Source organism: Microbacterium halophytorum (assembly GCF_002970975.1).
GTDB lineage: Bacteria > Actinomycetota > Actinomycetes > Actinomycetales > Microbacteriaceae > Microbacterium > Microbacterium halophytorum.
This window is the reverse complement of sequence record NZ_KZ672982.1, coordinates 57,672-395,581: the sequence shown is the minus strand read 5'-3', so window position 1 is coordinate 395,581 and position 337,910 is coordinate 57,672. Positions and strand designations below refer to the sequence as shown.

Sequence of the window (337,910 nt, the reverse complement as noted above, 5' to 3'; positions counted from 1 at the left end):
TCGGCGTCGATATCGACGCCGAGCTTCTCGGTCTTGCGCTCACGCACCGCTCGTACGCGTACGAGCACGGCGGCATCCCCCACAACGAGCGCCTCGAGTTCCTCGGCGACTCCATCCTGGGCCAGGCCGTCACGGTGCAGCTGTTCACGACGCTCCCGGATATCGACGAGGGCGGTCTGGCGAAGCGCCGTGCCGCGGTCGTATCGACCGTCGCCCTTGCCGAGGTGGCCCGCGGGCTCGGCCTCGGCGCTTACCTGAAGCTCGGCAGGGGTGAGGAGAACACGGGCGGCCGCGACAAGGACTCGCTGCTGGCCGATGCCACCGAGGCGATCATCGGGGCCGCGTACCTCTCGGCGGGCGCCGATGCGGCGACCGCGTTCGTGCTGCGGCTCGTGGAGCCGCTGCTCGCCGACCCCGATCGCTACGGCGCGGCGATGGACCCGAAGACGAGCCTGCAGGAGCTCGCGGCGCGCATGGGCGCCGAGCCGCCGGCGTACGAGGTGTCGTCGTCGGGCCCGGATCACAACCGCCGGTTCACGGCGACCGTGACGGTCGCCGAGCACTCGCAGCAGGGCGAGGGCACGAGCAAGAAGAACGCCGAGATGGCTGCCGCGCTGACCCTGTGGCACGCCCTCAGCGAGCGCGAAGGCACCGGATCGGCGCCGCGCGCCGGCGCGAAGTAGCCGCGTGCCCGAACTGCCGGAGGTCGAGGTCGTCCGACACGGCCTGCAGCCCGCCGTCGTCGGTGCGACGATCGAGAGCGTCGAGGTGTTCGACGCTCGCGCCCTGACGCGCCACGACGGCTCGCCGGCTGACTTCGAGGGACGCCTGGTCGGGCGGCTCCTGCTCGCGGCCGCCCGACGGGGGAAGTTCCTGTGGCTGCCGCTGGGGGAGCGCGGCCGCGGCGGCGAGGCCATCATGGTGCACCTCGGAATGAGCGGCCAGATGCTCCTGCGGGAGCCGGGGGCTCCCGCGGAACGGCACGAGCGGGTCCGGTTCGGCATCCGCCACCCCGAGCACGGTGAGCTGGCGGTGGTGTTCTCCGACCAGCGCACCTTCGGCTCGCTCGCGATCGATCCGCTGATGCCGACGCCGGACGACGCCGCCGGCGGTTTCGGGGATCCCGCCCCCGCCGTGCCGGCGCAGGCGGCGCACATCGCGCGCGACCCGCTCGACCCTGCTTTCGACGATGGCGCGTTCCGCGCGCGCCTCGCGCGATCGTCATCCGGGATCAAGCGCGTGCTGCTCGACCAGACGGTGGCCAGCGGCATCGGGAACATCTATGCCGATGAGTCGCTGTGGGCCGCGCGCATCCACCCGGAGACGGCTGCCCGGGCGCTCTCGACCCGCGCGGCGAACCGCCTGCTCGCGGAGGTGCGCGCGGTTCTCGAGAGGGCCCTCGCCGAGGGCGGCACGAGCTTCGACGCGCAGTACGTCAACGTGAACGGTCAGGCCGGGTACTTCGCGCGCTCGCTCAACGCGTACGGGCTCGCCGGGCGACCCTGCCCTCGTTGCGGCGCGCCCATCGTCCGGGCGCAGTTCATGAACCGATCGAGTCACTTCTGCCCCGACTGCCAGCGAAAGCGTTCGACGTAGCGGTTCGCATCCGATCTGATGACGAGGGGCAGGGAGGCCCCCGTCGTAGCCGCGTTTCCCGGGCCGAATGCAGAACGACGCGCAGGGCCCCAGCGGAATCGCCTGCACGAAACGCTCGGTTGCGCCACCTGACCGATGTCGAGACCGCGCCGACTATTCAATCACGAGACGCTGCATTCGCGCTCACACAGACATCGGAACCGAACTCACCGCGGTTCATTTCGCAGCGACGCGCTCGCATGCCTTCCGGTTATCCCGACTGACCGTCGGTGTGAACGTCACTATCGTCTCTGCTGTGACGACGAAAGAGTGGTGGGGACGGAAACGTGCGTCGCGGTCGCCGTTCGTCGCCGTCGCCCTCGGCATCGCGATCCAGCTCGCACGGTTCGGAGTCATCGTCGGCGCCTTGGCCGTCGCACCGATGGTGGGCGTCTCCGGGTGGTACGCGGGGCTGTTCGCGAACGTCGCCTGTGTGCTGTTCGCTGTCGCGCTCGTGACCGTGCTCGGTCTGTGGCGCGGATCGGGTTCGGCGAGGTGGTGGCGCTCACCGCTCGCGGCGCTGTGGCTCCTTCCCTTCGTCCTGGAAGGAGCGCTGAGGTTCGCGCTGCCGGGCGGCATCGAGGTTCCCCCACCGGGCATCGCGTTGTGGACGTGCACCCTCCTCCTCGCCTCGCTCAACGAGGAGCTGGTGAATCGGGTCGCCGTGTTGGGCGTGCTCGGCAGGACGGTGGGACCGACATGGTCGGCAGTCGCCTCCGCCGCGCTGTTCGGCCTCGCTCATCTCTCCCTCCTCGTCACGACGCCGACGAGGACCGCAGATGACATCCTGCTCAATGTGCTCGCCTCGGCCGCGTTCGGCTTCGCGCTCGCGGCGTTCCAGATCCGCTTCCGCTGGGTGCTGTCCCTCGTACTGGTGCACGCGTTCGCCAACGCGTCGGTGATCTTCACAGAGGTTGAGATGCCGTTCGTCGGTGACGTCGCGATCCACGCGGCATTCGTGCTCTTCGGAATCCTGCTCCTCAGGACCGGTCAGCGAGGGACAGTCGCCCGGAGGAACGATGGCGTGCTGACGCGTCAGAGGACGGAGTGACTGCGAAGGGGCCGGACATCGGTCCCCGGCCTCTCGACAACCGAGGACCGCAACGACGCTCAGAGAGTGAGCAGGACCTTGGTGGCGCGGCGCTCGTCCATCGCCTTGTAGCCCTCGGCGGCCTCCTCGATGGGGAGCTCGAGGTCGAAGACGACACCGGGGTCGATCCGGTCGGTCATGATGAGGTCGATCAGCTCGGGCAGGAAGCGGCGCACCGGGGCGGGGCCGCCGAGCAGGCTCACGGTCGAGAAGAAGAGGTCCAGGCCGTCGAGCTCCACGCCGTGGGAGACGCCGACGTAGCCGACGTGCCCGCCGGGCCGGGCGGCGTGGATGGCCTGCATCATCGATTCCTGGGTGCCGACGGCCTCGACGGTGGAGTGCGCCCCGTATCCGTCGGTGAGCTCCCTGATCCTGGCGACGCCGTCCTCGCCGCGCTCCTCGACGATGTCGGTCGCGCCGAACTGCGTGGCCAGGGCCTGCCGGTCGGCGTGGCGGGACATGGCGATGATGCGCTCCGCGCCGAGCTGCTTGGCGGCGAGGATGGCGAGGAGTCCGACGGCTCCGTCGCCGACGACGGCGACGGTCTTCCCGGGGCCGGCCTCCGCAGCAACGGCGGCGAACCATCCGGTGCCGAGCACGTCGGATGCGGCGAGCAGGCTCCTGGTCTGGGCCTCGGTGGGCTTGCCGTCGACCGTGACGAGGGTGCCGTCAGCGAGGGGGATCCGGGCGTAGTCGGCCTGGGTGCCGATCGCGCCCATCATGACCTGGTGGATGCAGCGGGACTGGAAACCTGCCCGGCAGATCTCGCAGGTGTTGTCGGAGGCGACGAAGGACCCGACGACGAAGTCGCCGACGGCGATGTCCTTCACCTCCGCGCCGATCTCCTCGACGACGCCGATGTACTCGTGGCCCATGGGAGTCGGGCCGTTCACGTGCTCGATGCCGCGGTAGGGCCAGAGATCGGAGCCGCAGATGCAGGCGGCGGTGACGCGGATGACCGCGTCGGTGGGCTTGACGATCTCGGCCTTCTCGACCTCGTCGGTGCGGACGTCTCCGGGGGCGTGCATGACGACTGCGCGCATGGTGTTTCTCCTCTGGTGTTGACTCTGCTGCTCTTCGATCAGAGTTCGCTCGGCCTCGTGGCGGGAGTCCCTGTCAGGGCCTCCCTCTTGGGGCCGGGGCTCGGCGACGGGGATGTCGTAGAGCTCACCGGCGGCCAGGTCGTCGCCGATGCTCCAGGTGATCTTCATCCGTGCCGAGGCTCCTTTCCCGCGAGCGCGGGTGTCAGCCGTTCCGCGTGGACGGCCCTGCGTCGGCGGCCGCGCGCGGCTCTTCGTCGGCGGTCCGCGTTTCGAGCTCCTCGCTCGCGGCCCAGGAGGCCAGCAGGTGCATCCGCTCAACCGACGGCGAGCCCGGTTCCGCTGCGTAGATCGTCAGAGTCAGGCCGTGCTCGGCTTCCATCTCCATGCCCTCATAGGCCAGGGTCATCTCTCCGACGATCGAGTGGTGGAAGGTCTTGAACCCGGTGCCGTGGTGGCGCACGTTCTGCGCGCCCCACAACCGGCGGAACTCCTCGCTCCGGGTGGAGAGCTCTCCGATCAGGTCGTGCAGCTCCTTGTTGTGAGGGTCCCGGCCGGCCTCCGTGCGCAGGATCGAGACCGTGATCTCTGCGAAGGAGTCCCAGTCCGGGTAGAACTCATACGCGCGCTCGTCCAGGAAGGTGAAGCGGGCGATGTTCGGAGGCTGGCCGGGCATGTCGTAGACGTCCTTGTAGAAGGCCCCGCCCAGTGCGTTCGCCGCCAGGAGGTCCATCCGCCCGTTGCGCACGAACGCCGGGCCCGCGGTGACCGCGTCCAATGTCCACTGCAGGCTCGGGTGCGGAGTCCAGCACTTCGAGCTGCGCTTCCGCGGCGGGCGGCCGACCGGGTCGGCGGCCCGGGCGAGATTGAACAGGTGCGCGCGTTCGGCGTCGTCCAGCAGCAGCGCCTTCGCGACCGCGTTCAGCACCTCCGGGGACGCGCCCCGGATCGCGCCGCGCTCCAACTTCGTGTAGTACTCCACGCTGACGCCGGCCAGGGTCGCGACCTCGCTGCGCCGAAGGCCCGCCACGCGTCGGTTCGTGCCGGCGGGCAGGTCGACGTCCTTCGGCTCCACCTTCGCGCGGCGGGAGGTCAGGAACTCGCGCACTTCCGCCTTGTTGTCCATGCCTTCAACGCTAGACCGGACGCCCCGCCCGAGGGAGTCCCTCGCGGTACCCCCTCGCCGCGGGGCATTCGCAGTTCCCTCGGCGAGAGAACACCGAATACGAGAGGACGCCCCCTCTCGCGTCTCGCGAGCCCGGGGCGTCCCTTCGTTCTGGTTGGAGATTCAGGCCTCGACGGCGACGGGTTCGTCCTGCGGGCGGCCGTGCTCCGCGGCGGCCCGCTCGGCGCGGCGGTCCTTGACGATGAGGATGCTCAGCGGCAGGAAGTACAGCGCGGCGATCGCAGCACCGACGACGACAGGGCCTGTCGCCCCGAGCGCGGACCCGAGGGCGACCCCGGCGATCCAGGAGCCGACCGCGGTGCCGATGTTGAAGGCGGAGGTGGCAAGCGCTGAGGCCAAGGTGGGTGCCTCATCGGCGTAGCCGACGGCCTTGCCGATGAGGATCGGGTTGGTCGACATGCCGAACAGGCCCAAGAGGAACACGAGCGGCGCGGTCGCGAACGGCGAGTGGGAGAAGAGCAGCAGGCCGACCAGGACGAGGAGGGTCGCCGTCGCCGATGCGAACAGCACCGCGTACGGCTTGGAGGAACCGATGCGGCCGCCGAGGTTGGAGCCGATCAGCGCGCCGGCGCCGTAGGCCAGCAGCACCAGCGGCACGGCGGAGGCGGCCATGCCGGTGCTCTCGGTGAGGAGCGGGGAGATGAAGCTGTAGACGGCCAGGGACGATCCGCACACGATCGCGGCCCCGGCGAGGACGAGCCAGACACGGGCGTCGCGCAGGTTGGAGACCTCGGCCCGCACCGACGGCACGGGGCCGCCCGCGGTCTCGGCGGGCACCTGCTTGAGGATCGCGATCACGGCGAGCACGGCGAGGACGGCGAGGGCCCAGAACGGACCGCGCCAACCGACGGACTGGCCGGCGAACGCACCGAGGGGGACGCCGACGACGTTGGCGAGCATGCCGCCGCCGAGCACGATGCCGAGCGCACGGGAGCCGAGCCGGGGCCCGACGGCCTTCGCGGCGACGACGGCGGCGACGGCCCAGAATGCGCCGGTGGCCAGCGCGGTGAGGAAGCGCATGCCGAGGATGAGCGGGAAGCTCGTGGTGAGTGCGACGACGACGTGGCCGATGGCGAAGACGACGAGCGCGAGAGAGAGGGTGAAGCGGCGCTGGAGCCGCAGCGTGGCGATCGCCATCAAGGGCGTGCCGACGATCATCCCGATGGCGAACACGGTGATCATCAGCCCGGCGTCAGCGACGCTGACGCCGATGTCAGCGGCGATCTCGGGGAGGATGCCGGCGACGATGAACTCGGTGGTGCCCATGAGGAACACGCCGGCGGCGAGGACGTAGACCACGAACGGCAGTCGGGCGGTTCCGGTGGCGACCCGGGCGGATGCTTCTGGCATGACGAGGGGAGTCCTTCGGGTGGGGGAGCGGTCGTGCGGAGGGTGGGAGCGGCGCCGGCGCCCTGGGCGGAGCGGATGTTGCGGCGGTGCCCACCATCGATGCGACCACGACTCATGGACGCGTGGGAGTCCCGCCTGAGGGAGGTACTCGGAGAGACTCCCGGCGGCGTCGCCCGGTGCTTACCGTTGAGGCGGTGGCGGAACTGCGACCGAGGCTGGCGGCGTCGGCCTGTCCGATCCTCCACTGGATGCGAAGCACTGACGGAAGGACCCCCACCATGAGCACTTTCGCGATCGTCGGAGCCGGACCCGGGCTCGTCCCCGGCCGGACCGAGGAAACCAGCTCGCTCTGGCGCGAGATGAATCGGAAGGAACGATGACCATGACGGAGAACGGCTTCGACCAGATTTTCCCGCTCGGAGGGCCCAATGACGGATACGCGCAGTACTTCACCGGACGGAGTTACCTGGCACCGCTGACTGACGGGAGCATGCCCGTCAGCAACGTGACCTTCGAGCCGGGCTGCCGCAACAACTGGCACATCCACCACGGAACGGACGGTGGAGGGGATCAGATCCTGCTGTGCACCGCGGGCTCCGGGTGGTACCAGGCCGAGGGTGAGGACCCGATCAGCCTTGAGCCCGGAGCCGTTGTTCGTGTCCCCGCCGGCACCAAGCACTGGCACGGGGCGAAGGCCGACAGATGGTTCTCCCACCTGGCCTTCATCACGCCCGGCGACGGGGTCAGAAACGAATGGCTGGAGCCCGTCGCCGACGAGGTGTACGGCCGACTGCCCAAGGACAGCGGAGAGCGCGCATGACCATCCTGAACGAGACGCAGAGAAGCACGGCGTGAGCATTCCGCGGCTGTGCATCCGGTACGCCCTGCAGCTCGGGGGCGGTGTCGATTCCGAGGACGGCGAACCCCGAGCGCATGCGGTCCAATGCTGACGTCGACTTCGAGGGCTCAGAAGTCGACGTGACCGCGCTGCGGTGGGTCGATCCAGCGAACGGCATTCGCGAACCGCTCGGTCGCTTCCGCCCGAGGTGCCAGAAGAAGCGCTGACACGGCATCTCGTCGGAATCGCCGACCCCGGCGTCGGCAAGGAGCCGGATCGGGCCCCTACAGCGGCCGCCAGGGTGCGCGCGCTCAGAATGGGATCTATGCGCACACTCCTCAACATCATCTGGCTCGTGCTGTCGGGGTTCTGGATGTTCCTCGGCTATGTGCTCGCGGGCATCGTGCTGTGCGTCCTGATCGTCACGATCCCGTGGGGCTTCGCTTCGTTCCGGATCGCCGTGTACGCGCTCTGGCCTTTCGGCCGCATGGTCATTGATAAGCCGACGGCGGGAGTCGGATCGTTCCTCGGCAATGTCGTATGGGTGATCCTCGCCGGGTGGTGGCTCGCGATCGGGCACATCATCACGGGCATCGCCATGATGATCACGATCATCGGGATCCCGCTCGGCATCGCGAGCTTCAAGCTCGTCCCGGTCTCGCTCATGCCTCTCGGCAAGGAGATCGTGGATTCCCGCACCCTGCAAGCGGTGTGAGCAAACGATGACTCGCGCTGCCTCAGCGCGATGTCTCTGCGGATGAGGAGGTCAACGGCGACTCTCCATCCGCATACTGCGCGCTCATCGGGCTGTGTGCGGCGGCCCGGAGCGATCGCGCCGGATGGTGCGTCGCAGCACTGCCTCGTGAGCACCGACGCGGCGTCGGTGCTCACGAGGCGAGTGGGCATCAGCGGCCCGCTGGTTGTACGAACACGCCGTGGAGGAGCGCGCCCCTGGCGAGCGAGTCATCCGCGGCGTGCCTGGCGTACAGCGGCGCGCGGGGATCGTCCGCGAGCGCGGAGATGTGCGGCGTGTGCTCGGCGTCGGGGCGAGTGCTCCAGATCAGCATGGCGACGGCGATGCGCATCACCATGCGATCCAGCGCGCTGGTCCTGGGGATCCGGTGCACGAGTTCGACGGAGCCGACGGCGCCGCTGTCGAGCTCGTGCTGCATGGGTTGGGTATGGACGGGGGGCGAAACGGTCACGATGGACTCCAGTGAGGATGTGCTGACTGCGAGTGGATTGCGGTGCGCGACGAACGGCGCACGCACGGGCTCGTCGGCGAAGGCGCGACATGGCCGGAGCCGCGCACGGCACGCGGCGTGCGCGGCTCGGGGCGGAACCGACCGGTCCGTGGCTTCAGCGGTGAACGGAAAGGACCGCGGAAGCGGAAGCCTCGGCGCCGGGATCGGCTGCCTGGGTCGAGATCGACCCGGTGACGCGGGGTCTAGCCCTGACGTCGGGCGGACGAACCGCGCACGTGGCGTCGCGTGAGGTCACCGAGGGTCAGAGTCGGGGCGGAAACCATGGTCGGGATCATCATGGTGTTCTCCTCTCAGTACTCTGCGGGCAGTGGCGCCCGGAACGGACCTACGAAGGGAACGCTATGGGCATCCGGGCGTGTCGTCAAGCGACGCGCCAGAGATCGGCACGGATGCGCGGTGATCGGGCGCGGGGCGCAGGGGCCGGCCGCGTGCACGGCGCGCCGCGGTGCCGGCGCGTGGTCGGCATCGCCGACGCGATCAGCCCCGGCCTTCCGAGCGGCCGTCCCAGTCGCGTCTGAGCAGGCCGTACACCCAGGTGTCCGACACGTCGCCGTCCACGATGCAGTCCTCGCGCAGCGTGCCCTCGCGGACGAATCCGAGCTTCTCGAGCACTCGGGCGGAGCCGATGTTGCGGGTGTCGGCCTCCGCCTGGACCCGGTTCAGGTCGAGGGTCGCGAACGCCCAGGTCAGGAGCGCCCGCGCTGCCTCCGTCGCGCAGCCCTTGCCCCAGGAGTCCTGGACGAAGCAGTAGCCGATCTCCGCGCTCCTGTACTCCGGGTTCCAGCTGCCCAGCGTGCACCATCCGATGAACGCCCCGTCGGATGCTCTGTCGACGGCGAGCCGCACCCCCGTGCCCTCGTCCGCCATCCGGCGACACCTGTCGAAGAAGGCGTCGATGCGCGATCGATCAGCCCACGGCGGGGAGTCCCAGTACCGCAGCACGTGTGCGTCGCTCTGCAGCGCGTAGATCGCTTCGCGGTCGCCGTCGTCGAAAGGACGCAGGCGCAGGCGGTCGGTGCTCAGTGTCGGCGTCGCCAGCGGCATGGGACCAGCATTCCACAGAACGACCTGCTGGACTCCGTCCGTTCCGCGACTCGTGGTCCCGACCTCCGGCCGGTCGTTCTCGCACCGTCGGCGGGTCAGGACGAACCGCGCACCACGAGCGCGGGGGAGGCCACCTCGCGCGCCGGCGCGCCGCCCTCCAGCAGTGCGAGGGCCTGCGACATGGCGGCCGCACCCATCGCGCTGCGCGGCTGGTCCACGCTCGTGAGGCCGGGGCGCACGAGGTCAGCGAGCTCGGTGTTGTCGTAGCCGACCACGGCGAGATCCTGCGGCACGCGGATGCCGCGGTCGGTCGCGTCGGCGACGACCTGGGCCGCGATGCGGTCGTTCGCGGCGAATGCCGCCGTGAGTCCTCCTGACGAAGCCTCCTCCAGCAGCAGATCGATGCCGCCCTCGCGCACGTCGTACTCGCGCGGCTCCGGCACGAGCGCGCGGTACGCGTCGCGGCGAGCGATCGACGCGGGGCGCGAGGATCCGTGCACATAGGCGATGCGCGCGTGCCCGCGCTCGTGCAGGTGCGCGACGGCGAGGCCGGCGCCGGTCTCGTCGTCGTTCCGGACCCAACCGGCCGCGTCGGGGACGGACGAGGGGCGGCCCACGACCACGATCGGGATCCGGCCCGCCGCGGCCGAGAGGTCGTCGGCGTCGAGGTGCCCCGTGACCGCGATCACGGCGTCGACGCCGAGTGCGATGAGGCCGGCGAGGCGCGTTCGCAGCAGGTCGCGGTCTCGGCGGCCGTGGCTGAGCACGACGTCGAACCCGGCCGCGGCTGCGGCGTCTTCGATGCCGTTCACGATCTCGGTCTGATAGGCGTTGCGGAGATCCGTGAGGAGTACGCCGACGAGATCGCTGCGTCCGCTCACGAGTCGCTGCGCCCAGCCGTTCGAGCGGTAGCCGAGCTCCTCCGCCGCGGCGAGGATGCGCTCCCGGCTCGCGCCGCTCACACCGCTCTCGCCGCGCAGAGCCGCCGATACGAGGGACTTCGACACCCCTGCCGCGTGCGCCACATCGATGATCGTCGGGCGGCGGGCGGATCCGGTCATGCCCCCAGTCTGACAGCGCGCATCGGGGCGGTCGCCGTCGCGTCGCGGCGCGCCTGGAACGTTCCGGAACTGTTCACCTCAGGTCCGCCCGCCCGTCATACCCCGCTCGTAGCGTCGTCGACGTGACCGACTCGCAGATGACTCCCTCGACGCCCTCCTGGAACGTTCCAGACGCCCTGCTGCTCGACTTCGGCGGTGTGATCTTCCAGACGCGGAAGAATCCAGCGGGCAAGCGCCGGCTGGCCGAGGGGATCGTCGCGCGCCTCGGCCGTGCGGAGATCGTCGCGGACGCCGAGCGCGTGCACTCGTCGATCGAGGCGGGGCTGACCGCACTTAAGCACTGGAAGCACGCGCAGAGCCGGCGGCGCCGGCCGCGCGAGCTCGCCCCGCGTGAGATCGTGGGCGACTTCCTCGTCTCGGATCTCGACGACGCCTCGAGGGCGCTCCTCACGGCCGAGGCCGACGAGGTCCTGCTCCAGGTGACGACCACGCTCTCCGCGCACGAGCTGCGCCCGGGCATCCGGGAGCTGCTCGACCTCGCGGACACCCACGGAATTCCGGTCGGCATCGTCTCGAACGCCCATTCGGGGCGCAGCCACCGCGCCGTGCTGGCCGAGCACGGCCTCGGCGATCGATTCGTCGTGCAGTGCTACTCGGACGAGGTCGGGCTGCGCAAGCCGCACCCGGGGATCATCGAGCTCGCGGCCGAGGCCTGCGGGACCGCGCCGGAACGCTGCTGGTACGTCGGGGACACGCAGGACCGCGACGTCGTCGCAGGACGCAGGGCGGGCGTGGCGGCGGTCGTTCTGACCCGCAGCCACCACACCGACGACCCTCCCTTCGCGATCGATGCCGAGGCCGATGCGGTGTACGAGACGCCGGAAGGGCTCGTGGACGCGCTCCGCGACGCGCTCGCGGTCGAGGCCCCCGCGGCCGCGCCCTCGAACGGCGTTAGCGCACGTGTCGAAGGCCCCGGCCGCGCCCTGCTGATCGACCACGGCGGCGTGATCTCGCTGTCGGAGCCCGATCCCGCGCTCCTCCACGGGTTCTCCGCGTGGCTGTCGCGCCTGCTCGCCGGCCCGGAGGCCGGGCCGGACCAGGCCGAGGTGGAGACCCTGATCGCCCGCGCCCGCGACGCGCATCGGGAGTTCAAGCGAGGCGTGGTCCAGCGGTTCGTCGAGGACGATGCACCCCTCGCCGAGGTCGACCCCGTCGCGTTCTGGCGGGACTGGTTCGGATCCTCGCTCAGCACCCGACAGCGCGCGGTGCTGACGGCGGAGGCGCACGACGTCATGGCGCGCTACGGCCGCGCGAAGTCGCGCCGCACGCTGCGGTCGGGCGTGCGCGAGCTGTTGGAGGCGTGCCGTGCCGACCGTGTGCCCGTCGTCGTCGTGTCGAACACCGTCAGCGGCCGCGCCGTGCGGGCCGAATGCGCGGCGCACGGCATCGACCACCTCATCGGTGCGTCGGTGTGCTCCGACGAGGCGGGCGTGCGCAAGCCCGATTCGTCCCTCGTCCGCGAGGCGCTGCGGATCGCCCGCGCCGACCCCGCCCGCACGTGGTTCCTCGGTGACAAGCCCCACAACGACGCAGCGGCCGCGCGGGCCGCCGGGGTCGCCCATCGCGCGGTCGTGCGAGGCGGTTCCACCGCCGACGGCGAGATCGACGCGGCCCGCGCATCGAGCCTGGCGACGCACGTCGTCGACGAGCCCGGAGACCTCATCCCCCTGATCACGGCCGTGCCCGCGGCCGCGTCCGCCTGACCCCGATCCGAAAAGGAACCCTCGATGTCCCTCTCCCAGACCGATGTCCGCCGCGGCGAGCTGCGCGGAGGCGGCGCCCAGACGACGAACACGCCGCAGAACCTCATGGTGTTCGTGCTCTCGATGGCCCTGTTCGGGCTGTCGAACATCATCCTCGAGGTGATCCCCGACATCACGATCGGGCCCGTCGACTTCTCCGTGAGCTACTTCGTGTTCGTCCCGATCACGCTTGCGGCGCTCGTGAGCCCCTTCTGGGTCGCCCTGGGTGCCCCGCTCGGCGAGATCATCTTCACCGACCTGCTGATGGGCGACTTCTCCGGCCTCGCCGAGGTCGAGGGCTTCATCCAGATGTTCCTCGCGATCTACATCGCCGGATCCGTCATCCGGAACCCGCTCAGCCGCGGGCAGATCGTCCTCGGCTCCCTTCTCGTCGTCGGAATCGACAAGTTCCTCTCGGCGGCCGTCGACCTCGCCAAAGTGTGGGTCGGTGTGGAGGACGCCGAGTTCGTCCAGGGACTGCCGGAGTCGGTCCTTCTGCTCGAAGGCATCGGCTTCGTCGTCGACCTGCTGATGTCGGGCGTGCTGTTCGGCGCGATCCCCGCGCTCTGGCTCATCCCCGCCCTCTACCGCCGCATCGAGCCGATGCTCGGGCTGCAGCCGCGGGAGCCGGGCAGGAGGATCCCCGGTTCCGTGCCGCGCGCCGGCTGGTTCGTGGCGGTCGCGATCCTGGCCGGCATCGGATCCTTCTTCTTCGCCTTCCTCGAGGCCTGGGACGTCGAGGTCGGGTCCGTCGAGGGCGACTTCCGCGAGCAGTTCGGCGACGGCTTCCTCTGGGTGAGCGTCGGTGCGATCGTGGTCGTCCTGATCATCGCGAGCATCCTGTTCGCGGTGTGGCGCAAGCGGCGCGGCGCGCGAGAGCGCTGATGTCCGGGCCGATCATCGAGGTGCGCGACCTCAGCTTCCGGTACCCCGGCGCCGAGCGCGATACCCTGCGCAACGTCGACCTGACGATCGAGCGCGGCGACTTCGTCGCGATCGTGGGCGGCAACGGATCCGGCAAGACGACGCTCTGCAAGACCTTCAACGGGCTCGTGCCCCACTACTGGTCGGGCGAGTTCGCCGGGACCGTGAGCATCGCGGGGGAGGACACCTGGGGATCCTCGGTCGCGCGCCTGTCGTGGACCGTCGGCTACGTCTACCAGGACTTCCAGAACCAGCTCGTGCGGCCGACGGTGCGCGATGAGGTCGCGTTCGGGCCGATCAACTTCGGATTCGACGACCACGCGGAGCGCACGGACGAGGCGCTCGCCGCGGTGGGCGTCTCGCACCTCGCCGACCGCTTCGTGTGGCAGCTCTCGGGAGGGCAGGCGCACCGCGTCGCGCTCGCCTCCGTGCTTGCGATGCGGCCGGAGGTGATCGTCGTCGACGAGCCCGTCGCCGAGCTCGACCCCGCCGCGGCGCACGAGGTCTACGAGCAGCTCACGGCGCTGAACAGAGAGCGCGGGATCACGGTCATCACGATCGAGCATCACGCCGAGTTCATCGCCCAGTACGCGCGGTCGGTCGTGCTGATGAGCGACGGCGCGCCCGTCTGGCACCTGCCGGCGGGGGAGGCGCTCGAGCGCGCCGGGGAGCTCGCCGATCACGGCATCCCCGCACCCCAGATCGTCGACGCGCTGCGCGCCGCCGGCGTCGGCGGTGTCGCGCGTTCCGTCGACGCGGCGGCGGAACGCATCCGCGCGACGCGCGCCATCGCACCGGATGCCCCGGCGGAGCCGGCTGAGGCGCGAGCGGAGCGAGCGGAGCGAGCCGTCGTCGTCGAGGCGCACGGCGTCTCTCACGGGTTCCGCAGCGTGTCGGGCGAGGTCCAGTCCGTCATCGACGATCTCGACCTGTCCCTCCGCGAGGGCGACCGCGTCGCGATCATCGGCGGCAACGGCGCCGGCAAGACCACGCTCATGCGGCTGCTCGCGGGGATCCACGTGCCCCGGTCGGGTGAGGTCGTGCTCGACGGCGCGAACACTCGTGGTTCGCGCGCGGGCCGCCTCGCCGAGAAGGCCGCCTACCTCTACCAGCAGCCGGAACGGATGTTCCTCAAGGAATCGGTGCGCGCCGATGCCGAGCTGTTCCCGCGCAGCCGGAAGGACCCGGAAGCGACGGCGATCGTCGAGCGGATCCTCGACAGCGTGCGCCTGACCGAGTTCGCCGATCGCGACGGCCGCACGCTCTCGGGCGGGCAGCAGCGGCGCGCCACCCTTGCGATCGGCCTCGCGATGCGGCCGGCGCTCCTGCTGCTCGACGAGCCGACGGCGAGCCTCGACGTGGCGAGCCGTGACGACGTCATCGACATGCTCGCCGAGCTGGACGGGGTGATCTCGTGCACGGTCATCGCGACTCACGACATGCACCTCGTCTCGGAGTGGGCGACCCGCGTGATCGCGCTCGAGGCGGGGCGGATCGTCGCCGACACGACGCCGCGCGCCTTGTTCGCGGATGACGACCTGCTCGGGCGCGCGCGCCTGGTGCCGCCGCAGGTCGTGCAGCTCGGCCGGACTCTCGGCATGGACCCGGTTCCCCTCACGGTCGCCGAGTTCGCGGCCGCACTCACACGCACGGAGGTGCCCGCATGAGCGTCACCCGCAAGCAGCGCGATGTGCTGAGCGTCGAATGGATCAAGCTCGAGCTCATCCGCACCGCCTACTCGACCCGCGGCGGCCTCTTCGCCGCGATGGATCCGCGCGCCGTCCTCGCGTGGTACGTCCTGCTCGCACTCGCGCCCTGGTTCACCCACAACCTCACGACGATCGCGTGCCTGTTCGTGCTGGGCGTCGCCTCGGTCGCCGTCGCGCGCGTCGGCCCGCTCGTGCTCGGCCTGTTCGTGATCGGGCTCGGGTTCGAACTCGTGTACCTCGTGCTGGCCGCGACCCTGTTCGGCGGCGACTTCACGACGTTCGTGGCCCTCACGGAAGTGACGATGAAGATCGGCGTCGTCTCGCTCGCGAGCCTGGCTGCGTTCGTCTCCCTCGACCCCGAGAAGCTCTCCGATGCGCTCCTCGCCCTGCGCTGCCCGCCGACGATCGCCTTCGCCGTGTCGTACGGCTACCGGATGATGCCGATCCTCGTCGAGGAGTTCTCGACCGTGATGGAGGGCTACCGCCTGCGCCAGGCGCCGCCCGAGAAGGCCGGATTCCTCGGGTGGCGGTACGTCGCGCACTGGGCGACGCTCGCGGTGCGTGCGTTCTACCCGATCTTCCTCAACACGGCGAAGTCGGTGCGGACGACAGTGGAAGCGCTCGAGGCGCGCGGCTTCACGTTCGCGACGATCGACGGCCGTGGCCGTCGCATCCGCATCGCCGGGCTCCGCTTCGGCTGGCTCGACCTCGTCGTCGTGCTCGCGACCGCGGTGCTCATCGCCGCCAGCTTCGCCGTCGGCGCCGAATGGCCCGTGTATCGGGTATAGCGCGCGGCTGCCCGCGGCCGTGTGAGAATCGCCCTATGCCCGAAGCTCTCCGCATCAGCGCGATGCGACGACGCACGTCGGGCGCCGGATGAGCGACAAGCTCGACGTGAAGACGTCGCTCGACGGCTACCGGGCCGCAGCGGGGGAGTTCCGCCTGCTCGAGCTCGCGCCGCAGCGCTACCTCGCGGTGGACGGCGCTGGCGACCCGAACACGGCCCCGGCCTATCGAGAGGCGCTCGCCGCGCTGTATCCGGTGGCGTATGCGATGAAGTTCGCGAGCAGGCGCGAGCTCGGGCGCGACTACGTCGTGCCGCCGCTCGAGGGGCTGTGGTGGGCCGACGACATGGCGAGCTTCACGACGTCGCGGGACAAATCCCGCTGGTCCTGGACCATGCTGCTGCTGATCCCGGAATGGCTGCGGGAGGCCGATGCCGAGTCGGCGGTCGCCGCGGTTGCCGCGAAGGGCGCGCCGGAACGGCTCGACGACCTGCGCATCGAAGAGCTCCGCGAAGGGCTGTGCGCGCAGACGCTGCACGTCGGGTCGTACGACGATGAGGGGCCCGTGCTCGAGCGGATGCACACCGAGTTCCTTCCGAGCGGCGGCCTCGTACCGACGGGGCGGCACCACGAGGTGTACCTCAGCGACCCGCGGCGCACCGCGCCCGAGAAGCTCCGCACGATCCTGCGCCAGCCGGTCGCTCGAGTCTGACCGTCGGCGGGGCGCGGCGGCGCCCCGCCGACGGTCAGCCGATGAACGGCGGATGCTGCCAGCCCTGGGTCGGCAGCGAGCGCAGCTCGGCCGCATCCGGGCGCCGCGAAGTCGCGGGGTCGCCGTGGGCGGCGAATCCGCGGTCCCGGGCGGCCGGCTGTGTGCCCCAGATGAGCAGGAGCATGCCGAGGCGCATGGCGATGCGCGCGGGCAGCGCGGTTCTCGGGGAACGGCCGCGGAGAGCGGCGGCGGGCTCGGGCGCGGTGGTACTCGGGGGATGGGAGGTGGCGAGGTCCGGCACGGGGTTCTCCTGAGGAAAGGGGTGAGCTGAGAAGGATCGACGGCGCGCGGCCCGCGCGGGGCGGCGTGTCGATGCGGGCGCGACACGGATCGAAGGGGCGTCGCGGCGGCGGCGTCCGGCGTCGGCGGAAGCGGACACCGGAGCGGTCGTGCGCGAGCGAACAGCGCGGGGCGGCGCACCGATCGGCGCCGCGGCCGAGGGTTCTCGCTAGCGGGCGGCCCCGCCTGCGAACGCGCGCCTGCGGGCCCCGCGCGGAGCCGGGGACAGCGCGCCGATATTGATCAGAGTGATCATCATGGGTACCGCCTCCCTCCGAGGCTCCGCGGGCGGTGGGCCCGAATCGTGCAGGTGCGAGAAGAGACGCTACCGGCGCCGCGGGGCCGCGTCAAGCAGACTCACAGGGTTCGGCTGGAGCCCGCCGTCCGGGCGCGCAGTCGAAGCCGGCCCGCGCTACCGCCGGACGTCGGACGCGAGGGCGAGTGCGTCGGCGGCGAGCCTCGCCGAAGTTCCGGCGTCGCGCATCCACAGCGGAACGGCGCGGGTGTCGATCCCGGATGCCGCGAGCGGCTCAATGGCGCGGGCATCGGTCTCGTCGACGAGCCAGCCGTCGAGCAGGCCGCCGGCGCCGCGGGCGCCGTAGTGCCGTGCCACCGCTTCTGCGGACGCCTCGACGCCCACGATCGAGAGGCACGTGTCAGCCATGCCGCGCACGACCGCGCCGCCGATGATCCCCGAGACGCCGACGATCGGCGCCGGCGCATCGGCGAGCGCCTCGCGCATTCCGGGCACGGCCAGGACCGGTCCGACGGAGACGATCGGGTTCGACGGTGCGATCAGGACGACGTCGGCGAGCGCGATCGCCCCGAGCGCGCCGTCGGTGGGGGCGGCGGACTCGATGCCCTGCTGCCGGAAGCCCGTCGCCGCGAGGCCCGCGCGATGGCGCACCCACCACTCCTGGAAGTGGATGTCGTCGCCGTCGGCGAGTTCGACGCGCGTGTCGATCTCGTCGTCGGTCGCCGGGTGGAGGGTGACGCCGAGGTCCCACCGCTCGCCGAGGCGGCGGTACACCTCCGAGACGGTCCGGCCCTCGCGCAGCCACGCCGTGCGCGCGATGTGCGTGCCGAGGTCGAGGTCGCCGAGCGTGAACCATTCCGGGGCCGTTCCCCACGAGGCGAGCTCACCCGATACGCGCTCGCTCTCGCCGTCGCGCCCCCATCCGCGGTCGGCGTCGTTCACGCCGGCGAGCGCGTAGAGGAGGCTGTCGTGGTCGGGGGCGATGCGCAGGCCAGAGACCCACCAGTCGTCGGCGGTGTTCACCACGACGTCGATGCGGTGCTCCTCGCCCGAACCGCGAGCCCATTCGCGCACGCCCGAGACGAATCGGGCGCACCCGACGCCCCCTCCGATGATCGTGATCCGCATGCCGTCAACGCTAGCCGCTCGACGGGGAGCGCGACGCCCGGTCACTGCCGCCGGGAGGCGCACGAGCGTAGAATGGAGGTGCCGCCGCGACGCCGTCGTCGTCGAAGGCGCCGCGACGCGCGCCGCCGATGCCGAGGAGGGCGTCATGAGCAAGCAGATGACAGCGCCGCAGACCACGACTACGCACGGGCCGTGGGGCTCAGGGAACCCGCACCTGAGCATCCGGCGCAGCGACCATCGGATGGACTTCGCGCTGGTGTCCGGAACCGTGCGCCTCGGCGCCGCACCCGATATGGAGCTGATCGTTCCGGGCGCCGAGCCGCACCACGCCACGATCGTGCACAACGAGTACGACGAGTTCGTCCTCACGATGCACGGTGAGGGGGAGATGAACGCGGCGCCCGAGAACCCGAACGAGCGCACGGAGACGCTCCGCAGCGGGGCACGGTTCACGATCGGCGGGTGGGAGTTCGTGTTCTGGCGCGCCGAGGCTTCCGACCACGGCCGTCCCTACGGCGGCCGCAACGGGGGAGAGGGCGCCCACGAGCACGGGCAGAACCCCCGCCCGGACTATCACCGCGAAGCGCTCCGCGACGCGGAGGCGGCCGTGCGGCACACCCGCTCCACGATCCTCGTCGAGCATCCCGAGCTCGGCGGGCGCTGAGCCGAGCCGCTCTCCGCGCGCGGGGCGGCGCGCCCCGCGACCCGACGGGCTGCGGCGGCCCGCGAAGCGGGGCGGCACGCGTAGGGTGGCCGCATGGCCACGACGATCACGATCACGGGCGCGGGCGGTCAGATCGGCTACGCGCTTCTGTTCCGCATCGCGGCGGGGGACCTGCTCGGAGCCGAGGAGCACGTGCGGCTGCGGCTGCTGGAGATCCCGCAGGGTGTGAAGAGCGCAGAGGGCGCCGCCCTCGAGCTGCAGGACGGCGCGTTCGCGCTGCTCGACGACGTCGAGGTGACGGACAGCGCCGACACCGCGTTCGACGGCTGCGATCTCGCGCTGCTCGTGGGCGCCCGACCTCGGGGGCCCGGCATGGAGCGCGGAGACCTGCTCGCCGCGAACGCGGGCATCTTCGGGCCGCAGGGCCGCGCGATCGCCGAGAACGCGGCGCCGGGTGTTCGCGTCACGGTCGTCGGCAACCCCGCGAACACGAATGCGCTGATCGCCGCCTCGGCGGCCGACGGCGTGCCGGCGGAGCGCTTCTCGGCGCTCACGCGGCTCGACGAGAACCGTGCCAGGGCGCAGCTCGCCGCGGCTCTCGAAGCGCCGGTCGCGAGCATTCGGAACGTGCCGATCTGGGGAAACCACTCGGCCACGCAGTTCCCCGACGTGTCGCATGCGACGATCGACGGGCGCCCCGTGCGCGACGCGCTCGCCGAGCGGGTCGGAGACGTGCCGAGCTGGCTCGAGGACACGTTCATCCCGCGCGTCGCGAAGCGCGGCGCAGAGATCATCGACGTGCGCGGCTCGTCGTCCGTCGCATCGGCGGCGAACGCGGCGATCGGGCATGCGCGTGACTGGGTGCGCGGCACCGAAGGGTGGACGAGCGCGGGCGTCGTCTCGCACGGCGAGTACGGGGTGCCGGAAGGCCTCGTGTCGTCCTTCCCCGTGGAATCCGTCGACGGACAGTGGCGGATCGTCGAGGGGCTCGAGATCGACGCCTGGTCCCGCGCCAGGATCGACGCGTCGGTCGCCGAGCTCGTCGCCGAGCGCGAGGCGGTCCGCGAGCTGTTGTGAGGGCGGCGAGTTCGCGAACCGCCCGGGCACGCGAGAAGGCCCCTGCCGAGGCAGGGGCCTTCTCGATTCCGGGTGGCTGACGGGGCTTGAACCCGCGACCCCCGCGACCACAACGCGGTGCTCTACCAACTGAGCTACAGCCACCATGCGCCCCGCACCGGCGGGACAACTGGACTATTCTGTCACACGTTTTCGGCGAAGGACAAAACGACCGACTTCGCCGTGTCGCGCGCCTCGTCGCTCGTCGGGCCGGGCGCCGGGACGAACACGGCCTCGCGGTAGTACCGCAGCTCGCGGATGGATTCGAGGATGTCGGCGAGGGCGCGGTGGCCGCCGTCCTTCGCGGGGGCCTGGAAGTACGCGCGCGGGAACCAGCGGCGCGAGAGCTCCTTCACACTCGACACGTCGACGCTGCGGTAGTGCAGGTGCTCGTCGACCTGCGGCATGTACTTCGCCAGGAACATGCGATCGGTGCCGATCGTATTGCCCGCCAGCGGCGCCTTGCCCGAGACGGGCGCGAAGCGCTTGATGTACTCGAGCGAGCGGCGCTCGGCTTCCTCGAGGGAGACGCCGTCGGGCATCTCGGTGAGCAGCCCGCTCGACTTGTGCATCTTCGTGACGAAGTCGTTCATGTGCTTCAGGGCGGCCTCGCCGGGCTTGATGACGACCTGGAAGCCCGGGTCGAGCACGTTCAGCTCGAAGTCGGTCACGACGATTGCGATCTCGCACAGCTCGTCGACCGCGAGGTCGAGACCCGTCATCTCGCAGTCGATCCACACGAGCCGGTCGTTCTCGGATGCGTTTGCCATGCCACAACCCTAACCGCGGCGGCAGACATCCCCGGAGCGGGGTTCGGTCCCCCAGGCACGATTCGAACGTGCGACCGGCGACTTAGAAGATCGATGCTCTTCCGCTGAGCTACTGGGGGTCGGCGACCAGTTTAGCGGGGCGTCGCCCATGGGTGGGAAACCGGCGTGTGCGCCCGGTCAGCGGAGCGCCGCGACGGCGTCGTCGGGGGACCAGAAGGCCCCGACTTCGACGAAGCCGGCCGTTGCCGGCCGATAGCGCTCCGCGCGGTAGCGCACCCCCTGGGGCGTCTCCACCGCGCGCAGGTGACCTCGCACGCGGCCGCGTGCGTCGACGACGCGCCACAGCGCGGCCGCCGCGCGCACGAGGTGCTCGCGCCCTGGGGAGAGGCGGGGTGTGGCCGTGGGGACGGCGGGTACGGCTGCTGCATTCATGAGGTCTCCCTTCTGCGCCCAACGGTAGGCCGGGCCTACGACATTCCGGCGCGACCGGGCCTTCGTGGGCGCAAGGCCTCGCTCACACCGCCGGATCCCGCCCGATCCGTCCCCACACGCCGGGCGAGCCTGGCCCGGAGCACCGGCGCGCGCGCACGCTGAGTCGGGCCCGAACGGGTGGAATCGAGAAGGGAATGAACATGAGCGAATCGATCACGGTCGTCGGGACGATCGGCTCGGCGCCGCAGGGTCACACGACGCAGACGGGGCGGCACGTCACGAGCTTCCGCCTCGCCTGCACGCCCCGCGTGCGCGATCGGGAGACGGGCGAATGGCGCGACGGTGCGACGAACTGGTACTCGATCGCCGTGTGGGAGCAGCTGGGGCGGAACGCCCTGGGGTCGCTGCGCAAAGGGGAGAGGGCGATCGTCTCGGGCCGCCTGCGCCTGCGCCAATGGGAGAAGGACGAGAGGTCGGGCATGGACGCCGAGATCACCGCGACGGCGATCGGCCACGACCTGAAATGGGGCACGGCGCAGTTCGCCGGCGCCCCGCGTCCGGACCGGCACGCGGATGCGGGATCTCCTGCGGTCGGCGACGAACAGGCGGAGGCCAGGTGGGATCCGCGGCCGCTCGTTCCGGACGCCGCGACCGGAGCGGGCGAGGGGCCGACGGGCCCAGCGCCGGCCGCGGCCGCGTCGGGGTTCCCTGGTGCCGCCGACGGGGCGGGTGACGACGACGAGGAGACGCCGTACTGAGGGCGCGACCGCGCTCAGCCGCGCGCGGGCGCCGCGTCGGTAGACTCGGGGCGTGACTCGACGCGATACGGCCCTGGCCGCCTTGGCGCTCTCCGCGCTCGCCGCGACGGTGCTCGCTGGCTGCGCCCCGGAGTCGGCCGACGACGCGCGGCCCGAGGCGCCGCAGACGGCCGCGCCGGAGGAGGCACCGGAGGAGCCTGCCCTCACGGAGTTCGACCCTGAGGGAACGGCCGAGGACAACCTGGAGCTGTTCGCGCAGGTGACGAATGACGTCTGGGAGTCCGAGGACGGAGTCCGCGGGCGCGACTACGTCGACGCGCTCGTCGACAAGGGCTTCGACAAGTCGCAGATGCAGGTCACGAGCGACGCGACCACGATCGGCTGGGAGGTCGAGTCGCTGATGTTCTCCGTGCAGCTCGGCGACGAGTGCCTCGTCGGCCAGGTCGGCCCCTCGACGGGTGACCCCGTCGCCAACGTCCAGCCGCTGCTCGACGCCGGCGCGTGCATGCTCGGCAGCACCCGCGCGATCGACTGGTAGGCCGCTTCTTCCCGCCCCGTCATCCGGGGCACACACCCCTAGACTGGAGACGCTATGGCGGAATTCATTTATCAGATGATCAAGGCCCGCAAGAAGGTGGGCGACAAGCTGATCCTCGACGACGTCACCATGTCGTTCTACCCGGGCGCGAAGATCGGCATGGTCGGCCCGAACGGTGCCGGGAAGTCGACGATCCTGAAGATCATGGCGGGGCTCGACACCCCGTCGAACGGCGAGGCGTACCTCACGCCCGGCTATTCGGTCGGCATCCTGATGCAGGAGCCGGAGCTGGACGAGTCGAAGACCGTGCTCGAGAACGTGCAGGACGGCGTCGGCGAGATCAAGGCCAAGGTCGATCGCTTCAACGAGATCTCCGGGCTGATGGCCGAGCCCGATGCCGATTTCGACGCGCTGCTCGAAGAGATGGGCAAGCTTCAGGAAGACATCGACCACGCGGACGCGTGGGACCTCGACGCACAGCTCGAGCAGGCGATGGACGCCCTGCGCACGCCCCCCGGAGACGCGCAGATCTCCCACCTGTCCGGTGGCGAGAAGCGCCGCGTCGCGCTCTGCAAGCTCCTGCTCGAGAAGCCCGACCTGCTGCTCCTCGACGAGCCGACCAACCACCTCGACGCCGAGAGCGTGCTCTGGCTCGAGCAGCACCTGCAGTCGTACGCGGGCGCCGTCATCGCGATCACGCACGACCGGTACTTCCTGGACAACATCGCGCAGTGGATCGCCGAGGTCGACCGCGGCCGGCTCTACCCCTACGAGGGCAACTACTCGACGTACCTCGAGAAGAAGGCCGAGCGCCTCGACGTGCAGGGCAAGAAGGACGCGAAGCTGCAGAAGCGCCTCAAGGAGGAGCTCGACTGGGTCCGTTCGAACTCGAAGGGCCGCCAGGCGAAGTCGAAGGCCCGCCTGGCGCGCTACGAGGAGATGGCGGCGGAGGCCGAGCGCACCAGGAAGCTCGACTTCGACGAGATCCAGATCCCCGCGGGCCCGCGCCTCGGCTCCGTCGTGATCGAGGCGAAGAAGCTCGAGAAGGGCTTCGACGACAGAACTCTGATCGAGGACCTGAGCTTCTCGCTGCCGCCCAACGGCATCATCGGCGTCATCGGCCCGAACGGCGTCGGCAAGACGACGCTGTTCAAGACGATCGTCGGGCTCGAGCCGATCGACGGTGGGGACCTGAGGGTCGGCGAGACGGTGAAGATCAGCTACGTCGACCAGTCCCGGTCGAACATCGACCCGGAGAAGACGCTGTGGGAGGTCGTCAGCGACGGCCTCGACATCATCACGGTCGGCAAGACCGAGATCCCGTCGCGCGCTTACGTGTCGAAGTTCGGCTTCAAGGGCCCCGACCAGCAGAAGAAGGCCGGCGTGCTCTCCGGCGGTGAGCGCAACCGCCTGAACCTGGCGCTGACGCTCAAGGAGGGCGGCAACGTCCTGCTCCTCGACGAGCCGACGAACGACCTGGACGTCGAGACCCTTCAGTCGCTCGAGAACGCGCTGCTCGAGTTCCCCGGCTGCGCCGTGGTCGTCACGCACGACCGGTGGTTCCTCGACCGCGTTGCGACGCACATCCTCGCGTACGAGGGCACGGAGGAGAACCCGGCCAACTGGTACTGGTTCGAGGGCAACTTCGAGGCCTACGAGGCGAACAAGATCGAGCGGCTCGGCCCGGACGCCGCCCGCCCGCACCGCACCACCCACCGCAAGCTGACACGCGGGTAACACCACCCCCACGGAAAGCGACCCCGGATGATCATCCGATCATCCGGGGCCGCTTGCTGTGTCAGAGCGTCAGATCACTCGTTCGGGAGCAGCGTCTCGAAGGCGTCCGGGTTCGCGTCGATCCACTCGGTGATCGCCTCGGACTTGTCGGTGTCGTCCGCGTACTTGTTGACGACCGTGTCCTCGAGCGAGCCGTAGGCGGCGTCGTCGAGCTTCATGCCGGCGATCAGTTCGGCGGCCTCGGGATTCTCGTCGGCCCAGCCGGCCGTGGCCAGCGGGTGCAGGCCCTCGGGCTCGCCCATGGCGCCCTCAGGGTCCTCGAGGTCCTTGACGTCGTAGGCGTCGTTCGCCCAGAACGGACGCCACAGCGTCACGACGATGTCCTCCTCGTTCGCGATCGCATCCTCGAGCGTCGTGAGCATGGCGGCCGTCGACGACGTCTTCAGCTCGTACTCGTCGTCGAGCTCATAGGTCGGCATCGCCGATGTCTGCGTCACCTCGGTGAGACCAGCGCTCGGCTCGATGCCGATGATCTCTCCGTTGAAGCGGTCGGCCTGGCCCTTGAGGTCGGCGATCGAGTTGACGTCGTCCATGTACGACGGGACGGCCATCGTCAGCACGGCGCCGTCATAGTAGGTGCCGAGGTCCTCGAGCTGGTCGCCGTACTCCTCCATGTAGGAGGCGTGCGTGACCTCGGGCCAGGCCGACGGGAAGATGTCGACATCGCCGTTGGCGAGTCCCGTGTACAGGATGCCCGCCTCGGTGAGCTCCTCCATCTCGACGGTGTAGCCGAGCTTCTCGAGCTGGTCCTTCAGCAGGTACGAGACCGACAGTCCGTCGGTCCACGACGGCAGGTAACCGAGCGTGACGGTCTTGTCGCCGTCACCGGAACCGCCGTCGCCGGAACCGCCGTCCTCGGTGCCGCCCGAGCAGCCGGCGAGGGCGAGCGAGCCGACCATGCCGATGCCCGCGAGTGCGGCGAGCTTGTGCTTCTTCATCATGGTGATGATTCCTTTCCTTCGGCGCCTGCGGCGCCTGTGATTGCAAGGGGTCGGGGTCGGAGAATCAGACGAGGCTCGAGCCGGCGCGCTTCGGGCCGACCTGCTCCAGCTTCTTCGCCTCCGCTGCCGCGGCGGCGGCCGCATCGGCGCGCGCATCGCGGGCGTGGCCGCGCTTGCGCTGGATCTTGCCTAGCAGCGAGCCCTTGAACTCTGCGGGCGTGCCGAGCGCGGCCGTGACGCGGTCGAGGTAGATCGCGAGGAAGACGATGCCGAGGCCCGCGTTGATGCCGAGCGGGATGTTGATCGTCGTGATCGCCGCGATGACTTCCTTGCCGAGGCCGTCGGCGCCGGCCATACCGGCGACGACCGCCATCGACAGCGAGAGCATGATGACCTGGTTGACGCCGGCCATGATGCTCGGCATCGCGAGGGGCAGCTGGATGCCGCGGAGGATCTGACTCGGAGTCGCGCCGAAGGCCTTGCCGGCCTCGACCGTCTCCGAGTCGACGCCCCGGATGCCCAGCTCGGTCATCCGGACGCCGGGTGCGATCGCGAACAGCACAGTGGCGAACACGCCGGGCACGAAGCCGATGTGGAAGAAGACGACCGCGAGCAGCAGGTAGATGAAGGCGGGCATCGTCTGCATGAAGTCGAGGATCGGCTTCACGATCATGCTGAACGTGTCGTTGCGCGCCGCGGCGATGCCGACGGGGATCGCGATCAGGATCGCGACGAGCGTCGCGACGAGGACGAGCGCGAGCGTGAGCATCGCGTTCTCCCACATGCCCATGCCGACGACGAGCACCATCGTGACGACCGTGCCGATCGCCATCTGCCAGGAGCGGAAGAACCAGGCGATCGCCGCGAGGATGATGATCATCAGCACCGGCGGGACGGCGTTGAGGCCGTCCGCCAGGTTCTCGACGACCCATCCGAGCACGAGCGAGATGAAGTCGAGCAGCCACGTGAAGGTGGCGTTGATCCAGTCGAACAGTGCGTCCGCCCAGTCACCGATCGGAATGTTGAAGTTCTCGAGCATCAGCGCGCCTCCTCGCTTCCGGCGACCGGCGCTTCGAGCGGCTGGCCGTCCTCACTGGCTTCGAGTACCTGGTCGATGACGTGTGCCGACACCGGCAGCGTCGGCAGCGTGATCTCCTCCGTCGCGCCGGGGCCGGGGCCCAGGGCCGCGAGGAGCGTGACGCGCGGGATGACGCCGACGAGGCGACCGCTGTCGTCGGTGACTGCGACCGCGAGCTTCGACTCGACGGCGGGCACGAACAGATCCATGAGCACGTCATCGACGCCGACCGATGTCGCGTCGTCCTTGATCACGGAGGTGATGCTGCGCTCGCCCTTCCGGACGAGCCGGATCGCGTCGCGGTCCTCGATCGTGCCGATGAGCTTCCGGTCGCGGTCCACGACGTACGCGGCGCTGGAGTGGTTGTCGCGCATGACCTTGAGCGCGCTGCGCGGGCCCGACGTCGCGTTGACGACGGCGAGCGGCTTCTCCATCACGTTCGACGCCGTGAGCACGCGCGCACGGTCGACGTCCTGCACGAACTGCTCGACGTAGTCGTTGGCAGGGTCCGTGAGGATGTCCTCCGGCGTGCCGATCTGCACGATGCGGCCGTCGCGCATGACGGCAATGCGGTCACCGAGGAACATGGCCTCGTTGAGGTCGTGCGTGATGAAGACGATCGTCTTCTGCAGCTTGTCCTGCAGCTCGACGAGCTGCTCCTGCATCTCGCGCCGGATGAGCGGGTCGAGCGCGCTGAACGCCTCGTCCATCAGCAGGATCTCGGTATCGGCCGCGAGCGCGCGGGCGATGCCGACGCGCTGCTGCATGCCGCCGGACAACTGGCTCGGGAGCTTCTCGCCCCAGCCGCCGAGCCCGACGAGATCGAGGATCTCGTTCGCCTTCGCGCGGCGCTCGTCGGTGCCGACGCCCTGCAGCTCGAGGGGATACGCGACGTTGTCGATCACGGTGCGGTGGGGCAGGAGCGCGAAGTGCTGGAAGACCATCGCGATCCTGTCGCGGCGGATCTCGCGCAGCTTCTTCTCCGACACCTTCGTGATGTCGTCGTCGCCGATCAGCAGGGAGCCCGCCGTGGCGTCGTGCAGGCCGTTGATCATGCGGATCAGTGTCGACTTGCCGGAACCGGACAGGCCCATCACGACGAAGATCTCGCCGCGGTTGACGTGGAAGGATGCGTCGATGACGGCGGCGGTCGTGCCGGAGCCGAGCTCATCGCGGGGGGTGCCGGAGCGCAGTCGCTCGACGGCCTCGTTCCCGCGGCGTCCGAAGACCTTGTACAGGCCCTCCGCTCGCAGGACGACTTCTTCGTTGCTCAAGGTTCTCCTCGGTGTTCTTCGGAGAGGGGCGGCTTCGGGTGCCGCCCTCAACAGAAATGCCCGGGGTTTCCGGGCACGTGCCTTCCATGTTGCTCGGATTGTCAACAAAATGCATCTTCACGGCTTGGTAACGGCGACCCGCGCGGATCGGCCGACTTCCCCGGCATCACGCGCATGTCGTGGGGGCGCGGGGTGCTCCCAGGTTGCGATGAGCCGTTACCTGACTGTTATAAAATCCGGAGTCCGCTGTCGGTTCGTCCCCTGGTGGGCCCCGATTCCGTGGTGTAGCGGTGCGGCGCCCGTTCCGCACGGACAGCCCCGACCCTTCGGTCATGCGAGACAATGGAAGCGTGAGTTCTCCCGACCTCGGCCGCGCCCGGCGCGCCGATTTCCCCTTCTTCTCGTCGCATCCGGATGCCGTGTACCTGGATTCGGGCGCGACGTCGCAGCGCCCCGACGCCGTCATCGACGCCGAGGTCGACTTCGTGCGCTCGGACTACGCAGCGGTGCACCGCGGCTCGTCGGTCGCGACCGGTGAGGCGACCTGGGCGTTCGAGAGCGCGCGCGAACGCGTTGCGGCGTTCGTCGGGGCGGGGGAGCGCGAGCTCGTCTGGACGGCGGGCGCGACGGACGCGCTCAACATGATCTCGCTCGGAATCTCGGACGCTTCGGCGGGCCTCGGTGACGACAGCCTCGCGCTGTCCGCCGGCGACGAGATCGTCCTCACAGAAGCCGAGCACCACGCCAACCTCATCCCGTGGCAGCGCCTCGCGAAGCGCACGGGCGCCGTCCTGCGGCCCGTGGGGGTCGACGCCGACGGCCTCTGGTCCATCGACGCGATGCGCGCCGTCGTGACGCCGCGCACGCGCCTGATCGCGTTCCCGCACGTCTCCAACGTCACGGGGCAGATCGCGCCCGTGGGTGACGTCGTCGAGCTCGCTCGGTCCGTCGGCGCACTCACGGTGCTCGACGCGTGCCAGTCGGTTCCCCACATGCCCGTGGACGTGTCGGCGCTCGGCGTCGACTTCGCGGCGTTCTCCGCGCACAAGATGCTGGGTCCCACGGGGATCGGCGCCCTCTACGGGAGAGCGGAGCTGCTCGACGCGCTCCCGCCGGCGCGGACGGGAGGGTCGATGATCACGACCGTCACGCTCGACGAAGCCGAGTTCCTCCCGGCGCCGAACAGGTTCGAGGCCGGGACTCAGCCGGTCTCGCAGGCCATCGGGTTCGGGGCCGCCGCCGCGTACCTCTCCGCGCTCGGGATGGGCGCCGTGCGCGCCCACGAGGAGCGCATCGCCGAGGCGCTCGTGGAAGCCGCGTCGCGCACCCCCGGCGTTCGCCTCGTCGGCCCGGCGGCTGGCCACGAGCGCGCGGCGATCGCGAGCGTCATCGTCGACGGCGTACACGCGCACGACGTCGGCCAGTTCCTCGACGACCGGGGCGTGACCATCCGGACGGGCCATCACTGCGCCCAGCCGTTGCACCGCGCTCTCGGCGTCGCATCCACAACGCGCGCGAGCGCGTCCGTCTACACCGACCTCGACGACGTCGCCCGCTTCGGCGAGGCGCTCGGTGAGGTCCGCGACTACTTCGGGGTGACCGCATGAGCGACCTGGACGACCTGTATCGCGAGGTGATCCTCGACCACAACCGCACGCCGCAGGGCAAGGGTGACCCGCACGCCGAGGCGCACTCCCACCACGAGCTGAACCCGTCGTGCGGCGACGAGATCACGCTCGGCGCGACCGTCGACGAGGCGGGAACGATCTCGTCGCTGCACTGGGAGGGCCAGGGGTGCAGCATCTCGATGGCGTCGGCGTCGGTGATGAGCGCCCTGCTCACGGGCGCTTCCCGCGACGACGCGTTCGCGCGCATCGAGGAGTTCCGCGAGATGCTGCGCTCGCGGGGCGCCGTCGAGCCGACCGAGGAGCTCGAGGACGCAGCGGCGTTCCAGGGGGTCGGCAAGTACGTCATGCGCATCAAGTGCGCGATGCTCGGTTGGGTCGCCCTCGAGGCCTGCCTCAAGGAGTCCGCTGCCGCTTGACCCGCTCGAGCGCTCCCGCCGGCCGAGGCGCGCCGGGGCGGTCGGCCGCCACCGGGCCGAAACTGCCAGCGGGCGAGCAGCCCGTCAGCGGCGGCCGTCGGGCACGCGCGACATGATCTCCTGCGCGACGCTGGCGACGAGTATGCCGTCTCGGGAATACAGGCGGCCCTGGCTGAGCCCGCGCCCGCCGCCCGAAGACGGCGACTCCTGCACGTACAGCATCCACTCGTCGGCCTTCACGGGCCGGTGCCACCAGATCGCGTGATCGAGGCTGGCGGTGTTCATTCCGGGAGTCGCCCACGGCATGCCGTTGGCGCGCATGACGGGCTCCTGGATCGTGAAGTCGCTCAGGTAGGCCAGCGCGGCGCGGTGCAGCGTCTGATCACCGCCGAGCTCGCCCCGTACGCGGGTCCACACCGCCTGCGTCGGCGACGGTTCGTCGACCGTCAGCCAGATGTCGCCGTTCGCGTGCCGCACCTCGACGGGGTTCTCCCGCAGCAGGCGACCCGACATGGGGTGCTCGGCGTAGGTGTCGGCGGGGTCGGGCAGGTGCTCCGGCTGCGGCAGGCCCTCCGGCATCGGGAGCTGATGCGAGAAGCCGGGGTCGTCATCCTGGAACGAGCAGATCGACGAGAAGATCGGCGTGCCGTCCTGGTAGGCCTGCACGGCCCTGCGCGCGAACGAGCGACCGTCGTGGATGCGCGAGACCGCGAAGGTGACGGGCTTCGTCGCGTCGCCGGGGCGCAGGAAGTATCCGTGGAAGGAATGCGGCTCGCGCGGGTCGGGGAGCGTTCGCGAGGCCGCGATCACCGACTGGCCCAGCACCTGGCCGCCGAAGATGCGGCCGGAGGGCATCGGCTGCGAACGCCCGACGAAGATGTCGGTCGAGGTGCGCGCGCCCGGCTCCTCGAGATCGAGGAACTCGCGCAGTCGTGCGACGGGGTCGCGGGGTGTCGTCTCGCTCACGCCGCAAGTCTACGGAAGCCGCCTCGAGTTATCGGCGCGCCCCGTTCCGACCGGTGTGAGCGGAACGGGGCGCGGATCGCGATTCCCCCGAGGCGCGCACGCGGCCGCGGGCCGGGGCGGCGCGATAGGGCCTCCGCTGGGACGACACGGCCGGTCACAGTCGGGGCCGGTGCCCAGCCCGCCTCCATAGACTGTCCGGATGACCGCGCGATTGCTGTTCCCCGATGCCGAGACCGCGCGGGACGCGCTCACCTTCGCGGGGCGGGCGGAACGCGCCGGAGGAGAGGGTGTGCGCCTGCAGGCCGCCGGGGGAGTGCTCGCGATGACGAGCGCCGCACTCGCCCCGCAGGGTCTGCTCGACCGCACGCCGACGGTGCTCGCGATGCGCGTCGTCCGCGTCGACCCCGAGCTCGAGTGCGACCTCGTCGTGGCCTCCCTCGCGGAGACGGAGGACCCGGCCGCGCTGGCGCTGCCGGACACGGCACTCTCGCCCGCGTGGGCGGGCGTGCAGCCGCCGCGCGGCGGCTGGGAGGCCGCGGGGGAGATCCCCGCCGCCGACCTCGCCTCCCGCGCGCAGTGGGGCATCTCGGCCGTCGCCCATCAGCTGCCGACCGACCCCGGCGAAGACGTCGTCCGCACCGTGCGCGGCGCGGTCTGGGGCGAGCCGGACGAGGACGTGCTGTCGCTGCCGAGGGGCGTGGCGTTCGCCGCGTTCGCCTTCGGGTTCATCGCGGGCGAGGAGCGGGCGCGGGTGACGACGTCCGGTCGCTGGACGCGGGTGACGCTCGAGCGCGGTCACGTCATCAGCCGGGGCCCCGCGGCCTCCGGGCTCACGGCCGTCCGCGCCACCGGCTGAGGCCGCCGCGGGCGTGCGCCCCGCCGCTCGTCAGGGCCGCGGCGTCGGCTCGAACGTGTTGACGAGCGAGTGCGCGGCCCTGTTCAGGTAATCCCAGAGCGTCTCCTCGAGCAGCGGCGGCAGCTCGAGGGAGTCGACCGCCCTGCGCATGTGCGCGAGCCAGCGGTCTCGAGCATCGGGGTTCACGTGGAAGGCGTTGTGCCGCATGCGGAGCCGCGGGTGCCCTCGGTGTTCGCTGTACGTCTTCGGCCCGCCCCAGTACTGCTCGAGGAACAGCGTCAGGCGCTCCTCGGCGGGGCCGAGGTCCTCCTCGGGGTACATCGGGCGGAGCACCTCGTCTTCGGCGACACCTCGGTAGAACTCCCTGACCAGGCGGGCGAACGTGTCGTGCCCGCCCACCTGGTCGTAGAAGGAGATCTGCTCGTCCATGCTCACTCGGCGTCGCGCTCCTGCGCGTTCAGGGCGCGCTCGACGCCCGCGAGGCACTCGTTCACGATGCGGCGCAGCGCGGCGGGCGCGTCGTCGTTATCGCGGAGCCAGGCGCGCGTCGCGTCGCGGAGCTCGACGTTCGCCAGCGGCGCCGGGTAGAGCAGCTCGATCAGGTACGACGCGATCTGGTACGTCCTGGCCTCCCAGACGGGCAGCAGCATCTCGAAGTACCGCGGCACGAACTCCGTCAGCGAGTCGCGCGTCGCCGGATGCACGAAGCCCATCGCGGCCGAGCGCACGACAGTGTTCGGCAGTTCGTCGGACTCGACGAGCGCCGCCCACGCGGTGTTCTTCGCTTTCGAGGTCGGCAGGGCCGCACGGGCGCGCGCTGCCAGCTCGGCGCCGTTGGCCGTGTTGTCGGCCTCGAGCGCGGCGTCGATCTCCGCGGACCCGGCGACGCCTCCCGCTGCGAGCGAGATCAGCAGCTGCCACGAGAGGTCGGTGTCGATCTCGAGCCCGTCGATCGGCAGGGTGCCGTCTCGCAGGCCCTTGACGGCCGCCCAGTGGTCGGGCATCGACGCGGCCGAGGCGAACGCCGTCGCGAGCTGGAGCTGGATGTCGCTGCCCGGCTCCGCCTGCTTCAGCAGCATCCAGAGGCCGTCAGCCACGCGCTTGCGCGCGCCCGCACGCTCATCCGGTGCGACGTACGCGTTCGCGGCGAGCTGCACCTGGCTGAGCGTGGTCCGGATCGTGGTCGACTCGGTCTCGGTGCCGATGTTGCGCAGCACGAGGCCGATGTAGTCGCTCGCGGGCGTCTCGCCGTCGCGCACCTGGTCCCAGGCCGCGCCCCAGACGAGGGACCGGGCGAGCGGGTCGGCGATGCCGGCGAGATGCTCGGTCGCGGTGTCGAGGCTGTGCGCGTCGAGGCGGATCTTCGCGTAGGCGAGGTCCTCGTCGTTCAGCAGCACGAGGTCGGGGCGTGCGTGGCCCTTCAGCTCCTCGACGTTGGTCACGTCGCCGTCGACGTCGATCTCGGCGTAGTGTCGGCGCACCAGCGCCTGGCCGTCGAGGTCGTAGAAGCCGATGCCGAGGCGGTGCGGGCGGATGGTCGCGTAGTCGGCCGGCGCCGTCTGCAGCACGGCGAAGCGGGTGATCCTGCCGTCGACGTCGGCTTCGACGATCGGGGCGAGGGTGTTCACGCCCGACGTCTCGAGCCACTTCGCCGACCAGCCGCTGAGGTCGCGGCCGCTCGCGGACTCGAGCTCGACGAGCAGGTCGCTGAGCGTCGTGTTCCCGAACGCGTGCTTGCGGAAGTACTCGCCGACGCCGGCGAAGAACGCGTCGATGCCGACGTACGCGGCGAGCTGCTTCAGCACCGAGCCGCCCTTGGCGTACGTGATGCCGTCGAAGTTGACCTGGACGTCCTCGAGGTCGTTGATCTCGGCGACGACCGGGTGGGTCGACGGCAGCTGGTCCTGACGGTACGCCCAGGTCTTCTCCATGGCGTTGAACGTCGTCCAGGCGCCGGTCCACTCGGTCGCCTCTGCCGTTGCGATCGTCGATGCCCACTCCGCGAACGACTCGTTCAGCCAGAGGTCGTTCCACCACTCCATCGTCACGAGGTCGCCGAACCACATGTGCGCGAGCTCGTGGAGGATCGTGACGACCCGGCGCTCGCGGATGGCGTCGGAGACCTTGCTGCGGAAGACGTACGACTCCGTGAACGTCACGGCGCCTGCGTTCTCCATGGCGCCGGCGTTGAACTCCGGCACGAACATCTGGTCGTACTTCGCGAACGGGTACTCGACCCCGAACTTCTCCTCGTAGTACGCGAAGCCCTGACGCGTCTTCTCGAAGATGTAGTCGGCGTCGACGTATTCCCACAGGCTCTGGCGGGCGAACACACCGAGCGGGATCACGCGGCCGGCCGAGTTCGTCAGCTCCGAGCGGGTGACGCGGTACGGGCCGGCGACGAGCGCCGTGATGTAGGACGAGATGCGCGGAGTCGGCTCGAAGCCCCAGGTCGCGTGGTCGCTGTCCTCGTGCAGGATCGGCTCGGGAGTCGGCTGGTTGGAGATCACCTGCCAGTACGAGGGGGCCGAAACCGTGAACTGGAACGTCGCCTTCAGGTCGGGCTGCTCGAATACGGCGAACACGCGCCGCGAGTCGGGCACCTCGAACTGGGAGTAGAGGTAGACCTCGCCGTCGACGGGATCGACGAAGCGGTGCAGGCCCTCGCCCGTGTTCGTGTAGGCGCAGTCGGCGTCGACGATGAGCTCGTTCTCGGCCGCGAGGTCGTCGAGGCGGATGCGCGAGTCGGCGAACACCTCGGCCGGCTCGAGCTGGCGGCCGTTCAGCGTGATCTCGTTGACCGTCGGAGCGATCAGGTCGATGAAGGTCGAGCTGCCCTCGGCGGCGGTGAATCGCACGACGCTGCGCGAACCGAACACCTCGGCGCCCTTGGTCAGATTGAGCGTCACCGCGTAAGACTGGGTCTCGATGACCGAGCGGCGCTCCTGCGCCTCCGCGCGTGTGAGGTTCTCTCCAGGCACTGGGTCTCCCTCTCGGAAAGGTTGGGGGAATGGCGGGGTGGTGACCCCGCGAACTGCTCAAGCCTACGTGTTCTGCGCGGCGGAACGGTCACAGACGACGCAGGATGACCGGATCCGGCGCTCGCCGACCCGCGGCGCGGAGGTCGTGGCACCCCGTCCGGAATATCCGACGCCCACTGACTGAGAACCCGCGCAGGAAGGCCTTCTACGCGGGTGCGAAAATGGACGCGTGACATCCGGAGACACCCCTCAGACCGTCCCATTCGCGTCCGCAGCAGCGAGCAGCGGTGCACCGTTCGTCGAGGAGCCCGTCGCGTACGACGCGCTCCTGCTGTCGAGCTTCGGCGGCCCGGAGGGGCAGGACGACGTGATCCCGTTCCTGCGCAACGTGACGCGCGGCCGCGGCATCCCGGATGAGCGGCTCGAGGAGGTCGCGGTGCACTACCGCCACTTCGGCGGGATCAGCCCGATCAACCAGCACAATCGCGAGCTGCTGGAGGCGCTCCGCGCCGAGCTGCAGCGCCGCGGCGTCGACCTGCCCGTGTATTGGGGCAACCGCAACTGGGAGCCGTACATCGAGGACACCGTCGCCCAGGCGGCGGCCGACGGCCACCGCACGCTGCTCGCGATCGCGACGAGCGCCTACAGCTCGTACTCGAGCGATCGGCAGTACCGCGAGGACTTCGCGAGGGCGCTCCTGACGACGGGCCTCGGCGAGGGCGACGATCCCGTCACGATCGACAAGGTGCGCCTCTTCTTCGACCACCCCGGCTTCGTCGAGCCGTTCTACGAGGGCGTGCGCGCGGCGGTCGAGGGCTTCCTCGCCGAAGGCACCGCTCCCGAGGCCGTGCGGGTGCTCTTCTCGACCCACTCGATCCCGATGGGCGACGCCGCGAAGTCGGGCCCCGGCGATCGCGAGTGGCCGGCAGGCGGGGCGTACGCCGCCCAGCACAGTGCCGTCGCGGCGCACATCATGGATCGTCTCGCGCGCGAGGTGCCTGCCGCGGGCGCCGTGGGTTGGGACCTCGTGTACCAGTCGCGCTCGGGCCCGCCGAGCCAGCCGTGGCTCGAGCCCGACGTCAACGACCGGATCGCCGAGCTGCCCGCCGAGGGCATCCGGGCCGTCGCGATCACCCCGCTGGGCTTCGTGAGCGACCACATGGAGGTCATGTGGGACCTCGACAACGAGGCGATGGCATCGGCCGAGGAAGCGGGCCTCGCGGCCGTGCGAACGCAGACCCCCGGCACTCACCCCGCGTTCGTCGTCGGCCTGATCGACCTCGTCGAGGAGCGGTTGAACGGCACGCCGGCCGCCGAGCGACCGCACCTGACCGAGCTCGGCCCCTGGTACGACGTCTCGCGCGCGGGCGACTGCGAGAACGCGCGGCTCGGCTTCCGGCCGGCGGCGGCCGGGCTGCTTCCCTGAGTTAGGGAAGAATAGCCCCCATGCGCATCCATATCGCCACCGATCACGCCGGACTCGAGTTCTCGACGCAGCTGCAGGAGCGCCTCGCGGCGGCGGGCCACGACGTCGTCGACCACGGGCCGGTCTCGTACGACCCCGTCGACGACTACCCCTCGTTCTGCATCAGGGCGGCCCAGGCCGTCGTGGCGGACCAGAGGGCGGGCGCCGAAGCGCTCGGCGTCGTCTTCGGCGGCTCGGGCAACGGCGAGCAGATCGCGGCGAACAAGGTCGAGGGCATCCGCGCCGCGCTGGTGTGGAACCTGTCGACGGCCGAGCTCGCGCGCGAGCACAACGACGCCAACGTCATCTCGATCGGAGCCAGGCAGCACACGTTCGAGGAGGCGCTGGCGTTCATCGAGAGGTTCATCGGCACGCCCTTCTCCGGCGACGAGCGCCACGCCCGCCGCATCGGCAAGGTCGCGGCATACGAGACCGACGGATCGCTGGACCCGGATCCCCGTGCCTGAGGGGCACTCCGTCCACAGGATCGCGCGCCAGTTCGCGCGGAACTTCGTCGGCCGCACGGTCGCCGTGTCGAGCCCCCAGGGCCGGTTCGCTGACGGCGCCGCCGTGCTCGACGGGCGCGAACTGGTCTCGGCCAAGGCCGTCGGGAAGCAGATGTTCCTCGAGTTCTCGGGCGATGCCTGGCTGCGCGTGCATCTGGGCCTCTACGGCGCGTGGGACTTCGCGGGAGAGATCGAGGTCGACCCGACGATCGCGAGCGCGAACGGCCGGATGGGGCAGACCAACCAGCGCGGCACGGATATCGGCGATGCGGTGTACGACGACGCCGGCGAGAACTCGCTCGCGTCCATCGGCGCACCGAGGAGGGCTCGCGGCCACGTGCGGATGTCGGAGCAGACCAAGGGCATCGACGACGAGGTGATCGAGTGGCCGCCGCCCGTCGTCGGCCAGGTGCGTGCGCGCCTGATGACCGACGCCACGTGCGCCGACCTGCGCGGGCCGACGGCCTGCGCCGTCGAGACACCGGAGCAGGTCGCGGCCGTGATCGACAGGCTCGGCCCTGACCCCCTCGTCGGCGACCCCGCGGACAACGAGCGCCGCTTCGTCGCCGCCGTGCGCCGACGCGGCGTCGCGATCGGCCAGCTGCTCATGGACCAGGCAGTCGTGAGCGGCATCGGCAACGTGTATCGCGCCGAGATGCTCTTCCGGGCGCGCCTCGACCCGCACGCTCCGGGGAGGGCCGTGCAGGAGGAGACGCTGCGTGCCCTGTGGCACGACTGGGAGCGCCTGCTGCGCATCGGCGTCGAGACCGGCCAGATGATGACGATGGACGGTCTCACCGGCGACGCCTGGCGCCGCGCCATGGCGAGTCGCGACGACCGGCATTGGGTGTACCACCGGGCGGGCCTGCCGTGCCGCGTGTGCGGCACGGAGATCGTGCTCGAGGAGATGCAGGCGCGCAAGCTGTACTGGTGCCCCGGCTGCCAGAAGTAGGCCCGAGGGCGGAGGGAGAACCGTGGCTGAGCGGATGAACGCGGGCGAGGCGGTCGATGTGATCGCGAACGCGCGGATCGGCGGCGAGGGGCGCGAACTCATGCCGCTCGCGATGGTCGGTGAGGACGAGCCGTACGACGTGTTCCTGGCGGGCGGGCGCATCGTCGACATCGCGCCCGCCGGCCTCGCTCGCCGCACGGGTGCCGTGCTCGACGCGGCCGGCGCCTGGCTCGTGCCCGGTCTCTGGGACCACCACGTGCATGCCGTGCCGTGGGCCCTCGAGTCGCAACGGGTGTCGCTCGGCCTCACCCGCTCGGCGGCCGAGGCCGCGGCCGCGATGGTGGGCGCGCCCGTCCTCGCCGACGGGCGGAGGGTCGGAAGCGGCATCAGGGACGCCTTCTGGCCGGAACCCGCCGATCTCGAGCTCCTCGACCGGGCGACGGGCGAGGTGCCGACATATCTCATCAACGCCGACCTGCACAGCGCGTGGCTCAACTCGGCGGCCCTGCGCCGCGAGGGCTGGCGCAGCGACGACGGCTTCGTGCGCGAGGAGGACGCGTTCGAGCTCGCGCGACGACTGGGCGACCTCGACGACGCGATCGTCGACGCAGCCGTCTCCGACATGGTGCGGCGGGCGGCCGCGCGCGGTGTGGTCGGCATCGTCGACATGCACATGGAGTTCAGCGGCGACGACTGGGCGCGGCGCGAGGCCGCGGGGCTCGACCTGCTCCGCGTGTCGACGGCGGCGTACACGCATCGGCTCGAGGACATCATCGCCCGCGGCCTGGCTTCGGGCGACGTGCTGCCCGGCAGTTCCGGTCTCGTCCGGATGGGGCCGTACAAGGTCATCACCGACGGCTCGCTCGGCACGCGCACGGCGGCGTGCTCCCACCCGTACGACGCGTTGCACGCGGCGGACGGCGCTCCCACGGGCCGCGGGGCTCTCAACGTCGCGCCGGACGAGCTGGTCGCGCACCTGACGCGCGCGGCGGGTTCCGGCATCGCCGCCGCCGTGCACGCGATCGGCGACGTGGCCGTGGCCCATGCGCTCGACGGCTTCGCGGCATCCGGTGCGACGGGGTCGGTCGAGCATGCGCAGCTGGTGCGCAGCGCCGACCTGGCGCGCTTCGCACGGCTCGGGGTCACGGCGAGCGTGCAGCCGACCCACGCCGTCGAGGACCGTGATCTCGTCGACGAGCTGTGGGCGTCGCAGACGGCCACCCCCTACGCGTGGCGGGCGCTCAGCGATGCGGGGGCGAACCTCGCGTTCGGCTCGGATGCGCCCGTTTCGGCGCTCGACCCCTGGAAGCAGATCGCCGCAGCCGTGCTCCGCCGCGACGACGACCGCCCGGCGTGGCGCCCCGAGGACGCGCTCGATGCGGCCACGGCGCTGGCGGCGTCGACCCGCGGCGGCTCATCCGGCGGTCAGCGCATCCTGCCGGGGGAGAGCGCCGACCTCGCGCTCGTCGCTCACGACCCGCTCGCGGCCGGGGAGCGGGAGCTGCGCGGCATGCCGGTCGCGGCCACTCTGCTCGGCGGCCGGCTCACGCACGTCGCGGCCTGACTCCGCACCGTTGGGGCCCGACCATGCGCTCCGAGCGTAGGCAACTTCCTCGGAACTAGGCCATATCCGGATGAATCGGCCTAATCTCGGGGATTCTGCCTACGCTCGGGGCACGGCAGGCACGGACGGCCGGCGCACGCAACGGCGCCCCTGGGGCAAGCCCAGGGGCGCCTTCAAGCGCTGCTTACGCGGCGAGGTGCGAGATGAGGAACCAGCGGTCCTTCTCGAGGCCCGCCTTGATCCCGATGGCGATGTCCTGGCTCGTCAGGTCGATCTCGTCGAGGCCGTCGATGGCGGCCTGGGTGTCGGCGATGATCTGGTCCATGTCGGCGATGACAGCCGCGATGACGGCGTCCGACTGCTCGAAGCCCGCGCCGACCTTCGTCGCGGCGGTCTTCTCGGCGACCGCGTTGGCGCGGGCGTCGATCGGAAGGCCGAGGGCGACGATGCGCTCCGCGGCGGTGTCGGCCCAGTCGCCCGCGTGGGCGACGAGCGTGTCGAGGAACTCGTGCACGCCGACGAAGTTGGCGCCGCGGACGTGCCAGTGCGCCTGCTTGCCGTTCAGGGTCAGGGCCTGCAGGCCGAGGACGACGGGCGCGAGGAACTGCGAGGTGCCCGCCGCGACGGTCGGGTCGCTGGCGGTGGTTGCGATGGTCTGGTTGCTCATGGCTGGTCCCTCCCGAGGAACGTTGTCGTGTTGGTATCAACCGTACGCGTCCGGAAGTATTCCGCAAGCAAGTGAAGGCTCGGCTAATTCGCCTCTGATCTGGGCAAAGTAAGCCTGTCCTTACGCGGGGAGCGGGCCGCAGGGCGGCCGTGGCCCTGCGGCCGGGACGCGCCGCTGCCCGGGTCGCGATGGTCCGTGCCGCGCCCGCGCTGGCATGATGGCACCATGACCATTTCCGCCGGTGCGAGCGTGCTTCCCCTCGATGGTTCGGTTCCGGATGTCGCGCGCGGCGCGTACGTCGCCGACGGCGCGCGCGTGATCGGCGATGTGGCGCTGGGGGAGCGGGCGAGCATCTGGTACAACGCCGTCGTGCGCGGCGATGTCAACGCCATCGTGATCGGTGCGCGCAGCAATGTGCAGGACAACGTCTCGATCCACGTAGATTCCGATCACTACGCCCTCATCGGTCAGGACGTCTCGATCGGCCACAACGCCGTCGTGCACGGGTGCGAGATCGGCGATGGCAGCCTCATCGGGATCGGGAGCGTCGTGCTCTCCGGCGCCGTGATCGGCGCAGAGTCGCTCGTCGCCGCCGGAGCGGTCGTGCTGGAGGGAACCGAGGTGCCGCCGCGCTCGCTCGTGGCGGGCGTGCCGGCGAAGGTCCGCCGCGAGCTGACGGATGAGGAAGTCGCCGGCCTGAGGCAGAACGCGGAGCGCTACCTCGCAACGGCGGCGCGCCACGCGAAGCCCGCCTGATTCACGGGCTGCGGCCGGCTTGCCCTATAGTGGAACCCGCTGCCGAGGGCAGTGCGGGGATGTAGCTCAATGGTAGAGCCCCAGTCTTCCAAACTGGTCACGCGGGTTCGATTCCCGTCATCCCCTCTGAGATGAACCCCCGATCCGTTCGGGGGTTCTCGCGTACCGGGGCGCGCCCGGCATCCGGCGGCCAGCGCAGCGGATGCCGGATCCGGGTGCGCACCCTAGCGCTCGATCGCGTCGCGTGCGGCGAGGTGCGCGGCCTCGGTGCGGCTCGACGCGCCGAGCTTGCGCAGGATCGACGACACGTGCACGCTCGCCGTCTTCGTGCTGATGAAGAGGCGCTGACCGATCTGGCCGTTGCTGAGGCCCTCCGCGACGAGCGCCAGCACCTGCTCCTCGCGCTCGGTGAGCGCACCGGTGCCACGGCGGGGCCGGCCGGCGGAGACGAACCCGGCGTCGGCCGCGAGCTCGACGGCACGTTCGCGCATCGAGGTCACGCCGCGCGATTCGGCCGCATCGATCGCATCGGCCAGGACATCGCGCGCGTCCCCCCGCGCGCCCTCGGCGATGAGAGCTTCGCCCAGCCGCACCAGGACGTAGGGCTGGACGTGCGCGGGAGCGCGGTCGTCACGAGCCGCCGCGAGCGCGGCGCGCCACCCGTCGGCCGTCCCCGCGAGCTCGGCGTCGATGATCGGTGCCCACACGTCGTGCGCGGGCCACGCATCGACGGCCGCGACGAGCGCGCGCAGCCGCGGCTCGGCGTGGGCCGGCGAGGAACCGGATGCTCGCGCCGCCGCGATGGTCCGTGCGATCGGCCACGCGCAGGTGTGCACCCTGCCGGCGCACAGACGGGCCGGGTCTGCCTCGAGCAGCGGCGCCGCGTGCTCCCAGGCCGCCGCGACGTCGCCGAGGGCTAGGGAGGCCTCCATCGCGACCCGGCTGACGCCCATGAACGACTGCACCTCGGCGGCCATCCTCGATGCGAGCACCGAGCGCTGTTCGCGCAGCAGCGCATCGGCGGCTCCGGGGTCGCCCCGCCACGTCAGCATCGTCGCTCTCGTGATGACGAGGTGCGTGCGGTACGACCGGGGCGGTTCCAGGGACATCGCGCGCGCGATGATCGCGTCGGCGCGGTCCCATTCGCCGAGGGCCACGAGCGGCTCGGCGAGGTTCGACGACAGGAGTACGCCCGAGGTGCGCTCGAACCCCAGGCGGCGGGCCGCGTCGACACCCTGCTGCGCGAGCGTGATCGAATGCCGGTACTGGCCGAGCAGCTGGGCCGCGTCCGAGGCATTGACGAAGTAGCGCACCTGCGCGGGGCCGTCCTCCCCGGCGAGCCGCCTGGCCTCCTCGAGCTCCGTCATGGCGCCATCCGCGTCTCCCGTCGAGACCAGGCAGACCGCCGCGATGTTCACCCCGACGGATGCCGTGCGCGCATCTCCGAGCTCCTGCGCCAGAGCGGCGCCGTCCAGGGCGAGCGCACGGGCCTCCTCGACCTCGCCGGCCAGCATCAGGCGGCCGGAGAACGACACCATCACGGCCGCGTGCAGCGCGGCCAGCTGAGGGTCGCGGCCGTCGTCGAGAAGCTCGGCGGCGGTGAGGCACTGGCGATACACGTCGAGCGCCTCGGTGCGCGCGAGCTGGGAGAGGGCCTTCGCCCTGTTGTGCAGCAGCATCGCCTCGTCGACGGTGCCCGGCTCGCATTCCTGCAGCGCCGCGGTGACGAGTGCCAGGCTGCGCTCGAGCTCGCCCGCGTTGCGCAGGTGGGTCGTCGCACGCCCCGCCATCGCGAGCTTCGACATCCCCGCGACGGCCTCGGCATCCGGCACCGCGTCCCACAGGGCCAGAGCGCGCTCGCCGTGCTGTGCGGCCGATGCGAACGCCAACGCGGATCTGGCCTCCCGCGCGGCCCGGATCGTGGCGGGGAACGCGCGCTCCTGGTTGCGCGCCTGGAGCCAATGGTGCGCGATCGCCGCCGAGTGCGGGCGCCCGGTCTCCTCGGCGAGGCGCTCGTACTCGGCGGCGTAGCGCGCGTGGATGCGCTCGTGCTCGCCGGGCAGCACGTCGTCGAGGATCGCCTCGCGCACGAGCGCGTGGCGGAACCGGTAAGCGTCATGATCGGCCTGGATTACCCCGCCGAGCAGTGCCTCGCGTGCGAGGTCGTCGAGGCCGTCGGCGCCCCACACGCGGCTCAACAGCACGTGCTCGACTTCGGTTCCGCCGACGGCCAGTACGCGGGCGAGCCGCTGGGCCGGATCGCCCAGGCGCTCGTACCGGGCGAGCAGCAGCTCGCGCAGCGTCTCCGGAACGACCTGCGCGTCGTCCCCGCCGAACGCGACCAGTTCCTCGACGAAGAAAGGGACGCCTTCGCTGCGGCTCGTCAGACCGTCGAGCTCGGCCTCGGTGAGAGGCGCCCCGCGCAGCTCCTCGGCGAGATCGCGCACCTGGTCGTGCGGCAGCCGCTCCAGCATGATCCGGGCGGCGGCCCGATTGCGCTCGAGCTCGCCGAGGAGACGGCGCACGGGGTGCCCGCGGCCGACGTCATCGGAGCGATAGCTGAACACGAGCAGGACGCGGCCGCCCGTCTGCACGCGCGTGAGGAACTGCAGCAGCCCGAGGCTCGCGGGATCGATCCAGTGCACGTCCTCGAAGACGAGGACGATCGGTTCGTCCTCTGAGGCGGCCTCGAGCACCGTGGCGACGGCCTCGTGGAACTGCTCGACGGGCCCGAGCGCCGTCGGGGCGTCGGCGTCGCGCAGCTCCGGGAACAGCGCGAGCAGCGCGCCCGCCCCCGCGCCTGTCAGCTCGCGGACGCGCTGAGCGCCGAGCTGAATGAGGAGCGGCCGCAGCGCGGGAACGACGGGCGTGTAGGCCGCGGCGACGTCGCCCAGATCGACGCACTGGCCGAAGAGCGCCTGCGAGTCGTCCGCGTGCGCGGCGAGGAACTCGCGCAGCAGTCGGCTCTTGCCGATGCCGGCCTCGCCGCCGATGACGACCGTCCGGGTCGCACCGGCGCGGACGTCGTCGAGCGCGTCGTCGAGCACGCCCAACTCGCTGTCGCGGCCGATGAGCGACGTCACGGACTCGAACTGACTCACGCCCTCATCGTGCCACGGGGCGACGACGCTCATCAGGCCCCTGCGGGTCGGGGAGCGCCTGTGGTCGGGGCGCACGGTGCCGCGGCAGGCACAGCGGCGCCGGCCTCGGCGCCGGCGCCCGCTGTCGACCGCCGTTCCCGCAGCGATCGGCGTCGGGCGATGTTGCGCTCGGCCTCGCGCACGTCGTTCTCGTACCTGCTCATCGCGAACATCCAGTCGGACATCTCGGTCTCCCGTCTCACGGATCGTTCCTGATGATGGAGACGATCCGCTCTGAGGCGGTGGGCGGGCATCGGCAGAACGCCCTATCTTCCGAGGCGACCGGTCCTCCCGCTCGTCCTGAGGTACCTCAGACGCGTTCGGAAGCCTCAGCCCTGCCGGCGTTCGGTCTCGTACTCCCGCCGGATGCCGGCGGTTGCGCGCCCCCATTCGCTCGCAGCGACGCGTTCCTGGTGGGCACGGAAGGCGGACTCGCCGGCGAACTCCTCGTCGACGGTCCACACGAGCGGGTCGTCCGTGGAGAGCACCTCGAACCGGATGCACCCGGGCTCTGCGCGGGTCAGTTCGACGTGTCGCGGCAGATGCGCGCCGACGAGCTCCGCCTCGGCCGCATCGGAGCACATCAACCGGCCTCGGAGCAGAACTCGCATCGACATGAGCACAGCGTAGGGCGCTCGCGCGCTGTCGCATATGCGACAGCCGGCTTGGGCAGGGCGCGTCCTCCGTGGTGGAGTCATGCCTCGTGGCGTTGGGGGACGCCCGTGGAATACCCGAAACCGCCCTGGGGAGGCACCATGAACACACGTACTCGGATCGACTCGCGCCGCACGCTCGCGGGGGTGATCATCGCCGTCGTGCTCGCGGTCTTCGCGTCGCTCGTCGTCGCCGTGCCTGCGCAGGCCGAGGCGAGCGCATCCGTCACGGACCTCTCGTTCGAGACCGACACCGTCGCCGGAGGGCGCTCCGCCGTGCTCTCGGGATCCTGGTCCGTCGCCGATGACGCGACGGGGACGGCGAGCTTTCAGCTCGACCTGCCTCCGGAGCTGCGGGGCCAGGCCCAGTCGTTCGCCGTGGTCGTCGCCGACGGAAGCGAGGTCGGCGTCTGCACCGCGACGAACACGACGTTCCGCTGCGACATCGATCTCGAGTCGCCGTACTACCTGGCGAACCCGGTGAACCGCTCCGGCCAGTTCGAGTTCCGCGTCGACGTGCGCACCGAGGTGACCGAGAGCACCGAGGTCACGTACGAGGTCTCTGAGCACGAAGTGACCATCACGGTCACGCCGAATACGCCGGGCACCTGCACGAACAACTGCGAGTTCACCGGCGTGAAGGCGACGAAGCAGGGCTGGAGCGCGGGCGACGAGCTCTGGTGGTACATCGACCCGCCCGCCGGCGTCGACGGCTTCCGCGACGGCCAGACCGTCGTCATCGAGGACATTCCCGTGGGCAACCACACCGTGGATGCATCGAGCTGGCGCATGTTCGCGACCAACACGATCGCGTCCGTCAACGGGCGCGAGACGCCTGACTTCCAGACGGTCTGGACATCGCAGAACCCGACCGACATCCCGGAGCAGCCCGTCCTGAGCGAGGACGGCCGCACGGTCTCGTTCACGGCGCAGGAGGGGTGGTTCTACCGCTTCTGGCTGCGCACCGACGCCTCTGATGCCGGCGCCTCGGTCGACTACACCAACCGCGCCACGATCACGGTGGGGACCGAGAGCACGACGAGCGTCGAGAAGACGAACACGTGGGCCGGCGGCAACGCCACGGGCATCGGCGAGCGCCTCGCGCGCTTCTCGCTCGAGAAGGACGTCGTCGTCACGGGTGACGCGGGCGCGAAGGAGGTCCTGTCTGCGCAGAGGTACGACGTGCGCTGGTCCGTCGAGCAGCCGGACGGCAGCACCCTCACCGACGTCGTGACCGTGGTTCCGGGGGAGACCTGGCAGTCCGACCTGTTCCCGGCCGGCAGCGTGCTCCATCTCGAAGAGCTCGCGCCGATGGCGCCGGACGGGATCACCTGGACCTCGGCGAGCTTCAGCCAGAACGATTTCGTTCTTCCGGAGCAGTCGAACACCCTCGTCGTTCTGACGAACACGGCGGTCTACGAGGAGCCTCCGGCAGAGGACCCGGGCACGGATGGCCCGAGCACGGATGAGCCGGACACCGAGGAGCCCGACACGGATCAGCCAGAGACGGAGGAGCCTGAGACCGAGGAGCCCGAAACCGAGGAGCCTGAGACGGAGCGGCCCGAGACCGAGCAGCCCGAGACGGAGCAGCCGGCGACGTCGGAGCAGCCCGCGGCGGACGAGGACGACACCCTCGCCGTGACGGGTGCCGAATCGGGCGGGATCGCCGCGGCAGCGGTCGGTCTCATGCTCGCCGGCGGCCTGATCCTTGCCGTGCGCCGCCGCTCGCGGGCCTGACGCTCTCCAGCCGCTGCGGCGGTGCCTCTCATCCCCAGCCGAGGCACCGCCGCAGCTTCGTCGTCGCGTGACTACCATGAGGCATGGGGACGACGCCGATGGGGCGGCAGGTCGCGCGCGCGCTCGCGCTCACGGGATTGCGGGCGGTCGCCGAGCGATTCGCCGGCGGGCGACTGCCGGAATGGGATGCGTTCGCGGAGCGGGCCGCGCTGTGGCGATACGATCCGCGGCAGCGGATGGAGGAGCCGGGCCAGGTCGCGCTGATCCTGCGCGGGCAGGCGAAGCTCGTCACGCGCGACGCCGATGGTGCGGAGACCGTCGAGCAGTTCCTCGGTCGCGGCGACCTGGCCGCCTCGCGGGTAAGGCCGAAATGGGCGGATGCGTCGGCGCCGCCGTTCACGATCTCGCGCTGGTACGGGCGGCGCTGGTCGGTGCCCGACATGGAGCTGCATTCGCTGACCCGCTGCGTCGCGCTGCAGTTCGACGCCGACTTCGCCGCGGAGCTCTCCGAGCGGCACAGCGGGTGGGCGCGCGTCTACTCGGCATTCGTCTGGTCCTACGTCGACATCATGTGGGTGCTGGTCAAGGACGCCCGCGTGAAGACCGCGGCGGAGCGATACGCCGAACTGATGGGGCGGCCGTCCCCGCCGACGGCGGCGACCCAGGGCGAGATCGCCTCCTATCTCTGCATCAGCCGTCAGGCGTTCAACAGGATCCTCGCGGCGTCATCCGGATCGTCGCAAGCCGAGGCGGCTGAGCGGCCGCGCGCTGCGCGGGAGCCCAGCTGAGCCTTGGCAGAACGGGCGGGGCGCGCGATGCCGTAGACTCGTCGAGGCCGTTTCGTGGTCCGCCGTGCGCGGGCGCCCGGGGCGTAGCTCAGCTTGGTAGAGCGCCCGCTTTGGGAGCGGGAAGTCGCAGGTTCGAATCCTGTCGCCCCGACGTACGGCCCCGAAGTCTGAAAGCCCTGCGGAAACGCGCGTGGGTTCGTCACGAGGAGAAGCACCAGAATGGTCAACAGCACCGTCGAGAAGCTCAGCCCGACGCGGGTGAAGCTGCGCATCACGGTCACCCCCGAAGATCTCAAGCCGAGCATCGACAACGCCTACAAGGTGATCGCTCAGGACGTGCAGATCCCCGGCTTCCGCAAGGGCAAGGTCCCGGCTCCGATCATCGATCAGCGCGTCGGCCGCGGCGCCGTCATGGAGCAGGCCGTCAACGACGGCCTCGACGGCTTCTTCCGCGCCGCCGTCAGCGAGCACGAGGTCAAGGTCATGGGCCGCCCGTCGGCCGACATCGCCGAGTGGCCCGCCGAGAAGGACTTCTCGGGCGACCTGATCGTCGACATCGAGACCGACGTGCGCCCCGAGTTCGAGGTGCCGGCGTTCGACGGCATCACCGTCGAGGTCGACGCGATCGAGACCGACGAGGCCGCCGTCGACGAGGAGCTCGACAAGCTCCGCGCCCGGTTCGGCACGCTGGTCACGGTCGACCGCCCCGCGGCGAAGGGCGACTTCGTCGAGCTCGACCTCGTCGCCAAGATCGACGACACCGAGATCGACCGCGCCGAGGGCGTTTCGTACGAGCTCGGCTCGGGCGAGCTGCTCGAGGGCACCGACGAGGCCATCGAGTCGCTCACCGCCGGTGAGGACACGACCTTCACGTCGACGCTCGTCGGCGGCGACCGTGCGGGCGAGCAGGCCGAGGTCTCCGTCTCGGTCAAGGCCGTCAAGGAGCGCGAGCTGCCCGAGGCCGACGACGACTTCGCCCAGATGGCGAGCGAGTTCGACACGATCGCCGAGCTGCGCGAGAGCCTCGGCGAGCAGGCGAACAGCCGCGGAGCGTTCGAGCAGGCCTCCGCTGCACGCGACAAGCTGATCGACGTTCTCCTCGAGAAGGTCGAGATCCCCGTCCCCGAGCAGCTCATCGAGGACGAGGTGCACCGCCACCTCGAGCAGGAGAACCGCCTCGAGGACGACGAGCACCGCGCCGAGGTGGCCGAGGCGAGCGAGAAGCAGTTCCGCACGCAGATCCTGCTCGACGCGATCTCCGAGCAGGAGAACGTGCAGGTCTCGCAGGACGAGTTCACGCAGTACCTGATCCAGTCGGCCGGCCAGTACGGCATGGCGCCGCAGGAGTTCATCCAGGCGATCCAGCAGGGCGGTCAGCTCCCCGCGCTGATGGGTGACGTCGCGCGCAACAAGTCGATCGGCGTCGTGCTCGGCAAGGTGTCGGTCGTCGACACCAACGGCAGCGCCGTCGACGTGTCCGACTTCGTCCCCTCCGACGAGGACGAGACCGATGAGACCCCGGACGAGGCCGAAGAGGCCGCCGAGGAGAAGTCGGAGTAAGACCCTCAGAACGCGGGGCCCGGGCGGAAGCCCGGGCCCCGCGTTCTGCGTGCGCGCCGATAAGGTGAGCGCAGCATCCGGATACCTGAACAGCGAGGAGCCCTCATGCCCCTGTGGACCATTCATGGCGACGGCCGGAGCCTGCCGCCCGGCGAAGTCGTCAAGCCGACCGAGCGGCTCTCGTGGCCCGCGACCTTCGCGATCGGCGCGCAGCACGTCGTCGCCATGTTCGGCGCGACCTTCCTGGTGCCGATCCTGACGGGCTTCCCCGTCTCGACGACGCTCCTGTTCTCCGGCATCGGCACGCTGCTGTTCCTCGTGATCACGCGGAACAAGCTGCCCAGCTACCTCGGGTCGTCGTTCGCCTTCATCGCCCCGATCACGGCCGTGAACGCCGGCCAGACGCTCGAGACCGGCGCCCAGATCACGCAGGCGCTCGTCGGCGTCGTCGCGGCCGGTGCGGTCCTCGCCGTGGTCGGCTTCGTCGTGCAGGCCGTCGGCGTCGGCTGGATCGACAAGCTGATGCCCCCTGTCGTCGCCGGCGCCATCGTCGCGCTCATCGGGTTCAACCTCGCACCCAGCGCGTGGAACAACTTCCAGGCGCAGCCCGAGGTCGCGATGGTGACGCTCGCGGCCACGATCCTGTTCAGCGTGCTGTTCCGCGGCTTCCTCGGCCGCATCTCGATCTTCCTCGGCGTCATCGTGGGGTACGTCACCGCGATCGCCCTGGGCCAGGTCGACTTCTCCGGTATCGGCGACGCCGCCTGGATCGGCCTGCCGCAGTTCCACCTCGTGTCGCTCGGCGACCCCGCGGCCTGGGCGCTCGTGCCGATGTTCCTGCCGGTCGTGCTCGTCCTGATCGCCGAGAACGTCGGCCACGTGCGCGGTGTGGCCACGATGACGAACGACCCTTCGATCAACAAGCACACCGGTCGAGCGCTCATCGCCGATGGCGTGGGCACCGTGATCGCGGGCGGGTTCGGCGGCTCGGGAACGACGACCTACGGCGAGAACATCGGCGTGATGGCCGCGACGCGGGTGTACTCGACGGCGGCCTACTGGGTCGCGGGCGGCGCGGCCATCCTGCTCGCCTTCTCGCCCAAGGTCGGCGTCGTGTTCAACACGATCCCGGCGGGGGTCCTCGGCGGAGTCACGACGGCGCTGTACGGCCTCATCGGCGTCATCGGCATCAAGATCTGGGTCGACAACCGCGTCGACTTCTCGCGCCCCGTGAACCAGTACACCGTCGCCGTCTCGTTCGTGATCGCGGTCGGCGGCTACGCGATGGGCTGGGGCACGTTCCAGCTCGGCGCCATCGTGCTCGGCACGCTCGCGGCGCTCATCATCTACCACCTCGGCAACGCGATCGCCCGCTGGCGCCGCACGGGCGCCGACGACGGCGGCCCGATCCCGGCCGTCGGCGCCGTCGGGGGCGACCCGGAGTCCTGACCCGTTCGCGTCGCGCCCGACGTATGCCCACGGCGAACAGCGGCCTCCCGGGCGAAACCGCGCCGGTAATGTCGTTGACAACGCATCAGGCGAATGGAGTGAGAATGCCCGAACCGCTGATGGCACAGAGTGTCTTCGACCAGCTTCTGAAGGACCGCATTATCTGGCTGGGGTCGGAGGTGCGCGACGACAACGCCAACGAGATCTGCGCCAAGATCCTCCTGCTCGCGGCCGAAGACCCGCAGAAGGACATCTACCTCTACATCAACTCGCCCGGCGGGTCGATCACAGCAGGCATGGCGATCTACGACACGATGCAGTTCGTGCCGAACGACATCGTCACGGTGGGCATCGGCATGGCCGCCTCGATGGGTCAGCTGCTGCTCACGAGCGGCACGAAGGGCAAGCGCTACATCACACCGAACGCGCGCGTGCTGCTGCACCAGCCGCACGGCGGCTTCGGCGGCACGGCCAGCGACATCCAGACCCAGGCACAGCTCATCGTCTCGATGAAGAACCGCCTGGCCGAGATCACGGCCGCGCAGACCGGGAAGTCGGTCGAGCAGATCCATGCCGATGGCGACCGCGACCACTGGTTCACGGCGGAGGAGGCCCTCGACTACGGCTTCGTCGACCACATCCGAGAGAGCGCGAGCGACGTGGCCGGCGGCGGCGGCACCGACCGCGAGGCCAACTGAGGAAGCAAGGGATTTCACAGATGCACACCCCGTACACCCAGACACCGCAGGGCCTCCAGGTTCCCTCGAGCCGCTACATCCTGCCGCAGTTCGAGGAGCGGACGGCCTACGGCTTCAAGCGCCAGGACCCGTACAACAAGCTCTTCGAGGACCGCGTCATCTTCCTCGGCGTGCAGGTCGACGACGCGTCGGCAGATGACGTCATGGCCCAGCTGCTCGTGCTCGAGAGCCAGGATCCCGACCGCGACATCATCATGTACATCAATTCGCCCGGCGGTTCGTTCACCGCGATGACGGCGATCTACGACACGATGCAGTACATCTCGCCCCAGATCCAGACGGTCGTGCTCGGCCAGGCCGCGTCCGCGGCTTCCGTGCTGCTCGCGGCCGGTGCGCCCGGCAAGCGCCTTGCGTTGCCGAACGCCCGCATCCTGATGCATCAGCCGGCGGTCGGCGAGTCAGGTCACGGCCAGGCCTCCGACATCGAGATCCAGGCGGCCGAGATCAACCGGATGCGCACCTGGCTCGAGGAGACCATGGCGCACCACACGAACAAGACGGCGGAAGAGGTCCACAAGGACATCGACCGCGACAAGATCATCGGAGCGGCCGAGGCCGTCGAGTACGGCGTCGTCGACCAGGTGCTGACGACCCGCAAGCGCCAGCCGCTCTCCTGACGCCGGCGGCCGGACTGCTCCGCCGCCCGGCCCACGAGGCCCCGGTCACATCACGATCCGTGCCCGGGGCCTCGCCGTGCCCGGCTCGGCGTTCCGCGCGGTGCCGTGTTGCGTCGGGGAGTGTCAGGGGCACCCACTAGGCTCGAGGCAACAGGCTTTCGGCACGATCCACAGGAGGCTCCATGGCTCGCATCGGTGAGAGCGCCGATCTCTTCAAGTGCTCCTTCTGCGGGAAGAGCCAGAAGCAGGTGCAGCAGCTGATCGCAGGTCCAGGCGTGTACATCTGCGACGAATGCGTCGAGCTGTGCAACGAGATCATCGAGGAGCGGATGGCCGAGGCCTCCGCATCCGATGGCGCCGACGGCGAGTTCGAGCTGCCCAAGCCGCGCGAGATCTACGACTTCCTCGAGGAGTACGTGATCGGCCAGCATGAGGCGAAGCGCTCGCTGTCCGTGGCCGTGTACAACCACTACAAGCGGGTCCGGGCGCGCGGCGAGCTCAAGTCGGCCGATGAGAAAGCCGACGAGGTCGAGGTCGCCAAGAGCAACATCCTGATGCTGGGTCCGACCGGCACCGGCAAGACCTACCTCGCGCAGACCCTCGCGAAGCGACTGAACGTGCCGTTCGCGGTCGCCGACGCGACGGCGCTCACGGAGGCCGGCTACGTCGGCGAAGACGTCGAGAACATACTCCTGAAGCTGCTTCAGGCGGCCGACTACGACGTCAAGCGCGCCGAGACCGGCATCATCTACATCGACGAGATCGACAAGGTCGCGCGCAAGGCCGAGAACCCATCGATCACCCGCGACGTCTCGGGCGAGGGCGTCCAGCAGGCGCTCCTGAAGATCATCGAGGGGACCGTCGCGCAGGTGCCGCCGCAGGGTGGCCGCAAGCACCCCAACCAGGAGTTCCTCTCGCTCGACACGACGAACGTGCTGTTCATCGTGGCCGGCGCGTTCGCGGGCCTCGAAGACATCGTCTCGTCCCGAATCGGGCGGCACGGCGTCGGCTTCGGCGCCCCGCTGCACGACAAGACGAAGGCCGACACACTCTTCAGCGAGGTGCAGCCGGAGGACCTGCATAAGTTCGGCCTCATCCCCGAGTTCATCGGCCGCCTGCCGATGGTGACGTCGGTGAACCCGCTCGACCAGGAGGCCCTGGTCGAGATCCTCACGACCCCGCGCAACGCGCTCGTCAAGCAGTACCAGCGCATGTTCGCGTTCGACGACGTCGAGCTCGAGTTCGACGACGAGGCGCTGCGTGCGATCGCCGACCTCGCGGCCGATCGGAAGACGGGTGCGCGCGGCCTGCGCGCGATCCTCGAAGACGTGCTCGGCCCGATCATGTTCGAGATCCCCAGCGATGACGAGGTCGACAAGGTCATCGTGACGAAGGCGGCCGTCGAGGGCGGCGAGCCGACCCGCGTGTACCGCGAGCGCCGCAGGAGCGCGTAGCACCCGACGACGCAGAAGAGGAACCCGGCTCCTGAGTGGAGCCGGGTTCCTCTTCTGTCCCGTGCGTGCCGCTTCAGGCCATCGGATCGAACGTGCTCGTCACGGCGGTGCCCGAGGCGTCGAGCGTGACCTCGATTCCGGTGGCGAGCTCCGCGATGGGGCGGCCCTCCAACCAGGTGAGCGTCCAGGACGGCGCGGCGCCCTGTTGGGCGAGCGTCTGGTCGATGCGGGCGATCTCCGCGCGCAGTGCTTCCGGGACCGATGACGGGGGTTCTGCCCCCGCGGCCCACCTGGTTCCGAGCTTCATGGCGTTACCCCTCCTGCGGTGCCAGCTCGATCCCGGTGACGGCGAGATCTTCGCCCTCTTCGAAACCGAGCGTCTCGATCCGGCCGACGGCCTTGAGATCTGCCTCGGCCAGCTTCAGCAGCTGCATCTGATCGGCGGGGGCGACGACGGTTGCCGACGTCACCGCCGTCTTCTGCGATGCCTTAGCCTCCGTCTTAGCACGGCGGATCGTGATCAGGGCCTGGCTCGCCGCAGTGAGCACAGCCGGGTCGCCGGCGGCGCCCGACGGCGAGGGCCATTCGGCGTTGTGCACCGACCCCGGCTGGAACCAGCTCCAGACCTCTTCCGTCGCGAACGACACGACCGGCGCGAGCAGCCGCAGCAGCGTCGACAGCGCCGCGCGCAGGGCCGCGGCGGCCGAGGCCCCCGCGTCCCCGCCCGAGTACGCGCGCTCCTTCACCATCTCCAGGTAGTCGTCGCAGAAGGTCCAGAAGAACTCCTCCGTGACCTGCAGGGCCCGGGCGTGGTCGTACGCATCGAGCGCGGCGGTCGCCTGCTCGATGACGCGGTCGAGCTCGGCGAGCATCGAGAGGTCGAGCGGCTCCGTGACCTCCGCGCCGTCGGGCGCCTCGAAGCCGAGCACGAACTTCGCCGCGTTCAGCACCTTGATCGCGAGGCGGCGGCCGATCTTGATCTGCGTCGGGTTCTGCGGGTCGAAGGCCGCGTCCGCACCCAGTCGGCTCGACGCGGCCCAGTACCGGACGGCGTCCGAGCCGTGCTTGTCGAGGATGTCGGCCGGCGTGACGACGTTGCCCTTCGACTTCGACATCTTCTTGCGATCGGGGTCGACGATGAAGCCGGAGATCGACGCGTGCCGCCACGCCGTCCGGTCGTCCTGCAGAGCGCTGCGCAGCAGCGTCGAGAACAGCCAGGTGCGGATGATGTCCTGGCCCTGCGGTCGGGTGTCGAAGGGCGCGACGAGGTCCCACAGCTCGGGGTCCCGCTCCCAGCCGCCGGCGAGCTGCGGCGTCAGCGAGCTCGTCGCCCAGGTGTCGAACACGTCGGACTCCGCCTCGAAGCCGCCAGGCACACCGCGCTGGTCCTCGCGGTAGCCGGACGGCGCCTGGCTCGTCGGGTCGATCGGCAGTTCAGCGGCATCCGGGACGATCACGTTGCCGAAGTCCCGCTCACCGTTCTCGTCGAGCGGGTACCACACGGGGATCGGGACGCCGAAGAAGCGCTGGCGCGAGACGAGCCAGTCGCCCGAGAGGCCGTTCACCCAGTTCTCGAAGCGCACGCGCATGAACTCCGGGTGCCACTCGATCTCGTCGCCGAGCTCGAGCAGCTTCGCCTTCAGCTCTTCGTCACGAGCGCCGTTGCGGACGTACCACTGGCGCGTCGAGACGATCTCGAGGGGGCGGTCGCCCTTCTCGAAGAACTTCACGGGGTGGTTGAAGCTCGCGCCGGTGCTCACGAGCTCGCCGGTCTCAGTGAGCTTCTCGATCATGAGCTTCTGTGCGCTGAACACCGTCTTGCCTGCGATGTCCGCATAGGCGGTACGGCCCGCCTCGCTCGTGATGGCCTCGGGCGCGTCGGCGACCACGCGGCCGTCCTTGCCGATGATGGTGCGGTTCGGCAGGTCGAGCTCGCGCCACCAGATGATGTCTGTCACGTCACCGAAGGTGCAGATCATCGCGATGCCCGAGCCCTTGTCGGGTTGCGCGAGCTGGTGGGCCAGCACGGGCACCTCGACGTCGAAGAGCGGGGTCCGCACGGTCTTGCCGAAGTGCGGCTGGTAGCGCTCGTCATCCGGATGCGCGACGAGGGCCACGCACGCGGCGAGCAGCTCGGGTCGCGTCGTCTCGATGTGGATGTCGCCGGAGCCGTCGGTCTTGTGGAACGCCAGGCGGTGGTACGCTGCGGGGCGCTCGCGGTCCTCGAGCTCGGCCTGCGCGATCGCCGAGCGGAAGTCCACGTCCCAGAGCGTCGGCGCGAGCGCCTGGTAGGCCTCGCCTCGCTCGAGGTTCTTCAGGAACGCGAGCTGGCTCGTCCGGATCGTGTCGTCGCTGATCGTGCGGTACGTCTGCGTGTAGTCGACCGACAGGCCGAGCTGGCGGAACAGGTCTTCGAACGTCTTCTCGTCTTCGACCGTGAGCTTCTCGCAGAGCTCGATGAAGTTGCGGCGGCTGATGGGCACCTGGTCGGCGGCCTTGATGTTCTTGGTCGTGCCCTCGAACGGCGGCACGAAGTCGGGGTCGTACGGCAGCGACGGGTCGCAGCGCACGCCGTAGTAGTTCTGCACGCGGCGCTCGGTCGGCAGGCCGTTGTCGTCCCAGCCGATCGGGTAGAAGACCTGCTTGCCGCGCATGCGCTCGAACCGGCTCTTCACATCGGTGTGCGTGTAGCTGAACACGTGGCCGATGTGGAGCGAGCCCGACGCGGTCGGCGGGGGAGTGTCGACGGAGTAGACGCCGGCACGGCCCACGGAGCGGGCGGCGTCGCGGTCGAAGAGGTAGGTGCCGTCGTTCTCCCAGCGCTCACCCCACTTCGCTTCGAGGCCTTCCAGTGCGGGCTTGTCGGGGATCTCGGGCATGCGCGCTCCTCATATGTGCGGCACGGTGTGTGCGTGCCAGAAGTGGGGTTTCCGCCATCCTACAGACGTCGCCCGCGCGTTCCCCGGGCACGCCTCGCCCGCAACGGGGCGCACTCCCGCGGCGTGCGCTCGGCGATCGGGGCGCGCCCGTGCGACGAGCCAGCGCCCTGCGCGCGACGCGTTGCCCGCCCGCGCCGGATCGAGGAGATCCCGCAACATCGAGGAGGGATCCTGCGAGAACGTCCTGGATATTGCGATTTCTCCTCGGTATGGCGCGCTCGGCGATCGGGCTCGCCAGCGCGGCGGGTTGCTCGGGGTACGAGGCACGTCCGTTCGACGAGCGCGCACTCTTCACCCGGCCTGCGCGCGACGCATCGGCCGCGCGTGTGACGCGCTGCCCGCCCGCGCCGGATCGAGGAGATCCCGCACCATCGAGGAGGTCTCCTGCGAGAACGTCCTCGCTATTGCGGTTCCTCCTCGATATGGCGCGCTCGGCGAACGGGGCGCGACAGCGCGGCGAGCGCGCACCCTGCGTGTGACGCGCTGCCCGCCCGCGTGACGCGTTGCCGGCCCGCGCCGGATCCAGGAGATTCCGCACCATCGAGGAGGAATCCTGAGGAAGCCTCCGCGCAGCTGCGGCTTCTCCTCGCCGGTGGGTGCGCACGCGCACTCGCGAACGGCCGCGATGTGCGCGAGCGCGCATTCTCCGCGGTCGGAGAGAGGCGAGCCCTCGCCCACAGGCCGCGATCGACGCGCGGCCGCGTGCACAGGCCTCCGCACGAGCGGTCGGAGCCCGGCGCCGGTGTGACGCTGGGGGCATGAACCTGATCGATGCTGTCGCGGCCCGGGGCGGGGCCGCCCGTACGACCGATGCGTGCGACCGAGCGGGCGTCACTCGGTACGCGGCGAGTCGAGCGGTCAGGGCCGGAGCTCTCGTCCGGCCGAGCCACGGATGGCTCGCTCTTCCCAGCGCCGACCCGATGCTGAAGACGGCAGCTCGCACCGGGGTGGTGATCTCCTGCGTGACGAGAGCCGCACGGATGGGCCTGTGGGACGTCGGCGCGGACTGCGTCCATGTGGCCGCGCGCCCGAACGGCGCACTCCGCCGCGATACGTCTGCCGTCGTGCACTGGGCGAAACCCCTGGTGCCGCGCGACCCGGCGCAGCTCGAGGATTCGCTGGAGAACACACTGGCCCTCGTCGCGGAATGCCGGCCGTATGAGGAGGCGCTCACGATTTGGGAGTCAGCGCTCAACCGAGGCTTCATCACGATGGATCACCTGGAGACGCTCCCGTTCCGTCAGAAGGCGCGCCGCCTGTTGGCCGACGCGCAGCCGTTTTCGGACTCCGGCCTGGAGAGCGTTGTCGTGCCGCGCCTGCGTTGGCTGGATCTCCCCCCCTCTATCGGCAGACCTGGTTGTTGGGCCATCGGGTCGATCTGCTCATCGGCGAGCGTCTCCTGCTGCAGATCGACGGTGCTCATCACGTCGACGCGCAGCGCCGGCGCGACATCGAGCACGACGCTGCTCTTCGCCTCGCGGGCTACCACGTCATCCGGGTCGACTACGTGCAGATCGTCTCGGATTGGCCTCGCACGCAGGACGCGATCCTCGGCGCGATCGCCCGAGGTCTGCACCTCGCGCGCCCATCGCGCTGACGCGCCGCGGTGCGGGTACGGCCTGGCGAACAGCATCCATGTCACCGCAGGCGTCTCCGCCGAACTCGCCATCGATGGTGCTGCACACCCACGGAACGGCACGATGCCGGCCCGCGCCCCGGATTCAGGCGAACGGCGCGACGACAGGCGACCCGTCGCGCCGGCGCACCCCGGTCCCGGGGCGCGACGCATCGAGGAGGATCCGCAGTATCGAGGAGGTTTTCGCGGGATTCGTCCTCGATGTTGCGGGATCTCCTCGATCTGGTGCGGGCGGGCGGCCCGTCACACGGGCGGATCGCGCGTCGAGGGAAGGGCGCGCTGGTCACACGTCAGGGCAGCGCGGCGCGGGAAGAGTGCGAGCCCGTCGCGCGCGTACCCCGCCTCCCCCGAGCAACTCGCCGCGCTCGTGCGCCCCGGTCGTGGGGCGCGCCATATCGAGGAGGATCCGCAAGATCGAGGAGGTTTTCGCCGGATTCGTCCTCGATATTGCGGGATCTCCTTTATCTGGCGCGGCGGGGCGCTGCGCCTGCCCGCGGATTCGGCGCTGGCGTCGAGCTCTCCGGATCAGGCGTTGAGGTCCTCGAAGCGCTTCTCGACCGCCTCGACGGCGGGGTGGGCGATCTGGAGGTCGAGGGCGCGCGGCTCCGCGCCGATGGGGGACGACCAGAACGCGGCGAAGGCGTCGCCGATCGGCTCGCCGTCGTCGACGATCGCGCGCACCATCTCGCAGATGGGCATCGTGAGGCCGAGCGTGCGGGCGAGGTCGGTCGCGGTCACGGCGTTGTGCCGCCCCTCGACGACCACCGGGCGACCGTCGAAGACCTCTTCATCGCTGCGCCCCTGGCCGCGCTGGAAGCCGTACGAGAAGTTGCGCGACTGCGGTGACGAGCAGGTCAGCATCAGGTCGCCGAGCCCGCCGAGGCCCGTGACGGTCTCGCGGCTGCCGCCGAGTTTGACGGCGAGCTCCTTCATCTCGCTGAGCCCGCGCGTGATGATCGCGGCTCGGGAGTTCTCGCCGAAGCCGGCGCCGGCGAGGATGCCGCACGCGATCGCGATGACGTTCTTGATCGCGCCGCCGACCTCGACGCCGGGCAGATCGTCCGAGATGTAGGGGCGGAACGCTCCCGTCGCGAGCGAGAGCGCCATTCGGGCGGCGGCGCGCTCGGCCGGGGGCGTGCGCACGCCGGAATCGCAGGCCATCGTCACCGCGGTCGGGTGGCCGGCCGCTGTCTCGGTGGCGAAGGTCGGGCCCGTGATCGCACCGATCGGGCGGCCGGGTGCCGCCTCAGCGGCGACCTCGCTCATCAGCAGGCCGGAGCCGGACTCGATGCCCTTCGCACACACGAAGATCGGTGCGCCGGGAGGCGCAAGTTCGCCGACGCGGCCCGCCATCTGCCGGATGGTCGTCGAGGGCGTCACCAGCAGCACGGCGTCCGCGCCGTCGAGGGCCTCGGCGAGATCAGTCGTCGGCCGGATGCCGCGGGCGAGCTTGATGTCGCCGAGGTAGCGCGAGTTGCGCCGGTTGTCCCGGATGTCGGCGGCGACGGCCTCGTCGCGCAGCCAGAGCGTCGTCTCCCGCCGCGCGCGGGCGGCGACCGACGCGAGGGCCGTTCCGAACGCACCGCCGCCGAGCACAGCGATCCGGTCGTACGGGCGAGGGCCCTTCGGCGCGATGACCGGCAGCGGGCGGGTTTCGAGGGATTCGGGAAGAGTCACGGTACCTTCGCGATCGATCAGGGAGGCGGGTGCGCCTCGCTCACACGATAGGACACGTCGGCCGACGAACGCCGGAGCACGCGCATCTGCGCGCGGAGGCGCCCACAGAGCGTCGGGCCGTTCTGGTTCGGAACGGTCGACGAGGGGCCCGTACGCGAATGCGACGCTCGGAGCGCCGCGCGCCGGATCATCGGGTTTCGACGCGGCCAACGCTGACCCGTACGCGAATGCGACGCGCGGAGCGCAGCGCGCCGGGCCATCCGGTTTCGATACGGCCGAAGGGGGCGTACGCGAGTGCGGCGCGCGGGGCGCGCACTCAGGTGGGAACCGCGTAGAATCGCCTGCAGAGGCGTCGATCCGGCCATCACCGGGGAGCTCGCGGAAGAACGGGGCCCAGGCCCTCACTAGAACCGCGCGGGGCAGGCCCGTCACAGCCGCAGTGAGAGGGGCACCTCCGGGTGCAACGCGGGGTGGTACCGCGGCCGCACAGGTCGTCCTCGCAGATCCGAACACCCTTTGGACTGCTGGAGTGAGATGACCTACCCGAAGAGCGCATTCGGCGCCGCGGCCGACGCGGTGACCCCCTCGCCGAGCTTCCCCAGCGTCGAGCGCGAGATCCTCGACTTCTGGGAGAGTGACGACACCTTCCGCGCCTCGATCGCGCAGCGGGAGGGCGCCGAGGAGTGGGTGTTCTACGACGGCCCACCGTTCGCCAACGGCCTGCCGCACTACGGCCACCTCCTCACGGGCTACGCCAAGGACCTGTTCCCGCGCTTCCAGACCATGCGGGGGAAGAAGGTCGACCGCGTCTTCGGGTGGGACACGCACGGCCTCCCCGCGGAGCTCGAGGCGATGAAGCAGCTCGGCATCACCGAGACGAGCCAGATCGAGGAGATGGGGATCGACGCGTTCAACGCGAAGGCCCGCGATTCGGTCCTCGCCTACACGCGCGAGTGGCAGGACTACGTCACCCGCCAGGCGCGCTGGGTCGATTTCGAGAACGGCTACAAGACGCTCAACCCGTCGTTCATGGAGAGCGTGCTCTGGGCGTTCAAGACCCTCTACGACAAGGGCCTCGCCTACGAGGGCTACCGCGTGCTGCCGTACTGCTGGCGCGACGAGACGCCGCTGTCGAACCACGAGCTCCGGATGGACGACGACGTCTACAAGACCCGCCAGGACCCGTCGGTGACGGTCGGGTTCCCGCTGGTCGGTGAGAAGGCGGAAGCGCTCGGCGTCGCGGGCGCCCGGATGCTCGCGTGGACGACGACGCCGTGGACGCTGCCGACGAACGCCGCGCTCGCCGTGGGGCCGGAGATCGTGTACGCGGTCGTCCCCGTCGGCCCCGGTGGGACGAAGGAGGGCATGGCGGGCGAGGAGTTCGTCCTCGCCGAAGAGCTCCTCGCCGGGTACGCGAAGGACCTCGGCTACGCCGAGCCCGCCGACGCGGCCGCGGCCATCCGGACCCGCGTGTCCGGCGCCGAGCTGGGCGGCGCCCGCTACGAGCCGCTGTTCGACTACTTCTCCGACACCGAGACCTGGGGCACCGAGAGCGCCTACCAGGTGCTCGTCGACGACTACGTCTCGACGGGCGACGGCACGGGCATCGTCCACCAGGCGCCCGCCTATGGTGAGGACGACAAGCGCCTGGCCGACGCCGCGGGCATCCCGACGATCGTGTCGCTCGCCGACAACGGGACATTCCTCGGGATCGTGCCCGACTTCGCCGGGCAGCTCTGGCTCGACGCGAACTCCGACATCGTCCGCCGCCTGCGCGGCGACGGCCGGCTGCTGCGCCTGCAGTCCTACGAACACAGCTACCCGCACTGCTGGCGGTGCCGCAACCCGCTGATCTACAAGGCGGTCTCGAGCTGGTTCGTGCGCGTCACGGAATTCAAGGACGACCTCCTCGCGAACAACGAGCAGATCACATGGGCGCCCGAGAACGTCAAGCACGGCCAGTTCGGCAAGTGGCTCGAGGGCGCACGCGACTGGTCGATCAGCCGGAACCGCTACTGGGGCTCACCCATCCCGGTCTGGAAGTCGGACGACCCGAACCACCCGCGCGTTGACGTGTACGGCTCGCTCGAAGAGCTCGAGCGCGACTTCGGCCGTCTGCCGCTGGACGAGGCGGGCGAGGTCGACCTGCACCGCCCGTACATCGACGGCCTCACCCGCCCGAACCCGGACGACCCGACCGGCAAGAGCACGATGCGGCGCATCGAGGACGTCTTCGACGTGTGGTTCGACTCCGGATCGATGCCGTTCGCGCAGGTGCACTACCCGTTCGAGAACAAGGAATGGTTCGACACCCACGCGCCGGCGGACTTCATCGTCGAGTACATCGGGCAGACGCGCGGCTGGTTCTACCTCATGCACGTGCTGTCGACGGCGCTGTTCGATCGCCCGGCGTTCACGGGCGTGAGCTGCCACGGCATCGTGCTGGGCAACGACGGCCAGAAGATGTCGAAGTCGCTGCGCAACTACCCGGACGTCAACGAGGTCTTCGACCGCGACGGCTCCGACGCGATGCGCTGGTTCCTGATGTCTTCGTCGGTCCTGCGCGGCGGCAACCTCTCGGTGACGGAGGAGGCTATCCGGGCCGGCGTGCGCGAGTTCATGCTGCCCCTGTGGAACTCGTGGTACTTCTTCTCGACGTACGCCAACGCCACGGGGTACGACGCGAAGCGCTCCGTCGCGTCGACGGACGTGCTCGACCAGTACATCCTGACCCTTCTCGGTGAACTGGTCCGCGACGTCGCCGCCGACCTCGAAGCGCTCGACTCGACCACCGCGAGCGCCCGCCTGCGCGACTTCGCCGAGGTGCTGACGAACTGGTACGTGCGCCGCTCGCGCGACCGCTTCTGGACGGGCGTCACGGACGACCCGAAGAGCACCGAGGCGTTCGACACGATGTACACCGTGCTCGAGACGCTCACCAGGGTCGCCGCCCCGCTGCTCCCTCTCGTCACCGAGCGCGTGTGGCAGGGACTGACGGGGGGCCGCAGCGTGCACCTGACCGATTGGCCGGATGCCGACGAGTTCCCGAACGCCGCCGAGATCCGGACGGCGATGGACTCTGTCAGGGAGGCGTCGAGCGTCGCGAACGCGCTCCGGAAGAAGGAAGGCCTGCGCGTGCGCCTCCCGCTCAGCAAGCTGACGGTCGTCACCGGCGGCACCGCCGAGCTGGCCCAGTTCGAGGACATCCTGCGCGACGAGCTGAACGTCAAGGACGTCGAGCTCGTCGAGCTGGGGGAGACCACGGCCGCCGACTACGGCATCTCGCACCGACTGACCGTGAACGCCCGCGCGGCGGGGCCGCGCCTCGGCAAGCAGGTGCAGGTCGCGATCAGGGCGTCGAAGACGGGCGACTGGTCGGAGAAGGGCGGCGTCGTCACGGCGGGCGGCCTCGACCTCGTCGAGGGCGAGTACGAGCTCGTGCTCGAGACGACGGGGCGGCCCGACGGCGAGGCGCTCGCGCTTCTGCCGAGCGGCGGATTCGTGCTGCTCGACACCGTGATGACCCCGGAACTGGAGGCGGAGGGCCTCGCCCGCGACGCCATCCGGATCGTCCAGGAGGCCCGCAAGAACGCGGGCCTCGACGTGAGCGACCGGATCGTGCTCGCGCTGAACGCGGGCGAGGACGAGGCCGTCGCGCTGCGTGCGCACGCGGAGCTGATCGCCGCCGAGACCCTCGCGACCGCCTTCGCCGTCGAGCCGACGCCGGGGATCGACGGCCTCGTAGATGCCGTGTCGAGCCCCGGCGACGGCGTCTTCCGTTCGGGGAGCCGTGCCCTGGGCACGGCCAAGGCCCCGATCATCGTCACGATCGACGCCCACGGCGCCGAGGAGGGACAGTCATGAGCGACAGGGAACGCGCTGACGCCGTGTACGACGCGCTGCTCGAGCGCGCGGGGGAGCGGTGGGTGCAGCCCCGCAGGGAGCGGACTGCCCGCGCCCTCGAGCTGCTCGCCGACCCGCAGAGCGCGTACCGCGTCGTGCACGTCACGGGGACCAACGGCAAGACGTCGACGGCCCGGATCATCGAGCGGATCATTCGGGCGCACGGGCTGCGCACCGGCCTGTTCACGAGCCCGCACCTGACGCGGTTCACCGAGCGCATACTGATCGACGGCGAGCCCATCGCGGACGCCGCGGTCGCCGATGCGTGGGACGAGATCGAACCGATCATCGGGATCGTCGACGCCGAGCTGGCGGAGGCGGGCGAGGAGCCGCTGACGTTCTTCGAGCTCCTCACGGTTCTCGCCTTCGCGGCGTGCGCCGACGCTCCCGTCGACGTGCTCGTGCTCGAGGTCGGCATGGGCGGCGAGTGGGACTCGACGAACACCGCGGACGGCGACGTCGCGGTCTTCGCACCGATCGCGATGGATCACGCCGACCGGCTGGGCGACACGATCGCGAAAATCGCTCAGGTGAAGGCCGGCATCATCAAACCGGGCGCACGGGTCGTCTCCGCGCGCCAGACGGCCGAGGCAGAGGCGGTGCTGCGGCGCGTCGCGGACGAGCGCGGCGCGGCCATCGCGTTCGAGGGCGCGGAGTTCGCGCTGGAGGACGACAAGCTCGCCGTCGGCGGTCAGCTGGCGTCCATCCGGGGCCTTGCGGGCGCCTACGAGGAGCAGTACATCCCGCTGTTCGGGCACCACCAGGGTGAGAACGCCGCGCTGGCCGTCGCCGCCGTCGAATCGCTGATCGGCGACGGTGCGCAGCAGATCGCCGACAACGTGCTCGCCGAAGGGCTCCAGGAAGTCGTCTCGCCCGGTCGGCTGCAGCTGATCGGCATCGACCCGACCGTCGTCGTCGACGCGGCACACAACCCGCACGGCGCGGCGGCGCTCGCGGCGGCGCTGCGCGGTTCGTTCGACATCGAGGAATGGGGCATCGTGCTCGGCGTTCTCGACGACAAGGACGCGGCAGGCATCATCGCGCAGCTCGGCCCCGTCGCGGCGCACCTGTTCGTCACGGAGCCCGACTCGCCGCGCGCTGCCAGCGCCGACTTCCTCGCCGATCTGATCGAGGCGGCCGGGCAGCGCGTCACGGTCGGCCGCGACCTGGCGGAGGCGGCCGACGCGGCCCGCGCGTGGGCGGCCGAGGGCGACAAGCGCGCCGTCGCGATCGCCGGCTCCGTCGTGCTCGCGGGCGAGGCGATCGCCCTCTCGGAAGAGGACGGCTGGAAGGGCGGCGAGGGATGACCCGTGCGCCGAAGCCGCGCCGCTACCGGCCGCTCCAGGAGAAGATCGGACAGATCGTCCTCGGGTTCGAGGCGATCGTCGCGTTCCTCGCGGGCCTCGTGCTCTACGGCCTGGACGCGCTGGGCGACCTGCCCCCGTGGTGGGGCGTCGTCGCCGGATCGGCCATGGCCGTCCTGTTCATCGTCGCATCCGGGCTGCTCCGGTACCGCTGGGGCTACGGCGTCGGATGGGCGCTGCAGGTCGTGATGCTCCTCGGCGGCTTCCTCGAACCGGGCCTGTTCGTCGCCGGCCTCGTGTTCGGGGCGCTCTGGGCGTACGCCGTCGTGTGGGGCGCCCGCACGGAGGCGCGCGTGCAGCGCCAGCGCGCCGCGCAGGAGCGCGAGCGCGGCGACGAATCCTGACAGACTGTTCCCACACCCCGATTACGAAAGAGGCACTATGGCCACGGAAGAGACCCTTGTCCTCGTCAAGCCCGACGGCGTCGCCCGCGGACTGACCGGAGAGGTCCTCTCGCGCATCGAGCGCAAGGGCTACTCGCTCGTCGACATCCGTCTCGTCGAGCCGAGCCGCGAGCGGCTCGCGCAGCACTACGCCGAGCACGAGGGCAAGCCGTTCTACGAGCCGCTGCTCGACTTCATGATGTCCGGCCCGTCCGTCGCGATCCGCGTCGCGGGCGACCGCGTCATCGAGGGCTTCCGCTCGCTGGCGGGTACGACGGACCCGACGTCCGCCGCACCCGGCACGATCCGCGGCGACCTGGGCCGCGACTGGGGCCTCAAGGTGCAGCAGAACCTCGTGCACGGCTCCGACAGCCCGGAGTCCGCGGCACGCGAGCTCTCCATCTGGTTCTGAGCCGCCGAGAAGCCCTCGCCGTCACGACGGCGAGGGCTTCGTGCATCCGGATCAGAGGAACTCGCGGAGGACGTCCAGGCGGAGCTGGGCGATGATCGCGATGACCGCGAAGCTCGCGACCGTGATGACGGGGACCCAGCCGTACAGCGCCTCGGCGATCTTGGCGGCCCGCCTTCCGAGGGGGATCGCCCCGATCCGGATGGCGTGGAGCGCCACGGCGAAGAACGACGGGATCGTGACGGACCAGGTCGCCATGCACCAGGGGCACAGCGTGCCGAGGTTGAAGATCGACTGGTAGATCAGCCAGCACACGAAGCCGAACGCGAAGGTCATCCCCGCGGTGAACGCCGCCCAGAACCACTTCGGGAAACGCGCGCCGGCGAGCACGGCGACGCCGACGACGAGCGGCGCCATCCAGCCCACCAGGCCGATGAGCGGGTTCGGGAACCCGAACGCGGAGCCCTGCGGCGAGTTCAGGTTCGCCGTGCACTGCACGAGCACGCTGAAGTCGCACGCGGCGCCCTGGCCGGGGTTCTCGTAGGCGTCGAACTTCTCGATCGTCAGCTCGAACGCGGCCGTGAGGCCGACGACCGCGGCGATGATGAGCCAGATTCCGAGCGCCGTGGGGCGCGTCCTCGTCGATGCCATGGTCGGATTATGGCATCGCCGGATGCGCGCGGCCTGCGCTCGCGGCGGGAGATATTCGGCGGCAGGGCCCGCCCGCCGCGCCGGCGAGGAGCGCAACACACCCCGGTATGACGCCGGGGTGGCGCGCGCCGGCGCCGGAGGGTGCGATAATGGCGTGCAAGGCGCAACCCGCGGAACGTTCGCGAACCGCGCTGAAGAGACTTCGAGGCGGAAGCCTCTCGCGACCAGAGCGAACGCCGGTCGACGCAGTTCGCGGGCCAGGGGATGGCCCGCACGAGAATTCCGGGCGCGGACAGCGCCCGTCGAGGAGTACGCCAGAAATGGCCGATGAGAACTATGAACACAGCGACCACCAGAACGTCGACGCGGTCACCGCGGAAGGCGAGCGGCCCACCGAAGCGGTGACGTCGGCGGCCGAGATCGTCGGCGCGCCCCCCGCGGAGGCCGCCGAGAGCCCCGTTGCCGAGGGGGAGACCCCCGCGCCGGGCGACGCCGAGGCTGCCGCCGAGCCGGCCGCATCCGGTTCGGCCGCGCCTGACGCGCCGACCGAGCACGCTGAGCCCGAGCCCGAGCCGGAGCCCGCCGAGCAGGCCGAGCCTGTCGGCGAAGCGGCGAGCGCCGAGGCGCAGGCTCAGGAAGCGACGAGCGCGTCGGCCGCCGGGGAAGCCGCCCCCGCCGCTGCGGAGAAGGCCCAGGACGCCGCGGCGGAGCCCGTCGCGCAAGCGGCCCCGGATGGTGCCGAGGCGCAGCGCGCCGACGCACCGGCCGAGCCGGAGAAGCCGGCGGAGCCCGCCGCTGCGGCCGTCGAAGCCGAGCCGGAGAAGCCGACAGCCGTGACGCTCGGGCTCCTGCCCGAGAAGTTCGTCTCGGCGCCGTCGACCGCGCTGCACTTCTACGCGCCGACGCTGACCGTGCTGCCCGCGCTTCCCCGGGAGGACGCCGACGACAGCGACGACGACGAGGACTTCGACGACGCCGGATCGCGCGGCGGCCGTCGCCGCCGTCGGCGCGGCGGCAAAGGGCAGCGCGAGCGCGAGCCCGAGCTGATCACTGAGCCGCAGGCGATCAAGGGGTCGACCAGGCTCGAGGCGAAGAAGCAGCGACGCCGCGACGGCCGCGAAGCCGGCCGCCGCCGCTCGGTCGTCACGGAGGCGGAGTTCCTCGCCCGCCGCGAATCCGTCGACCGCCAGATGGTCGTGCGCTCGAAGCAGGGCCGCGTGCAGATCGGCGTGCTCGAGGACAAGGTGCTCGTCGAGCACTACGTCGCCCGCGACCAGGACGCGTCGCTGATCGGCAACGTCTACCTCGGCCGCGTGCAGAACGTGCTGCCGAGCATGGAGGCTGCCTTCGTCGACATCGGGCGCGGCCGCAACGCCGTGCTCTACTCGGGCGAGGTCGACTGGGATTCGGTCGAGACGGGCAACCAGCCGCGCCGCATCGAGCTCGCGCTCAAGCCCGGCGACAAGGTCCTCGTACAGGTCACGAAGGACCCGGTCGGCCACAAGGGCGCCCGCCTGACGAGCCAGATCTCGCTGCCCGGCCGCTACCTCGTCTACGTGCCGAACGGTTCGATGAACGGCATCTCGCGCAAGCTGCCGGACACCGAGCGCGCCCGCCTGAAGAAGATCCTGAAGCAGGTGCTGCCGTCGTCGAGCGGCGTGATCGTGCGCACCGCAGCCGAAGGCGCGACCGAGGACCAGCTCACGCGCGACGTCAGCCGCCTGACGAGCCAGTGGGAGCACATCCAGCGCGCCGTCGAGAAGGGCAGCGCGCCCAGCATGCTCCACAGCGAGCCCGACCTGCTCGTGAAGATCGTGCGCGACGTGTTCAACGAGGACTTCACCAAGATGGTGATCCAGGGCGACGACGCGCACGAGACGATCTCGACGTACCTCGAGCAGGTCGCGCCGGATCTCCTCACCCGCGTCGAGCGGTACGAGGGCGAGCGCGACCCGTTCGACGAGTACCGGGTCACGGAGCAGATCGAGAAGGCGCTCGACCGCAAGGTCTGGCTGCCGTCGGGCGGCTCCCTCGTCATCGACCGCACCGAGGCGATGACGGTCATCGACGTCAACACCGGGAAGTTCGTCGGAACGGGCGGCAACCTCGAAGAGACCGTCACGAAGAACAACCTCGAGGCGGCCGAGGAGATCGTCCGGCAGATGCGCCTGCGCGACATGGGCGGCATCATCGTGGTCGACTTCATCGACATGGTGCTCGAGTCGAACCGCGACCTCGTGCTCCGGCGCCTCGTCGAGTGCCTGAGCCGCGACCGGACGAAGCACCAGGTCGCCGAGGTCACGTCGCTCGGGCTCGTGCAGATGACGCGCAAGAAGCTCGGGCTCGGCCTGCTGGAGACCTTCAGCGAGGCCTGCGAGGCCTGCGCCGGCCGCGGCGCGGTCGTGCACCACGAGCCCGTGCTCAAGCAGCGCTCGTCCGGGGGCAACGGGGGCGGTCGGCGCGGCCGCGGCCAGAACGGCGGCTCGAACGACTCGGGCTCGAACAACGGCCGCTCCAAGAAGCAGTCCGGCGGCGAGCAGCACGCGGGCGGTGCCACGCACACCATCACGGACGGCGTGAAGTCGGCCCTCGCGCAGATCGCCGCGTCGACGATCCCGCCGCACCACGACGAGGGCGCCGAGGCGCCCTCCGTTTCCGAGTCGTCCGCCGCGAAGGACCCGAGCGTCGAGATCGCGCTGCCCGATGGGCCCCGGGCGGAGGCCGAGCCGGATGACCGCCAGAAGCGCCCGCGCCGCAAGCGCACGGATCGGGCGGAGCGGGGCGACCGGGCCGACCGCGTCCCGTCGCGCGAGCGCGCCCCCGAGCGGCCCAAGTCCGAGAAGGAGCAGCTGCTCGACTCGGTGCTCAGCGCGCTTCCCGAGCCGAAGGAGCCGGGCCAGGGGCGCAACCGAACGAAGAGCCGGCGGGTGACGACCGCTGCCCTCACGGGCGGCACGGCGACGAACATCACGCGCGAGTCCTGACGCGACCGGAACCGCCGCGGCCCGCGCACCGTGCGTGCGCAGGCCGCGGCGGTTCCGGCGTCAGCGGTCCCGTTGGTGCACCCGCAGGCCGGAGCGCTCGAGCGAGCGCACGAGCGTGCGGGCGTCAACGGGCACGGCGCCCGCCGCGATCAGGCCGGGCACTCGCTCCTCCGGCACGTCGTAGTGATCCAGGTCGAAGCTGCGAGGGTGCAGGCCGTGCTCCGCGGCGAAGGCGTGCAGCTCGTCGATGCTCGCGTCGCTCACGAGGTGGGCCCAGAGCCTGCCGTGGGCCGGCCACCGCGGGGTGTCGATCAGAACGCTCACCCTGCGAGCTTAGGACGCTCACGGCCCGAACGGGCGGCCGGGAGCGCGGAACTTCTGAGCCGACGCACAGGACACGCGGCCAGCGCTGCTTTGCCTCGGCCTGGGTCATCCGGTAGAGTTAACCGTTGGTGCGCGAGGTCATCCCTCCCGCGGGCGCTTCCCGGAGCAGCCCCGAGTATGCGCCCAGGAGCCTGCGGTCACAGCAGGCCGCAGTCCTCCCGTGAGATTTCGGAGCCCCGAGCTCCCCGATGAAACAGGTATGAAGTGGTTTACGCAATTGTGCGCGCCGGTGGCCGGCAGGAGAAGGTCGAGGTCGGCTCGGTGATTCAGCTCGACCGTGTGCAGGCCGCACAGGGCGAGACCATCGACCTGCCCGCCGTCCTCTTCGTCGACGGCGAGAAGGTCGAGTCGGACGCCGATAAGCTCGCGAAGGTCAAGGTCACGGCCGAGGTCGTGTCGCACCTGCGCGGTCCCAAGATCGTCATCCAGAAGTTCAAGAACAAGACCGGTTACAAGAAGCGCCAGGGGCACCGCCAGGACCTCACGCGCGTCAAGATCACCGGCATCAAGTAAGCGCGGAGGCTGAGCAATGTCAAGCAAGAAGGGCGCAAGCTCCACTCGTAACGGTCGCGATTCCAACCCCCAGTACCTGGGTGTGAAGCGCTTCGGCGGCCAGGAAGTCAACGCGGGCGAGATCCTCGTCCGTCAGCGCGGCACCAAGTTCCACCCCGGTGCGAACGTCGGCCGCGGCAAGGACGACACGCTGTTCGCCCTCTCGGCGGGCTCGGTGCAGTTCGGCCAGAAGGGCGGCCGCAAGGTCGTCAACATCGTCGAGGTCGCTGCGTAAGCAGACAACCCACGCGATAGCTTTGAGAACGGGGCGGGCTTCGGCTCGCCCCGTTCTTCTCATATCCGGATGAGCATCCGGAGCAGACATCGAGGTAGGTAGGCACCATGGTCACGTTCGTCGACGAGGTGACGCTGCACCTGCGGGCCGGGCGCGGCGGCAACGGCTGCGTCTCCGTGAAGCGCGAGAAGTTCAAGCCGCTCGGCGGGCCCGACGGCGCCAACGGCGGCGACGGCGGGGACATCGTGCTCGTCGCGGACCCGCAGACCACGACGCTGCTGAACTACCACCACTCGCCGCACCGCAAGTCGGGCAAGGGGGGCGAGGGCGCCGGCGACATGCGCTCCGGCTTCCAGGGCGAGGACACCGAGCTGCCCGTTCCCGTCGGCACCGTGGTGAAGGACGCCTCGGGCGAGGTGCTCGTCGACATGGTGCACCCCGGGATGCGCTTCGTGGCCGCTCACGGCGGCCGCGGCGGGCTCGGGAACGCTGCGCTGTCGTCGCCGAAGCGCAAGGCCCCCGGCTTCGCGCTCCTGGGCACTCCCGGCTGGGAGGGCGACGTCGTCCTCGAGCTCAAGGTCGTCGCCGACGTCGCGCTCGTCGGCTTCCCGTCCGCGGGCAAGTCCAGCCTGATCGCCGCGGCCTCAGCCGCGCGGCCGAAGATCGCCGAGTACCCGTTCACGACGCTGCAGCCGAACCTCGGCGTGGTGCAGGCGGGGGATATGCGGTTCACGATCGCCGACGTTCCCGGCCTGATCGAGGGCGCCAGCGAGGGCAAGGGCCTGGGGCTGGAGTTCCTCCGCCACGTCGAGCGGTGCCGTGTGCTCGTGCACGTGCTCGACTGCGCCACGCTCGAGCCGGGGCGCGACCCGCTGAGCGACCTGGAGACCATCCGCGCCGAGCTCGGCGCGTACGAGGTCCCCGACGGCCAGGCGCCGCTCCTCGAGCGGCCGCAGTTCGTCGTGCTGAACAAGGTCGACGTGCCGGAAGCGCGCGAGCTCGCCGCGTTCGTCAGGCCGGACATCGAGGCGCTGGGCTACCGCGTCTTCGAGATCTCGGCGATCGCCCATGAGGGCCTCCGCGAGCTGACCTTCGCGCTCGCCCAGCTCGTCGAGGAGGAGCGCGCCGCCGCGCCCGTCGACGAGGAGCAGGAGCGCATCGTCATCACGCCGAAGGGCGCGAAGAAGGACTTCGAGATCCGCGTCGAGGGCGGCACCTACGGCACCGTCTACCGGATCGTGGGCGACAAGCCGCTGCGCTGGGTGCAGCAGACCGATTTCCAGAACGAGGAGGCCGTCGGCTTCCTCGGCGAGCGGCTCGAGAAGATCGGCATCGAGAACGAGCTGTACCGGCTCGGTGCGGTCGCCGGTGCCACCGTGATGATCGGTGAGAGCGACGACAGCATCGTCTTCGACTGGGAGCCTTCGATCTCGTCGGCCGCCGAGCTGACCCCGTCCCCGCGCGGCACCGACATGCGCTTCAGCGGCCGCGACGGCGGCCGACGCACGACGAACGAGCGCCGCGAGGCGTACTACCGGATGATGGACGCGCGCACGGCTGAGCGCGACGAGGAGGAGCGCCGCCGGCTCTCGAGCCGAGGCGATTGGGAGTCCGGCGACGTCAAGCCGGGGGACGACGAATGAGCCTCGCGTCGCGCGCCGAGCTCGCCGGGGCGAGGCGCATCGTCGTCAAGGTCGGCTCGTCGTCGATCAGCGGCTCCGCGAAGCGCCGCATCCCCGCGCTCGTGCAGGCCGTCGTCGACGCCTACGAGCGCGGCTCGGAGGTGCTGCTGGTGTCGTCCGGCGCCATCGCGACGGGCATGCCGTTCCTCGAGCTCGACTCGCGGCCGACCGATCTGGCGACCCAGCAGGCCGCGGCGGCGGTCGGGCAGAACGTGCTCGTGTACCGCTATCAGGAGGCGCTGCGCCCCTTCGACATCACGGCGGCGCAGGTGCTGCTGACGTCCCACGACCTCGCGGACGCGACGCACCGCAGCAACGCGCGGCGCGCGATCGACCGCCTCCTCGGGCTTCGCGTGCTGCCGATCGTGAACGAGAACGACACCGTCGCGACGCACGAGATCCGGTTCGGCGACAACGACCGCCTCGCCGCTCTCGTGGCCAGGATGGTCGGGGCGGACGCGCTCGTGCTGCTCAGCGACGTCGACTCGCTCTACACCAGGCCGCCGTCCGAGCCCGGCGCCGAGCGACTGGACACGATCGAGTTCGGCAGCGACCTCGCCGGCCTGGAGTTCGGCGCGACCGTCGTGAACAGCGTCGGCACCGGGGGAGCGGCGACGAAGGCATCGGCCGCGCGCCTCGCCGCCGCCGCCGGCATCGGCGTGCTGGTCACGAGCGCCGACCTCGCCGCCTCCGCACTTCGGGGCGACGACGTCGGTACGTGGTTCGCGCCCGCCGACCTCGAGAGCGTCGCGACCACGGGGCCCCTCGATACACTGGCAGAAGGCGGTGCCTGAGACGCGCGCCAGCGGCGAGGGCGCGCACGGCGCGTCGGGCCGCTGAGCAGGGCGGCACCGAGCGATCGGCGGATCCGGCGGGGCCGCGTCCGGCGCACTCAGACACGACCGACAGCAGTACCCGACCGGAGGCGATGCAGGTGACACTCGAGGCGACCACACCCCTGACCGACCACGCCGAGCTGCCGGGGGCGACGCCGCGCGAGCGGATGGCGCTCGCGAAGGAGGCCTCGCGAGCCGCGGCCCGACTCACGAGCGGTGGCAGGGCCGACGCGCTGGAGGCGATCGCGGTCGCGCTCGTCGCCGAGACCGATGCGATCGCGGCGGCGAACGCGGAGGACCTCGCGCGCGGCGAGCGGGAGGGCATCGGCGAGGCGCTCCTCGACCGCCTCCGCCTCGATGCCGGCCGCATCGAGGCCCTCGCGGCCTCGCTGCGCGCGATCGCGGCGCTTCCCGATCCTGTCGGGCAGGTCGTGCGGGGGCACAGGATGCCCAACGGCGTGCAGATCGAGCAGGTGCGGGTCCCGTTCGGCGTCGTCGGCGCGATCTACGAGGCGCGCCCGAACGTCACGGTCGACATCGCGGCGCTCGCGCTGCGCTCGGGCAACGCCGCCGTCCTCTACGGCGGCAGCGCGGCCCGTGCCTCCAACGCCGTGCTCCTGCGCGTGATGCGCGGGGCGCTCGCGGCCCGGGGGATCCCCGCCGACGTCTTCCAGAGCGTGGACGACTTCGGTCGGGAGGGCACGGCGGCGCTGATGGGCGGCCGCGGATTCATCGACGTCCTCGTCCCCCGTGGCAGCGCGCGCCTCATCCGGACCGTCGTGACGGAGTCGACCGTGCCCGTGATCGAGACGGGGTCCGGCGTCGTGCACGTCGTGCTCGACGAATCGGCTCCGGATGACTGGGCCCTCGACATCGTCGTGAACGCGAAGACCCAGCGGCCCAGCGTGTGCAACGCAGCGGAGACGCTGCTGGTGCTGCGCTCCGCCGCCGAGCGCCTGGTCCCGCCGATCGTCGCGGCGCTGCAGTCCGAGGGCGTGACGGTGCACGGCGACGAGGCGGTCGCCGCGCTGGCGGCCGGCGTCGTCCCCGCGACGGAGGAGGACTGGGCAGCCGAGTACCTGAGCCTCGACATCGCCGTGCGCGTGGTCGACGGCCTCGATGAGGCCCTGGAGCACATCCGGAGCTACTCGACGGGCCACACTGAATCGATCGTCACGACCGACACGCGGCGCGCCGATCGTTTTCTCGCGGAAGTCGACTCGGCAGTCGTGATGGTGAACGCGTCGACGCGCTTCACCGACGGCGGGGAGTTCGGGTTCGGCGCCGAGGTCGGCGTGTCGACCCAGAAGCTGCACGCCCGGGGCCCGATGGGGCTCGCGGAGCTGACGAGCACGAAGTGGCTCGTGCGCGGATCGGGCCAGACGCGCGCGTGACCGCGGGTGCCGCTCGGCGGGTTCCCTGCCCATGCGGGATAAACTGAACGAAAAGAAGCGAACGGAGTCGATATGACCCTCTTGACCGCGATCGCGGCCGCCGCAGAAGAGCACCACGGCAACGTGGCGATGGAGACGCTGCCCTTCGGCATCATCGCAGCCGTGGTGTTCGCGCTGCTCGGGCTCGTGACGTTCTCCTACCGGAACGTCGCCAACCGCCACTCCGACAAGGTCGAGCGGGCCTCGGAGCCGGTGTCGCACGAGGCGGGGCACGGCCACTGAGGCCGCATTCCGTGACCGGGGAGACACGCGCACCGCGGATCGGGGTGATGGGCGGCACCTTCGACCCGATCCATCATGGTCACCTCGTGGCCGCGAGCGAGGTGTCGAAGTCGTTCGGGCTCGATGAGGTCGTCTTCGTGCCGACGGGGAACCCCGCGCACAAGCCGGCCGTCTCGCCCGCCGAATCCCGGTACGAGATGACCGTCATCGCGACGGCCTCGAACCCCAGTTTCACGGTGAGCAGGGTCGACATCGATCGGCCGACCCCCACCTATACCGTGGATACGCTGCGCGACCTGCGCTCCCAGCGCCCCGACGCGGAGCTGTTCTTCATCACGGGCGCGGACGCGATCGAGCAGATCCTGGGCTGGCGCGACGCCGATCAGCTATGGGACCTCGCCCACTTCGTGGCGGTCACCCGGCCGGGGCACACGATCGACGTCTCGCGACTCCCCACCACCGACGTGAGCCTGCTGGAGATCCCGGCGCTCGCGATCTCGTCGACGGACTGCCGCGACCGCGTGGAGCGGGGGTACCCCGTGTGGTACCTCGTTCCGGACGGGGTCGTGCAGTACATCGCGAAGCACCATCTGTATCGGAGCAAGGCAGCATGAGCAACCCTGATCAGCCGCTGACGAGGCGCCAGCTGAAGGAACTGCGCCGCACCGGCCAGCTCCCGGTCATCACCGAGGAAGACACCGAGAGCACGCCGGCTTCCGGCGCGTCGAGCGACGCACCTGAGCCCGTCGGGCCGGCGGCCGCCGAGGGCGACGCGGCTCCGAAGGCTCCGGATGCCCCGACGAGCGGGGCGGCCGAAGGCCCTGCCTCGGAGAGCGACGCCGAGCAGCCGCTCACGCGCAAGCAGGCGCGCGCCCGCCGCATCGCGACGAACCAGATCCCCGTCGTGCCGGATGCGGGCGTCGACGAGCAGCCGCACGTCGTGCTCCCCGCCGGGTTCGAGAGCGCGCAGCGCGACGACACGGCCGCGGAGGAGCCCGCCGACGACGCGCCGGCCGCCGCACCCGGCGACAAGGCCGGTGCTCCCGCCGCGGAATCGTGGGCAAGCCGTGCTCTGCGCGAGGCCGAGCAGGACGAAGCGGCGGAGGCCGAGGGCGCGCCCGCCGAACCGGGCGCGCTGAAGAAGGCCGCGAAGAAGCAGTCGAAGCCAGCACCCGCGCCGCGGCAGGACGAATCGGCGGACGACGTGCAGTCGGCACAGGCGCCAGCGGGGCAGCCGACCCCGGCGAAGGCCGCGGCGGCGAAGGCCGATGATCTGTCGGAAGCGGGCGATCGCCCGCAGGTGGGCTCCAGCTTCGGTGCCGCGGTGTTCCAGCAGGCCGAGGAGCGACAGAGGGCGGAGCGCGAGCAGGCCGAGCGCGAGGCGGCGGCGCGACGAGAGGCGAAGAGCCGGGAGGCGAAGGGCGAGGCGCCGGCGGACGGCGACGCTCCCGGCCCCGGCACCGGCGAGATCGCCGCCGAGGCGTACAGCCTCTCGCAGGACAGCAGCGGATCTACGGCCGGGAACACGTCCTCGCTGATCCTGAAGGACATGCCGGGTGCGGCCGCGCTGAGCGCGCCGATCACCGCGACCGGCGAACTGATCATGACCAGCTCGCACAGCCTGCCCGAGGGCCTCGGAGCCCACGGTGCCGCGAAGGGGACCACCGACGGCAAGGACGTCGACGACGTGCTCATCGACGGTGAGCTCCCCGAGCACTCGTCGCCCACGCCGATCGCTGCGTCGCGCGCCGTCAGCACATCGAAGGCGCCGGGCGACGTCATCCGGCCGCCCGCACCCGAGAAGAACCGCGGCCTCATGCTCGCGCTGGGCATCACCGCCGGCGTGCTCGGCCTCGCCCTCATCGGCGTCGTCGTGTACGTCTTCGCGACCGGCCAGCTCAACTGACCCTCCCCACGAACCCCTGGAGACCCCCACAGATGACATCTGCCGAAACGCTCGACATGCTTCAGGTCGCAGCGACCGCCGCCGATTCCAAGGGCGGCACCGACCTGGTCGCGCTCGACGTCTCGGAGCCGATGCCGCTCGTCGACGTCTTCCTGCTCGCGACGGGCCGCAGCGAGCGCAACGTCGCAGCGATCGCCGACGAGATCGAAGACAAGATGATCGAGGCTGGCCACAAGCGCCTGCGGCGCGAGGGCCGGGCGGAGTCCCGCTGGATCCTGCTCGATTTCGGCGACCTCGTCGCGCACGTGTTCCACGAGGAGGAGCGCGAGTTCTACGCGCTCGAGCGGCTCTGGAAGGACTGCCCGACGGTGCCGTTCGAGCTCCCGGAACAGCCGGGTGCCGCGGCCCAGGCAGGCGGCACGCCCGGGGCGTAGGCCGATTTCGCTCGGCTCGATCAGGTGTTGTAAGCTTATTGAGTTGCCCCGGGAGCCCCGGGGGAGCGAGCAAGGGCCCATGGCGCAGCTGGTAGCGCACCTGCATGGCATGCAGGGGGTCGCGGGTTCGAGTCCCGCTGGGTCCACTGCAGAGATCCCCGCATGCGGGGATCTTCTCGTTCCTGTGTTGAGACAGGCCGGAAGGCCCGGAACCGTATCGGTTCCGGGCCTTCCGTGTTCCCTGGGGCGCACGGTCCGCCGAATGGCCGCGGGCGCTGGACGAGCCGTGCGGTCCGATCGTCCGTGCGCCAGGGCACGGGGCGGATCGCGCACAGATCGATGAGCGCGCACGGCTGCACGCCCCGCCGGCGTGCCCGGTTCATCCGCCCTGCGAACGGTCGGGGCTCAGGCGATGAGCAGAATGCATCGATCGCATCCGCTCGCGGACGGAGATCAAACCCTTCCGGGCGGGCCGGGCCTGGACAGGAGGGCCTGCCATGTGCACTCTGCTCATGTTCGGGCGTGGGTATTGCTCGGAGTGCGCGGCGGCCGTACCGTGATGTTCAGGGCCCCACCACGGGCCGGACGACGCGCTCACGAGGCGCGGGAACGAGGAGGTTCCGCCATGTCGACCGCTGTATCCGCGCGAGCCGCCGAGCACTCGGCGGGCCTCGACGATCCGCTCGTCGCTCTCGACGATTCGGGCACACGGTGCCCGAGCGCCGTCCTCGACGGCCACCTCGCCGACGTCGACGAGACGATGCTCACCGACCTGTACGTCGACATGGCGATCGCCCGCCGCGTCGACGAGGAGGCGTTCGCCCTCACGCGGCAGGGGGAGCTCGTGCTGTGGCCGCCGTCGCTCGGCCAGGAGGCCGCACAGGTGGGCTCGGCGCGCGCCCTGCGCGGGACCGACTTCGTGTTCAGCAGCTACCGGGAGCACGGGGTCGCCCTGATGCGCGGCGTCGGTCTCGACGAGCTGCTCGCCGTCTGGCGCGGCACGACCCAGTCCGGGTGGGACCCGTACGAACGAGGCATGGCGACGCCGCAGATCATCATCGGCGCGCAGACGCTGCACGCCGCGGGATACGCAATGGGCATCCGGATGGACGGGGGCGACGATGCGGCGATCGCGTACTTCGGCGACGGTGCGACGAGCGAGGGCGACGCGAACGAAGCGATGGTGTTCGCCAGTGCGTTCCGCGCGCCCGTCGTGCTCTTCTGCCAGAACAACCAGTACGCGATCTCGGAACCCGTGAGCGTGCAGTCGCGTTCACCGCTGGCCGCGCGGGCGATCGGCTTCGGCATCCCGGCACTGCGCGTCGACGGCAACGACGTCCTCGCTGTGCTGGCCGCGACCCGAATCGCGCTGCAGCGCGCCCGCCGCGGGGGAGGGCCGACCTTCGTCGAGGCCGTGACGTACCGCGTCGGGCCGCACACCACGACCGACGATCCGACGCGATACCGCGACGACGAGGAGGTCGCGGCATGGCGCGGCAAGGATCCGCTCGATCGGCTGCTGCGGCACCTCGGCGGGGCCGGCGCCCGCGAGGACCGCGTGCGCGAGGAGGCCCAGGTGCGCTGCGATCAGGTGGCGCGCGAGCTGCGCACGGCCGTCACCGCGATCCCTGTTCCTGCGACGGACGCGATGTTCGACCACGTCTTCACGGGACCGACGAGGCGCCTCGAGCGCCAGCGCGCCGAGCACCGCGCGTTCTCCGCGAGCATCGAGGGGGATCGATGACCGAGCAGCTCACGCTCGCCAAGGCGATCGGCCGCGCGCTGGGCGACGCGCTCGCCGCGGACGACAGAGTCGTGCTGATGGGCGAGGACATCGGCCGTCTCGGCGGAGTCTTCCGCGTCACCGATGGACTGCAGGAGCGCTTCGGCACCGCCCGTGTGATCGACTCGCCGCTCGCGGAATCCGCGATCGTCGGAACCGCCGTCGGCATGGCCTACCGCGGCTACCGGCCCGTCGTCGAGATCCAGTTCGACGGCTTCGTCTACCCGGCGTTCGACCAGATCGTCGCCCAGGTCGCCCGGTTGCACTACAGAACGCGGGGCGTCGTCCGGATGCCCCTGACGATCCGGATCCCGTACGGCGGCCGCATCGGCTCGGTCGAGCACCACGCGGAGTCGCCCGAGTCGTACTTCGCCCACACGCCTGGCCTCCGCGTCGTGACGGCCTCGACGCCGCAGGAGGCGTATTCGACCATGCGTGCGGCCGTCACGAGCGACGACCCCGTCGTGTTCTTCGAGCCGAAGGCCCGCTACTGGGACAAGGGCGACGTCGATACCGGGCGGATCGCCGGCCTCGATGACGCCGCGGTGCTCGCCCGCGGGCGCGACGTCACGGTCGCGTGCTACGGGCCGGCCGTCCGGACCGTGCTCGATGCCGCGCTCGCCGCAGCCGACGAGGGGATCGAGATCGAGGTGATCGACCTGCGTTCGATCTCGCCGCTCGACATCGATGCGGTCGTCGAGAGCGTCTCGCGCACGGGCCGCCTGGTCGTCGTGCACGAGGCGCCGGCCGAGGCGTCGGTGGCGAGCGAGCTCATCGCCAGTGTGGTCGAGCGCGCGTTCGACGCGCTGAGGGCGGCTCCGGAGCGAGTGACGGCCTACGACACGCCTTACCCGCCGTCGGCGCTCGAGGCCGACTACCTGCCGAGCCTCGACCGCGTCCTCGACGCCGTCGACAGATCGCTCGGGCGCTGGTCTTCGCGCACAGGCCTCGCGATCGCGGGGGGTGCGCGATGAGCACGACGTTCCGGCTCCCGGATCTCGGCGAGGGGCTCACCGAGAGCACGATCGTCGAGTGGCGGGTCGCGGAGGGCGACACGGTCGCGTGGGGCGACGTGCTCGCCGAGGTCGAGACGGCGAAGGCCGTCGTCGACCTGCCGAGCCCGCACGCGGGCGTCGTGGCGAGGCTCCGCGCCGGCGCCGGCGACACCGTCGAGGTAGGGGCCCCGATCGTCGACTTCGACCTCGCAGCGGGCGGGGGCGCCAGCGACGATCGGGGTGACGAGCCCGAGCGATCGGACCGCGGCGAGGCGGAGGGGGAGCAGGAGGAAGCGGCGGGCGACGCATCCGGCGGGAAGGTCGCGGTGCTGGTCGGCTCCGTGGAGGTCGCGGGCGCGAAGCGGCCGAAGCGGAAGGCGCGCACCTTCGCGCAGGAGCCCTTCTCCCGAGAGGAGCCCGCCCGGTCGGGGGCAGGGGCCGCCGGGCCGCGCGCGTCCCACAGGGAACGCGTCGCCGGGCTGCGCCGGCGCACCGCCGAGGCGATGGTCGCCTCGGCTTTCACGGCGCCGCAGGCATCCTGCTTCCTCACGGTCGACGTCACGGAGACGCTGCGCCTGGTCGACGAGCTGCGCGGCGACGACGCGGCGCCGTCCTTCTTCGGCGCCGCCTGTCGCGCCGTCGTGATCGCCGCGGGGCGCACCCCCGGCGCGAACGCGAGCTTCCACGACGACGCGGGCGAAATCGAGTTCCACGCGGGCGTGAACCTGGGGGTCGCCGTGGCGACCGACCGAGGACTGGTCGTCGCGAGCGTGGACGATGCCGATCGGCTCGACGCCGCGGAGCTGACCGCGGCGATCGCCGAGCGCGCCGCCGCGGCGCGCGACGGCAGTATCGGGCCGTCCCTCCTCACGAGCTCCACGATCACGGTGTCGAACGTCGGCGTGTTCGGCGTCGACGGCGGTGTACCGATCCTGAACCCAGGCCAGTCGGCGATCGTCGCCGTCGGGGCCGTGCGCCGCGCACCGCACGAGCACGACGGCGCCGTGGCCCTGCGCAACGTGTGCACGCTGACGGTGTCGTTCGACCACCGCGTCATGGACGGCAGGGAGGCGAGCGGATTCCTCACCGAGACCGGCGCGCTGCTGGAGCGCCCCGGTCTCGCGCTGGTGCGGGGGTGAGGAGGATGGAACAACTGACGACGTCGGTCGACGAGGCGGCGCCCGAGGGCGAGCGGCGCGCCGCGGCGATGCGCGCGCTCGTGGACGAGCTCCGCGCGCGGCTCGCCGAGGCCGCGCGCGGGGGCCCGACTGCCGCCAGGGAGCGCCACGTCGCGCGCGGCAAGCTCCTGCCCCGCGAGCGCGTCGACCGCCTCCTCGACGTCGGCAGCCCGTTTCTCGAGCTCGCTCCGCTCGCCGCCGACGGCTGTTACGGCGGCGACGCCCCGTCCGCGGGCGTCATCGCCGGCATCGGCACGGTGTCGGGCCGCCGCTGCCTCGTCGTCGCGAACGACGCGACCGTGAAGGGCGGTACGTACTTCCCCCTCACCGTGAAGAAGCACCTGAGGGCGCAGGATGTCGCGCGCGAGAACCGCCTGCCGTGCGTCTACCTCGTCGACTCGGGGGGCGCGTACCTGCCGATGCAGGACGAGGTGTTCCCTGACAGGGAGCATTTCGGGCGCATCTTCTACAACCAAGCGACCATGAGCGCCGCCGGAATCCCGCAGATCGCGTGCGTCATGGGGTCGTCGACCGCCGGCGGCGCGTACGTGCCCGCCATGAGCGACGAGACGGTGATCGTGGCGGAGCAGGGCACGATCTTCCTGGGCGGCCCGCCGCTCGTCAAGGCCGCGACGGGAGAGGAGGTCACGGCGGAGGAGCTGGGAGGGGGCGAGCTCCATGCGACCGTGTCGGGGGTCGCCGACCACCTCGCAGACGACGATGAGCACGCGCTGCGGATCGTGCGCGACATCGTCGCGACGCTGCCGGCGGATCCCGACCCGCCGTGGGCCGTCGGAGAGCCGGCGGAGCCCGCCGTCGACCCGGCTTCGCTGTACGCCGCGATCCCGACCGACCTGCAGACGCCGTACGACGCGCGCGAGGTGATCGCGCGCGTCGTCGACGACAGCGCCTTCCACGAGTTCAAGGCCGGCTTCGGCACGACCCTCGTGACGGGCTTCGCGAGCGTCTACGGGCATCCGGTCGGCATCATCGCCAACAACGGCGTCCTGTTCAGCGAGAGCGCGCAGAAGGGCGCGCACTTCATCGAGCTCTGCGACAAGCGCGGCGTCCCACTCGTGTTCCTGCAGAACATCGCCGGCTTCATGGTCGGCGGCGAGTACGAGCGAGGGGGCATCGCCAAGCACGGCGCGAAGATGGTGACCGCCGTGTCGTGCGCGCGCGTGCCGAAGCTCACGGTCGTGGTCGGCGGTTCCTTCGGCGCCGGAACCTACTCGATGTGCGGCCGCGCCTACGACCCTCGATTCCTCTGGCTGTGGCCCAACGCCCGCGTGTCGGTGATGGGCGGGCAGCAGGCCGCGAGCGTGCTCGCAACCGTCAGGCGCGACGGCATCGAGCACGGCGGCGGCACGTGGAGCGCCGAGGAGCAGGCCGCGTTCGAGGCGCCGATCCGCGAGCAGTACGAGCGGCAGGGCTCGCCCTACTACTCGACGGCGCGGCTCTGGGACGACGGCGTCATCGACCCCGCCGACACGCGCCGCGTGATCGGCCTCGCCCTCGACGTAGCGGGCCGCGCGCCGCTCCCCGACGTGCGCTACGGCGTGTTCCGGATGTGATGGCCGTGTTCGACACCGTTCTGATCGCGAACCGCGGCGAGATCGCCGTGCGCATCATCCGCACCCTCGACCGGATGAGCATTCGCTCGGTCGCGGTGTTCTCCGACGCCGACGCGGGGGCAGCGCACGTGCGCGCCGCGACGGACGCCGTGCGGATCGGGCCCGCCGACGCGAGGCGCTCGTACCTCGACATCGGGGCCGTGCTGGCGGCCGCGAGGCGGACCGGGGTGCAGGCCGTGCACCCCGGCTACGGCTTCCTCGCCGAGAGCGCGGGCTTCGCACGCGCGTGCCGCGATGCGGGGATCGTCTTCATCGGCCCGCCGCCGGAGGCGATCGAGACGATGGGAGACAAGATCCGCGCCCGCGCGGCCGTCGAGGCGCGCGGCGTCGCAACGGTCCCCGGCGTCTCGGCACCCGGCCTCGACGACGACGCCCTGATCGCGGGCGCTGAGCGCATCGGATACCCCGTTCTGGTCAAGCCGTCCGCCGGTGGCGGCGGCAAGGGCATGCACCGCGTCGACGCGCCCGGCGACCTGCCTGGGGCGCTCGCACAGGCGCGGCGCGAGGCGGCGGGGGCGTTCGGCGACGACGCTCTCTTCGTCGAGCGCTTCGTGGACGGCCCCCGCCACATCGAGGTGCAGGTGCTCGCCGACGCCCATGGGAACGTGATCCACCTCGGCGAGCGCGAGTGCTCCCTGCAGCGCCGGCACCAGAAGGTGATCGAGGAGGCGCCGAGCCCGCTGCTCACGCCGGGCCAGAGGGAGCGGATCGGCCGCGCCGGCTGCGAGACGGCCCGCGCCGTCGGCTATATCGGCGCAGGCACGGTCGAGTTCATCGTGTCGGGCGGACGGCCCGACGAGCCGTTCTTCATGGAGATGAACACGCGCCTGCAGGTCGAGCACCCCGTGACGGAGGCAGTGACGGGGGTCGACATCGTCGAGCAGCAGCTGCGCGTCGCATCGGGGGAGGAGCTCGCGTTCGGGCAACCCGACGTGCGCCTCGACGGGCACGCGATCGAGGCCCGCGTCTACGCGGAGGACCCAGCGGCCGGCTTCGCCCCCACGGGCGGTCGGGTGCTGCGCGCCGACTGGCCCAGCGCTGAGGGCGTGCGCGTCGACGCGGGCATCGAGGCCGGCGATACCGTGAGCTCCCACTACGATCCGATGCTCGCGAAGGTCGTGGCGAACGCGCCGACGCGCGGCGAAGCGATCGATCGGCTCGATGCGGCGCTGGCGGAGACGCGCATCCTCGGCGTCACGACGAACGTCCCGTTCCTGCGGGCGCTCCTCGCCGAGCCCGAGGTGCGCGCGGGCGACCTGGACACGGGGCTCATCGATCGCGGGGCAGAGCGCATTGCGCACAGGGAGACGCCGGACGCCGTGTTCGCGCGCGCGGCGCTCGCCCTGATCGAGCGCGGCGCTCCGGATGCCCGCGGAGCGTGGGCGTCGGACGGCTGGCGGATCGGAGGGGCCGTTGGCGCTAGCGTGCGGCTCCGCGACGGGGACGGCGTCGCCGTCGTGACGCGGGCGCCACGGGCGGCCGGCGTCGGCGGCTTCCGGGTCGAGCGCAACCAGCGAACCGCGCACGTGGAAGTGCCCGAGGGCGAGGCTGCGGCCATCGTGGCTCGGGACGATTCGATCTGGGTGTCCGAAGCATCCGGGGCCTGGCTCGTCGAACCGGCCCGATCGGTGCGGCGGCGCCGCAGGGGAGACGCTCCGTCACTGGAGTCGCCCATGCCGGGGACGGTCGTGGCGGTGCACGTCGCCGACGGCGCCGAGGTCGCGGCGGGCGACGCGCTCGTCAGCGTCGAGGCGATGAAGATGGAGCACGTGCTGCGGGCCCCGGTCGCGGGCATCGCCCGCCTGGGCGCCGCGGTCGGCGACAGGGTCGCACGAGGGCAGGAGCTCGCGACGGTCGAGGGGGCGGCGTCATGACCGAGAAGCGCATCACGCAGAGGGGGCTGTGGTTCGAGGAGTTCGAGCTCGGCGCCGTCTACGAGCACCGCCCCGGCCGCACCCTGACGGAAGCGGACGACGTCCTGTTCACGACCCTGACGATGAACACCCAGGCGCTGCATCTCGACGCCCACTGGGCGGCGCAGACGGAGTTCGGCGAGCGGCTCGTGAACTCGATGATGACGCTCGCGACGATCGTCGGCATGTCCACGGCACAGCTGACGAACGGCACGATCGTGGCGAACCTCGGCTTCCGCGAGGTCGAGTTCCCCGCGCCGATGCGCCACGGCGACACCCTGTACGGCGAGACGCGCGTCGTCGAGAAGCGCCCGTCGGCCTCACGCCCGGGCCAGGGCATCGTGACGCTCGAGCACACGGGCTGCAACCAGCGCGGCGAGGTCGTCGCCACGGCCGTTCGTGCGGTGCTGATGCAGGGGAGGCCCGAATGAGCTTCCGGATGGGGCCGGCGCTGCTGTTCTGCCCCGGCGATCGCCCCGACCGCTTCGCGAAGGCGGCTGAGCGGGCCGACGCCGTCATCCTCGACCTCGAGGACGGCGTCGCGCCCGAGCGGAAAGAGGCCGCGCGGGAAGCCGTCGCCTCGAGCCGCCTCGACGCCGAGCGCACCATCGTGCGCGTGAACACGGGTGTCGGCCGCCGGGCCGACCTCGCGGCCGTCGCCGCCGCGGGCTACCGCACCGTGATGGTTCCGAAAGCCTCGTCGGCGGTCGACATCGATGTTCCCGTCGGCCTCGACGTGATCGCCCTGTGCGAGACGGCCGCGGGGGTGGTGCGCGCGGAGCAGTTCGCCGAACAGCGCCGCGTCGTCGCCCTGATGTGGGGCGCGGAGGACCTGATCGCCTCGATGGGCGGCACCTCCAGCCGCCGTGACGACGGCACGTATCGGGCCGTGGCCGTGCACGCGCGATCCCGCGTACTGCTCGCCGCCGCCGCGTTCGGGAAGACCGCGATCGACGCCGTACGCTTCGACATCGCCGACGTCGACGGCTGCCTGGCTGAGGCGATCGACGCCGCCGCCAGCGGCTTCGGTGCGAAGGCGGCCATCCATCCGGATCACGTGCCCGCCATCCGCAGTGCGTTCCGCCCCGGCCAGGACAGCATCGCGTGGGCGAGGCGCGTCCTCGCCGCCGCCGCAGCGTCGCCCGGCGCGTTCCGCTTCGAGGGCGCGATGGTCGACGAACCGGTGCTGCGGCACGCGCGCGCCCTCCTGGCCCGCGCCGATTCCGCCGACGCCGCGGGGCCGCGATGACCCGTGCATCCGAACGCGCTCGCCGCATCCCCGCGAGCACCGAGAGCGGGGCCACGAGCCCCCGCACACCGAAGGAGACGCCATGACCGTCATCACCGCAGCGAGCCCCGCCGAGGGGACCGAGACGCTCGAGCCCGAACTGCAGGAGCTCGCCCGACGCGTGCGCGACTTCGCCGACGACGTCGTGGCGCCCGCGGCCTACGAGTACGACACCCAGCGCCGGCTGCCGATCGAGATCATCAGGCAGATGGGCGATATGGGCCTGTTCGGGTTGCCGCTGCCGGAGGAGTACGACGGCCAGGGCAAGTCCTACCTGCACCTGTGCGTCGCGGTCGAACAGCTCGCCCGCGTCGACCAGTCGATCGCCGTGACCCTCGAGGCCGGCCTCGGGCTCGGAGCGATGCCCATCCATCGCTTCGGCACCGAGGAGCAGAAGCGCACCCACCTGCCGTCGCTCGCGCGCGGCGAGAACCTCGCGGCGTTCGGCCTCACGGAGGCCGAGGCGGGGTCCGACGCAGGAGGCACGAGGACCACGGCCGAGCTGGAGGACGGCCAGTGGCGCATCGACGGGACGAAGCAGTTCATCACCAACTCGGGAACGCCGATCACGAGCGTCGTGACCGTCACGGCCGTCACGGGGCACCGGAAGGCGCCCGATGGGACGGAGCGGCCCGAGCTGTCGAGCATCATCGTGCCCGTGCCGATCGAGGGCTTCACGGCGCTGCCGGCGTACGACAAGGTCGGCTGGCACACCTCGGATACGCACCCGCTCGTGTTCGACGGCGTGCGCGTGCCGGAGGCGAACCTGTTGGGCGAGCGGGGGCGGGGGTTCGCGAACTTCCTCAGCGTGCTCGACGAGGGCCGCGTCGCGTTCGCGGCCCTGTGCGTCGGGGCGGCCCAGGGGTGCCTCGAGCAGGCCGTCGACTACGCGAAGCGGCGCAGGGTGTTCGGAAAGGCGATCGGCGACAACCAGCACATCGCGTTCAAGCTCGCCCGGATGCAGGCGCGCGTCGCTGCCGCACGGGCCGTCATGCACGACGCCGCACGCCGGCTCGACGCGGGCCTGCCGTTCACGAGGGAGGCGTCGCTCGCGAAGCTGATCGGCTCCGAGGCGGCCGTCGCCAACGCCGATGACGCGACGCAGATCTGGGGCGGCTACGGATTCCTGAACGAGAACGCCGTCGCACGCCACTACCGCGACGCGCGCATCCTCACGCTCGGCGAGGGCTCGACGGAGGTGCAGCTCGGCATCATCGCCCGCAGTCTGGGGTTCGACAAGGCGTTCGGGTGAGGGAGGGATGCATCACCCGCGGATGAGCATCATTCCGCGCTGACCGCTGTACAGGCGCTCCTCGTCCGGGCCGTCCTGCATGCCCATCAGCGTCTCAGCCGGGCTGGGCGTTCCCGCGGGGCAGGACGTGCCGAAAGGCGCGTCAGCGGTGTTCGGCGGGTACAGGTCGTCCTGCTCCATCAGGCCCGTGGACTCGATCATGCAGTCCGGAGACGCAGCGGCATCTGAGCGAGCTCGTCGCCGTCAGCGAACGGCTGGCGCAACGCAGAGAATCGCAAGTCGACGGCGGCCACGACTCATGCAGGCATGCGGACGGGTATGCCCATGCCCTCCGCAGACTCGGCGAGTCGATCGTCGTACGTCCACATCTCGCGCACGCCGAGCGCGACCGCCAACCTCAGCTCACCTCGCGCCGCGGCGACGCCGGTGACCGCGCGCCCAGATCGTCGGCTTCGCGGTGGCCGTGACGGCGATGGACGCCGGCCGACTCCCGACTCCGAACGAGAAGGCCCCGTCGCCGCTCGCGGATTCCGCGCGCAGCGCGACCGATCCTGAGGCGAGACGCGACGGGGCCGCTCCGGCGGAAGTGCCGGAACGACCCCGCTCACGTGCGACGCGGCTCAGGCCAGGCGCGCCTTGGGCGAGACGGAGTAGGTGTCCTCCGCGTCGGTGTTCGGCACGTCGCCGAGGGCGGCGTCGATCGCGGTCATCGTGTCGTCGTCGAGCACCACGCCCGAGGCCTTCACGGTGTCGGCGAGCTGCTCCGGGCGCGAGGCGCCCACGAGCGCGGCCGCGATGTTGGGGTTCTGCAGCACCCACGCGATCGCCAGCTGCGGCATCGTCAGGCCCGCCTGCTCGGCGATCGGCTTCAGCTTCTGCACGGCCGTGAGCGTCTCGTCGTTCATGAAGCGCTGGATGAAGCCGGCGCCGCTCTTCGTGTCGGTCGCGCGCGAGCCGGCCGGCACCTCCTGGCCGGGCAGGTACTTGCCGCTGAGCACGCCCTGCGCCATGGGAGACCAGACGATCTGCGAGATGCCGAGCTCCACCGAGGCGGGAACGACCTTGCCCTCGATGACGCGGTGCAGCATCGAGTACTGCGGCTGGTTCGAGATGAGCTGCACGCCCAGCTGCTTCGCGAGCGCGTGGCCCTCGCGGAGCTGCTCGGCCGTCCACTCGCTCACGCCGATGTAGAGCGCCTTGCCCTGCCGCACGACATCCGCGAACGCCTGCATCGTCTCCTCGAGCGGCGTGAAGTAGTCGAAGCGGTGCGCCTGGTAGAGCTCGACGTAGTCGGTGCCGAGGCGCTTCAGGGAGCCGTTGATCGACTCGAAGATGTGCTTGCGGCTCAGGCCGGTGTCGTTCGGGCCCTTCGGCCCGGTCGGGAAGTAGACCTTCGTGAAGATCTCGAGGCTCTCGCGGCGCTGTCCGGCGAGCGCCTTGCCGAGTACGACCTCGGCGGCCGTGTTGGCGTAGGTGTCCGCCGTGTCGAACGTCGTGATGCCGGCGTCGAGCGCCGCGTGGACGGTCTGGACGGCAGAGTCGTCGCCCACCTGAGATGCGTGAGTGACCCAGTTCCCGTAGGTGATCTCAGAGACCTTCAGGCCGCTGTTTCCGAGGTAGCGATAGTTGACCATGTGTCAAAGGTAGCGCCGTTCCGCGCGCAGGGCGTCGGTTTCGGTAAGCGGTTTCACGTGCGGGGGGATCGGGACCGGGGGCTCGCAGGGTCCTGGCGGTAATCTGGGGAGGATGAGTTCCTCCCGTTCCGAGACCGCCTATCAGCGCGCAGCTGCGGCTTTCCGGAACCCGACGCTCGACCTGCTGCACGGCCGGTACGCCCCGTTCGTCGTCACGGCGCTGTCGCTCGTCTTCACAGCGGAGCGCCCCGCCGTGGCGGTGTCGGACGCGCACGTCGAGGTCGGCGAGATCGCCGACGAGCTGCGTGCGGCCGGCTGTGACGAGCCCGAGCGCCGGGTGCCGGCGGGGGTCGGGCGCGACATCTGCCGCTACTGGGTGCGCGTCGGCTGGCTCGTGCCGCAGATCGAAGACGCCCAGGAGGTCTACCGCCTCTCGGCGCAGGCCGTCGGGGCCCTCGAGATCGCGGGCCGCACGGGCGGCGGCAGGGCCCGCGTCTCGCGCTCGCGCGTGCGCACGCTCCTCGACTCGGTCGACCAGCTCGCGCAGGACGCCGAGACCGACGCGAACGCCCGGATCGCGCGGCTGACGGCCGAGCGCGCCGCGATCGACGCCGAGATCGACCGCCTGATGCGCGGCGAGGCGGAACCGGTCGACGATGACCAGCTGCTCGAAGAGGCGGAGAACGTGCTCCACCTCTCCCGCGAGCTGCCCGCCGATTTCGCCCGCGTCGCCGAGTCGATCCAGGCCATGCAGCGCGACGTCGTCGCCGACCTGCGCCGCGATATCCGGCCGACGGGCGATGTGCTGCGCGAGTACCTGCACCGCGGCCAGCACATCATGCAGGCCACGCCGGAGGGCCGCGCGTTCGCGGGTGCGCTCGCGCTGATCGGCGACCCCGAGCACATCGACCGGCTCACTGACCAGATCCACGACCTGCTCGCCCTGCCGTTCGCGCGCCTGCTCGCCCCGGATCAGCGCGGCGAGCTGAACGTGATTGCCAAGCGCGTGGAGCAGGGCGTGGCGGAGGTCCTCACGGCGCAGCGCCGCGCGTCGCACGTCATCACGGCCCAGGTGCGAACGCACGACCCTGCGCGCGACCGCGAGGTCGACGAACTCCTGCGCGACGTGATGAGCGGTATGCAGGCCTGGATGCGCGACTCCCGCGCGGGCGACCGCGTCGAGCCCCTGCGCAGCCTGCCGTCGGCCGGCGTTGCGCACCTGCGGCAGACGCTCGCCGACCCGCGTCCGCCGAGCGCGCCCGACCCCCTCGCGGACGCCGACGCCGCGGAGTTCCCGGATGCCGACGACCGCGCGTGGGGAGGCCCCCGGTACGCCGAGCTCGAGGCGCTCGTCGCGGGCCTCGGGGCGGAGTTCGACCTCGCGGACGCCTTCGCGGCATCCGGGGCCCGACGCCCCGTCGACCTCGTCGGACTGCTCGAGATCGCCCACCGCGGCGTGCTCGTCGACGGCGACGCCGTGTCGGTCGTCGAGGCCGAGCGGCCGGACGGCACGACCAGGCGGTTCGCGTTCGGCGCGGTGACCGCTTCAGCACAGGAGGACGCATGACGCATCTCGCGGAAGAGGAGCGGCGGGAGGCGGAGGACGCCTTCGTCGCGCCGATGCCGATGGAGGAGGACCCCGACGAGTGCTTCGCGGGCGACCGCGGGGTGCTCGAGCCCGCCGTGCGGCGAGTCCTCGTGCGCCTGCTGCAGCGCCGCTACCTGCTCGCCGAGCGCAGCAGGGCGGACTGGGCCGTGCTGATCGAGAACCAGCACGTCATTGAGTCGCGCCTGAACGACCTGTTCGTCCGACTCGTCGTCGACCACTCCCGCGGCGTCGCCTACAAGCAGCAGGTGCGCTCCGACGAGCTCGACGTGCCGATCCTGCTGCGTGACGAGGCGTACTCGCGGGCCGAGACCCTCGTGCTGGTCTACCTCCGCACCGTGTACCAGCGCGAGTCGACCGCGGGGGAGAAGCAGGCCCGCGTCGACGTCGAAGAGGTCGAGCAGACGGTGCTGAGCTACTTCACGGAGAGCGACGGCGACCTCGCGCGCCGGCAGCGGGCCATCCGCGCCGCGCTCGGCCGGCTGCGCCAGGAGGGGATCGTCGAGGAGGAATCCGAGGGCCGGTTCCTGATCAGCCCTCTCGTCGAGATCGTGCTGAGCGCCGAGCGGCTGCGCGAGCTCGCGGAATGGCTGCGCGGCGAGACGGGGGAGGACGCCCGATGACGATGCTCGACACCCTGTTCGGGATGATCCCCGCCGCCTCGCGCGGCCAGCAATGGGTCGCGGACGAGCTCCAGTTGGTGAACTGGGGCGGCTACGACGGCGCGCACCGCGTGCGCTTCTCGCCCAGGGCGACGCTGCTCGTCGGCGGCTCGGGCTCCGGGAAGTCCACGCTCATGGACGCGTACATCGCGCTGATGATGCCGCACACGACCCCGTTCAACGGCGCGTCGAACGGCGGCGTCACCGGTCGGCCGCGCGGCGAGGACCAGCGCAACATCCTCTCCTACGGCCGCGGAAAGATCGACGAGTCGCGCACGGACAGCGGCACCGCCATGCGCGTTCTGCGCGGAGACGGAGCCGACACTTGGACGGCCGTCGCCATGACGTGGACCGACCACGGCGGCGCGCAGTTCACGGCCGTGCGCGCCTGGTACATCCCGCAGGCGGCCCGCACGATCGACGACACCGTGCGGGTGCGGGCGACGATCGACGGCGCCTTCGACCTCGCGTCGCTCGAAGAGGCGGCGGGCGCGCGCCTCGCGGACCACGCCGTGCGCCGCACCGGCCTCGAGACGCTCTCGACCGAGCGCGAGTTCTCCGCGCGCATCCAGTCGGTGCTCGGGATCGGGGCGGCGGGCGCGGGAGGCAAGGCGATCAGTCTGCTCGCGCGCATCCAGGCCGGCCAGCAGATCACCACGGTCGACGACCTCTACAAGCGCATGGTGCTCTCGGAGCCGGAGACCCTCGCCGCCGCCGACGCCGTCGTGGAGCACTTCGACGAGCTCGACCAGACCCGCAGCCGGATGGTGACGGCGCGCAAGCAGATCCGCCAGCTCGCGCCCATCCGGGGGATGCGGGAGCGCATCGAGGAAGCGGCCGACCGCCTCCGGCTGATCGACGAGATCGGCCTGTTCTCGGACGACGCCTCGCTCGCCGCGCTGTGGCGCGACGAGAAGCGGCTCGGCCTCCTGCGCGACGTCGAGGGGGAGCTGCAGCGCGCCAAGCGCGATGCCGACGACGTGGTGCGCGCCCAGGAGGCGCTCGCGGACGCCGCCGAGGCCGAGCGCGACGGCCTCGCCGAGGTGCTCCGCGGCGCCGGCGGCGACCGGTTGCACACGGCGGAGCGCGAGCTGCGCGAGGTCGAACGCAGGCTCGCGCGGGCCAGGGCGGAGCGGGAGCGCTTCGACGTGCTCGCGGAGCCGATCGGTGGCGCAGTAGGCGGCGCGAAGGCGTTCGCGAAGCTCCAGGCCGAGGCCGAGCGCTCGATCGCCGACCCCGATGCCAAGCGAACGGCACGAGAGGCGTATGCGGAGGCGAGGGCGGCCTCGCGCGCGACGGAGCGCGAGATCGCGTCGCTCGAGGCAGAGGCACGTGCGGCGCTCGATCGCTCCGACAGCATCCCCCAGGCGCTGCACGACTCCCGCGACGCGATGGCCGCGGCGGCCGGCCTCAGCCGGGACGACCTGCCGTTCGTCGGGGAGCTGCTCGAGGTGCGCACCGAGTTCGAGCCGTGGAACGAGGCGATCGGCCTCGCGCTCGGAGGCTTTGCGACGACGCTGCTGATCGACCAGCGCCGCCTCGGCGAGTTCCGCGCCGCGATCAACGGCGTCCGGACGCCCGTGCGCATCCGGTACGAGGGAGCGCAGGCCGACCTGGGCTCCGCCCGCGACCTGGACCCGGCGACGCTTCCCGGTCGCCTCGACTACCGGGAGTCGCCGTTCGTCGGCTGGCTGCAGGAGCGGCTCGAGCGCCGGTTCGGCTTCACGTGCGTCGACGCGCCGGAGGAGCTCGCCGACACGGCAATGGGCCTCACGATCGCGGGGCAGATGTCGAACGGGAACCGCGGCGCGCACGGCGGCCACGGCAAGCAGAGCGTCCTCGGGTTCTCGAACCGGCGCCGGGTCGCGGGCCTGATGCGCCGCATCGAGCGCGCCCGCGCCGAGCTCGCGGATCAGAAGCTGGCGGAATCGGCGGCGGCGAACGACCTCGACGCCCTCGACGCGCGGCTGGCGGCGTACGGCAAGATCCGCGACATCGCCTGGCCCGACATCGACGTGGACGCCGTGGCGGTGGAGCGCGAGCGCTGGGCGTCGGTGATCGGCGAGGTGCGTGACGACAACCCGAAGGTCGAGGACATCCAGCGGCAGATCCAGCGCGCCAAGCAGAAGGTCGCGTCGCTGCAGGAGGACACCGGCCGCGGACGGGCCGAGCAGGAGCGCATCGCGCTGCGCTGGGCGGAGGTCACCGACCAGGTCGACGAGGCGCAGGCGCGCATCGACGCGGCCGAGGCCGCCGAGCGCACGCTCACCGAGGCGCAGCGCGCCTACCTCGACGAGCGCTTCGCGCCGCCGGAGGGCGCGGAACGGCCGAGCCGCGCCGACGAGCTCGACCGCTTCGATGCGGCGCTGTCGACGGCGGGCGCGCGGCTCATCGGCGACCAGGCCGCCGCAACGGCGACGCTGGGGGAGCAGCGCGAGGCGCTCCGGCGCACGCTCGAGGGCTTTCTCGACGCGTGGCCGAACCCGAACCTGCGCGCCGACCCGGAGGCGTCCTTCGGCGACTTCGAGCGCATTCTAGCCGAGCTCGAGACGAGCGGCCTGCACGAGCTCGAAGCCGAGTGGAAGGCGAGTCTCGTCAGTCTCTCTGGTAACGACCTGACGAGCCTCGACTCCGCGCTCGGGCGCGCGCTGCGCGAGATCCGGGAGCGCATCGAACCCGTCAACCGCATCATGGCGGAGCTGCCGTTCTACGACGACGAGCACCGCCTGCAGATCACGGCGCGCGAGAACTCCTCGCAGGTGCGCAGGCGGTTCCGACGCGAGCTGCGCGAGGTGCGCGCGGCGATCTCATCGGCGACGGACGATGCCGAGCGCGAGCTGGTGTACGACCGGATGTCCCGACTGATCGGTCGCATCCGGCGCACCTCGCCCGACTTCGCCGACCTGATCGACGTGCGAGGGCACGTGCGGATCAGCGCCGAGAAGATCGACGCGGCGACGCGCGAGCACGTCGCCCTGTACGACCACATCGGCGAGAAGTCCGGCGGCGAGTCGCAGGAGCTCGTGGCGTTCATCGTCGGCGCCGCACTGCGTTACCAGCTCGGCGACGCCGACTCCGAGCGGCCGCGGTACGCGCCCGTGTTCCTCGATGAGGCGCTCATCAAGGCAGACGCGCACTTCACCAAGCGAGCGATCGGCGCGTGGCGCGGCCTCGGATTCCAACTCGTCATCGGCGCGCCCAACGACAAGTACAGCGCCATCGAACCCCACGTCGACGTCGAGTACGACATCCTGAAGGACACCGCCGGCCGTTCCTGGGCCCGCCCGAAGGTGGGTCTCGACGGCTGAGGGGCGGGCTCGTCGGCTGTCGATCGATGTGGTGGGCGCCCGGCGTACGCGGTTCGCTTCGCGGAGCGAAGCCTGGAGCTCTGAGGCGCAACCGGTGTTTATGTTTCGGCGAAACATAAAACGGCATAAAGTTCACCTATGCAACCCAATCCGTACACACCCGGTGGTCGACCTCGCGTGTTCGTCGGGCGCGACGCCGAGCGTGCGCAGCTTCGTGACCGACTGGCGCGCGTGATCGCATTCGGCGAGATGGCAGGGCCGCTTCTCGTCGTGACGGGCCCGCGCGGCCTCGGCAAGACCTCGCTGCTCCGAGACGTCGCGGACCAGGCCGCCGCTGACGGTTTCGTCGTCGCGTGGGTCTCCGGCGTCAAGCGCCGGCCGATCCTGCGCGACGTGCTCCAGAGCGTGACGGGCGCTCTCGAACGCGCTGATGTCCTCGCCGAGCCGCGGACCAGGAGCCGCATCAAGGAGTATGAGGTCCAGCTCCATTTCGGCGTGGGCCGGGTCGGTGCGAAGTTCGAGCCGCAGAGCACGACGGATGCGCCTCCGCTCAGCCAGTACGTCGTCGAAGCGTTCTTCGAGACCGCGTCGAACGCGGTGAGGGAGCGCGGCGGTGCGGGGCTGTTGGTGCTGATCGACGAGCTGCATGCCCCGGTGGAGCCCCGTTCCGCCCGCGATTCGACCGCGGACCCGGAGGCGCAGTACGAGATCGCGCTCCTTCTGAACGTGATTCAGAACATGGATGCGCAGCGCGAGCGCTTCCCGCTCGCCGTGATCGGAGCTGGTCTGCCGCAGACGATGGGGCTGTTGACGCGCGCCGCGACCTTCGGTGAGCGCGCGCACGAGATCATCCTGGCCGAGTTCGACGAGCGCACCAGTCAGGAAGCGCTCACAGAGCCCGCTGCTCAACTCGGCGTCCGTTGGGAACCGGACGCGGTCATCAACGCGGTGGAGAGTGCCGCCGGATATCCGCAGGCGCTCCAGATCGTCGGATCGGCCGTGTGGGAGGCCGCCCGGCCCGAGCGCGACGGGCGGATCACGGCCGAGCACGTCGTTGCGAGCGCCGCGGCATTCGAGCAGCGGGTCTCGACGATGTTCCACACCAGATGGGACGTCGCATCCCCGGCCGAGCGCGCGTTCCTGCGCGCGATGGCCGAGATCGACGAGCCGGTCGTCCATCGCCGCGATCTCGCTGACCGCCTCGGCGTGACGTCCGATGAGCTCAGCGTTCCGCGGCGATCCCTCATCACGAAGGGGATCATCGAGGCGGCGGGGCACGGCAAGATGCGGTTCACGATCCCCGGGTTCGGCGCGTTCGTGCGCGACCGTGACAGCGAATGACGTCGCTCCGGAGCGACTCGTCGCGCGCCTGAGATCGCATCCGGCGCCTCATCCCCGCGGCCGGAGCTGCGCGTTCGGCAGTGCGGGCGCGGGCAGCGGCGCCGGCTGGCCCTCGGGGAAGTCGCCGAACAGCGGCCGCTTCTCTGCGTCATCCGGGTGCGCGGGCTCGAAGCCCAGCTCGGCCTGATAGCGGCGGCGGAACTCGGCGATCTCGTCGTGGCCGCGCCCCACGAAGTTCCACCACATCACGATCTGCTCGCCGAGGGGCACGCCGCCGAGCAGCACGACCCGCGCTCCGGACGGGCCGGCGGAGAGATCGAGGGCATCGGCGCCCGTCGGCACGTACGCGAGCTCGCGGTGCGCTGTTGTCGTGCCGTTGACCCGGATGTCTCCGGTCTCAGCGAGCAGGCCGTGCTCGAAATCGGCGCGGACGGTCAGGCGTGCGGAGCTGCCGGGCGCCAGGACGAGTTCTGCGCCGAGGAGGTCGGGGGTGCGCGTCTCGACCGGCGACGACGCGCCGGCGAGCGAGCCGATGAAGACCCGCGCCGTGACCCCGGGGCCGGCCGAGACGGGCTCCGGTGAGAAGTGCGCGAACTGGTTCTCGCTGAACCGCGTCTCCTCGGGCAGCGCGTACCAGAGCTGCACCCCGTGCAGCGCGCGGGTATCGGGCGTCGAGATCTCCTGGTGAGTGATGCCGCGGCCGGCGATCATGAGGTTGAGCTCGCCGGGGCGCACGGATGCGGCGTTCCCGCCGGAGTCGAGGTGGTCGATCTCGCCCGCGAACAGCCACGACACGGTCGCGAGCCCCGTGTGCGGGTGCCGCGGCACGAACATGCCGCCGGTCGCCGAGACGTCGTCGGGCCCGTAGGCGTCGACGAAGCACCATGCGCCGATGAGGGAGCGGCGGCGCTGGGGGAGCGTGCGCCATACCGACATCGCCCGGGGGCCGCCGAGCGGCACCTCGCGCGGCGACAGGATCTCCACGTCGGTGCATGGTTCGCCGGGCTCCAGCACCTGCACGCTCGGGTCGCGCTCTTCGTTGCTCATCGGGGTCCCTCTCGTCCGCGCCTCGCAGTCCATCATGCTCCTCCATGCGCCTGAATGCACCACCGCTGGCCATCGCGCCTTCCTGGGGCGGTGGCGCGCACCGTCGCCGGGCACGGCGCGCCCGGGATCGGGTGTCGGTTTGGTGAAGCGCGCGCGAGTGCGTATAGTTCTATGAGTCGCCGGCAAGGGAACGAGCCGGGCGGACAATGCGGATGTAGCGCAGTTGGTAGCGCATCACCTTGCCAAGGTGAGGGTCGCGAGTTCGAGTCTCGTCATCCGCTCGAGTGTCGGGCATCCTCTTCGCGAGGATTCGGCATGCGGGTAATTCGACCCCCGCGGTGGCGTGGCCGAGAGGCTAGGCACCGGCCTGCAAAGCCGTTTACACGGGTTCGAATCCCGTCGCCACCTCCACTCCTTGAAAAACTGAACAGCCTTCACAGGCGCGATTGGCGCAGCGGTAGCGCGCTTCCCTGACACGGAAGAGGTCACTGGTTCGATCCCAGTATCGCGCACGACTCGAGCCCCGGGCAGCCGGGGCTTCGTCGTCACATGCGGATGTAGCGCAGTTGGTAGCGCATCACCTTGCCAAGGTGAGGGTCGCGAGTTCGAGTCTCGTCATCCGCTCCATCGAGAACCCCCGGCGCAGCGCCGGGGGTTCTTCTGCGTGTTGCGGAGTGTTTCGGGCCGAATCGACGGCGACCGAACGGCCGCGTAGCCTCGGGGGTACCGATCGACAGGAGACCCCGTGAACACGCCGCTGACCCGCCTCTCACCCGCCGAGGTGACGGAGCGTGCGGTCTGCATGTGCTCTCACGGGCAGGCCTGCTCCTCTTATGCTCCCGGCCACGCGCTGCACCTCATCCAGGCGCGCATCGCCTCGGCTACCGCGACTCGCTGGGCGGACGCGATCGTCGAACGCGTCGACGACGAGGCGCACACGATCGCTCTGCGCACGCTCGACGGCGAGGCCCGGACCGTCTGGCAGGCGGGCGGAGCGCTCCTCGAGGCGGTCGAGGGCGCGCCCGTCGCGCTGCACCTCGACTACGACGTGCTCGCGATCGGGCGTGCGCAGTACAGCGTCGCGCCGCTGGTCGACGCGCACTGAATCCGGGCCCGCAGAGCGCGGGCGGCCGGGACGCGGCCTATGCCGCCGCCATCATGGCGCTCTTCATCTCCATGCACGCGTCCATGCACGCGCGGCAGGCCTGAGCACACATCCGGCACACCGCGTCGTCCATGTTCGTGCACTCATCGACGCACGCCTGGCACATCGCCATGCAGGCATCGAGCATCGACATCATCGACGCGGGCGTCATGCCCTGCATCCGCATCATGGCGCGCATCGTCGTGTTGCACATGTCGGCGCAGCTCATGCACGTCGCGGCACAGTCCATGCCCTGAGCCGCGCAGATCGTGCACGCCTGCTCCGCGGCCGAACACGCGTCCATGCACGCCTGCATCGTGGCCATGTCCAACTGCTCCATGCCCGCCATCTTCATGCCGGCCGAGGCCTGCTCCATCATCATCGCGTCCATACGTCTCGCTCCTCCTGCTCCGCGTGCGGGCCGGATGCCCGTCTGCGGCTCAGATTACGCCCGCGCGCGCACCGTGTCAGCACCGGATCGGGGGCGATCTCCTCCTACGATGGGATCCATGACGGATGAGCTGCCAGACGAGGTCGTACAGTTCGGCAACCGAATGTTCGACCTCGCCCGCGACGGCGACGACCTGCTGCTGGGATACGTCGATCAGGGCGTGAACGCCGACCTCACGAACTCCCTCGGCGACACGCTCCTCATGGTCGCGGCCGCGAACGGCCATGCCGACCTCGTCGAGGGGCTCGTCGATCGCGACGCAGACGTCAACGCGCTCAACGACAGGGGGCAGGCCCCGGTGTCGGCCGCCGTGTTCCGCGGCTACGACGACGTGATCGAGATGCTCATCGAAGCGGGCGCCGACCTCGATGCCGGCAATCCGTCGGCCCGCGAGACGGCGGCGCTCTTCGGCCGCACGCTGCCGGGCGACACCGCCGACTGAGCCTCGGTTCGTCGCGAGGGCCGCTCGGCTCGTAGAATCGTCTGGTGACCACAGGATTCGATCTTTTCCCCGAGAAGAACGTCGTCGCGATGCGCGTCGACGGCACGCTGAAGGACCTCGCGACGGAGCTCACGGGCACGGAGGCGACCGAGCCGGTCACGATCGACAGCGAGGACGGTCTGAACATCCTCCGCCACTCGACGGCGCACGTGCTCGCGCAGGCGGTGCAGCGGCTCCGCCCCGCCGCCAAGCTCGGCATCGGCCCGTTCATCACCGACGGCTTCTACTACGACTTCCAGGTCGACGATCCGTTCACCCCCGATGACCTGAAGGCCATCAAGAAGGAGATGCAGCGCATCGTCAAGGAGGGGCAGCGCTTCGTGCGCCGCTCCATCACCGACGACGAGGGCCTCGCCGAGCTCGCGCACGAGCCGTTCAAGGTGGAGCTGATCGGCCTCAAGGGCGGCTCCAAGGAGGCGGCCGAGGGCGCGAACGTCGAGGTCGGCGCCGGTGAGCTGACGATCTACGACAACGTCGACCCGAAGTCGGGCGAGACGAAGTGGGGGGATCTCTGCCGCGGCCCGCACGTGCCGACGACCCGCATGCTCGGCAACGGCTGGGACCTGCTCCGCGTCGCGGGAGCCTACTGGCGCGGCAGCGAGAAGAACCCGCAGCTCCAGCGCATCTACGGCACGGCATGGCCGACGAAGGACGAGCTCGTCGCCTACAAGGACCGCCTGGCCGAGGCGGCCAAGCGCGACCACCGCAAGCTCGGCCGCGAGCTCGACCTGTTCTCGTTCCCCGACGAGATCGGCTCGGGGCTGTCGGTCTGGCACCCGCGCGGCGGCGTCATCCGGGGTGAGATGGAGCAGCACGCCCGCCGTCGCCACATCGAGGGCGGCTACACGTACGTCTATACGCCCCACATCGCGAAGAGCGATCTCTTCAACGTCTCAGGGCACCTCACGACCTACGCCGAGGGCATCTGGCCGCCGATCCGGATGGACGAGGAGCGCGACGACGACGGAAGTATCACCAAGCAGGGCTCCGACTACTACCTGAAGCCCATGAACTGCCCGATGCACATCCTGATCTACAAGGAGCGCGCGCGCAGCTATCGGGACCTGCCGCTGCGGTTCGCCGAGAACGGCACGGTCTACCGCAACGAGCTCTCGGGCGCGCTGCACGGGCTCACGCGCGTGCGCGGCTTCACCCAGGACGACTCGCACCTCTTCGTGACGCACGAGCAGCTCGAGGCCGAGGTGACCAAGGTCCTCGAGTTCATCATCTCGATGCTGCGGGACTTCGGCCTGAACGACTTCGAGCTCGAGCTGTCGATGCGCGACGACGAGAAGTCGAAGTGGATCGGCTCCGACGAGTTCTGGGACGACTCGACGAACGCGCTCCGCAACGTCGCGGTCGCGAGCGGGCTGAAGCTCACGGAGGTGCCGGGCGAGGCCGCGTTCTACGGCCCGAAGATCGACCTGAAGACGCGCGATGCGCTCGGTCGCGTGTGGCAGCTGTCGACGGTGCAGGTCGACCCGAACCTGCCGGAGCGCTTCGACCTCGAGTACACGGCTGCCGACGGCTCCAAGAAGCGCCCGATCATGATCCACAGGGCGCTGTTCGGCTCGATCGAGCGCTTCTTCGCGATCCTCCTCGAGCACTACGCCGGCGACTTCCCACTGTGGCTCGCGCCCGTGCAGGTCATGGGCGTGCCGGTCGCGGACGAGTACGGCGACTACCTGAACGAGGCGGCCGCGAAGTTCCGCGCGGCGGGCGTGCGCGTCGAGGTGGACCATTCGGACGACCGGATGCCCAAGAAGATCCGCACGCACACGACGCACAAGGTGCCGGTGATCATGATCGCGGGCGAGCAGGACCGCTCGGCGGGCACCGTGTCGTTCCGCTTCCGCGACGGCTCGCAGCGCAACGGCGTACCGGTCGACGAGGCCGTCGCGCTGATGAGCGGCCTCATCGATCAGAGGAAGCTCGTGCTCACCGACGCCGACGCGGTGCTGGAGACCGCGTGACGGACGGCGCGGGAACCGGCTCCGGCGGCACGGGCGACCCGACCGCCGGTGCACCCGACGCGCGCGGCGCCGCCCGCGCGGAGTTCGCGCGGCTCGAGCCGGCGAGCGACCACGGCGGCGTGCCCGACGCGTTCCAAAGGCTCTGGACGCCGCACCGGATGGCGTACATCCAGGCGGGAGCCGACGTGAACCGGGGGAACGGCTGCCCGTTCTGCGCGGCGCCGGGCAAGAGCGACGAGGACGGCCTCATCGTGCATCGCGGCGAGCACGCGTTCGTGCTGCTGAACCTGTTCCCGTACAACTCCGGTCACCTGCTGGTCTGCCCGTACCGCCACGTCGGGCTCTACGACGAGGCCGACGACCACGAGGTCGCCGAGATCGCCCACCTGACGCGGGTGGCGATGGGTGCCCTGCGGAAGGCGTCGAACTGCGACGGCTTCAACATCGGCATGAACCAGGGCGAGGTCGCCGGCGCGGGCGTCGAGGAGCACCTGCACCAGCACATCGTGCCGCGGTGGTCCAGCGACGCCAACTTCTTCCCGATCATCGGCCGCACCAAGGCGCTGCCGCAGTTCCTCGGCGAGGTCCGCCAGGCGCTCGTCGACGTCTGGCCGGCCTGATCCGGGTCTCTCGGGTCAGCCGGCGATCGCTGCGGCCAGGGCGGTCTGGTCCGTGTCGTTCAGCAGATGGGCCGTCACCCGGATGTGACCGACGAGGGCGGCGCCATTCGCTGCGGCGTCCGAGGCCGACGTGCTCGCCGCGGTCGACCGCCCCGCCGGGGGTGCATCGCCCGAGCGGAAGTCGTCGCCGGCGCGGACGAGCCAGCCGGCCTCGCGGAGGCGGGCCGCGGTCTCGACCGACGGCTCGCGCACGGGCACCCAGACATTGAGGCCGTCGCCCGGTTCGCACACGATGCCGTGCTCGGCGAGGCGGTCGCAGAAGGCGCGATTCCGGGCGGCGTAGTGCTCGCCGGCGCGCTCGACGTCCGCCAGCGCCTCGTGGTCCGTGAGCAGGGCGAGGGAGAGCCGCTGCAGCAAGTGGCTGACCCAGGCGGTGCCGGGGCGGAGTCGCAGGCCGAGGCGTTCGGCCGTGTGCGGGTCGCTCGCGACGAGCGCGAGACTCATGTCGGGGCCGAGGAACTTCGACACGCTGCGGACGAGCGCGAAGCGGCGGTGTCCCGCCGGAACGATCGATCGGAACGGCCGTCGCGACAGGAGTGAGAAGTGGTCGTCCTCGATCACGAGGGCGTACGGGTAGTCGGCCAGCACGGCCCGCAGCGCCCTGGCGCGTTCGTGCGACACGGAGGCCCCCGTCGGGTTCTGCGCCCGCGGCGTGCAGATCACGGCGCGGGCGCCGGCCTCGAGCGCCGCGCGCAGGCCTCCCGGCGTCAGGCCCTCGTCGTCCACGGCGACTCCGACGGCCTCGAAACCGCCGACCCGGATGGTGTGGATGCCGGTCAGGAACCCTGGATCCTCGATCGCGACGGCGTCGCCGCGCGAGAGGGAGCCGCTCAGCAGGCGCTCCAGGGCGTCGGCGGCGCCGTTCGTGACGCTGATCCGGATGTCCGCGGCGGCGAGGTCGGCGGAGAGCCAGTCGCGCGCCCAGGCCGCAAGATCCGGGTCGATCACGGGCGCGCCGTACAGTACAGGGCGCCCGAGAACCGCCCCCAGCGCATCCTCCGGTGACGGGATCAGGGCCGGATCGGGATTGCCGTTGCCGACGTCGCACAGGTCGGCCGCCGGGGACGCGAACCCCTCGCGCGCCACCTCCGTCGGCGCCGCCACGCGCGTGCCGCCGCGGCCAGAGGCGACCACGAGCCCGGCGTCGCGGAGCTGGCGGTAGGCGGCAGTCGCGGTGTTCCGGTTGACGCCGAGCCGGTCGGCGAGCGTGCGGACAGGGGGGAGCGCGTCGCCCGCGCCGAGGCGGCCGCGCTCGATGAGCGACCGCACGCTGCCCGCGATCTCGGCGGCGCTCGTGCCGGCGATCTCCGCCGCGCCGTCGGCTTCGCGCGGGCCGGCGGGGGCTCCGGCGGGCTCGACGGCTCCCGTGCCGGTCATCCGGACACCCTCGCTTCTCGAAGTGACATCAGGATCGAGCCTACCCAGTCGACGCGATACAGTTTGGCATAGGCCAATGTTTGGCCTATGCCGTAACTCGACCCGAGGAGCATCATGACCATTGCCCAGACCGGAACGCCGCTCGTCAAGCGCGGCCTCGCCGACATGCTCGTCGGCGGCGTCATCATGGACGTCGTCACGGCCGACCAGGCGAAGATCGCGGAGGACGCGGGGGCCGTCGCCGTGATGGCGCTCGAGCGCGTGCCCGCCGACATCCGCGCGCAGGGAGGCGTCGCCAGGGCGAGCGATCCCGACCTGATCGACGGCATCATCGATGCCGTGTCGATCCCCGTCATGGCGAAGGCGCGCATCGGCCACTTCGTCGAGGCGCAGGTGCTGCAGGCGCTCGGCGTCGACTACATCGACGAGTCGGAGGTCCTCTCGCCGGCCGACTACGCCAACCACATCGACAAGCGCGGGTTCGACGTGCCGTTCGTGTGCGGCGCGACGGGCCTCGGCGAGGCCCTGCGGCGCATCACGGAGGGTGCCGCGATGATCCGATCGAAGGGCGAGGCGGGCACGGGCGACGTGTCGGAGGCGACGCGCCACATCCGGCAGATCACGGGGGAGATCCGCGGGCTCGCGGCGAAGAGCGACGACGAGCTCTACGTCGCGGCGAAGGAGCTGCAGGCGCCGTACGAGCTGGTCGTCGAGGTCGCCAGGACGGAGAGGCTGCCCGTCGTCCTGTTCACGGCGGGCGGCGTCGCGACGCCGGCCGATGCCGCGATGATGATGCAGCTCGGCGCGGACGGGGTGTTCGTGGGTTCCGGCATCTTCCGCTCGGGCGACCCCGCCGCCCGAGCGCGGGCGATCGTGCGGGCGACGACGCAGTACGACGACCCAGCCGCGATCGCCGAGGCCTCCCGCGGGCTCGGCGAGGCGATGGTCGGCATCAGCGTTGCCGACCTGCCCGCTCCGCACCGGCTCGCCGAGCGCGGGTGGTGAGGCCGCGCGTCGGCGTGCTCGCGCTCCAGGGGAACGTGCGCGAGCACGCTGCGATGCTGGAGTCGCTCGGCGCCGCGGCGGTCGCGGTGAAGTCGCCGGACGACCTCTCGCGAGTCGACGGCCTCGTGCTCCCTGGCGGGGAGTCCACGGCGATCGATCGGCTCGCGCGCGTGCTCGGCGTGCGCGGGCCGATCGTCGCGGCGATCGCGGGCGGGCTCCCCGTCTTCGGCACCTGCGCCGGCATGATCCTGCTCGCCGACCGGATCGACGGCGGTGCTGCGGGGCAGCGGACGTTCGGCGGCATCGATGCGACCGTTCGGCGCAACGCCTTCGGGCGGCAGGCCGATTCGTTCGAGGCCGACGTCGACGTCGCCGCGCTCGGCGGGGCGCCTGTGCGCGCGGCATTCATCCGGGCGCCCGCCGCCGTCGAGGCGGGCCCCAACGTGACGGTGCTCGCCACCGTGCGCGGAATGGCCATCGCGGTCGAACGGGGCCCGCTGCTCGCGACGGCGTTCCACCCGGAGCACACGGGGGAGTCCCGCTTCCATGCGCGCTTCCTCGACCGTGTGCGCGCCGCGGCGCGATAGCCGGTCGTGCGAGGGCCCCGTCAGCGCACCCGGCGCGGCTCGAACTCCATGCGCGGGTTCGCGTAGTGCTCCTGGGCCTCGATCAGCCGGAGCTCGCTCGATCCGGCCGCGTGCGTCAGCTCCAGGACCCCGAAGACGCTGGAGGCCGTGCGCGCGAGCGCATCCGCGGCGTCGCCCGTGCGGACGAAGTGGCTCGTGAAGAGCGCTGCGGTCACGTCGCCGGACCCGTTCGCCTTCATGGGCAGGTGCGGGGTCGTGACGACCCAGGCTCCGGCGTCCGAGACGACCATCATCTCGATCGTCCCCTCGTCGCGGTCCGGTCGCTCGACGCTCGTGACGAGCACGGTCGACGGCCCCATCGCGCGAGCCGCATCGGCCGAGGCCAGAGTCGACTCGATCGTGTCGGGCGAGGTCCCCGTCAGGAATCCGAGCTCGAACTGGTTCGGCGTGATGATGTCGGCGACCGGCACGACCTTGTCGCGAAGCAGATCGGGGATCGCGGGGGCGACGAAGCAGCCGGACTTCGCGTTGCCCATCACGGGATCGCAGGCGTACAGCGCCTTCGGGTTCGCCGCCTTGACGCGCGCGACCGCGTCGATGATGACATCGGCGATGCCCTCCGAGCCCTGGTAGCCGCTCAGGACGGCGTCGAGCGTGCCGAAGGCGCCGCGCTCGGAGACGCCCGTGATCACCTCCGCGACGTCGGCCGGGTCCATCACGGGCCCGCGCCACGCCCCATAGCCCGTGTGGTTCGAGAAGTTCACCGTGTAAACCGGCAGCACCTCCACGCCGATGCGCTGCATCGGGAAGACGGCGGCCGAGTTTCCTGCGTGGCCGTACGCGACGGCCGATTGGATCGAGAGCACCTGCATCCCTCGATCATGCCATTTTTGGCACAGGACAATGACCGATGCCGTTCATGCCGTCGCGCGCCCGGATCTGCCGCGGGGCATCGCCGGTTCCGGGTGAGCCGCGGCCCCGGCCGAGTGCGGATCGCGGTTGAATCGCAGGTGCGCGCCCGCGAGCGACGATTCCCGCGCGCCCGAGAGATGAGCAGGACGAGATGACCCAGAACAGCCAGCGCACACCCTCTGCGACGAAGCACAAGGGGTGGTGGTGGAAGACGCTGATCGGCGGTGCGGCGCTGTGGCTCATCACTGCGTACGTCACGCTCGTGACGGGGAACACCAACCTCGTACCGACGGTCATCCTGCTCGGCAGCTTCCTGGTGCCGTTCGCCGTGGTCCTGTTCGCCGCCGAGCGCGCGGTCGGCCGGCTCGACGCCGTCAGCCTGATGATGGCGTTCTTCGTCGGCGGCATCTTCGGCGTGCTCGGCGCTTCGATCCTCGAGGTGCACCTCGAGCCGAGCTGGTACGTCTACTTCGGCGTCGGCTTCTGCGAAGAGCTCGTCAAGGCGGTCGTCTTCATCGTCGTCGGCTGGCGCATCGTGCCGAAGAACGGCTACCAGGGGGCGCTCCTCGGGGCCACCGTCGGTGCCGGCTTCGCCGCGTTCGAATCGGCGGGCTACGCCTTCAACGCGGGCCTCACGCGTCGCGGCATCGACCTCATCTCGATGCTCGAGACCGAGGCGGTGCGCGCCGTGCTGACGCCGGTCGGTCACGTGCTCTGGACGGCGATCCTCGGAGCGGCGATCTTCGCGGTCGCGGCGAAGGCGCAGGCGAAGGGCGCGCCGCAGACGGGGTACGCACCCGGATGGCCGATGGTGCTCGCGTTCCTCGCGGTCGTGGTGCTGCACGCGCTGTGGGACTCGATGTCGTTCATCGCCGCGCTCATCGCGGTCGCCCTCACGGGCAGCGCTCGCGATGCGCTGCAGTACGGCCAGCTCCCGACCGCGCAGCTCGAGGAGATCTCGCAGCTCTCGACGACGTTCTACGTCGCGGGGCTCGCGGTGATCTCCGTGCTCGGCGTGCTCCTGCTGCGCGTGTGGGCCAGGCGACCCGCTGCGGTATCGGGCTGATCGCCCGCCCGCGCGGGGCATGCGGCGCCTGCCCGTAAGATGGGGAGAGGCCCGCGCGTGCGAACGCCGCGCGCCCCGCGGCCGATGACGTACGAGGAGACATATGTCCGGACACTCCAAGTGGGCGACCACCAAGCACAAGAAGGCGGCGATCGACGCCAAGCGTGCGAAGTCGTTCGCCAAGCTGATCAAGAACATCGAGGTCGCGGCCCGCGCCGGCGGCGCCGACATGGCGGGTAACCCGACGCTGTACGACGCCGTGCAGAAGGCGAAGAAGACCTCGGTCCCGAACGACAACATCGACCGCGCCATCAAGCGCGGCGCCGGCATCGGCGGCGACGCCGTCGAGTACATGACGATCATGTACGAGGCCTACGCGGCCGGCGGCGTCGCGATGCTGATCGAGTGCCTCACCGACAACAAGAACCGCGCCGCGAGCGAGGTCCGCACGATCGTCACGCGCAACGGCGGCAACATGGCCGACCCCGGCAGCGTTTCGTTCAACTTCGAGCGCAAGGGCGTCATCGTCGCGAGCGCCGAGGGCACGACGGAGGACGACGTCATGATGGCGGCGCTCGAGGCGGGCGCGCAGGAGGTCGAGGCCCACCCGAAGGGCTTCGAGGTCATCTCGGAGGCGACCGACATGGTGGCCGTGCGCACGGCCCTCGTGGACGCAGGCATCGACTACGAGTCGGCCGACGCCGAGTTCGTGGCGAACGTCAAGGTGCCGGCCGACGCCGACACCGCCCGCAAGGTGTTCAAGCTGATCGACGCGCTCGAGGACAGCGACGACGTGCAGAACATCTACACGAACATCGACATCTCCGCCGAGGTCGAGGCGGAGCTCTCCGACGGCGACGACGACTGATCGCGGCGAAGAGCGCCCGCGCCCCACATCGGCCCCAGCGGGCGCCGAGGGGCCGGGCGCTCTTCCGCGTCCGCGGCGCGTAGGCTGAGGCCGTGGCATCCACGCGCGTGATCGGCATCGACCCGGGGCTCACCCGCTGCGGCGTCGGCGTGGTCGACGTGGCGCCCGACCGGACGGCGACCCTCGTGCACGTCGGCGTCGTGCGATCGGCGGTCGATGCCCCCGTCGCGGAGCGCCTCCGCGCGATCGGCGCCGGCATCCGGTCGGCGCTCGAGACCTACGACCCCGCCGTCCTCGCCGTCGAGCGCGTGTTCGCACAGCACAACCTCCAGACGGTGATGGGGACGGCGCAGGCATCCGGAGTCGCGCTGATGCTCGCGGCGGAGCACGGCATTCCGGCGGCGATGCATACGCCCAGCGAGGTGAAGGCGGCGATCACCGGATACGGGAACGCCGACAAGGCGCAGGTGCAGCACATGGTCGCGCGGGTCCTGCGGCTCGACGAGCCCCCCAAGCCGGCCGACGCGGCCGACGCCGTCGCGATCGCGCTCTGCCACGCGTGGCGAGGGGGAGGCGGCCCCGGCACCGGCATGGGCGGTGCCGCATCGGCCGACGGCGCCACGACGCCCGCCCAGCGGGCATGGGTGGAAGCGGAGAAGCGCGCGCGGCGCGCGGGAGCCCGCCGGTAGCGCGAAGGGGCCCGACGCCGGCGCGCGCCCTACGTCGTCAGCTCCGCCTCACGCGCCTCCCGCGCGACGGCGTGCGTTCCCGCGAACCGCGCGTCGGCGCGCAGCTCCTTCACGAGCGAAGCGGCCAGCAGCGTCACGATCACGGTGAAGGGCACGGCCGACAGGATGGCCGCCTGCTGCAGGGCCTGAAGGCCGCCGAGCACGAGCAGCACGATGGCGCAGACGCCGGTGAGCAGGCCCCAGATGCTGAGGACGGATCTCGACGGGTTCAGCGTGCCCCGCGACGACAGCAGGCTCAGCACGTACGTGTTCGAGTCGGCACCCGTGACGAAGTACAGCACGATCAGGATCAGGGTGAGCGCCGACGTGATGGCGGGCAGCGGCAGCTCCCCGAGCACGGCGAAGAACGTCACGTTCGTGTTCTCGAGCGTCGCCGCGCCGATCTCGGTGCCCTTGAACATGTCGAAGCTGATCGCCGTGCCGCCGAAGATCGTGAACCACAGGGAGAAGACCACGGTCGGCACGCCCATGACGACCGCGACGAACTCCCGGATGGTGCGGCCCTTCGAGATCGCGGCGAGGAAGATGCCGACGAACGCGCCCCAGCTCAGCCACCAGGCCATCATGAAGTACGTCCACCACTGCATCCACGCGAGGTCGTCCGGTGTCGACGGCGTCAGCAGGGCGACCATCGGGAAGTCGCTGATGAACTGGCCGAACGAGCGGAAGTACAGGTTCGAGATGAAGCTCGTCGGCCCCATGATCATCACGTAGACGCCGAGGATCGCCGCCCCGATCATGGTGATCTGGCTGACCCACTTGATGCCGCGGCCGATGCCCGACAGCGCGGAGAGGGTGAAGACCAGCGTGATGCCGGCGATGACGACGACCTGCACGAAGACGTCGGTCGGGACGCCGAACAGGCTGTTGGCGCCCTCGGCGACCTGCGCGGCGCCGAGGCCGAGCGACGTCGTCGTGCCGAACAGGGTCGCGAGCACCGTGAACACATCGACGGCCTTCCCGAGCGGGCCGTCCATCGACTTCCCGAGCACGGGGCGCAGCATGGGCGACACGAGGCCGGAGTTGCCGCGTCGGTGCGTCGAGTACGCGATCGCGAGCCCGAAGACGCCGAACAGAGCCCAGGCGTTCGGGCCCCAGTCGAAGTACGAGAACTGCATCGCCGTGACGGCCGCCTCGATCGTCTCCGGCTCGGCAAGGCCGTGCGGCGGCACCATGAAGTGCGACATCGGCTCCGCGGCGCCGTAGCTGATCAGCCCGACGCCCATAACGGCGCCCAGGATCATGGCGATCCACGCCCAGCGGTTGTACTGCGGACGGTCGGTGTCCTCGCCGAGCCGGATGCGGCCGAAGCGGCCGATGCCGAGATACAGCATCAGGACGATGCAGCCGGTCGTCACCACGAGGTACGCCCAGCCGATGTTCGCGGCCGACCAGTTGGACGCGGCCGTCATGACGGCCGAGAGGTTCGCCGGCCACAGAGCGGCCCAGGCCACGAAGGCGACGATGAGGGCGATGGCCGCCCAGAAGACGGCGCCGGGTCGATTCCGCATATGTTCTGCCCTTGCTGCGTAGAAGCTCGACGTGCAGAACTCCGGATGAATTTCGTGAGCGACAAGCGTAGCGCCGAGGGAGCGGCGGGGCGATTCGTCCGGCGCGTCGGCCCGCAGTCGGGGCCGCACAGGGCCCCCGCCCGGCACCGGAGCCGGCCGGCTCCGGCCGGGCGGGGGAAGCGCTCGGACGTCGGGGGTGCCGCATAGGCTGGGGGAATGATCTCCTTCCTGCGCGGCCCCGTGCTGCACGCCGGCGCGGACTCGGTCGTGATCGATGTCTCGGGCGTCGGCTTCTCCATCCTCGTACCGCCCGATGTCGCACGCACGGCACGAGAGGGCCAGGAGCTCGCCCTGCACACCTCGCTCGTCGTGCGCGAGGATTCCCTGACGCTGTTCGGTTTCGCCTCCCGCGACGAGCTCGACGTGTTCGGCATCCTGATCGGCGTCTCCGGGGTCGGCCCGAAGTCGGCTCTCGGCGTCCTGTCGACGCTCACGATCGACCGGATCGCCGAAGCGGTCGCGGCGGAGGACGACAAGCCGTTCCGCAAGGTCAGCGGCATCGGGCCCAAGACGGCCAAGATGATCGCCCTGCAGCTGCAGGGCAAGCTCGACGGGGTCTCCGCGGCGCCGGCGCCCGCGGCACCCGCCCAGGGCGGCGCCGTCGTGGCGCAGGTCACGCAGGCCGTGGCCGGCCTCGGTTGGCCGGAGCGCACCGCGGCCGAGGCAGTCGAACGCGCCGCCGCGTCCGCGAGCGACGCCGATCGCGGGTCGGTGCAGTCGCTGCTGCGCCTCACCCTGGCCGCGCTCGGGCCCGCCAAGGGAGGCGCATGAGCGACGAAGCGACGAGCCCGCGGGCGCAGGACGACTCGGAGCTGGCGATCGAGGGGGCGCTGCGCCCGGCCAGCCTCGAGGAGTTCGTCGGCCAGCAGAAGGTGCGCGCCCAGCTGCAGCTGCTGCTGAGCGCGGCGAAGATCCAGGAGCGTGCGGCCGATCACATCCTTCTCGCCGGCCCGCCGGGGCTCGGCAAGACGACGCTCGCGATGATCGTCGCGCACGAGTGCGGCGCTCCGCTGCGGATGTCGTCGGGTCCGGCGATCCAGCATGCGGGCGACCTCGCGGCGCTGCTGTCGAGCCTGCAACCCGGCGAGGTGCTGTTCATCGACGAGATCCACCGGATGGCGCGCTCCGCGGAGGAGATGCTGTACCTCGCGATGGAGGACTACCGGATCGACATCATGGTCGGCAAGGGCGCCGGCGCGACGAGCATCCCGCTCGAGCTCGCCCCGTTCACGCTCGTCGGGGCGACGACGCGGTCGGGTCTCCTGCCGAACCCGCTCCGCGACCGATTCGGCTTCACGGCGCACCTCGAGTACTACGACCCCGAGGAGCTCGAGCGGGTCATCGGCCGGTCTTCGGACGTGCTCGGCGTCGACCTCGGCGCCGCCGAGCGCTCCGAGATCGCGCGCCGCTCGCGCGGAACGCCCCGCATCGCGAACCGCCTGCTGCGCAGGGTGCGGGACTACGCGCTCGTCGAGCACGCGGGCAGCGCGCCGGGGCTCATCGACGTCAGGGCGGCGCTCGAGCTCTACGACGTCGACGCGATCGGGCTCGACAGGCTCGACCGCGCCGTGCTCGACGCGCTCGTCAGGCGGTTCCGCGGAGGCCCCGTGGGCCTGAGCACCCTGGCGGTCACGGTCGGCGAGGAGGCCGACACCGTCGAGAGCGTCGTCGAGCCGTACCTCGTGCGGATCGGCTTCATGGGCCGCACCCCGCGCGGCAGGATCGCCATGCCGGAGGCGTACGAGCACCTGGGCGTGGGGGCCCCCCGCGCCCAGGAGGCCCTTAAGCTCGATGAACTATGATTTCGGTCAGACTCTGCGCCGCACCTGCGGCGCGAACGCGACCAGCGCCGGTCCCGGCGCTCGCACTCGAACCCCTGTGAAAGGCGCTGTACCCCTATGGACCCCATGTCCCTGATGCTCCTCGTCCTGCTCGGCGCCATGCTGATCTTCATGGTCTTCAACAGCCGGAAGCAGGCCAAGAAGCGCCGCGAGGCCGAGGAGGAGCGCCAGACGAAGATGGTCCCGGGTGCGCGCGTGATGTCGCGCGCCGGCGTCTTCGGCACGCTCGTCGAGTTCGACCCCGCCGACCTCAACACGCCGGCGCGCGTCGAGATCGCCGACGGCGTCGTCGTCGACATGCACGCGCAGTCGATCGACATCGCTCCCGAGCCGCCCGCGGCCGAGTCGGTCGAGGACGCCGAAGCGGAGGACACGGACGGAACGGTCGAGGTGGAGCACGAGCAGGGCACCTACACTGTGAACGGCGAGGGCGTCGAGAAGCTCCCCGGCTCCGACGACGACGACAAGAAGTAACCAGCCCCGCACTTTCCGCACTCCACTCAGTAAGGCCTCTCCGTGGCTCCGACTACTCCCGTGCGCCGTGCCTGGCGCGCCCTGACAGGGCTCCTCGTCCTGACCGCCGTCCTCTTCGGTGCCAACGCGCTCGGCGTCTGGGGCTTCAAGGAGTCCTCGTGGACGCCCGAGCTCGCGCTCGACCTCCAGGGAGGCACGCAGATCATCCTCGAGGCGCAGACCGAGGGGGCCGACCCCTCTGCCGAGCAGATGGAGCAGGCCGTCGAGATCATCCGGCAGCGCGTCGACGCCTCCGGCGTCTCCGAAGCGTCCGTCACGACGCAGGGCGGGCGCAACGTCGTCGTGGAGATGCCGGGCGAGATCGATGAGGAGACGCGCAACCGCATCGAGTCGAGCGCGCAGCTCGAGCTCCGCGAGGTGATCGCGTCGACGGGCGCCGCGACGAGCTACGTCGGCGAGGACGGGGAGTCGACCGAGTTCCCGTCGCCCGACCCCGACCTGCCGACGACGCCGGCCGCCGAGCCGACGGCGCCGAACGACCCGAACCAGGTCTCGGAGGCCGACGCGGCGCGCTTCAACGCGTACGACTGCACCGCCCCCGATCAGAACCCGGCGGAGGCCGCGGACGACAAGGCGATGATCGCCTGCGACCCGACGAACCAGGTCAAGTACCTGCTCGGGCCCGTCGACCTCACGGGCGATTCCCTCACGGATGCCTCGTCGGGCCAGAACCCGAACAACGGGCAGTGGGAGGTGTACCTCCGCTTCGACGATGAGGGCACCGACGTGTTCTCCGACGTCAGCAAGCGCCTCTACGCGGCCCAGAGCCAGCAGGCGCCCGACATGGCCCAGTACGGCATGCCGACCGCTGTCTCGGGTCAGACGCAGTTCTCGTTCGTCCTCGACGGCGTCGTGATCTCGGCGCCCGAGATGAACGCGGTCATCACCGACGGCCGCCCCTCGATCTCGGGAACGTTCGACCAGGAGAGCGCGCAGACGCTCGCGGACCAGCTGAAGTTCGGCGCCCTGCCGCTGAGCTTCGAGGTCGTCTCCAGCGACACCATCTCCGCGACCCTCGGCGAGCAGCAGCTCATGATCGGCCTGATCGCCGGTCTGATCGGCCTCGGCCTCGTCGCCGTATACGTGCTGATCCAGTACCGGCTCCTCGGCACCGTCATCATCGCGTCGCTCATCGTGATGGGTGTGCTGACCTACCTGCTGCTGTGCCTGCTCTCGTGGCGCCTCGGCTACCGGCTCTCGCTCGCCGGCGTCGCGGGTCTGATCGTCACGATCGGGTTCACGGCCGACTCGTTCATCGTCTACTTCGAACGCATCAGGGACGAACTGCGCGACGGCAAGGCCGTGACGGTGGCCGTCGAAGACGGCTGGGACCGTGCCAAGCGGACGATCTACATCTCGAAGTCGATCAACATCCTGGCCGCCGTCGTGCTCTACATCCTGGCCGACGCGACGGTGAAGGGCTTCGCGTTCACGCTCGGCATCACCACGGCGCTCGACATCCTGATCTTCGTGATGTTCACGCACCCCGTGATGGAGCTGCTCTCCCGCACCCGGTTCTTCGGCGGCGGGCACAAGCTCTCCGGCCTCGATCCGCAGGGCCTCGGGGCGGTGTACCGCGGCCGCGCGCAGTTCCGCAAGCCGGTCGGCGCTTCGTCCAGCGTCCAGAAGTCGCGCGGCGAAGCGGCGCGGCGTCAGACCATCGCCGAGCGCAAGCAGGCCGAGGCGGAGGCCGCCGCCATGCAGGGCGCAGGCACGAACAAGGAGGGCGACCGCTGATGCGCTCGTTGAATGAGCTCGGCAACGACCTCTACACAGGCAAGACCTCGTTCCCGTTCGTCGCCAAGCGGAAGCTGTGGTTCACGATCGCGCTCGTGCTGATCGCGATCTCCGCGGCCATGCCGTTCGTGCGCGGCGTCGAGTGGTCGATCGAGTTCACGGGCGGCAGCCAGTTCACGGTCTCCGACCCGGAGACGACGGATCAGCTGATCGGCTCCGACGCCGTTTCCGAGGCGGTACCGGGCGCGACGGCCACCGTCACGACGATCGGCGGCGACGACATCCGGGTGCAGACCTCGCAGCTCGACGACAGCGAGACCCAGGCCGTCACACAGGCGCTCGCGGACGCCTACGGCGTCGAGACGAGCGCCATCACGAGCTCGTTCATCGGGCCGTCCTGGGGCGAGCAGGTGACGCAGCAGTCGCTCTGGGGCCTGGCGATCTTCCTCGCGCTGACGTTCATCATCCTGATGATCTACTTCCGCACGTGGAAGATGTCGGTCGCCGCGATCGCCGGCCTCGTCGACGTCCTCATCATCACGATCGGCATCTACTCGCTCTCGGGCTTCGAGATCTCCCCGGCCGCCGTGATCGGCTTCCTGACGATCCTGGCGTACTCGCTGTACGACACGACGGTCGTCTTCGACAAGATCAGGGAGAACACGCGGGAGGACGGCGAGAAGTCCGGCCGCACGTTCGGCGAGTCGGTGAACCTCGGCGTCAACCAGACGCTCGTCCGCTCGATCAACACCTCGATCGTGGCGGCCCTGCCGGTCGCCGCCATCCTGTTCATCGGCGCGCTGTGGCTCGGGGCCGACACGCTCAGCGACATCTCGCTGTCGATCTTCGTCGGCATCCTCGTCGCGACCTACTCGACGCTCTTCGTCTCGGCGCCGCTGTACGCGATGATGCGCGAGAACGAGCCGGCGATCAAGCAGGCGGACGCCCGCACGCTCGCGGCGCGCGCCCGCGCCGACGTCCGCGCCGACTGACGGCCCGTACGCGGGCGGGGGTGCATCGGGCTCTGGTCCGGGGCACCCCCGTCTGCGTCGTAGGATGATTCGAAGCGACAGCGGGGGAGGCGGAGCATGACCGACACGACGACGAGTTCGAGCCTGCGCCGCCTCGTGCCGCGCATCTTCTCACGCGCGCCGCGCCACGCCGACGTCGCCAGGCTGATCGCGATCGTGCGGCAGAACCACCCGCGGGGCGATTTCGGGGTCATCGAGCGCGCCTACGCGGTCGCCGAGCAGAAGCACCGGGGCCAGAAGCGTCAGAGCGGCGAGCCGTACATCACGCATCCGCTCGCGGTCGCCGAGATCCTGGCGGGCCTGGGGCTCGGGCCGCGCGCGATCTCCGCCGCGCTGCTGCACGACACGGTCGAGGACACCGGCTACCCGCTCGAGGACCTGCGCGAGACGTTCGGCGACGAGGTCGCCCTGCTCGTGGACGGCGTCACGAAGCTCGACAAGGTCAAGTACGGCGAGAGTGCGCAGGCCGAGACAGTCCGCAAGATGATCGTCGCGATGAGCAAGGACATCCGCGTCCTCGTCATCAAGCTCGCCGACCGCCTCCACAACGCCAGGACGTGGGGCTTCGTCCCGCCCGAGAAGGCGAAGAAGAAGGCGACCGAGACCCTCGAGATCTATGCGCCGCTCGCGAACCGCCTCGGCATCCAGGCGATCAAGAGCGAGCTGGAGGAGCTCTCCTTCGCCGTCCTCTACCCGAAGATCTACAACGAGATCGATGCGCTCGTGAAGCAGCGCACGCCGCAGCGGGAGCAGTACCTGCGGCGCGTGATCGACGACGTCTCCACCGATCTGCAGCAACTGCGCATCCGGGGCACGGTGGGCGGCCGGCCGAAGCAGCTGTACTCCGTCTATCAGAAGATGGTCGTCCGCGGGCGCGACTTCGACGATATCTACGACCTCATCGGCATCCGCGTCATCGTGCAGACGGTGCGCGACTGCTACGCGATCCTCGGCGCCCTGCATGCCCGGTGGACGCCCCTGCCCGGTCGCTTCAAGGACTACATCGCGACGCCGAAGTTCAACCTGTACCGCTCCCTCCACACGACCGTGATCGGACCCGGCGGCCGCACCGTCGAGATCCAGATCCGCACGGAGGAGATGCACCACCAGGCCGAGTACGGCGTGGCGGCGCACTGGAAGTACAAAGAGCGGATGAACGCCACGGGCGGCAAGACCGACGAGCGCGCGTCCAGCCAGGACATGGCGTGGCTGGCGCGGATCTCCGATTGGCAGGCCGAGACGAAGGACCCGGGGGAGTTCCTCGACTCGCTCCGGTTCGAGATCGGCGCCAAGGAGGTCTACGTCTTCACCCCGAAGGGGCGCGTGATCGGGCTGCCCGCTGGCGCGACCACGGTGGACTTCGCCTATGCCGTGCACACCGAGATCGGCCACCGCACCATGGGCGCGAAGGTGAACGGCCGGCTCGTGCCGCTCGAGACCGAACTGCGCAGCGGCGACGTCGTCGAGGTGTTCACGTCGAAGAACCCGGATGCCGGTCCCAGCCAGGACTGGCTGGGCTTCGTCAAGAGCACGCGGGCGCGCAACAAGATCCGCGGCTGGTTCACGAAGGAACGCCGCGACGAGGCCATCGAACAGGGCAAGGACGCTCTGCTGCGCGCCATGCGCCGGCACCACCTCCCGCTGCAGCGTCTGAAGGATTCGCTCGGCGAGGCGGCGCACATGCTCCGCTACGACGATGTCTCGGCCCTGTACGCGGCCGTGGGCGAGGGGCACGTCTCGACGCAGTCGGTTCTGGAGAAGGTCGGCTCGCTGCTCGACCAGAGCGACACCGCGACCGGCCCGATCGAGCTCCCCGCGACGCCGCGCCGCCGCCCGCGCGGGAACGAGTCCGGCGTGCTGGTGCGCGGCGACGACGACATCCTCGTCAAGCTCGCGAAGTGCTGCACGCCGGTTCCGGGTGACGACATCGTCGGCTTCATCACGCGCGGCTCGGGCGTGAGCGTGCACCGCGCGGACTGCACGAACGTGCAGGCCCTGAAGAAGGACCCGGAACGGCTCATCGAGGTCGAGTGGGGCGAGTCGGACAAGAGCGTCTTCCTCGTGCACATCCAGGTCGAGGCGCTCGACAGGGCGGCACTCATCGCCGATATCACGCGGGTGCTCAGCGAGCACCACGTCAACATCCTGTCGGCGAACGTCACGACGACGAAGGAGCGCCTCGCCATCAGCCGCTACGTGTTCGAGATGGGCAACTCGGTCCACCTCGACCGCGTCCTCAACGCCGTGCGGCGCATCGACGGCGTGTACGACGTTTACCGCGTCACGTCGGCCTGACCTGGCGCAGCGCCCTCAGGGCGCCGCGCTTGTTCGACATCGTCCGGTCCTCGAGCCACCGGATGGCCGCGGCGACGCGTGCGGCGTCGCTCGAGAGGGCGGCGTACGCCGCGGCGAGGTCTCCCCGGTCGGCCCGGCTCGCGAGCCGCCTGCCGCGCGACGGAGTCTCGGCCGCGGCGAGAGCGAGAGCGATGTCTCCCAGGGTGCGCTCGGGCGTCAGCACCCACAGGCCGCCGACGCGGACGGCCTCGCCCTGCTCGATCGGGCGGTCGCGCACGCGCAGGCCGATGATGTGCCGTCGCCCGCGCGCCCGCACACCGGGGAGCGGCTGGGCGAGGTGCGGCAGCGGCTCTCCCGGCACGGCGCCGTGCACCCACGCGGCGCTCAGCCCGACGGCGACCAAGCCGCTCCCGTACGCACTTGCGAGCGTTGCGGCCCGGAGCGACGAGCATTCGGGCGCGTCCGCCGGCATGAAGCCGCCGCCGAGCTCGAAGACGTCTCCGTCGAGCCTCGCGGCGGACAGCTCGACGGGGGAGAGACGGTCGATCCGGATCAGGGGGGCGCTCATCCGACCAGGCTCCACCATCGGCGGGCGGCGCGGCACCCCTGTGGACAGAACAACCGCCCCGACCGGGGGCCGGGGCGGTTGTGGGCGAGGAACGGTCAGCCGATGGCGCGGAGCCAGGCCTGTCGAGCCTCCAGCGCCTCGCGCGCTTCGTCGATCTTCTTCCTGTCTCCGGTCGCCTCGGCAGCGGCGAGCTCGGCCTCGAGGCCGGCGATGGCGTCCAGGAGCTGCTGCGACATGTCGTTCGCGCGGGCCTTGGTGCGGGGGTCGTTCTTCTTCCAGTCGACGTCCTCGCGGCGCTTCAGGTCCTGCTCGACCTGGCGCATCCTGGCGTCGAGCGCGCGCTCGGCCTCGCGCGGGAAGATGCGGCCGACGGCCTCCCAACGGTCCTGGATCCCGGTGAGCAGCTTGCGCGCCTTCACGAGGTCCTTCTCGTCCGCAACGGCCTTGGCTTCCTCGAGCAGCGCCTCGCGCTCCGCGATGCGGGGCTGCGACTCCTCCTGCTCCGCGGCGTCGCGCTCGGCGCGGGCGCCGTAGAGCACGTCGCCGGCGGCCTTGAAGCGGGCCCAGAGCGCGTCATCGGTCTTCCGACCCGCGCGGCCGGCCGACTTCCACTCGTCGAGGAGAGCGCGGTAGGTCGGGATGGCTTGCTCTCCCTGGGACGCGAGCGCCTCCGCGCGCTCGACGATGCGCGACTTCCGCTCCTTCGCGCCCTTGTGCTGCTCGTCGAGCTGGGCGAAGAACGCCCTGCGGTTGCGCTCGAAGCTCGCGCGCGCGTTGCGGAAGCGCTTCCACAGCGCCTGTGCGACCGACTTGGGCAGGCGGGGCCCGGTCTTCTGGTGCTGCTGCCACTCCGCGAAGATCGCGTCCAGTTCGGCCGATGCCTGCTTCCACTGCACCTGCTTGGGGTCGCGCGCCGCGAGCTCTTCGACCTTGACGACGATCGCCTCGCGCTCGGCAACGGCGGCGTCGACCGCCGCGCGCTGTGCGGCCTGCTCCTCGGCGCTGGCCTCGGAGAGTGCATCCGTCAGCACATCGAGGCGACCGGCGAGGCCGATCAGGTCGCCGACCGCCGCGGCTCCGACGACCTCTGCCTTCAGCGCACCGGCCTGCTTGCGCAGGTCGGACGCGGACGCGCCGCCCGTCGCGCGGCGCTGCTCGAGCGTGACGACGCGGACCTCGAGGTCGTTGAACTTGCGGGTGAAGTACGCCAGCGCCTCGTCGGGGGTGCCGTCAGGGTACTCGCCGACGACGCGCCAGGCGTCGCCCTCGCGCACGGAGACCGAGCCGTCGTCCTCGATGCGGCCCCACTGCTCGGCCTCGGCGGTCGGCGTCTCGGCGGCGGCGGGAACCGAGGCCGCGACGGGCGCCTTCGGATGCGGGATCGCGGCGGGCGTCGGGCGCGGGCCGGGCATCGGCCGCGGCGTCGGCACGGGCGCGGCCTGCGCGGGGGGCTCGGGCGTCGGAACGGGCGCGGCCGGTACGGCTGGCTCGGGCGTCGGCTGCTCCGCCTCGGCGGGCGCCGGAGCCTGCTCCGCGGCGGGCGCCGACGTCGGCTGCTCCGATTCGGCGGCCGGCTCGGGCTGCTGCGCCTCGGCGGGCTGAGCGGTCTCGGCGTGCGCCGCGGCGTCCTGCGCGGCCTCAGGCTCGATCGGGGCGTCGTTGGTCTGGTCGGGGGTGCTCACAAGAGGCTCCTTGGGCGGCAAGCCGCAGAAAGGACGAGGGACCCTCCCAGCCTACGGGATCGGTCGGCCGGCGTGGAGCCGTTCCGCCCCTCGCGGCGCCCTCGCCGCCGGAAGCGCGGGCGGTCAGCCCTCGTCGTCGAGCGGGAGCGGGTTCGGGTCCTCGGGAACCGGCGTGTCCGGCAGGTCACTGGTCTGCAGGGGCGTCGGCTCGGGCCCTGCCCCGGGGCCGGCCTCGTAGAACACGGCCTGGGCGGCGATCGCGAGGACCACGACGCCGCCGCCGACGATCGAGGCGAGCACGTTGTCGCGCCGTCGGCGGGCCTGCCGCTCGTCGTTGAGGCGCCGGCGCGCCTCGTACCGCTGTGCCCTCTCGCGCTCTTCTCGCTGCGCCTTCGACCTGCTCTGTGCCACGGCACCAGCGTAGGGCACCAGCCGGTGCGTCCGAGGCCGCGCGTAGGGTTGAGGGCGTGACCTCTTCGCCTCTGATGACCGGACAGACGCCGCTCGCCGTGCGGATGCGTCCCGTCTCCCTCGACGAGGTCGCCGGGCAGGCGCACCTGCTGAAGCCCGGCTCGCCGATCGTTGCGCTCGCGGACCCGTCCGCGTCGAAGCCGGGCACGGTCTCGGTCATCCTGTGGGGCCCTCCCGGCACGGGCAAGACGACGCTGGCGCAGGCGATCGCGCGCTCCTCGGGGCGCCGTTTCGTCGAGCTGAGCGCCATCACCGCCGGTGTCAAGGACGTGCGCGAGGTGATGAAGGAGGCCCTCGATCAGCGCGACCTGTACGGCCAGTCGACGATCCTGTTCCTCGACGAGATCCATCGCTTCACCAAGGCGCAGCAGGACGCCCTGCTGCCCGGCGTCGAGAACGGCTGGGTGATCCTCATCGCGGCGACGACCGAGAACCCCTCGTTCTCGGTGATATCCCCGCTGCTGTCCCGTTCCCTCCTGCTCACGCTGAAGCCGCTGACCGACGACGACCTCGGCGAGCTCATCGACCGCGCCGTCGGCGATGCGCGCGGCCTCGGCGGTGCCGTACGGCTGGCGCCCGAGGCGCGCACCGGCCTCATCCAGCTCGCCAGCGGCGACGCGCGGAGGGCGCTGACGGCCCTCGACGCGGCGGCGGGCGTCGCGGCGTCCGAGGCGGGAGACGGCGCGGGTGAGGGGAGCGCTGATCAGGATGCGCCCATCGAGGTCGCCGAGGAGCACGTCGAGCGGGCGGTCGACCGCGCCCTGCTGCGCTACGACCGCCAGGGCGACGAGCACTACGACGTGATCAGCGCGTTCATCAAGTCGATCAGGGGATCCGATCCGGATGCGGCCGTCCACTACCTCGCGCGGATGATCGAGGCGGGGGAGGACGCGCGCTTCATCGCCAGGAGGCTCGTCGTGCACGCCGCGGAGGACATCGGGCTCGCCGACCCCCGCGCGCTGCAGATCGCGTCGGCCGCGGCCGACGCCGTCGCCTTCATCGGGATGCCGGAGGGGCGGATCCCGCTCGCGGAGGCGACGATCTACCTCGCGACGGCGCCGAAGTCGCCCGCGACGATCCAGGCGATCGACCAGGCGATCTCCGATGTGCGGGCGGGCAGGATGGGGCCGGTGCCGCTGCACCTCCGCGACGCCCACTACGCGGGGGCGAAGCGGCTCGGCCACGGCAAGGGCTACCGCTACCCGCACGACAGCCCGCTCGGCGTCGTGAAGCAGCAGTACCTGCCGGACGCGCTCGCGGGGCGCCGCTACTACGAGCCGCGCCCGCTCGGCGGCGAGCGGGAGATCGGCGAGCGGCTCGACAAGATCCGCCGCATCGTCGAGGGCGGCTGACCAGCCCCGCAGGCGCCCGCGCATTGTCGGCGTCCGCACATCCTCGCACGGGGAGGCGTTTGGTAAGCTTGATCGGCTCGTCCTACGAGCACACCCCGCTCCGCGTTCCCGACGGCAGTCCGGCGTACGCCGTCATCAGGGAGGCGCGGGGATGTACGTCCGTCGGCACGCGAAAGCCGCGGCCACGTGAAAGGAATCATGGTTACCAAGTCTCAGGACCGCCGCAAGGTCCGTCTGTCGCGCGCCCTCGGCGTGGCGCTGACGCCCAAGGCCGCTCGCTACATGGAGAAGCGTCCCTACGGCCCCGGCCCCCACGGCCGGACGAAGCGCAAGGCCGACAGCGACTACGCGGTTCGCCTCAAGGAGAAGCAGCGTCTGCGCGAGCAGTACGGCATCCGCGAGAAGCAGCTGCAGATCGCCTACAAGGAAGCCCGCCGCACCGACGGCCTGACCGGTGAGAACCTGGTCGAGCTGCTCGAGATGCGTCTGGACGCGCTCGTGCTGCGTTCGGGCTTCGCCCGCACGACGTCGCAGGCCCGCCAGTTCGTCGTGCACCGCCACATCCTCGTGGACGGCAAGATCGTCGATCGCCCCAGCTTCCGCGTGAAGCCGGGCCAGACGATCCACGTCAAGGAGCGCAGCGAGGGCACCGAGCCCTTCCAGGTCGCGGCCGCCGGCGGTCATGCCGAGGTGCTGCCCCCGGTTCCGGGCTACCTCGAGGTCGAGCTCGACAAGCTCCACGCGACGCTGGTGCGCCGCCCGAAGCGCGCCGAGGTGCCCGTCACCTGTGACGTGCAGCTCGTCGTCGAGTACTACGCCGGCCGCTAGGCCCGCGTAGCACGAGCGGCCGCGTCAGCGGCCCGAGGGCACTGTGTACGGGGAGGGTCAGCGTCAGCTGACCTGACCTACGCGGGTCGCTGATACGGCTTCCTGCTGCGAAGGGCGTCGGGGTCATCCCCGGCGCCCTTCGCCGTACCCGGCGCGTCCGGATCTCCGCAGTCGCTACGATGGGGAGAACGACTGAATCCGGAAAGGGCGTCATGAAGAATCTGCTGTGGTTCCTGCTCGGCATCATCGGCGGCTTCGTCGCCGCGCACTTCATGAACAAGGACCCGCGCGGGCACGAAGTGCTCGCCAAGGTCGACGCCCGCGTGACGGAGTTCACCGACCGCCTCGCAGAGGCCTACTACGCCGAGCAGACGCGCGGCTGACCCGCGCCGCCCACCAGGCCGCACACCCCGGCCAGCACTCACGCACGAGCAAGGACACATCCTCCCGTCATGAAGACCGCCGACATCGCGAAGCTCTACCTCGACTACTTCGAGAAGAACGGCCATCAGATCGTTCCGTCGGCGTCGCTGGTCTCCGACGACCCGTCGCTGATGTTCACGGTCGCCGGTATGGTGCCGTTCATCCCGTACCTCACCGGCGTCGTTCCCGCGCCGCACCCGCGCATCGCGGACGTGCAGAAGTGCATCAGGACGAACGACATCGAGGAGGTCGGCAAGACCGCCCGCCACGGCACGTTCTTCCAGATGCTCGGCAACTGGTCGTTCGGCGACTACTTCAAGCAGGGCGCCATCTCGTACGCCTGGGAGCTCCTGACGTCGAGCGAGGCCGACGGCGGCCTCGGCTTCGACGAGAAGGACCTCTGGGTCACGATCTACGAGACGGACGACGAGGCCCACGACATCTGGGCCGAGGAGATCGGCATCAGCCCGAGCCGCATCCAGCGCCTCGGCCGCGCCGACAACTACTGGAACACGGGCCAGCCGGGCCCTGGCGGCCCCGACTCGGAGATCTTCTTCGACCGCGGCCCCCGCTACGGCGCAGACGGCGGACCAGCGGTCGACGACACCCGTTTCATCGAGATCTGGAACCTGGTCTTCATGCAGGACCGGATCGAGAACGTCCGGGGCAAGACGGAGTTCGACATCGTCGGCAGCCTGCCGCAGAAGAACATCGACACCGGCATGGGGCTCGAGCGCGTCGCGTTCCTGAAGCAGGGCGTCGAGAACATGTACGAGACCGACCAGGTCAGGCCGGTGCTCGACCTCGCGAGCGAACTGAGCGGCAAGCGCTACGGCGCGGAGCACGACGACGACGTGCGCTTCCGCGTGATCGCCGACCACGTGCGCTCGTCCCTGATGCTGCTCTCCGACGGCGTCACGCCGTCGAACGAGGGGCGCGGGTACATCCTGCGCCGCCTGATGCGCCGCACCGTCCGGTCCATGCGGCTCCTGGGCGTCGAGGAGGCCGTCTTCCCCGAGCTGTTCACGGCGTCGCGCGACGCGATGAAGCAGACGTACCCCGAGCTCGAGACCGACTGGTCGCGCATCTCGTCGTACGCCTTCGCGGAGGAGGAGACGTTCCTGCGAACGCTGACGGCCGGCTCGACCATCCTCGACACCGCCGTCGACAAGGCGAAGAGGGCCGGAGCCGCTTCGCTCGCGGGCGACCAGGCGTTCCTCCTGCACGACACTTACGGCTTCCCGATCGACCTGACGCTCGAGATCGCCGACGAGGCGGGTCTCGGCGTCGATCGCGACGGCTTCGACTCCCTGATGAAGGCCCAGCGCGAGCGCGCCAAGGAGGACGCGCGCTCGCGCAAGCGCGCGATCGCCGACGTCGGCGTGTACAGCCAGTTCCGGGCGCTCGGAGAGACGACGTTCACGGGCTACGACGACCTCGAGACCGCGACGCGGGTGCTCGGCGTGATCGTCGACGGCGCGCCGGCCGCCGCTGCCGCCGAAGGCCAGACGGCCGAGGTGATCCTCGCTGAGACGGCGCTTTACGCGGAGTCCGGCGGACAGGTCGCCGACAAGGGCACGATCGTCGGCCCCGGCTACGAGCTCGAGGTGCTCGACGTGCAGCGCCCCGTGCCCGGCCTCGTCAGCCACACCGTGCTCGTCACGGCGGGCGAGGTCGGCGTCGACCAGCCGGCGACGACGATCGTCGACGCCGCCAACCGCCGATCGGCGCAGCGCGCCCACTCCGCGACCCACCTCGTGCACGCCGCGCTCCGCGACACGCTCGGCAAGGGGGCCACGCAGGCGGGTTCGCTCAACCGCGCCGGCTACCTCCGCTTCGACTTCTCGTGGAACCAGGCCCTGTCGGATGCCACGAAGAGCGAGATCGAGGAGATCGCCAACGGTGCCGTCGCGAACGCGCTCGAGGTGACGACGCGCGTGCTCCCGATCGACGAGGCGAAGGCGGCGGGGGCGACGGCCCTGTTCGGCGAGAAGTACGGCGACCGCGTCAGGATGGTCGACATCGGTGGCCCGTGGTCGCGCGAGCTCTGCGGCGGAACCCACGTCGCATCCAGCAGCGAGATCGGCCTGATCTCGCTCACGAGCGAGTCGTCCGTCGGCGCGGCGAACCGCCGCATCGAGGCACTCGTGGGGCAGGACGCCCTGCGCGCCCTGAACCGCGAGCGCGCTCTCGTGGCCGAGCTCTCCGGCGCGCTGAAGACGCCGCGGGACAAGCTGGTCGACCGCGTCGCCGAGCTCTCCAGCGGCCTGAAGGCCGCCGAGAAGAAGATCGCGCAGTTCGAGCAGGCCCAGTTGCAGCAGCGGGTCCCGGAGCTCGCGGTGAAGGCCGCCCGCATCGGCAGCATCGCGCTCGTCGCGGAGCCTGTCGGCGACGTCGCATCGGGCGACGACGTGCGCAGCCTCGTCACACAGGTGCGCGAGCGGTTCGGCTCGGAGCCGGCGATCATCGCGCTCGCGGGCGAGTCGAACGGGCGGCCAGTGGTCGTCGTCGCGACGAACGACGCGGCGCGCGCCGCCGGAGCGAGGGCGGGCGACCTCGTCAAGCTCGCGAGCGGTGTGCTCGGCGGAGGCGGCGGCGGCAAGCCCGACCTCGCGCAGGGCGGCGGGCAGGACGCCGCGGCGATCCCCGCGGCGCTCGACGCCGTGCGACGCGCCGTCGAGGCCCTGTAGGCGTGGGCGAGTTCCGGCGCGGCGTGCGCCTCGGCATCGACCCCGGTCGGGCCAGGGTCGGCGTCGCGCGCTGCGACGCCGACGGCATGCTCGCCGTTCCCGTGGAGACCGTACCTCGGGACGAGCGCTCCGTCGCCCGCATCGGCGAGCTCGTCGCCGAGCACGGGGCGATCGAGCTCGTCGTAGGGCTGCCTCTGAACATGCGGGGAGATGACACGCCGTCGACGCAGGATGCTCGCGAGCTGGCGGGTGCGATCGCCGTTCACACGGGCGTCCCCGTGCGTCTGGTCGATGAGCGGCTGTCGACGGTGACGGCCCACTCGGCGCTGCGGCAGTCCGGCCGCACGCAGAAGGGGTCTCGTAATGTGGTAGACCAGGTCGCGGCCGTCGTGCTCCTGCAGCACGCGGTAGACAGCGAGAAGAGCACCGGTGCCCCCGCCGGTGAGCCCGTCCCCTTCCCGGAATGAGCCCATGACCCCTCCCGCAGAGCCCCACGATCCCGAGCGGCCGCTGACGCGGCGCGAGCTCCGCGAGCGCGCCGGCACGGATGCGGAGAGCGACGCGCCGGCGCCGGATGCCGCGGAAGCCGAGGCGGGCGACGACGGCGAGACGGACGCCCGCGCCGCCACGGACGGGCGGGGTGCGGGCGAGCCCGGGCCCGAGCCGGATGCGCCCGCCGCGTCCGAGCCAGAGGTCCCTGCCGAGACAGAGTCGGACATCCCTGCCGGGACCGAGCCGGGCGAACGGCACACGGACGCCGACGAGCTCCTGGCGGCGTTCGGGTCGGAGGACGGCGACGCGGAACGCGACGGCGCGGACGAGCGCGCGGCGTCGGAGACGGCCGACGAAGGGGCCGCCGCGGCGGAAGCTGTGGGCGACGCTGCCCCGACCCGCCGCACCTTCCCCGCAGGCGGGGGCATCGAGGAGCTGATGGCACCGGAGCCGGAGCCGGAGAAGAAGCGCCGCCGCGGCGGCGGATGCCTGATCGCCCTGATCATCGCCGTCGTGCTGGTCGGCGGCCTCGTCGGCGCCGGGTATTGGGCGTGGACCGCGTACGGCGAGCGCGTCATGGAGGAGCTCGGCCTCGACGGCCCCCACGACTACGAGGAGGGCGAGGCGACGGGCGAGGTGGTGTTCCAGGTCGAGGAGGGTGACACCGGCGAGTCGATCTCGCCGCGCCTCTACGGGCACGGGGTCACCCTCGAGCCCGATTCGTTCACGCGCTACACCCGCGAGGAGGCGCCTGACCTCGCGCTGTACCCCGGTGTGTACACGCTGCAGGAGAAGATGACGAGCGCGGCGGTCGCGGACGCCTTCGCCGACCCCGAGAACCGCCAGGAGGATGCGATCGCGCTCCCGGAGGGCATGACGGTCGCCTCGGAGCTCGAGAGCATCGCTTCCTCGACCGAGATCCCGCTCGAAGACCTGCAGTCGGCCGCCGCCGACCCCGCGGCCTACGGGGTCGACGCCGACTCGCTCGAGGGCTGGCTGTTCCCCGCGACCTACTCCTTCGATCCCGGCGTCACCGCCGAGGAGGTCATCCGGACGATGGTCGATCGCACCCGGGAGTCGCTCGCGGCCGCGGGGGTGCCGGACGAGGATGCGCACGACGTCCTGACGATCGCGTCGATCATCCAGAGGGAGGCGCGCTTCGAGCAGGACTTCTATCAGGTGTCCCGCGTGATCCAGAACCGCCTCGGCCCCGACACATGGGGCGACACGGCGGGCTTCCTGCAGATGGACTCGACGGCGCAGTACGGCTACGGCGAGACGCACAGCGGCACCGCCTCGAGCTCCGCGGAGGCGCTCGCGGACGACAACCCCTGGAACACCTACGCGCACAAGGGGCTCCCGGCCGGCCCGATCGCGAATCCCGGCGACCTGGCGATCGACGCGGCCATGCACCCGGCGGACGGGCCGTGGCTCTACTTCGTGACGGTCGACCTGTCGACGGGCGAGACCAAGTACGCGACGAACAACGCGGAGCACGAGCAGAACGTCGACGAGTGGCAGGCCTGGTGCGCCGCGAACCCGGACGGCGGGTGCTGATGGCGGGCGGGGGACGCGGGCCGCGGGGCGCGCGGCTGGCGGTGTGGGGCGACCCGATCGGCCACAGCCGCTCGCCCCAGCTGCACGGCGCCGCGTACCGCGCGCTGGGCCTGGACTGGTCGTTCGAGCGCAGGCTCGTCGACGCGCCGGGGCTGGCGGACGCACTGGCGGGCCTGGACGGCTCGTGGCGAGGGCTCGCCCTCACGATGCCGCTCAAGGAGGGGGCCTGCGCGGCCGCCGTCTCGCGCGACCGCCACGCCGAGCTGACGGGCGCGGCGAACACGCTGCTGCTGACGGACGAGGGCGCTCTCGGGTTCAACACCGACGTCGGCGGAATCGTCGCCGCGCTGCGCGAGCTCGGTCTGGACGGGGCGGAGAGCATCCGGATCCTCGGTTCGGGCGCGACGGCCGCCTCGGCCCTCGTCGCGGCGGGCGAGCTCGGCGCCAGGACCGTTCAGGTCGTGGCCCGTCGCACCGAGCGGGCGGAGGCGTTCGTCGGGCTCGGGGAGCGTGCTGGCGTTCGGGTGCGGCCGAGCACGTTCGCCACGACGACGGGCGCGGCCGATCTGACGATCGCGACGCTCCCCGGCGGTGCCGAGCTCCCGGCCGAACAGCTCGTGCGGCTCGCCGGCACGGGCGGTCCGCTGTTCGACGTTGCCTACGACCCGTGGCCGTCCGCGCTCGCCCGCCGGTGGGAGGGCGACGTCCGCTCGGGGCTCGGCATGCTGCTGCACCAGGCCCGGCTGCAGGTGCGGATCTTCGCGTCGGGCGACCGCGATCGGCGGCTCCCGGATGAGGATGCCGTGCTCGCCGCAATGCGGAGCGCCCTCGCGGGAGCTCACTGACGACGCAGCCGGAACACGGCGTCGCACTGGCGTCGCCCGCGCCGAGGCCGTGGGAAGATGGAGCTTATGCTCCGCGTGATCACGGCCGGCGAATCGCACGGCCCAGAACTCATCGCCGTCATGGAGGGCCTGCCGTCCGGCGTCCCCGTGTCCGCCTCCGCGATCCAGCGCGACCTGCAGCGCCGCAAGCTCGGGTACGGCCGCGGTTCGCGGATGAAGTTCGAACAGGACGAACTGACGCTCTCGACCGGTGTGCGCCACGGCTATTCGCTCGGCAGCCCCCTCGCCATCCGGATCGGCAACACGGAGTGGCCGAAATGGACCGAGGTGATGAGCGCCGAGCCCATCGAGCTCACCGAGAAGTCGCGCGGCCGCGGTGCCCCGCTGACCCGCCCGCGCCCCGGTCACGCCGACCTCGTCGGCATGCAGAAGTACGGCTTCGACGAGGCGCGCCCGATCCTCGAGCGCGCGAGCGCCCGGGAGACGGCCGCCCGGGTCGCGCTCGGCGCGGTCGCCCGCTCGTTCCTCGGCGAGCTCGGCATCCGGCTCGTCAGCCACACGCTCTCGATCGGTCCCGTGCAGGTTCCCGCGGGTTCGCCCGTGCCGGTTCCGGACGACGTCGACGCGCTCGACGCCGACCCGCTGCGATGCTTCGACCCCGCGACGAGCGAGCGGATGGTCGCCGAGGTCGACGACGCGCGCAAGGCCGGCGACACGCTCGGCGGCATCGTCGAGGTGCTCGCCTACGGGCTCCCGCCGGGGCTCGGTTCGCACGTGCACTGGGACCGCCGACTCGACGGCAAGCTCGCCCAGGCCCTCATGAGCATCCAGGCCATGAAGGGCGTCGAGGTCGGCGACGGCTTCGAGACCTCGCGCCGCCGCGGCTCCGCCGCGCACGACGAACTGCTCCGCACCGACGGCGGCGTCGGCCGCGGTTCCGGCCGCGCCGGTGGCACGGAGGGCGGCATGTCGACGGGTACGCCGCTGCGCGTGCGCGCCGCCATGAAGCCGATCGCCACGGTGCCGCGCGCGCTGCGCACGATCGACGTTGCGACGGGCGAGGAGGCGACGGCGCACCACCAGCGCTCCGATGTGTGCGCGGTGCCCGCCTCCGGTGTCGTCGCCGAGGCGATGACGGCGATCGTTCTGGCCGAGACGGTGCTCGAGAAGTTCGGCGGCGACTCGCTCGCCGAGACCCGCCGCAACCTCGAGGGCTACCTCGCGGCGATCCCCGCCGAGCTGCGCACGACGCCGGACGACCGGGTCGACCAGGGCGCATGACGGGCGACGACGACGACGCCGTCGCCGCCGTGCCCGGACCGTTCGAGCAGGGCGAGCCGGCGAAGCCACTGCTCGTTCTGATCGGGCCCATGGGGGCGGGGAAGTCGGCGATCGGCCGAAAGACCGCGAAGGCGCTCGGCGTGCCCTTCCGCGACACCGACTCGATCGTGGTCCAGCAGCACGGAGCCATCGCGGACATCTTCGTCTCCCGCGGGGAGGCGGCGTTCCGTGCGCTCGAACACGAGGCCGTGATCGCGTCGCTCTCGCAGGACGGCGTCGTCGCGCTCGGCGGAGGCGCTGTCATGCACGAGGGCACGAGGGAGGCGCTCGCCGGCCACAGGGTCGTGCTGCTCACGGTCTCGGAGAGCGCGATCGTGTCCCGACTGCGGGGCCAGAAGCGTCCCCTGCTGAACACCGAGGACGGCGACCGGGTCGCCGAATGGGCGCGGATCAAGGATCAGCGCATGCCCACGTACCGCTCGCTCGCGGTGCGCGAGATCGACACATCGTCCGGGCCGATCCAGCACGTCGTCGACGAGCTGGCGGAATGGATCGAGCGGGAGGAGACCGCATGACCAACACCACCGAGATCCGCGTCGCCGGCGAGCCCGGCTACGCCATCCGGGTCGGGCACGGGCTCATCGCCGAGGTCGGCGACGCTCTGCCGGAGGGGGCGCGCAAGGTGCTCGTCGTGCACCCACCGACCCTCCAGAAGGAGGCCGACGCGCTGCGGGAGAGCCTCGTCGGCGAGCGGGAGGTCCTGCTGGCCGAGATCCCGGATGCCGAGCAGGGCAAGCGCATCGAGGTCGCCTCGTTCTGCTGGCAGATCATGGGCCAGGCCGACTTCACCCGCAGCGACGCCGTCGTCGGCTTCGGCGGGGGAGCGGTCACCGACCTGGCGGGCTTCGTCGCGGCGAGCTGGCTGCGAGGGGTCGCCGTCGTGCAGGTACCGACGACGGTGCTGGGCATGGTCGACGCGGCCGTCGGCGGCAAGACGGGCGTGAACACGAACGAGGGCAAGAACCTCGTCGGGGCGTTCTGGGCGCCGCGTGCCGTGATCTGCGATCTCGACCTGCTCGCGACGCTGCCGCGGAACGAGGCGGTCGCCGGCTACGCCGAGGTCGTCAAGGCCGGCTTCATCCAGTACCCCGAGATCCTCGAGATCATCGAAGCCGACCCCGAGCGCGCGACCGACGTCACGACGGACGAGTTCCGCCGCACGATAGAGCTGGCCATCCGGATGAAGGCCGACATCGTCGGCGAGGACTTCCGCGAGGCCGGCCTGCGCGAACACCTGAACTACGGCCACACGCTCGGCCACGCCATCGAGCACGCAGAGCGCTACCAGTGGCGCCACGGCGCGGCCGTCTCGATCGGCATGATGTTCGCCGCGGAGCTCTCACGGCTCGCAGGCCGCTTGAGCGACGCGGCTGTCGACAGGCACCGCGACATCCTGACCTCGCTCGGGCTGCCGACGACGTATCGCCTGGGCGCGTGGACCCAGCTGCTGAAGACGATGCAGCGCGATAAGAAGACGCGGGCGGGCATGCTGCGCTTCATCGTGCTCGACGACATCGGCAAGCCGACCGTGATGCAGGCGCCCGACGAGTCGCTGCTGTACTCCGCCTACCTCGAGGTGGGCGAGGAGCAGCGGCCCGAGGTCAGGAGCACCCAGACCTCGGTCAAGCTCTAGCGTCCTACCAGTACAATCGTTGCTCGGGCCCTTCCGGCCGGCAGCACTCTGACACAAGACGAAACGGAACCACCTACATGGCATCCACCGCAGACATCCGCAACGGCGTCGTTCTCTCGATCGACGGCCAGCTCTGGAGCATCGTGGAGTTCCAGCACGTCAAGCCCGGCAAGGGCGGTGCGTTCGTCAGGACGAAGATGAAGAACGTCGTCTCCGGCAAGATCATCGACAAGACGTTCAACGCCGGCAGCAAGGTCGACGTGCAGAACGTCGATCGCAGTGACTACCAGTACCTGTACAACGACGGCGACTCGTACGTCTTCATGGATCAGCGCGACTACGACCAGATCACGGTGACCGCGGCGGTAGTCGGCGATGCGTCGAAGTTCATGCTCGAGAACATGCTCGTCACGATCGCGATGCACGACGGTCAGCCGCTCTACGTCGAGCTGCCGCCGTCGATCACCACCGTCATCACCTACACCGAGCCCGGCCTGCAGGGCGATCGCTCGAACGCCGGCACGAAGCCGGCGACGATCGAGACGGGCGCCGAGATCCAGGTGCCGCTGTTCCTGAACGAGGGTACGAAGATCAAGGTCGACACGCGCAGCGGCGACTACCTCGGCCGCGTCAACGACTGAGGCGGTCTTGAGCGCACGCACCAAGGCGCGCAAGCGCGCCCTCGACATTCTGTTCTCGGCCGACGTCCGAGGCGACACCGTTCCGCAGGCCCTCGCGGCCGCGGCCGAGCGCGCCGTGAGCGAGCCCGAGCGCCAGGCGAGCTGGTTGTACGCGCGCGAGATCGTCGACGGCGTCATCGACAACTCCGACGAGATCGACGACGAGATCGAGACCCACAGCCGCGAGTGGAAGCTCGACCGGATGCCGGCCGTCGATCGCGCGCTGCTCCGGATCGCGACGTGGGAGATCCTCTTCAACGACGAGGTCCCGACGGGCGTCGCGATCACGGAGGCCGTCGACCTCGCCAAGGAGCTCTCCACCGAGGAGTCGAGCGGCTTCATCCACGGCGTCCTCGCCCGCATCGAGCGGTCGAGCTGACACCCATCCGGCAGCGGTCACGGCCCCGGCGGCTTCGGCAGCGTCTGCCCGCCGTTCGGCGACGAACTGGAGATGCGCCGGAGCTGGCGCCGGTGGAATGAACGCGTGGCCCCGGACTTCCGGGTCTTCAGGGTCATCCGCCGGACGTCGGCGCGGGGCGTCGGCAGGTGCGTCAGGCCGCGGGCGGAGCGGGTACCGCGGCGAACCGACCGACCGCGGCGCGCCCGAGCGCGAGCGCCCGTGCGCGGAGCCGAGAGGCGCCCTGCGTGGTCCGCGAGGCGTGTCCTGTGGCAGCGAACTCGCGCGGCGATGTGCCGCCGGTGATCGCACGGGATCGCGCGAACCGCTTCTTGAGCATCTGCCCCGCCTGGCTGATCAGGGCCATGACCATGATCGATGCGATCACGGTGACGAGGACGTTGCCGCCCGTGAGTGCGCCGATCGCCGAACCGATCGTGAGCAGGTAGGCGGACCACAGCAGGGCGCCGACGGAGCTCGCGACGCGGTAGGTGCTCCGCGGCATCCGGGTGGCCCCGGCCATGAAGGTCACGGCGACGCGCCAGCCGGGAACCAGGCGCGCCGTTGAGATCACGCTCAGGCCGTTCCGCGCCAGGCGGTCCCCGGTGCCCCGCAGAACCTTCGCGACTTCGGGCTTGCGCATCCAGGCGAAGCGATCGATGCCGAGCCTGCGGCCCAGCTCGTACATGATGTTGTCGCCGACGAACGCGGCGGTTGCGCCGAGCAGTGCGACCGCGACGATCGCGGGCCAGCCGAGCCCGGCGCCCGCCGACACGGAGGCGAGGAGTGCGGCTTCTCCGGGCACGAGCGGCACGATGCTGTCGAGGACGACGGTGAGGAACATCAGGAAGACGCTGATCATGGCTCATACTCTGGGGCTCGGATCATACGCCGCACATCCCGCCGCGGAGTGATTCGCGCCGATACCGAGGTGGGGGCGAGTGCAGCGCTGACGTTCCCGCTGGCGTGCCCGGATCACTTGCGTCGCGGATCCGAGTGGCGCGCCCGCCGCGTCAGGGCTGGCGCCCAGCGTCTCCCGGCCTGCGCGCGTACGTGGGTGTGTGGTGCGCAGCGACGATCAGAACTGGGCGCCCGCCATGTCGGCGTTCGTGCCGGCTGTCTCCCACTCGGTGCGGGTGCTCGGCCACGACACCCGCGCCCGGCGATCTCGGTGCGGCGGGCCCGGCGGCGTGCGGCCGGCAGAGTCCTCCCGCATGCCGTCGCGGCGGCGTGGTCGGGCGGCGCGGGCGTGGTCGGCGTCGACGAATGCGACGGCGGACTTCGCCCGCGCGGCGCGCTCCTGCCCGGCGGGGCTGCGCCACCGGACGTCGCCGTCGGCCTGGACCGTGTACGACCAGGCCGTCGTGTGTTTGAGCACGTGGTGGAACCGGCACAGGTGGGCCAGGTTCGACACGTTCGTCTTGCCGCCGTGGGCGTGGTCGTGGGTGTGGTCGATGTCGGCGCCCGTGGCGCGGCGCTCGCAGTGCGGGAACACGCAGGTCTGGTCGCGGGCGACGAGGTACCGCCGCTGGGCGGATGTCGGGGCGTACCGGTCGACGGTGAGGAGCGCGCCCGTGCGGGGCCGGTGGAACAGGCGCGCCCACGTGGCCGCGCCGGCGGCGATCGGGTTCGCGACCGTCTCGGCGACGGGCCCGTACCCGGCGAGGTCGGCGGGCGCGTCGTCGAGGCCCGCGAGCGTGGTGACGGGGATGGTGACCTGCACCTTCCCGCGCAGCGCGGCCAGCACGCTGAGCCCGGTGGGGTCGGCGACGTGGTGCGCATCGGGCTCGCCCGTCAGGAGGAGGTCGACGGCGAGGTCTGCCCGCACCTGCGAGAACGAGCGGGCGTCGACGACGGGCTCACCGTCGCCGCCGGTGACAGGCGTGTCTTCGCATGCGGTGTTCGCCGCGCACGCGTCGGCGGCGTCGCTGGCGGCATCCTTCACACCCGCGCCTGCGGACGCCGCGGCGGCCTGCGCGAACGCGGCGGCTGCGACCTCGGCGGCCTCGACGCACGCCGCGCAGGCATCGCCCTTCGTGCGGCAGTCGTCGCACCGCACCTCGATGGCCGCTCCCTCGCCGCCGTTCGCGCCGTCGTTCGCGGCTCCGGTCGCCCGCACGGCGACGACCCTCCGGGCCATCTGCGTCAGCCGGTCGTGCGCGCCGTATACGGTGACCGCGTCGGCGACCAGGCACAGCTCCGCCATGCCGTCCTCGAGATCCCGCACGAACACGCCCCGGGCCCGGCGGGCCCGCTCGTGCCGGGCCGTGAGGCTCTCCGGCTCGAGCTCGGCCGCGATCCGCCGCGCCGCCCGACGGGTGCCGTAGACCGTCTTCGCCGCCGCATGCGGGACGGCGAGCCGCTCGTACTCGGCCCGCACATCGTCGTCGACCAGGCGGGCGCCCTCCGAGACGAGCACCGAGGCCCGCCCGGCATCGATCTCGCCGGCCTCGAACGCGCCCCGCACGCCCGCGAACCGGTGGGAGAGCTCCCACACGTCGCTGACCTCGGCACCCACGGCCCGGCGGCTGGCCCTCGTCGCCAGCGACAGCTCCGCGACCATCGCCCGCACCGGCGCGTCATCCGGCTCGAAGATCGGCTCGCCCTCACGGGTCTCACCGACCGGGACCCGCTCGTACCGCTCCCGCTGCGCCAGCGCCACCGACGTCGCGATCTCCACCGCCGCCGCCCGCTGCGCCTGCAGCTGCGCGATCATCGCATCGAAGCCCGCCACCAGCGCCACCGCCGCCCGCGTGACCTCCGCCTCCTCCGGCGTCGGATCCCACGGACGGGATGTGCGATGCGTCTTCGTCATACCCCCACGCTAACCAGGGCTTCCGACATTCCGACCGGCCCCACGAACTGACAACCGATGACTTGTTGCCGGAAGACGGCTCACTGCCGGCACGGGCTTTCGCCCGGCTCGAGAGGGATCCAGGGGCCTGACCCTCGACCAATGGCGAGCCCTCCTGTACGACCGATGGCGCTCCGAGGCCGATGCCGGCTCGATCGTCACTCCGCCACCGGGCGCGACACGGGCTCCGGCGCGGAACTCTCACCCGGCACCCGGTAGACTCGGACCACCTGACCTTTAAGACCGTCCCGTGAGGCGGAGAAGGGAGTGGCCGATGGGTGCGCGCGCCGTGCTCGCTGAAGCCGATATCAGCCGGGCTCTGACCCGGATCGCCCACGAGATCCTCGAGGCCAACCGCGGGGCTGACGGCCTCGTGCTGCTGGGCATCCCGACCAGGGGCGTGAACCTCGCCGACCGGCTCGCCGCGCTCATCGAGCGCTTCTCCGGAACGGCCGTTCCGACCGGCGCCCTGGACGTCACGATGTACCGCGACGATCTCTCGCGCCACCCCACCCGCACGCCGCGCCCGACGCAGATCCCGGACGGCGGGATCGACGGCCGCGTGGTCGTGCTCGTCGACGACGTGCTCTTCTCCGGCCGCTCGATCGGGGCCGCGCTCGACGCGCTCAAGGACATCGGCCGCCCGTCGGCTGTGCGGCTGGCGATCCTGATCGACCGCGGGCACCGCGAGCTGCCCATCCGGCCCGACTACGTCGGCAAGAACCTGCCGTCGGCGCGCAGCGAGCGCGTCAACGTCTCGCTCGCCGAGGTCGACGGCACCGACGCCGTCACGATCGAGGAGGCGGCATGAGGCATCTGCTCGACACGCGCACGCTCTCGCGCGACGACGCGATCCGCATTCTGGACGTCGCCGAGGACATGGCCGCGACCCAGGGCCGCGAGGTCAAGAAGCTGCCGACGCTGCGCGGCAAGACCGTCGTGAACCTCTTCTTCGAGGATTCGACGCGCACGCGCATCTCGTTCGAGGCGGCCGCCAAGCGCCTCTCGGCCGACGTCCTGAACTTCTCGGCCAAGGGCTCGAGCGTCTCGAAGGGCGAGAGCCTGCAGGACACGGCGCAGACGCTGCAGGCGATGTCGGCGGACGCCGTCGTCATCCGCCACGGCGCATCCGGAGCCCCGCACACCCTCGCGACGAGCGGCTGGATCACCGCCGGCGTGCTGAACGCCGGCGACGGCACCCACGAGCACCCGACCCAGGCGCTGCTCGACGCGTTCACGCTGCGCCGCCGCCTGCACGGCGCCGCGAGCCGCGGCAAGGGCCTCGACGGCGCGCACGTCGCGATCGTCGGCGACGTGCTGCACTCCCGCGTGGCGCGCTCGAACGTCTGGCTGCTGGCGACGCTCGGCGCGGAGGTCACGCTCGTCGGCCCGCCGACGCTGCTGCCCCAGGACACATCCGCGTGGCCCGTCGCGCTCAGCTACGACCTCGACGACACGCTCGCCGCCGCGCCCGACGCCGTCATGATGCTCCGGATCCAGGCGGAGCGGATGAATGCGTCCTATTTCCCGTCTGAGCGGGAGTATTCGCGGCGGTGGGGGCTGGGCCGAGAGCGGTTCGAACGGCTCACGGGCGGTACGATCGTGATGCACCCCGGGCCGATGAACCGGGGGCTCGAGATCTGCTCGCAGGCGGCCGACTCGGAGCGCTCGACGGTGCTCGAACAGGTCGCGAACGGCATCTCGGTCCGCATGGCCGCGCTCTACCTGCTGCTGGCGGGGGAGCGGGCCACGGACCGCACGGACACGGAGGAGGGACGATGAGCGAGACTCTCCTCATCACGGGCGCCGCGATCGAGGGCGGCGACCGCGCGGACATCCTGGTCGAGGACGGCCGGATCGCCGAGGTCGGCGCCGGGCTCAGCCGGGCGGGCGCGCGGCGCATCGACGCAGACGGTCTCGTCGCCCTCCCGGGTCTGGTCGACCTGCACGTGCACCTGCGCGAGCCCGGCTTCGAGGCGTCGGAGACGATCCTGACCGGCACGCGCGCCGCGGCATCCGGCGGCTTCTCCGCCGTGTTCGCGATGCCGAACACCCTGCCGGTCGCCGACAACGCCGGCGTCGTCGAGCAGGAGCTCGCGCTCGGCGAGGCCGCCGGCTACGCCACGGTGCAACCGATCGGCGCCGTCACCGTCGGGCAGAAGGGCGAGCGGCTCGCCGAGCTGGGCGCCATGGCCTCCTCGCGGGCCAGGGTCCGCGTCTTCAGCGACGACGGCTCGTGCGTCGCCGACCCCCTGCTGATGCGCCGCGCGCTCGAGTACGTCAAGGGCTTCGGAGGACTGATCGCGCAGCACGCGCAGGACCCTCGCCTGACCGAGGGTGCCCAGATGAACGAGGGCGTCGTGTCCGCCGAGCTCGGCCTCGCCGGCTGGCCCGCCGTCGCCGAGGAGTCGATCATCGCCCGCGACGTGCTCCTCGCCGAGCACGTCGGCTCGCGCCTGCACGTCTGCCACCTCTCGACGGCCGGGTCCGTCGAGATCATCCGATGGGCGAAGGCCCGCGGAATCGACGTCACGGCCGAGGTGACCCCGCACCACCTGCTCTACACCGACGAGAAGGTGCGCGGCTACGACGCGCGCTACAAGGTCAACCCGCCGCTGCGCCGCCGCGAGGACGTCGAGGCCGTGCGCGCCGGGCTCGCCGACGGCACGATCGACATCGTCGCGACCGACCACGCCCCGCACCCCGAGGAGTCGAAGGCCTGCGAGTGGCACGCCGCCGCGCACGGGATGGTCGGGCTCGAGAGCGCGCTGCGGGTCGTGCAGAAGACCATGGTCGACACCGGGCTCCTCGAGTGGCACGACGTCGCCCGAGTGATGTCGAAGACGCCGGCGAAGATCGGGCAGCTGGCCGGGCACGGCGAGGCGATCGCCGTCGGTGCCGGCGCCGAGATCGCGCTCTACGACCCGAGCGCATCGGGTGTCTTCACGACGGCCGACCTGAACGGGCGCAGCGAGAACTCGCCGTACCTCGGCGACGAGCTGCCCGGCCGCCCCGTCTGGACGATCCACCGCGGGTACGCGACCCTCGCCGACGGCGAGGTCGTCGAGCGGGGTGACGCCTGATGCTCGACTACCTGCCGGGCATCGCGTTCTTCGTCGCCGTCATCGCGCTCGTCCTGTTCGCCATGTGGTGGGGGTGGCGCGCGAGGCGGAAGCGATCCGCGAGCGTCGTCGCCCCGCAGGCGCCGGTCCGCGGCGCGGAGGTCGCCGTCTTCGACGGCCTCTACGTCGCGACGACCCGCCACGGAGACCCGCTCGACCGGCTGGTCGTCCCCGGCCTCGCGTTCCGCTCCCGGGTGCACGTCACCGTGACGAGCGCCGGTGTGGCGCTGGCCATGCCTGGCAGCCATACCCTCTTCCTCGACGCGGACCGCATCTCGGGTGCGGGTCGCGCGACCTGGACGATCGACCGCGTCGTCGAACGCGACGGCCTCGTGCTCATCGCGTGGCGCAGCGACGACGGAACAATCTGCGACAGTTACATCCGCCTTCAGACGGCGTCGCCCGACGCGCTCGTCAGCGCGATCGACGATCTGAAGGCACTACCCACAGGAGCCGAGCAGTGACTTCTTCCCTTCTCAACCGCGACCGCGCGGTCCTCGTGCTGGAGGACGGCAGCCGCTTCGACGGCTGGGCCTACGGCGCCCGCGGCACGACCGTCGGCGAGGTCGTCTTCACGACCGGCATGACGGGCTACCAGGAGACCCTGACCGACCCGTCGTACGCCGGACAGATCGTCCTCCAGACGGCCCCGCACATCGGGAACACCGGCGTGAACGACGAGGACCCGGAGTCGCGCCGCATCTGGGTCGCCGGGTACATCGTGCGCGACCCCTCCCGTGTCGTGTCGAACTGGCGCGCCGACGAGTCGCTCGACGCGGCGCTCGAGCGCGACGGCATCGTCGGGATCTCCGGCATCGACACGCGCGCCGTGACGCGGCACATCCGGTCGGACGGGTCGATGCGCGGCGCCGTGTTCTCCGGCATCGACGCCGAGATCGACCCGGAAGAGCAGCTGCGCACCGTGACGGCGGCGCCGGAGATGGCGGGCCGGAACCTCTCGGCCGAGGTCTCCGTCTCCGAGACGCAGGTCACGCCGGCCACGGGCGAGCGGATCGGCAACCTCGCGGTCATCGACCTCGGCATCAAGCAGGCGACCGTCGACAACCTCGCCCGCCGCGGCTTCGACGTGCACGTGATGCCGCAGAGCTCGACGATCGACGACATCCGGGCCATCGACCCCGTCGCGCTGTTCTTCTCGAACGGTCCTGGCGACCCCGCGGCGAGCGACGGGCACGTCGCGCTGCTGACGGCGGCGCTGCGCGACGGCCTGCCCTACTTCGGCATCTGCTTCGGCAACCAGCTGTTCGGCCGCGCGCTCGGCCTCGGCACCTACAAGCTGCCGTTCGGCCACAGGGGCATCAACCAGCCCGTGCGCGACAACACCACGGGCAAGGTCGAGATCACGGCCCAGAACCACGGCTTCGCGGTCGACGCGCCCCTCGAGGGCGTCTTCGACAGCCCCGCGGGCTTCGGCCGGATCGAGGTCAGCCACATCGGCCTCAACGACAACGTCGTGGAGGGCATGCGCGCCCTCGACATCCCCGCCTTCAGCGTGCAGTACCACCCGGAGGCCGCCGGCGGGCCCAACGACGCCAATTACCTGTTCGACCGGTTCCAGGCCATGGTCATGGACCACCTCGGCAAGAAGGGCACCAATGCCTAAGCGCGACGACATCAACTCCGTCCTCGTCATCGGGTCCGGCCCGATCGTCATCGGTCAGGCCTGCGAGTTCGACTACTCGGGCACCCAGGCGTGCCGGGTGCTCCGCGAGGAGGGCGTGCGCGTCATCCTGGTGAACTCGAACCCGGCGACGATCATGACCGATCCCGACTTCGCCGACGCGACCTACGTCGAGCCGATCAGCCCCGACGTGATCGAGACGATCATCGCGAAGGAGAAGCCGGATGCCGTCCTGCCGACGCTGGGCGGGCAGACGGCGCTGAACGCGGCCATGGCGCTGCACGAGGCGGGGATCCTCGAGAAGTACGGCGTCGAGCTGATCGGCGCGAGGCCCGAGGCGATCGAGCGGGGCGAGAACCGGCAGATCTTCAAGGACCTCGTGATCGAGGCGGGTGCCGAGGTGGCCAAGAGCCGCATCGTGCACACGATGGACGAGGCGCTCGCGGCCGCCGACGAGCTCGGCTACCCGATGGTCGTCCGCCCGTCGTTCACGATGGGCGGCCTGGGTTCGGGCTTCGCGCACGACGAGACCGAGCTGCGCCGGATGGCGGGTGACGGCCTGCGGGAGTCGACGACGACCGAGGTGCTCCTGGAGGAGTCGATCCTCGGTTGGAAGGAGTACGAGCTCGAGCTGATGCGCGACACCGCCGACAACACGGTGGTCGTCTGCTCCATCGAGAACGTCGACCCCGTCGGCGTGCACACGGGCGACTCGATCACGGTCGCGCCGGCGCTCACCCTGACGGACCGCGAGTACCAGAAGCTCCGCGACATCGGCATCGAGATCATCCGGCGCGTGGGCGTCGACACGGGCGGTTGCAACATCCAGTTCGCGGTCGACCCCGCGACGGGCCGCATCATCGTCATCGAGATGAACCCGCGCGTGTCGCGTTCGAGCGCGCTCGCGTCGAAGGCGACGGGCTTCCCGATCGCGAAGCTCGCCGCGAAGCTCGCGCTCGGATACCGCCTCGACGAGGTGCCGAACGACATCACGAAGGTGACGCCGGCGTCGTTCGAGCCGACGCTCGACTACGTCGTCGTGAAGGTGCCTCGCTTCGCCTTCGAGAAGTTCCCTGCGGCGGACCCGACGCTCACGACGACCATGAAGTCCGTCGGCGAGGCGATGGCGATCGGCCGCAACTATGCGACGGCGCTGCAGAAGGCGCTCCGCTCCGTCGAGAAGCGCGGCTCCTCGTTCCACTGGGGCGACGAGACGCGCACCCCCGAGGAGCTCCTCGAGCTGATGAAGACGCCGACCGACGGTCGCATCGTGCAGGTGCAGCAGGCGCTGCGCCTGGGCGCCACGGCCGAGCAGGTCTTCGATGCGACGAAGATCGACCCGTGGTTCATCGACCAGATCGTCCTGATCAACGAGGTCGCCGAAGCGATCGCAGCGGCCGACGAGCTCGACGCGCGCGCCATCCGGTTCGCCAAGGAGCACGGCTTCAGCGATGCCCAGATCGCGCAGCTCCGCGGCCTGGAGGAGTCGGAGGTCCGCGAGGCGCGCTGGGGCATGGGCCTGCGTCCCGTGTACAAGACGGTCGACACGTGCGCCGGCGAGTTCCCGGCCCTCACGCCCTACCACTACTCGTCGTACGACGCCGAGACCGAGGTCACGCCGTCCGATCGCCGCAAGGTCGTCATCATCGGCTCCGGCCCGAACCGCATCGGCCAGGGCGTCGAGTTCGACTACTCGTGCGTGCAGGCGTCGTTCGCGCTGGGAGCCGCCGGGTTCGAGACCGTCATGGTCAACTGCAACCCGGAGACGGTCTCGACGGACTACGACACGAGCGACCGCCTCTACTTCGAGCCGCTCACGCTCGAGGACGTGCTGGAGGTCCTGCACGCCGAGGCCGCGTCCGGCGAGATCTACGGCGTCGTGTGCCAGCTGGGCGGCCAGACGCCGCTCGGGCTGGCGAAGGACATCGAGGCGGCCGGCTACCGCATCCTCGGCACCAGCCCCGCGGCGATCGACCTGGCGGAGGACCGCCAGCTCTTCGGCGAGATCCTCGAGCGCGGCGGCCTCGTCGCCCCCCGCAGCGGGACCGCGACCGACGAGGCGACCGCGATCGCGGTGGCCGAGGAGATCGGGTACCCCGTGCTCGTCCGCCCGTCCTTCGTGCTGGGAGGCCGCGGAATGGAGATCGTCTACGACACCCCGAGCCTGAGCGACTACTTCGCGAGGATCGCGGAGCACGCGATCATCGGGCCCGAGGCGCCGCTGCTCGTGGACCGCTTCCTCGACGACGCCGTGGAGATCGACGTCGACGCCCTCTTCGACGGCGACGAGCTCTACGTCGGCGGCGTGATGGAGCACCTCGAGGAGGCCGGGATCCATTCCGGCGACTCGAGCTGCGCGCTGCCGCCCATGTCGCTCGGCAAGGGTGAGATCGCCCGTGTCCGCGAGGCGACGCGCGCGATCGCCGAGGGCGTCGGCGTGCGCGGCCTGCTGAACGTGCAGTTCGCGATCAGCGCGGGCGTGCTCTACGTGATCGAGGCGAACCCCCGTGCCAGCCGCACCGTGCCGTTCGTGTCGAAGGCGCTCGGTATGCCGCTCGCGCAGGCCGCGAGCCGCATCATGGCGGGCGACACGATCGCGCAGCTGCGCGAAGAGGGGCTCCTGTCCGTCGCCGACGGCACCGTCGTTCCGCCGGGCACGCCCGTGTCCGTCAAGGAGGCCGTGCTGCCGTTCAAGCGGTTCAGGACGGCGGACGGCCAGGTGGTCGACTCGGTGCTCGGGCCCGAGATGCGTTCGACGGGCGAGGTGATGGGAATCGACAGGACGTTCCCCGTCGCCTTCGCGAAGAGTCAGGTCGCCGGGTACGGCGGCGTGCCGCGCAGCGGCACCGTGTTCATCTCGGTCGCGGACAGCGACAAGCGCGACGTCCTGCTCCCGGCGCACCGGCTCAGCCAGCTCGGCTTCCGCATCCTCGCGACCGAGGGCACCGCCGAGATCCTGACCCGCAACGGCATCGCCACCGAGGTCGTCGCGAAGTACAGCGACTCCGGGGCGGGCGAGAACGTCGTCGACCTGATCAACGCGGGCGCCGTCGACATCATCGTGAACACACCGAGCGGGATGTCGGCGCGCGCGGACGGCTACGAGATCCGTGCGGCCGCCGTCGCCGCCGACAAGGCCCTGTTCACGACGATCGTCACGCTCGGCGCGGCGGTCAGCGCCATGGACGCGGTCGAAGGCGGCTTCGACGTGAAGAGCCTGCAGGAGTACGAGGCGGAGCGGAAGGCACTGGTGTGACGGACGCATTCGGCACGCGCCTGCGCGGGGCGCTCGACGAGTTCGGGCCGCTCTGCGTGGGCGTCGACCCCCACGCCGCCCTCCTCGACGCGTGGGGGCTCGACCAGGGCCCCGCGGGGCTGGAGTCCTTCGGCCTCCGCGTCGTCGAAGCCGCGGCCGGCCGGGTCGCGGCCATCAAGCCGCAGGTCGCGTTCTTCGAGCGCTTCGGCTCCGCCGGCTTCGCGGCGCTCGAGGGCGTGCTCGCGGCGGGCCGCGAGGCGGGACTGATCGTGATCGCCGACGCCAAGCGGGGCGACATCGGCAGCACGATGGCGGGGTACGCCGCGGCTTGGCTGGAGGCGGGCTCGCCCCTCGAGGCCGACGCCGTGACCCTGTCGCCCTACCTCGGGCCGGGGTCCCTCGCCGAGGCGGTCCGCTTCGGCGCGGAACGGGGCAAGGGCGCGTTCGTGCTCGCGGCGACGAGCAACCCCGAGGCGGGCGAACTGCAGCGGGCCGCGACCGCCGGCGGCGACAGCGTCGCCCGGCTGGTCGCGCGCGAATCCGCGCAACTGGGAGGCGGCACCGCACCCATCGGCCCCGTCGGCCTCGTCGTCGGGGCGACGATCGACCGCGAGCCGGCCGGGCTCGCGGACGACGTGCTCGGGGGAATGCCGATCCTGTCGCCCGGGTTCGGCGCCCAGGGCGCGGAACCCGCGGACCTGCGCCGGCGCTTCGGCACCGTCGCGGGCAACGTCCTCGCGTCGGAGAGCCGCAGCCTGCTGCGCGCAGGCGCCGACGCGCTCCCCGACGCGATCGCGGCACGCGCCGCCGAGTACCGGGAGGCGCTCCGTGACGAACGCTAGCCGCAGACCGCCCGAGGTCGATCGCGCGGCCGCTTCGCGGCGCGCCGTCGAGGCCAGGCGCGCCAGGGCCTCGCTCAAGCGCGACCTCGGCACCAGGGTGGTCGCACCGCAGGAGGCGCTGCGGCGCGCCGAGGCCGACCCCGCGTCGGCCGCCGGCAGCATGCGCGTGACGGACTTCCTCCTGGCGCTCCCCGCGGTCGGCGCCGGCAAGCGCGACCGCGCCCTGGCGGACCTCGGCATCTCGCCCGTGAAGCGACTCGGCGGGCTCGGTCCGCGTCAGCGCGACCGCCTCTACGGCTGGCTCGACGCGCGGTTCCCCGAACCCGAGCCGCGCCCCGGCCGCAGCAGACTGCTCGTGCTCGCCGGCCCGACGGCCGTCGGCAAGGGCACGGTGTCGGCCCGCATCCGCGACACGCACCCCGACATCCACCTCTCGGTCTCCGCCACGACGCGCGCGCCGCGCCCCGGCGAGGTCGACGGGCAGCACTACTTCTTCGTCGACGACGCGGAGTTCGACCGGATGATCGCGGCGGGCGAGCTGCTCGAGTACGCCGTCGTGCACAACAAGCACCGGTACGGCACGCCGCGCGGGCCCGTCGACGAGGCGCTGGCCGCCGGGCGCACGGTCCTGCTCGAGATCGACCTGCAGGGTGCGCGTCAGGTGCGCCGCTCCGAGCCGAGCGCGACGCTCGTGTTCCTCCTGCCGCCGAGCTGGGACGAGCTGGTCAGCCGGCTCGTCGGCCGGGGCACCGAGGACGCCGAGGAGAGGGCGCGCCGGCTGCGCACCGCGAAGGTCGAACTGGCGGCCCAGGGGGAGTTCGACTTCTTCGTCGTGAACGACGAAGTCGCCAGGGCGGCGGAACACGTCGTAGAATTGGCTGATGTGCCCGCGTAACGGGCACCCGAGACATTGAGGAGCGACATGGCTGCCGAGAACAAGGGCATCATCGACCCGCCGATCGACGAGCTGCTGGAGCGCGTCGAATCGAAGTACGAGCTCGTGGTCTACGGCGCCAAGCGCGCCCGTCAGATCAACGACTACTACACGGACCTGCACGAGGGGAACCTGTTCGACAACGTCGGCCCCCTGGTCGACAGCGAGATCCAGGACAAGCCGCTCACGATCGCGCTGCGCGAGATCCACCAGGACAAGCTGCGCCTGCGCGCCGCAGAGTAATACCCACGCCGTACGCCGAACGTCGGTGGTCGCTGTCAGACTGACGGCGACCACCTTCTTCGATTCAGGAGAACCATGAGCCTGCGCCTGTTCACGTCCGAGTCCGTCACCGAGGGGCACCCAGACAAGATCTGCGACCAGATCTCCGACAGCGTGCTCGACGCCCTCCTCGCCGAGGACCCCGGTGCGAGGGTGGCCGTCGAGACGCTGGTCACGACAGGCCTCGTGCACGTGGCGGGCGAGATCCGTACGGAGGGCTACGCGGACATCCAGACGATCGTCCGCGACGTGATCCGGCGCATCGGCTACACGTCGTCCGAGATGGGCTTCGACGCTGACTCCTGCGGCGTGACGGTCTCGGTCGGCGAGCAGTCGCGCGAGATCGGCGACGGCGTCACGACGAGCGAGGAGCACCGCGGCGGCGACGACGGCGACGACCTCGATAAGCAGGGCGCCGGCGACCAGGGCATCATGTTCGGCTTTGCGGCGAACGAGACCCCCGAACTGATGCCGATGGCGATCTGGGCGGCGCACCGCATCGCCGAGCGGCTCACGGCCGTCCGCAAATCCGGCCAGCTCGCGTTCCTGCGCCCCGACGGCAAGACGCAGGTCACGCTCGGCTACGACGGGGTCGTGCCCAAGACGGTCGAGACCGTCGTGCTCTCGACCCAGCACAACCCCGACATCTCGCAGGACGACCTGCGCGAGGCGATCGAGGCGGTCGTCATCCGGCCCGTCCTCGAGGAGACGGGGCTCGACTTCTCCGGCGTGAAGATCCATGTGAACCCGTCCGGCAGCTTCGTGCTCGGCGGCCCGAAGGCGGACGCGGGCCTCACGGGCCGCAAGATCATCATCGACACGTACGGCGGCGCGGCGCGCCACGGCGGCGGCGCGTTCAGCGGCAAGGACCCGTCGAAGGTCGACCGCTCCGCCGCCTACGCGATGCGCTGGGTCGCGAAGAACGCCGTCGCGGCCGGGCTCGCCGACCGCCTCGAGGTGCAGGTCGCCTACGCGATCGGCCTCGCCAATCCGGTCGGCCTCTACGTCGAGTCGTTCGGCACGGGAAAGGTGCCGGATGAGACGATCGCGGCAGCGATCGATGAGGTCTTCGACCTGCGCCCCGCCGCGATCATCCGCGACCTCGACCTGCTGCGCCCGATCTACGCCGAGACGGCCGCCTACGGGCACTTCGGGCGCGAGCTCGAGAACTTCACGTGGGAGCGCACCGATCGCGCGGAGGCGCTGCGGCGCGCAGCGGGGGTCTGACCGGTGGGCGCGGCGCCGCGCCCGATCGCGCGCATCCTGATCGATTCGCCGGTGCCGCAGCTCGACCGGCTGTTCGACTACGCGATCCCGCCGGAGCTCGTGCCGGAGGCGGTGCCCGGCGTGCGCGTGAAGGCGCCGCTGCGGACGGCCGGCCGCGTCGTCGACGGCTTCGTCGTGGAGCTGGCGACGGAGGATGACGCCGACCGCGCGCTGAGCGAGCTCGACGCCGTGGTCTCGCCGGTGCGCGCTCTGCCGGAGCGCCTGCACCGCCTGGCGAGGGCGGTCGCCGATCGGTCGGCGGGCTCGGCGTCCGACGTCCTGCGCCTGGCCATCCCGAAGCGCATGGTCAGGGCGGAGAAAGCATGGCTGGCGGCGCGGGTCGGCGCGCCCGCGGCCGAGGCCGGTGCGGAAGCGGAATCCGACACGGGCGGTTCAGGGGCGGATGCCGGCGCAGTCGTCGGCGACGCGGCGCCCGAGGCCGTTGCCGGCGCCGCGACCGGTGAGCTCGCGGGCTATCCCGGCCTCGCCGACCGGATCGCGGCGGGGGAGCGGCTCGCGGTCGACGCCCCGCCGCGCCCCGACGCCTGGGCGCGGCTGCTCGCCGAGGCCGCGGCCGACACGCTCGCGCGGGGGCGCTCGGCGATCCTCGCCGTGCCCGACCATCGTGACCTCGACAGGCTGCAGGGCGAGGTCGCCGCGCTCGTGCCGCCCGATTCCCTCGTGCGCCACGACGCGGGGCAGACCGGGCCCGAGCGCTACGCCGGGTATCTGCGCACGCTCGAGGAGCGCGCGTGCGTCGTGATCGGCAATCGATCGAGCGTGTACGCCCCGGTGCACGCGCCGGGCCTCGTCGCCATCTGGGACGACGGCGACGCGCTCTACGACGAGCCGCTCGCACCGTACGCGCACGCCCGCGATGTGGCCCTCGTTCGGCAGGGTCTCGAGCCGTGCGCCCTCGTCTTCGCCGGTCACACCCGGTCCAGCGACGTGCAGCGCCTCGTCGAGATCGGGTACGTCTCCGAGTCGCTGGCCGCGCGCCGCGAGACGGCGAACGTGCAGCTGAGCGGCTCGCGCGAGGACGAGGTCTCGGTGCGCGTTCCTTCCGCGGCGTTCCGCGCCGCGAAGGACGCCCTCGCGGCGGGTGCTCCGGTGCTCGTTCAGGTCGCGCGCCCGGGTTTCGCTCCCACCCTGGTCTGCGCCGACTGCCGCCATCCGGCCCGCTGCGGCCCCTGCGGAGGGCCGCTGCACGCCCGCTCGCGCGGCGCCGTCCCCGTGTGCGGCTGGTGCGGCGTCAGCGCGCACGAGTGGGCGTGCCAGAAGTGCCGCTCCGTGCGCTTCCGGCTGTCGTCATCCGGGTCGGAGCGCACGGCGGACGAGCTCGGCCGCGCTTTCGCCGGTACGCGCGTCATCGTGGCCGACGGCGCGCACCCCGTTCTGGAGGTTGCGGCGGAGCCGGCCCTCGTCGTGGCGACGCGCGGCGCCGAGCCCTTCGCCGTCGGCGGCTACGGCGCCGTGTTGCTGCTCGACGGCGAGCGGATGCTGCAGTCGCCCGATCTGCGCATCGGTGAGGCGTGCCTCCGGTGGTGGTCGAACGCCGCAGCCCTTGCGGCTCCGGGCGCGCCCGTTCACCTGGCCGGGGTCAACGGCCCCGTCGCACGCGCATTCGCCTCGTGGACCCACGCGATCTACGCCCGCCACGAGCTCGCCGAGCGCGCGCCGCTGCACCTGCCGCCCGCCGCGCGCGTCGCGCGTCTCGAGGGCGAGGGCGGCGCCGTCGTGCGCGCGCTCGAGAAGCTGCGCGAGGCCGTGCCCGAGCTGGCCCCGGATGCCGTGCTCGGCCCCGTTTCGCTCGAGGCGGTCGATCGCTTCGGGCCGACGGCCCAGCGCGCGCTGATCCGCTTCGACTACGCCCGTGGCGGGGCCGTCGCCCAGGCCCTGCGCGCCGCGGTCATCGCGGAGGTGGTGGGCACGCGACGCCGCAAGGATCGCAAGCGCGCGAACCGGGCGACGCTGGCGGTGCGGATGGACGTGCTCGATCCGGAGCTGTGATCACCCTCCCGCCTCGCAGGCGCACGTCTTAGGCTGGGAGCACCCGTTGCGCTGGCCCCGGCGCGCGCCCCCGATTCGCGGAGCACCTTGAGATGAGACTGATCTTCGCCGGCACACCCGATGCCGCCGTCCCGACCCTCCGTGCGCTGCACGCGGCCGGTCACGACATCCGGATGGTCGTCACGCGCCCGGACGCGCCGCTGGGGCGCAAGCGCGTGCTCACGCCGTCGCCCGTCGCGCGCGCGGCCGAGGAGCTCGGCCTCCCCGTGCTGAAGGCGGCGCGCCTCGGCGAGGAGGAGACCGCGGCGCTCACCCCGCTCGGCGCCGAGCTCGCGGTCGTCGTCGCCTACGGCGGACTCGTGCGCGAGCCGCTGCTGAGCGCGCCCGATCACGGCTGGATCAACCTCCACTTCTCGCTGCTCCCGCGCTGGCGGGGGGCCGCGCCCGTGCAGCGAGCCCTGATCGCGGGCGACCGCGTCACGGGTGCCGCCGTGTTCCAGCTGGTGCCCGAGCTCGACGCCGGTGACGTGTACGCCGAGCTGCGGCGCGAGATCGCGCCCGACGAGACCACCGCCGACCTGCTGGCGGCCCTCGCCGAATCCGGCGCGGAGCTCACGGCGGACGTGGTCGCCGCCATCGCCGACGGCACCGCCGTCGCGGCACCGCAGGAGGGCGAGCCGACCCACGCGGCGAAGCTCGCTCTCGACGACGGCCGCGTGCGGTGGGAAGAGTCCGCCGTGCGCGTCCTCGATCGGCATCGCGGCGTGACCCCTGAACCGGGCAGCCACACGACGAACGAGGGGGAGCGGTTCAAGATCCTCGCCGCCACCGCGGCCGAGGACGGCCCCGAGCTGGCACAGGGGGAGCTCGCCGCCGCGAAGGACGGCGTGTTCGCCGGTACGGGCGACGGGACGATCCTGCTCACGCGCGTGCAACCGGCCGGCAAAGGCGCGATGAACGCGGCCGACTGGTTCCGCGGTCAGCGCGGCGACGTCAGGCTCGGCTCGTGAACGGGCGCGATGGCGGCCGTGGGCAGGACGCCCAGCGCGGACGGCACGAGCGAACAGGCAGGCAAGGGCAGAGCGGCCAGCGCGGGCACGACGGCCGGCGCGAGCACGAGGGCGGTCAGGAGCAGGGCCGCGAAAGCGGCCAAGATCGGCGGCGCGACAGTGACGGTGATCGGCGCGGGGCCGGCCGGCGCGGGCAGCACAGCCAACGCGTCGCTGGCACGGAACCTCGCGGCGACAACCGCCAGCGCAGCAATGGTCCCGCGCGGCCCCGGAATGGGGGCGAGCGCCGCACCCGAGTGCAGAACGCACGCAGAGTCGCGTTCGTCGTGCTCCGCGCCGTCGCCGCCGACGACGCCTATGCCAACCTGCTGCTGCCGAGCGAGATCGAGCGCGCGGGCCTGGACGGCGCCGACGCCGGGCTGGCGACCGAGCTGACCTACGGCACCCTGCGGCGCCTCGGAACCTATGACGCGATCATCCGGATGGCGGCGAAGCGCGCGACTGACGAGATCGACCCGGCCGTGCTCGACGCGATCCGCCTCGGTGCGCACCAGCTCCTGGCCACGCGCGTCGCGCCGCACGCGGCGGTGAACGAACAGGTCGAGCTGGCGCGCGAGGCAGGCGGACGCGGGCCCGCAGGATTCGCCAACGCCGTGCTGCGCCGTGTGGGCGAGCGCACGTTCGAAGTTTGGCTCGAGGTCGCGACGGAGGCGGCCCGCTCGGACGACGAGCGCCTCGCGATCCGGTTCTCCCACCCCGTGTGGGTCATCCGGGCGTTCCGCCGCGCGCTGGCGGCTGAGGGCCGTGCCGACGAGCTGGAGGCCCTGCTCGAGGCGGACAACACGGCCCCTCGCGTGACGATGGCGGCGCTGCCGGGCCTCGCGGAGCCGGTCGAGCCGCGCACGGCGTACGCGCCGACGGGCTTCGGCCTCATGGGCGGCGACCCGGAGCCGCTCGTCAGGGACAGCGGCGGCCGCATCCGGGTGCAGGACGAGGGCTCCCAGCTCGTCGCGCTCGCGCTGTCGCGGCTCGGGGGAGCGACGGCCGACGGCGAACGCTGGCTCGACATGTGCGCCGGCCCCGGCGGCAAGACCGCGCTGCTGGCGGCCGAGGCCGAGCGGGCGGGCGCCGTGCTCGACGCCAACGAGGTGTCACCGCACCGTGCCGGCCTCGTCCGACGGGCCCTCGAGGCGGTGCCTGGCGAGGTCTCGGTCGCCGAGCGCGACGGGCGCGAACTCGCGGCCGAGCGGCCGGGGGCGTACGACCGCATCCTGGTCGACGCGCCGTGCACGGGTCTCGGCGCCCTGCGCCGCCGCCCGGAGGCCCGTTGGCGGAAGACGACCTCGGACGTCCCTGAACTCGCCGGTCTGCAGGAGCAGCTGCTCCGCGCGGCCGTCGTCGCGCTGAAGCCGGGCGGCGTGATCGCCTACGTCACGTGCTCCCCGCACCTTGCCGAGACGGCGGCGGTCGTCTCGCGCATCCGCGACGAGCTCGGCGACGAGCTCGAGGAGCTCGACGCACGCGCGGCCGTCCGGGCGGTGTCGGTCGGCGAGATCGACCTGGCGGCCCCCGCCGACGGCTCTGGCCGCGCCCAGCTCTGGCCGCACCGCCACGGCACCGACGCGATGTTCCTCGCGCTGCTGCGCAAGCGCGGGTAGCCACAGCGCTCGCAGAACGCACCGAGCCTGTGCTCGCGCCGTATCGAGGAGATTCAGCGACTTCGAGGAGCTCTTCGCGGGGTTCGTCCTCGATACTGCGGTTCTTCCTCGCTCGCGCGCGGCGCCCGGTGCCTCTGCGATAATCGCGGGGTGACCGCGCGCATCAATCCGAGCATCCTGTCAGCCGACTTCGCCAACATGCAGGCGGAGCTGGGCCGCATCGCGGCCGCCGACTTCGTGCACGTCGACGTGATGGACAACCACTTCGTGCCGAACCTGACGTTCGGCCAGCAGATGGTCGAGCGGGTGCAGGCGACGAGCCCAGTGCCGCTCGACGTGCACCTGATGATCGATGACCCCGACCGATGGGCGCCCGGCTACGCCGAGATCGGCGCGGCCAGCGTGACCTTCCACCTCGAGGCGGCCGGCGAGCCGATCGCCCTTGCGCGGCACCTGCGCGAGATCGGCGCTCGCGCCGGCGTCGCCATCAAACCGGGCACCGACGTCGACCCGCTGCTGGACTACCTCGACGAGTTCGACCAGATCCTCGTGATGACGGTCGAGCCGGGCTTCGGCGGCCAGTCGTTCATCCCGGGCACGATGCACAAGCTCCAGCAGCTGCGCAAGAAGGCGGACAAGGCGGGCTCGGCCGTCTGGCTGCAGGTCGACGGCGGCATCCAGCCGGGCACGATCGAGCAGGCGGCCGAGGCAGGCGCCGACACGTTCGTGGCGGGATCCGCCGTGTTCGGGCAGGAGAACGTCGAGAAGGCGATCGGGGATCTCCGCGCGCTCGCTCAGGCGCATGTCCACGGGCGCCCCGGCGCGGGGATGGACCGAGCTGTCAGCGCCAGCCGGTAGCCTGGGACCGTGAAGACCTTCGACTCCCTGTTCTCGGAGCTGACCGAGAAGGCAGCCACCCGGCCGGAGGGTTCGGGCACCGTTCGCGAGCTCGACGCCGGCATCCACACGATCGGCAAGAAGATCGTCGAGGAGGCCGCCGAGGTCTGGATGGCCGCCGAGTACGAGTCCGACGAAGAGGCAGCCGAGGAGATCTCGCAGCTCCTCTACCACCTGCAGGTGATGATGATCGCCAAGGGGCTGAGCCCCGAGGACGTCTACCGACATCTCTGACGCGCCACCGCCCGCCAGACACCGCAGACAGAAAGACGCCATGCTCCGCATCGCCGTTCCCAACAAGGGATCACTCTCGACGACCGCCATCGAGATGCTCGACGAGGCAGGGTACGCCACCCGCCGCGACTCGAAGCAGCTCCACCTCATCGACTCGGCGAACGACGTCGAGTTCTTCTACCTCCGCCCGCGCGACATCGCGACCTACGTCGCGTCCGGCGCCCTCGACGTCGGCATCACGGGCCGCGACCTGCTGCTCGACACCCAGCAGCCCGCCGAGGAGATCGAGGCGCTCGGCTTCGGCGGTTCGACGTTCCGCTTCGCCGGCCGGCCCGGCCGCTTCCGCGAGCTCGAGGACCTGGCGGGCGTGCGCGTCGCCACGAGCTACCCCGGCCTCGTCCAGTCGTTCCTCGCGGAGCGCGGCGTGACGGTCGACGTCGTCCGCCTCGACGGCGCCGTGGAGTCGGCGATCGAGCTCGGCGTCGCCGACGCGGTCGCCGACGTCGTCTCGACGGGCACGACGCTGCGCCAGGCCGGCCTCGAGATCTTCGGCGACGTGCTCCTCCAGTCGGAGGCCGTGCTCATCCGGTCGCCCAAGGAGGCCGCCGGCATCGACCGCCTGGTGAGGCGCCTGCGCGGCGTGCTCGTCGCGCGCCGATACGTGATGCTCGACTTCGACCTGCCGCAGAACCTCATCGACCAGGCCGCCGAGATCGCACCGGGCAAGGAATCGCCGACGATCTCGCCGCTGCGCGACCTCGACTGGGTCGCCGTGCGCGTCATGCTCGAGCGCAGGAGCATCAACCGCGTGATGGACGAGCTGTACGAGCTCGGTGCGCGCGCCCTGCTCGTGACCGAGATCAACAACGCGAGGCTCTGAGATGCCGGATGTCGCCACGCGGGTGATCCCGTGCCTCGACGTCGCGGACGGCCGCGTCGTCAAGGGCGTCAACTTCCAGAACCTGCGCGAGATGGGCGACCCCGTCGAACTGGCCGCCGAGTACTTCGCGCAGGGCGCCGACGAGCTGACCTTCCTCGACGTGACCGCGACGGTCGACGACCGGGCCACGATGTACGACGTCGTCCGGCGCACCGCGGAACAGGTGTTCATCCCCCTGACGGTCGGCGGCGGCGTGCGCTCGGTCGACGACGTCGCGCGCCTTCAGGGTGTGGGCGCCGACAAGGTCGGCGTCAACTCCGCCGCCATCCGCCGCCCCGGGCTGCTCGACGAGATCGCCGACCGGTTCGGCGCGCAGGCGCTCGTGCTCTCGCTCGACATCAAGCGCTCGGACCGCACGGCGTCCGGCTTCGTCGTGACGACGCACGGGGGCCGCACGGAGACCGACCTCGATGCCCTCGAATGGGCGCGCGAGGCGGTCGAGCGCGGCGCGGGCGAGCTGCTCGTGAACTCGATCGATGCGGACGGAACGCGGGAGGGCTTCGACCTCGAGCTGATCAGCGCCGTCCGCGCGCTCTCGAGCGTGCCGGTCATCGCGTCGGGGGGAGCGGGGGAGGCCGAGCACTTCGGCCCCGCGATCTCCGCAGGCGCCGATGCCGTGCTGGCGGCGAGCGTGTTCCACACCGGCCACCTCACGATCGGCGACGTCAAGGCCGCGATGGCGGCCGACGGGGCGGTCGTGCGATGACGGGCGTCGACGAGCGGATCGACCGCGTGCGCTTCACCGCCGACGGTCTCGTCCCCGCGGTCGTGCAGCAGTACGACAGCCGCGAGGTGCTCATGATGGCGTGGATGAACCGCGAATCCCTCCGGCTGACGCTGACGACGGGCCGCGCCGTCTACTGGTCGCGCTCCCGCGGCGAGCTGTGGCGCAAGGGCGACACGTCGGGCCACACGCAGCGCGTCGTCTCGGCCCGCGTCGACTGCGACGCCGACACGGTGCTGCTCGAAGTGGACCAGGAGGGCGCCGCGTGCCACACGGGAACGCGCACGTGCTTCGACACGGGCGAGCACCCCGAGCGCGACCTCGCGCCGGTGGCGGGCGGCGCATGACGGGGTTCCTCGCCCGCCGCGCCAAGCTCCTCGCCGTCGTGCTGCTGATGGCGGCGAGCGGCCTCGTGCTGCTCGGGACGACGCAGACCTGGCTGAGCGTCTCGATCGCCGAGGCGCAGAGGGTGTTCCCCGTGAGCGGCAGCGACGCGCCGCCCATGGCACAGCCGCTGGCGCTCGCGGTCCTGGCGCTCTCCCTCGTCCTGACCCTCGTCGGCCGCGTGCTGCGGTACGTGCTCGGCGCGCTCGCGACGGCCGCGGGCGTCGGCCTCGTCGCCGCGATCCTTCCCATCGTGACGGGCCCGCCGGTGTCCGCGTACGCCGTGTCAGTGACGGAGCACACGGGCCTCGCGGGGGACGAGGCGATCGCCGACATCGTGAGCTCGATCGACCAGACGGCTTGGCCGCTCGTGTGCCTCGTCGCCTCGGTCGTCGTCGTGCTCGCCGGTGCCTTCGTCCTCGCGACCGCCCACCTCTGGCGCAGCGGCGGCCGCCGCTTCGACACGACCCCGCACGCCCCCGCCGCGGGGCCGATCGATCCCATCGACTCGTGGGACGACCTGTCGCACGGCGAAGACCCGACCCGCTGACGCGGGCGCCGGCGCGCAACCGATAGACTCGACCACGGAACCCCCACCCTGTGAAAGGCGCTTCAGCATGAGCAACACCCTCGCCGATCCCGGTCACGGCCATTCTCCGGCCGCCTGGGCGAACGTCCTCCTGATGATCGTCGGTCTGTCGATCGCGACGGTCGGGCTGTTCGTGGCGAACTGGCCCGTGCTCATCGTCGGCGCCGTCGTCTTCATCATCGGTCCCATCGTGGGCTTCGTGATGAAGAAGGCGGGCTTCGGCATCAACGGCCCGAAGTACCAGCCCAAGGCGCACTGATGTCGCTCCTCGCCGATCTGACCGACGGGTCGGTGCAGGACGCGCGGTCCCGTGAGGCCGAGCGACCCCTCGCGGACGTGGAGGCCGCGGCGCTCGCGATGCCGGCGGCGCGCGACGCCGTCGCCGCGCTCTCGCCCGCCGGTCGCGTGAAGGTCATCGCCGAGGTCAAGCGCGCGAGCCCGTCGCGCGGAGCCCTCGCTGAGATCCCCGACCCCGCGGCGCAGGCCGCCGCGTACGAGCGCGGGGGAGCGGCCGTCGTCAGCGTGCTCACGGAGCAGCGGCGCTTCGGCGGCTCGCTCGCCGACCTCACCGCCGTGAAGGAGCGCGTGTCGCTCCCCGTCCTGCGCAAGGACTTCATCGCGACCGAGTACCAGGTGCTCGAGGCCCGCGCGGCCGGCGCCGACCTGGTGCTGCTGATCGTCGCGGCCCTCGATCAGTCGACGCTCGAGCGCCTGTACGCCCTGATCGTCGAGCTCGGCATGACGCCCCTCGTCGAGGCGCACTCGGCGGACGAGGTCGCGAGGGCGGCGTCCCTCGGGGCCGCGCTCATCGGCGTGAACGCCCGCGACCTGTCGACGTTCGAGCTCGACCGCGACCTGTTCGGCCGGCTCGCCGGCGGCATCCCCGACGGCACGATCCGCATCGCGGAATCGGCCGTGAAGGAGCCGGCCGACGTCGCCCACTACCGCGCGGCGGGTGCCGACGCGGTGCTGATCGGCGAGGCGCTGGTGACCGGCGACCCCGTCGCGACCCTCACCCGATTCCTGGAGGCGGGATCATGACGAATCTGCGCGACCAGCAGGGGCCGTTCTTCGGCGAGTTCGGCGGCCGGTTCATGCCGGAGCCGCTGATCGCGGCGGTCGACGAGATCGCCGCGGCGCACGAGCAGGCCATGAAGGATCCGGAGTTCACCTCCGAGCTCGCCGCGCTGCTGCGCGATTACGCCGGGCGCCCGTCGCCGCTTACGGAGGTGCCCCGCTTCGCCGAGCACGCGGGCGGCGCGCGCGTCTTCCTCAAGCGCGAGGACCTGAACCACACGGGCAGCCACAAGATCAACAACGTGCTCGGGCAGGCCCTGCTGACGAAACGGCTCGGAAAGACGCGGGTGATCGCCGAGACGGGCGCCGGCCAGCACGGCGTCGCGACCGCCACGGCCGCCGCGCTGTTCGGCCTGGAGTGCACCATCTACATGGGCGAGGTCGACACCGAGCGCCAGGCGCTGAACGTCGCGCGCATGCGCCTGCTCGGCGCCGACGTCGTGCCGGTCACGACGGGCTCGCGCACGCTCAAGGACGCGATCAACGAGGCGTACCGCGACTGGGTGGCGAGCGTCGCGACGACCAACTACATCTTCGGGACGGCCGCCGGCCCGCACCCGTTCCCCGCGATGGTGCGCGACTTCCAGAAGGTCATCTCCGAGGAGGCCCGCGAGCAGCTGCTCGCCGCGACGGGAGCGCTTCCGGATGCCGTGGTCGCCTGCGTCGGCGGCGGCTCCAACGCGATCGGCATGTTCGACGCCTTCATCGACGACCCGGCCGTCGCGCTGATCGGCGTGGAGGCGGCCGGCGACGGCGTCGACACCGAGCGCCACGCGGCGTCGATCGAACGCGGCCGGCCCGGCGTGCTGCACGGGGCGCGGACCTTCGTGCTGCAGGACGAGGACGGGCAGACGATCGAGTCGCACTCGATCTCCGCCGGCCTCGACTACCCGGGCGTCGGCCCCGAGCACTCGTGGCTCGCGTCGATCGGTCGGGCGAATTACATCCCCGCGACCGACGACGAGGCGATGCAGGCCCTTCGCCTGCTCAGTCGCACGGAGGGGATCATCCCCGCCATCGAATCGGCGCACGCGCTGGCCGGTGCCATCCGGATCGGCCGCGAGTTGGGGGAGGACGCCGTGATCGCGGTGTGCCTCTCTGGCAGGGGTGACAAGGACATGGACACCGCCGCTCGCTGGTTCGGCCTGTACGACGACGCAGAGGAGGTCGGCGCATGAGCCGCGTCCACGATGCCATCCGCGCGGCGCACGACGACGGCCGCGCCGCGTTCATCGGCTACCTACCCGTTGGATTCCCGGACCTCGACACGAGCGTCGAAGCCGCCGTCGCCCTCGCGGACAACGGCGCCGACGTCATCGAGTTCGGCCCGCCGTACTCGGATCCGGTGATGGACGGCCCCATCATCCAAGAAGCGACGAACGCGGCGCTCGAGGCAGGGTTCCGCACGCGCGACCTCTTCACGGCCGTGCGTGCGGTCGCCGAGCGCACCGACGTCCCCGTCGTCGTGATGACGTACTGGAACCTCGTCGTGCAGTACGGCCTCGACCGCTACGCCGATGACCTCGTCGCCGCAGGCGGTGCCGGGCTCATCACGCCCGACGTGACGCCGGATTCGGCCGCGGACTGGATCGCCGTGAGCGAGCGGACGGGCCTCGACCGCATCTTCCTCGCGGCGCCGACCTCGACTGACGAGCGCCTCGACATGGTCACGGGGTCGAGCACCGGTTTCGTCTACACGGTGTCCCGGATGGGCATCACGGGCGAGCGCAAGGAGCTCGACCGCGCGGCGCGCGAGCTCGTCGGCCGCATCCGCGAGCACAGCGACATCTTCGCGTGCGTCGGCATCGGGGTCTCGACGCCGGATCAGGTCGCCGACATCGCCGGTTACGCAGACGGCGCGATCGTCGGAACGGCGCTCGTGCGAGCGCTCCGCGACGGCGGCGTGGACGCCGTCGCTTCCCTCACCCGCGACCTGACGGCCGGCGCCCGCCGCTGAGCGGCCCGCCGCCCACAGTTCGCTGACAGAACCGCCTCACCAGGAGAACTAGACTCGCGATCATGCTGTCTTCCGCACTGGCCTCCGTGGCCTCGAGCATCCCGTCCCCGCCGATCAGCTCGTGGACGTGGGACTTCGGGCCGTGGACGATCGGGCCGTTCACGTTCGGCCAGTTCACGATCCACATCTACGCGCTGTGCATCATCGCGGGCATCATCGTCGCGACCCTCATCGCCAACCGCCGGCTCACCAAGCGCGGTGCCGAGCCCTGGGTCGTCATCGACATCGCCCTGCTCGCCGTGCCGCTCGCGATCATCTGCGCGCGCATCTTCCACGTCGCCACCCACCCCGACTTCTACTTCGGCGAGGGATCCAACCCCTGGAACATCTCGGAGCCCGGCTCCGTGTGGGCGATCTGGGAGGGCGGCATCGCCATCTACGGCGCGCTGATCGGCGGCGCCATCGGCGCGTGGCTCGGCTGCCGCTGGACGGGCATCCGGTTCTTCACCTTCGCCGACGCCCTCGCGCCAGGGCTGCTGCTCGCGCAGGCGATCGGGCGGTTCGGGAACTGGTTCAACCAGGAGCTGTTCGGCCTGCCCACCGACGTGCCGTGGGGCCTGGAGGTCGACGACACGAACCCGGCGATCCCGGCCGGCCTCGAACCGGGCACGCTCTTCCACCCGACCTTCCTGTACGAGGTGATCTGGAACGTGCTCGGCGTGATCGTGCTGTTCTGGCTCGGCCGCAGGGCTGCGATGCAGTGGGGGCGCCTGTTCGGCCTCTACCTCGTCTGGTACGGCGCGGGCCGCATCGTGTGGGAGAGCATCCGGATCGACCCGAGCGAGGTCATCCTCGGCCTGCGCACGAATGTGTGGGCGTCCATCGCTGCCGTTATCATCGGTCTTGCGATCATCATCGTGCAGGGCAGGCGCCACACGGGCGTCGAGCCGTCGCCCTATCGTGCCGGGAAACATGCCCGTAACGTGGGCGACATAAACTCCAGCGAAGATGACTACGTCGACGTCAGCGACCCGGCTGACGCGGCTGCCACGACCGAGCCGTCGCCACAAGCATCGCGATGATCTGACCCCTGCTTTCCCTTCTCCAAGGGGAACGGGAACGAATTCGCGGATGACGGCCGGGCGACGGGCCGTCATCCGCTTTCGTTTCCGCATCGAGGGAAAGTCGGTCACAGGATGTACTTCCAGCCCCCTTACGGCGCCAGCGGCGCCTACCCCCCGCGCCAGGGCATGTACGACCCGCGTTTCGAGAAGGACGCGTGCGGTCTCGCGATGGTCGCCACGCTGCGCGGAACGGCCGGACACGACATCGTCGCGCTCGCACTCGAAGCACTCCGCAACCTCGAGCACCGCGGCGCCATCGGCTCCGACGCCGGCACGGGCGACGGCGCGGGCATCCTGCTCCAGATGCCGGACGCGTTCTTCCGCGACGAGCTGGACTTCGACCTTCCCCCCGTCGGCGAGTACGCCGCCGGCTGCGCCTTCCTGCCCACGGATCGCCTCGAGCGCGAGAAGCAGAAGCGCCAGATCGAGCGCATCGCCGCCACCGAGAACCTGCACGTGCTCGGGTGGCGCACCGTTCCGGTCGACCCCTCCCACCTCGGCCGCTTGGCGCGCGATGCGCAGCCGGCCATCGAGCAGCTGTTCGTCGCGAGCGCGCAGGCGGGGCACCAGGAGCCGTTGCGCGGCATCGAGCTCGACCGCCGCGCCTACCGGCTGCGCAAGCGCGCGCAGCACGAGGCCGCCGCCTACTTCGTCACGATGTCGGCCAGGACCATCGGCTACAAGGGCATGGTCACGACCCTCCAGCTCGAGCCGTTCTACCTCGATCTGCAGGACGAGCGCTTCGCGAGCGAGCTCGCGGTCGTGCACTCGCGCTACTCGACGAACACCTTCCCGTCGTGGCCGCTCGCGCAGCCGCTGCGCATGATGGCGCACAACGGCGAGATCAACACCGTCAGCGGCAACCGCAACTGGATGCGCGCGCGCCAGTCGCAGCTGGCGAGCGATGTCCTCGGTGAGATCGAGCCGATCCTGCCGATCTGCTCCGACGACGAGAGCGATTCCGCCTCCTTCGACGAAGTGCTCGAGATGCTCGAGCTCACGGGCCGCAGCCTCCCGCACGTCATGATGATGATGGTTCCTGAGGCGTACGAGCGCAAGGCCGAGATGGACGAGGACGTGCGCGCGTTCTACGACTACCACGCGGGCCTCATGGAGCCGTGGGACGGCCCGGCGGCCCTGCTCGCGACCGACGGCACTCAGGTCGTCGCGACGCTCGACCGCAACGGCCTCCGCCCCGGCCGCTGGACGGTCACGACCGACGGCCTCGTCGTCGTCGGCAGTGAGACGGGCGTGCTCGAGTTCGAGCCGGAGCGCATCGCGCGCCGCGGCCGCCTTCAGCCGGGAACGATGTTCGTCGTCGACACGGCCGAAGGGCGCATCCGCTCGGATGCCGAGGTCAAGAAGGAGATCGCCACCTCGGCGCCCTGGGCGAAGTGGCTCGAAGAGGGCACGGTCCGCCTCGCCGACCTGCCGGAGCGCGAGCACCTCGTCCACCCGGTCGCGTCGGTGCGCCGCCGCCAGCGCACCTTCGGCTACACGGAGGAGGAGCTGAAGATCCTGATCGGCCCCATGGGCGCCAAGGGCGCCGAGCCGATCGGCGCGATGGGCTCCGACGCGCCGATCGCGGCGCTGAGCAGCCGCCCCCGCCTGCTGTTCGACTACTTCGCGCAGCAGTTCGCGCAGGTGACGAACCCGCCGCTCGACTCCATCCGCGAAGAGGTCGTGACGAGCCTGAGGACCAAGCTCGGCAGCGAGGGCAACCTCTGCACGTGGGGCCCGGAGCACGCCTGGGCGATCAGCCTCGACTTCCCCGTGATCGACAACGATGAGCTCGCCAAGATCCAGCACATCTCGACGTCGTTCCCCGAGCGCAAGTGCGTCACGATCTCGGGCCTGTACCGCGTCTCGTCCGGTGCGAAGGGCATGCAGAAGCGCATCGAGCAGATGTGCCGCGAGGCCGACCGTGCGATCGCGGACGGCGCCCAATTCCTCGTCATCACCGACCGCGACAGCGACCAGGAGTACGCTCCGATTCCGTCGCTGCTCGCCGTCTCAGCGGTGCACCACCACCTCATCCGGAACGAGACCCGGATGGCCGTCGGCCTCGTCGCCGAGGCGGGCGACGTGCGCGAGGTGCACCACGTCGCAACGCTCCTCGGCTACGGCGCCAGCGCCGTGAACCCGTACCTCGCGATGGAGTCGGCCGAGGAGCTCGTCCGCAGCGGCGTGATCTCGGGCGTCACCGAGGAGCAGGCCGTCCGGAACCTGATCTACGCGCTCGGCAAGGGCGTGCTCAAGATCATGTCGAAGATCGGCATCTCGGCCGTGTCGTCGTACACGGGCGCGCAGGTCTTCGAGGCAGTCGGTCTCTCGCACGAGCTCGTCGACGCCTACTTCACGGGCACGGAGACGAAGATCGAGGGCATCGGGCTCGAGCACATCGCCGCGGAGACGGCGGCGCGGCACGCGTTCGCCTACCCCTCGGACCGCGCCCCGCGCGCGCACGAGCGGCTGTGGACGGGCGGCGAGTACCAGTGGCGCCGCGACGGCTCGCCGCACCTGTTCAACCCCGAGACGATCTTCCGCCTCCAGCACTCGACGCGCACGGGTCGATACGACATCTTCCGCGAGTACACGAAGCTCGTCGACGACCAGGCCGCCGAGCTGAAAACGCTGCGCGGGCTGTTCCGGATGAAGACGAAGGGCGTCAGGCCCATCCCGATCGACGAGGTCGAGTCGGTCGCGAGCATCGTGAAGCGGTTCTCGACGGGCGCGATGAGCTATGGCTCCATTTCGAAGGAGGCGCACGAGACCCTCGCGATCGCCATGAACCGCCTGGGCGCGCGCTCGAACACGGGCGAGGGCGGCGAGGATCTCGATCGCCTCGTCGACCCGGAGCGGCGCAGCTCGATCAAGCAGGTGGCCTCCGGCCGCTTCGGCGTGACGAGCATGTACCTCACGCAGGCCGACGACATCCAGATCAAGCTCGCCCAGGGCGCGAAGCCCGGCGAGGGCGGCCAGCTGCCCCCCGGCAAGGTGTACCCGTGGGTCGCGCGCACGAGGCATGCGACGCCGGGCGTCGGCCTGATCTCGCCGCCGCCGCACCACGACATCTACTCGATCGAGGACCTCAAGCAGCTGATCTTCGACCTCAAGCGGGCGAACCCGGATGCGCGCATCCACACCAAGCTCGTCAGCCAGTCGGGCATCGGCGCGGTCGCGGCAGGCGTCGCCAAGGCGCTCAGCGACGTCATCCTGGTCTCCGGCCACGACGGCGGCACGGGCGCGAGCCCGCTGAACTCGCTGAAGCACGCCGGGACGCCGTGGGAGCTCGGCCTCGCGGAGACGCAGCAGACGCTCATGCTGAACGGGATGCGCGACCGCGTGGTCGTGCAGGTCGACGGCCAGATGAAGACGGGCCGCGACGTCGTGATCGGGGCGCTGCTCGGCGCGGAGGAGTTCGGCTTCGCCACGGCTCCGCTCGTCGTGACCGGATGCATCATGATGCGCGTCTGCCACCTCGACACGTGCCCCGTCGGCGTCGCGACCCAGAACCCGACTCTGCGCTCGCGCTTCACGGGTCAGGCCGACCACGTCGTGAACTTCATGGAGTTCATCGCCCAGGAGGTGCGGGAGTACCTCGCCTCGCTCGGCCTGCGCTCGATCGACGAGGCCGTCGGGCGCGCCGACCTGCTCGACATCGACGGCGCCGTCTCGCACTGGAAGGCCGACGGGCTCGACCTGTCGCCGATCCTCTATGGGCCGGAGTTCGCCGACTCGGAGTCGCGCAGGAACGTCAGGCAGCAGGACCACGAGCTCGGCGAGCACTTCGACGTCGAGCTGATCGAACGCGCCCGCGGGGTGATCTCCTCCGGCGGCCGCGTCGAGATCGAGCTGCCCGTGCGGAACACCGCGCGGTCGGTCGGCACGATGCTGGGCCACCACGTCACGAAGGCGCACGGCGCGAACGGGCTGCCGCCCGACTCGATCTCGGTGAGCCTGACGGGTTCTGCCGGGCAGTCGTTCGGGGCGTTCCTCCCCGCCGGCATCACGCTCCGCCTCGAGGGCGACTCGAACGACTACGTCGGCAAGGGCCTGTCCGGCGGCCGTGTGATCGTCCGCCCGCCGAGGGCGGCGTCGTTCGACGCGGCCCGGAACGTGATCGCAGGCAATGTGATCGGGTACGGCGCGACATCCGGATCGATGTTCCTCCGCGGCGTCGTCGGCGAGCGCTTCTTCGTGCGCAACTCCGGCGCGACGGCGGTCGTCGAGGGCGTCGGCGATCACGCGCTGGAGTACATGACGGGCGGGCTGGCCGTCATCCTGGGCGGCACGGGGCGCAACCTCGGCGCCGGCATGTCGGGAGGGACCGCCTACGTCCACCGCCTCGACCGCGAGCTCGTGAACGCCGATTCGCTCGCCTCCGGCGAACTCCAGCTGACGCAGCTGGGGTCGGGCGACATCGAGATCCTCCGCGACCTGCTCGAGGAGCACGAAGCGCACACCGGCTCCGAGACCGCCGCGCGCCTGCTCGAGGACCTCGAGGAGGCGGCGGCCGAATTCACCAAGATCGTGCCGCGCGACTACGCGGCCGTGCTGCAGACCCGACAGGACGCGATCGACGAGGGGCTCGACCCCGACGGCGACGTCGTCTGGAACAGAATCCTGGAGGTGACCCATGGCTGACCCCAAGGGCTTCCTGACCACGACCCAGCGCGAGCTGCCCGCGAGGCGGCCCGTCCCCGTCCGGATCATGGACTGGAAAGAGGTCTACGAGCCGGGCGATTCCGCCGTGCTCAAGCGACAGGCCGGCCGCTGCATGGACTGCGGCGTGCCGTTCTGCCACCAGGGCTGCCCGCTCGGCAACCTCATCCCCGAGTGGAACGACCTCACTTGGCGGGGCGACTCCCGCGCGGCGATCGATCGGCTCCACGCGACGAACAACTTCCCGGAGTTCACCGGTCGGCTCTGCCCCGCGCCGTGCGAGAGCGCGTGCGTGCTCGGCATCAACCAGCCCGCCGTGACGATCAAGCAGGTCGAGGTGTCGATCATCGACGAGGCCGTCGCGCACGGCTGGGTCGAGCCGCAGCCGCCCGCGCGGCTGACGGGCAAGACGGTCGCCGTCGTCGGCTCCGGGCCCGCCGGCCTGGCCGCGGCGCAGCAGCTGACGCGCGCCGGCCACACCGTCGCGGTGTACGAGCGCGACGACCGCATCGGCGGCCTGCTGCGCTACGGCATCCCCGACTTCAAGATGGAGAAGCAGCACCTCGAGCAGCGGCTCCGCCAGATGCGCGACGAGGGCACGCGCTTCCGCGCGGGGGTCGCGATCGGCACCGACATCACGTGGGACGAGCTGCGCGGCCGCTACGACGCCGTCGTCGTCGCAACGGGTGCGACCGTGCCGCGCGACCTGCCGCTGCCAGGCCGCGACCTCGAGGGCGTCCACTTCGCGATGGAGTACCTGACGGAGTCGAACCGCGCGACCGCGGGAGACGCCGTCCCCGGTCAGATCACGGCAGAGGGCAAGCACGTGGTCGTGATCGGCGGCGGCGACACCGGCGCCGACTGCATCGGAACGGCGCACCGCCAGGGCGCGCTGAGCGTCACGAACCTCGCGATCGGCAAGCAGCCGTCCGAGTCGCGCCCCGACCACCAGCCGTGGCCCATGATGCCGACGGTGTTCGAGGTGTCGTCGGCGCACGAGGAGGGCGGCGAGCGGGCGTTCCTCGCGTCGACCGTCGAGTTCCTCTCCAACGACGCGGGCGAGGTGCGCGCGCTGCGCGTCGCCGAGACCGAGTACCTCGACGGCAAGCGCGTGCCCAAGGCCGGCACCGAGCGGGAGATCCCCGCCGACCTCGTGCTGATCGCGATGGGCTTCACGGGCCCGGAGCGCGCGGAGCTCGAGCAGCAGCTCGGCACCCGCTTCAGCGAGCGCGGCAACGTCGAGCGCGACGAGCACTTCCAGGCGACCGAGCCCGGCGTGTTCGTGGCGGGCGACGCCGGTCGCGGTCAGTCGCTCATCGTGTGGGCGATCGCCGAGGGCCGCGCGGCGGCCGCGAAGGTCGACGAGTTCCTCATGGGCGAGACCTCCCTCCCCGTCCCGGTCGCGCCGAGCGACGCCCCCATCGGCCTGTAGCATGGCCAGTGCGGCCCATCGACCCGGTGGGCCGCACATCGGCGGGCGCGGCGATCGTGCGGATCCTCCAGTCGACCCGCCCATCCAGCACACGTGCGGAAGGTGTGAAATTTGAGACGTGCCAAGATCGTCGCGACCCTCGGGCCGGCGACGTCCACCCAGGAGACCGTCCGTGATCTCATCGAGGCGGGCGTCGACGTCGCTCGCCTGAACATGAGCCACGGCGACCACTCGGTCCACGACAACAACTACGCCAACGTCCGCGGCGCAGCCGCCGAGTTCGAGAAGCCGGTCGCGATCCTCGCCGACCTGCAGGGCCCGAAGATCCGCCTCGGCAAGTTCGCCGATGGGCCGCACGAGCTCGCAGAGGGCGACATCTTCAAGATCACCGTGGAGGACGTGCCCGGCACCAAGGAGCTCGTCTCGACGACGTTCAAGGGTCTGCCGCAGGACGTCAAGCCCGGTGACTTCCTCCTGATCGACGACGGCAAGGTGCGCGTCGAGGTCGTCGAGACCGACGGCACCGTCGTGACGACCAAGGTCGTCGTGCCCGGCCCCGTGTCGAACAACAAGGGCATCAACCTCCCCGGCGTCGCCGTGAACGTGCCGGCGCTGAGCGAGAAGGACGAGGAGGACCTCCGCTGGGCCCTCCGCAAGGGCTGCGACATCATCGCGCTGTCGTTCGTCCGCGACGCCGCCGACGTCGAGCGCGCGCACGAGATCATGGACGAGGAGGGCGTGCGCCGCCCGATCATCGCCAAGATCGAGAAGCCCCAGGCCGTCGACGCGCTGGAGCCGATCATCGAGGCCTTCGACGGCATCATGGTCGCCCGAGGCGACCTCGGCGTCGAGCTGCCGCTCGAGGCAGTTCCGCTCGTGCAGAAGCAGGCGGTCTCGATCGCCCGCCGGCTCGCGAAGCCCGTCATCGTCGCGACGCAGATGCTCGAGTCGATGATCCAGAACCCCGTGCCGACCCGCGCCGAGACGAGCGACGTCGCGAACGCCGTTCTCGACGGTGCGGACGCGGTCATGCTCTCGGGTGAGACGAGCGTCGGCGCACACGCCGTGACGACCGTCGAGACGATGGCGCGCATCGTCGCGTCGACGGAGGACCACGGACTCGAGCGCATCGAGCCGCTGACGACCCACCCGCGCACGCAGGGCGGCGTCATCACGAAGGCCGCGATCGAGGTCGCGGAGTTCGTCGATGCGAAGCTGCTGTGCGTCTTCACGCAGTCGGGCGACTCGGCGCGCCGCCTGTCGCGCCTGCGCTCCCGCATCCCGATGATCGGCTTCACGCCGATCGAGCAGACGCGCCGCCGCATGGCGCTCACGTGGGGCGTCCGATCGACGATCGTCGACATGGTCGACCACACCGACGAGATGTTCCACCAGGTCGACGAGTACGTGCTCGCGAACGATCTCGCCAAGGCCGGTGACAAGGTCGTCGTGATCTCCGGTTCGCCTCCCGGAATCGCCGGCTCGACGAACGACCTGCGCGTGCACCGGGTCGGGGACGCGGTCGGGGGAGCGGCCCCGGTCTACCAGAAGCAGTGATCTGGTAGCGTCTGCAGCGGGCTCGCCTTCGGGCGGGCCCGCTGCCTGCCGGCGTGGCGGAATGGTAGACGCGACGCACTCAAAATGCGTTATCCGTAAGGGTGTGTGGGTTCGAGTCCCACCGCCGGCACGAGAAATGGCCGCCTGAAGGGCGGCCATTTCTCGTCGTCGCCTTTCGGAGTCCTCGGTCTCGGCATGCGATCTTCCCCGCTTCGCGGGAAAGATCGTGCCGAGACCTGCGGCGCGGGCCGGGATGTCTGCTGGGGTCGGGGCTGGTGCGGCTTCGCGCGTACGGCTGCCGCGGTCGCGAATGACGCGGGAGAAGACGCGATCTAGGCGCGTTGTTTGAGACTGCGGCGGTGCAGGTGGGCGGGACAGCGGGAGGGGCGGCCCTTGAGCGCTCGAGGCGCGTGTGGTCAGATCGATGGGCGTATTCAGGCGCGGTTCAGTTCCGCGAGGGCGCGTCGTGATTAGGATGAGACAGTGAGCGAAGAGCAGAAGGACGAGCAGGCGACTGCCGGCGCACCGCGCCGCGTCGTCGTGGCGGAGGACGAGTCGTTGATTCGTCTCGACATCGTGGAGATCCTCCGGGACAACGGCTTCGACGTCGTCGGCGAGGCCGGTGACGGTGAGACGGCCGTTCAGCTCGCGACGGAGCTGCGCCCCGACCTGGTCGTGATGGACGTGAAGATGCCGCAGCTCGACGGCATCTCGGCGGCAGAGAAGCTCAGCAAGGGCAACATCGCGCCCGTCGTGCTGCTGACGGCCTTCAGCCAGAAGGAGCTCGTGGAGCGCGCCAGCGAGGCGGGCGCCCTGGCCTACGTCGTCAAGCCGTTCACCCCGAACGACCTGCTTCCTGCGATCGAGATCGCCCTCGCCCGCCACGAGCAGCTCATCACGCTCGAGGCCGAGGTCGCCGACATGGTCGAGCGCTTCGAGACCCGCAAGCTCGTCGACCGGGCCAAGGGCCTCCTGAACGAGAAGATGGGGCTCGCCGAGCCCGAGGCGTTCCGCTGGATCCAGAAGGCGTCGATGGACCGCCGCCTCACGATGCAGGACGTCGCTAAGGCCATCATCGAGCAGCTCGCCCCCAAGAAGGGCTGATCGGTCCGCAGGCACGCCGTTCGCGGCGTTGTCGTCGTCGCTGGCCTGGAGGGCCCGCTCCTCCTCCGCCAGGGCCCCTCGCGCCGGAGGCTCTGCTCGGTGCGCAGCACCGGGCAGAGGGGCGCGAGGGACGACCGACGCACCTGCGAACCGATCCGAGCACTGAGCACTCAGCGCAGAACCCCCGTCTCGCGACGGGGGTTCTGCGCATCCGGGGGTCGTGCCTACCGGCGGTCCCGGATCGCGTTCGTGATGCGAACGGTCGAGCAGCGCCTGCCGTCGGAGTTCGTCACAACGATCTCGTGCACCGTCAGCGAACCGCCCAAGTGGATCGGCGTGCACACCGCCGTCACCTCGCCCGTGACCGCGCTCGCGGTGTGGGTCGCGTTGATGTCGACGCCGACGGCGAGGCGGCCGGGGCCGCAGTGGTAGTTCGCCGCCATCGAGCCCATCGTCTCGCCCAGCACGACGTACGCGCCGCCGTGCAGCAGACCGACCGGCTGCGTGTTCCCCTCGACGGGCATCGTCGCGACGCAGCGCTCATGCGAGAACTCGGTGAACCGGATGCCCATCCGCTCGGCGAGCGCGCCGATCCCTCGCCCGTTCACCCAGGCAAGCCCGTCTTCGTGCGCCATCTCGCTCCTCGCGGTGTCCGTGCGGCGTCGCGGCCGTGTCGCCGCCGCGCCCGTAGAAATGTCCGTCCCCATAGATAGTCTGGAGGGGTGACGGACTCCGCAAAGCCTACTCTGCTCATCGTCGACGGCCACTCGCTGGCATTCCGGGCGTTCTTCGCGCTGCCCGTCGACACTTTCGTGAACCCAGAGGGCCAGCACACCAACGGCATCCACGGGTTCCTCTCGATGTTCATCAACCTGCTGAAGAACGAGTCCCCGACGCACGTCGCCGTGGCGTTCGACGTGTCCGACAAGACGTTCCGCAAGGAGGAGTACCCCGACTACAAGGAGGGGCGTCAGGAGACGCCGGCGGAGTTCAAGGGCCAGATCCCGCTGCTGAAGGACGCGCTCGAGGCCATGAACATCACGGTCCTCGAGAAGGACGGCTTCGAAGCGGACGACATCCTGGCCACGCTCGCACGCCGCGGCGCCGAGGCCGAGTACGACGTGCTCGTCTGCTCGGGCGACCGCGACGCGATCCAGCTCGTCAATGACCGGGTCACGCTCCTGTACCCGTCGGTGCAGGGCGTGTCGAAGCTCAAGCGCTACGACCCGCCCGCCGTCGAGGAGCGCTACGGCGTTCCGCCGGAGCAGTACCCCGACATCGCGGCCCTCGTCGGCGAGAAGGCCGACAACCTGCCCGGCGTCCCCAAGGTCGGCGAGAAGACCGCCGTCAAGTGGCTGACGCAGTTCGGCAGCCTCGAGGCGGTCCTCGACGGCGCCGAGAACATCAAGGGCGTCGTGGGGCAGAACCTGCGCGACCACATCGAGGACGTGCGTCGGAACCGGCGCCTCAACCGCCTGCTCGACGACATCGACGTGCCCGTCGAGCTCGACGCCCTCGAGCTCGGAGCTCCCGACGAGCCGGCGGTGCGGGAGATCTTCTCGAAGCTCGCCTTCCGCTCGCTCCTCACGCGCGTGCTCGAGCAGCTCGGCGGCGCGACGGATGACGAGGCGGCCCCGCAGACTGCGGCGCCGGTCGTCGAGCGGCCGGACGCCGAGGGGCTGGCGGCGTGGCTCGCCGCCGCAGACGGCACCGTCGGCGTGTCGGTCGAGGTCGAGGGCGGCCTGCCGACACGCGCGGGTTTCGCCACCGCCGAGAAGATCGTCGAATCGGCGTGGGGCGATGACGTCGCCGATGCCGCCCGCGCGTGGTTCGCCTCGACGGCGCCGAAGGCGCTGTGCGACTCCAAGCCGCAGCTCAAGGCCCTGCGCCGTGCGGGCCTCGAGGTCGCCGGCCTCGCCGCCGATCCGCTCATCGCCGGGTGGGTCGCGCAGCCTTCCTTCCCCGACAAGACGCTGGCGCACCTCGTCGACCGATACCTCGGCGAGAAGCTGCCGGAGGCCGACAAGAACCAGCTGGTTCCCGAGCACGAGGGCGCGGGCGTCGGGGAGCTCGCCTGGTACACACAGCGCGTCGCCGTCGCCGTCTCGGAGGCGCTCCCGGAGCGCGAGCGCACCCTGCTCGCGAACATCGAGCTGCCCACGACCGAGGCCCTCGCCGGCATGGAGCTCGCGGGCGTCGCCGTCTCGCACGAGAAGCTGTCGTCGTTCTCCGCCGAACTGGGGGAGAGGGCGGGCGCCCTGGCACAGGAGGCGTACGCGACGATCGGGCACGAAGTGAACCTCGGCTCGCCGAAGCAGCTGCAGGAAGTGCTCTTCGTCGAGCTCGACCTGCCGAAGACCCGCAAGACGAAGACGGGGTACACGACGGACGCGGCGGCGCTGGCCGACCTGAAGGACAAAGCCGATCATCCCTTCCTCGACCTGCTCCTGCGGCACCGCGAGGCGACCAAGCTGAAGCAGATCATCGACGGCCTCGATGCCGCTATCGACGACACGGGCCGCGTGCACACGACCTACGTGCAGACGGGGAGCCAGACGGGACGCCTGTCGAGCACCGACCCGAACCTCCAGAACATCCCCGTCCGCACGGAGGAATCGAAGCGCATCCGGGCGGCCTTCGAAGTCGGGGAGGGATACGAGACGCTGCTGACCGCCGACTACTCGCAGATCGAGATGCGCATCATGGCGCACCTGTCGGGCGACCCCGGCCTCATCGAGGCGTTCAACTCGGGAGAGGACCTGCACCGCTACGTCGGCTCGCACGTGTTCGGGGTCGAGCCGGAGGACGTCACCTCGCAGATGCGGTCGAAGGTCAAGGCGATGTCGTACGGGCTCGTGTACGGGCTGTCGGCATTCGGCCTCGCGAAGCAGTTGCGCATCGAGCAGCGCGAGGCGAAGCAGCTCATGGTCGACTACTTCTCGCGCTTCGGCGCCGTGCGCGACTATCTGCGCGCTTCGGTCGAGGCAGCGCGCGAGGTCGGCTACACCGAGACGATCTTCGGCCGTCGGAGGCCGTTCCCCGACCTGAAGAGCCCCAATCGCGTGCTCAGGGAGAACGCCGAGCGCGCCGCGCTGAACGCTCCGATCCAGGGCAGCGCCGCCGACATCATGAAGATCGCGCTGATCAGGATCGACGAGGATCTCGCCGACCTCGGCTCGCGCATCATGCTGCAGATCCACGACGAGCTCGTGATCGAAGTCGCGCCGGGGGAGTGGGACGCGGTCGAGAAGATCGTCAGGGACCGCATGGGGAGCGCGGCCGAGCTCTCGGTGCCCCTCGACGTCCAGGTCGGCCACGGCGACGACTGGAACGAGGCGGCCCACTGATGGCCGAGCGGCGCAGCCAGACGGCGGTCGACCGGATCGCCGAGGCCTGGGTCGACACCGAGACGCGACTCGACCTGATCACCGCGACGTACATCGGGCGCGATGCGGGGCGCACGGCGTTCGCGGACTACGGGCCCGCCGGCCGCGCCGAGGCACGGGAAGCGGCGCGCGCGGCGAGGTCGGAGCTGCTCGCCGCGGAGCCCGCGGATGACGTCGACCGCGTCACGCAGGCCGACCTCGTCGCAACGCTCGACGACTCGATCGCGCTCGAGGAGGCGGGGTGGAACGCCCGCGACCTCAACGTGATCGAGAGCCCGCCGCAGATGATCCGCGACGCACTCGACCTCATGCCGACCGACGGCGCGGAGGACTGGGCGGCCATCGCGGCGCGCCTGGCGTCGATCCCCGCATCGCTCGCCGGCTACACCGAGACGCTGCGTGAGGGAATGGCCGCCGCGAACGTGCCGGCGCGGCATCAGGTCGCGGAGGTCATCGCCCAGCTCGACCGCATGACCGCCGACACGGGCTTCTTCGCGACATTCGGCAGCGACGAGGCGCTCGGCGGCGCCGTCGGGGCCGACCTCGCGCGCGGGCGCCGCGCCGCGCGCGAGGCTTACACCGCGCTGCGCGAGTTCCTGGCCTCCGAACTGGCGCCCGTCGCCGGAGAGACGGACGGCGTGGGGCGCGAACTGTACGCGCTCCATTCGCGCACCTTCCTCGGCGCCCGCATCGACCTCGACGAGACGTACGAGTGGGGCATGGAGGAGCTCGCCCGCATGGTCGCCGAGCAGGAGGCGGCCGCAGGCCGCGTGCTCCCCGGTGCGACGGTGCGCGAGGCGGTGGCGCACCTCGAGGCGTCGCCGGATCACAAGCTCCACGGCACGGAGGCGCTGCGCCATTGGATGCAGGAGACGAGCGACCGCGCCGTCGAGGAGCTCGGTCGCGCGCACTTCGACATCCCCGACGAGCTGCGCACGCTGGAATGCCTGATCGCGCCCACCCAGGAGGGCGGCGTCTACTACACGGGCCCGACGGACGACTTCTCCCGGCCCGGCCGGATGTGGTGGTCGGTTCCCGCCGGCGTCACCGAGTTCGAGACGTGGCGCGAGCTCACGACCGTCTACCACGAGGGAGTGCCAGGGCATCACCTCCAGATCGGCCAGGCAGTGCACAACAGGGCGTCCCTGAACGCGTGGCGGCGGCTGCTCGCCGGCACTTCCGGCCACGCCGAGGGGTGGGCGCTGTACGCGGAGCGGCTGATGGACGAGCTGGGCTACATGGACGATCCGGCGAACCGGCTCGGCATGCTCGACGCCCAGCGCTTCCGCGCGGCCAGGGTCGTGCTCGACATCGGTGTCCACCTGGGCAAGCCCCGCCCCGGCAGCGGCGGCACCTGGGACCGCGACTATGCGCTGGAGTTCATGCGCAGCCACGTCAACATGCCGGATGAGGAGATCCGGTTCGAGGTGAACCGCTACCTCGGTTGGCCGGGCCAGGCGCCCTCGTACAAGGTCGGTCAGCGCATCTGGGAACAGATCCGCGACGAGGCGCGCGCCCGCGAGGGCGCGGAGTTCTCGCTTCGCGACTTCCACCGCAGGGCGCTCGGCCTGGGCGGAGTCGGTCTCGACACGCTGCGCTCGGCGCTGTCGGCGGGCTGATCCGGCGACCGCGCACTACAGGACTCGTAGAATGGTCACTATGACCATTTCCTCGCGCCTCGACGGCCTGAAGCTGTCGCGCACGCACGGCCGCGTGATCGGCGGCTCCGGCATCGGGTGGGCACTCGACGCGATGGACGTCGGCCTCATCTCGTTCATCATCGCCGCCCTCGCGGCCGAGTGGGGCCTCGACGGTTCGACGACGGGGTGGATCGCCTCGGTCGGCTTCATCGGCATGGCCATCGGGGCGAGCCTCGGCGGTCTGCTCGCCGACAGGCTCGGCCGCCGGCAGGTGTTCGCCATCACCCTGCTGGTGTACGGGTTGGCGACGGGCGCCAGTGCGCTCGTCGGGGGAGTGGCCCTGCTGCTCGTGCTGCGGTTCGTCGTCGGCCTCGGCCTCGGTGCCGAGCTCCCCGTCGCCTCGACGTACGTCAGCGAATTCGCGCCCGCGCGCATCCGGGGCCGCATCGTCGTCATCCTCGAGGCGTTCTGGGCGCTGGGGTGGACGGCGTCGGCCGTGATCGGGTACTTCGTCGTTCCGCTCGAGGGCGGTTGGCGGTGGGCTTTCGCGCTCGGTGCGATACCGGCGCTGTACGCACTCGTCGTGCGCCTCGGGCTCCCGGAATCCCCTCGCTGGCTGGCGTCGAAGGGCCGCGTCGTCGAGGCGGACCGCATCGTCCGCGCGATCGAGGACGAGCAGGGCGCCCCCGCGCAGGACGCGCCGGCGGGGGAGGCGACGGTGCAGCGCACCCGGGTCGCCGACCTGTTCCGCGGCGGGCTCGCCGGGCGCACGCTCTCGGTGTGGGCCGTGTGGGCCTTCGTGAACTTCTCGTACTACGGAGCGTTCATCTGGATCCCGTCGATCCTCGTCGCGCAGGGCTTCGACCTCGTCCGCTCCTTCGGCTATACGCTCATCATCACGCTCGCGCAGCTGCCCGGCTACGCCGTCGCGGCATGGCTCATCGAGGTCTGGGGTCGCCGCGCGACGCTGTCGGTCTTCCTCATCGGCTCCGCGGCCTCGGCCATGGCCTTCGGCACGGCGGGCGAGGTGTGGCAGATCCTGCTGTTCGGCTGCCTGCTGTCGTTCTTCAACCTCGGTGCCTGGGGCGCGCTCTACGCCGTCACGCCCGAGCTGTATCCGACCGCCGTGCGGGCGACGGGCGCGGGGGCGGCGGCCGCCGTGGGCCGGATCGCGTCGATCGTGGCGCCCCTGTTCACCCCGTGGGCGCTGGGGCTGGGCGGTGCGGGGCTGGTCTTCACGGTGTTCGCGATCTGCTTCGCGATCGCGGCGGCGAGCGCCTGGGGCCTGGCCGACCTCAGGGGCAGAGCGCTCGAGGAGACCGTCGGTGCGGGGGCATCCGAGTGATGCACAGGGCATCCGGATGATGCCCTAGAGTGGGCACGTGATGGCGAAGGCGCCGCGGAATTCCCCTGAGGCGCCCGCGGAGTCGCGATGGAGAGCCATCTCACGGCCCGGATGAGCTGACGCACGACGTCTCCGCTCCCGAGAGCCTCCTTGTGCAGGGCGCCGGTGAACCCACACCGGCGCGGCGGCCGGTGCGCCGCGGAGGTGTTGGGCCGGATATCGACTGACTTCTCCGAAAGGACACCTATGCTCGACCCTGCCCTCCAGAAGACGCTCGACGCCGTTCTGGCCCGCAACCCCGGCGAGCCCGAGTTCCACCAGGCCGCTCGCGAGGTCTTCGACTCGCTCGCCGTCGTGCAGGAGCGCCACCCCGAGTACAACGACCTCGGCATCCTCGCCCGCCTCTGCGAGCCGGAGCGCCAGATCATCTTCCGCGTGCCGTGGGTCGACGACAGGGGGCAGGTGCAGGTGAACCGCGGCTTCCGCGTCGAGTACAACTCGGCGCTCGGCCCGTACAAGGGCGGACTGCGGTTCCACCGCTCCGTCAACCTCTCGATCGTCAAGTTCCTGGGCTTCGAGCAGATCTTCAAGAACTCCCTCACGGGCCTGCCGATCGGCGGCGGCAAGGGCGGCAGCGACTTCGATCCGCACGGCAAGTCCGACGGCGAGGTCATGCGCTTCTGCCAGTCGTTCATGAGCGAGCTGTACCGCCACATCGGCGAGTACCGCGATGTTCCCGCCGGCGACATCGGCGTGGGCGCGCGCGAGATCGGCTACCTCTTCGGCCAGTACAAGCGGCTGTCGAACCAGTACGAGGCCGGCGTGCTCACGGGCAAGGGCCTCGACTGGGGCGGTTCGCTCGTCCGCACGGAGGCCACCGGTTACGGTGCCGCGATCTTCGCCGAGGAGATGCTGAAGGTGCGCGACACCTCGTTCGACGGTCGCAGGGCGGTCGTCTCGGGCTCTGGCAACGTCGCGATCTACGCGATCCAGAAGATCCAGCAGCTCGGGGGCATCGCGATCACGGCATCCGATTCGTCCGGATACGTCGTCGACGAGGACGGCATCGACCTCGAACTGCTCAAGCAGATCAAGGAGGTCGAGCGCGGCCGCATCGCCGAGTACGCCGAGCGCCGCGGCGGCAGGGCCCGCTTCGTGTCGGAGGGCTCGGTCTGGGACGTCCCCGCCGATGTCGCTCTGCCGTGCGCGACGCAGAACGAGCTGCACGCCCGCGACGCGAAGAAGCTCGTCGAGAACGGCGTGATCGCCGTCTCGGAGGGTGCGAACATGCCGTCGACGCCGGAAGCGGTCGAGATCTTCCAGGCGGCCGGGGTCGCCTTCGGCCCCGGTAAGGCCGCGAACGCCGGCGGCGTCGCCACGAGCGCGCTCGAGATGCAGCAGAACGCCGCGCGCGATGCGTGGAGCTTCGAGTACACCGAGGGGCGCCTGACCGAGATCATGCGCGGCATCCACCAGAACGCGCTCGAGACCGCCGACGAGTTCGGCCGCCCGGGCAACTACGTCATCGGTGCGAACGTCGCGGGCTTCCGTAAGGTCGCCGACGCGATGATCGCCTTCGGCGTGATCTGACCCGATCCGGTTCGACGAGCCCCCGGCGCCGATCGGTGCCGGGGGCTCGTCGCGTCCTGCGGGAATGATCGAGGATGCATGCTGTTGAATGGATACATGAGCGCTTCACGCAAGAGCATCGGCTTCCTGTCCTTCGGGCACTGGACGCCGCATCCGGAATCCCGAACGCAGTCCGCCGGCGACGTTCTGCACCAGTCGATCGACCTCGCCCAGGCCGCCGAGGATGTGGGCGCGGACGGTGCCTACTTCCGCGTGCACCACTTCGCGCGCCAGCTCGCGTCGCCGTTCCCGCTGCTGGCCGCCGCCGGGGCGAAGACGAAGACGATCGAGCTCGGCACCGGCGTCATCGACCTGCGCTACGAGAACCCGATGTACTTCGTCGAGGACGCGGGCGCCGCCGACCTGATCTCCGATGGCCGCCTCCAGCTCGGCGTCTCGCGGGGCTCACCCGAGCAGGTCGTCGACGGCTGGCGCTACTTCGGCTACCAGGCCGGTGACGACGACGCCAACGGTGCCGAGGCGGCGCGCGAGAAGATGAAGCTCATCCTGCAGCTGCTCGAGGGCACGGGCTTCGCGCAGCCGAGCCCGCGGCCGATGTTCCCGAACCCGCCGGGCCTGCTCCGGCTCGAGCCGCACAGCGAGGGGCTGCGCCAGCGGATGTGGTGGGGTGCCGGATCGGACGCCACGGCCCGCTGGGCGGCGCAGCAGGGCATGAACCTGATGTCGTCGACCCTGAAGGACGACGAGACGGGCGAGCCCTTCCACGTGCAGCAGGCGAAGCAGATCCGTGCGTTCCGCGAGGAGTGGGCGAAGCACGACCACGGTTTCGAGCCGCGCGTGTCGGTGTCGCGGTCGATCTTCGCGATCACGAACGATGAGGACCGCCGGTATTTCCTCGGCTCGGGCGACCGCGAGGACAGCTTCGGGCAGCTCGACGAGAACACGCGCGCCGTGTTCGGTCGCTCGTACGCGGCGGAACCGGATGAGCTGATCGACGAACTGCGCGGGGACGAGGCGCTGGCGGAGGCCGACACCGTCCTGCTCACGGTGCCGAACCAGCTCGGCGTCGACTACAACGCGCACGTGCTCGAGTCGATCATCGAGCACGTGGCCCCGGGGCTCGGCTGGCGGTAGCGGGCGATACCTGCGCCGCTACTCCACGGAGAGGGTGCGGGGGATCTCGTGGCGCAGAGCCGCCGCCGTCGGTGAGATGTTCGCTGCGAGGATGAGCACGAACCCGCCGGAGGCGATCACACCGAGCGCCGCGAGGGAGACGGTCGGAGCGGGGAGCGCCAGCGTGTGCGCGATGATGATTCCACCGATCACCGTAGCGGCGGCGCCGAGAAATGCGGCCGTGACGGTGTAGATCACGCATTCCCAGAGGGCGGCCAAGACGATCGCGCCCTGTGTCGACCCGGCGGCCCTGACGAGGGCATGCTCGCGCTCGCGCGCCTGCCCGGACATGAACACGGTGGCAGCGGCGGCGACGCCTGACAGCAGAAGCGGTCCTCCGAGCAGGAGAACGACGCCCTCGGGCGCGAGGCTGAAACCGTCGGCGCTCCCGGTGCGCGCGGCCTGCGCTGCGGCCAGGGTCGCCCCCGTCGTGTAGAGCCCGCCGGCCAGCGCGATCGCCACCATGAGCGGAGCGACGGCGGCGGTGGACCTGCTGAGCCGGTACCGCGCAGAGTTCCGTGCGAGGAACCAGGTCGCAGAGGCTCGCGCAGGGACGAGCGACGTCCAGGCGCGCAGCGCGATGGGGAAGACGATGGGCCCCGCCGCGGCCAGGACCGCGGCGATCAGGGGCGTCAGCAGTATCGCCTGACCGGAGAAGGCGGAGACTGAGGCTTCGCCGTCGAGGTTCGCGATCAGGATGATCGTGCCACCGAGGGCCAGACAAGTGGCGACGATACGGAGCCAGCCCAACCGGGCCTCGGGCGGCTCTGGCTCGCGCAGGGCCTCGATCGGCGGGGTGCGGCTCGCGCGCCGAGCGCCCCGGAGCCCGCCGAGGAGTACGACGGCAGCGATCGCGACCACTGCGATGGCGATGCTCCCGACGCTGAGGTGCAGGGAGATCCCCTGCATGTCGGTCCACTCGCGGAAGGTCCATACGAACAGCGGTTCGAAGGCCGATCGTGCGATCAGTGCGCCGGTCGTGCCTCCGGCGACCGCGACGGTGCCGAGCTGCGCGATGACCGCGAGCGCCACGAGCGCCGGCCGGATCCCGACGAGCTGCCACAGGGCGTGGGTGCGCTGTTGCAGCGCCACGGTGAGGTTCGCGCTCGCACTGAGCACGATCAGAGCGGTCACTGCGGTGAACATGATCACGGCGGAGCTCGAGCTGGCCAATCCGTCGCGGACGCGGCCGCCGTGGACCATACCGGTCTCCAAGAGCCCCGTCGCGATCGCGGCGACGAATCCTGCCGCGGTGATGACGGCGAAGATCCCCGTCCAGACGCGCGCGTGCCCCAGCAGGTCGGCCAGAATGAGCCGGATCATGCGTCTGCCCGTGCGTGGGAGACGGCGTCGAGCACTCGCCCAGGAGTCGGTGCGCTCAGCTCGGCGTGGATGAGCCCGTCGCGGAGCACGAGAACACGATCGGCAAGGGCCGCGGCCTCGAGGTCATGCGTGACGAGGACGACGGAGCGGCCGGTTCCAGCCGACGCGCGCAGGAGACGCAGTACGTCACCGCCGGTGGCCGTGTCGAGCGACCCGGTCGGCTCGTCGGCGAACACGATGTCGGGACGCATCGCCAAGACCCGTGCGATGGCCGCGCGCTGTTGCTGTCCGCCCGAGAGGTGCCCGGGGCGGTGAGCGGCGCGATCGGCGATGCCCACCGCCGTCAGGGCACGATCGATGTCCGCCCGACGTACGCGGCGGCGGGCGAGCCGCGCCGGCAGCGCGATGTTCTCCCGCGCAGTCAGCGATGGAATGAGGTTGAACGACTGGAGGACGAAGCCGACGTGGCGGCGGCGCAATCTTGCCAGCTTGCCGCGGCCGAGCTCGGCCAACTCGTGGCCCGCGAGGCGCACTGACCCCGCGTCGTATGGCTCGAGGCCGGCGAGGCAGTGCAGCAGTGTCGACTTCCCCGACCCGGATGGCCCGACGATGCTCACCATCTCGCCGGCCCGGATCTCGAGGGAGATTCCGTTGAGCACGGGCACGCGCGGGTCCTTTCGTCCCGCTCCGGGAAACGTCTTGCGCAGGCCCGCGGTGCTGATCATCGATTCGGTCATGCAGATCATCCGACCCCGGATGTGCGACTTGCGCGAGGGAGCGGCGTAGAGAGTCGTGGTAGTGCTGGCTCTACTCTTCGGCCGACGACGAGGCGCGGCGACCGCGCGCCCGTAGGGTGACATCTATGGGGACGACGACCGTGTGGCAGGCGCTGATGCGCCCGCCATGGCGGTTCCTCACGGGCCGCTGGCCGTGGCTCGCGCTCGTGTACCTGCTCGCCAGCGCCGCAATCGGGCTGCTGCTGCTGCCGATCGCGGTGCTGACGCTGTTGCTCTTGCCGCTCTGGGGCATCGCCGTCGGGGCGTTGGAACGGCGCCGCACGCGCCTCCTCGGCTTCGGCCATCAGGCGTCGGGCCACGTCGCGGTCGCCCCAGAACAGCGCCACATGTGGCTATCGGTCCGCGTTGCCGAGCCTGCGACCTGGCGCGAGACCGGCGCTCTCCTGGCGGACCTCGTGCTCGGTTGGGCCGTGCTGATCGTCCTGTGCGCCGAGGCGTTCTGCCTGCTCGCACTCGGTGCGATCGCCGTGCTCGGCCTGCGGGGCCCGGGGCGGGTCAACCTGTACGGCGACACGCACGTGGTGATCGGGGCGGACAACTGGTGGCTGGTCCTTCCGATCGCACTGTTCGCTGTCCTCCTGTTCGCGTACGTCAACGCGATGCTCGCGGCCGGGCAGGCGACGCTGCTGAGGGCGTTGTGCGGACCGCGGCAGCGGGAGCTCACCCGCAACGTCGAGCGGCTCGTGCAGTCCCGGGCGGCGCTCGTCGCCGCGTCGGAGGCGGAGCGGCGACACATCGAGCGCGACCTGCACGACGGCGTGCAGCAGGAGCTCGTGACCCTCGGTGCTCGGCTCGGCATCGTCAGCCTCGAGATCGATGACCTGACGGCGCGTGGCGCCGACACCGTGGCAGCGCGCGAGGCGCTCGACGCCGCGCAGGGCCAGGCGGAGCATGCGATGGCGGCGCTGCGCAGCACCGTGAGGGGCATCCATCCGGCCGTGCTGACCGATCACGGCCTCGGCGCCGCGCTGCACGAGCTCGCCGACCGCACGCCGGTCGCGATCACCCTCGAGATCGAGGAGTTCGGTCGACTGCCGAGCGCCGTGGAATCGGCCGCCTACTACCTGGTCACCGAGGCGATCAGCAACGCTGCGAAGCACACGACCGCGACCCGCGTCACTGTCAGCGCGCGGCTCGACGAAGGATCCCTCTCGGTGGCGGTGACCGACGACGGCCAGGGCGGTGCCGACGAGAGCGCCGGAACGGGGCTCAGCGGCCTGCGCGAACGCGCCGACACCCTGGGCGGCACGTTCCGGGTCGTCAGCCCGATCGGCGGGCCGACGACGCTGTACATGTCGGTCCCGATCGTCAGAGAGGAGGTCGGAGTCGATGCGCCTGCTGCTCGCTGAGGACTCCGCGCTGCTGCGCGAGGCGCTCGTCGCGCTCCTGGAGCGTCTCGGCCACACGATCGCTGCGACGGCCGCGACGGCGCCAGGCCTCGTCGACGCGTACGGGCGGCTCGCCGATGCCGGGGAGCCGCCCGACCTCGTGCTCACTGACGTGCGGATGCCTCCCGACGGCGGGGACGACGGGCTCCGTGCGGCTCTCGAGATCCGGACGGCCGCGCCGGCGCAGCCCGTCATGGTGCTCTCGCAGTACCTCGCGGACACCTACGCGCGGGAGCTGCTCACCCTTCGCGAGGGGGCGATCGGATACCTGTTGAAGGATCGGGTGAACCGCGTCCGCGACTTCGCGGCCGCTCTCGAGACGGTTGCAAGCGGCGGGACCGTTATCGACCCGGATGTTGTGCACCACCTGCTCAGCGGCTCGCGGCCGGGTCCGCTCGACCGCCTCACCCCGCGCGAGCGAGAGGTGCTGGCACTGATGGCGGACGGGCAGTCGAACACCGACATTGCGACGACCCTGACGCTCACCGACGCTGCCGTGAGCAAGCACGTCGGCAACGTGTTCGCCAAGCTCGGGCTCGGCCCGGTCGAGGAGAACCGACGGGTCAGGGCCGTTCTGACCTACCTCCAGGCCGCACGGCACTGATGGCGCAGGGCTGAGCGCGGATGCATGGGCGCGACGACTTCTGATGTTCCGACCGGCGCCGTGCCCCGCTGCGGCTGGAGTCGTACTCGCGCAGCGGCGAACCCCGCACGACGGCCCGAACCTCGCGCGTGGATCTGGTGACGGCATTGGCCAAAGATTCGAGAGGAATGTCGTTGTTGACGCTTGCGAGTAGCAGAAAGTTTCGATAGAATGAGGGTATGTCGAAGGTGACGATCGAAGACAAGCTCAAGGACCTCGGTCCGGCAGAGCTCGCCGAGACGCGTCGCCTGGTGGCGGAGGTCGTGCGGCTGCGGGAGGCGCAGGCCCGGATGGATGGGGAGGTCGCGTCGTGTGTGGCGCGGCTGGCGGAGATCGCTCAGGCGCAGGGTGAGGCGATGGGGTCGTCGCATGGGCCGGAGTATGCGCGGCGGGCGATGGCGGCGGAGGTCGCCGCGGCGACGCGGGTGCATCCGGGGTCGGCACGGGCGGAGCTGGAGTCGGCCGAGCGGCTCGTGACGAGCTTCCCGGTCACGCATGCGGCCCTGTCGGAGGGCCGGATCACCGCCAAGCACGCGAAGGCCGTCACCGACGCCGGGCTCACGCTCGATGAGGGTGCGCGGGCGTCACTGGACGGACTCGCGGTGTCGTTTGCGGAGACGCTGACGCCGGGGCAGTTCGCGAAGGTCGTGAAGCTGCAGGCCGCGCGGGTTTCTGCCGTGACGCCGGCGGAGCGGCACGAAGCCGCCCGTGCCGAGCGGGGGGTGTTCCTGACGGATCTGGATGACGGGATGAGTGAGCTGGCGGTGCGGGTTCCGACGCTGCACGCCCACGGCATCCACGATCGCCTCACCCGCATGGCCCGCCGCGTCGATGACGAGCGTCGCGCGGCCCGCCGCGCCTGGGTCGCGGCCGGCTTCGCCCGCCCGGAGGCGGGCTGGGAGCACCTCCTCGACGAGGCGACCCCGGCGATGCTCGCCGCGGCCGCCCGCGCGACCGTGGATGATCGGGACGGCTTCGCGGACGGCACTTCTGGCGTGCGCGCCGGCGCGTGGACATCGACGGTCGGAACGGGTCGCCAGTCGGCTTCGGCTTCGGCTTCGACTTCGGACCGGATCTTCGCCGGCACGGGCGAGGAACTCGGCCTGCGCGCGAGCGACACCCGCACCTTCGACCAGCTCCGCGCCGATCTGGCCGCGGACCTCGCCCTCACCGGGAGCCCGTCTGCGGGGCACGAGTTCGGCGCTACCGCCCTGGCGGGACTGCTGTCGGGCGTGACCGCACACGTGCAGGTCGTCATCCCCGCCCGCACGATCATCAACCCCTCCGAAGGCATCGTCCTCGACGCGCGCGGCACGATCATCGCCACCGACGACGCCCTCGCCGCCGCGGGGCACGCGACCGGGTGGGATCGCCTGTTCGCCGCCGCCGAGACCGGCGAACTGCTCGCCGTCGACCGGTACCGGCCCTCCAACGCCCAACGGCGCATGATCGTCGCGCGAGACGCGACCTGCCGGGTGATGGGGTGCACTGTGCCCGCCCGCAACTGCGACATCGACCACGTCCACGACTACGCCCTCGGCGGCACCACCCAGGTAGGGAACCTCGAAGCGCTGTGCGAGCGGCACCACATCATGAAACACACCTCGGGGTGGAGAGTCCGCGCCCTCGGTGGCGGGCAGCTGGAATGGACCAGCCCCACCGGCCGCACCTACCCGACCGGGCCCGAGAGCCGCGTCTACTTCCGCGAACTCCTCACCGACGACAGCCCCGCACCCTTCGAACCACCGACCACGGGTACGGGAACGAGTGCGTCCATGCCCGCTGCACGTGTCGAGGGGACGAGTGCGTCCATGCCCGCCGCGCCTGCCGAGAAGAACACCGCGTCCTCGCCCGCCGCGTCCGCCGAGAAGGCGGCTGCGTCCCGGTCCGCCGCACGCGATCGGTTCGAGGCGACAGCCCTGCCCCGCCTCGACGCAGCCCGGGTCCGCCGCGCGGACGCTGCCGCGCGGACGCTGCCGCGCGCGCCGACGAGCGCGCCCGCGCCGCCGACGCGCGCCAACGACTCGCAGACCAACACGTCGCAGAACGCGCGCTCGAAGCATCAGGCGACGCGATCGGCGACTGGAGCGTCACCGAGCTCCTCGACGAAACCCTCCCCACCGCGCCCACCGAGGCGTCCGCGATCGAACGCATCCTGGGCGCGCACCTCGAACCGGCGACCGCGCCGAACGGCGCACCCACGCCCGCGGGTCCCATCGACTTCGCACCGACGCTGGCGTAGCACGACGCCCGCCGGAACGAGGAACCGTCGGTCGAGCGGCGGTCGGCCCGGGCCAGCGCGGGTCCTCGCCCGCGGGTCCTACTCCGCGGGGACGATCAGCCAGAAGGCGATGTAGATCGGGATGGTGCTGCCGAAGAAGAGCAGCCCGAAGAGCGCCAGTACGCGCGTCCAGGTGCTGCTCCACCCGAATCGACGCGCGACCATGGCGCAGACACCGGCGATCATCCGGTCGTCACGCGGACGGGAGAGAACGATGGGAGCCATGGCTCGAGCGTAGCGGTGGCGGATCGCCAGGCGGCCAGCTCGTCGCGCGCTGGACCTGACTCCGCTCGTCGCATCGCCGTCCTGCTACCGTCTTCCCGTGAACGACGCCACCGCACCCGCGCTCGAGACGATCGCCCTCGCCGTGCCGCCCTCCGAGGCAGGCGACGCCATCTCGGTCATGCATTCCGCCTTCGCGGAGTTCTCGCTGACGGGGGAGCCCTCGGGCGCACTGCGCGAGACGGTCGATTCGCTGCGCGCCGAGATGACGGGCGACGTCCGGGTCGGCATCGCCCGACACGACGGCCGGGCCGTCGCGTCGGTCAAGCATCACGTCGCCGACGACGGCACCCTGTACTTCTCGCGCCTCGGCGTGATCCCGGATGCCCGTGGTCAGGGCATCGGCGGGCGCTTCGTACGCGCGCTGCGCGAGCACGCGCGCGGCGAGGGCCTGCGCGGCCTGTCCTGCCTCGTCCGCGCCGAGGAGGCACGCAACATCGCGCTCTACGAGCGGCTCGCCATGCGCATCGTCTCGCGCGGGCGGAAGCAGAGCCGCACGGGAGCGGTGCTCGATGTCGTGGCCATGCGCGACGAGTGAGGGAGCACGGCCTCGGTACGTGCGCGCGGTCGAGCGGATTCGGGCTGCAGGCCGCGGGGCGCGCCGAGCGGCGCCGCGGGGCTCGGAATCCGGGAGAATTGAGCGAGTGACACGTTCCGCTGAGGCATTCGCCCTGCCCGCTTCCCGCGCCGCGAAGGCCGACGACTCGCTCATCGGCAGCGACGCCGCGCACCTCGCGGCCATCGATCAGGCGCTCTTCGACGCGCGCGACGACGTCGAGCGCCGGCTCGCCGATGCCCGACGGCTCGAGACCGACGAGGGCCAGGACGCGATGGACCGCGACATCCTGGTGCACCATCTCGTCGCGCGCCAGACGGTGCTGCGCCGGTTCACGCGCGACCTGTGCCTCGGCAAGATCGTCTCGTCGGCCGGGGAAGAGCTGTACATCGGCCGCACGGGGCTCGTCGCGAGCGACGGCACGCGCCTGCTGATCGACTGGCGCGCACCCGCCGCCGAGCCCTTCTTCGCCGCCACGCACCAGACCCCGATGGGGCTCAGCATGCGCCGCCGCTTCCGGTGGCAGTCCGGCCGCGTCGTCGACTACTGGGACGAGGTCTTCGACGCCGAACTGCGCGAGACCGACGCGGCCCTCGATGACCAGTCGGCGTTCATCCGTAGCCTGGGCGCCTCGCGCTCCGACCGGATGCGCGACGTGCTCGGTACGATCCAGGCCGACCAGGACGCCATCATCCGGGCCGGCGGCCGCGATGCCCTCGTCGTCGACGGGGGCCCCGGCACGGGGAAGACGGTCGTCGCGCTGCACCGCGCGGCATACCTGCTGTACTCCGACACCCGCATCTCGCAGCGTGGGGGCGGCGGCGTGCTCTTCGTCGGCCCGAACGATCGCTACCTGTCGTACGTCGACGACGTGCTGCCGAGCCTCGGGGAGGGGAGCGTCAGGATCGCGACGCTGCGCCGGATGACCCCGGAGGGCGTCGAGGCGCTGCCGGAAGCGGACCCGCGCGTGTCCGCGCTGAAGGGCTCGATCGCCCTCGAACGCGCGATCGAGCGGATCGTCGCCGGCTACCGCCGCGCGCCCGATGACGAGATCGTCGTGCCGATGTCGTGGGCGGACATCGACATCCAGCCGGAGGAGTGGGAGCAGGCGTTCGAGGCCGCCGACGACGGCACGCCGCACAACGAGGCGCAGCACCTCGTCTGGGAGGAGCTGCTCGACATCCTGACGGCCAAAGCGCGCGAGATGCCGCCGCACCTGGCGCGCCGCGAGCTCGCGACCCACTCCGGGCTGCGCGCCGCGTTCGAGAAGGTCTGGCCGATGCTCGACCCCGCGCGCCTCGTCGCGGCGCTGTGGACGTCGCCGACGCTGCTGAAGCGCTCGGCGCCCGAGCTCTCGGCCGACGACATCGCGCTGCTGCGCCGCACGGACGGCGCGGCGTGGACCGACGACGACCTGCCGCTGATCGACGCGGCCCGCGACCTGATCGGCGACCCGGAGGCGACCAGGCGCCGGCGCGCCCACGACCGCGCACTGGCGGCGGAGCGCGAGCGGATCGAGACGGTCGTGGAGTACCTGCACGACTCCGACGAGGACGGCGAGGGCGTCTCCCTGATGCTCGACGCCGGCGACATGCAGGAGCGACTGATCGACCCGGGCGCGCTGCCGGCGCTGCCGTACGACGAGCTCGCGGGCCCGTTCGCCCACGTGATCGTCGACGAGGCACAGGAGCTCACCGACGCGGAATGGCGCATGCTCATCCGGCGCTGCCCGTCGAAGAGCTTCACGATCGTCGGCGATCGCGCCCAGGCGCGGCACGGCTTCGCGCAGTCGTGGCAGGAGCGCCTCGCCGAGGTCGGCATCCGGCGCGCCGAGGTCGCGGGCCTCACGATCAACTACCGCACGCCGGCCGAGGTGATGGCGGAGGCCGCGCCCGCGATCCGCGAGGCGATCCCGGATGCGAATGTGCCTGCGTCCGTGCGGGAATCGGGCGTGCCCGTGCGTCGGGGCGCCGCCGCCGAGCTGCGCACCGTGCTGGAGGAATGGCTCGCCGACCACGAACAGGGCATCGCCTGCGTCATCGGCGCCGCGGAGGTGCCTGACCTTCCGCGGGTCGCGGCGATGACCGCCGCCGAGTCCAAGGGGCTCGAATTCGACCTGGTCGTGCTGGTGGATCCGGACGGGCTCGGCGACGGCATCACGGGCGCCGTCGACAGGTACGTCGCGATGACGAGGGCGACCGAGCGCCTCGTGATCCTCGAGGGCTGAGGGCCGCTCGACTGAGGCCCCTCGCCCTCGCACCGGCGACGCCTCGTAGGATGTCGACGTGACGAGCGTGAGATATGTGGCCATCGGGGACAGCTTCACGGAGGGCGTGGGGGACGAGCGGCCCGACGGCACGCCTCGGGGGTGGGCCGACCTGGCCGCCCGCGGCTGGGCCGCTTCGCTCGGCGGGTCGATCGAGTACGCCAATCTCGCCATCCGGGGGCGCCTCGCGTGGCCCGTCGTGGACGAGCAGCTCGAGCCGGCGCTCGCGCTGAAGCCGACGCACCTGTCGTTCAACGGCGGCGGCAACGATATGCTGCGGCCCGGATCGAACACCTCGGGCATCGTCGATACGTTCGTGAAGGTCCTGATGCGGTGCCGTGAGGAGGGCGTCGTGCCGATCCTGCTCGCGGGCGCCGACCCGTCGGGCGGCCTGCCGATGTCCCGGCTCATCCGGAGCAGGGGGGACGCCCTCTTCGCCGCCGTGACAGCCAGGCTCCGCGGCGCTGACGATATCGTCTGGGCGATCAACTGGACCGACGAGAAGCTGCGCGACCAGGCGTTCTGGTCGCCCGACCGCCTGCACATGAACTCCCGCGGACACCACAGGGTCGCGGCGCGCGTGCTCGACGCCCTGGGGCAGCGCGTCGACCCCGAGTGGTGGGACCTCCCCGAGCCCGCAGAACCCCACCTGGGCACGCGCGAGTACTATCGCGCCCACGTCGCGCCGTGGGTAAAGCGGCGCGTGACGCGCACGTCGTCGGGTGACGGCCGCCGCCCGAAGCACCCGGCGTACGTGACGGTCGGGGCTGCCTGAGGCTCGGCGGTCCGAGGGCAGACCGTCAAGACTCGCCGCCTGCGCGTCGGTGAGCGACGCGGTGCCGGCGTGGTGCTCAGAGCCCCTGGCCGGCCTCCCAGAGGCGCTCGGTGCGGCCCGAGAGCAGGCCGTCGAGGCTCGTCGCCTGCGCGTCGGTGAGCGACGCGACGTAGTCGATGATGCCCCTGCCGCGGGCGAGGCGGTCGAGGTCGGCGTCGGAGCGGGACTCGACGAGCGCGGGGGCGTCCCTGCGCAGCCGCCGGTAGTCGTCCGTCGCGAGCTCGACGAGGTCGATGAGGCGCCGAGGCGCTCTGCGGGCATCGCGCGGGTCGTCGAGCCAGGCGGAGAAGCCGTCGACGAGCCGTTCGAGCACGCTCGCCTGCCCCCGTTGGTACACCGCGAGGTCGGGGCGCTCGAGGATGAAGCGCTGGTGCAGGAACTTCAGCACGGCCACCTCGTGCCAGGCCTGCCGACTGAGGCTGACGTGCCCCGAGCGGATGTTCGGCGCCCTGTGCACCTCGACCGACGACTGCAGGCGGGCGATCCACGCGGTCGTGAACCTCGCCAGCGTCCGCTCGCTGGCGAGCGAACCGTCGAACGGTTCGGCGATGAGGCCGTCGATGACCTCGGCGCGCACCTTCGCGACCGCCTCGGCGAAGGCGTCCGGGTCGGCGATCCAGGAGTCCTTCCGCAGCAGCTCGCGCCAGAGCAGCTCGAGCGAGTGCCCGGGCGTGCGGGCCGCCGCGGCGAGCTCCCGCTCGTCTAGCGCGCGCAGCGCCGCGAGGTCGCGGTGCCACATCCGGAACTCGGCTGAGAGGGTGGCGGGGTTGAGCAGGTCGGCGCGGTAGAAGTCGTCGAGATCGTGCAGGGAGTATGCGATGTCGTCGGCGATGTCCATGATGGAGCACTCGACCGTCTGCTGCCCCTGTTCGATCGCGGGGTAGGCGGCGAGCGCCTGCGCCACGTCCTGCTCGTCGACGGCGTAGTAGTTGAACTTGCTCGCCCCGCCGCGCCTCTGCCCGCCCTCGCCGCGGCGCCACGGGTACTTCAGCACGGCGGCGCGCACAGCCGCCGTGAGGTTCAGGCCGACGCCGGGTCGGTCGTGCTCGTCCAGGCGCGTGATGATCCGGTAGGTCTGGGCATTGCCCTCGAAGCCCTCCGACAGGCCGAAGCGCGTGCGCGCCAGGTGGTCGAGCGCCTGCTCGCCGAGGTGCCCGAACGGCGGGTGGCCGAGGTCGTGCGCGGCGGCGGCCGCCTGCACGACGACGGGGTGGGCCCCGCCGAGCGCGCTGACCGTGCGCGGGGCGTCGTCGGTGCGCGTCGCGAGGTGCGTCGCGATCGCGCGGGCGACGGCGGCGACCTTCACGGAATGCGTGAGCCGGTTGTGCACGGCCAGACCGGCGCCCGCCTGCGAGATGACCTGCGTCACGGCGGACAGCCGCGAGTAGAACGGCGAGAACCGGATGCGCTCGACGTCGACCCGGAAGTGCGGGTGCCCCTCCGCGTTCTGGAACTCGTTCAGGGTCTCGGGCAGGCGACGGGCCTCGCGGGAATCAGCTGTGCTCTGCGGCATGGGGCAAGTCTGGCACGCGGCGGGAAGCACGTGCGGGAGACTGGAACGGTGATGCCCGATATCGAGATGGCCGCGATCCCGGCCGGTGCCGTGACCCTCCACGATGCGCGCCGGAGCGCTCGGCGCACCGTCGAGCTGGAGCCGTTCGAGATCGGCGTCTTCGCCGTGACGGAGGAGGCGCTCGCCGAGCTCCTCGGAGTACCCGCGGCGCACGCGCGCAGGCCGGCCGTCGACGTCAGCTGGCAGCGGGCGATCCGGTTGTGCAACGCGCTCTCGGAATGGGAGGGGCTCGACCCGGCATACAGCGTCGACGGCGAGGCCGTCCGATGGTTCGTGGACTCCGACGGATACCGGCTGCCGACCGAGGCCGAGTGGGAGTTCGCCTGCCGGGCCGGCTCGGCGAAGCCCCAGTACGGGCCGCTGGCGGATGTCGCCTGGACGGAAGCGGACGGTGTCGGGCACCCCAGCGACGTGGGCGGCAAGATGCCCAACCTCTTCGGGCTCTTCGACACGCTCGGCAACGCGTGGGAGTGGTGCTGGGACCTGCTGGACCCCGCGCGCTACGGCGACTACCGCGTGTTCCGCGGCGGAGGATTCGACGACCCGGCATGGAGCGTGCGCGCCTCGACGCGGCGCGGCGGCGGACCGCGCATGCACCACGACGACGTCGGCATGCGCCTCGCGCGCGGCGCGTTCGACGGCGACGGCGCGGCACAGGGCTGGTCCGCCGCGGCCGATGAGGAGAACGCCCTGGTCGACGGGCCCGTGCCCTTCGGCTGGACCCCGCTGCGTTAGCCGGCGGAGTACCCTGAGCGGGGAGGTTTCCGGATGTCCGACCCGCGATCAGAGGCGGCCCGCTACCGGGCCGAGAAGGAGCTGGCGGAGGGCGAGCGCGGTTCGGCGCCGTCGCCGCAGTGGTCCACGCGCGAGGAGCGCTGGGCCGTCGTCGAGGCGTCCATCCAGCAGGCCATCCGGCGCGGCGAGTTCGACGATCTGCCCGGCGCGGGGAAGCCGCTCGAGGGCCTCGTCGCCTCGAGCGATCCGGATTGGTGGATCAAGCGCAAGATCGAGCGCGAGGGCCTGAGCGGCATGGCGCCGCCGGCGATCCAGCTGCGGACCGAGCACAAGGGCATGTCGGCGACGCTCGACGAACTGCCCAGGGAGGCGGACGTGCGCGCCCACCTCGAGGACTTCAACGCACGTGTGCGCAGCGCCCGGCTGCAGCTGGAGGGCGGGCCGCCGGTCGTGACGCCCACGCTCGACGTCGAAGCGGAGGTATCGGCGTGGCGGGACAGGCGCGCCGAACGCGCCCCGTCCGGCGGTGCCGACGCGCCCGGCGGGGGCGTCGCAGGCACAGCGGTCCCATGGTGGCGCCGGTGGGCGCGCGGTCGCTGACCGGACGGCGCCCGGGTCACCCGCGGCGCAGCGCCCGGTTCGTCTTCGCCGTCGCGATCGCCGACCAGGGGTCCTCCGGCCAGGGGTGCTTCGGGTAGCGGCCGCGCATCTGCTTGCGCGCTTCCGCGTAGGCGCCGTTCCAGAATCCGGCGAGGTCGCTCGTCACGGCGAGCGGCTGCCGGCCGGGGGACAGCAGGTGGAACAGCACCGGTACGCGGCCGTCGACGAGCCGCGGGGTGTCGGCGAGCCCGAAGACCTCCTGCAGCTTCACGGCGACGACGGGCAGGGCATCGGGGTCGTTCGGATCGGGGTAGGCGATGCGCGGGGCCGAGCCCGACGGCACGGGCAGCCGCTCGGGCGCGAGATCGTCGAGCCGTGCCGCCTCGGGCCAGGGGAGCAGCCCGCGCAGCGCCGCGAGCGTGTCGACGCGGGCGAGCGAGCCCCCGGCCGCCGGGAGCGCGGGGGTGAGCCATTCGTCGAGGCCCGCGAGGAGCGCCTCATCGGCGACGTCCGGCCACGGGGCGCCGAGCTCCCGCCGGATGAGGCCGAGCCGCGCGCGCAGTCCCGCCGCGGCCGGTGCCCACGGCAGTGCCGCGACGCCGCGTTCGCGGATCTCGGCCGTGAGCGCGGGAACGGTGTCGCCCGGCTCGGCCGCGACCGGCGTCGACGAGAGCTCGATCGCGCCGAGCCCGCGCACCTCCCGCACCCGAACGGCGCCGTCCGCGACGCGTGCGACGCGTTCGCTCCGGGTGAGGCCGCCGCCGAGCGCGAGCGCGTCGGCCTCGGAGAGCGGGGCGGCCAACCGGATGACGGTGCCGGTCGCGTCGGCCGCCCGCCCCTCGGCGCGCTGCGCGGCGGCGACGGCGAGCCACTCGGAGGAGGCGAGCGCGCTCGCCTCCGGGACGGCGGCGCGCGTGCCGGAAGCGAGCAGGTAGCTCCGTGAGCCGGGGGAGACGCGGCGCGCGATCCACTCCGGCCGCGCGAGCGCGGCGACGAGACCCGCGGCGTCGCGCGGGTGCCCCGTGCTGCGGTGGCTCCCCGCGGACGCGGGGTCGCGCGCTTCCGAGGAGGATGCGCGGGATCGAGGAGGAATCTGCAGGTTCTCTCCTCGATGTTGCGGTTTCTCCGCGATTTCGTCGTCGTGCGCGGGGGTCGCGCCTCGTGCTTTCCGCGCGGTGCGCCCGGCGTGGCGCGCGTCGCGCTGGTTCCGCACGGGCGCGGGGTCGCGCGTTTCGGAGGAGATTGCGCGGGATCGAGGAGAAATCTCGGCGTTGTCTCCTCGATGTTGCGGTTTCTCCTTGATTTCGTCGTTGTGCGCGGGGGTCTCGCCTCGTGCTTCCCGCGCGACGCGTTCGAGGCGGCGCGCGTCGCGTCGCCACCTCTCGGCGCCGGGTGCGCGGCCGCTCCGCAGCTCGCCGATGAGGTGAACGAGATCGGCGCCCGGGTCTCTGTGGCCGCCGGACAGGGCGGCGACGGCCTCCGCGGCACTGCGCGGGTCCGCGCCGGCGTCCGCCGCCGCGAGGAGCGCCCTGGCTTCCCTGGCGCCAGCGGGCATCCGGGCCACGCGGGTGCCCAGGTCGGTGGCGCGCCCGTCGTCGTCGACGAGCCCGAGCGCGCGCAGCGCGGTGACGGCGGCGCCGATCGACGCCGCGGGCGGGGGCGTGAGCAGTCGCAGGCCAGCTGCTGCTGGCGTGCCCCACACGGCGAGCGCGAGCGCCGCATCCGTGAGGTCGGCGGAGCGGATCTCTGGCGCCGCGGAGGCGGGCATCCGCGCGTAGTCGGCCTCGGAGTACGCGCGCACGGCGCGACCGGGCCCTTGGCGCGCCGCGCGACCGGAGCGCTGGTCGGCGCTCGCTCGGGATGCGCTGACGGTGACGAGACCCGAAACGCCGCGGCCGGAGTCGCGCCGCGGCTCGCGCGAGAGCCCCGCGTCGACGACGAGCCGCACGCCCGGGACCGTGAGGGAGCTCTCGGCGAGTGCCGTGCTGACGACGATGCGCGGCGGGTCGTCGCGGCCGTGACGCCCCGCGGTCGCGCGATCCTGCTCGCGCGGCGGCAGCTGCCCGTGCAGGGGCAGAGCCTCGACGCCGGGTGAGAGGGCCCGGATGGCCGAGACGACGCGGTCGACGTCGCGGGCCGCCGGGACGAATACGAGCGCGTCAGCGCCTGCCGAGGCCTGCGCGGCGATTGCCGTGCGCGCGACATGATCGAGGAAGCCCGCCGCCACGCCGCGTGCGTCGATGCGCCCCGGCGCGTACGGTGCGTACTCGATCGCGAGCGGATGCAGGGGCGATGGCACATCGACGACGGGCGCCGCTCTCTCCCCGCCGATCAGTTCTGCCACGGCTGTCGCGTCGACGGTCGCCGACATCGCGACGAGGACGAGGTCTTCGCGCAGCTCGCGCACCTCGCTGAGCATGCCGAGCAGCAGGTCGGCGTCGACCGATCGTTCGTGCACCTCATCGACGACGACGGCGCAGACGCCCTCGAGCCCAGGGTCGGCGAACAGGCGCCTGAGCAGAATGCCGGGGGTGAGGAACTCGACGCGCGTCGCCGCCGAGGTCTCGTTCTCGCCCCGCACCGCGAACCCCGAGGGCCCGCCGAGCGGCGTGCCGTCGAGCTGCGCGAGCCGACGCGCCGCGGCGCGCACGGAGACGCGGCGCGGCTGCACGACGAGGACGCGCCCCGCACCGGGCCGCGCGTTCGCGAGCAGCGGGGGAACGAACGTCGTCTTGCCCGTTCCCGGCGGTGCCGTGACGACCATGGCACCCGTGGCGGCGGCCTCGGTGAGTTCCCGACGCGCCGAGGCCACGGTGAGCCCGGCGCCGATCGCGTCGAGGTCGAAGAGGTGCGCACCGGTCATCCGGCCATTGTCCCAGGCGGCGTCGTGCGGGATCGCTGCCGGCCTTCACCCGGAAGGGGCGAGTCCCGCCCTCGGCGGCGACCGGCTCCTGATTGACTCGCCCCATGACCAACCAGAAGCCGGCCAGTGCCACCATCATCGCCCAGCAGGAGGTCATCAAGAAGACCCTCCCGTTCCACGACACCCAGGACTTCGACGACGCGACGCGCGGGCTCGTCGCCAGGCGCGAGCCGAGCCAGGTGACCGATGTCGACGGAAACGTGGTGTGGGACAACTCGACCTACTCGTTCCTCGAAGGCGATGCTCCCGACTCGGTCAACCCGAGCCTGTGGCGGCAGTCGCAGCTCGCCGCGATCGAGGGCCTCTTCGAGGTCGTGCCCGGTATCTACCAGGTGCGCGGTATGGACCTGTCGAACACCACGATCATCGAGGGCGACGAGGGTGTCATCGTCATCGATACCCTGCTCACGAAGGAGACGGGCGCCGCGGCGCTCGCGCTCTACCGCGAGCACCGGGGCGATCGGCCCGTCAAGGCGATCATCTACACCCACTCGCACGCCGACCACTACGGCGGAGTCAAGGGCTTCGCGACGCAGGAGCAGGTCGACTCCGGGGAGATCAGGATCTTCGCGCCCGAAGGTTTCATGGAGCACGCCGTCTCGGAGAACGTCTTCGCGGGCACGGCGATGAACCGCCGCGCCGGTTACATGTACGGTGCGGCGCTGGCCCGCGGCCCGCAGGGGCAGGTCGGTGCCGGCCTCGGCCAGACGCTCTCGACGGGAGAGGTCACGCTCCTCGCACCCAGCGACATCATCGACACGACGGGGCACGAAGAGGTCGTCGACGGCGTCCGGATGATCTTCCAGATGGCGCCCGGTACTGAGGCGCCGGCCGAGATGCTCACGTACTTCCCCGACTTCAAGGCGCTCTGCGCCGCCGAGGTCATGACCCACAACTTCCACAACCTGCTGACGCTGCGCGGCGCCGTCGTGCGCGACCCGCACGTGTGGTCGAAGTACACGACCGAGACGATCGACCTGTTCGGCGGCGACGCCGAGGTCGTGTTCGCGTCGCACCACTGGCCGACGTGGGGCGCCGACCGGGTCGTCGAGTTCCTCTCCCTGCAGCGCGATCTCTACGGCTACGTGCACGACCAGACGCTCCGCCTGATGAACCAGGGCCTGACGGGTCCCGAGATCGCCGAGGTAATCGAGCTGCCCCCGGTGCTGGAGAACGCGTGGTCGACGCGCGGCTATTACGGCTCCGTCAGCCACAACGTCCGCGCCATCTACCAGCGCTACCTCGGCTTCTTCGACGGCAACCCGGCGAGCCTGTGGCCGCACGTTCCCGAGGAGAAGGCGAAGCGCTACGCGGAGCTCGCGGGCGGCGTCGACGCGCTCGTGGCCAACGCGCGCAAGGCGTTCGACGAGGGCGACTTCCGCTGGGCCGCCGAGGTGGGCAGCCACGCCGTGTTCGCGCAGCCGGATCACGCTGAGGCGCGCGACCTGCTCGCCGACACGTACGAACAGCTCGGCTACGGTGCGGAGAACGGCCCGTGGCGCACCTGGTATCTGTCGGGTGCCACCGAGCTGCGCGACGGTCAGTTCGGCACCCCGACGGAGACCAACGCGCCCGATGTGATCGCGAACCTCTCGCCCGAGATGCTGTTCGACGCCATCGCGATCCAGGTGAACGGGCCGAAGGCGTGGGACGAGAAGCTCAGCATCGACATCGTGCTCACCGACGCCGATGCGCGCTACCGCCTGAGCCTCGCCAACGGCGTGCTCACCTACAGCGCGGCGCCCCAGAAGGGCGACGCCGACCTGACGATCACGGGCGCGAAGAAGGCGCTCCCGGCGCTCGCTGCTGGGTCCGCCGACGCGATCGCAGCCGCTGGGCTCGAGGTCACGGGTGACGCGTCGGTGCTCGGCCGCCTCACGGCGGTGCTCGAGCCCGGTGACAAGGATTTCGCTTTCGTCACACCCTCACTAACGCGCTAGGCGGCGCCCGGCGAGCCCGCTCGCGGGGCGCCGCTGGCCGATTGCGAGATTGTCGCCGGCCCTCCGTAGTGTCGTCTCATGACCCGCATCAGCCTCACCGACGATCTCGTTGAGTCGCTCTTCGCGGACGACGATGCGGGCGACGGCCGGGCGCTGGCGGCTCGCGTGCCCGTGAGGGTCCTCAAGGCCGAGACGGGGCAGGACATCTCGATCGCGCACGTGTCGGTCGGTGCCCTGAGCGTCGCGGTCGAGCTGGCGAGCGACGGCTCGATCCAGCCCTGGTGCGCGCACTGCGGCGTCACGCCGTGTGCGCACGTCGCCGCGGCGATGTTCGCCCTGGCCGATCGCTCCGAGCCGTTCGGAGTGGGCGGAGTCTCGCGGAGCGCGGCTCCCCGGCAGGCGTCGTCGCCGAGGGAGCGTGCGGAAGGCGCGCCCGGTGTCGGCAGCACGTTTCCAGTGGGCGAGCCTGCGGCGGCGCCGGTGCGTGAACAGCCTCAGGGCGGGTGGCGCGGAGCGCTCCGCGAGGCTCTCGGCACGGTATCCGACGATGCGGAGGACTCGGGCGAGATCGGGCTGCTGCTCACGGTGCAGGAGACCCGCCGAGGCGGCCAACGCGACGTCGCGGTCGCGGCGCGCCCCGCGGTGCGCGGCGTGAGCGGCGCGTGGGTGCGCGGAGAGGTCACGTGGCATGACGTTGCGGCGTCGGGCAGCACCGACGCCCGCTGGCGAGCGCTGGCCGACATCGAGGCGCTCTTCGCCGGGCGGGACAACTTCCCCGCCGCAGTGACGCGAATACAGCCGAGCACGACCTGGGAGCGGCACAGCGCCCCGTGGGGCTCGCCGGAATGGATGCGGCTCGACGCCGTGCCGTCGCACGGACTGCGGGAGCTCCTCGAAGCCGCGGTCGGTGCGGGGCTTCCGCTCATCGCCGACGCGCGGCCCCAGGCCGCCGTGCCCTTCGGCGGGCCGGTCGAAGCCGTGATCGACATTCGTGCAGTCGACGACGGGCTGGTGGTCGAGGCGAGGTTCGGGGGAGGCGACACCTGGTCGGGCGCGGACGTGCTGCCGATCGGTGCTCCGACGGTCGCGGTCGCACGGCTCGGCGAAGCGTCGGCTCACGTGGTCGGCGTTGCGCCGCTGACGTCCCCGACGACATCCGAATTCGACACGCTCCAGCGGCAGGGGCGGCTGAGCATCCCGGCGACCGACATCGGAGCGTTCGTCGAGGACTTCCTCCCGCGCCTGCGCGGTGCCGCGCCGCTGGAATCCTCCGACGGGTCGTTCGAGATACCGGAACCCGCCCCGCCCGAACTGGTGCTCGCCATCCGGCACAGCAGCGACATCGTGCGGCTGTTCTGGGAGTGGGAGTACCCGCCCGGGCAGAGGCGCCACCCCGCCGCCGAGCGCGAGCTCCTCGACGACATCGAGTTCGCTGCGGGGCGCTGGGCGCAACTGTTGGGCAGGCGACCCGACGACAGGGCGTTCCCCGCCCGCGACTTGGGCCGCGACGAGACGGTCGAGTTCATGGCCCACGTGCTGCCGCTTCTGCGCGGCGTCGACGGGCTCCGCATCGAGGCCCACGACGAGCTGCCGCGGTACGAATTCGCCGCCGACGCCCCCGAGATCTCGTTCGGCGTCGATCCGGACGGGCGGGACTGGCTCGAGCTGAGGATCGTCGTGACGGTGCAGGGGGAGCCGGTCTCGAGCGGCGACCTGCTCACGGCGCTCTCCCGCGGCCAGAACTACCTGCGGCTGCTCAGCGGCACCGTCTTTCCCCTGACGGATCCGCGCTTCGCGAAGCTGCGTGACGTGCTCACGGAGGCCCGCGCCCTCACCGATCGCCCCTCCGGCACCTATCGCGTTCCCCGCCTCGACGCCGATCTGTGGCAGGAGCTCGCGGAGGTCGGGGTCATCTCGACACAGCAGCGGTCGTGGCTCGATGCGATGCGCTCTCTGGGCTCCGGCGGCATCGAGCGCCGCGACCCGCCCGGGGGCTTCCACGCCGAGCTGCGCGATTATCAGGCCGAAGGCTACAGCTGGCTCGACTTCCTCAGGCGGCACCGCCTCGGCGGCGTGCTCGCCGACGACATGGGGCTCGGCAAGACGGTGCAGATGCTCGCCGCGCTCGAGCGCGCCCGCGTCGACGAGCCCGGTTCGCGGTTCCTGGTCGTCGCGCCGACGAGCGTCGTCGGCCACTGGACGCGAGAGGCCGCGCGGTTCGCTCCGGGGCTCGGCGCCGTCGGCGTCGCCGAGACGGCGCGCAAACGGGGCACGGGGCTCGCGGACGCCGTGGGCGGGGCTTCGCTCGTCGTGACCAGCTACGCCGTGTTCCGCTTGGACCACGAGGAGTTCGCCCGCATGGGGTTCCGCGTGCTGGTGCTCGACGAGGCCCAGAACGTGAAGAACTCCGCTTCGAAGGGATACGCACTGGCACGCGCTCTCGATGCGCCCACGAAGTTCGTCGTCACGGGCACGCCGCTCGAGAACAACGTGATGGAGCTGTTCGCACTGGCGACGCTCGCCGCGCCGGGCCTGTTCGGCACGCGCGAGCACTTCCGCGAGCATTTCCACAGGGCGATCTCGCGCGGGTCGTCGAAGCGCGTCGCCGAGCTCCGTGCGCGCATCCGGCCGTTCCTGCTCCGCAGGACGAAGGAGGAGGTCGCGCCCGAGCTGCCGCCCAAGACCGAGCAAGTGCTCGAGATCGACCTCTCGCCTGCGCATCGCCGCGCATACGACCGTCGCTTCCGGCGCGAACAGCAGAAGCTGCTCGGCCTGCTCGACGACGTCAAGAAGCACCAGGTGCAGATCCTCGCGACGCTCACGACGCTGCGTCGCCACGCGCTCGACCCGTCGCTCGGGGACGGCGATCCGGATGCGGCGTCGGCGAAGCTCGACGCACTCGGGGAGCTGCTCGAAGAGATCACCGAAGACGGTCACCGCGTGCTCGTCTTCAGCCAGTTCACCGATTTCCTCGGCCTCGCCGCCCGCACGGCCGACGAGCGCGGCATCCGGTACGCCTACCTCGACGGCGCGACGCCCGCGCGGCGCCGACAGGCGATGGTCGACCGCTTCTCGAGCGGCGAAGTGCCGGCGTTCTTCATCTCCCTGAAGGCGGGCGGCACCGGCCTCAATCTGACGGCCGCCGATTACTGCATCATCCTCGATCCGTGGTGGAACCCCGCCGCCGAGGCCCAGGCGATCGACCGCGCCCACCGCATCGGTCAGCACAAACCCGTGATGGTGTACCGGATGATCGCGGCCGGCACGATCGAGCAGAAGGTGCGCGAGCTCCAAGACGCGAAGCGGCGCCTCTTCGACGACGTGCTCGACGGGACCGCCGCGGCCACGGGGCTGACCGCGGACGACTACCGGGCGTTGGTCGTGTAGCGGCGGGGCGAATCCTGTCGGGGGAGTGGAGCATCCTGGCAAGTCCCTGAATTCGTTTGTTATCTAATCGTGATTTATGTGTATCGTGGTCGGACTCGATCACGAAGGTGCGCCGCCGTATCCGCCCCAGCCCTTCGTGCACACCCGAAACAACCCAGGCCGGGCGGACGATGCCGCGCGACGACCGTCGCGCCGAGGCGGGACCGTGGAGAAGAGTGCCGTGTTCAACAAGACTTCCACCCCCACCGCTGACAGCCGCCGCGGCGGCCTGCTCGCGAAGGGCGGCCTCGCCGCCGCCGGTCTCGCCGTCGTGGCGGGCGCCGTACTGATGCCGACCGCCGCCAACGCCGCATCGGACTCGACCTGGGACGCCCTCGCGCAGTGCGAGTCCGGCGGCAACTGGTCGATCAACACGGGCAACGGCTACTATGGCGGCCTGCAGTTCTCGATGTCGACCTGGCAGGCCAACGGCGGCAGCGGGAACCCCGCCGACGCCTCGCGCGCCGAGCAGATCCGCGTCGCCGAGAACGTCCTCGCGTCCCAGGGCTGGGGCGCGTGGCCGTCGTGCTCGGCGCAGATCGGCGCGTCCGGGTCGGCCGAGCCGCGTGAGGCGACGTCCGAGCCCGCCCCGACCGAGCAGGCGGCTCCCGCGCAGGAGCAGGCTCCCGCCCAGGAGCAAACCCCCGTCGAGTCGGCTCCGGCCGAAGAGGCCGCGCCCGCCGAGCCGACGTACGACCTGCCCGATGTCGAGGCGTCGGACGAGACCGTCACGGTCGAGTCGGGCGACACGCTCTTCGAGATCGCCGAGAAGGCGGACCTCGACAGCGGCTGGCTCGGCGTCTTCGCCGTCAACCAGGACGCGCTGACCAACCCCGACCACATCGAGGTCGGCCAGGAGCTCGTGCTGCCGCAGAGCTGACGCGCGTCAGTTCGCCGTGAGGGCGGGTACCCGGGATGACCGGGCGCCCGCCCTCGTCCGTGCGCGCCGGGCGCCCGCGCCTCAGCGTGCCCTGGCCCGGTGCCGCCGGACAGCATCGCGATTCGCGCACCGCACCGAGCAGTAGCGCTGTCGCCCGTTCCGCGTGACGTCGACCACGACGGTCCGGCACGGCGCGGCCGCGCAGCGCGACAGTCGGTGCATTCCCCGTGTCGTCAGATGGAACGCCGTGCCGACGCTGATCACGGCGTGCAGCACGTGGGCGAGCGACTGATCCTCGTCACGGTAGTGCAGGTGCCAGCCCTCGTCGTCGTGGTTGACGAGCCGGGGGTATGCCGTGGCACGCGACATCTGCCGATTGAGGAGTTCGGCTCGGCGGGCGTCGTCCTCGGCGTCCACGACCTCGAGCCACCCGTCGATGACGGTGCGGGCCCGCGCATGGTCGTCCTCGTGCCGCGCGAACGCCATCGTCATGCCGAACTCGCGCGTGCGCTCCTCGATCTGCGCGCGGGCGGGCGGCCAATCGTTCGCCAGGGATGCGGCGAGGAGGACGGCGTACTCTCCGTAAGGGTTGAGATGCATAAGGGCATTACACCAGGCTTGTGGCCATGGCGACAGAGCACATCTCCCAGGCGATCCGCACGGCGACGCCGCGAGCCCACGAGCACGGATGGATCACGGAGTCGACGCATCCGACGAGCGAGGGAACGATCGCCTACGTCTTGTGCGCATCGTGTGGTGCGAGGCGGGTCGATCTCCGCGGGGCAGGTGACCTCGCGCCCGCGGCGCTGTCGGCGGTCGTCGGGGCCGAGCCGCGCGGGTGAACCAGCGGGCGGGAACCCTGGCGGCGCCCCGGTAGGCTTCAAGTCCATGGCAATCGGCACGACGATCCACACATTCGACATCCAGCTCGCCGACGTGGATCGCGGCGTCTACGACGAGGTCTCGCTGCGCGTGGCGCGGCACCAGTCCGAGACGGACGCGTTCATGGTGACGCGCCTCCTGGCCTACCTGCTCGAGTACGAGGAGGGCATCGGATTCAGCCCGGACGGTATCGCGTCGACCGACGAGCCGGCGGTGCAGGTCCGCGATCTCACGGGCAGACTGACGGCGTGGATCGAAGTGGGCGCACCGGACGCCGAGCGCGTCCACTTCGGCAGCAAGCTCGCCGACAGGGTCGCCGTGTACACGCACCGCGACCCCGGGAAGCTGCTCGCCAACTGGGCGGGCAAGAAGATCCACAGGGCCGAGGACGTCGTCGTGCGGGCCTTCGACCCCGCCTTCGTCGACGCCGTCGCCGGCGACCTCGCCCGCCGCAACTCCGTCACGCTCTCGGTCACGGAGGGGCAGCTGTATCTCGAGATCAACGGCGCTGCGCACAGCGCGCATCTGGGGGAGCACCGGATCGCGTGAGCGGGGTGCGGTGCGTCAGGCCCGTTTGAGGCGCACGGATGACCACTCCTCGGAGATCGCGATGTTCGCGGTGAGGGTCCAGCCCTCCTCCTCGACGCGCTCCCAGATCCTGTCGCGGTTGATGTCGCTGCGCCCGCCCTTCGGGTAGCCGATCCATGCCGCGCGGAACGACGTCAGCGCCGGCAGGTTCGAAGCGAGCAGCTCGTCGAGGCGCGCGCGGTCGGCGGCGAACGCGAAGGCGGTATCGCTCGTGTCGCGCTCGATCCCCCGCACGACGCTGACGCCTTCGGGCAGGGGTGCGAGCAGGGCGAGCTGATCATCCGTGCCCTCGAACAGCAGCTCTTCGTTCGGTTTGATCTGCAGCTTCTCGGCGACTGTGCGGGCCATTCTGCTCTCCTCGTGGCGGCACTGGAACGGGGTTCCAAGGGTTCCATCCTTCGCGCGTCCGCACCAGGGGGCGGATCAGGGCGAGGTGCGCACGAGCAGGCTGCCCGCGAGGGTGACTTCGATCCGGATGCCCGTCAGCGAGTCCACGACGGCGTCCGCACGGCTCAACTGCGCAGCCGGCCGCGTCGTCGCGATCGCGACGACGGTCGCGCCCGCCGCGCGGCCCGCAGAAACGCCGCGCACCGTGTCCTCGAAGACGACGCATCGGGCCGGATCGACCCCGAGCCGCGAGGCCGCGAGGAGGTATCCCTCGGGGTCGGGCTTCCCGACGGTCACGTCCTCGCCGCCGATCACGACATCAGGCAGCGGGAAGCCCTGAGCGGCGAGCCGGGGCGACGTGCCCGCCGCCAGGGCGGTCGTGACGATCGCCCACCTGTGCTTCGGCAGTGCGGACACGAGATCGACCGCACCCGGCAGCGCCCGCCCGAACCGCAGCAGCGTCCCGTTGACGTCGAACAGCGCGGCATCGGCCTCGAACTCCATGCCGCCACGCTAGGCGATGGTGCCGTGCATCACTCTGGCGGGCACGGAACGGGCCACAATGGACGGGTGAGGATCGAACTGACCCGTTTCCGGGTACGAGACGGCGCGGGCGAACGCGTCGCGGAATGGATGGGCTTCCTGAACGCCAACGCAGAGGCAGTGCGCGAGACGCTTGAGCCCGAGCAGATGTACGTCGAGACGATCTTCACAGAGAAGGTCGAGGGCGTGCAGTACCTGTACTGGTACAGCGTGCAGGGCGAAGTGGACGTCGATGTCGCGCTGTCGGAGCACTGGCTCGACCAGCACCACGTCACGTTCTGGCGTGAGTGCATTGACGACGAGTACCCGCCGGTAGACCTGACGCCGCTCGTCCACATGGTGCCGGAGCGTGTGATTGCTTCGATGAAACCACTGGACTGAGCCCGGTCCCTATCGGGCTTTCGGATCGGGGTCCAGGCCCATCCGGATGCGGGTGCGCTTGCGGTTGACGAGGATGCCGAGCGTGCCGATCGCCCAGAGCGGCAGCTGCGTGAGGAAGGCGCAGCGGAATGCCTCGAGGTTGTAGGTGTCGGGCGTTCCGGCGCCCTGGAGGTCGAGGGTGAGGCCGATCAGGAAGATCGCGATGAGCGCGGCGAGGAAGCCGCCCGAGTTCGTCACGCCGGTCGCCGTGCTGAGCCGGTGGGCGGGGTTGTGGGTGCGCGCGTGGTCGAACGCGATCATGGAAGCCGGACCGCCGGCGGCGAGCGCCACGACGAGCGCGGTCAGCAGCCAGAGCGGCGCGGGGCCCGGCCACAGGATGACCGCGAGCCAGGCGGCGACCTGTACGCCGACGCTGGGGAGGACCAGTGCGAGCGAACGGCGCAGCGGGATGCGCCGAGAGAGCTCCCCGACCACGGGGCCCAGCACCATCGCGGCGACGACGTTGAGCGAGAGCAGGGACGCGGCGGCGGCGCTGCTCAGCCCCTCGCCGGCCGTCAGGAACGGCATACCCCAGAGCAGCAGGAACGCGGTTCCCGCGAACGGCGTCGTGAAGTGCGACCAGAACGCGAGGCGCGTGCCGGGGTGCGCCCAGGCGCCGCGGATGCCGACACCCGTGTCGATGGACGAAGTGACGACGCGTACCGCACCGGTCTCGGTGTTGACCGTCACGTCGGCGGTGCGCTCCGGCGGATGGTTCCGCACGATGAGCCAGACCAGGATGGCGAAGAGCACGCACAGACCGGCGATGCTGCCGAACGTGATGGTCCAGGTCGTCGCGTGCAGAAGGGCGGCGAGCGGGATCAGGGCGAGCAGCTGACCTGATTGCCCGACGAGGCCCGTCAGCTGCACCATGAGCGGCCCGCGCTGGGCCGGGAACCACGTGGCGACGAGCCGCAGTACGGCGGGGAAGACAGCGGCGTCACCGGCGCCGAGGAGCATCCGGGCCAGGATCGCGATGCCGATGCTGGGGGAGACCGCCATCACGAACTGCCCGGCCGCCATGAGCAGCATCCCCGCCGTGATGATCGGCCTGGCCCCGAACCGATCGAGCAGTACGCCGACGGGGATCTGGGCGCCGCCGTACACGGCGAGCTGCATGACTGCGAAGAGGGAGAGCGTTGCAGCGTCCGCGTGGAACCGTTCGGCCGCGTCGACGCCGACCGCGCTGAGCGAGGCGCGGTTCGTGATCGCGAGCAGGTACGCCGCGACCCCGACGCCCCAGATGAGCCATGACCGCCAGGAGGGGGAGTCGGTGACGGTTCGCACCCGGCTACGCTACTCCGGTCGGTTCGCCGACGAGCGCCGCCTCAGCGCACGCGGCGCGTCGTGAGGAACGCCGCGACGGAGATCGCGGCGGCGACGGCCATCACGATCGCGAGCGGGACCGCGGTCGTCTCGCCGCCGATGCTCACGAGCGGCGACACGACGGCGGCGAGGCCGAACTGCAGTGCGCCGAGCACGGCCGATGCGCTGCCAGCGGCATCCGGGACCGCGCCGAGGGCGAGCGCCGTGGCGTTGCCGAACACGAAGCCGAGTGACGCGACGACGACGAACACCGCGACTGCGAGGGTCCAGGCGGCGGCGCCGGCGAGTGCGAGCAGGAGCAGAGCGGCCACGCCGACGGCCATCGCGATCAGGCCGATCGCGACGAGGCGGCGTGCGGGCACCCGGCCGACGAGCTTCGACGAGACCGCGCTCGTGGCCATCAGCGCGAGCGAGTTGGCGCCGAAGAGGAGCCCGTACTGCAGCTCCGTCAGCCCCATCATGCTCTGGTAGAGGAACGGCGAAGCGGAGATGTAGCCCATCATCGCGGTGAAGCTGAACGCGAACGTCAGCGTGTAGCCGATGTACTCACGGGACAGCATGGCGCGCAGGGGCGAGCCTGTGGCGCGGCGGAGGACGGCGAGCTCCGCGCGGCGCTCGCGCGGCAGGCTCTCCCGGATGCCGGCGGAGACCGCGACGAGCATCACGACGGCGATGCCCAGGACGACGGCGAGCACGCCCCGCCATCCGAGCGACTCGGCGATGGCGCCCCCGACGAGCGGGGCCACCACGGGCGCGACGCCGCCGACGATCATCATGAGGCTCATGGCGCGGGCGGCGGCGGGGCCGACGGCGAGGTCGGCGATCACGGCGCGCCCGAGGACCATTCCCGCGGCGCCGGACAGGCCCTGCAGCAGTCGGGCCGCGATCAGGACGCCGAGGGAGGGCGCGAACACGGTTGCGGCGCTCGCGATGACGAACACGACGGCGCCGATCAGGAGCAGCGGACGCCGCCCGAAGCGGTCCGAGAGCGGGCCGAACATCAGCTGGCCGGCGGCCACCCCGATGAGGAAGGCGGTGAGCGTGAGCTGCACACCGGTGGCATCGGCGCCGAACTCAGCGGCGATCGCGGGGAAGGTCGGCAGGTAGAGGTCCGTCGCGAACGGTGCGACGGCGGAGAGCAGGGCGAGGATGCCGAGCAGCCCCGTCGTCAGCGCGGCGCGCGATGTGGGGATCGATCCGGTGGAGCGGTCGTTGAGCGTGGTCATAGGTGATAATAGTAATATAACTAACATCAAATGTCGAACCGGATCTACGATGGGGGAATGGTGGCGAGACGAGAGGCGCTGGCCGATCTGGCCGACGGGGTCGTCGCGATGGCGCGCGAGATCGAGTCGGGGCATCGGTATGAGTCGGTGGTTCCGCTCACGCTCAACGAGCGCATCGCGCTGCGCGTGATCGATCGCGCCGGGGGGATCGCGCCGAGCGAACTGGCGGAGCTGCTCGGCCTGCAGCGCTCGAATCTGTCGACAGCGCTGCGCGGCCTCGAAGCCAAGGGGCTCGTCACACGAGAGAGCGGACACGGCGACGGCCGCGGCGTCGTCGTCCGCTCGACGGCGTTCGCGGGGGAGAACCTCGAACGCCTGCGAGGGAACTGGGCGGACCTGCTCGCCGAGGTCGCCCCGCCCGGGGCCGACCTCGAGGGTGCGGCGGAGCTCCTCGAGCGGATGACGCGGGCCCTCATCGAGCGCCGGCGCCACCAGGACTGACGAGTACGGATCAGCGGGCCGCGCACGAGCTGGCGCTAGGCTCGACGGATGCCGTTCGATCATCGCAGGATCCTCGTCGCGGGCGTCACGGGCGTCGGGAAGACGACCCTGGCGGCTCGCGTCGGTCGGCTGCTCGACGTTCCCCACGTCGAGATCGATGACCTGCACTGGGGGCCAGGGTGGGCGCCGCGTCCCGATTTCCTCGACGAGGTGCGGAAGCTCGCGAGCAGCGGGGCGTGGGTAACGGAGTGGCAGTACAGCGATGCGCGGCCGATCCTGCTCGACAGGGCGCAGGCGCTCGTCTGGATCGATCTGCCGTTCCGCGTTCAGTACTGGCGCCTGATCAAGCGCACGGTGCGGAGGCGCGTGCGACGGGTCGCGCTGTGGCGGGCGGGCATGGTCGAACCGCCGCTGTGGACGATCTTCACCAACCCGGAGCACATCCTGCGCTGGGGCTGGCGCACGCGGAACAAGTACCGGCGCGAGTTCGGTGACGTGCTCTCCGAGCTGGCCGCGCGCGATGACTTCGAATTCGTGCACCTGCGGTCGGTGCGCGAGGTCGACCGCTGGGTCGCCTCGCTGAGGTGATCCGCCGGGAGTGTGGTGGCGAAGCACCCCGTCGATATCGAGCGCGCGCTCATCCCGTTCGTCGGCGTCGTGTGGCGCTGGTGCCGGCGTGCGGGGAGGGCTTCTCGGAGCCGAACTGACATAATGTGCATTATCGGCTAATGCCCGTCGCGACGCGTGAGGCGACGCGTGGCGTTGGGGCGCGTCAGGCGCCGACGTACGCCGCGAGATGCTCACCCGTCGTCGTGCTGCGCGCCGCGGCGAGGTCGGCCGGCGTTCCCTCGAACACCACGGCGCCGCCGTCGTGGCCGGCGCCGGGGCCCATGTCGATGATCCAGTCGGCGTGGGCCATCACGGCCTGGTGGTGCTCGATCGCGATGACGGAGTGCCCGGAGTCGACGAGCGCGTCGAGCATTGCGAGCATCGCTTCGACGTCCTGCAGGTGCAGGCCCGTCGTCGGTTCGTCGAGCACGTACACGTCGGCGCCTTCGCCCATCTGCGCCGCGAGCTTGAGGCGCTGGCGCTCCCCGCCCGACAGCGTCGTGAGCGCCTGGCCCAAACTGACATAACCGAGGCCGACGTCGTTGAGGCGCTTCAGGATCTTGGCGGCGGCGGGCACCTTCGCCTCGCCGCCTGAGAAGAACTCGAGCGCCTCGGAGACGGGCATCTCGAACACGTCCGCGATCGAGCGCCCGCCGAGGCGGTACTCGAGCACCTCGGCGGTGAACCGCCGGCCGCCGCAGTCCTCGCACGGCGTCGTGACGCCCTGCATGAAACCGAACTCCGTCGTGATGGTGCCGTTGCCCTTGCAGCTCGGGCACGCGCCGGCGCTGTTCGAGCTGAACAGCGCCGGCTTGACGCCGTTGGCCTTCGCGAATGCCTTGCGCACCGGTTCCAGCAGGCCCGTGTAGGTCGCCGGGTTGCTGCGGCTCGAGCCCTTGATCGGCGTCTGATCGACGAACGCGAGCCCCTCGCGGCCGACGAGCTTCTCGGTCACGAGCGAGCTCTTGCCGGAGCCGGCGACACCCGTGAGCGCGACGAGGACCCCCGTCGGAACGTCGACATCGACGCCGCGCAGGTTGTTCGAGACGGCGCCGCGCAGCTCGATCGCGCCTGTCGGAGTCCGCACGGCGTCCTTGAGGCGCGCCCTGTCGTGCAGGTGGCGCCCGGTCGCGGTGTCGCTCTCGCGCAGGCCGTCGACCGTGCCGGTGAAGCACACCTCTCCCCCGTGCCGCCCGGCGCCGGGGCCCATGTCGATGACCTCGTCGGCGATCGCGATCGTCTCCGGCTTGTGCTCGACGACCAGCACGGTGTTGCCCTTGTCGCGCAGCTGCAGCAGCAGCCGGTTCATCCGCTCGATGTCCGCCGGGTGGAGGCCGGCCGTCGGCTCGTCGAACACGTAGGTGACGTCCGTCAGGGCGGAGCCGAGGTGTTTGATCATCTTCAGCCGCTGCGCCTCTCCCCCGCTCAGGGTTCCGGATGCGCGATCCAGCGACAGGTAGCCGAGGCCGATATCGACGAAGGACTGCAGCAGCGACGCGATCGCCTCCAGCATCGGCGCGGCGCCGGGGATCTCGCGCCCCCGCACCCACTCGAGCGCGTCGGAGATCTGCATGGCGCACACATCGCCGATGTGCAGACCGTCGATCTTCGACGACCTGGCGGCCTCCGCGAGCCGCGTGCCGTCGCATGCCGGGCACGGCATGAACGTCACGGCGCGGTCCACGAACGCGCGGATGTGCGGCTGCATCGCCTCGCGGTCCTTCGACAGCATCGACTTGCGCACCTGCGGCACGAGGCCCAGATAGGTGATGTTGATGCCGTTGACCTTGATCTTCGCCTCGTCCATGTGGAGGAACGCCGCGAGCTCGTCGTCCGTGAAGTCGCGCACGGGCTTGTCCGGGTCGAAGAACCCGGACTCCGCGTAGTAGCGCACGGACCAGCCGCCCGGCTTGTAGCCGGGGATCGTGATGGCGCCGTCGTTGATCGACAGCGACTCGTCGTACAGCTGGCTCAGGTCGAGGTCGGAGACCCGGCCGGTGCCCTCGCAGCCCTGGCACATACCGCCCAGCACCGTGAACGACGCTCGCTGCTTCTTCTCCTTGCCGGTGCGTTCGATCGTGATCGCACCGGACGCCCTCACAGAAGGCGTGTTGAACGAGTACGCGTTGGGCGGGCCGATTTGCGGTTCCGCCGCCCGGCTGAACAGGGTGCGCAGCATCGCGTTGGCGTCGCTCGCGGTGCCGACCGTCGACCGGATGTTCGCCCCGAGCCGCTCTTGATCGACGAGGATCGCGGTCGTCAGCCCGTCGAGCGAATCGACCTCGGGCCTGCCGAGATCGGGCATGAACCCCTGCACGAAAGCGCTGTAGGTCTCGTTGATCATGCGCTGCGATTCCGCGGCGATGGTGCCGAACGCGAGGGAGCTCTTGCCGGATCCGGATACACCGGTGAAGACCGTGAGGCGCCGCTTCCTGATGTCGGCGTCGACGCCGCGCAGGTTGTTCTCGCGGGCGCCTCGCACCCGGATCGTGTCGTGGGAGTCTGCTGCGTGCTGGGGCATGCTGTCGACGTTAGTGCGCGGCGGCGCAGGGTGCCACGCGCGCGCCCGGTATTGTGGGAGGCGATGCACCGACCGTCCAGCCACCGCCTGCCTGGTTCGACATGCTGAACGCCCTGACGGGCTTCGCGGTCGTGGGTCTCGCGATCATCGTCGGCTTCATCGTCGGGCGCACGGGCCTCGTCGGCGAGCACGGCAGGTACGTGCTGAGCCGCCTGACGTTCTTCGTGCTGTCGCCGTTCCTGCTTTTCAGCGTGCTGTCGCAGGCCGATGTGCACATGCTGTTCTCGTCGCAGCTGCCCGTGGCCGCGATCTCGGCCGTGACCGTCTTCGTGCTGTACGGGCTCGTCGCGGGGCTCGTTCTGCGCCGCACCGCCGGCGCCGCGGTCATCGGCTCGCTCGGTGCCGGGTACGTCAACGCAAATAACATCGGCCTGCCGATCGCGACCTACGTGCTCGGCAACGGCGCGTACTCGGCGCCCGTCATCCTGATGCAGCTGCTGCTGTTCACCCCGGTCTTCCTGGTGCTGCTGGACGGGATCTCAACCGGTGGCATGAAGCTGGGGCCGATCCTCGGGCGCACGGCGCGCAACCCGATGATCATCGGCGCGCTGCTCGGAACGATCGTGGCCGCGACGGGCATCGACCTGCCGCCCATCGTGGTGGAACCGACGCAGCTGCTGGCCGACGCGGCGATCCCGGTTCTGCTGATCAGCTTCGGCCTGTCTCTGAGCGGCAGCCGCGTGCTGTCGACTCGCGGTACCAGGGCGGATGTGCTGGTGGCGTCCGCGATGAAGCTGTTCCTGATGCCCGCTGTCGCGTGGCTCGTCGGCTCCCTGGTCTTCGGCATGACCGGCGCCGCGCTCCTCGCCGTCGTCGTGATGGCCTCGCTCCCCAGCGCTCAGAACGTGTTCAACTACGCCCAGCGCTACGGCGTCGGCGAGGTCGTCGCCCGCGACATCGTGTTCATCACGACCGTCGGCAGCGTTCCCGTGCTCCTCGTCGTCGTCTGGCTCCTCGGGTGAGTCGGAGCGGCCGTGCCGCAGCCGGCGGTAGTAGCCGTGCAGCTTGTCGATGAGCAGGCCGATCCCGACCGCGAGCACGACTCCTACCGCGGCACCCAGGAGCGGCACGTCCTCGAACAGCTGGCCGGCGATCAGGCCGATGCCGACCGAGTAGGCGGCCCACAGCACGGCGGCGACCGCCGACACCGGGACGAAGCGGCGGCGGGGGAAGTGCGTCGCGCCGGCCGAGAGGTTCACGGCGATGCGGCCGATGGGGATGTACCGGGCGACGAGGATCAGCATCGCACCCCGTCGGTCGAGCGACCTCTCGGCCCAGGCGATCGCTCGCCGCGAGCGCCTGCCCCGCATCCAGGCGAACCTGTCGGTGCCGACGGCGCGGCCGATCGCGTACGTGAGGTTGTCCCCCGCGAACGCGCCGACCGCCATGCACACGCCGAGCAGGAGGACGTTCGGCTCGCCGGTCGCGCTCGCGATCGCCGAGAGCGCGACGACGAGCGACTCGCTCGGCAGCGGCGGGAAGAACCCGTCGAGCATCGTGGCGGCGAACGCGATGGCGTACACCCAGGGGGAACCTGCGAAGGAGAGCAGGAAATCGGTGATCTCGGTCACGCGCGTGCTCCTCGCTCTGTCTGCATGCTTCCAGCCTCGCGGGCGTCGCGGCCCGGCGCGATGGCGGTCCCCGGAGTCTTCGTGCGGGGGTATTCCCCCGGTCCCCCGCACCCCGTGCCCGCCGGGCGCTCATCCATCGTCATGGTCTCTCCTCGTGTGGTCTGTATGGAAGGTACGGCCGAGCCGGAGCCGTCCGCATCGGACCTGAGCATGATCTTGCGCCCGCGGCGTCCACCCCTGGAGGGATGCGGCGTCAGGGCGTCGGCAGGGCGTCGGCCGCGGCCCGTCGCCGACGCCCTCGCAGGGGGCCGTCGCCGGCGAGGGCCGCGGCGGCCGCCGCCAGCGCGGCGCAGGCGAGAGCGGTCGGCCACGAGAGGCCGACGACGAACACGACGGCGACGCAGCCGATCCCCACCGCCGCCGCCGTCGCGGAGCGCCAGGGGGTCCGCGAGGGCCGGCGCACGGCCGGTTCGAACCGGGCGGCGAGCACGGCCACCACCAGGACGGCGACCACGGCGCACGCCAGCCACGCCGGGCGGGGCAGCCACCACGCGGCCGAGTGGAGCTCCGGCAGAACGATGAGCTCGTGCTGCGCGGCCAGCACGCCGATGCCGGCGAGGGCGATCAGCACGCTCATGTGCCACAGGTAGATCGTCATCGAGCGGGCGCCGATCCAGTCGACCGTCCGTTCCACCGCGGGGTTCCGCATCCAGCGCGCCAGGCGGGGCCGCGCGAGCGAGAGCAGCAGCAGCTGGGCGGCGCCGAACAGCGCCAGGAGCAGCGTCGGAGGGTCCTGGTTGGCGTACATGTCGGCGACGTACGGCGTCGTCGCCACAAGGATGACGAGACCGGCGATGAGCACCGGGGCGCCGACGGCCCGGACGCGGTGCGGGACGCGAGCGACGAACCCGTCGGCTTCGAAGAACCCGAGCTGCTGCACGAACAGCCACACGACGGCGAGGTTCACGAACCCGATGGCCTCCCAGCCCGTCGCGAACCGAACGGCGTCGATCGCTCCGGCGACGGTCAGGAGCGCGGCAGCGGTGAGGAACGGGCTGCGCTCGTGCAGCCGGACCATGGCGGGGACGAGCGCCTGCGCCAGCAGGAACACACCGAGGAACCAGAGCGGCTGGGAGATCCGGAACCCGGCCGTGGCGACGACGTCGGGCGCCACCCCAGCGGCGGACAGCGTGGCCAGCCCGACAGCGATCACCGCGAACAGCGCGATCGCCGGTGCCATCAACCGCTTCACCCGTCGTGCGACGAAGGTCGTCGCGGTGGCCCCGGATGCGCGCGCCGCGCGCCACGACCCGGCGGCGGTGAACCCGCCGGCGATGAAGAACAGGGGCATCATCTGCACGAGCCAGCTGACGGGGCCGAACCAGGCGGTCTCGAGGGCGTTCTCGAAGACGGGGCCCGCGTCGGTGACGGTGACGCCGACCATCATCGCGTGCAGCAGGACGACGAGCACGAGGCTCGCCGACCGGATGAGGTCGATGGTCCGGTCCCGGAGGCGGTCGGCGGCGCCCGGCGGGCGACCGGCCGCGGAGGACGCGCTCGGCGGTACATGAATGGTGGTCACGGTGCTCTCCTCGGATCGACTCCGGGAAAGCTATGCCGGTGACCGCCGCGGGGGCATCGCCCCGCGGAGCGAGAATTCGAGCGGCGGCCCCCTACGGAGGAGGGATCACTCCGGGGCCACGAGGCCGGCGTCGTACGCCGTGATCACGAGCTGCACCCTGTCGCGCGCGGGGAGCTTCTGCAGGAGCTTCCCGACGTGCGTCTTCACGGTCTGCTCGCCGATGAAGAGCTCCGTCGCGATCTCGGCGTTCGACAGGCCGCGGCCGATGAGCTGCAGCACCTCGCGCTCGCGGTCGGTGAGCCCGTTCAGGCTGAGCGCGGCCCTGCTGGGAGCGGGGTCGCGCGTGTCCGCGAAGCGCTCGATCAGGCGCTTGGTCACGCTGGGCGCCAGGAGCGCGTCGCCGGCCGCGACGACCCGCACGGCGTGCGCGAGCTCCTCGGGCAGCGCATCCTTGAGCAGGAACCCGCTCGCGCCCGCGCGCAGCGCCTCGTGCACGTAGTCGTCGATGTCGAACGTCGTCAGCATCAGCACCCTCGGCACGTGCGGGAGCGGTCGGTCCGGGCGGAGCAGCCGCTTCGTCGCCTCGATGCCGTCCGTGCCGGGCATCCGGATGTCCATGAGCACGACGTCGGGGCGCAGCTCGCGAGCGAGGGCGACGGCCGCGTCCCCGTCGGCCGCCTGGCCGACGACCCTGATGTCGGGCTGCGCGTCGAGGAGCGCGGCGAATCCGGCGCGCACCATCGCCTGGTCGTCGGCGATCAGCGCGGTGATCCGCTCCGTCGTCATGCGCTCTCCCCCGTTCGCAGCGGTATGGCCGCAACAACAAGGTACCCGCCGCTCTCGGTGGGGCCCGCCGACAGGGAGCCGCCGAGCTGTGCCGCGCGCTCGCGCATGCCGATGATGCCGTGGCCCGCGCCGTCGGTCTGGCGCGTTGGCGCGGCGGCCGCCGTGTTCGCGACCTCGACGAACAGGTCGCCGCCGTCGCGCCGCACCGTGACATCGATGCGGCTGCCCGGTGCGTGCCGGATCGCGTTGCTCACGGCCTCCTGGGCGATGCGGTAGGCGGCGAGCGAGGCCGCCGCCGACATCTCGTCGTGCGGGGGCCCGACGAGCTCGATGTCCGCGCCGGCCCGCCGCGCCTCCGCGACGAGGCGCGGCAGGTCGGCGAGCGTCGGCTGGGGCGCGCGCTCGGCGCGTTCGTCGTCGCCGCGCAGCACCCCGAGCAGCCGCCGCATCTCGGCGAGAGCCGTGCGGGCCGACGCCGCGATGTCGTCGAATTCGGCCGCCGCCGGTGCCGGGACGTCCGGGATCCGGTACTTCGCCGACGTCGCCTGCACCTGGATCAGCGAGAGCCCGTGCGCGACGACGTCGTGCATCTCGCGCGCGATGCGCTGGCGCTCCTCGGCGACCATGCGGCGCTCCTGCTCGGCCTGGCTCAGCTCGCGCTCCTGCGTCAGCTGGGCGCCCAGCCGCATCCGGTCGCGCAGCAGCGCCGCGAGCGCGGCGGAGACCGCGCCCGTGCCGAGTGCGACGATCGAGTTCGCGAGCGTGTAGCCGTCGAGGTAGATGAGCGTCATGGTGCTCACCGAGAGCCCGGGCACGAGGTACGCCACCAGCCCTCGGCTCCAGCCGTGGCGCGCCCACACCGTGAAGACGAGGGCGCAGAACGCGATGATCGCGGTGGCCGACCACGGCCAGGGCGCCGGCTCCGGCGAGGTGTAGACGGCGCGCGGGACGAGCGTCGCGAGACCGAACGCGATCGTCGCGATCACGGGGAACCTGACGGCGACGACGAGCGATCCGTAAGCGGCGGCCGTGGCGAACAGCGCCGTCAGGACGTGGTGCCCGTAGACGGCGGCCTCCAGCGGGGCGGTGATCGCGTACAGCACGACCGCGACGGCGCCTGTGCCGATGTACCAGGCGCCGGTCGTGTGCGCGCTCAGCCAGCGCCGGGCGGGTTTCTGGTCTTCCATACCCGGATGCTCGCACCGGCACGCCCGAGCCCGCATCCCGCTGCGGAGGGATCTTCCGCGGGGCCGCGAGCGCCCCGCGCGGGCGCCCGCGGCGTCAGGAGACGAAGCTCGAGGTGTCGCCGACGATGCGCTCGTTGTCGGCGGGGATCGGGTCGAGGGCGGCCTGCGCGATCTCGGCGGCGAACTCCGACACGTTGTAGAGCCGTCCGGCCTCCTCGCGCCGCGACGAGATCGCGCCGGGGTTGGTGCGCTCGAGCAGGGTGGCGGTGATGGTGCCCTCGATCATGTCGCCGGAGACGACGACGAACTCGATGCCGGCCTCCGTCAGCGCGGGGATCCGCTCGCGGAGGGCGTCCTCGCCGGCGCGCTTGGACAGCGCCACTGGCTCGTACTCGGCCATGGTCGGCGTCGTGCGGATGAAGTGTGCCTGGTGGCTCGTCACGAACACGACGCGGGAGCCCGCGGCCATGAGCGGCGTCGCCGCGTCGAGCGTCGCGAGCTGCGCGTCGCGGTTCAGCGTGAGGGCGTAGTCCTCCCCCATGCCGGACTCCATGCCGCCAGAGGCGTTCAGGACCAGGATGTCGACCGAGCCGAAGGCTTCCTCCACCTCTCCGAACATCGCCGCGAGCGAATCCGCATCGGTCAGGTCGGCGCCGACGACGAGCGCCTCGACGCCCAGCTCCCTGACCTCGTTCGCGAGCTTCTGGGCGCGCGGCGCCTTGTTCCGGTAGTTGATGACGACGTTCGCACCCGCCTGGGCGAAGTAGCGGACGGTGTCGGCCCCGATGCCGCGCGAAGAGCCGGTCACGACGGCGGTCTTTCCTGCGAGCGATCCGGGGGCGAGCGGCTGGGTCACGGTGTACTCCTCTGGGCGTGCGGTCGGCACTTCCGTGCCGCAGAATTCTGGCGGTGCGCCGCGGCGCGCCACGGGAGACTATACCGATAGGCTCGAATGACACGCAGACGAGAGGGACGCATGGAGTTCATCAGCGACTACGCCTGGATCGGCTGGATCGCGGTCATCGCGATCCTGCTCGTGATCGAGATGGTGTCGGGCGAGTTGACGTTCCTGATGCTCGCGCTCGGCGGCGTCGCCGGTGTCGTGTCATCGCTCGTCGGTGCGCCCGTCTGGCTGCAGGTGATCCTCGTGGCCCTCCTCGCCGCCGTGCTCCTGCTCTTCATCCGGCCTCCCCTGCTGAAGCGCATCCGGAGGCCGAAGGACCCGCAGAAGTTCAACGTCGACGCCCTGCTCGGCGAGGCCGGCACCGTGCAGCAGCCGGTGACGCCCACGACCGGCGTCGTGAAGCTCTCGAACGGGCAGACCTGGACCGCCCGCACGGAGGGCGTGCGGCAGATCCCCGCCGGCGCCGTCATCCGCGTGCTGCGCGTGGCCGGCGCGACCCTGTACGTGACAGACCAACCGACCCCGACCGCCGAACCGGAGAACTGATATGCCCGGAACCATCTTCCTCTGGGTCGTCGCGCTGGCGATCCTGATCTTCGTCATCGTGACCCTGATCAAGGCGATCACGATCGTGCGCCAGAGCGACGCCCTGATCATCGAGCGCCTCGGCAAGTACAACCGCACGCTGTTCGGCGGCCCGCACGGCATCATCCCGTTCCTCGAGAAGCCCCGCCTGCGCGTGGACCTGCGCGAGCAGGTCGTGTCGTTCCCGCCGCAGGGCGTCATCACCGAGGACAACCTGACGGTCGACGTCGACACCGTGGTGTACTTCACGGTCACCGACCCGCGCGCTGCGACGTACGAGATCGCCAACTACCTCGGCGCCGTCGAACAGCTCACGATCACGACGCTGCGAAACGTCGTCGGCTCGCTGAACCTCGAGCAGGCGCTCGTCAGCCGCGACACGATCAACGCGAAGCTGATGAGCGAACTGGACGAGGCGACCGGCCGCTGGGGCATCAAGGTCAACCGGGTGGAGCTGAAGGCGATCGATCCCCCCGCATCGCTGCAGGACGCCATGGAGAAGCAGATGCGCGCCGAGCGGGACCGCCGCGCCGCGATCCTGACGGCGGAGGGCCACAAGCAGTCGCAGATCCTCGTCGCCGAGGGCTCCCGCCAGTCGGAGATCCTCAAGGCCGACGGTGACAAGCAGGCGCAGGTGCTGCGCGCCCAGGGTGAGTCGGAGGCGATCCAGACGGTGTTCGGCGCGATCCACGCCGGCGCTCCGGACGACAAGCTGCTCTCGTACCAGTACCTGCAGACGCTGCCGAAGATCGCCGAGGGCGAGGCCAGCAAGCTCTGGATCATCCCGAGCGAGATGACTGAGGCGCTCAAGAGCATCGCCACGGGCTTCGGCCCCGGCGGGCCCGCGGGCGGGGCGGGCCCCGTGCCGCCGCGCCCGGCCCCGCCCGTCGTTCCCGGCTCGTCGAGCGCTGCGGAGGCCGCGGCCGCCGCCGTGGCCGAGGCCGCGAAGGTGACCGAGGAGGCCGAGGCCGAGGCGACCGCCGGCCTGACGGAGAGCGAACCCGCGACTCGCGCGGCACAGCGCGCCGCGGCGGAGCCGCCAGCCCCGCCCGCCGCTCCCCCGGCGCCGGGTGCGTTCCCGCCCAACGAATGACGCATCCGTTCTTCAGCGCCTCGAGCCCCCGCGTGTTCGCACACCGGGGGCTCGTCGCCGATCGGGGCACGGAGCCGAACACGTTCGCGGCGTTCGCCGCGGCGCAGGCCGCCGGCGTCGACTACATCGAGAGCGACTGCCACCTCACCTCCGACGGCGTCGTCGTGCTGTTCCACGACGACACGCTCGCGTCGATCACCGGTGACCCGCGCCGCGTCGACGAGGTGACCGAGCGCGAGATGGAGGACCAGCTCGCCGGCGTCGGCGGGCTCGTCACCCTCGAGCAGGCCTTCGACGCGTTCCCCGACACCCGGTTCAACATCGACGTGAAGGCGGAGGCCGCCGCGGCGCCCGCCGGTCGCATCATCGGCGAGTATGCGGAGCGCGCCCTGCTGACGAGCTTCTCGGACGCGCGACGGGCGGAGGGCCTCGCGGCCGCCGGTCCCTCGCGGCCCGCGACGAGCGCGGGGAAGGAGACGATCATCCGGCTGCTCGGGGCCGTCGCCCTGCGCCGCGCGACCAGGGCCGCCGAGATCCTCCGCGGGATCGACGCCCTCCAGATCCCCGAGCGCCAGGGGCCCGTGCGCGTGCTGTCACGGCGCCTGATCGAGTACGCCCACGCGGCGGGCACCGAGGTGCACGTGTGGACCGTGAACGACACGAAGCGCATGCGCGAGCTCGTCGCGATGGGCGTCGACGGCGTCGTCACGGACGTCGCCGATGCGGCGCTCGAAGCGCTCGGGAGCTGACCCTCCGCGGTGCCCGTGAGCGCGCCCGATCGGGCCCCCGGAGAAGGGGCTGACAGCGTGCCCGCGCGGGTGTACCTTCGGATGATCCATTCAGACGCGCGCGATATAAAGAAGAGTTGACGAGAGGACCACAAAATGGCAGACCGCAGCCTTCGTGGCATCCGACTCGGCGCCCAGAGCCTACAGAGCGAAGACGGCGTCGTGTTCATGGAGCGCGCCCAGTACACCTACAAATGCACCAAGTGCGAGCGCGAGACCGTGCTGAACTTCGCGGCCGACGCCGAGCCGCCCGCCGGATGGGAATGCCGGACCTGCGGCGCCGAGGCGCTGCTGCAGACGGAGACCGGTCAGGCCGAGGTCGACCACTCCGACGACAAGACCCCGCGCACCCACTGGGACATGCTGCTCGAGCGCCGCACGCTTCCCGAGCTCGAGGAGATCCTGGCCGAGCGGCTGGAGTTCGTCAGGGCCCGTCGGGGCGAGGGCGACAAGGCCGCTAAGAGCGCGTAATCGCTGCGCCGAGGGCGTCCGATCCGGAGGAAACCGGATCGGACGCCCTCGGCGTTTCCGGCGGAACTGCGGCTCGCGGCGGCGCAATCCGGGTCCGAAGCACCAGTAAGCTGAACGTCATGGCAATCAGCAATCGTGCGGTAGGAATCGACGTCGGTGGCACCGGGATGAAGGCCGGGATCGTGGATCTCGATACGGGTGAACTGGTCACCGACCGCGTGCGCATTCCCACCCCCGAGGGAGCACACCCCCAGGACGTCCTCGACACCGCTCGCGAGCTGATCGGGATGCTGGGCGACCAGGCCGATGGCCTGCCGCTCGGCGTGTGCTTCCCCGCGATCGTCAAGCACGGCCGCACGCTGTCGGCCGCCAACATCTCGGACGACTGGATCGACTTCGCCGCCGAGGAGTTCTTCGAGAAGGGGCTCGGCCGCGACATCCACTTCGTCAACGACGCCGATGCCGCCGGCCTGGCCGAGCTGCGCTACGGCGCCGCGAAGGGCCAGAAGGGCCTCACGATCCTCACGACGCTCGGCACCGGCATCGGCTCCGCATTCCTCTACGAGGGCCGCCTCGTGCCGAACACCGAGCTCGGCCACCTGCGGTGGAAGGGCGAGTCGATCGAGCGCTTCGCCTCGGCCTCGGCGCGCGAGCGCCTCGACCTGAAGTGGAAGGAATGGGCGCAGCACCTGCAGGCCTTCTACGAGCACGTCGAATTCCTGTTCTCCCCCGACCTGTTCCTCGTCGGCGGCGGCGTCTCGAAGAACCCCGAGAAGTTCATGCCGTACCTGTCGACGCGCGCCGAGATGCGCATCTGCGAGCACCGCAACAACGCAGGCATCATCGGTGCCGCGAGCCTCGCCCGCAGCGACGAGGAGCACCTCGCAGGCGCCTGACCGGCACGGCGCCGGTCGGCGGCGCGGGCCGCCGCGGGTAGACTGGCGGGGCGAATGGGTCGGCCGGGCGGTCGCGTCGTGCCGATGGCACGCCGAGGAACGTCCGGGCTCCGCAGGGCATGGCGGTGGGTAACGCCCACCCGGAGAAATCCGCGAGAAAGTGCAACAGAGAGCAGACCGCCGGCTTCGGCCGGTAAGGGTGAAACGGTGGTGTAAGAGACCACCAGGGGCCGTGGTGACACGGCCCGCTGGGTAAACCTCGCCAGGAGCAAGACCAGACAGGGGATGTCGACGCGGCCCGCCGAGTCCCCGGGTAGGTTGCTGGAGCGGCACGGCAACGTGTCGCCGAGAGAGATGGCCGCCCAAGGGGCCCAACGGCCCCTGGACAGAACCCGGCGTACAGGCCGGCCCATTCGCACTTCCGGCCGCGCTACTCCGCCGCGCTCGGCCCGATCCGGATGTCCAGCGGGAAGTCGATCGGGAACTCGCCGAACAGCAGGCGCCCCGCCCGCGCGGCCGACTCCCGCACCGCCTCCGCGGCGGCCTCCGCCTGATCGGCCGGTGCGTGCACGATGACCTCGTCGTGCAGGAAGAACGCCAGGTGCGGTCGGCGCGCAAACGCCGGGCCCGAGCGCGGCGCAGGCACCTCAGACGGCGGGAATGCGGCCAGCCGCGTGCGCAGGTCGGCCATCCACGCGAGCGCCCACTCCGCTGCGGTGCCCTGCACCACGAAGTTCCGCGTGAACCGGCCCCGTTCGCGTGCGGCGGACCGCGCCGACCGCTCGTCCGCCGCCGACGCGTTCGCGCGCTGCTGCATCGCCTCCCACCGGGGGCCGGGCGCCGGCGAGGTGCGCCCGAGCATCGTCGAGACGCGCTCGCCCCGCTCCCCCGCCAGGGCGGCGTCATCGGTGAGGCCGACGGCGCGAGGGAACGCGCGGCGGAGCCGCGGCATCAGCCGGGCCGCGTCGCCGGTCGTCGAGCCGTACAGAGCCCCGAGCACGGCGTACTTCGCCTCCGATCGGGTGGCGGCGACCCCCGCCGAGACGACGCCGTCGTACAGATCCCGCCCAGCCGCGGCGGCCGCCATGGCCCTGTCGTGCGCCATCGCCGCGAGCACGCGCGGCTCCAGCTGCGCGACGTCGGCATCGACGATCGCCCAGCCGGGGTCCGCACGCACCGCGGGGCGGAGCAGGCGGGGGATCTGCAGGGCTCCCCCACCGGACGACGCCCAGCGCCCCGTCACGACCCCGCCGACGACGTACGTCGGCCGGAAACGGCCGTCGACGACCCATTCGTCGAGCCAGCCCCACCCGTTCGCCGTGTACAGGCGCATCATCCTCTTGTAGTCGAGGAGGGGCGCGATCGCGGGGTGGTCGTGCTCGGCGAGCTCCCACTTGCTGGTGGATTCCGCCGCGACGCCCGCGCGGTGCAGGGCCCGCAGCAGCTTCGGCTGCGAGTCGAGCGAGGCCGTCTCATCGTCGAGCGCCGCGCGCACCTCGCGCGCCCGCTCCTCGATGAGCCGCGGCCGGCCCGCTGCGGTGCGCTCCCCCAGTTCCGATACGAGGATCTGTTCGTGGCCGCCACGGTTCCACGGCAGCCCCGCGGACGTCATCTCTGCGGCGGCGAGCGAACCTGCGGACTCCGCGGCGAGGAGGAGCCGGAGCCCGGAACTGACAGCGACGCGCTCCTGCCTGGCGTACTCCGCCGCGGTCTCGTCGATCTCCTCGGCGCGAGCGGCGCCATCCGGAACGACGTCGAACAGCGCCGCCGGCGCCGGCTCCTCGTGCGGCGCATCCCACACGGGCAGGGGCGGGAGGGCATCGTCGAGCGCCGAGGAGAGGATCGCGCGGCACAGGCGCAGATCCGTGCACCTCTCGACCCGCACACCCGCATCGAGCAGGCGCGGGTACCAGGTGGCGGTCGACGACCACACCCACCGGATGTGCCGGCCGGCGGCGTGCGCCTCCGACTCGCGCCGGCCGACCCACGCGGCGACCTCGCCCGAGGCCAGCGGCCGGCGGCCGAGCTCGACGAGCCCGGTCGGGTCCGCCCGCCGGAACGCGGCGGCGACGACCCGGTCGCCCCTGTCGACGCCGAGGCAGATCGCGTCGGCCTCGCTCCACACGCCGGTCTCCGCGAGGCCGTCAGGAGGCGTCGCCCGTGCGCACCAGGATCGCTCCGCACTCCGGGCACGTCGCCACGACGTCGGCTCCCAGCGCGCGCACGTCGGCGGCGTCGCTCGGGGCGAGCGCCATATGGCAGCCGCCGCACACGCCCTCGGCGAAGGCACCGGCGCCCGTGCCCCTGGCGCGGAGCCTGTCGTACATCGCGAGCAGCGCATCCGGCAGCTTCTCTGCGACGGCGGCGCGGTCGCGCGCGGCCTCGGCGAGCTCGCGGTCGGCGGCCTGGACCGCTTCCCTGCCCTCGGCGCTCAGCCGCTGCCCCTCCTCGATCGTCGCGCGCACGGCCGCTTCCTGCTCGGCGACGGAGGCTTCGGCGGGGTCGAGCTTCTCCATCAGCTCGAGCTGGGCGGTCTCGAGGTCGTCGAGGCGCCGCGCGAGCGACGCGAGCTCCTGCTCGAGCGCCCGGATCGCGGCGAGGTCGGTCGCCTCCTCGAGGCGCTGCGAATCGCGGTCGCGGCGCCGGGAGGCGAGCTCGACGTCGGAGTCGATCTTCGTCAGCTCGGTGCGCAGGGCGTCCCGCTCGCCGACGCGCTCGGCGAGCACCCGGTTCTGCGCCGTGCGCTGCTCGACGAGCTCGCGCACGCGCGCCGCCTGCGGCGGGTTCTCCTTGGCGCGCTTCGCGCGATCGCGTCGGTCGTCGATCGCGACGAGGTCGAGCAGGAGGCGCTGGTCGGCGGGCGAAGCATTCACACGTCCAACCTACGGCACGGCCTCCGGAACCGGACACGCGCTCGTCGGGGCGCCCCGCGCCGGCGGCTAGACTGATCCGGTCAGGGCCTTTAGCTCAGCTGGTAGAGCGCCACGTTTACACCGTGGATGTCGTCGGTTCGATCCCGGCAGGGCCCACCGCAGGACGACCCGGCGTCAGCGCCGCTGCGTCGCGAACGTGAGGTGGCCCGTGCCGCTTCCGGGCGCGACGATCGCGTCCAGCGCGTCGAGGTCCTCATCCGCGGGCTCCCACATCACAGAGGCGGCGTTCGCGGCGATCTGCGAGGAGCGCGTCGCGCCCGCGATGATCGAGTCGACCGCCGGCTGGGCGCGCAGGCCGCCGAGCGCGACGTCGAGCATGCTGATGCCCCGGTCGGCGGCGAACTCCCTGATCCCCTCGACGACGTCCCAGCGCGCGCCCTCGTGGCGCTTCCTCTCGGTCTCGAGGCGGCTGCCTGCCGGCACCTCGTCTCGGGTGTACTTGCCCGTGAGCAGGCCGTACGCGAGCGGGAAGTACGGCAGCAGGCTCATGCCGTAGTGCTCGAGCGCCGGGACGAGCTCGGCCTCGGCGCTGCGGTTGTAGAGCGAGTACTCGTTCTGCGCCGTGACGAAGCGCTCCGAGCCGATCGCCTCGGCCACCCGCTCGGCGTCGGCGACCTCCCACGCCGCGAAGTTCGAGCAGCCGATGTAGCGCACCTTGCCGGAGCGGACGAGGTCGTCGAGCGCCGAGAGCGTCTCGTCGATCGGTGTGATCCTGTCGGGCGTGTGCAGCTGGTACAGGTCGATGTAGTCGGTGCCGAGGCGGCTGAGGCTGCCCTCGACGGCGCGCCGGATGTAGCCGCGGCTGGCCCGGTTCTCGCGCGCGCCGGGGTACGTGTCGCCGAGGTCCATGCCGAACTTCGTCGCGACGACGACCTCGTCGCGCCGGCCGCCGAGGGCTCGCCCGAGCATCTCCTCGGAGGCGCCGAGGCCGTACGCGTCCGCCGTGTCGAAGAAGGTGACGCCGTTGTCGAGAGCGCCGCTGACGACATCCGTCGCGGCTTCCTGGTCGATCCGGCGCCCGAACGCATTGCACCCCACCCCGAGAGCCGAGACGACGAGACCGCTGTTTCCGAGGGGCGTGTACTCCATGCCGTCAACGCTATCGCGCGCAGGACGCCCCACGGCGCTGCTGCACCGCGGGGCGTCCTCACCGTCGCGCTAGGCGGCGACGCGCTCGCGCCGACGGGCGCGGACGCGGCTCGTCACGGCGAACGCGAGCACGACGGCCAGCAGGGCGTACAGGCCGACCGCGATCGGGCTCTGCACGAGCACCGCGAAGTCGCCGTTCGCGCTCATGGTCGCGTCGCGCAGGCTCGTCTCGGCCAGCGGGCCGAGCACCATGCCGATGATGAGCGGTGCCAGCGGGAAGTCGAGCGCCCGCATGACGAAGCCGAACACGCCGACGCCGAGCACCATCAGCAGGTCGAACACCTGCCCGCTCGAGGCGTAGATGCCCATGGCGCAGAACATCGTGATGCCCGCGTACAGGAACGGCCTCGGGATCAGCAGCAGCTTCGCCCAGAGCATCGCGAACGGCAGGTTCAGGATGAGCAGCACGACCATCGCGATGAAGAAGCTGGCCAGCAGCGACCAGACCAGCTCGGGCGAACGGTCGAACAGAAGGGGGCCCGGCTGCAGCCCGTACTGCCGGAACGCCGCGAGCATGATGGCCGCCGTCGCCGAGATCGGGAGGCCGAGCGCGAGCAGGGCGCCCATCGCCATGCCCGTCGTCGAGTTCCCCGCCGCTTCGGGCGCCGCGAGGCCCCGGATGGCGCCCTTGCCGAACTTCGGCTCCTTGCGCCGCGCGTCGAGGCGCTTCTCGAGCCCGAAGGCGAGGAACGTGGGGATCTCGGAGCCGCCCGCGGGCACGACGCCGAACGGCAGGCCGATGGCGGTGCCCCTGGCCCATGCCGGCGCGGCCTCCCTCATCTCGGCACGCGACAGCCAGGGGCGACCCTTCGGCCGGATGAGCTCACCGCCCGCGCCGTGGCGGGCGATCGCCGCGACGAAGATGACCTCGCCGAGCGCGAGGATCGCGACCGTGACGGTGACGAGCGACACGCCGTCGAACAGGAACGGCGAGCCCATCGTGAAGCGCGGGGTGCCGGAGACGCCGTCGATGCCGATCACCGCGATGCCGAGGCCGACGAACAGCGAGGCCAAGCCCTTGACGGTGTTGTCCGTGACGACGGTCGAGGTTGCGGCGAACGCGAACACCGCGAGGGCGAAGAACTCGGCCGGACCGAACTGCGTCGAGAACTCGGCGAGGAACGGAGCGGCGAACACGACGCAGATGCTCGCGACGAAGCCGCCGATGAAGGCGCCGATCGCGGCCGTCGCGAGCGCCTTCGCGGCCCTGCCGTCGAGCGCCATCCTGTGGCCCTCGAACGTCGACGCGATCGCGGACGCCTGGCCGGGCGTGTTCATCAGGATGCCCATCGTCGAATCGCCGAAGAGCCCGCCGAAGTAGACGCCCGCGAACATGATGAACGCCGCCGTCGGGTCGAGCGCGAACGTGACGGGCAGCAGCAGCGCCACCGCCATCGACGAGCCGAGGCCCGGCATCACGCCGACGGCCGTTCCCAGGAGGCAGCCGATCAGGACCCACATCAGGTTGGCGGGGGTCAGCGCGCCGGCGAAGCCTTCCGCGAGGAGGGGAAGCACGTCCATGATCTAGAGAACACCTCCCAGGATCCCGCTGGGCAGCGAGAGCCCCAGCGCCATGTCGAATGCGATGTACGCGATGGAGCTGGCCGTGAGGCCGACGACGAGGCTGAGCACGTGGCGCTTCTCGCCGAAGCCTCGGGCGACGCACCAGAACAGGAGCGCGGCGCCGATGATCCAGCCGAGGAAGCCGAGGGTCAGGGCGAAGCCCAGGAATCCGAGCACGACCCACGCCAGGGATCCCCAGCGCATCCTGGCGGGCTCGTCGTCGGCGCCTTCGGCCTCGGGGGTCTCGCCGAGCGCCGCGGCGGCCTCCCGCTCGCCGGCCCTGGCGGCGTCCGCCCGCTTCTGCCGCACCGCTCCGCCGATCAGGAGCACGGCGAAGAGGTAGAGCCCGGCGGCGATCAGACCGGGGAAGAAGCCGGGGCCGGGGAACATCGTCCCCTCCGGCACGTCCATGTTGACGATGCCGACGACGAAGTAGGTCGCCATGGCCGCCAGCAGCGCAGGCATCACGAGGTTCTTGACGAACTCGACGGTGCCGTTCGCGCGCGGGTCGCCCGTCAGGCTCCGGCCGAGCGTGGCCGAGACGGCGGTGGGATTGTTCGATGCGTGGTCCGCGAAGCTCATTGCCCCATCTCCTCGTACAGGCGGGCGATGCGCTCGCTCTCCTCCGCGAGGAACGGCGCGAGCTCGTCGCCCATGCGCACGTTCGCCGTCCAGTGGTATCGCTCCATCGCGTCCTCCCACTCCGGGGTCTCGATCGTTTCGGTGATGAGGTCGTCCAGGCCCTCCGCCTGCTCGTCCGTGATGCCGGGCGGGGCCGAGAGGCTGCGCCAGTTCGACAGCGTGACGTCGTAGCCCTGTTCCGCGGCCGTCGGGATGTCGATGGCGTCGACCGGCTCGGCGGCGACCAGCGCCAGCGCGCGCAGCCGCCCGGCCTCGATCTGGTCGATATTGTCGGCGTAGCCGCCCGCGGCGGCGGCTGCCGTGCCGTTGAGGAGCGCCTGGATCGCCTCTCCCCCGCCGTCCGACGAGATGTAGGTCGTGTCGACGGGGTCGATGCCGGCCGCGAGCGCGAAGTCCGTCATCACGAGCTGATCGAACGAGCCGCCGCCCGTCCACGGCAGAGCCGCCGGGTCGTCGCGCCACGCCGCGATGAGGTCGTCGAGCGTCTCGTAGGGCGAGTCCGCGGGCACGACGATCACGTTGTACTCCTCGAACAGGACCGCGAGGTTCGTCACGTCGTCCAGCGTCGTCGCGGAGTCGTACTGCTGTGTGGCCGCCAGCAGACCGGTTCCGCCCACGAGCATCGTCGTCGCCTCGCCCTCGAGGGTCGCGACGTTGCCGAGCGCGATCGTGCCGCCGGCGCCGGGCATGTTCACGACCTGCACGTTGTTGACGAGCCCGTTCGCCTTCTGCGCCTGCTGGAACTCGCGCGCGAACGTGTCCCAGCCGCCGCCCGCCGCGGCGGGGGCGACGATCGTCAGCGACGAGTGGAAGTCCTCCCCGCTCGAGGCGGAGCTGATCGAGCCGTAGCCCGCGACGCCGATGGCGCTGACCGCCACGGCGATCCCGATCGTCCTGGTCGTGATTCTGCGCACCTTTCCCGGCGCCTTCACGGCGTCGTCCTCGGGTGCGCGGGGTGCGTCCTGCATCATCTCGCTCCTTCGTGCTGACAGCGTTGTCCCTGCACAACCTGGTTAGCATGCATGACGAGCGCGCACCGGAGCGGCCCGATCCGGAATTGTGCTCATTGATGCCAACAGCGGGCGGCAGAGGCGGACCAGAGATGTCGACGTCGCGGCGGTTCCGGATGACGCGGGCGGCACTGCTCGTGCTGCCGAGCGTGATCGTGCTCGCGGCCGTCGGGTCGACGACGGCGATCGCCATCACCGAGCAGCGCAGCGCCATCCGCGATGCGACGGCGGCGCGCGTCGTCGACGTCGCGGATGGCCTCGCCGGTCTCGACCAGGTCGTCGACGCGCTCGACGGCATGACCGATCGCGCGGCGGCGACGGCGGCGCTGCAGCCGATGGCCACGCTCGTCGAACGGACCTCCGGCGTCGACTACGTCGTCGTGATCGCGCCGGACGGGAATCGCGTGACGCACCCGACCCCCGCCGAGCGCGGGCGTCCCGTGTCGACCGACAGCGACAGGGTCCTCGCCGGGGAGGACGTCCTGGAGATCCAGACGGGCACGATCGGCCGCACTCTGCGCGCGAAGCGCCCCGTGCTCGACGACAGCGGCGCCGTGATCGGCGGCGTCTCCGTCGGGATGTTCGAGCACCGGATGACGGCCGACTACGAGGAGGGCCTCCGCGGCATCCTGCCCTGGGTTGCGGCGGCGCTCGTCGTCGGGCTCGCCGCGAGCGCGTGGCTCACGGCCGCGATCCGGCGGCGCCTGCGCCAGGCGGAGGAGGACGCCCGCGAGCTGGAGCACGTGGGGCGCACGGCCGATGCGCTCCGCGAGCAGGCCCACGAGTTCGACACCCGGATGCACGTCGTGCGCGGTCTCGTGGCGAACGGAGACGCGGCAGAGGCCGTGGAGTACATCGACGGCGCGACGAACGTCGTCACGAGCGAGCCGGAGCCGGGCCTCGCGGGCCAGCCGCTCCTGCGCGCCGCGATCGAGGCCCTGCGTGCCGAGCTCGGCGCCGCGGGCACGGCGCTGGAGACCGCCATCGACATCTCCTCCCCCGCCGACGACGCGCTCACGCTCGTGGTCGGCAACCTCTGCCGGAACGCGGCGGAGGCGGGCGCACGGCACGTGCGCTGCGAGATCCGCGAGCGCGGCGGTCGGGTGCACGGCGTCGTCGACGACGACGGCCCCGGCATTCCGCCGGCGCGCCGCGCCAGGATGTTCGACCGCGGCGTGACGACCAAGCCCGACAACCGGGGCACCGGGCGCGGCATCGGGCTCGACCTCGTCCGCCGCGCGGTGACGCGTCGCGGCGGCACCGTCGAGGTGTCCGAGAGCCCGATGGGCGGGGCGCGCTTCGCCTTCGACATGGGGGCCCGCTCGTGAGCGGCGGCATCCGGGTGCTCGTCGTGGACGACGACGCGGCGGCCCGCTCGCTGCACGCGCGCTTCGTGGCGGACGTCGACGGCTTCGTCGTCGCGGGCACGGCGGCGACGGGAACGGCCGCGCTGGGGCTCGCGTCGAGCGGCGGCGTCGATCTCGTGCTGCTCGATCTGCGCCTGCCCGACATCAGCGGAATCGAGGTGCTGCATCGCATCCGGACGATGGGAGCCGCTTCGCCGGACGTCATCGCGGTCAGCTCCTCGAGGGACCAGGTCACGGTGCGGCAGGCGCTCGCCGGCCGCGTCGCCGGCTACCTCGTCAAGCCGTTCACGCAGGAGGCCTTCTCCGCCCGGCTCGCGGCGTATCGCAGCGAGCACGCGCCGCTGCCGGAGGCGCACCTGCGGGACAGGGAGCTCGCGCAGGGCGACATCGATCGCCTGCTGGCGACGGGAGGCATCCGCACGACGGGCGGGGCGCGGCGCGTCGGGCGGACAGATCTGCCCAAGGGAATCGCGGCCGTCACCCTGGAGCGCGTGGTCGGCGCGCTCGATCCGCTCACGGCGGCGTCCGCGGCCGAGGTCGCGGAGCGGGCGGGCATCTCGCGGGCGAGCGCGCGGCGCTACCTCGAGCACCTCGCCGACGACGGCATCGCGGCCGCGGCCCACCGCTACGGCGGGCGCGGGCGGCCCGAGGTCGTGTACCGCCTCGCCGGCGCCTGAGCGGCCGGCTCAGGCGAAGACGGAGGCCGTGTGCCCGAGCCGCTCCGCGAGCTGGACGATCTCGCGGGCGTTCGCGATCGGCACGACGACGAGCGGCACGTCCTCCGTGCCCTCATCGAGGTAGACGACGCGGAGGCCGTGCGGCGCGAGCAGCCCGTCGGCGACCGCGATGGCCTCGCGCTGCGAACCGTCGACGTCCGATACCGCGTCGACGTCGACGCCCGCCGCGATCGCGCGCGGCAGCCCCGACAGCGCGTCGGCGAGCTCCTCGCCCGTGTCGTCCGGCTCGAGGTAGGCGAGCGCACCGGCGTCGTCGATCGCGTCGATGAGCGCCAGCCACGGATCGATCTGCGATGCGTCGGCGACCCCGAGCTCGCCGAGCACCTGCTCGTGCTCGGCGAGGAACGCCTCCGGCTCGTCGGCCGCCTGCACGACGGTCCGCCGCACCTCCGGATCGTCGTCGAGCAGCTCGCACAGCCGGGCCCAGTCGTCGCTCATATCCGTCACCCTAGATCACCGTCGCGCGCCCGCGCGCGGATTGATCGGGGCGTCGCGGATGGGGATAGGCTGGGGGCCGACAGCGTGCGGGCAGGTCCGGATCGGGCGAGCCCGCGCGCCCCGGCAATACACCGCGGCATGAACTGCCGCAACGACGAAAGGTCATCCGGTGGCTGTTCACGACCAGGATCCGTACTCGCAGGGGCCGCAGGACAGCGACCCCGAAGAGACCAGCGAGTGGCAGCAGTCCCTCGACGAGCTGATCGCCGCCAAGGGCCCGCAGCGGGCCCGCGAGATCATGCTCAGCCTCCTGAGCCGCTCGAAGGAGCAGCGGCTGGGCGTTCCGATGGTTCCGACGACGGACTACGTCAACACGATCTCGGCCTCCGACGAGCCCGATTTCCCCGGTGACGAGGACCTCGAGCGCCGCTACCGCAAGTGGCTGCGCTGGAACGCCGCCGTCATGGTGCACCGCGCCCAGCGGCCGGGCATCGGCGTCGGCGGCCACCTGTCGACCTACGCGTCGGCGGCGTCGCTGTACGAGGTCGGCCACAACCACTTCTTCCGCGGCCAGGACAACGCCAACGGCGGCGACCAGATCTTCTACCAGGGCCACGCCTCCCCCGGCATGTACAGCCGCGCGTTCCTCGAGGGCCGCCTCACGGAGCAGCAGCTCGACGGCTTCCGCCAGGAGAAGTCGGCCGCGCCCCACGGCATCCCGTCGTACCCGCACCCGCGCATGCTGCCGGAGTTCTGGCAGTTCCCGACCGTGTCGATGGGTCTCGGCCCCATCAACGCGATCTACCAGGCGATGACGAACAAGTACCTCGCCAACCGGGGCATCAAGGACGTCTCCGACTCGCACGTCTGGGCGTTCCTCGGCGACGGCGAGATGGACGAGGTCGAGTCGCGCGGCCAGCTGCAGGTCGCGGCGAACGAGCACCTCGACAACCTGACGTTCGTGATCAACTGCAACCTGCAGCGCCTCGACGGCCCCGTGCGCGGAAACGGCAAGATCGTGCAGGAGCTGGAGAGCTTCTTCCGCGGCGCCGGCTGGAACGTCATCAAGCTCATCTGGGGCCGCGGCTGGGACGACCTGTTCGCCCGCGACACCACGGGCGCCCTGCTGAACCTGATGAACACGACGCCCGACGGCGACTTCCAGACGTACAAGGCCGAGGACGGCCGCTACGTGCGCGAGAACTTCTTCGGCCGCGACCCGCGCGCGCTCGAACTCGTCAAGGACTACTCCGACGACGACATCTGGGCGCTGCAGCGCGGCGGCCACGACTACCGCAAGGTGTACGCGGCGTACAAAGCGGCCGTCGAGCACAAGGGCCAGCCGACCGTCATCCTGGCGAAGACGGTCAAGGGCTACGGCCTCGGCCCGCACTTCGAGGGCCGCAACGCGACCCACCAGATGAAGAAGATGACGCTGGACGACCTCAAGCTCTTCCGCGACACGATGGACATCCCCGTCACGGACGCGCAGCTCGAGGCCGACCCGTACGCCCCGCCGTACTACCACCCCGGCGAGGGCGACGAGACGATCAAGTACATGGTCGACCGCCGTCAGCAGCTGGGCGGCTTCCTCCCCGAGCGCCGCGTCACGAACGTGCCGCTGAACCTCCCGGAGGAGAAGGCGTACGCCATGCCCAAGAAGGGCTCGGGCAACCAGGAGGTCGCCACGACGATGGCGTTCGTCCGGATGCTCAAGGACATCATGCGCACGAAGGGCTTCGGCGAGCGGATCGTCCCGGTGATCCCGGACGAGGCGCGCACCTTCGGCATGGACTCCTACTTCCCGTCCGCGAAGATCTACAACCCGAACGGGCAGAACTACACCTCGGTCGACCGCGAGCTGCTCCTGGCCTACAAGGAGAGCCCCCAGGGCCAGATGATCCACGTCGGCATCAACGAGGCCGGCGCGACGGCCGCGTTCACCGCCGCCGGTACGTCGTACTCGACACACGGCGAGACGCTCATCCCGGTCTACATCTTCTACTCGATGTTCGGCTTCCAGCGCACGGGCGACGCCTTCTGGGCCGCGGGCGACCAGATGGCGAAGGGCTTCGTCATCGGCGCGACCGCCGGTCGCACGACGCTCACGGGCGAGGGCACCCAGCACATGGACGGCCACTCGCCGCTGCTCGCGTCGACGAACCCCGCCGTGCTCTCCTACGACCCCGCGTACGGCTACGAGGTCGCGCACATCGTGCAGTCGGGCATCGAGCGGATGTACGGCGGCAGCCACCCCGACCCCGACGTCATGTACTACATGACGGTGTACAACGAGCCGATGCGCCAGCCCGCCGAGCCGGAGGGCGTCGACGTCGAGGGCATCGTCAAGGGCATCCACCGCGTCGCCACCGGCTCCGGCCAGGGCGAGAGCGTGCAGCTCCTCGCCTCCGGCGTCGGCGTGCCCTGGGCGCTCGAGGCGCAGCAGCTGCTCGCCGACGATTGGGGCGTGTCCGCTGACGTCTGGTCGGTCACGAGCTGGAACGAGCTCCGCCGCGACGGCCTCGACGCCGAGGAGCACAACCTCCTGCACCCGGACGAGGACCCGCGCGAGGCCTACGTCACGAGCAAGCTGAAGCACGCGGAGGGCCAGCCGTTCGTCGCCACGAGCGACTACATGCACGCCGTGCAGGACCAGATCCGGCAGTGGGTCCCCGGGCCCTACGGCACGCTCGGCGCCGACGGCTTCGGCTTCAGCGACACCCGCCAGGCCGCTCGCCGCTTCTTCACGATCGACGGCCCGTCTATGGTCGTGAAGGCGCTGCAGATGCTCGCCGAGCAGGGCAAGGTCGACCGCGCGGTGGTCGCCCAGGCGATCGAGAAGTACCGCCTGCACGACGTCAACGCCGGCACGTCCGGCAACGCCGGCGGGGATGCCTGACAGGCCCGCCCGCAGCGGCGGGGTCGTCGGAATGGACAAGGAGGCCACGCTCGCGTGGCTCCGGCGCATCTCCGGCGACCTCGCCACCGCGACCACGAAGCGCCTCGAAGAGGAGCTGCCGTGGTTCAACGAGATGCCGGCTTCGCGCCGCTCGGCCGTGGGGCTCGTGGCGCAGGCGGGCATCTCGTCCTTCATCCAGTGGTTCGACGACCCGACATCGACGCCGTCCGTCGCGGCGGACATCTTCGCGGCGGCCCCTCGCGAGCTGCTGCGCAGCGTCAGCCTGCAGCAGACGCTGCAGCTCGTGCGGCTGACGGTCGAGGTCGTCGAGGAGCGGGTGGCGTCGAAGAGCGAGCAGCTCCGCGACGCGATCCTGCTCTACTCGCGCGAGGTCGCGTTCACGGCGGCGGACGTCTATGCCCGCGCCGCCGAATCGCGCGGGCTGTGGGATGCACGGCTCGAGGCGCTCGTCGTCGACTCGATCCTCACGGGCGAGACGGACGAGGAGCTTCCGAGCCGGATCGCGGCCCTCGGCTGGCACGGCCACGGCGAGTCATGCGTGCTCGTCGGGACGACGCCGCGCGCGTTCGACGTCGACTACGTGCGCCGCACGGCGCGCAAGCTCGGCGTGGACGTGCTCATCGGCGTGCAGGGCTCCCGCCTCGTGCTCGTGCTGGGCCGCGCGCATCCGGGGCCGAAGAACGAGGACACCGGCGAGATCTCGTTCGCCCAGATCGCGCTGGGGCTCGAGCCGTACTTCGGCGAGGGCCACCTCGTCCTCGGCCCGACCGTCGATGCGCTCGTCGACGCGAGCCTGAGCGCGAGGGCCGCGCTGGCGGGCTTCGCCGTCGCCCGTGCGTGGCGGGGCGCACCGCGGCCCGTCGAGGCGGACGACCTCCTCCCCGAGCGCGCGCTCGCGGGCGACCCCCTCGCCAAGCGCACCCTCGTCGAGCGCGTCTATCAGCCGCTGGCCGACCACTCGACCGACCTGGTCACGACGCTGTGGGCCTACCTCGACAACGGGCGCTCGCTCGAGGCGACGGCGCGCGAGCTGTTCGTGCACCCGAACACCGTGCGCTACCGGCTGAAGAAGGTCGGCGACGTCATCGGATGGGACGCGCAGGGGGCCCGCGAGGCGCTCATCCTGCAGACGTCCCTCATCCTGGGCTCCATGAGCACGACCGACGCGTTTTCGCGCCGCCGCCCCAACCGGCAGGGGCATGGCCGCGCGCGCTGACGGCATATGCCGCACGCGGAACCGCGATTCGTGGGGCTCGCACAACGCGAATCCGGATCATTGTGCGAGAGCCTCCACACGGCTCGGCGATTCGCTTGGCAGACTTGACGGGTGATTGTTGTCGCATGCCCTGGACAGGGCTCCCAGACCCCCGGCTTCCTCTCCCCGTGGCTCGAACTGGACGGCGCGCGCGAGACGATCGCGGCGTTCAGTGACGCCGCGGGCGTCGACCTCGTCGCGGCCGGCACCGAGTGGGATGCCGACCGCATCCGCGATACGAAGGTCGCCCAGCCGCTCATCGTCGCGGCGAGCCTTCTGTCGTGGAACGCGCTGACGGCCGGTGGGCACGCCCCTGACGGCGTCGCGGGCCACTCGGTCGGCGAGCTCGCGGCGCTCGGAGCCGCCGGGGTCATCAGCCAGTCCGACGCCGTGCGCGTCGTGGGCGTGCGCGGCCGCGCGATGGCCGAGGCCGCCGCGCAGGCGGACACCGGGATGAGCGCCGTCGTCGGCGGCGTCGAGGAGCAGGTGCTGCAAGCGATCGCCGAGCACGACCTGGAGCCGGCGAACTTCAACGGCGGCGGACAGGTCGTCGCGGCCGGGGCGAAGGATGCGCTCGCGGCCCTCGCGGAAGCGGCCCCGCGCGGCACGCGGGTGATCCCGCTGCAGGTCGCCGGCGCGTTCCACACGCGCTACATGGCGCAGGCGAAGGACGCACTCCAGGCCGCCGTCGACGACGTCGCCGATGTCTCGGACCCCGCCATCCGGCTGTGGACCAACAGCGACGGCAAGCCCGTCGGCACCGGCGCTCGAGCGCTTGAACTGATCGTCCACCAGATCTCGAACCCGGTCCGCTGGGACCTCACGATGGCCGATTTCGCCGAGCGCGGCGTCACCGGCCTCATCGAGATGGCGCCGGCGGGCGCACTCGTCGGCCTCGCCAAGCGCGGCCTGCGGGGCGTGCCGAGCGTCGCCGTCAAGACACCGGACGACCTCGCGGCAGCGCGCGAGCTCCTCGCCGCCTGAGCAGAAAGACTTCCATGACCGTCACCCTCACAGAAGCGGCCGGCGCCGCCCATTCGCGCATCTACGCCCTGGGCGCGGCCCGTGGCCAGAACGCCGTGCCGAACGCCGACATCATCGAGCCGATCAACTCGTCGGACGAGTGGATCCAGAAGCGCACGGGTGTGATCACTCGCGTCCGTGCAGACAAAGACACCTCGGCGATCGACCTCGCAGCCGTTGCGGCCGCGCAGGCGCTCGAGCGCTCCGGCGTCGCCCCGTCCGATGTCGACGCCGTCATCGTCGCCACGATCAGCAACCCCAAGCAGACGCCGTCGGTGTCGGCGATCGTGGCCGACCGCATCGGCGCGAACCCCGCGGCTGCGTACGACATGAACGCCGCCTGCGCGGGGTACTGCTACGGGATCGCCCAGGCCGATGCGCTCATCCGGACCGGCGCCGCGAAGTACGTCGTCGTGATCGGTGCCGAGAAGCTCAGCGACATCATCGATCCCACGGATCGCAGCATCTCGTTCCTCCTCGGCGACGGCGCCGGCGCCGCCGTGCTCGGCCCGAGTGACACTCCCGGCGTCTCCAAGACGCAGTGGGGCTCTGACGGTTCGAAGGCCGACCTCGTCGGCATGAACGCGACGCTCACGCAGTTCCGCGACGGCGAGGCCGAGTGGCCGACGCTGCGCCAGGAGGGCCCGAGCGTGTTCCGCTGGGCCGTGTGGGACATGGTCAAGGTCGCGCAGAAGACGCTCGACGAGGCGGGCGTTCGGCCCGAGGACCTCGCGGCGTTCATCCCGCACCAGGCGAACATGCGCATCGTGAGCGAGTTCGCCAAGCAGCTCGGTCTGCCCGACACCGTTGCGATCGCCGACGACATCACGACGACGGGCAACACGTCCGCGGCATCCGTGCCGCTCGCGGCGCATCGCCTGCTCGAGGAGCACCCCGAGATCAGCGGCGGCCTCGCCCTGCAGATCGGCTTCGGCGCCGGCCTCGTTTTCGCGGCCCAGGTCGTCGTGCTGCCGTGATCGCGCTCGTTTGCTCATAGACTTGACGCGGTTCTGAGACCCGAACAATCCCCCGATAAGGAGAAAACCCATGGCATTCACGAACGATGAGGTCCTCGCAGGCCTCGCCGAGCTGATCACCGACGAGACCGGCATCGACGCTTCGGAGGTGGCGCTCGAGAAGTCGTTCACCGACGACCTCGACATCGACTCGATCTCGATGATGACGATCGTCGTCAACGCGGAGGAGAAGTTCGGCGTGACCATCCCGGACGACGAGGTCAAGAACCTCAAGACCGTGAAGGACGCGGTCGACTTCATCACGAACAACCAGTGAGCGGACGCGGTGCCGTGCCCGCGGGCGCGGCACCGCGACATCGCCCGCTCTCACGGGGCGGGGCTCACCCGAGCATGAAGCAAGCCCGGATCAAGGAACCAACATGACCAAGCGCATCGTCGTCACAGGCATCGGAGCGACGTCCGCCCTCGGCGGCACGGCGGAGGAGAACTGGAAGAACCTCCTCGAGGGCGTCTCCGGAACCCGCACCCTGACCCACGAGTGGATCGAGCAGTACCAGATCCCCGTCACCTTCGCGGCCGAGGCATCGGTCCGGCCGTCCGAGGTCCTGCCGCGGCACGAGGCCAAGCGCCTCGACCCGTCGACGCAGTTCGCCCTGATCGCCGCCCGCGAGGCCTGGGCCGATGCCGGCAGCCCCGAGGTCGCCCCCGAGCGCCTCGGCATCGACTGGGCGACGGGCATCGGCGGCGTGTGGACCCTGCTCGACGCGTGGGATACGCTCCGCGAGAAGGGCCCGCGGCGGGTGATGCCGCTCACGGTCCCGATGCTCATGCCGAACGCCGGGGCGGGGAATCTCTCGCTCCAATTCGGGGCGAAGGCCTTCGCCCGCACCGTCGTCAGCGCGTGCGCCTCGAGCACCGAGTCGATCGGGAACGCCTACGAGCACCTGCAGGCGGGGCTCGCCGATGTCGTGATCGCCGGCGGCGCCGAATCGGCCATCCACCCGATCACCATGGCGTCGTTCGCCTCCGCCCAGGCCCTCTCGCGCCGCAACGACTCCCCCGAGACCGCTTCGCGACCGGGCGCGATCGACCGCGACGGCTTCGTCATGGGCGAGGGCGGCGCGGCGCTCGTCCTGGAGACCGAGGAGCACGCGAAGGCCCGCGGCGCGAAGATCTACGCAACGCTCGTCGGCTCGGGCGTCACGGCCGACTCCTACCACATCACGGGCAACGACCCCGAGGGCGCGGGCGCCGCCCGCGCCGTCGAGCTCGCGCTGAAGCAGGCGGGGGCCTCCCCCGACGACGTCACGCACGTCAACGCGCACGCGACGTCGACGCCCGTCGGCGACCCCAACGAGTACGTCGCGCTCAAGAACGTCTTCGGCGATCGGATCGACGAGATCCCGGTGTCGGCGACCAAGGCGTCGACCGGCCACCTCCTCGGCGGCACGGGTGCGCTCGAGGCCGTGTACACCGTCCTCGCCCTGAAGAACCGCGTCGCTCCCCCGACGATCAACATGACGGAGCCCGACCCCGCAGTCCCGTTCAAGCTCTCGGGCGAGCCGCAGCCGCTGGGCGACGGCCCGCAGCTGGCGATCAGCAACTCGTTCGGCTTCGGCGGGCACAACGCGGTAGCGGCCTTCGCGAGCTACGACGACTGACGCGTTCGCCAGACGCTTTGCGGCCGCCCGGGATCCTTCACCGGGCGGCCGCAGTCTTCGTGTCCGCGGCCTCGCGGCCGCCGCAGGTCATCCGGGTCAGCCGACCTTGTGCAACCACACGACCTGCTGGTGGTCGCCGGCGTGGCGGAAGGCCTCGAGCTCGTCGTCCCAGGACGTGCCGAGGGCGACGTCGAGCTCGCGCTGCAGCTCGAAGGCGTCGCCGGCGGCGACCTCCATGGCGTAGCGGACGCGGTCCTCGGGGATCACGATGTTCCCCGACGCGTCCATCTGGGCGTAGTGGATGCCGAGGTCGGGCGTGTGCATCCATCGACCGCCGTCGCTGCGCGGCGTCGGATCCTCCGTGACCTCGAAGCGCAGGTGCTCCCAGCCTCGGATCGCGGTCGCCAGCGCGGCGCCCGTGCCAGCCGGGCCCTCCCACGAGTACTCCGTGCGGCGCGCGCCGGGCATGACCGGCTGCTCCGCCCAGTCGAAGCTGACGGCACGGCCGAGCGAACGGCCGACCGCCCACTCGAGGTGCGGGCAGAGCGCTTTCGGCGCGGAGTGCACATAGATCACTCCGCGCGCGTGTGGTGTCGCCATGATCTCTCCGTTTTCGTCTGGTCCTGCGTCAGGTGCGTCTTCCCCTACGACCTGTCGTGGACCCGACCGGAAGATCCGGCTGGTGTATTCGGTTGCGTCTCGATTATCACACCCCCGCCGCCGAAATGACAAGCGGGTAGTTACACGGGTGTCTGAACATCCGGTGACGTGACCTCGAGTGGGGCCGGTGGGACTTGAACCCACGGATCGTCGAGTTATGAGCTCGCTGCCTTGACCATCTTGGCTACGGCCCCGCGTCGCCCAGCCTATCGCGGAGGGGGCTGCCGCTCGTCCTTCGGCGGGTTCCGCCTGTCGAGGAGGTCGTCGGGGTCTCGCAGCGCCCGCAGGTCGTCGAGCGGCGTCGTCGGAGGGTTCCTGTGCTCGCGCCCGCGGCCGACCTCGTCCGGTTCGTCGCGGATCACGGCCGAATCCTGTTCGAAGGCCTCGCGCGACTCGCGAGGGCGGCCGGCGTCGGTCGCCGCCCTGTCGACGCCCGCGTTGCTGCCGCGGGCGATGTCCACCTGCTGGGACTCGCTGATCACCTGCGGGTGGTGGCGGGCGAGCAGGATCACGCCGACCGTCGCGACGGCGCCCGTGACGATGAAGACGACGATCGCCCAGGGCGGCGCCTCCGAGGCCTCGCCGAGCACGAGCGCGCCGATGAGCACGGCGACGATCGGGTCGATCACCGTGAGCCCCGCGATGACGAGGTCGGGCGGGCCCGAGGAGTACGCGGACTGTACGAAGTACGCGCCGACGACGGCGGCCGCGATGAGCGCGATGCCGCACGCGATCGTGACCCACCCGAAGTCGTCGTTCTGGATGCGCAGGATGATGATCTTGGCGAGCGTCGCGACGAAGCCGTACAGGATGCCGGCGACAGCGATGTAGAACAGGGCGGGGAGCTTCCGGCGCAGCAGCAGCCACGACGTCGCGATCACGATGGCGACGACGACCATGATCGTCATCACGATCAGCAGATCCGTGTCGGTGACCGGGCGCTCGGTCGCGTAGAGCGCTGCGACGATCACGAACAGGAAGATGCCGCCGATGCAGAGCCCGATCGCGGTCATGGACCGCTTCGTCGGCATGTGGCCTGTGACCTGGGCGTTGAGCAGCGTCGTGATCACCAAGGAGACGGCGCCGAGCGGCTGCACCACGATGAGCGGCGCGACGGCCAGCGCGCTGAGCTGGCAGACGATCGCGAGCCCGAGCAGGAGGGTGCCGACGATCCATGACGGGCGCCGCAGCAGATGGAGGAGATGCGTCAGCCCGAGGCCGTGCCGACCCGTCGCGCCCGACGTGCGCTCCGCCTTGCGCACGCCGCGGCTCTGGTACTGGGCACCCAACGACATGAAGACCGCGCCCGCGAGGGCGAGCGGGATCCCGAGCAGGAGCCCCGGATTCTGGAGGAACCCGACGAACTGCTCGCTCACATCGACCTCGCTGAGCCCTATCACGGTATCCGAGCCTAGCCCCGGCGGGTCACAATCCGCCGCGACTAGGCTGGGGAGCATGGCAGTTCTTCCCATCCGCATCTGGGGCGATCCCGTCCTGCATGCGCCGGCCGACCCCGTCGGCGAGATCACGGACGACGTGCGCACCCTCGTCGCCGACATGTACGAGACGATGGACGCGGCACCCGGTGTCGGCCTCGCGGCGCCCCAGGTCGGCGTCAGTCTGCGGATCTACGTCTACTCCTACGAGGACGACGACGGTCAGCCGTGGCGCGGCGAGATCATCAATCCCGAGCTGCTGATGACGCCGCCCGAGCCGGGGCACCCGGATGAGGACGCCGAGAGCGAGGGCTGCCTGTCGTTCCCCGGCGAGCGGTTCCCGCTGCGCCGGGCGGACCGCGCCGTGGTGACGGGCATCGACCTGTCGGGCGAGCCCGTCCGGATCGACGTGGACGGCTGGCGCGCGCGGATCATGCAGCACGAGTTCGACCACCTCGACGGCATCATCTACGTCGACCGCGTCTCGGACGGCGACTGGAAGACGGCGCAGAAGATCTCGAAGAAGCGCGGCTGGGGGCGGCCCGGGCAGTCCTGGCTCCCCGGGGTCGACGACCTCGAGGGCTGACCCCGCACAGGAGAACTCCCTCCGCAGAGCCTGCGGAGGGAGTTCGTCGCGTCAATCGCGAAAGTTACTGCTTGCCGAGGAAGTCGTCAGCCGCGTTCTTCGCGGCCTCGATGTTGTCGGCGAAGTTGTTTCCTGTGACCTTGTTCGCGAGGCCTTCGGCCCCGTCCAGTACCTGGTCGCTGATCTCCTCCCCCTTGTCGGAAGCGAGAGCATCTTTCGCGCTGGCAGCGAGATCTTCGATCCCCATAAGCGCTCCTTCCCCTGAGGAGTCCGGCTCCCCGGCCGGCTGAGGCCAGTCTCACCCACGGCGGGGCGGTTGTCCAGAGCCGAGGGGGAATTCGTGCGCGGTGCGCGGCCCCGAACACGCAGAAGGCCCTCACCGGTGCGGTGAGGGCCTGTGGCTCCCCCGGTTGGATTCGAACCAACAACCTATCGGTTAACAGCCGATTGCTCTGCCGTTGAGCTACAGGGGAATGTGTTCCGCTCTCGCGGCAACCCGTACAGCTTAGCAAACATTGCGGGGTGGAATCGACTCGGGCGCACGCCCGGGCGCGTCACGTGAGCGACAGCGAGCCGTCCTCCTGAGCGCCCGGCGTCCACTGCACGTCCTCGCTCGAACCGATCGCGACGACGTGTCCGCCGCGCAGCTGCATCCGGTCGGCCTTCAGCTCGCGGGCGAGGTACGGGTCGTTGCTGACGATGAGCGAGGCCATGTCCCACTCGGCGCGCCGCCGGACGATGGCGTCGAACACCGTGTGGCGCACCTCGAGGTCGAGGTTCGCGAGCGGCTCGTCGGCGACCAGCAGCTGCGGGTCGAGCACGAGCGCGCGGGCGATCGCCACGCGCTGGCGCATGCCGGCGCTCAATTCGTAAGGGAACTTGTCGACGGCGCCGAGCTGCAGCTGCACCTCGTCGAGGAGCGCGGCGATGCGCAGGTCGAGTGCGCGGCCGGTCGCGTTGCGATCGCGCGACAGGATCGGTTCGGCGATGATCTCGGCGACGTTGAGCCGCGGTGGGAGGTTCGCGCCGGCGCTCTGCGGGAGGTAGCCGACGCGGTACGTGAGCACACGGTGCGCCCTGCCCGGCTTGCGCACGTTCACGCCGCACACCGTCGCCTCTCCCCCCGCGACCTCGCGGGTCTCGTCGCGCTCGCCCGCGAGCACCGAGACGAGGCTCGACTTCCCGGAACCGGTCGGCCCGCTGATGCACATGGTGCCGCCCCAGGCCAGCTCGAACGAGACGCCGTCCGCCGCGCGGATCTTCTGGCCGCTGCCCGAGCGGGCGACGCTCAGGTCGCTGCACGTGATCGCGACGTCCGGGTGGTCTTCGATGCGCATCCCCCCATCCTGCCTTACGAATCGGTAACGGAGGTCACCCGCTGCGAGGCAGCGGTCAGTCGTCGGCCGTGAGCCTGGCCCGCTCGGCGTCGAGATCGCGCAGCTGCATCCGGAGCGTGCGGCCCTCGTCGGAGTCTGCGGGGACGCGCTGGATCGCGCCGAGGAGCTGATTCTTCTGCTCGGCCAGGGCGCCCAGGATGAGCTGGCGGGCGAGGTCGTTGATCGATGCGACCGCGTGCTCCTCGTCGCGCGCGGGGAAATCGCGGGCCAGCAGCTCACCCGCGAGGGTCGCGTACGCCCCTGGCGCGCTCTCGACGACGGCGAGCGCCCATCCGGGCTTCGTCCGGTCGGTCGCCTCGAGCGCCCGCCGCACGCCCTCCAGCGCCGGGTGGTGGAACGGCACGGCGATGGCCCTGGCGAACAGGGAGGGCTCGACGCGGTGGCCGTACTGCAGGAACCCCGTCAGCGCGTCGCGCTCGCGCGCGTTCTGCGGCGTCCGCGGCAGCGTCGCGAGCGTGACGGCCGGAGCCGCGACGGGCGCTTCGGTCTCCGGCTGGTGCGTGCGGCGCTGCTCCTGCTTCGGCGCGCGCGAGGCATGCTCGACCTCCCGATGCACGTCGGAGGGGTCCATGCCGAGCCGCAGCGCGAGGACGCGCTCGTACCCGGGGCGCAGGAGGCGGTCCCTGATCTCGGCGACGATCGGCGCCGCCGAGCGCAGCGCACCGACCCTGCCCTCGACGGTGGCGAGGTCGAAGCCGGAGATGCGCCGATCGATCATGAATTCGAACATGGGCTTCTTGTGCTCGACGAGCCCCATCACGGCCGCATCTCCTCGTTGCAGCCGCAGGTCGCACGGGTCCAGCCCGTCGGGCGCCACGGCGACGAAGGACTGGGCGTTGAAGCGCTTCTCCTCGGCGAAGGCGCGGACGGCCGCCTTCTGGCCCGCCTCGTCCGGGTCGAAGGTGAAGATCACTTCGCCGTTGGCCGAGTCGTCGCCCATCACGCGCCGGAGCACCGTGACGTGCTCGGAGCCGAACGCCGTGCCGCACGTCGCGATCGCGGTCGTGATGCCCGCGAGGTGGCAGGCCATCACGTCGGTGTACCCCTCGACGACGACGACGCGTTTGGGGTCGCCGCGGGAGATGTCGCGCTTGGCCAGGTCGAGGCCGTACAGCACCTGGTTCTTCTTGTAGACGGGCGTCTCGGGCGTGTTGAGGTACTTCGGCCCCTTGTCGTCGTCGTACAGCCGGCGCGCGCCGAAGCCGATGGTCTGGCCGGTGACGTCCCGGATGGGCCAGACGACGCGGCCGCGGAAGCGGTCGTAGACGCCGCCGCGCTGATTCTGCGACACGACGCCGGCCGTGATCATCTCCTCGCGCGTGAACCCCTGCTTCTCGAGGGCGTGCAGCATGTGGTCCCACCCCTTCGGGGCGTAGCCGACGCCGAAGTGCGCCGCCGCCGCCGGGTCGAAGCCGCGGCCGCCGAGGAAGCGGCGGGCCGCGTCGGCCTCCGGCGCGCCGAGCTGCGAGCGGAAGTACTGCTCGGCGGCCTTGTTCACGGCGAGGAGTCGGGCGCGGCCGCTCTGCTCGGGGCCGGGCCCGCCGCCCTCCTCGTAGTGCAGCGGGAAGCCGATGCGCCCGGCGAGCCGCTCGACCGCCTCCGTGAACGACATGTGGTCCATCTCGCGCAGGAAGCTGTAGACGTCCCCCGACTCGCCGCAGCCGAAGCAGTGGTAGTAGCCGTGCTGGGGGCGCACGTGGAAGCTGGGCGACTTCTCGTCGTGGAACGGGCACAGCCCCTTCATCGACCCGATGCCCGCCGGCTTCAGCGCGACGCGCTCGCCGATCACGTCGGCGATGTTGGTGCGGGCCTTGACCTCTTCGACATCCGCCTGCCTGATCCTCGGCACGCTACACCCCCGCCAGTTCTGTGGGGCGCGGGGCCCAGATGCCGACCTCCTCGGGGTCGATGTGGCCCACGAGGCGGTTGTGCCACGCGAGCGCCGTCTGGTCCGTCAGGCTCGCCACCTGGTCCACGACGACGCGCTGGCGCTCCGCGTCGGTCCGCGCCTCGGCGAAATCGGCGGCGAACTCCGGATCGAGCCGGTCGGCGCCGGAGGAGAAGAGCGTGTCCGTCGACAGCAGGGTGTTCGCGAGGCGCTCGAGCACGCGGCGCTGTTCGTGGTAGATGCCGCGCCTCGTGTCCGTTCCGGCGATCGTGGCGCCCATGATGCCCTTGAGCACGGCGATCTCGACCTCCACATCCCGAGGTACGACCACGTGCGCGCCGTAGCGGGCGAGGCGCTCGGTGCCGTACGCCTCGTGGGTGGCGCGGACGCACTCGGTCGCGAATCGACCGATCAGGTCGCTCGTGAGGTTCTTGAGCCGGCCGATGTCGGCGCGCGACCGGTCGAAGGAGCGCGGCCACATCGGCTGCCGGGACAGGCGGTACAGGCCATCGGCCAGCTCCTCGCGCGAGAAGTCATAGCCGACCCACTGCTGGATGCGGCCGATCAGCGGGTGGTGCTCGACGGGGTCGTTGATGAGGCGCAGATCGAGGTACCCGTTCAGCAGGGCGTCCTCGACGTCGTGCACCGAGTACGCGATGTCGTCGGAGAGGTCCATGACCTCCGCCTCGATGCACCGGGTGCGGTACGGGGCGTCGTCCCGCATCCACGCGAAGACGTCCTCGTCCTCCGGGTAGACGCCGAACTTGAGGCGCCCACCGGGGTCGGGCACCGGGTCCTCGACGGTCCACGGGTACTTGCACACGGCGTCGAGCGTCGCGCGGGTGAGGTTGAGGCCGTGCGAGCGGCCGCCGCCCCACACCTTCGCCTCGAGCCGCGTCAGGATGCGCAGGCTCTGCGCGTTCCCCTCGAAGCCGCCGATCCCGGCCGCCCAGGAGTTCAGCGCCCGCTCGCCATTGTGCCCGAAAGGCGGGTGGCCCAGGTCGTGCGCGAGGCACGCCGTGTCGACCACGTCGGCGGCGAGCCCGAGCGCGTGCCCGATCTCGCGACCGACCTGCGCGACCTCGAGGGAGTGCGTCAGCCGGTTGCGGGCGAAGTCGGCGGGGCTCGCGGGGCTCAGGACCTGCGTCTTGGCGGCCAGGCGCCTCAGGCCCGCGGAGTGCAGGACCCGGGCGCGGTCCCTGGCGAAGCTGTCGCGCCGCGAGCGGTGGTGCTCCGTGTGGAAGCGCTCCTCGTCCGCCTCGGTGTACCCGGCAGGCCGACTGCTCCGCTCATCCGCCACTGGTGTCCAGCTCCGCTTCCTGAAGTTCGCTGGTCGCGTCCGCGCCCATCTCACGCGAGTCTAGCCAGCCCTCGGGGAGCACGGGGCGCTTCGGGTGGCCCGCGCGCCCCCGCTGGCCCTCGGCGGCTTCGCCGGGGTACGGCGCGTCGAGGTCGAGCTGCCCGATGAGGTCGTCGATGTGGGCGTAGGACGTCACCTGCGAGAACTGGCCGCGCAGGTCGCCGCCGATCGGGTACCCCTTGAAGTACCACGACGCGTGCTTGCGCACGTCGCGGCAGCCGTGCTCCTCGCTCTCGAAGAATTCGCCGAGCAGCTCCGCGTGGCGCTTGAACGCCCGCGCGACGAAGCCGAGAGTCGCGTCGACGGAGACGCCGTCGCCGCCGAACGCCGACGCGAGGTCGCCGAAGAGCCACGGGCGCCCGAGGCAGCCGCGCCCGACGACGACGCCGTCGCACCCGGTCTCCTCGACCATCCGCACGGCGTCGTCGGCGCTCCAGATATCGCCGTTGCCGAGGACGGGGATGCTTGTGACGGCCTGCTTCAGCTCGGCGATCGCGCCCCAGTCCGCGTGCCCGGAGTAATGCTGGTTGGCGGTGCGGCCGTGCAGAGCGACGGCCTTCGCCCCGACCTCCTCCGCGATACGGCCGGCGTCGAGGAACGTGAGGTGGTCGTCGTCGATGCCCTTGCGCATCTTCACGGTGACGGGCAGATCGCCCGCGCCCTCGACGGCCGCCGAGACGATGTCGCGGAACAGGTCGAGCTTCCACGGCAGTGCCGCTCCCCCGCCCTTGCGGGTCACCTTCGGCACGGGGCAGCCGAAGTTCAGGTCGATGTGGTCGGCGTGGTCCTCGGCCGCGATGATGCGGGCGGCCTCGCCCGTGTACTTCGGGTCGACGCCGTACAGCTGGATGGAGCGGGGCGTCTCGGACTCGTGGTGCTGGATGAGGCGCATCGTGACGGGGTTGCGCTCGACCAGGGCGCGCGTCGTGATCATCTCGCTGACGTACAGCCCGGCGCCGTACTCGCGGCACAGTCGGCGGAACGCCGTGTTCGTGATGCCCGCCATGGGCGCGAGCACGACGGGGACGTCGACCGTCAGCGGGCCGATCTTCAGGGGGCCGCCCGCGGGGTTCTCCCGCCGGATCCCTGGGTGCTCGAGGATGCTGCTGCTCACCTCGCCATTCTCCCAGAATCCGGCTGGGCACCGGCCCTCAGCGGCCCCGGGCCCCGAGTCGCGGTCGTAGGCTGGACGCATGACTGACACGACCGATGTGCGCGACATCCCGTTCGAGACGGCCGACGGTCGCACGACGACGCTGAACGAGGTCGGCACCGGCCCCGTGCTCGTCGTGAACGTCGCGTCCAAGTGCGGGCTGACGCCCCAGTACGAGCAGCTCGAACAGCTGCAGCGCGACTACGGCGACAAGGGCCTGACGGTGCTCGGGTTCCCGTGCAACCAGTTCATGGGCCAGGAACCGGGGAAGATCGACGAGATCCTCGAGTACTGCTCCACGACGTGGGGCGTGTCGTTCCCGATCGCCGACAAGATCAAGGTCAACGGCAGGAACGCGCACCCCCTCTACAAGGCGCTCAAGAAGAGCGAGGACGGCGCAGGCAAGGCCGGCCGCGTCGCCTGGAACTTCGAGAAGTTCCTCGTCGGCGACGACGGCTCGGTCACGCGCTTCCGCCCGCCGACGAAGCCCGACGACCCCGCGGTCGTCTCCGCGATCCGGGGCGCGCTCAAGGCATAGCGCGTCCCTCAGGCGACGCCGGGCCTGTCGACCGCACCGCCGAAACGGCGGTCGCGGGAGTGGAAGATCCGGATGGCCTCCCACAGGTCCGCGCGCGAGAAATCGGGCCACAGGGTGTCGAGGAACACCATCTCGGCGTAGGCGGCCTGCCAGAGCAGGAAGTTCGATGTGCGCTGCTCGCCGCTCGAGCGCACGAAGAGGTCGACGTCGGGCATGTCCGGCTGGTACATGTGCCGCAGCAGGGACTTCTCCGTGACGCCCGACGGCTTCATCCGGCCCGCCTTCACGTCGTCGGCGATCGCCCGCACGGCGTCGACGATCTCGTTGCGCCCGCCGTAGTTGACGCACATCGTGAGCGTGAGCACGTCGTTGGCCTTCGTGAGCTCCTCGGCGAACCGCAGCTCCTTGATCACGCTGCGCCACAGGCGCGGCTCGCGCCCCGCCCAGCGCACGCGCACGCCCCACTCGTTCAGCTGGTCTCGGCGCCGGTGCAGCACGTCGCGGTTGAAGCCCATCAGGAACCGCACCTCGTCGGGCGAACGGCGCCAGTTCTCGGTCGAGAACGCGTAGACCGAGAGGTGCTTCACGCCCGCCTGGATCGCCCCGGCGACGACGTCGAGCAGCACCTCCTCCCCCGCCTTGTGCCCCTCGATCCGGCTGAGCCCTCGCTGGTTCGCCCAGCGGCCGTTGCCGTCCATCACGACGGCGATGTGGTTCGGCACGGGGCCTGTGAACTCCGGCGGTGCCGCGCCCGTCCAGTCGATCGGACGGTAGGCCACGGCGTCGGCGTGCGTGTACGGCTTCATCGGTGGCTGCCTCCTGCGGTCTGGCCGAGGGCCCTCAGGCCCCTCTCGAGGTGATGCTGCACGTAGGCGTTCGCGAGCCCGGATGCTGCGTGCAGCTCACGCTCCGGCGCCGCGTCGACGTCTTCCCAGCGCCCGCCGAGCAGTGCGCCGAGCAGGTCGAGCGTCGTCGGCGACACGTTCGGCGTGCCCGGCGGCGCGCAGTTCGGGCAGACGCTGCCGCCGAGCTGCACCGCGAAGCCGCGGTGCGGGCCCTCTTGGCCGCAGCGGGCGCACGCATCGAGGGCCGGCGACCAGCCGGCCAGTGCCATGGCGCGCAGCAGGTAGGAGGTCCGGATGGCCTCCGGCCCGTGCTCGCCCCGCGAGAGAGAGCGAAGGGCGCCGACGAGGAGGAAGTACTGCTGCGAGCTCGGCTCCGCCTCGGAGATGCGGTCGGCGGCCTCCGCCATGGCGCTGGCCGCCGTATAGCTGTCGTAGTCGGCCGCGATCGCGGCGCCGTAGGATCCGAGGGTCTCCGCCTGCTGCACGATGTCGAGGCTGCGGCCGGCGTAGAGCTGCGCGTCGACGACCATGAACGGCTCGAGGCGCGCCCCGAACTTGGACGACGTGCGCCGCACGCCCTTGGCGACGGCGCGCACCTTTCCGTGCTGGCGGGTCAGCAGCGAGACGATCCGGTCGGCCTCGCCCAGCTTGTGGGTGCGCAGCACGACCGCTTCGTCTCGGTAGGTGGCCACGCCCTCAGCCTAGTTCGTCCGGTCGCCGATCCGCCCGGGCGTGCGGCACGGCACGCGCGGGCGGATCGAACAACCGTCAGGCCGAGACCAGTTGCGACTCGCGTGCCCGGATGGTGCGGTTCAGCGCTGAGACGATCGCCTTCAGCGACGCCATCGAGATGTCGCCGTCGATGCCGACGCCCCACAGGCGCTGGTCGTCGATCTGCAGGTCGACGTACGAGGCCGCCTTCGCGTCGCCCGACGCCGACATGGCGTGCTCGACATAGTCGTACAGCGTCACCTCGTGACCCGTCGCGCGGACCGCCTCGAGGAACGCGGCAATCGGGCCGTTGCCCTTCGCCGTGATCGAGCGGGTCTCGTCGCCGTCGCGCATCGTCACGTCGAGCGTGACGTCCTGGCCGTCGCTGCGCGTGTCGGTCGACAGGATCTCGAAGCGGCCCCAGCGCTCGTCGGCGGTGTCGGCCGGCAGGTACTCGTCCTGGAAGATGCGCCAGATCTGGTCGCTCGAGACCTCGCCGCCCTCGCTGTCGGTGCGGCTCTGCACGACCCCGGAGAACTCGATCTGCAGCTTCCGCGGCAGGTCGAGGTTCCTGTCGGTCTTCAGCAGGTAGGCGACGCCGCCCTTGCCCGACTGCGAGTTGACCCGGATGACCGCCTCGTACGAGCGCCCCAGGTCCTTCGGGTCGACGGGCAGGTACGGTACGCCCCACTGGGTGTCCTCGACCGTCGTTCCCGCCTCGGCCGCTCGCGCCTCCATGGCCTCGAAGCCCTTCTTGATGGCGTCCTGGTGCGAGCCGCTGAAGGCGGTGAAGACGAGGTCGCCGGCCCACGGGCTGCGCTCGTGCACCTTGAGCTGGTTGCAGTACTCGGCCGTGCTCTTGACGCGGTCGATGTCGCTGAAATCGATCTGTGGGTCGATCCCCTGCGTGAACAGGTTGATGCCCAGCGCCACCAGGTCGACGTTGCCCGTGCGCTCGCCGTTGCCGAACAGGCATCCCTCGATGCGGTCGGCGCCGGCCATGTAGCCCAGCTCGGCGGCCGCGATGCCCGTGCCGCGGTCGTTGTGCGGGTGCAGCGACAGGATGACGTTCTCCCGGTTGGCGAGGTGCCGGTTCATCCACTCGATCGAGTCGGCGTAGACGTTCGGCGTCGCCATCTCGACCGTCGCGGGCAGGTTCAGGATGATCTTGCGCTCGGGCGTCGGCACCAGCACCGTCATCACCTGGTTGCAGATCTCGGCGGCGAACTCGAGCTCCGTGCCCGTGTACGACTCGGGCGAGTACTCGTAGTAGACGGTCGTCTCAGGGATCGTCGCCTCGTACTTCTTGCACAGCCGGGCGCCGTTCATCGCGATGTCGATGATGCCCTGCTGGTCCGTGCGGAACACGACCTCGCGCTGGAGGGCGCTCGTCGAGTTGTACAGGTGCACGATGGCCTGCTTCGCGCCGGCGATCGACTCGTAGGTGCGGGCGATCAGGTGCTCGCGCGCCTGCGTCAGGACCTGGATCGTGACGTCATCCGGGATCGCGCCCTCGTCGATCAGGCTGCGGACGAAGTCGAAGTCGGTCTGGCTCGCCGAGGGGAAACCGACCTCGATCTCCTTGTAGCCCATCTCGACCAGGAGGTCGAACATGACGCGCTTGCGGTGCGGGTCCATCGGGTCGATGAGCGCCTGGTTGCCGTCCCGCAGGTCGACGGCGCACCAGCGGGGCGCCTTCTCGATCCGCTTCGCGGGCCAGGTGCGGTCGGGCAGGTCGACCGTGATCTGCTCGTGGAAGGGCACGTACTTGTGCACCGGCATAGCCGAGGGCTTCTGATTGTTCTGCATCGTCTTCTTCTTTCGCGGCGGGGATGTTTCGGGCCCGCAGGAGACTCCGCGACGAGAAGGCCCTAGATCGAGGTCTCGTCGCGGCTGCGAAGGAGGAGAAGGCCGCGGAAGCTCACCGGACCAGCGTAGCACTCAATCTGCACGGCCGGCGATGCCCCGGGCGTTCCCCCGCTGCGCACATTGCGCATCAGAAGCCCAGGCGGCCCAGCTGCTTCGGGTCGCGCTGCCACTCCTTGGCGACGCGCACGTGCAGGGCGAGGTAGACCCTGGTGCCCAGCAGCGGTTCGAGCTCGGCACGGGCCCTGGCGCCGACGTCGCGCAGCCGCGACCCCTTGTGCCCGATGATGATCGCCTTCTGGCTGTCGCGCTCCACGACGATGTTCGCGTAGACGTCGGTCAGGCCGTCGCGGCCCTCGCGGGCCGCGATGTCGTCGACCGTCACGGCGATCGAGTGCGGGAGCTCGTCGCGCACGCCGTCGAGCGCGGCCTCGCGGATGATCTCGGCGACGCGGTCCTCGGTCGACTCGTCGGTGACGACGTCGTCGGGGTACAGGGCGGGGCCCTCCGGCATCAGCGCGAGCACCTCGTCGGCGAGCACCTCGAGCTGTTCGCCCGACACCGAGGAGAGCGGGATGACCGCCGCCCAGTCCTCGCGCAGCGAGTCGACCTCCATCAGGCGCTGCATGATCTCGTCCCGATCGGAGCGGTCGGTCTTCGTCACGAGGGCGATCTTCTTCGCGTGCGGGTAGTCGCTGAGCGACTCGGCGATGCGGCGGTCGCCGGGGCCCACCTTCTCGTCGGCCGGCGCGCAGAACGCGATCACGTCGACGTCGCCGAGCACCTGCTCGACGAGGTCGTTCAGGCGCTGACCGAGCAGGGTGCGCGGGCGGTGCACGCCGGGGGTGTCGACGACGACGAGCTGGCCGCCCGGCCGGTTGATGATGCCCCGGATGGCTCGCCGCGTCGTCTGCGGCTTGTCGCTCGTGATCGCGACCTTCTCGCCGACGAGCGCGTTCATCAGCGTGGACTTGCCGACGTTCGGCCGCCCGACGAAGGTGACGAATCCGCTGCGGGTCTTCTCGTCGCTCATCAGTGCTCTCTTCCGTTGCGGTCGCCTCGGCGCTGCGACCTGTCGTCGTCGGTGATCGGGGTCTCCCCCGTGCGCGGGTGGCGCGATCGGACCTCCTGGAGCGCCCTGAGGCCCTCGCCGCGCTCGACGAAGACCGTCGCGAGCCCCCGCCCGCGGCCGCGGGAGGTGCCGCCCGTGATGATCAGGCCGTGCGACTCGACCGACTCGCCGGGCCGCGGCACGTGCCCGAGCGCCTTGCCCAGCAGGCCGCCGATCGAGTCGACGTCCTCGTCCTCGAGCTCGTAGTCGAACAGGTCTCCGACCTCGTCGAGGCCGAGGCGCGCCGCCACGCGGTAGCTGCCCTCCGCGAGCTCGACGATCTCGTTCGACGGCGCGTCGTACTCGTCGGCGATCTCGCCGACGAGCTCCTCGATGAGGTCCTCGAGCGTGACGATGCCCGCGACGCCGCCGTACTCGTCGACGACGAGGCAGACGTGCACGGCGTCGCGCTTCATCTGCTGCAGCAGGGTCTCGGCGCGCATCTGCTCCGGAACGAACGACGCGGGGCGGGCGAGCGCGCGGACGGCCTGGTCGTGCCAACCCGGCGTCTCGCGGAAGCCGAACTGCACCAGGTCCTTCAGGTACAGCACGCCGATGACGTCGTCGACCTCGCCGTCGATGACGGGCATCCGGGAGATCCCCGAGTCGAGGAAGAGCTGCATCGCCTCGCGCGTCGTGGCGGCGGCATCGACCGAGACGATGTCGGTGCGGGGCACCATCACGGCGCGGACGACCTGGTCGGTGAAGTCGAACACGCTGTGCACGAGGTCGCGGTCGTCGTCGTCGATGAGGTCATTGCTGGCGGCCTCGTCGACCATGCTCAGCAGCTGGTCCTCGCTGTCGAAGCCCTGACGCCCTCGTGACCGTTCGCGCCTGGCCCCGATGCGGGCGAGCAGGCCGGCGATCGGCCCGAGCACGACGCGCAGCCCGTGCACGAGGCGCGCCGTGGCGCCGATGAAGGCGTCGGAGTTCCGGCGGCCGACCGAGCGGGGGCTCGAGAACACCGCGACGAAGCTCAGTCCTACCATCAGCACCGCGGCGGCCAGCGCGGCCCACCACATGCTGTCGAAGACGAGCAGGAACGCGAGCGTGACGAACACCGCCGCGCCGGTCTCGGCGACGACCCGCACGAACGTCACGACAGTCGCATGGGCGTCGACGTCGTCGGCGATGCGGGCGAGCGAGGCCGCCCTGCGGTGCTTGGCCGCGGCCGCGAGGTCGACGATCTCGGCGCGGGATGTCACCGACAGCGCCGCATCGATCGCGCTCATCAGGCCGCCGAGCGCGACGAGTGCCGCGGCGGCGAGGAACATCAGGGTCTCGGTCACCGTAATGCCCCCGCTGCCGGGAAGGGTTCTCGGGGGCGCTTCACGAGCGTCGGCGCTCCTCCGCGCCGAAGCCGTCGATGAGCTCCTTCTGCAGGCCGAACATCTCGCGGTACTCCTCCGGCTCGGCGTGGTCGAAGCCGAGCAGATGCAGCAGGCCGTGCGTCGTGAGCAGGATGAGCTCGTCGGCCGTCGTGTGGCCGGCGGTCTGCGCCTGCGACTCGGCGACCTGCGGGCAGAGCACGATGTCGCCGAGCAGGCCGGCGGGCGTCGGCTCGTCGTCGGTGCCGGGCCGCAGCTCGTCCATCGGGAAGCTGAGGACGTCCGTCGGGCCCGGCTCGTCCATCCACTGCAGGTGGAGCTGTTCCATGGCGCCCTCGTCGACGAGCAGGATCGCGAGATCCGCGTCGGGGCTGACCCTGAGCTCCGCCAGGTTCCGCTCCGTCAGGCGCAGCAGCTGCGCCTCGTCGACCTCCATCGCCGACTCGTTGTTGATCTCGATCACGACCGGGCCCTCCCCCTGTTGTCGCGGCCGCCGCGACGGGCAGCCGATCGGCGCTCGGCGCGATTGGCGAACTCGCGGGCCTCTTCGCGCTCGTGGCGCTGCGCCGTGCGCTGCTCGTCGTACTCCGTGTAGGCGTCGACGATCTTCCCGACGAGCGAGTGGCGCACGACGTCGTCGCTCGACAGCCGGGAGAAGTGGATGTCGTCGACCCTGTCGAGGATGCGAGTGACGGTGCGCAGCCCGCTCGCTCCGCCGGGGATGTCGACCTGGGTGATGTCGCCCGTGACGACCATCTTCGTGCCGAAGCCGAGGCGCGTCAGGAACATCTTCATCTGCTCGGGCGTCGTGTTCTGCGCCTCGTCGAGCACGATGAACGAGTTGTTCAGGGTGCGGCCGCGCATGTAGGCCAGCGGGGCGACCTCGATCGTCCCGCTCGCCATGAGCTTCGGGACGATCTCCGGGTCCATCATCTCGTTCACGGCGTCGTAGAGGGGCCGCAGGTACGGATCGATCTTGTCCGTCAGCGTGCCCGGCAGGAAGCCCAGCCGCTCCCCCGCCTCGACCGCCGGTCGCGTGAGGATGATGCGCTCGACCTCTCGACGCTGCAGCGCCTGCACGGCTTTCGCCATCGCGAGGTACGTCTTGCCGGTTCCGGCGGGGCCGATGCCGAACACGATCGTGTTCTCCTCGATCGCGTCGACGTACTCCTTCTGCCCGGCGGTCTTCGGGCGGATGGTCTTGCCCCGCGACGACAGGATCGCTTCGCCGAGCACCTCGCTGGGGCGGGGCCCCGACTCGTTCGTGAGCATGCGGGCCGACCGGTCTACGTCGGGCTCAGAGAGATCGTGGCCGTTCGTCGTGAGCGAGATCAGCTCGTCGACGAGACCGCGCGCCGCGCGCACATCGGCCTCGGCGCCCGTGAGCGTGATCTCGTTGCCGCGGACGAGCACGTCGACATCCGGATGGGCCTTCTCGACCATCCGGAGCAGGCGGTCCTGGGGGCCGAGCAGCTGCACCATCGCAACGCCGTCGGCGAGGATCCGGTCGGTGACCTGGGGGGAGGATTCAGAATCCAACGAGCTTGTTCTCCTCGATGTTCGCGAGCACGTGGGCGTGGACGTGGAAGACGGACTGCGCGGCGGACGCGCCGTTGTTGAAGATGAGGCGGTACTCGCCGTTCGCCTCCTCGTCCGCGAGCCGCTTCGCGAGCGACACCATCTCGGCCAGCAGGGCGGGGTCGCCGGAGGCCAGCTCCGTGACGTCGCGGTAGGTCTCGTCCTTGGGGATGACGAGCAGGTGCACGGGTGCCTGCGGGTCGATGTCGCGGATCGCGAAGACCCGCTCCGTCTCCGCGACGATGTCGCCGGGGATCTCGCCCCGGTAGATGCGCGTGAAGATGCTCGCGTCGGTCATGAACCCAGCTTAGTGGCCCATGCCCAGGCCGCCGTCGACGGGGATGACCGCGCCCGAGATGTAGGCCGCGTCGTCGCTCGCGAGCCACGACACCACGCCGGCGACCTCCGCGGTCGTGCCGTAGCGCCCGGCCGGGATCTGCTTCTTGTACGTGTCCTGCGTCGCGTCGTCGAGCTCGGCGGTCATGTCGCTTTCGATGAACCCGGGCGCCACGACGTTCGCGGTGATCCCGCGGCCGCCGAGCTCGCGGGTGATCGAGCGCGCCATGCCGACGAGCCCCGCCTTCGACGACGAGTAGTTCGCCTGACCGGCGACGCCGTAGAGCCCGGAGACGCTCGAGATCAGGATGATGCGGCCGCGGCGCGCCCGGATCATGCTCTTGATCGCGCGCTTGACGGTGCGGAAGGCGCCGCCGAGGTTCGTTCCGACGACGGAATCGAAGTCGTCGTCGCTCATCCGCATCAGGAGCGTGTCGCGCGTGATGCCGGCGTTGGCTACGACAGTCGTGACGGGGCCCAGCTCGGCCTCGACCTGCTTCACGGCGGCGTCGAGCGACTCGCCGTCGTTCACGTCGGCGACGACCGCGAGCGTGCCGTCGGGGCCGGCGCCGCCGCGCACCGTCACCGCTACCCGGTAGCCGTCGCTGACGAGGCGCTCGGCGATCGCGCGGCCGATGCCGCGGTTTCCCCCCGTGACGAGGGCGACGCGGTCGGTGTTGTCTGCTGCGGTCACAGTGGTGCTCCCAGATCGGCTTGCACGGGCCCCGCCATTCTATGCAGTGGGGCCCGTTCTGGGCCCGCTCACTGGTTCCGGGCATACGCTGAGGGCATCGTGTCCAGGCGCAAGAAACACAGGCAGTCCGCGACGTCGCTCGACGTCGCGCCCGGCGACGACTCGCGCTCCCGCGAGCGGCGCTACCTCATCACGATGGGCATCCGCATCGCCTGCCTCATCCTGGCCGTCGCAGTGCAGCCGTACGGATGGTGGACGTTCGTCTTCGCGATCGGCGCGATCTTCCTGCCCTACATCGCCGTCGTCGGGGCCAATGCGCGCTCCGCTCAGCGGGTCGAAGGTGCCGTCGCCCCCGGAGCGGCGGAGGTCTCGGCCCCGGCTCCGCAGGCCGAGGAGCCCGCCGGCCCCGGCGTCTTCCGCATCGACGAAGCACACGGCGGCGATGACGCGGCCGGGGCGGGACGCGATCGCGACGCCGATGCGCGCACCGCGGACGGCGAACCAGGGGAACCGGACGGCCGCGAGCCAGGAGCCGCCGCGTGATCGGCCTCGACCCCGTGCGCCCGACGTGCTCGCGAGCGGGGTGCCGTGCGGCGGCCGCCTGGAGCATCCTCTGGCGAAACCCGAAGATCCACGGCGCTGACCGCCGGAAGGTCTGGTTGGCGTGCGACGAGCACGTCTCCTACCTGCGCGAGTTCCTCGCCTCCCGCACCTTCCCGCTCGAGGTCGTCGAGGGCGTCGCGGGAGGAACGTCGGAGGCCGGCACGTGAAGAACAGCTCCCCCGCCGTCCGCTGGACGGTCTACGCGCTCGTCGCCTGCCTGTTCGCGGTCGCGTGCGCGTTCCTCTCGCACTGGCAGTTCTCGCGCAACGCCGAGCGCGCCGCCGACCTGGCCCTGATCGAGAACAACTACGACGCCGACCCCGTGCCGTTCTCCGATCTCATCGGGGTGGGCGACGGCTTCTCCCCCTCCGACGAATGGCGCCCGGTCGTGATCACGGGCGAGTACGACGTCGAGGGGCAGCTGCTCGTGCGCAACCGACCGCACGGCGGCACGAGCGCCTACGAGGTGCTCGTGCCGCTCCGGATGGATGACGGACGCACCGTGATCGTCGACCGCGGCTGGATTCCCCCCGGCGAGGAGGCGGACGCCCCTGACGCCGTCCCCGCGGCGCCTGAGGGCGAGGTCACGGTCGTGGCGCGCCTGCGTCCGACGGAGCCCCTGCCGGCATCCGGCCGGGGAGCGCCCCCCGGTCAGCTGCCGACGCTGCACGTGCCGTCGGCGGCTGAGGTCGCCGGCCCCGGCGCGCTCACGGACGTCTACGCGCTGATGGTGTCCGAGGAGCCGGAGGCCGCAGGTACGCCGCACGCGCTGGAGAACCCGGAGGAGGATCCGGGGCCCTTCCTGTCGTACGCCGTGCAGTGGATCCTGTTCGCCGTCATGGGCTTCGCGTTCATCGGTTACATGATCCGCACGGAGATCCGGGCCTCCCGCGAGCAGGACGACGACCCCGACGAGCTCGACGAGACCGATGACGCACCGAGGCGCGGGCGCCGCCGGAAGCGAGCCAGGGGCGAGCGTCGTCGCGACGCCGACATGGAGGCGGAGGACGCCCTCCTCGACGCGCCGCAGCACCGCTGAGGATGCGGGGCGCGTCGCGCCCTGGTTACGCCAGCGTGATCAGGTCGGCGTAGCCCTTGTTCCAGATGTCCTCGACGCCGTCGGGCAGCAGGAGCACGCGCTCGGGGTTCAGCGCCTCGACGGCGCCCTCGTCGTGCGAGACGAGGACGACGGCGCCCTCGTAGTGCGCCAGCGCGCCGAGGATCTCGTCGCGGCTGGCCGGGTCGAGGTTGTTGGTGGGTTCGTCGAGCAGGAGGACGTTCGCGCTCGAGACGACGAGCGTGGCGAGCGAGAGCCGGGTCTTCTCGCCGCCGGACAGAACGCCGGCCGGCTTGTGCACGTCATCGCCCGTGAACAGGAACGAGCCGAGCACCTTGCGCGCTTCGGTCTCGTTCAGGTTCGGCGAGGCCGACATCATGTTCTGCAGAACGCTGCGCCCGATGTCGAGGTTCTCGTGCTCCTGCGCGTAGTAGCCGATCTTGAGGCCGTGACCCGGTTCGATCCGGCCGGTGTCGCTCGCGTCGACGCCGGCGAGGATGCGCAGCAGCGTTGTCTTGCCCGCTCCGTTCAGGCCGAGCACGACGACCTTGCTGCCCCGGTCGATCGCGAGGTCGACGCCCGCGAAGATCTCGAGCGCTCCGTACGACTTCGACAGGCTCGAGGCCATCAGCGGCGTCTTCCCGCACGCGGCGGGCTTGGGGAACCGGATGCTCGCGACGCGATCCTCCTGGCGCACCTCGTCGAGGCCGGCGAGCAGCTTCTCGGCGCGCGCCTGCATCTGGTGCGCCGCGGCGGCCTTGGTCGCCTTCGCGCCGAACTTGGCCGCCTGCTGCTGCAGGGCCGACGCCTTCTTCTCGGCGTTCGCCCGCTCCTTCTTGCGACGCTCCTCGTCGGCGACGCGCTGGCGCTGGTAGTGCTTCCAGCCCATGTTGTAGATGTCGATGACCTGCCGGTTGGCGTCGAGGTAGAACACCCGGTTGACCGTCTCGCCGACGAGCTCGACGTCGTGGCTGATCACGATCAGGCCGCCCCTGTACGACTTCAGGAACTCGCGCAGCCACACGACGCTGTCGGCGTCGAGGTGGTTGGTCGGCTCGTCGAGGATCATCGAGTCGGCGTCGCTGAACAGGATGCGCGCGAGCTCGATGCGGCGGCGCTGGCCGCCCGAGAGTGTCTTCAGCGGCTGGTCGAGGATGCGATCGGGCAACGAGAGGTTGTTCGCGATGACGGCTGCCTCCGACTCGGTCGAGTAGCCGCCGAGCGCCTCGAAGCGCTCCATGAGGTTGCCGTACTTGCGGATGGCCTTCTCAGCGACCTTCGGGTCGTCGTCGCCCATCTGCGCCGAGAACTTGGCGATGTTCGCGGTGAGGTCGCCGAGGCCGCGGGCGTTCAGGATGCGCGTGCGCGCGAGCTCCTCCGGGTCGCCCGAGCGGGGGTCCTGCGGCAGGTAGCCGAGCTCGCCGCGCACGCTGACGGAGCCGTCGGCCGGCATCTTGTCGCCGGCGAGGACCTTGGTCAGGGTCGTCTTCCCCGCGCCGTTCCGGCCGACGAGGCCGACCTTGTCCCCGGGCCCGACGCGGAAGTCCACGCCGGACATGAGCATGCGCGCGCCCACGCGGATCTCGAGATCGTGCACGGCAAGCACAGGCCACATCCGTTCGGTCGAAGTCGTCTCGGCGCGTTCGCGCCAACTGCCCACTCTACCGCGGCGCGCCTGGGCGGAGCCTCCCCGGTCAGGCGTGCGCGGGCGCGGCCGCGTCGCCGGAGGGCGGTGCCGTCACGGGTGCGCGGCGCGGGCCGTGATGGCGTCGCCGACGTCGTCGGCGTGTCGGAGAGCGAGCACGAGCAGCGTCACGATCGCGTGAGGACCAGGGCGAACGCCCCTGGCGCGGTGCGCGTCGCCGACCTGGCGCGCGAGGCCGGCGATCACCGGGATCGCGGCGATCGTCAGGGACAGCACGAACGCGACGCGCGCCGGTTCCACCCCGAGCGCGCGCAGCGGCCCGAGCGCGCGCTCCAGGGCATCGAGCAGGTCGCCCATCCGGGTCGTCAGCGTCACCAGGGCGGCGAGCAGCACGACGGCGAGCACCCTGGCCGTCACGGTGATCGCGGCCTGCCACGATGAGAACAGCAGCTGCGTGACGACGAGGAGCACGATGATCCACTTCGCCGCCCAGAGCTGGCGCCAGAAGACGGAGGGCGGCTGGCCTCCCAGCACGAACAGGGCGAGGACCGCGACGAGCGTCCCGAGCGCCGTCCAGATCGTGTGCGGCCACAGCGATGCCGCCAGCGCGAGCACCGCGAGGCCGATCAGCTTCGCGCCCGCCGGCAGCCGGTGGAGCGGGCTCGTCCCCGGGCGGTACAGCGAGATCACGGGCGCCCGCCCGTTCCGCCCGTCACGCGAACTCCGCGCGGTACCGGGCGATGACCTCGTCGGGGTCGCCCTGCTCGGCGAGCCGCCCGTCCGAGAATCGCAGCGCGACGTCGCAGCGCGCGGCGAGCTCGAGGTCGTGCGTAACGATCACGACCTGCTCCGCCACGGGCCCCGCCTCGTCGCCGTCGAGCAGCAGGTCGCCCATGCGGCGCGCGTTGCCGAGGTCGAGGAGCGTGGTCGGCTCGTCGGCGACGAGCACGCGGGGCGCGCTCGCGAGCACCGCCGCGAGGGCGAGCAGCTGCTTCTGCCCGCCCGAGAGGCTGTGCGCCGGCTGGTCGGCATGGCCGGTCAGACCGAAGCGCGCCAGCTCCGCGGCCGCCCGTTCGGCCCTGTCCGCGCGCGGGATGCCTGCGGCCTTGAGCGAGAGCGCGATGTCCTCCGACGGCGTCGGCATCAGGATCTGCGCGTCGGGGCTGCTGAAGAGGAACCCGACGGCCTCGCGTGCGCGGCGGGGCTCGCGGGCGGGGTCGAGGCCGGCGACGGTCACGCGCCCCGATGTCGGGCGGACGAGCCCGTTCAGCGTTCGCGCGAACGTCGACTTCCCCGCCCCGTTCGCCCCGATGACGGCGATGCGGCGATGAGGCAGGAATACCGTCACCGCGTGCAGGATCTCCGTGCCGTCGATCTCGACGCCGAGCCCCTCTGCCGAGATGCCCTCGTTCATCCGGTCGTGCGGCGGGAGCGTGCGGCGCGCACGCGCGCGGGGAATGCGGGAGGGTAGGCGCGGTAGAGACTCATCGTGAGGATCGTACAGAGGACGACCTTGATGATGTCCCCCGGGAGGAAGGCCGCCGAGGCGATCGCGGCCCCGCCGAGCGGCAGATCGGCGATGACCGCCTGCGCCGGGATCCCGAACGCGTAGATCACGAGCACTCCCCCGACGAGTGCGCCGAGCGCGACCCGCCACCACCGAAGCGCGCCGGACTGCGCGATCAGGCCGATCACGATGACGCCGGGGACCCAGCCGACCAGGTAGCCGACCGTCGGGCCGAGGAACACGCCGAGACCGCCGCGGCCCCCGGACAGCACGGGGAGCCCGATCGCGACGAGCACGAGCACGACGACCACGGCGGCGGCGCCGCGCTTCCACCCCAGCACCGTGCCCGCCAGCATGACGCCGAGCGTCTGCGCCGTGATCGGGACGAGCCCCGGCACGGGGATCGGCCCCATCAGCCCGAGCACGACGATGATCGCTGCGAAGACGGCGACGCGCGCCGTGTCGCGCGCCTCCCAGGGGTCGGGCCTGCGGGTCATACTTCCTCCTGAACGATGTTCATTGAACGTTGTTCAGTATGGCACAGCCGCGGGTGAACGGCGTTCACTAGGCTGGGGTCATGCGCGCCGGAATCGACCTCGAAGGGATCGTCGACCGCGCGATCGCGCTCCTCGACCGCTTCGGCCTGGCTTCTGTGACGATGCGGGCCCTCGCGGACGACCTCGGCATCCGGCCCAGTGCCCTGTACTGGCACGTCGCCGACAAGCAGACGCTGCTCGCGGCCGTCGCCGACCGCATCGTCGCGGGCGCCTCCCCCGCCGATGACGTGGCCGGTGCGGCGCGGGAGCTGCGCGGCGCGCTCCTGGCGCACCGCGACGGTGCGGAGGTCGTGCTCAGCTCGGCCGCGCTCGGCCTCGGCGGCTCGGGCGCGGCCGAGCATCTCCGTCGAGCGCTCGAAGAGCAAGGCGCGCCGGACGCGGCGACCGGCGCGAACGTGCTCGCACAGTTCGTGCTGGGCCACGCCTCCCTCGTGCAGCAGCGCATCCAGGCCGCCGAACTGGGCGCCTACGAGGGGGCGCCGGATGCCGTCGCCCGCGACTTCGACGCCGAGTTCGACGCGGGCATCGCGGCGCTCGTGCGCGGCCTCGCGAGCTGACGGGGCGAGCCGGGGCGGAGCGAACCGAGGAGCACACCGCCGACGAGCAGCGCACCGCCGATCAGCTCCTGCCACGCCGCGGCCTGCCCGAGGACGATCCAGGCGGCGGCGATCCCGACGACGGGCACGAGCAGTGAGAACGGCGCGACGACGCCCGCAGCGTGCCGCGCCATGAGCCACGACCAGATGCCGGAGCCCGCGACGGTGCCGATCAGAATGGTGTAGGCGAGACCCGCGAGGGCGAGAATGCCCGTCGGCGACGTCAGATCCGTGAACGATGCCGCGATCGCATCGCTCCCTTCGACGGCGAGGGAGAGGGCGAGCATCGGGAGGGGCGGAACGACGGACATCCAGAGCGTGAAGCGCAGGGGCTCGGTCGCCCGTGCCTGCCGATTGCAGATGTTGCCGAGGGCCCATCCGAACGCGCCTGCGACGGTGAGCAGGAACGGCGCGAGCGCGGCGGTCCCTGCCCGATGCATGCCGACGATGGCGAGCCCGGCGACCGCGATGAGGATGCCGACGACCTGCGCGGCGCTCAGCCGCTCACGCAGCAGCGTCGCACCGAGCAGCACCGTGAACGGAGCGGACGCCTGGAGGACGAGCGAGGCGAGGCCGGGCGGCATGCCGATCGCCATGCCCCAGTACAGGAAGAGGAACTGGAGGGTGCCGAACCCGAGCCCGTACCCGATCAGCCAGCGGACCTGCACCTTCGGGAACGGGACGAGCAGGATCGTCGGCATCGCGATGAGGGCGAACCGCAGCGCGACGAGGAAGTAGGGCGGGAACTGGGCGAGCGAGGCGTCGATCGCGAGGAAGTTCAGGCCCCACATGACCGCGACGGACACCGCCAGGAGTCGATGGGTGATCGGCATGCTCCGATCGTCCTCCTCCCGATAATGAAGCACAATCGAGCATTTCTTCATCTACTCTGTAGAGTCTCTTCATGGATCCGCGTCATCTCGAGCTGCTGCGGCTCTTCGCCGCGTACGGGAGCGTCACGGCGGTCGCCGATGTCACGCACCGCACGCCCTCGGCCGTGTCCCAGCAGCTGCGCGCGGCGGAGCGCGCCCTCGGCGCCGAGCTGCTCGAACCGTCCGGACGGGGTCTGCGGCTCACCCCCGCCGGTGAGGTGCTGGCCGCCGGCGGTGAGCGCGTCGCGGTCGCACTCGAACAGGTGGGCGCGGAATGGGACGCCTTCCGCTCCGGGCCCAGTGGTCCGGTGTCCGTCGCCGCGTTCCCGAGCGCCGGCGTGTTCCTCCTCGCGCCGCTGGTGAGCCGGTTCGCGGACTCCGGCGTCGAGCTGTCCCTCGACGACGCCGACGTCGCCGAATCCTCGTACGCCGAGCTCACGCGCGAGTACGACATCGTCATCGGGCACAGCCTGACGGGGCCGACCCCCACGGGAGGTGAAGGCCTGCACGTCGTTCCGCTCGCGCGGGAACCGCTCGACGTCGCGATGGCTCCCGGCCACCGGCTCGCGGCGCTCGGCGAGGTGTCGCCGCGCGACGTCGCGGACGAGGCCTGGATCGGCGTGCCGCCGGGATATCCGTTCGACACGGTGCTCCAGGCGATCGCGCTGGCCCTGGGGCGGGACCTGCGGGTCGAACAGCGACTGCGCGACAATCGGCTGATCGAGGCGCTCGTGGCCGGCGGCGACCAGCTCGCTGTGCTCCCCCGCTTCACGACGCCCGACGCCGGCACGGTGGTGCTCCGACCGCTCGCAGAGATCGAGCCCCGGCGGTACATCACGGCGCTGTGCCAGCCGCACCGGGCCGAGCGCCTCGCGGTGCGCTCGGTCCTGGACGAGCTCCGTCGGATCGGGGCGGAGGCCGCGCAGTGAAGCGGCGAAAGGGCCCGCAGCCGGAGCTGCGAGCCCTTTCCGAGGCGTCGGGTCAGATCGAGAAACCGAGCGCGCGCATCATGTCGCGCCCGTCCTCCGTGATCCGCTCGGGGCCCCACGGCGGCATCCAGACCCAGTTGATCCGGTACCGCTCGACGACGCCGTCCAGCGCCTGGCCCGTCTGCTCCTCGAGCACGTCGGTCAGAGGGCATCCGGCGCTCGTGAGCGTCATGTGGATGACCAGGGCGTCGTTCTCGTCGTCCCAGCTCAGGTCGTAGATCAGGCCGAGGTCGACGACGTTGACACCGAGCTCGGGGTCCATGACGTCCTTGAGCGCCTCGGTGACCTCGTCGTACTTCTCGTCGGCAAGCGTGGCGGTCATAGTGCTGACCCTACGCCTCGAGCGGCGCGTCGGCGGGGAGGTAGCCGGCGTAGCCCGACTCCTCCAGCTTGTCGGCGAGCTCCGAGCCGCCCTCCTCGACGATCTTGCCCGCGACCATGACGTGCACGAAGTCGGGCTTGATGTAGCGGAGGATGCGCGTGTAGTGCGTGATCAGCAGCGTGCCGAGGCCGGTCGCCTCGCGGGCGCGGTTGACGCCCTCGGACACGACCTTGAGGGCGTCGACGTCGAGGCCTGAGTCGGTCTCGTCGAGGATCGCCAGCTGCGGCTTGAGCAGCTCGAGCTGGAGGATCTCGTGGCGCTTCTTCTCGCCGCCCGAGAAGCCCTCGTTGACGTTGCGCTGCGCGAACTTCGGGTCCATCCGGAGGTTCTTCATGCCCTCCTTGACGTCCTTCGTCCAGCTCCGGATCGACGGCGCTTCGCCGTCGATCGCGGTCTTGGCCGTGCGCAGGAAGTTGGTCACGGTGACGCCGGGGATCTCGACCGGGTACTGCATCGCGAGGAACAGGCCGGCGCGGGCGCGCTCGTCGACGGCCATCTCGAGGACGTCCTCGCCGTCGAGCGTGATGGTGCCGCCCGTGACGGTGTACTTCGGGTGGCCGGCGATCGTCGAGGCGAGCGTCGACTTGCCCGAACCGTTCGGGCCCATGATCGCGTGGGTCTCGCCGGAGCGGACCGTCAGGTCCACGCCGTTGAGGATGGGGATGATCCCCTCGTCGGTCTCGACCGTGACATGCAGGTCGCGGATCTCGAGAACAGCCATGTCAGACTTCCTTCTTCACGTTGGGGTCGATGAGCACGTCGTCGCCGTCGATCTCGACGACGTAGACGGGGACGGGCTCGTAAGCGGGGAGGGAGAGGGGCTTGCCCGTCGTGAGCGAGAACGCCGAGCCGTGGGCCCAGCACTCCAGGGTCTCGCCCTCGACGAAGCCCTCGGACAGCGAGATGTCGCCGTGGGTGCAGGTGTCGCCGATCGCGTGGATCTCGCCGCTGGAATCGAGCACGACGGCGATCGGCACGCCGTCGGCCTCGACGCGCAGCGCCTCGTCCTGCACCAGCTCGCTCTTCGCGCAGACGCGGATCGCGGTCACTTCGTGCCCTCCGCGATCTCCTGCTCGATGTCGGCGATCAGCTGGTCGGCGAGGCCGGGCACCTGGATCTTCTGGGGGATCTCGGCGAGGAAGCCGAGCACGATCAGGCGGCGCGCCTCCTCCTCGCTGACGCCGCGGGCCTGCAGGTAGAACAGCTGCTCGTCGTCGAAGCGCCCCGTCGCCGATGCGTGGCCGGCGCCCTTGATGTCGCCCGTCTTGATCTCGAGGTTCGGGATCGAGTCGGCGCGCGCGCCGTTCGTGAGCAGGAGGTTGCGGTTCGCCTCGTACGAGTCGGTGCCCGTCGCGTCGGCGCCGATCAGCACGTCGCCGATCCACACGGCGCGGGCGGTCGCGCCCTGCAGCGCGGTCTTGTACAGCACGTCGCCCGTCGTGTCGGGGCCGGCGTGGTGCAGGTAGACCTGGCTCTCCAGGTGCTGTCCGTCGTCGCTGAAGCTCAGCCCGAACATCTGGCCCTCGGAGCCGGCGCCGGCGAGCTCGACGTTCGGGTTGACGCGCACGACGCCGCCGCCGAAGCTCACGACGAAGTGCGTCAGCGACGCATCGCGGTCGACGCGCGCCTGGTGGGCGGCCGCGTGCACCGCGTCGTCCTCCCACTTGTGCACGGAGATGACCGTGAGATTCGCGCCGTCGCGCACGAGGATCTCGACGTTCTGGTTGTACGCCGCGCTGCCCGAGTGGTTCAGCACCACCGTGGCCTTCGACATCGGCTCGGCCTCGATCACGATGTGGCCGTCGGCGCGCTTGTCGGCGCCCAGGCCCCGGATGTCGAGGACGATCGGCTCCGCCAGCTCGGCCTCGCGCGGCACGCGGATGTGCGCGGCGTCGGTCGAGCCCTGCCAGGCGATGGCGGCCGTGAGGTCCTCCGGCACGAAGAACTCTCCGCGCGGGGCCTCGCCCGCGCGCAGCGTGCCGACGAGGTGCTCGGCGCCCGAGGAGAACTCGTAGTCGACGCCGTCGTTCGCGCCGCCGGCGGCGAACAGCGGCGCGAGGCGCTGGAGCGGCGTGTGCTTCCAGTTGACCTCGCGGCCGGTCGGGATGCCGAAGTCGTCGGGCTCGTACGAGCGGGGGCGCTCCGAACGGGTCTGCACGGGGATGCTGACCTCGTCCTGCGGTTCGATCAGCACGGTCGCCGGGTCGCGGTGGGCGTGCTCGTCCTGCGCCGCGAGCGGCGCCTGTGTCGTGTCTGCCATATCAGCCGACGGATCCTTCCATGCCCATCTCGATGAGCTTGTTGAGCTCGAGCGCGTACTCCATCGGCAGCTCGCGGGCGATCGGCTCGATGAAGCCGCGCACGATCATCGCCATCGCCTCGGTCTCCTCGAGGCCGCGGCTCATCAGGTAGAACAGCTGCTCCTCGCTGACCTTCGACACCGTGGCCTCGTGGCCGAGGACCACGTCGTCGACCCGGATGTCGATCGAGGGGTACGTGTCGGAGCGCGACTGCGTGTCGACGAGCAGCGCGTCGCAGACGACCGAGTTGGCCGAGTGGTGCGCGTTCTCGTCGACGCGGACCTCGCCGCGGTAGCCGGCCCTGCCGCCGCCGCGGGCGATCGACTTCGAGACGATCGACGACTGCGTGTAGGGAGCCATGTGGATCATCTTCGCGCCGGCGTCCTGGTGCTGGCCGGGGCCGGCGAAGGCGACCGAGAGGGTCTCGCCCTTGGCGTGCTCGCCCATCAGGAAGATCGACGGGTACTTCATCGTCACCTTGGAGCCGATGTTGCCGTCGACCCATTCCATCGTCGCGCCCTCGTGGGCGACGGCGCGCTTCGTGACGAGGTTGTACACGTTGTTCGACCAGTTCTGGATCGTCGTGTAGCGCACGCGGGCGTTCTTCTTCACGATGATCTCGACGACGGCCGAGTGCAGCGAGTCCGACTTGTAGATCGGGGCGGTGCAGCCCTCGATGTAGTGGACGTAGCTGTCCTCGTCGGCGATGATCAGGGTCCGCTCGAACTGGCCCATGTTCTCGGTGTTGATGCGGAAGTACGCCTGCAGCGGGATCTCGACGTGCACGCCCTTCGGCACGTACACGAACGAGCCGCCCGACCACACGGCCGTGTTCAGCGCCGCGAACTTGTTGTCGCCGGGAGGGATGACGGTGCCGAAGTACTCCTCGAAGAACTCGGGGTGCTCGCGCAGCGCCGTGTCGGTGTCCATGAAGATGACGCCCTGGGCCTCGAGGTCCTCGCGGATCTGGTGGTAGACGACCTCGGACTCGTACTGGGCGGCGACGCCCGCGACGAGGCGCTGGCGCTCGGCCTCAGGGATGCCGAGCTTCTCGTAGGTCTCCTTGATCTCGTCAGGGAGGTCCTCCCAGCTCTCCGCCTGCTTCTCCGTGGAGCGCACGAAGTACTTGATGTTGTCGAAGTCGATCTCGCTGAGATCGGCGCCCCACGTGGGCATCGGCTTCTTCTCGAAGAGCTTCAGGCCCTTGAGCCGCGTCTTCAGCATCCATTCCGGCTCGCTCTTCAGCTGGGAGATGTCGCGCACGACGGCCTCGCTGAGGCCGCGCTTCGCGCTGGAACCAGCGGCATCCTCATCGTGCCAGCCGAACTCGTACACCCCCAGACCTTCGAGCTCTGGGCGGTCGATCAGCACATCCGACATGACGTCTCAACTCTCCTCGTGGATCCCGAATCGGTGTCATCCGGCCCGCCCTTACGGAGAAAGGGGCGCTGTGGGGGACCCGGTGTGTTCGCGTGATGAAGCGCTTGTCTTCAACCATTCAAGTCTACAGGCTGTGCGCGATCCGGCGCCGGGAGCGGCGAGCCGCGCGAAACACACGTTCACCGAAGGTTCGGTACCTAGACTGCGCGGGTGCGCATCTCCCCCACCCTGAAGGTCTTCGCCTGGCTCTCGTTCCTGGCCCAGGTGATCATCATCGGCACGGGCGGCGCCGTGCGCCTCACGGGCTCCGGCCTCGGCTGCGACCAGTGGCCCCTGTGCACCCCCGACTCCCTCGTGCCGACGCCCGCGATGGGCATCCACGGTCTGATCGAGTTCGGCAACCGCACCATGACGGGCCTCGTCGGCATCCTGGCGCTCGTCGTCCTGTTCCTCGTGCTCTTCTCCGCCGGCAGGATGAGGGCCGTCGCTCCCGCCGCGATCTTCGCGGTCGGAGGCGTCATCGCCGCCGCCGGCACCTACGCCGTGATGAACGCGCTCGGCCACAGCGCCGGCGGGTCCGTCGCGATGTCGGCGGTCCTGCTGGCCGCCGTCCTCGCCGGAGCGGTCCACTCGATCGCGACAGTGCGCGTGCGCCGCGACCTGCTCGTGCTCGCATGGGTCGTGCTGTTCGGTGTCATGGCGCAGGCGGTCGTCGGCGGCAGCGCCGTGCTGACGGGCCTCAACCCGTTCATCGTCGGCTTCCACTACGCGGCGTCGCTCTCGCTCGCGTGCGTCGCCGCCGCCTTCATCGTCCGGATGAACACCGCACCCGGCCCGCGCATGCCGGCCGTCCCGCGGTGGTACCTGATCCTGGCGCACGCCGCATCGCTCGTGCTCGCGCTGACGGTCTTCTTCGGTGTGCTGACGACCGCGAACGGGCCGCATTCGGGTGACGCCGACGTCGTGCGCGACGGCTTCGATGCATCGCTGCTCGCGCACGTCCACTCGTGGCCCGGCTACGCGCTGTTCGTCCTCGCGCTCGTGATCGCGGGCGCGGCGTGGGCCCTGCGCCTGCCGACGCGCGCCTGGGCGACGACCTTCCTCGCCCTGCTCGTGGCCCAGATCCTCGTCGGGGTCTGGCAGGCGAACGCGGCGCTCCCCCCGCTCCTGGTGGGGATCCACATGGTGCTCGCCGCGCTGTCGGCGTCGAGCTGGGTCGTGCTCGTGCTCCGGATGAAGGAGCCCGCCGGCGCGGCGAGCCCGGCCGAACGCGAGGCGGTCGCCGCCTGACCGGCCGTCACGTGAGCGCGGAGGTCAGCCGCATCACGCCGTCGAGGAACGTCGCGGTGCGCGGCTCGCGGCGCCACTCGTCGAGCGTCAGCTCGCGGCTGACGTCGCGGTAGTTCTGCTCGACCCGCCGCATCGCCCGCGTGAACTCCGCGCCGCGCACCATGAGCGAGATCTCCATGTTCAGGCTGAACGACCGGATGTCCATGTTGCTCGAGCCGATCACGGCGACGTCTCCGTCGACCGAGAAGTGCTTGGCGTGCAGGATGTACGGCGCGGGGTAGAGGAAGATGCGCACGCCCGCCTCGAGCAGGGTCTCGTAGTACGAGCGCTGGGCGTGGTACACCATCGTCTGGTCGCCGATCTCGGAGACGAACAGCTGCACCTCGACGCCCCTTCGGCACGCCGTCGTGATGGCGTACATCATCGCCTCGTCCGGGACGAAGTACGGGCTCGTGATGATCACCCGTTCGGTCGCCCCATGGATGAGCGAGAGGAACAGGCGCAGGTTGTTCTCGGTCGCGTAGCCGGGCCCCGACGGCACGAGCTGGCACTCGAGGTCGCCGCCCGACGCGGGCACGGCATCCGCGGGCACGAGCTCCGCGAAGATCGACTCCCCCGTCTCGATCAACCAGTCCGAGGCGAACACCGCGTCGATCTGTGCGACAGCGGGCCCCGTCACGCGGGTGACGAGCTCCTGCCACTTCAGGCCGCGCTTGATGTTCTTGGGCGCGTTGTAGCTGCGGTGGATGAGGTTCTGCGAGCCCATGAACGCCGCGCGGCCGTCGACGACGACGAGCTTGCGGTGGTTGCGCAGGTCGGGCCGCTGGAACTGGCCCTTCAGCGGTCGGACGGGCAGCATCCACGCCCACGTCACGCCGATGCGGTCGAGCTCCGCGAAGGTCCTGTCGGAATCGGCGACCTTCCGCGAGGCGACGTAGTCCGCGAGGAAGCGCACGGACACACCGCGTTCGACGGCGTTCTCGAGCGCAATGAAGAACACACTGGTGGTGTCGTCCCACGCCGCGATGTAGAACTCGACGTGCACGAACCTCTCCGCGCGGTCGATCTCGGCCGCCATCGCGCGGACGGAGTCCTCGTAGTCCTCGATCAGGGTCGCGGCTCCGCCGCCCACCGGCGGGAACTTCGTCAGCTCCAGGTTCTGGCGGGCGACGCTCGCGAGGTGCGCCGGCCACGCGTCCGTGGCAACCGGTGCCGTGTGCCGCTCCTCGATCATCCGGTCGATGCGCGCCTGCTCGTCGCGCCGGCGCTTCGGCAGGCGGATGCTGCCGATGAGCAGGAAGATCGCGATCCCGACGACGGGCAGGAGGAAGATCAGCAGCAGCCACGCCATCGCGGCCGTCGGCTTCCTGTGCCGCGGTATGACGACGAGCGCGGTGACGCTGATCGCCAGCGAGACGACGACGCCGAGGAGCCACCAGAGGCTGGTGAGCAGAGCGGGATCCATCCCAGCATTGTGACGGAGAACGCGCGGGATGCGGCTATCGACGCGCGCCGCGCCTCACAGCGCGCCCTCCCCGGCCCTGGCCGCGCGGCGGCGCTCCCCCATGTCCATGAACGCGACGGCGAGCGCGCCCGCGACGCATACCGCGGCGGCGAGGAGCCCGGCGCCGTACGCGTCGTGGAAGACGGCCGAATCCGCGTGAGCGCCATCGCCGCCGGATTCCGAGTAGATCGTCGCGTAGAACAGCGAAAGCCCGATCGATGTCCCGACGGCGTTGCCGATGCGCTGGCCGAGCTGGCCGACGGAGCCGGCGAGCCCGCCCTCGACGGGAGGGATCTCGGCGAGCGTCAGCGTCTGATTGGGCGAGATGACGATGCCGCCGCCGAGGCCGCCCACCGCGAGGATCGCCGCCATCAGCCACGGGGCCGCCTCGTCGGGGGCGAAATAGGCGACCAGCACGAGACCGACGATCGCGCCGAGCACGATCATCAGGCCGACGATCACGAGAGCGCGGCCGAAGCGGTGCACGAGGCGACCGCTGAGCCATGAGGTGAACGCGCTCAGCACGGCGAAGCCGATCGTGACCATTCCCGCGTACACGGCCTCGAGGCCGAGCCCCGTCTGCAGGAAGACGGCCGTCAGGAGGAACACGGTCGGCAGGCCCGCGAAGTAGAGCAGCTGGATCGCGTTGCCGTTGCGCCAGGACACCACGCGGAACAGGCGCAGGGGCACGAGCGGCGGAAGGCCCCTCGCGGCATAGCGCCGCTCCCAGGCGATGAACGCTGCGCAGAAGAGCAGGAACGGGACCAGGAGCCACCAGCGCGCCGGGCTGTCCTCGGGCGACCCCGTGGTGAGCAGGAACGGAGTCATGAGGCACACGACGGCGACGGCGAAGAGCAGCAGTCCGACGGGGTCGAGCTCGAGCCGGCCGTTCGCGGGGCGTCGCACCTGCGGGAGCAGCAGGAGCACGCCGAGCGCGACGAGCAGCGCGAGCGGGACGTTCATCCAGAAGATCCAGCGCCATCCGTCCTCCGCGCCGCCGATCGCGATGAGCGCGCCGCCGAGCGTCGGGCCGAAGGCCGTTGCGAGGCCGACGGTGGCGCCGAACAGGCCGAACGCGACGCCTCGCTCGCGGCCCGTGAACAGCAACTGGATCGTCCCCATCACCTGCGGCACCTGGATGCCCGCCGCGACGCCCTGCAGGAAGCGCGCGATCACGAGCCACCAGATCGTCGGCGCGACGGCGCACAGCAGGCTCGCGAGCGCGAAGCCGCAGAGCCCGACGAGCATCAGCGTGCGCCGAGAGCGCTGGTCGCCGATGCGGCCGAACGGAACGAGCCCGAGCCCGAACGAGAGGATGTAGCCGGAGACGACGAGCTGGAGCTCGGTCGAGCCGCCGCCCAGCGAGCCCTCGATCGTGGGAAGCGCGACGTTGACCTTGGAGATGTCGAGGATCGTGAAGGCCGCGACCGAGACGCACACCCAGAAGGCGCGCCAGCGCTGGGCGTCGTTCAGAACGATGGACCTCGTGACCGGCGGCTCCGCGTCATCGACCACGACGGGCCGATCAGAACGGCAGGAGCGGGTCGACCGCCACCGCGACGAACACGAGCGTGAGGTACGTGATCGAGGCGTGGAAGACGCGCATGGGGCCGGCGACCTCGCCCTTCACCGTGCGGCTGTACAGGCGGTGCGACTCGTACAGGAACCAACCGCCGAACACGACGGCCGACGCCGAGTAGACGATGCCCATGTCGGCGACGGGGATCAGCAGGAGCGAGCAGGCGACCGTGGCCCACGCGTACAGGATGATCTGGAGGCCCACCTGCACGCCGTTGCGCGTGGCGCCGAGCATGGGGACGTCGGCGTTCTCGTAGTCGGCCGCGTACTTGATCGAGAGCGGCCAGTAGTGCGGCGGCGTCCACAGGAAGACGAGCAGGAACAGGATGAACGCCGGCCAGGCGAGCGAACCCGTGACGGCGGCCCAGCCGATCAGCACGGGGAAGCAGCCGGCGATGCCGCCCCACACGATGTTCTGCTCGGTGTGGCGCTTGAGCAGCAGCGTGTAGATGACGACGTAGAAGAAGATGGCCGCCGCCGAGAGTGCCGCGGTGAGCACGTTGGTCGTCGCGAGGAACCAGAGCGTCGAGCCGATCGCGAGCGACCAGGCGAAGACGAGCGCGCCGCGCGGCGATACCTCGCCGGTCACGAGCGGACGGTTCTTCGTCCGCTGCATGTGCGCGTCCATGTCGCGGTCGATGTACATGTTGAACGCGGCGGCGGAACTGGCGCTCGCCGAGCCCCCGATCACCGTTGCGAGCACGAGCCAGAGGTTCGGCAGCCCGTCGGCGGCGAGGAACATGACGGGAACGGTGGAGACGAGCAGCAGCTCGAGCACCCTGGGCTTCGTCAGCATCACGTACGCGCTGATCGTGCGCCGGATGTCCTCTGCGGTGCGGCGGGTCGAGACGGCTGTCGACATCGCACGTCCCTTCTGGGCTCGCTCGTACACGGACTCGCGCAAGTCTAGTCGATGGCGACCCTGGGAGCCGCCTCGGACAGTGCGACCGGGCGGTTTCCGGACGGTTTCGGGTTGTGACGCCCGACACGTCCCGGTAACAACCGCGTGGCTAGGATGGAATGGCAAGCGCGCCCGCCGACCCTTCGTGCGGATGGGACCCGATGGCACGGGCGCACAACCCTGATGAAAGGCGGCCCGGTGACGGATCTGCGTTGGGACCACTTGGACGAGCGTGCTGTCGACACGGCGCGCGTGCTCGCGGCGGATGCCGTGGAGAAGGTCGGAAACGGCCACCCCGGCACGGCCATGAGCCTCGCCCCCGCGGCGTACCTGCTGTACCAGCGGGTCATGAACCACGACCCGGCCGACAAGGACTGGATCGGCCGCGACCGCTTCATCCTGTCTGCGGGCCACTCGTCGCTCACGCAGTACGTGCAGCTGTACCTCGGCGGCTTCGGCCTCGAGCTCGACGACATCTCGTCGCTGCGCACCTGGGGCTCGAAGACGCCCGGCCACCCGGAGTACGGCGAGACCGACGGCGTCGAGATCACGACGGGCCCGCTCGGGCAGGGCCTGGCGTCCTCGGTCGGCTTCGCCTACGCGGCCCGCTACGAGCGCGGCCTGTTCGACCCGGAGGCCGCCGCGGGCGAGAGCCCCTTCGACCACTTCGTCTACGTCGTCGCCGGCGACGGCGACCTGCAGGAAGGCGTCACCAGCGAAGCGTCGTCACTCGCGGGCCACCAGCAGCTCGGCAACCTGATCGCGATCTACGACTCGAACCAGATCTCGATCGAGGACGACACGGACGTCGCGTTCAGCGAGGACGTCGCCGCGCGCTATGCCGCGTACGGGTGGCAGGTGCTCACTGTCGACTGGAAGAAGACGGGCGAGTACGTCGAGGACGTGCACGCGCTCTACGCCGCGATCGAAGAGGCCAAGTCGGAGACGAGCAAGCCGACGCTCATCGTGCTGAAGACGATCATCGGCTGGCCCGCCCCGAAGAAGCAGAACACGGGCGGCATCCACGGCTCGGCGCTCGGCGCCGAGGAGCTCGCCGCGACCAAGCAGGCGCTCGGCTTCGACCCCGAGAAGACCTTCGACGTCGCGGAGGACGTCATCTCGCACACGCGGTCGCTCGCGGACCGCGCCGCCGAGACGCGCGCCGCCTGGCAGCAGAAGTTCGACGCGTGGGCCGTCGCGAACCCCGAGCGCAAGGCGCTCTTCGACCGCCTCGAGGCGGGCGAGCTCCCCGAGGGCCTCGAGCAGGCGCTCCCCGAGTTCGAGGCGGGCAAGGGGCTGGCCACGCGCGCGGCCTCGGGCAAGGTGCTCAACGCGCTCGCGCCGCTGCTGCCCGAGCTGTGGGGCGGCTCTGCCGACCTCGCCGGCAGCAACAACACGACGATCGAGGGCGTGCCCTCGTTCAACCCGCCTTCGGCGACCACCGCGAAGTTCACGGGAGACCCCTACGGCCGCGTGCTGCACTTCGGCATCCGCGAGCACGCCATGGGAGCGATCCTGAACGGCATCGTCCTGCACGGGAAGACCCGCGCGTACGGCGGCACGTTCCTGCAGTTCGCCGACTACATGCGCCCCGCCGTCCGCCTCGCGGCGCTCATGGACATCCCGAGCGTGTTCGTCTGGACGCACGACTCCGTCGGCCTCGGCGAGGACGGCCCGACGCACCAGCCCGTCGAGCACCTCGCGGCGCTGCGCGCGATCCCGAACCTCGCGATCGTCCGCCCCGCCGACGCCGCCGAGACGGCGTACGCGTGGCTCGAGATCCTGAAGCGGCGCGGCGGCCCCACGGGCATCGCCCTCACGCGCCAGGGCGTTCCGACCTACGCGCGCGGCGAGGGCGCGGCGGCCGGCGACGCGTTCGGTCCGGCTTCGCTGACCGGCAAGGGCGCGTACGTCCTGGCCGAGGCGCCGGGCGGCACGCCCGACGTGCTGCTGATCGCGACGGGCAGCGAGGTCCAGCTCGCCGTCGAGGCGCGCGAGCGGCTCGCGGCCGACGGCGTGAACGCGCGGGTCGTGTCCGTCCCGTCGCTCGAGTGGTTCGCCGAGCAGAGCGAGGAGTACCGCGAGAGCGTGCTGCCGAGGTCCGTGAAGGCGCGCGTCTCGGTCGAGGCTGGGCTCGCGCTCAGCTGGCGCGACATCGTCGGCGACACCGGCCGTTCGGTGTCGATCGAGCACTTCGGCGCCTCCGCCGATGCCAAGACCCTGTTCCAGAAGTTCGGCGTGACGACGGAGGCCGTCGTCGCCGCCGCCCGCGAGACCATCGAGGAGAACGCGTGACCACCCCCACTTCCCAGCTTTCCGACGTCGGAGTCAGCATCTGGCTCGACGACCTCTCGCGCGAGCGCATCGCGTCGGGCAACCTGGCGCAGCTCATCGAGACGCGCAACGTCGTCGGCGTGACGACGAACCCGACGATCTTCGCCGGCGCCCTCAGCAACGGCGCGTCCTACGCCGACCAGGTCGGCGAGCAGGCCGCGGCGGGGGCGTCGGTCGACGACGCGATCATCGCGATCACGACGAACGACGTGCGCGACGCCTGCGACGTCTTCCGCCCAATCTACGACGCGACGGGCGGCGTCGACGGCCGCGTGTCGATCGAGGTCTCCCCCGATCTCGCCAACGACACCGCGGGCACGATCGCCCAGGCCGAGCAGCTCTGGACCACGGTCGACCGCCCGAACGCGCTCATCAAGATCCCCGCGACGCTCGCCGGCCTTCCCGCGATCACGGAGACGATCGCCAAGGGCATCAGCGTGAACGTGACGCTGATCTTCTCGCTCGAGCGCTACGCCGCCGTCATCGACGCGTACCTCGCGGGCCTCGAGAAGGCGAAGGACGCCGGCCACGACCTCTCGCAGATCCACTCGGTCGCTTCGTTCTTCGTCTCGCGCGTGGACAGCGAGGTCGACAAGCGCCTCAAGGCCGTCGGCACCGACGAGGCGACGGCGCTCCTGTCGAAGGCGGGCGTCGCGAACGCGCGCCTCGCGTTCGAGCTCTTCGAGCAGAAGTTCGCGGAGGAGAAGGCCGTGGCGCTCGTCGCCGCCGGTGCGAACGTGCAGCGCCCGCTGTGGGCCTCGACGGGCGTCAAGGACCCGTCGCTGCCGGACACGCTCTACGTGACGGAGCTGGCGACGGCCGGAACCGTCAACACGATGCCCGAGAAGACGCTCGAGGCGACCTTCGACCACGGTGTGGTCGAAGGGGACAGGGTGACGGGCGCCTACGCGGACGCCCACGCCGTGATCGACGGCCTCGCGGGCGTCGGCGTCGACTTCGCCGACGTCACGCACGTGCTCGAGGACGAGGGCGTCGACAAGTTCATCGCCTCGTGGCAGGAACTGAAGCAGACGGTGCAGGACGCGCTGTCGGCCGCGGCCTGACCGCACATCCCCTCTCGGCTCGGCGGGGCGCCCGTCAGGCGCCCCGCCGAGCCGCCCTCACACCACGCACCGCCGGCAGGCGGAAGAGACCAGGAGTTCCATGACGGCCCCCATCTCGCGCGGCGGCAACCCGCTGCGCGACCCAGACGACCTGCGGCTGAATCGCATCGCGGGCCCGAGCGCGCTCGTGCTGTTCGGCGTCACGGGCGATCTCGCCCGCAAGAAGCTGCTCCCAGCGGTGTACGACCTCGCCAACCGCGGTCTCCTCCCTCCCGGCTTCGCGCTCGTGGGCTTCGCGAGGCGCGAGTGGGAGGACGAGGACTTCGCGGAGGTCGTCCGCACCGCCGTCGCGGCCGGCGCCCGCACCGAGTTCCGCGAGGAGACGTGGGAGCAGCTGGCGCGCGGCATCCGCTTCGTGCAGGGCACGTTCGATGACGACGACGCGTTCCGCCGCCTGCGCGAGACGATCGACGCGCTCGACGCGGAGCGGGGCACGATGGGGAATCATGCCTTCTACCTCTCGATCCCGCCGAAGGCCTTCGACTCGGTCGCCCAGCAGCTCCTGAAGTCCGGCCTCGTCTCAGACGGCCCGAACACGGACAGCTGGCGCCGCGTCGTGATCGAGAAGCCGTTCGGCCACGACCTCGCCTCCGCGCGGGAGCTGAACGACTCGCTCGAGGCGGCGTTCCCCGCCGACTCGATCTTCCGGATCGACCACTACCTGGGCAAGGAGACGGTCCAGAACATCCTGGCCCTCCGCTTCGCGAACGAGCTCTACGAGCCGATCTGGAACCGCAACTACGTCGACCATGTCCAGATCACGATGGCCGAGGACATCGGGGTCGGCGGCCGCGCCGGCTACTACGACGGCGTCGGCGCCGCGCGCGACGTCATCCAGAACCACCTGCTGCAGCTCCTCGCGCTCACGGCCATGGAGGAGCCGATCAGCCTCTCGGCCGACCACCTGCGCGACGAGAAGGAGAAGGTCCTCGCGGCCGTGCAGCTGCCCGACGACCTCTCGACGGCGACCGCCCGCGGCCAGTACGCCGGAGGCTGGCAGGGCGGCGAGAAGGTGACGGGATTCCTCGACGAGGAGGGCATGAACCCCGAATCGACCTCGGAGACCTACGCCGCCGTCAAGCTCGGGATCAACACCAGGCGCTGGGCGGACGTTCCGTTCTACCTCCGCACGGGCAAGCGCCTCGGCCGCCGCGTGACGGAGATCGCCGTCGTCTTCAAGAAGTCGCCCGGCCAGGTGTTCTCGCACAACCAGGCGGCCGAGCTCAGCCAGAACGCCCTGGTCATCCGGGTGCAGCCCGACGAGGGCGTCACGCTCAAGTTCGGCTCGAAGGTCCCGGGCAACGGCACGCACGTGCGCGACGTCACCATGGACTTCGGCTACGGCCACGCCTTCACGGAGGACAGCCCCGAGGCCTACGAGCGCCTCATCCTCGACGTGCTGCTGGGCGACCCGCCGCTCTTCCCCCGCCACAAGGAGGTCGAGCTCTCCTGGCGCATCCTCGACCCCGTCGAGGAGTACTGGGCCGAGCTCGACGCCGCAGGCTCGGGCAAGCTCGAACAGTACGGCCCCGGCTCCTGGGGCCCGGCGGAAGCCGATGAACTCCTCGCCCGCGACGGCCGCGTCTGGAGGCGCCCGTGATCCACGACCTGCCCAACACCACCGTCTCGCGCATCGCGAAGGCGCTCGTCAGCATGCGCGAAGAGGGCGGCGCCGTCGCACTCGGTCGCGTGCTCACCCTCGTGATCGCCTCGCCCGGCGAGTACCACGAGGCCGCGATCGACGCGGCCAACGCGGCCTCTGCGGAGCACCCGATGCGCGTCATCGTCATCCGGACGGAGCCGGACGCCCCCACGCACCTGGACGCGCAGATCCGGGTCGGCGGCGACGCCGGCGCGAGCGAGGTCATCGTGCTCGACGCGAGCGGCGAGACGGCCGTCAACAAGGAGAGCCTCGTCACGGGCCTGCTGCTGCCGGACGCGCCCGTGATCGTGTGGTGGCCGGACCAGCCCCCCGAGAACCCCGCCGAGAGCGATCTCGGCCGCATCGCGCAGCGGCGCATCACCGACACCTCCACGGCGCCGTCGGACCGCCAGCGCCTCAACCGGCTCATCGAGGCCTACACGCCCGGCGACACCGACATCGCCTGGACGCGCCTGACGCGGTGGCGGGAACAGCTCGCCTCGGTCCTCGACCAGCCGCCCTACGAGGAGATCACGGCCGTCGACGTCCGCGGCGCGGCCGAATCGCCCTCGACGGCGCTCCTGGCCGGCTGGCTCGGCATGGCCCTCGACATCCCCGTCACGTGGCGGGTCGAATCGCCGGAGGTCTGGGACCACGGCATCCACTCGGTGCGCCTCACACGGGCATCCGGCGACGTGCTGCTCGAGCGCAGGGACCAGACGGTGGCCGTGCTCACCCAGCCGGGGCAGCCGAGCCACGAGCTGCACCTCCCCCGCCGCACGCTGCGCGAATGCCTCGCCGAGGAGCTGCGGCGCCTCGATCCAGACCTGCTCTACGGGCGCGTGCTCACCGAGGGGTGGGCGAAGCTGCCGAAGCCGGAGCGCGACTGATGTCGGCGGAGGCCGTGCTCGTCGTCGCGCCCGACAAGCCGACGCTCGCCGAACGGGTCGCCGCGCGCTTCCTCGACGAACTGGCGCGCCTGACGGCCGAGCGGGACGCCGTGCACGTCTCCCTCACGGGGGGCTCCATGGGCGCCGCCGTCCTCGGCCTCGTGCCCGGTCACGCGGGCACTGCCGCCGTCGACTTCTCGAAGGTCCACTTCTGGTGGAGCGACGAGCGCTTCCTGCCCAGGGGCGATGCTGAGCGCAACGCCCGACAGGCGCGCGACGCGCTGCTCGACCGGATCGACGTCCCCGCCGCGAACGTTCACGAGCCGGCCGCCTCCGACGACGGCGTCACGCTCGACGAGGCCGCCGCCGCCTACGCGGCGGAGCTCGCCCGGTTCGGAACCGCGGAGCGCCCGCACCCGGTCTTCGACGTGTGCTTCCTCGGTGTCGGTCCCGACGCGCATATTGCGTCGCTCTTCCCCGGCAGGGACGAGATCGCCGTGCCGGAGCCGACGGTTCTGGCCGTGCGGGACTCCCCCAAGCCCCCTCCCGAGCGGGTCACCTTCTCGCTCCCGGTCATCACGGCGTCCGAGCGCGTGTGGCTCGTCGCCGCCGGCTCCGACAAGGCGGAGGCCCTCGGCCGCGCCTTGGGCGGCGCGGCGCCGCAGGATGCGCCGGCGGGAGCCGCTCGTGGCACCGCGGAGACGATCGCGTGGCTCGACGATGCGGCGGCGGCCCGGCTCGCGTAGCGAACGGCGCCGAACGAGGAAGCGGCCCGCCCCATCCGCACAGGATGGGGCGGGCCGCTTCTCTCCGGCCGAGACTACTGACCGCGGCGCTCGCGGAGCTTGTGCAGCGCCTCGTCGAGGAGCTCCTCGGCCTCCGCCTCCGTGCGGCGCTCCTGCACGTACGCGAGGTGCGTCTTGTAGGGCTGCGCCGACTCCGCGCTGGGCGGATTCTCGCGGTCCCGACCGGCCGGCAGGCCCGACTTCGGATGCGTGATCTCCGCGGGCAGCTCGTCATCGGGCACGTCCGCGGCGAACCAGCGGACGGTCTCGTTGCCCTCGGCGTCCCAGTAGGACACGGAGCGGCGCTCGGCCTGGTAGCCGTGGTCCTGCTCGCCCATCGGGCCGGACCCGATGCGGGTCCCGCGGATGGCGCTGCCGCCGCCCGCCGCCATCAGATGACCTGGAACTTGGTGATCAGCCCGAGCCCCACGATCGAGAGGAACCACACGAGCGCGACCACGACCGTGATGATGTTCAGGTTCCGCTCGGCGACGCCGCTGGAGCCGACCGCCTGGGACATTCCGCCGCCGAACATATCGCTCAGCCCGCCGCCGCGTCCGCGGTGGAGCAGGATGAAGAACGTCAGGATCAGGCTGGTCAGGCCGAGCAGCACCTGCAGGATGAATTCGAGGATCGCCATGGTGCCTCCCAGCCTACACGCCGACGTGGCTGCGGAAGCGGACGATCGACGCGAACTCGTCGACCTTGATGCTCGCGCCGCCGACGAGCGCGCCGTCGACATCGGGCTCGCGCATGAAGCTGGCGATGTTCGCAGCCTTCACCGAACCGCCGTACAGGATGCGCGTCTTCTGCGCCGCCTCGGCGCCGAGGAGCTCCGCGACGACCTCGCGCAGCTTCGCGCAGACCTCCTGGGCCTGCTCGGGAGTCGCCACCTGGCCGGTGCCGATCGCCCAGACGGGCTCGTACGCGACGACGATCTCGGCACCCTTGTCGACGCCCTCGAGCGCCGCGCGCAGCTGGGCGACGGGGACGGCGCTCGCGCCGTGCTCGTCGAGCTCCTCCTGCGTCTCGCCGACGCAGATGACGGGGACCAGGCCGTGCTTCAGGGCCGCGGCCGTCTTCGCCTGCAGGACGTCGTCGCCCTCGCCGTGGTATTCGCGGCGCTCGGAGTGGCCGATGATGACCTGCTGCACGTCGAGCTTCGCGAGGAACCCGCCAGAGACCTCACCCGTGTACGCGCCGGAGTCGTGGACCGAGAGGTCCTGCGCCCCGAGGGCGAACGGGATCTTGTCCGCGTCGATCAGCGTCTGCGCGCTGCGCAGGTCGGTGAACGGCGGGAACACCGCGACGTCGACGCTGTCGAAGTCGTGCTTAGCGTCCTTCAGCGCCCAGTGCAGCTTCTGCACCAGCGCGACCGCCTGCAGGTGGTCGAGGTTCATCTTCCAGTTGCCCGCGATCAGCGGGGTGCGGCTCATGCCCATCCGAGTGCCTCCAGTCCGGGCAGCTTCTTGCCCTCGAGAAATTCCAGGCTGGCTCCGCCGCCCGTTGAGATGTGGCCGAACTGCTCGTCGGCGAAGCCGAGCTGGCGAACGGCCGCGGCCGAGTCGCCGCCGCCGACGACCCCGAGACCGTCGACCTCGGTGAGCGCCTGCGCGACGGCCTGCGTGCCTGCCGCGAACGGCGCGAGCTCGAACACGCCCATGGGGCCGTTCCAGAAGACCGTCTTGGACTCCCTGACGGCGTCGGCGAACGCCGCCGCCGTCTCCGGGCCGATGTCGAGACCGAGGCCGGATGCGCCGAAGGGCGTGTCCTCGATCGAGTCGACCGCCGCGACCTGGTGCTCGGCGTCCGCGCCGAACTTCGAGGCGACGACCACGTCGGTCGGGACGACGATCTCGACGCCGCGCTCGCGCGCCTCGTCGAGGTAGCGGAGCACCGTGGGGATCTGATCCTCCTCCAGGAGCGAGGAGCCGATCCTGTGGCCCTGTGCCGCGAGGAACGTGAACAGCATGCCGCCGCCGACGAGGATGCGATCCACGCGCGGCAGGAGGTGGTCGATGACGCCGAGCTTGTCGGAGACCTTCGACCCGCCGAGCACGACGGTGTAGGGGCGCTCGGGGTTCGCCGTCAGGCGGTCGAGCACCTCCAGCTCGGCCGCGATCAGCAGGCCGGCCGCGCTCGGCAGGAGCGTCTCGATCTCCGCGGTCGAGGCGTGGCGGCGGTGCACGGCGCCGAAGCCGTCGGACACGACGGCGTCGCCGAGGGCCGCCAGCTCCCTCGCGAACGCCTGGCGCACGGAGTCGTCCTTCGACGTCTCGCCGGCGTTGAAGCGCAGGTTCTCGAGCAGCGCGACGTCGCCGTCGCCGAGCGCGGCGACGGCCGCCTTCGCCGATTCGCCGACCGTGTCGGTCGCGAACGCGACGTCGGTGCCGAGCAGCTCGCCGAGGCGAGCGGCGACGGGCGCGAGGCTGTACTGGGGGTCGGGCTCGCCCTTGGGGCGGCCGAGGTGCGAGGTGACGATCACGCGGGCACCGGCCGACGTGAGCGCCCTGAGCGTGGGCACGGAGGCGCGCACGCGCCCGTCGTCCGTGATCTCGCCGTCCTTCAGGGGGACGTTGAGGTCGCAGCGGACGATGACGCGCTTGCCGGCGAGGTCGCCGAGGGATTCGATTGTGCGAAGAGTCATCAGTTCCTGATCTTAGCGGGGATGCATGGCCCCGTCAGTCCTCGGTGACGCCGACAGCGAAGGCGCGAGGACGGGCCGGAGTGCGTGCAACGCAAGGCGGGTGAGGGAAGGCGGCCGCATGGCCGTCGACGAGCCCGGCGCCGCGAGGCGCGTGCTCCAGGCCGCCGCAGTGCACGGCCCCGGGGCGCGAAGCGACCCGGGGCCAGAGAGCACTGCTGGAGAGCTCTTAGAGCTTTCCTGCCACGATCTCGGTGAGGTCGACGAGGCGGTTGGAGTAGCCCCACTCGTTGTCGTACCAGCTGGAGAGCTTGACCTGGTTGCCGATGACGCGCACGAGGCCGGCGTCGAAGATCGACGAGTGGTCGTCCGTGACGATGTCGGCCGAGACGATCTCGTCCTCGGTGTACTTCAGGATGCCCTTGAGGGGGCCCTCGGCGGCGGCCTTGTAAGCGGCCTTCACCTCGTCGACGGTGACCTCGCGGCTCGCCTCGACGGTCAGGTCGGTGATCGAGCCGGTCGGGACCGGAACGCGCAGCGCGAAGCCGTCGAGCTTGCCCTTGAGCTCGGGAAGGACCAGGCCGATGGCCTTGGCGGCACCGGTCGAGGTCGGGATGATGCTCTGCGCGGCGCCGCGCGAGCGACGCAGGTCGCTGTGCGGGCCGTCCTGCAGGTTCTGGTCGGCCGTGTAGGCGTGGACCGTCGTCATCAGGCCCTTCTCGATGCCGAAGGCCTCGTTGAAGACCTTGGCGAGGGGGCCGAGGCAGTTCGTCGTGCACGACGCGTTCGAGATGATGTGGTGGTTCTCGGGGTCGTAGAGGTGCTCGTTGACGCCGATGACGAAGGTCGCGTCCTCGCCCTTGGCGGGAGCCGAGATGAGGACCTTCTTCGCGCCGCCGGCGATGTGCTTGCGCGCGTCGTCGGCGTTGGTGAAGCGGCCGGTCGACTCGATGACGATGTCGACGCCCAGCTCGCCCCACGGGAGGGCGGCGGGGTCGCGCTCCGCGAGGACCTTGATCTTCTGGTCGCCGACCGTGATCGACTCCTCGTCGAACGACACCTCGCGGTCGAGGCGGCCGAGGATCGAATCGTACTTCAGAAGGTGGGCGAGAGTCTTGTTGTCGGTGAGGTCGTTGACGGCAACGATCTCCAGGTCAGCGCCCTGTGCGAGAGCCGCACGCAGGTAGTTGCGACCAATACGGCCGAAGCCGTTGATTCCGATCTTTACGGACACGTATGTCTCCTGTGGATGTGTGTTGTGCGCCCTGGGGCGCCTATCGGGTCGGGGGTGCGGTGTCCCCGCCGGCACGCACCCGGCGGGGACACCCCCGTGGTCAGGAGGCTACCAGCAGGCCCTTGGTCTGCTCGCGAGCCGTCTGGAAGCGCTGCTGCACGTTCTCCCAGTTCACGATGTTCCAGAACGCCTTGACGTAGTCGCCCTTGACGTTCTGGTAGTCGAGGTAGAAGGCGTGCTCCCACATGTCGAGCAGCAGGATCGGGACGGTGCCCGCCGCGAACTGCGACTGCTGGTCGAAGAACTGCTGGATCACGAGCTGCTGGCCGATCGAGTCCCAGAACACGCCGGCCCAGCCGGAGCCCTGGATGCCGAGGGCCGCGGCGCCGAACTGGCCCTGGAAGCCCTCGAACGAGCCGAAGTACTCGTCGATCGCGGCAGCGATCTCGCCCTCGGGGCGCTCGTGGCCCTCGGGCGACAGGTTCGTCCAGAAGATCGAGTGGTTGGTGTGGCCGCCGAGGTTGAAGGCCAGGTCCTTCTCGAGCTTGTTGATGGCGCCGAAGCTGCCGTTCGCGCGGGCCTCGGCGAGCTGCTCGAGGGCCGTGTTCGCACCGGCGACGTAGGCCGCGTGGTGCTTGTCGTGGTGCAGCTGCATGATCTGCGCGCTGATGTGCGGCTCGAGTGCCGCGTAGTCGTAAGGAAGCTCAGGGAGCGTGTAGGTGGCCATCGTGTGATTCTTCCCATCCGCGCCGGCGGCGCATCCGATGTCCTCCGCCCGCGCTGCACGCGGGTAACGGAGCCGTCGTCCCCATCCTAATGATGCGGGAGAGCGGCGGGCGCCGGATGGCGCGTCGTTACGGCAGGCGTCACGCGGACTTGGCGACGGCCGCAGCCTCGGCGGCGGCGACGGCGGACTCCGTGCCAGGCAGGCCGAGCTGCTCGGCCCGCTTGTCCGCCATGGCGAGCAGGCGCCGGATGCGGCCGGCGACGGCGTCCTTCGTCAGCGGCGGATCCGCGTGCTGGCCGAGCTCGTCGAGGCTCGCATCGCGGTGCGTCAGGCGCAGGTCGCCCGCCTGCTTCAGGTGGTCGGGCACCTCGTCGCCCAGGATCTCGAGCGCGCGCTCCACGCGTGCGCACGCCGCGACAGCGGCCTGCGCCGAACGGCGCAGGTTGGCGTCGTCGAAGTTGACGAGGCGGTTGACCCCCGCCCGCACCTCGCGGCGCTGGCGCATCTGGTCCCAGTCGGCGGCGCGATCGACTGCACCCATCGCGACGAGCATGCCCTTGATCGCATCCGGTTCGCGCACGACGACGCGCGGCACGCCGCGCACCTCGCGCGCCTTCGCCGGGATGTCGAGGCGGCCGGCGGCGCCGACGAGCGCCATCGCGGCCTCGCCCGACGGGCAGCCCACCTCGAGCGCGGCGGAGCGACCGGGCTCCGAGAGGCTGCCGGCGGCCAGGAACGCACCGCGCCAGATCGCCGCGAGAGCGTGGCGGTCGCCCGTCGTGAGCTTGTTGGGCAGGCCGCGCACGGGGCGCCGCCTCGCGTCGAGGAGGCCGGTCTGGCGCGCGAGCGTCTCGCCGCCGTCGATCACACGGACCGCGAACCGCTCGCCGTCGCCCGAGGACTGGATGCGCGCGATCTCGGGGCGGACACCGTAGATCTCTGCGATGTCGCGCGCCGTGCGCTTGGCCAGGATCGGCGAGTCGAGCTCGGCCTCGACCGCGACGCGGCCGGCGATCGAGTGCAGACCCCCCGCGAACCTCAGCACGGACGTGGTCTCCGATACCCGCACAGCGGGCCGCGGGTCGCGGACCATCACCAGTTCGGCCTTCACATCGGCGGTCAGTGTCACGGAACTCCCTCACTCATCGTTCGCGGCGGCTCACGCCGCGCACTTTCGTGACCCGCACACGAGCAGCACGACCCGGGGGACGCGCGCGCCGCAGGCGCAGTCACTTCACTCCGGCGTCGCGGCCGAATGGCAGAGAACCACCCTACCGGCTCCCGACGCACGCGTTCCCGGAGAGATCGCGTTTTCATCTGCTAGGGCACGTTGCTGAACCTGGCACCTACTGCGCTGCTCGCTACGGCACCAGCTTCATCACCGCACCCTAGGGAGGATACGCGCGCCGCCCCATCCTGGCCAGCACGGGTCAGTCGCGCGAGATGTCCCTGTGCTGCACGCGCACGGCGACGTCCTCGTCCGCCGACAGTCGGGCGGCCAGCTCGCGGACCATCGCGACCGAGCGGTGCCTGCCGCCGGTGCAGCCGATGCCGACGGTCGAATGGCGCTTGTTCTCGCGCTCGTACCCGGAGATGACGGTGCGCAGCACCTCGACGTAGGCGTCGAGGAACTCGGCCGCGCCCTCCTGCGCCAGCACGAACTCGCTGACGGCCGCATCCTCGCCCGTGAGCGGTCGCAGCGACTCGACCCAGAACGGGTTGGGCAGGAATCGCATGTCGGCGACGAGGTCGACGTCGGTCGGCAGGCCGTACTTGTACCCGAAGCTCAGCAGTGTGACGTTGTGCTTGGGCGCGCCGACGTCGGAGAACAGGTCGTCGACGCGGCTCGCGAGCTGGTGCACGTTCGTGTGCGAGGTATCGACGATGATGTCGGCGTTCTCGCGGATGGGCGCGATGATCGCGCGCTCCCGCCGGATGCCGTCGAGGATCGTCCCGTCGGCCTGCAGCGGGTGGGGGCGGCGCACCTGCTCGAAGCGCCGCACCAGAACGTCGTCCGAGGCGTCGAGGAACATCACCCGGAGCCCGCTGCGGGCACGCAGTTCGGCGACGCGCTGCGGGAGATCGCCGAACAGGTCGCGCCCGCGCACGTCGACGACCGCGGCCACGTGCGGCAGCTCCTCGCCGAGCCGGCCCGTGAGGTCGAGGAGCGTCGCGAGCATCTGCGGCGGGAGGTTGTCGACGACGTACCAGTCGTGGTCCTCGAGCGCGTTCGCGACCGTCGACCTGCCGGCGCCGGACATGCCGGTGACGATCAGGACCTCGCCCGCCGCCTGTTCCTCGCTCACACCACCACCCTATCGGCACGTCGGGCGGCTACTCCTCGCCGAGCCGCCTGACGATCGTGTCCGCGAGCTTCCGGCCGATCCCCGGCAGGGCCTCGATCTCCTCGGTCGTCGCCGCGCGCAGTGCCTTCACGGAGCCGAAGTGGGTCAGGAGCGCCTTGATCCTGGCGTCTCCCAGCCCCGGCACCTCGCTGAGGACCGTCCGGATGTCCCGCTTGCGCCTCTTGCGCTGGTGCGTGATGGCGAAGCGGTGCGCCTCGTCGCGCAGGCGCTGCACGAGGTAGAGCGCCTCGGACGTGCGGGCCAGGATGACGGGGAAGTCGTCGTCGGGCAGCCAGATCTCCTCCAGGCGCTTCGCGATGCCGCACAGCGCGATCCCCTCCCTGCCGGAATCCCGCAGCGCGCGGGCCGCCGCCGCGACCTGCGGCTGGCCGCCGTCGACGATGAGGAGCTGGGGCGGGTACGAGAACCGCCTGCGTTTGGGAGGCTCGGCCGCGACGACGCCGTCCGCCGCGGGGTCGGGCACCGGATCCTCCGGCTCGTCGAGGCGCGCCAGGCGCCGCATCAGCACCTGGTACATCGAGTCGGTGTCGTCGGTCGTCTCGGCGATCGCGAACGAGCGGTACTGGTCCTTGCGCGCGAGGCCGTCCTCGAACACGACCATCGAGGCGACGACGTTCGTCCCCTGCAGGTGCGAGATGTCGTAGCACTCGATGCGCAGCGGTGCCTCGTCGAGGCCGAGGGCGTCCTGCAGCTCCGCGAGCGCCTGCGTGCGCGAGGCGTAGTCGCTCCCCCTCCTCGTCTTGTGCCGGATGAGCGCCTGCTGCGCGTTGAGCGTGGCGGTGCGCAGCAGTTCGGCCCGCTGGCCGCGCTGGGCCACAGCGAGCTCCACGCGGCGCCCCGCGCGCTCGGCGAGCCAATCGGCCAGCTCGTCGGCGTCGGCCGGCAGGCTCGGCACGAGCACCCGGCGCGGCACGTCGGAGGCCTCGGCGTCGCCGTACGTGCGCTGCAGGATCTGCTCGACGAGCTCCCCGCCCGAGATGTCGAGCTCCTTGTCGATCGTCGTCGAGTGCACGCCGCGCACGCGGCCGCCCCGGATGACGAACTGGTGCACGGCCGCCGACAGCTCGTCCTCCGCGACCCCGAAAAGATCCGCGTCGGCCTTCTCCGGCAGCACGAGCGCGCTCTTCGAGAGCACGGCGTCGAGGGACTCGAGCTTGTCGCGGTACTGCGCCGCCGCCTCGTAGTCCATGCCGGCCGCGGCGTCCTTCATCCGGCGCGTGAGCTCGACCGTGAATCGCTCGTCGCCGCCCTGCATGAACGCGATGAAGTCGTCGACCATCGCGCGGTGCTCGGCGATCGTGACGCGCTGCGAGCAGGGCCCGCCGCACTTGCCGATCTGCCCGGGGAAGCACGGTTTGCCCGTGCGCATGGCCCGCTCGTACGCGGAGTCGCTGCAGGTGCGGATCGGGAATACCTTCAGCATCAGGTCGATCGTGTCGCGGACCGCCCAGACCTTCGGGAAGGGGCCGAAGTACTTGGCGCCCCGGATCCTGCGGTTCCTGGTGACCATCACGCGCGGCGCCTCGTCCGCCAGCGTGATCGCCATGAACGGGTACGACTTGTCGTCGCGGTACTTGACGTTGAACGGCGGATCGAACTCCTTGATCCACTGGTACTCGAGCTGGAGCGAGTCGACGTCGGTCGGCACGACCGTCCATTCGAGGCTCTTCGCCGTCGTGACCATCCGGCGCGTGCGCTCGTGCAGGGTGTTCAGCGGCGCGAAGTAGTTCGCGAGCCTCTGCCGGAGGTTCTTCGCCTTGCCGACGTAGAGCACCCTGCCGTCGCCGTCGCGGAAGCGGTACACGCCCGGCTGCGTCGGGATCTCCCCTGGCCGCGGCTTGTAGGTGCGGGGGTCGGCGGGCGTCATGCGGCAGTCGCCGCCCTCCCCTTCGCGGCGCTGGGCCGCTCGGCGAGGCCGAGCGTCTCGCGCAGGAACTGGCCGGTGTGGCTCTCGGGAACGCCCGCGACCTGCTCGGGGGTTCCGACCGCGACGACCGTCCCGCCGCCCGATCCTCCCTCGGGGCCGAGGTCGATGATCCAGTCGGCCGACTTGATCACGTCGAGGTTGTGCTCGATCACGACGACCGAGTTGCCCTTCTCGACGAGGCCGCCCAGCACCTCGAGCAGCTTGCGGACGTCCTCGAAATGCAGGCCGGTGGTCGGCTCGTCGAGGACGTAGATGCTGCGCCCGTTGGAGCGCTTCTGCAGCTCCGTCGCGAGCTTGACGCGCTGCGCCTCGCCGCCCGAGAGGGTCGTCGCCGCCTGGCCGAGGCGCACGTAGCCGAGGCCGACGTCGACGAGCGTCTGCATGTAGCGGTGGATCGAGCGGATGGGCTCGAAGAACTCGGCGGCCTCCGAGATCGGCATCTCGAGGACCTCTGCGATGTTCTTGCCCTTGTAGTGCACCTGCAGCGTGTCGCGGTTGTAGCGCTTGCCGTGGCAGACCTCGCAGTCGACGTACACGTCCGGCAGGAAGTTCATCTCGATCTTCAGGGTGCCGTCGCCGGAGCACGCCTCGCAGCGGCCGCCCTTGACGTTGAAGCTGAACCGGCCCGCCTGGTAGCCGCGCACCTTCGCCTCCGGCGTCTCGGCGAAGAGGTTCCTGATCTTGTCGAAGACGCCCGTGTACGTCGCGGGGTTCGAACGCGGCGTGCGGCCGATCGGCGCCTGGTCGACGTGGACGACCTTGTCGAGGTGGTCGAGCCCCGTCACGCGCGTGTGGTGGCCCGGTACGATCCTGGCGCCGTTGAGGCGCGATGCGAGCACCCGATACAGGATGTCGTTGATGAGGGTCGATTTCCCGGACCCGCTCACGCCCGTCACGGCCGTCAGGACGCCGAGCGGGATCTTCGCCGAGACGTCCTTGAGGTTGTTGGCCCTGGCGCCGACGACCTCGAGCATCCGTTTCCGGTCGATCCTGCGCCGCTTCTTCGGCGTCTCGATCGCGCGGCGCCCCGTGAGGTAGTCGGCCGTGATCGAACGGGGCTCGTCGCCGAGCGAGGCGACCGAGCCGGAGTGGATCACCTCGCCGCCGCCCTCGCCGGCGTGCGGGCCGATGTCGACGATCCAGTCGGACGACTCGATCGTCTCCTCGTCGTGCTCGACGACCACGAGCGTGTTGCCGAGGTCGCGCAGCGTCTCGAGCGTCGAGATGAGGCGCCGGTTGTCGCGCTGGTGCAGGCCGATCGACGGCTCGTCGAGCACGTACAGCACCCCGGTGAGCCCCGTGCCGATCTGCGTGGCGAGCCGGATGCGCTGGGCCTCGCCGCCCGACAGCGAGCCGGCGGACCTGCTCATCGTGAGGTAGTTGAGCCCCACCCTGAGCAGGAAGTCGAGCCGCACTCGGATCTCGCGGAGGACCTGCGCCGCGATCATCGCCTCGCGGTCGGTGAGCCGGATCCGGTTGACGACGTCGAGGGCGTCCTCGAGGCTGAGGTCGGCCGTCTCGGCGATCGACCGGCCGTCGACCTTGACCGCCAGGACCTCCGGCTTGAGGCGCGCGCCGCCGCACGCCGAGCACGGAACCTCCCTCAGGTACTGGCTCCACCGGGCGCGCTGGGTGTCGCTCTCGGCCTGGGCGTACTGCCGCTCGATGTACGGGACGACGCCCTCGAAGCCGCTGGCGTAGCGGACCTCGCGGCCCCAGCGGTTCTTGAACCTGACGTTGACCTTGTAGTCCTGCCCGTAGAGCACCGCCTCGCGGACGGGCTCGGGCAGGGCGCGCCACGGGGTGTCGAGCGAGAAGGCCAGGTCGTCAGCGAGCCCCTCGAGGAGGCGCTCGTAGTACTGGAACAGCCCCTTGCCCTGCGTCGTCCACGGCACGATGACGCCCTCACGGATCGAGAGCTCGTCGTCGCCGAGCATCAGGTCGACGTCGACGGACATCCGGGTGCCGAGGCCCGAGCAGGTCGCGCACGCGCCGAAAGGGGCGTTGAAGGAGAAGGTGCGGGGCTCGATCTCGGTGAGCTGCAGCACGTGCCCGTTGGGGCAGGACAGCTTCTCGGAGAACGACTGCCACGCGTCGTCGCCCGACTCGTCGACGAAGTTGACCTGCATGACGCCCCCCGCGAGCGTGATCGCCGTCTCGACCGAGTCCGTGACCCGCTGCAGGATGTCACCGCGCGCGACGAGGCGGTCGACCACGACGGCGATGTCGTGCTTGTAGCTCTTCTTGAGCTTCGGCGGGTCGGCCAGCTGCACGAGGTCGCCGTCGACGACGGCGCGGGCGTACCCCTTCGCGCTCAGCTCGCCGAAGAGGTCGACGAACTCGCCCTTCTTCTGGGAAACGACGGGCGCCACGATCTGGTAGCGCGTGCCCTCCTCGAGCTCCATCAGCTGGTCGGCGATCTGCTGCACCGTCTGGCGCTGGATCTTCGCGTCGCACTGCGGGCAGTGCGGCACGCCGATGCGCGCCCAGAGCAGGCGCATGTAGTCGTAGATCTCGGTGATCGTCCCGACCGTCGAGCGCGGGTTGCGGTTCGTGGACTTCTGGTCGATCGACACGGCGGGGCTGAGCCCCTCGATCACGTCGACGTCCGGCCGGTCGACCTGGCCCAGGAACTGGCGCGCATAGGCGCTCAGCGACTCGACGTAGCGCCGCTGCCCCTCGGCGAAGATCGTGTCGAACGCGAGGCTCGACTTGCCGGACCCCGACAGCCCCGTGAACACGATCATCTTGTCGCGGGGGATCTCGAGGTCGACGTTCTTCAGGTTGTGCACGCGGGCCCCGCGCACGGTGATCTTCCCGGAATCGACAACAGGCTGAATCGGCACCCGTCAAGCCTATGCCGCGCTCCCCCGTCGGGACCGGCTGGAGCCTGGGCGTTTCCCGAACATTTCTTCGATGGAGTTGTCCGGCGGGTGCGCACCCGTCGTACTTCCCCACGGATCCCCGCCGCCCGTCACACCGCGGAGTACGCGACGATTCCCCTCCGGATGAGGTCGAGGGCGCGGCGCGCCGTGCGAGCGAGCTCGCCGTCCGCGGCGATCGCGACCTGGTCGAGCAGATCGATCGTCTGCTTCGCCCAGCGGACGAAGTCGCCGGCCGCCATGTCGGCGGCGCCCAGGACGCGGTCGAGCAGCTGTCCCCTCGCCCACATGTGCATTGCGAGGCTGAGACCGGGGGCCAGCGGCTGCGTTCCCGGAAGGTGGTGCTCCTGCTCGATGTCGTCGATCTCGGACCAGAGCCGCTCGGTCTCGGCGAGAGCGGCGCGGAAGGCACCGCGCGGCAGAGGGGACTCCCCGTGGTCGTCGCGGCGGGGCTCGTACACCATCGTGCAGGCCAGGGCGGCGAGCGAGGCGGCGTCGAGACCGCTCCAGATGCCGGCCCGCAGCGCCTCAGCGACGAGCAGGTCCCGCTCGCCGTAGATGCGCTTCATCCGGCGGCCCGCCTCGGTCAGCTCGACGGCGTCGCCCGTGATCGAGACGTACTCGAGCCGGTCGAGCACGTCGATGATGCGGTCGAAGCGCCGCGCGACCGTCCCGGTGCGGGACGCGATCTGGCGGCGGGTCTTGTCGGTCTGCCGCTTCAGCGAGAAGTACCGCTCGCCCCAGCGGGCGTGCTGCTCGCGCTCCGGGCAGCTCTGGCAGCCGTGTCGGGCGAGCCGCTTCTTCAGCTTCTGGATCTGCGCGACCCTCTGGTCGCGCTTCGCGCGGCTCGCCGACGCGTCCTTGCGCTGCGCCTTCTCGAGGTCCTTCAGCTCGCGGCGGATCCCGGCGAACTCGAGGAAGTCGCCGTGGTCGCACTCCATCGCGGCCGCGTAGCCGGCGAGCGATTCCTCCGCGTCGCGGACCTGGCGGGCGAGGCCGACGACGGAGCGGTCGGCCTGGAACTGGGCGAAGGACGACTCGAGGATCTCGCGCGCCCTCGCGCGCCCGAACTGATCGATCAGGTTCACCGCCATGTTGTACGTCGGGCGGAACGACGAGTTCAGCGGGTAGGTGCGTCGCGACGCGAGCGACGCGACGGCCTCCGGGTCGAGCGCGTCCACCCACTGCACGACGGCGTGGCCCTCGACGTCGATGCCGCGGCGGCCAGCGCGGCCCGTCAGCTGCGTGTACTCCCCCGGAGTGATCGGGACCCGCGCCTCGCCGTTGAACTTCTCGAGCTTCTCGAGCACGACGGTGCGCGCCGGCATATTGATGCCGAGCGCGAGCGTCTCGGTCGCGAAGACGGCCTTCAGCAGCTTCCGCTGGAAGAGCTCCTCGACGACCTCTTTGAAGGCGGGGAGCAGCCCCGCGTGGTGCGCGGCGATGCCGCGCTCGAGGCTGTCGATCCACGCATCGACCTCGAGCACGCCGAGGTCCTCGTCGGCGATCGCCGCCGTGCGCTCGCGTGCCACGCGCCGGATCTCCCGCCGCTCGTCCTGCGTCGTCAGGCGCAGGCCGGAGCGCCGCACCTGCTGCACGGCGCCGTCGCACCCCGCCCTGCTGAAGATGAAGAAGATCGCGGGCAGCAGGTTCGCGCGGCCCAGCAGATCGACGACCTGCGGGCGGTCGATCCGCGGCATCCGGCGCACCTGGGGGCCGCGCTGTCGCCCGCGCGGGCCTCCTCGACGACGGCCGTCGAACGTCCTGTCGTAGGCGTCGCCGCGCGAGCCGCGCATCCGCAGCAGCTCCCTGTTGACCCTGTCGCCCCCCGCGTGCTCGTCGAAGAGCGGCAGCAGGTCGCCGCGCACGAGCACGTGCTGCTCGAGCGGGACCGGCCTGATCTCCGAGACGATCACCTCGGTGTCGCCGCGCACGGTGCCGAGCCAGTCGCCGAACTCCTCCGCGTTCGACACGGTCGCAGAGAGCGAGACGAGCCGCACGCTCTCCGGCAGGTGGATGATCACCTCTTCCCACACGGCCCCGCGGAACCGGTCGGCGAGATAGTGCACCTCGTCCATCACGACGTAGCGGAGGCCGTCGAGCGCCGACGAGCCCGCGTAGATCATGTTGCGCAGCACCTCGGTCGTCATCACGACGATCCGCGCCGAGCCGTTGATGTTCACGTCGCCCGTGAGGAGCCCGACCTCGTCCTCTCCGTACCGTTCCTGCAGCTCGCGGAACTTCTGGTTGGAGAGCGCCTTGATCGGCGTCGTGTAGAACGCCTTCTCGCCCGGCTCGGTCGCGGCCAGGTGCACGGCGAACTCGCCGACGATCGTCTTCCCCGCGCCGGTGGGTGCCGCGACGAGGACGCTGCGGCCGTCTTCGAGCGCCTCGCACGCCGCGACCTGGAAGGGGTCGAGCCGGAAGCGCTGAGATTCGGCGAACGCCGCCGTGCGGGGATGTGTCATCGCCGCCAGCCTATGCCGCGCGCGACGGCTGATCAGTATTCGACGAAGAGTTCCGGGTTCTTCTTCCGCTTCGCGCGGTCGAAGAGGAGCGAGACGACGCCCGCCGTCATGTAGAGCACGAAGAGGATGCCGGCCAGGACGAGCATCGTGATCATGTCGGCGGGAGGCGAAGCCAGCATGCCGAACACCAGGCAGACCAGGATGGCGATGCGCCAGCCCCTGAGGATCGTCCTGCCGCGCATGATGCCCGCGAGGTTGAGGGCGACGAGGAAGACGGGCAGCACGAAGGCGACGCCCACGATCACGACGAGCTTCAGCACGAAGTCGTAGTAGCTCTTCGCCTCGTAGATCTGCGACGCGAACGCCTCCTGCGGAACGAACTCGGACATGATCCGGATCACGTTCGGCATCACCATGAGTGCGACGGCGCAGCCGGCGAAGAAGAGCGGGATCGCGGCGCCGAGGAAGCCGATCGTGTAGTAGATCTCGCGGCGCTTGAGCCCCGGCATGATGAACGCCCAGATCTGCCAGAGCCACACGGGCGCGGAGATCACGATGCCGATCGCGAACGAGATGCGCAGGCGCATGTCGAACGCACCCGTGATGTCCTGGTACGTCAGGCGCGTGAAGTCATCGCCGAGGTTCTCGCTGACGATCTCGATCGGCCGGATGAGGAACCCGATGATCCAGTCTGTCACGATGAACGACACGATCATCCCGACGACCAGCGCGATGAGCGCGATGAACAGCCGCTTGCGGAGCTCCTTGAGGTGCCCGCCCAGGCTCATGCGGCGCTCGCGCTTCGCGCCACCCTGCTCCGCCGTCGCGCTGTTGTCTGCAGCGGCCACCGCGGGCTACGGCTGGTTCGAGTCGCTCGGCCTGCTGACCGGCTCGCCGTTCAGCGTGTAGCCGGTGTCCTTCTCGGAGGCCGTCGGCTGCGCCGTCGTCTCGGGCGCGGCATCGGTCGCCTTGTCGGCGGCGTCCTCGCTCTTCATCTGCTTCATCTCGCCCTTGAACGCGCGAGCCGACTGGCCGAGGCTCTTCGCGAGGGCGGGGAGGCGCGCCGCGCCGAAGATGAGAAGGATGACGAGCAGGATCAGCAGGATCTGCCAGATGCCCATGTTGCCCATGTTGCGCTCCGTACGATCGGGGACGGCGGGGGAACCGCCTCGTTGCGGTCAGTCTACTCGCGGTCGCCGGGCCCGTGGCCGACACGCGCGGTGCTCTCACCGTACTGGGCGAGCCCCGCCCGTGCCCATTCCGCCGCGGCGCGGCGCGCCGCGGGCGGCGACAGCACCTCGATCAGGCCGCCGCGGAGAGCGGCGAGGCGCTTGAGGGAGCGGGCGTCGCCGAGGCGCAGGGACGCCTCCTCGTATCCCCCGTCGGCCTCGGTCCTGGCGGCCGCCAGGTAGTCGCCGGCGAGCCGAGCGTGCTCGCGCCGATACCGGATCACGGCGACGTCGTCGTCGTCGCCCGGCGCGAACAGGTCGGGCGCCGCGTCGGCCGTGTGCGTCGCCGTGACACCCGTCAGCCGCGGCTCGCTGACGCGGTCGAGGTTGAACGTGCGCATGGCGCGGCGCTCGTGGCACCACCCCTGCAGGTACCACTGCCCGTTCGACAGCGTGAGCTTGACGGGGTCGACCGTGCGGGTCGTCTCGGCCGCGTCGGGCGCGCGATAGCGGAACCGCAGCGCGACGCGGTCCCGCAGCGCGCGCCCGAACGCGTCGCGCACGGCGTCGACCGCGGGCGGCACGACGACGACATCGGCGGGGGCGGCCGCTGCGCCCGCCGCGAGCTTGGCGGAGAGCGAACGGACCGCGTCGGTGTCGCCGACGCCGGGGATGGCCGCGGCGAGCCGCAGGCCCGCGACGAGCGCCGCCGCCTCGCGGGAGCTGAGCCGCGGCGCGCGCCGCAGGCCCACCGCCTGCGTGATCCTGATGACGTCCTGCCCGTCGAGCAGGTCCCAGTCGATGTCGAACAGCTCGTGCGGCTGCTGCCAGTAGCCGGCCTCGCCCGGCAGGCCGACGAGCGTGAGCTTCTGCACCATCCGGCGCATCTCGTTCTCCGCGACGCCGAACTCGGCGGCCGCATCGGCGACGGAGACCTCCCCTCGCTCGAGGAGGAAGGGGACCAGCGTGAGCGCGATGCGGACGCGGTCGGAGGAGACGAGCGGTGTCACGCGCGCACCTCCCCGTGCACGGCGGCGGCGGCGCGGAGGCGGTCGATGACGGCGTCGCGCAGGGCATCCGGCGCGACGACGCGCGCCTCGGGGCCGTAGGAGGCGAGCTCGTCGGCGAAGACGTGCATGTCGACGTACGGGACCCGGATGCCCTGCTCGGCCGGGAGCGCCTTGCGCCGGAGCCGCAGCTCGGCCTCCGTGCCCGCGTGCACCTCGATCAGCGCCGTCTGGCGCGCGGCGATCGCCGCGAGCTCAGCGGCCGCGCGTTCCCCGGCGCCGTCCCGCAGTGCGGGGTCGAAGCCGGCGCCCGTCCGGCGCACGTCGCCGGAGATCCGGCTGAGCAGGAACGTGCGCTCCCCCGCGGCGTCCGGATCCCAGCCGACGACGTGCCAGCGGGCTTCGAAGTCGACGAGGGCGCACGGCCGCAGCGTCCGGGTCGTCGGGTGCTGCTCACCCGGTTTGAGGTAGTCGAACTCGACCTCGGCCGCCTCGTCGATCGCCTGCTGCAGCGGGCCGAAGGCCTCCTCGCGCGTGGTCATCCGCGGCGCGAAGCCGATGATGGGCTCGTCGGCGTCGCCGCCCGTCGCCCGGATCTTCCGGAGCCCGTCGCGGGCCTCCGCCGACAGCGAGCCCTCGCTCCAGACGCCCCCGGCGACGCCCAGCACGGCCAGCTCGGCGGGCGTGAACTCCAGGTCGTCGGGGAGGTCGTACTCCGCCTGCGGGATGCGGTAGCGCGCCTCGCGCAGGTCGTTCGGGTCGGCGTGGGCGCCGATCGTCTCGATCGGCACGCCCAGTCGTCGCAGGTCGTCCTTGTCGCGGTCGAACAGCTTCTCGAGCGCCTGACGAGAGCCGTCCGCCCGCTGCCGGTAACCGGAGACGCTGTGGAGGATCTCCTCCTTCGTCACGCCGCGCTGGGTCGCCATCAGGGCGACGATCAGGTTGAGCTGCCGCTCCTCGGCGGGAATCCTTGGGGCCACCGGACCATCCTAGGGTGCGAGCCGGTTATTCCTGGACCCCGACGATGTCGATCACGAAGACCAGCGTCGACCCCGCGGGGACCGCCCCGTTCTCCTGATCGCCGTAGCCGAGCTCGGGCGGGATCACGGCCAGCACCTGCGAGCCGACCTTCTGGCCGACCAGCGCCTCGCTGAAGCCCTCGACGGTGTTCCCGTCCCAGACCAGCGCCGTGCCGTTGTCCCAGCTCGAGTCGAACACCTCGCCGGTGTCCCAGAGCACGCCCGTGTACTGCAGAACGGCGCGGTCGCCCTCGGCGATCTCCTGGCCGTCGCCCCGCAGCAGCGTCTCGACGACGAGGTCCTCCGGTGCCGCCTGATCCGGCACCGAGATGCCGGGGCGTCCGTCGGGCGCCCGGACGACGGACGGCATGTTCGTGACGGCGTTGTAGGCGTGCGAGCCCCACGCCGAAGCGGGGTACACGGCGTTCAGGTCGATGACGGCGAGCAGCGAGTCGTCCTCGCTGAGCCCCGCCTGCAGGTAGGTCTGGGCCGACTCGCCGAGGCTCGACAGCGGCAGGCCGGCGACGATGCGGCTGCCGGCCGTCGCACATCCGAGCGCCTCCTCGAGGCCCGGGTACTGCTGCAGCACGAGCTCCTCGGTCATGACGGCGCGCTGCGCCTGGCCGGTCTGGGGGTTCTGCGCGTTGGTCGACACGCCGCCCGCGCGGTCCCCCGCGCTCAGCCCGATCGCGGGCAGGTCCTTGGGCACGTAGAACGCGACGTCGACCTCGAGCAGCTGCTCGGTGTCCGCGAGCGCCGCGCCGTCTCCGACGGCGACGTCGGCGAACACGGGCTCGGCCGTCGTGTAGGCCGCGGCGTCGTCGCCCTCGGGCAGGTTCAGATCGAGGCTCGTGGGTGCCTCGCCGGACGCGTCGATGCCGAGGCTCACGAGCTTCGCGTCGTCGCCGCCGGGGCGCTCGCACTGCGCGATCGGGTCGGCGGCCGAGCAGGCGACCAGGCTCACGCCGGTCAGGGCCAGGAGGGAGATGACTGCGGGGATCTTGCGCACGCGGTTCAGTCTAAGCACGGGCGGGGGCCTCTCCCTCATCGTGGGCTGGGTGTTCGGTCTCGGCCGGCTCGGCGGCGGACCTCGCGGCCGACGCGATGCGCGCCCCGGCCGCGGCCTTCTCCGCTTCGCGCACGCGCTTCCGGAGGTTCTTGTCGGTGATCTCGCGGTCGCCGACGGCGCCCGGCGTCCAGATCTCGACGTCTTCGTCGCCGTAGCTCGACTTGGAGGCCCGGCGCTTGACCTCGGGCGCGACAGCGCCCGGCGCGAGCTTGCGCGCCATGACGAGGAAACCGGTGTGCGCCACCATCCGATGGTCCGGCCGAACGGCCAGCCCTTCGACGTGCCAGCCGCGCACCATCGTCTCGCTGGCATCCGGCTCGGTGAAGCCGCCCAGTCCCCTGATGAACTCGGCCGTGCGCGAGAGCTGCGTCGCGGTGGCGACGTAGCAGATCACGACGCCGCCGGGTGCCAGGGCGTCGGAGACGGCCGGCATGACTTCCCAGGGCGCGAGCATGTCGAGGACGACGCGGTCGACGCTGCCCGCCTCCGCCTCGTCCGGAAGCGCGTCGGCGAGGTCGCCCTCGACGATGCGCCAGTGGGGCGGCGTCTCGCCGAAGAACGTCTCGACGTTGAGCGCCGCGACCTCCGCGAAGTCGGCCCGTCGCTCGAACGACGTCAGCCGGCCCTCCTCGCCGATCGCCCTCAGGAGCGACAGCGAGAGGGCGCCGGAGCCGACGCCGGCCTCCACCACGACGGCGCCGGGGAAGATGTCGGCCTGCTGCACGATCGCTGCGGCGTCCTTCGGGTACACGATCGCGGCGCCGCGCGGCATCGACATCACGAAGTCGCGCAGCAGCGGGCGCAGGGCGAGGTACTCGTGGCCGAAGCTGTTCTCGACGACCGAGCCGTCGGGCAGGCCGACGAGCGCGGCGTGGGGCAGGACGCCCTGGTGCGTCTGCAGCTCGGCGCCCTCGCGGAGCGTGACGGTGTGCAGCTTGCCCTTCGGCCCCGTCAGCTGCACCCGGTCGCCGTAGCGGAACGGGCCTCTCGGCTTGTCGATCACGCGGCACGCACCGTTCGGAACAGCTCGGAGACGTCGGCGGCCGTGCGGCCGTCGAGGCCGTCCCAGACCGCGTGGGCGCCCAGACCCGACAGATCGACCAGGTTCTGCGCACCGATCGTGACAGCGCCGGAGGCCACGGCCGAGGCCACACCGGTGCCGGAGTCCTCGATCGCGACGGCGTCGGAGATGTCGATGCCCAGAGAGGCCGCCGCCTTCAGGTACGGCTCGGGGGCCGGCTTCGGCTCGTCCACGTCGTCACCGCCGATCACGAGGTCGAACGCGGGGAAATCGATGCGCTCGACGACGGTGCGCGCCATCCTGCGCATCGACATCGTCACGAGCGCCGTCCGGATGCCGGCCTCGCGCAGCTCCCAGAGGAGCTCGCGGGCGCCGGGGCGGAACGGCACACCGCTCGTGATGATGCGGTCGGTGACGGCGGCCGTCAGCACGTCGACGATCTCGTCGACCGGCATGTCGACGCCGGCGTCTCGCACGAGAGCCGCCGAGACGGGGAGCGCCTTGCCGATGCACTGGTGCGCCTGCTCGGCCGTCCACGTGCCCCCATGCCGGGCCACGAGGTCGGTCTCGGCCGCGATCCAGTACGGCTCGGAATCGATCAGGGTGCCGTCCATGTCCCAGAGAACGGCGCGCGGAGAAGTCATCGCACCAGCGTATCGGCCGCCGCTGGCCGGTCCTGCATCGGGCATGCCGGGAGATCTGGACGCCTACTGCGCTGGGCACCAGATCTCCCAACACACCCTAGGCTGGTGGGAAGCCCGAGACTCGGGCCGGGAGGACCGCAGTGACGACAAGCTCTGAGGGCACGTTCGGCAGCCGCATCGTCGTGGCCGCTTTCGACGGCTGGAACGATGCGGGCGAGGCGGCCTCCGGGGCCGTCGAGCAGCTCAGGCAGAGCGGCGAGTACGAGCCGGTGTTCTCGGTGGATCCGGAGCTGTACTTCGATTACCAGTACACCCGCCCGGTGCTGAAGACTTCGGCGGACGGCTCCCGCAGGCTCGACTGGCCGGAGGCGACGCTGTTCCGGCCGACGACGCCGAGCGAGGGCCCCGAGCTGTGGCTGCTCGCCGGCGTCGAGCCCGCCAGGGCTTGGAAGGCCTTCGTCGCCGAGTTCCTGGACGTCGCCCTGCGCGAGGACATCACGGGGCTCGTGACGCTCGGCTCGATGATGTCGGACGTCCCGCACACCCGCCCGATCGCGATCTCGGCGACCAGCGAGAACCGGGCGGTGCGAGAGGAGCTCGCGCTCGACAGCGCGACGTACGAGGGCCCCGTCGGGATCCTGTCCGTGCTCCAGGACGCCGCGGAGTCGTCCGGGCTCCCGACGGCATCGCTCTGGGCCAGCGTGCCGCACTACGTCGCGAGCCAGGCGCCGTCGCCGAAGGCGACCCTCGCGCTGATCGAGCGCCTCGAGCTGTTCACGCGCGCCGCCGTGCCGCACGGTTCGCTGCCCACGGAAGCGGCGGCGTGGGAGGCCTCCGTCGACGCGGCCGCCGCGGAGGACGAGGAGATGCGCGAATACATCCGGCTGCTCGAGGAGAACTGCGACGCCGTTGACGCGCCCGAGGCGTCCGGAGACGCCATCGCCCGCGCCTTTGAGAAGTACCTCAACCGCGACGACCGCGGCAAGGGCGACGCCAAGAAGTAGGCGCGCCCTGCACCCGCTCGCCTGGCAACGGGAGCGCCGCGGGCGGCCCTGACGGGCTCCGCTCAGTACGCCGAGAGCGCACCGGTGCCGAGCAGCACCATGATCACGCCGCCGAGCGCGACGCGATAGATCACGAACGGCATGAAGCTGCCGTGCTTGAGGTACCGCATCAGGTACTTGATCACGATGAAGCCCGTGATGCCCGACACGATCGTCGCCGTCGCGACGCCGCCCCAGCCGTAGGGGCCTGGGCCTTCCTCCTGGAGCCCGTTCACGAGCTCGAACAGACCCGATCCGAGCACCGCGGGCACCGCGAGGAGGAACGAGAACTCGGCGGCCGCCGTGCGGTCGTACCCGAACGCGCGGGCGGCCGTGGTGGTCGCTCCCGAGCGTGAGACGCCCGGAACGAGCGCGAGCGCCTGCGCGATGCCGATCGTGAGGCCGTGCGGGTACGTAACGTCCTCCATCTCGCGCTTCTGCGCCGCATACCGGTCGACGGCGCCGAGGATGATGCCGAAGACGATGAGCACGCCAGCGACCAGCCACAGGTTCCGGAACACGTCGCGGATGTACTCCTGCAGCGTGAAGCCGAGGATGCCGATCGGGATCGAACCGAGGATGACGAGCCAGCCGAGGCGGGCGTCGGGGTCGCTCCGCGGCACCTTGCCGACGAGGGCGAGGGCCCACTGCTTGATGATCCGCCCGATCTTCGCGGCGAAGAAGACGAGCACCGCGAGCTCGGTGCCGATCTGCGTGATCGCGGTGAAGGTCGCGCCGGGGTCGACGTGCGACGGCAGGAACTCGCCGACGATGCGCAGGTGCGCGCTCGACGATATCGGCAGGAACTCGGTCAGGCCCTGGACGAGCCCGAGGATGAAGGCCTCGAAGAAGTTCACGTGCTCACTTCCGGATCGCGGATGGCGGCACCGGCCGGCGCCCGAGCCAACGCTACCCGGGGCGATCCTGTGAGCCCGCCGTCCCGCTACGCCGCCGGCGCCTCCGGTTCGAAGATCTGCCCGATCGGCGCGTTCTTCTCCGCCTGGAAGGTGTCCTCGGCGCGCCCGTACGCCCAGTAGCCGGACAGGGACAGCCGGGAGCGCTCGATACCCCACTCCTTGTGGATCAGCGGGCGCAGTCGCTTCATCGCCTCGCGCTCGCCGTGCGCGAAGACGTCCACAGCGTTCGCAGGCGCGTCGAGTGCTTCGACGGCCGCAACGAGGGCGTCGCCGTGCGCACTGCCGTCGCGGTGAACCCAGCGCACCTCGATGCCGAGGGGCGCATCGATCACGATCTCGTCGGCAGCGGAGCCCACCTCGATGACGGCGAGCCCGCGCGCATCCGGATCGGCCGCCTCGATCGACGCCGCGATGGCCGGCAGCGCCGAGTCGTCACCGAAGAACAGGTGCTCGTCGACGTCGGGAGACGGTGCGTAGTTCCCGCCGGGGCCCATGAGGCAGACGCGATCGCCTGGACCTGCCGCCGCCGCCCAGGGGCCCGCGATGCCCTCATCGCCGTGCACGACGAAGTCGATCGCGACCGCCTGCTCCAGGCGGTCGATCTCCCGGATCGTGTAGGTGCGGCGCGACGGCATGTCGTGCGGCGCGAGCTCCTCGCGCAGCGCCTCCATGTCGTAGGGCAGCGCGAGCCCGAGCTCGGGCCGCGCGAACAGGAGCTTGACGTAGAGGTCCGTGATCCCGATGCGCTCGGCCGGGATCGCGTCGATGAACCTCTCGACGCCCTCCCCCCGGAAGCGCACGCGCACCATGTGCGGGCTCACCCGCTCGGTGCGATCGACCTCGAAAACGTGCGTGGGGCGCGGCTTCCTGCCAGCCGGGGCTGCGTTGTTCATCCGGATCATCCTCCCACACCCCGAGTTACGTGAGGCTCACCTAACCCGGCACGGCGGGAACGCAGGAGCCCCCGGCACCGCGCATCGGCGGCGCGGGGGCTCGGCGGGGAGGCGTCAGGCCGTCGGGACGACGGAGCCGTCGGCCCAGGTGTCCTCGATGAACTGCGCGACCTCGTCCGAGTGGAGCAGATCGTTCAGGGCGATCAGGTCCTCGTTCGTCTCGTCGCCGGCACGGACGGCGAGGAAGTTCGCGTACGGGTTGTCCGCACCGGCTTCGGAGATCAGCCCGTCCTCCGTCGGCGACAGGCCCGCTTCGATGGCGTAGTTGCCGTTGATCACCGAGGCGTCGACATCCTCGAGCGTGCGGGGCAGGGATGCCGCGTCCGCTTCGATGAACTCGAAGCCGTGCGGGTTGTCCACCACGTCGCCCACGGTCGCCGAGACGACCTCGACGTTCTCATCGAGCTCGATGAGGCCTGCCTGCGCGAGCAGGTCGAGGGCCCGACCCTGGTTCGAGGGGTCGTTGTTGATGCCGATCTTCGCGCCATCGGGGAGGTCGGCGATGTCGGTCACGCTCGCGGAGTAGAGCGCGAACGGCTCGATGTGCACGCCGGGGAAATGGGCGAGCTCGTACCCCTGGCTCTCGACCTCGGAGTCGAAGTACGGCTGGTGCTGGAAGTAGTTCGCATCGAGCTCGCCGTCGACGAGCGCGCGGTTCGGGAGCGCGTAGTCGTCGTAGGACACGATCTCGATGTCGAGGCCGGCGTCGGCCGCGAGCTCGTCCCGGACGAATTCGAGGATCTCGCCGTGCGGAACCGGCGAGACGCCGACCGTGAGCTTCGTGACGCCGCCCTCGTCGGTTCCCACCTCGGCGTCGGAGGCGCCGCCTGCGCCGCATCCGGTGAGGAGGAGTGCTGCCGCAGCCGTGGCGGCCGCCGCTGTGATGATCCGTCGCATGTGCGAACCTGCTTCCTGTGCTGTGTGTGACCGCTTCTCAGCGGTGGTCGATCTTCTTCACGGTCGCGTCGCCTGCCCACTGCACGAGCGCCACGAGGGCGACGAGCAGCACGATGCAGGCGATCATGACATCGGACTGATAGCGGCGGTAGCCGTAGTCGATCGCGAGGGCGCCGAGGCCGCCTCCTCCGATCGTGCCCGCCATGGCCGTGTAGCCGATCAGGGTGACGACCGTGACGGTGAGCGCTCCGACGATGCCGGGGAGCGCCTCGCGCACGAGGACGTGCAGCGTGATGTGGCGCTTCGTGGCGCCCATCATCTGCACCGCCTCGATCTTGCCGCCGTCGATCTCGAGCAGGGCGTTCTGCACGAGTCGGGCGAAGAACGGGATCGCGCCGACGGCCAGCGGCACGACCGTCGCCTGCCAGCCCAGCGCGCTGCCCACGACGAAGCGCGTGAACGGGATCAGCGCGATCATCAGGATGATGAACGGGATGGAGCGACCGAAGTCGACGACGAGGCTGAGCACGCGGTAGACGACGGGCTGCGGCGTGAGCCCCTTCGCGCTCGTGGCGTTCAGGAGGATGCCGAGCGGCAGGCCGAGGACCGCGACGGCGAGGGTCGTGAACACGACCATGAGCACCGTCTCCCCCGTCGCCTCCCACAGCTGGCCGTGGAAGACGGGGTTGTTCCAGAAGAGCTCGTCGGAAGTCGCCCTGATCACGCGTCGCTCCCCTCGTCGGCGAGGTCGCCCCGCCGCGCGGCTCCTGCGGTCGTGAGCTCGGCGCGCACGCCGGCGCCCCGGAGGACGGCCAGGAGCCGATCCGCCTCGGCGGCGGGCGTCGAGAAGCGCAGCCGGCCGACCTGCGCTCCGTGCAGCGTCTCGATGGTTCCCGCCGCGATCTCCGCCGCGATCCCCTCTCGGCCGAGCAGGGCGAAGACCGCACCGGCATCGGGGCCGGTGCCCGTGAGGAACGCCTCGACGACCGTGGCCTCGTCGTCGAGCGCGACGGGCGGCAGCGCGATGAGCTCCTTCGCGAGGGGCGTCGATTCGTCCCTGACGACATCCAGGAGCGTGCCCGACCGCGCGACGCGACCGGAGTCGAGCAGGGAAACGGAGTCGCAGATCTCGCGGACGACGGACATCTCGTGCGTGATGATGACGACGGTGATGCCGAGTCGGTCGCGCAGGGTGCGCACGAGATCGAGGATCTGGCGGGTCGTCGCGGAATCGAGCGCGCTCGTCGGTTCGTCGCACAGCAGGACGCGCGGCTCGGCGGCCAGCGCCCGAGCGATGCCGACGCGCTGCTTCTGCCCGCCCGAGAGCTGGGAGGGGTAGTTGCCCCGCCTGTCCGTGAGTCCGACGATCCCGAGCAGCTCGTCGACGCGCCTGCGGCGCTCGGCCGCCGGCACGCCGGCGATCTCCAGCGGGTGAGCGATGTTCTGCTCGGCGGTGCGCGAGTCGAGGAGGTTGACGTGCTGGAACACCATGCCGATCGAGCGGCGCGCCTTCGCGAGGGCCGCTCCCGACGCTGAGGAGATGTCGACGCCGTCGATCCGGACGGTGCCCGAGGTCGCGGGATCGAGCCCCGTGAGGCACCGGATGAGCGTGGACTTGCCGGCTCCCGAGCGCCCCACGATGCCGTGGATCTCCCCGTCGGCGACCGTCAGGTCGACGCCGTCGAGCGCCGTGACACCGCCGGGGTGCACCTTGCCGACGCCCCGCAGCTCGATCATCTGGTCCTCCTCCGCCGCGCGCCGGCGCGACTGACCCACCCTTCCAGGTGTGGCCTGCTCCGGCGAAAACGTGCGACGAAGTGTGACGCTCCGCCGCGGAAACGACAAGAGGACCCGGCCGTTCGGCCGGGTCCTCTTGGTTCTGTGCGCGAGGGGGGACTTGAACCCCCACGCCCTAATACGGGCACTAGCACCTCAAGCTAGCGCGTCTACCTATTCCGCCACCCGCGCATTGGGTGTCGGCCCGGAGACCCTCTCGGATCGCTTTCCGAACCAAGAGAAAACATTACCACCTCGGCTGTGGCGCGACGAATCGCGGCGCGTCTCGGGCGTGGCGGGCGCCCTAACCGACGTCGACGCCGAACAGGAGGCCCAGCCCGTATGTCACCGCCGCGGCGCCGAACCCGATGGCGAGCTGGCGCAGCGCGCGCGGGAGCGGCGACGCGCCGGAGAGCAGCCCGACGAGCGCGCCCGTCGCGCTCAGCGCGATGCCGACCAGGACGAGCGCAACGATCACGGCCGGCAGGCCGGCGAGTCCGAACAGCCACGGCAGGACGGGGATGATGGCGCCGGATGCGAACAGCAGGAAGCTCGAGATCGCCGCGCGGAACGCACCGCCGACGACCTCGTGATCGTCGCCGTGGGGTCGGCGCTTCGGCAGCCGGCCCAGGTTCGCCTCATCGATCACCCGGCGTGCGCGCGCCATGGCCTCGTCCGCCGGGATGCCTCGGGTGCGGAAGACGAGGGCGAGCTCGTTGGCATCGATGTCGAGGTCGGGCAGGCTCGCGTGGGCGAAGTCGCTCGGCTCGGTCGCCTCGAGCAGTTCGCGCTGGCTGCGCACCGAGACGTACTCCCCCGCTCCCATCGACAGCGCCCCGGCCAACAGGCCCGCGATGCCGCTGAACAGGACGAACTGCGGCGCCGCCCCCGTGGCACCGATGCCCATGACGAGGGCGAGGTTGCTCACGAGACCGTCGTTCGCCCCGAAGACCGCGGCCCTGAACGTGCCGGAGAGCTTGCGGCGGCTCTTCGCCGCGAGCCCGCGCACCACCTCGTGGTGGATCTTCTCATCGGCGCGCATGGCGGGCGTCGCCCACGGGTCGGCATCGTAGGGCGAGCGCGCCTCGGCCTGCTGCGCCATCGCGAGTGTGAAGACGGAGTCGAACCTTCCCGCCATCCACCCCGTGAACCGGTCGCGCAGGCCGGCCTTCGGCAGCTTCGCCGGCTCGCCGCCGAGCAGATCGATCCAGTGGCGCTCGTGGCGCTTCTCGGCCTCCTCGAGCTGCAGCAGGATCTCGCGGTCTTCGCCGTCGCGCTTGCGCGCCAAGCGGCGGTAGACGGCGGCCTCGGCGCGCTCGTCCGCGATGTACTGCGCCCACCGGCGCCGGTCGGCGGCCGTCGGCTCGCTCGGGGTCAGGAACTGCGTGTCGTTCACTGCATCAACGCTATCGGCCGGGCGCCGCAGGGCCGGCGCCGGGAGACGCTTTGACAGCATTTCGGGCCCCCGAAGCGGCCCGCCGCGGGGCTCAGGAGCGGACCTTGCGCCTCAGGTTCTGGATGCGCTTCTGGAGCTGCGCGACGGTCGCCTGCGCCACGGCGGGGCCGCCGCAGGTCCGACGCAGTTCCGAGTGGATCTGGCCGTGCGGCATCCCCGATTGGCGCGAATAGAGGCCGACGAGGTTGTTCAGCAGCTGGCGCTGCTCCTTCAGCGTGCGGTGCATCGGCTCGGGGAGCGCGCTCTCACCGCTGGCCTGCTCCGCGGCCTCCCTGCGCGTGCGGTGCTTCGCCTGATTGGCGGTGCGCTGCATGAGCAGGTCGTGCACGTGCTCCGGCTCGAGCAGACCGGGGATGCCGATGAACTCCTGTTCCTCGTCGGTGCCGGGCACCGCGAGCTGGCCGAACTCCTTGCCGTCGAAGACGACCTTGTCGAAGTGGGCAACCGAGCTGATGGCCTCGAACTTGCCCTCGTCCTGCTCGAGCTCGTCCGACGCCTTCTCCTCGCGCTCCGCGGCATCGAGGAGGGAGTCGTCGAGGCCGTCGCCGTCCTTCTCGCCGCGGCCGATGACGTGGTCGCGTTCCCGCTCCATCTCGCTCGCGAGGCTCGTCAGCTGCGGCACCTGGGGCAGGAAGACGCTGGCGGCCTCGCCCCGGCGCCTGGCGCGCACGAAGCGGCCGATCGCCTGTGCGAAGAACAGCGGGGTAGACGAGCTCGTCGCGTACACGCCGACGGCGAGGCGCGGCACATCGACGCCCTCCGACACCATGCGCACCGCGACCATCCAGCGGTCGTCGGACGCAGAGAAGTCCTCGATGCGCCGGGACGCCTCCTTGTCATCGGAGAGCACGACGGTCGCGCGGCGCCCCGTGATCGACAGGAGCAGGCGCGCGTAGGCGCGTGCGGCCGTCTGATCGGTCGCGAGCACGAGCCCTCCTGCGTCGGGCACGTGATGCCGGATCTCGCTCAGCCGCGCGTCAGCGGAGCGCAGGATCTGGCTCATCCACTCGCCGTTCGGGTCGAGCGCCGTGCGCCAGGCCTGCGACGTGACGTCCTTCACGTTGTCCTGGCCGAGCTGGGCCTCGACCTCGTCGCCCGCCTTCGTGCGCCACGCCATCTGTCCGGCGTAGACGTGGAACAGCACGGGTCGCACGACGCCGTCGGCGAGCGCGCGGCCGTAGCCGTAGTTGTAGTCGGTGATCGAGACCTGGCCGCCCTTCGGATCGGGCGCGTAGTCGACGAACGGGATGGGCGCGTCGTCACTGCGGAACGGCGTGCCGGAGAGCATCAGCCGACGCGTCGCCGGGGCGTACGCCTCGCGAACGGCGTCGCCCCAGCTGAGTGCGTCGCCGCCGTGGTGCACCTCGTCGAGGATCACGAGCGTGCGGCCCTGCTCCGTGAGCTGCCGATGCACGTACGCCTTCGCGGCGACCTGCGCATACGTGACGACGACGCCGGCGTAGTGGCGGCCGGGCGCCACGTCGCTGTTGCGGAAGTTCGGGTCGAGCCGGATGTGGGCGCGAGCGGCCGCGTCGGCCCACTGCGTCTTCAGGTGCTCGGTCGGCGCGACGACGATGACGCGGTCGATGACGTCCTCGCTGCGGAGCTTGCGCGCCATGGTCAGCGCGAACGTCGTCTTGCCGGCGCCCGGCGTGGCGGCCACGAGGAAATCGCGCTTGTCCGCCCTGTCGTACGCCTCCATCGCCTCGCGCTGCCAGGCCCTGAGGTTCTCGGCGGTGCCCCACGGGGCTCTCTGCGGATAGGACGGTGACAGCACCCGTCAACGATAATTCAGCGCACCGACATCGGGGCTGGACGGCATCGGCCCCGGCGCGCATGTGCGCGGGAGATAATCGACGGATGACCTTCGACGACGCGCGCACCCACATCGACGACCTCGCAGCCTTCGTGACGGCATCGCCGTCGTCGTACCACGCGGCGGCCGAGGCGGAGCGGCGGCTGACGGGCGCCGGCTTCACGGCGCTCGACGAGCGCGACGAGTGGCGCATCGCGCCCGGCGGCCGCTACGTCGTGCGCCGCGACGGCTCCGTGATCGCCTTCGCAGTTCCGGATGCCGCGGGCCCTCTGACGCCCTTCGCGATCGTCGGCGCGCACACCGACTCCCCCGGCTTCAAGCTCAAGCCGAAGCCGACCACCATCGGCGCCGGCGGCTGGTGGCAGCTCGGCGTCGAGGTCTACGGCGGGCCGCTGCTGAGCTCCTGGCTCGACCGCGAGCTCGAACTGGCCGGCCGCATCGTCACGTCCGACGGTGCGGAGCACATCGTCCGCACCGGACCTCTCGTGCGCATCCCGCAGCTCGCGATCCACCTCGACAGGGGCGCGAACGAGGGCTTCACGCTCGACAAGCAGCGCCACACCGCGCCCGTCTGGGGCTTCGGCGATGCCGAGTCGGCGGACATCCTCGCGGTGCTCGCGGGCGAAGCGGGCGTCTCCCCCGCCGAGATCGGCGGCTACGACGTCGTGGTCGCCGACACGCAGCCGCCGCGCGTATTCGGCGCGGGCGAGCAGCTGTTCGCGTCGGGCCGGCTCGACAACCTGCTCTCGACGCACGCCGGTCTCGTCGCCATCCTCGACGCGGAGCCGACCGAATCCATCGCCATGTTCGCCGCCTTCGACCACGAGGAGATCGGCAGCGCATCCCGCTCCGGCGCGGCCGGCCCCTTCCACGAGGAGGTCCTGAACCGGATCGCCGCGGCGCTGGGTGCGACGGCCGAGCAGAGGTCGCGCGCGTTCGCCTCGTCCCTCCACGTCTCGAGCGACGTCGGCCACTCTGTGCACCCGAACTACGCCGAGAAGCACGACCCCGCTAACCAGCCCATGGCAGGCTCCGGCCCGATCCTCAAGATCAACGGGAACCAGCGCTACGCGACCGACGCGCACGGCGCGGCGGCGTGGAACGCGGCGTGCGCGCGGGCCGGTGTGCCCTCGCAGGAGTTCGTCTCGAACAATCAGGTGCCGTGCGGCTCGACGATCGGGCCGATCTCGGCGACGCGCCTGGGCATCCGGACGGTGGACGTCGGCGTGCCGATCCTGTCCATGCACTCGGCGCGCGAGCTCACGGCCGTCGCCGACCCGTGGCACCTCTCGCGCGCGATGGCGGAGGTCCTGACGGCGTGACGGCGGCCGCGGCGCGCATCGTGCGCCTCGAGCCCGACGAGTGGCGCGGGCTCGAGGCGGCCCATCACGCGCGCACCGACGCGCTCACGGCCGGCCACCGCGAGCGCGCCGGCCGCGGTGAGAAGCACCCTGTCTGGGACTTCCTGTTCCAGTACTACTCGTACAAGCCGAAGGTGCTGCGGCGCTGGCACCCCGGTGCGGGCGTCGAGCTCGCCGGTGCCGCCGACACGGAGCGGTCCGGCTGGCGCTGGTACCGCGCCGGCTCCGACTCGGGCTCCCTGGCGCCGGATGTCGAGGGCTTCGTCGCGCGCAACGACCGGCTCGTCCGGCTGATCAGGGTGATGCTCGCCCGCACCGCCTCGCGGCCGGGACTGTTCGACTGCTTCGGACTGCACGAGTGGGCGATGGTCTACCGCGACGAGGAGCACCGCCACCCGCAACCGCTCCGGCTCGGGCAGGCGGGCACCGACGCCGTCGTCGAGTCGCACGAGCTGCGCTGCACGCACTACGACGCCTTCCGCTTCTTCACCCCCGAGGCCGAGCCCCTGAACCGGACGCGGCCTACGCGGGAATCGCAGCCGGAGCTCGACCAGCCCGGCTGCCTGCACGCTGGCATGGATGTCTACAAGTGGGCGATCAAGCTCGGCCCGCTCGTTCCGGGCGAGCTGTTGCTCGACTGCTTCGAGCTGGCCGCCGATATCCGCTGCCTCGACATGGAGGCCGCGCCCTACGACCTGACGGCGTGGGGCTTCGAGCCCGTCCGGATCGAGACCACCGAGGGCAAGGCGGATTATGTGCGGCGCCAGCGCGCCTTCGCCGACCGCAGCAACCGCCTGCGCGAGCGGGTGCTCGACGCGGCGCTCGCGCGGGTGCCGGAGCCGGCGGCGGCCGAGCTCCTGGCGCCTCAGAGCGGCTGACGGCGCACGTAGGCCCGAAGAGCATCGGCGGCCAACCGCGCCGCCGGCTCGCTGCCGAACATCGCGTGGAAGCTCGGATCGGACTCGTACTGGTCGGCGATCCCCCTGAGCATCGCCGCTGATCTCTCCGCATCCCCGGCGTGCGTCGGCGTTCCCGGGATCTCGGCGAACCACGCGACGTGCACCGACGCATGGTGTCGAGCGGCGGCCGAGTCGGCTTCCTCGCCCTCCTCCTGGAGCTCCCGCCAGCGCGCGAGGAGCGCCTCGGCGACGGCCTTCCACTCGCGCTGCTCGCGAACCGATTTGCCGTGCCACCACTGGTTCGACGCGTCGAACGCCTCCCGACCCCAGCGTTCGACGACCTCGGACTCGTAGCGGTCGTTGAACCCCTGCAGCATCACATCCATCCGGGGCTCCAGCCCCTCGGCCCGCATCCGGAGCGTGTGCCGCACCGCGGCGATGCGGCGATCCAGCTTCTCCCGGTCGTCCGCCAGCTGATCCAGATGGCGCGTGAGCGCCTCGACCTCGGCGCTCTGGGACTCCTGCGCTTCGAGCACGGCGGCGATATCCGCCAATGCCATGCCGGTGTCGCGAAGGAGGAGGATCCGCTGGAGGCGCGCGACGGCTGCCGCCCCGTAGTAGCGATAGCCGTTCGCACCGATGCGGTCCGGTCCGAGCAGCCCGATGCGATGGTAGTGACGCAGCGTGCGGCCGCTGATCCCCGCGCGATCAGCCAGCTCCCTGACGGTCCATTCCATCGTGCTCTCTCGCGGCGTCTCGGTGATCAGCCCCGTCGTGCATCCTCGAGGCCGAGGCGGGGCAGTGCACACAGAAGGATATCGGTCGCCGGCGTGCGGACGCTCTCCGCCGCGGTGACGCCCTCCGCCTCAGCGTATGCGGCGAACAAGCGGGCCCCGGCGGCGTAGCCTGCGCCGGTCGGCAGGCCGACCGGCGCCCCGCCGAACAGCTCCGCCGTGGCGTCCCCGAGGACCCAACCGGCGAAGTCCTGCATCCCCGTGACGTCGAGTCCGCTCGCCACCTTCGCCAGGACACGGTCGTCGGTGCGGGTCGCCTCGTCGACGAAATGGGTGCGCCCCGCGTCACCGTAGAGCTCGCTCGCGAAGGCGTCGGCGAGGCCCTCAGACACGACGTGCTCCCCGACGGTCACCGTCGCCGGGTCCCACACGACCCCTCCCGGTGAGTAGCGGACGTTGTGATGGAGTTCGTGAACCGCGATCGCTTCGAGGCGATCGAGGACGCGCGCCGTCGGCCACACGGTGATGACGATGTATCCGCTGATGCCGCCGAACCCCGACAGGCCCTGAACCTCGTTGATGAAGTGGTCGTTCGCCGGATCCCCGAGCAGGAGCAGCACCGTCACGTCGGGCACGGTCACGCTCGGATCTGCGTGTTCCAAGACGTCCGCTCCCCGCCGGAGTGCGTCGGCGATGCGGGTCCCGGCCTGCGCGCTCTCCAGCCGCGCTGCGGCGTCGCGCAGCTCGTTCGAGGGGCGCTCCCAGGCGAAGCCGAAGTTCTGGCGGTGCGCAGCCGCCATGTCCATTCCCCCGGGGATGAAGCGATACATCCCCGCCATCGGTTCCCACATCTCGCGCACGAGATCCTCGCGGAGTTCGGGGGCCGCATCCAGTATCCGCCTCATGGCGGAAGCGCTGTCGATCACTGAGACGTTCATGGCACCGACGCTAAACCTTGACGCAGGGGCAAGCTCAACCGCCGCCGGAGCACAGGCCTCGGTGGTCATCGGCGCGCTCAGGCCCGCGAGGCCTCCGGCACCCGGATGCGGTCGTGCCCCGCGTACACGTTCATCGTGTCTCCCCGCAGGAAGCCGACGAGGGTGAGGCCCGCCTCCTCCGCCAGTTCCGCGGCGAGCGACGAGGGCGCCGACACGGCCGCGAGCGCCGGGATGCCGGCCATGAGGGCCTTCTGCACGAGCTCGAAGCTGGCTCGCCCGGACACCATCAGCACGGTGCCGCGCAGCGGCAGGCGGTCGTTCTGCACGGCCCAGCCGACGACCTTGTCGACCGCGTTGTGCCGCCCGACGTCCTCGCGGAGCACGATCAGCCCACCCGTGCGGGCGTCGAACAGGCCGGCGGCGTGCAGGCCGCCCGTCTTGTCGAAGGCGTCCTGGTGGGCGCGGAGCTCGTCGGGGAAGCCGGCCAGGATGCCGGCGTCGAGCACGAACGCATCGCCGGCCACGTCGTGGGCGGATTCCGTGCGGACCGCGTCGATCGACGCCTTGCCGCACAGCCCGCACGAACTCGTGGTGTAGAAGTTGCGGGCGAGGTCGCTGCTCGGCGGCTCGACGCCGGGCGCGAGCGCGACGTCGAGCACGTTGTACGTGTTCTCCGCCATCTGCAGCACCCCGACGGACGCGGTCAGACCCTCCGTGCCCGGCCCGCCGCAGTGGATCGCAGCGCGGAAGTCTGCTCCGGCGCGCACGACGCCCTCCGCGACCAGGAAGCCGGCGGCGAGCTCGACGTCGTGGCCGGGCGTCCGCATCGTCACGGCGAGGGGCTCGCCCGCGATGCGGATCTCGAGCGGCTCCTCGACCGCGAGCGCGTCCGGCCGGCTCCGCTCGCCGTGCACGAGCGACACTCGGGTGACGCGGCGTCGGGTCGTGATCCTGCCCATGTCAGCCTCCGATCGCGTTCATCCCGCGCTCGGGCTGCAGGAACGACGGGTCGTTGATGGCGTGGCCGGGCAGCTTGCCCGCGATCGCGGCGCGGAGCACGCGTTCGATGTCGTCGTCGGAGCCGCCGCCGCGGAGGCGGGGCACCAGGTCGTACTCGTCGTTCGAGAAGAGGCAGTTCCGGATCTGGCCGTCGGCCGTGAGGCGCATCCGGTCGCAGTCACCGCAGAACGGCGCCGTGACGGAGGCGATGACGCCGACGGAAGCGGGGCCGCCGTCGAGCAGCCATGTCTCGGCGGGCGCCCCTCCCCTGCCGGGGATCGGGTCGAGCCGCCAGCGCGTCGCGAGGGCGGAGAGGATCTCTTCGCGCGTGACCATGCTCTCGCGGCGCCACGTGTGGCCGGCGTCGAGCGGCATCTGCTCGATGAAGCGCAGCTGCGCACCCAGGGACGCCGCGTACTCGACGAGGGGGACGATCTCGTCCTCGTTGACGCCGCGCATCGCGACGGTGTTGAGCTTCAGCGGCTTGAGCCCGCTGCGGGCCGCGGCCTCGATGCCCTCGAGCACGTCGGCGAGGCGGTCGCGCCGGGTGAGATCGCGGAACCTCTCGCGGTCGAGCGTGTCGATCGAGATGTTGAGGCGGTGCAGGCCGGCGTCGATGAGATCCGGGAGATGATCGCCCAGCCGGATGCCGTTGGTCGTCATCGCGATCCTCACGGGCCCGTCGGGCGTGCGCAGCTCCGCGAGCCTGCCGACGACCTCGGCGATGTCGCGGCGCAGGAGCGGTTCCCCGCCCGTCAGCCGGAACGTCGAGATGCCGTTCGCCGCGGCGACCCGCGCGACCCGGACGATCTCGTCGACGCTGAGAATGCTCTCCCGCGCGAGCCATTCGTTGCCCTGCTCCGGCATGCAGTAGGTGCAGCGCAGCGAGCAGCGATCGGTCAGCGACACGCGCAGATCACGATGCACGCGGCCGAAGCGGTCCACGATCGGGCCGCCGAGCGCGCCCTCGTACGCCGTCGGCGCCGCGGCGTCCCTGCCGGCACCGACGGGGATCGTCGCCCCGAGCGGCACCGCCGTCACGAACGCCTCCTGTGCATCCTCCCAGGCTACTCGTCCCGCGGGGCCTCGGCGCGCGTCGCCCGGGTGACGGCCCGGCGCCTGCTCGCGATGATCCGCACGCGTTCGGGCGGCACCGACAGGCGCACGGGGTCGCCGGGTGCCAGGTGCATACCGGCCAACCGCGCCGCCGGGATCTCGGCGATGACGCGGGGCTGATCGGTGACGACGCGCGCACCCGACGGGTCGGATTCGAACCGCACGACGCGGGCGAGCCATTCGCCCGGCTGCGGCTCGGCCTCGCGCGCGAGCTTGAGCGCCCCCGTCCACGACGTGTCCGGCGCGAGTTCCAGCGTCACGTCGCTCGGTCGGAACAGCGCCGTCACGCGCTGCCCCTCCCCGCTCGCCGTCGGCACCTCGCCCGTGGACTCGTAGCCGTGCGGCAGTTCGTGGCCGTGCCACGACGGTCGGTGCGGCTCCGGGGCCGGGGACTCGAGGGCGGGGTCACCGCCGCCGATGCGGACGGGACCCTCCGAGGCCTTCACGAGGCACCCCCCGCGGGAGCCGGTGCCGACGACGCGGTTCAGGCCGGCGATGCCGGCGGCGAAGGGCGTCGCCGGTCGAGCCAGCACGTCGGCCGCGTCGCCCTCCTGCGTGATCTGCCCACCCTCCAGGACGAGCAGCCGCCTGCCGAGGGCCGCGGCGTCCGTCACGTCGTGGGTGACCACGAGCGCGGCGACCCGCGTGGCGACCAGCTGCTCCTGCAGGAGGGCCCGGATCTCCGAGGCCTCCCCCGGTTCGAGGCCGGCCATCGGCTCGTCGAGGAGAACGGCACGCGGCGCCGCCGCGAGGGCGCGCGCGAGCGCCGTGCGCTGCCGCTGGCCGGGCGAGAGCTCGCGGGGGCGGTGGTCTCCGCTGCCGCCGAGCCCGACCTGCCACAGCCACTCGTCCGCCTCAGTCCTGGCGTGTGCGCGGTCGACGCCGCGCACGCGCAGGCCGAACGCGACGTTGTCCCGCGCCGACAGATGCGGGAACAGGCGCGCGTCGGCGCCGAGAAGCGCGACGCCCCTCTTCTGCGGGCGCACGTGGCGGTGCTTCGTCGCCGTCGTGTCGTTGTCGAACGCGATGGATCCGCCCGACAGCCTCAGCGTGCCGGCGATCGCGTTCAGCAGCGTCGACTTGCCGGCGCCGGGGGGCCCCATCACGGCGACGACCTCGCCGTGCTCGACGCGCACGCGGGCGTCGAGGCGGAAGCCGCGTCTGTCGACGATGACGTGGGCGTCGACGGCCGCGCTGCTCGACGCGTGCGGCTTCGCCCGGCTCATCGGACCGCTCCGGGGCGCCAGGCCCTCACGAGGACGAGCGTCGCGATCGCCAGGACGATGAGCAGCAGCGCCAGCGTCGCCGCCGCGCCCTGGCCGCCGCCCGAGCCCGCGAACGCATCGTAGACGGCCAGCGGCGCCGTGCGGGTCGCGCCGGGCGCGTCGCCGGCGAACAGCGCCGTCGCACCGAACTCGCCCGCCGCACGGACGAAGCAGAGAACCGCCCCCACGACGATGCCGGGAGCCGCGAGCGGGAGCGTCACCCGGAACAGGATGCGCCAGCGCCCGGCGCCGAGGCCGGCCGCCGCGGATTCCGGCCCCGCGCCGTGGGCGCGCAGCGGGTTCTCGGCGGCGAAGACGACGAACGGGAGGGCGACGAAGATCTGGGCGACTACGACGGCAGCCGCCGTCGACGGCAGCGAGACCCCCGCCTCGCCGAGCACGCCGCCGAGAGCCCCGTCCGGGCCGAGGAGCGCGAGCAGCGCGAGCCCGCCGACGAGGGGCGGCATGAGGAGGGGGATCGCGGCGACCGCGCGCAGAGCGCCGCCGAGCCAGCGGGGCGCACGGACGATCCAGAGGGCGAGCGGCACCCCGATGACGAGGCACACGGCCGTCGCGGTGAGGGCCGTCAGGGCAGACAGGCCCAGCGCCTCGAGGGCATCGGGCGAGGTGAGATCCGACCAGATCGTCGCCCATTCCAGGCGCCAGCCGAATGCCGCGATCGGCGCCGCGAGCATCGCGATCCCCAGCAGCGCCGGAACCACGAGCAGGCGCGGCAGCTGTCCGGGCGGGGCATCGCGGCGGCCCCCCGCTTCGCTCCGTCTCTCGCTCATGCCTCCATGTTGGCGACACGCCGCCGATTCCGCACGATCCGCGCCCGGCGCGTCTCAGAAGATGCGGGGCGAGGACCCCGCCTCAGCACCGCAGCAGCACATCCACGGCGTCGCCGGCACGCACCTCCTCGACACCGGCCGGCACCACGGCGAACGCCTCGGCGGCCGCGAGCCCGCCGGCGATGTGCGACCCGGAGCCGCGGGCCGTCGCCGGCGACACGGTCCAGGCGGCGGGGTCGCGGCGGTCGATCGCCGCCGGAAGGAACTGGGTGCGCCCCGGTGGCGTGCGCCAACCGGCGGCCGCGGTCAACCGGATGGCGTCGCGGTCGATCCGGGTCCTGCCCTGCATCGCCAGGAGCGCCGGACGCACGAACGCCTCGAACGACACGGCCGCGCTGACGGGATTTCCCGGCAGCGCGAACAGGACGGCGCCCGACGGCAGGCGGCCGAACCCCTGCGGCTTCCCCGGCTGCATCGCCACCTTCGCGAACTCGATCGAGCCTCCGAGCGCATTCTTCACGACCTCGTACGCCCCGGCGCTCACGCCGCCGGATGTGATGACGGCATCGACACCCGTGTGATCCGCGAGGGCGCGCAGGAACGCGCTCGGGTCGTCGGCGACGGTCGAGACGGCCGCGAGCTCCGCGTCGGCCTCGTGCGCGAGCTGCGACAGGAGCACGGAGTTCGACTCGGGGATCCGGCCGCGGCCGAGCTCGGCGCCGGGACGCGCGAGCTCCGACCCCGTCGAGAGCACGAGAACGCGCGGCCGGCGCGCGACCGCGACGGCGTCGACGCCGGCGGCTGCCGCCGCGGAGAGCTCGAACGCACCGAGGCGGGCACCTGCCGGCACGATCTGATCGCCGGGCTCCTTGTCCTCGCCGCGGCGCCGGATGTGCGCTCCCGCGGCCTTCGGCGCCCGCGTCACATCGGCCCAGCGGAGCGAGTCGTCGAGCCCGCCCCGCGTGTCTTCGAACGGGACGATCGCGTCGGCGTCGGCCGGCACGATCGCGCCCGTCATGATCCGCGCGGCCTCGCCGGGCCGGATAGCGGGGTCGTCGCCGGAACCGGCGGGCACGTCGGCGACCACGCGCAGCCGGACGAGGGCATCGGGCCCGGCCCCTGCGACATCGGCGAACCGCACGGCGAAGCCGTCCATCGCCGAGTTGTCGAAGACGGGGATCGCCACGCGCGCCTCCACCCGCTCGGCGAGGGTCCGCCCGGCCGCGAGGGCGAGCGGGACGGTCTCGACGGGGGTGCGGACGGCTTCGGAGAGGACGCGCTCCCGGTGCTCGGCGATGCTCCTGAAGTTCACGCGCCGGCCCCTTCGCGTTCGGCCCAGGCGAGGACGCCGCCCGCGACCGTGCGGGCGTCCGCACCCACGCGGCGGAGCGCCTCGGACGCAACGGCGGACCGCACGCCCGCCCTGCACACGACGGCGACCCGGCCCCCGCCGACGCGCGCCGCTGCCGCCGCGGGGTCGGCGAGCACCTCGTCGAGCGGGAGGTGAACCGCGCCGGGGAACGGGTCGTATTCGGCGACCTCGGCCGCCTCACGCACGTCGAGGAGGGCGCCGAAGGCCGGCGCATCCGGTTCGCCGCCGTCGAGCGGGGTCGTCAGGAAGTCGGACAGGTCGTCGACCGAGACGATCGGTGTCCGCTCCCGGTGCGCTTGCGCGGGCGCCGACGGCTGCGGGCCGGCCGCCCCGACGAGCGGCACCTCGCGCCAGCGCGAGCCGAGGGCGTCGAAGATCTGCAGCCGCCCCAGGAGGGGCTCGCCGATGCCGGCGATCAGCAGGATCGCCTGCATCGCCATCGCGGAACCGATCTGCAGGCACATCGCGCCGAGGACCCCGACCTGTGCGCACGTCGGCACCACGCCGGCGCTCCCCCGCGGATACAGGTCGCCCAGCACGACCGGCGAGCCGACGGGCGGCGACGACCAGAACACCGTGAGCTGGGCGCTGAACTCCTGGATGACGCCCCACACGAGCGGGATCCCGAGGCGCTCGCACGCCGCGGCGACGTCGAGCCTGGTCTCGAAGGTGTCGGCGCCGTCGAGCACGACGTCCGCGCCCGCGAGGATCGATGCCGCATTGGACGCATCGAGGCGCCGGATCACCGGCACGACCCGCGTCTCCGGCGACAAGTCCGCCGCCGCGCGGACGGCGCTGGCCGCCTTGGGCTCGCCGACGTCGCTCATCCGGTGCATCACCTGTCGCTGCAGGTTCGATGCCTCGACCGCGTCGTCGTCGACCACCGTGATCGTCCCGACGCCGGCGGCGGCGAGTGCGAGCAGCGCGGGGGAACCGAGCCCACCGGCGCCGATCAGTGCGACGTGGGAGTTCTTCAGGCGCCGCTGCGCGTCCTCCCCGAACCCGGCGAGGGCCAGGTGCCGCGCCGTGCGGGCGCGCTCGAGGTCGGAGAGATCGGCCGCGGGTTCGACGAGCGGTGGGAAGGCCATGCCTCCAGACTATGGCGGGAGCCCACCGCGCGGGCCGGAGGAGCGCCCGGGTGAGAATGGGGGGCATGACCGCAGACTTCACACACCTCGACTCGGCCGGGAACGCGCGGATGGTCGACGTCACCGCCAAGCAGCCCACCGTCCGCTCCGCAACGGCGAAGGGGCGCGTGACGATCGCCCCCGAGACGGTCTCTGCGCTGCGCGACGGCTCGGTGCCGAAGGGCGACGTGCTCGCCGTCGCCCGGATCGCGGGCATCCAGGGAGCGAAGAAGTGTGCAGAACTGCTGCCGCTCGCCCACATCATCGGCGTCCACGGTGCCGTCGTCGACCTGGAGATCACCGACGAGGGCGTCGAGATCTCCGCCACCATCCGCACGGCCGACCGCACGGGTGTCGAGATGGAGGCGCTGACGGCCGTGACGGTCGCGGGCCTCGCGATCGTCGACATGGTCAAGGGCATGGACCGCTCCGCCGCGATGACCGACATGCGGATCGTGGCGAAGTCGGGCGGTCGGAGCGGTTCGTGGGCGCGCGAGGGCGAATGACGGCCCCCGCCGCACCGGATGCGATCGTGCTGGCCGGCGGGCGAGCCTCGCGGCTGGGCGGCATCGACAAGCCCCGGATGTCGGTGGGAGGCAGCCGGCTGATCGACGACGTCGTGTCCGCATCCGCGGAAGCGGGGTGCCGGACGATCGTCGTCGCGGGGCCGGACGGGGCCGACGGGGTCCTTCCGCCCGTCACCCGCGTCCGGGAGGACCCTCCCTTCGGAGGCCCCGTTGCCGGCATCGCCGCCGCGCTCCCCCACGTCAGGACCGAACGCGTGCTGCTGCTCGCGGGCGACCTCGCGGACCCGTACGGGGTGCTCGAGCTGCTGCTGGGCGAGCGAACCCCCGCCGGCCCCGCGAGCGGGCTGTGCCTCGCGGACCAGGACGGCCGGGAGCAGTGGCTGGCCGGCGCCTACCCCACGCGGGGCATCCGCGACGGCGCTGCGGCGCTGCCGGACGGCGGCAGGGGCGCTTCCCTGCGGCAGCTGCTGCGCGGCATCCGGATCACCGCGATCCCCGCCCCGGCATCGGTCGTCCGAGACGTCGACACGTGGGAGGATGTCGACATCGCGGGGCGCGAGCGCGCCGCGCGGAGGGAGTGATCACCATGGCCGAGAACCGCACGCTTCCGCCGGAGGCGCTGGACGAGTGGACGCTCGCGGCGTGCGAGCGGCTCGGCCTCGACGCCGGCGACGTCTCGATCCCGCTCGTGCTCGACCTCGCGCGCGACATCGCGCACGGGGTCGCTCGCCCCGCCGCCCCGCTCAGCGCGTTCCTCGCCGGCCTCGCCGCCGGCCGCGCGGGCGGGTCACCCGCCGAGCAGGCCCAGGCCGTCGCGGCGCTGACCCGGCTCGCCGAGAGCTGGGCGACCGAGGCGCCGGAGGGCGCGCAGTGACGACCGTGAGGTACTTCGCCGCCGCCGAGGAGGCCGCCGGCCGCGCCGAGGAGGCGCGCTCGGAACCCACCCTCGACGCGCTCCGCTCGGCCCTCGCCGCCGATCACCCGGCGCTCGCGCCCATCCTGCCTCGCTGCGCCGTGCTGGTCGACGGCCGCCGGCGCGACGACGATGCGCCGCTGACGGGCGCGGAGACGGTCGACGTCCTGCCGCCCTTCGCCGGCGGCTGACGCGAGCCAGCGGCCGAACGCCGGCCGGGGTCAGCCCCCGAGGCCCTTCCAGACGGCGCTGCCGTCCGAGGCGAGCTGGCGCTTCCACACCGGCAGCTCGCGCTTGATGTCCTCGATCACCTGACGGCACGCGGCGAAAGCCTCGCCCCGATGCGCCGCCGAGACCGCGATCACGACGGCCGCGTCGCCCACGGCGAGCCGCCCGATGCGGTGGCTCACGGCGACGCGGGCGCCGTGCTCCTCTGCCGCGCGCCGGGCGAGCTCCCCGAGCGTGCGCTCGGCGTCGGGGTGCGACGTGTACTCGAGCGCGTCGACGGCGCCGGATGCGTCCGGGTCGTGGTCGCGCACGCGGCCGATGAACGACGTCTCGGCGCCGGCCTCCGCGTGCTCGACGGCCGCGAGGTGGGCGGCGACGTCGAGCGGCTCCTCGCTGATGCGTGCGATCGTGACGGGGCTCATCCGGCGTCCTCCTGGGGTCCGTGATCGTGGTGACCGCGCGTCGGGTGGTCGCCCCCGTCGAGTTGCGAGACGACGTGCTCGGCGACCGAGAGGACGATCGCCATGCCGTCGCGCACGGCCGACGGCGAACCGGGCAGGTTGACGATGAGCGCTCCCGCGGCGAGCCCGCTCAGCCCTCGGGAGAGCATACCGGCCGGCAGCGCACGCGCCCCCGCGCGGCGCAGCTCCTCCGCGATGCCGGGGATCTCCCGCTCGATGACGCGCGCCGTCCCCTCCGGCGTGAGGTCGCGCGGGCCGACCCCCGTTCCGCCGGTCGTCACGACGACCCTGGCTCCCCCGCCGATCGCCTCGCGCAGGGCACGCTCGACGCTGGCCGCACCATCCGGAACGATCGCGGCGTCGGCGCAGGCGAAGCCCGCGCCGCGCAGCGCGCCGACGGCGATCGGGCCGCCGGAATCGGCTCGCTCGCCCGCGGCCGAGCGGTCGCTCACCGTGATGACGGCGGCGCTGACCCCGCTCGTCACGCGCGGCGCTCGAGCCGCACGACGACGGCCTTCGACGTCGGGGTGCCGCTGACGTCGGCGAACGACTCCAGCGGCACGAGCACGTTCGTCTCGGGGTAGTAGGCCGCGGCGTTCCTGCGGGGCGTGTCGTACGCGACGAGGCGGAACTCCTCGGCCCTGCGCTCCTCCAGGCCGGCGGGGCCGTCCCACTCCGACACGAGGTCGACGATGTCGCCCTCACTGAAGCCCGCCTCCGCGATGTCCTCGGTGTTGATCAGGACGACGCGCCGGCCGTTGTGGATGCCGCGGTAGCGGTCGTCCTTGCCGTAGATCGTGGTGTTGAACTGGTCGTGCGAGCGCAGCGTCTGCAGCAGGAGGCGCCCCTCCGGGATGTGCGGGTACTCGAGCGCGTTCGCCGTGAACATCGCCTTGCCCGTCGCCGTCCTGAACTCGCGCGCGTCGCGGGGGCCGTTCGGCAGGTAGAACGTGCGGCCCTTCTCGATCCGCTTCTCGTAGTCCTCGAAGCCGGGGACGACGCGCGAGATGTGGTGCCGCACGCGCGAGTAGTCGTTCTCGAGCCCGTTCCAGTCGGCCCGCGGCGCGTTCTCGCGCCCCGCGAAGACGAGGCCGGCGAGACGCGCGATGATGGCCGTCTCGCTGAGCATGCCCTCCTTCGGCGGCGCGAGGCGCCCGCGCGAGGCGTGCACGGCGCCCATCGAATCCTCGACCGTGACGCGCTGGTCCCCGCCCCCGCGGGTGTCGCGGTCGGTGCGGCCGAGCACCGGCAGGATGACCGCCCGCGCGCCCGTGACGACGTGGGAGCGGTTCAGCTTCGTCGAGATCTGCACCGTCATCCGGGTGCGGCGCATGCCCTCCTCGACCGCGGCGGTGTCGGGCGTCGCGCTCAGGAAGTTGCCGCCGAGCGCCATGAAGAGCTTCGCCTCGCCCGCCTGCATCGCGCGGATCGCCGCGACCGTGTCGTGGCCGTGCTCGCGGGGCGAGGCGAACGCGAATTCGGCGTTGAGCGCATCGAGGAACGACTCGGGCGGCTTCTCGTAGATGCCGACCGTGCGATCGCCCTGCACGTTCGAATGGCCGCGGACGGGGCACACACCGGCGCCCTCCCTGCCGATGTTCCCCTGCAGGAGAAGCACGCTGACGACGTCGCGCAACGTCGCGACGGAATGCTTGTGCTGCGTGAGGCCCATCGCCCAGCAGACGATCGTCGATCCGGACGCCCTGACGCGCTCGGCGACCCCGCGCATCCGGTCTTCGCTGAGGCCCGTCGCCTCCTCGAGGTCGGCCCACGGCACCGATCCGACGGCGGTCGCGTAGTCGTCGAAGCCCGAGGTGTGCGCATCGACGAAGGAGCGGTCGACAACGCCGGGCGATTCCTGCTCCTTCTCGAGCAGGTGCTTGCCGATCGCCTGGAACAGCGCCTGGTCTCCGCCCAGGCGGATCTGCACGAAGTCATCGGCGAGCTTCGTCCCGCCGAACACCACGCCGCGAGGCGTCTGCGGGTTGTTGAAGTGCATCAGCCCCGCCTCCGGCAGAGGGTTGACGGCGATGATGGTCGCGCCGTTCTGCTTCGCCTTCTCGAGCGCCGTGAGCATGCGGGGGTGGTTCGTGCCGGGGTTCTGGCCCGCGATGATCAGGAGCTCGGCCCTGTGGATGTCTTCGATCGACACCGTGCCCTTGCCGATCCCGAGCGTTTCGCCGAGGGCCGAACCGCTCGACTCGTGGCACATGTTCGAGCAATCAGGCATGTTGTTGGTGCCGAGGCCCCGCACGAGGAGCTGGTACAGGAACGCGGACTCGTTCGACGCGCGGCCCGAGGTGTAGAAGATCGCTTCGTTCGGGTCGTCGAGCGCGCGCAGTTCGTCGGCAACGGTCTGCAGCGCGTCGTGCCAAGAGATCGGTCGGTAATGGGTCGCGCCCTCGTCGAGGATCATCGGGTCGCTGAGGCGGCCCTGCTGGCCGAGCCACCAGTCGTCGTGCTCGGCCAGCTCCGCGACGGAATGCCGCGAGAAGAACTCCGGCTCCACTCTCCGGATCGTCGCCTCCTCCGCGACCGCCTTCGCGCCGTTCTCGCAGAACTCCGCGACGTGCCGCTTGTCGGTCTCGGGCCACGCACAGCCGGGGCAGTCGAAGCCGTCCTTCTGGTTCACGCGCAGGAGCGTCTCCGCGCTGCGCCTGACCCCCATCTGATCGACAGCGATCTTGAGGGAGTTCAGGACGGCCGGGACCCCGACCGCCTCGCGCTTGCGCTCCCCGACGGTCAGCATCGACTCGTCGATATCCGCTGTCGGTGCCTTCTTCGCCATGCCCTCATGCTAAACCTCGCGCACCCTCCGCGGGCCTGCTCGACGGGGGTATCGTCGAGGCGTGGGGGATGATCAGGCGGCTCGCGAGCAGCTGGCCGCGCTCGTGCACGACCGGGCGCTGTTCTCGGACTGGCTCGGCGCGCTCCCGTTCGGCGACGACTCGCGACCGGCCGCGGTTCTCGTGCTCTTCGGCGTGCTCGACGACGTCGCCGCCGATCGGGGTGCCGCCCACCGCGCGGTCTCGACGGACCTGGACGTGCTGCTCCTCGCCCGTGCTCAGACGCTCCGCTCCCACGCCGGCCAGGTCGCGTTCCCCGGAGGCCGCATCGACCCCGGCGATCGCGACGTCGTGGATGCCGCGCTGCGCGAGGCCGTGGAGGAGACGGGGCTCGACCGCGCGGGCGTCGACGTGCTCGGCACGCTCCCTGAGCTGCCCCTCCCCTTCTCGTCGCACCGGGTGACGCCTGTGCTCGGCTGGTGGGCGCGGCCGACTCCCGTCGGAGTCGTCGACGAGCGCGAGTCCTCGTCGGTCTTCCGTGTGCCCGTCGCGGAGCTCCTCGACCCGGCCGAGCGGTTCTCGACCCGGATCCGCCGCGCGGGCGAGACGATGACCGGCCCCGGCTGGCGGGTCGGCCCCGGGCGCGATCAGCTGCTCTGGGGTTTCACAGCGGGCGTGCTCGACCGAATGTTCTCTGCCCTCGGCTGGGCCGAGCCGTGGGACACTGAACGGTTCGTCGAGCTCTGACACGGCCCGCGAGCGGGGGCGGCCTCGGCGCCCTCGGCGGCCCTCCCGGTTAGGCTTGTCTGGTGCAGCTCGAGCCCCTGTTCCGCCGCGTCGACCGCCTCGCGGGCGGGCGCGACCGGGACTTCCGCGTACCGGGAGCCGCCGCGCCGGGGGCCGCGAAGGCCCTTGCGATCGTCGGCGTCATCCTGGTCGTCTGCCTGTTGCTCGGCGGAGGCACGGTCATCGCGGTCTTCTGGCTGTTCGCAGCGGGCCACGACGTGAGCCTGCCCGTCTGGGTGCGCGGGCTCGTCATCCTCGGCATCACCGCGTCGCTGTTCTACTTCCTCTGGCGCGCCTGGATCGGCTGGTACTGGGCCTTCCGACGCCTGCAGCTGTTCACGCGGGTGTTCCCGATCATCGCGCTCGCGCTCACGGCGATCCCCGGATTCTTCCCGACGTGGATGATCGTCGAGCAGCTCGTCTTCGCCGCCCTCCTCGTCGCCGCGACGGTCATCCTGTCGTCGGCGCCGATCCGCGCGGCATTCCCGAAACCCGACCGTCCCTCGCGGCGGCTGGCACGACCCGGTTCCGCCGGGTAACGCATCACGAAGGAGCATCATGCCCACGACAGTCAAGGCATTCGGCGCGTTCGGCGCCGACGAGAAGCTGGTCCCCCTCGAGATCACCCGACGCGACGTCGGCGAGAACGACGTCGCCATCGCCATCCGATACGCCGGCATCTGCCACAGCGACATCCACACCATCCGCGGCGAGTGGGGCGAGATCGCCTACCCGCAGGTCGTGGGCCACGAGATCGTCGGCGAGGTCACCGCCGTCGGTTCGGCCGTGACCGGGCACGCCGTCGGCGACCGCGTCGGCGTCGGCTGCATGGTGGGCTCGTGCGGCGAGTGCGACTACTGCCGCGCCGGCGACGAGCACTACTGCGAGAAGGGCAACATCGGCACGTACGCGGCGAAGGACGTCGACGGCACGATCACGCAGGGCGGCTACTCGACCGACGTGGTCGTCGACGCCGGCTTCGTGCTCAAAGTGCCGGAGTCGATCCCGTACGACAAGGCCGCACCGCTGCTGTGCGCCGGCATCACCACGTACTCGCCGCTCGCCCGCTGGGGCGCGGGCCCCGGCAAGCGCGTCGCGGTCGTCGGCATGGGCGGCCTCGGCCACATGGCGGTGAAGATCGCCGTCGCGATGGGCGCGGAGGTCACCGTGCTGTCCCGCTCCGACGCGAAGAAGGACGACGCGCTCGCGTTCGGCGCCGTCGCGCACGTCGCCACCGGGCAGGAGGGCGCGCTGCAGGCTCTCGCCAACAGCTTCGACCTTGTCATCAGCACGCTCAGCGTGCCGTTCGACATCGACGCCTACCTCGCCACGCTCCGCCCGCACGGAGCGCTCGTCAACGTCGGCATGCCGCCGGAGGCGCTCGAGATCCACGCGGGTTCGGTCGTGATGGGCGGCAAGTCGTTCTCGGGCAGCAACATCGGCTCGATCCGCGAGACCCAGGAGATGCTGGACTTCTGCGCCGAGCACGGCATCGCGCCGGAGACGGAGCTGATCGCCGCTTCGCAGATCAACGACGCCTACGAGCGCACCGTCGCGGGCGACGTCCGGTACCGCTTCGTGATCGACACGGCGACGCTCGCGGCCTGACGCGTCGGAGGTCGCCCGGATCGTGCGTCATGATCGATCCGTGACCAACGACTCCGATGATGCCGAGCGGGCCGACCGCGGCGACGCGGTCGGCCCGCTCGCGCTGGCGTGCGGCGTCCTCGCGGGCGTCTTCCTCCTCATCCCCGTGATCGGGGACCTCATCGCCGCGACCCCGGCCGTCGCCGCGCTCGCGCTGGGCGCCGTCGGCATCATCCGGCACGAGCGCGGCCGATCGCGACGCATCGCCCTCGCGGCGATCGGCGCGATCCTCGGGGCTCTCGTGCTGGGCGCGATCGGCATCCTGTTCGTCGCCTCCCTCGCACAGGCGCACCCCTGAGCCACGACGGAAACGGCGGCCCGGTCGCACCCTGCGCGGCGCCGCCTCCCGCTCCGTTCGCGGCCCTCGCGCCGCCGCTGCCCGGAGCTGCGACCGCGGCGGCATAGGCTGGAGGGCGTGTCACAGCGCCGCACCCTCACCAGCCTGATCATCGCGGGTGTCGCCGCCCTCTTCGGCGTCGGCCGTCGCCGCGAACGCGCCGGAACCGGCACGGCCGTCGGGCAGCGGGGACGCACCGCGACGGTCGAGCTCGACCCGAGCCGAGTCCGCGGCGTGCGGCTCGCCTACGCCCCGCGGCGCGACGGGGCTCCGAGCGCGGGCGAGATCGTCTGGACCTGGGTGCCGTACGCCGAGAACGACGGGCGTGGCAAGGACCGCCCCGTGCTCGTGATCGCCCGGCAATCAGCGGACCGCGTGTACGCCGTCAAGCTGACGAGTAAGAACGCCAGCGGCCGGCGCGACAGGGTCGGCATCGGCTCGGGCCCCTGGGACTCGCAGGGACGCCCGTCGTGGGTCGACACCGACCAGCTGTACAGCGTGCACCACGACGGCATGAGGCGCGAGGCCGCGACCCTCGATCTCGAGAAGTACACACGCGTCGCCCACGAGCTGCAGCAGCGCTTCGGCTGGAAGGTGAAGTAGGGCCTCGGCGGTCTCCGGGGCGCAGTGTGCCGCCGATCAGTGCGCCGCGCCGAGCTCGACCAGGAGCACGCCGGCGATGATGAGTCCCATGCCGCGCAGCATCCGCTTCGTGAGCGGGTCCTTCCAGATCGCGCGCGCGGCGGTCGCCACGAGCACGATGCCGACCGCGGCCCACGTTCCGTACGCGACGCCGACAGGCATGCCGCTCGCGAGCGTGAGGCCGAGGAAGGCGAACGCGAGTGCGTACCCTGCGATGATCGGGGCGATCCAGCGCCGGCGACGGAGCCCGTCGGAAGCGCGCAGGCTCAGCGTCCCCGCGACCTCGAAGACGATCGACAGCAGCAGCCATACCCACGTCACGATCCGCCGCCGATCCGCTCACCGGCGCCGTGCGCCGGCGACGAGCCCGTCTCGACCACGACGACCCCCACGATCAGCAGGGCGATCCCGAGCACCTGCACGACGGTGAGCGTCTCGCCGAAGATCGCGACGCCCAGCAGAGCGACGAGGCCGACGCCGCACGCGCTCCAGGTGCCGTACGCCGTCCCGAGCGCGGCACCGGCGCGCAGCGTGAGGGCGAGGAGGGCGAACGCCGACGCGTAGCCGGCGACGACCAGGACGAGCCAGCCCGGATGATCGACGGATGCCCGCAGGGAGAGCGTCGCCGCGACCTCCGTGACGATCGCTCCGGCCAGGAACAGCCATCTCTTCACAGGATCCCCTCCACGCGTGCGCTCCCAGTCTCCCGGAACGGGGGCCCGAGCGCACGCCGGCCCGCCGCGGCGATCGCCCTGTGACCTCCGTGCCGGAACACCGCCGGAACGCGGTGTCGTCACTCGCCCGCCATCGGCACCGCATAGGATCTGCTGATGGTCATGCTCGCCGTACTGCTCCTCGTCAATGCCGCGTTCCACGCGCTCACCTGGCCGAACTTCTATCGCCGCGTCGTCAGGGACCCGCGCTCCCGGGACGAGAACGGGCGCGCCACGAAGTTCCTCACGGTGCACCTCGTCCTGTTCATCGCCGCGATGGTGATCGCCGCCGCGTCGCTGTTCGCGGCGATCGCGGCGCTCGCCGGCGCACTGTAACCGCGGAACCGCCCGCCGCGTCGCGCCGACGCGATCGCCCGATCTCGCCCGCATCACACCAGGAGCACCATGTCCCCGTCCCCCGTTGAGCGCCGCGCCCGCGTCGCGATCATGGTGGCGTTCGCCACGAACGGTGCTCTTCCGGCGACCCTGCTCGCCCGCTACGCCGAGGTCAAGGAGTTCCTCGGGCTCGGCGACGCGGCCTTCGGCGTGCTGATCGCTTCGTACATGATCGGCTCGGCCTGCTCCTTCCACCTGCCGGGCGTCATCCTGCGCCGCTTCGGCATGCGCGCGACGGCCTCGTTCGGAACCGTCTGGATCGCCGTCACGATCACGGCGGCGGCGGTCGGGGTCGCCACGGGGCAGCCCTGGCTCTTCGCCGTCGGCATGGCGCTGTGCGGGTTGGGGGACGCCGTCGTCGACGTGGCTCAGAACGCGCAGGGCCTGCGCGTCCAGGCGGCCTACGGGCGCTCCCTCCTCAACTCGATGCACGGCGGGTGGAGCATCGGCGCGGCCACCGGCGGCGCGGTCGGCGCGCTGGCCGCGACGCTCGGCGTCCCGCTCGTGGCACACATCGCGGTGTGGGCGCTGCTCTGCGTCGCGAGCATGACGCTGTCGGCGATCCGGTTCCTGCCGGACATCCAGGGCGCGCCTGACGAGGAGCGGCCCCACGGCCGGATCGGGCGCGCTGCGCTCTGGCACCTCGCCCCTCTCGGCCTGGTCGCGCTCGCCGGCATGTCGGTCGAAGACATCGGCAACAACTGGTCCGCCGTCCTCCTCAGCTCCGAACGCGGCATGCCGGCCGCGTCCGCGGGCATCGGGCTGAGCATCATGCTCGGTGCCCAGTTCATCGGGCGCATGACGGGCGACCGCTTCATCGACGCGGTCGGGCGCCGCGCTGCCCTGATCACGAGCCTCGTCCTCGTGTTCATCGGTCTGCTCGGCACGGCGTGGGCGCCGACCGCATGGCTGACGATCGCCGCGCTCGCGCTGGCGGGCCTGGGGTGTGCCATCACGATCCCGCTGGCGTTCTCCGTAGCCGACGAGATCCCCGGCATCCCCCCGCACTCCGGCGTCACCGCAGTCGGGTGGCTGATGCGGGTCGCGACCGTGCTGCTCGCGCCGACCGTCGGCGGCATCGCGGCGCTGTCGTCGCTGTCGGTCGCCATCACCTGCATCGCCTGCATCTCCCTCGTCGCGCTCGTGACGCAGCTGCGCCCGCAGCGCGGCTGACCGCAGCCGACCGTAGACTGGCCCCGACCGAGCCGCTTCGGGAAGGACCAGACCGGATGACCACAAACGCACCCGTCGCTATCGTCACGGGGGCCACGGGCGGCATGGGCCGCGAGATCGTGCGCGATCTGGCCGCCGATCACCACGTGATCGCCGTCGGCAGGAACACCGAGCGCCTCGCCGAGCTCGCTGAGTCGACCGGTGCCGACACGTGGGCCGCGGACATCGCCGAGCCCGAGGCCCTCGCCGAGCGCATCGCTGCGCTCGACCGCGTGGATGTCCTGGCGCACGTGGCCGCCATCGCCCACCCGCTCGCGGTCGCGGAAGCCACGCGCGAGGAGTGGGACGCTCACTTCGCGATCAACGTCACCGCGCCCGCGCTGCTCACCAGGGCGGCGCTGCCGGCGCTCAGGCGCTCCTCCGGCACCGTCGTCTTCATCGGTTCGGGCGCGAGCACGCGGCCCGTGCCGGGGAGCGCCGTCTACGCCGCGAGCAAGCACGCGCTCAAGGGCCTCGCCGATACGCTCCGCATCGACGAGGAGCCGCATCGCGTGCGCGTCGCGACGGTGTCGCCCGGCCAGACGGACACCGAGATGCTGCGGGCCATGGTGCCCGAGGCGTCGTACACCCCCGATCGCTACGTCCGCCCCGACTCGGTCGCCGCGGCGGTCCGGTTCGTCATCGACGCGCCGGCCGACGTGCACATCACCGATCTCCCGGTGCGGCCGCGCCAGGAGATCGCCCGGCTCTGAGCCCGCGCGGCCTCAGCCGATGCTCTGGGCGAGACCGATCAGAACGCCCTCGGGGCCCCGGATGTAACAGAGCCGGTAGACGTCCTCGTACTGCACGACCTCCGGACCGACGAGCTCCGCACCGTAGGGCCGCAACCGGGCGAGGGTATCGTCGATGTCGTCGACCTCGAACATCACCCGAAGGTAGCCGAGCGCATTCACCGGCGCCCGGCGGTTGTCCGCCACGACGGTGGGTTCGAGGAACCGCGAGAGCTCGAGCCTGCCGTGCCCGTCGGGCGTGCGCATCATCGCGACCTCGACGCGCTGGTCTCCGAGCCCCGTGACGCGCCCGGCCCACTCCCCCTCGGCCACGGCGCGGCCCTCGAGCTCGAGGCCCAGCTCGCGGAAGAAGTCGATCGCGATCGTCAGGTCCTCGACCACGATTCCGACGTTGTCCATCCGGATGCCCATGCGGCGAGGTTAGCCCGTCAGCGACTCCAACGGAACAGGCGAACGGCGGCCGCACCGCCGATCGCCGCGGCCGCGGCCAGGGCGACGACCGGCTCCCACGGCAGGGGCTCGCCGACCCACGCGTGCTGCAGCGCCTCGACGCCCGCGCCGTACGGCAGCCACGCGCCCACGACCGCTACGACTTCCGGGAGCTGCTCCTTCCCGCCGAAGAGCCCGCCGGCCGCGCCGATGCCGAAGAACACGACGAGCCCGATCGCGACGGCCGCGTTCGGAGTCGGCGCTACTGCCGCGACGATCATTCCGACGGCGTACATCGCGGCGCACACGAGCAGGAACGCACCGATCGCGGCCACGGCTTGTTCGGGCCCCACGATGCCGAACACCGCCGCCGCGGCAGCCACCGCGATGCCCACTCCGACCAGGGTCTGCGCGAGCGACGTCACCACCTGGGCGACCAGCAGCATCGCCGGATGCGCCGGCGTCGCGGCGAGCCGCTTCAACAGGCCTCCTTTCCGGTAGGCGGCGAGGAACGACGGCATGTTCACCACGCCGACGAGCGCGACCACCATGACGAGCAGAATCGGCAGCACGAACAACTCGAACACGCTGCGCCCACCGGAGCCCGGCAGGATCTGCTCGGACGGTGCGGCGCCCTGGGTGAGCAGCAAGAGGGTCGGCATGCCGATCGGGATGATCAGGCCCGCCGTGTCGCGGACCACGGAGCGCGTCTCGGCCAGAACGAGCTGCCCCCAGGCCCGCATCCCCGGGTGTGCGGGCCTGGGAACGCCGTATCCGTTGCCGATCATGAGCTGCTCCTCGCGCCGCCGCGGCCCCGCAGCCGCAGGAACGCCTCCTCCAGGTCTTCCGCGCGCGTTCGCTCGATGACGTCCGCCGGGGTCCCCTCGATCGCGATCCTGCCGCGCTCGAGCATCACGAGCCGATCGCAGAGCCGCTCGACCTCGGTCATCGAGTGGCTCACCAGCAGGATCGTGACTCCCTCCTCGCGGAGCTCTTCGATCATCCGCCAGACCTCGTGGCGGCCTTCCGGGTCCAGCCCCGTGGTCAGCTCATCGAGGATGACGATGCGCGGGCCTCCGATCAGGGCCGCCGCGACGGAGAGCCGTTGCTGCTGCCCACCCGAGAGCCGTTGGGCGCGGGTGCCGGCCACCTGACGCAGCCCGAGGGCGTCAATCAGGGCATCCGGATCGACGCCCTGGCGATAGAACGACCGATGCAGTCGCAGGTTCTCCGCGACGGTGAGGTCTTCGTGCATCGCGGCATTCTGGAGCTGCACCCCCAGGACCGAGCGCACCCGGGCCCGGTCCCGGATGGGGTCGAGCCCCCGCACCCGAACACGGCCGGCCGTCGGCCGCCGCAGACCGACGATCGTCTCGACGAGCGTCGTCTTGCCCGCGCCGTTCGCGCCGAGGATCCCCACGGCGCCGCCGGGCTCGACGTGCAGGTCGACGCCGTCGAGAGCCGTCTTCCGACCGTATCGGCGCGTCAGCCCGGTGACCGCCACTGCTGGTTCCATCATGCGAACGACGCTATGGATGACACGGCTCGGTTCGCGCGTGCCGGAGGTCACCTCTTCCGGTCGTGACTTTCGGCACGGGAAGAGCCCTCCGCTCACGCGATAGCGTTGCCGCATGGGAAGCGGCGCCCGCGCGTTCGACCCCGGCTTGGTGCTCGTGGGTCTGATCACCCTGCTCTTCGTCGCCCTCGGCGTGCCCGTCGTCGTGCAGGAAGTGCAGGGCACGGATGTCGCCTTCGGGCCGCCGTGGCTGTGGCCGATCGTGTACGCGGGCTTCATCGCCGCGTACCTCGCGACGAGCGCACTGACCGAATCGTCGCGCCGCCGCGCCCTGCTCGCCTGGTTCATCGCACAGGCGCTGGCGGCCATCGCGAGCGTGCTCCTGATCCACACCGGGATGGGCTTCGTGAAGATCGTGCTGATCTTCAGCGCGGCGCTCAGCGTCTACGTGATCCCCCGGTCGGGCACAGCGCTCGTGATCCTCGCGAACACGGCGGCCGTGGTCGTGAGCACGCCGGGAGTCGCGGAGAAGGGCGTGAACGCCGCCTTCTACATCGTCGTACAAGCGGTCACGGCCCTGACGGTGTCGACATGGATCTCGCAAGAGCGCTCGCAGCGCCAGCTCGCGGAGGCGCACGTGCAGCTCGCGGCCGCGTCGGCGCTGCTCGACCAATCGGCACGGGCCGAAGAGCGCCTCCGCATCTCCCGCGACCTGCACGATGTCGCGGGGCATCGACTCACGGCGCTTGCGCTCGAGCTGGAGATCGCGTCGCATCAGGCCGACGGCGACGCCGCGGAGCACGTGCGCCGCGCCCGCTCGATCGCCAAGGATCTGCTCGCCGAGGTCCGGGACAGCGTGTCGCAACTGCGAGACGAGCGCGGGTCGCTGCGCGACGCGCTCGAGCACGTGATCACAGACATCTCCCGACCCGCCGTCGAGCTGTCCGTCGACCCCGGGATCTCGGCCGATGCCGGCGTCCGCACGGCCATGGTTCGCGCCGCCCAGGAAGCGCTGACGAACACGATCAGGCACGCGCACGGGGCGACCACGCTCCGGATCACGGTCCGCCGTGATCCGGAATCGGACGCGCTCGTGCTCTCCGCCAGCGACGACGGCGCGGCGGGTCGGGATGTCACGCCGGGCAACGGGCTGCGCGGCCTCCGCGAACGGGCTGAGCACCTGGGCGGATCGGCCGAGTTCACGCGGGGACCCGACGGGGGCTTCGTCGTGCGGATGGCGGTGCCCGCGCGATGAGCGCCGAGGTGCGCGTCCTCATCGTCGATGACCAGACGCTCGTGCGGGCCGGCATCCGCGGGCTGCTGGAGCTCAGCCCGGATGTCGTCGTCGAGGGCGAGGCCGCCGACGGTGACGAGGCGCTCCGGATGCTCGTCGAGCACGACCCGGATGTCATCCTCCTCGACCTGCGGATGCCGCGCCGCGACGGCATCGGCACGCTGCGTGAGATGGCCAGGCGCGGCATCGATGCACCCGCCCTCGTACTGACTACCTTCGATGATGCCGAGCTCGTCCTCGGCGCCGTTCGCGCCGGTGCCCGCGGGTACCTGCTGAAGGACGTCACGCTGGATGAGCTCGTCGATGGGATCAGGGCCGTCGCGGCCGGCCGGACGGCGTTGCAGCCCGCGCTGACCGCGCGCCTCGCGATGCCGGCGGACGAGGCGGGCGCAGGCGACTGGCATCCCGCCGAGCTGACAGAGCGCGAAGCCGACGTTCTCGGGCTCGTCGCGGGCGGGTACAGCAACCGAGAGATCGCCGAGCTGCTGCATCTCGCCGAGGGCACCGTCAAGAACCACGTCTCGAACGTGCTCGTCAAGCTCGGGGCACGAGACCGCACCCAGGCCGTCCTCCGCGCCATCCGGCACGGACTCCTCGCCTCGTCGCACACCGCCCCGGGCGAGCACTGACCGGAGCGAGCAGCGCTGGCGATGCCCGAGCCGTCGATGACAGCGCGACAGACGCGCATCCTTCGGTCGTTGCAACTCTCCATCACAGTAAGTTACGCTCCGTAACATGATGATCGAACGTGACGGAGGCACGATCGCCCTACAGGTCGACGGAGCGGGCCCGCTCATCGTCGGCGTGCCCGGTATGGGCGAGACGAGGGCGTCGTTCCGGCACCTGGTGCCCGGCCTGGTGGAGGCCGGTTTCCGCGTGGCGACGATGGACCTGCGAGGGCACGGCGACAGCTCGACGCGCTTCCCGGCCTACGACGATCGGGCCGCCGCCGGCGACCTGCTCGCGGTCGTCGACGCACTGGGCGGAGCTCCCGCGACGGTGGTGGGGAACTCGATGGGCGCCGCAGCGACCGTCATCGCGGCGGCCGAGAGCCCCGAGGCGATCAACGGCCTGGTGCTCATCGGCCCGTTCCTGAGGGATCCTGGCCCGGCCGCGACGAAGTTCCTGATGCGCCTCGCGCTCGCCCGCCCGTGGGGGCCCTCCGTCTGGCGGGCCTACTACCGTTCGCTCTTCGGCGACCGCCTGCCTCACGACCACGACGACCACGTGCGCGCGGCACTCGCCCTCCTGCGCCGGCCCGGGCGGTGGCGGGCGTTCGAGAGGACGACCCGGACCTCCCACGCGCCAGCGGAGGCGGCGCTGCCGGGGGTGTCCGCCCCCGCGCTGATCATCATGGGCGAGCGCGATCGCGACTTCCCCGACCCGGAAGCGGAAGCCCGATGGGCCGCGGAGGCGCTGCGGGGCGAGCATCGGATGATTCCCGGCGCGGGCCACTACCCGATGGGCGAGCAGGCGGAGGCCGTCCTCGCGGTGATGCTCCCGTTCCTGAGCCGGGGTGCGTCGCATGCCTGATCGGCTGAACCGCGCCGCGGTCGTGGACCGGGCCGCCGACCTGGCGGACCGCATCGGCCTCGACGAACTGACGATCACGAAGCTCGGCCGCGCACTCGGGATCGCCCCGCCGGGCGTCTATCGCCACGTCGCCGACCTCGAGGACCTGCGCGGGGCGATCGCCCAGAACGCGGCGCGCGAGGCGGCCGCCGTGCTGTCGGCGGCCTGCGCCGGACTATCGGGGCGAGACGCGCTCGGCGCGGTCGCCCACGCGCTCCGCGACTGGGCGGCGGGCCGCCCCGCCCGATACGCCGCACTCCAGATCGCGCCCGACCCCGACGACGCCGAGGGCACCGCGGCGGCGGGCGAGATGATCGCCGCATTCGCTTCGGCGCTGCGGGCCTACGCTCTCGACGGCGACGACCTGACCGACGCGATCCGGCTCATCCGCTCCACGCTGCACGGCTTCGTCGCCCTCGAGCTCGGCGCGGGCTTCAAGTGGCCCAGGTCGACCGACGCCACGTTCGAACGCGTCATCGACGGGCTCGACGCCGTGCTGACGCAGTGGGCCTCGTGACTGCCGCCCCCGGGAACGCCGGTCGTCCGCAGGGCCGCGGCTCACCTCGCTGCGGACGCGACGAACCCCCGGCAGTCGCCTGACGAGAGGCTTCTGACCGGGGGTTCCTTTGGTGGGCGATGCGGGACTCGAACCCACGACCTCTTCCGTGTGAAGGAAGCGCGCTAACCAACTGCGCCAAACGCCCATCGGAGCGACCCTTGCGGGCCTCGATAGATACTACCGGATGATCCGGTGACCTCCGAACCGGACGCATCCCGGCCGTGTCGCGCGCCCGAGACCGCTCAGGCGTGCGACCCGTACAGGCGGGTCCTGGCGCGCCTGACGGCGCCGAGCGCCCAGCGCACGGGGACGCCGGCGGCGTACGCCGCGCGCCCGCCGGCCGTGCGGTCGCGGTTCCCCAGTGCGAGGCGGCGTTCCCACGCCTCCCGCGCCCGGCCACCGAGGCCGACGCCGTCGGGCCGGGGCGCGAGGTCGCCCGCGCGCCTGCGCTCGACGAGCGAGGCGAGGTCGGCGAGCCAGGTGTCGTCCGCCGGCTCGTGGAAGTAGTTGTCCGTGAGCCACTCGGGATCCGGATGGCGCTGCCTGCCGGGGAGGAGGCCCTCCCTGCCCGCCAGCAGCCCGCTGCCCAGGAAGACCGTGTTGATCAGGTCGTCGCCGACGCCGAACTCGTCGAACGCCACGACGGGCACGCCCGCCGCAGCGGCCTCGATCGCCGCCGTCGAGCTCACCGTGACGAGCCCGGCGGCGCTGGCGAGCGCCTCCTCCATCGGCGCGTACGACACGACGAGGTTCGGCGGCACGTCGCCGATCTCGGCGAGCAGCTCCGGGTAACTGTCGTCCTCCCGGTGCGTCTGCGCTTCACCTGCGCGCCCGCGCAGCTTGACCACGACGCGGCGGGACGGCTCCGATCGCGCCGCATCCACGAGCAGCCGTGCCATCGTCAGCCGGTCGCGCCGCTCCCTGGGCACGATCGCCTGCGCCGCGAACACCAGATCGGTGCCCGCCGGCTCCCGCCCGTGCAGCCGGCGCGCGAACGGCAGTCCCGCCAGCGCGAAGCGCTGCTCGATGCCCCGCTCGGCCGCGAGGCGCCGGAACTCGCGCACCTCCCGGTGCGAGTGGAGGACGAACAGGTCGCACTGGCGCCGGAAGTGCAGCGCCAGCCAGGTCGGCGGCACCGAGATGCCCGGCAGGCCCGTCGCGATCACGGGCGCTGGTTCGAGCCGCGCCGCCGTGCGCGCGATCAGCCGCACGAGCGGCCCCCGCGCGGCCGCCAGCACGACGTCGGCGCCGCGCATCCGCTCCGCGAGCTCCTCGAAGCGCACCCGGCTGACCCGATCGCGGGCGAGCCCCGCGCCCGCGAGCGCGGCGTCGAGCTGCCCGTCGCTCACCACCAGTTCCGTGTCGAGCACGAGCAGCTCGCCCGCCGCACGCGGGTCGGCGACCGTGGCCGCGGCCCACTTCACATACGAGTCCGTGTCGGCGACCGCGACGATGCGCAGCGGTTCGCCGGCCCTCACGCTCCGACGCGGCGCAGCTTGGCCTTGGGCGCGAGCTCGCCGGGGAACACGCGCTTGATGCCGTCGCCGCGCGCTTCCTCGATGATCCGGATGTCGCGGACGAGCGTCGCGAGGCCGCCCGGCTCCAGCGAGGCCGCGTGGTCCGAGCCCCACATCGTGCGGTCGAGCGTGATGTGGCGCTCGACCGCCGTGGCGCCCATCGCGACGGCCGCCAGCGAGATCTGCAGGCCGCGCTCGTGGCCGGAGTACCCGACAGGGACGCCGGGGAAGCGGTCGCGCAGCACCGGGATCATCCGGAGGTTCGCCTCGTCCGGCTCCATCGGGTACGTCGACGTCGCGTGCATCAGCACGAGGCGCTCCGTCCCGACGGTCTCGACCGCCCGGTCGATCTCGGACATCGTCGACATGCCCGTCGACAGGATGATCGGCTTGCCCGTCGCGCGCAGCGCCTCGAGCAGCTCGATGTCGGTCACGCTGGCGGAGGCGACCTTGTGCGCGACGACGTTCAGATCCTCGAGGAACTCCACGCTCGGCACGTCCCACGGCGACGCGAACCACTCGAGGCCGCGCATGACGGCATGGTCGCCGACCTCGACGTACTCGTCGCGGCCGAACTCGACGCGGTGGCGGTACTCGAGGTACGTCATGGTGCCCCACGGCGTCTCGCGCGGGGTGTCGCGCATGTGCTCGGGCGTGCAGATCTCGGGCGTGCGCTTCTGGAACTTCACCGCGTCGGCGCCGGCTTCCGCGGCGACGTCGATCAGCTGCTTGGCCAGCTCGACCGACCCGTTGTGGTTGAGCCCGATCTCCGCGATGACGAACGCGGGCGCTCCCCCGCCGACCTGATGCGATCCGATCGTGACACTCATACTCGTTCCCCTCTGCTGTGGTCCTGTGATGCGGCGCGGTCCGCGAGCACGCGCTCGGCGAGCTCCCTCACCGCCCCGCGGCCGCCCTCGGCGGCGAGCACGACGCGTGCGCTCTCGAGCGCGCGCGGGTGCGATCCGGGCACGACGACGGGCCAACCGGCTGCCTCGAGCGCACCCAAGTCGTTCACGTCGTTGCCGACGTAGGCGATCCGGGCCATCAGGATGCCCTCCCTGGCGGCCCAGGCCTCCAGTGCGGCGCGCTTGTCGCCGCAGGCCTGGATGACGTCGACGCCGAGCTTGTCCGCCCGCGCCGCCACCACCGGGTTGGTCTCGGTCGAGAGGATCAGCACCTTGACGCCGGCCTCGCGGAGCATCCGGACGCCCATTCCATCGGAGCGGCTGACCCGCACGTGCTCCGTGCCGTCCGCGGAGATCGTCGCCGTGTCGTCGGTGTGCACCCCGTCGAAATCGGTCACGACGGCGTCGACGTCCATCCGGTCGACGGCCGCGTCGACGTGCAGCGGCGCGAGAGCCCGCGCCGCACGCAGCTCGGCCGGAGTGTCGACCTCCACGGCGAACGCCGCGGGCACCTCGGAGATCTCCACGTGGCCGAAGAACCGGTGGCGCGCGCGCCGGAACCCGGATGCGCCGAACACGTAGAACGCACCCGTCTCGACGTACAGCGGCTCGCGGTCCTGGCGCCGGGGCCGGTGCGAGCGGTCGTGGCCGACGGCGCGGGCCGCACCGCCGTCGTCCGCCCAGAAGAACTCGAAGGATTCCCGCGCCGAGAACACGCAGTCCGCGGAGCCGTCGCTGACACGGGAAACGGCCTCCGCGAGCGCACCGACCGGCTGGAACGGGCTCGTCGCCTGCAGGAAGGCGACGACGCCGACGTCGATTCCGCGGTCGGCGAGCGCGTCAAGGGCATGCAGCACCGCCGACTCGCTCGTCGCCGTGCCGCTCGCGAGCTCGGCAGGGCGGCGGACGACCTCGGCTCCCCACTCCGAGGCCACCGCCGCGATCTCGTCGTCGTCCGTCGAGACGACCGCGCGCGCGATGCCTGCCGCGTGCGCCGCCCTGACGGCGCGCGCCACAAGAGGGATGCCGCCGACACGTGCGACGTTCTTCCGCGGCACGCCGACGGAACCGCCGCGCGCCGGGATGATCGCCACGGCCTCGCGGGTCACGCGACGCGCTCCGTGCGCCCGCCGACCGCGCCCGTGCGCTCCTTCACGGTGCTCTCCGTGCCGCGCAGCACGCTGCGCAGCGTCGTTGCGGCGCTCGACGGCAGTGTCACGACCTCGTACGGCCCGCGGTCGCCCGCCAGTACGACCTCGATCGGCAGCTGCGTGCGCACGACCCGGACGCCGGGGATCGCGGCGACGGCGTCGAGCGTGTCACCCGTCTCGCGGCGGTGCGGCAGATACGACGCTCCCCTGCGCCGAGCCTCGGCGCGCACCCAGGCGAGGTAGTCGGCCCGGGGGATGTGCCCGTCGACGACGCGCGCGCTGCCGAGGATGACCCGGCCGGACGGCAGCGGGTCGCCCGCGACGTCCGGCCGCGTCGAGCGCAGCCATTCGAAGCCGTGCCTCGTCGTCACGGCGCCGAGGTCGCGCAGGCGGGACTCGCGCTCCTCGCCGAGCTCGAACGCCGTGAAGAGCTCGACGGCGCCGGCCGCGGCACGCATGCGGATGGCGTCGAGCGCGATCGGTGCGAGGCGCCTGGTCAGGCCTCGCTCGACCACGCCAGGGCGCGCGTAGGGCTGCGCGCCCGCGAGCGCATCGGCGAACGGCACGGTGTTGGCGCCGTCGTCCAGGAACGTGATGCGGCGCGGCCGCAGGGCCGCCGCCGCGAGCCGGAACTGCCCGGAGTAGCCGTCTCCGACGAGCCAGTGGTCGTGGGAGGCCAGCATGCGCCACGGGATGCCGTAGTAGGCGGCGCGGTCGCGGAACGGCGCCCTGCGCGCGTGCAGTTCGGCGGCGGTCTCCTCGACCTGTTCGCCGAGACGGGCCGCCAGGTCGGGCCGCACTCCGCGGGCGGCCGCCCACTCCGCCGCGCCGATGAGCTGCAGCGGCGACTCGATCCAGGCCACGGGCACGTCGTGCTTCGCCACGCAGCCTCCCGAGCGTCAGCAGGGGCGGGGCGCCCCTCTCGTGTTCTTCTTCAGACACGTTGGGCGCTCGACGTGAACCGTACGGCCCGTTCGGGTGACGCGGGGGTGAAGCCCGCATGAAGGCGCGGCGCACGCGGAGAGGCCGGGCACCTCGGTGCCCGGCCTCTCCGCGTCGTTCGGTCTGCGCTCAGCGCGCCTCCATCGCGTAGCCCTCCTCGCCGTGGACGACCGTGTCGACCCCGGCGATCTCGTCGGCGTTCTTGACGCGGAAGCCGAACACCTTCTCGATGGCGATGCCGATGACGTAGGCGACGACGAACGAGTAGATCAGCACGGCGATCGCGGCGATGGCCTGCACGACCAGCTGGGCGACGCCGCCGCCCATGAACAGGCCGGTGCCGGTCGCGAAGAAGCCGATCCAGAGCGTGCCGATCATTCCGCCGACCAGGTGCACGCCGACGACGTCGAGCGAGTCATCGAAGCCGAACTTCCACTTGAGCTCGACAGCGAGGGCGCACACCGCGCCGGAGACGACGCCGAGCAGGATCGCCCAGATCGGGTCGATCGAGGCGCACGCCGGGGTGATGGCGACGAGGCCCGCGACGGCGCCCGATGCGGCGCCGACCGAGGTCGACTTGCCGTCCTTGAGCTTCTCGACGACGATCCAGCCGATGATGGCGGCGGCGGGGCAGACCATCGTGTTCACGATGATGAGGCCGAGCGCCGTGTTGCCGTCCTCGCCGAGCGGCGCCGGTGTCAGGCCGGCGTTGAAGCCGAACCAGCCGAACCACAGCAGCGTCGCGCCGAGCATCACGAGCGGAACGCTGTGGGGCTTGTTGATGCCCTTCTGGAAGCCCA

General features: G+C 71.2%; 315 protein-coding genes, 15 tRNA genes, 1 other RNA gene and 2 pseudogenes (1 of these 333 only partly in view). 190 read left to right on the top strand and 143 right to left on the bottom strand.

Features of this window, described 5'->3' with window-relative positions; translation table 11 throughout:
- The 3 genes from rnc to C0010_RS01860 all read left to right on the top strand — a co-directional run.
- On the top strand, nt 1-683 hold a 683-nt coding region (gene rnc, locus C0010_RS01870; protein ID WP_105565557.1), incomplete at its 5' end, for a ribonuclease III.
- A gap of 4 nt (nt 684-687) precedes the next feature.
- On the top strand, nt 688-1,596 hold the full coding sequence (gene mutM, locus C0010_RS01865) for a bifunctional DNA-formamidopyrimidine glycosylase/DNA-(apurinic or apyrimidinic site) lyase (RefSeq protein ID WP_105565338.1): 909 nt from the start codon (nt 688-690) through the stop codon (nt 1,594-1,596).
- A 295-nt stretch (nt 1,597-1,891) separates the two neighbouring features.
- The gene (locus C0010_RS01860; protein WP_158685218.1) at nt 1,892-2,686 is read left to right on the top strand and encodes a CPBP family intramembrane glutamic endopeptidase; all 795 of its coding nucleotides are present in this window, start codon (nt 1,892-1,894) and stop codon (nt 2,684-2,686) included.
- Between the two features lie 59 nt (nt 2,687-2,745).
- On the opposite strand, the gene C0010_RS01855 is transcribed toward C0010_RS01860, so the two are convergent.
- The 3 genes from C0010_RS01855 to C0010_RS01845 form a co-directional block, all read right to left on the bottom strand.
- Complete coding sequence (locus C0010_RS01855; RefSeq protein ID WP_105565556.1) at nt 2,746-3,768, bottom strand: zinc-dependent alcohol dehydrogenase family protein; 1,023 nt, start codon at nt 3,766-3,768, stop codon at nt 2,746-2,748.
- Nucleotides 3,769-3,970: 202 nt separating this feature from the next.
- Complete coding sequence (locus tag C0010_RS01850) at nt 3,971-4,891, bottom strand: helix-turn-helix transcriptional regulator (RefSeq protein WP_105565336.1); 921 nt, start codon at nt 4,889-4,891, stop codon at nt 3,971-3,973.
- 162 nt (nt 4,892-5,053) lie between these two features.
- Entirely contained in the window at nt 5,054-6,301 is a 1,248-nt protein-coding gene (locus C0010_RS01845) for an MFS transporter (protein ID WP_105565335.1), read from the bottom strand.
- Between the two features lie 382 nt (nt 6,302-6,683).
- Between C0010_RS01845 and C0010_RS01840 the strand changes: the two genes are divergently transcribed.
- The gene (locus C0010_RS01840) at nt 6,684-7,121 is read left to right on the top strand and encodes a cupin domain-containing protein (protein ID WP_105565555.1); all 438 of its coding nucleotides are present in this window, start codon (nt 6,684-6,686) and stop codon (nt 7,119-7,121) included.
- 343 nt (nt 7,122-7,464) lie between these two features.
- Nucleotides 7,465-7,854 carry a YccF domain-containing protein gene (locus tag C0010_RS01830; protein WP_105565334.1) on the top strand — a complete coding sequence of 130 codons (390 nt, stop codon included), beginning with the start codon at nt 7,465-7,467 and terminating at the stop codon, nt 7,852-7,854.
- Nucleotides 7,855-8,044: 190 nt separating this feature from the next.
- Here the strand turns inward: C0010_RS01830 and C0010_RS01825 are convergent, their stop codons facing one another.
- The 3 genes from C0010_RS01825 to C0010_RS01815 all read right to left on the bottom strand — a co-directional run bounded on the left by C0010_RS01825 (nt 8,045) and on the right by C0010_RS01815 (nt 10,509).
- Nucleotides 8,045-8,311, bottom strand: coding sequence for a hypothetical protein (locus tag C0010_RS01825; RefSeq protein WP_105565333.1), 267 nt, complete (start codon nt 8,309-8,311; stop codon nt 8,045-8,047).
- Nucleotides 8,312-8,881: 570 nt separating this feature from the next.
- The gene (locus tag C0010_RS01820) at nt 8,882-9,448 is read right to left on the bottom strand and encodes a GNAT family N-acetyltransferase (RefSeq protein ID WP_105565332.1); all 567 of its coding nucleotides are present in this window, start codon (nt 9,446-9,448) and stop codon (nt 8,882-8,884) included.
- Nucleotides 9,449-9,543: 95 nt separating this feature from the next.
- Nucleotides 9,544-10,509: a LacI family DNA-binding transcriptional regulator gene (locus C0010_RS01815; RefSeq protein WP_105565331.1), complete on the bottom strand. Its 966-nt coding sequence runs from the start codon at nt 10,507-10,509 to the stop codon at nt 9,544-9,546.
- A gap of 122 nt (nt 10,510-10,631) precedes the next feature.
- Here C0010_RS01815 and C0010_RS01810 point away from each other — a divergent pair, with 122 nt between their 5' ends.
- The 5 genes from C0010_RS01810 (at nt 10,632) to C0010_RS01790 (ending at nt 16,441) form a co-directional block, all read left to right on the top strand.
- A complete protein-coding gene (locus tag C0010_RS01810) occupies nt 10,632-12,272 on the top strand; it encodes an HAD-IIIA family hydrolase (protein WP_198410784.1) in 1,641 nt (546 codons plus the stop codon).
- Nucleotides 12,273-12,296: 24 nt separating this feature from the next.
- Nucleotides 12,297-13,196 (top strand): cell division protein FtsQ, encoded by a 900-nt coding sequence (locus C0010_RS01805; RefSeq protein WP_105565330.1) that lies wholly within the window; start codon nt 12,297-12,299, stop codon nt 13,194-13,196.
- Entirely contained in the window at nt 13,196-14,902 is a 1,707-nt protein-coding gene (locus C0010_RS01800; RefSeq protein WP_105565553.1) for an ABC transporter ATP-binding protein, read from the top strand. The genes C0010_RS01805 and C0010_RS01800 overlap by 1 nt, the downstream gene beginning before the upstream one ends.
- A complete protein-coding gene (locus tag C0010_RS01795; protein ID WP_105565329.1) occupies nt 14,899-15,732 on the top strand; it encodes an energy-coupling factor transporter transmembrane component T family protein in 834 nt (277 codons plus the stop codon). The genes C0010_RS01800 and C0010_RS01795 overlap by 4 nt, the downstream gene beginning before the upstream one ends.
- An 88-nt stretch (nt 15,733-15,820) precedes the next feature.
- Nucleotides 15,821-16,441: a GyrI-like domain-containing protein gene (locus C0010_RS01790; RefSeq protein WP_105565328.1), complete on the top strand. Its 621-nt coding sequence runs from the start codon at nt 15,821-15,823 to the stop codon at nt 16,439-16,441.
- Between the two features lie 34 nt (nt 16,442-16,475).
- On the opposite strand, the gene C0010_RS14840 is transcribed toward C0010_RS01790, so the two are convergent.
- On the bottom strand, nt 16,476-16,625 hold the full coding sequence (locus C0010_RS14840; RefSeq protein ID WP_158685216.1) for a hypothetical protein: 150 nt from the start codon (nt 16,623-16,625) through the stop codon (nt 16,476-16,478).
- A 567-nt stretch (nt 16,626-17,192) separates the two neighbouring features.
- Complete coding sequence (gene cofD / locus C0010_RS01780) at nt 17,193-18,164, bottom strand: 2-phospho-L-lactate transferase (RefSeq protein WP_105565326.1); 972 nt, start codon at nt 18,162-18,164, stop codon at nt 17,193-17,195.
- A 145-nt stretch (nt 18,165-18,309) separates the two neighbouring features.
- Here cofD and C0010_RS01775 point away from each other — a divergent pair, with 145 nt between their 5' ends.
- Nucleotides 18,310-18,828 carry an FHA domain-containing protein gene (locus C0010_RS01775; RefSeq protein ID WP_105565325.1) on the top strand — a complete coding sequence of 173 codons (519 nt, stop codon included), beginning with the start codon at nt 18,310-18,312 and terminating at the stop codon, nt 18,826-18,828.
- A gap of 93 nt (nt 18,829-18,921) precedes the next feature.
- Nucleotides 18,922-19,905 (top strand): malate dehydrogenase, encoded by a 984-nt coding sequence (locus C0010_RS01770; RefSeq protein WP_105565324.1) that lies wholly within the window; start codon nt 18,922-18,924, stop codon nt 19,903-19,905.
- A gap of 71 nt (nt 19,906-19,976) precedes the next feature.
- Here the strand turns inward: C0010_RS01770 and C0010_RS01765 are convergent.
- From C0010_RS01765 to C0010_RS01750, 4 genes are all read right to left on the bottom strand, one after another.
- Nucleotides 19,977-20,049, bottom strand: a tRNA-His gene (locus C0010_RS01765).
- Nucleotides 20,050-20,087: 38 nt separating this feature from the next.
- Nucleotides 20,088-20,714, bottom strand: a complete 627-nt coding sequence (gene orn, locus C0010_RS01760; RefSeq protein ID WP_105565323.1) for an oligoribonuclease — start codon at nt 20,712-20,714, stop codon at nt 20,088-20,090.
- 47 nt (nt 20,715-20,761) lie between these two features.
- Nucleotides 20,762-20,833 (bottom strand) — tRNA-Arg (locus tag C0010_RS01755).
- Nucleotides 20,834-20,891: 58 nt separating this feature from the next.
- Nucleotides 20,892-21,146 carry a hypothetical protein gene (locus C0010_RS01750; protein ID WP_105565322.1) on the bottom strand — a complete coding sequence of 85 codons (255 nt, stop codon included), beginning with the start codon at nt 21,144-21,146 and terminating at the stop codon, nt 20,892-20,894.
- A gap of 200 nt (nt 21,147-21,346) precedes the next feature.
- Between C0010_RS01750 and C0010_RS01745 the strand changes: the two genes are divergently transcribed.
- From C0010_RS01745 to ettA, 3 genes are read left to right on the top strand one after another with little or no spacing between them, the layout of a single operon-like run.
- A complete protein-coding gene (locus C0010_RS01745; protein ID WP_158685215.1) occupies nt 21,347-21,904 on the top strand; it encodes a single-stranded DNA-binding protein in 558 nt (185 codons plus the stop codon).
- Between the two features lie 52 nt (nt 21,905-21,956).
- Complete coding sequence (locus C0010_RS01740) at nt 21,957-22,442, top strand: DUF6993 domain-containing protein (protein WP_105565320.1); 486 nt, start codon at nt 21,957-21,959, stop codon at nt 22,440-22,442.
- 54 nt (nt 22,443-22,496) lie between these two features.
- Entirely contained in the window at nt 22,497-24,179 is a 1,683-nt protein-coding gene (ettA, locus tag C0010_RS01735; RefSeq protein WP_105565319.1) for an energy-dependent translational throttle protein EttA, read from the top strand.
- A 74-nt stretch (nt 24,180-24,253) separates the two neighbouring features.
- On the opposite strand, the gene C0010_RS01730 is transcribed toward ettA, so the two are convergent.
- From C0010_RS01730 to C0010_RS01720, 3 genes are all read right to left on the bottom strand, one after another.
- Nucleotides 24,254-25,177 (bottom strand): glycine betaine ABC transporter substrate-binding protein, encoded by a 924-nt coding sequence (locus tag C0010_RS01730; protein WP_105565552.1) that lies wholly within the window; start codon nt 25,175-25,177, stop codon nt 24,254-24,256.
- A gap of 67 nt (nt 25,178-25,244) precedes the next feature.
- Nucleotides 25,245-26,219, bottom strand: a complete 975-nt coding sequence (locus tag C0010_RS01725) for an ABC transporter permease (protein WP_105565318.1) — start codon at nt 26,217-26,219, stop codon at nt 25,245-25,247.
- Nucleotides 26,219-27,532: a quaternary amine ABC transporter ATP-binding protein gene (locus tag C0010_RS01720; protein ID WP_105565317.1), complete on the bottom strand. Its 1,314-nt coding sequence runs from the start codon at nt 27,530-27,532 to the stop codon at nt 26,219-26,221. Before C0010_RS01720 ends, C0010_RS01725 begins: the two co-directional genes overlap by 1 nt.
- Nucleotides 27,533-27,864: 332 nt before the next feature.
- Here C0010_RS01720 and C0010_RS01715 point away from each other — a divergent pair, with 332 nt between their 5' ends.
- On the top strand, nt 27,865-29,139 hold the full coding sequence (locus tag C0010_RS01715) for an aminotransferase class V-fold PLP-dependent enzyme (protein WP_105565551.1): 1,275 nt from the start codon (nt 27,865-27,867) through the stop codon (nt 29,137-29,139).
- Nucleotides 29,136-29,576 (top strand): Fe-S cluster assembly sulfur transfer protein SufU, encoded by a 441-nt coding sequence (gene sufU, locus C0010_RS01710; RefSeq protein WP_105565316.1) that lies wholly within the window; start codon nt 29,136-29,138, stop codon nt 29,574-29,576. The genes C0010_RS01715 and sufU overlap by 4 nt, the downstream gene beginning before the upstream one ends.
- A gap of 84 nt (nt 29,577-29,660) precedes the next feature.
- Here the strand turns inward: sufU and C0010_RS01705 are convergent, their stop codons facing one another.
- Nucleotides 29,661-30,542, bottom strand: a complete 882-nt coding sequence (locus C0010_RS01705; RefSeq protein WP_232531664.1) for an acyl-CoA thioesterase — start codon at nt 30,540-30,542, stop codon at nt 29,661-29,663.
- Nucleotides 30,543-30,741: 199 nt separating this feature from the next.
- Between C0010_RS01705 and C0010_RS01700 the strand changes: the two genes are divergently transcribed.
- Nucleotides 30,742-31,398, top strand: coding sequence for a hypothetical protein (locus C0010_RS01700; protein WP_105565315.1), 657 nt, complete (start codon nt 30,742-30,744; stop codon nt 31,396-31,398).
- A gap of 30 nt (nt 31,399-31,428) precedes the next feature.
- Here the strand turns inward: C0010_RS01700 and C0010_RS01695 are convergent, their stop codons facing one another.
- Complete coding sequence (locus C0010_RS01695; RefSeq protein WP_105565314.1) at nt 31,429-31,827, bottom strand: globin; 399 nt, start codon at nt 31,825-31,827, stop codon at nt 31,429-31,431.
- A gap of 2 nt (nt 31,828-31,829) precedes the next feature.
- A complete protein-coding gene (gene pepN / locus C0010_RS01690) occupies nt 31,830-34,379 on the bottom strand; it encodes an aminopeptidase N (protein ID WP_105565313.1) in 2,550 nt (849 codons plus the stop codon).
- Nucleotides 34,380-34,608: 229 nt separating this feature from the next.
- Between pepN and C0010_RS01685 the strand changes: the two genes are divergently transcribed.
- The 4 genes from C0010_RS01685 to C0010_RS01670 are packed head-to-tail and all read left to right on the top strand — an operon-like array spanning nt 34,609 to nt 38,866.
- Nucleotides 34,609-35,805: a ferrochelatase gene (locus C0010_RS01685; protein ID WP_105565312.1), complete on the top strand. Its 1,197-nt coding sequence runs from the start codon at nt 34,609-34,611 to the stop codon at nt 35,803-35,805.
- A 20-nt stretch (nt 35,806-35,825) separates the two neighbouring features.
- Complete coding sequence (locus tag C0010_RS01680; RefSeq protein WP_105565311.1) at nt 35,826-36,311, top strand: ribose-5-phosphate isomerase; 486 nt, start codon at nt 35,826-35,828, stop codon at nt 36,309-36,311.
- The gene (locus tag C0010_RS01675) at nt 36,304-37,302 is read left to right on the top strand and encodes an Fpg/Nei family DNA glycosylase (protein ID WP_105565310.1); all 999 of its coding nucleotides are present in this window, start codon (nt 36,304-36,306) and stop codon (nt 37,300-37,302) included. The genes C0010_RS01680 and C0010_RS01675 overlap by 8 nt, the downstream gene beginning before the upstream one ends.
- A 34-nt stretch (nt 37,303-37,336) precedes the next feature.
- Nucleotides 37,337-38,866 carry an amidohydrolase gene (locus C0010_RS01670; RefSeq protein ID WP_105565309.1) on the top strand — a complete coding sequence of 510 codons (1,530 nt, stop codon included), beginning with the start codon at nt 37,337-37,339 and terminating at the stop codon, nt 38,864-38,866.
- 184 nt (nt 38,867-39,050) lie between these two features.
- Here the strand turns inward: C0010_RS01670 and C0010_RS01665 are convergent, their stop codons facing one another.
- Nucleotides 39,051-39,533, bottom strand: coding sequence for a Dps family protein (locus C0010_RS01665; RefSeq protein WP_105565308.1), 483 nt, complete (start codon nt 39,531-39,533; stop codon nt 39,051-39,053).
- Between the two features lie 225 nt (nt 39,534-39,758).
- Between C0010_RS01665 and C0010_RS01660 the strand changes: the two genes are divergently transcribed.
- Both C0010_RS01660 and C0010_RS01655 read left to right on the top strand, forming a co-directional pair.
- Nucleotides 39,759-40,289: a gamma carbonic anhydrase family protein gene (locus C0010_RS01660; protein WP_105565307.1), complete on the top strand. Its 531-nt coding sequence runs from the start codon at nt 39,759-39,761 to the stop codon at nt 40,287-40,289.
- A gap of 55 nt (nt 40,290-40,344) precedes the next feature.
- Nucleotides 40,345-40,415 (top strand) — tRNA-Gly (locus tag C0010_RS01655).
- A gap of 98 nt (nt 40,416-40,513) precedes the next feature.
- On the opposite strand, the gene C0010_RS01650 is transcribed toward C0010_RS01655, so the two are convergent.
- From C0010_RS01650 to C0010_RS01645, 3 genes are all read right to left on the bottom strand, one after another.
- Nucleotides 40,514-43,423: a helix-turn-helix transcriptional regulator gene (locus C0010_RS01650; RefSeq protein ID WP_158685213.1), complete on the bottom strand. Its 2,910-nt coding sequence runs from the start codon at nt 43,421-43,423 to the stop codon at nt 40,514-40,516.
- Nucleotides 43,423-43,632: a hypothetical protein gene (locus C0010_RS14835; protein WP_158685211.1), complete on the bottom strand. Its 210-nt coding sequence runs from the start codon at nt 43,630-43,632 to the stop codon at nt 43,423-43,425. Before C0010_RS14835 ends, C0010_RS01650 begins: the two co-directional genes overlap by 1 nt.
- A gap of 126 nt (nt 43,633-43,758) precedes the next feature.
- Nucleotides 43,759-44,046, bottom strand: coding sequence for a putative quinol monooxygenase (locus C0010_RS01645; RefSeq protein WP_105565305.1), 288 nt, complete (start codon nt 44,044-44,046; stop codon nt 43,759-43,761).
- 138 nt (nt 44,047-44,184) lie between these two features.
- Between C0010_RS01645 and C0010_RS01640 the strand changes: the two genes are divergently transcribed.
- The 8 genes from C0010_RS01640 (at nt 44,185) to clpX (ending at nt 52,445) form a co-directional block, all read left to right on the top strand.
- Nucleotides 44,185-45,819 (top strand): DUF5979 domain-containing protein, encoded by a 1,635-nt coding sequence (locus C0010_RS01640; protein ID WP_105565304.1) that lies wholly within the window; start codon nt 44,185-44,187, stop codon nt 45,817-45,819.
- 83 nt (nt 45,820-45,902) lie between these two features.
- Nucleotides 45,903-46,607, top strand: coding sequence for a Crp/Fnr family transcriptional regulator (locus C0010_RS01635; RefSeq protein ID WP_105609284.1), 705 nt, complete (start codon nt 45,903-45,905; stop codon nt 46,605-46,607).
- Between the two features lie 77 nt (nt 46,608-46,684).
- A tRNA-Pro gene (locus tag C0010_RS01630) sits at nt 46,685-46,758 on the top strand.
- A 68-nt stretch (nt 46,759-46,826) separates the two neighbouring features.
- Nucleotides 46,827-48,167: a trigger factor gene (tig, locus tag C0010_RS01625; protein ID WP_105565302.1), complete on the top strand. Its 1,341-nt coding sequence runs from the start codon at nt 46,827-46,829 to the stop codon at nt 48,165-48,167.
- 105 nt (nt 48,168-48,272) lie between these two features.
- On the top strand, nt 48,273-49,616 hold the full coding sequence (locus C0010_RS01620) for a uracil-xanthine permease family protein (protein WP_105565301.1): 1,344 nt from the start codon (nt 48,273-48,275) through the stop codon (nt 49,614-49,616).
- A 104-nt stretch (nt 49,617-49,720) separates the two neighbouring features.
- Nucleotides 49,721-50,314 (top strand): ATP-dependent Clp protease proteolytic subunit, encoded by a 594-nt coding sequence (locus tag C0010_RS01615; protein ID WP_174150237.1) that lies wholly within the window; start codon nt 49,721-49,723, stop codon nt 50,312-50,314.
- Nucleotides 50,315-50,334: 20 nt separating this feature from the next.
- Nucleotides 50,335-50,991 carry an ATP-dependent Clp protease proteolytic subunit gene (locus C0010_RS01610; protein ID WP_105565300.1) on the top strand — a complete coding sequence of 219 codons (657 nt, stop codon included), beginning with the start codon at nt 50,335-50,337 and terminating at the stop codon, nt 50,989-50,991.
- Between the two features lie 182 nt (nt 50,992-51,173).
- The gene (gene clpX / locus C0010_RS01605; protein ID WP_105565299.1) at nt 51,174-52,445 is read left to right on the top strand and encodes an ATP-dependent Clp protease ATP-binding subunit ClpX; all 1,272 of its coding nucleotides are present in this window, start codon (nt 51,174-51,176) and stop codon (nt 52,443-52,445) included.
- Nucleotides 52,446-52,518: 73 nt separating this feature from the next.
- Here clpX and C0010_RS01600 read toward each other — a convergent pair whose 3' ends face one another.
- On the bottom strand, nt 52,519-52,752 hold the full coding sequence (locus C0010_RS01600) for a hypothetical protein (RefSeq protein ID WP_105565298.1): 234 nt from the start codon (nt 52,750-52,752) through the stop codon (nt 52,519-52,521).
- A gap of 4 nt (nt 52,753-52,756) precedes the next feature.
- Nucleotides 52,757-55,324 carry a valine--tRNA ligase gene (gene valS, locus C0010_RS01595; RefSeq protein ID WP_105565297.1) on the bottom strand — a complete coding sequence of 856 codons (2,568 nt, stop codon included), beginning with the start codon at nt 55,322-55,324 and terminating at the stop codon, nt 52,757-52,759.
- A gap of 818 nt (nt 55,325-56,142) precedes the next feature.
- Between valS and C0010_RS15210 the strand changes: the two are divergent.
- Nucleotides 56,143-56,217: pseudogene (locus tag C0010_RS15210) on the top strand (hypothetical protein); the annotation flags it as partial.
- Between the two features lie 344 nt (nt 56,218-56,561).
- Complete coding sequence (locus C0010_RS15385; RefSeq protein ID WP_332835776.1) at nt 56,562-56,981, top strand: endonuclease domain-containing protein; 420 nt, start codon at nt 56,562-56,564, stop codon at nt 56,979-56,981.
- A 564-nt stretch (nt 56,982-57,545) separates the two neighbouring features.
- On the opposite strand, the gene C0010_RS01585 is transcribed toward C0010_RS15385, so the two are convergent.
- Complete coding sequence (locus C0010_RS01585) at nt 57,546-58,697, bottom strand: NAD(P)H-dependent glycerol-3-phosphate dehydrogenase (protein ID WP_198410785.1); 1,152 nt, start codon at nt 58,695-58,697, stop codon at nt 57,546-57,548.
- 534 nt (nt 58,698-59,231) lie between these two features.
- On the opposite strand from C0010_RS01585, the gene ileS reads away from it, so the two are divergent.
- The 4 genes from ileS to ndk are packed head-to-tail and all read left to right on the top strand — an operon-like array spanning nt 59,232 to nt 64,759.
- Nucleotides 59,232-62,561 (top strand): isoleucine--tRNA ligase, encoded by a 3,330-nt coding sequence (ileS, locus tag C0010_RS01580; protein WP_105565296.1) that lies wholly within the window; start codon nt 59,232-59,234, stop codon nt 62,559-62,561.
- Complete coding sequence (locus C0010_RS01575) at nt 62,558-63,907, top strand: bifunctional folylpolyglutamate synthase/dihydrofolate synthase (protein WP_105565295.1); 1,350 nt, start codon at nt 62,558-62,560, stop codon at nt 63,905-63,907. The genes ileS and C0010_RS01575 overlap by 4 nt, the downstream gene beginning before the upstream one ends.
- A complete protein-coding gene (locus C0010_RS01570) occupies nt 63,904-64,308 on the top strand; it encodes a DUF4233 domain-containing protein (RefSeq protein WP_105565294.1) in 405 nt (134 codons plus the stop codon). The genes C0010_RS01575 and C0010_RS01570 overlap by 4 nt, the downstream gene beginning before the upstream one ends.
- Before the next feature lie 37 nt (nt 64,309-64,345).
- Complete coding sequence (ndk, locus tag C0010_RS01565) at nt 64,346-64,759, top strand: nucleoside-diphosphate kinase (protein ID WP_105565293.1); 414 nt, start codon at nt 64,346-64,348, stop codon at nt 64,757-64,759.
- 51 nt (nt 64,760-64,810) lie between these two features.
- On the opposite strand, the gene C0010_RS01560 is transcribed toward ndk, so the two are convergent.
- A complete protein-coding gene (locus tag C0010_RS01560; protein WP_105565292.1) occupies nt 64,811-65,407 on the bottom strand; it encodes a vitamin K epoxide reductase family protein in 597 nt (198 codons plus the stop codon).
- Nucleotides 65,408-65,727: 320 nt separating this feature from the next.
- Here C0010_RS01560 and C0010_RS01555 point away from each other — a divergent pair, with 320 nt between their 5' ends.
- On the top strand, nt 65,728-68,391 hold the full coding sequence (locus tag C0010_RS01555; RefSeq protein ID WP_232531662.1) for an Rne/Rng family ribonuclease: 2,664 nt from the start codon (nt 65,728-65,730) through the stop codon (nt 68,389-68,391).
- Nucleotides 68,392-68,451: 60 nt separating this feature from the next.
- Here C0010_RS01555 and C0010_RS01550 read toward each other — a convergent pair whose 3' ends face one another.
- A complete protein-coding gene (locus tag C0010_RS01550; protein WP_105565291.1) occupies nt 68,452-68,715 on the bottom strand; it encodes a DUF4031 domain-containing protein in 264 nt (87 codons plus the stop codon).
- 264 nt (nt 68,716-68,979) lie between these two features.
- Between C0010_RS01550 and rplU the strand changes: the two genes are divergently transcribed.
- The 18 genes from rplU (at nt 68,980) to C0010_RS01460 (ending at nt 86,139) form a co-directional block, all read left to right on the top strand.
- Nucleotides 68,980-69,288, top strand: a complete 309-nt coding sequence (gene rplU / locus C0010_RS01545; protein WP_105565290.1) for a 50S ribosomal protein L21 — start codon at nt 68,980-68,982, stop codon at nt 69,286-69,288.
- Between the two features lie 16 nt (nt 69,289-69,304).
- Nucleotides 69,305-69,562: a 50S ribosomal protein L27 gene (gene rpmA, locus C0010_RS01540; protein ID WP_105565289.1), complete on the top strand. Its 258-nt coding sequence runs from the start codon at nt 69,305-69,307 to the stop codon at nt 69,560-69,562.
- A gap of 107 nt (nt 69,563-69,669) precedes the next feature.
- A complete protein-coding gene (obgE, locus tag C0010_RS01535) occupies nt 69,670-71,205 on the top strand; it encodes a GTPase ObgE (RefSeq protein ID WP_105565288.1) in 1,536 nt (511 codons plus the stop codon).
- Nucleotides 71,202-72,038 (top strand): glutamate 5-kinase, encoded by an 837-nt coding sequence (gene proB, locus C0010_RS01530; RefSeq protein WP_105565287.1) that lies wholly within the window; start codon nt 71,202-71,204, stop codon nt 72,036-72,038. Before obgE ends, proB begins: the two co-directional genes overlap by 4 nt.
- A gap of 209 nt (nt 72,039-72,247) precedes the next feature.
- Nucleotides 72,248-73,474: a glutamate-5-semialdehyde dehydrogenase gene (locus C0010_RS01525; RefSeq protein WP_408631064.1), complete on the top strand. Its 1,227-nt coding sequence runs from the start codon at nt 72,248-72,250 to the stop codon at nt 73,472-73,474.
- A gap of 72 nt (nt 73,475-73,546) precedes the next feature.
- Nucleotides 73,547-73,756 carry a hypothetical protein gene (locus tag C0010_RS01520; protein ID WP_105565285.1) on the top strand — a complete coding sequence of 70 codons (210 nt, stop codon included), beginning with the start codon at nt 73,547-73,549 and terminating at the stop codon, nt 73,754-73,756.
- 11 nt (nt 73,757-73,767) lie between these two features.
- Complete coding sequence (nadD, locus tag C0010_RS01515; protein WP_105565284.1) at nt 73,768-74,370, top strand: nicotinate-nucleotide adenylyltransferase; 603 nt, start codon at nt 73,768-73,770, stop codon at nt 74,368-74,370.
- A complete protein-coding gene (locus C0010_RS01510; protein WP_105565283.1) occupies nt 74,367-75,662 on the top strand; it encodes a hypothetical protein in 1,296 nt (431 codons plus the stop codon). The genes nadD and C0010_RS01510 overlap by 4 nt, the downstream gene beginning before the upstream one ends.
- A 32-nt stretch (nt 75,663-75,694) precedes the next feature.
- Complete coding sequence (gene rsfS / locus C0010_RS01505) at nt 75,695-76,096, top strand: ribosome silencing factor (protein WP_105565282.1); 402 nt, start codon at nt 75,695-75,697, stop codon at nt 76,094-76,096.
- Between the two features lie 73 nt (nt 76,097-76,169).
- A tRNA-Ala gene (locus C0010_RS01500) sits at nt 76,170-76,242 on the top strand.
- A gap of 479 nt (nt 76,243-76,721) precedes the next feature.
- The gene (gene pdhA, locus C0010_RS01495) at nt 76,722-77,840 is read left to right on the top strand and encodes a pyruvate dehydrogenase (acetyl-transferring) E1 component subunit alpha (protein ID WP_105565281.1); all 1,119 of its coding nucleotides are present in this window, start codon (nt 76,722-76,724) and stop codon (nt 77,838-77,840) included.
- Nucleotides 77,837-78,853, top strand: a complete 1,017-nt coding sequence (locus C0010_RS01490) for an alpha-ketoacid dehydrogenase subunit beta (RefSeq protein ID WP_105565280.1) — start codon at nt 77,837-77,839, stop codon at nt 78,851-78,853. The genes pdhA and C0010_RS01490 overlap by 4 nt, the downstream gene beginning before the upstream one ends.
- On the top strand, nt 78,850-80,013 hold the full coding sequence (locus C0010_RS01485) for a dihydrolipoamide acetyltransferase family protein (RefSeq protein ID WP_105565279.1): 1,164 nt from the start codon (nt 78,850-78,852) through the stop codon (nt 80,011-80,013). Before C0010_RS01490 ends, C0010_RS01485 begins: the two co-directional genes overlap by 4 nt.
- Before the next feature lie 5 nt (nt 80,014-80,018).
- Entirely contained in the window at nt 80,019-81,626 is a 1,608-nt protein-coding gene (locus C0010_RS01480; protein ID WP_105565278.1) for a carboxyl transferase domain-containing protein, read from the top strand.
- Nucleotides 81,626-83,560, top strand: coding sequence for an ATP-binding protein (locus C0010_RS01475; protein WP_105565277.1), 1,935 nt, complete (start codon nt 81,626-81,628; stop codon nt 83,558-83,560). Before C0010_RS01480 ends, C0010_RS01475 begins: the two co-directional genes overlap by 1 nt.
- On the top strand, nt 83,557-84,030 hold the full coding sequence (locus tag C0010_RS01470; RefSeq protein WP_105565276.1) for a MaoC family dehydratase: 474 nt from the start codon (nt 83,557-83,559) through the stop codon (nt 84,028-84,030). The genes C0010_RS01475 and C0010_RS01470 overlap by 4 nt, the downstream gene beginning before the upstream one ends.
- Nucleotides 84,027-84,848 (top strand): HpcH/HpaI aldolase/citrate lyase family protein, encoded by an 822-nt coding sequence (locus tag C0010_RS01465; protein WP_105565275.1) that lies wholly within the window; start codon nt 84,027-84,029, stop codon nt 84,846-84,848. The genes C0010_RS01470 and C0010_RS01465 overlap by 4 nt, the downstream gene beginning before the upstream one ends.
- Before the next feature lie 82 nt (nt 84,849-84,930).
- Nucleotides 84,931-86,139, top strand: a complete 1,209-nt coding sequence (locus C0010_RS01460; protein WP_105565274.1) for an acyl-CoA dehydrogenase family protein — start codon at nt 84,931-84,933, stop codon at nt 86,137-86,139.
- Nucleotides 86,140-86,151: 12 nt separating this feature from the next.
- Here the strand turns inward: C0010_RS01460 and C0010_RS01455 are convergent, their stop codons facing one another.
- Nucleotides 86,152-86,340 carry a hypothetical protein gene (locus C0010_RS01455; protein WP_105565273.1) on the bottom strand — a complete coding sequence of 63 codons (189 nt, stop codon included), beginning with the start codon at nt 86,338-86,340 and terminating at the stop codon, nt 86,152-86,154.
- A 419-nt stretch (nt 86,341-86,759) separates the two neighbouring features.
- Complete coding sequence (locus tag C0010_RS01450; RefSeq protein WP_105565272.1) at nt 86,760-87,773, bottom strand: aldo/keto reductase family protein; 1,014 nt, start codon at nt 87,771-87,773, stop codon at nt 86,760-86,762.
- 112 nt (nt 87,774-87,885) lie between these two features.
- On the opposite strand from C0010_RS01450, the gene C0010_RS01445 reads away from it, so the two are divergent.
- The 4 genes from C0010_RS01445 (at nt 87,886) to C0010_RS01430 (ending at nt 94,690) form a co-directional block, all read left to right on the top strand.
- Nucleotides 87,886-89,340, top strand: coding sequence for a DUF3375 domain-containing protein (locus C0010_RS01445; protein WP_105565271.1), 1,455 nt, complete (start codon nt 87,886-87,888; stop codon nt 89,338-89,340).
- A complete protein-coding gene (locus tag C0010_RS01440; protein ID WP_198410838.1) occupies nt 89,337-90,002 on the top strand; it encodes a DUF4194 domain-containing protein in 666 nt (221 codons plus the stop codon). The genes C0010_RS01445 and C0010_RS01440 overlap by 4 nt, the downstream gene beginning before the upstream one ends.
- A complete protein-coding gene (locus C0010_RS01435; RefSeq protein WP_105565270.1) occupies nt 89,999-93,349 on the top strand; it encodes an ATP-binding protein in 3,351 nt (1,116 codons plus the stop codon). The genes C0010_RS01440 and C0010_RS01435 overlap by 4 nt, the downstream gene beginning before the upstream one ends.
- Before the next feature lie 138 nt (nt 93,350-93,487).
- Nucleotides 93,488-94,690 carry an ATP-binding protein gene (locus C0010_RS01430; RefSeq protein WP_105565269.1) on the top strand — a complete coding sequence of 401 codons (1,203 nt, stop codon included), beginning with the start codon at nt 93,488-93,490 and terminating at the stop codon, nt 94,688-94,690.
- Between the two features lie 48 nt (nt 94,691-94,738).
- Here C0010_RS01430 and C0010_RS01425 read toward each other — a convergent pair whose 3' ends face one another.
- The gene (locus C0010_RS01425; RefSeq protein WP_105565268.1) at nt 94,739-95,737 is read right to left on the bottom strand and encodes a pirin family protein; all 999 of its coding nucleotides are present in this window, start codon (nt 95,735-95,737) and stop codon (nt 94,739-94,741) included.
- A 208-nt stretch (nt 95,738-95,945) separates the two neighbouring features.
- Between C0010_RS01425 and C0010_RS01420 the strand changes: the two genes are divergently transcribed.
- The 5 genes from C0010_RS01420 to C0010_RS01400 all read left to right on the top strand — a co-directional run bounded on the left by C0010_RS01420 (nt 95,946) and on the right by C0010_RS01400 (nt 96,842).
- Nucleotides 95,946-96,018, top strand: a tRNA-Gly gene (locus C0010_RS01420).
- 56 nt (nt 96,019-96,074) lie between these two features.
- Nucleotides 96,075-96,148, top strand: a tRNA-Cys gene (locus C0010_RS01415).
- Between the two features lie 29 nt (nt 96,149-96,177).
- Nucleotides 96,178-96,249 (top strand) — tRNA-Val (locus C0010_RS01410).
- Nucleotides 96,250-96,288: 39 nt separating this feature from the next.
- Nucleotides 96,289-96,364 (top strand) — tRNA-Gly (locus tag C0010_RS01405).
- 118 nt (nt 96,365-96,482) lie between these two features.
- Nucleotides 96,483-96,842, top strand: a complete 360-nt coding sequence (locus tag C0010_RS01400) for a hypothetical protein (RefSeq protein ID WP_105565267.1) — start codon at nt 96,483-96,485, stop codon at nt 96,840-96,842.
- Between the two features lie 37 nt (nt 96,843-96,879).
- On the opposite strand, the gene C0010_RS01395 is transcribed toward C0010_RS01400, so the two are convergent.
- Nucleotides 96,880-97,272 (bottom strand): hypothetical protein, encoded by a 393-nt coding sequence (locus C0010_RS01395; RefSeq protein ID WP_105565266.1) that lies wholly within the window; start codon nt 97,270-97,272, stop codon nt 96,880-96,882.
- A gap of 118 nt (nt 97,273-97,390) precedes the next feature.
- Between C0010_RS01395 and C0010_RS01390 the strand changes: the two genes are divergently transcribed.
- The 3 genes from C0010_RS01390 (at nt 97,391) to C0010_RS01380 (ending at nt 100,427) form a co-directional block, all read left to right on the top strand.
- Nucleotides 97,391-97,774 carry an ankyrin repeat domain-containing protein gene (locus C0010_RS01390; RefSeq protein WP_105565265.1) on the top strand — a complete coding sequence of 128 codons (384 nt, stop codon included), beginning with the start codon at nt 97,391-97,393 and terminating at the stop codon, nt 97,772-97,774.
- A gap of 89 nt (nt 97,775-97,863) precedes the next feature.
- On the top strand, nt 97,864-99,807 hold the full coding sequence (thrS, locus tag C0010_RS01385) for a threonine--tRNA ligase (protein ID WP_105565545.1): 1,944 nt from the start codon (nt 97,864-97,866) through the stop codon (nt 99,805-99,807).
- Nucleotides 99,804-100,427, top strand: coding sequence for an HIT family protein (locus C0010_RS01380; RefSeq protein ID WP_408631061.1), 624 nt, complete (start codon nt 99,804-99,806; stop codon nt 100,425-100,427). The genes thrS and C0010_RS01380 overlap by 4 nt, the downstream gene beginning before the upstream one ends.
- 15 nt (nt 100,428-100,442) lie before the next feature.
- On the opposite strand, the gene C0010_RS01375 is transcribed toward C0010_RS01380, so the two are convergent.
- A complete protein-coding gene (locus tag C0010_RS01375) occupies nt 100,443-101,864 on the bottom strand; it encodes an aminotransferase class I/II-fold pyridoxal phosphate-dependent enzyme (protein WP_105565264.1) in 1,422 nt (473 codons plus the stop codon).
- 114 nt (nt 101,865-101,978) lie between these two features.
- Here C0010_RS01375 and pdxS point away from each other — a divergent pair, with 114 nt between their 5' ends.
- Together pdxS and pdxT are read left to right on the top strand one after the other, a co-directional pair.
- Nucleotides 101,979-102,869 (top strand): pyridoxal 5'-phosphate synthase lyase subunit PdxS, encoded by an 891-nt coding sequence (gene pdxS, locus C0010_RS01370; protein ID WP_105565263.1) that lies wholly within the window; start codon nt 101,979-101,981, stop codon nt 102,867-102,869.
- Between the two features lie 53 nt (nt 102,870-102,922).
- On the top strand, nt 102,923-103,456 hold the full coding sequence (pdxT, locus tag C0010_RS01365) for a pyridoxal 5'-phosphate synthase glutaminase subunit PdxT (protein WP_232531692.1): 534 nt from the start codon (nt 102,923-102,925) through the stop codon (nt 103,454-103,456).
- A 20-nt stretch (nt 103,457-103,476) separates the two neighbouring features.
- Here pdxT and pdxY read toward each other — a convergent pair whose 3' ends face one another.
- Nucleotides 103,477-104,328, bottom strand: a complete 852-nt coding sequence (gene pdxY / locus C0010_RS01360) for a pyridoxal kinase PdxY (protein ID WP_105565262.1) — start codon at nt 104,326-104,328, stop codon at nt 103,477-103,479.
- 191 nt (nt 104,329-104,519) lie between these two features.
- Between pdxY and C0010_RS01355 the strand changes: the two genes are divergently transcribed.
- From C0010_RS01355 to ruvC, 3 genes are all read left to right on the top strand, one after another.
- Nucleotides 104,520-105,434, top strand: coding sequence for a PrsW family intramembrane metalloprotease (locus C0010_RS01355; RefSeq protein ID WP_105565261.1), 915 nt, complete (start codon nt 104,520-104,522; stop codon nt 105,432-105,434).
- Between the two features lie 103 nt (nt 105,435-105,537).
- Entirely contained in the window at nt 105,538-106,302 is a 765-nt protein-coding gene (locus C0010_RS01350; RefSeq protein WP_105565260.1) for a YebC/PmpR family DNA-binding transcriptional regulator, read from the top strand.
- A gap of 92 nt (nt 106,303-106,394) precedes the next feature.
- Nucleotides 106,395-106,991, top strand: coding sequence for a crossover junction endodeoxyribonuclease RuvC (gene ruvC / locus C0010_RS01345; protein WP_232531661.1), 597 nt, complete (start codon nt 106,395-106,397; stop codon nt 106,989-106,991).
- 29 nt (nt 106,992-107,020) lie between these two features.
- On the opposite strand, the gene C0010_RS01340 is transcribed toward ruvC, so the two are convergent.
- Nucleotides 107,021-108,562 carry a BCCT family transporter gene (locus C0010_RS01340; RefSeq protein WP_105565259.1) on the bottom strand — a complete coding sequence of 514 codons (1,542 nt, stop codon included), beginning with the start codon at nt 108,560-108,562 and terminating at the stop codon, nt 107,021-107,023.
- A gap of 216 nt (nt 108,563-108,778) precedes the next feature.
- Here C0010_RS01340 and ruvA point away from each other — a divergent pair, with 216 nt between their 5' ends.
- The 6 genes from ruvA (at nt 108,779) to C0010_RS01310 (ending at nt 116,060) form a co-directional block, all read left to right on the top strand.
- Nucleotides 108,779-109,393: a Holliday junction branch migration protein RuvA gene (gene ruvA, locus C0010_RS01335; RefSeq protein ID WP_105565258.1), complete on the top strand. Its 615-nt coding sequence runs from the start codon at nt 108,779-108,781 to the stop codon at nt 109,391-109,393.
- Nucleotides 109,390-110,424, top strand: a complete 1,035-nt coding sequence (gene ruvB, locus C0010_RS01330; RefSeq protein ID WP_105565257.1) for a Holliday junction branch migration DNA helicase RuvB — start codon at nt 109,390-109,392, stop codon at nt 110,422-110,424. Before ruvA ends, ruvB begins: the two co-directional genes overlap by 4 nt.
- 96 nt (nt 110,425-110,520) lie before the next feature.
- Entirely contained in the window at nt 110,521-110,937 is a 417-nt protein-coding gene (locus tag C0010_RS01325) for a preprotein translocase subunit YajC (RefSeq protein WP_105565256.1), read from the top strand.
- Nucleotides 110,938-110,979: 42 nt separating this feature from the next.
- Nucleotides 110,980-112,734: a protein translocase subunit SecD gene (secD, locus tag C0010_RS01320; RefSeq protein ID WP_105565255.1), complete on the top strand. Its 1,755-nt coding sequence runs from the start codon at nt 110,980-110,982 to the stop codon at nt 112,732-112,734.
- Nucleotides 112,734-113,726, top strand: coding sequence for a protein translocase subunit SecF (gene secF, locus C0010_RS01315; RefSeq protein ID WP_105565254.1), 993 nt, complete (start codon nt 112,734-112,736; stop codon nt 113,724-113,726). Before secD ends, secF begins: the two co-directional genes overlap by 1 nt.
- A gap of 96 nt (nt 113,727-113,822) precedes the next feature.
- A complete protein-coding gene (locus C0010_RS01310) occupies nt 113,823-116,060 on the top strand; it encodes a RelA/SpoT family protein (protein ID WP_105565253.1) in 2,238 nt (745 codons plus the stop codon).
- Here the strand turns inward: C0010_RS01310 and C0010_RS01305 are convergent.
- From C0010_RS01305 to C0010_RS01295, 3 genes are all read right to left on the bottom strand, one after another.
- Nucleotides 116,047-116,628 (bottom strand): hypothetical protein, encoded by a 582-nt coding sequence (locus C0010_RS01305; protein ID WP_105565252.1) that lies wholly within the window; start codon nt 116,626-116,628, stop codon nt 116,047-116,049. The genes C0010_RS01310 and C0010_RS01305 overlap by 14 nt on opposite strands.
- Nucleotides 116,629-116,723: 95 nt before the next feature.
- Nucleotides 116,724-118,310: a DUF349 domain-containing protein gene (locus tag C0010_RS01300; RefSeq protein ID WP_324998812.1), complete on the bottom strand. Its 1,587-nt coding sequence runs from the start codon at nt 118,308-118,310 to the stop codon at nt 116,724-116,726.
- Between the two features lie 123 nt (nt 118,311-118,433).
- Nucleotides 118,434-118,721, bottom strand: a complete 288-nt coding sequence (locus tag C0010_RS01295) for a dioxygenase (protein ID WP_105565251.1) — start codon at nt 118,719-118,721, stop codon at nt 118,434-118,436.
- A gap of 74 nt (nt 118,722-118,795) precedes the next feature.
- Between C0010_RS01295 and C0010_RS01290 the strand changes: the two genes are divergently transcribed.
- From C0010_RS01290 to nusB, 12 genes are all read left to right on the top strand, one after another.
- On the top strand, nt 118,796-120,133 hold the full coding sequence (locus tag C0010_RS01290; RefSeq protein ID WP_105565250.1) for a replication-associated recombination protein A: 1,338 nt from the start codon (nt 118,796-118,798) through the stop codon (nt 120,131-120,133).
- A gap of 198 nt (nt 120,134-120,331) precedes the next feature.
- A complete protein-coding gene (gene rpsD / locus C0010_RS01285) occupies nt 120,332-120,961 on the top strand; it encodes a 30S ribosomal protein S4 (RefSeq protein WP_105565249.1) in 630 nt (209 codons plus the stop codon).
- Between the two features lie 212 nt (nt 120,962-121,173).
- On the top strand, nt 121,174-121,344 hold the full coding sequence (locus C0010_RS15095) for a hypothetical protein (RefSeq protein WP_174150299.1): 171 nt from the start codon (nt 121,174-121,176) through the stop codon (nt 121,342-121,344).
- 69 nt (nt 121,345-121,413) lie between these two features.
- Nucleotides 121,414-124,074 (top strand): alanine--tRNA ligase, encoded by a 2,661-nt coding sequence (alaS, locus tag C0010_RS01280; RefSeq protein ID WP_105565248.1) that lies wholly within the window; start codon nt 121,414-121,416, stop codon nt 124,072-124,074.
- A gap of 2 nt (nt 124,075-124,076) precedes the next feature.
- Nucleotides 124,077-124,541, top strand: a complete 465-nt coding sequence (ruvX, locus tag C0010_RS01275) for a Holliday junction resolvase RuvX (RefSeq protein WP_105565247.1) — start codon at nt 124,077-124,079, stop codon at nt 124,539-124,541.
- A gap of 4 nt (nt 124,542-124,545) precedes the next feature.
- Complete coding sequence (gene mltG / locus C0010_RS01270; protein ID WP_105565246.1) at nt 124,546-126,123, top strand: endolytic transglycosylase MltG; 1,578 nt, start codon at nt 124,546-124,548, stop codon at nt 126,121-126,123.
- Nucleotides 126,123-126,968, top strand: a complete 846-nt coding sequence (locus tag C0010_RS01265) for a shikimate dehydrogenase (protein WP_105565540.1) — start codon at nt 126,123-126,125, stop codon at nt 126,966-126,968. Before mltG ends, C0010_RS01265 begins: the two co-directional genes overlap by 1 nt.
- 66 nt (nt 126,969-127,034) lie before the next feature.
- Entirely contained in the window at nt 127,035-128,249 is a 1,215-nt protein-coding gene (aroC, locus tag C0010_RS01260; protein WP_105565245.1) for a chorismate synthase, read from the top strand.
- Complete coding sequence (locus tag C0010_RS01255) at nt 128,246-128,824, top strand: shikimate kinase (RefSeq protein ID WP_105565244.1); 579 nt, start codon at nt 128,246-128,248, stop codon at nt 128,822-128,824. The genes aroC and C0010_RS01255 overlap by 4 nt, the downstream gene beginning before the upstream one ends.
- Nucleotides 128,821-129,942, top strand: a complete 1,122-nt coding sequence (gene aroB, locus C0010_RS01250; protein ID WP_105565243.1) for a 3-dehydroquinate synthase — start codon at nt 128,821-128,823, stop codon at nt 129,940-129,942. Before C0010_RS01255 ends, aroB begins: the two co-directional genes overlap by 4 nt.
- Before the next feature lie 77 nt (nt 129,943-130,019).
- Nucleotides 130,020-130,583: an elongation factor P gene (gene efp, locus C0010_RS01245; protein WP_105565242.1), complete on the top strand. Its 564-nt coding sequence runs from the start codon at nt 130,020-130,022 to the stop codon at nt 130,581-130,583.
- Nucleotides 130,584-130,590: 7 nt separating this feature from the next.
- A complete protein-coding gene (gene nusB / locus C0010_RS01240) occupies nt 130,591-131,001 on the top strand; it encodes a transcription antitermination factor NusB (RefSeq protein WP_105565241.1) in 411 nt (136 codons plus the stop codon).
- 172 nt (nt 131,002-131,173) lie between these two features.
- On the opposite strand, the gene C0010_RS01235 is transcribed toward nusB, so the two are convergent.
- Together C0010_RS01235 and C0010_RS01230 are read right to left on the bottom strand one after the other, a co-directional pair.
- Nucleotides 131,174-131,881, bottom strand: a complete 708-nt coding sequence (locus C0010_RS01235) for a DedA family protein (RefSeq protein WP_105565240.1) — start codon at nt 131,879-131,881, stop codon at nt 131,174-131,176.
- Between the two features lie 216 nt (nt 131,882-132,097).
- Nucleotides 132,098-133,834 carry an HNH endonuclease signature motif containing protein gene (locus C0010_RS01230; RefSeq protein WP_105565239.1) on the bottom strand — a complete coding sequence of 579 codons (1,737 nt, stop codon included), beginning with the start codon at nt 133,832-133,834 and terminating at the stop codon, nt 132,098-132,100.
- Nucleotides 133,835-134,147: 313 nt separating this feature from the next.
- Here C0010_RS01230 and pyrR point away from each other — a divergent pair, with 313 nt between their 5' ends.
- The 12 genes from pyrR to fmt all read left to right on the top strand — a co-directional run bounded on the left by pyrR (nt 134,148) and on the right by fmt (nt 148,237).
- Nucleotides 134,148-134,684 (top strand): bifunctional pyr operon transcriptional regulator/uracil phosphoribosyltransferase PyrR, encoded by a 537-nt coding sequence (gene pyrR / locus C0010_RS01225; RefSeq protein WP_105565238.1) that lies wholly within the window; start codon nt 134,148-134,150, stop codon nt 134,682-134,684.
- Complete coding sequence (locus tag C0010_RS01220) at nt 134,681-135,655, top strand: aspartate carbamoyltransferase catalytic subunit (RefSeq protein WP_105565237.1); 975 nt, start codon at nt 134,681-134,683, stop codon at nt 135,653-135,655. Before pyrR ends, C0010_RS01220 begins: the two co-directional genes overlap by 4 nt.
- Complete coding sequence (locus C0010_RS01215; protein WP_105565236.1) at nt 135,652-136,956, top strand: dihydroorotase; 1,305 nt, start codon at nt 135,652-135,654, stop codon at nt 136,954-136,956. The genes C0010_RS01220 and C0010_RS01215 overlap by 4 nt, the downstream gene beginning before the upstream one ends.
- On the top strand, nt 136,956-137,459 hold the full coding sequence (locus C0010_RS01210; RefSeq protein ID WP_105565235.1) for a PH-like domain-containing protein: 504 nt from the start codon (nt 136,956-136,958) through the stop codon (nt 137,457-137,459). The genes C0010_RS01215 and C0010_RS01210 overlap by 1 nt, the downstream gene beginning before the upstream one ends.
- Nucleotides 137,456-138,619, top strand: a complete 1,164-nt coding sequence (carA, locus tag C0010_RS01205) for a glutamine-hydrolyzing carbamoyl-phosphate synthase small subunit (protein WP_105565234.1) — start codon at nt 137,456-137,458, stop codon at nt 138,617-138,619. The genes C0010_RS01210 and carA overlap by 4 nt, the downstream gene beginning before the upstream one ends.
- Nucleotides 138,612-141,893 carry a carbamoyl-phosphate synthase large subunit gene (carB, locus tag C0010_RS01200; protein ID WP_105565233.1) on the top strand — a complete coding sequence of 1,094 codons (3,282 nt, stop codon included), beginning with the start codon at nt 138,612-138,614 and terminating at the stop codon, nt 141,891-141,893. The genes carA and carB overlap by 8 nt, the downstream gene beginning before the upstream one ends.
- Nucleotides 141,890-142,735 (top strand): orotidine-5'-phosphate decarboxylase, encoded by an 846-nt coding sequence (gene pyrF, locus C0010_RS01195; RefSeq protein ID WP_105565232.1) that lies wholly within the window; start codon nt 141,890-141,892, stop codon nt 142,733-142,735. The genes carB and pyrF overlap by 4 nt, the downstream gene beginning before the upstream one ends.
- On the top strand, nt 142,722-143,630 hold the full coding sequence (gene gmk, locus C0010_RS01190; RefSeq protein WP_105565231.1) for a guanylate kinase: 909 nt from the start codon (nt 142,722-142,724) through the stop codon (nt 143,628-143,630). The genes pyrF and gmk overlap by 14 nt, the downstream gene beginning before the upstream one ends.
- A 27-nt stretch (nt 143,631-143,657) precedes the next feature.
- The gene (gene rpoZ, locus C0010_RS01185) at nt 143,658-143,912 is read left to right on the top strand and encodes a DNA-directed RNA polymerase subunit omega (protein ID WP_105565230.1); all 255 of its coding nucleotides are present in this window, start codon (nt 143,658-143,660) and stop codon (nt 143,910-143,912) included.
- Between the two features lie 75 nt (nt 143,913-143,987).
- Nucleotides 143,988-145,178, top strand: a complete 1,191-nt coding sequence (gene metK, locus C0010_RS01180) for a methionine adenosyltransferase (RefSeq protein ID WP_105565229.1) — start codon at nt 143,988-143,990, stop codon at nt 145,176-145,178.
- Between the two features lie 3 nt (nt 145,179-145,181).
- Nucleotides 145,182-147,227, top strand: a complete 2,046-nt coding sequence (locus tag C0010_RS01175) for a primosomal protein N' family DNA-binding protein (RefSeq protein ID WP_174150301.1) — start codon at nt 145,182-145,184, stop codon at nt 147,225-147,227.
- A gap of 92 nt (nt 147,228-147,319) precedes the next feature.
- Nucleotides 147,320-148,237 (top strand): methionyl-tRNA formyltransferase, encoded by a 918-nt coding sequence (gene fmt / locus C0010_RS01170; RefSeq protein WP_105565228.1) that lies wholly within the window; start codon nt 147,320-147,322, stop codon nt 148,235-148,237.
- Here the strand turns inward: fmt and C0010_RS15200 are convergent.
- Nucleotides 148,207-148,437: a hypothetical protein gene (locus C0010_RS15200; RefSeq protein WP_105565227.1), complete on the bottom strand. Its 231-nt coding sequence runs from the start codon at nt 148,435-148,437 to the stop codon at nt 148,207-148,209. The two genes, fmt and C0010_RS15200, sit on opposite strands and share 31 nt — an antisense overlap.
- Nucleotides 148,438-148,533: 96 nt before the next feature.
- On the opposite strand from C0010_RS15200, the gene C0010_RS01160 reads away from it, so the two are divergent.
- From C0010_RS01160 to C0010_RS01080, 17 genes are all read left to right on the top strand, one after another.
- On the top strand, nt 148,534-149,895 hold the full coding sequence (locus tag C0010_RS01160; RefSeq protein WP_105565226.1) for a transcription antitermination factor NusB: 1,362 nt from the start codon (nt 148,534-148,536) through the stop codon (nt 149,893-149,895).
- A 150-nt stretch (nt 149,896-150,045) separates the two neighbouring features.
- Nucleotides 150,046-150,753, top strand: coding sequence for a ribulose-phosphate 3-epimerase (rpe, locus tag C0010_RS01155; protein WP_105565225.1), 708 nt, complete (start codon nt 150,046-150,048; stop codon nt 150,751-150,753).
- Nucleotides 150,754-150,762: 9 nt separating this feature from the next.
- Entirely contained in the window at nt 150,763-151,026 is a 264-nt protein-coding gene (locus C0010_RS01150) for a phosphoribosyl-ATP diphosphatase (RefSeq protein WP_105565224.1), read from the top strand.
- Nucleotides 151,027-151,066: 40 nt separating this feature from the next.
- Nucleotides 151,067-151,906, top strand: coding sequence for an ATP phosphoribosyltransferase (gene hisG, locus C0010_RS01145; protein ID WP_105565223.1), 840 nt, complete (start codon nt 151,067-151,069; stop codon nt 151,904-151,906).
- Nucleotide 151,907: 1 nt separating this feature from the next.
- Nucleotides 151,908-152,672 carry an imidazole glycerol phosphate synthase subunit HisF gene (gene hisF / locus C0010_RS01140; RefSeq protein WP_105565222.1) on the top strand — a complete coding sequence of 255 codons (765 nt, stop codon included), beginning with the start codon at nt 151,908-151,910 and terminating at the stop codon, nt 152,670-152,672.
- Nucleotides 152,669-153,037, top strand: a complete 369-nt coding sequence (gene hisI, locus C0010_RS01135) for a phosphoribosyl-AMP cyclohydrolase (protein ID WP_105565221.1) — start codon at nt 152,669-152,671, stop codon at nt 153,035-153,037. The genes hisF and hisI overlap by 4 nt, the downstream gene beginning before the upstream one ends.
- The gene (locus tag C0010_RS01130; RefSeq protein ID WP_105565220.1) at nt 153,034-153,624 is read left to right on the top strand and encodes a Trp biosynthesis-associated membrane protein; all 591 of its coding nucleotides are present in this window, start codon (nt 153,034-153,036) and stop codon (nt 153,622-153,624) included. Before hisI ends, C0010_RS01130 begins: the two co-directional genes overlap by 4 nt.
- 67 nt (nt 153,625-153,691) lie before the next feature.
- Nucleotides 153,692-153,922 carry an HGxxPAAW family protein gene (locus C0010_RS01125; protein ID WP_105565219.1) on the top strand — a complete coding sequence of 77 codons (231 nt, stop codon included), beginning with the start codon at nt 153,692-153,694 and terminating at the stop codon, nt 153,920-153,922.
- Nucleotides 153,922-154,704 (top strand): indole-3-glycerol phosphate synthase TrpC, encoded by a 783-nt coding sequence (trpC, locus tag C0010_RS01120; protein WP_105565218.1) that lies wholly within the window; start codon nt 153,922-153,924, stop codon nt 154,702-154,704. The genes C0010_RS01125 and trpC overlap by 1 nt, the downstream gene beginning before the upstream one ends.
- Complete coding sequence (gene trpB / locus C0010_RS01115; RefSeq protein WP_105565217.1) at nt 154,701-155,918, top strand: tryptophan synthase subunit beta; 1,218 nt, start codon at nt 154,701-154,703, stop codon at nt 155,916-155,918. The genes trpC and trpB overlap by 4 nt, the downstream gene beginning before the upstream one ends.
- A complete protein-coding gene (gene trpA / locus C0010_RS01110) occupies nt 155,915-156,697 on the top strand; it encodes a tryptophan synthase subunit alpha (RefSeq protein WP_105565216.1) in 783 nt (260 codons plus the stop codon). Before trpB ends, trpA begins: the two co-directional genes overlap by 4 nt.
- Before the next feature lie 62 nt (nt 156,698-156,759).
- Entirely contained in the window at nt 156,760-157,779 is a 1,020-nt protein-coding gene (gene lgt / locus C0010_RS01105; RefSeq protein ID WP_174150305.1) for a prolipoprotein diacylglyceryl transferase, read from the top strand.
- 114 nt (nt 157,780-157,893) lie between these two features.
- Complete coding sequence (gene gltB, locus C0010_RS01100; RefSeq protein ID WP_232531660.1) at nt 157,894-162,468, top strand: glutamate synthase large subunit; 4,575 nt, start codon at nt 157,894-157,896, stop codon at nt 162,466-162,468.
- Entirely contained in the window at nt 162,461-163,918 is a 1,458-nt protein-coding gene (locus C0010_RS01095) for a glutamate synthase subunit beta (RefSeq protein WP_105565215.1), read from the top strand. The genes gltB and C0010_RS01095 overlap by 8 nt, the downstream gene beginning before the upstream one ends.
- Nucleotides 163,919-164,029: 111 nt before the next feature.
- Nucleotides 164,030-165,475, top strand: coding sequence for a pyruvate kinase (pyk, locus tag C0010_RS01090; protein WP_105565214.1), 1,446 nt, complete (start codon nt 164,030-164,032; stop codon nt 165,473-165,475).
- Between the two features lie 47 nt (nt 165,476-165,522).
- A tRNA-Leu gene (locus C0010_RS01085) sits at nt 165,523-165,605 on the top strand.
- Between the two features lie 353 nt (nt 165,606-165,958).
- A complete protein-coding gene (locus tag C0010_RS01080) occupies nt 165,959-166,579 on the top strand; it encodes an ANTAR domain-containing response regulator (RefSeq protein ID WP_105565213.1) in 621 nt (206 codons plus the stop codon).
- 224 nt (nt 166,580-166,803) lie between these two features.
- Here C0010_RS01080 and C0010_RS01075 read toward each other — a convergent pair whose 3' ends face one another.
- Nucleotides 166,804-167,214, bottom strand: coding sequence for a PaaI family thioesterase (locus C0010_RS01075; protein WP_105565212.1), 411 nt, complete (start codon nt 167,212-167,214; stop codon nt 166,804-166,806).
- Between the two features lie 87 nt (nt 167,215-167,301).
- On the opposite strand from C0010_RS01075, the gene polA reads away from it, so the two are divergent.
- The 5 genes from polA (at nt 167,302) to C0010_RS01050 (ending at nt 175,674) form a co-directional block, all read left to right on the top strand.
- Nucleotides 167,302-169,926, top strand: coding sequence for a DNA polymerase I (polA, locus tag C0010_RS01070; RefSeq protein ID WP_105565211.1), 2,625 nt, complete (start codon nt 167,302-167,304; stop codon nt 169,924-169,926).
- Nucleotides 169,926-171,584, top strand: coding sequence for a DUF885 domain-containing protein (locus C0010_RS01065; protein WP_174150307.1), 1,659 nt, complete (start codon nt 169,926-169,928; stop codon nt 171,582-171,584). Before polA ends, C0010_RS01065 begins: the two co-directional genes overlap by 1 nt.
- 31 nt (nt 171,585-171,615) lie before the next feature.
- Nucleotides 171,616-172,950, top strand: a complete 1,335-nt coding sequence (locus C0010_RS01060; protein ID WP_105565210.1) for an MFS transporter — start codon at nt 171,616-171,618, stop codon at nt 172,948-172,950.
- A 246-nt stretch (nt 172,951-173,196) separates the two neighbouring features.
- Nucleotides 173,197-174,540, top strand: a complete 1,344-nt coding sequence (gene gdhA, locus C0010_RS01055) for an NADP-specific glutamate dehydrogenase (RefSeq protein WP_105565209.1) — start codon at nt 173,197-173,199, stop codon at nt 174,538-174,540.
- Between the two features lie 96 nt (nt 174,541-174,636).
- A complete protein-coding gene (locus C0010_RS01050) occupies nt 174,637-175,674 on the top strand; it encodes an LLM class flavin-dependent oxidoreductase (protein ID WP_105565208.1) in 1,038 nt (345 codons plus the stop codon).
- Nucleotides 175,675-175,692: 18 nt separating this feature from the next.
- On the opposite strand, the gene C0010_RS01045 is transcribed toward C0010_RS01050, so the two are convergent.
- A complete protein-coding gene (locus C0010_RS01045; protein ID WP_105565207.1) occupies nt 175,693-177,036 on the bottom strand; it encodes an ABC transporter permease family protein in 1,344 nt (447 codons plus the stop codon).
- Nucleotides 177,033-177,773, bottom strand: coding sequence for an ABC transporter ATP-binding protein (locus tag C0010_RS01040; RefSeq protein ID WP_105565206.1), 741 nt, complete (start codon nt 177,771-177,773; stop codon nt 177,033-177,035). The genes C0010_RS01045 and C0010_RS01040 overlap by 4 nt, the downstream gene beginning before the upstream one ends.
- 125 nt (nt 177,774-177,898) lie before the next feature.
- Between C0010_RS01040 and C0010_RS01035 the strand changes: the two genes are divergently transcribed.
- From C0010_RS01035 to C0010_RS01025, 3 genes are all read left to right on the top strand, one after another.
- Complete coding sequence (locus tag C0010_RS01035; protein ID WP_105565205.1) at nt 177,899-179,182, top strand: sensor histidine kinase; 1,284 nt, start codon at nt 177,899-177,901, stop codon at nt 179,180-179,182.
- Nucleotides 179,163-179,825, top strand: a complete 663-nt coding sequence (locus tag C0010_RS01030; protein ID WP_105565204.1) for a response regulator transcription factor — start codon at nt 179,163-179,165, stop codon at nt 179,823-179,825. The genes C0010_RS01035 and C0010_RS01030 overlap by 20 nt, the downstream gene beginning before the upstream one ends.
- A 218-nt stretch (nt 179,826-180,043) precedes the next feature.
- On the top strand, nt 180,044-182,221 hold the full coding sequence (locus C0010_RS01025) for an HNH endonuclease signature motif containing protein (RefSeq protein ID WP_105565203.1): 2,178 nt from the start codon (nt 180,044-180,046) through the stop codon (nt 182,219-182,221).
- Here the strand turns inward: C0010_RS01025 and C0010_RS01020 are convergent.
- On the bottom strand, nt 182,185-182,370 hold the full coding sequence (locus C0010_RS01020; protein ID WP_105565202.1) for a PspC domain-containing protein: 186 nt from the start codon (nt 182,368-182,370) through the stop codon (nt 182,185-182,187). The two genes, C0010_RS01025 and C0010_RS01020, sit on opposite strands and share 37 nt — an antisense overlap.
- Before the next feature lie 97 nt (nt 182,371-182,467).
- Between C0010_RS01020 and C0010_RS01015 the strand changes: the two genes are divergently transcribed.
- From C0010_RS01015 to C0010_RS01005, 3 genes are all read left to right on the top strand, one after another.
- Nucleotides 182,468-182,965 carry a GNAT family N-acetyltransferase gene (locus tag C0010_RS01015; protein WP_105565201.1) on the top strand — a complete coding sequence of 166 codons (498 nt, stop codon included), beginning with the start codon at nt 182,468-182,470 and terminating at the stop codon, nt 182,963-182,965.
- 106 nt (nt 182,966-183,071) lie between these two features.
- Complete coding sequence (gene helR, locus C0010_RS01010) at nt 183,072-185,210, top strand: RNA polymerase recycling motor ATPase HelR (protein WP_232531659.1); 2,139 nt, start codon at nt 183,072-183,074, stop codon at nt 185,208-185,210.
- 58 nt (nt 185,211-185,268) lie between these two features.
- A complete protein-coding gene (locus C0010_RS01005) occupies nt 185,269-186,024 on the top strand; it encodes an SGNH/GDSL hydrolase family protein (RefSeq protein WP_174150309.1) in 756 nt (251 codons plus the stop codon).
- Between the two features lie 76 nt (nt 186,025-186,100).
- Here the strand turns inward: C0010_RS01005 and C0010_RS01000 are convergent, their stop codons facing one another.
- On the bottom strand, nt 186,101-187,597 hold the full coding sequence (locus C0010_RS01000; RefSeq protein ID WP_105565199.1) for a deoxyguanosinetriphosphate triphosphohydrolase family protein: 1,497 nt from the start codon (nt 187,595-187,597) through the stop codon (nt 186,101-186,103).
- Nucleotides 187,598-187,648: 51 nt separating this feature from the next.
- Here C0010_RS01000 and C0010_RS00995 point away from each other — a divergent pair, with 51 nt between their 5' ends.
- Nucleotides 187,649-188,392, top strand: coding sequence for a formylglycine-generating enzyme family protein (locus C0010_RS00995; protein WP_105565198.1), 744 nt, complete (start codon nt 187,649-187,651; stop codon nt 188,390-188,392).
- 33 nt (nt 188,393-188,425) lie between these two features.
- Nucleotides 188,426-188,992 carry a DnaJ family domain-containing protein gene (locus C0010_RS00990; RefSeq protein ID WP_105565197.1) on the top strand — a complete coding sequence of 189 codons (567 nt, stop codon included), beginning with the start codon at nt 188,426-188,428 and terminating at the stop codon, nt 188,990-188,992.
- Between the two features lie 16 nt (nt 188,993-189,008).
- On the opposite strand, the gene C0010_RS15195 is transcribed toward C0010_RS00990, so the two are convergent.
- Entirely contained in the window at nt 189,009-191,855 is a 2,847-nt protein-coding gene (locus C0010_RS15195) for an ATP-dependent RNA helicase (RefSeq protein WP_232531658.1), read from the bottom strand.
- A 104-nt stretch (nt 191,856-191,959) separates the two neighbouring features.
- Between C0010_RS15195 and C0010_RS00980 the strand changes: the two genes are divergently transcribed.
- The 3 genes from C0010_RS00980 (at nt 191,960) to C0010_RS00970 (ending at nt 198,161) form a co-directional block, all read left to right on the top strand.
- Nucleotides 191,960-193,855, top strand: a complete 1,896-nt coding sequence (locus C0010_RS00980) for an alkyl/aryl-sulfatase (RefSeq protein WP_105565196.1) — start codon at nt 191,960-191,962, stop codon at nt 193,853-193,855.
- 78 nt (nt 193,856-193,933) lie between these two features.
- Complete coding sequence (locus tag C0010_RS00975; protein ID WP_105565195.1) at nt 193,934-197,242, top strand: DEAD/DEAH box helicase; 3,309 nt, start codon at nt 193,934-193,936, stop codon at nt 197,240-197,242.
- A 205-nt stretch (nt 197,243-197,447) separates the two neighbouring features.
- On the top strand, nt 197,448-198,161 hold the full coding sequence (locus C0010_RS00970; RefSeq protein ID WP_232531657.1) for a LysM peptidoglycan-binding domain-containing protein: 714 nt from the start codon (nt 197,448-197,450) through the stop codon (nt 198,159-198,161).
- An 81-nt stretch (nt 198,162-198,242) separates the two neighbouring features.
- Here the strand turns inward: C0010_RS00970 and C0010_RS00965 are convergent, their stop codons facing one another.
- Nucleotides 198,243-198,761: a CGNR zinc finger domain-containing protein gene (locus C0010_RS00965; RefSeq protein WP_105565193.1), complete on the bottom strand. Its 519-nt coding sequence runs from the start codon at nt 198,759-198,761 to the stop codon at nt 198,243-198,245.
- Nucleotides 198,762-198,787: 26 nt separating this feature from the next.
- Here C0010_RS00965 and C0010_RS00960 point away from each other — a divergent pair, with 26 nt between their 5' ends.
- Both C0010_RS00960 and C0010_RS00955 read left to right on the top strand, forming a co-directional pair.
- Nucleotides 198,788-199,003 carry a hypothetical protein gene (locus C0010_RS00960; RefSeq protein WP_105565192.1) on the top strand — a complete coding sequence of 72 codons (216 nt, stop codon included), beginning with the start codon at nt 198,788-198,790 and terminating at the stop codon, nt 199,001-199,003.
- Nucleotides 199,004-199,049: 46 nt separating this feature from the next.
- Nucleotides 199,050-199,592, top strand: a complete 543-nt coding sequence (locus C0010_RS00955; protein ID WP_105565191.1) for a YaeQ family protein — start codon at nt 199,050-199,052, stop codon at nt 199,590-199,592.
- Nucleotides 199,593-199,607: 15 nt separating this feature from the next.
- Here C0010_RS00955 and C0010_RS00950 read toward each other — a convergent pair whose 3' ends face one another.
- A complete protein-coding gene (locus C0010_RS00950; RefSeq protein ID WP_105565190.1) occupies nt 199,608-199,979 on the bottom strand; it encodes a DUF3052 domain-containing protein in 372 nt (123 codons plus the stop codon).
- Nucleotides 199,980-200,054: 75 nt separating this feature from the next.
- Nucleotides 200,055-200,522 carry an HAD-IA family hydrolase gene (locus C0010_RS00945; protein ID WP_105565189.1) on the bottom strand — a complete coding sequence of 156 codons (468 nt, stop codon included), beginning with the start codon at nt 200,520-200,522 and terminating at the stop codon, nt 200,055-200,057.
- Between the two features lie 66 nt (nt 200,523-200,588).
- Between C0010_RS00945 and C0010_RS00940 the strand changes: the two genes are divergently transcribed.
- Nucleotides 200,589-200,942, top strand: coding sequence for a DUF6176 family protein (locus C0010_RS00940; protein WP_105565188.1), 354 nt, complete (start codon nt 200,589-200,591; stop codon nt 200,940-200,942).
- A 9-nt stretch (nt 200,943-200,951) separates the two neighbouring features.
- Here C0010_RS00940 and C0010_RS00935 read toward each other — a convergent pair whose 3' ends face one another.
- Entirely contained in the window at nt 200,952-202,268 is a 1,317-nt protein-coding gene (locus tag C0010_RS00935; protein ID WP_105565187.1) for an MFS transporter, read from the bottom strand.
- Between the two features lie 41 nt (nt 202,269-202,309).
- Nucleotides 202,310-203,533, bottom strand: a complete 1,224-nt coding sequence (locus C0010_RS00930; protein WP_105565186.1) for a multidrug effflux MFS transporter — start codon at nt 203,531-203,533, stop codon at nt 202,310-202,312.
- A 57-nt stretch (nt 203,534-203,590) separates the two neighbouring features.
- On the opposite strand from C0010_RS00930, the gene C0010_RS00925 reads away from it, so the two are divergent.
- Both C0010_RS00925 and C0010_RS00920 read left to right on the top strand, forming a co-directional pair.
- Nucleotides 203,591-204,034, top strand: a complete 444-nt coding sequence (locus C0010_RS00925; protein ID WP_158685209.1) for a MarR family winged helix-turn-helix transcriptional regulator — start codon at nt 203,591-203,593, stop codon at nt 204,032-204,034.
- Between the two features lie 48 nt (nt 204,035-204,082).
- Entirely contained in the window at nt 204,083-204,622 is a 540-nt protein-coding gene (locus C0010_RS00920; protein WP_105565184.1) for a P-loop NTPase family protein, read from the top strand.
- 184 nt (nt 204,623-204,806) lie between these two features.
- Here C0010_RS00920 and C0010_RS00915 read toward each other — a convergent pair whose 3' ends face one another.
- The gene (locus C0010_RS00915) at nt 204,807-207,164 is read right to left on the bottom strand and encodes an ATP-binding cassette domain-containing protein (RefSeq protein ID WP_105565183.1); all 2,358 of its coding nucleotides are present in this window, start codon (nt 207,162-207,164) and stop codon (nt 204,807-204,809) included.
- 101 nt (nt 207,165-207,265) lie between these two features.
- Here C0010_RS00915 and C0010_RS00910 point away from each other — a divergent pair, with 101 nt between their 5' ends.
- Nucleotides 207,266-208,186, top strand: a complete 921-nt coding sequence (locus C0010_RS00910) for an AEC family transporter (protein ID WP_105565534.1) — start codon at nt 207,266-207,268, stop codon at nt 208,184-208,186.
- A gap of 147 nt (nt 208,187-208,333) precedes the next feature.
- On the opposite strand, the pseudogene C0010_RS00905 reads toward C0010_RS00910, so the two are convergent.
- The 5 genes and pseudogenes from C0010_RS00905 to C0010_RS00885 all read right to left on the bottom strand — a co-directional run.
- Nucleotides 208,334-208,720 (bottom strand): annotated as a pseudogene (locus tag C0010_RS00905) (DedA family protein); the annotation flags it as partial.
- A 328-nt stretch (nt 208,721-209,048) separates the two neighbouring features.
- Nucleotides 209,049-210,377, bottom strand: a complete 1,329-nt coding sequence (locus C0010_RS00900; protein WP_105565182.1) for an acyltransferase family protein — start codon at nt 210,375-210,377, stop codon at nt 209,049-209,051.
- 105 nt (nt 210,378-210,482) lie between these two features.
- On the bottom strand, nt 210,483-211,163 hold the full coding sequence (locus C0010_RS00895; RefSeq protein ID WP_105565181.1) for a response regulator: 681 nt from the start codon (nt 211,161-211,163) through the stop codon (nt 210,483-210,485).
- Nucleotides 211,160-212,350: a sensor histidine kinase gene (locus tag C0010_RS00890; RefSeq protein WP_158685207.1), complete on the bottom strand. Its 1,191-nt coding sequence runs from the start codon at nt 212,348-212,350 to the stop codon at nt 211,160-211,162. The genes C0010_RS00895 and C0010_RS00890 overlap by 4 nt, the downstream gene beginning before the upstream one ends.
- A gap of 94 nt (nt 212,351-212,444) precedes the next feature.
- Nucleotides 212,445-213,206: an SDR family oxidoreductase gene (locus tag C0010_RS00885; protein WP_105565179.1), complete on the bottom strand. Its 762-nt coding sequence runs from the start codon at nt 213,204-213,206 to the stop codon at nt 212,445-212,447.
- A gap of 120 nt (nt 213,207-213,326) precedes the next feature.
- Between C0010_RS00885 and C0010_RS00880 the strand changes: the two genes are divergently transcribed.
- From C0010_RS00880 to rnpB, 6 genes are all read left to right on the top strand, one after another.
- Entirely contained in the window at nt 213,327-213,800 is a 474-nt protein-coding gene (locus C0010_RS00880; protein ID WP_105565178.1) for an NfeD family protein, read from the top strand.
- A 1-nt stretch (nt 213,801) separates the two neighbouring features.
- On the top strand, nt 213,802-214,932 hold the full coding sequence (locus tag C0010_RS00875; protein WP_105565177.1) for an SPFH domain-containing protein: 1,131 nt from the start codon (nt 213,802-213,804) through the stop codon (nt 214,930-214,932).
- Between the two features lie 32 nt (nt 214,933-214,964).
- On the top strand, nt 214,965-215,681 hold the full coding sequence (locus tag C0010_RS00870) for a glycerophosphodiester phosphodiesterase family protein (protein ID WP_408631060.1): 717 nt from the start codon (nt 214,965-214,967) through the stop codon (nt 215,679-215,681).
- A gap of 135 nt (nt 215,682-215,816) precedes the next feature.
- Entirely contained in the window at nt 215,817-216,191 is a 375-nt protein-coding gene (locus C0010_RS00865; RefSeq protein ID WP_105565175.1) for an RNA polymerase-binding protein RbpA, read from the top strand.
- A 119-nt stretch (nt 216,192-216,310) separates the two neighbouring features.
- Entirely contained in the window at nt 216,311-217,087 is a 777-nt protein-coding gene (gene ppgK / locus C0010_RS00860) for a polyphosphate--glucose phosphotransferase (RefSeq protein ID WP_105565174.1), read from the top strand.
- Nucleotides 217,088-217,142: 55 nt separating this feature from the next.
- An RNA gene (gene rnpB / locus C0010_RS00855) (RNase P RNA component class A) lies at nt 217,143-217,503 on the top strand.
- A gap of 14 nt (nt 217,504-217,517) precedes the next feature.
- On the opposite strand, the gene C0010_RS00850 is transcribed toward rnpB, so the two are convergent.
- Together C0010_RS00850 and C0010_RS00845 are read right to left on the bottom strand one after the other, a co-directional pair.
- Complete coding sequence (locus C0010_RS00850; protein WP_158685205.1) at nt 217,518-219,212, bottom strand: bifunctional 3'-5' exonuclease/DNA polymerase; 1,695 nt, start codon at nt 219,210-219,212, stop codon at nt 217,518-217,520.
- A 19-nt stretch (nt 219,213-219,231) separates the two neighbouring features.
- A complete protein-coding gene (locus C0010_RS00845) occupies nt 219,232-219,960 on the bottom strand; it encodes a zinc ribbon domain-containing protein (protein ID WP_105565173.1) in 729 nt (242 codons plus the stop codon).
- Nucleotides 219,961-220,043: 83 nt separating this feature from the next.
- On the opposite strand from C0010_RS00845, the gene C0010_RS00840 reads away from it, so the two are divergent.
- A tRNA-Val gene (locus C0010_RS00840) sits at nt 220,044-220,116 on the top strand.
- Nucleotides 220,117-220,134: 18 nt separating this feature from the next.
- On the opposite strand, the gene C0010_RS00835 is transcribed toward C0010_RS00840, so the two are convergent.
- The 4 genes from C0010_RS00835 to C0010_RS00820 all read right to left on the bottom strand — a co-directional run bounded on the left by C0010_RS00835 (nt 220,135) and on the right by C0010_RS00820 (nt 224,342).
- Nucleotides 220,135-221,109 carry an aldo/keto reductase gene (locus C0010_RS00835; RefSeq protein ID WP_105565172.1) on the bottom strand — a complete coding sequence of 325 codons (975 nt, stop codon included), beginning with the start codon at nt 221,107-221,109 and terminating at the stop codon, nt 220,135-220,137.
- A 69-nt stretch (nt 221,110-221,178) separates the two neighbouring features.
- On the bottom strand, nt 221,179-222,690 hold the full coding sequence (locus C0010_RS00830; protein WP_105565171.1) for a tripartite tricarboxylate transporter permease: 1,512 nt from the start codon (nt 222,688-222,690) through the stop codon (nt 221,179-221,181).
- 3 nt (nt 222,691-222,693) lie between these two features.
- The gene (locus C0010_RS00825) at nt 222,694-223,314 is read right to left on the bottom strand and encodes a tripartite tricarboxylate transporter TctB family protein (protein ID WP_105565170.1); all 621 of its coding nucleotides are present in this window, start codon (nt 223,312-223,314) and stop codon (nt 222,694-222,696) included.
- Nucleotides 223,311-224,342, bottom strand: a complete 1,032-nt coding sequence (locus tag C0010_RS00820; protein ID WP_174150341.1) for a tripartite tricarboxylate transporter substrate binding protein — start codon at nt 224,340-224,342, stop codon at nt 223,311-223,313. Before C0010_RS00820 ends, C0010_RS00825 begins: the two co-directional genes overlap by 4 nt.
- Nucleotides 224,343-224,476: 134 nt before the next feature.
- On the opposite strand from C0010_RS00820, the gene C0010_RS00815 reads away from it, so the two are divergent.
- Complete coding sequence (locus C0010_RS00815) at nt 224,477-225,712, top strand: sensor histidine kinase (protein ID WP_232531656.1); 1,236 nt, start codon at nt 224,477-224,479, stop codon at nt 225,710-225,712.
- On the top strand, nt 225,709-226,428 hold the full coding sequence (locus C0010_RS00810) for a response regulator (RefSeq protein ID WP_105565168.1): 720 nt from the start codon (nt 225,709-225,711) through the stop codon (nt 226,426-226,428). The genes C0010_RS00815 and C0010_RS00810 overlap by 4 nt, the downstream gene beginning before the upstream one ends.
- A gap of 9 nt (nt 226,429-226,437) precedes the next feature.
- On the opposite strand, the gene C0010_RS00805 is transcribed toward C0010_RS00810, so the two are convergent.
- Nucleotides 226,438-226,926, bottom strand: a complete 489-nt coding sequence (locus tag C0010_RS00805; protein WP_105565167.1) for a DUF6630 family protein — start codon at nt 226,924-226,926, stop codon at nt 226,438-226,440.
- 169 nt (nt 226,927-227,095) lie between these two features.
- On the opposite strand from C0010_RS00805, the gene aceE reads away from it, so the two are divergent.
- The 6 genes from aceE to C0010_RS00775 all read left to right on the top strand — a co-directional run bounded on the left by aceE (nt 227,096) and on the right by C0010_RS00775 (nt 234,762).
- Nucleotides 227,096-229,825, top strand: a complete 2,730-nt coding sequence (aceE, locus tag C0010_RS00800; RefSeq protein WP_105565166.1) for a pyruvate dehydrogenase (acetyl-transferring), homodimeric type — start codon at nt 227,096-227,098, stop codon at nt 229,823-229,825.
- Entirely contained in the window at nt 229,818-231,062 is a 1,245-nt protein-coding gene (locus C0010_RS00795) for a PucR family transcriptional regulator (RefSeq protein ID WP_408631059.1), read from the top strand. Before aceE ends, C0010_RS00795 begins: the two co-directional genes overlap by 8 nt.
- A 111-nt stretch (nt 231,063-231,173) precedes the next feature.
- Nucleotides 231,174-232,085 (top strand): ACP S-malonyltransferase, encoded by a 912-nt coding sequence (locus C0010_RS00790; RefSeq protein ID WP_105565164.1) that lies wholly within the window; start codon nt 231,174-231,176, stop codon nt 232,083-232,085.
- Between the two features lie 14 nt (nt 232,086-232,099).
- Nucleotides 232,100-233,101 (top strand): beta-ketoacyl-ACP synthase III, encoded by a 1,002-nt coding sequence (locus C0010_RS00785; protein ID WP_105565163.1) that lies wholly within the window; start codon nt 232,100-232,102, stop codon nt 233,099-233,101.
- A gap of 70 nt (nt 233,102-233,171) precedes the next feature.
- The gene (locus tag C0010_RS00780; RefSeq protein ID WP_105565162.1) at nt 233,172-233,417 is read left to right on the top strand and encodes an acyl carrier protein; all 246 of its coding nucleotides are present in this window, start codon (nt 233,172-233,174) and stop codon (nt 233,415-233,417) included.
- 103 nt (nt 233,418-233,520) lie between these two features.
- Entirely contained in the window at nt 233,521-234,762 is a 1,242-nt protein-coding gene (locus C0010_RS00775; protein WP_105565161.1) for a beta-ketoacyl-[acyl-carrier-protein] synthase family protein, read from the top strand.
- Nucleotides 234,763-234,858: 96 nt separating this feature from the next.
- Here C0010_RS00775 and C0010_RS00770 read toward each other — a convergent pair whose 3' ends face one another.
- The 3 genes from C0010_RS00770 to C0010_RS00760 form a co-directional block, all read right to left on the bottom strand.
- Nucleotides 234,859-235,362, bottom strand: coding sequence for a DUF3145 domain-containing protein (locus C0010_RS00770; RefSeq protein ID WP_105565160.1), 504 nt, complete (start codon nt 235,360-235,362; stop codon nt 234,859-234,861).
- A gap of 179 nt (nt 235,363-235,541) precedes the next feature.
- A tRNA-Ile gene (locus C0010_RS00765) sits at nt 235,542-235,616 on the bottom strand.
- Nucleotides 235,617-235,628: 12 nt separating this feature from the next.
- On the bottom strand, nt 235,629-236,822 hold the full coding sequence (locus C0010_RS00760; RefSeq protein WP_324999145.1) for a DMT family transporter: 1,194 nt from the start codon (nt 236,820-236,822) through the stop codon (nt 235,629-235,631).
- 55 nt (nt 236,823-236,877) lie between these two features.
- On the opposite strand from C0010_RS00760, the gene def reads away from it, so the two are divergent.
- A complete protein-coding gene (def, locus tag C0010_RS00755) occupies nt 236,878-237,444 on the top strand; it encodes a peptide deformylase (RefSeq protein ID WP_105565159.1) in 567 nt (188 codons plus the stop codon).
- A gap of 64 nt (nt 237,445-237,508) precedes the next feature.
- Here the strand turns inward: def and C0010_RS00750 are convergent, their stop codons facing one another.
- The 6 genes from C0010_RS00750 to dusB form a co-directional block, all read right to left on the bottom strand.
- Nucleotides 237,509-237,691: an Rv0909 family putative TA system antitoxin gene (locus tag C0010_RS00750; RefSeq protein WP_105565158.1), complete on the bottom strand. Its 183-nt coding sequence runs from the start codon at nt 237,689-237,691 to the stop codon at nt 237,509-237,511.
- 151 nt (nt 237,692-237,842) lie between these two features.
- Nucleotides 237,843-237,917: transfer RNA gene (locus C0010_RS00745), tRNA-Asn, on the bottom strand.
- 81 nt (nt 237,918-237,998) lie between these two features.
- Nucleotides 237,999-238,781 (bottom strand): ATP-binding cassette domain-containing protein, encoded by a 783-nt coding sequence (locus C0010_RS00740; RefSeq protein ID WP_105565157.1) that lies wholly within the window; start codon nt 238,779-238,781, stop codon nt 237,999-238,001.
- 55 nt (nt 238,782-238,836) lie between these two features.
- On the bottom strand, nt 238,837-240,690 hold the full coding sequence (gene dnaG / locus C0010_RS00735; protein ID WP_105565156.1) for a DNA primase: 1,854 nt from the start codon (nt 240,688-240,690) through the stop codon (nt 238,837-238,839).
- A 1-nt stretch (nt 240,691) separates the two neighbouring features.
- Nucleotides 240,692-242,029, bottom strand: coding sequence for a deoxyguanosinetriphosphate triphosphohydrolase (locus C0010_RS00730; RefSeq protein ID WP_105565155.1), 1,338 nt, complete (start codon nt 242,027-242,029; stop codon nt 240,692-240,694).
- Nucleotides 242,019-243,203: a tRNA dihydrouridine synthase DusB gene (gene dusB / locus C0010_RS00725; protein ID WP_408631058.1), complete on the bottom strand. Its 1,185-nt coding sequence runs from the start codon at nt 243,201-243,203 to the stop codon at nt 242,019-242,021. Before dusB ends, C0010_RS00730 begins: the two co-directional genes overlap by 11 nt.
- 79 nt (nt 243,204-243,282) lie before the next feature.
- Here dusB and C0010_RS00720 point away from each other — a divergent pair, with 79 nt between their 5' ends.
- Nucleotides 243,283-243,780, top strand: coding sequence for a glutathione peroxidase (locus tag C0010_RS00720; RefSeq protein WP_105565153.1), 498 nt, complete (start codon nt 243,283-243,285; stop codon nt 243,778-243,780).
- Nucleotides 243,781-243,788: 8 nt separating this feature from the next.
- On the opposite strand, the gene C0010_RS00715 is transcribed toward C0010_RS00720, so the two are convergent.
- The 9 genes from C0010_RS00715 to fabG all read right to left on the bottom strand — a co-directional run bounded on the left by C0010_RS00715 (nt 243,789) and on the right by fabG (nt 252,249).
- Entirely contained in the window at nt 243,789-244,586 is a 798-nt protein-coding gene (locus tag C0010_RS00715) for an isoprenyl transferase (protein WP_105565152.1), read from the bottom strand.
- Nucleotides 244,583-245,317 carry a DNA repair protein RecO gene (gene recO / locus C0010_RS00710; RefSeq protein ID WP_105565151.1) on the bottom strand — a complete coding sequence of 245 codons (735 nt, stop codon included), beginning with the start codon at nt 245,315-245,317 and terminating at the stop codon, nt 244,583-244,585. The genes C0010_RS00715 and recO overlap by 4 nt, the downstream gene beginning before the upstream one ends.
- 76 nt (nt 245,318-245,393) lie before the next feature.
- Nucleotides 245,394-247,145 (bottom strand): 2-isopropylmalate synthase, encoded by a 1,752-nt coding sequence (leuA, locus tag C0010_RS00705; RefSeq protein WP_105565150.1) that lies wholly within the window; start codon nt 247,143-247,145, stop codon nt 245,394-245,396.
- A 187-nt stretch (nt 247,146-247,332) separates the two neighbouring features.
- Nucleotides 247,333-248,235, bottom strand: a complete 903-nt coding sequence (gene era, locus C0010_RS00700) for a GTPase Era (RefSeq protein WP_105565149.1) — start codon at nt 248,233-248,235, stop codon at nt 247,333-247,335.
- Complete coding sequence (locus C0010_RS00695; RefSeq protein ID WP_105565148.1) at nt 248,235-249,602, bottom strand: hemolysin family protein; 1,368 nt, start codon at nt 249,600-249,602, stop codon at nt 248,235-248,237. Before C0010_RS00695 ends, era begins: the two co-directional genes overlap by 1 nt.
- A 40-nt stretch (nt 249,603-249,642) precedes the next feature.
- A complete protein-coding gene (gene ybeY / locus C0010_RS00690) occupies nt 249,643-250,077 on the bottom strand; it encodes an rRNA maturation RNase YbeY (RefSeq protein ID WP_232531688.1) in 435 nt (144 codons plus the stop codon).
- A 23-nt stretch (nt 250,078-250,100) separates the two neighbouring features.
- Entirely contained in the window at nt 250,101-251,123 is a 1,023-nt protein-coding gene (locus tag C0010_RS00685) for a PhoH family protein (RefSeq protein WP_105565146.1), read from the bottom strand.
- A 46-nt stretch (nt 251,124-251,169) separates the two neighbouring features.
- A complete protein-coding gene (locus tag C0010_RS00680) occupies nt 251,170-251,517 on the bottom strand; it encodes an HIT domain-containing protein (RefSeq protein ID WP_105565145.1) in 348 nt (115 codons plus the stop codon).
- Nucleotides 251,518-251,526: 9 nt separating this feature from the next.
- The gene (gene fabG / locus C0010_RS00675) at nt 251,527-252,249 is read right to left on the bottom strand and encodes a 3-oxoacyl-ACP reductase FabG (RefSeq protein WP_105565144.1); all 723 of its coding nucleotides are present in this window, start codon (nt 252,247-252,249) and stop codon (nt 251,527-251,529) included.
- Between the two features lie 99 nt (nt 252,250-252,348).
- Between fabG and C0010_RS00670 the strand changes: the two genes are divergently transcribed.
- Genes C0010_RS00670 through C0010_RS00660 form a run of 3 tightly spaced genes read left to right on the top strand, consistent with a single transcriptional unit; the run spans nt 252,349 to nt 253,891 of the window.
- Nucleotides 252,349-252,792, top strand: a complete 444-nt coding sequence (locus C0010_RS00670; RefSeq protein ID WP_105565143.1) for a DUF3099 domain-containing protein — start codon at nt 252,349-252,351, stop codon at nt 252,790-252,792.
- Nucleotides 252,789-253,019 carry a hypothetical protein gene (locus C0010_RS00665; RefSeq protein ID WP_105565142.1) on the top strand — a complete coding sequence of 77 codons (231 nt, stop codon included), beginning with the start codon at nt 252,789-252,791 and terminating at the stop codon, nt 253,017-253,019. Before C0010_RS00670 ends, C0010_RS00665 begins: the two co-directional genes overlap by 4 nt.
- Nucleotides 253,016-253,891 carry an SURF1 family cytochrome oxidase biogenesis protein gene (locus C0010_RS00660; RefSeq protein WP_105565141.1) on the top strand — a complete coding sequence of 292 codons (876 nt, stop codon included), beginning with the start codon at nt 253,016-253,018 and terminating at the stop codon, nt 253,889-253,891. Before C0010_RS00665 ends, C0010_RS00660 begins: the two co-directional genes overlap by 4 nt.
- 25 nt (nt 253,892-253,916) lie before the next feature.
- Here C0010_RS00660 and C0010_RS00655 read toward each other — a convergent pair whose 3' ends face one another.
- The 4 genes from C0010_RS00655 to C0010_RS00640 form a co-directional block, all read right to left on the bottom strand.
- Nucleotides 253,917-255,515 carry an ABC-F family ATP-binding cassette domain-containing protein gene (locus C0010_RS00655; protein WP_105565140.1) on the bottom strand — a complete coding sequence of 533 codons (1,599 nt, stop codon included), beginning with the start codon at nt 255,513-255,515 and terminating at the stop codon, nt 253,917-253,919.
- 132 nt (nt 255,516-255,647) lie between these two features.
- A complete protein-coding gene (locus C0010_RS00650) occupies nt 255,648-256,244 on the bottom strand; it encodes an energy-coupling factor transporter transmembrane component T family protein (RefSeq protein WP_105565139.1) in 597 nt (198 codons plus the stop codon).
- Between the two features lie 22 nt (nt 256,245-256,266).
- Nucleotides 256,267-256,968, bottom strand: a complete 702-nt coding sequence (locus C0010_RS00645; RefSeq protein WP_105565138.1) for an energy-coupling factor ABC transporter ATP-binding protein — start codon at nt 256,966-256,968, stop codon at nt 256,267-256,269.
- Nucleotides 256,965-257,558 (bottom strand): biotin transporter BioY, encoded by a 594-nt coding sequence (locus C0010_RS00640; RefSeq protein ID WP_105565137.1) that lies wholly within the window; start codon nt 257,556-257,558, stop codon nt 256,965-256,967. Before C0010_RS00640 ends, C0010_RS00645 begins: the two co-directional genes overlap by 4 nt.
- A gap of 80 nt (nt 257,559-257,638) precedes the next feature.
- On the opposite strand from C0010_RS00640, the gene C0010_RS00635 reads away from it, so the two are divergent.
- Nucleotides 257,639-258,175: a TetR family transcriptional regulator gene (locus C0010_RS00635; protein ID WP_105565136.1), complete on the top strand. Its 537-nt coding sequence runs from the start codon at nt 257,639-257,641 to the stop codon at nt 258,173-258,175.
- Here C0010_RS00635 and C0010_RS00630 read toward each other — a convergent pair.
- Nucleotides 258,085-259,047: an EamA family transporter gene (locus C0010_RS00630; RefSeq protein WP_105565135.1), complete on the bottom strand. Its 963-nt coding sequence runs from the start codon at nt 259,045-259,047 to the stop codon at nt 258,085-258,087. The genes C0010_RS00635 and C0010_RS00630 overlap by 91 nt on opposite strands.
- A 71-nt stretch (nt 259,048-259,118) precedes the next feature.
- Here C0010_RS00630 and C0010_RS00625 point away from each other — a divergent pair, with 71 nt between their 5' ends.
- Nucleotides 259,119-260,015, top strand: a complete 897-nt coding sequence (locus tag C0010_RS00625; protein WP_105565134.1) for a LysR family transcriptional regulator — start codon at nt 259,119-259,121, stop codon at nt 260,013-260,015.
- A 52-nt stretch (nt 260,016-260,067) separates the two neighbouring features.
- On the opposite strand, the gene C0010_RS00620 is transcribed toward C0010_RS00625, so the two are convergent.
- From C0010_RS00620 to sufB, 5 genes are read right to left on the bottom strand one after another with little or no spacing between them, the layout of a single operon-like run.
- The gene (locus C0010_RS00620; RefSeq protein ID WP_105565133.1) at nt 260,068-260,397 is read right to left on the bottom strand and encodes a metal-sulfur cluster assembly factor; all 330 of its coding nucleotides are present in this window, start codon (nt 260,395-260,397) and stop codon (nt 260,068-260,070) included.
- Between the two features lie 10 nt (nt 260,398-260,407).
- On the bottom strand, nt 260,408-261,178 hold the full coding sequence (sufC, locus tag C0010_RS00615; RefSeq protein ID WP_105565132.1) for a Fe-S cluster assembly ATPase SufC: 771 nt from the start codon (nt 261,176-261,178) through the stop codon (nt 260,408-260,410).
- A 1-nt stretch (nt 261,179) separates the two neighbouring features.
- Entirely contained in the window at nt 261,180-261,506 is a 327-nt protein-coding gene (locus C0010_RS00610; RefSeq protein WP_105565131.1) for a non-heme iron oxygenase ferredoxin subunit, read from the bottom strand.
- Entirely contained in the window at nt 261,503-262,717 is a 1,215-nt protein-coding gene (sufD, locus tag C0010_RS00605; protein WP_105565130.1) for a Fe-S cluster assembly protein SufD, read from the bottom strand. Before sufD ends, C0010_RS00610 begins: the two co-directional genes overlap by 4 nt.
- 1 nt (nt 262,718) lies before the next feature.
- On the bottom strand, nt 262,719-264,137 hold the full coding sequence (sufB, locus tag C0010_RS00600; protein ID WP_105565129.1) for a Fe-S cluster assembly protein SufB: 1,419 nt from the start codon (nt 264,135-264,137) through the stop codon (nt 262,719-262,721).
- A gap of 210 nt (nt 264,138-264,347) precedes the next feature.
- On the opposite strand from sufB, the gene C0010_RS00595 reads away from it, so the two are divergent.
- The gene (locus C0010_RS00595) at nt 264,348-265,427 is read left to right on the top strand and encodes a COX15/CtaA family protein (protein ID WP_105565128.1); all 1,080 of its coding nucleotides are present in this window, start codon (nt 264,348-264,350) and stop codon (nt 265,425-265,427) included.
- A gap of 7 nt (nt 265,428-265,434) precedes the next feature.
- On the opposite strand, the gene cls is transcribed toward C0010_RS00595, so the two are convergent.
- The 3 genes from cls to C0010_RS00580 are packed head-to-tail and all read right to left on the bottom strand — an operon-like array spanning nt 265,435 to nt 269,371.
- Nucleotides 265,435-266,892: a cardiolipin synthase gene (cls, locus tag C0010_RS00590; RefSeq protein WP_105565127.1), complete on the bottom strand. Its 1,458-nt coding sequence runs from the start codon at nt 266,890-266,892 to the stop codon at nt 265,435-265,437.
- A 54-nt stretch (nt 266,893-266,946) separates the two neighbouring features.
- The gene (locus tag C0010_RS00585) at nt 266,947-268,446 is read right to left on the bottom strand and encodes an MFS transporter (protein WP_105565126.1); all 1,500 of its coding nucleotides are present in this window, start codon (nt 268,444-268,446) and stop codon (nt 266,947-266,949) included.
- A gap of 10 nt (nt 268,447-268,456) precedes the next feature.
- Nucleotides 268,457-269,371, bottom strand: a complete 915-nt coding sequence (locus C0010_RS00580; protein ID WP_105565125.1) for a heme o synthase — start codon at nt 269,369-269,371, stop codon at nt 268,457-268,459.
- Between the two features lie 237 nt (nt 269,372-269,608).
- On the opposite strand from C0010_RS00580, the gene tkt reads away from it, so the two are divergent.
- The 5 genes from tkt (at nt 269,609) to pgl (ending at nt 276,146) form a co-directional block, all read left to right on the top strand.
- Nucleotides 269,609-271,705 carry a transketolase gene (gene tkt, locus C0010_RS00575; protein ID WP_105565531.1) on the top strand — a complete coding sequence of 699 codons (2,097 nt, stop codon included), beginning with the start codon at nt 269,609-269,611 and terminating at the stop codon, nt 271,703-271,705.
- Nucleotides 271,702-272,808 (top strand): transaldolase, encoded by a 1,107-nt coding sequence (gene tal / locus C0010_RS00570; RefSeq protein ID WP_105565124.1) that lies wholly within the window; start codon nt 271,702-271,704, stop codon nt 272,806-272,808. The genes tkt and tal overlap by 4 nt, the downstream gene beginning before the upstream one ends.
- 100 nt (nt 272,809-272,908) lie before the next feature.
- Nucleotides 272,909-274,468, top strand: coding sequence for a glucose-6-phosphate dehydrogenase (zwf, locus tag C0010_RS00565; RefSeq protein WP_105565123.1), 1,560 nt, complete (start codon nt 272,909-272,911; stop codon nt 274,466-274,468).
- A complete protein-coding gene (locus C0010_RS00560; RefSeq protein ID WP_105565122.1) occupies nt 274,465-275,400 on the top strand; it encodes a glucose-6-phosphate dehydrogenase assembly protein OpcA in 936 nt (311 codons plus the stop codon). Before zwf ends, C0010_RS00560 begins: the two co-directional genes overlap by 4 nt.
- Nucleotides 275,400-276,146, top strand: a complete 747-nt coding sequence (gene pgl, locus C0010_RS00555) for a 6-phosphogluconolactonase (RefSeq protein WP_105565121.1) — start codon at nt 275,400-275,402, stop codon at nt 276,144-276,146. The genes C0010_RS00560 and pgl overlap by 1 nt, the downstream gene beginning before the upstream one ends.
- A gap of 74 nt (nt 276,147-276,220) precedes the next feature.
- Here the strand turns inward: pgl and C0010_RS00550 are convergent, their stop codons facing one another.
- The 18 genes from C0010_RS00550 to C0010_RS00465 all read right to left on the bottom strand — a co-directional run bounded on the left by C0010_RS00550 (nt 276,221) and on the right by C0010_RS00465 (nt 296,362).
- On the bottom strand, nt 276,221-276,577 hold the full coding sequence (locus tag C0010_RS00550; protein WP_105565120.1) for an RNA polymerase-binding protein RbpA: 357 nt from the start codon (nt 276,575-276,577) through the stop codon (nt 276,221-276,223).
- Nucleotides 276,577-276,825, bottom strand: a complete 249-nt coding sequence (secG, locus tag C0010_RS00545; protein ID WP_105565119.1) for a preprotein translocase subunit SecG — start codon at nt 276,823-276,825, stop codon at nt 276,577-276,579. The genes C0010_RS00550 and secG overlap by 1 nt, the downstream gene beginning before the upstream one ends.
- Before the next feature lie 13 nt (nt 276,826-276,838).
- Nucleotides 276,839-277,627, bottom strand: a complete 789-nt coding sequence (tpiA, locus tag C0010_RS00540; RefSeq protein WP_105565118.1) for a triose-phosphate isomerase — start codon at nt 277,625-277,627, stop codon at nt 276,839-276,841.
- The gene (locus C0010_RS00535) at nt 277,618-278,832 is read right to left on the bottom strand and encodes a phosphoglycerate kinase (protein WP_105565117.1); all 1,215 of its coding nucleotides are present in this window, start codon (nt 278,830-278,832) and stop codon (nt 277,618-277,620) included. The genes tpiA and C0010_RS00535 overlap by 10 nt, the downstream gene beginning before the upstream one ends.
- Nucleotides 278,833-279,058: 226 nt before the next feature.
- Complete coding sequence (gene gap / locus C0010_RS00530; protein ID WP_105565116.1) at nt 279,059-280,063, bottom strand: type I glyceraldehyde-3-phosphate dehydrogenase; 1,005 nt, start codon at nt 280,061-280,063, stop codon at nt 279,059-279,061.
- Between the two features lie 100 nt (nt 280,064-280,163).
- Nucleotides 280,164-280,790: a superoxide dismutase gene (locus tag C0010_RS00525; protein ID WP_105565115.1), complete on the bottom strand. Its 627-nt coding sequence runs from the start codon at nt 280,788-280,790 to the stop codon at nt 280,164-280,166.
- Between the two features lie 139 nt (nt 280,791-280,929).
- On the bottom strand, nt 280,930-281,919 hold the full coding sequence (whiA, locus tag C0010_RS00520) for a DNA-binding protein WhiA (protein WP_105565114.1): 990 nt from the start codon (nt 281,917-281,919) through the stop codon (nt 280,930-280,932).
- Between the two features lie 301 nt (nt 281,920-282,220).
- Complete coding sequence (gene rapZ / locus C0010_RS00515; protein WP_105565113.1) at nt 282,221-283,096, bottom strand: RNase adapter RapZ; 876 nt, start codon at nt 283,094-283,096, stop codon at nt 282,221-282,223.
- 28 nt (nt 283,097-283,124) lie between these two features.
- Nucleotides 283,125-285,023 (bottom strand): excinuclease ABC subunit UvrC, encoded by a 1,899-nt coding sequence (uvrC, locus tag C0010_RS00510; protein ID WP_105565112.1) that lies wholly within the window; start codon nt 285,021-285,023, stop codon nt 283,125-283,127.
- Nucleotides 285,020-287,929, bottom strand: a complete 2,910-nt coding sequence (gene uvrA, locus C0010_RS00505) for an excinuclease ABC subunit UvrA (RefSeq protein ID WP_105565111.1) — start codon at nt 287,927-287,929, stop codon at nt 285,020-285,022. The genes uvrC and uvrA overlap by 4 nt, the downstream gene beginning before the upstream one ends.
- A gap of 128 nt (nt 287,930-288,057) precedes the next feature.
- Complete coding sequence (locus C0010_RS00500) at nt 288,058-290,433, bottom strand: DEAD/DEAH box helicase (RefSeq protein WP_105565110.1); 2,376 nt, start codon at nt 290,431-290,433, stop codon at nt 288,058-288,060.
- Between the two features lie 32 nt (nt 290,434-290,465).
- Nucleotides 290,466-291,281, bottom strand: coding sequence for a twin-arginine translocase subunit TatC (tatC, locus tag C0010_RS00495; protein WP_324998908.1), 816 nt, complete (start codon nt 291,279-291,281; stop codon nt 290,466-290,468).
- A gap of 6 nt (nt 291,282-291,287) precedes the next feature.
- Nucleotides 291,288-291,563, bottom strand: coding sequence for a twin-arginine translocase TatA/TatE family subunit (gene tatA, locus C0010_RS00490; protein ID WP_105565109.1), 276 nt, complete (start codon nt 291,561-291,563; stop codon nt 291,288-291,290).
- Nucleotides 291,564-291,616: 53 nt separating this feature from the next.
- Nucleotides 291,617-292,612, bottom strand: coding sequence for a helix-turn-helix transcriptional regulator (locus tag C0010_RS00485; protein WP_105565108.1), 996 nt, complete (start codon nt 292,610-292,612; stop codon nt 291,617-291,619).
- Nucleotides 292,609-293,589, bottom strand: a complete 981-nt coding sequence (locus C0010_RS00480) for a helix-turn-helix transcriptional regulator (RefSeq protein ID WP_232531654.1) — start codon at nt 293,587-293,589, stop codon at nt 292,609-292,611. Before C0010_RS00480 ends, C0010_RS00485 begins: the two co-directional genes overlap by 4 nt.
- Nucleotides 293,590-293,614: 25 nt before the next feature.
- Complete coding sequence (locus C0010_RS00475; protein ID WP_105565107.1) at nt 293,615-294,637, bottom strand: FKBP-type peptidyl-prolyl cis-trans isomerase; 1,023 nt, start codon at nt 294,635-294,637, stop codon at nt 293,615-293,617.
- A gap of 10 nt (nt 294,638-294,647) precedes the next feature.
- Complete coding sequence (locus C0010_RS00470) at nt 294,648-295,700, bottom strand: tRNA (adenine-N1)-methyltransferase (protein ID WP_105565106.1); 1,053 nt, start codon at nt 295,698-295,700, stop codon at nt 294,648-294,650.
- A complete protein-coding gene (locus tag C0010_RS00465) occupies nt 295,697-296,362 on the bottom strand; it encodes an HAD family hydrolase (protein WP_105565105.1) in 666 nt (221 codons plus the stop codon). The genes C0010_RS00470 and C0010_RS00465 overlap by 4 nt, the downstream gene beginning before the upstream one ends.
- A 140-nt stretch (nt 296,363-296,502) precedes the next feature.
- On the opposite strand from C0010_RS00465, the gene C0010_RS00460 reads away from it, so the two are divergent.
- Nucleotides 296,503-297,366 (top strand): PAC2 family protein, encoded by an 864-nt coding sequence (locus C0010_RS00460; protein ID WP_232531653.1) that lies wholly within the window; start codon nt 296,503-296,505, stop codon nt 297,364-297,366.
- 62 nt (nt 297,367-297,428) lie between these two features.
- Here the strand turns inward: C0010_RS00460 and C0010_RS00455 are convergent, their stop codons facing one another.
- From C0010_RS00455 to C0010_RS00420, 8 genes are all read right to left on the bottom strand, one after another.
- Nucleotides 297,429-298,262, bottom strand: coding sequence for an undecaprenyl-diphosphate phosphatase (locus C0010_RS00455; protein ID WP_105565104.1), 834 nt, complete (start codon nt 298,260-298,262; stop codon nt 297,429-297,431).
- Between the two features lie 86 nt (nt 298,263-298,348).
- Nucleotides 298,349-299,215 (bottom strand): siderophore-interacting protein, encoded by an 867-nt coding sequence (locus C0010_RS00450; RefSeq protein WP_105565103.1) that lies wholly within the window; start codon nt 299,213-299,215, stop codon nt 298,349-298,351.
- Nucleotides 299,216-299,329: 114 nt separating this feature from the next.
- Nucleotides 299,330-300,172 (bottom strand): MetQ/NlpA family ABC transporter substrate-binding protein, encoded by an 843-nt coding sequence (locus C0010_RS00445; RefSeq protein ID WP_105565102.1) that lies wholly within the window; start codon nt 300,170-300,172, stop codon nt 299,330-299,332.
- Nucleotides 300,173-300,209: 37 nt separating this feature from the next.
- Nucleotides 300,210-300,896: a methionine ABC transporter permease gene (locus C0010_RS00440; RefSeq protein WP_232531652.1), complete on the bottom strand. Its 687-nt coding sequence runs from the start codon at nt 300,894-300,896 to the stop codon at nt 300,210-300,212.
- Nucleotides 300,893-301,909: a methionine ABC transporter ATP-binding protein gene (locus tag C0010_RS00435; protein WP_105565101.1), complete on the bottom strand. Its 1,017-nt coding sequence runs from the start codon at nt 301,907-301,909 to the stop codon at nt 300,893-300,895. Before C0010_RS00435 ends, C0010_RS00440 begins: the two co-directional genes overlap by 4 nt.
- Nucleotides 301,910-302,054: 145 nt before the next feature.
- Nucleotides 302,055-302,140 (bottom strand) — tRNA-Leu (locus tag C0010_RS00430).
- A gap of 112 nt (nt 302,141-302,252) precedes the next feature.
- Nucleotides 302,253-303,344, bottom strand: coding sequence for a VIT1/CCC1 transporter family protein (locus tag C0010_RS00425; RefSeq protein ID WP_232531651.1), 1,092 nt, complete (start codon nt 303,342-303,344; stop codon nt 302,253-302,255).
- A 91-nt stretch (nt 303,345-303,435) separates the two neighbouring features.
- On the bottom strand, nt 303,436-305,181 hold the full coding sequence (locus tag C0010_RS00420; RefSeq protein WP_105565099.1) for a DEAD/DEAH box helicase: 1,746 nt from the start codon (nt 305,179-305,181) through the stop codon (nt 303,436-303,438).
- An 83-nt stretch (nt 305,182-305,264) separates the two neighbouring features.
- Here C0010_RS00420 and C0010_RS00415 point away from each other — a divergent pair, with 83 nt between their 5' ends.
- Both C0010_RS00415 and C0010_RS00410 read left to right on the top strand, forming a co-directional pair.
- A complete protein-coding gene (locus C0010_RS00415) occupies nt 305,265-306,542 on the top strand; it encodes a M18 family aminopeptidase (protein ID WP_105565098.1) in 1,278 nt (425 codons plus the stop codon).
- Nucleotides 306,539-307,459 (top strand): 3-methyladenine DNA glycosylase, encoded by a 921-nt coding sequence (locus tag C0010_RS00410; RefSeq protein WP_174150317.1) that lies wholly within the window; start codon nt 306,539-306,541, stop codon nt 307,457-307,459. The genes C0010_RS00415 and C0010_RS00410 overlap by 4 nt, the downstream gene beginning before the upstream one ends.
- Here the strand turns inward: C0010_RS00410 and C0010_RS00405 are convergent.
- From C0010_RS00405 to C0010_RS00370, 8 genes are all read right to left on the bottom strand, one after another.
- On the bottom strand, nt 307,447-308,217 hold the full coding sequence (locus C0010_RS00405) for a MerR family transcriptional regulator (RefSeq protein WP_105565097.1): 771 nt from the start codon (nt 308,215-308,217) through the stop codon (nt 307,447-307,449). The two genes, C0010_RS00410 and C0010_RS00405, sit on opposite strands and share 13 nt — an antisense overlap.
- A 26-nt stretch (nt 308,218-308,243) precedes the next feature.
- Entirely contained in the window at nt 308,244-309,152 is a 909-nt protein-coding gene (locus C0010_RS00400) for a DUF2268 domain-containing putative Zn-dependent protease (RefSeq protein ID WP_105565096.1), read from the bottom strand.
- Nucleotides 309,153-309,229: 77 nt separating this feature from the next.
- Nucleotides 309,230-310,111 carry a formate dehydrogenase accessory sulfurtransferase FdhD gene (gene fdhD / locus C0010_RS00395; protein ID WP_105565095.1) on the bottom strand — a complete coding sequence of 294 codons (882 nt, stop codon included), beginning with the start codon at nt 310,109-310,111 and terminating at the stop codon, nt 309,230-309,232.
- Nucleotide 310,112: 1 nt separating this feature from the next.
- Complete coding sequence (moaA, locus tag C0010_RS00390; protein ID WP_232531650.1) at nt 310,113-311,192, bottom strand: GTP 3',8-cyclase MoaA; 1,080 nt, start codon at nt 311,190-311,192, stop codon at nt 310,113-310,115.
- Between the two features lie 26 nt (nt 311,193-311,218).
- Nucleotides 311,219-312,493 (bottom strand): ATP-binding cassette domain-containing protein, encoded by a 1,275-nt coding sequence (locus C0010_RS15190; protein WP_105565093.1) that lies wholly within the window; start codon nt 312,491-312,493, stop codon nt 311,219-311,221.
- Nucleotides 312,490-313,323, bottom strand: coding sequence for a molybdate ABC transporter permease subunit (locus C0010_RS00380; RefSeq protein ID WP_105565092.1), 834 nt, complete (start codon nt 313,321-313,323; stop codon nt 312,490-312,492). Before C0010_RS00380 ends, C0010_RS15190 begins: the two co-directional genes overlap by 4 nt.
- An 82-nt stretch (nt 313,324-313,405) precedes the next feature.
- Nucleotides 313,406-314,635: a molybdopterin molybdotransferase MoeA gene (locus tag C0010_RS00375; RefSeq protein WP_105565091.1), complete on the bottom strand. Its 1,230-nt coding sequence runs from the start codon at nt 314,633-314,635 to the stop codon at nt 313,406-313,408.
- Nucleotides 314,632-315,783: a ThiF family adenylyltransferase gene (locus C0010_RS00370; protein WP_105565090.1), complete on the bottom strand. Its 1,152-nt coding sequence runs from the start codon at nt 315,781-315,783 to the stop codon at nt 314,632-314,634. The genes C0010_RS00375 and C0010_RS00370 overlap by 4 nt, the downstream gene beginning before the upstream one ends.
- A gap of 65 nt (nt 315,784-315,848) precedes the next feature.
- On the opposite strand from C0010_RS00370, the gene moaC reads away from it, so the two are divergent.
- From moaC to C0010_RS00350, 4 genes are read left to right on the top strand one after another with little or no spacing between them, the layout of a single operon-like run.
- Nucleotides 315,849-316,328, top strand: a complete 480-nt coding sequence (gene moaC / locus C0010_RS00365) for a cyclic pyranopterin monophosphate synthase MoaC (RefSeq protein ID WP_105565525.1) — start codon at nt 315,849-315,851, stop codon at nt 316,326-316,328.
- Nucleotides 316,325-316,930 (top strand): molybdenum cofactor guanylyltransferase, encoded by a 606-nt coding sequence (gene mobA, locus C0010_RS00360; protein WP_105565089.1) that lies wholly within the window; start codon nt 316,325-316,327, stop codon nt 316,928-316,930. Before moaC ends, mobA begins: the two co-directional genes overlap by 4 nt.
- A gap of 5 nt (nt 316,931-316,935) precedes the next feature.
- A complete protein-coding gene (locus C0010_RS00355; protein WP_105565524.1) occupies nt 316,936-317,223 on the top strand; it encodes a DUF6457 domain-containing protein in 288 nt (95 codons plus the stop codon).
- Entirely contained in the window at nt 317,220-317,453 is a 234-nt protein-coding gene (locus tag C0010_RS00350) for a MoaD/ThiS family protein (RefSeq protein ID WP_105565088.1), read from the top strand. The genes C0010_RS00355 and C0010_RS00350 overlap by 4 nt, the downstream gene beginning before the upstream one ends.
- A 30-nt stretch (nt 317,454-317,483) precedes the next feature.
- Here the strand turns inward: C0010_RS00350 and C0010_RS00345 are convergent, their stop codons facing one another.
- From C0010_RS00345 to C0010_RS00335, 3 genes are read right to left on the bottom strand one after another with little or no spacing between them, the layout of a single operon-like run.
- Nucleotides 317,484-317,912 carry a molybdenum cofactor biosynthesis protein MoaE gene (locus tag C0010_RS00345; protein ID WP_105565087.1) on the bottom strand — a complete coding sequence of 143 codons (429 nt, stop codon included), beginning with the start codon at nt 317,910-317,912 and terminating at the stop codon, nt 317,484-317,486.
- Nucleotides 317,909-318,436: a MogA/MoaB family molybdenum cofactor biosynthesis protein gene (locus C0010_RS00340; RefSeq protein WP_105565086.1), complete on the bottom strand. Its 528-nt coding sequence runs from the start codon at nt 318,434-318,436 to the stop codon at nt 317,909-317,911. Before C0010_RS00340 ends, C0010_RS00345 begins: the two co-directional genes overlap by 4 nt.
- A complete protein-coding gene (locus tag C0010_RS00335; RefSeq protein ID WP_105565085.1) occupies nt 318,433-320,739 on the bottom strand; it encodes an FdhF/YdeP family oxidoreductase in 2,307 nt (768 codons plus the stop codon). Before C0010_RS00335 ends, C0010_RS00340 begins: the two co-directional genes overlap by 4 nt.
- 61 nt (nt 320,740-320,800) lie before the next feature.
- Here C0010_RS00335 and C0010_RS00330 point away from each other — a divergent pair, with 61 nt between their 5' ends.
- The 5 genes from C0010_RS00330 (at nt 320,801) to C0010_RS00310 (ending at nt 324,110) form a co-directional block, all read left to right on the top strand.
- Nucleotides 320,801-321,484 (top strand): NUDIX hydrolase, encoded by a 684-nt coding sequence (locus C0010_RS00330; RefSeq protein ID WP_105565084.1) that lies wholly within the window; start codon nt 320,801-320,803, stop codon nt 321,482-321,484.
- Between the two features lie 62 nt (nt 321,485-321,546).
- A complete protein-coding gene (locus C0010_RS00325; protein WP_232531649.1) occupies nt 321,547-322,062 on the top strand; it encodes a hypothetical protein in 516 nt (171 codons plus the stop codon).
- A 19-nt stretch (nt 322,063-322,081) separates the two neighbouring features.
- Nucleotides 322,082-323,131, top strand: a complete 1,050-nt coding sequence (locus C0010_RS00320; RefSeq protein ID WP_105565082.1) for an NAD(P)-dependent alcohol dehydrogenase — start codon at nt 322,082-322,084, stop codon at nt 323,129-323,131.
- A gap of 40 nt (nt 323,132-323,171) precedes the next feature.
- Complete coding sequence (locus tag C0010_RS00315; RefSeq protein ID WP_105565081.1) at nt 323,172-323,468, top strand: hypothetical protein; 297 nt, start codon at nt 323,172-323,174, stop codon at nt 323,466-323,468.
- 117 nt (nt 323,469-323,585) lie between these two features.
- A complete protein-coding gene (locus tag C0010_RS00310) occupies nt 323,586-324,110 on the top strand; it encodes a type II toxin-antitoxin system PemK/MazF family toxin (protein WP_174150315.1) in 525 nt (174 codons plus the stop codon).
- A gap of 36 nt (nt 324,111-324,146) precedes the next feature.
- Here the strand turns inward: C0010_RS00310 and C0010_RS00305 are convergent, their stop codons facing one another.
- Nucleotides 324,147-324,470: a DMT family transporter gene (locus C0010_RS00305; protein WP_105565079.1), complete on the bottom strand. Its 324-nt coding sequence runs from the start codon at nt 324,468-324,470 to the stop codon at nt 324,147-324,149.
- On the bottom strand, nt 324,467-324,823 hold the full coding sequence (locus C0010_RS00300; protein WP_105565078.1) for a DMT family transporter: 357 nt from the start codon (nt 324,821-324,823) through the stop codon (nt 324,467-324,469). The genes C0010_RS00305 and C0010_RS00300 overlap by 4 nt, the downstream gene beginning before the upstream one ends.
- A gap of 156 nt (nt 324,824-324,979) precedes the next feature.
- Here C0010_RS00300 and C0010_RS00295 point away from each other — a divergent pair, with 156 nt between their 5' ends.
- The 3 genes from C0010_RS00295 (at nt 324,980) to C0010_RS00285 (ending at nt 327,183) form a co-directional block, all read left to right on the top strand.
- Nucleotides 324,980-325,198: an SCO4848 family membrane protein gene (locus C0010_RS00295; RefSeq protein ID WP_174150313.1), complete on the top strand. Its 219-nt coding sequence runs from the start codon at nt 324,980-324,982 to the stop codon at nt 325,196-325,198.
- 69 nt (nt 325,199-325,267) lie between these two features.
- A complete protein-coding gene (locus C0010_RS00290; RefSeq protein WP_105565076.1) occupies nt 325,268-326,431 on the top strand; it encodes an MFS transporter in 1,164 nt (387 codons plus the stop codon).
- Nucleotides 326,432-326,487: 56 nt separating this feature from the next.
- On the top strand, nt 326,488-327,183 hold the full coding sequence (locus tag C0010_RS00285) for an SDR family oxidoreductase (RefSeq protein WP_105565075.1): 696 nt from the start codon (nt 326,488-326,490) through the stop codon (nt 327,181-327,183).
- 12 nt (nt 327,184-327,195) lie between these two features.
- Here the strand turns inward: C0010_RS00285 and C0010_RS00280 are convergent, their stop codons facing one another.
- Genes C0010_RS00280 through C0010_RS00270 form a run of 3 tightly spaced genes read right to left on the bottom strand, consistent with a single transcriptional unit; the run spans nt 327,196 to nt 329,170 of the window.
- Nucleotides 327,196-327,633, bottom strand: a complete 438-nt coding sequence (locus C0010_RS00280) for a VOC family protein (protein ID WP_105565074.1) — start codon at nt 327,631-327,633, stop codon at nt 327,196-327,198.
- A gap of 17 nt (nt 327,634-327,650) precedes the next feature.
- Complete coding sequence (locus C0010_RS00275) at nt 327,651-328,439, bottom strand: ABC transporter permease (protein WP_105565073.1); 789 nt, start codon at nt 328,437-328,439, stop codon at nt 327,651-327,653.
- Nucleotides 328,436-329,170, bottom strand: coding sequence for an ABC transporter ATP-binding protein (locus C0010_RS00270; protein ID WP_105565072.1), 735 nt, complete (start codon nt 329,168-329,170; stop codon nt 328,436-328,438). The genes C0010_RS00275 and C0010_RS00270 overlap by 4 nt, the downstream gene beginning before the upstream one ends.
- A gap of 112 nt (nt 329,171-329,282) precedes the next feature.
- Between C0010_RS00270 and C0010_RS00265 the strand changes: the two genes are divergently transcribed.
- The 4 genes from C0010_RS00265 to C0010_RS00250 all read left to right on the top strand — a co-directional run bounded on the left by C0010_RS00265 (nt 329,283) and on the right by C0010_RS00250 (nt 332,550).
- Entirely contained in the window at nt 329,283-330,422 is a 1,140-nt protein-coding gene (locus tag C0010_RS00265; RefSeq protein WP_105565071.1) for an ATP-binding protein, read from the top strand.
- Between the two features lie 8 nt (nt 330,423-330,430).
- Entirely contained in the window at nt 330,431-331,090 is a 660-nt protein-coding gene (locus C0010_RS00260; RefSeq protein WP_232531648.1) for a response regulator, read from the top strand.
- A 106-nt stretch (nt 331,091-331,196) separates the two neighbouring features.
- On the top strand, nt 331,197-331,994 hold the full coding sequence (locus C0010_RS00255) for an alpha/beta fold hydrolase (RefSeq protein ID WP_105565069.1): 798 nt from the start codon (nt 331,197-331,199) through the stop codon (nt 331,992-331,994).
- Complete coding sequence (locus C0010_RS00250; RefSeq protein WP_105565068.1) at nt 331,987-332,550, top strand: TetR/AcrR family transcriptional regulator; 564 nt, start codon at nt 331,987-331,989, stop codon at nt 332,548-332,550. The genes C0010_RS00255 and C0010_RS00250 overlap by 8 nt, the downstream gene beginning before the upstream one ends.
- A 110-nt stretch (nt 332,551-332,660) precedes the next feature.
- Here the strand turns inward: C0010_RS00250 and C0010_RS00245 are convergent.
- The 6 genes from C0010_RS00245 to C0010_RS00220 all read right to left on the bottom strand — a co-directional run.
- Nucleotides 332,661-332,737, bottom strand: a tRNA-Val gene (locus C0010_RS00245).
- 97 nt (nt 332,738-332,834) lie between these two features.
- Entirely contained in the window at nt 332,835-334,070 is a 1,236-nt protein-coding gene (locus C0010_RS00240; protein WP_105565067.1) for a DUF6716 putative glycosyltransferase, read from the bottom strand.
- Entirely contained in the window at nt 334,067-334,939 is an 873-nt protein-coding gene (locus C0010_RS00235; protein ID WP_105565066.1) for an N-acetylneuraminate synthase family protein, read from the bottom strand. Before C0010_RS00235 ends, C0010_RS00240 begins: the two co-directional genes overlap by 4 nt.
- On the bottom strand, nt 334,936-336,126 hold the full coding sequence (locus C0010_RS00230; protein WP_232531647.1) for an acylneuraminate cytidylyltransferase: 1,191 nt from the start codon (nt 336,124-336,126) through the stop codon (nt 334,936-334,938). Before C0010_RS00230 ends, C0010_RS00235 begins: the two co-directional genes overlap by 4 nt.
- Nucleotides 336,123-337,052 carry a hypothetical protein gene (locus C0010_RS00225; protein WP_105565065.1) on the bottom strand — a complete coding sequence of 310 codons (930 nt, stop codon included), beginning with the start codon at nt 337,050-337,052 and terminating at the stop codon, nt 336,123-336,125. The genes C0010_RS00230 and C0010_RS00225 overlap by 4 nt, the downstream gene beginning before the upstream one ends.
- Nucleotides 337,053-337,239: 187 nt before the next feature.
- A protein-coding gene (locus C0010_RS00220) for an ammonium transporter (protein WP_105565064.1) crosses the window boundary here: on the bottom strand, nt 337,240-337,910 show its 3' portion. The gene runs 568 nt beyond the window's last position; the window shows 671 of its 1,239 coding nt (coding positions 569-1,239); its start codon lies beyond the right edge, outside the window; its stop codon occupies nt 337,240-337,242.

Bases quoted from the DNA above. Each gene is read 5' to 3' on its own strand.
- pdxS (WP_105565263.1), top strand. From the start codon at position 101,979: ATGACCATTGCCCAGACCGGAACGCCGCTCGTCAAGCGCGGCCTCGCC.
- C0010_RS01000 (WP_105565199.1), bottom strand. From the start codon at position 187,597: ATGCCGCAGAGCACAGCTGATTCCCGCGAGGCCCGTCGCCTGCCCGAG.
- C0010_RS00775 (WP_105565161.1), top strand. From the start codon at position 233,521: ATGACCAAGCGCATCGTCGTCACAGGCATCGGAGCGACGTCCGCCCTC.
- C0010_RS01805 (WP_105565330.1), top strand. From the start codon at position 12,297: ATGTCCCTCTCCCAGACCGATGTCCGCCGCGGCGAGCTGCGCGGAGGC.
- C0010_RS01210 (WP_105565235.1), top strand. From the start codon at position 136,956: ATGCTCGACTACCTGCCGGGCATCGCGTTCTTCGTCGCCGTCATCGCG.
- trpC (WP_105565218.1), top strand. From the start codon at position 153,922: ATGTCGCTCCTCGCCGATCTGACCGACGGGTCGGTGCAGGACGCGCGG.
- C0010_RS00975 (WP_105565195.1), top strand. From the start codon at position 193,934: ATGACCCGCATCAGCCTCACCGACGATCTCGTTGAGTCGCTCTTCGCG.
- C0010_RS01800 (WP_105565553.1), top strand. From the start codon at position 13,196: ATGTCCGGGCCGATCATCGAGGTGCGCGACCTCAGCTTCCGGTACCCC.
- C0010_RS01660 (WP_105565307.1), top strand. From the start codon at position 39,759: ATGACCATTTCCGCCGGTGCGAGCGTGCTTCCCCTCGATGGTTCGGTT.
- C0010_RS01570 (WP_105565294.1), top strand. From the start codon at position 63,904: ATGACCCGTGCGCCGAAGCCGCGCCGCTACCGGCCGCTCCAGGAGAAG.
- C0010_RS01790 (WP_105565328.1), top strand. From the start codon at position 15,821: ATGAGCGACAAGCTCGACGTGAAGACGTCGCTCGACGGCTACCGGGCC.
- C0010_RS01840 (WP_105565555.1), top strand. From the start codon at position 6,684: ATGACGGAGAACGGCTTCGACCAGATTTTCCCGCTCGGAGGGCCCAAT.
- C0010_RS01440 (WP_198410838.1), top strand. From the start codon at position 89,337: ATGACGCATCTCGCGGAAGAGGAGCGGCGGGAGGCGGAGGACGCCTTC.
- C0010_RS00995 (WP_105565198.1), top strand. From the start codon at position 187,649: ATGCCCGATATCGAGATGGCCGCGATCCCGGCCGGTGCCGTGACCCTC.
- zwf (WP_105565123.1), top strand. From the start codon at position 272,909: ATGACGGCCCCCATCTCGCGCGGCGGCAACCCGCTGCGCGACCCAGAC.
- C0010_RS01560 (WP_105565292.1), bottom strand. From the start codon at position 65,407: ATGGCATCGACGAGGACGCGCCCCACGGCGCTCGGAATCTGGCTCATC.
- obgE (WP_105565288.1), top strand. From the start codon at position 69,670: ATGGTCACGTTCGTCGACGAGGTGACGCTGCACCTGCGGGCCGGGCGC.
- C0010_RS01470 (WP_105565276.1), top strand. From the start codon at position 83,557: ATGACCGAGAAGCGCATCACGCAGAGGGGGCTGTGGTTCGAGGAGTTC.
- C0010_RS00250 (WP_105565068.1), top strand. From the start codon at position 331,987: ATGCCTGATCGGCTGAACCGCGCCGCGGTCGTGGACCGGGCCGCCGAC.
- ruvB (WP_105565257.1), top strand. From the start codon at position 109,390: ATGAGCGACGAAGCGACGAGCCCGCGGGCGCAGGACGACTCGGAGCTG.
- C0010_RS00950 (WP_105565190.1), bottom strand. From the start codon at position 199,979: ATGGCCCGCACAGTCGCCGAGAAGCTGCAGATCAAACCGAACGAAGAG.
- ileS (WP_105565296.1), top strand. From the start codon at position 59,232: ATGACCTACCCGAAGAGCGCATTCGGCGCCGCGGCCGACGCGGTGACC.
- orn (WP_105565323.1), bottom strand. From the start codon at position 20,714: ATGGCAAACGCATCCGAGAACGACCGGCTCGTGTGGATCGACTGCGAG.
- C0010_RS00835 (WP_105565172.1), bottom strand. From the start codon at position 221,109: ATGGAGTACACGCCCCTCGGAAACAGCGGTCTCGTCGTCTCGGCTCTC.
- C0010_RS00915 (WP_105565183.1), bottom strand. From the start codon at position 207,164: ATGCCCCAGCACGCAGCAGACTCCCACGACACGATCCGGGTGCGAGGC.
- C0010_RS00265 (WP_105565071.1), top strand. From the start codon at position 329,283: ATGGGAAGCGGCGCCCGCGCGTTCGACCCCGGCTTGGTGCTCGTGGGT.
- C0010_RS15195 (WP_232531658.1), bottom strand. From the start codon at position 191,855: ATGACCGGTGCGCACCTCTTCGACCTCGACGCGATCGGCGCCGGGCTC.
- C0010_RS01095 (WP_105565215.1), top strand. From the start codon at position 162,461: ATGGCTGACCCCAAGGGCTTCCTGACCACGACCCAGCGCGAGCTGCCC.
- gdhA (WP_105565209.1), top strand. From the start codon at position 173,197: ATGCTCGACCCTGCCCTCCAGAAGACGCTCGACGCCGTTCTGGCCCGC.
- C0010_RS00415 (WP_105565098.1), top strand. From the start codon at position 305,265: ATGACCTTCGACGACGCGCGCACCCACATCGACGACCTCGCAGCCTTC.
- C0010_RS01680 (WP_105565311.1), top strand. From the start codon at position 35,826: ATGCGCATCCATATCGCCACCGATCACGCCGGACTCGAGTTCTCGACG.
- C0010_RS00380 (WP_105565092.1), bottom strand. From the start codon at position 313,323: ATGAGCGAGAGACGGAGCGAAGCGGGGGGCCGCCGCGATGCCCCGCCC.
- C0010_RS01265 (WP_105565540.1), top strand. From the start codon at position 126,123: ATGGCGGGCGGGGGACGCGGGCCGCGGGGCGCGCGGCTGGCGGTGTGG.
- C0010_RS01395 (WP_105565266.1), bottom strand. From the start codon at position 97,272: ATGGACGCGATGATGATGGAGCAGGCCTCGGCCGGCATGAAGATGGCG.
- C0010_RS00805 (WP_105565167.1), bottom strand. From the start codon at position 226,926: ATGAGCGACGACTGGGCCCGGCTGTGCGAGCTGCTCGACGACGATCCG.
- aroB (WP_105565243.1), top strand. From the start codon at position 128,821: ATGACCAACACCACCGAGATCCGCGTCGCCGGCGAGCCCGGCTACGCC.
- C0010_RS00635 (WP_105565136.1), top strand. From the start codon at position 257,639: ATGCGCGCCGGAATCGACCTCGAAGGGATCGTCGACCGCGCGATCGCG.
- C0010_RS01425 (WP_105565268.1), bottom strand. From the start codon at position 95,737: ATGAGCAACGAAGAGCGCGACCCGAGCGTGCAGGTGCTGGAGCCCGGC.
- mobA (WP_105565089.1), top strand. From the start codon at position 316,325: ATGACGGCCCCCGCCGCACCGGATGCGATCGTGCTGGCCGGCGGGCGA.
- C0010_RS01615 (WP_174150237.1), top strand. From the start codon at position 49,721: ATGCCCGAACCGCTGATGGCACAGAGTGTCTTCGACCAGCTTCTGAAG.
- proB (WP_105565287.1), top strand. From the start codon at position 71,202: ATGAGCCTCGCGTCGCGCGCCGAGCTCGCCGGGGCGAGGCGCATCGTC.
- metK (WP_105565229.1), top strand. From the start codon at position 143,988: ATGAGCCTGCGCCTGTTCACGTCCGAGTCCGTCACCGAGGGGCACCCA.
- C0010_RS00275 (WP_105565073.1), bottom strand. From the start codon at position 328,439: ATGATCGGCAACGGATACGGCGTTCCCAGGCCCGCACACCCGGGGATG.
- C0010_RS00795 (WP_408631059.1), top strand. From the start codon at position 229,818: ATGCCTGACAGGCCCGCCCGCAGCGGCGGGGTCGTCGGAATGGACAAG.
- C0010_RS00335 (WP_105565085.1), bottom strand. From the start codon at position 320,739: ATGGCGAAGAAGGCACCGACAGCGGATATCGACGAGTCGATGCTGACC.
- C0010_RS01220 (WP_105565237.1), top strand. From the start codon at position 134,681: ATGAGGCATCTGCTCGACACGCGCACGCTCTCGCGCGACGACGCGATC.
- C0010_RS00500 (WP_105565110.1), bottom strand. From the start codon at position 290,433: ATGACACATCCCCGCACGGCGGCGTTCGCCGAATCTCAGCGCTTCCGG.
- C0010_RS00715 (WP_105565152.1), bottom strand. From the start codon at position 244,586: ATGAAGCCGTACACGCACGCCGACGCCGTGGCCTACCGTCCGATCGAC.
- C0010_RS01485 (WP_105565279.1), top strand. From the start codon at position 78,850: ATGAGCACGACGTTCCGGCTCCCGGATCTCGGCGAGGGGCTCACCGAG.
- hisG (WP_105565223.1), top strand. From the start codon at position 151,067: ATGCTCCGCATCGCCGTTCCCAACAAGGGATCACTCTCGACGACCGCC.
- C0010_RS00980 (WP_105565196.1), top strand. From the start codon at position 191,960: ATGACCAACCAGAAGCCGGCCAGTGCCACCATCATCGCCCAGCAGGAG.
- C0010_RS01455 (WP_105565273.1), bottom strand. From the start codon at position 86,340: ATGATCGAGTCCACGGGCCTGATGGAGCAGGACGACCTGTACCCGCCG.
- C0010_RS01355 (WP_105565261.1), top strand. From the start codon at position 104,520: ATGACCCAGAACAGCCAGCGCACACCCTCTGCGACGAAGCACAAGGGG.
- C0010_RS01125 (WP_105565219.1), top strand. From the start codon at position 153,692: ATGAGCAACACCCTCGCCGATCCCGGTCACGGCCATTCTCCGGCCGCC.
- C0010_RS00405 (WP_105565097.1), bottom strand. From the start codon at position 308,217: ATGGAATGGACCGTCAGGGAGCTGGCTGATCGCGCGGGGATCAGCGGC.
- C0010_RS00645 (WP_105565138.1), bottom strand. From the start codon at position 256,968: ATGAACGAGGGCATCTCGGCAGAGGGGCTCGGCGTCGAGATCGACGGC.
- C0010_RS01030 (WP_105565204.1), top strand. From the start codon at position 179,163: ATGCGCCTGCTGCTCGCTGAGGACTCCGCGCTGCTGCGCGAGGCGCTC.
- hisI (WP_105565221.1), top strand. From the start codon at position 152,669: ATGACGGGCGTCGACGAGCGGATCGACCGCGTGCGCTTCACCGCCGAC.
- C0010_RS01230 (WP_105565239.1), bottom strand. From the start codon at position 133,834: ATGACGAAGACGCATCGCACATCCCGTCCGTGGGATCCGACGCCGGAG.
- C0010_RS00895 (WP_105565181.1), bottom strand. From the start codon at position 211,163: ATGACGACGGAGCGGATCACCGCGCTGATCGCCGACGACCAGGCGATG.
- rpoZ (WP_105565230.1), top strand. From the start codon at position 143,658: ATGGCTGCCGAGAACAAGGGCATCATCGACCCGCCGATCGACGAGCTG.
- leuA (WP_105565150.1), bottom strand. From the start codon at position 247,145: ATGCAGAACAATCAGAAGCCCTCGGCTATGCCGGTGCACAAGTACGTG.
- C0010_RS01060 (WP_105565210.1), top strand. From the start codon at position 171,616: ATGGTCACTATGACCATTTCCTCGCGCCTCGACGGCCTGAAGCTGTCG.
- C0010_RS01450 (WP_105565272.1), bottom strand. From the start codon at position 87,773: ATGGTCAACTATCGCTACCTCGGAAACAGCGGCCTGAAGGTCTCTGAG.
- C0010_RS00910 (WP_105565534.1), top strand. From the start codon at position 207,266: ATGCTGAACGCCCTGACGGGCTTCGCGGTCGTGGGTCTCGCGATCATC.
- C0010_RS01855 (WP_105565556.1), bottom strand. From the start codon at position 3,768: ATGCGCGCAGTCGTCATGCACGCCCCCGGAGACGTCCGCACCGACGAG.
- C0010_RS15095 (WP_174150299.1), top strand. From the start codon at position 121,174: ATGAAGAATCTGCTGTGGTTCCTGCTCGGCATCATCGGCGGCTTCGTC.
- pdxY (WP_105565262.1), bottom strand. From the start codon at position 104,328: ATGCAGGTGCTCTCGATCCAATCGGCCGTCGCGTACGGCCACGCAGGA.
- tig (WP_105565302.1), top strand. From the start codon at position 46,827: ATGGTCAACAGCACCGTCGAGAAGCTCAGCCCGACGCGGGTGAAGCTG.
- C0010_RS00785 (WP_105565163.1), top strand. From the start codon at position 232,100: ATGACCGTCACCCTCACAGAAGCGGCCGGCGCCGCCCATTCGCGCATC.
- C0010_RS01075 (WP_105565212.1), bottom strand. From the start codon at position 167,214: ATGGCGCACGAAGACGGGCTTGCCTGGGTGAACGGGCGAGGGATCGGC.
- rpsD (WP_105565249.1), top strand. From the start codon at position 120,332: ATGGTTACCAAGTCTCAGGACCGCCGCAAGGTCCGTCTGTCGCGCGCC.
- C0010_RS01650 (WP_158685213.1), bottom strand. From the start codon at position 43,423: ATGAGCGTCGTCGCCCCGTGGCACGATGAGGGCGTGAGTCAGTTCGAG.
- pgl (WP_105565121.1), top strand. From the start codon at position 275,400: ATGTCGGCGGAGGCCGTGCTCGTCGTCGCGCCCGACAAGCCGACGCTC.
- ppgK (WP_105565174.1), top strand. From the start codon at position 216,311: ATGGCAATCAGCAATCGTGCGGTAGGAATCGACGTCGGTGGCACCGGG.
- tatA (WP_105565109.1), bottom strand. From the start codon at position 291,563: ATGGGCAACATGGGCATCTGGCAGATCCTGCTGATCCTGCTCGTCATC.
- C0010_RS00825 (WP_105565170.1), bottom strand. From the start codon at position 223,314: ATGAGCTTCGCGGACCACGCATCGAACAATCCCACCGCCGTCTCGGCC.
- C0010_RS01815 (WP_105565331.1), bottom strand. From the start codon at position 10,509: ATGACCGGATCCGCCCGCCGCCCGACGATCATCGATGTGGCGCACGCG.
- C0010_RS01820 (WP_105565332.1), bottom strand. From the start codon at position 9,448: ATGCCGCTGGCGACGCCGACACTGAGCACCGACCGCCTGCGCCTGCGT.
- C0010_RS00295 (WP_174150313.1), top strand. From the start codon at position 324,980: ATGGTCATGCTCGCCGTACTGCTCCTCGTCAATGCCGCGTTCCACGCG.
- C0010_RS00320 (WP_105565082.1), top strand. From the start codon at position 322,082: ATGCCCACGACAGTCAAGGCATTCGGCGCGTTCGGCGCCGACGAGAAG.
- era (WP_105565149.1), bottom strand. From the start codon at position 248,235: ATGAGCGACGAGAAGACCCGCAGCGGATTCGTCACCTTCGTCGGGCGG.
- sufU (WP_105565316.1), top strand. From the start codon at position 29,136: ATGAGCGACCTGGACGACCTGTATCGCGAGGTGATCCTCGACCACAAC.
- C0010_RS00750 (WP_105565158.1), bottom strand. From the start codon at position 237,691: ATGGGGATCGAAGATCTCGCTGCCAGCGCGAAAGATGCTCTCGCTTCC.
- C0010_RS01640 (WP_105565304.1), top strand. From the start codon at position 44,185: ATGAACACACGTACTCGGATCGACTCGCGCCGCACGCTCGCGGGGGTG.
- C0010_RS01040 (WP_105565206.1), bottom strand. From the start codon at position 177,773: ATGACCGAATCGATGATCAGCACCGCGGGCCTGCGCAAGACGTTTCCC.
- C0010_RS00685 (WP_105565146.1), bottom strand. From the start codon at position 251,123: ATGGTGCAGCTGCTCGGCCCCCAGGACCGCCTGCTCCGGATGGTCGAG.
- C0010_RS00445 (WP_105565102.1), bottom strand. From the start codon at position 300,172: ATGCGACGGATCATCACAGCGGCGGCCGCCACGGCTGCGGCAGCACTC.
- C0010_RS15190 (WP_105565093.1), bottom strand. From the start codon at position 312,493: ATGAGCCGGGCGAAGCCGCACGCGTCGAGCAGCGCGGCCGTCGACGCC.
- valS (WP_105565297.1), bottom strand. From the start codon at position 55,324: ATGCCCGAGATCCCCGACAAGCCCGCACTGGAAGGCCTCGAAGCGAAG.
- C0010_RS01460 (WP_105565274.1), top strand. From the start codon at position 84,931: ATGACCGTCATCACCGCAGCGAGCCCCGCCGAGGGGACCGAGACGCTC.
- C0010_RS01725 (WP_105565318.1), bottom strand. From the start codon at position 26,219: ATGCTCGAGAACTTCAACATTCCGATCGGTGACTGGGCGGACGCACTG.
- C0010_RS00630 (WP_105565135.1), bottom strand. From the start codon at position 259,047: ATGCCGATCACCCATCGACTCCTGGCGGTGTCCGTCGCGGTCATGTGG.
- C0010_RS00580 (WP_105565125.1), bottom strand. From the start codon at position 269,371: ATGTCGACAGCCGTCTCGACCCGCCGCACCGCAGAGGACATCCGGCGC.
- C0010_RS00880 (WP_105565178.1), top strand. From the start codon at position 213,327: ATGGAGTTCATCAGCGACTACGCCTGGATCGGCTGGATCGCGGTCATC.
- C0010_RS00890 (WP_158685207.1), bottom strand. From the start codon at position 212,350: ATGGAAGACCAGAAACCCGCCCGGCGCTGGCTGAGCGCGCACACGACC.
- C0010_RS01600 (WP_105565298.1), bottom strand. From the start codon at position 52,752: ATGAAGCTCGGAACCAGGTGGGCCGCGGGGGCAGAACCCCCGTCATCG.
- pyrR (WP_105565238.1), top strand. From the start codon at position 134,148: ATGGGTGCGCGCGCCGTGCTCGCTGAAGCCGATATCAGCCGGGCTCTG.
- fdhD (WP_105565095.1), bottom strand. From the start codon at position 310,111: ATGGGCAGGATCACGACCCGACGCCGCGTCACCCGAGTGTCGCTCGTG.
- C0010_RS01480 (WP_105565278.1), top strand. From the start codon at position 80,019: ATGGAACAACTGACGACGTCGGTCGACGAGGCGGCGCCCGAGGGCGAG.
- C0010_RS01430 (WP_105565269.1), top strand. From the start codon at position 93,488: ATGCAACCCAATCCGTACACACCCGGTGGTCGACCTCGCGTGTTCGTC.
- C0010_RS01525 (WP_408631064.1), top strand. From the start codon at position 72,248: ATGGCGCTCGCGAAGGAGGCCTCGCGAGCCGCGGCCCGACTCACGAGC.
- C0010_RS01610 (WP_105565300.1), top strand. From the start codon at position 50,335: ATGCACACCCCGTACACCCAGACACCGCAGGGCCTCCAGGTTCCCTCG.
- C0010_RS00525 (WP_105565115.1), bottom strand. From the start codon at position 280,790: ATGGCCACCTACACGCTCCCTGAGCTTCCTTACGACTACGCGGCACTC.
- C0010_RS00435 (WP_105565101.1), bottom strand. From the start codon at position 301,909: ATGATCGAGCTGCGGGGCGTCGGCAAGGTGCACCCCGGCGGTGTCACG.
- rsfS (WP_105565282.1), top strand. From the start codon at position 75,695: ATGACATCTGCCGAAACGCTCGACATGCTTCAGGTCGCAGCGACCGCC.
- pdxT (WP_232531692.1), top strand. From the start codon at position 102,923: ATGCTGGAGTCGCTCGGCGCCGCGGCGGTCGCGGTGAAGTCGCCGGAC.
- C0010_RS00280 (WP_105565074.1), bottom strand. From the start codon at position 327,633: ATGGGCATCCGGATGGACAACGTCGGAATCGTGGTCGAGGACCTGACG.
- C0010_RS01490 (WP_105565280.1), top strand. From the start codon at position 77,837: ATGACCGAGCAGCTCACGCTCGCCAAGGCGATCGGCCGCGCGCTGGGC.
- trpB (WP_105565217.1), top strand. From the start codon at position 154,701: ATGACGAATCTGCGCGACCAGCAGGGGCCGTTCTTCGGCGAGTTCGGC.
- C0010_RS00720 (WP_105565153.1), top strand. From the start codon at position 243,283: ATGACTGACACGACCGATGTGCGCGACATCCCGTTCGAGACGGCCGAC.
- C0010_RS14840 (WP_158685216.1), bottom strand. From the start codon at position 16,625: ATGCTCCTGCTCATCTGGGGCACACAGCCGGCCGCCCGGGACCGCGGA.
- C0010_RS00865 (WP_105565175.1), top strand. From the start codon at position 215,817: ATGGCAGACCGCAGCCTTCGTGGCATCCGACTCGGCGCCCAGAGCCTA.
- C0010_RS01035 (WP_105565205.1), top strand. From the start codon at position 177,899: ATGGGGACGACGACCGTGTGGCAGGCGCTGATGCGCCCGCCATGGCGG.
- C0010_RS01215 (WP_105565236.1), top strand. From the start codon at position 135,652: ATGAGCGAGACTCTCCTCATCACGGGCGCCGCGATCGAGGGCGGCGAC.
- rpmA (WP_105565289.1), top strand. From the start codon at position 69,305: ATGTCAAGCAAGAAGGGCGCAAGCTCCACTCGTAACGGTCGCGATTCC.
- C0010_RS00290 (WP_105565076.1), top strand. From the start codon at position 325,268: ATGTCCCCGTCCCCCGTTGAGCGCCGCGCCCGCGTCGCGATCATGGTG.
- mltG (WP_105565246.1), top strand. From the start codon at position 124,546: ATGACCCCTCCCGCAGAGCCCCACGATCCCGAGCGGCCGCTGACGCGG.
- C0010_RS01645 (WP_105565305.1), bottom strand. From the start codon at position 44,046: ATGTCGATGCGAGTTCTGCTCCGAGGCCGGTTGATGTGCTCCGATGCG.
- C0010_RS00820 (WP_174150341.1), bottom strand. From the start codon at position 224,342: ATGCAGGACGCACCCCGCGCACCCGAGGACGACGCCGTGAAGGCGCCG.
- C0010_RS00640 (WP_105565137.1), bottom strand. From the start codon at position 257,558: ATGACCCGCAGGCCCGACCCCTGGGAGGCGCGCGACACGGCGCGCGTC.
- C0010_RS01310 (WP_105565253.1), top strand. From the start codon at position 113,823: ATGACCGACACGACGACGAGTTCGAGCCTGCGCCGCCTCGTGCCGCGC.
- C0010_RS00345 (WP_105565087.1), bottom strand. From the start codon at position 317,912: ATGAGCCCCGTCACGATCGCACGCATCAGCGAGGAGCCGCTCGACGTC.
- uvrC (WP_105565112.1), bottom strand. From the start codon at position 285,023: ATGACGCCCGCCGACCCCCGCACCTACAAGCCGCGGCCAGGGGAGATC.
- C0010_RS00965 (WP_105565193.1), bottom strand. From the start codon at position 198,761: ATGCATCTCAACCCTTACGGAGAGTACGCCGTCCTCCTCGCCGCATCC.
- thrS (WP_105565545.1), top strand. From the start codon at position 97,864: ATGCGCGTCGACGGCACGCTGAAGGACCTCGCGACGGAGCTCACGGGC.
- C0010_RS01340 (WP_105565259.1), bottom strand. From the start codon at position 108,562: ATGCGGAATCGACCCGGCGCCGTCTTCTGGGCGGCCATCGCCCTCATC.
- aroC (WP_105565245.1), top strand. From the start codon at position 127,035: ATGCTCCGCGTGATCACGGCCGGCGAATCGCACGGCCCAGAACTCATC.
- C0010_RS00990 (WP_105565197.1), top strand. From the start codon at position 188,426: ATGTCCGACCCGCGATCAGAGGCGGCCCGCTACCGGGCCGAGAAGGAG.
- C0010_RS00920 (WP_105565184.1), top strand. From the start codon at position 204,083: ATGCCGTTCGATCATCGCAGGATCCTCGTCGCGGGCGTCACGGGCGTC.
- hisF (WP_105565222.1), top strand. From the start codon at position 151,908: ATGCCGGATGTCGCCACGCGGGTGATCCCGTGCCTCGACGTCGCGGAC.
- C0010_RS00680 (WP_105565145.1), bottom strand. From the start codon at position 251,517: ATGACCGACGCGAGCATCTTCACGCGCATCTACCGGGGCGAGATCCCC.
- fmt (WP_105565228.1), top strand. From the start codon at position 147,320: ATGAGACTGATCTTCGCCGGCACACCCGATGCCGCCGTCCCGACCCTC.
- C0010_RS00255 (WP_105565069.1), top strand. From the start codon at position 331,197: ATGATGATCGAACGTGACGGAGGCACGATCGCCCTACAGGTCGACGGA.
- C0010_RS01635 (WP_105609284.1), top strand. From the start codon at position 45,903: ATGGGGACGACGCCGATGGGGCGGCAGGTCGCGCGCGCGCTCGCGCTC.
- C0010_RS00830 (WP_105565171.1), bottom strand. From the start codon at position 222,690: ATGGACGTGCTTCCCCTCCTCGCGGAAGGCTTCGCCGGCGCGCTGACC.
- C0010_RS01325 (WP_105565256.1), top strand. From the start codon at position 110,521: ATGGACCCCATGTCCCTGATGCTCCTCGTCCTGCTCGGCGCCATGCTG.
- cofD (WP_105565326.1), bottom strand. From the start codon at position 18,164: ATGCGGATCACGATCATCGGAGGGGGCGTCGGGTGCGCCCGATTCGTC.
- C0010_RS00780 (WP_105565162.1), top strand. From the start codon at position 233,172: ATGGCATTCACGAACGATGAGGTCCTCGCAGGCCTCGCCGAGCTGATC.
- C0010_RS01715 (WP_105565551.1), top strand. From the start codon at position 27,865: ATGCGAGACAATGGAAGCGTGAGTTCTCCCGACCTCGGCCGCGCCCGG.
- C0010_RS01050 (WP_105565208.1), top strand. From the start codon at position 174,637: ATGAGCGCTTCACGCAAGAGCATCGGCTTCCTGTCCTTCGGGCACTGG.
- C0010_RS01045 (WP_105565207.1), bottom strand. From the start codon at position 177,036: ATGATCCGGCTCATTCTGGCCGACCTGCTGGGGCACGCGCGCGTCTGG.
- C0010_RS01825 (WP_105565333.1), bottom strand. From the start codon at position 8,311: ATGCAGCACGAGCTCGACAGCGGCGCCGTCGGCTCCGTCGAACTCGTG.
- tpiA (WP_105565118.1), bottom strand. From the start codon at position 277,627: ATGGGCATGAGCCGCACCCCGCTGATCGCGGGCAACTGGAAGATGAAC.
- C0010_RS01770 (WP_105565324.1), top strand. From the start codon at position 18,922: ATGGCCACGACGATCACGATCACGGGCGCGGGCGGTCAGATCGGCTAC.
- cls (WP_105565127.1), bottom strand. From the start codon at position 266,892: ATGGATCCCGCTCTGCTCACCAGCCTCTGGTGGCTCCTCGGCGTCGTC.
- C0010_RS00740 (WP_105565157.1), bottom strand. From the start codon at position 238,781: ATGCGCATCGAAGACCACCCGGACGTCGCGATCACGTGCAGCGACCTG.
- C0010_RS01845 (WP_105565335.1), bottom strand. From the start codon at position 6,301: ATGCCAGAAGCATCCGCCCGGGTCGCCACCGGAACCGCCCGACTGCCG.
- sufC (WP_105565132.1), bottom strand. From the start codon at position 261,178: ATGGCTGTTCTCGAGATCCGCGACCTGCATGTCACGGTCGAGACCGAC.
- C0010_RS01520 (WP_105565285.1), top strand. From the start codon at position 73,547: ATGACCCTCTTGACCGCGATCGCGGCCGCCGCAGAAGAGCACCACGGC.
- C0010_RS01750 (WP_105565322.1), bottom strand. From the start codon at position 21,146: ATGAATGCAGCAGCCGTACCCGCCGTCCCCACGGCCACACCCCGCCTC.
- ruvA (WP_105565258.1), top strand. From the start codon at position 108,779: ATGATCTCCTTCCTGCGCGGCCCCGTGCTGCACGCCGGCGCGGACTCG.
- C0010_RS00270 (WP_105565072.1), bottom strand. From the start codon at position 329,170: ATGATGGAACCAGCAGTGGCGGTCACCGGGCTGACGCGCCGATACGGT.
- C0010_RS00875 (WP_105565177.1), top strand. From the start codon at position 213,802: ATGCCCGGAACCATCTTCCTCTGGGTCGTCGCGCTGGCGATCCTGATC.
- C0010_RS01670 (WP_105565309.1), top strand. From the start codon at position 37,337: ATGAACGCGGGCGAGGCGGTCGATGTGATCGCGAACGCGCGGATCGGC.
- moaC (WP_105565525.1), top strand. From the start codon at position 315,849: ATGACCGCAGACTTCACACACCTCGACTCGGCCGGGAACGCGCGGATG.
- C0010_RS00625 (WP_105565134.1), top strand. From the start codon at position 259,119: ATGGATCCGCGTCATCTCGAGCTGCTGCGGCTCTTCGCCGCGTACGGG.
- sufB (WP_105565129.1), bottom strand. From the start codon at position 264,137: ATGTCGGATGTGCTGATCGACCGCCCAGAGCTCGAAGGTCTGGGGGTG.
- C0010_RS00355 (WP_105565524.1), top strand. From the start codon at position 316,936: ATGGCCGAGAACCGCACGCTTCCGCCGGAGGCGCTGGACGAGTGGACG.
- C0010_RS01555 (WP_232531662.1), top strand. From the start codon at position 65,728: ATGGCCGATGAGAACTATGAACACAGCGACCACCAGAACGTCGACGCG.
- C0010_RS01700 (WP_105565315.1), top strand. From the start codon at position 30,742: ATGACCGCGCGATTGCTGTTCCCCGATGCCGAGACCGCGCGGGACGCG.
- C0010_RS00930 (WP_105565186.1), bottom strand. From the start codon at position 203,533: ATGACCACGCTCAACGACCGCTCCACCGGATCGATCCCCACATCGCGC.
- C0010_RS01390 (WP_105565265.1), top strand. From the start codon at position 97,391: ATGACGGATGAGCTGCCAGACGAGGTCGTACAGTTCGGCAACCGAATG.
- C0010_RS01775 (WP_105565325.1), top strand. From the start codon at position 18,310: ATGAGCAAGCAGATGACAGCGCCGCAGACCACGACTACGCACGGGCCG.
- C0010_RS01235 (WP_105565240.1), bottom strand. From the start codon at position 131,881: ATGATCAGCGTCTTCCTGATGTTCCTCACCGTCGTCCTCGACAGCATC.
- C0010_RS01620 (WP_105565301.1), top strand. From the start codon at position 48,273: ATGCCCCTGTGGACCATTCATGGCGACGGCCGGAGCCTGCCGCCCGGC.
- gltB (WP_232531660.1), top strand. From the start codon at position 157,894: ATGTACTTCCAGCCCCCTTACGGCGCCAGCGGCGCCTACCCCCCGCGC.
- sufD (WP_105565130.1), bottom strand. From the start codon at position 262,717: ATGGCAGACACGACACAGGCGCCGCTCGCGGCGCAGGACGAGCACGCC.
- C0010_RS00285 (WP_105565075.1), top strand. From the start codon at position 326,488: ATGACCACAAACGCACCCGTCGCTATCGTCACGGGGGCCACGGGCGGC.
- C0010_RS00450 (WP_105565103.1), bottom strand. From the start codon at position 299,215: ATGAACAACGCAGCCCCGGCTGGCAGGAAGCCGCGCCCCACGCACGTT.
- efp (WP_105565242.1), top strand. From the start codon at position 130,020: ATGGCATCCACCGCAGACATCCGCAACGGCGTCGTTCTCTCGATCGAC.
- C0010_RS00465 (WP_105565105.1), bottom strand. From the start codon at position 296,362: ATGACTTCTCCGCGCGCCGTTCTCTGGGACATGGACGGCACCCTGATC.
- C0010_RS01375 (WP_105565264.1), bottom strand. From the start codon at position 101,864: ATGACCGGCACGGGAGCCGTCGAGCCCGCCGGAGCCCCCGCCGGCCCG.
- C0010_RS01510 (WP_105565283.1), top strand. From the start codon at position 74,367: ATGAGCAACCCTGATCAGCCGCTGACGAGGCGCCAGCTGAAGGAACTG.
- C0010_RS00945 (WP_105565189.1), bottom strand. From the start codon at position 200,522: ATGGAGTTCGAGGCCGATGCCGCGCTGTTCGACGTCAACGGGACGCTG.
- C0010_RS01830 (WP_105565334.1), top strand. From the start codon at position 7,465: ATGCGCACACTCCTCAACATCATCTGGCTCGTGCTGTCGGGGTTCTGG.
- C0010_RS01745 (WP_158685215.1), top strand. From the start codon at position 21,347: ATGAGCGAATCGATCACGGTCGTCGGGACGATCGGCTCGGCGCCGCAG.
- def (WP_105565159.1), top strand. From the start codon at position 236,878: ATGGCAGTTCTTCCCATCCGCATCTGGGGCGATCCCGTCCTGCATGCG.
- C0010_RS00370 (WP_105565090.1), bottom strand. From the start codon at position 315,783: ATGGCCTTCCCACCGCTCGTCGAACCCGCGGCCGATCTCTCCGACCTC.
- C0010_RS00770 (WP_105565160.1), bottom strand. From the start codon at position 235,362: ATGGCGACACCACACGCGCGCGGAGTGATCTATGTGCACTCCGCGCCG.
- C0010_RS00960 (WP_105565192.1), top strand. From the start codon at position 198,788: ATGGCGACAGAGCACATCTCCCAGGCGATCCGCACGGCGACGCCGCGA.
- C0010_RS00620 (WP_105565133.1), bottom strand. From the start codon at position 260,397: ATGACCGCCACGCTTGCCGACGAGAAGTACGACGAGGTCACCGAGGCG.
- secG (WP_105565119.1), bottom strand. From the start codon at position 276,825: ATGGCGATCCTCGAATTCATCCTGCAGGTGCTGCTCGGCCTGACCAGC.
- secF (WP_105565254.1), top strand. From the start codon at position 112,734: ATGCGCTCGTTGAATGAGCTCGGCAACGACCTCTACACAGGCAAGACC.
- C0010_RS01575 (WP_105565295.1), top strand. From the start codon at position 62,558: ATGAGCGACAGGGAACGCGCTGACGCCGTGTACGACGCGCTGCTCGAG.
- C0010_RS00815 (WP_232531656.1), top strand. From the start codon at position 224,477: ATGTCGACGTCGCGGCGGTTCCGGATGACGCGGGCGGCACTGCTCGTG.
- C0010_RS01850 (WP_105565336.1), bottom strand. From the start codon at position 4,891: ATGGACAACAAGGCGGAAGTGCGCGAGTTCCTGACCTCCCGCCGCGCG.
- trpA (WP_105565216.1), top strand. From the start codon at position 155,915: ATGAGCCGCGTCCACGATGCCATCCGCGCGGCGCACGACGACGGCCGC.
- carB (WP_105565233.1), top strand. From the start codon at position 138,612: ATGCCTAAGCGCGACGACATCAACTCCGTCCTCGTCATCGGGTCCGGC.
- C0010_RS00550 (WP_105565120.1), bottom strand. From the start codon at position 276,577: ATGGCGGCGGGCGGCGGCAGCGCCATCCGCGGGACCCGCATCGGGTCC.
- C0010_RS01465 (WP_105565275.1), top strand. From the start codon at position 84,027: ATGAGCTTCCGGATGGGGCCGGCGCTGCTGTTCTGCCCCGGCGATCGC.
- C0010_RS00925 (WP_158685209.1), top strand. From the start codon at position 203,591: ATGGTGGCGAGACGAGAGGCGCTGGCCGATCTGGCCGACGGGGTCGTC.
- C0010_RS01795 (WP_105565329.1), top strand. From the start codon at position 14,899: ATGAGCGTCACCCGCAAGCAGCGCGATGTGCTGAGCGTCGAATGGATC.
- lgt (WP_174150305.1), top strand. From the start codon at position 156,760: ATGCTGTCTTCCGCACTGGCCTCCGTGGCCTCGAGCATCCCGTCCCCG.
- ndk (WP_105565293.1), top strand. From the start codon at position 64,346: ATGGCCACGGAAGAGACCCTTGTCCTCGTCAAGCCCGACGGCGTCGCC.
- C0010_RS00235 (WP_105565066.1), bottom strand. From the start codon at position 334,939: ATGAGTGTCACGATCGGATCGCATCAGGTCGGCGGGGGAGCGCCCGCG.
- C0010_RS01305 (WP_105565252.1), bottom strand. From the start codon at position 116,628: ATGAGCGCCCCCCTGATCCGGATCGACCGTCTCTCCCCCGTCGAGCTG.
- C0010_RS01695 (WP_105565314.1), bottom strand. From the start codon at position 31,827: ATGGACGAGCAGATCTCCTTCTACGACCAGGTGGGCGGGCACGACACG.
- ybeY (WP_232531688.1), bottom strand. From the start codon at position 250,077: ATGGAGGTCGACGAGGCGCAGCTGCTGCGCCTGACGGAGCGGAACCTG.
- C0010_RS01255 (WP_105565244.1), top strand. From the start codon at position 128,246: ATGACGGGCGACGACGACGACGCCGTCGCCGCCGTGCCCGGACCGTTC.
- C0010_RS01065 (WP_174150307.1), top strand. From the start codon at position 169,926: ATGGCCGAGCGGCGCAGCCAGACGGCGGTCGACCGGATCGCCGAGGCC.
- C0010_RS00400 (WP_105565096.1), bottom strand. From the start codon at position 309,152: ATGAACGTCTCAGTGATCGACAGCGCTTCCGCCATGAGGCGGATACTG.
- C0010_RS01445 (WP_105565271.1), top strand. From the start codon at position 87,886: ATGAGTTCCTCCCGTTCCGAGACCGCCTATCAGCGCGCAGCTGCGGCT.
- C0010_RS01020 (WP_105565202.1), bottom strand. From the start codon at position 182,370: ATGGCTCCCATCGTTCTCTCCCGTCCGCGTGACGACCGGATGATCGCC.
- C0010_RS01025 (WP_105565203.1), top strand. From the start codon at position 180,044: ATGTCGAAGGTGACGATCGAAGACAAGCTCAAGGACCTCGGTCCGGCA.
- C0010_RS01665 (WP_105565308.1), bottom strand. From the start codon at position 39,533: ATGAGCAACCAGACCATCGCAACCACCGCCAGCGACCCGACCGTCGCG.
- C0010_RS01730 (WP_105565552.1), bottom strand. From the start codon at position 25,177: ATGAAGAAGCACAAGCTCGCCGCACTCGCGGGCATCGGCATGGTCGGC.
- pdhA (WP_105565281.1), top strand. From the start codon at position 76,722: ATGTCGACCGCTGTATCCGCGCGAGCCGCCGAGCACTCGGCGGGCCTC.
- ettA (WP_105565319.1), top strand. From the start codon at position 22,497: ATGGCGGAATTCATTTATCAGATGATCAAGGCCCGCAAGAAGGTGGGC.
- C0010_RS01130 (WP_105565220.1), top strand. From the start codon at position 153,034: ATGACGGGGTTCCTCGCCCGCCGCGCCAAGCTCCTCGCCGTCGTGCTG.
- C0010_RS01350 (WP_105565260.1), top strand. From the start codon at position 105,538: ATGTCCGGACACTCCAAGTGGGCGACCACCAAGCACAAGAAGGCGGCG.
- C0010_RS00535 (WP_105565117.1), bottom strand. From the start codon at position 278,832: ATGACTCTTCGCACAATCGAATCCCTCGGCGACCTCGCCGGCAAGCGC.
- C0010_RS00955 (WP_105565191.1), top strand. From the start codon at position 199,050: ATGGCAATCGGCACGACGATCCACACATTCGACATCCAGCTCGCCGAC.
- alaS (WP_105565248.1), top strand. From the start codon at position 121,414: ATGAAGACCGCCGACATCGCGAAGCTCTACCTCGACTACTTCGAGAAG.
- C0010_RS01435 (WP_105565270.1), top strand. From the start codon at position 89,999: ATGACGATGCTCGACACCCTGTTCGGGATGATCCCCGCCGCCTCGCGC.
- C0010_RS01475 (WP_105565277.1), top strand. From the start codon at position 81,626: ATGGCCGTGTTCGACACCGTTCTGATCGCGAACCGCGGCGAGATCGCC.
- C0010_RS01290 (WP_105565250.1), top strand. From the start codon at position 118,796: ATGACCGGACAGACGCCGCTCGCCGTGCGGATGCGTCCCGTCTCCCTC.
- clpX (WP_105565299.1), top strand. From the start codon at position 51,174: ATGGCTCGCATCGGTGAGAGCGCCGATCTCTTCAAGTGCTCCTTCTGC.